The organism is Rhodococcus sp. AD45-ID (assembly GCF_003023755.1).
Taxonomy (GTDB): domain Bacteria; phylum Actinomycetota; class Actinomycetes; order Mycobacteriales; family Mycobacteriaceae; genus Rhodococcus_F; species Rhodococcus_F globerula.
In genome coordinates this window covers 1383644-1845016 of the sequence record NZ_PYHL01000001.1, presented here as the reverse complement: position 1 = coordinate 1845016, position 461373 = coordinate 1383644, and the positions used below count along the sequence as shown (strand labels likewise).

Sequence of the window (461373 nt, the reverse complement as noted above, 5' to 3'; positions counted from 1 at the left end):
CGAGGGCGCGGATGGCGCCGGGCGGCGTCAGCGGGACTGAGTCGCGCACGGCCCACGGTGTGGTGGCCAGTGCTTGCAGCGGCTCGTCTCGAGTCAGTCCCCACACCTGGCTGCCGAACGGTGCTCCCGGGATGACAAGGGCGCGCTCGGCTTCGGAGCCGGGTGCGGTGTTGTCCTCGAGCCACTGCGCGGCTTCGGTCCAGTACGACGGCACCTCGGGGTACGCGCCGCGCGGTGCGAGTTTTCCGGTCCACGCCAAGGCGGTCGAGAGGGTGAGAGCAACCAGGATTAGGGACGTCAGCGCCACCATCGGTTCGCGCTCGGGATGAGCGAAGGCGCGTCGCCACCGCGGCATCGGAACCGAACCCGGCAAGGGAACTTTGGCCAGGAGATGCGCGAGGCCGAGAACCAACGGCAGACGCACGAGTGGTTCGAGTTTGTGGACGTTGCGCAGCGGTGCGCCCGCGGAGTCCAGGAACAGGCGCACTTGATCGGAGATCGGGGAGCTGAGTTCGCCCACGTATCCCGCAGCCAAACCGGTGATGCCGACAAACAAGATGAGCGTCAGGCGTCCGCGGGCGGGCATCGACCGCATGCAGAGTCCGGCGAGTCCGGCGGCGGCAACCAGTCCGGTGGCGACAACGGCCGCCGGTTGGGTTACGAGGACCGCGCCTGCGATGCGTTCGGGTGAGACGAACGGCGTCCAACTGTCCGTGCCGCGCAGGATCTCCGCGAGTGACGCCCATTGCGTCGTGACGCCGGCCGATTCGATGTAGTCGAGGAACGGTGGGCTGACCTTGCCGAGCAGCAGGAGCGGGACGATCCACCACAGGGTGCCCAGCGCAACAAACAGGGCCCACCACGCGGTGAAGGTCAGCCACGCCCGGTTGGGTTTGTGCGAGAGCCACCAGATGACGGCGACGAGGCAGGCCGCTGCGGTAGCGATGGCATTGATCGAACCCATGAGCGCAACGGCGAGGCCGGACTGGGCGGCCAATTTCCACTGTGCGCGTTTGTGGTAGTCCGGGCTACCGGAAAGGCGCACAGGGTGGAACGCCCAAATCACCGGCAACAGCACCCACGGCGCCAACATCATCGGCAGGGTTTCCGAGGAAATCGAGCCGAGAGTTGTCAGAACGCGCGGAGAGAGCGCAAACGCAACTGCGGCGATGACACGAGAACTGCGGCTACCGACACCCAGCGCCTCGGCGACGCGGACGATGCCCCAGAACCCGGCAATCAGCAGCAGCGCCCACCAGATGCGCTGCGTGATCCACGGCGGGATGTGGGCGAGTTCGCCCAACGCAAAAAACGGCCCGTGCGGGAAAAAGTAACCGTAGGCCTGATTTTGCACCTGGCCAAGCGGGGCCTGACTACTCCACTGATGCGAAGCACGTTCGAGGAAGCCGAACGGATTCTGCGTCAGGTCGTACTTGGTGTCGGCGGTGATCAGCCCTGGCGACTGGAAAAAGGTGAGAAGAAACGCTACAACGGAGGCGCCGAACAGCCACCGCTTCGACAGAGGCTCTGCCGAAGGCACAATGGTGCCTTCGGCGGAAGAACGGGAACTCGCGAGGCCTGCGCTCTCAGCGGCTGCCGTACTCAACCTGGTTCAGGACGGAAGAATCGGCATTTCCGCTGCGGTCGATGTCGGGACGAGTGTTGTCCGCAGCTACAGCCGTGGCACCGAAGATTGCAGCAGCGCCCAGAACGACGCCGACGACAGCGCTGGCCACACCGGGGACAAGGAACTTCGTCATCGTGGATCTCCCAATAGGTCGTGTCGGTCGGCCGGGACTTACCGGTCCGTACGAACTGTTCGCGTCAAGGTATCACTCGCTGCCGAGAATTCGGACGATTGGCCCCGCAGCGGACTGATTAGTTTGTGTCAGAGACACCCAGTGCTGTGAGCAATGTCCGTAATTTGGTGGTTGTCTCGTCCAATTCATCCTGTGGGTCCGAATCTGCGACGATCCCGCCCCCTGCGCTTGCCCAGGCAGTTCGGCCGTCGGCGCTGATTTCGGCGCAGCGGATCGCGACCACCCAGTCGCCGTCGCCGACGTTGTTGCACCACCCCACTGCGCCGCCGTAGAAGCGCCGCGGCTCCTCGGTGTCGCGGATGACGTTCAAAGCCGCGGTAGTGGGTGTTCCGCACAGCGCGGGTGTCGGGTGGAGCGCGATTGCCAACGCGAGGGCAGTGGTGGGGTCACGCAGAATGCCGCGGATCGGGCTGGCCAGGTGCCAGACCTCATGGGTACTGGTCAATTCTGGCGTCGACGGGATCGACAACTCACTGCACAGCGGGCCGAGGACGTCCCGAATCCAGTCGGTGACAAAGGCATGCTCGGCAAGATTCTTCGTCGAACTCAGAAGGCTGTCGCCGGCAACCCGATCCGCCTCGGTTTCAGCTGTCCGACGCGCGGATCCCGCGAGCGGACGGCAGGTCACGACATTTCCGCGTCGGCTCACCAGAACCTCGGGTGTCGCGCCGACAAGGGAGTGGCCGACGAAATCGGTTCCGGCAGCGCTGAGGTCGACGGCAAATGTATTTGCCGCGGGATTGAGCGTAGCCATCCGAGCCGCGAGTGCTGTTGGTGAGATGGGAGATTCGGCGCGAAGTTCGACGGTCCGAGCCGAGACCACCTTGCCGAGGTCGCCGTCACGCAGACGGGTGACCAGTTTTTCTACTCGTCGAAGATGATCTGCCGGTGACGGAATTTCTCGCACTGCATGCGTGTGCGGCAAGTCCACGGAAGTGTCCGAACGCCACGCGCTGCCGGTAACGGTTACTTCGGCCGGTTCGTACAACGCCGTCGCTCCAGACGGGTCGAAGGGGAGAGCGCCGACGATCAGAGTCGCCGAACCTTCCGACAATGCATGCGTCGCCGCGCCCGCGTCGTCGAAACTGCGTCGTACGCCGCGCGTGAGCACGCTGTGATCAGGCCGAGAGAGAACAAAACCGTCCATGGTGACTAGAACACTAGTCGCCTGGGACCGACGCTCACTTGCCAGGAGGGACGATCAACACCGGCCGATGACTGTGACGCAGAACATGATCCGCCACGCTGCTCTGCAACAACGAACGCAAACCGGTTGTGCCGCGAGTGCCGGTGACGATGATGTCGACGTCCAATTCGTCAGCAGTCTCCACGATTGCGGACCAGATGGCGGACCGGCATTCGGCACTACGGCCTTCGACGGTCAAACCGGCGGCCTCGGCCAATGCGACGCCTTCCGCGAGAGTTGCCTTGGCATCGGTGTACGCGATGTCCTCGACATCGTCGTCGGGAATCCACTCGGGCTGCATGACACCGGAGAGCCCGGACATCCGGGCGGCTTGGCGAACCATCGGCTCCCAGGCGGTGACAAGAATCGCGCGATTGGCGGACAGGAAACGTCCTGCGTACTCGACGGCACGTCGGGCGTTCTCGGAACCGTCGTACGCGATGAGCATCAGTCCTTGTGGCATCACGACCTCCTCGTCAGCGGGGAATCGGTTCACGTCCAGGTTACCTTCCTGCCGTGCCGGTGAGGGGAGTGTATGGGTACGGAGTCCGATACCGTCGTAGGAATGCGGATCAAGTTTGTGAAAACGGCAACCACTCTTGCCCTGTGTGGCGGATTGGTGGCGGGATGCTCGGGCGACGGAGGGGACGTGGCAGCGCCGTCGACGTCAGCTGCGGCGAGTGTCACGTCCGACATCACGACAACATCGGAGACGTCCACCGCCCTCCCCGCACCTACCGTCTGCGGCAGCGATCTCCTGGCGTCGTTGTCCACCAGGCAGAAACTTGCCCAGCTCCTCAACGTCGGCGTGACCGGTACCGACGACGCATTGGCCATTGTTGCGAGCGAGCAGATCGGTGGCATCTTCGTCGGCAGCTGGACCGATCAGTCGATGCTGACCAATCGTGAAGTACCGCAAGTGGCTTCGGCGTCGAAGATTCCGTTGATGGTGACAATCGACGAGGAAGGTGGCCGGGTGTCCCGCGTCGAGGACATTCTCGGGCCCGATCCGTCGGCGCGTGAGACTGCCGAGACGATGACAGTGGAACAGACGTACCAGATGGCGCTCGAGCGGGGCCGGGGTCTGAAGGACCTCGGCATCACGGTCAATTACGCACCGGACGTCGATGTCAGCTCGCAGCCTGATAATTCGGTAATCGGTGACCGCTCGTACTCGGATGATCCTGCAACAGTGATCGCCTACGCCGGCGCCTATGCCCAGGGAATGCGCGACGCCGGAATCTTCCCGGTGATCAAACATTTCCCCGGACACGGGAGCGCATCCGGAGACTCGCACACCGGGGCGGTGACGACGCCTCCTCTGGAAGACCTGATGAACTCGGATCTTGTTCCCTTCCGGGAGTTGGTGAATACCGGTGTCGGCGTCATGATCGGTCACCTCGAGGTTCCTGGCCTGACAGAACCGGGTGTCCCGGCAAGTATCAGTCCGGCCGCGGTGTCGCTGCTTCGCGACGGAGTAGGTTACGGCGCAGCGCCGTTCACGGGGCCGATCTTCACCGACGACCTCAGCGGTATGCAGGCGATTACCGACCGCTACGATATTGCCGACGCGGTGCAGGCTGCACTGGTGGCGGGCGTGGACCAGGCTTTGTGGCTCACAACCGATGACGTACCGCGGGTACTCGATCAGCTCGAAGGTGCCGTTGCGTCCGGTGCTTTGCCCCAGGCCCGCGTGGACCAGGCGGTAGTGACGGTCGCACAGGCGAAGGGTGCTCTCACCTGCTGAGTCGAAGTGCGATTCGACGCCGGATCTTACCGTAGAGTAAGATAGATACTTACCCTGTGGTTGGAGGATACATGGCCGGTGGCACGAAGAGACTGCCACGCGCGGTACGCGAGCAGCAGATGCTCGACGCGGCAGTGGACGTGTTCTCCGACAGAGGTTTTCACGAAACCTCGATGGACGCCATTGCGGCCAAAGCAGAGATTTCCAAGCCGATGCTGTACCTGTACTACGGCTCCAAGGAAGAACTGTTTGCCGCGTGCATCCATCGTGAAGGTCTGCGTTTTGTCGAAGCCTTGGCTCCTGCAGGTGCACCTGATCTGTCGCCACGTGAGCAATTGCGTGCCGCTCTCGAAGGTTTCCTCGGATTTGTGGGGGCCAACCGAAAGTCGTGGATGGTGCTCTACCGTCAGGCCGTCGGGCAGCAGGCTTTTGCGGGCACCGTGCAGACAAGTCGCGACCGGTTGATCGAACTGACAGCGCATCTGCTCGAGTCCAGCACCAAGGATCCGGATGCGTCTCACGACTTCGGGATCATCGCAATCGCCTTGGTCGGTGCGGGTGAGGCCGTGGCCGACCGCGTGGCCGGTGGAGAAATCGAAGTGGACGAGGCAGCCGATCTTCTCGAGTCCTTGGCGTGGCGCGGATTGTCGGGCAAGAAGAAGTCGGAATAGTCCCCAGCCACATCGAGCGAACGTACCTTTCAGCGCCTTGGATGCGCCGAAAGGTACGTTCGCTCAAATGGGGCGGGTGAAAACCAGGCTCAGCGCAGCGTCGCTGTGACGTGCGGGTAGCCCTTCTTCGGGTGCAGTAGCGCCAGATCCCAACCGTCGCCGACGCGATCGGCGTACGCGTTCAGGGTTGCCGGCAGCAGAATCGGCTTACCGAATCGCACACTGTACGTGACCGTGTCGGCCACATCGCCTTCGACGGTTCGCAACAGTGCCGCGGCGCTCCACATTCCGTGAGCGATGGTCTTCGGGAACCCGAAAGCCTTGGCGCCCAGGGACGAGACGTGGATGGGGTTGCGGTCCCCGGAAATGGATGCGTACTTGCTGATCGTGGTCTGGTCGACGCGGATGGTGGTCATCGGCATCGGCGGAACCTCGTCGGCCTTCGGTTCCGGTCGGGCTTCGCCGGACAGTGAGGTCTTCTGCTGGTTGAGGAACGACGACGTCTGACGCCACACCAGTTCCCGCCCCACCCGGATTTCGGTGATCACGTCGATCAGCAGACCCTTGCGATGCTCGCGCAGGTTCTCGGCGTGCACCGAGAGATCAAGCGGTTCGCTCACGGAGATGGGGCGCAGTGATTCGATGACGTTCCCGGCGTGCACGGAACCGACTGCGGGGAAGGGGAATTCCTTCGACACCATCAGTTTCATCACCGTCGGGAATGCCAAGGTGAATGGGTAGGTGATCGGCAGTGAATCGCCGAATCTCAGACCCGTGACTCGGCAGTACGCGGCCAGATTGTCGGTGTCGACCTTCAGCCCGGTGAGGGTGATTCTCTGCTGCGGCACCGAGCGCGAGTCCGACTTGTTCCACGGCATCAACCCGAGCACTGCGCGGGAGTAGATGTCGAGGGTTTTGGGTTGCTCGGTGAGTGCGACGGTCTTGGCTGCCATCATGCTCCCAGGAGGCTCTGGCCGCACACGCGAACAACCTGTCCCGTAACGGCATTGGATGCCGGGCTGGCGAAGTAGGCGACCGTCTCGGCGACGTCGACGGTTTCGCCGCCTTGCAGCAGGGAGCTCATGCGGCGGCCGGCTTCGCGGGTCGCGAAGGGGATGGCTGCGGTCATGGCGGTTTCGATGAAGCCGGGTGCTACCGCGTTGATGGTGATGTTCTTCTGTGCCAGGACCGGAGCTTCGGCGTGGACGAGGCCGATGACGCCGGCCTTGGAGGTTCCGTAGTTGGTCTGGCCGCGGTTGCCGGCGATACCGGCGATGGAGGACACGTCGACGACGCGTCCGCCTTCCTTGAGTGCGCCCTTCGCGACAAGGTGCTCGGTGATCTTCTGCGGTGCAAGAAGATTGACGCCGATAACCATGTTCCAGCGGCCTTCGTCCATGTTGGCGAGGGTTTTGTCGCGGGTGATTCCGGCGTTGTGGACGATGATGTCGGCGCCGCCGTGACGCTCCAGCAGATGCGCCGCGAGGACCTCGGCTGCGTCGTCTGCCGTGACGTCGAGTGCGAGGGAGGTTCCGCCGACCTTGTTGGCGGTGGCCGAAAGTGCTTCTCCCGCAGCGGGGATGTCGGCGCAGATCACGTGCGCGCCGTCGCGGGCGAGGACCTCGGCGATGGTGGCGCCGATGCCGCGGGCCGCGCCGGTGACAACGGCTACCTTGCCGTCGAGCGGCTTGTCCCAGTTGGCCGGCGCAACGGAATCTTCATCTCCGACGACGATGACCTGGCCGTCGACAAATGCGGACTTGGCCGAAAGCAGAAAGCGCAGAGTCGATTCGACGCCCGAAAGGCCGGTGGATGCCTTGGGGGAGACGTAGACGAGCTGCGCGGTGGAGCCGCGCTTGATCTCCTTGCCGACGCTGCGGGTGAAGCCTTCGAGAGCTCGCTGCGCGACATGCTCGTCGACGCTCGACGTCTCTTCGGGCGTCGTGCCCAGTACAACAACGCGAGCGCATGATGCGAGATTGCGGATCACGGGCTGGAAGAACTCGAACAGCTGCTCGAGTTCGGTGACCTGTGTGATGCCGGTGGCGTCGAATACCAGCGCGCCGAAGGTGGTGTCGTGGGCCTGCGCGGCGGGGTAATCGGAGAGCAAGACGCGCAGAGGTTCTACGAGTCGGCCTTTACCGCCGATGAGGACCGGTCCGGCCAACGGCGGTTCCCCGGCTTTGTAGCGGCGCAGGTTCTCGGGCCTTGGCAGGCCTGCCTTCGACGCGATGAACGCGCCGGGGCCGGACGAGAGGAACTGTGAATAGAGGTCGGGAGCTCCCTTGCTGGCTGCCACGGTCCTACCTTCTGTCGTGTTTCGGTGTGCCTTGCGCCGTGTATCCGAATCGGATGTGGCGATAGACAAGTAACTTACTACTGAGTAAGAATAGTCTTCAACAGGTAATCGCACCATCCTTGGAGACGCAAGTGACCAGCAAAGCCCGTTCGAACGCACAATCCGCAGCCAAAACGACGCCGGCCGCAAAGCCTGCAGGTCAGCGCCGCCGCGTTGCCATCGTCGGTGGCAATCGCATTCCTTTCGCCCGTTCGGACAAGGCCTACGCGCAGGCGTCCAATCAGGACATGTTCACCGCCACGCTCGACGGACTGGTGAGCCGTTTCAACCTGCAGGGTGAGCAACTCGGCATGGTCGTCGGCGGCGCGGTCCTCAAGCACAGCCGTGATTTCAATCTCATCCGTGAGTCGGTTCTCGGGAGTGCGTTGAGCCCGTACACACCCGCGTACGACCTTCAGCAGGCCTGTGGCACCGGCCTGCAGTCGATCGTCGCAGTCGGCGACGCCATCTCGGCCGGGCGTATCGACTCAGGCATCGGCGGCGGTACCGACACCACGTCCGACGCCCCGATCGGCGTCAACGATCAGGCTCGTGAGTTCCTGCTGTCCCTCAACCGCGCGAAGTCGACGGGCGACCGCATCAAGCTTCTCGGCAACGTACGCGCCGGCATGCTCGGTCTCGAGATCCCGCGTAACGGCGAGCCGCGCACCGGAAAGTCGATGGGCGACCACGCTGCCATCACCGCCAAGGAATTCGGCGTAAAGCGCGAGGACCAGGACGAACTGGCCGCCGCCAGCCACAAGAACATGGCAGCCGCATACGACCGCGGATTCTTCGACGACCTCGTCACCCCGTTCCTTGGCCTGACCCGCGACGACAACCTCCGTCCCGGTTCGACCGTCGAGAAGCTGTCGACGCTCAAGCCCGTATTCGGCACCAAGCTCGGCGACGCCACCATGACGGCAGGCAACTCCACGCCGCTCACCGACGGCGCGTCTGCTGTGCTCCTCTCGACCGACGAGTGGGCAGCCGAGCGCAACCTCCCCGTCCTCGCGCATCTCGTCGACTCGGAGACAGCAGCCGTCGATTACGTCCACGGCAAGGACGGCCTGCTGATGGCGCCGACGTACGCGATCCCGCGACTGTTGGCCCGCAACGGGCTCACCTTGCAGGACTTCGACTACTACGAAATCCACGAGGCATTTGCCTCTGTTGTTCTCGCGACCCTGCAGGCTTTCGAGTCCGACGAGTACTGCAAGGAACGCCTGGGCCTCGACGGCGCATTGGGCTCGATCGATCGCAGCAAACTCAACGTCAACGGTTCGTCTTTGGCCGCCGGACACCCGTTTGCTGCGACTGGCGGACGCATTGTGGCGACTCTCGCAAAAATGCTTGCGGAGAAGGGTTCAGGGCGCGGTCTTATCTCGATTTGTGCAGCGGGCGGACAGGGCGTCACCGCAATCATCGAGCGGTAGTCCCGTGACTGGCAATTGCTGCGCTCACCTGCGGTAACAGCCGGTCTGGGGTGGTGAAGAAGGAGATCCGGTCGCGAGGGGTGACCGGATCTCCTTTTCTTTTTCGGACAAATTTCTGTGGCCTTGTAACGCTGACGGATAGCTACCGATATTCAAGACAGCCCCGTGCTGCTGCCTGACCCCCGACCTGGCAGCAACGCGGGGCTCTTGTATGTCCAGATACCCTGTTGAGTAGTGCTGGGTACGCGCCGCAGCCCCGGTCGATGCAGCGAGGAGTCAAACGAGTGAGTGACGCAGACGGTTCACCCCCGGAGAAAAACAACGGTGTGGACGGCTCCGACACTCCCGAGCGCTCCGCGTCGGATTCGGAAGGATCAGCGCCCGACCAAACAGCGTCGGATCAACCAGCTTCGGATCAAGCACCTCAGGATCAATCGGTTCCAGAGGAGCAAGCCCGGGGCGAGTCGGCTCCGGATGAATCGGCCAACGAGATCACGACCGTCATTCCGGTAGTTCCAGCTAACTCCGAGATTCCGACTGGCCCGGCTGTTCCGCCGACTGTTCCGACCGATACCGGAGTGCCGGCCAATGCGGCGGAGCCGACCCAACAGTTCGAACCGGTTCTTCCGGCAGTCGCGCCCGAGCCTGTGGCAGTTGATCAGTCGCCCGCGTCGAAGAAGTGGGTCAAGCCCGCTCTGATTGTCGGCGGGATTTTTGCGGTCGCAGTTCTTGCATACGGGGTGGACGTGTTCACGTCGTCCGGAAACACGCCTCGGGGAACTCAGGTTGCCGGGATCGACATCGGTAACCGCTCGCCGGCCGACGCGGAGACAGTCCTGCGCGCGGAGTTGGCTCCGAAGCTCGTCGAACCGGTCACGGTGAGGGCGGACGATGTGGAATCCACGATCATTCCCGCGTCGGCTGGTATCGATGTGGACTGGTCGGCGACGTTGGCGGGCGTGAATGAGCAACCGCTCAATCCGATCACCCGGATCACCTCGTTCTTCAGCTCGCGTGAGGTGCCGGTGGTGTCGACGGTAGATCAGGCGGCATTGGACGCGTCGATGACGGTTGTCGCGGCCACCAGTGATCGCGCGCCGGTCGAAGGTGCTGTTGTCATTTCCGGTGGTGAAGCGTCTGGTGTGTCGCCGGTGGTTGGCCGTGCCCTCGATCTGCCCGGTGCAGCAGCAACATTCAGTGACGAGTGGTCCTCGGGCGACGTTGTCGACCTGCCTGTGGAAGACACCCCCGTGACGGTGACGCAGGCCGGTGTCGATCGCGCGTTGCAGGACGTTGCTCAGCCCGCTGTGTCCGGTGAGGTTGTAGTCAACGGCCGCGACGGCAAGGAAGCAACCGTCGGCGTCGACCAGATCGGTGAGATTCTGACGTTTGCTCCCGACGGTTCGGGCGGATTGGCGCCGCAGTACAACACAGAAGCTGCAGTGAAGATCTTGGCACCGCAATTGGTGTCGACGGAGGTTCAGCCCAAGGACGCGTCGATCACGTTGGCCGGCGGCGCACCGACTGTGGTTCCGGGTGTGGTCGGCGACCTGATCAACTGGCCGGAAACCGTGAAGGAACTGCCGGTTCTGCTGACCAGCACGGGTTCTCGGGCAACTCCGGCGGTGTATGCGCCGGTTCCACCGGCACTCACCACCGAGGGAGCCGAGGCGCTCGGCATCAAGGAAGTGATCGGTGAGTTCACCACCGGCGGCTTCGAGTACGCGTCCGGTGTGAACATCGCGTTGGCGGCGTCGGTGCTCGACGGTGCGATAGTCAAACCGGGAGAAACGTTCTCGTTCAACGAGTACACCGGACCTCGGGGCGCTGCCCAGGGGTATGTGGAATCGGGAATCATCAACAACGGTCGACCGGACAAAGCCGTCGGCGGCGGCATCAGCCAGCTGGCGACGACGCTCTACAACGCAACGTACTTCGCGGGGATGGAAGACGTCGCGCACACCGAGCACAGTTATTACATCTTGCGGTACCCGGAGGCCCGTGAGGCCACGATCTTCGACGGGGCGATCGACCTGCAGTTCCGCAACCCGTCGAAGACCGGTGTGATGATCCAGACGATCACGACGTCATCGAATGTGACAGTGAAGATCTGGGGAACGAAGACCGTCGACGTGGAGTCGATCACCGGTCCGCGTACGTCTCCTACATCGCCTAATACCGTGGTCCTCCCCAAGGGCGACGGATGTATCGCGTCCAGTGGCGCGCCCGGCTTCACGGCGAGTGATACCCGCGTGATCACCGATCACGCCACCGGCGCGCAGGTTTCCTCGAATACTCGCACCGTGAAATACGATCCGGTTCCGATCGTGAAGTGCGAGTAGGAAACTACTACTTACCGACCAGCGGGCCGAGTGTCCGCCCGGCCAGGTCGACGATTCCTGGCTCGTTGCCGTTGGTGATGAGGTTGATGACAACTCCGTCGATCCCGTGGTCGAGGATGCGCGTCTGAACCTGCTCGGCGACGTCGTCTGGATTGCCGACGAAGTGACGCTCGGTGGCCTTGGCGACCACGTCGTCCGGCGCCGTGGTGATGTCGAGCCCGCGCTCGGCAAGGAATGTTCGCTGATGCGCGCGAGCCTTGTCGCCGTCCTCGTCGATCATCATGAACGTGAGGAAGCTGGTTTCGAGTGTGGTGCGGTCGCGTCCTTCTTCATCGCATCGGGCCGCAATGGCGTCCATCTTGCGCGGCAGTTCGGACGGGTCACAGATGATGTTGAGGTGGTCGGCGAAGCGCGCGGCGAGGGCAAACGTCTTTTTCTCGCCGCCGCCACCGAGCAGAATCGGCAGGTCGTCGCGGACGCGGGGTTCGTTGATGGCTTCCTTGACGTGGTACCAGGTGCCGTCGAAAGTGGGGCGTTTGCCGCGGAGCATCGGTTCGATGATCTGCAGAGCCTCGTCGAGTTTCTGGAACCGTTCGGTGAAGGTGCCGAACTCGTAGCCGAAGGAATCGTGTTCAAGTTCGAACCAACCCGCTCCGATACCGAGGATGGCGCGACCACCACTCACTACATCGAGTGTGGTGACGGTCTTGGCGAGCATCGGCGGGTTTCGGTACGTATTGCCGGTAACGAGGGCGGACAGCTGAATGGTGTCGGTGGCTGTCGCCAGCCCGGAGAGCGCTGAATACGCCTCGAGCATGGGCGCATCGGGGTCTCCGATGCCGGGCAGTTGGTAGAAGTGATCCATCACGAACGCGGTGTCGAAGCCGGCGGCTTCGGCTTCACGAGCTTGCGCGATGACGGTGGGGAAGAGGTCCTTGACCGGGCCACCGTAGCTGAAATTGGGCATTTGGTATCCGAGGCGAGTACTCACTCGTTCGACGCTACTCGCTGGGCCGCCGACATGAACTGCGAAAATGCTGTGAAAATTTCAGTAGGTTAGCCTTGCCTGGTGCATGCCGAGACGATGACTGCCAGATGGAACGCCGTCTGCGGCGATACCCCCGAGGCGGTTGCTGTGCGTACCCGTGATCGTGAGTTCACGTTTGCGCAGGCGCACGCGCTCTCGACAGCATGGGCACGCGCGTTGGTCGATTGTGAACCGGACACATCGCGTGCGATAGCGCTCGAGCCCGGCGCCGGCGCGGAATCTGTTGTCGCTGCGCTAGCGGTCATCGCTTCCGGACACCCGCTGATCATGCTCGATCCTCTACTGCCCGAGCAACGACGCACACATATCCTCTCGCTGACCGGCGCACTGCGCGTTGACGTGCCGATGCTGACCGAACTCCCGCAGGCTTCGCACGTCACACTGCCCGAGCCGAATGCGCAGGACACAGCGATTATCGTGTTCACGTCCGGTTCGACGGGGCAGCCGAAGGGCGTTCTGCACAGTCACGAGAATTGGATAAACCAGGCCTTCGAAGCGAAGGAAGCACTCGAGATCGGACCGGGTGATCGCGTCGGAATGCTGTTGCCGATGAGTTTCGGTGCCGGACTGGACGTGATCGTGATGTCGCTACTCAACGGCGCCGGCCTGTACTACTGGGATCCACGCACCGAGTCGACAACCGGGCTGGCCGAGTGGTTGTCCGAGTGCGGCGTCAGCACCGCACATTGCACTCCGTCATTCCTGAGATCCTGGCTACCGGAGCTCACCTCCGGAGACACTCCGGCGCTTTCCTCGCTACGCGTTCTGACAACGTGCGGCGAGTCGATTCACAGCTCTGACGTGTCAGCTCTGCGGCCACACTTACGACCGGATGCGTTGTACTGCAGCTGGTCCGGATCTTCCGAGACCGGGCACCTCGCGTTCAATCCGTACCCGAGTGATCGAGAGCTTCCAGGCGGTGTGGTCCCGGTCGGCCGTCCTGCGGCCAACAAGGACGTTCTGATTCTCGATGCGGATCAGAACCCCGTCGAGGTCGGGTGTATTGGCGAAATTTACGTTGTATCAAGGTATTTGGCTAACGGATACTACGGCGAAGACCAGTCTGGGGTGTCGAAATTTGCGGTGCAGGCCGACGGTTCGACGCGCTACCGGATGGGAGATCTCGGACGCTTCGACGAACACGGTGATCTGCATCTGTCCGGTCGCAGCGACGACGCGGTGAAGATCCGTGGCTACCTCGTCGAACCTGCCGAAGTGGAAGCGGCGTTGCGCTCCCTCGAATGGGTGTCCGACGCGGTCGTTGTCGCAGACAAGACTGTGCCACAACCGATTCTGATCGGCTACGTGGCAGTCGGTGGATCGGAGTGGACGCCGTCTGCCGCCGAGGTGCGCAGCGCGCTTGGGCAGCGAATCCCGACGTGGATGGTGCCACGCGATATCGTGATTCTGGCGGCGTTGCCTCGCAACGAACGGGGAAAGGTGGATCGCGCCGGCCTTCCTCCCGTTCCGGTGCGCGGCGAACCGGTCCCGTTGCGCGGCCCCACCGAGACGCTCCTCTCGTTCATCTGGCAACCGATTCTCGGCATCGAAGCGGTTGGACGAGACGAGGATTTCACGGCGCTCGGTGGTGATTCGCTTGCTGCGGCAAAGATGCTCGGGGAAGTGGCTGAACAGTTCTACATTCAGATCTCGTCGGCTGAGTTCTCGCAGGCGCCGACCATCGAGGGTTTGGCAAAACTGGTCGATTCCGCAGGCCGTCGCCGTTCGCCGGTTTCGGATTCCTCGTTGGTGCCGCTGCGAACCGACGGCAGCGAGCCGGCGCTCTTCCTTGTTGCCGGTGGTGGAGCACCCGCTGCGGTCTTTTCTCACCTTGTGCGGGAAATGCGCAGTGGCGTACAGGTATACGGAATCCAATCTCACGGACTCGAGCACCGTGGTCGCGCGGATCGGACGATTGCTGCCGCTGCCGCCCGAGCCCTGCGTTCGATTCGGACGGTTCAACCACACGGTCCGTATCGGCTGGGGGGATACTCATTCGGTGGATTTGTCGCTCTCGAAATTGCGTCGTTACTCGAGCGCGCGGGCGAGCACGTCGAAATAGTTGTGCTGCTGGATGCGGTGCTCGACGGCGACGTGGCAGCGAAGGTGGGAGCACTCGGTAGCGCGCGCCTGCCGATCAGCAAGAGAGCGAAGTCCCGCACTGCGGCCGAACTGCCGCAGCGTGAGACACCGCAGGAGTACGTGCCGCAGAACGTGTTTGCTCGACTGTGGAGCAAGGTGTTGATGAATTCGTTGGTCGCGACTGCAGGCTTGTTCCGACTGCGAGCGTCGGCGCAATGGATCGTCTACTACGAGCTGAGCCGGCGCATGCTGGCGAAATACGAGCCGAGTCGGCACGTGGGCCGCGTTCAGGTGATCACCGCATCCGAACCGGGTGACATCGGGGACAGAGACGTGGCCGCCGAGTCGAAGCTATGGGCAGTCCTCGCGCCGGACGACCTGCACATCGAGAGTGTTCCCGGTGATCATCAGTCAATTCTGCGGCAGCCGTTTGTCATTCGCACGGCGGCAGTGGTGGACGCAGCTGTGTCCGGCCGGCAAGGCGCGAGCAATCTGGGGAACGAGAGGTCATGACAACAGCGGCTGTGGTCAGCAGTTTCAATCCGGCGGAAGGTTTGCTCGATACGTGCAGGGCTGTGCGTGAGCAAGTCGATGTTGTTGTCGTCGTGGACGACGGGTCCACAAAGGACGTGTCCGGTGTTCTCGGGCAGTGCCGCGCAGCGGGCTACGAAGTGATCGAGTTGGGCACCAATCGTGGGATTGCGCACGCCCTCAATCGTGGCATCGAGCGGGCTTTGGCCGGTGGCGCCGACCACGTGTTGACGCTGGATCAGGACACCGTTCTTTCGGACGGATATCTGCGTCGCATGTCCGAGCATCTCGAGTTGGCTCGGTCTCTCGGTCTGGATCGAACGATACTGGCTACCAGCACGATCAACGGCGAGGTGGCTCCGTTCTGGCATGCGGAACGGGGACTGACGCTGGCCTTCGAGCCCATCCAGTCCGGCATGCTGTTGCCCCGGGAAGTGCTCGAGCACGTCGGACTGTTCGAAGAAGAACTGTTCATCGATTGTGTCGAGACCGAGTTCTATTTACGGGCGCGCGCCAAGGGCGTCCATTCCTTGATCACGCCGGGCACCGACATCGAGCACGGCTTCGGGTCGCCGACCACCTGGGTTCCACCACGACCACTGCGCTTGGTGCTCGGTTCGGGACGTGGTGGGTTTACGTTCACGGAGGATGCGCCTTTCCGGCACTACTACATCGCGCGAAACCGCGCGATCATGTACGCGCGGTACTGGCGAACGGAACCGCTGTGGTGCATGGTTTCTGTGGCCAAGGACGTTCTCAGCCGTGGACGGGCAATGCTGTTCGGTACCGAGAGAATGGCCCGTACGTATCTGACTGTGCGCGGATTCTGGGGCGCCGCTCGCGGTGAACGAGGAAAGGTCCCCGGCGCTGTGTTGCGCCGTGCGGCAGTTCTGTCGAGATCTCGCTCGTGAGTGCACCGAAGAAACCCGAGTCGGTGGCCGTGATCATTCCGGTCCACAACGGACGCGCGATGATCGACGTTCAACTCGATGCGTTGGCGGCACAGGATTACTCGGGTTCCTTCGAGGTGATCGTTGCCGACAACGGTTCCACCGACGGGCTTGCCGAGTATCTCACCGGGCATCCGAGAACCGAGGAGTTGGCACTGCGGCGGGTTGACGCCTCGGATCGCCCTGGCGCCGCGCATGCCCGCAATGTCGGCGCGCGTAGCACCTCTGCACAGTTTCTGGCGTTCTGCGACGGCGACGACGGGGTGCATTCGAACTGGCTGTCGGAGTTGGTCAGGGTGGCGGCCGAACATGACGCGGTAACCGGCACTGCCGAGATCGAGTCCATCAACAGCGAATTGGTGCAGTCCTGGCGGCAGATGCCGGATCGTCACGAGGGTTATTCGTTGTACCGATTCCTGCCGGTTGGCCTCAGCGGAAGCTTCGGGATCTGGCGAGAAGCCTTCGAACAGGTCGGCGGCTGGGATGAGACCTTCACCAGAGGTGGCGAAGACAGCGACATGTGTCTGCGGATCCAGTTGGCGGGCATGTCCTTCGGTCATTCCCCCGACGCGCAGATTGCCTATCGGCAGCGCGACACGTTGGCCGGGATCTGGCAGCAATCGGTGATGTGTGGTGAGGGCGATGTTCGGTTGTACGCCGAGTACCGCGGGTACGGGATGCCCAGGCGCAGTCAGCTCGCGCTGGCAGACACCGTTGCCTATCTGATCCTGCGTAACCCGCTACTGCCACAGTTTATCTCGCGGGTACCCACCGGCCGTTGGCTCTTCCATGCCGGGAATCTGTGGGGGCGGATTGTCGGAAGTGTGCGCCACCGCGTGTACTACCTCTGAACTACTTGCGGGACGCTTTGCGGTAACCGATGACGGCAGGACGCAGAAACACCGCGAGGATACCGACGGACCACGCACAGGTCAGGAACATCGGGCGGGCGATCTCGCCGTTCAGCGCGAGGCCACGGATGGCATCGACTGCGCAGCTGAGTGGTTGGTACTCCACGACGGGCTGGAGCCACGTCGGGTAGGCGTCTACCGGAACGAATCCCGAGTTGAAGAACATCAGCAGATTGGTCGTGATCGCGATCCATTCGGTGATGGTCGACTTGTTCGTCAGCAGCGTAATCGCGGTGACCATGATCGAGAACGAGATACCGAAGAGCACCGCGACGCCCAGCATTCCGAGCAGACCGAGTATCCCGGTCTCGATGCGGAAGCCGATGAACGTTCCGACGACGAAGATCAGCACCGTAGTGACGAGGATCCGCACGACCTCGGCGCACAGACGCCCGAGCAGTGCCGACGACCGATGCACCGGCATCGTCCAGAACTTGTGGAGCATTCCGCCTGCCAGCTCGCGGCGCAGGCCGATTCCGCTGACGGAGGCGCCGGCCATGGCTCCCACCAACGCAACCATCGGGACCATTCCGTACGAGCTGCTCACTCCGGTTCGTTCGGAGATCGATTCGCCCAGTACGAGTCGGAACATCAACACCATGAGCGCGGGATACAACAGCGACTGCGCCAAGGTGACCGGATCGCGTGACCACTTGATCAGGATCCGCTTGCACTGTTGTCCGCTCTGGACCGACAACGCGCGCAGTGAGGTCTCGTGATGGGCTTGATCACGCGGGCGAAAACCGAAGGGCGTCGCCGCGGTGTTCGACGGCGGTGCCGGTGGGATGGAAGCTTCCGTCGCTGTGGAATCGGTCATGATCGCCGTGCCCCTGCCCATAGTGCCAACGGAACGAATACGGCAGCCAACCCCGCTGCCCACAGCAACGCGGGCGCCAGAGTCGGCCAGGTGAGTGTTCCGGTTGCCATGTCACGCATGGCAGCAGAGAAGTGCGAGATCGGCTGGTTGCGAGCGAATGGTCGGGCCCATTCGGGAAAACCGGATTCGGGAACAAAGCCGGTGGACAGCATTCCGAGGATCATCTGTGGCAGAACCAACGCCTGCCCTGATGCCTCCGGACTTTTCGAGAGCAATCCGATGGCGTCGGCGCCGAGCGAGAGAACGAGGCTGAACACCAAGGCAAACGCGCAGAAGTACAGGATATTTGCGCTTGGACCGACAAATCGGAAGCCGAGTACGTAGCCGTAGACGATCGAGGCGAACAGCGAGACTGCCGAGCGCACCAGAGCGACGCTCATTCGTGCAGCCAGGGGGGTAAGAGGTCCGACCGGCATGGTCTGCAGTCGCTTACTCATACCTCGAACTGAGTCCATCGCCGAGCGTTGTGCCGCTGAGAGCGCGGTGAACGTCATTGCCTGCAGAACAATGATCGGCATGAGGAACTGTGCGTAGTCGAGACCGCGGTCCTCCATCACGATCCGCAGGGGCAGGTAGAAACCCAGTGCGAACACCAAAGGCGCGACGACAGCCGAGACGAATTCGCCTTCCGCCACCATCGATCGCAGTGATCGCTCGGTCAGGGTGAGCCATTGGGGGAGAAGCGCCGGCCGGATGGGTGTGCGGGCGGCGAATTCGGTTTCGGGAACTCGCAGTTCGGATCGGTCAACCACGGCTGCTGTTTTCGTGATCGGTGAGCGTCATGAACACATCGTCGAGTGACGGCTTTCGCAATCCGATGTCGGCGAGTCGTATACCGGCGTGGCGAGTGCGAGCGATGACTTCGGCCATCAAGTCGACTCCGGACTCGGCAGGAATGGACAGCGTGCCGGCAGCCGTCGACGGATCGAACTCGTAAGACGGGGGAAGTAGATCGCCCAGCAGTTCGATGATGGCGGGTATCGCGCCCGGATCGACCGGCACGATTTCGCAATAGCGATCACCGATCTCGGCTTTGAGGCTGTCCGAGGTGCCTTCGGCGATGACGCGTCCCTTGTCGATCACGATGATGTTGTCGCTGAGAACGTCGGCTTCTTCGAGATATTGGGTGGTGAGGAGAGTGGTGATCCCAAGATCTTTGAGTGAGCCGATGAGCGACCACAGACCTTGTCGGCTGCGCGGATCGAGGCCTGTGGTGGGCTCGTCGAGAAAGACCACCAAGGGTTCTACGACAAGTCCGCAGGCGATGTCGAGTCGTCGGCGCATGCCACCCGAGTAGCCGTCGACCGTGCGCACACCGGCTTCGGTCAGTTCGAATCGCTCGAGTAGATCGTCCGCACGTAGCTTTGCGGTGCGGCGACCGAGCCCCATCATCCTGCCGAAGAACATCAGGTTCTCGCGGCCGGTGAGAGTGGGGTCGATGGCTGCGTATTGGCCGGTCATCATGATCAGCCCCCGCACCTGAGCGGCATCTGCCACGACGTCGAAGCCGGCGACAGTGGCGCGTCCGGAATCCGGGGTGAGCAGTGTGGACAGGACGTCAACGGTTGTGGTCTTGCCTGCGCCGTTGGGGCCCAATATCCCGAGGATGCTGCCTCGTTCGACTTCGAAGGAGATTCCACGGAGTGCTTCGACGTCGCCGAATGACTTGGTGATGCCCTCGACGACGACGGCTTTGGGCTCTTCGGGCATTTGCTCTCCATGCGCTGTCGGTGGATCGAACCGACCTAGCACTTTGTCGATATCGGGTAAGTCCGGTGGCGTGCCGGCTCGCCGTGAACGAGCGTACAGACCAGGTTTCGCGCGGGATCCATCGAGTTGAGAGGATGTCACCTGATCTGTGCCGATCGCCACCGGGTCGATTCGCGAACGAAGCTATAGGTTAGCCTAAGCTTTTCTGCTTGCGTGTACAGCGTGGTTCGTGGATGTGTGAATTGGGGATGACGAGCGATGTCGGTAGTTGTTGGTGGCGCTCGGGATTTCTCGAATCTGCCGGCCGGGGCGTTCGAGCTGTCCGCAGCGCAGAAGAGTATCTGGTTCGCACAACATGCGGCCGGCTCCGTTCCGATCACGATTGCTCAGTACGTCGCGATCGACGGGGATCTCGACGCTGATCTGCTCACCGAGGCAGCCAGACACACCGCCCGTGAACTCGGAACGGCGATGATTCGTTTTGTCGCGGCTGAGCCGGTGCCGTATCAAGTCGTCGACGACACTCAGCGTGACGAACTGATCAGACTCGACTTGCGTTCCGAATTCGATCCGGAGGCCGCCGCTCAGGAGTGGATGCAGGACGAGTACAGCACGCCCATCGACATCGTTCGGGATCGATCGATCGAGGTGGCGCTGATTCGTGTCGCCGATCGCAGGCACTTCCTGTACGCCCGCATCCATCACATCGCGCTCGACGGTTTCGGCGCGAAGACACTTGTCGACAGAGTTGCCGAGCGCTACACAGCGGCGGTGGCCGGTCGTGAACCCAGGCCGAGCAAGGCGGTGCCGTTGCCGGAAATCGTCTCCGATGAACAGAAGTACCGACAGTCGAGCAGATTCCAGCTGGACGCGAAGCACTGGGCACAGCGGCTACGCGACCTACCCGATCCGATCAGTCTGGCCGATCGAACCGGGAAGCTCGACACCCACTCGCTGGTGGTCAGCGGAGCATTGCCCGCGCAGACGGCCACCGCGATCGACAGCGCAGCAGTGCGTCTGACGGCCACGTTTTCATCGATAGCCGTCGCATCCACAGCGCTCTACTTCGCAAAGATGACCGGCAGCTCCGATGTAGTACTGAGCTTGCCGGTCTCGTCGCGAGTGAATGCTCTGTTGCGCAACTCGGGCGGGATGGTCTCCAACGTCGTTCCGATCCGATTGTCGGTCACCGCAACAACAACGGTTGCCGATCTGGTGGCGGATGCGTCGTTGGAGCTGACCGGTGCACTCCGTCATCAGCGGTACCGATTCGAAGATATGAGGCGGGACGCAGCCGATCGCGGGGAGATTCAATCCTCCGGCCGGCGTGGGCTTTTCGGACCGGCCGTCAACATCATGATGTTCGGTAACGAACTCACTTTCGGATCGATGACCGGACGATTGCACATTCTGTCGACCGGGCCGGTCGAGGACCTGTCGATCAACGTTTATCCCAGCGTCGCGGACCAGGAATCGCGCGTGGACCTCGAGGCCAACCCATCGTTGTACAGCCGCGCTGAGCTCGCGAATCACCACAGTCGCTTCCTGCAGTTACTGGATCGATTTGTCAACGCGCCCAGTGATCGGCGCGTCGCCGAGATTTCGCTTGTCGGAGAAGACGATCGGCGTGACCTGGTGCCTGCGTACGGTCGACCCGCCCCGGAACCCACTCTGATGCAGAACGTCCTCACGGGCGCCGTCAGCCGTCATCCGGACAGCCCCGCGATAGTTCACGGGGACGAGGTTCTGACCTACCGCGAAGTCGGCGCCCGCGCGAACAAGCTCACCCGGATGTTGCTGGCCCGCGGTGCCGGACCGGGAAGTTTTGTGCCAGTGGTGCTGCCGAGAGGGCCGCGACTGGTTGTCGCAGAACTGGCAGTGCTCCAGTCCGGAAGCGCATTCGTCCCCATCGATCCGGACCTTCCGGCGGCCAGGATCGAAGCGACGATCGCCGATTGTGGCGCTGCCGTGGTGATCGCGGCCGGTCGGAACTGGCCGTATCACCCGATCACTGTGGATTTCGACGACGAGCTCGCGCGATCCGAATTCGCTTCCACCTCTGCGGCTCCGATCACCGACGCTGAGCGTCCTCGCATTCGGATCAGCGATGTGGCATACCTGATCTACACCTCCGGTTCGACCGGAAAGCCCAAAGGTGTGGCGATCACCCATTCCGGGATCGCGTCGTTCGCGGCCGAGCAACAGCATCGCTACGGTGTGAAACCGCACTCTCGCACATTGCAATTCGCGTCTCCCGGATTCGACGCATCCATCCTCGAGCTGATTCTCGCATTTGGAGCCGGGGCGGCAATGGTGATTGCACCCCCGTATCTGTACGGCGGTGAACAGCTCACCGATTTCCTGCGTGCCGAGCGAATCACGCACGCGTTCTTGACGCCTTCCGCGCTGGCCTCGGTGGAGCCCGAACAACTCCCGGACCTTGCTGTGGTCATTGTCGGTGGTGAAGCGTGTCCGCCGGAACTGGCAGCAAAATGGGCGCGCGGGCGCGCGATGTTCAACGCGTACGGACCGACCGAGTCGACAATCATGGCGACGGTTGCCGGACCGTTGGATCCTGGTGCACCCGTTGATATCGGTTATCCGATCACCGGTACGTCGGTGGTGGTGCTCGACAAGTTCCTGCAGCCGGTTCCTCGGGGCGTCACCGGCGAGCTGTATGTCAGTGGCAGGGGACTCGCCCGTGGTTACCATCGGAGACTATCCCTGACTGCCGCAACTTTTGTGGCAAACCCACTGGCGGCCAACGGTTCCCGGATCTATCGGACCGGAGACCTGGTGCAGTGGACACCCGAGGGTACGTTGCGTTATCTCGGGCGCGCCGACTTCCAGGTGAAAATCCGTGGTTTTCGCATCGAGTTGGGCGAGATCGACGCGGCGCTTACCAGCCACCGCGACGTGGAGTCGGCAATCACGATCACCTACGAAGGTGAGCCGTCCGGTGATTCCGCGTCGCTGGTCTCGTATCTGCTTCCGATCTCCGGTCGGGCGATCGACACTGCCGGTGTCCTCGCACACGTGCAACCGCTCCTGGCGTCGCACATGATTCCCTCGGCGCTCATGGTGATCGATCGGATACCGCTCACCTCCGCCGGCAAGCTCGATCGGACGGCTCTGCCGGCGCCGGTGTGGAACCGGGCCCCGTATGTCGAACCCGCACCTGGTCTCGAAGCATTGGTTGCTGCAACCTATTCCGAGTCAACCGGAGCAGACACCGTCGGAGCGCACGACGAATTTTTTGCGTTGGGTGGAAACTCACTGACAGCTACTCGGGTGGCGAGTGTGCTCGGGCGAGCGCTCGGCACCACAGTGGCTGTGCGATCGATTTTCGAAGCGCCGTCGGTGCGTGCGCTTGCCGACAAGCTCGCCGGTCTCACGCCGGAGGTCGGCCGACCCGCACTACGGCCCATGCCTCGAACCAGCCCGATCGGTGTTTCGCCCGCACAACACCGCATGTGGTTTCTCAATCAATTCGACACCGGTTCGGCTGCATACAACATTCCGGTGGCAGTTCGACTGTCGGGTGAACTCGATCATGTGGCTCTTGCCGGCGCATTCGGCGACGTGGTCGATCGACACGAGGTACTGCGCACGAGCTATCCGGATTCACCGGACGGACCGATTCAGCGCATCGCGCCGATCAGCGACCAGGCGACGGGGCTACCGTTGCGGGAGGTCTCACGGGAAGATCTGGCAGGCGAACTCGAACGCTTCGCGCGTCGAGGGTTTGACGTTTCTTCCGAGATTCCCTTTCGCGCCGCCTTGTTCAAGGTCGGGCCGAGCGAACATGTGCTGATCCTCGTAATCCACCACATCAGTGCCGACGGGTCCTCGACGGCGCCCTTGGCGCGCGATATCGCTCAGGCGTACCTGGCTCGGCTCGAGAACCGAGATCCAGGCTTCGAGCCCTTGCCGGTTCAGTACGCGGATTACACTCTCTGGCATCGAGAATTGATGGGCAGCGAACTCGATCCGCATTCGTTGTCGCGGACACAGACCGAGTACTGGTCACAGCAACTGGGCGGCCTTCCGGTTCGGTTGGATCTGCCAAGCGACCGTGCTCGCCCAGCGCTTGTGTCGACCAGCGGGCAGGCGTTCTCCGGCTCGATCGACGCCGATCTGTTCGCACGGGTCTCGGCGCTGGCAGTACGCTCCGGTGCAACGGCTTTCATGGTCATGCACGCGGCGTTGGCCGTGCTGCTGGCCAGACTCAGTGCCACGTCCGACATCTCGGTGGGCACTCCCGTTGCAGGACGCGGCGATCCGGCTCTCGACGATCTTGTCGGCATGTTCGTCGGCACGGTGGTCTTACGTACCAAGGTGCATGCGCACGAGACGTTCTCGGCACTCCTCGATCAGGTTCGAGACGTAGACCTCGGGGCGTTCGCGAATGCCGACATACCGTTCGAGCGTTTGGTGGAACTACTCAACCCGGAGCGTTCGGCCGCACATCATCCACTTTTCCAAGTTGGATTCTCCTATCAAAATCTCAATTCCGGATCGTTGGTGCTCGACGGTCTCGACGCCGAGATCATCGATCTGCCGCTGGGCATTTCGAAGTTCGACCTGCACTTGACGTTGTCCGAGAAGACCAGCCCGACTGCGCCGACCGAGGTGCACATGCAGTGGGACTATGCCGACGCACTCTTCGACGAAGAAACTGTCGCCCGGTTCGCTCACAAGTTCGTGCACATCCTGGAAGCCGTAGTCGCGCAGTCGGATCGGGTGATCGGCGATATCGATCTGACCACCGATCGATCGACAACCGTGATCGGTGCGCTCAACAACACGCGCCATGCTCTGCCGCCCACGACCCTTGCCGACCTGCTGTCCGCTCAGGCAGGCGCCACCCCCGACGCGATTGCTCTTGTCACGGACACGATGTCGATGTCCTACGGCGAGTTCGCTTGCCAGGTCGGAGATCTGGCCAGGACGCTGATCTCGAAGGGGATCGGAACCGAGGATCGTGTTGCCGTCGCCATCGAGCGTTCGCCGGCCATGATGGTGGCACTCTGCGCGGTACTGCAAGCGGGTGCCGCGTACGTACCCGTCGACCCGAGTGCTCCCACCGAACGGATTGCGCGGATTCTGTCCTCCGCGTCGCCCGTCCTGATGCTGACCGTAGAAGCGGTCCGTACCCAGTGTGAGGCTGCGGCCCGAGTCAGCCCGGTTGACGTGTTTGTGGTGGATCGCCAAGGCGTGCCGGCCGAGTTGTCGGGTCCGATCACGGACCGAGACAGGATTCGCCCCCTGCGACCGGACAACGCGGCGTACGTGATCTACACGTCGGGATCGACGGGAATACCGAAGGGCGTCGCGGTTTCGCATTCGGCGGTAGTGAATCAACTGCTCTGGAAGCAGGATCGGTACCCGCTCGGCGGCACAGACACCGTGCTTCAGAAGACGCCGATCACGTTCGACCTGTCGGTGTGGGAACTGTTCTGGCCGTTGATCAGCGGCGCGCGGTTGGCGCTCGCCCGGCCGGACGGACATCGTGATCCGGAGTATGTCGCCACGGCGATGCGTGACTTCGAGGTCACGACAGCACATTTTGTTCCCTCGCTCCTCGACGCGTTTCTCGAATCCGGTGGCGGAGTGGATCAGCCGTCGCTGCGCCGTGTTCTGTGCATCGGTGAAGCGTTGCGTCCGCACACTGTTGTAGAACTTCGACGCAATCTCGACGTCGAGATTCACAACCTCTACGGACCGACCGAGGCAGCGGTGAGCGTCACTGCGTTCGACTGCGACGACGTGCAGGACGCCACCGTCCCGATCGGCACACCGGTGTGGAATACACAGCTGCTGGTGCTGGATTCGCGTCTGAAGCAGGTCCCGCTCGGCGTTCCCGGCGAGTTGTATCTCGGCGGTGCGCAGTTGGCGTCGTGGTACGAGGGTCGGGCGGATCTGACCGCCGAACGATTTGTGGCGGGGCCGTGGTCCGGAGAAGGACGACGGATGTACCGCACCGGTGACCTGGTTCGCCATCGCAAGAACGGCGTGCTGGAGTACCTGGGCCGTAATGATTCCCAGATCAAACTGCGGGGCCAGCGCATCGAACTGGGGGAGATCGAAGCGGCGCTCGGCCGAGATCGGCGTGTGCGTGCGTGCGCGGTCATCGTCCACGAGTGGCGGTCGGCTCCGGAATCGGCGTCCTTGGTGGCGTACATAGTTCCCGCAGAGGGCGTTACCTTCGACGGATCAGCAGTTCTTGCTGATCTCAAGGGCGTGCTGCCCGGCTACATGGTGCCCACTGTTCTCGAGGTTCTCGACTCGATCCCACTGAATGTGAACGGCAAAATCGATCGGCGGACTTTGCCGGAACCGACTCCGGTGCTTCGTGAATACCGCTCGCCGCAAGGGCACGTCGAACAGCAGGTTGCCGACATCATTGAGGAGATCCTCGGGATCGAGAACGTCGGACGAGCCGACAATTTCTTCGAGATCGGTGGAAACTCCCTGGTCGCAACGAGGGTGACACACAAGCTGACGGGAGTGTTCTCCCGGGAGGTTCCGATCCGGGCGCTTTTCGAGGCTCCGACCGTTGCCGAGTTGGCCCATTGGATCGAGAGTGCGCCCCGCAGCTCGGCCGCATTCGGTGTGCCGCCGCTGCCGCCACCGCCGCGTCCGGACATTGTGCCGCTGTCCGTAGCGCAGGAACGTATGTGGTTTCTCGGCCGGCTCGATCCGCAGTCGCCGGTGTACAACCTCCCGGTTGCCCTCGGTCTCGACGGCGATCTTGATCCCTCGGCCTTGGCGACGGCGATGTCGGACATCGTCGACCGGCACGAGGTACTGCGGACCTTCTACCCGGAGTTCGATGGTGTTGCCCGCCAGCATGTTCTCGAGGCGCCGTCGTGGATTTTGCAGCCGGCAGTCGACGTCGAACCGGAGAACGTGGGCGAGCTGATCGCGAAACTGGCCGGTCGGGGCTTCGATCTGACCAGCGAGGTACCGCTCCGTGGGGTCCTGCTCCGGATCGGCGACCATGCGCACGTTCTCGTGCTTGTGGTGCATCATATTTCGGCGGACGGTCTGTCGATGGGCCCCTTGATCCGTGACCTGATGATTGCGTACTCGGCACGGGCCAACGGCAACGCACCGGCGTGGTCGCCACTTCCGTTGCAGTATGCAGATTTTGCACTATGGCAGCGGAGTCTTGTATCCGATACCGCGGGCGCTGCCGGGCGCTTCGACGGACAACTCGAATACTGGCAGTCGGCGTTGGCCGACCTACCAGCGGTGCTTGATCTGCCAACAGATCGGCCCCGCGGTCAGGTGCGCTCTGCCGAGGGCGACACAGTGCGGTTCCAGGTGAGCGGCGACGTGCACCAACTGTTGCGAGGGTTCGCTCGTTCACGCCGCACAACTCTGTTTGCCGTAGTCCACTCTGTCGTCGCGGTTCTGTTGGCACGGTTGTCCGGTCAGGGCGACGTCGCGGTCGGTACGCCCGTTGCCGGACGAACCCATGAGTCGGTGGACAACCTCGTCGGAATGTTTGTCGGCACAGTGGTTCTGCGTACTGCCGTCGATCCGGACCTCTCGTTCGACGATCTCGTGGCGCAGGTGAGTCGCTCGGACATCGAGGCGATGAGTAACAGCGATGTTCCGTTCGAACAGGTTGTGGCCGCACTCGATCCACCGCGCTCGGGTTCATTTCACCCGCTTTTCCAGGTGATGCTGGCTTTTCAGGATGCGGTTCCCACAGAGATCGAATTGGCCGGAGTGAGAGCGCGTCCGATCCCGATCGATCTACCGGTGTCGCGTTTCGATCTGCATCTGACTGTTGCGACGGATCCGGATCCGGAGCAGGCGCTGGACGTCCTGCTGACCTACGCCGTTGATATCTTCGACCGGGCGACGGCAGTGTCCATTGCGCAGCGATTCGCCGGGTTGCTTGCGGCGTTGGTCGCCGATCCCGCCGCCGGGATCGGCGCGGCGGATATTCTCGGGCGCACCGAGCGGGAGCTGATCCTCGACAATTGGGGCAGTGGGCCGAAAACTGATGTCGGAGTGCCCTGCACGTACTCCGAGTTGCTCGCCGAGCGAGCTGCGCCGAGCAGCGACGCCGTGGCGTTGAAGTCGGCGGATGAGGTACTGACCGAAGACGCATTCCGATCTCGGGTGAACAGATTGGCCAGGCTGCTGATCGATCGCGGAATTGGTCCGGAAAAGATAGTGGCACTGGAGCTTCCGCGCGGAATCGAGCTTGTCGTGTCGGTGCACGCCGTGCTGGCCGCTGGCGGAGCCTATCTACCGGTGGATCCCGGCCTGCCTCGCCCGAGGATCGACGCGATGATGTCAGCTGCCGGTGCGACGCTGACGATAACCGAGGCGGTACTGGCCGAATTCGACACTGCGCATTACTCGTCCGATCCGATCGAGGATCGCGACCGCATACGCCCGCTGCTCGGCGGACATCCGGCATACGTGATCTTCACATCTGGTTCCACCGGTGAGCCGAAGGGCGTGATGGTGTCACATGAGAGTCTGGTCAACCGTCTGACGTGGATGAGAGATGATTACTCCCTCGCCCGAGAAGACGTGTTCCTGCTCAAGACACCGGCGACGTTCGACGTGTCGGTGTGGGAGCTGTTACTGCCTGCGGTGATCGGGGCAACGCTGGTGATCGCCTCGCCGGACGGCCACCGCGATCCGCGATATCTGGGGGAGTTGATCGACCGGTCACAGGTGACGGTGGTTCACTTCGTTCCTTCGATGCTGGATGCATTTGTCGGCTCTCATGTCGAGAGCGCACCCATGTTCCGGAGCCTGCGCATCGTATTCACCAGTGGCGAGGCACTGTCACTGACGAGTGCTGCCGCGCTTCACCGTTTGGCGCAGGTCGAGATGCACAACCTGTACGGCCCCACCGAGGCCGCTGTGGACGTCACCGCAGTCGAGGTGCCTCGCTCGGTGGCTCTGGACGGGCCGGAGATCTCGATAGGCTCCCCGGTAAGCGGCACCGCTGTTTACGTCCTGGATTCGCGATTGAATCCCGTCCCTGTCGGCGTGCGTGGAGAGTTGTATCTGGCGGGCGTTCAGTTGGCGCGGGGCTATGTCAGGCGGAGCGATCTGTCAGCCGGTCGCTTCCTCGCGAACCCGTTCGCCCCGGGCACGCGGATGTACCGAACAGGTGACGTGGTCGCGTGGCGTGCTGACGGGACCCTCGAGTATCTGGGGCGCAGTGGCTTCCAGGTGAAGCTGCGAGGTCAGCGACTGGAACTGGGGGACATCGAGGCAGCCTTCGTCGGACTGCCGGGTGTCGCCGGTGCGGTGGCAACGGTCTACGAAAATCCGGCGACTGGTGCCGAAATCGCTACCTACGTGGTGCTTACGGGTGACATCGTTCCCGACACGGCACAACTACTGGCGGATGTGCGGCAGACTTTGCCTGCGTACATGGTGCCCAGCTCGGTCACAGTGCTGCGCGAACTCCCGCTCGGATCTACCGGCAAGCTCGATCGCCGAGCCCTGCCGACTCCGGAACGGCCGATCGACCGAGTGGTTCTTGCACCGCGAAACGCGGCCGAAGCCGAGATCGCCGAGGTGTTCCGCGCGGTGCTGGGCCACGACGAGGTGAGCGTCGACCGGGACTTCTTCGATCTCGGCGGAAACTCGCTGGTGGCCAATCGCATAATCGGTGAGGTCAACGCGCGGATGGGCGCGGACCTCCGATTGCGCGATATTTTCGACAATCCGACAGTGGCCGGGCTGGCAGATGCACTCGCGCAGTTGCCTCGCCGCGTCGAGGAGTCCGCGCGTCTGGGGGAGCTGGCTCGGCCGGAGCGGCTGCCGCTCTCGCCGGCTCAACAGAGAATGTGGGTTCTGAACCGACTCGATCCCTCGTCGGCGGCCTACAACATCGCTGGGGCAGTAACGGTGAACAACGACCTGAACGTCGCGGCACTTGTTGCGGCGGTAGGTGATCTGGTGATCCGGCACGAGGTTCTGCGCACGGTGTATGTCGAGAGCGGCGACGGCGTCGCACAGGTCGTCCAGGAAGCGGACGCACCAGGTACCGACAGTGCGGCAGTCACTTTCGAGGACCTGAGCGATACCGGTTCCGAACAGCGCACCGCGCGGATTCGTGAGTTGATCTCGGGCAGCTTCGATATCACTGCTCGTGGGCCATTGCGGGTGCACTGCCTCCGTGTCGGTGCAGACCGCCACACACTCGTTCTGGTACTGCATCATATTGCCGGAGACGGCGCATCGATACCGATCCTGTTGCGGGAACTGGTGCAGGCGTACGTTGCTCGAGTTTCGGGCGGCAGCCCGCAGTGGGCTCCGCTGGTGCATCAGTATGCCGATTACGTGTTGTGGAATCGTGCGGCGATCGGTGACCCACGCGATCCGCAGTCTGTTGCGGGGCAGCAGCTTGCATACTGGCGAGAAGAGCTTGCCGACGCTCCGGCCCTGCTCGAACTTCCGTGGGACAGGCCACGAACCGATCAGCCCACTCAGCGCGGAGCGCGGGTCAGTTGCCCTCTGACGCCGGCTGTCCGCGAAGGCTTGGCAGATCTCGCCCGAGCGCAGCAGGTTTCGATGTTCATGGTCGTGCACGCCGGTGTGGTGGCCTTGCTGTCCCAACTGGGCGCGGGGTCGGACATCGTTGTGGGGACACCGGTTTCGGGCCGAAACGACCCGCGTTTGGCCGATACGATCGGCATGTTCGTGGGAACGGTGGCGTTGCGTACGGCAGTTGATCCCGTTGCCTCGTTCGGCGAGCTTCTTGCCGTGGTGCGCGCACAAGATCTCGCGGCGCTGGCAAATGCAGACGTCGCGTTCGAGCACGTCGTGGAGGCCGTCGGAGTGTTGCCGACACGAAGCCACCACCCGGTGTTCCAGAGCACGGTCACGGTCGCCGAATCGGCTGCAGACCTGGTGCAGATTGCGACCGGCGATCTCGGCGGCGTCGAGGTGGAACCAATCGACACCGGTTCGGTGCGCTTCGACCTCGAGTGGAGCGCAACGTCAACGCTGGGTGTCTCGGGTGAACCTTCCGGGCTGGATCTGGAATTGGCCTATGCCACAGACCTGTTCGACGAGTCGACGGCTCAGAGCCTGGTAGATCGGCTCGCACGCGTGTTGAACGTGGTTGCGGCCGACGCAACGATTGCCGTGCGTTCGATCGATCTGCGACTTGCCACGGATCAATTTCCGGAGGCCGTGCCGTTCGACGGAACGCGGCTGACGTTGCCCGAGATCCTGGAGGGTGGGGTTTCGCTCGGCGCGACGGCACTGATCGATCCTGACCGCGGCGACCAGTTGTCCTACGTCGAGTTGGACCGAGCGTCGAATATTCTGGCGCGCACATTGATTCGACGCGGTTTCGGTCCGGAATCCGTTGTCGCGATTTGTGTACCCCGCTCGTTCGACTACGTGATTGCGGTGTGGGCAGTAGCAAAGTCCGGGGCCGCGTTCCTTCCCGTCGATCCGAATTACCCGGCCGATCGCATCGTGCACATGCTCGAGGATTCGGGTACGACGCTAGTTATAGGGTCTGACGTGGAACGGGTTCTGCCGGCGAATCTTTCTGCTCGGATCGAGGTGTTGGACCTCGGTGATCTGCGGAGCCGGAGTGAGCCGGATGGTGCCCCGATCGTGGACAGCGACCGACGCTCCCCGATTCGTTTGTCCAACGTCGCATATCTGATCTACACGTCAGGCTCGACCGGCACGCCGAAAGCAGTAGCGGTCACTCACGGTGGCCTGTCCGCATTTGTGGAGGCGCAGAAGCACTACGGAGTCGATGCCCGTTCGCGCACTATGCAATTCGCGTCGACGAGCTTCGATGCCTCGGTACTCGAGTTGCTCTTGGCGTTCGGTGTGGGTGCGGCGATGGTTGTCGTCCCCGACGACGTGTACGGCGGCACAGAGCTGACGCAGCTCCTTCGCGAACAGCACGTCACTCACGCTTTTGTAACCCCGTCTGCGTTGGAGTCGATGGATGCGCAACACCTACCGGAACTGTCGGTGGTCATCGTCGGCGGTGACCAATGCTCCGAGGCTCTGGTTCGGACGTGGGGCGACGGGCGACGGATGTACAACGCGTACGGACCTACCGAATCCACGGTGATGGCAACACAATGCGGTCCGATGGATCCGTCAGTGCCGGTGTCGATCGGCGCTCCCGTAGTGGGTACAACGGCCGTGGTGCGTGGGGACGGGCTTGTGCCGGTTCCACCGGGTATCGAGGGTGAGCTGTATCTGTCGGGCGCTGCGTTGGCCAGGGGTTATCGCGGAAGACCAGGCTTGACGGCGTCGCGCTTCGTCGCGGACCCGGACGGTACTCCGGGTTCTCGCACCTATCGAACAGGCGACCGGGTACGTCTGACGGGTTCGAACGCCGCTACTCGAGAGCTCCGGTATTGCGGGCGCGGCGACGATCAGGTGAAGATCCGGGGTTACCGGATCGAATTGGGTGAGGTGGAGTCGGCCGTAGCGACTTATCCGAATGTCGCTGCTGCGGTGGCGATCGCCTACCGTGGTCCGCAATCGTCCGAGCCGGTGCTGGTGGCGTATGTGCTCGCTCACCGAGGTGTCGAGATTGAACGTGCAGGATTGCGCGCACACCTCGCGGCACATCTGCCGACGTACATGCGTCCGGCATCGATTACGTTCATCGATTCGCTGCCTGTGACGCCGGCCGGAAAACTGGATCGAAAAGCCCTGCCTGAACCTGTTTTCGAGCAACGTGTGTACGTGGCGCCGCGAACCGATGACGAAGTGGCACTGGCCGGCATCTTCGAAACAGTGACCGGTTCGGCAACTGTGGGTATTCATGACGGATTCTTCGAGATCGGCGGCAATTCCTTGCTTGCCACTCGATTGGTAGCCCGTGCAAACGAGGCATTCGACGCAGGGTTGAGTGTGCGTGATCTTTTCGACGCACCCACAGTGGCGGAGTTGGCACCACGAATCACTCGAGGTGCTTCGACGCGTCCACCGCTGCGCGCGCTTGCACGTCCCGAACGCGTCCCGTTGTCGCTTGCGCAGCAGAGGATGTGGTTCCTCAATCGTTTCGATCCGACGTCGGCTACGGAGAACATTCCGATTGTGCTGCGTGTGACGGGTGACCTTGACGTGGTAGCGCTCGGGTCGGCGATCACAGATGTCGTGACACGGCACGAGGTGCTGCGGACGGTGTACCCGGATTCAGTGGCCGGTCCGTATCAGGACGTGCTGCCGCCGTCATCGCTCGACGCGGAGTTGCAAGCCGAGTGGACTCCGGAAACTTCTCTGCACGAGCGTATTCTGGCGTCGGCGAGAACACCCTTCGACGTCACCGCGAGGGTTCCGATCCATGTCGACCTGCTCCGGGTGGGTGGCCGAGATGCGGATGCGGTTCCTGTCCACGTACTGGTGCTGGTGGTTCACCACATCAGTGCCGACGGCTATTCGATGGCGCAGCTGGCGGCAGACACGATGACTGCGTACGCGGCTCGCATCAGCGGCTTCGCACCTACGTGGGCGCCACTCGAGATCCAGTACGCCGACTTCGCGATCTGGCAGCGAACGGTGCTCGGTGACGAGAAGGAATCGGGTTCGGTTGCTGCGCAACAACTCGGCTACTGGCGCGGGCAACTGAGCGGTGCCCCAGAAGTGCTCGATCTTCCCTGTGATCGTCCTCGGCCTGCACGGCAGTCGTTTGTGGGTGCCAGATATCAGTTCGAGGTGAACGCAGAACTGCACACTTCACTGCGCGATCTTGCCGCTGCTCGAGGCGTTACGGTATTCATGCTCATGCACACCGCTTTGGCGGTGCTCCTCGGGCGACTTGCCGGCACCGATGACGTCACGATCGGAACTCCCGTCGCCGGCCGCGGCGAGCAGGCTCTTGATCCGGTGGTCGGTATGTTCGTCAATACCCTTGCGCTGCGGACGGTTTTGCCGCCGTCAACGAGTTTTTCCGATGCGGTCGACATGGTGCGAGAAGTGGATCTCGGTGCATTTGCCAACGCGGATATCCCCTTCGAACGGCTGGTGGAGGTACTGGAGCCGACAAGGACACAGGCTCATCATCCCCTGTTCCAGGTCGCACTCTCGTTCCAGAACCTTGGCGATATGACCTTTGCCTTGCCGGGACTGGAGGTGTCCGTCGTCGATCCGGATATCGAACTGGCGGAATTCGATCTCCATCTGACCCTGGTTCCCGGCGCAGACGGCGAATCGGGACCCATGGCGGCGCAAATTGTCTACGCCACCGACCTTTTCGATTCCGGTACCATCGCCGACTTTGCCGATCGCTACCTCCGGATCATCGATTCCGCAATCGATTCTGTGGACCTCCCTTGTGGAGATATCCCGCTGCTGTCGAGTGCGGATCATCGCCGCATCGACGGGATTGCCAGTGGTGGAACCGGGTTGGTGCACGGAGCTGTGACACTTGCTTCCGAGTTTCACGCACAGGTCAGGATCAGTCCGGACGCACCCGCGATCACCTCTGGCGATGAGACGCTGAGTTACGCGCAGATGCAGCAGCGGGTGTGCGCGCTGGCGCGGTATCTCGTCGAGCTCGGAGTTGGGCCGGAAACTCAGGTGGCAGTTGCTGTTCGGCGTTCGATCGACCAGGTGATCGCGATGTACGCGGTGGTCGAGGCGGGCGGCTCCTACGTGCCGGTGGAACTCACGCAGCCCACAGAGCGAATTGCGCTCGTGTTGAACACGGCTGCACCCAGCGTGGTGGTGACCGCAGGTGGTGCGGACGGAGTGGGCAGTGGAAGTTGGGTGGAGGTCGACCTTCATACACTCGATCTGAGCGGTCATTCCACAGGTGCGATGACCGATGTCGAGCGCCGCGCGCCGCTGCGTGGTGATCACCCGGCATACGTGATTTTCACGTCCGGATCGACGGGTGTACCCAAGGGCGTCGTGGTACCTCATGCCGCGGTGGTCAATCAGTTGCGCGGGATGCAGCAGGAATACCCGATGGACGCGTCGAGTGCTGTGCTCGTCAAGACGTCGGCAGGCTTCGATCTGTCGATCTGGGAGTACTGGTGGGCGCTGCACGTGGGTGCCAGACTCGTGCTGGCACCGCAGGACTCGCAATTCGAACCCGAGGTGTTGCTGTCGGTCATCGAGAAGGAGTCGATCACCGACGTACATCTTGTTCCTTCGATGTTGCTGATGCTTACCGCAGCGGCCGACACCGGATTCCCCGAATGCGTGCGGAATGTGCTGTGCATCGGTGAGGAATTGCCGGTATCACTTGCAGCGAGGTTCGGCGCTATATCCCCTGCGAGCCTGCATAATCTCTACGGTCCCACCGAGGTAGCGGTCAGCGCCACTCGACATCAGGTGTCCGGCGCCGACACCCGCGCGATACCTATCGGACTGCCCGAACCGGGTGTGTCTGCGTACGTTCTGGATTCTCGTCTGCACCACGTTCCGGACGGAGTAGCGGGCGAGCTCTACTTGTCGGGAATTCAGTTGGCACGTGGATACCTGGGTCGTTCGGCGCTTACTGCCGAGCGCTTCGTGGCGGATCCGTTCGGTGCCCCGGGCGGTCGGCTCTACCGCACAGGCGACCTTGTCAGTCGTCGCCGCGACGGCTCGCTGACTTATCTGGGCCGGATCGACCTGCAGCTCAAGCTCCGTGGATTCCGCATCGAGTTGGGAGAGATCGAGTCCGCCCTGGCCGGCTATCCCGGTGTGGGAGAAGCAGTGGTGAGCGTCTACTCGCCGAACGGTGCCGACGCGCGACTCGTCGCCTACGTGAGCGCACCGAGTTCGGATCTGTTCGATCTCGAGGAGCTGGACAAACACCTTCGGTCCCGGCTGCCGGGATACATGGTGCCTTCCGTCGTCGAGGTGCTCGAGCAGTTGCCGCACAATGCAAACGGCAAAATCGACCGCGGCCGTCTGCCCGAGCCTCGAATCCCGCAGCGGGAGTTTGTTGCGCCCACGAATGCAACGGAACGATTGGTTGCCGCCACGGTTGCCGACGTACTCGAACTCGAGAGCGTCAGCATGAATGACAACTTCTTCCAGGTTGGCGGAAACTCTTTGCTGGCAACACGAGTGGTTGCACGGCTGCGAGAGTCCGGTTCGGCAGAGATCGCGGTCCGGTCTGTCTTCGACGCGCAGACCGTCGCCGAACTGGCGGTTCTCGTCGGCGCCGCGGCGAGCAGTGTCGACCGTGGACCCGATTTGGTGAGGCGTCCGGCGGGCGCGGTAATACCCCTGGCGCCTGCGCAGGAGCGGATCTGGGCGGCAAATCGCGCCCAGCAGGGCAGTGATTGGAATGTGCCGATTGCGTTGCGTCTACGGGGCAAGATCGACCACACGGTGCTGGCTGCTGCCGCTACCGATCTCTTGACCCGCCACGAATCGCTCCGCACGATCTATCCGCCGACGCCGGACGGACCCGTTCAGGTTGTCGTGCCGGTGGCCGACGTCCCCCTGGATCTGCAGCCGAAGCAGGTGTCGGAGGCGGAGTTGGCTGCGGTGCTGCACGGGTTCCTCTGGTCCGACTTCGACGTGACCACCGACCTTCCGTTCCGAATGCAAGTGCTGCAGTTGGGAACCGAGGAGTTTGTTCTCGCCATCGTTGTGCACCACATTTCCGCGGACGGGTATTCAATGGGGCCGCTGACGCGTGATGTTCTGATCGCGTATGCCTCACGTAGCGCCGGCCTCGAACCCTCGTGGCAGGAATTGCCGGTTCAATTCGGTGACTACTCGGTCTGGAAGCACAAGATTCTGGGTTCGGCGCTCGATCCGGACAGTGAACTGAATCGACAGGTTCGTCACTGGCAGAACGTTATCGGCCGGGAACCGCGTCCGATGCTTCGACTCGATCATCCGAGGCCGGCGGTGTGGCAGACGGCAGGCGAGACCGTCGAGTTCGACGTCGATTCGCAGTTGCATGCTGATTTGACGGCGTATGCGCACGACCGGGGCGTCAGTCTGTTCATGATTCTCCAAGCCGCGTTTGCCGTTCAACTGAGCGCCATCGCCGAGAATCCCGACGTTCGGGTAGCGACGGCAAACGCCGGTCGTGGCGATCGGCTTCTCGACGACATGGTGGGTAACTTCGCCGAAGACGCACTCATGCGGATACACGTCGAAAAGGGGATCGCGTTCGATGATGTTGTCGAGCAGGTTCGTTCGTCGTTGCTCGACGGTTTGGCTCATCCCGACATCTCGGGCCCGCGGTTGATCGAGGCGCTGGGCTTGCCGGAGTCGGAGTCGATGAATGTGCTCTTCCCTGCGACGCTGATTCTTCAACGTGCCGAAGCCGGAATCGACATCGACGCCCATGGCCTGTCGGTTCGATCCGAGCCCTTCTCGAATTGTGTGGCGAAGCATGAATTGGAATACGCGATCACCGAACACTTCTCGGATAACGTGCCGAGTGGACTGACTGGAGCCCTGGTCTATCCGGTGGCGTTACTGCGTCGCAGTAGTGCCGAACAGATAGTGCGGGACTACATCCGGATAGTGGAGTCGGTACTCTCGGCCGAAGGTCGTACTGTCGAGGAATTGGGGAGACAACTCACATGAGTAGCCATGTGGGGAGAAATTCGGCAAGGTCGGCAGGCTCAGCAGAATCCATCTCGGTGGTGATTGCAGCCTTCCACGCGTTGCCTCTCCTCGACGAGCAGTTGCACGCACTGGCGGGTCAGGACTTCGACGGCCGTTTCGAAGTGGTGATCAGCGACAACGCGGGTGAGTCCGCGCTGCGTACACATGTAGAGGGGCATCCGCTTCGCGATCAACTGGCACTTCGCTGGGTCGATTCCTCGTCGGTGCCGGGAACGTCGTCCGCGCGTAACGTCGGTACGCGGGCGAGCCGGTATCCGTTTGTGGCGTACTGCGATCAGGACGATCGCGTCCATCCGGGGTGGCTCACCGCTATGGCGTCGGCGTCGGCGTCCTTCGATCTTGTTGGTGGCCCACTGGAGAAACACACCCTGAACGACCCGGTTGTGGCACGTTGGCGTGCGTTACCGGAACCTGACGAACTTCAAGTGCTCGGTCGTTTCCTACCGATCACCTTCGGCTGCAACCTCGGCATCTGGCGCGAGGTATTCGACGATATCGGGGGCTGGGACGAGAGCTATCCGGCAGCCGGAAGCGATGTCGAGTTCTGTTGGCGCGCGCAGATAAAGGGCTACACCTTGGGTAACAGCCCCGAAGCGATTGTCGCCTACCGCTTTCGGACGGGTATGCGCGAGTCGTGGCGTCAGGTGGTGAGTTACGCCGAGGAAGAAGCCAGAGTGGCGCGGCAGTACGACGCTCCTGGCCGCGCCTGGTACTGGCCGCTCGTGCATGCCGGTGTCGTGGTGGCATTGCTGCCGGTGTGGCCTTGGGCATGGTCACGTAGTCGTCGGGGCGAATGGGTATGGACCACCGGTAATCTGGTGGGCCGGATCAAAGGCAGTATCAAGTACCGCATCGTCTATCTCTGACTTTCAGAGGTAGTAGACACGGTTTTCGATGCTGCCACGGATGCGTCCGTAGAGATTGGCGAGGTGGAAGAGCCACATTCCCGTGGTGTTTCTCCGGACCTTCCTCGGAATCAAGGGATTTCGGAAGACAATGTAGGCAATCGTGTCAGCCAGCGCAATGGGCGATCGGCGAGGCATTCCGTGGTCGCGGAAACTCGCGTAGAGCTTGGCATCGGCACGTCCGCCCGCCACGTTCTGTCGCCAGTGTTCGAGGTACGAGTCACGCAGGCGGTAAGCGGTCACGGCGTCGGTGGCCTGTCCGAGAGTGAAGCCCCGCAATTGAAGTCGAACGCAGAACTCGAAGTCTTCACCGGAACCGGTGAATTCCTCGTCCCATCCACCGAGCTCGTCGATGAGGGACCGTGGCGCGGCAAAACTGCAGCCTGCAGTGACAGGGAGAAATCCGGGGATGTTCGGCAATGTGCCGCTTGTCGGAAGTGGGCGCCAGGAGGCGACGGCAGCAGAGTTGATCGACGCCGTTTCGAGTGTGCCGCCCACTGCGTCGTAGCGCGTGCATGCTTCCACCATCGCGCTGAGCCACCCGGAGTGGACGCGGTCGTCGGCGTCGGCGAATGCGATCAGCTCGCCCTTGGACTGTGCCACACCGGCATTGCGGGCGTGCGCCGCACCGGGCTTGTCGCTGCTGTCGATCAGCCGTAGCGCGAGCGCGGCCGCATGGGGATAGTTTTCCAGGTGCCGCCGAAGACCGTCGGTAGAACCGTTGTCGCTGACGATTACTTCGAAGCGGCCTACGTAATCCTGTGCGGCCAGCGCGTCCAGCTGTTCGTCGATCAGTTCGGTGGCGTTGTACGCGGGTATGACAACCGACACCAAGTCCGGGAGTGGGCTGGGCATCTGACCTCCGAATAGTGGGGACCCGAGCAGGTAGAGCCCGAGCGCGCCTCCACTCTATTCGGTTGCCGCGAACTTATGGGCTGTCAGAAAGATGGGCGTTCAGAGAAGCTCGTCCGCCTCGTCGCGTAGGGCGGCGCGCCTCTGGTGGCGTTTTACACCCAGGACGGCAGCCGTGAGTCCGATGAGCGCACCGACTCCACCGCCGGCCCAGGTCGCGATTCCCTCGCCCGGCCGAGCCATCAGTTGTGCGACGACGCCGATCAGTGCGATCACGTAGACGGACCCGGCCACGAGTACTCGGGGCTCGAGACCCCTCATGCTCGCGTAGACATCGACATCGTGAGCCTGTGCGTAGCGCAGCACCACCATCGAACAGACAAACCACCCGATGATCAGTCCGAATGAAATCCACGCGCCGGTTCGTCCGGCAACCCACGGCAGAATCGCGGCGGCGATCAAAGCGATCCAGTACGCCAGTTGGAACCCGACCGCTGAGGCTTCGTTCCACACGTCGCGTTGGCGCTCGTCCTTGTAGAAGTCGTCGTCCAGATCGCCGACGAACCGCAGTGCCTTCATCATCGTGCTCATACTGTCTCCTCGGCATGTTCCGGTAGCGGGAAGAGTGTTTCGACGGTGGTTCCCAGCGCTCCTGCCAGCCGTATTGCCAGGTAGACACTGGGTGCGTAGTCACCGCGTTCGATGGAGACGATGCTCTGCCGACTCACTTGCCCAGCTGAGGCCAGCTGCGCCTGGGTGAGCCCAACGAGGCGTCGGTGCTCACGCACTCGGTTGTCTCCGGCTCTTTCGACCATGGAAAAAGTAAAGAACACTTGTCATTCAATGTCAAGTAGACTTGTCACAGCGCTACACCTCGATCGGCGGATGCAATCTATCCATCGTCCACTGCCGATTGCGCCGGGCGGCAAGCGAACTGGCGGTCAGTGATGCGATCAGAACCCCGCTGAGCACCGCGATGGACACCCAGAGCCTAGAGTCGATTCCGCCTACCGTGAGCTGGCGCAGACCGTTGACGGCGTACGTCATCGGATCGAACGGATGAATGATCTGGAAGGGTTTGGCTGTGGTTTCGACGGGATAGATTCCGCCGGCCGAAACCAGCTGCAACATCAGGAACGCCAGGGTGACAACGCGTCCGACGGACACACCGAATATCGCGTTGAAGGCTTGGATGAGTGCCATGTAGGTGGCGGTGATGAGAATGAGGAATCCGACGGTGCCCGCGACATGCGTGGCATGCAGTCCCACTCCGAAGTGCACCACCACGTACATGACGATCACCTGGCAGACGCCGATCAGCAGTGCCGGCCAGTACGACGCCAACACAACGCGCAGCGCTCCCAGTCCGTTGGCGATCGGGCGGTTCTGTAGTGGCTTGAGCAACATCCACGTGATGATGCCGCCCACGAACAATGCGAGAGGCAGGAAGAACGGAGCGAAACCGGTGCCGAAGGTGGCGGCTCGGTTCTTGTAGGTTTCCTGCAGTTCGACCGGACTGGAGAGCGTTTGCGCTGCCGCGGTGCGCTGCTCGTCAGTCCAACTCGGCACCTGCCCGGAGCCTTCGGTGAGCTTGGTGGCAAGTTCGGACGCGCCGGCCTGCAACTTCGGGGTTCCCTCGGCGAGCTGAGCAGCGCCGTCGGAGAGTTCGATACTGCCGTCGGTGAGCTGTACGAGACCACTGCTCAGTGTTTGGGCGCCGGCATTGACCTGTTGGCCTCCGTCGCGTAGCTGGACGAGTCCGCTGCGCAGTTCGCCGCCGCCGCCGACTGCCGCGCTCAGGCCGGCACGGAAGGTGCTCGACGGATCTCCGAGTTGATACGCGAGTTGCTGTGCGCCGCTTTTGAGCTCGGCCAGTTGTCCCATGGTGGATTCGCCGAACCCTTGGGTGCGCAGGATGTCCTGGGCGGGTGCCAACGCGTTGGCGATCTGCTGCGAAACGGGATCGGGATTCAGGCGCAGTGCTGCCACGGCTTGGCCCACCAACTGTGTTGCCTGAGCTTGCGTGTCGCCCAGAACATCGAGGGTGTCGACAACCTGGGTGACGCCGCCGCTGAGTTCTGTTGCGCCGTTGCCCAGTTGACCGGCACCCACATCGAGTTGTCCCAATCCGTCGGTGAGCGCCAGGATTCCACCGGTTGCGGTGTCGATTCCCGCCGATAGTTGCGCGGTACCGTCGGCAAGGGTGGCGGCGCCGTCGCGGGCGGTCACCATGTTGTCCGCCAAAGTCTTCGAGCCACTGGCAAGTTGGGCTGCGCCGTCGTTTGCGGTTGTCATGCCGGCGGAGAGTTGTTGTGCTCCGTCAGCGGCCTGTTTCAGCCCGGCGCCCGCGTCGGTGAGTCCCAGCAACACGGTCTCGACGGATTGTGCGCCGATCGTGGCGCCCACCTGGTTGAGAATCTGCTGGGCGGCATTTTGGCCGATGATCGTGGCCAGGTAGTTGTTCACGTCGTTGAAGGCGAACTGCAACTGGGCTTTACGTGGGTTGTCGGACGTGGGCGAGGCGACCGCTTCACTGAAATTCTCGGGCAGTGTCAACGAGAAGTAGTACGTGCCGTCCGAAACGCCCTGCGCTGCTTCGGCGGGGGAGACGAGGTGTAGGTCCAGTTCGCCGGAGTCGAGGAGGGCTTGGCTCACCTGGTCACCCGCGTTGAGTTCTTTCCCTTGAACCATGGCGCCGCGATCGATGTTGACCAGCGCGACCGGAACCTTGTTGACCTCGCCGAACGGATTCCAGAACGCCCACAAGTACATTGCGCCGTACAACAGTGGCATGAGGATGATGGTGACGAGTGCGATTCGGGGCATGACTCCCCGGGAGAACCGCTTCAGCTCGGTTCCGAGTGACATTCCTGCAAGCATCGCCGCTACCTCGCGCCTTCTTGATCGGGATAGGTGACATCGTCGCGCAGAGTGAGCACGTCGACCGGTGTTCCTTCGGGCAGCGGATTCACCGTGGAGCAGATGACGGTCTGATATCGGCCCAGGTCGGCGAGTCGCTCCACCAGGTAGGCGCGCTCGTAATCGCGTCGTACCTGCTCGAGGTCGTCGATGACAAGCACCGCGGTCTTCTTGGTGTTTGCGACGGCGATCCGCAGCAAGGTGGCTTCGAGTTCACCGAGATCGCTGACGTATTGACCCAGACGCGGTAGTGGGTGATCGCCGAACACCGGCCCGCAGACGGCGGCGAGTTGCTCGTCACCGGCGCGGCCGATCAATTTGTACCATGGTGCATCCCAACGGATCTGCTCCGTGACGAGGTCGCGAACGGTGACCGACTGTGCCAGTTCGTCGATGTCCTCGAAACCGGCGATGGAGCAGATGTCGAAGATGTCGCGCGGGCGGGTACGTCCGAATACGCTCAGTGACCCGGAACTGGGCTTCAATCGCCCGCTCAGTGCCAGGAGCAGTGAGGTGCGTCCGGATCCGGCCGAGCCTTCGATGACGGTGACGCCGCCGGCTCCGATGTCGAGGTCTACCGGGCCGAATACCGGGCCCCACGGTCCGTCGAGGCGTAGTCCCCGCGCTGTTACTGCTGTCTCGCGCGTGTACTCGGGCTGGGATTCGTACGCCTCGTGCGGAGCGGCCACGGCGATCACCTTTTCGGGTTGGAGTCGGCAGTGCTGGTTCAGCCAACCACAGACAACCCGAACTGGTGCCCCGAGTGGGCGGCCGATCGTGAAGGTTTTTGCTCGCTGCGCGAGTAAAAACCTTCACGATCAGCGAACTGAAACGGGTCCGGCCGCCGAGGGAAAACCCCTCAGCGGCCGGACCCGGTTCAGTCGATCAGAATGCAGCTTCGTCGATCTCCATGATGTCGTTCTCCGTGTTGGCGATGATCTCGCGCGACGCGGTGAGCTCCGGCAGTACGTTCTTGGCGAAGAAGGACGCGATGGCGACCTTGCCCTCGTAGAACGCCTTGTCCTTGTCGGAAGCGCCGTTGTCCAGCGCTGCGATAGCGATCTCCGACTGGCGCAGCAGCTGCCAGCCGATGATCAGGTCGCCGACAGCCATCAGGAAGCGCACCGAGCCGAGTCCGACCTTGTACAGCTCGGAAGGCTGCTCCTGAGCGCCCATGAGGAACCCGGTGAGGGTTGCCGCCATGGTCTGGACGTCTTCGAGGGCGGAAGCGAGCAGTGCGCGTTCCGCCTTGAGGCGACCGTTGCCTGCTTCACTGTCGATGAACGTCTTGATCTGTCCGGCAATGTGAGCGAGGGCGACACCGCGGTCACGAGCGATCTTGCGGAAGAAGAAGTCCTGCGCCTGGATGGCGGTGGTTCCTTCGTACAGCGAGTCGATCTTGGAGTCGCGGATGTACTGCTCGATCGGGTAGTCCTGCAGGAATCCCGAGCCGCCGAGGGTCTGGAGGCTGTCGGTCAGGTACTGGTATGCGCGCTCGGAGCCGACGCCCTTGACGATGGGGAGCATGAGGTCGTTGACGCGGAACGCGGTGTCCTTGTCGGCGCCCGAGACATGCTTGGCGACGATCTCGTCCTGGTGCGCCGCGGTGTAGAGGTACACCGCACGCAGGCCTTCGGCGTATGCCTTCTGCATCGCGAGGCTACGACGCACGTCGGGGTGGTGCGTGATGGTGACGCGCGGTGCGGCCTTGTTGGTCATCTGGGTGAGATCGGCACCCTGGACGCGCTGCTTTGCGTAGTCGAGAGCGTTGAGGTAGCCGGTGGAAAGGGTGGAGATAGCCTTGGTGCCCACCATCATTCGAGCGTGCTCGATGACGTCGAACATCTGCGCGATGCCGTTGTGAACCTCGCCGACCAGCCAGCCCTGGGCGGGGACGCCGTGGCCACCGAAGGTGAGCTCACACGTGGTGGATGCCTTGAGGCCCATCTTGTGCTCGACGTTGGTGACGAAGACGCCGTTGCGCTCGCCGAGTTCGTTGGTCTCGAAGTTGAAGTGCGTCTTCGGGACGAAGAACAGGCTCAGACCCTTGGTGCCGGGGCCGGCGCCTTCGGGGCGAGCGAGGACGAGGTGGAAGATGTTCTCGAACAGATCATCCGAGGTTGCGGACGTGATGAAGCGCTTGACACCTTCGATGTGCCAGGAGCCGTCGTCCTGCTTGATCGCCTTGGTGCGGCCGGCGCCGACGTCGGAGCCTGCGTCGGGCTCGGTGAGGACCATAGTGGCGCCCCAGCCGCGTTCGACAGCAGTGGCTGCCCAGCTCTTCTGCTCTTCGGTGCCGTTGTTGAACAGCACGTCGGCGAAGGAGGGGCCGGCCTGGTACATGAATGCGGCCGGCTGCGCGCCGAGGAGCATTTCGGCGATCGCCCACACGACCGTGCGGGGGACGGGTACGCCGCCGACCTCTTCGCTCAGGCCCATGCGGAACCACTCGGCGTCCCACATGGTGCGGAAGGACTTCTTGAAGGATTCGGGAAGCTTCGCCTCGTGGGTCTCCGGGTCGAAGACAGGCGGGTTACGGTCGGCGTCGGCGAAGGACTCGGCGAGAGGTCCCTCAGCCAGTCGTGCGACCTCGGCCAGCATGCTGCGGACGGTGTCGGCATCGAGATCGCCCCAAGCGCCTTCGCTCAGTGGCTTTTCCAGTCCGAGTACCTCGAAGAGGTTGAACTCGAGGTCCCTGACGTTGCTCTTGTAATGGCCCATGTCTGCTTCTCCCAGTGAGGTGGTGCGGTCCAGCACTCCTAGTACCGCCCGAAGTTTATTACTCGTCGGTAACTTAATACATGTTACTAGTCGTTCTTTCAACTGCCAACATCGAATTTCCGTCCGATGACAAGTGCGTCGATCGCGATTCCCGTTTCGGTGTGTCTGTGCGGATTTCCGGCGATCTCGAAACTGAGCCGGTTTCCGAATTCTTCCATCAAATCCTCTGGCGTGTAGAGGATTTCGGGATCCTGTGGTCCGCCGACGCCGTAATCGACGTTGCTTCGGTCGTGACCCAAAATCATGAGGATTCCGTCAGGTTTCAGAGAATTTATGGCACGGTTCACAACCAACGTGCGCTGTGGTGCCGGCAGATGGAGGTACAGAACGAGCGCAAGATCGTAATTGTGGCCGTACTCGACCGTGGTGACGTCACCGCAGCGGTAGTCCAGTCGATCGACCACGGAGCGTGGGGATCGGGAGGCGATCGTGCGGGCCTTGTCGATCGCGACGGCCGAGTAGTCGATGCCGGTCACTTCCCAGCCTCGTGTTGCCAGCCACAACGCGTTGCGGCCCTCGCCGCAGGCCAGGTCCAATGCCTTGCCGTGGGGGAGGGCCGTCGCGTATTCCACCAGAAGCTCGTTCGGGGGAGCGCCCCAGACGAGTTCCGATCGTTCGTACTTCTTGTCCCAGTCGGCCGCGTCCATAAGTGACGACGGTAGTGGCACTCAGTTCTTGCGCAGTGCCCCCCGCGTCGGGACGGCGATCGACAGGAATCCCAAGGCGGCAGTGACGGCAACGATCGATCCGTAGACCGCCGGCGAGACGGTGGGTACCGGCGCGCCGGAGACGGCTATCGCGATCCCCACCAGCGGAGGTATGGCGATCAGCGTCCCGACCACAATGGCGATACCGACCACCATGACGGATTCGATCCGCATCATGGCGCGAACCTGATTGGTTCTGGCGCCCACGAGTTGCAGTAGGGCAAACTCTCGCGCGCGTTCCGCGGTGGCCGCGACCAAGGTGTTCACAACAGCGACAGCCAGATAACCCAGCAGAACCAGGACCGCGAGGATGCTCACCCAGGACTGCATTCGACGCTCGTCGGCGCCGGCGGCCCCGAACTGGTCCTGGTTCGTTGCCGAGATAGAGGAGAAGGACTGCAGTGACTGCTGCACCTCATTGATGCGTCCAGGTTCGGCGCGCACCAGAACCGTGTCGATCAGCGCGTCGGTGGAGTGTGTCCGCAGCGTATCGACTGGCAGAGTGACGTCGCCGAAACCGAGTCCACGACCGTACCTCGCGACAACCAACGGATGTATCACCGTGCCGTCGCCGAGATGGAGATCGATGCGACCACCGACGCGGGCACCGAGGGCGAAGGCGCCGTCGCTGCTTACGGCAACGGTGTCGTCGGTCAGATCGGCTAAATCTCCCTCGATGACATCGAGGTCGAGAGTGGGCGCGGCGTGAGCGGCGTCGATTCCTTGCGCGGAGATCGGGGTGACCGCTGCGCCGGCCTCGTCCCCACTCGTCACCGGCAGGACCTGACTGCGGACGACGGGGTTGGCGGCGCTCACTCCCGGAATTGCCCTGACGGAGTCGAGGAGCGCGGGTGCGATGCCGGCCGGAGCGCCGACGATCAGATCTGCGGTCACTCCCTTGATCGACTGATCGGTTGCCTCCGCGGCGACGGTTGACTGGCTGAAGAACTGCACGCAGCCAAGGGCGATGGCCAGAGCGAGCGGCACGATGGCGGAGGAGAGCCGACGCGAATGAGATTCGGCATTTGCGGCAGCCAGAACTCGCGGCGCTCGGGTGCTACGGCGCAGTGGCCCGCCGACGGCCCGGATGATGGCGCGCACCAGCAGAGGACCAAGTAAGGCGACGGAGAAGATCAGCAACAGCGCGCTGCTGCCCGCTCCGGCAGCTGCAGCCTCGCCGGGCAGGAACGCCGGGAGCACGGACATACTCAGACCGAGCACGCCGAGCACGGCTCCGGTGACAATCCGGGGCCTACTCAATTCGGCTGGGCCGCGCTCGGATTCGCGCAGCGCCTCGGTAGGTTCGAGTTTTGCCGGGCGGCGGGCAGCCACCGCCGCTGCGCCCCGCGCGGTCAGAACGCAGATGACAAACGCGCCCAAAGCGGGAATCGGGCTGTATACCAAGGCAAAATCGGGAGGGATGACGCCGGCGCTCGCGAACTGTGCGCCCAGAACTTTCGCGAGCAGGAAGCCGGGGATCAGCCCGAGGGCGGCTGCGGCGGTAGCGACGAGGAGCACCTCGCGTCCGATCATCGTGTGAATCTGGCGCGTGGTCGCGCCGATTGCGCGCAGCAGAGCAAATTCTCGACGGCGTGCGTTGATCGAGAGTGACAGCGTGCTGGACACGACAAACATGGCGACCATCAAAGCGAGACCCGCAAACGACGCGCAGAGCGCGATCAACTGGGTCCGCGCAGCACCGGCGTCGAGGAATTCGATGCCGCCACGCGCGGTGCCGGCCGAGATCTCAGCGTCGGTGCCGGACAGGGCCTCGCTGGCGAGAGCGGCCGCGTTCACGCCTTCGGGTGCGATCACACCGACGGCGGTGACCGAGCCGTGATGCGGCCACAACCGTTGCGCCTCCTGGTCTTCGAGGAAGACGAGTGCCGGACGGTCCGGTGATGCTTCCGAATCCGAATCGGCTGTGCCGACAACGGTGTACTCGTCCACTATCCCGCCGTGCGCCAGCGTGATTCGCTCACCGACGGCAGCGCCGGTAGTGGAGACAACTTCATTGCTGTTCTGCGGTGCGCGTCCTTCGGTCAGCGAATATGGTGCCAATTGCGCTGTACGCCAAGGATGTGCGTCGAGTACGACGCCGTCGGCGGTGCTGACGGGGACGGAGATATCGGGAACGACGGTGGCATCGAGTGCATCGAGCTTGTGAACCACATCGCTATCGAGCAGAACCCGCTCGGCAAAGGGCTGATCGGCGTCTTCCTTGACCGCCAATGCCTGCGGCGCACTGACGACGGCATCGGCTCCGGCATACAGGTGCGGCGAGACTCCACCTCGCACTCCCGATTCCAGCAGAATGCCCAACGCGCAGGTGAGGAGGGCGGCGCAGAACACGGATACGAATACGGCGATGAAGCCGGAGCGGTGTGCCTTCAGATGGGCAACGGTATGAGCTTTCACGGTCACCAGTCCCCGAGGTGCGTCATGCGCTCGGCGACCTGCGCCGGGGTGGGCCGGTCGATGTGCCCGACCAGTTTTCCGTCTGCCAGAAACAGCACCCGGTCGGCATACGACGCGGCAACGGGATCGTGGGTGACCATGACAACGGTCTGATCGAACTCGGCAGCGGTGTGGCGCAGAAGTTCCAAAACCTGCTTCGCGCTGCGTGAGTCGAGCGCGCCGGTGGGTTCGTCGGCAAAAAGCGCGTCGGGTCGGGTGATGAGTGCCCTGGCGATGGCAACTCGTTGTTGTTGTCCGCCGGACAGTTCGGCGGGTGCGCGATTGCGCAACGCACCGAGTCCGACGGCCTCCAGAACGAAGGTCAGATAGTTTTTGTCGGCGGTGCGTCCGGCGAGGAGTAGGGGGAGTGTGACGTTCTGTTGCACGGTCAGCGCGCCGAGCAGGTTGTACGCCTGGAAGACAAAACCGACATGATCGCGCCGGAAGATGCTGCGGGCCTTCGGCTTCAGTCGTGACATGTCGGTGCCGCCCAGCCAGGTCGATCCGCTGGTCGGGCTGTCGAGACCGGCAGCGCAGTGCAGGAAGGTGCTCTTGCCCGAACCGGACGGGCCCATGACCGCGGTGAACGTGCTGCGGGGCAGGGTGAGGCTGACATTGTCGAGAGCAGTGACGCCGCCGCCCTTGCCGTAGCCCTTGCCGTAGACCTTGCTGACTCCCTCGAGCCGAACAGCCGCAGTGGTCGCCGTCGGAGCGGGGGGATTGAGGACCGCGTGTCGATTCTTCATGAAATAGACGCTAGGGAGATTCGGCGCGTCCCGACATCCTGCAGAGTCCCGAATCAATGGTGTAGCCAGCTGTAGTGGATCTGCGCGGTGAGTGCGGCATGCTGGGACGGTGAAGCAGAGGTTTCGGGCAGTGCGCTACGTGCTTGTCGAGGGTTGCGCCGGCGTGGTGTCCCTGGCTTTGGTGATAGCCGGCATGGTCCTGCTCTCGCTGTCGGTGCTGATCGTGGGGTGGGCGCTGGTTCCGTCGTACGTGCGCGTGTTGCGATGGTGGGCGGATCTTGCCCGCGCGCGGGCGGCTCGTTACTCGGGTTCTGCTGTTCCCCATCGCTATCCGCCCATGCCGACCAACCCGGGTATCGGGGATCTGCGTCGACTGCTCACCGAACGGTCGACGCGACGCGACGGCGGCTGGTTGGTTCTCCATGCGATGGGAGCACCCGTTGCCGGACTTCTCACCGTCGCGTTGCCACTGGGCGCGCTCAATACCTTTGCGGTTCCGTTCTATTGGCAGGCGATGCCCGCCGACGAGCCGGTGTCCAATCCTTATCCCGTGACGTCGTGGTGGGGCGCGGCCGGCATGCCCGTCATCGGTGCCCTGTATTTGTTGTTGGCGTGGTGGCTGATTCCGGCGATGGCGCGGTGGCTCGCTCTGTTGGCGTCGTCTCTCCTTGCGGATGATGCCCGGGCGGATTTGTCGCGGCGGGTGAGCGAATTGACCGCAAGTCGTGCGGCGGCGTTGGACGCACACTCGGCAGAACTCAAACGTATCGAGCGGGATCTGCATGACGGTGCCCAGAATCGTCTGGTGGCGGTGGTGATGATGCTGGGAATGGCCGAGCGGGCCCTGTCGAACAATCCGGATCAGGCGCTTCCGCAGGTGCATCGGGCACAGGCAGCGGCCACGGAAGCGCTGAGCGAGCTACGGGCGCTTGTTCACGACATCTACCCGCCGATTCTCGACGAACTCGGTCTGGACGGTGCGGTGTCCGCTCTTGCGGGACGTTCAACCGTGCCCTGTGTGCTCGAGATCGAGAACCTACGACGCGCTCCGGCCGCGGTGGAGGCCGCTGCCTACTTCGTGGTGGCCGAGGCGCTGACCAACGTCGCCAAACACAGTGGAGCACACGCCGTCACTGTGCGAGCGGCCACGAAATCCGATCCTGAGACCATGACAATCGATGTTCTCGACAACGGACACGGCGGCGCGAGCGAGCGCCTCGGGGGCGGTCTCGCCGGCATCAGGCGTCGGGTCGAAGCATTCGAGGGAACTGTGGTCCTGGACAGTCCGGCCGGTGGGCCGACAACGATGAGGGTGGAACTGCCGTGCGGATACTGATTGCCGAGGACGATGCTTTGCTGCGTGAGGGACTGGCGCTGCTGTTGCGCGGGGAGGGCTACGAGGTCGTCGCGGTGCCGGACGCGGACCAGTTCCTGTCGGTGTTCGAGGAAACGGCCCCAGACGCCGGTGTCCTGGACGTGCGGATGCCGCCCACGTTCACCAACGAGGGTCTGCGGGCCGCGATAGAGGTTCGCAAGGCACGGCCAGGCTTCCCCGTTCTGGTCCTCTCGGCGTACGTGGAGGACCGCTACGCCGGTGAGCTGCTCGCGGGTGGCGCCGGCGGTGTGGGATACCTCCTGAAGGAACGTGTCGGCAAGGTCGCCGAATTTGTCGACGCTCTCGAGCGGGTGATCGGCGGCGGAACCGTCATGGATCCCGAGGTGGTATCCCAACTGATGAGCCGTCGTCGCGCCGACGATCCCATTCGCGCACTCACCCCGCGGGAATCGGAAGTGCTCGGTTTAATGGCAGAAGGGTTGGGAAATCAGGAAATCGCGCAGAAACTGGTTGTCAGCGACACTGCTGTGAGCAAGCACATAGGAAATATCTTCGCGAAGCTCGGCCTGTCGACTTCCCAAAGCGGACATCGTCGGGTTCTAGCTGTTCTAGCCCATTTGCGGGCTTGACCGAACATCTGGACGGCGGACGCGCCGCAAGCGTAATGTGAGCCAGCCTCATGTTGTTGTCGTAACCTAACGGTGACCTGAGAGGCGTGGGCGTATGTCCGCTACGTAACGTGTGATCTCGGAAACGAGTCAAGCACCTGAAGCAACGAGGAGATCGATCAATGGGTAAGCCGATTGCCAGTGTGGCCGGAGGTCGGCAGTCCGTCCTTCTCGGGCTCGGCGTTCACCGCCCTGAGCGGGTTGTGACCAACGACGAGATCTGCGAGACGATCGATTCCACGGACGAGTGGATTCAGACCCGCACAGGCATCAAGTCGCGCCGCTTTGCCGGCGACGGCGAAGGCGTCGTCGCGATGTCTCTCGGTGCCGCACGTGGCGCCCTGGCTGCCAGTGGCATCGCTCCCGAGCAGATCGGCGCTGTCATCATCGCCACCTCCACCTACGACCTGCAGACGCCGCAGGCCGCATCGGTGATCGCTCACGAACTCGGTATGAACGGTCCGGCCGCATTCGACCTGGCTGCCGGCTGTGCCGGATTCAGCACCGCACTCGGTGTTGCCAACGACCTGATCCGCGGCGGAACTGCCGACTACGCACTTGTCGTCGGCGTCGACCGCATGAGTGACACCACCGAGCCGACCGACCGCAGTGTGCGCTTCATCTTCGGCGACGGCGCCGGCGCCGTCATCGTCGGTGTCAGTGACACCGTGGGAATCGGCCCCGTCGAGTGGGGTTCGGACGGAAGTCAGTCCGACGCCATCAAGCAGGAGCCGAGCTGGCTCGAGTTCATCGAGAAGCCCGAAGGCGCTCGGCCGTGGATCAAGATGGCCGGCACGGCCGTATTCCGTTGGGCTGCTTTCGAAATGGGCAAGGTTGCCACGCGCACGCTCGAGAAGTCGGGTCTGACCATCGATGACATCGACGCGTTTGTGCCGCACCAGGCCAACCAGCGCATCAACGAGGTCATCGCGCGCAGCATGAAGCTGCCCGAGGGATTCCCGGTCTCCAACGACATTGCCGAGACGGGCAACACGTCCGCAGCTTCGGTGCCGCTGGCCATGGAGCAGATGCTCCGCGACGGCCAGGTCAAGCCGGGCGACAAGGCCCTGTTGGTCGGCTTCGGTGCCGGACTGTCCTACGCCGGCCAGGTCGTCATCCTGCCGCCGCTCGGAACTGATCCGAACGCCTGATCTTCCTCACAGACGAGAGCCCGCGAACCGAACAGGTTCGCGGGCTCTCGTTATGTTTGGTTCGGCTCAGCGGGTCGGCGACGACAGTAGTGGGATCAGTAGTTCGTCCGGGGTGAGGGCGCCGTGCTGACCGGGCAGCCCGGCCAGGCCTGATTCCACCGAGCGGCGCACCACAGCAACATCGTCGGTGGCGATGGCGATGACGTCGCCGATTCGCCCGTGAAACGCGGAATGTACTGAGGGGCCGAATAATCCGGCGACAATGCCCTCGGCCCGTGTGCCGATCCACATCCGGTCGCCGAGTTCGGCTCGCCACCGCGCAGCCACGTCGGCTGCCGCACCTTCGCGGGTGTGGATGTGCCGGCAGCGTGGTTCGCCGGCGAGCGCGAGGACGTCTTTGGACAGGACCGGCGAGTTGTCGTAGTCGATCTTGTTCGCGTCGGTGATCTCGACCATTCCGTGGTCGGCGGTCACGATCAGAGTCACGTCCGGACCGAGAGCAGCGGCGAGTTGTTCGACGACACGATCGACCAGTGACAGTTGCTGGAGCCACGGCTCCGATTCAGGTCCGTACACATGCCCGAGGGCGTCGATCTCGCTGATATAGCAATACGTGAACGTGCGCTCCGCGGATTTTGCGACGGCAACCGTGCGAGCCACCAGATCGCCGTACGCCTGAATGCCGGCAAAAGCTGCACCGCGCATGCCCGCGCGAGTAAGTCCGCTGCCGTCGAACTTGGACGGGACAACCGTCGTCACAGTGATGCCTGCGGCCTGCGCCCGGTCGAACGTCGTGGCTTCCGGTTGAAGAACCTCGGGGACGATCGAATCGGCGTACGACTCTTTTTTCCCGGTGGGATGCCATCCGAGCCAGTTGAACACCGCATCGGCTTCCTCGACGTACGACTGGTAGCCGGTAATGCCGTGCGCGCCCGACGGGAGGCCGGTTCCCAGGGACACGATGCTGGTGGCCGTCGTCGTGGGAAATCCGGCGCGGATGGGGGAGCCTACCCAAGAGTTCAAGTACGGGGCATGCTCGGCATTGCGCGCCAGGAGATTGGCTCCCATACCGTCGACCAGCAAGATCACCGTTCTCTTGCTGGGTGGCAGATTCAGTCGATTGGCCTCGCCGGCAACTCCCAGCGAGGCGAGAATTGACGGCGCAAGGGTCGACAGTGTCGGTTGTGAGTACACATCGAGGAGAGGTGCGGGGGCGGGCATCCCATGAGATTAGGCGGTGAACGCCGAAAACTGCATACCTTCTGGGCATGCGTTCAAATTGGGGGCGAAGCCCCCGTGCGCCTTTTTGGTAGTCGGCGCTACCGGAAAGGCGCACAGGGTCGCGGGCCCTCAGCCCACGATGGTCGAAATTCGGAACGCAGCCCCTAGTGGATCTGCGACACCCGCCAGGCGTCCGAACGGGGTGTCCTCAGGGGCCGCGATGACGCTGCCACCGAACTCGACGACCTTCGCGACCGCGGCATCGGTGTCGTCGGCGCCGAAGTACACCTGCCAGAAGGACGGCACCTCCGTCGGCAGGAACGAACTGGCATCCATGACGCCGGCAATCGCGGGGCCGCCCAGCTTGGCCTGTGAATAGCGGAACTCGTCCGTGTCACCCATCGACTCGAACTGCCAGCCGAACACATCCGCGTAGAACGGCAGAGCCGCCGTGTAATTCTTCGACATCGTCTCGTGCCATACCGGAGCGCCGGGAACTCCGACCACACCGAATCCCTCATGCTGATCGGGCTGCCAGATTCCGATCACCGCACCGGCCGGATCGCCGACAATCGCCATGCTCCCCTGATCGCCGACCTGCATGGACGGCATCATGATCGTGCCGCCGGCAGCCTCCGCTTTGGCGGCCGAGGCAGCCGCGTCGGAGGACGAGATATAGGTGGTCCAGATGTTGCCGTACGGATTGCCCTCCTGCTGGGGGCCGAGACCGGCAATGGGCTGCCCGTCCTTGCTGAAGATGGCGTATCCGCCGTACTGCGGATCGTCGTTGCCGTCGACCTGCCAGCCGAACACGTTGGTGTAGAAGTTCTTCGCGACCTCGGTGTCCGAACTGGTGAGGTCGATCCAACAGGGAGTTCCGTCGAGCATGAGTTCCTCCTGTGCGTCGTTGTGGTGGTTGACGCTACCGAAAAGGCTCACGGGGCGGCAGGTCCTTCAAGGAGCCGGGCACGCACCTCCGCATCAGTTGCACAGTCGATCGCCGTCCACGCCAGTCCCAGCGCGCCGTCCAGGACGGCTTTGTCGCCGGTCTCGGAGCGGCAGTACGCAGTGAACTCGGGCTGGTGATTGCCGGCGCCGTTGCATTCGATCCCGATGATGGGATGGATGGTGGGGATGCGGTGCGAGACATTGCCCATGTCCGTCGATCCGGCCGCCGGACCGTTGTAATCGAAGAACGTGCGACCGAGAGCCTCGAGGTTCTCCTGGTAGAGGACGCTCAACTGCTGATCCCACCGTGACTCCGCGTATGCGGGCGACGGTGACGTCATCGCGATGTCGCAACCCGTCGCGATGGCACCGGCGGTGAAGCACTGCTCCACCTTGGGCTGGGCTGCCTCGACGCCGCCCAGCGTTTCGGCTCGGACGGCGTACGTCCCGTGTGAACTACCGGGAATGACATTGGGTGCGACACCGGCGTCGCTGACGTAGCCGTGAACTTGAACGTCCTTCGGAAGATGCTGTCGCAGTAGACCGATGCTCACCTGGGCGACGGTGAACGCGTCGGCCGCGTTGACGGCGCCGACGGCAAACGACGCGTGCGAGGACACTCCGGTGTACTCGACGTCGAGGTGCGAGATGGCAAGCATGTTGGGGGCGCGCAGGTCTCCCGCGCCGGGGTGCACCATCATGGCGCAGTGCAGTGAATCGAAGATGCCCTCCTCGAGCATGACGACCTTTCCGCCGCCACCCTCTTCGGCGGGAGTTCCGAAGACGGCCACGGTGATTCCCAATTCGTCGGCCAACGGTGCGAGGAGCAATCCCGCGGTCACAGCGGCAGAGGCGATGATGTTGTGCCCGCAGGCATGTCCGATGTCCGGGAGCGCGTCGTACTCGGCAAACAGTCCGATCACGAGTTCGCCGTTGCCGTACGTAGCGGCGAGTGCGGTCGGGAGTCCGGCAACACCGCGCTCGACCGCAAAACCGGCACCCTCGAGCATGTCCGCGACGGCGGCCGACGCGTTGTATTCGGCAAACGCGAGTTCGGGATCTTCATGGATCTGGTGACTCAGTGCCAGTGCGGCATCGGAGATGGTGTCGAGGTGCTTGGCCGCGCGATCTTTTGTCGTCATCGTCTGAGACTGCGTTCGCGCTGGGATCTGCGGACCAAAATGCAGTATTTGTGTACTAATTTATTTCTTCATGCAGGATTCGATAGTTTTGGACGAGATCGATCTGCGAATCGTCCACGCGATGCAGGTACAGCCGCGCGCACCGTGGGCGTTGATCGGCAGCGTTGTCGGGGTTGATCCGGTGACCGCTGCGCGTCGGTGGAGATCTCTCACCGACTCGGGCACTGCCTGGATAGCGGCGTACCCGGCTGCCGACGCGGGATCGGTGTTGGCATTCCTCGACATCCGGTGCGAACCTCGATCACGCAAACGGATCGTCGACGAACTCGTGGCGCACGCGCATGTGATGAGCGTGAACGTTCACTCGGGTGGTTGCGCAGTCATGGCGGAAGCGTTGTTTGTCGGCACAGATGCGCTGGCTCGATACGTACTCGACGATCTGCAACTTCAGGACGGGGTGACCGACGTCGTGGTGCATCCTGTCACCAGGGTATTCACCGAGGGAAGCCGTTGGCGGCTGGGCACTCTCGAACCGTCCGGTGTTCGGACGCTGCGTGAATCAGGGGTGGCACCACCGCCGCTCGGCCGCCGACATCCGTTGGACCGGGCAACGGTCGCCGTGATCGACGTTCTCGGACGCAGACCGCGCGTGTCGGTGACCGAACTGGCTCATGAACTCGAGATCAGCACCTCGACGGCTCGTCGACGGCTGGGCCGCGCCCTGTCGCAGCACACTCTGTTGCGTTGTGAATTGGCGAGATTCGCGACGGGGCGGCCGATCCGGGTACTGTTCACGGCTCGGATTCCAGTGCTCGATGCGGAGCGTGCGGCGCGAATCCTACGGGCCCGGACGGAGATTCGTCTTGTTGCCGCCGTTGCCGGATCGAACAACCTCTTCTTTGCCGGGTGGTTTCGCGCACTGCCTGACCTCGCGGCACTCGAAGCGGACTTGGCTGCCCGGGCACCGACGCTCGAAGTGGTGGACCGGCGAGTTGTTCTGGACACGCCAAAACTGATGGGGCACTTGCTCGATCGGGACGGCCGATCCATGGGTGTGGTTCCGGTGAGTGTCAGGTCGTGATCAGGCTCGTGTGCGAGAGCCAGGCCAGGACATGACGGTTGAACTCGTCGGGTAATTCCAGCTGGGGAGTGTGCCCGGTGTCGCCGAGGATGATCGTGGTCCAGTGCGGATGTGCTGCGGCGGCAGATCGTGCCGCCGCTACCGAGACGAGGCGATCGCGCTCGCCGTGCAGCAGGAGGGTGGGAGCACTGATGTCGCGCAATGCTTTTCGATACTTCTGTGGACGGGCCAACACGGTGAGCAGTGATCGTGCGGCTTGTAGGAACTCTGCGTCCTGAGTGGCAAAGCCACGCCGGATCTTCGACAGGGCCGCGCCTGCTGCAACCACCTCGGAGTCGGCGCGGGTGGGGTCCACGAAGCAGAGGTTGGTCATCTGCGTGGCCAACTGCTCGTCCGTCATCGTCCGTCGGCCAAGGCTCATTGCCTGTTCCCCCACATAGGGCAGCGCGTACACGAGGAATTGGGCAGCGATAACGGGGTCGGGGATCCGAATCGGTAGCGGCAGTGCCGGGTCGACCAATACCAGGCCGGCCACCGAATCAGGGCGGGCGGCGGTAGCGAGGGCAGATACCATTCCGCCCATCGAGTTGCCGAACAGAATTACCGGTTTTCCGACAACCGTGTCGATAAACCGGTTCAGGAGTGCGGCATTTGCCTGAATGTGTGTAGTGCGACCGTGAGCCTGGGTGAGGCCGAAGCCAGGCAGATCCACCGCGTAGACACGGGCGTGATTCGCCAGGGTCGGCGCCACCCGGACCCAGTTCAAATGCGAGCCGCCAAGTCCGTGGACCAGGACGATCGGTGTCGAGTCTTCCGGTCCACCGAAGTCTACCCAGTGCATGTCCCCGTCGAGATCGGCGATGTTGCTGATTCCGCCCCACGGGGCACTGAGCGCAGTGTCGACGGCTTCCACGGCGGAACGGGGCAAAGTCATCCCTCCAGAATGCCCTGTATTTGTTGATCGTGTGAGTACCCTGTGCCGTCGATCACGCAGTGTGTTGTAGCGGCGCCGAACGCCACTGGTCTATTGGACTGTGGCAGAAACGGTTTCGCAGTTGTCCGGTTTGCCCGATCTCATTCGGGTGCTTGTCACCGCAGACACACCGTCCGGCATACTGGCAGCCATGTGGTGGATGGTCGGGTTAATCATTCTGACTGTTCTGAGCCTGTCGTCCGCTTTGGTGGCATTTGTATTTCACCGATCAACGGCTGAGGACAGGACATTGCTGGGTGATCGTAGTAAAAGCACAGTCGAACGGCCCTGAATCGGTAATCGATCCAGGGCCGTCCAAAGTTCTGTCACCCCCAGCGGGACTGTCCACCGTCGAGCGGGATTGTGGCACCGGTCAGGTAGCCGGCGTCGGGTCCGACGAGGAACGCGACGGCAGTGCCGATGTCGTTTTCGCAGTCACCGATGCGGCGCATCGGAATGCTGGCAACGAAGGCCGCTGCTTCCTCGGGGCGAGCGTCGGCCCACCGCTGCAAGCCGGGCGACGACGCGTGTGGGGCGACAGCAAGGACACGAATCCCGTCCACACCCCACTCGCAGGCTGCTGCTCGCGTGAGTGCACGCACGGACTCCTTGACGGCCGCGTACCCGCCGTAGCCGCTGGCGTCCCACCGAACGGCCACCGAGCTGACCATGTTGATGATCGCGCCGCCGCCACGGGCCTTCATCGACGGGTAGCACGCCTGCATCGTGCGCAGAGTTGCCACGGGCCCGGACTCGAGTCCGGCAGCCAGCTTCTCGGGCGTCAGATCCAGAATGTTGCCCAAGGGGTTCAGGCTCGCGTTGTTGACGAGGATGTCGACGCCGCCGAACAGTTCGACGGTTCGGTCAACAGCAGCGGTGATTGAGTCTCCGTCGCTGACATCGGCCAGCACCGGCTCGGCGCGGCCACCACGGTCGGCGATTTCCTTGCACGTGTCCACGAGCTTCGATTCGGTGCGACCGACAACTGCAATGGACGCACCTTCCTTGGCCAGGGCAAATGCGACTCCCTGCCCAACACCTTGGCCAGCGCCTGTGATGAGCGCCACTTTTCCGTCCAATTTGCCCACTGTTGTTCTCCTGCTCGTCATTTAGCGGTCCCCGAATGGTTGCCTCCTCCGCGCAGTATTTCTCCTGGCTTCTTACTGGTCGGGATGTGATTTGCATCCCACTCAGTGGAACCGCTTTTAAAATCGGTCGTCTTACAGCTAGTGTGAGCGCCGTTACATACCCGGCGTGGGGCACACGCACACATTCCATGATGAGGAGATTGAAATGCCAACCACAGGTAGCATTGACGCCGATACCGCTAAGTTGCTCGGCGACCTGGCTAAGTACGCTTCGCCCATCGCAGGCCTCATCGGCGGCGTCGGCGCGATCCTCGGCCTCGCCGGACTGATCAACGCCGGCACCGGCTCCTGATCTGTTTCTGATCTGAATCTCCGGCCCGCGAACTGGCAACAGGTCGCGGGCCGGAGGTCTATCTACCGTTCCAATATCTGTGTCTTGCAGACACATTCATTGGAAGCGGGCCTGCGGAACTTCCAGACTTTCGGCAGTGTCCGGCCGGGTGTAATTCTCCTTCGGCGTGAGGTCGAGGACTGCCTCGCTGCCGCGGTAGTGACGGAACCAGAAGAGCGAGCGGTCCGGTGTGATGCGGGTGTCTTCCCCCGTGGTTTTCCAGTACCAGTGAATGTCGGCGTCGAGAACTTCCGACAGGCGAACGATGTTCTTGCAGCCGTACTCTTGCAGCCCTTGGCATGTGAGGCTTCGCAGTTCGCGTGGTTCGCCGCGGCTGGTCCAGCGTGATTCGTAGACCAGTGCGTCGAGTTGGATGCGGTGGCAGTCCTGTTCCGATGCAGCGTGCAGTAGGTCGTCCCAGTTCAATCCCGGTGCGTGCTGGAGGTATTCGTCGGCGTCGATGAAGGCGCTCCAGGCGACAGTAGTGCGAAATCTCGTGATGTAGTCGACGTATGCCTCGACCTGGCCGTGCACTATCCGGCCTTCCGCATTCCGGGGTTGCCATTCGACGACCGTGACCGGGAGGCCCTGCAGTTCGCGGCGAAATGCTGCTTGAACGTCACTGTCGGACAGTGTTTCGGTGTACGCGCCGTAGGAGTTTCCGCGCTTGTCGACGCTTCCTCCGTGCCACCGGTTCAGGCTGAATGCGCTGCTGCGCCGCGACGATCCAACGGAGCCGGTGTTGTCGTACAACACGATGTCCCATCCCTGTTCGATGTGGTGCACGCACCAATCGCGGATGAAGGGCAGGTGTTCGCGGGGGAGGAGGACTGCGACAACGGTGCGGGTCTTGCTGCTGGAACTGTGCTCCGTGCTCATGGCAACACGATAATGCGGCGGATGCATCCCATGAGCACCAAGCATTGAACACCAAGCATTGACATAATCGTGATTCTGTCTCATAGTCGAGGCATGACGTCATCTGTGTCACACTTGCCACGGTTTGTTCCGTCGACCGGGGAATCCTGGCGATCGCCCTGGGCGATGTACGACGCCTTGCGTGAGTACGACCCCGTTCATCATGTGGTCCCCGAGGCGCCCGGTGACGACTATTGGGTTCTCACGCGCCACGAGGATGTCTACAACGCAGCGCGGGATTACCAGACGTACTCGTCCGCCAAGGGTCTGACCACCGTCTACGGCGAGCTGGAACAGATAGGTATGCAGGACAATCCGCCTTTTGTGATGCAGGATCCGCCGGCTCAGTCGGAGTTTCGCCGCATGGTCTCCAAGGGATTCACGCCCCGCCAGGTGTCTGCCGTCGAGCCGATGGTTCGGGAGTTTGTGGTCGAGCGCATCGAGGCACTGAAAGCTCGCGGCGGCGGTGACATCGTCGTCGAACTTTTCAAGCCACTGCCGTCGATGGTTGTTGCGCACTACCTGGGGGTTCCGGAATCCGATCGCGACCAGTTCGACGGGTGGACGGAGGCGATCGTTGCGGCCAATTCTGCCGGGGGTGCGCTCGCCGCAGCAACAACGGCGCAGGCCGCGACCGGTGAGTTGATGATGTACTTCGCGTCGTTGGTCGAGCGACGCAAGGTGGAACCGGGCGACGATACGATCTCACACCTTCTGGCGGCAGGACTCGGCGAGGAGGGGGACATCAGTGGTTTGCTGTCGATCCTGGGATTTGCGTTCACCATGGTGGCAGGCGGAAACGACACCACAACAGGGATGTTGGGCGGTTCGGTGGCGATGCTGACCGAGCGAGTCGACCAGCGTCAGCTTCTGATCGACGATCCGGAACTGATCACCGACGCGGTCGAGGAACTGTTGCGACTCACGTCGCCGGTGCAGGGTCTTGCTCGAACCGTCACCCGCGATGTGAGCTTGGGCGGCAAGACTATTCCGGCCGGGCGCAAGGTGCTGTTGATGTACGGAGCAGCTAATCGTGACCCGTCGAAGTACGGCCCCGATGCCGGTGAACTCGATGTGCTGCGCAAACCGCAGAAGATCTTGACGTTCAGTCACGGAGCACATCACTGTCTGGGTGCGTCGGCTGCTCGTATGCAAGCACGAGTTGCGTTGGAAGAGTTGCTGGCTCGCATTCCCGACTTCCACGTCGACATCGACGCGATGACCTACGCACCGGGAAACTACGTCCGCCGTCCGCTGACGGCTCCGCTGTCGGTGAACGCGTCGTGAGCAGCGACTGGCTGGGGGACGGCCGGGCCATTGCTGCTGCCGAGAAGATTCTCGACAGCGCGGCATTGTTGTTTGTCGAGAAGGGCGTAGGCGCGGTGGGAATGGCTGAGATAGCCTCTGCTGCAGGTTGTTCCCGGGCCACTCTGTACCGCTATTTCGAGAATCGGCAGGCCCTGCACGTTGCGTTTGTTCACCGTGAGGCTCGCACGCTGGGTGCTGCCATTGCCACGACTGTTGCGCCGATCACCGATCCGCGCGAGCGACTCGAAACGGCGATTCTCTCGGCGGTGGCCGCGGTGCGCAGTACCCCGACCCTGGCGGTGTGGTTTTTGCCGGGCGATGCGAGTCTGGCCGGTGAGCTTGCGAATTCGTCGGAGGTCATCAACGGATTGGGCGCCGCGTTCCTCGGCAGCAGTGCCGACGCGGCTCAGGCGAAGTGGACGGTACGAGTCATTCTCTCGCTCCTCATGGTGCCTGGCGTCGACGCGCGTGACGAGCGGGCTCTGGTGAAGGCGTTTGTTGCCAGTGTCCTGATTCCCACCTAGGAGAGCGGATTCAGTTGCGGCACTGAATTTCTCGCGCGACCCTGTTGCCGGTCAGTGCGGCAGCCAGGATCGCGACCGTCACCGCGGCAAACACGACTGCGGCCGCCGTCGCAGAAGCAGCAGTCCCGACGCCGATCGTGATGGCGATGCCAAGCTGAACAGCAAAGCCGGCCAGCGCAATCCATGTTGCCCGCCGCAGCCCTGGGCGGGCGGCTTGATGGGCCTGCTGCCAAGCTTCGGGGCTCGACATGGTTGCTTTGGTGCGTATTCCCATCACGGAGTTCGGCTCGTCGCCGGGAAACTTCGCGATCAGCGATGCAACGGCCACCAGGGTTATGGTGCCGATCGACAATCCGAGTACAGCGCCGACCAGATCCTGAGATTGCGACATGAAATCGAAGCGCTTACTCGAAACGTGACGGGTCGCCGCCGCCGACGCGGACAACCTCCGGTGCACCGGACGAGAAGTCGACGACAGTTGTCGGTTCGGTGCCACAATCGCCCGAGTCGATAACGGCGTCGAGCTGGTTGTCGAGTTCTTCCTTGATCAGCCAACCATCCGTCATGGGTTCTTCTGCACCGGGCAATATCAGGGTGCTCGAGAGCAGCGGTTCGCCGAGTTCGTGCAAAAGGGCACGCACTACCGGATGGTTCGGGATTCGCACGCCGACGGTTTTCTTCTTCGGATGTGCAAGGCGCCGCGGCACTTCCTTGGTTGCGGGCAGGATGAACGTGTATTGCCCTGGCGTGGCAGCTTTTACAGCGCGAAACGCGGCGTTGTTCACATGCACGAAGTGGCCGAGCTGTGAGAAGTCCGCGCACACCAAGGTGAAATGGTGATCGGAGCGCAGCGCCCTGATGTCGCGAATCCGATCAACGCCACCGTGGTTGTCCATCCGGCTGCCCAAGGCGTAGCAGGAATCTGTCGGGTACGCGATGAGGGCATCGTCCCGAAGCATTGCGACGATCTGGCTGATCGCACGCGGCTGCGGGTCGTGCGGGTGGACATCGAAGTATCTGGCCATGTGTCCAGCCTAGTTCAGGGACGCAGTTGTGCCGGGAACTCTGCCGAAATCGGTGCTGCGAGCACTGCCGTCAACTCCTCGGCGTAGGCAAGCTGTTTGCGCAGGTGGTTGCAGCTGTCCTCGGCGCGCGTATGGCAGGCCGAGATGAATTCGGTTGCCGTGGTCCGCGATAGGGGATCAGCGGCGTCGTCGGCCAGGATCGACAAGGATTCGAGCAGCTGTTTCATCTCGTCCAGGGTGAATCCGAGTGGCTTCATCCGCCGAATCACGAGCAGGCGTTCGACGTCGGATTCGGTGTAGAGCCGGAAACCCCCGCCGCTGCGCTCGGATGGCGTCACCAACCCGACATCGTCGTAGTGGCGAATGGTTTTGATCGACAATTCGGTGCGCTCGGCAACCTGGCCGATCCTCATGGGCTTGTTTTCCATGTCAGTGACCTGCTCCCATCCGGCCGGACAAGTGGACGTGACGTTCCGCGGATGCGGCGTCCAGGCCGACGATCTCGACGTTCTTGCCACGAGCTGCATATTTTGTGGTGATCGCGTCCAGCGTAGCGACGGTGGACGCATCCCAGATATGGGCGCCGGAGAGATCGATGATCACGTTCTGCGGGTCGCCGGCGTAGTCGAACTGGTAGATCAGGTCATTGCTCGACGCGAAGAACAGTTCGCCGCGCACCGCGTAGACCCGCGTGTTCTCGTCGGGATGCGCAATGTCGACCACCTCGGTCAGATGAGCGACGCGACGGGCAAATATCACCATGGCTGTGATGACTCCGACGATGACGCCGTACGCGAGGTTTTCCGTCGCTACCGTGACGGCGACGGTCACGAGCATGACGACGGTCTCGCCAAGGGGCATGCGCCGCAGAGTTTTAGGATTGATGCTGTGCCAATCGAGGGTGCCGACGGACACCATGATCATCACTGCGACCAGAACAGCCATGGGGATCAAGGCCACCACATCGCCGAGGCCGACCACCAGGATCAGCAGGAACACTCCGGCCAGAAAGGTGGAAATCCGGGTTCGCGCTCCTGAGACCTTGACGTTGATCATCGTCTGTCCGATCATTGCGCAACCGCCCATGCCGCCGAAGATTCCGGTGACGATGTTGGCAACTCCCTGCCCCCAGCCCTCGCGAGTCTTGTTCGAGTGAGTGTCGGTGATGTCGTCGACAAGCTTTGCAGTCATCAATGATTCGAGAAGTCCGACCAATGCCATGGCCAGAGCAAACGGCGCGATGATCGAGAGCGTGTGCATCGTCAGTGGGACGTCGGGGAACATCAAAGTCGGCAAGCTCGACGGAAGTTCGCCCTCGTCACCGACATTGGGCACGTCGAACGAGAAGACGGCTGTTACCGCGGTCAGCACGACGATGGCCACCAGCGGCGCCGGGACAGCGGTGGTCAGTTTGGGGAGGAATATCAGAATCAGCATGGCGCACACAAGAAGTGGATAGACCAGCCACGGCACACCGATCAGGTGGGGAATCTGGGTGATGAAGATCAGGATCGCGAGTGCGTTGACAAATCCCACCATCACACTGCGCGGAATGAACCGCATCAGTTTTGCCACCCCGAGCAGACTCAGCACGATTTGCAGGACTCCGGCCAGCAGAACAGTGGCAATGAGGAAGTCGATGCCGTAATCCCGCGTCAGGGGCGCTACAACCAGTGCAACTGCGCCCGTGGCTGCCGAGATCATCGCCGGACGGCCACCGACAATCGCGATGGTGACGGCCATGGTGAACGACGCGAACAGACCCACCCGCGGATCCACACCGGCGATGATCGAGAACGAAATCGCCTCGGGGATAAGTGCCAGGGCAACAACGAGGCCGCCGAGCACTTCGGTTTTGAGGCGCCGGGGCGAGCGCAGCGCAGACCGTACGGTGCCGTCGTCGGCGGTGGTGTCGAGTGTGGTTGCAGCCATCAGGGTTCCGTCCTTACGAGATCGTCAGACCCTACCCTCCCGGGAGGGGAGAGTGTGAATCTGCTCGTCAGGGGCCAGGCTGCCGTGCGAGTATCGAACGATGAGCAAGGGAACCGTCTCGATCTGGAACGGCGAGCAAGGTTGGGGCGTGATCGAATCCGCTGATACGCCCGGCGGCTGCTGGGCCTTCTACTCCCATATCTGGGCCGACGCGTTGCCTGAACTGAAGCCCGGCCATTCGCGGATGATCCGTGGCGGATACAGGGAACTGTTTGTCGGTGAAACCGTCGACTTCACCTGGGAGATCACGCAGCAGGACGGCTACTCCTACCGCGCGATCAGCGTCACGCCGCAGCGGGAGCATCCTCAGTGGACGATCGAGGACACACCTGGCTGAGCGTTACTTCCCGCAGGCGGTTACTTCTCGCAGGCCACGCCGTCGCCGTCGCCGTCGAGGTGGGCACCGTAGCCGGGGTCACCGATACGTACGGGAGCTGCGCCCGCAGCTTTGGCCGCCGCGCAGTTCTTGAACGGCGCGGTCACCGCCGCTGCCGGAGCCGAGGTGACAATCGGCTTGGACGTGACAAGTGGCGGGGATGTGGCGGGCTGCACCGGAGCAGTTCCCGTGCAGTCCTGGAGGATTCCGGCGATGGTGTCGTGTTCGGCCTGGGTCACCCACAATCTGTACGCGGCTTTTACCTCGACCTGCGCAGCGACGTACTGGCAGCGGTATCCCCGGTTGGGCGGCAGCCACGACGAGGCGTCGGAATCGGATTTTTGTTGGTTGGCGGGACCGTCGACGGCTCGCAGGTTGCGTGGGTCGTTGGCGAGGTTGGTGCGCGTCTGCGTGTCGAGTTGTTGAGCGCCCTTCTGCCAGGCGTCGGACAGCGCTACGACGTGGTCGATCTGGACTGCTGACGACGTGTCCTGACCACGGGTGAAGGCAATCGTGGTGTTGGTGTACTGATCCTCGAGCGTTCCGGTCTGCACCGTGCACCGGTTGCCGTCCTTGTACGTGAGGGCAGTCAGGTCGCGGGCCAGGATGTCGTTACGGGTGTCGCAGCCGTTGTGGCCGAACTCGACGTCGACATCGTCGGTCCAGGCCGTGCCGAACAACGCGCGGTCGTATCCGGTTTTGGGGGCGCGTCCCTTGATCGGAATTTGCGCCAACAGTGCGGAAGCGGCGGATACAGCAGCATTGTCGCTCGTGAGCGCCGACGAGCTGGTGGTGACACCGGATCCGATACCTGAACCGAGACTGCCGGTTTCGGCGGCTGACGAGCTGGAGCACCCTCCGAGGATCAGTGCGGCAACAAAGCCGATCGAAACAGCAGCTGCGCTGCGCCTGCTGATTGCCGTGCGTGACATGTGTCGAGAGCTCATTTCTGTTTAGAGACGAACTACAAGTATGTCATTCGCGACATTTCGGTCTGAAGCGGACGAAGTGGACCGAAACAGACCGAGCGAACGCACCTTTCGTCGCCTTGGATGCGCCGAGAGGTACGTTCGCTCTGAAACAGGGAGTCGGGCGGAGCGCCGAATCAACACAAAGGCCCGGAAGTCGGTATCGACTTCCGGGCCTGTGGAACGAGTTTGTTCAGATCTCGATCTTGGGAGTCTGCTCGCCCAGCTTGTGGCGAGCCAGTGCCAGGTTCGCGCGCGTGCGTTCGAGGACGAGGTACACGAAGAGTGTGGACATTCCGGGCGTCTCGATCACGCGGATGAGATGGTACTGGGTGGTCAGGGTGATCAGGATGTCTTCGAGTGTGTCGGTAATTCCCAGGTTACTCATCGTGCGGAGCTTTGCGCGCACAACTTCGGAGTTTCCGGCACCGGCGTATTCGAGGCTGAAGGACGGGTTTCCGGCCATGCCGAGAACCATGCCGCTGTCGGCGTCGACGACGGCTGCACCTGTGGCGCCGTCGATACGCATCAGTTCGCCGAGGACCTTGTCGATGTTGCTCATTGCTTCTCCTTTGTAGGGCGTGGGATAGGGCGCAGGGGAGCGCTGCGACTCCAGTTGATGCTTCGGCGGCGAAGTCATCGGTACATTCTTCGGCGGGGCTTGGGGGCGGGTTGGATCCAGCGCGCGAGGGGTTTGTCCTGCTTGCGAGTTTTGCGAAATAGGTCCGTAATGCGCAGATAGAGACACATTTATTGTTTCGGCCTCACCGATACGATCGGCGGTCAGCCACTCGCCGGCGGAACCGGAAAGGGGTGGCGGAACCACTGTCGGTGGGTCGAGCGGGGGCGGCTGAAGTTGCGGATAAACCGGGGACGTCAGTGGCCGTTTGTACGGGATGGGTTGGCCCTCCGAATCGGATACGTTCGAGAACCACACGGCATACCCTGGGTCTTCGCGATCGAGGCTCGCCTCACGATCGTCGTCTTCTTCTCGGGATCCGCGCTTACGAAAGAGTCCCACAAGCCTCTACCCCTTTTGAGACGAATCTCTTCTACGGTACATCCCGCTCGAATCGAGTAGGAGACTGCGGAAACCCGCCCCTAGTTACCTTGCAGCTATGTAAGACTATCACGGTGTCGCGATCGGGGCCGGGGCTCTGCGGCTCGGCTACCCAGTCAGCTCTGGCATTCTGAAGAGATGAAGAAAACGATTGTCGGGTTCATCGGAGCCTGTTCATTGATAGCGCTGGTGGCCTGCGGTTCCGACGGCGGGACGCCGACCGAAGTGGGGACTCTGACGTCCACCGCGCCGGCGACCGATACAGATGGCGTTACCGCGACCGATGGCACCGCGGTAGCGGGGCTTCCGCGCACGTACGAGCAAGCCTGCAACGACGTCCTCAAGTTTCTCGACGGATATCAGCAGGCGATCGACGAATCAGGCGACGACATCGGACTGACCCGTGAGTCGCTGGCGAACGACATGCTGACGTCGGTGCAGGCTTACCCGGAATGGTCGACTCTGTCCGCCGACGAGCAGGCCGAGGTAACGCGCGGATTCGACGCAGCGGTCGCCGGAAGCTGCTGAAGGCAACCTTCACACGACCGTCAGAACAGTGACTCCTGAATTGCGACGCCCGGAGAGTCGAAGTTGCCCACCGTGACGGTACGCCCGACCAGCGCCGAGATATCTGCGACAAAGTGAGGGGATTCCGGGTCGGTATCGGTACGGAACAGTGCCACCGGCCCGGTCAGGCCTTCGAGGTATAGAGAGTGCTCACCCGATTCGAAGGAATGGGGATACATCAGCGCCGGGGTGGCGTCGAAAACGATCTGCGAGCAGGCCGGTGGTGTCCAGACCTCGGGCTGTTCGAAAATCTCGATGCCCTCGATCCCGGATCCGATGTAGGACAACTCTTCTCGGTTCGAGACAATGAACTGTTGCAACTCGTTGCGCAACGCAGCGGTGTCGATTCTGTTTGTCAGTGCCTCGAGTTTGCGGGATGTGCGGATCGCCTGGCTCAGGTGAAACTGCCTCGACACGTCAGCTTCGAGAGTTCGAATGTTGTAACCGTCCGTCGAACCGGCGACGTACAGGGCGGCTGCGGCGCCTTGCTCCGCGACGCGCGGGTACTTACGGAACTGCGACGCCGTCCCCACCTTCATCCGGCCACCGGCGAAGATGTCGATATACAGCCATTGTGGCTGGGTGAGGTAGGTGCGCACATTCGGGTGAATGTGCGCACCGTTCACGTGAGCCTGGTGAACGCTTGTGAATCCTTCGCGACTTCTGCACCGGTCACATTGGCGTCCGCTGGTCACCTTCGCGCCTCGATCGCACGGGAGGTAACCGGGTCCGTCGGCCGTCATGTCGCGCCACCCGAGGCACCGCCGTCCCCGGCGCTCGTCCACAGAAAACCGGAATACCGACGTGTGCGTGAAGAACGTGGTGTCGCCGGTTGTGTCGTCGACGAGGCGGATACGAGGAGCTGCCGGATCCGACCATTCGATACCGCGCACGAGCAAGGTCATGATGGAAGTGCCGGTTCCTTTTTTCGGATGTACGAGGAACCACTGATGTTAGTGCGTCGGATATCAGTGCGTCAGCTGCCGGGCAACCCAGGGTAGTAGGTGCCTGCCGACCAACCGCCGTCGACGGCCAGCTCGGCTCCTGACATGTAACTTGCGTCGTCGCTGGCAGCGAAGGCCGTTACCCGGGCCACCTCGTCGGGGAGCCCGATTCGCCGCAGCGGAACCTGACCGTACGGCTTCTGCAGGTCGTCGCCCGTGCGGCCCATCGGGTTGCCCAGCTGGGTATCGACGCCACCGGGATGTACCGAGCAGACGCGGATGCCCGACGGTCCGAGTTCGAGTGCCTGAGTTTTGGTGAGTCCACGGACCGCCCATTTGCTGGCGGTGTAGGCGCTCAGGCCGTTCACTCCGCGCAAGCCGTCGACGGACGAAATGTTGACGATCACGCCACGCGCGGCTTTCTTCATCACGGGAACAACAGTCTTCGCGCCCAGCATTGCGCCGATGACGTTGACGGAGAACAACTTTTCGACGGCCGCGACGTCGATGTCCTCGACAGCGGCAAAGGCAAGCATGCCCGCATTGTTGATCAGGACGTCCACAGTGCCGAACTGGGAAGTCGTGTCTTCGACGAGGCGCACCCAATCGGATTCGCTGCTGACATCAAGATGGTGGAAGACGCCGCCGATGTCGGCAGCGACCGCGGCGCCCTTCTCGTCGAGCACGTCGCCGATGACAACCGTCGCGCCTTCTTCTGCGAGGAGTCGGGCGGTTGCTTCTCCCATTCCCTGAGAACCGCCGGTGACGATCGCTACCTTGCCTACAAATCTGTTCATGCACCGATTCTGTGGCGGTAGCGCCGGGTCCGTATCGGGCAGTCCCGCTGGCCGGAAACGTCCCGATGACGTGCGACTGACCTCGGGCCTGCTTGTGATCGCCTAGGCTCGTGGCATGGCTATTGTCTGGACAGTTCCGCGTGGTATCAGCCCCACCCTGCTCGTAGCACCGTTGATCAAGGAGTTTCTCGCCGAGGGCGAAGGCACCCTCGACTCGAGGCTGAGCGCGGTCGGCATTGTGTGTGCCTCGCTCGAGAAGCAGGTCGGTCGCACGTTCACGTCGATCAGTTCGGCGTCGGCAGCCATCTTCTCGGGCGCCGCAGCATCGTCGAGTGTGCCCGATGCGCTCAGGCTCGCGGTGATGCGGACGCTGTCCACCGAGGTGCTCGTCCGTAAGCCGGCTCCGCAACCGTTCTCCGAGAAGGTCGGAAAGCGCTTGGGAGAGTATGTGTTCGCGCTGCGTGACCCGCGTAACAACCAGGTGTTCCATGTCGGCCACGGCACCGGAAACCAGGTATTCGCTTCGGTTTTCGAGGCGCTCGGTGAACTCGACAACCTCGAAGGAGCCTCCGGGTCAGCGGATACACCCGGAGTGACCGCTGCAAAAATCTCACGTATTCGCGAGATCTACGACGCCGGTTCGGCAGTCGAGCACTACGTTCTCATTCGCAGCGTATCCGGGGCGGATGCAAGCGGCACGGCAGACGCCGTGGTCAGCGGCATCGTGGAGACACTGCGGATCAGCGAGGCGGGCGACAACCTGACCAACCTGGCGGGTGAGGTCACGGACAAGGATCTGCGGGCAACCCGCGTCGAGGAAATCGCCCTTCGCTATTCGGCAGACCCGGCACCGGAATTGCCGACACCCAGTGTGGTGCTGCACGTTCCGGGCTCCGCTCGCGCCGGTGCCACCGCAGAAGAGATCTACGAACTCGCCCGCCAGGAATGGGCGGCCGGCGCAGCAGTGCGTGCCGAAGCCGGGATTCCCGTACTCGTCTTCGCGGACAGCATCATTCGTGGCGCTTTCCGCGCGCAGTCGTGGGAGGTGTCCACTCGTAACGCCGACGGCAGCATGCTGTGGCGCTTCACCGGCGACGTCGACGAGGAGCTGGCGGCCAAGTACGTCGGCACCGAAATCACACCGCACAACGTCGGACTCAAGAAGTGGCCGGTCAGCGGTTGGGTTACCCGACTGACCACCGCTCGCCCCGGTGCGGCGATGCCGGGTCCGCGTAAGAAGTAAGGTCCGCGTAAGAAGTAAGACGAGGTTGGGCTCCGGAGTTTTCGGAGCCCAACTTCGTCTATTTCAGTAGTCCACTGCCGAGGTAGTCGTTTTCCTCGCATCCGGGCGGAATGAGATAGACGGCCGAACCGATCGGCGTTGTCCACTCGTTGAGTGCGTCGAAGTCACTCAGTCGCTGCTGAACGGGCAGATACTGCGCCGCGATGTCCCGCTGGAACGCCGCGAAGATCAGCCCGGAGTTGGAAGTTTCCTCGCCTTCCGGTGGGTCGTCGTAGTTGTAGGCACGACGGAAGAACTGCTCTCCCTCGTGCATTCGATGCGAGCGTGCGATGTGTGATCCCGGCGGAATGACCGGGATACCGAACCTGTCGGTAGCGGTGAAATCAGCCTCGTCGAACTCGTCGGTGCCGGTCAACGGAGCGCCGTTCGACAACGTGCGACCCATCGTGAGTTCACGCGCCGGTCGATCCAGTTCGTCCCACGTATCCATTTCCATGCGAATTCTCCGAAGCACCAACGACGTTCCCCCGGCTAACCACGGTTGATCGGCGCCGTCGCTCCATACGAGGGAGTCGAAATCCGTGGTTCCCGGCGCCGGGTTGACGGTACCGTCGACCTGGCCCATGAGGTTACGCATAGTTGTTCCCTCGGGCGCGGTTCCCCGTGCGCTGCGAAACCCTTTCTGCGTCCACCGAATTGAGGTCAGTGAGCGGGCGTTCTTGGTCAGTACCCGTACCGCATGCGCGACGGTGACGGGATCGTCGCTGCAGATCTGAAGGAGAAGATCCGTTGCGCCCCAGCGATCTTCGAGTCGGTCGATCGGGTAGCTCGGTAGCGGAGCGCACCACGCTGGTGCCCGATCCTGTAACCCCAGAGCGGTGAACAGTCCGGGCCCGTAGCCGACGGTGATCGTCAGCCTCGACGGATCAACCGCCAGTTCCTTCTCGGTATCGGCCAGAGCGGGCATTCCCGCAGTGAGGCGAGCAGCGTCGGCTGTCCACATCTTCATGATTCCGATGACGGCGGCCCGGTCGACTCCTGGTCGCAGATCGAAGCCGACAAAGGTGGCGTGTGCTTGCGGCGGGGTGCTGACGCCTCCCTGATGAACGCCATGGAACGGAACGACGGCTTTACCCGGAGACGGTTCATCGGCCTGCGCCAGAGTCGCCGCACCCCACGTTGTTCCCGCGACCGCAAGCGCGGCGGCGCCACCTCCGAGGAGACGCCGCCGGCTCAGTCGCAGGTTGCTGTTCTCAGCCACCGTGATTGGGGTCGTAGTTCTCCTGGTTACCGGAGAAGTCGCGGATCTGGGCTGTGAAGGTGGAACTGGAACCGTCGTCGTAGATCAGGGTGACGTCGGTTTCGGCGCCGGGGAGGAGCGGGCCGGCGAGTTCCATGAACATCAGATGATCGCCGCCTGGCGCAAGGCTGGCGGAACTGTTCGCGGGAACCCGGAACCCACCGTCCTTGGGGCGCATTGTCATTGTTCCGGCGTCTCCGGTCACAACTTCGTGCAGTTCGACGCGAGCGGACGCCGGACTGGTGGCCGAGACGACGCGTACGTCTTTGTCGCTGGAATTAACGAGCTCGGCAAAGGCCGCGCTCATGCCGTCCGGGGCGGCCTTGACCCATTGATCCTCGATCGTGATGGATTGTGCCGCTTCGGTTTCCTTGCCGGACTCCGATGAACAACCGGTCAGCGTCAGGGCTGCTGCCAACGCGGCGGCGGTGAACAGTGTGGTGCGAACAGACATGTGTATCTCCGTAGTTCGAGTATCAGGTGGTTGCGCGGCGTCGGAGTGCCGCGACGGAAAGGTCGATCAGGAGGAATGCGATCAGGCTGAGGCCGAGCAGCGGAACGAACCAGCCGATCAGGGCGGTGCAGGCGATCAGTGCAACAACGCTGATCGGAGCGAGTTTTCGGATGCCACCGCGTGTGGGTGCTCGGCCTACAGCCCACTCGGATCCTCGGATGGGTCGTCGACGCCACCACATGATGTAGCCGCGAATGACGATGCTCGCCAACGCAACGGCGAGTGCGGCGAGCGCGATCTGATTGGCGAGACCGAAGAGAAGTCCCATGTGCAGCTGGATTCCCCAGGCCGAGAGTTTTGCCGCGATAGGCCAATCCGCGAACCACAGCTCGTCGGTGACCTTCTGTGTTGCTCCGTCGATTGCAATGGTGTTGTTGCTCATAACCCAGGGCTGACGCGTCTGGGCGACGGTGAAAGCGGTGTGTGCATCAGCTGGGATCGACACCTCGACGGGGCCGGTGATGCCGTGATACCTGGCGATGCCGAGGACCGCGTCGACCCGTCCGACGTTCGTGTCCGTCAGAGTGCCGGTGGCGATCGGGGCCATGTCGTGACCGTCGTGTCCGCCGGACGGCTGCGCGGGAGCGCCGCCAAGTGTCTTGACCACCGAAGGGGTGGTCCAACTCAGTGCGGTTCTCATGTTGCTGACGTTCTCACCGGCGTATGTCGACCACGTGAGCCCGGTTGCCGAGAGAAACACCAGTGCTACTGCGATCCAGATGCCGACAACTCCGTGCCAGTTCAGGGTTCGGTTACGCCCGGCGGACGTTCGATCCAGGGTGAGCAGACGGGCGTTGCGAGAGGTTCGGTACCGGCGGAACCACAGGTAGACACCGCCGAGGGCAACCACCCACATCCACGACGCGGCCAGCTCGCTGTACAGGCGTCCCGGTTCGCCGAGATGAAGGTTGCGGTGGAGCTGGGAAATCCAGGTTCGGACCGGCAGCGAGCCGCTACTGCCGTACACCGCCAACTCGCCGACCGGTTGAGCGAGCACCGGGTCGACAAATACCACGAGTCTCTCGGACTCGCCGAGAGACGGATCGGTGAACAGAACTCGGGTGGTTTCGCCGGCGGCAGGAGACGGGCGGACCGCTGAGACCGTCAAGTCCGGGCGGTACTGCTGAGCGGAGCGGATCTGATCGTTCAGTGATGCGAGCTGTCCGGTGCTGTCGGTTTGTAGGTAGTCGCTGTAGACAAATTTCTCGATGGTGGGTGCCACCGCGTAGAGGCCACCGCTCAACGCCGCGATGAGGATGAACGGTCCGATGAGAATTCCGGCGTAGAAATGCAGGCGCAGGATCAGGGGTCTGGCGCCGCCGGCCTTCTTCTTCGGAGGGGAACTGTCGTTGGAAGCGTGCGGCTGCGCGCGCTCCATTTCGGGTGCGGACATGCGTGTACTCGATCCCGCTGTGCGCCTTTCTTAACCGTCGGCGGTTGGTAAAGGCGCACAGCAATGGGGCGCACGGGATTTCGTGCGCAGAAAGGAAGGGGAAGGGGAAAGGGAAAGTGAGTTACACGAATGCCGGTGGGCCGCGCGTGCCCAGACCGGAGGTGAGAAGTTGCCGGAGAACAACTTTGGCGCGGTAGCGAGTGCGGACGGTGAGGGGTGAGTGCTGCGGCGCCCAGGGCCGCAGCAGGACTGCAACGATTGTTGCCACCGTGGACGCCGCAACGACGTAGCCGCGTTCGGCGCCGCGGATCGCCGCCGCGCAGACTCCGACCGCAGCGATATGAGCCGCGAGCATCGGGAGCGACGGAACAACGCCGTGCTGGTGGTCCGAGGCAATGGTCAGTGTTGTGTGGCCGATTGCCTGCCCGGCGGCAAGCATGAGAGCCAAGGCCGCGGTGGGCGAGCGACGAGTATCGATGGACGCAACGACGGCGCCGACGCTCGCGCAGGCGAGGAGCAACAAGACCACCGCACTTTGCGACGGCGCCATGCCTCCGCCGCCGAGTGCGTGGGCGGCGAGGGATACCGCTCCGGACGTGCCGCCGACAAATCCGCCGCGCAACTGCGCGACATCAGCGAGGCGGGAGGTCATAGGTGCAAAGGATACAGGCACCTACTACCACGGTTAGTAGGTGCGCCGAAGTTGGACATTTGTTCGGTTGAGTGCCCGTTTTCTTTGCCCACACATTGCGGCAGGCGATTTCGGATGCGTTCTGGCGCAATACGTACCGGACAACTGGTATGCCGGTTGATTTGCTGGCGGATCGGGAGTTTCGAGGACCAAAGTCATCGAACTGTGTTGTGTAACAAATCGGCCCGCATTTGCGGTATCACCGACGGGCCGATGTGGCCCCGCAGTGATAGCGTCCCGACATGTGATGTCCGAATTGATTCGACCTTGACCTAGGAAAACGGTGCACAGCGATAACAACGGTTCGAATGGTGGATTCAAACAGAACGGTTCCGGAACAGCCGACACGGATGATCTGCTGAGCGGCTCTGACGATACCTACGCGAATTCGGTTCGAACCGTTACCTTTACGCCGCAGTTCGATCTACCGCAGAGCGACGAGGTTCCGGTCAAACCGCTTCCGAGTCAACGGATGCGGCAAGTGCGACGCGACGAGCCGGCCGATTTCCGAACCTCGACGCCACAAGCGATGACCTCCGTCGACGACCTGGACATCATCAAGCGCGCCAAACGTCCGCCCGAACACGGTTTCGGTGCTCTGCTGTTCAAGCTTTCGGGTGGGCGGATCAACACCGGGCAGTCGGCGGTGGAACTCGAACATCAGGCGCTGGTCCGTCGTGCTAATCGGACGGTGCGCGGTGTGTACAAGATCGCCTTCATCTCGCTCAAGGGTGGGGTTGGGAAGACGACGGCGGCAAAGACCGTCGGCTCCACGTTTGCGTCGATCCGTGGTGATCGGATTGTTGCGATCGACGCCAATCCTGATCTCGGTACCCTCGCCGATCGAGAACATCGCGAGCATCACTTGACGGTTCGTGATCTGTTGGCAGACAGTAATATTCGTACGTACAGTGATGTGCGGTACTACACGTCGCAAGGTGACAGCCGGTTGGAAATCCTTGCCAGCGAGGCGGATCCGGAAACATCGGAGTCGTTCAACGAGCAGGACTACCTCGACACACTGCGCATCCTCGAAGTGCACTACAACATTCTCATCACCGACTGTGGCACCGGCATCATGCATTCGGCGATGTACGGAATCCTCGACGAGGCTGACGCCTTGGTAGTAGTCAGTCCGACGGCTCAGGACGGAGCGCGCAGCGCAGCCGCCACGTTGAGTTGGCTGACCAAACACGGTTACGGCGACCTCGTGAGCCGGTCGGTGGTTGCGATCAACGCAACGCGGCCTGGATCGTCGTCGCTCGATCTGGACCAGCTCGAGGAAGTGTTTTCCCAGCGCGGAGTTCGGGCGGTCTGCACCCTCCCGTACGACGACCATCTCGGGGAGGGCGGGCCCATAGATCTGAAGTTGTTGAACAAACGCACTGCGCGTGCCTATCTCGAGTTGGTCGCCGCTATCGCCGACGGCTTCCCGGATTCGCAGGGGCGCCACGCGTCACGGTGACGGAGTACTTCACGGATGCCTCAATATCGCTCCGTATCCGTCTGCGAGAGTAAGGCGTTCGTCTACCTGAATCAGTTCGGCCCCGGTTCGGATCGCTAGATAGGGGAGTAGTCGATTCGCGGGTGCAAAGTGTGAATTACTGGATACTTCCTTGTCATCGGGATCGGTGAAGAGCAGAGTCTCGACCTTGCCCTGTTCCAGCGCATCGAGCACACGGGCAGTGCCGTCGACCGACAGTTCGGTGTCGCGGCCCTGACCGGCCATGAAGCGCTCGGTTTCGGTGTCCATACGCCTCAACCGCTCGGTATCGATGAGTTCGCGTATCGCCTTGGCTACTTCGGTCGGAGAAGAACCTGCTGCGCGTGATCCGCGTTCGATCTCCACAGTGCGTAGTGACGCCGGAAGATACTGCGCGAATGCTGTGCGCGACTGAACTTCGCCGATGATCAGCACCAATTGCACCTTGTGTTCGCGGGCCAGTTCGGCGGTGCGAGTTGCGGCTTGGGTCAAGTTCTTTCGCACGTTCTCCTGCGCCAGGGATTGAGTGTCGATATAGCGGTCGGGGCCACCCACTCGAGCTTTGTGTACCGGGAACCCGTCTCCGTCCACGGATTCGCCGTAGACATCTCGCCCGCGCGCATCGCGCACACACAGATCCGCGCCGGTGTGATCGACCTTGGCGAGGACAAACGGCTCGGTGTCGTGTCCATGTGCAACGAGCGGAATCAGGTAGGGCAATGAACCAACCGTCACGACGGTCGACGCCGTGGGTTCGAGCATGATGTCGTCGACCAGAACGGCATCGGGCGTGATCACCAGTGCGCGTCCGGCCCGGCCGGAAATTCCGTGATGATTGTCCTTCACACTGTCGAACTGTTCGATCAATGCATCTGGTGCTCCCTGTTTCGACAATTGATTGTGCATCGAACGCCACTCCAACTCGAAGCGCTCACGTGAGTTTTCACGATTGCGGACGTCCTCGAAGTACACCGAGGCAAACGGTCCTTCGCTCGAACCGACCTTCTTCAGTCGCGCAGCATGCATGGCGACTCCTCTCTGTAGTAGTCGTCGAATCTTGTTGCTCGTCTCTTCGCACGCGTACCCGCTCCAGGTTGATTCGACACGAGAGCTGGGTATCCAATGCGATTGGCCGCAGATTCACACGAGAGATTCCAGTGAAGGGAGCAGGTCATGTCGGCCCGGCGCCGTAACGCAGCGATGGATACCGAGAAACGGTGGTCGGATCCGGAGGAGTTCCGCAGGGCGGCGACCTTCACAGGTGTGGTGATCGGGCTCGCGCTTGCGGTCCTGTGTTCGCTGCTGCTGTTCGACCGGTCGTCAGGGCTCGGCACCCTGGCCTTCGCGCCGGCCGCTGTCTTCCTGATCGGTGGGCTGATTGCCTTTGTCCAGACGTATCGGGTGTGGAAACGGGGTGGAGTGTGGCCCATTTGGCAGGGGGCAGGGTGGGGCCTGATGGTGTTGATGCTGATCAGTTCCGGTTTCGGTGCGGGTGCTTATGGCCCGCCGCAATAAACTCCCCATTGGACTCGCACATTTGTTCGATTCTTGCTAGTGTTGCTCCCCGTGGGGATGGTGCAGTGGGAAGCCTGCATCACCCCCACGCCAGAACCCGGTGCCTGGCGCTGACTGCCTTCAGTGTCAGGCACCGCCTTTGGGTTGGCTGGCTTTGGACGGGTGCGGCACTCGTCAGGAACTAGGTTGCGGCAGAGTGCAATCCGTAACCTTGGGGTTGACGCCGAAGTAGTTCAGGGGCCCCGCCACTACGGTCACGGCGATGGTGCCCACGCCGGCGCAGTTGGATGGAGAGTTGCTGTAGTAGCCTCGCTGGCCGGCCGCGATGGCACCGACAACAAGCCAGATCAACACGATCAAAGTCACGATCCGTCGCATGGAACCGCTCGATTCCTCAGCTGTGTGGCGCGGGGACTATCGAAATACCCGGTCAGGAGGGGTATGAAACGCAAGTGAGCGGGGTATTCGAAGGTAGAGTGCCGTCACTTCGCGTGTATGTGGCGGGCTTGTCGTCGAAAGAGACTGCCATGATTATTCTCGGAATTATCCTGCTGCTGATCGGATTTCTCTTGAATATTCCGATCTTGTGGACGATCGGTGTTGTCCTCTTGGTGATCGGGCTGATCTTGTTCGTGCTGGGCTCGACGGGGCGCGCGGTCGGTGGCCGACGGCACTGGTACTGAGCTGATTTGATCTGATTTGCGCGACCTGATCGATCTTAGCTGGGATATTCGCCAGATCGAGGACAGGCCCCACACCCTGTGGGAGTGCAGGACCTGCCTCCGATTGGTCTTGCCAACATCTCCATGAGCGTCAACGAGTCCCAGCACGCCGGAGCATGCGTCGAAAACAATACGGCGCATCGGACGTGTTTGCCAACGATTTACGGAGAAAATATTTCTGAGTTCATACTTTGGGATTTTGGTCCCTAAAGTGAGGATTGCACCTTACGGGCGCAAGGTTTATCCCCCGATCGCAGTGGAGACTCTACGGCCGAAGCCGGATTTCGACCGGTCGGACGGGAGCCGGTTCGATGGATCTACTGCTCAACGGGAAGACCGCGATTGTCACCGGTGCCGGCAAGGGCATCGGTCTCGCGATCACCCAGGCATTGGTCGAAGAAGGAGCCCATGTGATCGCGGGTTCACGAACTCGCACGGCAGAAATCGAGAAACTCGAGACCGGCGACGGTGTCACGTTCCTTGCCGTCGATTTGGCGAGTGCGGACGGTCCGCCGGCATTGGCTGCCGCAGCCGCAGAGCGCGGCAGTATCGACATCCTGATCAACAACGTGGGCGCCGTGACGCCGCGGACAGAGGGATTTCTCAGCGTCACGGACGGCGACTGGGATGCGTCGCTGCGCGTGACGTTCATGTCCGCGGTGAGGATGATCCGGGCTGCCCTGCCGTCGATGACGGTCGGCGGTGGGAGCATCGTGACGGTCAGTTCGGTGAATGCGTTCCTTCCGGACCCAGCGGTGATCGACTACAGCGCGGCAAAAGCCGCTTTGAGTAACCTGTGCAAATCGTTGTCGAAAGAGTTGGCTCCGCAAGGTATTCGGGTGAACACCGTGAGCCCAGGACCTGTGCGGACGGCGTTGTGGCTCGGGTCGGGCGGGGTAGCGTCGACGCTCGCCGGGGTCTCCGGACTCAGCGCCCAAGACATTGTGGACAGTGCAGCCGCAGGCTCGGAGACGGGCAGATTCACGTACCCGGAGGAAGTCGCGGACCTGGTGGTGTTTCTTGCCGGAGGCCGCGCCGCAAACATCACAGGCGCGGATTTTGTCATAGACGGCGGCTTGATCAAGACGCTCTGAGTCGGCGCTACTTCGTGGCCGTCAGATAGCCTGAGCGTTTCGACAAATCGGCAAGTTCCGGTGGAAGTTCCGGGATCGGTTGGCCGTACTCGTTTGCCAGTTCAAGGGTGTCGCGGCACTGAACCGACCAACCGCGGTCGGTCAACCACTGTTTGGGGTCGGCGCGCTGGTCGTCGTAGAACAATGCGGACAAGTCCAAGCCGCCGAATGGGTCTTTCTTGAAGTACTTTGCTCTGATGTCGGCGAATCGTTTGCCGTCCATTCCGGATGGGAAGTAGTTCAAGGCAAGTCGACTTCCGGGCGAGGAGAGTTCGTCGATTCTTTCGAACAGTGCGTCATGTGCGCTGCCGGGAAGATAGGCCAAAAGTCCCTCTGCCGACCATGCCGATGGCTTGGCGCGATCGAATCCTGACGCTTCGAGAGCGGCGGGCCAGTTTTCTCGCAGATCGACAGCCACCGTGTGACGGTCCGCTTTCGGTTCCGCTCTGTGTTCGGTGAGCACCTGATCTTTGAATTCCAGTACCCGCGGCTGATCGACTTCGAAAACCGCAGTGCCGGTGGGCCAGTTCAGTCGATAGGCCCGTGCATCCAATCCTGCTGCCAGGATGACTGATTGGGCGACTCCTGATCTGGCGGCGTCGAGAAAGAATTCGTCGAAGAATTTACTTCTGATGCCCATGCCAATGCCCATGAATCCGGACAGTGGGAGGTCTTCCAGCGATGACGGGTTGTCCAGTAGCGCGGTGAAGTGTGGTTCGCCCGCGGCCGCGACAAACCACGGCGCGTAGGAATCTTCGATCAGGGCGTGGGGGCGACGTGATTCTATGGCGCGAAATGCGGCCACTCCCAGCGCAGTCAGGCCGACACTGCTGACAATGTCCCAGGTATCGCCGTCGCTGCGCACGTTTTTGATCCTACGCTCGTGGTGGTTCCCAATTCGAGTGTCGGTATTTCTGTTGCAGTTCAAGGGGTTCGGTCTGCTTTGAGATTGCCAGGTGATTGGCAGACTCAGTGGAGGCGGCCGTCAGGGTTCGCGCTTTGACTAGGGAGTGTGGTCCGGGCGCAGTAGACGTAGGCCTAGCGCACAACAATCAGCAAGGAAGGCGATGACGAAGTTGCAACGCCCTGATGCACTCGATGGTCTGGAGGTTGCCGCACGACACGGTGGCGCCGCGTCGAAGGCGAGGCTGTATTGCGCTGTCCGGCCGTTGGCGGTGCGACGTGCTCGCGTCGAACTCGAGCCTCACGCAGCAGAATTAGTAGCCGACGCCGTGTGCCGTTCCGTCGTGAATTCGGTGCCGGGCCGGGCAGCGTCAGATGGTTCGCTCGTGCGTCTGGTGCACTCGACAACTCGTCGACTGATCGACCGAACGGACTCGAAATCCAGGATAGGACTGCCCGCCGAGATCGAGGCTCTCCCAGAGCGGCTGCGGGAGGTGTTGATCATGAGGTTGATCGTTGGCCTCGATGTCGACGACACCGCAGTTGTGCTCGGGCGAACACACGCTCAGGTTCTGGTGGAACAACATCGGGCGCTGGCGACGCTGAGCGCCGTTGCCGCGGCCGCAGCGAGTTGAGTTGGATCAGCGAGCGGCGAGCATCCGACGCAGATCCTTACGGCTGGTCTTGCCGACGCCGGTCTCCGGGAAAACCTCGAGCACCTGCACCCGGTCGGGGATCTTCCAACTCGCCAGGCCGCGCTCGCGAACAAAGGCTCGTATCTGGGCTGTTTTCGGCGGACTCGACGGGTCGGCGGCAAGGAGGAAGGCACACGTGCGTTCGCCGAGGTATTCGTCGGGAATGGCAACAACGATCGCGTCGCGCACCGCGGGGTGCGCCAGGAGGTGTTCTTCGAGTTCTTCGGCAGATACCTTCTCGCCGCCGCGGTTGATTCGGTCGACCGCACGCCCGCAGACGGTGATGTTGCCGTTCGCATCAACTCGAACCACGTCGCCGGTGCGGTACCACCCGTCGTCGGTGAAGGAACGGGCATTGGCTGCGGGATTGTCGTAGTAGCCGCGAATTGTGTACGGGCCCTTGGTGAGCAGCTGACCTTCGGTGCCCGCGGGTACGTCGTTGTCGTTGTCGTCGACCACCCGGATCTGGTCGAAGGGGGACATGGGGCGGCCCTGCGTGGTGAGGACTACGTCGAGAGGATCTTCGTCGCGGGTGTAACACACCAGACCCTCGGCCATCCCGAACACCTGCTGCAGTCGTGCGCCCAACGCGGGGCCGATGCGGGCCGCCAACTCGTCGGGGCAGCGAGCGCCGCCGACCAGTACAGCTGTCAGAGTCGAGAGGTCGTGTGAGTGGCCACGTTCGGCTGTTTCGGTCCACAACCGGGCGAGCGGCGGAACGAGTCCCGTCATGGTCACTCCGGCGCGCTCGATCATCGCGAAGGCCGTGGTGGGACTTGGGGACGGGGTCAACGCCACAGTTCCACCGGCGGCGAGAGCTCCCAGGATTCCCGGCGAGCTCATCGGGAAGTTATGGGCTACCGGCAATGTCGCGAGATAGACCGTCGATGTTGTGACACCACAGATTTCATTGCTGCGTAGCACGCTGTAGAGGTAGTCGTCGTGGGTGCGGGGGATCAGTTTGGGGATGCCGGTGCTGCCGCCGGACAGCTGCAGAAACGCCACGGATCCCGGGTCTGCGGCGGCAAATTCGCGCGGTACGGCGCTCACCGCGTCGAAGTTCACGGTGCCGGCCGGGGCGTCCGATCCGGGATCTGGCAGGCACACAACGGTATTCAAGCTCGGGGTCGATGAAGCGACCTCGAGTGCCAGAGCGCCGTGGTCGAACCCGTCGATGTGGTGCGAGGTGATGACGGCGACGGCGCGTGAGGCGGCGGCCAGTGCAGTCAATTCCGAGGAACGATGCGCGGGGAGGCAGAACACGGGTACTGCGCCGATCCGGAAAAGCGCGAAGACCACGGCGACGAACTGGGCCTGGTTGGGCAGTTGGACCATCACCGGATGCTGTGCGGTGATGCCGAGGTCCGCGAGTCCGGCAGCGAGGGCGTCCACGCGGGCGTCGAGCTCGGCGTACGTCCATGTCTGCTCGGCGTCGACGACTGCGACGGAGTGGGCACGGTCGGCCACGCTCTCGCGCAGAACCTGGTCGAAAGTCTTTCCGGCCCAGATTCCTTCACTGCGGTATCGGGCGGCGTCGTCTGCAGGCCACGGGGTGAAGGAGAGCTGAGGTGGTGACACTTCGGAAAGCATGTCTTCCTTCACTGGTGGTGGCCCGGCGGCGTGAACAATTTCGATAAGGATAGCCTAGGCTCATGGATGTGAAGGGTGTGACTGGGCGATCTGTCGTGATTACCGGTGCCGGCGGCGGTATCGGCGCGGCAACGGCGGCACTGTTCGAAGAGGCCGGAGCCACGGTCGCTCGGTGGGACCTTGCAGCTCCGACGGTACCCGTTGGCGGATTCGTGCTCGCGGTCGACGTGACGGATCGTCAGTCCGTCGAGCAGGCGTTTGCCGCGACAACCGATGCAATCGGAACGGTGTCGGCGCTGGTCCACACTGCGGGCGTGTTGCGGGCGGGTTCTGCGCTGACCGAGGACAACAACGACTGGGATGCGTGCATGGCCGTCAATGCGACGGGAACCATGAACGTCGCCCGCGAAGCGGCTCGCCGCTTTGTCGCTGCCGGTGCCGGCGTGATCACGGCAGTGGGGTCGAACGCGGCATCGACACCGCGCACGAACATGGCTGCCTACGGTGCGTCGAAGGCCGCGGCAACCGCCTACATGCGGAGCCTGGGTCTCGAGATCGCTCCGCACGGAATCCGCTGCAACATTATTTCTCCGGGATCGACGGACACTCCCATGCTTCGCGGAATGTGGGACGGTACAGACCAATCCGCCGGGGTGATCGCCGGTGACGCCGACGCCTATCGCCTCGGGATTCCGCTCGGCCGACTCGCGCAACCGGGTGACATCGCCGCCACGGCGTTGTTCCTCAGCTCGGACGCGGCCAGGCACATCACGATGCACGACCTCCGCGTCGACGGCGGCGCCACGCTCGACATGTGAAGTCCTCATACACAACCGATCGAACCGAATAGGAGCGCCCGATGGCCATCCCCCCCATTGCCGGCTATGTTCTGCCCCGCCGTGACGAGGTAACCGCGGACCGCGTCGACTGGCAACTCGACCCGTCGCGCTGCGCGCTCTTGATCCACGACATGCAGCGTTACTTCATCGACGCCTACAACGCCGGTGAGGAGCCCATCTCCACCGCGACCGCAAACATGGTGGCGATTCGTGACGCGTGTGTTCGGGCCGGGATTCCGGTTGTCTACACGATGCAGCCGGGTGATCAGCATCCGTCCAGGCGAGGCATCCTGGCCGATTTCTGGGGCGAAGGTATGACAACCGGCCGCGATACGGAGGTGATCGACGCGCTCACGCCCGGAGAGTCCGACATCGAGGTGACGAAGTGGCGATACTCGGCATTCCAGCGCACGGATTTGCGTCAGCTCCTCGCCCGTGTCGGCCGCGATCAGTTGATCGTGACCGGCGTGTACGCGCACATGGGCTGCATGCTCAGCGCGGCCGAGGCGTTCATGAGTGACGTCGAGCCGTTCATGGTCTCGGATGCCACAGCAGACTTCTCGCGCGACGAGCACCTGATGGGATTGGAATACGTCGCCAAGCGTTGTGGCCGGGTGTTCACCGCGGCCGACGTACTGGGCGCGATCAGCGTGGACGAATCCGTCGCAGAGCTCAGCGGAGTGTAAGACCGTGAACCGCATCATGCTCTCCGGGAAGATTCACCGTGCCACCGTCACTCAGGCGGACCTGCACTACGTCGGATCCGTGACCATCGACCAGGACCTGATGGAAGCTGCCGATCTGCTCGAAGGTGAGCAGGTGCACATCGTCGACATCGACAACGGTGCACGGCTCGAGACCTACGCCATCACCGGCGAACGAGGTTCCGGGGTGATCGGCATCAACGGCGCTGCGGCACATCTGATCTCGCCCGGGCACTTGGTGATCATCATGTCGTACCGCCACGTCGACGACCGTGAGGCGAAGTCGCTGGTACCGCGGGTCGTCCATGTCGATACGAAGAACATGATTGTGGAACTGGGCTCGGACCCGGCGCAGCCGGTGCCCGGAGCCCGGGACCAGCTCGCCTCACGCTGACCCCGGTAGCGGGTCAGGCGTGCTCGCGCCTGCGGTTTTCGAGCGACTCCACAGCTTTGTCGCGCAGCGTCCGAACTCGGGCGAGGGGACCGTCGCCGACCTGCACCCGCCAGTAGCCCGATGCGTCGAGGAGATCCTTCGTCACGCCGAGTTGTTTTGCCGTCGCGCGCAATTCGCGCACGATGGATGCCTCACCCGCGATCCACATCCAGCCGGCGCCCGTGCTCGGACCGAGAGTGCGGGCAGCATCCGCCAACAGGCGGGCGTCCGAGACACCCTCGCGGCGGTGCACCCACGTGACGCCGGGGAGTTCGCGTTGTTCCTCGGCGGGACCGTCGACGAGCACGGCAACGTACAGCGGCACCGAACCGTCGTGTTCCTCGACGTAACGTGCGATCGCCGGTAGCGCAGTCTCGTCACCGGCAAGCAGCCACCAGTCGGCGCCGACGGGCGGAATGGTCGACACCTTCGGGCCGGCCAGGTGCAGGGTGTCGCCGGGCTGTGCGTTGCGCGCCCAGTTGCCGGCAATTCCGTGGCCGTGCAGCACGAAGTCGAGATCCAGTTCGCCGGCCTCGGCGTCGAAGCGGCGCACCGTGTAGGAGCGGGCAACCGGTGCCGGGCGCTTCGGCCAGTGCAGATGACCGTCATGCTGCTCGGGCAGCACCGGAGCTGCGGATCCCTCTTCGGGGAGGAAGATCTTCACGTAGTCGTCGGCACCCTCGGTGCGGAACTCGGCGACGGAGAATTCACCGGACTGGAAGGTTCCCAGTTGCTCGCCTCCGACCGTGATTCGGCGCATGCGCGGTGTGACCTCGACAGTTCGGAGGACCGTCAGCTCTCGCAGGACGATCGGCAGGTCGAGCCGTCGGGACGGGGTGGTAACCGGCATGAGCGAATTCCTCTCGCGAATGGACCTATCTATACCCAGGGTGTCAGACGGCGCCAACTCGCTCTCCAGTAGGGTAGGTAACCCTAACCCCTGGTGCGTTCGAGAGAGCGATCAGGGCTTGCAGGACTGCGAGGAGATCCAGTGGTGTCGAGGAAGCGTCTGGCGTTGACGGCTGCGCAGGCAGGGATGTGGTTCGCGCAACAACTAGACCCGCAGAACCCCACTTTTGTCACCGGTCAATGCATCGAGATCGTCGGCCCGCTCGACCCGTCCGTCCTCGCGCGCGCAGTGGATCGTGTGGTCGCGGAAACCCCGTCGCTCATGGCGAGGTTCGCCGTGGACTCCGGCGAGGTGTATCAGGAACTCGGCGCCTGGGAGTACCCCGGGACGGATGTTGTCGCACGTGAGAGCTTTGAGATCGCACTCACGGAGATGCGTGAACAGCTCCGGATACCCCTCGATCCGAGCGCCGGTCCGGGATGCGCGGTCACTATTTTTACGCTCGGACCGTCGCACCACGCGTTGTTCTTCCGCGTCCACCACACGTTGATCGACGTCTACGGGTACAGCTTGCTCGGCCGCAGGATCGCCGCCGTTCACAATGCCGAGGTTCGGGGCAAGGAACCGCCGGCCAACCGCTTCGACCCACTCGAGGTGATCCTCGACCAGGACGCCGCTCGCGCCGATTCCGACGCTCAGAGCCTCGATCGGGAATTCTGGTCTTCCGAACTGCTCGGAGCCCAGGAATCGGTAAGCCTGTCCCGGATCGGGGGCCCGCCCGCGTCGTCGGTCGCACAGACGCTTCTGTCCCACACCACACTGATCTCCGCAGCATCGGCAGAGCGCATCACTGCCGCCGGACGCGTTGTCGAGGGAAGTTGGGCCGACGTCGTCACGGCTGCAGTGGCGGCGTACCTGGCACGTTCGAATGGCAGCCTCGACGTGACGGTGGGATTCCCGTCGATGAATCGTATGGGCACCGTCGCCGCCAAAGTTCTGACCACCGCCGTCAACGTCCTGCCACTGCGCGTTGCGGTCGACCCGAATTCGAGTCTCATCGACCTCGCTGCGGGTGTCCGCGCTGCGGTCAAGCGCACGACCCCGCATGCCGCGTATCGCTCCGAGGCAATCCATCGGGACCTGCGACTGCCGGCGAGCAGCGCCGGCCCCGTCGGTCCGACGGTCAACATCAAGCCGTTCGGCGACACCCTGCGTTTCGACGGGGCCGGCGCGACAGTCCACTCTCTTGCCCGTGGTCCTGTCCATGACATCGCCTTCATCGTGCGTCGTCTCGACGAGAGCGGCGAGCTCGAAATCCAGATCGACGCCGATGCTGACCGCTACACGGGTGCGGAGCTCGCGCGCCATGCTTCGGCTCTCACCAGATTGCTCGAATCCGTCACCGCCGAGGGGACTGGCGCCGCGATTGCTCAGGTGTCGCTCCTCGAACCGAAAGCCCTGAAGGTCCTCGCCGAATGGGGTGGGAGGGCAACGGCTTTCGATGACTATTGCCCTGACGTCCTGGACCTGTTCGATGCCCAGGTAGACGAGCGCGGTGACGATCTTGCTCTGGTTGCCGGCGCTGAACGGCTGAGCTATGCCGAATTGGCTGCGCGCGTTGACGCTTTGGCAGCCGAACTGTCCTCTCGCGGCGCCGGCCCGGAGTCGCTGGTCGCGCTGGCTCTGCCACGATCTGCGTCGGCCGTGGTTGCGCTCCTCGCGGTGCTGCGCTGCGGCGGTGCGTACATTCCGCTCGACCCGCAGTTCCCCTCGTCGCGACTCGAGTACATGCTTGACGACGCTCGGCCGGCGATCCTGCTGACCACCGCGGGCTTCACCGATCGGATTTCGGTCCCAGAAGGTACTGCCGTCGCAACAATCGCCGGTGGCGAGATCAGTTGGTCGGCAGCAGCATCCAGCGCGGCGAGCGGGGCGCGTGTCGCGCCGGCCAACACCGCCTACGTCATCTACACCTCCGGTTCCACGGGAAACCCCAAGGGAGTGATGCTGGACCGCCGCGCCCTGGCACGGTTTGTCCGCTCGGCCACGGATCTCACGAGTATCGGCGCGCACACGCGGTTGCTCGCCCTGACTACTCTGTCCTTCGACATTGCGGTCCTCGAACTGTTTGTCCCGCTCACCGCGGGCGGATCGGTGATCCTCGCCGACGAGAATCAGGCCAAGGAACCGGCAGCCATTGCGGCACTGGTGAGTTCGGAGTCCGTCACGGCGGTGCAGGCGACTCCCTCGCAGTGGGGGACGGTGCTCGAACACGGCGTAACCGATCTGGCTGGAGTCGACGTCCTGGTGGGCGGTGAAGCCTTGCCCACCCGGACGGCGCAGCAGTTGAGTGAGCTGGCGCGTTCGGTGCAGAACATGTACGGACCCACCGAGGCCACGGTGTGGTGCACCAGTACCCCGGTTTTGCCGAACATCGAATGGACAGGCTCGATCGGCCGACCGTACGTGGGCACTGCCGCAGTGGTCCTGGATCGCTACCTGCAACCGGTCAATGTTGGCGAGATCGGCGAACTGTACGTTGCGGGAACACAACTCGCGCGCGGCTACCGCGGTCGACCTGACCTGACGGCAACCCGATTTGTGGCCGACCCGTTCGGACGCGGCCGGATGTACCGAACCGGCGACCTGGTGCGGTGGACCGAATCCGGTCAGCTCGAATACCTCGGCCGCGGCGACGATCAGGTGAAGGTGCGTGGGCACCGTATCGAACTCGGCGAGATCGAGACTGTGGCAGGGGAGTTCGACACAGTCGGTGCCTGCGTCGCGGTCGCTCGAAGCGACGGCAGTGGCACCGTTCATCTGGTCGGCTACGTCACGGCCGTGGAGGGCGCTCACGTCGATGTTCCGGCACTGCGAGCATTCATAGCCGATCGTCTACCCGCGTACATGGTGCCGTCGGCGATTGTCGTCATGGACGAGTTCCCGCTTACCCCCAACCTCAAGATCGACCGGAAGGCATTGCCGGCGCCGGACTTCGGGGATGCGGACACAGGGCGTTCGGCCGAGACGGCTGCGGAGATCGCACTGTCCGGCATGTTTGCCGACCTGCTGGGGCTCACCGTAGTGGGCGTCGATGCGGACTTCTTCACGCTCGGCGGCATGTCGCTCTCCGCGACGAGACTCGTGGCCCGTCTCAAATCCGCACTCGGAGTGGAACTGTCGCTGCGTGACGTCTTCGATACGCCGACGGTGGCCGGACTGGCGCTACGGGTGGAATCCGCTGCGCCGGCTCGTCCCGCCATTGTGGCGCACGAGCGGACCGACATTGTGCCGCTGTCGTCGGCGCAGCAGTCGTTGTGGTTTGTACATCAGACGCAGGGTCCATCCGCTACCTACAACATTCCGTTTGCGCTGCACCTGAACGGCGCAGTGGACGCGACAGCGCTGAAAAATGCGGTTGCGGCAGTTGTCGCCCGGCATCGGGTACTGCGCACGGTTGTCGTCGACATCGACGGTGTGGGGTTCGGTCGGGTACTCGATGCGGAGCCGGAGTTCACCGACAGTGAGGTCTCCGAGGCGGACGTGCAGTCCGCGCTGCTGACGGCGGCCTGTGTGCCGTTCGATCTCGAACACGACATTCCGGTACGGGCTCACCTGGTGCGGTCCGGCACCGACACCGCAGTCCTGCTGTTGGTCATTCATCACATCGCGGGTGACGAGTGGTCGGCCGGACCGATGCTCACCGATCTTGCAGCGGTCTACAACGGGGAGCAGTTGCCGGCCGAGCAGCCTCGAATTCAATACTCGGACTTCGCTATCTGGCAGGGCGAGTGCGCCGCAGATCCTGACCTGAGCGCGTCCACCGACCGGCAACTCGGCTACTGGCGAGACCTCTTCTCCGGTGCCCCCGAGGAATTGCAGCTGCCGTACGACCGTGCTCGCCCAGCAGTTCCGACGTGGCGCGGCGGCGAGGTCTGGACCCACACCGGCGCAGGCGTGGTGCACGGACTGCGATCGGTGACCGAGAAGTCGGGCTCCACGATGTTCATGCTGGCGCAAGCGGCGGTCGCAGTTCTGCTGTCGAAACTCGGTGCCGGTGAGGACATCACGCTCGGTGCCCCGATTGCAGGCCGGGTGGACGGCAGCCTCGAAGATACCGTCGGATTCTTTGTCACTACGGTGGCGCAGCGGGTCGATCTGACCGGGCGCCCCTCGCTGGCCGAGGTGCTCTCTCGTGTGCGACGCGGCGCTCTGGACGGGTTTGCGCACCAGGACGTCGCGTTCGAGCAGGTAGTCGACGCGGTGGGCGTGACACGATCTCTCGCCCGACATCCCTTGTTCCAGACGATGGTTCAGCATCGCACACCGCACTCCGTACCCAGCTTCACCGGGCTGTCGGTCAGCCCGTCGTACGTTTCCACGGGCACCGCGAAGTTCGACCTGACCTTCGAGTTCGTGGAACTTGCCGACGGACTCGACGTGCGGATCGAGTACGCGGAGGATCTTTTCGATCGGGCGACGGCAGAGACCATTGCGGTTCGCTTGCGCACGGTCCTCGAGCATTTTGCCACGGATACGGGCGCCGGCCTGCAGAGCGTGGACGTGTTGTTGCCGGCCGAACGAAATGCACAGTCGGTCGAAGGTCACACAACCCGTCTGTTGCCCGAACTGCTGGACGACGCTGAACATGAGTTCGCCGATCGCGTGGCCTTGATCTGTGGACCGGACGAGTACACGTACCGGGAGCTGGCTGATCGCTCGAACAGGTTGGCGCGGTTACTGATCCAGCGTGGTATCGGCACCGACGTGGTGGTGGGCATCGCCGTCGGGCGGAGCATCGAGTGTGTAGTTGCGCTCCGCGCCGTGATTGCCGCCGGCGCGGCGTACCTGCCGATCGATCCGTCGTATCCGCGTGCGCGCATCGAGTACATGCTCGCCGACGCCGATCCGGCGCTCGTGATCGTCGACGCCGATACCGTGCAGTGGATTCGGCCGGACTCGGAGGATGCGACCATCGCAGAACTCGAGGCCGCCGCTGCCGGCCTTCGCGGCGACCGGGTCGGCAGAGTCGTGTCGCCCGCCGCCGCGGCGTACGTCGTCTACACCTCCGGCTCCACCGGTCAGCCCAAGGGTGTGATGGGAACTGCAGGCGCACTGGCTAATCGTCTGGTCTGGCAGCGTGATCTCGTGCGCGCCGACGGGTGGGCGGACGTTCGGTTGGCAAAGAGTTCGATGAGCTTCATCGACGGCTCCACCGAACTGCTGGCGGGGCTCCTGGCCGGTGCCCGCTTGGTTCTCGCAGATGACGCGGAGTCTCGTGATGCCGGCGCACTCGCAGATCTCATCGACCGGCACGGCGTGCGTCAGCTCACCGCGGTGCCGAGCCTGGCTGCGGCGCTGGCACAGTTCCGAGAAGAATCGGCACACCGGGTCTCGAGTTGGTTCCTCAGTGGTGAACCGCTCACTCGCGCGGTGATCGACTTGTTCGACGAGAAGAACACGCGGGTGATCAACTCGTACGGATCCTCGGAGGTTGCCGGTGATGTGACCTTCTGGACGGCAACATCTTCCGCCAACCGAGTGCTGATCGGCGCTCCCGTTCCCGGAGTGGGTGCGCGGATACTCGACGCATACTTGCGCCCGGTGCCGGACGGGGTGACGGGTGAACTGTATGTCGAGGGCATCCAGGTTGCCCGCGGTTACCTCGGCCGACCGGAGTTGACCGCAACTCGGTTTGTCGCGGATCCGATGGGCAGCGGTGGACGGTTGTTCCGCACCGGAGATCTGGTGCGTCGCACTCGGTCCGGCGAACTCGACTTCGTTTCTCGCGCCGACGCTCAGATGAGTCTGCATGGATTCCGGATCGAACCCGGCGAGGTGGAGGCGGCGTTGGCTTCCCATCCGTCCGTCGAACGAGCACTGGTTGTGGTGCGCGCGAGCGCGGCTGGGTCGGATCAGCTTGTCGGGTACGCGGTTTGGGCACCAGGCGCCGCCGTACCGGACGATTCCCAGTTGCGGGCGCATCTTCGGGACCTGCTGCCCGACTACATGATTCCCGCGGTATTCGTCGTTCTCGACGGCCTTCCCGTGCTACCCAACGGCAAGGTAGACCGCGACGCGCTCCCCGCGCCGGTACGCAGCGAGGGACGGCGCGAGGCGGCAACCGAACTGGAGCGGATCTACTGCGAGCTCCTTGCCGAACTCCTCGGCATCACCACCGTCGGCCCCGACGAGGACTTCTTTGCTCTGGGCGGCAACTCGTTGCTCGCCACCCGGTTGGCGTCGGCGATCCGCGCCCGCACCGGTCACGACGTGACGATCCGCGAGGTGTTCGACCTCCGTACCCCCGCCGAACTGGCTCGGGCAGCACAGATCGGGAAGGTCAGGCGGCCTGAACTGGTTCGCCGGGATCACGGGGCAATCGTGCCGATGTCTGCCGCGCAGGGACGCCTGTGGTTCCTGTTCCAACTCGAGGGCCCCAGCTCCACCTACAACATCCCGTACACCATGCATCTGCAGGGTTCAGTGGATCTGGATGCGTTGCGCGGTGCGCTGGCGCACGTTCTGAGCCAACACGAAACACTGCGCACGGTATTCACCGCCGAGTCCGGTGACAGCGAGGCTGGGCACATCGGGTACCAGGTGGTTCGTCCGATCAGCGAGTGTGAACTGCCGTTGGGCGTTCTCGACGTGCTTCCAGCCGAACTGGAGTCGACACTCGCGCGGGAGGCCGCCTACACCTTCGACATCGCGCACGAACTTCCCGTGCGCGCTGTTCTGTTGCGCACCGGCACCGACGACGCGCACCTGATGGTGCTGGTGCATCACATCGCGGCCGACGAATGGTCTGCGCGTCCATTGGTGTCCGATCTGACCCGGGCGTACTCACACCTCGTGTCCGGCACAGCGGCGATGCCCGAACCACTGCCGGTGCAGTACCGCGACTTCAGCGCGTGGCAACCCGAAGTCCTCGGCGAGGCAAGCGATCCCGAATCCGTGCTGGCCGGTCAGCTCGAGTATTGGACGGGTGCGCTTGCCGGGCAACCCGAAGAGCTTGCGCTACCCCGTGATCGGGCGCGCCCCGCGGTGTCGACGTACCGGGGATCAGCGGTTGCGTTCGAACTCGAGCCGCAAGTGCGGGCTTCTTTGGCGGCAATTGCCGCTGCCGGTGGGGCAACGATGTTCATGCTCACCCACGCCGCAGTTGCAGTCCTGTTGGCCGAACTCGGTGCCGGGGACGACATCGTTGTCGGTTCACCGGTTGCCGGGCGCTCCGATGCCGCGCTCGAACGGGTGGTGGGCTTTTTTGTCAACACCCTGGTGCTGCGCACCGATTTGTCGGGAGACCCGACCTTCGCGCAGTTCCTGGAGCGAGTTCGCGCCATTGACCTCGATGCCTATGCGCATCAGGATGTTCCGTTCGAGCAGTTGGTCGAGGCGATGGCCCCGGCCCGTTCCCTGTCCCGCCAGCCGCTGTTCCAGATCCTGGTGCAGTACCGCGACGCCGTCGACCGGATCGAGATGGCGGGCCTCGACGCGAGTCCGGTATTCCTCGAAACCGGAACGGCCAAATTCGACTTGACGTTCGACCTCGCGGAAACTGCCGACGGCGGGATCCGTGGTCGCATCGAGTACGCCACTGATCTCTTCGATCGGGGCACGGTTGACGCATTTGCCGGGCGATTGGTTCAGGTGCTGCGGCAGTGTGCGGCAAACCCGGAACTGCGGTTGTCCCAGCTTGATTCGATGACTCGGATAGACCGGGCGGCGATCGAGTCTGCCGAGTCGGGCCGTATTGTGCCGCTTGACAGTTCGCTGACCTTGCCGGGCATGTTCGCTCGCCAGGTCGCGCTCACTCCGGGCGCCGTCGCCATGATCGTCGACGAGAGCGGGGAGTCGCTGACCTACACCGAATTGGATCGGCGAACCGAGCGTCTCGCCGCGACGCTTCGTGGTGTGGTGCCGGTCGGTGGCGTTGTCGCCGTGGCGGTACGACGCAGTGCCGCACTGGTAGTCACGCTGCTGGCCATCCACCGCGTCGGTGCCACCTATCTTCCGCTCGACGACAGCTACCCCGTGGATCGACTCGAGTACATGCTCGCGGACGCACGGCCGTCGTTGCTGGTGGTGGGCCCGGGTATCGAACCGCTGGACTGCCCCGCTCCGATGCTGGAGGTAGACGAGGGCGGTACTGCAACAACACAATCGGACACGGCTACGGCCGTGGACACAGTTGTGCATCCCGACAGTGCCGCGTACCTGCTCTACACGTCCGGATCAACCGGGCGGCCGAAGGGTGTTCTGGTCAGCCATCGTGCCGTGGTCAACCGACTGTTGTGGATGCAAGACGAATACCACCTCGGCAGCGACGACCGTGTGTTGCAGAAGACGCCGGCCGGGTTCGACGTGTCCGTGTGGGAGTTCTTCTGGCCCTTGATCACCGGAGCAACACTGGTGGTGGCTGCGCCGGACGGGCATCGCGATCCGCGCTACCTGCGCGACGTCGTCAAGCGACGTTCTGTCACCACAGCACACTTCGTGCCGTCGATGCTGGCTGCTTTCCTCGATCACGTGGCTGTGGAAACGGATCCTCGCCCGAAGTTGTCTCGGGTGCTGTGCAGCGGCGAAGCGCTCACGCCTGATCATCGGGATCGGTTCCACGCGTTGGTCGATGCGGAATTGCACAACTTGTACGGACCCACCGAGGCAGCGGTGGACGTGACGGCGTCGCACATCGTTCCCGCTGTCGACACGAACTGGGTGACAATCGGGCGTCCACTGTGGAATACCCGTGTACTTGTTCTGGACGCCCGGTTGCGGCGCGTTGCACCGGGAGTTGCGGGGGAGTTGTACCTCGGCGGTGTGCAGTTGGCGCGTGGCTACCATGACCGGGCGTCATTGACGTCGGAGCGATTTGTTGCCGATCCGTTCGGAGAGTTCGGCGAAAGGCTGTACCGCACCGGCGATCTGGTGCGGTGGCGCGAGTACGGCGACGCGGGCCTCGCCCTCGAATACCTCGGCCGTACGGACGGTCAGGTCAAGCTGCGTGGACTTCGTGTCGAACTGGGCGAAATCGAGAACGTGCTCACGTCGCATCCGACGCTGGCTCAATGCGCTGTTGTTGCGCGAGGCGGTCAGATCCACGCGTATGTCGTCCCGGTTCCGGATGCGACGATTGTCCCGGCCGAACTTGCCGCTTTTGCGTCGACGCTGCTGCCGGACTACATGGTTCCGACGGCCATGGTTGTGCTCGACACGCTGCCGCTGACGCCGAACGGGAAGCTGGATCGTCGGGCTCTCCCGGAGCCGGTTGCTCCCGACGAGTCGCAGCGGCGAGCGCCGGAGGGTCCTGAAGAGACCGCGATGTGCGAATTGTTCGCCGAGGCTCTGCGCGTCGACGCAGTGGGTGCCGATGACGATTTCTTCATGCTCGGCGGCGACAGCATCATCTCGATTCAGGTCGTGAACGCTGCCGGTCGGCGCGGAATTACGTTCGGGCCCAAGGAGATATTCCAATGGCGCACGCCCGCGGCGCTGGCCAAGGTCGTGGATTTCGGCGCGCCAGGCGACGCTGAGACCGCCCACAGCGGGCCGGTGGACCCGAGCGACGTGACGGGTTCGTTGGCATTGACACCGTTGGTGCATCGCGCCCGCGAATCCGGAATCTCGCCCGCAGGTCTTGGTATCGCGCTGTCTGTCTCGACTCCCGCAGGAACTACCGTCGGCGACGTCGAGCAAGCCATGTCGGCACTACTGCAAGCGCACGATGCGTTGCGGTTACGACTGACGCGGGTTGCGTCGGTTTTGTGGTCCCTCGAGACGGACGCTGATGTGGATGCAGTCGTGCAGCATGTCGATTGCAGTGACCTCGGCGATGCCGATCTTGCCGTGCGTGCCGCGGCGGAGGCCACGGCGTTGATTGCCGAACTCGACCTGGAAAACGGCCGGACCGTGACGGCGCGCTGGCTCGATGCCGGCGAATCCCGCAGTGGAACCCTGGTTGTTGCCGTGCATGCGTTGGCGGCAGATCCGGCGACGGTGGCGAAGCTGCGAGCGGATCTCGAAACGATATGGCGTGAGGGCGGCGGCGTGATGTCGCTTCGTCGTCCCGCCGCGACCGCGCACGGGTTTGCGGAGCGATTCAACGAGTTGGCGCAGGATCCGGCGTTGATGGGTGAACTGACGCACTGGTCGCAGGTTCTGGCACCGGGAGCCGAGTTGCGCCCGGGAGCGCCCGCGATTCTCACGGGTGGCCCGAGGGGGACATATCGGGCGACGCTGGAGGCGCGACTCGAAGGCGATGTGGAAACGGCTGCGCTGGCCGCCCTCACCTACGGGTTGGCGAGGTGGCGAGCCGCGCCGGCCGAGTTGACCGTCGAACTCGAGCGTGACGCCCGCATTGCCGGTTCGGACGAACCGGATCCGTCGGCGACTGTGGGTCCCTTTGCCGCCGGGGTGCCGGTTCGGCTACCGGCACTGGCCGTCTCGGTCACCCCAGAAGATGCGTTGGCGGCAGCGGCGGCCGCTCTGAGCGTCGTACCAGGCGGTATAGGCACGGGCTACGGCAAGTTGCGGTATCTCAACGCGCAAACCGCGCCCGTCTTTGCGATGTGGGGACGGCCGGAAGTGAGTCTCCGGGTGATCCGAGATGTCGAAAGTCGGGGTGTGGGAAATTTCGGCGACGAGCGCCGCGTCGACCCGCGCGTTCTCGATGTGACGGCTTACGTCACCGGCGACGGGCGACTCGTGGAAATCCGGTTCGACTTCGACGCGACTCTCTTCGGTGAAGACGATGCGCTAGCGGTTGCCGCAGCGTTCGGGCAGGTCGAATTGAGTGCCGTTCCATAGTTTGGATAGGCTAACCAGCAGTTGTCCACGCTGGTGAGCCAACAGTGGATCTTGAAGTCTTGGAGAAAAATACAGTGCAGTCGGAATTCCCGGTGACAGCGGCCCAACGCAGCATCTATTTCGGGCACCAGTTGGACTCGGTGGGTCACCTCTACAACACCGGTATCTACACCGAGACACTTGGTGAGGTCGATATCGATCGAGTGGTCGAGGCCTGTCGCTCTGTGCTGGATCAAGCCGAGACACTGCATGTGAACTTCGACGTGGATGCTCGCGGCGCTCTGGTGCAGATTGCGCGCGAGAGCCGCGACTGGGACTTGCCAGTCATCGACTTCCGCGCCGAGGCCGACCCGCGAGAGGCATCACTGCGGTGGATGCGCGAGCGGATGGAATCGCCGGTGGACCTGGCGACCGACCTGCTGTTCACCTTTGCCGTGCACCTCATCGACGGTGACACGATGCGGCTGTACCAGCAGTACCACCACATCATCAACGACGGCTACGGTATCGCGCTGGTTCTGAACAAGATCATGCGTGCATACGTCGAGGGCACCGCACCGGATTTGAGCGCAGAATGGGCGCTGGCAAGGTTCGTCGAGACCGATGTCGAATACACCTCCGGCACCACGATCGACGACGATCGCGACTACTGGATTGCCGAGTTGGGCGATCTTCCGACGTCGCCACGGTTGATCACCGTCGACCATCCGCCGGCGCCCGGCGTCACGAGTGTGACTCTCACGCTCGACCTCGACCGCCGTCAGCGACTCGAGGAGTACGGCAAGGCACACGGACTGCGCTTGTCCTGGTTGGTGATTGCGCTGCTCGGCGGCTATGTCGCGCGAGCGACCGGCACCACCGACGTAGTGCTGAGCCTGCCAACCACGGCCCGCGGAACGCGTGAATTGCGGGCCGTGCCCGGCATGGTGGCCAGCGTGCTTCCGATGCGCATCGACGTCGGAGAGCAGGCCCGACTCGCGGATATCGCAACGAGCGCCGAGCAGAAGATGTGGAAACTGCTCAAGCACGGTCGTTACCGGGGTGAGGCGATCGGCCGCGAGTTGGCTGCCAGGAACCCGGATTGGCGGCCGCCGGGCATCGGCATCAACATCATGCCCAACTCGACCTCACGTTTCACCATCGGTCGAGAGTCCAACGTGGAGATGCTTGCGTCCGGGCCGGTCGGTGAACTCGAGTTCATCGTGTTGCTGCACAAGTCGGGCCAACCGATCGAGATCGGGCTTCGCAGTCACCCGGACAATGCGCAGCGCTGCAACGAGATTGCCGACAGTCTCGGAGATTTCATCGACTCGTTCCTCGAGGCAGTCGACGAGTCCGTGTGGTCGTACGACGTCGACGGACTGGACGTCGTGGCTGCGGATCGTCCTCACGACGAGGACGGCGCGGGACCACTGACGTTGCTGCCGAGTCTCGCTGCCCGCCGTGACAACGGGCTGCATGTTGCCGGCACCCTGCGTGAGCACCGTATTGCCGCTCCTGTGAATCTGACCCGGGAGCAGTTGGTCGACACGGTCGCAGCGATTGTCACCCATCACCACGGGCTGCGAGCGACTCTTACTGCGCCCGTGCCGGTGTTGTGGATGCTTGCGATAGCCGAACCCGATGCGGTGAAGGCGGATTCACTGATCGGTGATGATGTTGTTCCGGACCCCGCAACCGGTCGAGGGCTGTGTGTTTCCTGCTCGGCCGATGGCGAGCTGATCCTCACTGCCGCAGCAGGTTTGATCGACGATGTATCTTGGCAGGTTGTCACGGAGGACTTTGCCGCCGCGCTCCGGGCGGTGTCCAGGGGGCGCAAGGTTGTCTTGCCGCCCGTGCCCACGTCGCTGAAGGCGCACGCCCGACGGTTTGCCGAGGAAGCGACATCGCCGACGCGTCTGGCCGAGTTGGTCACCTGGACGTCGGTGCTGGCGCCGGGTGCAAATCTTGTGATGGCAACCGACACCGCAGGTGCACCGGCAGCCCGGACGGAGCTGCTGACGCCGGCTGAATATGACACTGCAACAACGCGAGTGCCGAGCCTGGTCAAGGGTGAGCCCGCTGATGTGTGGGCCGCGGCCACCTCGCTCGCAGTGTCCCGTTGGACGCAGCGCATCGCTGGTAGTGACGAACTTACCGTCGACGTGTGGCGCGACGGTCGTCAACCGTGGGGAGCCGGCGACGATGTCGACCTGAGCCGTACCGTCGGACCGCTCGGTTCCACGTCTCCGATTCGGTTGGTGCTGACCGACGATGCGCACAGCGCTCTACGGTCGGCCAAGGAACGAGCAAGGGCGGCAGGAGGTTCCGGTTGGCCGCTGCTGCGCTACGCCAACGTTCAGGCCGGACCTGCATTGGCAGCCTTGCCGAAGCCTCAGGTACTGGTGCGCACGGGCGGTGACCGCATCGGTCGGTACGCCCTCGACATCGCTGTGCATGCCGACCAGTCCGGTGGTGCCACGGTTGAGTTTGCATCCGACTTCGGAATCGACGACGCGGAATTGGCAACCCTGGCGGGCTTGTGGCGAGATGCGCTGCGCGAGTTGGTGGCGCTGGTGGAAGGTGGTGCGACGTTCGGGCTCACCCCGTCCGATCTGCGTCACATAGCACTCACCCAGAGCGAGATCGAACTCGTCGAATCCGTCAGCGACGTGGTGATCGAAGACATCTGGCCGCTCTCGCCGTTGCAGCGGGGGCTGTTCTTCCAGTCGGTGTTCGATTCCGGCCAGGACATCTACACGGCACAGTTCTCACTGGACTTCGGCCATCGCATCGACGTGGCCAGGATGCGCGGCGCTGCAGCCTCGCTTCTGGACGAGAACCCTACGGTCCGAGCTGGATTCACCAACGACGGTCTGGGAGACCCGGTCCAGTTCATCGGAACCGGACTCGAAGTTCCCTTTGTCGAAGCCGACCTGTCGATGCTCTCTCCCGCCGAGCAGAAGACCGGTGCCGAGGAGTTGGCAGCCGCCGACCGCGCACGTCCGTTCGACCTCACCGCACCACCGTTGTGGCGCATGCTGCTCATCCACCTGGGCGACGGCATCGACCGTCTGGTGATCAACCGTGAGTTCATCCTGTGGGACGGCTGGTCGGGCGCACTGTTTGTCGACCAATTGCTGGCCCGTTACGCCGGTGATGCCGTACCAGCCGCCGGCGCTCAGTTCACCGACTATCTGACGTGGCTCGACTCCCGTGACCCAGGCGTTGCAGCGCAGGCGTGGCGACGGAACTTCGAGGGATTCGAGAACCCGACGCTGATCGCAGCCGGCGCCAAGGGCGGCGCCCCGGTGGTGCCTACCCGTATCGAGTCCTACGTGGACGCGGAACTGACTGCGGCACTGCGTGAGCAGGCCAGGCGCAGCGGAGTCACGCTGAACGCGTTGATGAATGCGGTCATGGGACTACTGCTGTCTGCGGAATCGGGCCGCACCGACGTGGTATTCGGTTCGACGGTGGCGGGCAGGCCGACCGAGATTGCCGGACTCGAGAGTGTGCTCGGCATGTTCCTCAACACCGTGCCCGTGCGAGTGACGCTGGTGCCAGGGGAAACCGTGTCGCAGCTGCTTCGGCGGATGCAGGACGAGTACGTCGAGCGGATGGAATGCGAGTACCTCGGGCTCGGCGAAATTCAGCGTGCCACTGGGCACACCGAACTATTCGACACCTTGTTCGTGTTGCAGAACTTCAAGAACGCGACCGAGATGGCGGCGCAGTCGGCCCGCCACGATATCGTTGCCGAGGACAGCCTCGACCATACGCATTACCCGCTGGCCGTGGTGGTCTCGCCCGGTGAGCAACTGCACGTCAAGATCGACTACCGTCACGACATCGTGGATGCCACCCGCGCTCACGCCTTGCACGAGCGGTTCATGACACTGCTGGAAACTGTTGCACACGACGGTGATCGGTTGGTCGCGGCCGTTCCTGCCCTCACCCCGACCGAATTGGGGCGTGCCGCGTTGTCCTGGGACGCGCCGCTACCCGCTGTCGAAGACGTCACGATCGCCGAGATGCTCATCGAGCGGGCCGCAACCATTCCGGACGAGGTTGCACTGGTATTCGGTGACGAGCGGGTCACCTATCAGGAACTGGCCGGCCGAGTCGAAGCACTTGCCCGCCAACTGATCATTCGCGGCGGCGGTCCGGAATCGGTAGTAGCGCTTGGCCTCCCGCGCACCGTCGATATGGTGGTTGCACTGTTTGCGGTGCTCCGCGCCGGTGCCGCCTACCTGCCGCTCGAACTCGACCAGCCGGACGACCGCCTCGCGACGGTGATCGAAGACGCCGAGCCGGTCCTGTTCGTGACCAATGCAGCTGCGGCGGCGCGATTGGGCCTCCCCGCTGATCGGTCGATTCTCCTTGGTGGAAGCAATGATTGGGATACCAGCCCGCTCACTGCGGCGGAGCTCGGTGCGTTTGCGCCGGGTCGCGTCGGGCGTCTCGATCACCCCGCCTACGTCATCTACACTTCCGGTTCGACCGGCAAGCCCAAGGGCGTTCTCACCCCGTACCGCGGCCTGACCAACATGCAGCGCAACCATCAGGAAAAGATCTTCGAGCCGGTTGTGGCCGCCGAGGGTGGGCGTCGACTTCGGGTGGCGCACACCGTCTCCTTCGCCTTCGACATGTCGTGGGAGGAGCTGCTCTGGCTCGTTGAGGGCCACGAGGTGCACATCTGCGACGAGGACATGCGCCGCGATGCGAATGCGCTGGTCGACTACTGCGACCGGCAGCAGATCGACGTCGTCAACGTGACACCAACCTACGCAACGGCATTGCTGGCAGAGGGCCTGCTAGACCGCGAACCGATCGACGGCAACCGCACCGGGCATCGTCCGCCGCTGGTGCTGCTCGGCGGCGAAGCGGTCCCGGACTCGGTCTGGAATCGCTTGCGCGAGAGCGACGGAACGCTCGGGTACAACCTGTACGGGCCGACCGAGTACACGATCAACACCCTCGGTGCCGGCACTGACGACAGCGTCACACCCACCGTCGGAACTCCGATTCGTGCAACCAGGGGCTACATCCTCGACGCGTGGCTTCGTCCCGTCGTCGACGGAGTTGCCGGCGAATTGTACATCGCCGGTGTCGGATTGGCGCGCGGCTATCTTGGCCGCACCGATCTGACCGCCGACCGCTTTGTTGCCGATCCGTTCGGCGGCGACCGCATGTACCGCACCGGAGACTTCGTCCGGTTGCGGCGCGACGGAAACCTCGACTACCTCGGTCGCATCGACGACCAGGTCAAGATTCGTGGTTACCGCGTCGAACTGCACGAGATCGAATCGGCCGTCGAATCACATCCTCTGGCGGCGTCCGCAGCGGTTGTTGCGGTGGAAGACCCGTTGGTCCCCGGTATGAAGCGTCTTGCCGGATACATGGTTGTGACGGATGATTCGGACCCGGACATCGTCGCCACCGTGCTCGCGTACCTGCGAGCAAAGCTGCCCGACTACATGGTGCCAAGCACTCTGCAGATCATCGACGCAATCCCCATGACGGTGAACGGCAAACTCGACGCCAAGGCGCTCCCGATGCCGGAGATTCGCACCGGGGCGTCGTCGCGGCCGCCGAAGAACGCAACAGAGCAGGCGCTGTGCGACGTCTTCGCAGACCTGCTGGAACTCGATTCGGTTGGTGCCGAGGACGACTTCTTCGAACTTGGTGGGCATTCTATGATCGCGATGCGGGTGGTCTCGCGGGTGCGTGCGGAGTTCGACGTGCAGTTGACGATTCGGGATCTGTTCGAGGCCCGCACGCCGGCGCTGATTGCCGAACTGTTGCCGAGCGCGGCAAGTGCACAACCGTCGATCGTCGTGGGCAACCGGCCCGAGTTCGTGCCGCTGTCTGCAGCGCAGGAACGACTCTGGATGCTCGCGCAGCTTCAGGACGACAGCCTCAGTTACCACTACGCGCACGTGGCCCGGTTGGACGGCGCGCTGGACGAGGCCGCGTTGGCAGCGGCTCTGCAGGACGTGGTGGGGCGTCACGAAAGTTTGCGCACCGTCATCGGAATCGTCGACGGAAATCCGTTCCAGCAGATCGTGGATGTCTCGGATGCGACCCGCCTCGAGATTGTCGGCGCCGATGCGGAGACTGCGCAGGGTTTGGTGATCGAGCGGCTGACGGCCAACTTCGATCTCCGCACCGACGTACCACTGCGCGTCACGCTGGTGCGGATCACGCCCACCGAATACATCATCGTGTTGGTGCTCCATCACATCGCGACCGACGAATGGTCGGACGCGCCGTTGCTCGGTGACCTCACCCGCGCCTATCTGTCCCGGATGCAGGGGCAGCCTCCGGAGTGGGAGCCGCTCCCCGTGCAGTACGCGGATTACTCACTGTGGCAACACGATCTACTGTCGGGTGACCTGTCGGATCGCCAGCTCGGATTCTGGCGCGAAAGCCTGGCCGGACTGCCGGACGAGATAGTCCTGCCGACCAACCGACTGCGCCCCGCTCAGCCCACTGGCACTGCAGGCAACGTCCAGATCACCCTGGGCTCTGAAGTCGTGCAGAAACTGCGTGGCATAGCCGACGATCACCGCGGCACGATGTTCATGGTCCTGCACGCGGCCACAGCAGCCGTGCTCTCGCGACTGGGCGGTGGCAACGATATTGCGGTTGGTAGCCCGGTATCCGGTCGCTCCGACAGCGTGCTCGACAACCTGGTCGGGTTCTTTGTCAACACCGTTGTGCTGCGCACCGACCTGTCGGGAGATCCGACGTTCGGCGAGCTGGTGGACCGCACGCGCGACGCCGACCTCAGCGCGATGGACCACCAGGACATCCCGTTCCAGCGGGTGGTCGAGGAGTTGGCACCGCCACGCGTCGAAGGCCGTAATCCGCTGTTCCAGGTGATGGTGAGCTATCTCCAACGCGCCGGAGTCCTTCCGGACTTCCTCGGTGTGCCCACTCGTTGGGAGCAATTGACCAACGTGCGTGCGAAGTTCGATCTCAACGTCACCTTTGTCGACGCGCCGGATACCGGTGAAGTGACCGTCATCGCCGAGTACGCCGAAGACCTTTTCGATCGTGAGCGGGTGGCGATGATCCTGGCCGTCCTGTCACGATTTGTCGATCAGGTTGCGGCCGCGCCGTCCTCGCGGGTCGGGGCTGTCGAATTGGTGGACGCCGGTGAGCGGGCGCACCGACTCGCGGTGGGCGTCGGACCCCGCGCCGCGGTCGAATCCGTGACGATCGGTGACCTTCTCTCGCGGCAGGCGGCGCTGTCGCCGACAGCCACGGCTCTGTCGGCCTTCGGCGAGCAGATCGACTACGCCCAGCTCGAGGCACGCTCGAACCGCTTGGCCCGCCTACTGATCGAAGACGGTGCCGGTCCCGGTGACGTGGTGGCCGTTGCGGTACCGCGTTCGGCAGATCTCATCGTGGCAATCCACGCGGTCGTGAAATCCGGTGCGGCGTACCTGCCGATCGACACGGGATTGCCGCCGTCACGTATCGAGTACATGCTCGGTGACGCTCGGCCGGTGCGTGTGCTCGCAACCAGCGCGGTATCCATTCCAGGCGGTGTTGCCCGGACCGATGTCGACGCACCGGTAGTGCAGGCCCGGTTGCAGGCGCTCAGTGGTGACGCGGTGACCGAGCGTCGTAGCACCCTGACCGCGGCTCACCCGGTGTATCTCATCTACACCTCCGGTTCCACCGGAAACCCCAAGGGCGTGTTGGTGTCCCACCAGTCCGTGGTCAACCGGTTGGCCTGGGTGCAAGCGGAATCACCCGTGGTGCCAACGGACCGCGTCGTTCTCAAGACACCGACCACCTTCGACGTCTCCGTCTGGGAGTTGTTCTGGCCCAGTGTGAACGGTGCAACCACCGTGATCGCAGGACCGGATACCCACCGGGATCCGGTGGCGCTGGTGCAGTTGCTGCGCGAGAACGACGTGACCATCGCGCACTTCGTTCCGGCCATGCTCGAAGAGGCACTCACCGAGCAGATATCCGCCGTGACGTCGTTGCGACGCGTCGTGTGCAGCGGTGAGGCGCTGCAGAATCGGACCGTCGCACGATTTGCTGCTGCGCTACCGGGCGTGCGACTCGACAATCTGTACGGGCCGACAGAGGCCGCCGTCGAGGTCACTCTGGCAGCAGACCTTGCTCGTGATTTGGAAGTCGACCCCGCCGGATCCTCCTCGATCGGTGGCCCGGGATCGAACGTGGAACTCTACGTTCTGGATTCGAGCCTGCAGCCGACTCCTGCCGGTGTGGCCGGCGAGCTGTACATCGGCGGAGTGCAGGTGGCGTACGGCTACCTGGGCCGGTCCGCGCTCACCGCGGATCGTTTTGTGGCCGATCCGTACGGCGATGCTGGTTCACGGCTGTACCGGACCGGTGACTTGGTTCGTTGGACCGAGAACGGAACCATCGAATTCCTCGGCCGCTTGGACGATCAGGTCAAGATCCGCGGTTTGCGCATCGAACTCGGTGAGGTCGAGACGATCCTCGAGGGACATCCCGACGTGACTCGGGCGGTCGCCGCGGTGCATCGAAACCCCGAGGCCGAAGCCGTACTGGTCGGCTACGTCATGACGGCGGTCGGCGTCGTGGTTGACGCGACGACGTTGCGTAACGCTCTGAGCGGTACGGTCCCCGATTACCTGATCCCGGCAATCGTGATCACGGTCGACGAATTTCCGGTCAGCTTCAACGGAAAGCTGGATCGAAAGGCACTGCCGCGCCCCAGTTTCGAGAGCGCTGTCTCCTCGCGGGAGCCGCGCACGGACTTCGAACGCCAGGTGTGCGCGGTGTTCGCGTCGGCGCTCGGCCTGGAAACGGTGGGAATCGACGACGATTTCTTCTCGCTCGGCGGCCACTCGTTGACGGCCATTCGCCTGGTCAATGCGTTGCGCAGTGAACTGGGTGTCGAGCTTGCCGTGCGCAGTGTCTTCGAAGCACCGACGGTCGCGCAGTTGGCCGTGCTGGCTGCTGACGCCGCAAGCGGCATTCGATCGACACTGGGACGGCGGGAGCGTCCGGAACGTGTGCCGGTCTCGTTTGCCCAGCGGCGGATGTGGATCCTCGACCAGCTGGGCGTCGACGGCGGCGCGTACAACGTGCCGATCTCGTGGCGGGTGCCGGCATCGGTGGATGTTGCCGCGCTGGCGGCGGCAGTCCAGGACGTCGTTCTTCGACACGAAGCGCTCCGCACGGTGTTCCACTCTGAGCACGGCGAGCCGTACCAGGTGGTTGTGCCGGAGAATGCCGTTGACGTGCAGGTGCACCGGCACGCGGTGTCGGCCGACGACGTCACCGAAGAAGTTGCGCACGCCTCGCGGTACACCTTCGGCCTCGAACATGAGATTCCCGTGCGAGTTTCGGTGTTCGAGTTCGACAACGCGGGGGAGACACACACCGTCGTTCTCTTGCTGATCCATCACATCGCGACGGACGAATGGTCGACCCGCGCGTTGCTGGGTGACCTGATGTCGGCCTACGCGTTGCGCCAGCTCGGCCAGAGCCCGGACTGGGCGCCGTTACCGATTCAGTACGCCGACTACACACTGTGGCAGCGGGAGATTCTCGGAGATCGCGAAGATCCGGAGAGTCTTGCCGCAGCACAGGAGATCTACTGGCGCAAGAACCTTGCGGGCTTGCCGGAAGAATTGTCACTGCCCTTCGACCGGACGCGGCCTGCCCGGACGAGCTACACCGGCGGCGCTGTGTACCTGGCCTGGGAACCTGAAGTGGTTGTGGGACTGCGAGCGTTGGCCCGTGAGCAGAACGTGAGCATGTTCATGCTGGCGCAGGCAGCAGTGGCCGTACTTCTGCACAAGTCCGGTGCGGGCGTGGATATTCCGCTGGGAACCCCGGTTTCCGGACGCGGGGATGCACAACTCGAGGACCTGGTCGGGTTCTTCCTCAACACGGTGGTGCTGCGCACCGACCTGTCGGGCAACCCGACGCTCGCAGAACTGTTGAATCGAATCCGCGACAGCGATCTCGGTGCTTTCGAGCATCAGGACTTGCCGTTCGAGCAGGTAGTCGACTCGGTGCTGGGCGGCGGCGAACGGTCTCGATCGATGCATCCGCTGTTCCAGACCATGATCGTCTACCTGACGGAGCCCAACCCGGCCGAAAGCCTGGGCGCGGCAATGACGCCGGAGCCGATCGAGGTAGCGACCGCCAAGTTCGACCTGTCGTTCGACTTTGTCGAGTACGCGGGTACCGACACCGTGGTCGGCATGATCGAGTACAGCTCGGAACTCTTCGACCGCAGCACAGTCCAGCGGTTGGCTGACGGGCTGGCGCAGGTGCTGAAGGAGTTCACGGCGCTGTCCGCCGAGCGCAGGTTGTCCGAGATCGTAGCTGTTCCGGCTGCCGATCAGGAACTGATCGAGGCTGCGTGGGGTGTCAATCCGATTGTGGTGCCGACTCTTACGGCGGCGGATCTGTTCGACACGGCGGTGGCTCGCTACACCGACGAGACCGCATTGCTGGCCGCCGACGTGTCCTGGACCTTCGGAGAACTCGGTGCGCGGGTCAACCGGTTGGCGCGCGTGCTGATCGGACATGGCGTCGGCCCCGAGACGGTGGTGGCGCTGATGCTGCCGCGCTCGGCGGAGAGCGTCGTAGCGATCCTTGCGGTACTCACTGCCGGTGGCGCCTATGTCGCGTGTGATCCCGACGCTCCGGCAGGGCGGTTGGACGCGATCTTCGAAACCGTCTCGCCGGCAGTGACTCTGACGGTGGGAGCCTTTGTCGACCGGATTCCTGCCTCGCTGGTGCTGGCGATGGACAGCCTGGAGTTCGACGAGCTGCCCTCAACGCCGGTCACCAACGCGGATCGACTCGCACCACTGCACGCGGATCATCCGGCATACATCGTGTTCACCTCCGGATCGACCGGTGTACCGAAAGCCGTTGTCGCGCCGCATCGTGGCCTGGTGACGCTGTTCCACAGTCATCGCGCGGACCTGTATGTCCCGACGCAGGAACGGGCGCAGCGAGATCGACTGCGAGTAGGACACGCGTGGTCGTTTGCGTTCGACGCGTCGTGGCAGCCTCAGCTGTGGCTGCTCGACGGCCACGCCCTGTGCGTTGTCGACGAGACGACACAGCGGGATCCGCGTCGCATGGTCGAACAAGCGCGAGAGCAGGAATGGGACTTCGTCGAAGTGACGCCGTCGCACCTGGCTCAGCTGATCGACAACGGTCTGCTTGACGGGACCCGCGTGCCCGCATCACTGGGCTTCGGCGGGGAGGCCGTCTCGCAGCCGCTGTGGAATCTGTTGCGCGAGAAAGACGGAGTTGAGGCGTACAACCTGTACGGACCGAGTGAGAGTACCGTCGACGCGCTGGTTGCGCGGGTGTCGGACAGCACATCGCCCGTCGCGGGTCGGCCCGTCGGCAATACGCGCGCTCATATTCTCGACGAGTGGTTGCGCCCCGTTCCGGTCGGAGTCGAAGGCGAGTTGTACCTGGCGGGCGACGGTGTGGTGCGCGGGTACCTCGGCGCACGCGCACGAACCGCGGAAAGGTTTGTGGCAGACCCATTTGCCGCCGACGGAACCCGGATGTACCGCACGGGCGACCGAGCCAAGTGGACGGCGTCGGGGCACATCCAGTATCGCGGTCGCACCGACGACCAGGTGAAGGTTCGTGGCTACCGCATCGAACCCGCGGAGATCGAGGCCGCGCTGCTCGCTACCGAAGGAATCGGTGCCGCACTGGTATTGGTCCGCGATGATATCGGTGCCCGGGCACTCGTGGCATACGTCGTGGCGGACGGGATCGAACCCGACAACGCGGGCTTGCGGCGGTCCTTGAGCGCGGTGTTGCCGGACTACATGATCCCGTCTGCATTTGTGGTTCTCGACGAGATACCGACGTTGCCGAACGGCAAGATCGATCGAGCGGCCCTGCCCCGTCCGGAGATCGCGCCCATCGGGGAGTATCGCGAACCGGTGACGGAGATCGAGAAGATCCTGTGCCGGGTGGTGGCGGACCATGTCGGGCTCGATCAGGTGGGACTCGGCGACGACATTTTTGCGCTCGGCTGTGACAGCATCGGCGTGATGGCTGTGATGAGCAGGCTGCGTGAGGCGGGCTGCGAGGTGGAGGCCGCCCAGGTCTTTGCCGCCGGTTCGTTGGGCGAACTGGCAGAAGTACTAGCCCCAACTACGAAGGAAGCGGTATGAATTCTCGATGGAATCGCAGGATCGGTGCAGCGCTGGCCGCGGCAACCGTTCTGCTCGGTGTTACGGCGTGCGGGTCCGATTCAGGTACCACCGACGCCGACAAGCCCACCTCGGCGAGCGCCGACGCCGGCCAGTACCCGGTGACGGTGTCCGGCAAGTTCGGTGAGGCGACCATCGAGTCCGCCCCGACCCGCGCGATGCCGCTTTCCCCTCAGGACGCAGACATTCTGCTCTCGCTCGGCGTCACGCCGATCGCGATTCCGGTGGATGCACAGAACCGTGCCGCGACCGGCGGCTCCGGAGTGTGGCCGTGGCAGGTAGAGGCATTCGGCGGAAAGACACCCGAAACCCTCGACATGGAAACGGGTGCCGGATCGATCACCGAGCGGCTGGCTGTGCTCGAGCCCGACATCATTGTCTCCACCGGTTTCTGGGGACTCGACCAGGCTGCGTACGACCAGCTGAGCAAGCAGTTCCCGGTGGTCCACTTCGACACCAAGGCCAACGGCGAGCCGTGGCAGGACTCGACTCGTAAAGTTGCTGCCGCACTCGGTATCCCGGCCAAGGCTGAAGAGGTGATCGCGGCTGCCGAAGCGGATCTGGCCAAGGCACGCGCAGATAACCCGACGATCGCGGGCAAGACGTACAACGCGATCATCGGCGACACCGGCGGCCAGTTGTCGGTGCTGGCCTCCGACGAACGCGGTATCGGCCAGTTCCTCACCTCGCTCGGATTGGTCCTGAGCCCGTATGCCACGACGCTGCCCGTCGACGCGGATGGTCGCGGCATCCTGTCCTACGAGAATGTCGGAGACATGAACGCGGACGTGCTGTTTGTCGTCTCACCCACCGGAGATCTGGGCTACCTCACCAAGTTCGAGGGCTGGAACGCGTTGCCTGCCGTGCAGGACGGCGCCGTGGTGTCGCTGGCCCGCAACACCGGCCTGCCGAACGCCGTCGGATTTCCGTCGGCGCTCTCGCTCGGCTGGGCTACCGACCAGGTCATGCCGCTCATCTCCGACGCGGTCGCGAAGGGCGCAGCGGGCTAGCGATGAGCGAACGCGGAGTGCTACTCGACCTACGGCCGTTGCGCGAAAGCGCGCCGTTCCGGAGAGTGTTCATTGCCCGTACCATCTCGATCTTCGGTATCGGGATGCTGATGGTCGGTGTGCCGATCCAGATGTACGCGCTCACGGAATCGTCCTTCATGGTCGGTCTCGTGGCAGCCGTCGAAGGCGGTGCGTCCATCGGCGGCATGGTGGTCGGCGGAATACTTGCCGACAAATACGACCGGAAGACCCTGATTCTGTTTGCGCGCACAGTATCCGGATTGACGTTTGTCGGGTTGGCTCTCAACGCGATGCTCGAGAATCCGTCGACGGTGGCAATCTTTGTGCTTGCCGTTGTCAACGGGCTTATCGGTTCGATCAGTATCGCAGCGCTCTTTGCCGTCATCCCCAGTCTGATCCCCAAGGACCAATTGGTGGGTGTCGGCGCGCTCAACGTGCTCAGTGCGCGGGCGGGCGCCGTGATTTCCCCCGCACTCGGCGGATTGTTGATCGCGGCAACGTCGGTGGCCTGGAACTACTGGGTTGCGGCCGCCGGAACCGTGATCACGATCGTGCTGCTCTCGGGCTTGCCGTCCATGATGCCACCGGGGCACGAGCACGACCACGAGTCCGGGCACGGCGAACCGCCGGTGTCCGTGACGGGCTTCATCTTCGGGCACCGCGTGGTAGGCGGCGTCATGGCAGTTGGTGTGATCGCGATGCTCGGCAGCGGTGTCCTCGTTCTGGTTCCCGGGTTCGTCGACGAACGATTCACGGGTGACTCGCGCGCGGTGGGCATGTTGTACGCGGCCGGCGCCATCGGTGCGGTGCTGGCCACCATCACCAGCGGTTGGCTTGGCCGCCTTGCACATCCGGGCCGAGTGCTGATGGCGGCACTGGTAGCGGCCTTTGCCGTGCAAGCCCTGGTCGGATTGGCCACAGGACTGGTAGTGGCTGTTCTCCTGCTGGTCGTGGTGGGTGCCGTCACCTCCGTTCAGGAAGTGCTCCGGTATTCGATCATCCAGACCCACACGCCGACAGCACTGCTGGGGCGGGTCAACGGATTGTGGGCGGCACAGGAAGTTGCCGGACTCTCGGTCGGTGCATTGATTGCCGGCGCATTCGGAGCAGCCTTCCTGCCGTCGACGGCTGTTGTCGTTTACAGCCTGACCCTCGGCGGTGTCGCATTACTGTCGACGGTGGTGCTCGGGTCACTACGGCGAGTAACCGGCGGGACCCCAGATCTGCAAACACCAGACCTTGAAACAGAACTCGAAAAGGAACACCGATGACCACTGCATTCACCCGCGAGCGCATCATCTCCGATCTTGCCGAGGTCCTCGATCTCCCCGTTGACGAGCTGACCGAAGACGTGAGCCTGATCGATCTTGGCCTGGATTCGGTGCGGCTGATGTCGTTGGTCGAGCGCTGGCGATTCGAGGGAGCGGCAATCGATTTCGTGGATCTGGCATCGGACCCGCAGGTGGGTGCCTGGCTCGAGGTAATGGGTGCCGAGTAACAGCGATGCCGACCACGAGTTCTGTGACCGGCGGCCGCCGGATAGTTCGGCGGGCGGTATATCTCGCCGGAGCGGCCGCCGTCGGTGTGGCAGCGCTGGGCGTGATTGTTTTCTATGTCGGGCCTGAGTCCAACACATTGATCATCGCGTCGTCGTTTGTTCCGTTGATGCTCGGTGTCGGTCTGTTGGGTCTGTTCCTACTGGCAGCAACACGATCCTGGCGGACTCTCGCCGTTGGGGTTGCAGTTGTGTTGGCGGGGGCGTTCACCCAGGCGCCGCTGTTTGTCTCGAACACGCCGGACACGGTTGCCGGAGAGGGAATCCGGGTGATGCAGGCGAATATCCGCCTGGGAGAGGCCGATCCGGATGCGTTGGTGGATCAGGTTCGCTCGCACTCGATCGACGTACTCACCATTCAGGAACTGACGGACTCAGCGGTGCAGCAGCTGGACACGCATGGTCTGGCTGCATTGCTTCCGTACCGGTTCGTCGAGCCGAAGGACGGCGGCGGTGGTACCGGAATCTACAGTCGCTTCCCGCTCACGGAGCAGGAGTCGTTGGGCCGTTTCGCGATGTCCAATCTCGTCGCAACAGCGGATATCGGTGACGGCCGCAGCGTGACGGTGGCCTCGGTGCACCCGATGCCGCCTTATCCGTCCCCTGCCTGGATGTGGGCGTCGGAGATGGGCAAGTTGAACGGATTGCTGCACGAGCAGGCGGCCGACGGCAAGCCGATGATTGTTGGCGGCGACTTCAATTCGACATACTCGCACAGCCGTTTTCGTGCGATCCTGACGGACGGTTTTACCGATGCCGCGGAACAGACGGGCGCGGGGTTTGTGATGACTTTCCCCGCCGACACGTGGTATCCGGCGTTGATCGGGATCGACCACATCGTGACGAACAGGGCGACAGTGACGCACTTCGAGCGGATCGAGATCGAGGGTTCGGATCACCATGGTCTGGTGGCGACGGTGACACCCCATTTTGACGGAACCTAGGTTATCCTAACTTTCTGTTGGTGTTTTCTATCGAGAGACCTGAGTGATCGGTGAACCGTAACCCTGCCGGTGTGAGTGTGGTTGTGCCGGTGTATCGGTGCTTGCCGTACGTGGAGAATTGCCTGCGTTCGGTGCTCGAGCAGACTCGCCCGATTACGCAGATCGTTCTGGTGGACGATCGCGGTGGGGACGAGTCCATGGCACGCGCGGAGTCCTATCTACGTTCGCGCGGAGTCGATTTCACCTCCGTGGTTCACGAGCGCAATGAGGGGTTGGGGCGCGCTCGCAATTCCGGTCTGGGTGCTGTGACCGAAGATCTCGTCTGGTTTCTCGACAGCGACGACGAGGCGGCACCTGATTTTGTCGAACGACTCGAGTCGGCGCTGATTACTGCCTCGGCCGACTTCGCCTGCACCAGAACAACTCGCGTCGACGAATCCGGTCGAGCCATCCAGATCGACGAGGCGCCGTTCGGCGCGATGGTGGTGTCTGGCAAGGAGTTTGCGCGACGCCTGATTCTCGGGGACGCAAAAGCCTACGCATGCACCAAACTCTTCCGCCGGGAGCTACTGGGGGAGCGCCCATGGGACGAGGGGCAGGGGTACGAGGACATGGCGCCCGTGTTGCGAATGTCGTTGGCTGCCGAGCGAGTTGCCCTGGTTGAGGAGCCGTTGTATCGGTATCTCTACCGTGAGGGCTCGATCAGTACCTCACTCACCTCGCGAACGCTTGACCTGTTCAAAGTCCAACGCGACATTGACAGCGAGCTGGGCGCTCATTCTCTGAGCACACAGTGGGGCAACGAAATACGTGCCTTCCGCTACCGCGAGGTGCTGACGTCCGTCGCCCACGTGGCAATGCGCGCCCGCCACGCGTCGCCGACGCGGCCCGCACTCTACGACGAGGCGATAACCCGTGTGCGTCGGTCGATTTCGACGGACGACGTGATTCCGTTGGTACGCACCGGTCACCGCCGCGAGGCTGTGTTCGCGGTGATGGTGAAGTACACCCCAGGCCTGTACTCCGCGATTCTGAGGCACCGATGAGGGCACCGATGAGCGCACCGCTGGTCACCGTCCTGATCCCCGCCTACAACGCCGGGCCCTACCTGCGCGAGGCGCTGGATTCGGTTCTTACACAGGATTTCCGTGACTTCGAACTACTCGTGATCGACGACGGGTCCACCGACAACACTGGCGCGGTGCTCGCGTCGGTGTCCGATCCGCGACTGCGGGTGGTGCGCCAAGACAACACCGGACTGGTCGGTGCTCTGAACCGAGGTCTCGCGGAAGCACGGGGGCAGTTCCTCGCGCGGATGGACGCCGACGACAGGATGGGTGTCGGCCGGTTGTCCGCCCAATTGGCAGTGTTGACGGCTGATCCGTCGATAGTGTCGTGCGGTACCGATTACGAACTGTTCGGGGCAATGTCGGGCAGGGTTCGGATGCCGCGTTCGGATGCGTCCTGCCGCCAGAGGTTGTTGCTCGGCAGTTGTCACTGCGGCGCATCGGTCATGATCCGCAAGCCCATCCTGGACCGCAGTGGTCTCGAGTTCCGGACGGAGTTCGCTCACGCGGAGGACTACCGGATGTTCGCGGAACTCTCGGAGTTCGGTCGTCTCGCCAACGTGGCGATGATCGGATACGAGTACCGGATCTACCCCCACCAGGTCAGTGCCGTGCACGGGTCGCAGCAGCGGATTGCGCACCAGCGGATCGCTCGCGAGTACGCGGAGTCGATTGGCGTCCGGCCGCTTTCGGACGAGGCGCTGACTGCGCTGCTGTGGCCGCAGGTACCGGCGGGGCCGTTGCCCGTGGCGGCGGTGCGGGCGTTGGCGGACATCGCGCGCCCGGCTGCCTCTGTGGTGATACGACGCCCGGGCGTCGAGACCATCCGGTTCACCGGACGAAAAATAGTCGAGACGCTCGCGAAAGTGCGAGCAGCGCACTAGGTTCTTGCAGAATCCAGCACGTCAGGTTCCGGAATATCGAGGTCCTGAATGTTGAGGTGACGGGGGTCGGATTTCGCGACCACCGGGGTGGCCGAGAAGTCGACGACCGCACGGCGCAGTGGCACCGCGATCACCGCTATGGCGACCAACTGAGCGCTCAGCGTTGCCAGTCCGGCCCCGATCAGGCCCAGCCGGGGAATCAAGACCAGTGCCAGCGACACTGTGGTGACGACGATGACGCACTGGACCGCCAACATGAGCCGGAGTCGTCGCAAGATCTGGGAGAGAAGGAAATAGACCACGACAACAGCTCCGGCTATCGAATCGAGCGCCATCACGAGGACGAGTGTTGTTGCCGCGTGGAAGTAGTCGGGACTGATCACGTACAAAACCAGTGGTCCACCGATCGCCAGCCCCGCAGCAGATACCGCGGTCACCACCGCGAGCATTCGCAACAACCGCCTCAGCAGGGCTTTACGGTCGGCATCGGGCGACGAGGCTTCGACGATGAACGACGAACCGACTCCGCTACGGAGTAATCCCACTGCCGAGCACATGGTCCAGGCCACGTTGAAATAGGCGTTCTGTTCGGCGCCCAACTGCGACACCACGATCAGTGGCAGCACAAGGGGTGTCACCGTGAGCACAAGCGTCATCGTGAAGAAGACGCCCTGGAATGCCCACAGTTCTCGCACCGGTGGCAGGTCTGGCGCGATTGCCTTCCGGCCACGCACACCGGTACGCAGAATGTGAACCAGCGCAACCGCGGTGACGCCAAACGCCAGCACACCCCAAGACCCGGTGAGGGCCAGAGTAGATCCCGTGCCCGCCAGCGCAACGATCGGAACGATCTTGAGTACCGACAGTGCAATGTTCTTGGCCGCAACACTCTTCGCCAGCCGCAGACCCGTCAGGATCGGGTCGGTCAGAGCGTAGATCGCCAGTGTCATCACCAACATCGGGAAGGCGACGCGCTCGGTCGTGTTGGTGAAGAGGCGTTCGTTGGTCGGATTGACCAGCAGGAAACCGCAACCGAGAAGAACGGCCACGGTGGCTGTCAGTGCCAGCCCGCCCAGGACCAGACGCGTCGAGGCGCGTCCGGCGACGGGAAGGAAACGTTGGTATGCACCGCCGAGCGACAGGCAGGACACCGATGCGAGCATGGTTGCCGTGCTGATGACCGCCGACGCGCGACCGACTTCTGCCGTGCTGAAGAAGCGTTCTGCCACTGCCCAATACACGAGGCCGAGTGCACCTGTTGCCACGGACGAGAGCATCAGCGCCGCGGCATTGGACTCGAGTCCAGCGCTCAGGCGACGGGTCGGCAAGCGGCTCATGGGAGAGAATCCGAGTTCACGGCAAAAGCGTCGATCAGCGCCGTCGAGGTCGTGTCGACCTTGCGGGCGAACAGTGCCCGTGACGCACGCAGTGTCGGTTCGTCGTCGATTCCGAGTACCCGCGGGCTCAGCGCAGTTCGATCAGACCAGTCGATGTGATGAAGCGCATGTACCGGGTCGGCGATGAACATGTCGACGTCGGCGCACTGCTCCACGTCCTGAACGATCCGACGCGCGTGCGGCGCGGCTTTGAGGATCGAATGGAAAACTATCTCGTCGGAACACAGTGTGTGCCGATGGAAGTCGAGCCATCGCGGATGTTCCGCGATGAATCCGGTGACCTGATCCACTGCGCCGGCGGTCAGTGCCCACCACGTTGATCCCTGAAACAGTTCGATAGTCGGATCCACCTTCCGCGGAATGCGCCCGGACAGTCGCGCGCGAAGCGGGGACCTGTCGTCCGGAAAGTGTCGACGGTCCACCAGATGGGCGCGCTGCGCACCGGGGCCGGTCAGTCGCCAGTCAACTCGGATGAACTCGGTGGAACTCTGCCAGGCCGCCAGCACTTCCTCGATCGGCGCGATCATCAGATCGGAACCCGATAGCAAGGCGTACCGCTGATACTCGTTGCGGGAGGATCGCGCGTGCTCGATCAATCGAAGAATCACGTGCACGACGCTCAGCCCGCCCCAGTTCACGGAGCGACGGTCGCGCAGATAGGTCACCCCGTCACTTTCCGGCACCACGGCCTCGAACGATGCGAGATCGGCTTTGGCGTCGATGTGGACATAGACGTCGATAGACGGGTGGCGCAGTGAATCAACGAGTGCGGCAAAGACTTCTGGCTGGTGATGCGCGATGACCAGAACTGCGGCCCGGAAGCTCACTTCAGCGCCTCGCGCACGAGTGCGGCAGTGTGCGCGACATACGGCGGCCGGAGCATGCCGACATGATCGCCGAACACACGCTCCACCGAAACAACGTGGGGTGCAACTCGAGTCCACCACGCGGGGTCATCCGGGTTGTCTTCTGCCATGACAACCGATACTGCGCCGTCCCACGGCTGCAAACGGTGCATGAGCGCGACGCGTCGACCCAGATCGTGGAATAGATCCCACTGCGTCTGCGCCGGGTACTGCCACAGTCCCGCCGTGAGTAACATGGCGCGAGTCTTCCACAGCGTGCGACGATCGGTGGGAGCAGGTTCGGACAAAGGGATCGACTGTTCACCCGAATCCGGCTCACTGCGAGACAGATCGAGAATTCCCGAACCCAGTGGTCCACTCAGGATCGTGTCGAGGCAGATCACCGCGTTGACGGTTTCGCCCTCGGCTTCGAGTAGACGCGCGACATCCATTGCGATCACACCACCGAGTGAGTGACCGACAAAGGTGTACGGGCCGTGCGGTTGTACCTGGCGGATCTCGCGCAGGTAGCGCTTCGCTGCTGAGCGCACCGTCCAATCGGGGAATCCGCGGCCTTCGAGTCCGTGGGCCTGGAGGCCGTGCACCGTCCATTGAGGTCCGAGTTCCCTCGCCAGTGGCAGCAACGCCAGCGCGGTGGAACCTGCTCCGGCAAAGGCGAATAACGGGTCCCCGGTGCCGCCGGTCTGCAACGGCACCAGCACACGGGTGCGCAGCGTCGTACCTGTAGCGGCCTGCTCGAGATGTGCGGAAAACTGGTGCAGGGTAGGGAAGTTGGCCAAGGTTGCCGACGACAGTTCGGCGCCGAACTTCTGGCCGGCACGGGTGAGCATCTGCTGAGTCTGCAGGGAATCGCCCCCGAGAGAGACGAAGTCGTCGTCCCGGCCGATCTGCTCGATCCCGAGGATCTCGGACCACAGTGCTGCCAGTTCGGACTCGACACCCACGGCGGGGGGAATTACGGCGGGCCTGGGGGAGGGCGCTGGAAGAGCGCCGCGGTCCACCTTGCCGCGTTCGTTGCGCGGTAGCGCCGGAAGCAGCATCAGATTGGCAGGAATCATCCAGTCAGGCAGAGTCTTTCGAAGATCTCGTCGCAAGTCTGCCGCAGACGGCGCGCGTGTAGCGGGATCTACGGCAACGTATCCGACCAGCACGGCGCCTGAGTCTGTTTGCCGAGCCAGCACAACGGCATCTTCGACAGCAGGTAGGCGTCGCAGTGCCGACTCCACTTCCGACGGCTCAACCAGGTAACCGCGCACCTTGACAGCGTCGTCGCTCCGGCCGACCAAGTGCAGCAGTCCGTGCTGGTCGAATCGGCCCAGATCGCCCATCCGGAACGATCGTGTGCCGTCTGCTGCCCGGCCGAACTTCGTGATCTCTGCCGTAGCGGTGCCGTCTCGCTCGACAAAATAACCTTCGGAAAGATAGGCCGATTCGACGACGATTTCGCCGACCTCACCCGGCGCCACATCGGCGCCGTCGGGGCCGAGCAACCGCACCACTTTGTTGGCGGCCACAACGCCGACGGGAAGTACCCGGTCGGGAACGTCGCGGCCAGGGGGGAATTCGTTGAACGCGAGATTGCCGGTCTCGGAGGAACCCGACAGATTGCAGTACGAAGCAGTCGAACTGAGCAAGGTGCGGAGCCTGGTCACGTCGTCGCCGTGCACTGCCTCACCGCACGTGGTGACCAAGCGGAGACCGGTCAGTGTGGCGGTGCCGGCGCACACCTTCATGACTGCGCGCAGTAGTGAGGGGGTGGCGTGCAGCGTGGTCAGCACGTGGCTCGAAATCCACTGCGGGACTTCCTCGATACCTACTTCGCGGGGATCGAGAAAATGCAGTTCGCCACCGTTGAGTAGTGCGCTGAACACGACGTCGAGTCCGCCGCCGAAGCTGATCGGCAACGCCATTCCCAGCCGATCGCCCGAACCGATGCCGAGCGTGGCGTGAAAATCCGCCGCCTGGTTGAGCCACAGTCGGTGGCCCTGGCGGACTGCCTTCGGTGTACCGGTGGAACCGGATGTGAAAAGTAGTACTGCGCAGTCGCTCTCGCTGACAGCGGGCAGTGGCTGTTCGGGATGTCGGGGCAATGCAGCCAACTCGGCCGGGGAAATGCGAGCAGCACCCGAGCGCGTGAGAATGTTGTGGCGCCGATCCTCGGGCAGTTGCGAGTCGAGCAACACCAGCGGATGTCCCGAGAGAAGCACGGAGACAAGCGCGACGACGCAGTCGAGGCTGCAGGTGGTGTCGAGCGCAACGGGGCGTCGATCGCTACCGAGATGACCCACCAAGGCCCGGGCGTGGGCATCTGCAAGCGAGTGGAGCTCCCGATAGCTCAGACTGCTACCGCGGCAGACCACCGCGATGTTGTCAGGCACTGCGGTTGCAACGGATTCGAACCGTTCCCGCACCGAGGACCACGGCACCGGGAACGGTTCGTGTCCACTAGGAGCGAGGAAAGACTCGAATGTCGAAATATCAGACACCGGCAGTTGCTCCGAACGCAGCTGTCACGCCGAGCCTGGGGAAAAGCAGTTCGGCAGTGATTTCGGCCTCGCGGATGAGTGGCCACCCGGACAGGATCCAGATGTCGATGCCCACCCTTTCGCTCATCTCGAGCATGCGCGCGGCCACGTTGTCGGCACTGCCCACGAGGTAATTGCCGGTGCCCTTACCGGCGACGTCGAATGGTGGTTCGGCGCCGGACCACGTGGTCAGTCCGGCAGCCATGTTCGGGGCAAACTCGAGTTCCGATCGGGTGGGCAGGCGGCCGGCTCGCAGAGCGTCGATCCGGGCCTGCACCTGTGCGTCGTCGGAGGTGAGTTCCGCCAACGGCGGGAACCCGAAGCTGGTCAGATTGCGGTCTGCGGTGCTGAGCACCGATTCCGGTGAGGTCTGGGACAGCTGCCATTCGAACCGCTCCCAGGCCTCCTTTTCCGTTTCCCGGACGATGACGCTGGCCAATACTCCGAACTTCAGTTCGCGGCCCTTGTCGGATGCTGCTGCCCTGACCTTCGTGAACAGCGTCGACATCGCTTCAGCCGGGCTCATGAACATGAGGTAGGCGTCGAGAACCTCTGCCGCGTGCGAGATTCCGGCAGGGGAGGCCCCGGTACCCCAGACCGGAACCCCGTCAGGCTGACGGGGTCCGGCGATGGCCGGCTTGTATCGCGGACCGAGCTCGAAGTGCTCACCCGAGAACGCCTGCGCCTCATCGAGATAGAGCCGCTTGAACAGCGGCCAGTACTCCTCGGACACGCCGTAGCGTTCGTCCTTGGAGTGAAATCGTCCGTACCGCGCCAACACCGGATCGGCTCCGTTGACCTGGTTGTAGATCAACCGGCCGCCGGAGTACTGATCGAAGACCTGTGCCTCCTCGGCAAGCAGCGCCGGCGGTTTGACTCCGGGATACTCGGGTACGACAAAGCGCAGCCGTTCGGTATCTGCGACAAGCGAAATCGGCTCGCGGGCCGTTATCAACGCGCCGTAGTAGCCGAGTCGGTCGAGAGTGCGCGCCTGCTCACGCAGAGCGGAAAACGACGGCTCGAACCGGTGCCGCGGATCCCACGGCACCTCTCCGTCGTTAGCTCCGATGTACCAGAGGATCTCGGGAACGGACATCTTTCCTAGCGCTCGTCGCAGAATTCGGTGATCGGCAGGCCGACGTGGCGCGCCTCGGTGGGAACGTAGCCGAGCAGCTTGTCGCCCGGTTCCAGTTCGGTGACGTTGTTGACGCTGCCACCGGGTCCGAGCAGGCGCACGTGCCAATCGTCCTGCGCAATGACGTTGACGTTCTTGCCGTTCGGGGCAACTGCGGTGATCGAGATCAGCGGGCGCTTCTCGATCTTGACGCGGCCGATGCGTACTTCGCGAACACTGCCGTCGGAACGGACCGCGAGGATCGGCTGGCCCGCCTGAAGTTCGCTCACGTAGCGCGTGCGGTTGTCCGGAGCGAGGACGTAGGAGTGCACCGCGCCGGCGTTCCAGCGGAAGGGACGCGTCGGCATGTACGGCAGCGGGTGGGTCTCGCTGCAGGAGAGGAACATTCCGGTGGAGAACGAACCGATCAGGCAGCCTTCGTCCTTCTCGAGCAACGAGCAGGTGTCGATGCAGGCACGATCGCCCATGCCGATGTGCTCGACCTTCGTGACGACAAGCTCGGAGAGCTCCATCGACTCGATCTGGTGATCGACGATGCGCGCGATGCGGACGACGTCGTCGGCGCTACGAGGTGCGAGCAGGAGTCCGTCGGAGCCGTGCTCGAGGACCAGCTTCACGATTTCGGCGTCTTCGACGTCGGTAACCGTGGTGACCGTGCGTCCGCCGGAGTTCTCGGCTGCGGCGATGACGATCTCGAGGGGGATCTTGGTCGGGTCGGTGAACGTGAGAAGCGTCCACGGCACCTCACGGACAACCTCGCACGCCAGCTGCAGGGTCGGTGCGTCGGAAACGACAACGTGGACGCCGCGGTCAGGGGTGTGGCCGATGTTGGGGGACAACGCGTCCGCGCGGTCGGCGACCACGACGAGGTCAACTCCGTCGTACGGGAAGTCCTCTGCCAGTGGAGCGTCGACGCTCAGGATGCGGCGCACGGTGGGGGGAAGGCCGTCGAAGGTCTCGATCTTGTCCGAGAGGATGCCGTCGATGCGATGGTGCAATGCGGCTTGCACAATTGCCGGCAGCAAGCTCTGCTCGACCGAACGGACGTCGAGCCAGGCGAAGTGGCCTTCGCGGCTGATCGGTGTCCGTCGACTGTCCGTGCCGGCCCCCGTCGCCGGGAGGATCTGGTCGGTGACGATAGTGCTGTCCATAGTTGGACACGTTCCCTTCGTTGGTTGAACAAGCGCGCGTGCGTGCGAGGTGGTGAAAACTGAAGATCAGGCAATCTCGAGTTCGGACCGGGATGCCGATTCCTGTGGGGAGTGCATCATCCGGGCCAGTGCAGAGGCCACCGCGTACGGATTGCGTGCCTCGAATACATTACGGCCGAAGCTCAACCCGGCAACACCTGAGCTCAGTATTTCGGCGCCGAGCGCGAGTGCGTGCGCGTCGACGTCTTCGAGGGGCGGGCCGCCCGCGACGCAGATGGGCAGCGGGCAGGACTCGGCAACCTCACGCATGGATTCGGGGGTGCCGCTGTAGTCGAGCTTGACCAGGTCTGCACCGAGATCGGTAGCGATAGCCGCCAGGTGCTTCAGTTCCGCCGCGTCCGACGGGAGATCACCACGTAGGGGACCGCGCGCATACATCATGGCCAGCAAGGGAACTCCGAGTGTTTCGCATTCGTGGGAGACCTTGCCGAAATCCTGGAGTTGCTCGCGTTCGGTGGACGATCCGATATTGACGTGCACGCTGACCGCGTCGGCACCGATGCGTAGCGCGTCCTCGACGCCGCCGACAAGAACCTTCGAGTCGAGGTCCATGCTTCGGGTCGTTCCCGCTGAGAGATGGACTATCAATCCCATGCGCGCGAAGTGGGCAGGGTCGACGTGTTTGGCGCGGCCGCGATGGAGAACTACGGCATTGGTTCCGGCCTGCGCAAGAGTGTGGACCAACGAGTTCGCGTGGTCGGCCATGCCGAGTGGACCGACGGTGACCGAATGATCCAGCGGGACGACGAGAGTGCGCCCGGTAGCGTAGTCGCTGATCCGGGAGAGTCGGATGGACTTACCGCCCGAGGACTGCGACTTCGCATAGTTGGGTGATGTGAACACCGAGGTTCTCCAATCGGGCATCGAACGTGCGGCTGACGTTCTCGAGTGCCTCCGCAATATTAGGGTAGGCTACACAAATGGATTCCATCGGGGTAGAGGCAGTACTGCGATCTACACCACAAACACCGTCGGTAGCACCGCAAATGCGTCATATACGCCGCGACGCCGACGTGATGTCGAGTGCGGAAATGCACTCGTATCTCCGCAGGGTCGCATTGCCCGACGATAGCCTGACGAGTCCCGTCGACGCGTCCTTGTTGCGACGCATCGCCGACGCTCAGTTGTCCCGAATCCCGTTCGAGAATCTCGACATTCACCGCAAACGCCCGGTCGAGGTCTCGGTAGCTGCGATCGAGGAGAAGCTGCTCCGGCGTGAGCGAGGTGGAATCTGCTACGAACTCAACGGCCTGCTCGCCCGCGCTCTCCGCACCGTCGGATTCGACGCACAGTTGGTCGGCGCAGCCGTCGTCACTCCGAACGGGCCGGGGCTTCCACTAGGCCACGTCGCAATCGTTGTCGGCTTCGCAGGCGAGACGTGGTTAGTCGACGTCGGGTTCGGTGGCGACGCGATAGTGCACCAGGTCGACGCCGGCGCAGTCGCCGGATGGGACGTGCGCTTTCCTTCCGGCGCGTCGTACCTGACGGACGCGACCACGAGGCCACTCGCAGATTTCGCGGCAATGGCGTGGTGGCACAGCACCTCCCCGCTGGCCCGCTTCACCGGCGGAATCGTGTGCTCCCTGACCGAGGGCAGTGTGCGAAAGACACTCTCCTGCAGGCCTGACGAGCAGTACCAGCTAGCCGTTACGGACGGGGCGCTACGCAGCGCCCGCGACCTGGACGGCGACGAAGCACTTGCCGTACTGGCCGCGGAGTTCGGCATCCGGTTGCCCGAACTTCCGCGACCGGCTCGATTCTGAAATACCTGATCCGGTAACTGCTGTTATGCCGGATACTGCTGTTATGCCGGATACTGCCAGGGACTGGGGAATGGCAGGCCCAGGTAGACCTCGCCCAGTGCGGACTGCTCGTGCTCCGACTCCACCCACCTGGTCAGGCGAGCGCGTCGCAGCTGCCAATCCAATGGATCTGCGGACAGCGAGTGCAGTGTTTCGGTAAGCATTGCGGAGAAGTGCTGTGCCTTCCAGATACGTGGAAGGCAGGTGCTCGAGTATGCGTCGAGGTGCTCACTGCCGCCGGTCAGGTAAAACGCACCGAGTGCATAGGACAGCGTGACTGCGTCGGACACTGCAAGATTGAGACCCTTTGCGCCGGTGGGGGGAACAATGTGGGCGGCGTCGCCGAGTAGGAAAAGCCTTCCGTGTTGCATGGTTTCGCACACGTACGAGCGCAACGGGGCCAGTGATTTGTCGAAGATCTCGCCGCGCTCGAGTACCGGGAAATCGTCACTGGCGCTGCGGAGTGTCAGCTCGTCCCAGATGCGTTCGTCAGACCAGTCGCCCAGGTCGGTGTCCGCGGGAACCTGCAGGTACTGGCGGGTGATGTTCGGCCCGCGCATGCTGTGCACCGAGATGCCGTTCTCATGCGCGCAGTACATGCCCTCGGGGGTGGTGGGGGTGGTGTGCGCCAGGATGCCCAGCCACGCAACGGGATAGGTCCTCTCGAACTCTCGGACCGAGTCTGCGGGAAGGTGTGCGCGGCTCACCCCGTGGAATCCGTCGCAGCCGGCGACGAAGTCCGCGGTGATCTCGAGCAGTCCCTCTGGTGTCTGGACCTGCAGGCGGGCGCCGTCGGTGGTGGTGTCGATCGAACGTACCGAGGCCTCGAAGAGTAGAGGCTCGCCGCCCCCGACCCGGTCCGCAACGAGGTCGGCAACCAGCTTCTGCTGCGGATAGACGGTGGCGTGGCCGCCGACGAGCCTGGTGAAGTCGAGATGATGTGTGGTTCGGTCGAACCGAACATAGAACCCGTTGTGCACCATGCCTTCGCGAGTGATTCCGTCACCCACACCGATTTCGTGCATGAGATCGACGGTGGGTTGCTCGAGGATTCCTGCTCGGGTTCGTGTCTCGATGTATGTGCGGTCGTGACGTTCGAGGACGATGGAGGAAATACCCTGTCGGTGAAGCAGAGCGGCGAGAGTCAGTCCGGCGGGTCCGGCACCGATGATCGCAACCTGAGTGTGCACGTGTAAGTTCCTTTGTTTGTCTTCGAGCGTATTCGTTGTTGCAATACCGGATCACCCGCACCTCGGCCACTGGATGTTATGTGACTGTCGACACACAAGCCCTCTAGGGCTTTGCTAAGGCTTGCCTATCTTCTACTCTAAGGCATGCAGTTCGACGAACTGCATGACCTCCCGAATCCAGTTCTTGGAGAGGGACATTGTCTGGGTGTGAGCCAGTGGCCAACACATTCTCCAGGCATCGGACTGTCAATATGAGTGGAGACGATCGTCGTGAGTACTTCGATACCGACAGGTGGCCCGGCTGCTGACATCACCGGAGCGACACCGTCCGAACCGGCATCCGGTAAGGGCGGGAACCGTCCGACCGTCTCCGTCATCGTCCCGGCCATGAACGAGGCAAAAAATTTGCCCTTCGTTGCGTCGCGGATGCCTACGGATATCGATCAGATCGTCTTCGTCGACGGACATTCCACTGACGACACCGTAGCTGTGGCCCGTGAATTGTGGCCGGATGCAACATTTGTCGTGCAGACCCGTTCCGGTAAGGGCAACGCCCTGGCCTGTGGATTCGAGGCATCGACCGGCGACATCATCGTCACCATCGACGCCGACGGTTCGACCGACCCCGCTGAGATTCCCTTCTTCGTCGAGGCACTGGTCGGCGGGGCCGACCTCGCCAAGGGAAGCCGATTTGTCGGCCGCGGTGGAAGTTCCGACATCACCGGATTGCGCAACGTCGGTAACAAGGGCCTCAACGGCTTGGTCAACCTCATCTTCCGAACAAAGTTCTCCGATCTCTGCTACGGCTACAACGCCTTCTGGCGCAAGCACATCCCGCTGCTCGAACTGGCGCCGGTCGAGTACCAGCGCGCGCAGTGGGGCGACGGTTTCGAGATCGAAACCGTCATCAACGTCCGTCTTGCGACGAGCGGCCTCAACATCGTCGAGGTCGGCAGCTTCGAGGGTCCCCGGATCCACGGACGCAGCAACCTCAACGCCTACAGCGACGGCATGCGAGTGCTGCGCACCATCGGTCAGGAATGGCAGCACTGGCGCGAGACCAAGACCATCCAGAAGAAGACCGCACAGGCTGACGTCCGCGAACTGACGCTGTGACCGCCCCCTCCGGCGACACCGTCGTATCGCCGGAGGCGGCAGTCGCAGGTGACCCCAGCACTGAGGGGCCCAGTACTGGGGGTTCCAGCACGAACGGCCACAGCCTCGAGCGAAACAGTCTGGCGCTCACTGTCTCAGCGCTCTTGACCGGTGTTGTGGGTCTTGTCTACTGGGCGATTCTCGGACGCCTTTACCCGGCGCGTGAGGTAGGTGCTGCCGCGGCGGTGATCACCACGGCAACCATGCTCTCGGCTTTCGGCAACTTCGGTATCGGTGGACTCTTCGAACGTTTTCTTCCGCTTGCCGGGCAGCGCTCCAAGTCGCTTGTCGGGGCGGGGTTTGCCGTCGGTGCGGTGGGCGGTCTTCTCCTGGGCGGCGGATTCCTGCTGCTTGGCCCGACGTCGGAGATGTTCCTCCATCCGTTCGAGTACTGGCTTTTCCCAGTGGTTGTAGTTGTGTTCTCCACGTTTGCCCTGCTCGACCACACCGCGGTGGCGTTCCGCGAAGCCGGTTGGGCCGCAGGGAAGAACGTCGCGCACGCGATTGTGAAGCTGGTGCTTGCCGCAGCATTGGCGTTTACCGCTTCACACCTCGCCATCATCTGGACGTGGACGGTCCCGGCGCTGATCGCCGCACTTGTCCTCGGTGTGATGGTTGCCCGGCGGCTGCGCACTCCCGACTATCAGAGCGCGCCGTCGCAGTTGCCTCCTCGCCGGGAGATCGGCAATTACCTGGCTGGTTCCTACGGCATCTACGTGGTCAGTGCGCTTGCGCCACTGCTGCTCCCGCTGATCGTCGTATCGCGAATGGGTGCCGACGCCAACGCGTACTTTGCAATCTCCTGGTCCCTGGTCACCGCCGTACTGGTCTTGATGACCATGCTGCTGGGGCCGTACGTTGCCGCGTCGGCAAGTAGTGATCCGACGCGCCTGTACGGTCTGACCCTTCGATTCTTTGCGATACTCGGTGCTGTCGCGTTGAGTGGTGTGCTGCTGTTTGCAGTGATCGCGCCCGTGATGTTGGACATCGTCGGTAAGCCGTACGCGGAGCAGGGAACTCCGCTGCTCCGCCTGGCTGCGATTGCGCTGGTTCCCGCGACAATAGTGGCCGCGTACACCGCGGTTGCCCGTGTGCGTCGCCGCTTACGCCTGGCGGTGGCAGTGCAGATCTGCAATGCGGCACTGATTCTCGGACTCAGTCTGGCATTGATCGACGAGCACGGACTTGTCGCGTTGGGCTGGGCGTACATCGTGGCTGAGTCTGTGTCTGCCGTGATCCTTGTTGTGCCACTTACCCGTGCTGTTCTTGTTATGCGGAGTGAATCTCAGTCTGTGAACTGAATGGCATCCGGTGACGGATCGTAGTAACCGGATTTCTGCATCTTCTCCAACTCGTCGAAGTCTGCCGCATACACAGTGACCCAGTCCACCTGTACGGCAACGTTGTCCGGGCGCTGCTCCGAGAAGTCGGAGCACGGTGTCATGCCCCAGTCCTCACGACGTTCACACGCTCCGGCCTCGGCTTGCAGGCCGAGCCACATGGGGACGTCCGGAACCATTGTCTCCGAATGTGCTTCGGCCCAGACTTTGCCGTCGAGCAGGTAGCGGACGATGCCAGGTCCCCACTCGACCCCGACGGTGTGCCACTCGGAGAAATCTCCCCCCGTGGATACACCCTTTTTGTCGTTGGTGCCTTTGTCGTCGACCCAGTGCAGGAAGGCGGACATCTCGTCGCGCGTGCCGCTGACGCTTTCCGCGAAATCGATCTCCGGTGGCCATTTCTCGTTCTGTGGCCAGAGCAGCATGTGGTACGAGATGTCGTCGCTGTTGTCGGCGCGCATGCGGATCTCCCAGCGCCCGTACTGCTGGGTGACCGGATAATTCGACACCCCGCCGGTGATCCATCCCGAATCGGTTCGTTGCGAATTCAGGTTGAGCAGACCGTCGTCGACCTGAACCATCGACGCATCCCACGTGCTGTTCGGATTGCCGCCTGGCTGGCCGCTGTAGGTACCCCAGTCGGAACCGAGATCACAATCGTCGAAATCATCGCTGAATATCTGCTTCCAACCTTGCAGGTCACCGCGAGGAAGTGACACGCCACCAGGTGAGGATTCCGGCGCGCACGGGTTTTCGGCCGGCGAATCGGTCGCGATCGTGCACGAAGTACAGGACGCGATGAGGGCGAGCGTCGCGATAGTTCCGGCAGCGCGCCGCCGTCGACGGCTCATACAGCCATTGCGATCAGTCGCACGAAAGTCAGAGTCGCAGCGGTGATCACACAGACGGCAAGCGCAAGGCTGATCAGTTGGGCGGCGTGTCCGCGGCCGATGCTGCCGGTGGCAGGAACCTCGCGTTCACGCAGGATCACACCGGCGACCAGGAGAACGCCGGCGGCCAGGAAGAAGAAGATCGCAACACTCATGGGGACTCGAATTCGATAGCGGGTGCGTCGACACGGCGCAGGATCGTGATGCTCGGCTTTTCGATCATCGGGACGTAGAGGCCGCTGTCGATGATAGCGGCCAGTTCGGCGTCGAGATACTCCTGCGTCATGCCCTGCTGCAGCAACGCCATTCCGATGCCCTGGCTCGTGACGTACACGTACATGGGGTTACGTGTCAGAGCGCAACCGCTGAGGTCGTTGGCGCAGTCGTAGCTGTCCACGAACATCATTCGCGGCCCGAGCGGGTCCAGCGTCCGTCGCACACCGTTCGTGTGAGACGCGTGGCTCCACGTCATGATCGTCGTAGACGGCGGAACCGCCGCGATGAACTGGTCCGATACCGTGACCTGATCGGTTGTCGACGCTTCGAATGCGGTGTTCAGTCCGCGGTTTGTGGTCAAGAGCAATCCCAGCGAGACCAATGCCAAGGTTGCAGCGGCCGCCCGAACCCCGTAGGACGGTCGTGTCTTGCGCGGCCGCGTGTGATTTGCCGACGAGACCGGGTTGAGTGCTTTACGGATCTGGTTGCCGGCATGCGCGAGGGCGACGGCGGCAAAGGGAGCCAGGACCGGGGAGGCGAGAACGAAGCAACGGATGATCATCTCGCCGCCGTAGCTTTGCAGCAGGACAAGCGAGAACGGCGCTGCGGCAACGGCTCCTGCCACGAGCCAGGTTCGTCGGTGGCGTGAGAGCACCCAACCTGCAAAGGCCACCACCGCGAGTATCCCGGACGCACCCATACGCAGGTACTGCATCTGCTGGTACGTCGGATCTCCGGTGATGCGCTCGCCCACGCCGCGGCCCACGGAATTGCCGACCTGCCCGATCTCGCTGAAGATCGACTGGAGGTGGCCGATCCAGAAGTCGGTGGCGCCGTAGCTGAACCATGCCGCGAACACCAGACCCGCTGCCAGCCACATGGTCCGGTAGCGCGTTGCTCCGAACAGTGAGAATGATGCGAGGACCACGATGACCAGGATCGGGGTGATCTGGTGACTGACGGTGGTGGCGACGATGAGGAGCAGCAATACCGCGCCCACCGCGAGTGTGCGGAGTGAATCGAAACCGGGAACGAACCCGGGGGTGCGCCGAGGCGCCGAGACGATGAATCGGCCGATCCCGGAACCGATTACCGGAAGTGGTGAGCGTCGAAGCTGCCACAACAGCGTCGCGAGGATGGTGGTGTAGAAGATCGTCGCAACAGCCTGCGGAGCGAAGTAATCCTGCTGGTACCAGTTGAAGAGTTGGTAGATCACCACTGCCAGCCAGGCGAGCCGAACGCGGCCGGTGATGGCAATCGCGATGGCGTACAGCGGAAACGCCAGTAGCGCGCCCATGTACAGCGGCGCCCACAGAAGCAGTACGGTCGCATCGGGAACATCGGCGACAGTGATCAGATGTGCCCCGGCGGAGAAGAATCCGGCCCAACTGAATCGCGCGTCGATCGAGTTGGGGAGAGTGCCGCTCTGAGCCAGAATGTTGATGAAACCACGATGTACAAACGCGACCGGTACGGTGGTCTCGCCGGTGGCTACCGGCACGAGCATCGTGGTGTAGAGAATCAGCATGACGGTGTTTGCCGCCATCAACACGTGGTCGATCAGGCGTCGATGCAGGGTGTACACGATTGTGCCGCAGAGCGTTAGCAGTCCGAGCACGTAGATCGGCCCGATTTCGGTGATGATGCCGAAGTGGCCGGCAGCCGCGATGTCCAACCTTGCAGCGGCGACCAGGAACAGAATGAGGGCGATCAGCAGTGCACCGAAACCGATTGCCCGGCTCCGGTCGACATAGCGCAGGCGCTGGCGTTCGCCGTTCGGCAGTCGGAAGTCAGACGGCACAGTGCGCGAGGCGCCGGCGCAGAGTGCGAGTGCGAGGAGCACCAAGATGAACTGAGTGCGCAGCGGACTCCACCACGAGGCCACCATCGTCAGTTGACTGGCCAGGATGGTGACGGCCAACGACACCGACACGATCAGGGCAGCCGAGAGCGCGCGGCCTGGAATGCGCAGCGCAACAACGACGGGCAGTCCGGGAACCAGGGTCATACCGGCAAGCGCGATCAGCAGGCGGATCGGCGCGGGCACGAAGTCGGCGATGTCGGTTGCCACGGCGAGGTTGAGCACGAACATGGCAACCGCAACTGCCACGCCGATTCTCAGGCAGATACGGGGATTCCACCCGTAGTGGGGGATCGATGCCACGGACTTACCCGGCCGGAGATCGATGATGTCTGTGTCGGTGTCTATTTCGGTGCTCACCGCCCGGCACCGACCCGGCGCGCGTTCAGGTGGCTACGAACGAACAGGACCGGTCCTGCAAGGTAACCCAGGGCTTCGAGGATTCGCAGGTGCAGCGGCCAGTCGGACGGGAAGTCGATGTTCTTCGTGGACGTCGGCGAGATCAGCATGTGGATTCCCCGTGGGATACGCGTGAGGATCGGCCGCGGTGATCCGGACAAGACGAACTTGGTCAACGACGCGGCCATACCGGTGCCGTAGCCGTAACTTTGCACCCGAAGTTCCGGCATGTTGTCACGGTGGTAGTGCCGCACAACGGCGTTCGGATTGTAGGCAACAGCCCAACCGTCGAGGAGTGCTGCGCGGAAAGCGTCGAGGTCCTCACCGCCGTGGGTGGGGGTGCCGGTGCCGAGGCGCTCGTCGAATCCGCCGATCGAGTGCAGGGCAGTCGATCGGAACGCCATGTTGTTGCCCGATCCGCACTCGCCCGCTGTGTAGGGGAAGAACGGACCGTGGGGACCGTACTCGCCGAGGGTGTCGTCTGTGCCGAGCGCAGTCTCTTCGAGAAGGTTCATCGCCCAGAGCGTTGCTACCTCGCCCTTGTCGAAGACCTTTGCTTCCTCGAACCAGGCTTGCTCCCTGGTGTTGGATTCTGTACCGAGCACTCGGCCGGTCACGACTCCGACTGAACTGGTGTTGTCGGCGTGGAAGCTGGTGACAATGCCCGAGATCCACCCGGGATCGGGGACTGCGTCGTCGTCGGTGAAGGCGACGATGCGGCCCCTGGCGCTCTGATGTCCTTTGTTTCGGGCCGCCGAGACACCGGGGATGGGCTGTTCCAGGATCGACAGGCGGGGGTCGTCGATGTCGGCCAGAATCCGCGCGGCCTCACTTCGGTGGGGACGGTTGTCGACTACCAGCAGTTCGATATTGCGATGATCCTGCGCCAGCACGGTACGGACGGTGTTGAGCAACGAATCGCGACCGACAGTGGGAATCACAACGGTGATCAACTCGTCGGCGGCGACGGGTGCTTCGGCCGGTTTTTCCACTGGCGCTTGTACTTCCGAACTGGTGGTGCGACGGCCTTGGCGAATGGCCGCGGCCGCAGTGGCTGATGCGGTGACAAACAATCCGAGGATCATGACGAGAATCCGGGACACCGCGCTGATGCCGTTGCCCGTTACCGCGCCGCGGAGATAGCGCAGCACCCCGGTGGTCAGAGTGCGAATGACAAAACTTCGTTCGGCTGCGAGCCCGGCCTTACCGCCCACCATGTCGGACAGCACAGCCTTGGAGTGGCCCTCGTGGCGGCAGCGACTGATGAAGTAGCGCAGGGTACTACGGGTGCGGGGAACAAAGTGGTCGACGGCAAACTCCTCGATCCGCATAACCTTGGATCCCGGGAATTGCTGTCGTAGTTCAATTCCCATGAGGGTTTCCTCGCAGCCGGCCGGCACTGTTCCGACGCGGCCCAGACGGTCGGAGAAACCGCCGATCTTCTGCAATTCGGCACGGCGGACAGCCATGGCGGCGCCGATCGGGTTGCGGATCTCGGCGCCGTCGGCGGCAAGCCCGCGGTAGTCGCAGCCCACGACCCAGCCGAACTCGTCCGGGAACCACGACGGTGGTGCTCCCGCTTCCCATTTGGCGTGTACTGCACCGCCGACGGCGATAACGGAAGCGTCAGAGAAGGCGCTGCGAACGCTGTCCAGGGCCCCGGGTCGGAGCACCGCGTCGTCGTCGACGAACGCGACCAACTCAGTCCGCGCTGCCGCGACACCGGTGTTGCGGGCGCCGGACAGGCCGCGGGTCGCCGCGTTCGGAATCACGGTGATGCCACTCGGGAAGGCGGAAATCAGATCTGCGTGGAGTGCGTCGTTGTGGTCCACGATCACAATCAGTTCGTCCGAGTCCGGGCGAAGCTGCGCCTGGGCGCTGCGGATGCCGGTGGACAGCTGATCCAGACGGTCGTGGGTGTAGCAGCAGATCAATACGGTGATCCCGGGGACCAGGTGGGTCTGCGCTGTCAAGACGTACTCCGACGGGGTCTAGGCGGGGTGCAACACCACCCCTGGAAGGGCAGCCTTACCTATGTTATCGGACGTCCATGGGCTCGGGGCACATCGGGTCAGTTAACAGAAGACAAATAGGCAATCGGATCGGTGGCAGCGCACTCCAGGGCCGACGTCACCACCGCCTGCGCAAACACGTTTCCGTGGAACGACGCCGTCGTCGCGAGCGCACCTTCCACGATTGCCCACGTGAGCGTTATGCCCTCTGGGCCGACAGGGTCGTTGTGCGCCGAGTAGAACGGTGACGCGTCGGTGAGCCACGGAACCTGACCTTGTCGCGGCACCGGGCCGATGCTCGAAAACAGCAGCTGGGCCTGGGGATCTCGAGGGCGACTGATCGGATATGCGCCGGAATTGTTGATTCGCAAGCCGATTCGGGTCCGCATCATGTTCAGGGCGAGGTTCGCAACGGGCCGGCCCGTTGCCACCGCCTCGGACGTGGCCTCGTGGATGCGGCCGGGCGTCGGGTTCGCCCCCAGATCGAATTCGAGTCCGGAGACGAAGTTTCCCAACGGAACTCGACCTGCCGCAAGGTAGCGTCTGGCATCGAGGGTCACAGTTGCAACGGGATTGATGGTGAGCCCGGCGTCGGCCAGCGCGCGGTGCAGCACCGAAGCGGTCAGGGCGTACATCGACACCGACGGAAGATTCCGGTCCCGCCACATGCGCAACGACCGAACGGTGTCGGGATCAGTGGTGACCACGGCAGCAGTGCGGGCGGGCGTCCACGGTTCCACCGGCCCGGACTGTGTGGGACGCGGCGTCCGATCGAGTGACCGACGCAGCGCCCAGCCGCGCCGTGGATCCGAACCGTAGGTGCGTAGCGCGGCAGTGGTGATCCCCGAGCGCGAGGCACGCGACGGTTGCCACACCTGAGGATCGGCGGGGTCGATCATGCCGAGGATGACCTCGTTCATCATGAGCGTCAGAGCGACCTCACCGAGACCGTGGTTGTGGTCGGTGCGGAGATAGTTCCCGGCCACTGTGACGGTTGTGGGGTGATCCTCTCGTGAGACGTTCGACGCCGTATCGAGCAGGTCCATCGGGGAGGTCGGCGGATCGAGCCGAACTACTTCGGGGGCACACGATTCGGGATCGAATGTCCACCGATTGCCGTGCGCTGACGGTCTGAGTCCGAGGCGTGTGTGTGGCCCTGCTTCGGCCATCGTGCGAAGTCGAGCGGCAATGGTGGCGTCGTCAGGGAGATGTACGGGGCCGATGACGGACGTGATCCGCGTACGGCTGTGCATCACGTCCAGATGGCTGACGCGAAGAGATGCTTTGGGGGATGGCGGCATTTTTCAGACGAGCGTCGACGGTGCTGTATCGGACGACGCTGTATCAAGTTTCCGGAAGAAGTCGACGGTGCGGGCGATCCCCTCCGACAGTGACGTCAACGGGGTCCATCCCAATTCCGTGCGTGCCAGTGCGGCGTCGAGCGCGGACCGGCGAACATCCCCGAGTCGCGCGGGCATCCACGTGGGTTCTGCCGCGACGCCGGTGGCGTGCGCAAGCAATGCGTGTAGTTCGCGGTCGGACGTCTCGACTCCGGTTCCGATATTGAAGCGTTGTCCTGAGCCCGCGGTGCCCGATGCTGCGATCAGCGCCGTCACCACGTCCTCGACGAAGACGTAGTCCCGCGTATTTCCACCGTCGCCGAACAGGAAAGTGTTTCCGCCGGAAAGCATTTCGCGCGCGAAGATTGCGACGACGCCAGCCTCGCCGTGTGGATCCTGGCGGGGTCCGTACACGTTGGCCGGGGCGATGTGTGAGCAATCCAGACCGTGGAGTTGCCGGAAGCAGTTGAGGTAGTTCTCGGCGCTGATCTTGCTGCATGCGTAGGGCGAGAGCGGGTTGACCGGAGCGTGCTCGGAGACGGGCAGGTGTTCCGGTGATCCGTAGATGGAACCGCCGGACGACATGAACACGATCTTGCGAGCTTGTGCCGCGATCGCCGCAGATCCGATTTTCACAGTGCCGAGGATATTGGCGTCGGCGTCGTTGATCGGGTCGGCGACGCTGTTCCGAACGTCGATTTGCGCTGCGAGATGGAAAACCACTTCGGGAGCGAACGTCTCGAACAGGGGACCGATCTTGTCGTCCCGAATGTCGAGAACTTCGAGGTCGACATCTGCGGTCGCGAGTGCCGCGTCGAGGTTGTCTACCCGACCGCGGCTCAAGTCGTCTATGACGAGGACTTGGTGACCGTCCTTGCGCAGGCGATCCACAAGCGTCGAGCCGATGAATCCGGCTCCTCCGGTAACCGCGGTTCGCACAGGTTTGCCTTCCCTTACTTTCGATGACTTTTGGGAGTCTAGGCAATCGGGTCCGAAAACGGGAATCTACGCCCATTGGGCTGGTCGAGGCACAGCTTTGTGCCTCGACCAGCTGTCAGGAAATTGTTACGCGCCGTCCCACGCGTGCACTGTCACCCAGTCGACGAGGAAATTGCCGCCGCCAAGAGCCGGGTAGAGGCTGGACTCGAGCTGGAGCTGCCAACGCATCGCGGTATCGGGGATTCCCCGCGTGGACTCGAGCAAGACCTTGTCGTCGAGCATGAATCGAACAACCGACGGGGTCCACTCGATCGTGACAACACGCCAATCCGCGTAGGTAGAGGTGTCGACATCGGAGAGTGCCTGGGAGTTCGCGTCCGCGCCGTCCTCGGCGTAGTGATGGAAACCGTAGATGGGTCCCGTCAGCGGGCCCTCCGGGAAGTTGATCTCGCCTTCTTCCGGCCATCCTTCGGAGTCCGGCCACAGCAGCATCGCCAACCGGTAACCGGTGATCGCCGGATGACTGACCTTGATGCGCGCCGAGTAGCGCCCGTACACCTGGGCCTGGCTGCTGCCGTTGATGACGGGGGACATGTTGGCTCCGGCACGGCGGCCGTCGACGTCGTGGAGGTAGTAGTCGAGTACGCCGTCGTGTGCGCTCACTACTTCGTCTGCGCGGTAAGGGTTCTTGTTGTACGTGTCGAGGTAGCACTCGGGGTACGTCCGCCAGCGTGTGTTCTCGGTTCCGGTGTAGACGATCTTGCCGGGGTTGTTGCACTCGTCGTTTGCGAAGCTACCGATCGGAGCATCGGTCGTGAAGTCGTCGACAAAGATTTCACGCCAACCGGGCAACGCTGCGCGCGGCGCTGCTTGCGTCCCGCTGACGCCACCACCGGACGAGCCGGCCGATCCGGTGAGTTGCGCTTGAGCGGTCGAGGGCAAGAAGATCCCGAGCACAGTCGCGGCGACGAGCGCCGCTGCGGCAGTGCTGCGGCGGCGAGACCGCTGGGTGGGCAAACGCATCTGACTTCTCCAAAGGGTTGAATGAGCGGCACGACGCACGGGTCGAACGACCAGTTTGCCGATCGCAGACCGTGGGTACTTTACTTACTCTTGGTCAGGAATGGGCACCTACCTCGAGCGCCTGCATGTTCTGGGAAATACCGAGACAGCCCCGGCTGCACTCAGAAGACTCTCAGAAACGTTGCGTAGGTTGGGTTTCGGCTCGTTGACGCCTCTGGGATGTTGACGTGACGGATGCTGCGGATATCTCGCAGCGAAAGAATACGAAAGCCGCCGCTACCTCATGGGTAGCGGCGGCTTTCGCACTGTGCCGGTGTCGGTTCAGTGAGCCGCTGCGGGTTCCGCGGGTACGTAGTCGGGAACGTCGCGGGCCGGGTTACGGAACTTCGGCAGGAATGCTGCCAGGAAAAGCGCGATGAGGGCCGATCCCGCGGCCAGGGCCATGATGACGCGGAACGCGTTCTCGGTCGGCAGCGTGGTGTCGCCGAGAGTCATTGTCATCTGAGCCAGGACGACGCCGGCGATTGCGCTGGCAAACGATGTGCCGAGTGCGCGCATCAGGGTGTTCAAGCTGTTGGCCGCTCCGGTTTCCGAGGCGGGAACCGCACCCATGATGAGGGCTGGCATCGCGCCGTAAGCCATGCCCGTTCCTGCGCCGATGATGAGGGCGATCATGACGAGTTGCCAGATGGAGTGCAGCGCGAAGATGCCGATGAGATATCCGATCGCAACGACGACTGCACCGATCATGAGTGTGATCTTGGGGCCGTGGGTGTTGGTGATCTTGGAGGAGACCGGCGCGATGAGCATCATGATGATGCCGGATGGGGCCATGACCAGACCGGCGATGAGCATCGACCCGCCGAGTCCGAAGCCGGTGGCTTCCGGCAGTTGGACAACCTGGGGGAACACCATGCTGGAGGCGAACATCGCGAATCCGAAGACGACGGAAGCGAGATTGGTCAGTAGTACTTGGCGACGCGCTGACACGCGAAGGTTGACCAGTGGCTTCGGGTTGCGCAGTTCCCACCAGGCGAAGATGGCGAATGCGATGACGGCGGCAGCGAGCATCGAGACTGTGAGTCCGCTCGCCCATCCCCAGGAATTGCCCTTGGAAATCGCCAGAAGCAGGGTGATGAGTGCGACCGAGAGTGTGAGGGCTCCGACAAAGTCGAATTTGCCGCCGGTGCGGACCGTCGATTCAGGCACGATGACCAGGATCAGACCCGTCACGATGGCGCCGAGGACTGCCGATGCCCAGAACAGAACGTGCCAGTTGGCGTATTCGGCGATCATAGCTGCGATCGGAAGTCCCAGTGCGCCACCGACTCCCATGGCTGCGCTCATCATCGCGACGGCGCCGGCCAGTTTCTTGGGCGGAAGCACGTCACGCATGATGCTGATACCTAGAGGGATGACACCGGCGGCGAGTCCCTGGAGGACGCGCCCAAAGACGAGCGGGACAACGCTCGAACTCATGGCACCCACAATCGATCCGACCACCAGAAGTGCCAAGCTGATCAGGAGTAGGCGGCGTTTGCCGAACATGTCGCCCAACCGGCCCATCGTCGGGACGGCAACGGCTGAAGCGAGGAGGGTGGCGGTCACTACCCAGGCTGTGTCCGAGGCGGACGCGTTCAGGTATTCCGGAAGGTGCGGAATGATCGGGATGACCAGCGTTTGCATCAGCGAGACCACGATGCCGGCAAACGCCAGAACTGCTACTACGGCAGTAGTTGACGGCGGTGCGGCTTTACTGGAATCGGAAGTGGATATCGACATTGGGAAGCTCCATCGGAGAAAAGTAAAGAAGTCTTGAATTAAGTCAACTGATTGAATAAAGTTAAAGCAGCTGACTGACTTCGCGCAAGCGCTGCGAGGTCGATGGTGATCAACGTCTCGGTGCGCACATAGTGCCGAGCACCTGACTTTGGCGGTAGATGTGGCAGCACGAACTGAAGATGCGATCAGCGATTCGGGTACCCCAGCGGGCTCTCTTCGTTCCGTTGCAACCCGTGAGCGGATACTCGAAGTCGCGGAGCGGTTGTTTGCCGAGCACGGGATCTTTGCCGTCTCGAATCGTCAGGTGAGCGAGGCCGCTGGGCAGGGCAACAACGCCGCCGTCGGATATCACTTCGGCACAAAGATCGATCTACTCCGTGCAATCGTGAACAAACATGCCGCGCCGATCGAGCAGAAGCGCAAGGAGTTGCTGGCCGACGTCAAAGGTTCGACAGATCTCCGTGACTGGATCACGTGTCTGGTTCGAGCGTCCACTGATCATTACAACGAATTGACCGGACCCGCGTGGTATGCGCGGTTCAGTGTTCAGCTGATGGCCGATCCCACGCTGCGGGCCGTTGTCTACGAAGATGTTTCGTCATCGGAGCTCTTGCAAAAGATGCTCGGCGCGCTCGCCGCTTGTCTGCCCGACATGCCGGACGACGTTCGGCGCGCCCGCGGTGAAATGGCGCGGTATGTGATGCTGCACATGTGTGCCGAACGTGAAAGGCTCCTTGCCGGCGACGAATCGGTAGAGGTCTCGAACTGGGATGACTTCACGACAGATATCGTCGACGCGCTCGTCGGGCTCTGGAGTGCGCCGGTGACGCGCTGAAAGTTGTTGTCCCGGATCCGGTTGATCAATGCCCCTGGCTGAGAATCGCTTTCGCCAGAGGTGGCCGTTGTGATCGTTCGTGTCTACGCGTGAAATGTGCCCGAAATATCCCTTGAATCGAATGTTTGTTCGAGTATACTTGTGTCAAGGGTGGGGAGGCCTTGATGACGACGGTTTGTGATTCAACTTTGGTGGGGGATGTTGTTGCCGGTTCGGCTGTGGGTGTGCGCGGCAGGTTGTGGCGGTTACGCCCAGCCGAGGTTCGGGACGTTGCAGTCTGTGTATCTGCGGAAATTCTTCGGTTGGAAGCGATTCGGGTTGCCGCAGTGGATGAGTTGGCGCTCAATCCGGACGAGCAGGTGCTCTGCTACCGCGGTGTGGGGCGCTGGTTGGCGGCGAACACGATGCTGCAGAACGCGGCGGGTAACAAGATCGCCGCTCTCGGTGCCGCGCTGCGAGGGTTTCCGGACATTAATGCTCAATTCGAGGCGGGTGACCTCTCGTTCGATCATGCGGCGATAATCGTGGCATTCTGCGAATCGCCACCAAAAGGTATGCCTGAGAACGCGTTACCGTCCTGCATGGCAACCCTTCTCGCTGCCGCGTCGGGTGTCGAGGCGACCACCATCAAACTGCGGTATGCGATTGCGGTTCTCGAGCGGATATTCGAATCCGACGACACCCCACCCGGTGAGGACGACGACCTCAATGTCTTGCGGATTTCGCCGACGTTGAACGGTCGGGTCGCGATCAAGGGCGATTTCGACGCGTTGACCGGCGAAATGTTGTTGTCGGCGCTCTCGGGTCTGTCGATGCCGAAACCGGCTGCCGACGGAACCCCGGATCAGCGATCGACAGCCAAACGAACCGCCGACGCCTTCACCGAACTGATCCGTCGGTACCTCGACAATGCCATGACCGGTGTTGACGGTGGTCAGCGTCCGCATGTGAATGTGCATATCACCGCGAAAGACCTTGCCGAGCATCGGGAATGCGCCACCACGCGCAGCGATACCGCATCAGGTAGCGATGCCAATTTCGGCGATGCCGAGTTCTACGGCAGTGCATTCGATGACGACGAGCCTGATTTCGAAGATCTTGACGTCGGATACATGCCCTGGATGGGACCACTCAGCGTTAGCCTCACCCGGATGCTCGCCTGCGATTGCATGCTCTCGACCGTGTCGATGGACGGCAATGGCGCACCGTTGGATGCGACTCCACATAAGCGTCTCGTCACAGCAGAACAACGAACGGCGCTGATCGCCCGGGACAAAGGTTGCGCCTTCCCGAACTGCGATGCGGTACCCGCCTGGTGCGACGCCCACCACATAAATCCGTGGTCAACCGGAGGCTTGACGGTGATGGACAACCTCGCCCTCCTCTGCCGGAATCATCACCGATTGATCCACAGCACCAGTGGGTTCCGCGGCATCTGGGAAATCAAAATGGGCGATGATCACAAACCATGGTTCATCCCACCAGTTGCGATCGACCCGAAACAACGACCCCGCCGCTCCACCACCCGCCAAGGCCCGGTCCACCGAGACTGAATCCGGCTGCGCCGGAACTAAATACCGCGCCTAAGCTTCGCATCACCAGTCAAGACGATGCGAAGCCCCCACGCATGTGCCAAGAATCCACTCACGAGTTTAGGGCTGTATGAGCATGGCTACCCCTAAAGCTCAGGGTGCCCTACGCGTAGGAGGAGTTTGTGACCGCCGACGGATCCCAACCGCCTCGCCAACCGAGTTCAGCCGATTTTGATGCGCTGTATCGCGGCGACTTCGATGCCTTTGCGCGCAATACGGAGTTGCCTGACGCTGCACAGCGCAACGAACTCGACTTCGACCGAGTGCCATGGGATATCGGCGAAGCTCAACCGGTGGTTCGGAAACTCGAAGCTGACGGCCAGTTAGCGAGCGAAGTCCTTGATATTGGTTGTGGTCTAGGTGAAAACGCTCTGTTTCTTGCCGACCGTGGGTACCAGGTGTGTGCACTCGACGCCTCACCTACGGCGATTGGGATCGCACGCGAACGCGCCGGTCTGCGGGGACTCGAGAAGGCAGTGGATTTTGCTGTTGCCGACGCCATGACACTTGATGGGTACGAGAATCGGTTCACCACTGTTCTCGACAGCGCGCTGTACCACTGCTTCCCGGAAGATCAGCGCCAACCGTATGTCGAGGCAGTACTACGAGCCTGCCGACCCCAAGCCCGGCTTCACCTGGTGTGCTTCTCGGACGAGGTTCCAGAGGAATTTCCTGGTCCTTATCGAATCAGTGAGGACAATCTGCGTCGAACGCTGACCGACGCCGGTTGGATCGTCCGGCACCTCGAACGTGCCACTTACACCACGGCGTTCACCCGCGGAGAGTTTGCGCGCCAAGCTAACTCGCCCTTGGCTGCTATCGTCGAAGGGCTGGGCTTCGATTCCCGCGACAGGCTTCTGGCTCCGGCGTGGCTGGCGACAGCAGAACATCCCTGAAAACTTATTCGTCGGCAAGAAATGGTCCGAGGGGGCCGAGATCGATGTTGAGGTCTTCGGGCGTCAGATCAAAATGCTCGCGGAACTCTCCCATCTTCTCCTCGAGCAACATCAGTGTGGTACCGATGCGTTCGACCTGCGCGTCGGACAGGCCGCCGACATCTTCCGGTGACACTGCTTGTGTTGCAAGCAAATCCGACCGCACCGCGTCGTAGGGGCGGTCGGGGTGTGGTGTGAATTTGCGGCGCCGGTAGATCACGGCAAGGAAGGCCGTACCGGACGGTTGTCTGAGTGGCGTTGACGCATTGCCTCGCGTTTGACCCACACCCATCTACAGAAGAAATCGCCGTAAAGCACTCAAATCGCAACGTGGAAACTGCTATTGACGTCGATGAATCTGCCGTCTAAATTAATCGAATCAAATTCGATTAATGCATGGAGGTGCGGTAGGTGGAGGCCGAACTACTTTTTGTCGGAGGCACGATACGCACGGGGGATTCGGTCCAGACGGTCAGCGACGCGCTCGCTGTGGTCGGCGGTCGCGTGGTTGGACTGGGGGAGCAGGCTCGTGCATTGAAGTCGACGCGAACCGAAGTCATCGATTTGGAGGGTGGGGCACTACTGCCCTCGTTCGGCGACGGCCATGTTCACCCGTTGATGGGTGGCCTGGAAATGCGTGGTGCCAAGATTCGCGACTGCAACAGCATCGATGAGGTCTTGCAGGAGGTGCGTCGCTGGGCGGATGAGAACCCCAACGCCGAGTGCATCTTCGGTGAGGGCGTGTCGCCTACCCTCGCTCCGGGCGGTCGGTTCGATGCTCGCTGGCTCGACAGCGTGGTCGAGGACAGGCCCGTCGTCCTGCGCACGATGGACTATCACACCGCGTGGGTCAACAGCGCTGCACTGCGAAGCGCCGGTTTGACGCGCGATACGCCGGATCCGGTCGGCGGAGAGATCGTGCGAACGTCGGACGGTGAGTTGCTCGGGACCCTACGTGAATGGGGAGCGATCAACCCGGTACTGGCATTATTGCCCGCCGTAACCCTCGATGCGGGAGTTGATTCGCTTGCGGCAGCATCGAAAATGCTTGCCGCAGCAGGTATCACCTGGGTGCAGGACGCGTGGACCGAACCAGGCGATGTCGAGATCTGGCTGGCCACCGCTGAAAGTGGCCGCCTGTCCACCCGGGTAAATCTTGCATTCCGAGCGACGCCTGAGAGTTGGCAGGGCGACCTGCCGGCGTTTGTCGAAGCCCGGCAGAAGGTCGCAGAACGGGGTGGCGACGCAGTCAAGGCAGGAACGGTGAAGTTCTTTGCCGACGGTGTCATCGAGGCCGGAACGGCAGCGCTCCTCGCGCCGTACACGGATTGCCCGCATTCCCACGGAATCAGCAATTGGACAACCGATGAACTCGGTCGAGCTGCCGCTGAAGTGGACCGGTTAGGTTTTCAGATTCATATCCATGCCATCGGCGATGCAGGTGTACGCATGGCCCTCGATGCAATCGAATACGTCGATCGATGCAACGGCCCGCGTGATCGACGCGCCACTATCGCGCATCTCCAATTGGTTGATGGCAACGACCTGGACCGATTCACGTCATTGGGAGTGATCGCCAACTTTCAGCCGCTATGGGCCCAGCTCGACCCGCTGATGACGGAGCTGACCATTCCGCGGATCGGCGCCGACCGTGGTGACCGCCAATATCGCATCGGAACCCTCGCTGAGCGCGGCGCGCGGGTGGCATTCGGCAGCGATTGGCCCATCACCGCCTTCGAACCGATCAAGGGAATTGCCACTGCGATTCACCGCCAGACGCCGGCTGGTATCCCGAGTGAAGGATGGCTACCTCGCGAACGCGTCGGCCTCGATTGGGCCCTGGCAACATACTCGGCGGGCGTCGCCTATCAGGGATTCGAAGAGGACATGTGGGGTTGCCTTCGGCCGGGAATGCGAGCCGACATGATCCAGCTTCCCGTCGATCCCGGCCAACTTGGCTCCGCCAAGGAGCTCAGCGACTTGGTTGTCTCCCGAACGTGGTTGGGAGGTAGGCAAGTTCACTGAGCGCTGCTTGTCATGGCGCATGCCTGGATCTTCCACAGCTGCTCACGAGTAGGACGCTGGGCGCGCCGATGTCTCGTGCACTTCCTCGAGGAGACGTCGAAAGCCTGACAGCAGAGCCATCCAACCGAGTTCGAAGGCTTGCTCGGCTCTGGCTGGACCCCGCGGCGCCGCAGCAAGCGCCAGAGTCAGAGCGTCGTCGGGTGTTGTCGAGTCCGGTTCGATCATGACTTCCGGTGCCGCTGCATCCAGTGCGGCGCCGAGGAGAAAGTTCTCGGCAGCGGTGATGACCGCCAAGATGTGGTCGTCCGGGAATCCGGCTTTCCTGAGGCCTTCTGCGGGAGCGTAGTAGACCGATAGCGACGTGGGATCACGCACCGTCTCCGTAGCGAGGAGGCGGATCGAGGTGGGGTGTCTACTGAACGCGGATCGATACGATCGAGCCCATGCAGTAAACGCGTCGTCCCAGGTTAGGCGCTCGAATGCCGACCCGTCGATTTCCCGTACGACGCGGTTTCGAACGAGTTCCACCACGGCCGCGCGACCCTTTGCATGGTGATAGATGGATGACACCTGCACATTCAGGTGTTTTGCAAGATCAGGCATTTTGAAGTCGCCGTCACGATCGACGAGCGCGAGCGCTGCCTCCGCAATTCGTTCGCGGTCCAGACGTGCGATGCGCGGTCTTCCCATCGTCCCCCCACCTCTCAAATCGAAGTTCATTCGATTATGCCCTTGTGGCGCCGGTCACAACGATCTACCATAATCGAAACTGATTCGATTAATTCTGGTTGCACCCATATCTGCCTGTTTCGGATAGTCGCCCCCTCGCCCTGACTGGAGAAGTTGCTCATGAAGAAAACTGCACCCGAACCCGCTCTGAAGCTGGAAGGAGGCGTCCTCGGCACCGCCGGCATCGTCTTCTTTGTCGTGGCGGCGGCGGCGCCATTACTGGTGATGGCAGGGGTTGCGCCTCTGGCCTTGAACATTGCCGGCATCGGGGCCCCCGGCGGATACATTTTGGCCGGGCTCGCACTAGGAGTGTTTGCAATCGGCTTCACTGCGATGAGCAAGTACATCCACAATGCAGGCGCCTTCTACGCCTATATCTCCGTCGGGCTCGGCCCTCGGTGGGGCCTGGCCGCAGCGGTGCTTGCGCTGGTGTCGTACAACGCGCTCGAGATCGGAATCTTCGGGGCCCTAGGCTATTTCGCGCAGTCAACCATGGCGGACTTGGTTGGGCTGGATCTGCCGTGGGGAGTGTGGTCCTTAATCGGGGTTGCCTTGGTCTGGTTCCTCGGATCTCGATCGGTACATCTCGGCGCTCGGTTCCTGATCCTGTTGCTGACCGCGGAGACGGGGATTCTGGTGCTGCTCGCAGCCGCCGTTCTTTTTCAAGGCGGCGCCGTGGGAATTGATCTCGACTCCTTTGCGCCGTCTAACGTGTTCAGTCCCGGTCTCGGTGGGGTGCTGACCCTGGCCTTTGCTGCGTTCATCGGATTCGAAGCGACTGCCCTGTACCGGGAAGAAGCAAAAGATCCCGCTCGGACGGTTCCGCGGGCGACCTACATCGCGGTGGCATTCCTGGGTCTCTTCTACGCATTCATGGTGTGGATCATCATCCAGGCGTATGGACCGGATCAGGCTCTCGAGCTAGCAGCTAACGATCCCGCCGGTATGTACTTCAACGCCATCGAGCACTACGTCGGAGGTTGGGCGAGCACCCTCATGGAGCTGTTGATCATCACGAGCATTCTCGCCAGCCTGCTCGCGTTCCACAACGCAATCACCCGCTACGTCTTTGCGCTTTCGCGCGAACGTGTATTGCCCCAGTTCCTGGGCAAACTACACCCGGTCTACAAGTCCCCCTATGTGGCCAGTGCGGTACAGAGTCTCCTGGCGATGGTGGTAATCGTCGTGTTCGTAGTCGTCGGTGCCGACCCTTACCTCGAGCTCCTGCTGTGGGTGAACTCGCCCGGTATCGTCGGCATCGTCGTGCTTCAGGTCATGGCGGCCGCGGCAGTTATCGCATTCTTCTGGAACGATCGTCGCGGGCATTCGGTCTGGAGGGTGCTCGTAGCTCCCGTATCCGCTCTTCTGATGTTGACTTATGCAACGTATTTGATTGTGGACCAGATGGAATTGATTACTGCCGCTGGAACCGCAGTGAACGTGGTGCTCGTCGCCGTCACGCCTGTGAGCCTGGCTGTCGGTTGGCTTCTCGGTATCCGGCTTTCACGACGCGACCCGGCGCAACTCTCGAGGTTGGGTACCACTGACGTCGACGCCGAACCGTCGACGGAGTCTGACGGCGTGAGCAATTCTTCCACCTCGCCTGGTCAAGTAACGTAGAGCCGTCCGAGCAATTGTCTCCGAGCAATTGTCTCCGAGTAATTGTCAAGGGCGGCAAAGTCTCTGCCGAGTTCCCCAGGAAGCAGTGTTTGGCCGCCGCGAGCAGATGGAGCGTACGAACCATGATCCTCCCGAAGGTCCGGGATCCGCGCTTCGTGACGATCCGTCGTGGTGGGACCCTCACAGATTCCGATCACCACCTCCTCGCTCTCTGGGCGGCATCGTGCGCCGAGCACGTCCTTCACCTTTTCGAGTCGGTTCAGCCGCAGGATCCGCGGCCGCGTGAAGCGATCGAGGGCGCGCGAGCCTGGGTGCGGGGTGAGGTCACGATGATGCAAGCTCGCGCTGCGGGCGGTCATGCAATGGGCGCGGCTCGGGACCTGCGTGGGCCGGCGCGGCATGCTGCGTACGCTGCCGGACAGGCCGGAGCCGTCGCACATGTCGCCGCGCACGAACTTGGTGCTGCCGCCTACGCGATCAAGGCCGCACGTGCTGTTGCGACGGAAGACGAGGAGGCTGCGGGCCGACTCGAGTGCCAGTGGCAGCGCGACCAGCTCCCGGTATCGATTCGTGAGTTGGTACTTGATGACCAGCGGCTACGGAATGACATCTGCTGGTCGGTGTTCGGCTGATGAGGTACCGGCCTTGCGTTCCGCGCTTCCTCGTGTCACCCTCGATAACTATGACTACACGAAAGGCCGACACCGCCACCATCGCGTGAGCGCCGCGCCGATGTACTCGGTGTCGCGACACCGAGCATCATTCACCAGCAACGTCGATGCTGTGCGGAACGAGTGGCTGGAACACGGTCTCTGCGCACGCCCCTCCGACCGCGACACTGCAGAATGGGCTGTCGCGCAACTGTATCGGCGATCAGGATTTCCGGAACCGGAGTTCCTCTGGGTTCCTTCGCCCCCAGCTGGATCAGATCTGATTGTGGCCGAAGGCTTGTCGATGTCGTTGGACAGCAACCGACTTCGCTGCGCTTCCGCCCGCATTGCGAGCATGTTTTCGGACTTACGCAGCCGTATGGATGCGCACATCGAGCGTCGAAGATCAGACTGGCCGAACGAACGCTGGGGGATCGACACTGCACGTACTCAGTCTCCCGAGGATGCGGTTCGGCTGGGAATCAGCCCCGATCGGATCATGAGAGCAGCTGTCTGGGACTCGTTGCACACCACGCTATTCGACGGGGTTGCGGCTGCGATACGCACGATGACGACTCCCGTCCCGGGAAGCGTGACGTGGTACGGACAGCAGGAAGCTCATCGAATTGCTTACTACGACGCATACCGTCGATGCGGTCTTACTTCTTTCCATTCCGACGATGACGAACTACTTGACATTCACACCGCTCTGGCTGGTGCAACCGGATGGTGGTGGGCGTTCGACACCATATGCGTCATGTCGGAAAGGCCCACCGTTCTGCATACCGAACCAACACCGGGCCGAGTGCACAACGAACGTCGGTTGCATCATTCGGATTCTTCAGCAATTGAATTCGGCGACGGACACCGCGTCTACGTTCAGCATGGGACGATTGTTCCCAGCTGGGTAGTTCTCGATCCGACGGCCGAACGCATTGCGGACGAACGGAATATCGAAGTCCGCCGCTGTGCGATCGAGCGCATCGGATGGGACACCTACATCGATACGGCTGGACTCGCACTGGTCGACCGAGTCGATGATCCCGGCAATGCCGGGCACACGCTACAACTCTATGCATCGCCCGACGGCTGGGGACGTGGTGGTCGAATTCTGCTTGCAGTCAACGGCTCTCCTGAACGCGACGGACGGCGTCGTCGTTACGGGCTCTACGTCCCCGGATGGTTCTCGTCAGCCCTGGACGCTGCAGGCTGGACCTACGGCATAGCCGGCGCCGACTACGCCCGACTCGTTCGTCGAACCTGACCCAGCCGCGAATACAAATTTCTGAACCGTAATTCCCGAACATCAAACTATGAACTCCCAGGTGGCTCATATGAATTCGACCATGACTTTGTCCGCGCTCACTGCCCTCACGGGCCTCGATGTCTTCGACTATCTCGACCGAGAAGTATCCATACCCGTCGTCGACGGCTTGCAGGCACAAGGTGATCTCATCGTGGTCCCGTATTCGCTTGTCTCCGATATCGTCACGCCCGCAGCGTGGACGAGGTCGGTGAACGTACCACTCTCCGGAGTGGAGTTGCTACGCAGTGCGGCGGGCGGGAATCCGCACAGCCTGGTCGCCGACGAAGGTGTGTGCACGTGGTCGTCGCCGGTGAGAGATTCCCGGGGTCTTGCTTTAGGCATCCTTGATACCCACGGGACTGCTTATCTCATCCACCCAGAGCATGGCGCCACTGGAATCGCGCCAGGCCGCTATGTCATCGGACGGCAGCGAGAGCGGGGCGCCGGACGGGCGATCAATGGGATGCAACTCGTCGCAGATTGACGCCCTGGACCACGTCCGAGCAAGCTGAGGTCAGTGATATTCGAGGATGCCCGTGAACACTCGATGGTGGAGAAGGGAATTGCGGCCATGAAACTGACGACCATCACTAATGTCTCCCTCGACGGCGTTATGCAGGGGCTCGGCGGGGCGGATGAAGACCGCAGAGGCGGATTCGAGCGTGGCGGATGGGCGCTGCCACTGTTCGGCAAAGACATCGAGGGTACGACGTTCGTCAAGGACGTCTACCAACGTGCCGACGCCTTCCTGTTCGGCCGGCGGACCTACGAGATCTTCGCCGGGTACTGGGGAGTGATGGAAGATTCGGGTAACCCCATCGCAACGGCATTGAACACGCGGCCCAAGTACGTGGCATCGACCACGCTCACCGAACCGGGTTGGGCGAATACGACCGTACTCTCCGGCAACCTTGCGACGGCTATCCGCGAGCTGAAAGCCAAGCCTGGGGGTGAGTTGCAGGTACACGGCAGCGGCAACCTCGTTCGCCGGCTGTTCGACAACCGGCTCGTCGACGAGATCACCCTGCTCATCTATCCCATGATCATCGGACAGGGCACACGGCTATTCCCCGAGTCGGGACCGGATATCGCACTGGACCTGGTCGACTCGCGAGTCACGTCAAAGGGCGTGACAATTCAGGTTTACCGGCCCACCGGGCGACCGGAGTATGCCACCGCTATCGCCGACTGAAGCACGCTCCATTGGTGTTGAAGCGTCAGTTGCCGTTGTGAGACATGCGGGCGCGGAGAACATCAACGCCGTCGCCTTCAAGATCGTCGAGCACCGATGCCCTCCCGACCATTGCGAGGGCCAGCGCCTCCGCTCGCCCGTGGACTTCTGGTCCGGTGCCGTGTTCCCAGGGGAGATCGGAAGCAGTGAACCGGAGGCCCTTGGTGAATCGACGCGGCTGTGCAAAGGGATCGGGTCGATCGAGTACAAGTCGTAGGCGCTCCGGATCGATCGTTCGAGGTAACCCGAGCGGTCGCCGGATGTCTTGCTGGTGCACAACATGGTCGGAAAGGGTGAGGCGTGGGGCATATCTTGCGAACCAACTCGTGGTCGCGGAAGCTGCGAGACGATCGACGAGGATGTCTGTCGGCACGTCATTCTGTGCGGTGACGTAGCTTTCGTTGACACGGTTAGCGGATAGATTGTGCAGCGCTGCAAGGAAATAGCGAGGCATCGTCACAGAATCCATCGACACGTGTATCGCAACATCGCGCACCGACCAGTGTCCGCAGAGCGACGGCGTTGACCATTGGTCAGGGCTCAACGTCTCGAGTAGCGTGACCAACTCCCGTCGTTCAGCGAGGATGTGAGCCTTTACGTTCATCTCCGCACGGTAGCGTGACCTCGCGCATTGCGGCGCCGAACACTGGTGATGGCGAACGCTGCGGTGTTGCTGCCGCGTTGACTGCACTTCTTCTGTGACGACGTCAGGCTTCGCTGCGAGTACGAAGATAGGAGAGTACCTGATCGAGACTCCGCACTTCTCCGCACTTGGCCGCGATGTCTCGCAGGTTCGAATCGTGCGCTTCTTGATGGCGATCGCCGACAGCGTTGGAGACGACAACGGGCACGAAGCCGTGTTGCAGTGAATCGATAGTGGTGGCGCGAATGCATCCGCTGGTGGAGAACCCGGTGATCAGCACGGTGTCGATCTTGGTGGCTGTCAGGGCCGCGGCCAGTGAAGTGCCGTGGAAGGCGCTCGGGTAATGCTTGGTGATCACCATCTCGCCAGGTTGGGGTTCGAGTCCGTCGATGAAGTCCGAGAAGGGGTTACCCGCGACGAAGTGGCGCAATGCCGGAACCTTGGAGAAGAACAAGCCGCCGAGAACGCCCGCGTCGTCGTCGTAGAGCACCTGGGTCAGATAGACCGGTATTCCTGCAGCCGAGGCGGCAGCCCGGAGTGTCCGGATACGCGTAACCACTTCTTCGGCACCGACATACAGCGGTGATGACGGTTCGGAGTATGCCTTGGCAGGATCGACGATCACCAGCGCCGGGCGGGACCCGAGGGGGAGGGAGCCGCCGAATCCGGAGAAGGTGTAATCCCCGGAGAGATCGGCGCCGGCGATCGTGGTGATCTGGTCGGTCACGACTGAAAGTCTTCGTCAATCTGTACAAACGTCTTCGACGAGAGAACAGGTTTGATGTGGTCGGTCAGCACCGCGACGTGTGCGGCGTGCGTTCGGTATGCCTCCCATGAGGCCTTCGAATCGAAAGTCATCGTGAACATCAGGTCGGCATTGCCCTCGGTCAGACCGGCATCGATGGATACCTCTGCCTTCTGCAACCCGGGGATCTGGCCGGGTAACGCGCGCAGTGCCTCGGCGATGCCGTCGCGGTTGTTGGTAGTGGCCTCGTCGTTGAAGGTGAGAAGTCCGACGTGACGGAACATCGTGGTTGATCCTTTCAAGTGCCGGGCGGAGAGTGTCAGAAACGTTCGAGGAGTGAGCCGTGGCCCGCGATCTTGTCGTTGATGCCATTGGCGCGCAGCGCATGCCACACAGTGGCGAGATTGATGGCGATGACGGGCTTGCCGAGTTCCTTTTCGAGTTCGGCAGCAACCGTGATGGCTTCGAGGTTGGTACCCGCCTGGATGAGCGCGTCGACATCGGGTCCGTCGACAGCCAGGAACGCGGCCCGGATGTCCTCGGGTGTTTCGTCGGCGATGGACGTCGCAGATGCAGACTTCAGCCCGTGGATACCGGCAACGTCGAATCCGAGTTCGGTGAAGTATGCAACAACCTGCTCGTCGCCGACCGGCTGATAAGGGGTGACGATGCCGATCTTCTTGGCGCCGAATGCTTTCAGGGCCTCAGCAGCAGCCGTAGCGCCGGTGGTCACGTCGAGGCCGGTGAGTTCGCGGACGTTCTGTTCGAACGCAGCGTTGCCGGCGACGCCACCCCAGAAGGTTTCTGCGGACATTCCCATGACGATGTAGTCCGGGTTGGCAGTCATGACGATCTCGAGTGCCGACGGCAACGCAGCGTTGAGATCCTCACGGAACAGACCGAAGGCGTCCGCGGAATCGAGAGCCGCAGCCTTGATCATGATCCGGCCGGTGTGCCAGGAGCTGTCTTGCGGGCGGATGTGGTGGAACTCCCGCTCGACCGACGTGTTGGTGGAGGGGACGATCAGCGCAAAACGCCTGCCTTTGCTGATGGATGAGACGCTGCCAGCGGTGGCGGTCATGCGAGACTCCTCGAGGGTGTGGGGTTGATGTGGGTCACTGCGGACGTAGCGAATCCGGCGCTCTGTGCAAGTTGCGCATCCTGCCCGGTCAGTGCAGTGAACCGATCCCAATCCCGTTGCGAGAGGCCAGAGGATCGGGTGGCGCGGATCTGTGTGTACATGGCCGTGATCGACTCGGCGGACGCAAGGATCGGTGCTACGGGGTAGATCATCAGTGCAACACCGAGTTCGCGAAGAATCCGCGGATGGGGCAGTGCGGAGTGGTCGCCGGCTTCGCTGACGTTGATCACCAGTGGAGTGCCGGGGATCGCGTCATGGATGGCGCGTAGCAACTCCTCGCTGTAGGCGCCTTCGACGAACACCAGGTCGGCGCCGGCCGCGGCATAGGCGCGCACTCGGGTGAGTGCCGCGTCGATACCGTCGACCGAGAGTGCATCGGTGCGGGCGATGATCAGCGCAGATCTTCTGCGACTGGAGGCGATCTCGATCTTGGCGACCATTTCCTCGATCGGCACCACCTGGCGACCGGTCAGATGTCCACAACGTTTGGGCGCGACCTGATCCTCGAATTGGATGGCCGCGGCACCGGCACGTTCGAGACGGGTGACGGCCTCACCGACCTGAAGTACTCCGCCGTAACCGGTGTCACCGTCCACGATCAGAGCGATGTCACTGACCGCGGTCATGCGGCGCACCTGTTCGGCCATCTCGGCAAGTCCGAGGTATCCCAGGTCGGGTTGGCCTAGTGCCGCCGCGGACACCGCTGCACCAGAGACGTAACCGGCCGTGAAACCGGATGCGTCGAGTGCCTTGACCGAGACACCGTCGTACGCGCCGGGGGCTAAAACTGTTTCGTAGCAGAGCATTTCGGAGAGTCGTCGTCCGGCAGGCCTGGTTGCGGCGGGGACGGCACGCAGTTCGCGGGCGAGGCGGCCCATGGTGATGCGCAGTGACGTGAACATGGCGGCCGTACGCAGGTGATCGCGTTTGTCGAGCAGATCGCGGTCCATCGCGGAGAGCATGTCCGCGCGGGCCTCGCGTTCGGCATCGTCATCTTCGCTCATCGAGTCGTAGTTCTTCTGCGCTTGTGCCTGAACGTGATTGAGTGCGGCGTCGCGACGCAGTTCACTGTAGAGAGATGCGGCATGAGTGGAATCTGTGCCGGTCAGCGCGGCATCGATGACCTCTGCTGCGGCCCAGGCGTCGTGGATGCCACTGTTCATCCCCATCCCACCGAGCGGGTTGTTGACGTGTGCTGCATCGCCGGCGAGCAGGATGTGTCCCGAGGCGAATGTGGCAGCTGCGCGCATGTTGACCTTGTAGATCGAAGCGTGCGGTACGTCGTATCGGCTGGGCTGCGGCGCAATTCGCTGTAAACGAGCTTCCATCGCGTCGGGGGACAGGGCGGACTCGTCACTTTCGTCGTCCTGGACCGGAAACAGCGCTCGCCAGTGATTCGGTGTCCGCAGCAGCACACCCCACTCTTCCGGGTCGGAAATATACGAGACATATGCCAGGTCCGGGAAGTCGTCCCGGAATTCGTGAGTCGTCGAGATAACCAGGAAACGCTCGTCGTAGGTCCGACCCTCGAATGAAATTCCCAGGCTCTTACGGATATTCGACTGGGCACCATCGGCAGCGACTACCCAGCGCGCCCGTATCGGGTGGTCGCGGTCGGTGCCGGGTAGGAATATGCGCACATGCTCGAATCCCTGCTCGACGCGACCGACCGGGCTGGAGAATTGAAGCGTGACATTCGGCATCGTTTCCAGATGACGGCGGATGATGTGGGTGAGATTGTTCTGCTCGCTCTGGAGTCGGAACGGGTACTTCGTTTCTCCGGCAAGCAGACTCATGTCCATCTCGGAGAGTACGGCGCCAGCGCGTTCGCGGTACTGGAATACCGGTGCTTCGAGGCCGACGGCGCGAAGTTCGTCGACCACGCCGAGTTCCTCGAGCAGTTCGAGCGAAGACGGGTGAAACGTGGAGGCACGGGATTCCTCGGCTAGATCGTCGCCGGCCTCGAGGACGAGGACCTGGTACCCGAGCTTTCCGAGTTTGAGCGCGGCGACCATGCCGACCGGGCCCATACCGACCACGACGACGGTGTTCATGTCGGCGTCGGCGGCGGTAAGTGTGGAATCAGACATCAACCGACGTCCTTTCAACGAGAAGGGGGCCGTAGAGGTTCGGCTGGCGTGTGCCGACGGGATCGAGGTAGTGCCCCATCATCTTGCTGTGCGATTCGCGAAGGTCGAGTCGCTGTATCAGCTGCTCTTCGAAGCCGTACCGGGTCCACTGCGCCGAGGGGTATCTCATGAGTGCAATGGGCTGACCGGGGATGAAGAGATCGGAGCGCACGATTTGGCTACCGACCTTGGCCGGGCTGTCGAGTCGATTGACGGAGACAAGGTGTACGCGGTTTTCCTCAGTGCGCTCGGTGGCCGCCATGTCGGGGGCTTCCTGCCGATCCCAACTGGTGGGGTGCAGGACCAGTTCGGCGCCTCGAAGCGTCAGCAGTCGCATGACTTCGGGGACCCATACTTCGTTACCGATCATCAGAGCGATGGAACCGAGTGCGGTGTGTGCGACCGGGAGCTCGTCTCCGGCAGTGGCCCACAGGCTTTCTGCGGTATCGAGGTGAGTCTTGCGATACTCGAGTGCGATCTCGCCGTCCGCGTCGATCAGGTATGCGGTGGAGTAGAAGGCGTCACCGTCCCGCGCGACGAGATGTACGGCTACCCAGAAGGAATGCTCGGTGGCTGCGGCGCGAATCCGGCTGAGTACCTCGGTGGAGGTGGCTGCCGCAGCAGCGGGGTCGGTATCGACTTCACCGGGCTTGAAGCAGAACAGTTCAGGCAGTACGCCCAACTGTGCGCCTTGCTTGGCTGCGTGGGCAATCTGCCCGATGGCCCTCTGAATCGTCCATTCCCGGTTGTGGAACCAGGAGACCTGCAAGGTGGCGACATCGACAGGCTTGGCAGGCATGTCGGGTGAGAGCGCACCGAGCATGTCGGCGACGGGCAACTCGTCGTGGGGGACCATCAAGTCGCCGTAGAGATCGGGGCGGCGCCACCCGAAGACGTCGGTGAAGCCGGGCACGTTCTTGTCGTCGGCAGCGTCGACGTCGATGTCGGCCCAGATGAGGCCCTCGGATTCCTCGCCGGCGCAGGCCAAGATCTCTCCACGAGGGGAGACGACCTGGGATCCACCCATCCACGGCCAACCGTCGGCTGGGCCGCCGACGGTATTGGAGGAGATATGCCAGACATGGTTTTCCAGGGTGCGGAGTGGTACATGGACCCGTACCTCGTCCGGCCCACGGGAATTGAGCGAATTGCAGAAGATCTGGGCGCCGAGGAGACCGAGAACCCGGGGAACGTCGGGGACGATGCCGTCCGCACACATCAGCAGGCCGATGCGGCCGATGGGGGTGTCGATCACCTTCAGGGGTTTGGTGCCGGGAACGAAGAGGGTGTATTCGTAATCCCAGAAAACAGTCTTGTGATGTACATGTTCGATGTCGCCGTACGGCCCGATCAGAACCGAGGCGATACGGACGTTCGGCTTGATCTCGTCGCTCAGGTCGACGCCCACCACTGCGTACATACCGAGTTCGGCGCAGGCGGCCGAAATGGTGGTGACGAACTCGCCGTCCAACCTCTCGGACTTCTCCCAGCATTCTTCGCGGTCGGTGTAATCACGAACGCGGTTGCTGTTCTCGGGAAAGACTACAAGTTTTGCGCCCGCATCGTGCGCGGCGCGTAAGTAGTTCACGACAATCTGCGCATTCGCGGCCACGTCGGTTCCGGAGAAGAACTGTGCGGACGCCACTCGGAGTGTGGGTCCAGCGGAAGAGATGTCCTGAGGTGCTGAATCAAGAATTTCCATCATGTGGTTTCATTCCTTCCATATTATGGATATGAGATTAATGGCAAGTCGCGGTGCGTGCAAGCGGGCCGGTGACGAATTCGTCGTATTGTGGGTACGCTTCTTCATATTCTGGGAGAAGCTGGTTTTGTACTGTGAGAAAGAGTAGGCCTCGAATTGCCCATTCCGAGTAGTCATAACAAGGTCAGTGGTGCCGGCAGTAGCCGAAAGCTGTTGTCTGCCTTGCTCTGTTTCACGGAGGAACGGCCGACGTGGACGGTGGCCGATCTCGCCACCGAACTCGACCTCTCGGTCACCTCGACGTACCGGTACGTGGCACTGCTTCGCGAGGTCGGCCTGCTCGACAGTGCCGCCCAGAACTCGTACCGGGTAACGGATCTCGTGCTGAGTCTCGCTAGAGCATGTGAGGCGGCGCAGGCTCCGCTCGCCGAGATCGGGCTGCCGATCATGACCCGCGTCCGAGACGAGATCGATGAGACGGTTCTCATCGCTCGCCGGGGCGGAGACGCGGCGTACTGCGTCGACCGGGTGGAATCCCGCCGCCCGGTGCGACTTCAGTTCGACAAGGGGCAAGCGATGTCGCTGCACGCCGGTTCGCTGTCGCGCATCCTGCTGGCATCGATGTCGCGTTCCGAACGTGCCGCCCATCTGGCCGCGATTCTGCCGACCCTGCCCTCTGCGCGGATCACGATGCTCACCGACGAGGCGTTGGATCGGACGCAGGCAGAGGGATGGACAGAAAGCTTCGAAGAGGTTGACGAGGGTATCTGGGGTTGCGCTGCCGCGATTACGTCTCACGGCGCCGTTGTGGCATCCATCGGTACGGCCGCGCCGATCTTCCGGTCGGATCAGACGCGTCGGGACCGGATGATCGAGTTGATCCGAGACGCGGCGGCGGAAATCTCGGAGTTGCTGGACCAGTACTGATATCGGATGATCAACAGGCTCACGGGCGGAGGACATTGACGACCATGGGTTGGCTGTGCTCGTGGACTCCGAGCCCGCCGTAGTCGATTCCGATTCCCGATGCCTTGGCAAAAGGCATCGGGACTGCGGGTTCGAAAGCGCCGTGCTGGTTCACCCACGCGGTACCGACATCGAGTTGCACGGCCAACGACTCTGCGCGCTCGATGTCGGCGCTCCAGACGGAGCCTCCAAGGCCGTACGGGCCGCTGTTCGCTTCGATCACTGCCTCTGCGGGATCGTCGAACGCGATGATCGGGAGCAGAGGGCCGAACTGTTCTTCCTGAACAAGTGGATGACTGCGTGAGAGCCCGGTGACTGCCGCAGGGGCGAGGAAAAGTCCGCGGTCGGGGATCGGGCCGACGCTCTCATGCAGCGTTGCGCCGGATTCGACTGCCGCATTGCGCAGTCCCAGAACACGTTCGAATTGTGGACGATTCTGGATCGGGCCCATGTCGGTTGCCGGTTCGAAAGCGTCCCCCAGGACGACATCACGTAGGCGCGCAGCATATCGATCGACGAGTTCGTCGTGAATCGAGCGCTCCACGTATACCCGCTTCACTCCGGCGCAAAAAGCGCCACAGTTCAAAAGTCCGATCTGCGATGAGAACTCGACAAACGTGTCGAGGTTTGCGTCGGCCAGCACGATGGCGGCGTCGTTTCCGCCAAGTTCGAGGGTCAGCCGTTTGAGTTGCCGGGCGGCAGAGGCGGCGATGAGCTTGCCGGTTGCGGTCGAGCCGGTAAACGAGATCTTGGCGACGCGAGGATCGTTGACCAACGCCGCCCCTGCGACGCCGTCGCCGTTGACGACGTTGAGGACACCGGCTGGAAAGATCGACCGAGCCAGTTGGCCGAACCGGAGAGCGGCAAGCGGTGTGAACGGAGAAGCCTTCAATACCAGCGTATTTCCCGACAGGAGTGCGTTGGCGACTTTGACCACCGCTAGTAGTACCGGGGAATTCCAGGGGGCGATGGCACCGACCACGCCCAGCGGACGTCCGATTCGGCGGACCGATGACCGGTCGTGCGGAATCTGCTCCACGTCGGGACCGGTCGCAGCGATTGTCCGGACGAAGCGTCCCGCGCTCAATACTTCGCTCCGGCAGCGGCGAAGGGTGCGCCCGGTCTCGGCGGTCAGAATCAGTGACAACGTGGTTACGTCCGCTTCCAGTGCTGCGGCAAACTTTTCGAGTGCTTCGCGGCGCTGCTCCCATGAAGTACGGGACCAGGCCGGGAATGACGAATGCGCTGCCAGGACAGCAGCAGCGATGGTTGCCGCGTCGCCGAACGGTGCAGTCGCGATCGTTTCCTCCGTGGCCGGGTACGGCACGTCCATGGTTGACACGGGCGGACAGTCCTCGCCGCCTACCGTCTGTTGAAGACCGAGCCCGGCCAACCACTGCGCTGGATCGACGGGTACATCCTGGTACATCGGTTCAGTCATGTTTTCTCCGTCGATGGAAAGCGCGCAGGTGTCGGCCTGGCGCGAGGAATGCGTGGTCGGAAGGGGAACTCAGGTGAGTTCGGGGTTGTGCGGCTTGGCAGCGGCGCTGGGGTTGAAACCGTCGCGCAGAGCGTCACCGATCATGTTGAACGCCAGAACGATCAGGAGCAGTGCCAAGCCGGGGAACGCCACCGACCACCACGACAGACGCAAGGCCGTCTGGCCGTCGGCGAGCATTGAACCGAGGGAGAAGTCCGGTGCCTGGACGCCGAGGCCGAGCAAGCTCAGTCCACTCTCGGCCAGTACGGTGACGCCGACGCTGGTCGACCACAGGACAACGATCGGCCCCACGACACTGGGTGCGATGTGGCGCAGCATGATGCGAGGTGTGGAAGCGCCGAGGGTGCGTGCAGCGGTGACGAAGTCGAGACGGCGAACCTGGGAGACGGAGTTGACGATTGTTCTCGCGTATAGGGTCCAGGCCCAGACTGCCAGAACGGCAACAAGATTGACGATGCCAGGACCGAGCACTGCGGTCAGTGCGATACCGACGGCGATGAACGGGATCGCGAATTGGATATCGGCGATGCGGAGCAGGAAGCTCCCGAGGAATCGCTCGTAGTAACCGGCCAGAATACCGAGGATCAGACCGAGGGCAGCGCTGATCGTGGCCGTGATGATGCCGACCGCCAGGCTCAGTCGCAGCCCGTACAGCACGCGACTGTAGACGTCGCGGCCCAGCGAGTCGGTTCCGAACAGGTATCCGCCGTCGCCGCCGAGCCAGAAGGGTTTGGTGTTGGCATCGGAGAGAGTCTGAAGTGCGGGATCCTGGGATGCGAGCACAGGCGCGAAGACTGCTGCGATAACCAGGATTCCGAGAATCACGAACCCGATCTTGCCGGTCGGATTCGACCAAGCCTTACCGAAGACCTCGCGAGTGCGCCCGGGGGAGCGCTGTTCAGCCTTGGCAGCCGGCTTTGTACCGGTGGCTTGATCGGTGGTCGGTGCTTTCTTGGTGGGGCCTGTCGACGTCATGCGGACACCTTCGTTCGGAGTCGGGGGTCGAGAATGCGCACAACCGCGTCCATCGCGATGTTGACGATCGTGATCAGAACCGCCATGACGAACACGCAGGCCTGGACCGTCGGGAAGTCACGGGACGAAACGCTGCGAACCAGCAACTGGCCGAGTCCGGCGTAATTGAGGAGCGGCTCGAGAATCAGCAGTGAACCCATCATCAGCGAGAACAGAATGCCGAGAAACGCTACGAGCGGCGGAATGGCGAGTGGGACTGCATGCTTGACCAGTACGGTGCGCGACGAGAGGCCTTTCGACTTGGCCATGGTGACTGGTCCCTGGCCCAGTGCGTCGATCAACTGACCGCGGGTCAGACGTGTCATCGTCGAAAAGCCTTGCACGGTGAGAACTGCGATCGGAATGACCAGGCTGATCGCACCTTTGGATCCCGTAGCGGGAAGCCAGCCGAGGGTGATGGCAAAGATCAGGACCAGCAGCAGAGCCAGGATGAAGTAGGGGATACCGTCGAGGATGAAGGCGGCGGCCATGATTCCGCGGCCGCGCTTGTTAGCCTGGTTCAGAGCCGCGTAGGTGCCGATGCAGGCCGCCAGCAGAGCGGCAAGAAGAATGCTGGGGACAACGATGGAAAGGCTCGGGACGAGACGATCCATCGCCAACGTCCCGGAATCGACCTTCGATACGAAAGAGATGCCGAAGTCGAAGGTAAAGGCGCCCTTGATCGAATCGAAGTACTGCACGATCAGTGGGGCGTCGAGGCCTAGGCGTTCGCGAGTGGCGTCGATGACGTCTTGCGTGGCTTCGGGTGGCGACATGAGCACCGCCGGGTCACCGGACATCCGGGAAATCACAAACAGGAATGTCGTCACACCGACGATGACGGTGGCAAGAAGAACCAATTTGCGCCAGAGGTAATCGAGTACTTTCATGACGTCGCCGGCACTACGTAGTGCTTCGATGCTGCGGAAAAGATCCGTAGAATCATCTCTTCGCGTTCGGTTTTGAGCTTCTCGCGCAGTTCCGGATCGGTGATCGGGGCATCCAACTCGTCAACCCCGAGTGCGTCGTGCTTGCGGAGCGCATTCTCGAGCAGGATCTGTCGGTCGCGAAGTACCCACACCTCGGAAGCAAGTTCGAGGAGCATGCGCATCAGCGCGTCGTTGTCGGTATCACCGTTGAGGTACCGGGGGTCGTCCAGTGCGAATCCTGGCATGGGTTCGTCCTAACTACGGGTGGAGGTGAGGAGTGCGTCAGAGCGCGTTTCGAGGGTCAGCGGCAAAGGCGACCGCGGCGCGGTTGTGCGGTGCGCGCTCGAGTTCAGGGTGAGTTCGCCGGGGAAGTGGCAGGCGACCTGACGGCTCTCTCCTCCGGTGGTGCTGGGGACTGTGGTCAGTGCCGGCTCGTTCACCGCGCAGGTGTCGCGGGCGATAGCGCATCGTGTGTGGAACGGGCAGCCTGACGGTGGATTACTGGGCGACGGGAGGTCGCCGCTGGGCAGGATACGGTTCTCGGGGCTGAGCTGCATCGACGCCAGCGAAGCGGCGTACGGGTGCAGCGGCTCGTCGAAAACCTCATCCGACGTTCCGGTTTCGACGATCCGGCCCAGGTACATCACGGCGATTCGGTGGCTCAGGTGTCTGACCAGCGACAGGTCGTGACTGATGAACAGGTACGACAGTCCACGTTCGGCCTGAATGTCCTGAAGGAGATTCACCACCTGCGCCTGAACCGACACGTCGAGTGACGCAGTGGGCTCGTCGGCGACGATGAGGGTGGGATCGAGCATGAGAGCGCGGGCGATGCCCACACGCTGACGCTGACCACCGGAGAGTTCATGGGGATAGCGGCCACCCATCTCGCTGCCCAGTCCCACACGATCGAGCATGTCCGCTGCGGCGCGGCGCCTGGCGTCCTTGTTCCCGATTCCATGCACGGTCAGTGGCTCGGTCAGTACATCCTCGAGCTTGAGGAACGGGTTGAGTGAGGTGGACGGGTTCTGGAACACCATCGCCGAACGCCGACGTAGGATCTGGGACAGCTTGCGGCCCTTGACCTTACTGACGTCCTGGCCCTCGAAAAGAATCTGTCCGGAGGTAGGGGTGTACAGGCGCAGCGCGGTGCGGCCGACGGTGGTCTTGCCACTGCCGGACTCGCCGACCAAGCCCACAGTCTCACCCTTGCGGACTGTCAGTGAGACACCGTTGACGGCCTTGACGGTTTGGCGCCCCGGACCGGGGAAGTGCTGATGGACATCCTGGAGTTCGAGGATGGTTTCGGATTTGGAGGTCATCGCTGTGCACTCGCTTCCAGTATCGGATCGGTGTCGAACGGATCGGCGACGGTATGGGCGTCTTGCACGCGCAGGCAGGCCGTCATCCGGTCGCCAGCGGGATCGAGGGCCGTCAACTGGGGTCGGTGTGTTCGGCATTCGTCGGCAGCGAAGTCACAACGAGGTGCAAACGAGCAACCGGCGGGCAGTTTGTCGAGTGCCGGCGGGCGGCCTTCGATGGTGCGTAGGCGGGCTCCCGAGTTGTGCTCGGGTGCCGTCTGCAGTAACGCCCAGGTGTACGGGTGTTGCGGGTTGCTCATGACCTCGGCGACCGGACCCTGTTCGACCACCGCGCCGGCATACATCACGACCAATCGATCCGCGATACCGGCGATCACATCCAGATCGTGCGTGGCGATGATGATGGTCAAGCCCATTTCGCGGTTCAGCTCACGAAGCAGTTCGAGAATTTGGGCCTGAGTGGTGACATCGAGGGCAGTGGTCGGCTCGTCACAGAGCAACAGAGAAGGCTTGGCCACCAAGGCCATTGCGATGACCACTCGTTGCAGCTGGCCACCGGACATCTGGTGTGGATAGCTCTTCAGACGCGACTCGGCGTCGGGAATTCCGACGCGCGCGAGAGTTTCCGCAGCGAGGACACGGGCGTCGGCTTTGGACAGCTTCGGGTCTCCCGAGCGCGCCGATTCGATCAGCTGTGACCCGATACTGTGCATGGGGTGCAGTGAACTCCACGGGTCCTGCAGGATGACACGTGCTTTGCGCGAACGGAATTCGCGTAGTTCAGCTTTGGTCATCTGCGCGACGTCTTTTTCGCCGGCGATGATCGATCCGCCGATCCGGGCGCCCCAAGGCAGTAAGCGCATGGCACCGAGCATTGCGGTGGACTTCCCTGAACCGGATTCGCCTGCCAGAGCCACTACCTGTCCGGCCGGTACCTCGAAGCTGACGCCGTGCAGAATCTGCAGCTCGTCGTTGGCGCGGGGCAGGTGGACTGTGACATCGCGAAACGAGAGCGCGAGGGGCTCGGCCGACGAGGTCGGGGTGCTGGTTGGCGTGGTCACGTCAGGGATCCTCATTTGGGCTTGCGGGCGGTCGTCACCCAGGGATACGACTGGGGGCCGTGGGCTGCTTGGTTGATGTCGACGAATCCGGCGTCGGCGGCTGCCTTGACCAGGTCGATGGTTGCGGCGGTACGCCACCAGGGTTCGTTTCCGTGGGCGGCATCCCAGTCGTCGAGCCAGGCTTGGTACGGCGAGCGTTGCGAGTACGGGGCGACGTCGGAGAAGTGAACGTGTCCACCGGGTTTCAAAAGTCGAAGTGCTTCGACGAATAACTGGCGAATCGTGTGCGGCGGGACCTCGTGCAGAAGGATGAACGACGTCACGAGATCTGCTTCACCGGCGGGAAGTCCAGTGTCCTCGGCAGCAGCATGAACGCCGGTGATAGTGACTCCGGCGTCTTCGGCGCGGCGCAATGCGTATTGGACCTGAGTGCGGGAGAGATCGACGGCAGTGATCTTTGCGCCGGGGTAGGTCTCGGCGAGTTTGAGCGTGTACTGTCCTGTGCCACAACCGAGATCGACAATATTCGTGTACGAGTCCGCAGGGGCAGCGGCGGCGATGACGCCGCGCTGGGCGAAGAGGTCGCCGGGAAAGATCTTCTCGAGCAGGTAGTGGTAGATCATCTCGTGATGAATGAAGCCCATGTGGGGGTGACCGTCCCAACCGCCGGCCGTGCCGTGGAACTCGTAATCCCAATAGCGGGGAACGTCGTCACCGATGTGGTCGATCACTGTTGCGATCGGCGTGGCTAGCGGTTCGAGCTCGCCGCGCCTGCGTTCGAATGCGGCAGCTGCGCGCGGCGTTGCCACTCCGCGGCTCCATGACAGCGCCGCGCCGATAAGGCGTTGCACCTGAACGCTTTCGAGCTCATTGTCGACGCGGTTGCGCAGTTCTGAGATGTCCTCGTAGGGAGTTTCGAGAATGCCCGTTGCATCGAGTCGCTCCCGGACCTGAGTGCGCAGTGGGGCTAGACCGACTCGGAGTGCTTGCAAGAATTCCAGCTCGGAGCGCCCGCGCTGGTCGATCAGTTCGCCCTTGGGCAGTGGCGTGGTTGTGGTCACCGGAACTCCTTCTCCGAACATCTCGAGCTGGTCAATCGTGGGAGTGCGGGGCCACCCCTCATGTGTGGCCCCGCACCGGTCGGAATCACGCGGTGGTGGTTGCCTGATCGAACTGGAGCATGATGCCGGTGGAGAAGTCGATGCCCTTCGTTCCCGCAGTCACGCCGCCGACGGACGGACGAGCGTACGTGTAGAGGATGTAGGACTGTTCCTTGATGTACTCGCTGCACTCGATGAGCTTCTTCTCGCGTGCGTCGCGATCGAGTTCGCGGCGGCTCGCCGCGTACAGTTCGGTCCACTTAGGATCGGACACCATCGGACGGTTGCCGGAAGAGACGAACGAGAATGGTCGATCGGCGTCGAACACGCCGGTGTATGACGCGCCGCGGAAGAACAGATCCGCGTCGGTGCCCTCTCGGAACTGGCTGATCCAGACGGCAGCTTCGTTGGATTGGATAGTCGGCTTGAATCCGACTGCGGCGAGCTGCCCACCGATGGCTTCCAGCAGAGGCTTGTACAGGTTCAAACCCGAAATCGTGATCGCGGCACCTGTGGCACCGGCCTCGGCGAGGAGCTTGCGTGCCTTGTCCTGATCGGTCGTGGGAGTAGTGATCGTATCGGTGTAGCCGAAGACGGACTTGATCGGGAGCTGACCGTCTTCCTTCGTGCCGGCGCCGTAGGTGAGTGCATCGATCAGACCCTGGGAATCGATGGCTGCGTTTGCGGCCTGGCGAACTCGTATGTCGTTGAACGGGGCCTTTGCGGTGTTGAACTGCATCATGTTCTGGCTACCGCTGAATGCGGCCGAGACCTCGAAGTCGCTGTTTCCGGCGAGTGTCTGCAGAGCGCTGCCCGGCAATTCGTGGGCGACACTGAGCTGGCCTGACTCGAAAGCTGCTGCCATTGCACTGGAATCGGAGAAGTAGCGCAGTTCGACCGTGGGGGTGGCCGCCGGGGTGCCCCAGAAATCGGTGAAGGCCTCGAACGTCACCGACGTATCGATGTCGAATCCGGAAGCGATCTTGTACGGGCCACTGCCGATCGGGTTCATGGCAAAGCCGTCAGCTCCGCCCGCTGCAACAAATGCAGCCTTGGGGACGATGAAGACCTGCGCGACGATGTTCATCAAGAGCGGCTCGGGTGTCTTCGTGACAACGCGCACGGTGCTGGGATCGATCGCAGTCACACTCACGATGTTGGTAAGAATCGATGCAGTGACGAACTTCTTCTCGATGCTCTCGGTGAACGAGAACGCTACATCCTCGGCGGTCAGAGTAGTTCCGTCGTGAAACTTGACGCCGTCCCGGATCGTGAAGTCGGTGGTGACATCGTCGATGCTGGTCCAACTGGTGGCGATTCGAGCAACGGGTTCAGTCGCGTCGGCAAGCATGCGAACCAACGAATCGAACGCGTTGTACTGGTACGTCTGGTAGGACGAGTTCAGACCGGTCAGAGGGTTGATCGACGTCGTGGTGCCGATGATCAGGCTGCTGGCAACGGTGCCAGTGGATGCGGCGTCGGCGGAACACGCGGTCAGTGCGCTGCCGGCAAGGAGGAAGCCCGCGCCCATGGCGCCGAACTGCAGGAAGCGTCGGCGGTCGACGGAGACGCCGGAGAGAGGGTTGCGGGGGGCCACGAGAACTCCTTGAGTGAATGATCTGTGCGAGTGAGGTTTTCGAGAGTGATGTAGGGCAGCGTTCGTGCCGCTGGGTCAGTGTGCGAGGGCCCGGGCGACACGCTCGTCGGACGGCGAAATCGCTCCGAAGATGCGCTCGGCCAGTGCACGACGCTCGTCGAGAAGTGTTGCTGAGAGTGCCGCGTCGGGCTGGTACTCATCGACCGCGCTGCCTGTCAGCACACCGTTGTCTTCGAGGATCTTTTCCAGAATCATGTTGCGGTCCTTGAGAATCCACAGCTCGGAGGTCAGCTCGGTGACCATCCGGGCGAGATCGTCCAATCTCGCTGATTCCAAGTACTGCGGACGTTCGGGGGTGGCTACTGCGGACATGTCGTACTCCTGTATCGGCGCTCGTGTCGGCGGGTGAAGCTGTGTCGTCGGGTGAGGCTGGATCAGAAAGGCTTGGTAGCCCGGGTCACCCACGGGTACACCCCACCGCCAACGCCGTAGGCTTCAATGTCGGTGAAGCCTGCTTCGGCAAGGGCTGCAGACCAATCCGTCGCCATTACTTCCCGCCAATACGGTTCGCCGCGATTCTCGGTTTCCCAGTCGAGTACAACCGCGCGGAATGCCGATTGTTTGTCATACGGTGCGATTTCGCTGATGAGCAGGTTCCCGCCGGGCTCGAGTACGCGGAAGGCCTCGGCGATAATCGATTTGTTCGCGGCGACCGGTACCTCGTGCATCAGGGTGTAGAACGCGACCAGGTCTGCTGATTCGGATTCGAGGGGGGTCTGCTCTGCGGACGCGTGTATCCATTCGATATCCATCTGCTGCTGCGAAGCAAGAGCGAAGGCGTGTCGTAGGGCCGACTGGGACAGTTCGATACCGGTGATACGGGCGTTCGGGAAGGCTCTGCGCAGTGCGAACGTGAATCTACCGGTGCCGGCGCCGAAGTCGACGATGTGCTTGTAGGTATCGCGGGGTGCTTCGCCGGCAACCAGCGCACGCTGATCGAGCGGGTTCGACCCGGTGCGCACTGCGCCCACGCCGCCGGGGGCTAGAACATAGTTGAAGACGAGTTCCGAGATGGCCGGACCCATCAGGTCGTGGCCGTCCCAACCTCCCGGGGTGAGATGGAATCCATGTTCCCAGTATGTGGGGGCTTCGATTTCCAAGTTGAGGGTCAGTGAACCACTGGGTTCCTTGACGTCGAGCCAGGCTTCAACTGCGGGGCGAACCTTCTCGATTGCGGGCAATGCGCGAATGTAGATCTCTTCGGCGACCCAGCGAGTGAGAAGGCGATCGAATTTCCACGATGCGGACGTATCCAACGTGGAGTTTACGGATTCGCGACGAGCGTCCAGGTCAAGCGGAGGGTTCGGCACTGCGGCGATGTATTCGGCCTCGGCGGCCGATTGGAGGGTCTTTCCGGAAAACTCCTGCACAGCGCCGAGAAACTGTAGTCCCGCACGTCCTCGTTGCTTTAGTTCGACCTTCATGACTGTCCATTTCGCTATGTGGTGAGATGATTGCCACAGTGTGGATATCCAGACTGTAGGCGGTAGCTGAACCCTGCGTCAAGGCCGTATTTGTGCTGCCTGGCAGGGAATCTCGGCAGATTCGGGAGTGATGTTTCCGTTGTGTAAAAACATGAGGGCGTAATGCGGGTTATGGCCGGTCATCGAGATTCCAGAGGGCTCGTATTGCCGAAAAATCTGGAAATTTGAATCGCCTAATACGGAATTTGTCGACGATCCGGTGTCGAGAGACTCTTGCGCGCCTGAAACGCGGCGTTCTGTTACTTTGCGGTAAATCTCGAGATCTGCGTACGCGACGCGGGCGTTGTCAGACCACGTTGCGCGCGTGTAGCGCAGCAATACCGGCCTCGTCGAAACCCAAGTCGTGAAGGATGTCGGCGGTGTCGGCACCATGAGCGCGTCCGGTGTGCCGGATGTTGCCGGGTGTCTCACTCATTCGCCACATGACGTTCTGCATGCGCATCGGTCCCAGATCAGCATCGTCCACGGTGGTGGTCATACCGATGGACTCAACTTGGGGGTCGGTGAGCAGATCGCTGGGTTTGTACACGGGCGCCACCGCGGCTCCGGCTGCCTCGAATGCTGCGATGACCTCGTCCCGGGTGCGGGCTCGAATCCAGTCGCCTACGTAGCGGTCGAGGAGATCCGCGTGTTTGGCGCGTTCACGGCCGGTGGCGAACCATGGCTCCGCGATGACCTCGGGATGTCCGACGAGTTCGAGCACACGTTCGGCGATCGAGTTGGCGCTGGTAGAAATCGCCAGCCAGTGATCATCTGACGTGAGATACAGGTTACGAGGGGAATTGTTGCTTGATCGGTTGCCGGAACGCTTCTGGTCGATACCGAGTTGATCTGCGTAAATGATGCCCGGGCCGACCGCGGTCATGATGGGGCTCAGGAGGTCCAGATCGATGACCTGTCCTTTGCCCGCGTTACGGGTCCGATTGAAGAGCGCCATGGACACCGCAGAAGATCCGGCTACTCCGGCGATCGAATCCGCCAATCCGAAAGCGGGCAGGGTAGGAGGACCGTCGGCCGATCCGGTGAGGTGCGCGAATCCACTCATCGATTCCACCAATGTGCCAAAGGCAGGACGCTTAGAGTAAGGCCCGCTCTGACCGAAGCCGGTGACACGCAACATGATCAGACCTGGATTGAGTTTTGACAGCACGTCGTATCCGAGGCCCCATTTTTCGAACGTGCCGGGACGAAAGTTCTCGATCACAACATCCGCGTCGACAACGAGTTTCTTGAAAATCTCGGCACCCTCCTCGGAGCCAAGGTGCAGCGTGAGCGTCTTCTTGTTGCGCGACAGCATCTTCCACCACAGCGGCTGGCCGTCTTTCTCCAAACCGTGGCCGCGCATACCGTCTGGCCGAGTCGGATGCTCGATCTTGACGACGTCTGCACCAAAATCTCCGAGGATTTGGGCGACCAAGGGTCCGGCAAGAATCGTCGAGGCATCGAGAACTCTGATGCCTTTCAGTGGGCCGGTGGGTTCAGATGAAGTGGTCACGGTTCCTCGAGATCTGTGGGGCGCAGTTACAGGCAGAAAGCTGGGTGAAGCACCGGCAGGGCAGGGCTTGAAGCACGACCGCCCCGCCGGGCAACTGGGGGCAGGGATCAGTACGGGCGGTGCAGGTAGCGGCCGACCGGATCTCCCGAGACGGCACCGTCTGCGAATACGTGGTTGCCGCGAACAAATGTGTCGGTGACCTTGGCACTCAATTCGAAGCCCTCGAACGGGGTGTATTCCTGTGCTGATTCGGAATCCTCTGCACGCACCGTATAGGTGTGTTCGGGATCGACGAGGGCGATATCGGCGTCGAAGCCGACTTCGATGCGTCCCTTGCCTGGCAGTCCGTACCGTTCGGCCGGGTTGGATGCAGTCAGTTCCGCGATGCGGCGCAGGCTCAGGCCGCGCTTGCGTCCTTCGGTGAGGAGGCCGGGAAGCAGGTACTCGGCGCCACCGAAGCCGGACTTGGCAGCAAAGATGTCACCCCGGTCCTCGGCGAACTTCTTCTCGTCCTTGCAGCACGCGTGATCGGAGACGACCCAGTCGATATCGCCGGCAACAAGGTGCTCCCACAGTGCTTCGACGTCTTCGCGGGGACGCAGTGGCGGGTTGACCTTGCCACCGAGGCCGTATGCCGTGTCGATGTCGGCGAGCAGGTGTCCGATGGTGACCTCACGGCGGAAGTTGATGTGCGGGAATGCCTTTGCCATGCGCATTGCGGCTGTCAGCGCCTTGCGTGAGGTCAGGTGCAGAAGGTTGATGTTTGGGAGCTGCGTCTCGTCGGCCAGGAAGGAGGCGATAGTGACGGCCAGGCCTTCGGAGTGCGGCGGGCGGGATGCACTGTACGCGGCCAGCCCGGTCAGGGTGCCTTCTTCTTCGACGATCTTGGTGTAGGCGCTCATGATCTCGGCGGTCTCGCAATGAAGTGAGAGCGAAATGTGATCAGCTTTGTCGCCGAGTTGCTCCCGTGCAGCCTGAATACCGCGCATCACGAATTCGAAGTGAGCGATGTCGTAGCGCTCTTCTTTCGGGATCATGAGGAATTCACTTTGGTCGCTCGAACGACCGTGTAGGCCGTGGCTGCCGTAGAACATGAAGATCTTGAACGACGTGACGCCGTGATCGGTTATCAGCGAAGGAATTTCGCCGATCTGTTCTTTGGACATCGGAGCCAAGTGGTACGCGTAGTCGACGTACGGCTTGCCCTCGGTCTCCGCGAGAACCTCGGGGAACACGTCGGCATATGCGCCGCCCTTGTTCATGTAGTACTGCCCGGTGCGCATGTACGACAGTGACGTTGTGACGCCGCCCTGAGCGCACGCGCGGGACTCGATCGAGGCGTCCTCACCGAGCGGGTTGTAGATGCCCCAATGCTGGTGACCGTCAACAACACCTGGGAACGCGACCTTGCCGGCTGCGTCGATGACCTTCTCGGCTCCTTCAACCGCGATGTCTGCTTCGAGGCGGGTGATTTTGCCATCGACGATGGCGATGTCGAGCAGTTCGCCGTTCTCGGGGGCGTCGGCGCCCGGGCGCACGACCAGAGCGTTCTTGATCAGGAGCGAGATGCTCGTCATGAGGATCCTTTCGTCGTCGGCCGGTTTCGGCCGCCGGAGCAGTTCAGGTGATTGAGGTTTAGTGGAGTTAGCGGTTTTGTGCCGCAATGTTATTGGCGGCTAGGTAGGCCAGGCCCAACGCGGGCAGCAAGCCGTTGCCCGCCAGGTATCCGGAGGCGCCGTGTCCGGAAATGCCCATTGCCGCGCCACCTGAGGCGTAGAGACCGGTGATGGGGGAGCCGTTGGGGCGTAGTACGCGGGCGTGCTCGTCGACGACCAGTCCGCCCTGGGTGTGGAACAGTGCGGGGACAATCTTGACTGCCGCATACGGCGCGACAAGTGGATTGGCGAAGTAGGTTCGGCCGTGCGAATCAATGGACTCACCGCGCGAGATGGCCTCGATATCAGAAAGTTCCAGTGTGACGGCTTCGACAGGGAGTCCGGTGACCTGCGCCAGATCGTCGGCGGTGTCTGCCCAGACGATTGCTCCGGAGTCGACTGTCTGCTGAAAGTCGGTGAAGGCCAAACACTTGTCGAAGATGGCCTGGTCGATGACGATCCAACCTTCGGAACCGGGTTGCGCAGCCAATGTGGCGGCGTATTCGGAGTATCCGGTGGTTTCGTCGCCGAAGCGTCGACCGTCCTGTCCGAGAACGATACCGCCGTGCATGATCGTGGCCCATCCGACCAGGGTGGTCGCCTTCTTCGACAGTGCCGCGTGTCCTTGGTATGCATCGAGGAATGCAGAGTCCGCGCCGAGTTCAGCTCCGATCCGCAGCGCGTCACCGAGCGAGGTTTCACTGCCGTGGTATCGGGCGTCGGCGATCTCGGGAATCAGTTCACGAACAAGTTCGGGGCTTCCGCCATAGCCGTTTGTCGCCAGAACTACTGCACGAGTAGTGATTTCCTCGGTGCTTCCGTCGGGCATCTGTATGACCACTGCGCGCACAGCTTGATCGTCGTCGAGCAGGACTTCAGTCAACCTGGCAGGAGCGAGGAGGTCGATCTTGTCGTTCGTCGAGACCGCCTGTGCAAGATGATCCAGGAGGATCGAGCCGTGACGGCCTTCGACGGTGTGGCAGCGAAATGCCGAGTGGCCGGGGTAAGAGAAGTCGGTGACCAGGGTCAGCGGAATGGCCAGGTGGTCGGCCATCCATTCCACCAACGGGGCGCTGACTTCGGCCATGGCTTTGGTCAAGCGTGCATCTGCGGAGCCTTTTGTCTTCCGCATGATGTCGGCAACGAACTGCTCTGGGGAATCGTCTATGCCCTCGGTTGCCTGCCAGCGTGATCCGGCCCCGGGGATCATCGCTGTGGACATCGATGTGTTGTTACCGCGACGGAAATGTTCGCTGGCTTCTACGACAAGAACGTCGAGTCCGAGTTGGGCGGCCCGGAGTGCTGCGGCCAGTCCACCGCCGGCGCCCGCTACGACGAGATCGGGCCCTTCGGAATTCGATGCTGGTGCGTTCATGGCGGGACCATGCCTCCTTTTACCGTGCTGCATGCGGCGCAGCGTAGACGTGCCGTGAAAGCGTTGAACCTTCGCCTCAATCAGATGTTCCGCTGGGAGAAACGATACCGCGGAATCGATGTTCAGACTCTTTCACAGTACTTCACTGCAGGTCAACGTTGATCTTACAAAACGAATGTTACGTGCGGGTTAGCGATGCGATCGAGCGGATCGACATCCGAGCGTGTCAGTGTTCCGCTGATGGAAACGGTGCTATACATTGAAGTGCACAATCGGTCGAGCACAGTTGAAAGGCGGCAGCCCAGTGGTTACCCAGGGCACTACCTCGGCGGATCGAGCCGCCGACATTCTCTTGCTCTTCGTCGATGGCGAAGAAACCCTTGGCGTTTCCAAGATCGCTCGCGATTTGGATTTGTCGAAGGCGGTGGTGCATCGTGTGCTCACCAGTTTTGTCGACCGGGGCCTACTTGTCGCCGGTGGCGCTGACCGTGGCTATTCGCTGGGGCCGGCCGCCGCCGCCCTAGGAGCTCGTGCACTTCGCACCTCGCCGCTACGCGAAGTGGCGCGTCCGGTGCTCGAGGACATTGCGCGACTCACCGATGAAACGGCGACACTGTCAGCGCTGGTCGGGGGTGGACGCGTATACCTCGACCAGATCGAAAGTCAGCGTGATATCAAGATGTCGGTGGAACTGGGGCGCCGCTTCCCGCTTCACAGTGGTAGCTCAGGACGTTGTATCCTCGCCTTCTTGCCGCCCGAACAGATCGAAGAAGTTCTTGCACAGGAACTTTCGGCACTGACCTCGCAGACGATTACCGACCCGGCCGTTCTCGGTGACGTATTGACACAGATACAACGCTTCGGATACTCGCAGTCGACCGGCGAGCGACAGGAAGATGCCGCGTCGATGGCAGCCCCGGTTTTCGACCTGGACGGACGAGTTGTCGGCGCGCTCTCGGTCTGCGGCCCGGCGCTGAGAATGACCGAGGAATTCCGCCAGTCCCACCGGGACATGATCATCGCGGCATCCGACCGCGTTTCCCGCGCACTCGGATGGCGAGGTGGTCTCCCTGACCCGATCGCGAGAAAGTAACTATGAGAGCACCCGCACGTTCCTGGCTGTATGTCCCCGGGCATAAGGCGGGATTGATACCGAAGGCGCTCGGCAGCGGTGCCGACGCCGTGATCATCGACCTCGAGGATGCAGTCCCGGCCGAGTCGAAGGACCAGGCCAGAGTCAATGCAGTCACGATCGCGAAAGACCGTGGGAATGCTGTTGATGCGCCGGAGATTTGGGTCCGGATCAACCAAGCGGGAAGTCCGTGGCATGATGACGACGTCGCCGCTCTAGCTGGTTCTGCAATTGCCGGGCTGCGTGTGCCCAAAGCGGAATCGGTAGAGTCGGTGCGCGCAATCGCGGAAGCGTCTCGGCTCCCGATTCAATTGATTCTCGAGACAGCACTCGGACTGCTCGAAGCGCCGGTGCTTGCCCGTGCTCATCCTTCCGTCGTGGGAATCAGTCTCGGCGAAGCCGATCTGTCGGCGGATCTTCGCGTCGGCCCCGGCGGCTTGGACTGGGCGAGGGGTTGGCTCGTAACTGCCGCGCGCGCAGCGGGATTACCCTCACCTGCCCAAAGCGTGTGGACGCACGTGCGAGATCTGGATGGACTTCGCGCATCGAGTATTCGCTCACGGGAGTGTGGTTTTCACGGCCGCACCGTTATTCATCCCACTCAGATCCCGATCGTCAACGATGTTTTCACCCCTACCGACGCCGAGGTTGCCGCCGCGCAGGCCATCGTCGATGCAGCACAGCAGGCCGCCGAGGACGGTTCGTCCGCCTTGCTTGACACAAATGGTCGATTTATCGATCCTGCCGTCGTTGAACAAGCGCGCGTCGTTCTCTCGCTCGCCCGGCCCGATCACGTCTCATCCTGACCTTGTCACCGGCCGAGTCGACATTCAGACTCGGCGAATCACATTTCCTCCCAGAATCTCTCAGGAGTTGTCATGACAGCACCCACCACCACAGATCCGTTGCTCAGGGTGGTTTCCACCGGCGTGCGTTCCATCGAGTTGGGACACCCCTATTTCACCGGGATGCCGTGCTCTCCGAATCATCCGGGCTTCCGGATGACGCTGATTCGTCGTCACGGCGACATGGTTCGCCCAGATGGGGGTTCCGCTGCTAATGAAATCATTGTGACCGGCGGCCACGTCGGTACCCATGTCGATGCGCTTTCGCATGTCAGCGACTGCGGAAAGCTCAACGGAGACGTCGACGCGTTCGAGGCTCAGGCCGGTGGACGTTTCAAAGACAAAGGCGCCGAGCAGATTCCGTTCATGATGACGCGCGGCCTGCTTCTCGATGTAGCAAAGTTGCATGGCGTCGATACTCTGCCTGCCGGATATGCGATCACGGCGGAGGACCTCGAGGGCGCTGCTGAGGCAGCCGGTGTGGTTCCGCAGAAGGGCGACGTGGTGCTGGTGCGCAGCGGTTGGGCACGGCACTTCGGAGACCAGGACGTCTATCTCGGGCAGACCGACGGTGTGCCGGGACCCAATGTCGAAGCCGCGCAGTGGTTGGCAAGCTTCGGCATCGTAGCCACCGGTTCCGATACCACTGCATATGAGCATATTCCGGCCGGCTCGGGGCACAGCGTTCTTCCCGTGCACCGAATCCTTCTGGTGGTAAATGGTATTCATATCATCGAGCACCTCAACATGGAAGATGCGTCCGAACACGGTCTGACGGAGTTCACCTTCGTGATGGCGCCGCTGCGTATTGTCGGCGGTACCGGCTCCCCGGTCCGTCCCGTCGCGGTCCTGAGCGCATGAGCATCGCGATCGACACGGAGTTGACCGTTGTCCAGCAGCTGGCGGCCTTGGCGTTCGGCGTGTCCGAGTCCGGATTGTCGAAAGACCTGCGTGAAGATGTAGCCCGGCGCGTGCTGGATTTGCTCGGCAACAGCGTCGCCGCTCGTGACGAAACACCGGCCAAGGCCGTGACAGCCGTCGTCAAGAACTGGGGCGGCCACGAGTTCGCGACCGGCATCGGTACCGGCGCCAAATTCCCAGCCGCAGCAGCAGCTTTGGTCAACGGCACGTTGGCACACTCGATGGACTCGGACGACACACATCTCCCCTCCGTCCTGCATCCTTCGGCCTCGGTCATTCCCGCAGCGCTCGCCGTCGCGGAAGCGATCGGCGCCTCTGCCGAAGCGATGCTCGACGCCTCCGGTGTCGGTATCGAGGTGGCTGTTCGTCTCGGAATGGGCGGATATGACGAGGAATTGGGCAACTCCGAGTTCTTCGAGCGTGGCCTGCACGCCACCTCGATCTGTGGCGCCGTTGGTGCGGCAGTTGCAGCCGCCATGGTTTACCGTCTTACTGCCGATCAGATCGCCCATGCGGCGGGCATCGCCGCCAGCATGGGCGCCGGCCTCATCGAAGCCAACAGGACTGGTGGCACTGTCAAGCGCGCACACTGTGGGTGGGCGGCGCACTCGGGTGTGAGCGCTGCAGAATTGGCCAAGAATGGACTGACGGGGCCGCCAACGGTGATCGAAGGTCGCTTCGGATTCCTTTACGCCTACTGCGGCGAGCGATCGAATGTCGCTGCGGTAATCGATCGTCTTGGTGAGCATTGGGAATTGCCCGGTGTTTTCTTCAAGCCGTACCCGTGCAACCACTTCACGCACGCAGGTATTGATGCCGCTCTCGAAATTCGCGCACAGGGAGTGTTGCCTGAGCAGATAGAGTCGATCGAACTCGGTGTCTCCGGTCCCATCCTGCGCACGATCGCGCAGCCGGTCGAGGAGAAGGCCCGTCCCAGGTCGGGTTACCACGCCGCCTTCAGCGGGCCGTACACCGTCGCGGCAGCACTGTCGGGCGGTAGCGGTCTGGGAGTCGGCCACCACGATTTCACTGATGAAGCGGCACAAGACGAGCAGCGACTGGCGCTTGCAGCCAAGGTCACCTGCGTCGAGGACGAGCGCTGCAACAAAATCTACCCTTACCAGTTTCCGGCTGTGCTGCGCGTGGTCACCACGGATGGAAGCCGTCACGAAGTCCGAGTGGACTTCAATCGTGGTGGTCCCGGAAACCCACTCTCCGCAGAGGAACTCGTCACCAAATTCAAGCTCAACGCCGATTCCAAGCTCGGCGCGGAGCAGGCCTCGATCATCGCGGAGCAGGCCATCGCGCTTGCGCATGGTGGCAGCCTGACCGAGTTGATGAACCAACTGCGCGGGTAATCCCACCACCGTTCGACTATTGCCCACAACATATTTCGAAGGGAAGGTCTGAGCCGATGGCAACAGGACTCAAACAACGTGGCCGCGCCAATTTCAACTTCCTTGCCGACCTCGCCGCGTGGAGCGGGAAGGAACTGCAAGCCAAAGCGGCGCACGACCTCGACGTCCTCCTCGACGGCGTCGAACTCCCTGGCGGTGAACAGCAACGGATACGCGCCGCCGCCGCACTGCTCGAGCAGTCGCAGAACTACACCTGGGACCGCTTCTACACCCGGTTCTCCGGCGAACGACAGTTCCTCGCCGCTCGAGAAGCGTACGACGACGGCTGTGACATCGTCGAAGCCGAATACGCCGCGAACGCGGACAAGGGTGGAACGATCGTGTTCGATCCCAGGCTCGTGCCACCAAAGTACTGGAGCGAGACCGAGTTCCACCTCGCGCCCGGCGGCTGGGAAGGCCACGAGCGCATGGGCTTCATGATCCACGACTACGTGTACGACCTGCTCTTCGCCACCGGTGGTATCGGTGCGGTCAAGCCGGGCGAGTCGTTCGCCGATCAGCGGTTCACCGCAGCTCAGCAGGGCCGCGCTGAGCACTACGATCGCATCCTGGAAATGGGAATCGGCACCGGACGCTACGCCTGCGCCATCCAAAATGCCTACCCGGACGCAAAGATCTCCGGTGTCGACCTCGGCCGCACCGAACTCGAGCACGCGAAGTTGATCGCTGCCCGCAACGGCTTCGAATGGGACCTGCGGCAAGCAGCGTGCGAGGCCACCCCGTACGAGGACAACACCTTCGACCTGACCACGGCGTTCATCCTGCTGCACGAGGTACCGGTACCCGCCGCGAAGGACATCCTCGCAGAATCGTTCCGAGTCACCAAGGCAGGCGGGGAAATTCTCATCGCCGATGTCGCCCCCTACCGCTACCAGGATTCGTTGTTCCGGTGCGTGGTCCTGGATTGGGAAACCGAAAACCGAGACGAGCCGTTCTGGCGCGGTGCACTCCTGCAGGATCGGGCTCAGTTGCTGCGCGACGCCGGTTTCGTCGACGTCGAAGAGTTCGGCGTCGGCCCCGGCAACTACCCATGGGTCACCCGCGGGGTCAAACCGGCCTGAGCATTCCTCTTCCGAGAACCACTCCTAAAGAAGGACTTTCCCATGGCCAGCCCGTCCTACCTTCACAACACCACCAATGACGAACTCGCCCGTATGGTCACCGCCCTCACCGAAGAACTATGGATCCTGCGCGATCGGGTCATGACTCTCGAACAAGTCCTCGACGACACGAAAGTGATCACCGTCGAGGACATCGACCTACACGAACCTGCTACCGCACTCGACACCCGCCTACGCCGTGAACGCCAACGCCTGATTCACAAAGTCCTCGGCGCACCCTTGGCCATAGCCCGATGACCGATGGCGTGCACCGGAATTTCGATACAGCTCGGAGCATGACGATTGTATTGTCACGAGCGCAAGCGGCGCGGTCGGCTTTGACACTCCTGCTGCGAATGCGCTAGCGATGATCATAGGGGCGGGACATGCGTGTGGGCTTCGCATCGTCTGGCTGGTGATGCGAAGCTCTCACACGGTATGCAGTTCCGGCAGAGCCGGATTTAGTCTCGATGCACTGGGCCTTGGCGGGTGGTGGAGCGGCGGCGTCGTTGTTTTGGGTCAATCGCAGCTGGTGGGATGAACCACGGTTTGTGATCGTCGCCCATTTTGATTTCCCAGATGCCGCGGAACCCGCTGGTGCTGTGGATCAATCGGTGGTGGCTACGGCAGAGGAGGGTGAGGTTGTCCATCACCGTCAGGCCACCGACCGACCACGGTTTTATGTGGTGGGCGTCGCACCAAGCCGGTACGGCGTCGCAGTTGGGGAAGGCGCAGCCTTTGTCCCGGGCGATCAGCGCAGTCCGTTGCTCGGGTGTGACTAACCGTTTGTGCGGGGTCGCATCGAGCGGTGCGCCGTTGCCGTCCATCAGGACGGTGGAGAGCATGCAATCGCAGGCGAGCATCCGGGTCAGGCTCACACTGAGCGGCCCCATCCACGGCATGTACCCCACATCAAGATCCTCGACATCAGGCTCGTCATCATCGAACGCACTGCCATAGAACTCGCCATCATCCGATGCGGTATTGCTGCGCATGGTCGCGCATTCCCGATGCTCGGCAAGATCTTTCGCAGTGATGTGCACGTTCACATGCGGACGCTGACCACCATCAACACCGGTCATGGCATTGTCGAGATACCGGCGGATCAGTTCCGTGAAGGCATCCGCGGTGCGTTTGGCTGCCGATCGCTGATCCGGGGTTCCGTCCGCTGCTGGTTTCGGCATCGACAAACCCGAGAGAGCCGACAACAGCATTTCGCCGGTCAACGCGTCGAAATCACCCTTGATCGCGACCCGTCCGTTAAGCGTCGGCGAAATCCGCAAGACGTTGAGGTCGTCGTCCTCACCGGGTGGGGTGTCGTCGGATTCGAAAATCCGCTCGAGAACCGCAATCGCGTAGCGGAGTTTGATGGTGGTCGCTTCCACACCGGATGCCGCGGCGAGAAGAGTCTTCATACAGGACGGTAACGCCCTGTCCGGCATACCTTTTGGTGGAGATTCACAGAACGCGACGATTATTGCCGCATGATCGAGCGAGAGATCACCGGCCTCGAACTGCGCAGCAATATCCGGGAACGCCCGCAACGCGGCACCGAGGGCAGCGATCTTGTTACCGGCCGCGTTCTGCAGCATCGTGTTCGCCGCCAACCACCGCCCCACACCGCGGTAGCAGAGCACCTGCTCGTCCGGATTGAGCGCCAACTCATCCACTGCGGCAACCCGAATCGCCTCCAGTCGAAGAATTTCCGCAGAAACGGAAACAGCAACGTCGCGAACCTCGGCCGGTCGCAATCGCCACAACCTGCCACGCACACCCGTCGCGGAACCGGCTACAACATCCTCCACCGAAACAAAATCGTTCACCGTAGTCATCAAGGCCTCCCCGCCCTTGACCCAATTATACTCGAACGTCTATTCGAATCAATAGGCATATCGGGCACATTCGATTTGCATCGAGTGCGGCTCGGGGAACTCGAGTAAGTCTGCAGGGGAATAGGTTTGAGATTCGGTCAGATCAGGATGTCGGTTGCTCGGTGGTTTTGGTTTACGCCTTCGAAAAAGGCCACGGTGCCAGTCGAGTTATTGATTCGAAGCGGAGCGATAGCTTGGTAGGCGTCCGATGTATACCAGTGTTGGGCCGCAGCGGACGTGGGGAATCGGAGGATGATGAGATCGCCTGACCACTGTCCCTCGCGGACGTCAGGCAAGCCTCCGTGGATGATGAAGCGGCCCTCGAACGGTGTGAGGGTGCTGTCGATGCGTTGGAGGTATTCGGTGATGTCGTCTCCCATGGCGACGTTGTTGAGGATGCCAACTACGTAGCTTTCAGTCATGTCTGGTTCCTGCCTCTCGGAGGAGCGCGTGTATAACTAATCGTTTGTCTCTCAGTAACGTTCAGCTGGGTTCGCTCTGGAATCGAGTGTTGCAGGAGCAACGGCGCCGCGTCGATTACCTCAGGGGTAATGTGCTGTCCTACGTATGAGTGTGTCGCCGTGTTCGTCAGTGATGCGTCAGGTCCTGCAATCCGGCGACACGAAGCAGATCAAGCTTGGCTGCGTCGGCGGATCCGGGCGCGACTGTGTAGACGACGATCCGCAGGTCGCCGCTACCGGGCGCGCTGAGAACATCGCAGTCAACGGTGATGTCGCCAACAGTGCGGGTATGCACTGTCTTTCGGCTGGACCGGTGCAGGGCTACGTGTGCTTGCTCCCAATGCGCTGCAAACTCGTCGGATTCGGAAAGGAGGCGGTCGACGAGGTCCCTGAGCGGTGCGTCGTCGGGATAGCGCCCCACTGCGGATCTCAAGTCCGCGACCAGATCCGCTCTGAATTCGTCTTCTCCGACGGCGGTATGAGTGACACGTGTGTTCTCCTCGGTGAAAACCCGCCAGACAAGATTGTGCTGAAACCCGGCCAACAGTGAGGGATCGCCGAGCAGTGCTGCCCAGAGCGGATTCCACAACAGGAGGTCATGCGCGGCGCTGAAGACGCCGACCGGCACGTCGCCGAGACGGTCCACGATCCGCTGGACGCTCGGACCCACGTGGCGCGGCAATGAGGCAGGCGTCGGAGTAGCGACTCCGGCGACTCGATACAGGTGGTCGCGCTCTTCGTCGGTCAGGCGCAATGCCCGCGCGAGCGCGCCGAGCAGTTGCGCCGAGGGATTGGTTGCCCGGCCTTGCTCGAGGCGCACGATGTAGTCGACGCTGACTCCGGCGAGCATCGCGAGCTCTTCCCGGCGAAGCCCTCGGGCACGCCGACCTGTACCTGGTGGCAGACCGACGTGCTCAGGCTGCACACGGTCACGCCAGGCGCGCAGCACACTTGCGAACTCGTCCATGCCCTCATCCTGCTCGCTGTGGGCGCGCAGTGGGTAGTACTGCTGGTCCCACCGTCGATCGGTGCCTGGTGCGCGCACCGAAGTTGAGCGAGCGTTGTGGACATGACTACGACACTTATTTCAGGAGCCAACCGCAGCCTCGGACTGGAGACCGCGCGACGGCTCATCGACGCCGGCCACACCGTCTATGCCGGGATGCGGGACCTGGCTTCAGCTGCCGAGGTGCAGAACCTCGGCGCTCACCCCGTCCAACTCGACGTCACGGATCAGCGCAGCATCGATGCGGCGCTCGCGCAGCTGCCCGAGCTCGACGTTCTGGTAAACAACGCTGGCGTCCTCGGCAGGTCTTTCAGCGTCGACGACCTCGACGTCGACGCCATGCAGGAAGTATTCGACACGAATGTCCTTGGTGTCGTGCGTCTTACGCAGGCCGCGCTTCCGTTGTTGCGACGCTCGTCGAATCCGGTGATCGTCAATGTCGCATCCGGAGTCGGCTTCGCCCGCTCGCTGGCCACCCCCGGTACCGATGAGCACTTTGTGCGGGCCGTGCCGTACGCGAGCTCGAAGGCGGCTGTGATCGCTTTGACTCTCCAATACGCGAAGAACCTGCCGGAATTTCGGATCAATGCCAGCGATCCGGGCTACACCAGTACCGACTTCAACGGCCACCGTGGACACCAGACCATCACCGAAGGCACTGATGCGACGGTGATGTTGGCCCAACTAGGCACCGGTGGACCCACCGGAAAGTTCTTCAACCGCAACGGCGATATCGACTACTGAACTATGCCGTTGAGCGCCCTACGGTCAGCTCGGGAACACGGCACTCCAGTCGTTCTCGATGCTCGCTATGGTCCAACCCCGGGCATCCGCGAGATCGAATGCCTGCTCGGCGCCCTCCCGATATGCGAACTCGCGACGTGAATCATCGTGCTGTACAAGTATTTGCAACGATGGGAGGTCCGCTCGCTCCGAGAACTGCAACATCGGGATATCGCCGTTGCTGTTCCCCGCGGCGAGGAGCGGCCGTCTCCCGATACGGCTCCAGATTCGGACCGGCTTCTCGGGGCCGTCGACCAATACGTCCAATGCGGGTTTATGGACGAGCGTGCCGCCGCGGCCGTCGGCCTTCCATACCAGCGACGCGCTGCTACCGATGACTCGCTGACGGGGCACCCCGTACACGTCCAGGCTGATCGGCCGCATGAAGTCACGCCCACCACCGGAGACGATGTAGTTGTGGAACTCGTTCGTCTCGAGGTACCGGAGCAACTCGATCATCGGCACGTAGCCACACGTCAGATAGGTACGTCCTAGGGTGGGATGGTCTGTCGTGCGCAAGAATTGGTCAGCCAGCTTCTCGAATTCTTCCACGGTGATGTCGGTGTACGCCATCAGCACCCCTTTGGCGAACACCTTCACCCCACTGTTGTCGCCGTGGTAGTGACCGGTGATGACACTGCTGAACCAGCCGTAGTCGCGGGTGACGGCGGCGAGCCACGGTTGGCGGGTGCCCAGAGCGGGATCCACCTCAGTCATGACCACGAGGCGGCGCAGGATGAAGTCGAGCTGAATGGGCATCGGTTTCTCACACCACAGCGTTCCGTCGTTGTCGAACACCGCGATTCGCTCTTCGGCGGGGACGGCCCCCGGACCTCCGGGATCCGTCACCCGCCCGACGAACTCCAGGATTGCTTGCTTACTCGGACCCTCGTGCCAGCTGGGGAGCGGATCACCGATCTGTCCGCCGGTGTCCAGATCGGATCGAACGTGTTCGGGCATAACCTGATTCCTCCTCGATGTTGCCACCACACGATGGTCCTGCTATTCGCGGGAAAGCATGGCCGCGGCTTCGCGTTCGAGGTCGACGTAGGGTTCTCCACTGACGTCTACGACGATCCGGTTCAGGGAGCCGCCGGTGAACGCCCACGGTGCGGTGCCCGGGTAGTCGTCGGTGACGGGTTCCCCGATGGCGCGGCCGGCACTGAGACCTTCGCCTGCGATGCTGAACTTGCCTGGCTGAGTTCGGATTCGGCCCTCGCCGACCTTCCGGTCACCGTAGAACAGGCCGAGGGTGCCGTGGGCCGTGCCGGGCGGATCCTCACCGTCTTTGTCGAAGGTGGCGGCCAGGATCAGGTTCTCGCCGGTCGGCAGATCCTCGCCGGCGACAATCCGCTGCTGTTCGCTGCCGAGGAAGTTGTAGACGTAGTGCAGGCGGTTGTCCTTGACATAGAGGGAGTGGCCGCCGAAGCGGCTGCCGTGCGAGAAGAGCACCCCGGATGCCCCTGGGTTCGGGAGATCGACCAACGCGCCGATCGAGTAGGAGCGATTGCGAATGTTGACGGCAACGGACTCGGGGACCTCGGCGCCACCCGCCCGGTAGATGTAGCGGTTACGCGGAGCCGCAAGCTGCGGGCGAGGGGTGGTGAGGATCTCGACAGCCGAGCGGTCGTCGAGCGGAAATGCCTGGTTGGCGCCGGCTTCGTGGAACCACAGGCCCACCAGCTCGGCGAGCCTCCCGGGCTCCTCGGCGGCGAGGTCGTGCAGCTCGGATCTGTCGATCTGGGTGTGGTAGAGCTCCCAAGTGTCCTCGGGGAACCGGCCCCAGCCACTGATCGCCGGGTGGGTGGTGACGGCCTTCCAGCCGTCGTGCCAGATGCCTCGGGTGCCGAGCATCGAGTAGAATTGAGTGTGTTTGGCTGTCGGGATGGTGGCAGCGTCGAAGCTGTAGCGCATGCTCACGCCCTGCAACGGATGCTGGGTGTAACCCTTCACGGCGTCGGGCAGTTCGAGTCCGAGGCAGTCCAACACGGTCGGAACCAGATCGATGGCGTGGTGGTACTGATCACGGGTTTCCCCTCGGGCGGCAATCCCGGCCGGCCACGAGATGATGCACGGGTCGCAGGTTCCGCCGTTGAACGAGTATCGCTTCCACATCTTGAACGGGGCATTGAAGCCCATCGCCCACCCGTTCGGGTAGTGGTTGTAGGTCTTGGTACTCCCGAGTTCGTCCAGCATGGAGAGGTTTTCAGCAAGATCGTCCGGCACGCCATTAGCGATTTTGTTCTCGTTTACCGAGCCGTTCGGACCCCCCTCGCCACTGGCGCCGTTGTCGGAGACCAGCATGATGATGGTGTTGTCGAGTTGCTCGACCTGTTCGAGGTAGTCCAGTAGTCGGCCGATCTGGTTGTCGCAGTGGGACAAGAAACCCGCATATACCTCTGCCATCCGGGCGAACAGTCGCTTCTCGTCGGCGGAGAGGGTATCCCAGGGGCGTGTGAAATCCAGTGGTGGGAATGGCTGTCCGTCTGGGCCGGTGCGCGAGTCGGGAGTGCCGATCGGATTGAGGGGCGGTAGCTCGGTGTCGGCGGGGACAAGGCCCATTTCCTTCTGCCGGGCCAGGATCTGCTCGCGCATCGCCTCGTAGCCGTCGTCGAACCGGCCCCGATAGCGGTCGGCCCACTCACGCGGTACTTGGTGCGGGGCGTGCGCGCACCCCGGGGCGTAGTAGAGGAAAACCGGCCGTTCGGGAGCGATTGCCTTGACGTCGTCGAAGTACTGAATAGCTTTGTCGGTGATGTCGACGCTGAAGTGGTAGCCCTCCTCCGGTGTGGCCGGTTGCTGGACGGGGTGGTTGTCGTGGATCAGGTCGGGATACCACTGGTTGGTCTCGGCGCCGAGGAAGCCGTAGAAGCGGTCGAAGCCGCGGCCGATCGGCCAATTATGTTTGGTGGAAGCGAGATTCATCTCGTCCTCGGCGCACAGGTGCCACTTGCCTACCATTGCAGTGCTGAAACCCTGCTCGACGAGGACCTCGGCGAGGGTGGCGCACTGCGGTGGAATGTGCCCGTTTGCGCTCGGAAATCCGATGGCCGCTTCACTGATGCAGGCCATCCCGTTGGTTGTGTGATTACGGCCCGTCAGTAGGCAGGACCGAGTCGGCGAGCACAGGGCTGTGGTGTGCCACTGCCCGTAGCGCAGTCCGCGTGCTGCGATCTTGTCGATCTTCGGCGTCTCAATCGGGCCTCCGTAACAGCCGAGCGCGCCGAATCCGACGTCGTCGAGGACGATGTACAGCACGTTCGGTGAGCCTGGCGGTGCTTTAGGCTGCTCGTACGGGCCCCAGTCCGGGACGGAGTCTCGTATGTCGAGGTTGACCACGCCCCTGAATGCCTTGGCCATTGTCTGCTCCTCATGTCGGGTTCCCCCACCTATCCACTACACCACCATCACCCCGACGTGAACAGGGCTTGTAATCTCCCGTTACTTGAACAGCCTGCCCGCCGTGAGTCGCGTGGAGCGAGACGGATCTTCGTCAGCCGCGATTCATGCTGGGCTGCATGAGAATTGGTCAAGCCACTAGGGATGCTGGTTTCGCTTTCTCGGCTGACGATGAAACCTGCGCCGCGCAGGCTTCCCAGGCGCGCGTGAAGTTCGCGATTGGACCATGCTTCTGTGGACTGGCCGAAGTGTTCGATATCCGGGCGCATGCAATAACCCTGATTCGGGCCGGGGCCAGAGCCACGAACTCGAGGTGGGTCATCTTCCGTTTCTATTCGTCTGTGCGCCAGTAGGTTTGCGATGCACCCGCAACGCCAGGCTTGCGTAAGAGTCGACGGAAGCCCTCCCGGGCAGCAGTTCCGAACACCGTTCGCGGGAATGGGGGTTCGGGGTGCGCAGTCCTGATCTGGGACGCCAGCGGGCGTGCCGTCCAGTTCGCGGGCCACGGTGCGGCTGTGAATTCTGTAGGTTCGTCGAGATTCTGGACCGTGCTGCCTCGGGTACCAAAGGATGTGCGAACTGAGGAGTAATTACCGGCAACGTCGACGTGGAGCGAGCCGTCGACGACAGACAGCACCCATGTGTCGATTTCCTCGAGCAGTGTGGCGGACCCGCTGTCACACCCGTCGCAGGCACAGTCGGGAATCGATGCCAAGCACACCGCCGGATCGCCTGCGCTGATCGAGATGTTGAACGGATGGTTGGAGTCCACCGGAGTGTGCGTAGTCAAAATCAGTGGGACGGCGCCGTCGGCGGTAGGTTCGAGAACGGTGTCGGCTCCGCCGGAATCGAAAGGGCGAAGCGCCCACTGCACAGGTGATGCTTCTCGCGCCCAGCCCCGGTCGAGGAGAACCGTTGTCCACGCCTGCACTCTCGCGACCACGATCAGGTACTTCTCCGGGTTGGTGGAACGCTCGTAGTCTGCCTCGGCCCGATCGGGACCATCCTTGTACGGGTTCGGCCACTCAGGAGTGTGTGCGCCGGTGAGGGCGAATTGCTCGTCGACATCGTCGAGTAGTTCGCAGATCTCTCGCGAGAGCACCGAAGTGTTCTCGCCCCAGCCGGTTTCGTGCATGCTGCGGACGCCGTCGTTGCATCGCTCCCACCATGACCTTGCCGGATCTGTAGCCATCGCATGGACATTACCCGTCGACAGGCTTTTCACGCGCCCGCTCAGCGCGGTGCCAGTCATTGTGGCGACGCTATCTTTGACAGCCGAGAATTTTGATCAGTTGCCGGCTCGGGCAAGCAGGTCGCGCGCGGGAGAACTTCCGTCGAGTAGCCGGGTCGTGCGCTGCTTGATCTTCCACTCGCCCTCCGTCTTGACGAGATCGAACCGGTTCGCCGCGACACGCCACACGCGGAAGGAATCCTCGCCTTCGTTGCGCCGTAGCAATTGGGAATGGCCCGTCGCAGTAGCCTTGTCTCCGTCGACGACGATGTTGAGCGGGGCGAGAATATGGCCGCAACCGGTGTTGATGTAGTCCTGGTGGGGTGTGGTGCGGACCATCTCGGCGATCTCGGCGCGACCGTTCAGGGTACGAATATCGATGTCGTACACCGCATCCTCAGTCCACATCGCACCGACCTTGTCCGCCTCTCCGGCGTCGACGGCGGGACCGTATGCCGTCACGAGTTTCTGGATCGCAATCTCGTCTTCGAGTATTTGCACTCGTTCGAGGAGTGAGTGGACCAGCGCGGTGATATCGGTCATCGGGTCTCCTTGGTGTGGTTAGTGTTGCGGCCGACCTCGGGTAGTACATGCACGCGTGTCAGCGAATTCGATGTTGCGGTCCGGACAGTAGCAAGGCAGCGCTCGACTGTGGGGTCGATGTCGGAGACCGGGACGGGGTCGGAGTCGATGGCCTATCTCGACGAGTATTTGTCTTTCTACGTCCCGGTGAATGGACAAGGTATTACCGAGCCGCCGAGTTCGGTGTACGTCGGAGCTATCCACTTGGTAGGGAACATCATTGAGAACATCAGTGGTCCTGCCTGCGGATAGAGCTGGGCGCCTGATCAATGTGATCGATCAGGCGCCCAGATTGTTGCGGCACAACCCGCCGTTCTTACGCGGAGCTAGTCCCCACCGAGGACTGCGAGCCTGCGGCAATTCCGTGTCGGAGGCGAGTGATCTCGTTGCGTGCTTCGACAACTTCGGGACTGTCGAGACCCTTGCTGACAGCGAGGTCCCCACACAGATCCAATGCAGCGCGAACGATATGACGTCGTTGGCGTCGCTCGGCACGGGTCTGTGCAGCTCTGACGTAAGCGCGCTGTTGTCGCCACCCACCGGCAGCAGTAACTTCGTCGTCGGTCAACACTCCGGATTCGATTTCCGGAGCGAGAACATCACGGACGAAATGGGACTCGCGTGGGTGCGCCCAGACAAATGCGATCCACAATGCCGTCAAGGCGAAGATGATGTCGCCGACCATGACGACCAACACGATGGATGAGTTGCCGCCGGCGAGTGCCAGCATCGAGTCCCATACGCCGTGAATCAGAATCGGGGCCACGATCAACGCCAACCCGCGTCTGATTCTGCGAGGTTGTGCCGGGGTGCCGATCAGATAAATGACTCCGGCACAGAACAGTGCGGTGAAGAGAGGATGCGAAACGATGTCGGAGTATGCGCGAAGCGCAATGGAACCGATCAGCCCGTCGGTCTGGTGCGCGCCGAAACCTTGCGTCGCACCGACAACCGAGTACAAGAAGTCCTCGCTGGTTTGAAATCCCAGGCCGATGAACGCGCCGAGTAGCAGTCCGTCGGTTGCGGTGCGGACCAGTCGCGGCGCAAGAGCGAGGAGGACAACAATGCCGATGCCTTTCGCGGTTTCCTCCACGAACGGCGCCGAGAGTCCGGCATGCCAATCCTCCGCCCAAACCTGTCCGAACAGCTTCGAGTAGAGCGAACCGAGTGCGGAGTTACCGGAGATCGCGATGGTGAACGTCGCCGCGGAGGCTCCCCAGACGAAGCCGGTGAGTACCAATCCCACGGGTTGGCGTTCGTACCGGTCGATGTGCCGGAACCACCATGTCCACACCGCAGCACTGATGACGGAGACGACGCCGGCGACAAGGAGTGCTTGCCCGAAGTATCCCGAATAGGGCGCGAACATCTGCCAGGCTTTGACCACGCCGACGCCGCACATCCACAGGTATATCCAGAACACGACGTTGCGCGGCTGGATAAACCGGAACTTCTCGCCCCACGCCGTCGCCTCTAGTGCTTGGGAGCGTGTCTCGAGCAGGTCGGCGCTCACTTGGTATCTCCCTCAGTGGTGCCGAATGACGCGATCATATCGGCGATTTCTTGACTGTGACTTGCAATCTGGTCGGGCGGACCGACCACTTGCACCCGAATTCCCTTGTCACCGACGACAAAAGTCGCCATCGAACCCGCGGCGCGGGGCGTATCGAAGCGAATCTGGACGCCGGTCAAGCCACCATCGGTGGTGACTGGCTGCGGTGGGCTGGAGATGGCGAGTACAGAGCTTCCGTTTGTCGCAAGACTTACGGCGTCGACCTGTGAGAGAAGTTCGTCGGCGGTGCCGGTGAAGTCGTCAGCGTCGACGACGAAACTCACGCTGCCACCGGTCAATTCCACCCTCGGCACGGAACCGGACGCACTGCGTTGGTCGATGAGGAAGCCGCTATTGATATTCCAGCCCGCGGGCACAGTGAACGACACCGACTCGGTCACAGCCAGGCGGTCGCCGGCAACTGTCGGATCTTCCGACGACACAGCGGAATCGATGGCCGGAACGATCACAACCCACAGCAGCCACACGGCCAGAATTGCGACTGCGTGCGGAAACACGCGTGTGTCGAACCCGAGGAAGCGGTGATCGACTGGTGGCCGTCGTCGATGCGTTCTGTGTTCGTGTTTCGACGGGATACTCCCGATAATGCTCAAAATTCCTCGTTCCCATTGTGCCGAATGTGTATTGACTATCCCAGAAATGGGACGAATGGCGGGAACGGAGTGCGTGCCGTCACCTACCGCCCACCGAGAACGGCGGCACAGCGGGCAGTCCGGGTTATGCGATCGCGCATCTTGCGTGAGTCGACGTGCTCCTTGACGACGTGGTCCTTGACACAGCGTCAGTTACGGCGTTTGACTGAGATGCGCGCTCGTGTTGAATCGCCCGACAGTGTTCTGGGAGGTCGCCGCATGTATGGCATAGGTTTGACGAGTTCGGGACATCGATGCGGAGTGCGAGCCCGCCGCAAGGGCGTCTCGGTGCTGGCACTGGTCGGAGCCTGCCTCGTTTCTCTGGCAGTTCCCCAGACTGCCAGCAGCGAACCGGCCGCAGGAACCGTCGACACCGGGTTCGCGATCCCGTTTTCCGGGGCCCCTGGCTACGAGCACCTGGCACCGCCGCAGATGACCAGCCCGGATCAGCTCAACCAGCCACTCGGTCAGCAAGCGGCGGACGAGATTGCCGCCCAGATCGGGCTCGACAGCGAGGATGCGTTGTCGGAGCAGCAGTATCGCGACCTCGTCACGGGCGGTGGGGTCGGCGGCAGTCGCGAGGCCGCCGAGATTATCGACGAATGCGCCCGGATCCTCACCAATACAAACGGGCGTCCCCTCTATTCCACAAACGACGGCAACGTCACGTCGTCGGTTCTGGCCAGCTACGGGCTGTACGTGAATTACATTGGGCTGCTGGAGAGTCCGGCCAACGCGGACGCGCCGACGAGGCAGGTGAACTCCTTGATCGCTCCAGGCGGATTTGTGGGCACATGGATGAGGAACAACGGCGCAACACAAACCCTGGTTGCGCTCTATCAGTCGGCGTACACAGTGCAAGCGGTCTATGGCTTTGCATCGCAACAGATGTCGGGCACAGCGCAACTGGTGACCAACACCAAGGGAGGTGCGAGTTCAGAGGTCGGTATGTCGATGGCGCCGCCGCTTTGGATAGTGAACTTTGCGCTGCTCTACATATTGAAGCCCTCCCTGGCGGCTGCGATGCCTGCCCAGTGGGCTCCCATTCCTTCGGCGGTTGCCGACGCGATAACGTCGAGCCCTACCGGCCAGGTTCCTTTCAGCGACTATGCGTCCTATTTCGAGTGAACGCCAACTTTTTCCGACGTTCCGAGTCGCCCTCAGGATTCGACAGTTACCTTGACGACGTTGTCGTCGCCGTTGAATCGGACCGCCGGCCAGTATCCGTCCATGAAGTGTGAACCGCACGTATCTGCCAGATCAAGGACGACTTCGTTGTCGGGAAATACCTCCACTGCGTCGAGTGCCAGGTCTCGTAGTGCGTCGTCGAGTTCTTCCGTGGAAGTAGGGTCCTCGCTGAACTCGTAGACGACCGCTTCGGCGGCCTGGCGATGGAGGCGTTGGAGTTGATCGAAGACATGGTGCAAGCGGGGGAGCATGCCGCGTACGGCGTCGGAGTCGACGGAGTGGGCGATGAATCCAACGTCCCGCCCGTCGATGTTGCGGGTCAGACTGAAGTAGTCGTCGTCCAATCGCACGCCGTCGGACAAGATGTGATGCCCGCGGACAAAAGTGCCGAGCGTTTCGTCAACGATTGCGGAGCCGGAGTGTGTCGTCACGAGATCAGCTTAAAGTGCCCGTGTCGCAGTGAGGCCGATCGATTCGGTACCCGAGCCTTCCGGTATTGGCGCGGGTGGAATCGACGCCGCCGGCACCTTAATTCGAACTTGGTGGACTCGGGGTTTTCCCGGATGAAACGCAGGTGGTGAACCTCTACGCTACCGCCATGGACTTGATCGTCTGGATTATCGCGACGCCGATTCTTGCCGCAGCACTCGCGGTCGCCATGCGACGAACGCTGGGGGCGAAAGTCGGGTGGCCGCGAACACTGGTGGTCTCGGTGATAGCGCTCTCGGTGGGTGTTTCGCTGGCGAGCTACGTCGCAACGCTCGACGGAATTGCGAGCCCGGACGGTCAACTACTGGTGAGCGAGGGAATTGCGCTCACCTTCTTCGGAGTCGCCGCGCTCTGGGTTTTCGCGGCGTGCCTGGCCGCGTTGGTCTTCCTTGAAGTTGTCATTCCTACGGGGTCCGTACCCGGTGTGCCAGAAGCACTGCGGCGCAGCCGAAAATCGTGGCGCCGAACAAAGCGGTACGCCCAGATCGTGGGTATCTTCATGCGAGCGGGAGGTGGGTCGGCTCTCCGCGCCGGACCGTCCGCACCTCAGTTCGGGGACGCGCTGGTGGAGATCGTCAACCGATGCGGAGTCACTTTCGTCAAGTTGGGACAGATCCTCGGCACACGAGACGACCTCGTGCCACCCGAGCTCGCTCGCGCTCTCTCGACGCTCCAAAGTTCGGCTCGGCCGGCCGATCCTGACCGCATTGCAGGGCTGCTGGCATCGGAACTCGGCGACGTCCCCGAAGCGGTGTTCGCGTCGTTCGAAGTGGAACCATTCGCCGCTGCCTCTGTCGCACAGGTACATTCCGCGCGCTCCACTGAAGGCGTCGACGTCGTGGTGAAGGTTCAACGCCCCGATGCGAGCGCACAAGTGAGCGTGGATTGCGATATCTTCCTTCGCGTTTCATCCCTCGCGGAGACCCGTTTTCCCTGGGCACGCGATATCGGCGTTCACCGACTCGCCGGCGGGCTCGTCACGTCGCTGCTCGAAGAGCTCGACTACCGTACCGAGGCAGCGAATACCGGCGCGATTGCCTCCACCATGGCGAACCGCCCGGAAATCGTCGTTCCGCACGTCTACCTCGACCTCAGTAGCGGACGGGTGCTCGTGATGGAACGTCTTCACGGCACACCGCTTTCCGACGGTGAGGCCGCGCTCACCGGCCTCGATCGCGACACCCGCAGCAGCATTGCCAACGAACTTCTTGCGTCACTACTCGACGGGATCTTTGTCCACGGGGTGTTCCACGCGGACCTGCACCCCGGAAACATCATGATCCTCGATGACGGCCGGGTCGGGCTCCTCGACTTCGGCGCAGTGGGTGTTCTGGACGGCGAGACACGGATCTTGTTCGCCGTGCTCCTCAACGCCGCCCTCGCAGGTGATCCGGTGGCAACTGTCGACGCGATGTTGATGGCATTCGACGTACCGGCCGATGTGGAACGCGGAGCGCTGCGACACCAGGTGGGCCGCGAGATCACCCTGCTCAGTGTTCAACCCAATGTTTCCATGGCATCGTTCGCGCGAATGTTCACCGTGCTTCGAGATCATCGAATAGGAGTGCCGGGAGACGTTGCCGCCGCATTCCGTTCACTCGCGTCATTGGAGCGCGCCCTCCGGCTCCTGGATCCGCAGATCGACCTCGTCGCTGCTGTTCGAGCCGAAGTACCCCGACTGTTGACCCAGGTCGCCAGCCCGACTGCAGCCGCGCAGGCAATCCTGTCGACGACGGCGGTCACAACCGCGGTGGTCAGGCGTCTTCCTGGTCAGCTCGACCAGATCGCAACCTCCCTCGCGTCGGGAAGTTTCACTCTCCGCACCCGTTCTGTCGCACACCCCGACGACAGGCGATGGCTCCGACGGTCGGCGAACGACGCCCTGGGAATGGCGGCTGGAGTTACCGCGCTGATTGTCGCGGCGATCCTGCTGTTCGTACCTGGCGGACCACAACTCACACCTCAGCTGTCGGGCTACGCACTCGTGAGTGCGGTACTGGGCTTCGTAGGCGTCGTTCTGTGCATGCGGACCGTGTTCCGTTTGTTCACCCTCGACGGCAGGCGGTGAAACCTCACCTCCCGGGTTAACGTTGCCCAATTTCCCCGCAGGGCGAATGTGTTGCGGCGGAGTCAGTCCGGTGCCTTGTCATCGGGATCGGTCCGTGTCGTGCGTTTCCGTTCGGCGGCATTGCCCGGCACCGCCGCCGCCTCGCGCTCGGCGGCGATACGTTCTTCGAGACCGTCCACCAATTCGGACAGTTCACGGTCACGTTTGGTGGGCGTGATTACCTCGCCGGATGAATGTTCGTCAGCGGGATTATGCGACTGTGACTCGTTGTCGGGATTGGTCGTCGTCTCGTCATCGAACTGTGCGCTCAACGTCATCGCCTCCTTGATCTCTGCCCGCGACTCTACGACTCCTACGACGCGTGAGCATCGGTGCTGGTCGGTGCTAGCGCGAAGGGATCGGGTAATGCCGCCGACCGAACTCTTCGACACATCCGAGCGGTTGTTCCGCTGCAGAATGGGTACGTTCGCGCACGAGACGTATACACCTTCGAGGCAGTCTCACTGATCGGAATGGAAAAGTTGTATCAAGAGTCACATTGTTACCGTTTTCGAGCGATATCGACCCAAGAGGAGCATGAATGCGGACAACGGTGAGACCAACTAGGCCGCTGGCAGGCTACGCCGAACGTCGATACGAACGGTCCCGACCGGTTTGGCTCATACTGACCGTGCTGATCACGGTCGAGGTGATCAGCGCATTCGAGACTTCGATGATGTATGCGGCGCTGCCGACTTTCGCCGAGATCTTCGACGCCGACGCTTCGGCTGTGGGATGGTCCGTCACCGCGTTCCTGCTGGTCGCGGCATCCTCTGCTGCAGTATGCGGCAGGCTCGGAGATATGTACGGGCGCGAACGCGTGCTGATGGTCGTACTGGCATTCGCCACAGTCGGCTCGATTGTGAGCATGGCGGTCGGAACGCTCGAGGGCATCATTATCGGGCGTGCCATCCAAGGCGTCGCGGGGGCGATTCTGCCGCTGTGCATCGGTTTGGCCCGCGAGCATCTGCCCGTGGAGAAGGTTGCGATGGCTGTTGCGCTGATCGCCGGATCTGCCATTGCCGCCGGTGCGGCGTCGCTGGTCGTTGCGGGTGTGATCATCGACCTCGGCGATTGGCGGTACATCTTTGTCGTCACTGCCGCCTACGCCGTCGTCTGCATCATCCTGGTTGAAGTTGTATTACCGTGGCGCCGTCGGACTTACCATCGACAGCCTGTTGATTTCGCTGGAGCCGTGGCGCTAGCCGTCGCAGTGGCGTCAATCTTGTTGGGGCTCACGCAAGGAAAGTCGTGGGGCTGGGACGATCTTCGGGTACTCAGCCTCTTGCTCGTCGGCGCCGTCATCTTTGCCTGGTGGGTGAGGTGGGAGTTGAACTGCGCGTCCCCAATTGTCAACTTGCGCTTGCTTGCTGAACGCAACATCGCTTTGACCATGCTCAGCACGATCGCTCTCGGGCTCGGTCCCATCGGTGTGGTCACCATGCTCATTCCGATCATCATGCAATCTCCGAAAACCTCACCGTTCGGGCTCGGGCTTTCACCTACCACCGCCGGTCTCCTGTCGTTCATCGGCGCGATGGTCGGCATGTTGTTCACACCGCTCGCCGGAAAATTGGCAGCGTCGGTCGGCGCCCGCACCGCGTTGCTGATCGGAACCGCGTTGTTCCTCGGGGCATGTTCCGGTTTTCTCGTGTTCCACGGTTCAGTAGTCGGAATGACAATGCTGATCGTGGTCGTCTCGATCGCAACGGCCTTTGCGTACACGGCGTTGTCGAATCTCCTCGTGGAATTCGTTCCCGAACACAGCACCAGCGAGACCGTCGGTAGTCAGTCGGTTGTGCGAACTGCAGCGATGGCCGTCGGAACGTCGATTACGACAGTTCTGCTCGCATCTCTCGTGGTTCCCGGAACGTCGACACCGACAGTTGCCGCGCTCGGTGCTGTCTGCGCGATGCTCGTGGCTATGTGTGTCGTCACGATCATTCTTGCTCTCGGGATCAGGTACGAAAAGCGCTGACATGCAGGTCATGATTCGGCTGTGACGGCCGCAACGCACTAACAATCCGCGCAAAAAATCCCGCTGACTGGGCATCCGGACCATCTTGCGCTGCGCCTGCCCTAGCGTTCTACCTCGATAAACCACGTGAAGGGATTTGTTCAATGGCTAAGAATCAGGCACCCCCCGCGACACGGGCCGACGACATCACAGTCGACCTGCTGGTAATCGGGTCCGGTACCGGCATGGCTGCCGCCCTCACCGCAAACGAGCTCGGCTTGTCCACGCTGATCGTGGAGAAGACGCAGTACGTGGGCGGTTCGACGGCGCGGTCCGGTGGGGCGTTCTGGATGCCTGCCAACCCGGTACTTGCAGCTGCCAATGCGGGCGACACCGTTGAGCGCGCGAAGACGTATGTGCGTGCGGTGGTCGGTGATACGGCACCAGCCGAACGTGGCGAGGCATTTGTCGACCATGGTGGCGCCACGATCGACATGCTCTCCCGCACGACGCCCATGAAGTTCTTCTGGGCCAAGGAATACTCCGACTACCACCCCGAACTGCCGGGCGGTAGCGCTGCAGGCCGCACCTGCGAGTGCCAGCCGTTCGACGCTTCGGTGCTGGGAGAGGAACGCGGCCGCCTGCGCCCCGGTTTGATGGAAGCCGGGCTGCCGATGCCGGTGACCGGTGCGGACTACAAGTGGATGAACCTGATGGCGAAGAAGCCCACCAAGGCTTTCCCGCGCATCATCCGCCGCTTGTCGCAGGGCGTTTTCGGTAAGTACGTCCTCAAGCGTGAATACATTGCGGGCGGTCAGGCGCTGGCCGCCGGCCTGTTTGCCGGTGTGGTTCAGGCAGGCATTCCAGTGTGGACGGAAACGTCGTTGGTTCGGCTGATCACCGAAGGTGACCGCGTAACCGGTGCAGTAGTCGTGCAAGACGGACGTGAGGTGACTGTGACGGCCCGGCGCGGTGTCGTGCTGGCCGCCGGCGGCTTCGATCACAACATGGAGTGGCGCCACAAGTACCAGTCGGAGAGCCTCGGTGAGCACGAGAGCCTCGGCGCCGAGGGCAACACCGGCGAGGCTATCGAGGTCGCGCAGGAACTGGGCGCAGACATCGGCTTGATGGACCAGTCGTGGTGGTTCCCGGCGGTCGCGAGCATCAAGGGACGCCCACCGATGGTGATGCTCGCCGAGCGTGCGCTGCCTGGCTCGTTCATCGTCGACCACACCGGTCGACGCTTCGTCAACGAGGCCACCGACTACATGACGTTCGGTCAGTGTGTGCTCGACCGGGAGAAGGCGGGCGACCCCGCAGAATCCATGTGGATCGTCTTCGACCAGGAGTACCGCAACAGCTACGTGTTCGCCGGCGGCATCTTCCCGCGCCAGCCCCTTCCGCCGTCGTTCTTCGAGGAGGGTATCGCGCATCAGGCGAGCAGCCCGACCGAACTCGCCCGTAAGGCCGGTCTGCCCGAAGATGCGTTCGCTGAGGCGTTCCAGAAGTTCAACGATGCCGCAGCAGCCGGTAGTGACGGCGAATTCGGCCGCGGCGGAAGCGCATACGACCGGTACTACGGCGACCCGACAGTGTCCCCGAACCCGAACCTGAGGCCGCTCGACAAGAACGCTCTCTACGCGGTGAAGATGACATTGAGTGACCTCGGCACGTGCGGCGGCGTGCGCGCCGACGACCACGCTCGAGTCCTCCGCGAGGACGGCAGCTCCATCGACGGGCTGTACGCGATCGGCAACACCGCTGCGAATGCGTTCGGCCACTCCTACCCGGGCGCGGGCGCGACGATCGGCCAGGGACTGGTTTACGGCTACATCGCAGCGCATCACGCAGCGAAGCGGTAGTTCAGCCAAGCAATAGCACCACCGAACGGGAGATCAGCGCACGTTTCCGACGCCGGAACGTGCCCTGGTCTCCCGTTCGGCATGCAAGGCTCCGAGCACCGTCATCTTCTCGATGATTTGATTCGATTGTTGCTTGGCAGACGCCCGATTGGGTACGTATGTGGTGGTCCAGTGCACTCACCGATCTCGGCGGCACCGACAATGCTCGAATTCGCCAGGCAATCCGGTGACGACCGAATCGGAAAGCGTCTGTACCCCTGCCATACATACATACGGATCGGAAGGGCAACCTTTGCCCTCCGCTCCGGTCGAGGAGATGAATCACATGTCATCATCTACCCACGCACCGATGCACACTCACCCTGACATCATTGCACTGCGCGAGCGCTACGATCAGGCCGCCGAACAACCAACCGCCCAAGTTGTCGAAGGGCTGATGTTGTTGTCCGGACTGTACGCAGCGGCGTCCGCGTGGATCATCGGTTTCACCGCTCAAACCAACCTCAGTGTCACTAACTTGATCTGTGGTGCTGCGATCGGGTTGCTTGCGGTGGCTTTCGGATCCGCTTACGGCCGCACCCACCGCATGACATTCGTTGCACCGTTACTCGGGATTTGGCTGATCGTCTCGCCTTGGATCGTTGCGGGTGTCGATACCAGCACTTCCATGATCTGGTCCAATGTGGTTGTGGGAGCGCTTGTCTGCGTTCTAGGTCTCGCCACAGCTGCACTGGGAATGGGGCGCGGTCTTGCGCGACGCGAACCGAAACCGCAGTGACTACCGACACGGGTATTTCGCCAGGGCGAAAGTCACGAAGTGCGGTGTCGTCGATTGGTTGAACGACGAACACGGGTTCGGGTCGATTTCGCACACCCACCACAGGCTCGGAATGTCCGTATCACTGACGTTGCCGGCTCGGGTAATGGTCGTCACCCGAGCCGGGAGCGCAGGATCGAAGGGAGTACGGGTGTAGGTCGTCCAGGTGTCGGAAGTGATCTCTCTGGGCGTTGAGGCAAGCGACACGTCGAAATGCCAAGGGGCCGTTGCTGTTGATCGGGCAAGCACGTCTACCGATGTGGTGGCCGGATGTGATGTTCAGGCAGGCGTCGCGAGTGCCCATCTGACCTTCTCGCCGGCCCTGGCGTCGGGCATCGAGCTGTTTAGTCGGGCATAAGCTGTCCATAGCGATGAACGACCGTACGTTGCACACCTAAGTCCGGATATTTTTGGTATACAGCCTGATTGGTGGGCAGTTTGGTCTCGCGGTCGCTGGTTATGTGCCGTCGACATCGACGGACGTGGGAGTAGGCATGAATCCAGACCCTTTCTCAATTTTCCGCGCCCCTCTGAACCCGACAACTTCATGCGGTGGTTGCCTGTTGCCGAGATGATTCGGTGATGATCGCCGGGATCGCACAGGATGAACACAATTTGTGGAAATCGTGTGGGCAAGCCTACGGAAGGTGTATCAGCTGCCTCGCAAGAGTGAAGAGTCGGCGACCGAGCCTGATGACGGGGATCCCCAGAGGAATCAGAATCACCGTCACGCACAGTACGGCACCGACAAGCCACACCACGGTCGCAAGGATTCCGAGCACTGTGCCGAGCACAGCCATGACGATCCCTAGCAGCGCGTCGAACAAACCACGGAGCACACGCATGATGACCTCCTGTCTCCAGTCTCCGCTTTTCCGGACCTGGACGCACTGTCGCCGCAGGTTCTTTTGTCAGCCAACTGGATTGGACGCGATCTCGCCGCGAAGTCAACCCAATCGCGTATGTAAGCGCGCACCTTCGAGTGGTCGGGCCGTCGTCATTCGCTCGTGTCGCGAGCTTCTCACCTATGGCCCACCGTTCTCGGTTCATTGCTTCGATCTACGGTGTTGACGCGCAACGGAATGCCGCGTTGACTGGGCATTACTCTCTGGCCGGGAGGCCAACATGATCATCGTCTTCATGTACGTTCCGGCGGAGGCGCCTGGCGAAACCCGTTCGACCGACGATCATCGAGAAGAAGGAACCGCCATGAGCATCGTGAAGAGAATCAGGCACAAGGCAGAAACCGCCGAGGGGGTCATCAAGAAGACCGTCGGCAAGAGCTTGGGAAACGAAAAGATGGAGGCCGAGGGAAGGTCTGAACAGGCCAAAGGCCAGGCAAAACAGACCGGCGACAAGCTCAAACAGGCGGGACGAAAGTTCAGGGACGCCTTCAAACATTGACCCACCCCTCTTTCGAAGTTTGCTACCGGGGTACATCAGTGGTGCGAAGGTGAGGCGAATGGTGCGAATACCTGTGAGTGGGCGAAAAGCATGAGTGGACAGCAGAATACGAGCAGCCGAATCGCTACCAGTGCAACACGAGACGCACCTCCTCGTTCAGCGGTGCGGTCTCGCGACAAACGCGACATGTGCAACGGAGAGATACACATCCGTTGCGGCGCGGACTGAGCGCAAAAACGAAAGTCACTCTCATCGTCCTGCTTGTCCTTGCGCTCCTCCTCAGGCCAGTGCTGCTCGTCGTTCTCTTGCTGGCACTCATTGTTACGGGGTTGGTCGCGGCGGTTCGCGCCGATGGAAAAGGGTGATGTTCGAGATCCATGGGCGGTAGTGATCGCCGGTGGCCAACACCCCTGCTGTAAAGCGATACCGGACATCAATCCTGTCGTGGGTGCAAGGCCTCGTTCATGTTCTCCACCCCGCGCGCATGCGTCGACAGATCCGCCCGTGCGGTACGCACCGTAGTACCGCGACTTCGCGATCCTGGCCCCGTGAAGTCCTCATCCGACCTCGATACGTCGCGGTCGAGACCCTCCTGAGACGCTTCGAACTCCTCCCGGTCCAACTGGGCGCGGAGCAAGGAGTCGGATTTCGGGGTATTTCGCATAGGAGCATTGTTCCAGACGCCACTGGAAAATTTCTGTAGCGACGAGGGTAGACATTTGGTTCAAGTCGTTGTAAGTTTTCTCTTGTAAGGAAGAAAGAACCAAGAAGTGCGGGAGAAATGAACTACCCGCAAGCGGTACCGCAGGGCAGGGTCGCGTCGAGGCCGTTGGTTGTGTTGTCAGTGTGTACGACCTCGGCAGCCCCTTGAGAGCGGCTACCGGACAGCATGTTTGGGTCCGGGAGCTCGAAAGAGTGCAGTTGTGTAATGGAAGTTCAACCCCGACCCCCGGCGGCCTCTACGGCGCCGGGGGTCCCGTCCGTTAACAGAAAGAGGCCACTCATTCCGGCTGACCTCCCTGACAGTGCGCTGTCCGACAAGTTCGACGACGAGGACTATCCGGCCTACAGCATGGGCCAGGCCGCAGATATCCTCGGTGTCAGGCAAGCTTTCCTACGCAGTCTCGACGCCGCTAAGCTCCTCGCTCCGCAACGGTCCGAGGGAGGGCATCGCCGTTACTCTCGCTACCAACTCCGGATCGCTGCGCGCGCTCACGAGCTTGTCGCCAATGGCACGGCTCTGGACTCGGCGTGCCGCATCATCATCCTCGAAGATCAACTTGCCGAAGCGCGTCGTATCAATGCCGAACTCCAGCAAGCCCGCCACACCGAGAACGACGCCGGCACCGCGCCCGAATAACACCGCGCCGGACTGCCGCCGGTCAGCTCGCGGCGATGTCCCAGATCTGGCCGTGCCGTCGTTGCCTGTCGCTCACGTGGATGTGTTCACGCCCACTCTGCTACAGCTTTTGTGTCGAGGTCGGGAGCGTTGCGCTGCCGTCGATTCGTCCTTCGTCCCCGTCCTCTGACGTTCATCCACGCATTCCGTCACGTTGGTGCAGGGTTTCAGGAATTGTGGGATGGGTAACAGTGGGGAAGGTGGGTTGAATAATAGGAGTGACATGGATCCAGTTGTTTGGACGGAATCCGACGAACGCGAGTCCTGGTGGCGTGAAGTTCTGGGAATCGACAGATGCGGGCAGGAGTAAGCGATCGCGGGCATGGTCCAGCGTTCGCCGCGTAGCAGACGACATTTAGGGGGAGACCGCTCGTGAACCGTCGCGTCGGCATCCCAGTCGAAAGAGATAAGTGCAGTTGACGGCATTATTCGAGAAAAACCCGATTGTCCGCTCTGGTTCTCACGCAGCAGTGTGACGCGCATCGACGCAGCTGAAAACGGGTACCGAAACAGGTAATTCAACCGGTACGGGTAGGTACCCCCTTGCCTCGCTGAATCAGCAACGAAACCAAACAGCGGGTTTTAATCGGCGTCTTCGCTTGACTTCCGAACTCGGGGCACTCGCCGAGCCTTCCGAGGGTGCAGTCTTTGGAGCAGAACGCGTTGCTCGCCGCGAGTAGCATCTATGTCGCGGCGTCGCTGCCCGGTGTCATCCGAATTGAATTGGCACGCATCAGATTTGGATTCTGTTATGAACGAGCCCAGCTGATGGAGCTTTCGTTATCGGATTGGTATCACGGTGAGCTGGAGCAGTGGTAAAGGCCTCCCGGCATTGCGTATTCCGATCGCACGGATTTGCCTAGAAATCGTGCTCAGTTCGAGGTCGTGAGCGATCGTTGAGTCGCGATATCGACCGGTCGGGTCGAAATCACCAAGTCAGGTATGCGCCTGGGTAATTCAGCCGTCGCACGCAGCTTCTGGAAGCGGCATCGTATGGAGTGCTTCCGTCCGCAACGCAAGGATCTGCATGTTTCACCCCCTGAATCCCGACAACCTGGGTAGACACCCGCCCGCCGTTGAGCAGTCTTCGAAGAGCTATCGGTTTGGTGAGGTGGCTTCGAAGCCCCCGACGCAGGATCGGGTCCAACGCCGTTTCGCTCTGGATCCAAGTTCGGTCAGGGCTGTCGCCAGCAGATAGCGAGTGTCTCGGACCCACCGTCCTCCCGCGCGGTTTCACGGCGCAACAGTTGGACGTTCGCTTGATATCCACGTGGCCGTGGTCATGAGAGTCCTAAGTGCACTCTCGCCACGGTGCGTCTCCAAAGTCTTCCCAACGGGGTTGGTGCTGAAAGCCACGCGGCTCAGCACGCACTGAGTGCCGCCTGCATGCACCTGCTCCGACCACATCAGTCAAGGAAAATATGAGTAAGCACAACAAACGCAAGACCTCCACCACAATTCGTTTCATCGCCGTAACTGCAGGAGTGGGCTCTCTCGTGGGCGCCGGGGCAGTAGTGAATTCCGGTATGGCCGGTGCACAAAGCTGGTCGGCGAGCTGTAACTGGGAGTGGCCGGTAAATGGCTCACTCTCGCAGGGCTACCACGGCGGGCACGACGGCGTCGACTTTGCCGTTAACGTCGGCACGGTGCTCCATGCGCCTACGTCGGGCACGATCTCTGTTGCCGGACCGAACGATCCGGGTGGATACGGCACGTACATCCAGTTGGAAGCAGATTCGGGCGAGCAGATCCAGATGGGTCACCTCTCCGAAACGTGGGTCGGTGTCGGACAGCGCGTTGCGGTCGGCGACCAGATCGGCGCAACGGGCAACACCGGTAGCTCCACCGGTCCACACTTGCATCTCCGCATTCACAGTGGCGGGGCCGTCGATCCCATGTCCTTCCTGAGTTCGGTCGGCGCGTGTGACACCGGTCTGAGCAGTGCGCCTGCACCTGCACCCGAACCTGAACTTGCGCCTGCACCCGCACCAGAACCGGAACCGGAACTCGCGGCCGCGCCTGCACCGGAACTCGCGGCCGCGCCTGCACCGGAACTCGCGCCTGCACCGGAACCCGTGCCCGCCGCGGATCCGGCTCCGGTTGTCGAGTCTGAGGTATCCGAACCAGCACCGGTAGAAAGCATTCCGGAGGTAGAGGCTCCCGTATCGGGCGAATCGGTGGTTGTTGCAGCCGGCGATACTTTGTTCGAGATCGGTGCAGAGCGAGGCCTCACCTGGCAGGCGGTCTGGGACATGAACCCCCAGATCGTTGATCCTGACCAGATCTTCGTTGGTGACGTAATCAACCTGTAAGTTCATCGCGTCCATCTGGTTCAGCAGCGAGGCGAATTCAGAGTTCCAGTCGATGCGCGTGAGTGCTGCAGCCGGGCCGTACATTACGGCCCGGCTGCTGTCGTGCTCGGCGGCGAAACGTAGTTCAGATATTGCTGAAATCGGAGATCACTTGATCAAATGCACCCGTGCGCCCGGGTGTCACGACTTTTTCGAAAATCGTCAGTACGCACTCGTCGAGAGCATCCACTACCGCGAGCGATTTTCGGGTGACGGTGTTTCTGCGGGACCAGCGTCCACGTTCCATGCGCGCCAAAGGGATTCCGTCACGCAGCGCCGTTGCCTTTCGGCCTGATGTGTGTGCGAAGAGATACGTCCGGTCTGCGATCGCGACTTCACATCGTTTGTTTCTCCGGCGCATCGCCTTTGGCTTCTGATCGAGGAATGTGCCGATCGTGCCGTCGGGCAAGCGGAGTACAGCAGGATGGCCTTTGCGGGGCGTCAGCGTGTCGCGATCGATCCCGTCGACAGGGGTCGGAAACAACTCGCCACGCAGGATCCCCGCGGGGTCGAATATCGTTATTGTCGAGTCTTCTTCGGCAACTTTGACGAACCACCCGGTTTCTGTGGGCCTGTAATTCCAATTCATGCGGGGGATTATTCCTTCTCCCTTCAGGCCTGCCCCGGGTTGGTGACGTTGCCGAAACCGTACGTCGTTTGACGGGCGTTGTGGCAGCGTGTGACTGTGCCTACTTATCACGACTATTTATGGCTTCAGCCGTACCTGGACAAGCGATTCGCCTTCGGATACTGCGCTGCTGTCATCCCCGGTCGCTCTCCGGCAGAGGTATTGAGTCTTCTTGGTGCCGCGAGTTCGCACTCGGACTCGGACGTGCACTTGGAGGCAGTTGGCGTTGCCGAGGTCGGCGAGGTGGAGCTAGACCTCGCGGATCAGGCCGTCGCAAGCGGACTCGGCAGTCTGCATGTGATCGCGGTTGCAGCGATAGACGGCGATGACACGTTGTTGATCCAGCTCAACGGCGGGTCCTTCGCTGTCACCGAAGCGCTGATGCGGCCGCTGCTACCCGATCGCGAGGTGGTAGCGCACTCTCTCAGCGTCAATGCCGACAGTCAGTTCATCTGGTGGTCGAACTGCGAACGTGTGGCCGCGTTCGAACTGTTTGGATCCGGCCCGGTGATCGGGGACGAGCGAGTCGTGGATCTGATCTGGGAAGTCGGTGGAATCGGAATCGACGACGATGCGCTCAACGAACCGGGCGAGCATGCCATGGAAGGCGCTTTTGCTTTGGCCGAGCGGATCACCGGTGTGGCTGTAACCGCCGAATTGTTTGAGGCAGGACCATTTACGGTCGCAGTTGTACCCGGCGAGGGGCGGACCCTCCAGGTGGATCGTCCCGCTGCCCCGATACAGAACCCACCCTCGCAGTGGCGCGAGGTAGCGCGACGCTACAAGGCTGCGGAGCGGATTCCGCTGCACGGAATGATGTTCAAGGAGCGGCCTCCTGGCGGTCGCCCCAGCGCGGAACTCGAATTCTGGTTCAAACCTCGCACCTGTATCCGTCTGGCTGACGACGAAGGAGTGCTCTTTCTGCAGAACCGGCAGAAGCAAACATGGTTCCGCACCGACGGTGTGCTCGAAGTACGAAGCGGTGGTTACGGTCTCGATATTCACATCACGCAACTTCTCCAGATACACAGGACTTGGCCGGACGCTCGATTCGCCGACCTTCTTCCGCCGGATACGGCCGGCCGGGCAGTAGAGGTCAATGGGCGGCGCGCGTGGGAGTTCGAGATGCCGCCGGACTGGGCCGGTCTTGATTCCACTGTTGCGTTCGACGAGGAAACCGGAATTCCGTTGCGGTGGAAAAATAAAACGTGCACCCATGAGATATCGGAGCTGGAAACCGGGATCGACATGGGCGACGGCTTTTTCACCGGTCCGTGACAGCATATGTTGGGGAGCATGGAGGGCGAGGGACGTATACCGTGTCTGGCGAGCAATCAACAACTGAACCGGTGCCGACCTGGTTTCGGTCGGCACCGGTGCGGAATCGGAAAACCGATCCGATTGTCGCCCTGTGTTATTGGGATATCAGCTTGTCGCGGACTCGCGCCCTTGGATGGCCGAGACCACCAGGTTGCTCTTGGGTAGACTCGTCCCGGAATGTACGGCGTCGGCCCACTCGGTTGTCGTCGTGACCGCTGCGAAGTTCGATTGCAAAAGAACCATGAGTGTCTCGTGCAGTGACTGGGCCGACACCTGCCCCGCCTCGTTTGCCAGATGGATCGATCCGCTGGCGTCGGAAAGAATCTCTGCGGAGAACCCGAGAGCCTCAGCCTCCACGGCGGTGCCGAGGTCGCAGTTGTTGGTCATGTAACCGACGATCGTGATGGTGTCGATGTCTTTCGCGCGCAGCCATTCCGCTACATCGGTGCCGGCGAATACGCTCGCGTACTGCTTGTGCACTCGCTTGGTCGCCGGGTCGATCTGCCCCTCGAGTTCCGGGTGAAGTGACCATCCGGGTGTCCCTTCGACAAAGACCGGGGCGCCTTCGGGCATCTGGTGCTGAACGACGACGACGGGAACGTCGTTGGCACCGGCAACCTTGACCGCGCTGAGGATGTTGGCCAGCGATTCTTCACGCGGCGGGTACTGGATCTGCAGAGGCCCGTCGAAGTACTCCTGCTGGACGTCGACGACAATAAGGGCACGGCGGGGTGTAGGCACGGTTCATCACTCCTGAAGGCGGGTCGATTTCAGTTCCGGATCGGTTATCCGTGGTGTTCGTCTTCCATTCTTCGGTAGGTTCGTATGCACCGTGAGTGGCACGGGTGCATACTTTCGATGATTTTGCGCCAACGTTGGGAGATCCATGCGAATCGCGGTGTACGCGTTTGACGATGTCACGATGTTTCACCTTGCTGCACCGCTGATGGTGTTCGGTGAGGTGGGTCGTCTCGGACTTGCACCTGGCTGGGAAACTCGGCTTTGGTCCGACCGAGCGGGCGCGGTTCGCACTGCCGAAGGCTACTCGATCGGAGAGGTAGCGGGACCGCGGACGCTCGACTGGGCTGACATCGTGATCATTCCCTCATGGCCGCTACCACTTTCGCCGATCAGCAAGCTCTTGCGAGCCGAACTTTCCCGAGCGCACTCCCGCGGCAAGCCGATCGTAGGGCTGTGCCTCGGCGCTTTTGCTCTCGCTGACGCCGGACTCCTCGACGGTCGCTCGGCTGTCACGCACTGGGACATGATGCCCACGCTTGCCGAACGCCACCCCAGCATCCGCTTGGACGAATCGGTGCTTTACATCGATCATGGCGACGTGATGACGTCCGCTGGGACGGTGTCCTCGGTCGATGCATGCCTGCATCTTGTGCGGAAACACCTCGGATCCGCAGCGGCCACCCGCGTGGCGCGAAACCTTGTTGTTGCACCGCATCGAGAGGGTGGCCAGGCTCAGTACATCGAGCGACCACTTGCGGAATCCGCTGGCGACACAGCTGTTGCAGACGTGCTGGAATGGGCGCTCGGTCGGCTTGGTGAGCCGCTATCCGTCGACCGCCTCGCGGGTCAGGCGCGGATGAGTCGGCGAAACTTCATCCGTCAGTTTCGTCTTGCCACAGGGACTACGCCGGCACGGTGGGTTCAAGAACAACGACTGGGTGAGGCTCGAGTTCTCCTGGAGACGACAGACTGGAGTATCGATGCCATTGCAGGCGCGTGTGGGTTCGGGAGCGCTGTCACCTTCCGGCAGAACTTCGTATCCGCGTTCGCAACCACTCCTTCCTCGTACCGGAAGCAGTTCGCCGACCACTCTGGCAATGGTCGTGTCGACGCAGTCTCAACGTCGGCTAGGCGAAATGAGTAACTGTCGCGGTCAATTACGACAGCCGTCACGGACAGGCTGGAACTGCGCCGGTAAAACAGTTTCAGTTCCTGGTAGGCGCTGTCGGCACATCGCTCGGATGTGAACTAGACCACTCTGCGTTTACGTTCAGGCACGGTGGGGCGGTTACGGTTTGGTCCGCCGACGAGATGTTCACACCTGAGGTCGGCGGACCATCTGAGTTGCGCACTGGCCTACGTTCCCTGCAGTCCGCTCGCTCGAATGTCTGAACGCTTTCGGCCTATATGCGGGACCAAGGTCTTCAACTCGGGTTGGTTGTGGCACACTTCCAGCTATGTGGTGGATTGTCGGAATTGTCGCAGTTTGGATCGTCCTGGGAGCATTAGTGGGGCTCTGGATAGGTCGGTCGATCAGCCACACCGATCGCGAGGAATCGGCCGCCGAACTGCGCCGTACAGCGAATCACGACAAGCAACCGAATCGTTGCGGGGACTAGAGGGGGCAGGTGAGTGCGAACGACGGCGGTCGTCAGGTAAGTGGCTTACCGCCGGTAACTCCGATGACTTCACCTGTGGTGTAGCTGGATTCGCCGGACGCGAGGAACACGTAGGCCGGTGCGAGTTCGGCCGGCTGGCCGGCTCGCCCGAGCGGTACGTCGTCCCCGAATGTCTCGAACTTCTCCTTGGGCATCGTCGCCGGAATCAACGGGGTCCAGATCGGCCCTGGAGCAACGGCATTGACTCTGATCCCTTTCTTGGCGACGTCGCCGGCTAGTCCTTTCGTGAAGTCGATGATGCCGGCTTTGGTGGTGGCGTAGTCAAGGAGCTCAGGCGAGGGAGCGGCGCCTTGGATGGATGATGTATTGACGATCGTTGATCCTGGCTTCATCACGGCAATCGCATTTTTGCAAAGCCAGAAGAGTGCGTAGAGGTTCGTTTTCATCACGCGATCGAATTGTTCGGTGGTGATGTCGGCGATCCCGCCGAGCTGCACCATCTGAAAGGCCGCATTGTTCACCAGGATATCGAGGCCGCCGAGTTCGCGGACGGCAGTCTCCACAAGTGCAGCGCAGTGCTCTTCGGATCGGAGATCGCCTGGGACTCCCACCGCTTTCCGGCCCGCCCGCTCGACCCAGTGGGCTGTTTCCCGCGCATCTGCTTCTTCCTCGTCGAGATAACTCAGCACCACATCTGCACCTTCACGAGCGAAGGCGATCGCTACTGCTCGCCCGATTCCGGAATCTGATCCCGTAATGATCGCGCGGCGCCCCTCGAGACGTCCGGTACCGCGGTAGGTGTGTTCGCCGTGGTCGGGGGTAGTGACCACCTCAGCCGTGAGGCCGGGGTGCGTTATCTCCGGTTGCCGGTCGCGTATCGGCGCGGGATATTGAGTGGTGGGATCCTGCATTGCGTACTGGTCAGGCATGTTGAACCTCCGCGTGCTTTCCGGTTAATCAGGCTCTGGATCGAGAGCCCTGCCTTTCGTCGATGTCGTCGGATGGTCGTTCGCCCGTCATGCATTGACGGCGAGGTCGTGTTCGGTGTCGGTGAGATCGCGGACGGTGCCGTTGGCCGCAGAATCTGTGAGCGTAGTGAGAAATGAGTGGGCCCACCTGTGGACGTCGTGGGACATGACTTGACGGTGCAGGGCGGACATGCGGCGTCGTCCTGATTCTGCATCTTGGTGGAGCGCCGTCATGATCATATTCTTCACACCGTCGAGATCATGAGGGTTTACCAAGTAGGATTGTCGCAATTCCATTGCAGCGCCGGTGAACTCACTCAAAACGAGTGCACCGCCAAGGTCGCCGCGGCAGGCTACGTACTCCTTGGCAACCAAGTTCATTCCGTCGCGTTTCGGCGTGACAAGCATGACGTCGGCAGCCACGAACAGTGCGATCAGCTCGTCTCGTGAGACCGGTTGATACAGATAGTGCACGATCGGGTGACCGATCTGAGCATGGTCACCGTTGATATGCCCCACGTGTTCCTCGATGACACCGCGGAGATCGATGTAGTGCTGCACGCGTTCGCGACTGGGGGTGGCCAGTTGCACCATGACCGTGTGCTCGGCATCGAGACGTCCTTCGTCGAGTAGTTCTTTGATCGCTTCGAGTCGAAGGTCGATGCCTTTGGTGTAGTCCAGCCGGTCCACGCCGAGAAGGATTTTGTCGGGGTTTCCGAGTTCCCGCCGGAGCTCGATGGCGCGAGCAACAATCGTGTCTTCCTTGGCTGCGGCTTCGAGTTCGTGTGAATCCACGGAGATGGGGAAGGCGCCTATATTGACGATTCGATCGTCTGTGTGGACCTGTCCCAGAACGCTCCCTACTTCCGTTCGGGTGGTCTCCAATTCGAGAAGTCGGTGTGCGAGAAAAAGGAAGTTGTTGGCGCCGCCGGGTAGATGAAAACCGATGAGGTCGGCACCGAGCATGCCTTCGATAATTTCTCGGCGCCACGGCAGCTGCATGAACAGTTCGACTGGTGGAAAGGGGATGTGCAGGAAGAACCCGATCTCGAGATCGGGGCGCAATTCGCGCAGTATCTTCGGTACGAGTTGCAGCTGATAATCCTGTATCCAGACCGTCGCTCCGGGAGCGGCGCATCGTGCAGCTTCCTCGGCAAATCTGCGGTTGACTGCAGAGTACGAACCCCACCAGTTTCGATCGTAGGTAGGCGGTACCAACACGTCGTGATACAGAGGCCAAAGGGTGTCATTCGAGAAACCTTCGTAGTATTCCGCAACCTCCTGCGACGACAACGAGACTGGGTACAGCGCCAAGCCGTCTTCCGTGAAGTGCTCGACGTGTTCGTCCGGCACTCCGGGCCAGCCCACCCACGCACCACTTTTTGCTCGCAAAATCGGTTCCAAAGCCGTCACCAAACCGCCAGGACTTCGTCTCCATGATGTGGTGCCGTCGGGACGGCGTTCCAAATCGACAGGTAGGCGGTTGGCGACCACGACGAAGTCCGCGTGGCCCTCGCCATTTTGGCGAATGTTGTTCATGAGGAAGTTCTTTCCGTTGCGGAAGCGGATACGAAAGCTCCAGCTTCCGATAGGGAGCTGAAGACATCGATCCTGGTATCGAATTCCATCAGTTCGAGTAACCGTATGGTCCTGTGATCGGTTGCGAGCGCCCAGGTGATGCCGAGTCTGTTCACGCGCGCTGCCAGAGCGCTCAGGATGGACAGTTCAGCAGTGCTGCGAAAGTGGCAGTTGGTGCAGTCGATGACAAAGGGGCGTCCTTCATCGCTGATGTCTTGCAGGTGAGCGCCTAACGAAGCCAGGGACGTTGCGTCGATTTCGCCGCGAACGCAGAGGGCGGTGACCCCGTTGATCTCGGACAAACTGGCAAACAACACGTCAGAGGGGTATGCCGGGTCATGTGAATTTCCAAGCGCACCGGCAAGGCTTGTCAGCTCTGGGCGATGCGTAGCATCAGCTCGATCGTCCGAGGCTCGGCTTGCGGTGTCGCGCCCGCCATCGTGTCCGGATGAATTGTCTGTGGTTGTCATGCTGCCCCCGAGGTGAGAGTGTGTCACCGCATTCGTGTGCATTTCACCCCTGCGGTGGCATCGACGATTCAGTTCTGTTCACTCTTCTCTTGCCATTCTTCGACGGGAACGCCGAGATGGTCGGCTAGACGGTTCATCGTTGCGGCAATCTGCTCCTCCGTGACCCTTGGGAATTGCGCCGCTTGGCGGAACTCCGCGTCCTTGACGCCGGACCAGTCGTATACCTGGGTGAGGCCGGTACTGCCTTCCGATACGACGTCCAGCCGCCACGACCAACGCGTGCCGCGAGGCTCCATGCCTTGGCGGTTCGGAATCCAGCCGATCTCTTCGTTGACTCGGTATACGAATACGGTGTTCTCCATGACGTACTCACCGAGTGCCGGCTGATACATCTGCATCGTGAACGTGTCGCCGACACCGTTCAGCGGCTTCGGATCGATTGCTCCTCTGAGCATGTCGGAGCCATCGATCGTTGCCTGTACCTCGGGGTTCGCCAGCGCGGCGAATATAGACGAGGTGGGTGCGCCGATGACGCGCCGGACGATGAGTTCGTCGGGCATGTGGGACTCGCTTTCATTGATAGACAAAGGTTTTCGTGCTCTATCGCCATCCGAGGCGTACGGCTCCTTCGTGAAGTGGGTGCCGATTTTTTCGCGGTTGTGTCCTCCAGCTTCCCGCCACCCGCACGCGTCGTCTTTCTGTCTGTCTGTCAACTACCAAAATCTATACCAGCAAGCATAGATAATTGGCAATACTGCGATCGTAAATAACCATCTGAACTGGCCTCGAAACGCCGAACTGAGCGGAAAATGTCCACTGGAACGCCCAGTGATGGCTCGACTGCCCAACTTCTTCGCACAAAATCTGTATTGTGGCGGTTAGATTTACTGTGCGCGACGAACCGAGCGGTCGACGAGGAGAGCCTGGCGAGTACGTAGTCGGATCGAATTCTTTCGTTGATCGCTGTGGTGAATTACGAATCTATATCGGGAGGCTTGAAACATGTTGGTACGCAGAATCGCTCGTCCGTTGCTCTCTACGTTTTTCATCGCAGGAGGAATCGATGCGCTGCGTGATCCTGCCCAGCGAGCAGTTCAAGCGGCGCCATTGATCGACAAATGTGTCGGGACGTTGCCCGAAGCGGTCAAGCAGAAGATCCCTGCTGATCCGGAAACGCTCGTCAAGATCAACTCTGCAATCCAGATCGGGGGTGGTGTGTTGCTGGCCAGCGGCAAAGCGCCCCGCCTTGCGTCGATAGCCCTCGCTGGCAGCCTGGTGCCCACCACGCTCGTCGGTCACGATTTTTGGAACGAGACCGATCCCTCGGTGCGCGCGATGCAGCGTACGCAGTTTCTCAAGAATGTCAGCTTGCTCGGTGGGTTGATAATCGCATCCGTCGACACCGAAGGAAAACCATCTCTGGGGTGGCGCGGACGTCGCGCCGCAAAAAAGGCGCGGGCATCGGTTGTCGCTGCACTTCCGCTGGTCGCGGCACAGGGCCATAACGCTGGTTCTCGTGTCGAACATGCAATGGCTGTGGCATCGGAGCGTGGCTCCGAACTCGGCGACACTGCCAAAGCGCACGGTACGGATTGGATCGAACTGGCCAAGGAACGGGGTTCGGGGATTGCGGAGATCGCAAGCAAACGAGCAGCGGAACTTGGCGAAGCTACAAAGGAGCGCGGGCCGGATCTCTTGGAGGTCGCGCAGAAGCGTGGCTCCGAACTGGCAGAGATGGCGCGCGAGCGAGGCTCCGAACTCGCCGATTCGGCTTTGGAGCGTGGCACCGAACTCGCCGAGACCGCGCGCGAGCGTCGGGCTGAACTGGCAGACTTGACGCGCAAACACAGTGCCGAGATCGCAGAACTTGCACGCGCGAAGAGCAACGACTGGGCCGAGGTTGTATCCGAACAAACCGAGGTGCAGGGAAAGCGCGCACGTAAACGTGCGGAGGCAGCACTCGAAAAGGTTCGCGCCAAGAAGGACGAATTGGCACACTGAATATGTTGAAGAATAGGTCAGGCCACCTTCGGCCGGCCTGACCTATTCAGGGTGCATGTGGCGGTCAGTGTGCGAATGCCTTCCTCGCAGGTCGGTCGGCGGCGCTGTTCCTGAGTTGCTGGACGACTTCGTTGATCGCGGTTACCAGTTTGTATGCGAGGTCTTGACTGAAGCCTTCGCGTAACACGATGCGCAGGACGGCGACATCTTCGGCATCTGCGGGCATCGTGTACGCGGGAACTTGGAAGCCGCGTGCTCGCAGTTCGTGGGAGATGTCGAAGACGGTGAAGCCCGGGTCGTCGACGACTTCGAAGGACAAGACCGGGATGGCGGTGCCGTCGGTGATGATGTGCATGTTGTCTATTTTCGAGATCGCCGCGGACAGCATCAGTGCGGTATCGCGTAGAGATTCCATGATCTGGGTGTAACCAGCTACTCCGAGGCGGATGAAGTTGTAGTACTGCCCGACGACCTGATTACCTGATCGGGAGAAGTTCAGGGTGAAGGTCGGCATGTCTCCGCCAAGGTAGTTGACGCGGAATACCAGATCTTCGGGTAGATATTCCTTTGAGCGCCAGACCACGAACCCGATGCCCGGATAGGTCATGCCGTACTTGTGGCCGCTGACGTTGATCGATACAACACGTGGAATCTTGAAGTCCCACTTCAGTTCCGGGTGCAGGAACGGGACCACGAAGCCGCCACTTGCCGCGTCGACATGCAGCGGTACGTCTGGGCCGCCGTTGGCCGCGATGTCGTCGAGTGCTGCGGCGATCTCGGCAACGGGTTCGAGTTCGCCGGTAAACGTGGTGCCGAGAATCGCGACCACACCGATGGTGTTCTCGTCGACAGCGTCGCGGACCTGTTCGGGGGTGATCACGTAGCGGCCCTTGGCCATTGGCAGGTATTTCGGTTCGACGTCGAAGTAGCGGCAGAACTTTTCCCATACAACCTGGACGTTGCTACCGAGGATGAGATTCGGTTTCGTAGCGTCTTTGCCTTCCTGCTCGCGGCGTTGCCGCCAGCGCCACTTGAGGGCGAGTCCACCGAGCATGACGGCTTCGGAGGATCCGACTGTGGAGACCCCGGTCGCGGAGGCAGGGTCGGATGTCAGTCCTTCTGCGTGAAAGAGGTCGGCAACCATGTTGACGCAACGAGTTTCGATTTCCGCTGTTGCTGGATATTCGTCCTTGTCGATCATGTTCTTGTCGAACGTTTCGGCCATCAGACGATCAGCCTGAGGGTCCATCCACGTGGTGACAAAAGTGGCGAGATTCAGTCGTGAACTACCGTCGAGCATCAACTCGTCGTGGATGAACCGGTATGCCGCTTCGGGATCGGATTCGGCTTTGGGTAGTCGTAGCGCGGGAATCGGATCCGTGCCGAGCCTGCCGGTGTACGCAGGTGCGAGGGTTTCGGTGGGAGCTGCAAAAATATCTGACATCTTTCTCCTCCAATAGTCGAACGAGCGATTGCGGATCAGTCGGACAGTCCAGAATCGAGTCGGAAGTTGTAGCGCCGCAGCGCTCTACACTTCGATCGACGGGTACAGACGTTCCATCGTGTAGCGGCGGTTGCGGCGTACCGAGAGTGCGCTGATCGTCATCGATACGAGCAGAATGCCGGAAAGGACGGCGATTGCTGTCCAGAGTCGCGAATCGACGTGTTCGGCGGTGATGAGTTGCCGGAGTCCGTTGACGGTATACGTCATCGGGTCGAACGGATGGATGTATTGAAATGGCGTAGCTGTCGTCGGTACCGGATAGATTCCGCCGGCGGAGACCAACTGCAGCATCAGGAAGGCCAAGGTCACCACTCGGCCGACTGCAACTCCGAAGAGAGCATTGAACATCTGAATCATCGCCAGATAGGTCGCCGAGACCAGCATCAGGAACAGGATCGTTCCGGGAACGTGTTTGACGTCCAGGCCCACTCCGATGTGTACCACTGCGTACATGGTGATCACTTGGAGGATACCGATGAGCAGTGCCGGCCAGTACGAGGCCAGAACTGTTCGATACAGGCCAAGATTGCTGATGGTTGCGCGGGATTGTAACGGGGTCAACAACATCCAGGTGATAATGCAGCCGACGAACAGGGCCAACGACAGGAAGAAGGGTGCGAATCCCGTACCGAACGTTGGCGCCTCGTTCGTGTAGTCCTGCTTGAGTGCGACTGGAGTGGACAGGGTGTCCGCGGTAGCTGTGCGTTGATCGTCAGTCCAACTCGGTACCTGCCCGGCGCCCTTTGCGAGTGCGTCGGCCAGTTCATCCGAGCCCGATTGCAGTTCCACCATTCCCGAAGCGAGCTGATCGGCTCCGCTCGCGAGCGCGAAACTGCCATCGGTCAATTGGATCAGTCCGGAGTTCAAAGTCGTGGCTCCGGAACTGAGCTGGTCGGCGCCGTTGCGTAGTTGCCGCACGTCTGAAGCCAGTCCACCGTTTTGCAGGAGTGCGAGTCCGGATTGCAGGGGACTGGTTGGATCCGTCAACTGGTATTCGAGTGCGCGTGCGTCTTCGCTGAGCCGACTGATTTCCGCTTGTAGTGCGGCAGTGTCACTTTGGGGTTGTGCTGCGGTGAGTGGGGTGAGTGCTGCAACGGCCTGTTGGGCGAGAGGGTCGGTGCTGGGCCCGAGAAGGTCGACAACTCGCTGCAGCACGGGGGAGATGGTCACTTGTGGCGGCTGGGGGAGGCGATCGCCGAGAGCAGTGAGGGACTGCCTCAGCTGTGCCGCTTGGGCTCCGAGGTCGGGCACGTTGCTGGAGTCGAGGGCGTTGAGCAATGGATCCGCGACACCGTCGATCGCCGTGGCGAGTTGCCCGGCGCCTGCTGCGAGCTGCGCAGACCCATCGCGTGCGGTAACCATGTTCGTGGAGAGCTCGTCGGCACCGGAGCTGAGTTGATCCGCTCCGGCCTTGGCTGTGTCGATACCGGTCGCGAGGGTCTTTGCTCCGTCGGCAGCCTGGCCCAGGCCCGAACCGGCGGTCTGCAGACCTGTCAGGACCTGGCCGACGCCTTGGGCGCCGATGGTCGAGTTGACCTGGTTGATGACCTGTTCGGAGGCGTCTTGACCGATGATGGTGGCCAGATAATTATTGGCGTCGTTGAAGGTGAAGGTGAGATCGGCCTTCTCGGGGTTGTCGCCGTTGGGTGATTCGACAGCGTCGCTGAAGTTCTCGGGCAATGTGATCGTGAAATAGTACTTGCCGCTGGAGAGCCCGGCTTGGGCTTCTTGATCCGAGACCTCCGCCAAATCAAGTTGTCCGGAGGCGATGAGCGATTTGACGACTTGATCGCCGGCGTCGACTTGTTGTCCTGTCGATGTTCGTCCCGAGTCGTTGTTGACAATCGCTGCGGGGATTTTGTTCACCTCGCCGAAGGGGTTCCAGAAGGCCCACAAGTACATCGCGCCGTACAGCAGCGGCAACAAGATGATGGTGACGATCGCGATTCGTGGCAGGGTGCCGCGGGAATAGCGTTTGACATCACTGCCCAGAGATATACCTGCGAGCATCAGTCACCTTCCTTCGGTCATAACGCCGATATCGCCGGCTCCGAGCAATCCGTGCATGTTCACCACGGCGTGGACGCCGGTATCAGGCGGGAGGGCGTTGACATCTGCAGTGATCACCGACTGGTGCTCGCCGAGTGCAACAAGCCGTTGCAGCAAGGCGGCTCTCTCGAGGTCGTCGGCGATTTTGTCGATGCGCCCGACAACGAGCAATGGCGGGCGTTTGGTGTTCGCGACGGCGATCCGCAACAACAATTGTTGGATTTCGGGAAGGTCGTCGACGAAGGCATTGAGCGGGGGTAATTCGATGTCACCGAACGTCTCTGCGCACATGTTCGAGACTTCCACCTCGCTCGCGCGGGGAACGAATTTGTACCACGGCGAATCCCATCGGAGTTGTTCGGTCACCATGTCACGTACGGTCACCGACGGTCGGACGTCGTCGAGTTCGTTCAGACATGCGATCGCCGAGATGGCCAAGATTCTTGTCGGATTGTCGTAGCCGAGTACGGCTAATGTCCCCGCGGACAATCGCATTCGTCCGCACAGTGTCATCAGCAAGGCGGTTCGCGCGGCGCCGGCCTGCGCAGCCAGCACCGTCACACCGCCTGCGTCGATATCCATATCGAGTGGACCGAACACGTGGCCCCACGGTCCGTGTAACTCGATGCCCCGAGCGGAGACCAATGTCCCCGCCGCTGCTTCGGCGGGTAATTGCCAACTCTCTGAACTGGTTTCAACCAATTTGAGGCCTCCCGACCTTGGTGCGGCACGGCGGCGCGGAGCTACGCGAGAGGTCCCCGGTGGGTTCTTCTCGTGGAGGATCACGCATCGACGAGAGATGTCACAAAGTGTCTTTCACTACCTGGCCGTTCTTGACGATGACCCTTAGGCTCTTGCCTGGATCTGCGAGCAGGTTGAGGTCCTCGAGTGGATTTCCGTCGACGAGTAGGACATCCGCCCACGCGCCCTCGGTGATCACTCCGAGTGGTGCCTGCCTGTAGGGATCCCGCTCGCCGGCGAGCCGGAAGAGTTCGGCATTTCCGGAGGTGAGCATCCGAAGGGCGTCGACATTGCTGTAATGGTCGCCGAGTCGGGCGGCCATCTCGCTCTGCCGGGGCGCGATCTGCGGTTCGAGCAAAAGATCTGTGCCCCAGGCTGTTTTGACGCCGTGTTTGCGGGCCCAACTGTAGACGTCATCGGTACCGGTGCAGATCTCGCGGTCCTTTTCTGCACGGCTAGGGTCGGGGTAGTGATGGTCGCCCAAGGCGAAGGGCTGCATCGAAAGCCAAATGTCCTTCTCGGCCATCAGAGCGATCGTCGCCTCGTCGGCGAGATGGCCGTGTTCGATGGACTTCACGCCGGCATCGATCGCGCGGCGAATGCCGGTGACGTTGTAGACATGGGTAGCGACGTAGGTTCCGTAGTCGGTGGCGGCATTCACCGCTGCACGAAGTTCGGGATCGGTGAACTGGACTGTGTAGAGAGGGTCGTACATCGACGCTGCGCCGCCGCCGACCATCATCTTGATTTGTGAGGCACCCTTTTTGAGTTGTTCGCGAACTGCGGCCAATACCCGCTCCGGACCGTCTGCGACGCGCATGAAGCCGATTTCTTCGGCCCGACTTTGCTTTCCGCCCAAAGCGGTGGGGCATTCGTAGACGAATCCGAAGTCGCCGTGCCCGCTGGTCTGCGAAATAGCGGCCTGGGAGGGATAGATTCGAGGCCCCTCGAACAGTCCCCGGTCGATCACCGATTTGATGCTGCTGGTGTCGCCGGCCATGTCCCGGACCGTGGTGAACCCGCGGTGGAGCATGTTCTTTGCCTCGGCGAGGCCATTGAGCGCGATATGCGCTTCGCTGCCCATCACCATATCCATGTATGAATTGGCGTTGCCGACCAGATGCACGTGAGCGTCGCTCATACCCGGCATCAAGACTCGATTTCCACCGTCGATGACGGTGGTCTCTCGGCTCGGGTCGTCTCCGATCGGGGATTGCGAGACTCCCGCAATCGTCTCTCCGTCAATCAGCACGTCACCCGAAACTACTGTCGCAGCGACGCCGTCGAAGATACGAACATTGCGGAACAGTAAACGATGTCCAGCTTTTGAAGGGGCTGTCATAACTCGCACGCTAACAGTGAAATTCGGACATTGAGGGCAAATAACGAAAAATCACCCTATTGATTCGGTAACGATCAGACCTGGCGAACCGATCCGGAGATGCCGTCGTAGACGGGGGGTATGCGCAAAATCTCGGATCCTCGAGATAATATGTCGGAGTTGAACTACACTGCGGCGCATGCTGATTCACCCGACATTACGGATGCAGTCCTGGGGCTTCGTGATCGGATCGACTCTCTTCGCGCTCGGTTCGGCACCCTTCCTTTCGTCGCTCTTCGGTGCCGCCCTCGCGAACGTTTTCTTTTTCGCCGGGTCCTGGTTTTTCACCGGCGCCGCGTTTATCCAGTTGATACTCAGTGGATCGGCCACTACTTCCGACTCCGGTAAGCCTGCAATCCGTGCCGTGTGGTTATCGGCAGCAGTGCAGCTTCTCGGCACGATACTGTTCAACATCAGTACCGGTTCAGCTCTGCACGACCTCAACGTGCAAGGAGAAATGCACCTCGTCTGGAATCCCAACGCGGAGGGCTCTATCGCATTCCTCGTTTCGAGCGGTCTTGCTGTGCTTATCCTGTGGCGCGCGAAGACGTACTGGGCGCCGCGATCGACGGAATGGCAAAGCGTCTGGCTCAACACATTCGGATCCATTGCTTTCGGCGTATCTGCCGTCGGATCGTTCATACTCCGTGACGGAAATACACTTGATCCCAATATGGCCAATATCGGCACCTTCGTCGGTGCGTTGTTCTTCCTGTTCGCCTCCGCGGTATTCCTGGGAAAAAGCACCCGGCCAGTGTCGGCAATGGCAGAAGCGGTCTGAGTGCACCAGTTTCATCATCGTGAGGAAACAGCGGTGCGTACGTGAGGAATCGTGAAACACGATCGAGCAATGTTTATCGCGCGATATGATCGCGCGAATACCGGCGGTTATGTGCGCTGCCCATATCTTGCAAGCGCATATAACCACCGATAATTCGGGTACCGATCAGGACGGAAGGGCGAGGAACTTCAAAGGTGCGGTCTCATCGAAGCGGCCGGTGACATTTCCGGCCAGCCCACCTTCGAGAGCGGTGTCCCCGATCAGGTCGAGCTTGCCGGCGGGAGAGCCCTCCTCGAAGTTCAATTCACTCAATTCGACCCAGACGACATTGGGTCGAGTTGTCGACTCGAAGACGTATCGCTTGTTGGTGAGGTCGGAGACGGTCTGCCAAATCGTCTGCGACGCGTTCGGCTTGTCGGGATCAGGGATGCGGAACGGTTGCGCGGTGTTACGGATGACGCTGAACATGCCGGCGATTGCCTCGAGTTGGGTCTTGGGTTCGGGAAGGCGTCCGACGTAATACGCTGCGCGCGCGAACCTATCGGAGGCCACTGTGGTTCCGGGAAGTGGCCTGTCTCCACCGAACCCTTGGACCTGCTTCAATAGTTCGATCTGCTTGTCGTAGGTGGGGGAGTTAGTCATCACGCGGTAGTCACGGCTGTGCCACACGTTGGGCTTTCCGTCGATGTACTCGATGACTACGGAGTCGCCGTTCCCATCGTCCAACGCGAGGTGCACCGCGGGTACTTCACCGGTGCTCGGGTCTCCCAGTGGGACGACTTGGACACTGGTGTCCTCGATCCAGGCCACTGCTTCGTCGACGGTTGCGAAGTTGTCGAGGAAGTACTGCATCCAGACCGCCATGCTCAAGGCGGGTTTGCTTTTGTCGTGCTCGCCGTACGTTGATTCGGAGAGCCAGAGGATATGCCCGGCGAGGCCGACTTCGTTCATCCCGTCGACGGTCATCATGTCGTACGCGCCTGCCACGACGCTGCCGTATCGGGCTACCCAGGACAGTTGGCCGCCGACGCCGTCGTCTCGTTTGATCCCCCGAGGCATAACCCACAGGTTCGTGGCGGTATCCCGGTGGTAGTCCATGTTTCGACCGACGAGAACCGCTCCGCCGGGTTCATTCCAGATGACGCGAGTGCACATACTTTCACCTTTCCTGGATCAGATGTGGGACGAATCAACTGCTCAGGCAATGGTTATTGGAATGCCCTCCGATTATGGCGCACGAGGTCCGCAACTCGGCAGGCGAGCGCACGATTCATCTGCGTTATCGGTGGATAGTCCGTAGTCGCTGTGAACAATCGAGTCCAATGACCAGCAGCGCGAATTACCCCGCCGGTCTTCATGAGGTATCTGCTTTTCACCTCCGTGTACAGGCGCCTCGCTGCCGTTTTCGACGTATGTCGCGGATCAACGCGTTCCAAGAATTGCCGTCTGACAAAGGGTCTGAAAGAAGATGTGTGCAGGCAACTCTCCTTTGTTTTGTATCACGAGTCACGTGTTTGCATGGGCATACGGCACATTGGCTAGGGGTGAAATCGTGGGTGAATTTCGCGATTTAGTGCGTGATGTACACGCATGATGTGTCAGGCGAACGGCACCTGCCGCATGTAGCAAGTGGTCGATCGGCCGGCCGGACAAAGGCAGTGACAAGGAGGGTGGTTAGTCTAAGAATTCGCCCTAATCGACCATCGCGCTGCGTCTCACGTGTTAGATTTCGATTGTTCCAATCTTTGTCGTAGCGCCCGCCGAGTCCGGCTCGGATTTCTCGGGCAAGTTTTTGTGACTGTGCCGACCAGCCGTCCTCGTAGACACGGATGTCTGGATCAATTCCTCAATGGTCGGCGAACCGTAACCGCGGGCAGTCTCACGCACGCGAAGTTTCCCGCTCGGAAAGCACGCATCCTCGCAGACCGATTACTCACCGACTGCGGCGACGAAAGGTAGCTCCCATGAGTTCAGGCGCCCAGATCGACTCCGCCCCATCGTTACTCACCCACGTAACATCCTCGCTGCGGTGTTGGTGGTTCTGACCCTGATCTTCATCTTCCAGAACCGGAGCGAAACCACGATCAAACTGTTCTGGGTATCCGTGCAGTCACCGCTCTGGCTCACCCTCGTCGTGATCCTCCTACTCGGCTGGATCGCCGGCCTTCTCACCCGCCGTAAAAAGCCAACCAACTGAATTCGCAAACGAATAGCTGTCGGTGGCCGGGATCGGCTGTCGCGGAAAGGTCTTCATAGTTCAGGTGCGTAGCAGAAGAATATCGGCAAACACTGGTTCTCTCGAAATCTACAGAAGGTGAAACGATGTGTACCAGAGTAATTTGGCCTGATGCCGCGGGGTCTGTTCTCGTCGGCCGCAACATGGACTATCACCGCGACACCGGGACAAATCTGTGGTTGCTTCCCCAGGGGGTTGAACGCAACGATGGCGTCGGCGGTTCCCTCAGTTGGACAGCCGAATACGGCAGCGTCGTGGCTGGCGCATTCGACATGATGTCGGTGGACGGCATGAACGAGGCTGGACTGGCGGGCCATATCTTGTGGCTCGCGGAATCGGATTACGGTAGTCGTGACACATCGAAGCCAAGTCTGAGCATGGCGATCTGGCTGCAGTACTTCCTGGACAACTTTGCCACTGTTGCGGATGCCGCCGCCTGGATCGTCGATTCCGACGTCCAGGTTGTACCGCTGGGCGATCCGGCGACTGGCGAGGTGCCCGCCGTTCACCTTGCGTTGGACGACGCGACCGGCGATTCGGCGATCATCGAGTACCTCGACGGCAAGGCGACCGTCTGGCACGACCGTGACTACCGTGTGATGACCAATTCCCCGTCCTTCGACAAGCAAATCGAACTTCTCAAAGAGGTCGACGGGTTCGGTGGCACCAAGCCGCTACCGGGGACCACGCTTGCGTCCGACCGGTTCGCTCGCGCAGCATATTACGTGGGCCGGCTGCCTGAGCCGAAGAGCGAGGTCGAGGCGGTGGCGGGAATGTTCAGCGTCATCCGCAATGCTGCGCAACCCTTCAGGATCCCTGATCCCGACAAACCCTATGCCTCGCAGACGATTTGGCAGACCGTCTCCGATTTGACCAACAAGCGGTACGTCTTCGACTCGACTACGCGACCCAATGTCTTGTGGGTGGACTTCGACAAGCTGGACTTCAGTGTGGGCGCGCAGGCAGGCAAGCTCGACCTGATGGGCGACACGTCCCTCGAAGGCGGACTCGCCGGTAACGTCTCTCGCCGCTTCGAGGAAACGCCGCCTATGCAATTTCTGACTCTGCCGGCCTGATCGACAGCAGCCGGCTCTCCCTGCGTGGGTGGTCAGCTCACCGTCGGTTATGCCATCGCCGCGACATCATCGATCCCTGAGGGGTGTACATATGGATACTGCGGATCAGCTGCCTTCCGTTCCTGTGGCAACCGAGCGTGCGGTCGACGCTCAACTCAGGGCGAGTTGGTTGCCGCTCGTGCTCGTGTGCTGCACCGGTTTGGTCTCGGTATTCAACGCTACGGTGTTGCCAATGGCGATCAGTGGGATCGTCGACGGGCTGGACACCACGATCTCAAACGTGCAGTTGGCCATCGTCGCGTACGGCGTGTTCGTCGCAGCCTTCACGATCACCGGCGGCAAGATCAGCGGGGTGCTGGGTGCTAGAAACACTCAGCTGCTCGGCTTGAGTGTCTACGCCGCGGGAATGCTGTCTTGCGTTCTGGCACAGAATGTCTCGGTTCTTATCGCAGGTGAGGCGATCGCCGGACTCGGTGGTGCTCTTCTTGTGCCCAACGCGCTGGCGATTCTCGGTCAGACATATTCCGGCACGCAGCGCACCGTTGCGGTGTCGGTGCTGGCGGGTACAACCGGAATCGGTGCTGCGCTCGCTTTGCTGGTCGGTGGATTCCTCGTGCAGGCCTGGGGTTGGCGAGCACCCTTCGTGCTGCTGCTCGTCGTAATTGCAGGAACGAGCGTCGTCGCGTCCCGTCTACGGCTACCCCGGACTACGTTCCGAGGGACCATCGACAAGACGAGTATCGCGCTTTCGGCCGTGGGCGTGCTGATGTTGGTCGCCGCCATCAATCAGATCGGATCGTGGGGGCTTGTCCTCGCCGCCGAGGGTGCTCCCTTGAGTGTGCTCGGCCTCTCTCCCGTGCTCGCGTTGGTAGTGATCGGCGGCCTGGTGCTCCACACGTTTGTCGCGCGCCAACACGAGTTGCTCGACGCTGACAGGACACCCCTGCTCGCCCCTCAGGTGTTCGGCTCTGGGCTCAACCGTGCGTGCCTGAGTGGGCTGGTCGCGGTGAACCTGTTGATGGCCGGAGTGAGCTACCTGCTGCCGCTCTATACGCAGATGGTGCTTGGCAAGAGTCCGCTGGGGACGGCACTGATGCTGATACCGATCTCCCTTGCCGCACTCGCCTCCGCTGCTGCCACACCAGTTCTGATGCGAATGATAGCGTGCCGTTGGCTGTTGACAGCAGCCCACGTGCTGGCTGCCGCGTCGGTGATACTGCTGGCAATGACCATCTCCAACCAATGGTCAGGTGCGTGGACTTTGATCAGTGAGGTCGCCTTGGGCCTCGGTATCGGAGTGGGACTGAGTGCGGGCAGTGCATTGCTCATGGAGACCAGCCCACCGTCTCTCTCCGGAGAGATCGGCAGCGCTCGGGGAATGGCGAACTTTCTCGGCCTGTGCACGGGTACCGCCGTCGCGGGGGCCGTGCTGATGTCCGTGCTTGCGCAGTCCGCCTCGGTCCGTGTCGCCGACGGATCGGATCTACTGTCGGACAGCAGAATTGAAGTGACCACCAGTTCGGTTAGCTTCGTCGAGAACGACGACCTCCGAAGCCGCCTCGCGGGAATGGAGTTGACCTCGGCGCAGCTCGACCGGGCGGTGGAGATCAATGTCGAATCCAGGTTGGTTGCGCTGCGTGCGAGCCTCTGCGTGCTCGGGTTGGCGGCGTTACTCCCGATCGTGACGTTCAGGCACCTGCCATCCCGGCGGGAAGGGTGACGATCGCGACTCTGCGGTCGAGAGATTTCGAGAGCAAGCGTTGTCGAAGCGATGCCCGCGACGAACCAGAAGAACAGCTCCGCAACGAAATTGGTCGAAGACCAGTGAATACAATCGTCAGGCCGCGCCGAGTCGAGCTATTCACTGAGACAGCGCACTTCAGCGAGGTTCGCTTCGACAACCATGAGACCGTCGACCGCAGCTCCGACGTTTGTCAGGGATGAGTACGACGGTCTCCTGGCGGCGTGAGTGCGACTCTCGGACCAATTTCAAATTGTTTGTGGGAGCTGCTCAGTCGCTGCTGTGAGCTGTCTTGGGAGGATCTTCTGTCTTGACCTGAGAAAACAGCTCGCTTGGGGAGGGTATTCTCGGTTTTCGAGGTATGCACAGGCAGGCAACGAGGGCGGCAGCCAGGACACCGGCGCTCGACAGGAACGCTACGGGGGCGCCGGCCGCATCCAGGAGAGCACCTGTTGTGTACGGTCCCAGAATCGCGCCAACGTCGAACGCGATCCAAAAGGCGGCCAACGCTAGACCGCTGTCGCCACCATCCACCTCTCCGAGGAGCGATGGTGCCGTGGTGGAAGTCAGTCCGTGAGCCAGCCCGAGTCCGACGAAGGCAGCAACGATCAGCTGTATTTCCTCGAGCTCACCAAATAGAGCGGTCACGACCAGCGTTACAACGAGAGCTGTGACAGTGACCGTTCGAAAACTCAGCCGTCCGGTTACAGCGCCCAAGCTGCTTGCGGCAATTTGGGCGACGGCCGCGACTGTCAACAACATGCCTATTACCCCAATACCGAACCCGAGGTCATCAAGCCGGACCGGCATGACCACGGTGCGCACGCCGTACAACACCCATCCCGTCGCAAACTGAAGCAGCACTACCGCTACGAACGTGCGGCTGCGAAATAGTTGTCGGAGGAGATTCCAGGTCGAGACGGGCACAACATCTTCGGCACTAATGCCGTCACTCGTGCGGAGTCCTCGCACGCTGCGCAGCGCGACCAAAGCAACCAGCGACCCCACGCCGAGAAGCACGCCGTAGATGATCAGCGGCAGGCGCGGGTCGATCGTTGCCATCAACCCGCCAATCGCCGGTCCTGAGATCATTCCCAACGATGTGGCTGTGAAATAAACGCTCATCGAGCGGGCGCGTTGCGCCGAAGTCGTGACGATGAGCAACAATCCGGTACCTGCGACGGTGAAACCGGCGCTGCCTATGCCGCTTATCGACCGAAATGCAACAAAGAGTTCAAAGGTCGGCGATAAGCCGGCGACGACACTGCATACAGCTTGAATGGCGAGTCCGAGTACGAGGACGTTCCGCAGACGGAATTTTTTCAACAAGCCCGTCAGGGAGACGTTTGCGATCAGTCGGCCCGCCGCGAGTCCACTGACGGCAAGACTTACGCTCGCTGCTCCGACGGAGTAAAGGTCAGCCAGTGCCGGCAGTGCCGGCCCTAGCATTCCGTAGCCGAGACCGGACGCGACAGCGATAAACGAGAGGACCCACACGGTTGACGGCACACGAGCGTTCTCGGTGACTTCTGTCGCAGGATCACTTACGGTGCGCGTCATCGGTAGAGCGCTTTCGGCTGGGCTACTGCTCGACTGCCGATGACCACGCGATTATTTTCTCCCGCAACGGAAATCGTCGACCTGACGCCGAAATGTATCTCCCTGCCGAACGGACGCGAACGTGACAATATCTTCATTGGTACTCCTGGCAACATGGCTGGTAAGGCAGGGAAATATGAGATGGCCGACGCGGGTGTGGTCAACCGTGGTGAGCGCAACAAACAGATAGCGTTGCCGGACTGAGTGACAGCGAGCTTCGCTATCTAGTGGAAAGTTTGGTCAGTATCCGCGGTTCTGGTCTCAGTTCCCAAGTCGGAGAGAGCGTGCTGACAGCTGCTGCTCCGATACTTCGCCCTGATCCCGTGCAGATCGCTTCGCTGCTCGCGGGAGATCCCATGATGTTGTTGTCCGCCTGATTGTTTCGGAAATGATGTGTGTCTTACGGTCACACGATGGTGGCGGTGCCCTGGTCGATGACGGGTGTACCTGCTGCATCTGTTGTCTGGAATCGCACGACCGTGCCGTCGATCCACATCGAGACAGTGAGGCTCTCGCCGGGGAGAATGGGTTTCGTGAAACGACCCTCCATCGCGCGGAATCGCTTCGGCTCCGAGTTGGCAGCAGCATGTAACAGCGCACGGCCGGTGAACCCGTACGCGCACATACCGTGCAGGATTGGTCGTGGAAATCCGCCGCGGGACGCGAACGAAGGGTCCGTGTGCAGAGGATTTCGGTCACCAGTCAGTCGGTATAAAAGTGCCTGGTCCGTGCGAGTGCGGTAGGTGACCTGATGATCGGGTTTGCCAGCGGGTTTCTCCCATTCCGAGGCCGGTCCCCGGCTGCCACCCCACCCTCCGGATCCACGGAAGAACATAGCGGATCGAACGACGCTCAGCAGACGTCCCGTATCGTCGCGGGCTTCGGATTCGACCTCGACGAGTGTTCCGGAACCCTTGTCGTAGACGCCCGCGATGGCACTGGACGTGGTTACCTCACCCTCGACGGGGAGTGCGTCGTCGATGATGAATCCCTGCTCGGCGTGGAGCATTTTCGACAGGTCCACACCGTCTGGCAACGGAATGAGGCCACCGGAGAGGGCGACATTCGCGAATGTCGGCAACACCTTCTGCGGCTTTGCCTCGCTGTTTTCGGTGGTGAACTCTAGTTCTTCCAACGGGTGGCCCTGCCCGGCACCCACTGCAAGTGCATACAGCAACGCATCCTTGGACGACCAACTGCGTGTGATCGTCTCACTTCGCCGACCCACCCACGACTCGTCGAACATCTAGTACCTCGTCTTATCTCGAGAGGTCAGCGGTATCGGTCCGCGACCTGGCGTGCTGCCTGGGGTGTCCTGCGGCGCCGACAGTAGGGCGCAGCACTCCACAGGTTCAGGGAAGACCCGTTTGCCTAATCGGATCCTGTTCTCTTTATACCTGAGCATATCGAGTGAATATTTTCAACAGGAGCTTCATTTCTTCGCCTGATCGAAAGATTGCGATTCGATCGCACTGGCCGGTGAAGTAGTGAGGGGGACTTGACAATACGTGGAGCGAGGTCCACGCTAGCTAAGCGTAACACGTTCCGATTGTTGGACGATGATCCAGGTTTAGCGGACAGGACTCACTCGATGTGAGCCACGTTCGAGGCCTTTCGTGTGCCGAGACGGTTGGTTTGTGTAGTCAGAAAGGAGCACCCCGTCCGGCCTAGTTCCACAAACAACACCCGACGCGAAGAGGGGCTACGCATTCGGTTCTGGGCCGTGGGTACCGAGTGCTTGTTCTGCCCGCGCAATCTGTCCTCGCTGCGGGTCCGATGACGCGCAGTGGAGCAGTGAAACAGGGAATGCGAAGGAGGACTGCGGATGGTGTCGAATATCGTGCTGTTGCAGACCTGTTCAGCCGCGCCATCTGCTGCGTCGTCATGTGTAGGCGTCCTAGGCTCGAACGCGTCCTCGTAGTGGCAGGGGAACTCGCGCCAGTCGGCTGCTACGAAGGTGTTCACATTCGAGAAGTGGCAAAGCCGGCTCAGCGGCGCCTGTGTCGAGGACCGGCTCCGCGTCGCTGCCCGACGGTTGATCGAGCCGGTCGGTACTCACAACGAAATTGGAACGTCACCAAGAAAATCGTCCAGCGTCGCTTTGGTGTGACTTTTGTCGAGGTTGACGAGGGAACGGCGGCATGCAGGAAAGAGCGCTCGGTGTCTGTCCCTGTGGGCCAACCCGATGGTCAACGGCGAAAGCTTTTTTCCTGAAGGACAATTGGATCCGAATAGCATAGAGCCGGCGGTGGTCACCCGTACTTCGGCGCGCACACCTGATGCTGAGTTGTCTGTGACATCGAGGGTTGCAACAACGACGCGTTCAGATCGTTCATTGGATGCCGCTACGCTCAATTGCCCCTGCACCCCGGTCAAACGAACCTGGGGATCGGCGATGACGATATCCAGAAGTCCGTCGTGTGCCCGGAGATGGATCCGGCCACGGTACTGGGCAATCCGAGTCCCGTCGGGCTCATGATGATCGGTGACGAGAGGCCAGTTCGTTGCCCTGTTCGACGATGGCAGAATCATATGAAATCTCGCCAAGTGCTCGAACGTATTGCAGCAATGACTCTTTCACTGACCATCTCAGTGACGTGGAGGTACCGATCTCTGGCATTTCCATAGTGATCTCGTTTCTCTACCTACGCGCATCAGGAAGTCGCGATCGGATTGAACGCAACCAAGGATCGGACCCGTCGCTGTCGACCATCGTCGGCCAGGTCCGTCGATTATAGACGCTCGATGTATATGTACGTCAACAACTTTCGCCTAAACAGGCTAGTCGGTCGTTCAATGGCTCAGCCTGCCGGTGCACCGCGAGAACAGAAGTTGAGCGCTTGATTCCCGGTTGGTCGACAGGTGATACTCGTGATTACTTGTCGGCAGAATTACTGTGGCAGTTGAGGCCCGCGAGAACGAGGTCGACGACTGATTCGATGTATTTCTCGACCCCGGATTCGAACTCTTTGAGTTTCGACATCGGGGTCATCAAATAATGGTGCTCGATTGTTCCTGTGACAGCATCGAGTACCAGGGCTGGCGACGTACCCTCTATGATTTCACCGCGTTCGATTGCGCGAAAGATAATTCCACGACCGTTAGCAATAGTTTCACTGCGCAAATCGGCTATTTCGCCCTCGAATAGTTCGGGATAAATCTTTGCATCAATCATGGCTCGCATTCGCACTAAGCCATAATCGCCTAGTAGCCAATCTGCCGTCGCTCGGCCAAGAGTAAGAAGGTCGCCACGAAACGTTCCGGTATCGAAGTCGACCTGGGGACCTTGGTGGGATCGCAACGCGGCTGACATTATCTGTTCTTTCGTTTGCCATCGCCGGTAGAGGGCCGCTTTTCCAACCTTGGCGTGTCGCGCAATGAGATCGAGATTCAGTCTTGCCCACCCCAGATCTCCGTACAATTCCAGCGTAGTGGACAGAAGACGTGCTTCTATGTCTGGATCGATCGGGCGCCCGCGGCCGGATGGTTGCTGGATGGCGCGTGACATTGGCCCATCATGCCACGCGCCATCCGGCACTTTCTTCAGGGCATCTCGTCAGTTCTGGTCAAGCCCGATGCAGTAGCGACGTACGGCCCGCGCACTTGCTCAAAACTGGTGTTCGAAAGATCTCGTACGCAGTCTCACGATGATTCTCGGACCGGATGATCGATCACTTGCTCCGGCGACTCGGGTTGGTAGGCCTTTCCACCCAGCTTGTTAAGGAATGGGACGAGCGCAAAAATTAGAACGCAAACACCGATGCAGACGGCCCAAATTGTTATGAATGCGCTCTCGCTAGGTATTTTCGACCCACTCATCAGCATGCCGGACATGATCGCGGCGAACGCAGCGCCAGCGATTGCCCCAGCCATCGTTCGAGACGTGTTGTACAGAGCGCCCGCGATCGCGGAGTCTTCCGGACGTGCACGAGAAATGACAAGGGCGGGAAGAAGCGCGACGAATATTCCAGTTCCGAGGCCACCAATGATGCCCATTGAGATGAAAGCGGGCAGATTGTGTCGGAATGCGATTAACCCGCAAAACCAAACTGCAATCAGCAGGGAAGATAACTGTAGTGCCGTTCGAGTTCCGACTCGTCGCGAGAAACTGTCGGCGAACGACGACGAAATCATGAGGGCAAGGGGGGCCGGACTGATAGCAAGCGCGATGCCCATCGAGTCGAGGCCGAATCCGTATCCGACGATGTCGGGCTTGGCCGAGTAATACAGTGCAGCAACAGCAGCGGAACCGTAGAACTGCACACCGAATATACTTGTCAATCCCAACAAGAATCCGACTCCTCCCTTCGTCAGCAGAGATAAATCGACCAACGGGGTGCTGATTTTCTTCTCAGTCGCAACAAAGGCGACAAGCAACACTGCGCCGCCGCCAATTGTCATCAGGGTTGTTGTAGACGTCCATCCCAGCTTGTTTCCATTGCTTATTCCGACGAGGAAGACCGCGAGGCCGACGCCAAGGAGGGCAGCACCGATCCAGTCAATGGACCCTGTTGTACGACTGGAAGTTTCGGGCACGAAATATGCAATGAGAACTAGGCTTGCTAGTGCAAGTACGGCAGGCAGAAGGAGGACGAGAGTCAGATTGGCGTTGGTTCCGAGTATCCCGGCCAATAGGGTGCCTATCGCTCCTCCGGCACCAAGACACCCAACTAATATTCCGATTGCGCGACCTGCACCAGCGCCGGCTCGTTCCCGGAGAATTGCCAACTCGAGAGGGAGAAGCGCGCCCAGCGTTCCTTGGATGATTCTGCCCAACAAGAAGATCCCGAACGAGGGTGCTAATGCTGTCATGACCGTTCCGACAGTCACGGTGCCAAGCACAATCAGCACCATTCGCCGATGACCGTATTTGTCGCCTAGTTTGGCCAGCAGAGGTACACAGACGACAGTTGATAATAGATAGGAAGCCTGCACCCAGTTGAGTTGTGCTGGGTTGGCAGTGAACTTCTGCCCAATTTGTCCTAGAAGCGGTATGTACCACGTCTGAATGAGTCCGCTGGTGAGTTCGGATGCAGCGAGGAATCCGATGACTGCGAATGCTCCGCGGTGCACGGTGGAAGCCGAAAGCCCCGATTGCGTTTTCTGATCGGTCACTGGCACGCCTCGTTGGAAAATTCATCGTGAGTTGAGTTGTCAGGCATGGGTTCTCGTGTCCTTCTCGTCAAGGTTTACGGGTCGACCGAATAAGAGACGACTATCGTCCGCTGAACTGTATGGAGTGACGAATAACTGTGTCAAGGGTCACATTTCTTTGCTGGAGGATTGCCGCCGTCGGACGAAACCGGTTGCGGCCCAACGTCCACGTCCTACATTGTCAAGTTGCCTGCCGCTTCGAAGGCGGGGCTGCGGACCGTTGATCTCGAATCCGAACCGGTGGAGTTCTGCGCAGCTGACTGCAATCGCATTTCCAATCGGGTCTTCGGCAGCCACCGCCAGTTTCTGCCGATGTAAGCGATACGATCGGGGCTGTGAAGAGGTCGGAGATCAGCGCTCTGCGCCGCCGATGGTCAGTAGAGGACGTCGAGAATCTACGGGCGCAGCTGCTTGATCAGTCGCGAATCACCAAGCCGCCTCACACGCTCACCTCCCCGTGGCCCGCGACCGAGAATGAGCTGCTGGATTTGTGTGGTCTGACGGTGGGTCGCTATGGATTGGACATCAGATTCGTCACGCTGGAACGTATCGATCTGAGTTTCGTGCGCGGTGCGCTCACGGCGTTCGAAGCCGAATTATTCGACTGCCGCTTCGATTTCGCCGCATTGACCGGCCAACCACGCTTGAACCGCAGATTCGAACGATGCAGTTTCCGCGGCGCCACCCTCTCTCGTCTGGCGCTCGGGCCGAAGGTTGTCGATTGCGATTTCACTGGAGCGAAAGCCCACAAGCTACGTTCCGTGCCCAATACCGTGTTCGATCGGTGCACGTTCGACGACTCGGACCTCGCAGGTGCGCAGTTCTCCGACACCTCGTTCGTCGATTGCACCTTCGGTGCCGTGCGGTTCTCCGCGTCGACGAGCTTCGTGCGGTGCTCGTTCACCCGTACCATCATCGATTTCGGCATGGCACAGGTCTCGCGAACGACGAGCGACGGCACAGCTGTGCCTGACCAATGGAAAGGTGAAGACGAGGCAAGCGTCGCACTGGAGCGGTATGCCGCCCGCTACGCCCGAGCCATTGTCGCGGAGGATGAGGATGAGGATGAGGATGGGCCGGCCGTCAAGTCCGAAACTCGAGTGAAGAGCTAGCTGACGTTGACCTCGGCTGCTTCGTCCGCCTGCCCGTCCGGCGGCGACGGTCAGGCGCGTGGTGAACGCGGAGACACTCGAGGCTCTGCACTCCGCTATCTGCTCTCGAATGTCGTTGTACGTCGACGCGTCAGGGGCTACCAGTCGTACAGCGTCGTTGATGCCCTCGATTCGCTGCGCCTCAACTGTTTCGAGTTCACCTCGGTCGATTCGGCCAAGAAATCGGAAGTCGACGAACAATTGGATCTTTTACAGAGGCCGGCACCGCCGAAAATCGCAAACGGATTGTTCGTCGTGAAGGACGACGTGTCGCTGTTCGACAGCTTCGAGCCTCTGGATCGGCATCTCGATGTGGGCGTAGCCTTCGTCCAGGTGGAGTTCGACTCGTTGATCGATCCACGGGTTCCCAATGGGGATTCAGTTTCTGACCACGGCGATCTGTGTTCGGTGGTGCGTCGGATTGTCGATCTCGTCAACCGTCGCGACAGCGAGGTCGGTATAGGTGAATGTCGGATCGGATGAATGCAAGAGTTCCGGGCCGGCGCTGACTAGTAGTGGGCCGGTTTCGGCGTGCTCTGCGATGACCACAGGAGGGGGAGTGATTACCACCCAGTCGAGTTCGCTCGGGCTCTGCTGGAGGAGTTCGAGTTCGAGGGCATGACCGACGGTGAACGGCTTCGCTTCGTCGGGGAAGTCAAGGGTATCCACCAGTCGTATTCCCGGGGTCGGTTCGAGGGTTGTTCCGATCCCGATCACGAGTAGACGCCTGGTCTGCAGTCCTCCGATCAATGCATGCGTGGATGCGGAAAAGAACTGGTCCGGTGGTACATCCATGCTAGCGCCGGCATTGATCACCGCATCGGACCCTGCCGTGAGTCGGCGTACGTCAGCGACATCGGTGACGTCGCCCGTGACGCCGTCGATGTCGGGGTGCGCATGTGGGTGGCGCATCACGGCTAGTACGTCGTGGCCCCGGGCGCGGGCCTGTGCCAAGATTCGACGACCCGCGCGGCCGCCAGCTCCGAACAACACAATCCGGCTCATGCTTTCCTCCGTTCACTGCGTCACCGAGATGGCGACGGGGACGCGTTCACGGTAGAACGCGCCCCCTCGGTTACCGCAACGTAAGCGACTCGACATCCGTAGTGTGGATTCCATGACTGGACCTCTGGATTCAGAACTATTCGCCTCGTGCGGGACGGTTCGTCCTCCGGTGCAGGTAGGCGGTAAATGGGATGCTCAGATCATCTTCTGCCTCCTCGGTGGGGCCCGGCGGTTCTCCGAGATACAAGTCCCGATGCGGCACGTTGCGCCGAAAGTCCTCACCGAAACTCTGCGAACTATGGAGCGTGACGGGTTCGTCAGTCGGACAGTGCATTCGGAATCTCCGCGCCACGTTACCTACGCTTTGACCACTCTCGGATACACACTCACGCAACCACTGCAGGCTGCTTGTGAGTGGTCTCAAAAACACCTTCCGGCGGTGATCGAGTCGCGGCGGCAGCACGAAGCTGGGCTCGCTTGACGGGTCGCGTGGCGGGGTTTCGTGTCAGCGAATCACTAGGTCATGGTCGGTGGCGCTGAGAGTGATCGCTGCAATGTGGTTGCCGCGCATCCAGTCTCGGACGAACGCGTCCAGTGCAGGGTTCGATTCCCGGGTCGCGTACGCGTCCGCCGGGATTTCGATTGCCCCGACGAGGTGGCGTGGGTTGGCATCGAGGCCGGGCCCGCGGGGTGTCATTCGGAGTCCGTCGGCGGTGTGCAGGATGACCGGAATGCAGGTGCCGTCCGGTGCGGTGACTGTCGCGGTCCGGGTGGTGGCGACGGGGTCGAAGTGGTCCACGTCCAACCGGTAGCCAGAAGGCTGTGCGTGCTGGCCGATCGCGTCGAGCATGCGCGGGTCCACCACGGTGTACGGAAAACCGATGTCGATCAGTGTCTGACCGTCGATGGCGCCGTTGCGCGCGGGCAGCGTTGTGGACAGGTCCCGAGGGGCCGCGGGGGCCAGGGTATCTGTCGAGCGGTCTGTCGGCGTGTTCTCGATCGGCGAGCCGAGGAGGTCCGCGCCCGTTGGTGTGAACTCCCACAGGCCGCCTACGAGATCCTTGTGCCAGAAGCCGGATTCGGTGCCGTTACGGCCCTCTACGCGCAACTCGCGCCGATTCGGGCCGGGGCCGAGGGAGTGCACACTGATCGCGGATGTGATCTCGCCGGGAATCTTGGGTTGGTGCACCCAGTCCGGAGCCGGCAGTTGGATTGCGGCGGTGCTGCGGTCGAGTGTTTCGACGACGAGGTTGGGCGCGGACGGTTTATCCGACTGGTCGTCCCAGCTGTAGCGGAAGAAGATCGAGTCCGATCCCGACGAGTCGAAATCGAATGTGCGGGTGTACATGTCGCCGTACTTGTTCATCACGAAGGTGGTGGATCCGGCCGCCGACAACGAGTCGGCCTGGAACCGCCCGCCGAGCGGCCCGCCGATCTCGTAGCTGTCGTCGTTGGGGAGCCACGGGTCCGCGTACGTGATGCGGCTGCCGTCCCCGGTCAGCGCGGGGAGCATTGTCATCTTGCCAAATCCGACGAAGTGGATTCGTCCGGCGATGTCGGTGAAGGTTTGGTTGTCCCACGGCGACGACACGCTCAGCGCCCATCCGTTCGGCCGGTCTCCTGGTAGTTGGCGGCCGGGGGCGCTCCACAGGGGTGCGCCCCACGCGGAGGTCCAGTTCCAAGCGAGCGGGTGCTGGGACGCGTTGTCCATCGTGTAGATCCAGCCGTTGTCGTCGACCGCGACGAGTTCGTCGTCGTCCAGCGATATCCCGACCAGTCGGCCGCGCAGGCACTCGGGCATCGGTACGAATCGCCAGGGTTCGGTGGTAGACGCGTCGGCTTCCCGTGGCCGAGTGAGCAGGTCGTGGCCGACAAGCGCGAAGTCCCAGAATCGGTTGAATTGCGTTGTCGGCGTGCGAACCTCGATAGATTCCGGGGCGGTCGAGCCGGTGAACGTCGGCAATTCGGCCAGCCCGATGCGCCCTCCGCCCGATGGAGCGCCCGGCGGCAGCTGGGCGGTCCCGAACGGTACGCAGCTCGCTGGTCCGGCCTCGGCGGGTGCGGCCGCGGCGAGGGGAGTGGGCCACAGCAAGCCTGCGGCGAAGAGGACGCCGACACACAGAAGTCGCATTGGGCGCGGGTGCAACACTCTACGGCTGGTGTCGATCATTGTCCGATTCTCGCATGCATCGACATGTCCACCGCGTTGCTAGTGAGGACGGTCCATCCGTGTCGAATGCGGCGCAGCGTGCTGATTGTGGCCTTGGACGTAGGTAGCGGATGCGTCGCTGCTCCACAGTGACCAGGAGCCCGTCCAGTCAGGCGGTCGGGTGCTCGGAAGGCGTCATCGCGGTCAGTAGCGCGAGGAAGTTCCGGAATGCGGCAGGCATGTCCACCTCGTCCGGCGCCAAGAGCCACTGGATCTGTATGCCGTCGATGACAGCTATGAGTAGTGGTGCAGCTTGCTCGGGTGTGAGCCCGCCGGCCAATCGGTCCCCGAGCTCCGCGCGCAGCAATTCGGCCATGCCCCCTCGCACGGACGCATAGCGCTCGGTGAAGAACTCACGCGCTGGGTGCTGCCCGGTCGCGCTTTCGGCGGCGAGTGCGGTGAAGGTCTGGACGACTCCGGGCCGGTCGGCATTGAATTCCACGATTTGTTCGAGGTGCGACAGGCGCACATCCGTCGAGTTCGCGAGAAGGGCTGCGGCGTCCCATCGGTCGCGAGCGTCGAGCACTCCGATCAGGAGGTGCTCCTTGCTGGGAAAGTGGTGCAGCAGTCCGGGTTGCGTCAGGCCGACGCGCTCGGCGACGGCAGCGAGAGTGGTGCCGCGGTATCCGCGCTCCGCGATCTCGGCCATTGTCGCGTCGAGAATGGCCTCGCGCCGGGCCTCGGCCTTGACCGCCCGGCCACCCCGTTGTCGCTCAGTCATGCAGTGAGCCTATCGACGGAAGCGTTTCTCATCGCGCCTGGGTGAGGATGACGGCCATCAGTCCCGCGTCCTGGCTCTGGGGCGGCGCCAGAGCATTGCCAAGGTGACGGCCCCCGCGATGACGCGAACGGTGTTCAAGGACTTCAATTTCGAGTCTCGATGCGCAGGGTGAGAGGGCAGTCGGCCGACGAGGCACCGACGTGGAGATCATACGAACCGGGTCGGTAGCACCAACTACGGCTCTGCTCGTCCCAGACCTCGAACGCACGACGCGGCAGAGTGATTGTTGCCGTTGCGGTTTCGCCGGCCTCTGCCACCACGCTCGCGAAGCCGGCAAGCGCACGGGCGGGTCTGGACGGGTCGATGTCGGCGGCAGCGAGATACACCTGCACAACCTCGCGTCCCTGCCTAGATCCAGTGTTGTGGATGCGAACCGTGACGGTGTCGCCTTGCCATTCGACGCTCTCGTATTCCCACGTGGTGTAGCCGAGACCGTGTCCGAACGCGAACGCGGGTGCGACATCTGTTCGGTCCCAGGCGCGGTAGCCGATGAACAGGCCCTCGGTGTACGTGAGCTTGCCATCGACGGGTGTAACATCCGTGACCGGGCAATCTGCAAGTGTTGCGGGCCAGGTGGTCGGTAGCCGGCCACCCGGCTCAGTCAGTCCGACCAGAACATCGGCCAGTGCGGCGCCGGCTTCCTGGCCGGGGAACCAGCTCAACAATACCGCCGAGACATCGTTCCGCCAGGGCATCTCCACCGGCGAACCCGAGTTCACGACAACGACAGTTCGCGGGTTAGCGGCAGCTACGCGGGAGACCAATTCGTCTTGACGCCCCGGCAATTTCAGTGTGCTGCGGTCGAAGCCCTCGGACTCGACCTGGTCAGTTGTCGCGACGACAACGACGGCGACGTCCGCCGCCTTCGCGGCATCGACCGCCTCGGCCATCAGCTCTTCCGGGTCTCGTTGCGGCTCCTGGTGTCCCAGACTGAAACTGAGGATGTCGATCGGCGAACCCTCCATTTTCATCGGAGTGTGCTTCAGGACCACTTCGACAGGTTCTCCGGCAGTCAGTTCGACGGAGCCGCGGTCCTTCGGGGCACCGAAGAACAGCTCGAACGGATCGAAGCTTTCCAGGAGTTGGTCACCGTCGAACAGAGTTTCACCGCCGACTGTCAGGGTGAACATGCCGAGTCCCTTGGTGCCGAAGCGATGTGAACCACTCTCACTGGGTGTGAAAGTGCCGAGAAGCTCGATTGTGTGCAGCGCTTGGAAGTCGAGGCCTTCCGGGAGGATTCCCATCCATGTGATCATTCCGTTGGGCAGGTCGAGTTCTCGAAGCAGCGTTCCCGCAGCGTCGTAGCACCGGGCGCGTAGATCGAATCCTCTTTCGGCGGTACCCATCTGGTCGGTCAACGTTGTGCCGATGCTGTAGCTGAGCGAGCCCTCGGGCAGTGCTGCCGTCAGTCCGTCGAGTGGGGACACGACGGACTCGGGAAAGACCATTGCGGAGCCGCCACCGAGGACGCGGGCGTCGCGGGCGGCCAGTCCGATCAGTGCGACGGTGGTAGTGCTCGGGTCGATCGGCAGGATCGTCTCACCGCCGATGGGAGCATTGCGGGTCAGTACGAAGGAACGGCTGGCGATCTCGTGGGCCAGAGCGCGGCCGTCGACCGGCGCGGGGAGTTCGGTCACCGCAGGATTGGCGTCCTCGAGGAGGCCCGCGCGCGCCGCGAGCAGTAGGACTCGGCGCACTGCGTCGTCGACTACCGACTCGTCGACCTCGTCATTCCTGACTGCCTCGGCCAGTAGCTCTCCGTAGACGGAGCGGGGGCCGGGCATCGCGATGTCGAGGCCACCCAGAATCGCGCCAAGGGTCGAGCGCGTTCCCATCCAATCCGAGACTACGCAGCCGTCAAATCCCCACTCGCCCCGCAATACTCCGTTCAGAAGTTCGTTGTGCTCGCTCATGGTGGTGCCGTTGACGCTGTTGTACGCGGACATGATTGCCCAGGGTCGGGAGTTCTTCACGATGTCCTCGAAGGGCGCAAGGTAGATCTCGCGCAGCGCATTCGGGGACACAATGTTGTCGACGGACATGCGGTCCGTCTCGGCGTCATTGGCTACAAAATGCTTGACGGTGGCGCCGACGCCACCGGACTGCACCCCGCGGACGTAGCCGGAACCGATTGCGCCGGTGAGCAAAGGGTCCTCGGAGTAGGCCTCGAAGTGTCGGCCGCCAACCGGGGTGCGGTGCATGTTCACGGTCGGAGCGAGCAACAGGTGCACGCCCTTGCGCCTGGCTTCCTGCGCGAGCAGAACTCCCGCACGCGCGATCAGGTCAGGATCCCAGGTCGCGGCCATTGCGGTGGGCGACGGCAGCAGAATTGACGGATCGTCCGGTCCCCAGAAGACGCCTCGCACACCTACCGGTCCGTCGGACATCACCAGCGACCCGAGCCCGATTTGCGGGAGGGCAGGAAGGGTCCACATGTCCTGGCCCTGGAGGAGTCGTGCTTTCGCATCCAGGTCGAGCTTGGCGAGTGCTGATTCGACGGCCTCGTAAGTTGCTTCGTCCCGCAATGTGCACTCCTTCGACATGGTGTGGGTTGGTTGCCCGTCCGATGGAAACTCATCGTGCCATCAAACTTAATAAATGATAGGTGTTGTTACTAAAACGTTATATATTGGCTTGGCCATGCCGAAGGTGCTTCTCCGGCAAGCGAACTCGAAGTCGTAACGATTAGATTACAAAGCCTTAGTTGGATTAGGTCTCGTCGTTAGGGTGCATCACATGAAAAGTCTGATGAGCAAAAGTGTCGTGCTCCTCGCCGCTGCAACTCTGGTTCTGCTGGGATCAGGCGCCACAGCGCAGGCGGGTGGAACCAGAGAGCCTGTCGCAAACGGCAGAACCGTCGATGGCACGTACTCCGAGCGAGGTCCGTGGGAGGTGACCAGTCAGCAAGGTTTCGGTTGCTGCGACTCCTCTGGTAACAAGTTCGACGTCTGGTATCCCACTGACCTGGGTGCGAACGGAGATCGGCACCCGATCATCACTTGGGGCAACGGGACGTGGGCACACCCCTTCCAATACGACTATCTGCTCTCGCACCTGGCATCGTGGGGGTTCGTGGTGATCGCGGCCGACAACACCAATACGGGCACGGGTCAGGAAATGCTGGAGGCAGTGGATTTCCTCCGACATGAGGACAGCGATCCGTCGAGCATTTTCTATCAGAGTTTGGATACCGGCAATGTCGGTGCGATGGGGCACTCTCAGGGGGCGGTCGGTGCCCTCAACGCGGCGATCAGCTCCGGCGGCGAACTGAAAACCGCTGTCCCCATAGAGCTTCCGGGCCAGTACATGTGTGGCCTGCCCAAGGCTGATGCGGCGATGAACGTCTGCACGGATCCGCGGGCGCTGACCACAGGTTCTGTGCTGTACGTGAACGGCTCCAACAGCCCCATTTCGCAGTCGATCCAGCCGTTGCCGTGGGACTTGATCGGAGCGCAGTCCGCGGAGGGCTATTTCGGTGCCACCCCGGACTCTGTGCCGAAGGTGCGCGCGACTCTGAACGGTCCTAACCACAACGACATTCAAGGTCAACCCGGTTGCCCGGCAAACGATCCGGGCTGCGTCGACGGAGTGCAGGGGTTCCTTGGTGTTCTCACTGCGTGGAACATGGACAATTTGCGCGGAGACGCGCATGCGCACAGTGCCTTCATCTCCGGGGCCGGTGAGCTGTTCAGTCTGCCGGCGTGGAGTAACCAAGCTAGCAACATCATCAGCTGACAGGACCTTCTCGGGCACCCCCGAGTTGGCCTACCCAGCTGGACGAATTCGCCGTTAACCTGCAGGATCGAGAGTCAGGGAGTGGCAGCTGCGGTGATATGGCTCAACACGCATAGCCAGCGGCCATTCCGTCGAACGAAGACATCGGTAGTCCACTCGTCGGCGTCGAATTGTCGGCCGCGGTAGTGCGCCGTGTTCGTCAACCGCGCTGTCAGAACCGCGGTGTCACCGTAGGTGCGGACTCTGGCGTCGTTGACCCGGTCGAACGTCGAGTGGGTGAGCTCGCCAGACTGGATGATAGACAGGAATTGTTCTTTGGACGTGATGCCCGAATCGGACACGATCACCCAGTCGTCCGCCATGAATCTGCCGATTCGTTCGGCATCGTTCGAGACGATCGCCGTGGACCACTGCTCGTGGATCGCGAGTATGTCTGCCTGCACGTCATCACCCGTGCCTGTTGTGACGTCCTTGCCCATCATCGCTCCTCGGCGCCTCTAATTGATCGTGGCCGTCACGGCGTTGCGCGCCGCAGTGTCGCCCAGGCGCCGGCGATGCACGCGATGGTCAGGACGAGAGGGAGCAGCGCCATCGGCACCACCCGTGGGACATCGACAAACCACGAACCGATCGCCGGCCACCAGCGGGCCCACGTGATTACGATCGCGGACAGGCCGAGCGCGCCGAAGAGTCCGGTGAGGGAGGCAAGCAGACCGGTGATCCGCCACCGCTGGTAGATCGCACCCGTCAGCATCGCGATCGAACTGGTCAGCAGCAGCGTTGCGAACAGCGCCAACAGCTGCACGGCCGTGCTGTCGGTGAAATAGCGTGCGATGCCGAACATACGCATGTGCACACCCCAGCCGTTGGTAGCGGACTCCACCACTGACAGCAGCTGCAGCGCGATTGCGAAGACCGCGGACTGTGCCAGCGCCATCACCGTTGTGGCGGTGAAGAACTCGCGGCGAGTCACGCTCAGTCCGAGTGCGAACGGGAATGTCTGGGCCATCGACTGGAGGTAGAAAGCGAGCACGAAACCGTAGACGGAGAACACGCTGCCGGTGAAGCCCTCGTCCTGCTCGTTCCTGACGATCGCGTAGATGGTGAAGCTGATCAGGAACGAGACCAGCAGAATGCCGACCGGCCAGGCGATCAGCAGCGGCCATGCGACCGTGTGCAATTGGAGGACCGAACCGATCCGGGACCGGGTAGGCGCCTTCGGGATCGTCCGTGGCGCGGTCGTTGTGATGCTCATACCGTGGTCTCCCTGCGCTGTGTGGTGGTCGCGATGACAAGTTCCTGCAAAGATGCCGGCTCCAGTTCGACCCCCGCCTCCCGTAAACGGTTCCGCTCGGTATCTGTCACGCCGGCCTGAACCGTGATGCGGGCGTGGGTGCCGAGCGTCTCGCGGTGCAGAACCGTGCCGGACGCGGCAAATGCATCTACAGCTGCGAGGGGACCGGTTGCCACTACTGCGCGGCTGCGCAGTGTGTCCGCGTCCTCGTCGAGCACGATTCGGCCGTGGTCGACGACGATCACGTGCTCGAGCAGATTAGCTACCTCGTCGATCAGGTGAGTCGAAAGCACTACGGTACGTGGATGTTCGGCGTAGTCGGCAAGAAGTCGGTCGTAAAACAGTTGGCGTGCAACGGCATCGAGACCGAGGTACGGCTCGTCGAAGAGCGTCAGCGGCGCTCGTGATGCGAGCCCGATTATTACCCCCAGTGCCGACCGCATACCGCGCGAAAGCTTCTTTACCTTGCGGCCCAGAGGAAGTTGGAAGTCGTCGAGCAGTGCCTCGGCGAACGTGTGGTCCCACTTCGGCAACAGATGGCTCGCGGCGGTGAGTACGTGCTTGACCCGGAGGTCTTCGGGGTACGTCTGACTTTCCTTGACGAAGCACACGTTCGCCAGCACGTCAGAATTTTCGAACGGGGCGGCGCCGAATACCACGACCTCGCCGCTGGTGTGCAGGTCCTGCCCGGTCAGGATCTGCATGATCGTCGTCTTGCCCGCGCCGTTACGGCCAAGCAGGCCATAGATCTTGTTGTGCTCGATCTCGAAGGAGATGTCGGAGAGCGCGTCGACATCCCCGTATCTTCTGTTCACTGCGCGCATCGAGGCGGCGAGTTCGAAGTCGGTGAAACGCCTGATGTCGGACTCGGTCGTTGTCATGCTCGCGTTCATCGGGCCACCTTCCTGTCGTCCAGCATGGATTTGAGTTCGTCGAGGGGGATCTGGAGTCGTTCGGCCTCCGCTACGAGCGGCTCGATGTACTGACGTGAGAATGCTTCTCGGCGTCTGAACCTGAGTGCGTCGCGCGCACCGAGAGTGACGAACATTCCGATTCCTCGTTTCTTGTAGAGGATCCCCTCGGATACGAGCTGATTGAGGCCCTTGGCTGCCGTCGCAGGGTTGATCCGGTGGAACGCCGCAAGTTCATTGGTCGAGGGCACCTGCCCGTCTTCGGGCAGTGAGCCGTCGATGATCGAGCCTTCGATCTGCTCGGCGATCTGCTGGAACAGTGGTCGCCCGTCGTCGATCACGATGATCCACGCCCGGGGCTCACTGGTTCATTACTCATGTAATGAACCATAGAACTTAGTGAGGGGTGTTGGCAACCCCCGGTGACGTCGTGCCCGTTCCAGGTGTGGCCTGAGAATTCTTGCAACATCGGTTCGTTCAGCGACGTGAATGGCGCGAGCCGGAACTCACCTCGAATGCCGAGTCAGGAACGACGCGCCTGCCCGTACCGCATCCCAGTCGGTGTTCACTTGGTGCGCCATCGCTTGCGAGAGCCAGGTCCGACGCTCGGCCTGCTCCCGGATCAGACCGGGGATGTCGAGGTCGAACCCCGAGAGAACGTCGGTCGCGGCGATCGTGTCCACCCTCACTTGCATGGCTTCGAGGAGGAGGTAGTCGAAATCCGTTATTGCGGAGACAAATTCGTTGGTGCTGCCCGATGCCCGGCCCGATAGCGGCGCGGTGAACGCGACATCGCCGTCGGGGTCGACAGGGAACCGCCAGTCCACGTTGACGGTGTCTACCGGTTCGAGTGTGCGCCACCACTGTAGTTCGGGCCCGAAACGCAGATAACCCGTGTCGACGCTCCGATCACTGTATGCATCGATGGCCGCGTCGATCTGCGTATTGTCCAGGAGCTCTGCGTCGTCGATGTCATCGAAATCGATTGACCACCCGGCAGTCACGAAATCCACCAGGTCATTCGGTACTGGTTCGAGGATGTAGGGCAACGCTTGCAGCATGTCTTCCCGGAGGCGGACCACGTAATATTCCGCGCACGGGGGACGGTTCGCCCGTCCGTGGGGGAGCGCCTGGCCGTTGTCTGCTCGCTATTGCGCAACAAATCGACTCCACCCACATCGAGGCAATACCAACCCTCGGTGAGCCCGAACCAGTGCAGGTTCCGGTTCTCTCCCCACGGTTCGACCTCGTCCACCGGTACCAGCTCGAACTGGAAACGCACCATGCCTCGATGTAACTCTATCGCCGCATATTCCGTCCACAGGCTTTCGCGCGAGAGCATCTGAGAAGGTGGGTATCTCGGTCGTCGACGTGCAAAAGTCGATGGAAACAAGAAGCGGGGCAATGTACTTCGCGCGCGATCCCTTTCCGAAGGCCAACGTCGTAGTGCGGAACGACCCGTAGTAGTCGCTGCAACCGACGTGACGAACCCAATCGCCCTGAGTTGCGTGCCACGGACTCGGGGTGAGGTGCGCGGAGACTGTGATGAAAAGGCGGCCTCCGAGTGAGCGGCCGAATTCAGTTCGGCAGTTCGGGCATGGCGCGAGAAAATCCATGCTGGACATAAACAAGTCCCACGACTTAGAGTTCAGTCCAACGACTGAAAGGTGAGTACAGGGATGGAAAATCTAGGTAAGGAAGCTGTATACGCGGTGATGACGACTCGGCCCGCCGAGATCGGTTCGGCGTTCGATGAGGCAAACCAAGACTTCGTGTTCGGCGAGATCTGGTCCCGCCCTGGATTGAGCCGGCGCAACAGACGTTGGGTCACACTGACCTGCGTTGGGGCTGCTGTTGCGCCTCGTGCCATAGACGAGCAGGTCTATGGCGCGCTGAACAGCGGTGACATGACCGTCGACGAGATGCTCGAGTTTGTCTTGCATTTCGCTGTGTATAACGGTTGGCCCAAAGCTTCGCATCTCGAAGGCGTCGTTCGCCGCCAGTGGGCCCGTATAGAGAAGGACCGAGGTCTCGAGCGTTCCCCAATTGAACCTGCGAGCAATGACACTCTCGGGCTTAATGATTGGGACGATCGGATCGAACGTGGTGTAAAAGAATTCATGGACGTCAATCTGATCGACGCTCCATCGCCCGATACTCCCTATATTCACGCCGGGATCTTGAACTTCGTCTTTGGACACGTCTGGCAGCGCCCGGGTTTGACGAGGCGGGATCGACGGTTCATCACTGTTGCATCCGTGGCGGTGAACGATGCAGTGACGCCGCTGCAATCACATGTCGGCTCGGCCTTGGAATCGGGCGATATCACCAAGTCGGAGATGGATGAAATAGTTCTCCAGCTATCCGCATACTCGGGATTTGCCAAAGGTGAAGCCCTACAGACGACTGCCGACGAAGCATGGGATCGACTGAGCCTGGCCCGGACTGCCGTTGGCGGCGTCCGACATGAGAGCGCCTAGTACGTCGCCAGAAATTACATTCGAAAAGTTGATGTCTAAAGGAGAACTTCGAACATGTCAGGATTAGAAGGCCGCGTCGCTTTTATCACCGGAGCCGGGCGGGGACAGGGCCGAGCGCATGCGATACGGCTCGCCCGTGAAGGCGTCGACATCATTGGCGTTGATATCTGCGAGAACGTGGACTCGATGACCTATCCGAATGCCAGCGAAGCTGACCTCGAAGAGACAGTGCGGTTGGTGGAGAAGGAATCTCGGCGCATGGTCGGCCTGAAAGCTGACGTGCGGAACTATCGACAACTCACTGCCGCCTTCGAGGAGGGGTACGAGCAGTTCGGTCGCGTCGACATCGTTATTGCCAATGCAGGCATCATCCGGATGGGGGCAGAATCGGAGGATTTTCTGGCGGACTGGAACGATGTCATCGACACCAATCTGACCGGGGTTTATCACACGGTGCGAGCGGCGCTGCCTGCCATGCGCGAGGCTGCGCGCGGCGGGTCGATCGTCATCACCAGTTCGACTGCCGGTCTCAAAGCTTCCTCGTCGTTGTCAGCCAGCGGCAATGCGTACGCGTCTGCCAAACGTGGCGTTGTGGCTCTGATGCAGGGTTTGGCAGCACATCTCGCCCCGGAATGGATTCGGGTCAACACCATCCATCCCACCGGAGTAGCCAGCGGGATGACCCAGAATGCCGCGATGGACGCCCTCATGGCGCATGCCGCTGCCGGCGGCTCGAACTCGATCTCCGGGATGCAAAACGCTTTACCGCTGCAAATGCTCGAGTGTGGAGACGTCGCCAATGCTGTCGCATATCTCGTTTCCGATGAAGCCAAATTCATCACCGGCATCCAATGGCCACTCGACGCCGGATTCATGATTCGCTGACAGTCATTCGAGACAAGGAAGTTCTATGACTGCAACATATGGTGCTGCAACCGTTTTCGATGAACTTCCCAGCGGACTTCTCATCGGCAGTGACTGGGTTTCGGGCTCCTCGGGTGGATCGTACGAGCACGTGTATCCGGCAAGCGGCCGACGGAACGCAACGATCGAGATCGCCGGCGAAGTCGAAATCGACCGTGCAGTGAAGTCTGCGTGGGAGGCTCATCGTGAGTGGATCGCGTACACGCCTGAGCGTCGTCGCGATCTTTTGTTCGACCTCGCCGACGCGGTGAAAGCTGACGTCGATCGTCTCGCGCGGCTCAACGTGCATGACTTCGGTGTTCCGATAATGATGAGTGCCGGGCACATCGGATTGGCTGAAAAGTTCATCCGGTACTACGCCGGATACGTCGACAAGGCCCACGGATCGAGTACCCCCGTGTCCAACAAGTTCGACGTCAACCTGATCGAACGCGAGCCCTACGGAGTAGTCGGCATCATCGCACCCTGGAATGGGCCGATGGTGGTCGTCGGACTCAACGTTGCTCCTGCCCTCGCCGCCGGAAACGCAGTCGTACTCAAACCTTCCGAACTCTCCCCATTCACATCACTGCGATTCGGCGAACTCTGTCTCGAGGTAGGTCTACCACCCGGACTGGTCAATGTGCTGCCATCCGGACCCGAAGGCGGTGCCGCGCTCGTCCGCCATCGCGGGATCAGCAAGATCCACTTCACAGGCGGAGGCGACACCGCAAAAAAGATCATCGCCGAAGCTGCTGCCAATCTCACCCCGGTGGCCACCGAACTGGGTGGCAAATCCGCCAACATCGTCTTCGCTGACGCCGATCTGGATGCGGCGGCAAAACTGTCGGCGTTTCAAGGTCCACTTGGACAGGCCGGTCAGAGCTGTGCGTGTGGTAGTCGAATCCTTGTGCAGGACTCCGTCTACGACGCGTTCATCGAGAAATTTCTCGCTGTGGTGCAGTCGGTGAAAATCGGAGAACCTTTCGATCCAAGCGTCGTAGTCGGGCCAGTGGTAAGTCAGGTGGCGGCGGATCGCATCCTCGAGACCATTGATCGGGCATCAACCGAGGAGATGGGTGAACTCATCGCCGGTGGCAAACGACTCGGTGGAGACCTGGCAGACGGCTTCTTCATAGAACCCACCGTCTTCACCGACGTCGACAATCACTCACCGTTGGCCCGGATCGAAACATTCGGCCCAGTCGTCTCGATAATGCGATTCACCGACGAAGCACAGGCCGTGGGCATCGCGAACGACACCGTTTTCGGACTCAACGCCTACATTCAAACCAACGACCTCACACGCGCACATCGAGTTGCGCGTCAGCTCGAAGCAGGCTCGGTCTGGGTCAATCGCAACAGCGATATCTCACCCCAAAGTCCTTACGGCGGTTATAAACAGAGTGGTACAGGTAGAGCAGGGGGACTCGAGGGCCTCCACGAGTTTCAGCAAGTGAAGAACATTCGTATCGGAATGTCGTGATCGAGAATCGCCGTAGTTTCCCTTCGAGTACCTCTCCACATGCTCGGTGGTTTCGTCCTTCTGTGCCGCGCTTGTCGGGTGTGGGGACGCCACGTGCCGCATCCCGCCTTCAGGCGAGGCGTCGAAGCCTAAGTCTTTGGACTTAGGCTTCGATGATGGTTACATTAGGTGTGCCAAAATACGCCCCTGCAGCCGTAAACCTGTCGGCCAAACAGCAGCTGATTCTCACTGCTGAGCGACTCTATGCTCTGCATGGCTTCGATGGTGTGCCGCTGAGGCACATCGGAACTGCGGCAGGTATGGCCAACAAGTCCGCGGTGCAATACCACTTCGGAGGCAAAGAGGGCTTGATACAAGCCATCCTGGCGTACCGGGTCGAAGAACTGACACGGAGGCGAGCAATTCTCGGCGCGCGCTCTTCTGCAACGGACCTGAGAAGTGTCCTCGAAGCGCATCAGTTGCCTTTGATGGAACTCGCTGAGGACGAAGACTGCTACTACTTGCCGTTTCTCGAGCAACTCATTCGGGTGGTGCATCCTCTTGACGACCTACCTGAGGGGTCTCGAGACTCTGAACGTGTCTACTACGAGCGAGTTGGCGCTCTCCTTGGACACATTCCACAAGCGTTGCGCGAGATCAGAATTCACCAAGCCTCCGGAATGTGCTTGCACACAAGTGCCGACCGCCACCGTCAACGTTTGCTCGGCGCCCCCGTTGCGTCATATGCCGTATATGTCAGTCAACTCCTCGACACGCTCGTAGCCATGCTTACGACTCCACCCTCGACGGAAACGCTTGCAGCACTTGGATAACTCCACGATCGCGACCCGTCTCGCGTTCAGCGAGTCACAGAAGCGGGCGGCCGATCGGTCCCAGCTGTCTCGTTGTGCTGCGAGGCCTGATAGCCAGTGGTCAGCAAGAAGACGGTGCGATCAATTGTCGGCATGATGTCGCTGATCGCGATCTGGTTTTCGCGGCACCGACCTACGAGTCCGTAGACGACGGCCGAAAGTATCGACTGCAGTTCTGTGACGAATTCAGGGTCTACGTCGGACATGACTGATCTGCCGATGCGTATGACGGGGTCGAAGCTGTCCATGCCGAGATCACGGTCGCCGACGACGGTCCGTACTTGAAAGTACGCAAAGAGCATCGTCGGGTGCTTTTCCCAAGGTTCGAATATCGACCCCATCACCCGCATTATGGCCGGGTGCAGGGGCTCATTCGGGCCGCGCGTGTGATTGACGAGCCCGGAGTGATTCTCCATCATCCACCGTTCGATGGCAGCAGCGATCAATTCTTCTCGAGTGGCATACCGTTTGTAGATAGTCGACAGCGACGTGCGGGCACGACGCGCGACTTCGCGGAGTTGCACCGCGTCGTACCCTTCGTCCTCGAGGAAGTCGATGACGGTGTCGAGAAGTGGGTCTCGTGTGAGCTCCGGACCGCCCGCAAGATCTACATTCTCCATTTTGTGAATTCCCTTGCCTTGTCTGGATAACCAGGTTATCGTAGCGCTTAGTAACTCAGTTACTTACCTCACATCCTACGGTGGCCGCACGGAAAATGTCCGCGCCGTCGGCAATCGGCGAGACCACCGCTGTTCGAGTTCGAATTCACAATGCGGAGCACCCAATGACTGGTTCCCCAAAGCGCGTACATATCGATCGCGGCATGTGCGAGGCGCACGCGCTGTGTGTCGAGATCGCGCCCGAGATCTTCGACCTCGTCGACGATGACGTCGCAAGCTGCAACGAGAATCCTCCGGAAGCGTTGTGGCCCAAAGCGCTGGCCGCGGTCAGTGCTTGCCCGCGCCAGGCCATCAGCATCGTGGACGAATTGCCTGCTACTTCACCCGAAAGGTCAGTGATCCGATGACCGATCTAGCATCAGTCGACTATTTCTCCGACGGAGAGATCGCACAAGATCCCTTCGAATACTTCGACTACCTTCGAGGACGGAATCCGGTTTTTCGTGAGCCGCACTACGGCGTGGTGGCAGTCACCGGACATCAAGAGGTGATCGAGGGATTCAAGAACACCGACGCGCTGTCGGCCGTAAATGCGATCGGCGGGCCGTTTCCTCCGCTGCCGTTCGAACCCGAGGGTGACGACATCACCGCCCAGATCGAAGCGCACCGTCACCATTTCCCGATCTTCGAGCACATAGTTGTGATGGATCCACCTGAGCACACGCGAGCTCGATCGCTACTGGGACGGCTCCTTACCCCAAAGCGCCTGCAGGAGAACGAACAGTATCTGTGGGACTTGGCTGATTGTCAGCTCGACGAATTCATCGATAACGGGGACTGCGAGTTTCTGGGTGAGTACGCTAAACCTTTTGCTACGCTGGCAATTACGGACTTACTTGGTGTTCCGTCAGAAGATCGGGCGGAGTTTCGCCGGATGCTGGGCGCCGGGAAGCCACCCGGTAACCATGTTGGAGCGCTCAACCATGATCCTGTCGGCATCAACCCGCTGGAATACCTGGAGGAGCGCTTCAGCGGTTACGTGACCGAAAGGCGTCGCGAACCCCGCAACGACATTCTCAGCGGTCTGGCGTCGGCCAAGTATCCGGACGGATCAACACCTGAAATCCTGGAAATCGTCCGGCCTGCAACGTTCCTGTTCGCCGCCGGCCAGGAGACTGTGACGAAGCTACTCAGTTCGGCGTTACGAGTACTTGCCGAACGCCCTGAACTCCAGCAAACTCTGCGTGAGGATCGCAGTCTGATCCGCCCATTCATGGAGGAATCACTTCGTTTCGACAGTCCGACGAAGGTGGACTTCCGCCTCGCCCGCAAGTCCACCAGAATCGGCGATCTCGACATCCCCGCCGGAACTGTCGTCATGCTGGGTCTCGCCGCCGCCAACCGTGATCCGCGAAAGTTCGATAATCCGAATGAGTTTCGGCTCGATCGGAAGAACTCGCACGACCACATCGCGTTCGGTCGTGGGCTGCACACCTGCGCCGGTGCACCGCTCGCTCGAGTGGAGGCCTACGTCACCTTGAACCGTCTGCTCGACCGGATGAGCGACATCGCCATCAGCGAACGCGCACATGGCCCGGCCGGCAACCGTCGATACGTATACGAGCCCACCTTCCTGCTGCGCGGGCTCATGGAACTCAACATCGAGTTCAACCCGATCCGAAAGCCGTAATTCGTCGTACAACAGCATCGGGCGATTGCTCGATGTCCCAACCGAGAGAGGCAATTTCATGGCAGGCAGAGTAGAGGGCAAGGTCGCGTTCGTTACCGGCGCGGCACGTGGTCAGGGACGCAGTCATGCGGTGCGACTGGCACAAGAAGGTGCGGACATCATTGCCATCGACATCTGCGGACCGATCAGACCGAACGCCCAGATAGCCCCGTCTGAGCCGGCCGATATGGCCGAAACCGCAGACCTGATCAAAGGACTCAACCGTCGCATCGTGACGGCGGAGGTCGACGTCCGCGATTTCGACGCCCTCAAAGCTGCGGTGGACAGCGGCGTCGAGCAATTGGGCCGGCTCGACATCATCGTCGCCAACGCCGGAATCGGAACCGGTGGCCCTACCCTCGACCAGACCAGTGAACTGGACTGGCAAGAGATGATGGACATCAATCTCTCCGGTGTGTGGAAGTCGGTGAAGGCCGGTATTCCGCACTTGATCGAGGGCGGTCGCGGCGGGTCGATCATTCTGACCAGTTCGATGGGAGGTCTGAAGGGATACGCCCACATGGGTCCGTACATCGCCGCGAAACACGGTGTGGTCGGGCTGATGCGTACGTTCGCAGTCGAACTGGGAGAGCACTTCATCCGGGTCAACTCCATTCATCCCACAAACGTGAATACACCGATGTTCATGAATGAGGGAACGATGAAGATGTTCCGTCCCGACCTCGAGAGCCCCGGACCGGAGGATCTGAAGGCCGCCGCGCAGTTCATGCATGTACTGCCGATCGGCTGGGTGGAGCCCGAGGACGTCAGCAATGCTGTGCTGTTCCTGTCCTCTGACGAATCCCGTTACGTCACAGGGCTTCCTCTCACCATCGATGCCGGTAGCAACCTCAAGTAGCAGTGACATTCCGCTTTACGTTTCGGTACCGGGTTGTGCACTCCACTCCGTGCGGGCCCGGTACCGACAGCGATGACAGAAAGCCACCTGGCACGTCGCGATTAACCGCGGCGTGTGCCGCCAAAGAGCGTCCACACCCACGGGCAACACTGTCGACCCGTATCACCTGAATTCGTCGCAGCATCAATGCTGCTCGGTCGGCCGGAATATATTGCCGCTTCCTGCGCTTCCTTGCCTTCCCGAGGAAGCCGGCTTCATCACCGGATCAATCCTCCCTCTCAGCAGCGGAACTCTCACTTACGCACGTGCCATGTCAAGGAATGCACGGTGATCTGTCGATTCCGTCAGTTGACCGCCTTGACCAAATGTAGGAGACCTGTGAAACCACAACGAACACTCGCTGCCTTCCTCGCCGTGGTGGCGGTAGCGGCAGCCGTCACCGGATGCAGTGGCCGAAGTTCGAGCGAGAGTCCGGCTGAGGGCGCCGACGATGGCGGAACGAGCGCTGCGGCCGCCTCCAGCGACTTCGGCGACCTTCGAGGCGTGTGTCAGCCTGGCGATGTCAAGGGCGCACCGGCCCAAGGCGTGACCGCGGAGGAAATTTCTGTCGGAGTCTTCTCCGACATGGGTTTCAACAAGAACACGGAATTTGCCGACGCGGCAGAGGTTTTCACGTCGTGGTGTAACGATGCCGGCGGCATCAACGGTCGCCGGATTGTGGCCAACATCCGCGATTCGAAGTTGATGGAAGTTCGTCAGAGAATGATCGAAGCCTGTCGTGACGACTTTGCTCTCGTCGGCGGCGGCGCAGCGTTGGATGCTCTCGGTGTCAAGGACCGGCTGACATGTATGTTGCCGAGTTTCCCCGCGCAGGCTGTCCAGTCACGGTCTGCCGGCGCAGACCTGGAGGTGAGTGCGTCACCGACCATGGTTCCCGGATACGACAATTACAACGGTTTTCGGACCTGGATCGCTGACGAGGCCTACCCGGACTCGAAAGCCGCCGTCGGGATCATCAACGGTGATTCGGCGGTTACCAAGGCAATTGGTGCCTTGACCGCAGAAACACTCGCAGCGACCGGTGCAACGCTCATCTACGACGAGCTCTATCCAGCTATGGGTGTCTCGGACTGGACTCCATACGCTCAGGCGATCAAGAGCAAGGGCGTCAAGGGTCTGATCTTCATGGGCGACTTCAATCAGTTGGCCAAGCTCGAAGAGGTCCTCACCAGCATGAACTACAAGCTCGACTGGATCGATGCCAACAACAATGCGTATAACGCCTCGTTCATCGAACTGTTGGGGAAGTCCGCGGACTTCCAGAACAATCTCGTATCTCTCAGCGGGGTAGCGCCATTGGAGAGTGACGAGCCAGCGGTGGCGGAGCTCAAGGCTATGTACCAGAAGTACGCCCCGGACGCGCAGATCACACTTCCGTCGATGCTCGCCATGTCGTCGTGGTTGCTGTTCGCGAAGTCGGCCGCCAGTTGCGGTGCCGATCTCACCCGCTCGTGCCTTTACAACGCAGCTGTCGCCGAAACTGCCTGGACCGGGGGAGGTTTGCATGTCGCTAACGATTTGGCGAATCCTATCCCGCCGCAGCCGTGCTTCAACGTCGAGCGAGCGACATCTGACGGATGGGAGGCAGCTGATTTCAATCCCGACAACGGTCTCTACCGTTGCGATATCCCCGCTCGTAAATTGACGGCTGACTTCGGGACGCCGATGACCCTGGCCGAAGTCGGTAAAAGCATCGGCGATTTCGAATAATGGAACAGTTCATCTCCTTTGGGATCGTCGGGCTGAGCACTGCGGCGATCTACGCGATCATCGGCAGCGGATTGGTGGTTACCTACACGACCACCGGCGTGTTCAACTTCGCACACGGCGCGACGGGCATGATGGCGGCTTTCTCCTATTGGCAACTCAGCGTCGGTTGGGGTTGGCCGGTGTGGCTGTCGGTAGCGACCGTACTTCTGGTTCTGGCACCAGCTTTCGGGCTCCTAGTCGAACTGTTGGTGCGGCCGGTCCAAGCCCTTGGTGAGGCCGAGAAGCTGGTGATGACGATCGCCTTGCTGAGCGGTCTGATTGCGCTCGCGAGATGGATCTGGAGTCCGAACAAGGCACGCACGCTTCCCAAGTTCTTTGCCGAGCAAGACTCTTTTCAGATCGGTGCTGCGACGGTCAGTTGGCACCAGGCAATCACCATGCTGGTAGCGGTCGTCGTCGCGGCGGGGTTGCGAATCCTGATGCTGCGCACTCGAACCGGAACCGAAATGCGAGCGACTGTCGATGACCGTGCCTTGGTGGGTCTCACCGGGGCAGACCCGGTTCGCGCCAACCGGGTTGCCTGGATTCTGGGGACGGTATTGGCGGCAATCGGCGGCATTCTCATCGCTCCGATGGTCGCCCTCGATGCGACCCAACTGTCACTCGTGATTGTCAGTGCTTATGCCGCAGCGATATTCGGACGGTTGAAGAGCTTGCCGATGACTTTTGTCGGCGCGATCGTCGTTGGGTGCATGGAAAGCTACCTCACCGGTTACCTACCGCAGAGTCCCTACCTTCCCGGGCTGCGACTCGCTGCGCCGGCAATTCTGTTGCTGCTCGCGCTGTTGCTGTTTCCGCACGGGCGACTTCGGAGACGCGACCGTCACCTCAGTCAAGTTCCGCTACCGACAGTTCGCGGCACAATCGCCTTCGCAGGAGTTATCGTCGCGTTCGGACTCATTCTGGCCACCGTACTGGGGGAGGGTGATCTGATCACCTATGGACAGATATTCGCATTCGGCGTCATCGCGTTGTCCTTCGTTCCGTTAGTCGGTTACGCCGGTCAGATCTCGCTCGCACAGCTCACGATGGCGGGGGTCGGGGCGATCGTCTGTGCACGCTTGGGCGGAAATGGGCAATGGTGGGCACTTTTGGCGGTGATGGTCATCGCGGGCATTGTCGGTGCGGTGATCGCAGTGCCCGCGCTGCGACTCTCAGGGGTGTACCTGGCGCTCGGGACGGCGGCAATCGCGGCCATCTTCGACCGATGGATCTTCACGTTGCCGTCTTTCGAGGTGTTCGGCACGGAGATCACACTGTTTGATCAGGGTTCAGTGGAATTGGTAGGCCCGCGACTGTTCGGATTCGCGATCGACACCCCGGCAGAACTGACGGTGTTCTCAGCAGTGTGTCTGGCGCTCGTCACACTGGGCGTGGCAATGCTCCGGCGAGGGCGCCTCGCCCGACGATTGATTGCACTGCGCGACAGCGAGGCAGCGTTTGCGACATTGGGAGGCAGCTTGCTGCTGACGAAAATGCTGGTCTTTGCGCTGTCCGCCGGAATTGCCGGTCTCGGTGGGGCGCTGTACGGAATGCAACTGATGTCGATCTCGGCGGAGCAGTTCAGTTTTGTTGCCGGACTGGGTATTTTCCTGATCGCCGTAGTCGGTGGACTCGGTGTGGTCGGAAACGGACTCTTCACCGGAACGATGATTGCCGGTCCTCTCAATGCAATTGTGGCGTTGTGGCCGGCGGCCGCCAACCTCGTGCAGACGCTGCCCGCTGCTGCCGGCTTGGCATACAGTTCCGGCGCTGTCGACGACGGACTCGTACCCAGTCTGCGTCGGCGTTGGGAGCCCGCACTTCGGGACCCCGTCGTGATGGCTGCCTTGCTCGGTTGGATTGGGGCGCTGTGGATTCTGCGACTCGTCGATGTCGTGAACGGGTACGTGCTGATCATCGGGGCGGTGGCCGGAATTCTCGCAGCCCGAAGTTGGGGTGTATCGAGGCAACGGGAGGCTCCGGCGCAGCGGGAGATTCCGGTGGAGTGGTGGGGCCTGGAGCGCCCCTGGACTACGGAAGACGAGGAGGTGCTCGATCGTGCCATCGCAGCTCGAAGTTAAGGACATCACGGTCACATTCGGCGGCCACCATGCACTCACCGACGTTTCACTGACCGCCGAACAAGGCAACATCACCGGCCTCATCGGACCCAACGGTGCCGGAAAGAGCACCCTGTTCGACGTCATATCCGGACTCCGTAAGCCAGCCACGGGAAGTGTGTTCCTGGGTGGCTGCGACGTGACCCGAGCCGGACCGTCTCGGCGCGCCAAACACGGCCTGGCACGGACGTTCCAACGCCTCGAGCTCTTCGGTCGCCTCAGCGTCAGAGACAACCTCCTCGTTGCCGCCGAAATTGGGCCGCAACGACGCAACGCGACAGCCGTTGTCGACGACATCATCGATCGACTGGGATTGGCTGCGGTGGCCGCCGTCACCGCCGACTCGCTGTCGACCGGCATGGGACGACTCGTCGAGGTGGCGAGGGCAATGGCAGTGCACCCGTCCGTCATTCTTCTCGACGAACCGGCTGCCGGGCAGGACCCCGAAGAGACACAACGGTTCTCGGTGCTGCTGCGATCACTGGCGGATCAGGGAACAGCGGTTTTGTTGGTCGAACACGACATGGAATTGGTGATGAGCGTGTGCGATCAGGTGTATGTGCTCGATCTCGGGAAGATCATCTCGGTCGGCCCACCCGAGATGATCCGGCGCGATGACGCGGTTCTGGCAGCGTATCTGGGGGAATCATGAGTCCCGTTCTCGAACTACGCGGCGTCCGCGCGGGTTACGACGATATCGCTGTCCTGCACGGCATCGATCTTGCAGTCGAACCAGGGCAAGTAGTGGCTTTGCTCGGTCCGAACGGTGCAGGCAAGACCACCACGCTGCGCATCATCTCCGGTGTCCATACGATCACCTCAGGACAGCTCCTGTTCTGTGACAGAGACATGACCGGAGTATCACCGCGGGAATTGGCGCACGCGGGTGTATGTCTCATCCCCGAGGGGCGCGGCGTATTCCCCAATCTGTCCGTCCGGGACAATCTGTCGATGATGACCTTCACCGGTCGCTCTCGTGACGAGATCGAAGAGGTCGCATTCACTCGTTTTCCCATCCTCGCGGAACGAGCTTCACAAATTGCCGGAACGCTGTCCGGTGGCGAGCAGCAGATGCTCGCTCTCTCTCGCGGCTTGGCCACCGAACCAGCTGTGCTTCTGCTCGACGAATTGTCCATGGGACTAGCGCCTTTGATCGTCGGCCAACTCTACGAGGAGGTCGCCGAGATAGCGAGGCAAGGTGTCGCCGTGATACTCGTCGAACAGTTCGCGAACGCCGTACTCGAATTCGCTGACCATGCTGCAGTTCTCGTTCGAGGTCGGATCGAAAAGCAGGGCCACCCGGACGACGGACTGCGCACCGAACTTGCCACCCTCTACCTAGGGAGTTCTACATGACCACGACTGAAACACGCGCAGAGCGCTTTTCCCGCGAGCTTGCCGATTTGAAGATTCCCGACCCGTCCGCGGGCCGGTCCAGTCTCTGGCTGCGACTCGGAATCGCGCTGATGGTGCTGGGTCCGGCGTTGGGAGTGGGGGCTTATCTTCTGTCACACAACACATCTGATCCGCTTGTTCAACGCGACGCCATCATTGTCGCTGTGATCGGAATAGTCGTAGGAATCAACGGAGCTGCTATCTTCCTGCGCTATTCACTGACCAATTTCCTGAGATTCTGGATGGCTCGCCAATCTTACGACTTGGCACTTGCAACGAGACTTCCCTCCCTCGACGGAGAACAGTCGTGACCTTCTGACACGCCAGGAGTTCGAAACATGTGGTGGCGGAACCGTTCCGTCCACCGGAAAGGATTCACCATGCGTAAATCTGTAATCGGTCGAGCCCTGATCGTCGGCGCCTTCATCGTCACTACATTCGCGACGGGCTGTAGCAGCTCCGATGACAGTTCGAGCGAGACCACCTCATCAACCAAGGCGACAAGTTCTTCGGCGCCGGCAGCAGCGACAACCAGCGCTGTGGCGTCCGCTGCGGCGACCAAAGAAATCACGGACGCGTACATCACCTTCTTCAACGGAACTACCGCCCCTGCCGCGCGTGCCGCCCTGCTCGAGAACGGCGATGTATTTCTCCCAACGCTCGAAGCGATGGCCGCTGATCCGCAGTCGATGGCAACTACTGCCACCGTAGAAGGCGTCACCGCAGCCGGCGCCGACAACGCCTCTGTCAAATGGACACTCGTGATGGGCGGTACTCCCGTACTTCCCGACCAGTCCGGTGAGGCAGTACAGGAAGCTGGTACCTGGAAGGTCTCCGCAACGACGTACTGCACCTTGATGGCTATCCAGGGGAGTGGGGCCACCGTTCCCGGCTGCTAGTGCCAACAGCCCGAATCTTCACCCAGGCGCGCTATTCGATCACCCAATCGGCCAGCGATATCGACTCAAGTTTCGAACTACCCGAAAGCAGTCAGAATGACACTCCAATCGATCATGGACGAGGTACGCAATCTCCCGGGCACCGGTGAAGTCATTGCGGTCATCGACCCGGCGACCGAAGAACAGATCACCGAGTTCACCGATGGCGGGGCAAAGGCGGTCGAGGAAGCCGTTTCTCGTGCGCGCGAATCCTTCGAGGCCGGTGTGTGGCACGGTCTCCCCGGCAATGAAAGGGCTAAAATCCTTTGGCGCGCTGCCGATTTGATCGACGAACACGCAACTGAGATCGCCCAGCTCGATTCGATCAACACCGGGATGCCATTCGTTCAGGCGCATTCCATCGTCGGGACCAGTGCCGAATTCTTCCGGTACTACGGCGGCTGGTGCACGAAGGTCAATGGCATCGCCCATGACGTGCACATGACCGGCGGGATCACTGGTGCTCATTCGAATATGCACGGATACACGCTCAAGGAACCCGTGGGTGTCGTCGGGCTGATCTTCCCGTGGAACGGCCCGATCTTCAACGCGTGCGCCAAACTTGCTCCAGCCCTTGCCGCAGGGTGCAGCGTCATCGTCAAGCCTGCCGAAGAAACACCGCTGTCGGCACTGCTACTGGTTAAGTTATTGGCTCAGGCCGGCGTGCCCGATGGTGTCGTCAACCTCGTCAACGGCTACGGCCACACTGCAGGCGCGGCACTGAGCGAGCATCCCGATGTAGACAAAATCGCTTTCACGGGATCCACCGAAGTCGGCAAGAAGATCGTGCAAGTAGCCAGTGGCAACCTCAAGAAGGTCATGCTCGAGCTCGGCGGCAAGTCACCCGTACTGATCTATGACGACGCCGATCTGAACACGGCCATCCTGAGTGCCGCGATGGGTATCTTCGTGCACTCCGGTCAGGGCTGCATCAGCGGCTCACGCATCTTCGTTCAGCGCGGTGTCTACGATCAGGTCGTGGAGGGCATTGCGGCGATTGCCAATTCGCTGAAGCTGGGCGGGCCTAAGGATGAGGGCGTCCACATCGGTCCGCTCATCAGTCAAAAGCAGCTCACTCGAGTCATGGGCTTCGTCGAAGAGGGAAAGCGCGACGGTGTCGAGGTAGTGGCAGGCGGATCCCGGATCGACCGGCCGGGTTATTTCGTGCATCCCACCGTCCTCACCGATGTCAGGCCCGACATGCGGCTCTATCAGCAGGAAATTTTCGGACCCGTCGTTCCGATCATGCCGTTCGACGACGATGACCAAGTGGTTGCCATGGCAAACGACACCACATACGGGCTCGCTGCCACGGCGTGGACCTCGGACGTCGGACGTGCTCACCGCCTCGCGAAGCGACTGGACGCCGGAACTGTCACCCTGAACTGCCAGATGGTCTTCGACCACGCTATGCCGTTCGGCGGATACAAGCAGTCCGGATGGGGCTACGAGCACGGCAGAGAGGGCATCGAGGGATATATGAAGACGAAGTCGGTTTACACCCAGATCTAGATCAATTTGCGTGCGATGGAAAAGCGCTCTCGCACATGACGATTCCCTAAGCGGGGCATGCATGGCTCCCCGCTTAGGGATTTCGCTCAGCTCAAGTCCGCGATGATTCGCTCTGCGAGGGGCTTGGACGACGCGGGATTTTGTCCGGTGTACAACTTTCGGTCCACTACAACGTAAGGGGACCACGCCTCGTCGTTCGAGAACTTGCCGCCCTGCTCGCGTAGCTTCGTTTCGAGCAGCCACGGAGCCTTGTCCGCCAAACCTGCCTGGGTCTCCTCCTCGTTGGTGAAGGAGGTGAGGTTGTAGCCGTCGAACAGCCAGCTTCCATCGGATCTGCGTGCGGGAAGCAACGCTGCCGGTGCGTGACAGACTGCTGAGACAACCTTGCCTGCGTCCAAGAATTTCACCAGAAGCTCGCCGAAGGCTGTGGACACTGCGAGATCCTCCATCGGCCCGTGCCCGCCCGGAACAAAGACCACGTCGAAGGTGTCGGCGTCGATATCTTCGAGAATGTGGGGCGAGTTCAGCGCCGGCTGCAGATCGGCAATGTACTTGCGCATACGGTCGGCGCCCTCCTGACCTCCATTGACCTCGGGGGCAAGGCTTCCTTCATCCACAACCGGGACCTTGCCGCCGGGTGTTGCAATCACGATGTCGTACCCGGCATCGACGAACGCCTTATGAGATTCGACCAGCTCCTCGGCCCAGTATCCGGTGGGGTGGGCGGTCCCGTCGTTGAGCGTCCAGTGATCTGCAGAGGTGACGGCAAACAGCAACTTGGTCATTGCACAACCTTTCGTTGGAGACAGGACCCGAAGACAGGCCCAATCGGCAAAACAGCGTCAGTCAATGCAACACACTGGTCCGGAGAGAATTCCGCATCGGCCGTCTTCGGTGAGATGTGTCATGTCTACTCCGCAGTTGCGGAGCAGCTTTGTGCGCAGAGAATCCTTAATGTGTTTCTGCTGCAATATGTTTGATCGGCGAGCGATTCCACGATGTCCGAATGTTACAGTCGGGTCTCAATTTCAACCGGCGGAAAGCGCGTATACCTGCGCAAACCTCGATGTAAACCCTGCTAGGCATCGAAACTTCGGTTCACAGCGGCCGGCATTCGTGATTGCATGGGTCGTGATCCAAGGAACGCAATAGAGGTACACAGCAATAGAGGTACACCGGTGCCTCGACAAATGCGCAAGTGCAAGGAAACGAAGAGAGCGAACGCGATCGAAATGACCACGCCGCAAAAAAGTATCGACCCCGACCTCGAAGTCGATTGGGTATGGGAAGACGGGCAACTACGAGGCGTGGCGGCCGACGGCGCCGTGAGGCTGACTGCGAATCTCCAACGTGCCCAATGGTCATGGGGTTCGTACACACTCTTTGCCGAGCAATTGGGAGACCAAGTGTGGCTCACATTCGACAAGGTTGTCGATGAAATCGGACGCCTCGGTATCGCGGACACGACTGCTGTCGAGGTATTCGCCCCGTGGATGGGGCAAGCCGCGACACCACTTCGGGCACTCAATTCTCCGTTGACGAAGGAAAAGCTGTCAGCCCTGCCGGCTGAAGCTGAAGTTCCGGATTTTGCCTACGCCGTTGTTGCAGAAGCTGTTCGGATTTTCGAGAATCCCCAAAACCCAAATCTCACTGCAAGGTTCTGAGCGGAAACTCGTGGGTAGTGGCGGCCCACTGCGTCTGACTCAAAGCGGTGCTCGATCGTCTTATGGCGCTCACGGGTGTGAGACCTGTTGCTGTATAACGCTTGCTGAACTCAGTCGCGGAAGTAGACGCGAAATGCATTGCGCACAAGACGGATTCTCCGCGAAGGGGTGAAGCGCCGGAACCTGGTCGTCGTGTTGATTCGTGCGCGTAGACCGACTCGTACGCGTGGTACCTATTCAAAGGATGAAAAGTACTCGCGAAGTGCGTCGTGCGACTCGGCCAGTACCGTCTCGTCGCCGGACGGGTTGGTCCGGAAGGCGTACTGAGCAAGTCGCTCGATAATTTCGACGGCAATGGCGCACTGTAGGTGTGACAAGCGGTTGAAGCGTGGCGCGTGAATTTCGAACTGCTCGAAGACGAGAACAGCTATCTCGTCGCACCAGATCTGGTCGAGACTACGGATGCTCGCATTCAGATGTTGCCCGACCCACAGTTCGCGAATCAGTGGAATTGTGTACTGCTGTCTGTAGTGACCGACCAGGATGTCGACAATCTTGGTCCACGTCGTTCGCGAACGATTGTTGAACTGACGGGTGATCAGCCCGTACGAGTCGATCATGCATCTCCGTGCGAGTTCGTCCAGAACCCGCTCAGGAGAGTCGAAGAACGGTAGCGGATTTCGGTGTCGCTCTGTTGTCTTCCGTTTTGCGACGGCGACGCCGACGAGTGCTGCGATGGGGAAGATCCCGAGCAATGTGTACTGCCTCTTCGAATCTCTACCGCGGCGCCTGTACGTGACTGGGAACCGAGTCGCGTCACGCTAATCGGCGATGCGATCCACGCGATGAGTCCGGTACTGGCGATGGGAGCAAACACCGCGATGCGTGACGCGTCCGAGTTGACCCGGACGCTCTGTGAAGCCAGGAGCCCTCACGCGTCGCTGGTTGAAGCGGTCGCTGATTATCAAGCCGAAATGGCAGCATATGCGTTTCCGCTTGTGGCCAACTCCCGGGAAACGGGCCGAACCCGCGTCGGGCAAGCATGATTTGCCTTCGCTGCCGACTTGACTCAGGTTCGCTGTACGAGAATCTGCGGGCTACGGCGTCAACCATATCGAGGAAGGGCTGGAAAGAACTGCGGCCGTATACAAATACCTCCGGATAGGATCTCTAGTCGCGTTGTCGGTTTACCCAGATACCACGCAGGAGCATGAGCACGCTTAGGCAAGCGCCCCATCCAAGCGCGGACAGCACCACGCCTACGCCTGCTTGGCCGGTGGCATCAGTACTGGCTGCAACGCTGAATGCAGTCGTGAATCCTGCTGTCGTACCTACAGCGGCGGCGAAACCACCTGCCGTGGTCCAACGCGAGAAATGTGCAGCGACGAAACATGCCAGAATCACGGTTATTCCGCAGGCGACCACCTGCCAAGTGGGGAACTGGGTCGGTGCCGGCAGGCCGGGCCTACGGAACTCGCCCCGATAGTCGACGGACCAGCTCAGCCAGCCCACACAGGACAGAAGTCCCAGCAAGAACGCGACCAGGCCGGTAGTCCACAGCCCCAGCGGACCCCCGCCGGCTGGCTGCGTAGCTGCGGATCGGTTCGACGATTGCTCGGGTCTAGTTCGCTCTGATCGCCAGATTGACGAGATGATGCCTGCACTGATCATCGTGGGCACTCCGACGAAGATGAGCACCATCCAAAGAAACTGCGGTAGAGCAAATTCGGAATCGACGGTCATTATAGGAGTATGCACCTGGCATGGTTATTGTCGTGGGAACGTGACCCCGATGCGTACGTGAAGTTCTCTTGATGCGTTAGTCGATCTGCATGACAATCGTGCGAGCGCGTCCTGCGACATTCAGCGGGTTCATGCCGACGACGCTACCCAGTGCCCGCCCCGGCCTGTTACTGCCTGGATATCTCTGTGTTGGGCGGAGTCTGCAGAACTCTAGGCTTTAGTTTGTGGCCGCGCACGAAGGGGCCCGTTGTGTGCAACGGTAGCGATCAGTGCGGGAACCACAATGGCTGATACCGCGAGGACTGCACAGAGAAGCGATCCAAGTAGGGGCCGATCGAACCAAAGTTCTTGTGCCAGTATCAATGCACCTAGTATCGAAACACCGGCACCGACGCCTCGAAGAGCGGATACACGCATAGGCGGCCTGATCGGGTATTGCCCCGTGACAATCGGCAGTCGACGCCCGGCATTGATCGTCGACAACCGCACTGCGTACAGCCAGTTCAAACCTGTTGCAACGATCAGTAAGATCACACCAAGCACTATCATCTCTGGACCATACCGAATGGCTCGCTGGGGCAGCCGACTTCACCTGATCTGCGATTGTTCCGACTCTGGGCTGTCCGCCCGTCTTGGTCTATGGAGGCGGGCAATAACATGGTTCGATGCGACATGGCCGGAATGCCAGCGTGTCCACGCTAAAGCGTCGTCCATGACGGAGACCGGTACAACTGACCGATGGGAATATTTCACTCGCAGCGACTCCGCCCGGTACTGCTGGCGCTCATCGCTGTTGTGGTAGTCGTCTTCGGACTTCTATGGTGGACAAAGGCGATCACCTTCACGAAGACCGCGTTCGTAGAGTTCAGTGTTCCTCCTCCGTCTGCGCATGTAGTCGATACGTATCAATCCAGATACATTGCCTACGAGAGCTTCGACTCTTCGGAACTGGTTGGGATGATGAGTAATCGGCTCGCGGCCGCACACGGTGGCACAGTATCCGACTACTCGAGAGCATTGACCGTGACTCGGGCACCTGATCGCTCTGGAATGACCTTGACAGCTCGCGGGCGAACACCCGATGCCGCAGAATTGCTGTTGATTGACGCTACCGACACACTCAATGGGATTCTCCGCCAACTCGCTGTTCGAGTGCCCACACTCACGGTCGATCCCGACAACTGAATTGAGCAGCGAGACGGTTTTCGAGATCGGGCGGTGTACTCGCGTAGGCACTTCAGGCCTCACTGGAGGTGGCGGAGGAAGAACCGGCCAGCATCGTCCCCCGCGAACTGCGGGACGCCAGTATGCCCACCCATGTTGGCCTGCAGCGTTTTCTCTTGGGATTCGAAGGCGTCGAACAAGTCCAGTGCCAACTGTCGGTCGTTTCCTTCGTCGTCCCACTGCAACAGAACGTGCAGCGGAATCGTGACCTGACGGGCCTCGTCGAACATGACGCGGGGCACGAAACTCCCGGCGAAGAGACCGGCGGCCACGATTCGCGGTTCGACCACCGCCAGCCGGATACCGATAGCGATCACCCCACCCGAGTACCCGACCGGGCCACTGATCTCGGGTAGTGCAAGCAGGGCGTCCAGGGTGGTCTGCCACTCCGGGACCGCCTTCTCGACCAGCGGGAGGACCAGTCGGTCGATGATCTTCTCGTCAACCGGCTCGCCGGCCGTCAGCGCCCGATGTAGATCGGCGCGGGCCTGCTCGGCTTCGGTTGATCGGGGCCGGGCACCGCTCCCGGGGAGCTCGATGGTGGCCGCGGCGAAGCCGTTCGCCACGCAGTGCTGGGCTCGTCCCGCCAGCCGGGGGTACATTTTGCGGAGTCCGCCGGGGTGTCCGAGCAGGATCAGTGGCGCCGGCGAAGAGGTGGGCGTCCACAGGGTGCCGGGGATCTCGCCGAGGGTGAAATCGCGTTCGAGGCTGCCGTTTTCGAGGCGCCGTTCGGTAGTGAAGTGCATGGTCGTGCCTTTCGGGAGTGCTCGTTGAACGGCGCTCCCGGACGACCTATCGCCCGACCGTGACCCTGAGAAGGAGCACCCACGTCGATACGTTCACGGGTACCACCTCCTCGTTCTCTCGCACGGCTTCGAGGAGAGAATAGCAGTGGCCGTCGTCTTCGCCAACAGATTTATCGGTGTTCACCGAGGCCGAGATTTCCACTCGGGGCGACGAGCAGCATCAGACCGAAGGCGAGCGGGTATCCGAACGTCCAGTGCAGCTCTGGCATGGTGTCGAAGTTCATGCAGTAGATGGCGCAGATCAAGGTGGGTGTGAATAGTATTGCGGCCCAAGCATCCAGGATTTCAGGTGGTACCCGTTGCCACTCGGACCCGACCAACCGATCAGAGAGGACGAGGTCAAGCTTTTCGCCGTGCACATTCCACATCTACCCATCGATGCCGAACTCGACTTGCACTCACAGGTATTCACCACGGTCGCAGCCGAGGAGTTCGATTGACACGCAAAGCGATTCGAGGCAGAAACCTCGGTTTGCACTCTGTCCTTGGGACGGTGCTCGTTCGGTCGAGTGGAATAGACGACATCCAGCCGCCGGCGTCCCCTTGTGCCCAAGCCGGAACCGCCTAAATCGTTTGCAAAAGGTTCTTAATACATTTACCTTTGGGACGTGCATTTGTACTTTCTCTAAGACGGCTGAGTAAGGCCTTCCGCGCTCGTCGAGTCATCCGAGCTTGCGGCGGCCGCTCGTTATCGACCCCTGCGTGGGGTCGCCGTCTTCGGCGTACCTGTTTGCCATTGGCAGCCGGTGGGCCTTCTCTAAGGATCCGAATGCTCACTTCTACGAACCCTCAATCCATGCGCCAACGCGCCCAGCTGATCGCTTCCGACGTATCGGTGATGCGCGGTGCGAACCCGGTCTTGAACCACGTCGACCTCAATGTCACTCCTACATCGCGTATCGCCATTGTGGGAGAGAACGGGCGAGGGAAATCCACCCTCCTCCACGTGCTCGACGGAACCCTCACTCCTGACTCCGGCACGGTGCAACGCATCGGAAGACTTGGTGTCGCGGAGCAGGAGATGCCGGCACACGACGATCGAACAGTCGGTCAAGCCGTCGCGGAGGCGATAGCCGAATCGATCGCGGCGCTGGCGTCACTCGACGCCGCCATACTCGCGATATCCGATGGAACCGCCGACGGCGCGCAGCGATACTCGGCCGCATTGGAATATGCCGAAGTGCTGAACGCTTGGGATGCCGAGCGACGGGTGCACATAGCCCTCGAAGCGCTCGACGCAGAAACCGATCCTGACCGGTTGCTTGACACTCTCTCCGTTGGGCAGCGATACCGCGTACGTTTGGCCTGCCTTCTGGGTGCCGATGACGATTTTCTGCTACTCGACGAGCCCACAAACCACCTCGACCGAAGTGGTCTCGAATTCCTGACTGTACGGCTCCGAGAGCGCCAGGGAGGCGTCGTTGTCGTCACCCACGATCGCGCACTGCTCTCCGATGTTGCGGAGACCATCGTGGACCTCGACCCCTCACCCGATGACCGGATCCGCCTGTACGGCAACGGCTACGCCGGCTACCGCGAGGGCCGCCTCGCCGAACGCACACTCTGGGAACAGAAGTACGACCACCAACAAGCCGAACATGCCCGACTGAAAGACAGTCTCAGCTCAGCGCAGAACCGTCTCCAATCTGGATGGCGACCGGAGAAGGGAACGAACAAGCACGGTCGCGCGACGCGCGCGGGCGGGCTCGTGCAGAGCGTTCATCGCCGCCAGGAGCAGCTCGAAGCGCACGCGGTGACGGTGCCGGAACCACCCCAGCAATTTCGGTTACCTGAACTAGCAACAACAGCCGGTCAGGTGTTGGTGAGTGCGGATCGGGTCTGCGTAGCGGCGCGCTTGGGCTGCCAGGTTTCCTTTACGCTCTCTCGCCGCGATCGCCTCGTCGTAGCCGGCCCCAACGGTGCCGGGAAGTCGACGCTGTTGAGCGTGATAGCCGGTGAACTGCAACCGAGTACGGGTTCCGTCCGGAGGTCGCAGGGCACCCGTCTCGGGTACCTCCGTCAGGAAACCGATCTGCCCCTGCACAGGCGGGCGGGTGAGGTATATGCCGCTCACCTCGACGCGCTCATTGCAGCGGGGACACTCGAGCCGTCCGATGCAATCGGGCTCTCGCACCTCGGCCTCCTGCGCGCGCGTGAGTCGAGCAAGCGGATCGGTGAACTGTCGATGGGACAACAACGTCGTCTCGACCTCGCGATGGTACTAGCCGGCAAGCCGCATGTGCTCCTACTCGACGAGCCGACGAACCACCTCTCAGTCGCCCTCGTCGACGAACTCACCGAGGCATTGGCCGCGACCTACGCCGCGGTCGTTCTCTCCACCCACGATCGCCAACTTCTTCGCGACGTCGACGACTGGCCCCCACTGCAATTGACTGAAACGGCCCTGAGCGGGGAATCGGTATGAGCAAACAATTCCGATACCAGCGATCTTCATCGTTGCGGCGCTGATCTCACCGCGTCGCAATGGGAAAGCTGATGTGTACGAATGCCTCTCGATGTTCAGGGATTGCTTCCCGTATTGAGATCCCGAACGTCCTGAACGTTCGCGGTGCCACCGCCCAACAACCGACCCCGCCCGCCACCCGCAAAAACCGAATGCGCATCGAAGCGCCGAGACCGATCAATACCGACCCGATCGAGTCGAATGAGGCATTCTCGCACGTGTCTACTTGGCCTCAGGCGATCCTCCATTGTTGCCGTTCGGCGATTAAGGAAAGCACGTCAAGCGTGGCTATAGTCTTGTCGAGTGACGTCAATCGGGCCGCGAAGCCATCGGCGCCGATCCCTTGACTGACACCGATGTTTGTCAGATCTAGCTTCGGGTAGTGCCTTGAGTGTATGAATCGCAACATATGTCTCCGTATCGAAACTGGAGGATTCACATGCCGGAGGACAGGAGCAGTCCCTGCGTAGGCGTCGAAGGCGTCAAGGGCAAGGCGAAGGAAGCTTCTGGTGTGGTCAGCGGTAACGACAGCTTGTCTCGGGAAGGACGAGCCTAGCGGGAGAAGGCCGAGAGCCAGCGGAAGTCGCCGAGAATGAAGCAGCAGCCGAGAAAGCTCGCGCGGAAGCGGCCGCGGACCAAGCACGACAACGGTCCGAGCAATAGTCGAGGCCCACTCGTCACCCTCGGTTCGGGGCGTACCTGAGCCGAAGTGCTCGGTTGCTCGATCCATCCTGTAATCAAGAGGAGTTGTTCAATGCCGTCACCTGAATCCGTCCCAGGCGCACCATCCTCGCAAACGCCGGACCTGCGCGAGCCTGTCAAGCCCCGCCAACCGCTGCCTCCCAAGGACGACCAGAGACAGCCTGAGGTGCGCACTGTTGCGGGCGCAGAAGAGAAGGTGAAGGGTAACGGCCGCGGGCAGCGGGGTGAATATCTCACTACTGCAACGGGGACGCGACTGTACGAGACCGACCACTCACTCACTGCAGGTGAGCGGGGGCCGACCCTCCTTCAAGACCACCACCTTCGCGAGAAGATCACTCACTTCGATCACGAGAGAATTCCTGAGAGGGTTGTGCATGCACGTGGTGCCGCTGCACACGGAACGTTCCTGGCTAATGGGGCAGCCGAAAGTATTTGCAAAGCAGCCATGTTCGCATCGGGCGCAAGGACCCCGGTATTCGTGAGATTCTCGACGGTGCTGGGTTCTCGAGGTTCTGCGGACACCGTGCGAGACACACGCGGCTTTGCCACTAAGTTCTACACCGACGAAGGTGTTTTCGACTTGGTAGGCAACAACATTCCGGTTTTCTTCATTCAAGACGGAATCAAGTTTCCCGACATCATTCATGCTGCGAAACCTCACCCGGATCGTGAGATCCCGCAAGCACAGAGCGCGCACGATACGTTCTGGGATTTCGTTTCCCTTCACACCGAGGCGACCGCTCACACGTTGTGGAATATGTCCGATCGAGGCATCCCCCGCTCGTATCGCATGATGGAGGGCTTCGGCATCCACACGTTCCGACTCGTGAACCCCGACGGTGAAACGAATTTGATCAAGTTCCATTGGAAACCGGCGGCAGGCGTTCACTCGCTGGTGTGGGAGGAAGCTCAGATAGCAGGTGGGGTAGACCCGGACTTCCATCGCCGCGACCTCGCGGATGCCATCGAAGCCGGCGCGTATCCGTCCTGGGATCTCGGGGTTCAGGTGTTTCCGGATACCGAAGACGAAATGTTCGAAGGCATCGATCTGCTGGACCCCACGAAGATCGTTCCGGAGGAGATTGCGCCGGTTCAGATCATCGGAACGATGACACTCGACGCCAACCCCACCAATTTCTTCGCCGAGACCGAACAAGTTGCATTCCATCCGGGCCATTTGGTGCCAGGTATCGACATCACCAATGATTCTCTGCTGCAGGCACGTTTATTCTCGTATCTCGATACTCAGATCACGCGTCTCGGCGGTCCCAACTTCGATCAGATCCCGATCAACCGTCCTCATGTACCCGTCAACGACATGCTTCGCGACGGCTTCCACCAGGACGGGGTCCACACCGGGGTAGCGCCGTACCATCCCAATTCGCTCGATGGGGGTTGCCCGTTCCTGGCCTCGGCAGAGAGCGCCGCCTACATCGAAGTGCCCGAAGAAGTTTCAGGCCGTAAGGTGCGTCAGGCACCGGCGACGTTCGACGATCACTTCTCGCAGGCGCGTCTGTTCTACCGCAGTCTGTCTCCGATCGAGCAGGAGCACGTCGCAGGGGCATATACCTTCGAATTGGGGAAGTGCTTCGAGGAGAACATCAAGATTCGGAATCTGGAGATTTTGGCGAACATCGACCCAGTGCTCGCCAAGACGGTGGCGAGGGGGATCGGGCTCGAGGTCCCCGAACCTACAGAGCCACTGGAGGATTCGGAGCCGAGCCCAGCGCTCTCGCAAGTGGGCGCGGAATGGCCCGTCGACGGCAGGATTATCGCGCTGGCCGTCGACGAGAACTCCGATCTGGATACCGTCGCCTCTGTGCGCGAGAAGATCGTCGACGCCGGTATGGTGCCGCTTGTCCTCGGACCGCACGGAGGGACGATCGGAGAGGGGAAGAACGCGGTGACCGTGCAGAGGACGTATCTCACAGCGCGTTCGATCGAGTTCGACGCAATCCTGTTGAGCGGTGACGCGTTCAGGATCGACGAAGACAAGCTGGATCCCCGTGTTGACACGCTTCTCAACGAAATGTACAGACATTGCAAGGCGATTGGCGTTTGGGGTGAGAACACGGGTGTGCTCGCTGCTGCCGGTATCGACGAGGCTGCACCAGGCGTCGGAGTTGATGCGGATGCAGAAGCGGCTCTGGCCGCAGTCGCCCAGCTCTTGAAGACGCACCGGGTATGGGAGCGCTTCGAGGTACCACCGACCGCCTGACACGGGACGGTCCGTCGAAGCGGGATGATACTGGTCAGCCTATCCAGGAAAGCAGTCGAACCCATATATACGTTGTGACGCATGGTTTAGCTGCTTCCTGGGTTTACCGGGGCGCCGGGCGGGGGACCTCTCGTTGTGAAGCCACCGAGACGTACGGCGAGCGCAGCCCCCTGTCCGGATCGACAATCCGCCCGGTGCAGGGGTCGACAGCATCATCGTGAAGATCCTGTCGCAATGTCGAGGTGCATGCCGGCACCTTCCGGAAACGCCGCAGGTATTTCGCGACTAGATTGATATCATATTGTAGTGCAGTAACTTTCGCGTCTCATGCTGGTGTACGCTCCTGAGGCCGGAAACGCCCCACCGGGTGAGTCTGTGAGGCGGGCGAATGCCGCACACAGTGACCACCTACTGCGCGACCTATCTCGACGCGCGTCCGCCGCGGGCGCGTTCCGGATCGCGCGTACGGAAGCTGTGAGCACTCGCGGCGGAGATGGGAGAACCCGAAACCTTTCGTCTGGACCAAGACTTCCGAGGCGATCCTCGCTGCGTTCGCAAAATGTAGCGAACGAATTTCACGCGTAGCAAACTTGGGGCGCTTCATACGGAGGGTCCGCGCATTGTTGCGCGCTCCGGACAAATGACGGAATCGCGCTGCTGATCAACGTAATTGAGTGACCTGGTGTCGCGGACGGTTCACCCCGGGGCCATCAGCGAGACCTACGGTGTTGACGCGCTGCAGAATGCGGCGTTGACTAGGCATTACGCCATGGCCGGGAGGCCGTCATGCTCATCGTCTTCGGACTGGTCGTCCTGGTTTTCGCGGCGACCGCTGCAGTCGCGCGCCCGTTGAGCAACTGCAGTCATGCACATCCGATAGCGGGCAACTTCGGAGTCTGCAGTTACGACGTCGATCACCATGGGCGATCCAGGGGAAGACGACTGGGCAAAACCGTTCGGCCGCCGATCGCCGTAGAGAAAGAAACGCCATGAGCATCGTGAAGAAGATCCGACACAAGGCCGAAACTGCCGGGGGCGCTACCAAGAAGACTGTCGGCAAAAGCCTGGGAAATGAAAGGATGGAGGCCGAGGGAAGCGCAGACCAGGCCAAGGGCCAGGCCAAACAAGCCGGCGACAAGCTCAAGGAGGCGGGCCAGAAGGTCAAACACATCTTCAAGCACTGACTTGGTCCCGCACCGTCATTAGTTGGGGTAATAAGCAATCAATCCTGGTGCACGTCAGGATCGCGCTGCGAGGTGCCTGTGCACGCGAGAGTAGGCGAGAAGTATGAGTGCACAACAGAATACGAGAGGACGGGCTGCACCGGCCACGACGCGACGTACGGGCGCGACACCCACTACAGGCACGGCACGCAGCAGTAGAGCCGGTGGTAGTGCCACGCGAGGTGTGTCCGCCACGTCGCGTTCGGCGCGGACGTCGAAGGCTTCACCAAGGTTGGGGTGGGGATCTTCGCAAGCCCTGGCGGCGCGGCAGGCGACTGCGGATTCGACCACCGTCGCATCTCGTCGCGGCTTACCACGGCGCGAAGAGCCGACACGACGATCAAAGCGCGCGGAGCCGACACGACGATCAAAGCCGCGGCAATCACAGCAAGGTGCCACGGTTGCGCCCGAAGGCGTCTCCACCGGCACTGCTCGCGGTCCGGTGTGGCGATCGGTCGAGGCCGCCCTCGAGTGGTTGAAAACCCACACTCACCTTGCTGATTCGGTGCAGGATCGGGTAGGGGCGGTGAGGAGCAAGCTCCAGGAGAGGATGAAGACCTTTGTCGAAGGGGCCACACCCCACGGGCCGGGCGTATCAGCGGGGCTGGCAGGCGTCCGGGCAGTTCTGACGGGGAAGAATCCTGTATTGCCCGCGGTCAAAGGCATGGTGTCAGGACTGAGTGGAAAAACGAAAGTCATGCTCGTCCTCCTGTTTGCCCTTGCGCTCCTGCTCGGGCCGGTGCTGCTCGTCGTCCTCGTGCTGGCGCTCATTGTCGCGGGGGTGATCGCAGCGGTGCGAGCCGCCGCCAAATAGGCCACAACCGTCGAAAGCTGTTGAACAACAACGCGCACGTCAGTCCCATCGACACGGTCGCGGAGGTGATCACGCACGACCCACATACTCGGCGATGGCCGCCTGGTGCAAAGCGGGAACCAACACTCGGCCGAATCAAGTGTTCTGCTGATGATTGAGTGCCCTACGGGCAGGGTAGTCGAAATGCGCACCCTTACCGCACACGGTTGTGCGGCCCACCTCCGAGAACCGTCCTGCGACACATTGCCGACGTTTGGCAAGAGGTGCGCTATGACTACTCGGCGAAGGGGTTCGACAATGAAAGCAAAAGGTCAAGTGGCGTTGGCAGTCGGCGCGGGCTACATGCTGGGCCGCACCCGCAGAATGAAGATGGCGTTGATGTTCGCGGCCGCGGGCGCGACTGGCCGCTTCCCCGGCGGACCGCGTGACTTGCTGGAACGCGGCACCAAGATGCTGGCAAAATCGCCGGAGGCCGCCAAGATCGGCGACGTGGTCAAGGAAGAATTGGTCAGCGCAGCGAAGGCCGCAGCAGTCACCGCTGCCAGTCAACGCATCGATTCTCTGAGTAACCGGTTGTTGGCGGGCGGTCACTCCGTATCGGGCACTGTCGATGACGTCTCAGACGCCGTCGGTGACGTCGCAGGGGTCCGGAGGCTCGGCCGCAAGAAAAGCGCTCACTCGCAGGACGACAAGCGCGACGATGAGGAACGCGACGAGGAGGAAGACGACGCACCTGAGGAAGAGGAGTCGACTCCACGCAAGCGGCCGGCGCCGCGCCGCCGCACCTCGAGTACCGGCAGCACCCGATCCAGTAGTTCGGCGCGGAAGACCAAGTCCGACAAGGGTGAGGGAGAAGAGGCTACCGAAAGCAGCCACAGAACACGAGCTAAAGCCGCAACGGACTCTGCGCCAGTCCGACGCTCACGGAGATGATGACGATGACGAACGCCGCGAAGAAACTACAAGAAGCTATACCGGGTGACGGACACAGTTCGTCGAGCGTGTTACAGGACTCGTTCCAAAAGCTACTCGGTGCGGTGGCTGAACGTGCCTTGTCGTCGGTCTCGGAAACTGTGTCGAACACCTCGGAAAGGCTCAACGACTACGCCGAGGGTGGCGGCGGCGGGTTGCTCGCCGCTGTTACCGGTTCCGAGAAATCGGATGACGGTGAGTCACCCCTCAAGTCAGCCGTGAGCGGTGGCTGGGAGGGCGCCAAGCAGATGGTCAAGGACAGGGCTTCCGACGTCAAGGACGCGGTCACCGGCGGCGGTGACGGTGGAGGCAAGGGCGGGGGTAAGGGCAAGAAGCTCAAGTTGACCAACATCATCGAATCGATAGATGTCGGGGTCCCTGTTCAACTGGCTTACAACCAATGGACTCAGTTCACCGACTTTCCGTCGTTCATGAAGAAGGTTGAACGAGTGGAGCAGGAATCGGACGAGAAACTCGAGTGGAAGGCCCAGGTCTTCCTGTCGCACCGAACGTGGGAATCGACGATCCTCGAACAGGTTCCCGATGAACGGATCGTGTGGCGTTCGAAGGGTGCCAAAGGTTACGTCGACGGGGCGGTGACGTTCCACGAGGTAACGCCAGATCTGACCCGCATCCTCGTGATCCTCGAATATCAACCGAAGGGTTTCTTCGAGAAGACGGGAAACCTGTGGCGTGCGCCTGGACGGCGAGCACGGTTGGAACTCAAGCACTTTCAACGTCACGTGATGACGCAGGCCATTCTCCATCCCGATGACATCGAGGGCTGGCGCGGAGAAATCCGGGACGGCCAGGTCGTCGAGGCCGAGGAGGACGAAACACAACTGGATGAGGGTGAGGAGCCCGACGAAACAGATGAGGGTGAGGAGCCCGACGAAACAGACGAGTACGAGGAGCCCGAGGAAACAGACGAGGACGAGGAACCTGAGGAAGAGCCCGAGGACGAGGAACCTGAGGAAACAGACGAGGACGAGGAACCTGAGGAAGAGCCCGAGGAGGAGCCACCGCCTCCGCCGGTACGCCGAGGACGCCCCCGCAAAACTGCGCCCGCGAGTGAGGACAAGGCGCCGGCACGTAGAGGCCGCCCACGCAAGACCGCGGCAGCAAAGTCCGCGGGTTCGAAGCAGGGAGCACGACGATGACGTCGATACAACCCGCGGGAGGCGGTGGCGGCGCAGTCGGCGGCGGGCCTAGTTCGAGTAGCCTCGCCGATGTCATCGACACCATCCTCGACAAGGGCCTGGTCATCGACGCCTACGTGCGTGTCTCCCTGGTCGGTATCGAACTGCTGACCATTGATGCACGCGTAGTCGTCGCCAGTGTCGATACCTATCTGCGGTTCGCGGAGGCGGTGAACCGGCTCGAGATCGGCGATGAACCCAAGGGACTGACGGATTTGGTTGGGGATGTCACCGAGAGCGGTGCCAAATCGAAAACCAAGGGCGCGCTCGAAGCAGCTGGCGAGAAGCTCGGCGGAATCCTCGGCGGTGGCGAGGAAGAGCCTGAGCGCGAACGAGTTTCACGCAAGTCGAGCCGAGGTGACTGATGATGTCCACGTCGAATACGTCTACGTCGAACCAAGCTGCCGACACGCGCCAGGAGCCTCGAACCAGCGGGATCTACGTGTACGGCATCGTGCCTGCGGATGTGGAGGCCGGAGAGGACGCAGTCGGCGTGTGTGACGAAGCGGTCAGCATAGTCACACACGGCGACATTGCCGCGCTCGTCAGCGAAATCTCGGTAGACAGACGGCTGGGTAAGCCCGAGGACCTACAAGCCCACGCGAATTTGTTGAACGGAACTGCTCGCGTGGCACCCGTTCTTCCCCTGAGGTTCGGGGCGGTCCTCACCGACACGGACGCGGTGAAGGACGAATTACTCACAGCACACGCCGACGAGTTCGCCGCAGCATTGGCAGAACTCGAAGGACTCGCGCAGTACATCGTGAAGGGGCGCTACGTCGAAAAGGCGATCCTGAGGGAAGTTATCGAAGAGAACGAACAGGCAAGCAGGCTACGGGACACTATCCGTGATCAGCCCGAAGAGGTCACTCGTGATGCGAGGATGGCCCTCGGTGAGATCGTGAGCAACGCCATCGTGGCCAAGCGAGAGGAAGACACTCGCGCGGTGGTCGATGCGCTTACAGCGCTGACCGACTTCCTCAATGTGCGGGAACCCACGCACGAGGAGGAAGCCGCGCAAGTGGCGGTGCTCGTCGAGGTCGCACGACAAGACGAACTCGAGAACATTGTCGGTGAGTTGGCGCAGCAATGGGACGGCCGGGTCGAGATGCGGTTGCTCGGCCCGCTCGCGGCCTACGACTTTGTGGTGACACAGAAACCGGAGGGCTGACCGATGGGTTTGCTCTCCTTCATCGTCACGTTGCCACTCGCCCCGGTGCGCGGGGTGATCTCGCTGGCCGAGTTGATTCAACAACAGGTCGAGGACGAACTGCACAATCCCGCCAGTGCACGCCGCGCTCTCGAGGAGTTGGAGGAAGCGCGGGCTGCGGGCGAGATCACGGCGGAAGAGGAACAACAAGCGCAGCAGGTCATCCTCGACGACATGGCTGCAACTCGACAGACGATCACTCAGGAGGAGGAGTGATGCGCAATGGTGGAAGAGGAGCCACCGCCCCTGCCTGCACATGACGTCGCCGAACTCGCATTGCGCGACATCACGCAGTTGACTGGAAAGAAGCCGTTGGGTGCGACGTCGGTGATGCCGACCGACGAAGGCTGGACTGTGGAAGTGGAGGTGGTCGAGGATCGGCGCGTCCCGTCGTCGACGGACATGCTCGCACTATATGAGGTGGTGTTGGATATGGACGGAGAGTTGCTGTCCTATCGCAGAACCCGCCGCTATGCCCGCGGTGCGGGTGACGGTATGGGCGGACGGTCATGACCGTCGCCGGCGGCGGTTCGAGCAACCTGCCACAGGTCTCAGGTGGCGGCATGGGCGGTGGGCGCCAGTCGACCAACCTTGGGGACATTCTCGAACGGGTGCTCGACAAAGGTCTGGTGATCGCCGGGGACATTCAGGTAAACCTGCTCGACATCGAATTACTGACGATCAAGGTGCGACTCGTGATCGCTTCGCTGGAAACGGCGAAGGAGGTGGGTATCGATTGGTGGGAGCACGATCCCTGGCTTACCGGAAAGAACAACAGCGTCGAACTGGAGAACACACGCTTGCGGGAACGGATCGCCGAACTCGAGGCCGACAGGTCAGTGAAGTCCGCACTTACCTCGGACGAGCCGATCGAGGTGGAGACGCGGCGCTGGGACGAAGACGATGACAGGAAATGAAGGCGTGTGGCTCTACGCCATCACGTCCGAGAGTCTCGACGGCGTGTCCCTGAGCGGGGTCCTCGGCGTGGCGGGTGAGGCTGTGCGGGTGGTGCATTCGACCGACCTGGCGGCGGTAGTGGGCTCGGTTGATCTCGACGAATTCGGCGAGGTTCCACTGCGACGGCACCTCGAAGATCTCGACTGGCTGGCAGCAACCGCGCGAGCCCATGAGCGCGTCGTGTCTGCCGTGCTGCGCTGCGGTCCCACGATTCCGCTGCGCTTGGCCACCCTGTACCTCGACGACGACCGAATTCGCAGTTTGCTCGAGGTCGGGCGTGAAAAGTTCTGCGCCGCATTACGTTCCGTTGCCGGGCGAAGTGAATGGGGAGTCAAGGGTTATGGCGATGCACGTGCGCTGGCGCAGACATCACCCGAGAAACAAGCCGAGCCCAGTCCGAGCGGAAAGGGAACGGCTTATCTGCTTCGACGCCGGGCCGAGTTGACTGCGCAACAGAACGTGGAACGCCGCGCAGCGGCCGAGGCAGACGACTTACATGCTGCGCTACTCCAACGCGCCGTCGACGGTCTCCGGCGGCCTGTCACCGATCCTGTCCTGTCCGGAAAACGCGCCTGGATGATCTTCAACGGCACCTACCTTGTGGACGACGATCGGGTCGACGACTTCACAACCTTCGTTGCGACGCTCGACGCCGAACGTGAGGGCATCACAGTGGAACTGACCGGACCGTGGCCCCCGTACTCATTTTCCGGGATCGACATGGTGACTCGATGAGCGAGATGGTCCCGGCCGACGATACTCGTCGCATCGCTCTCGTAGACCTGCTCGACCGGGTGCTCGGCGGGGGAGTTGTCGTCACCGGCGAGATCACTCTCTCGCTGGCAGACGTCGACATGGTGCGGATCTCGCTTCGAACCCTGATCGCGTCGGTTAGCGCGCTCGTTCCTGATCCAACAGAACCGGACATCACCGATGACTGAACCGGGGGCCTTCGACTCGGATGCGAACCCAGACCTCGGCCGCCGCGTTCTACCGCAGCGGATCGACGCAGACCCCGAATCAGTCGAACGTGGTTTGGTCACCCTGGTTCTCACGCTCGTCGAACTCCTGCGTCAACTCATGGAGCGCCAGGCGCTGCGCCGTGTCGAGCACGGAGATCTCAGCGACGAACAGATCGAGCGCATCGGCACGACTTTGATGCTGCTCGAGGATCGAATGGCCGAATTGAGGGAGCATTTCGGTCTCACACCCGAAGACCTCAACATCGACCTCGGACCGCTGGGACCGCTGCTGTCCAACGAATAGCCAGTCCAACGACACCTGAGGTCAGGAGTCATCGGACAGGAATTCCGATGCACGGGCCGCGCATCGAACCACTGTCGATCAGTTGGTATCTGTCCGTCCTTCCGGGGAGGTCAGTGTGGAGGTCAGACCGGAGAAGAGGATATCGAGGCCCCGTTCGAGTTCGGCGGCGCCGTCGTAGGACGCAAGAACCGGTGCGAGGGCACGCACCAACGGGAATTCCCCGATCGGTAGCCGATTCAGCCCCAGGCGAAGTAAGTTGTCGGTTTCGTCGGGTCGTTCGACGAGTTCCTGCAGCTCTTGGAGGATATGTCCGAAAAGGAAACCGAACAACGCCCGGTAGACGCGTAACGCGTCGGTAGCGCTGAAACCCGCTCGGCTGAGCAAACTCAGGATGTCTTCGAATGGACGCAGGGTTCCTGGCGGTCGCATTCCCAGAGGTGTTGCAAGGGGCCGGGTGACCAGCAAGGGGACCACGTGAGGATGCGCGAGCGCCAAGCGACGAAAGTGCCGGGCGATCGAGCGAAGCTGGGTCATCCAGTCGTTGTCGTCGGTGTCGACGACAAGCTGTTCGAGGACCTTCTCGGCGACCCCGTCGAGGAGTGCTGCTTTGTTGGGTGCATGTCGGTACAGAGTCATCGGATCCCGTCCGAGTGCCTTTCCGAGGCGTCGCATCGAAAGTCCGTCGATGCCGTCACGATCGAGAATTTCGAGTGCCGACACCAGGATTCGCTCTTTGGTGAGTGCGCTACCGTCTGAGCCGTCGTCGACGGAACGGCTGCTGCCACGTGCAGGGGACTTCGCCATCGCCGTCTCCTTTCGACTACCTAACACTGTAGGCCGGAAGCGTAGATATACAGCGTTGACAGCTGGGGAAACGCGGCGTTCACTGGACATTGAACGTAGTGGCCAGGAGGGCCCCGGTGAGCCTTGAAAGACCACCTGTGGTCTCTTTCGACCGTCGAATTCCTTTTGGCCGTCGAACATCTGGGGCTACGGCTAGGCGCAGCATCACACAATGATCGGACGGCACGTCATCGAATCATCGACAACGCGCTGTGTCGGCACCGACAAAGCGCCCTAGAGGAAGAAGATTCCCGCCGTGCATGTCGTGCAGAGCACCGTACCTTCCTTCAACTCCGAAATCAGGTAATCATCATGATTATTCTCGGTATCATCCTCGCCATTGTCGGCGTGGTGATCAGCGTCCCCGTCCTGTTGTATGTCGGGATCGCACTCGTCGTCATCGGAGCGGTGCTGGAGATTATGGGCTCGATGGGCCACGCAGTGGCCGGTCGGCGCCACTACTACTGACAGCCTCCCCGTATGCGGCTGTGTCACGACAGCAACACCCGCGGGAACCACTGCAGGAACACACTGATGGCCATTTCCGACATCAAGGAATACGCGCACCTCGCCGCAGCAGACGTCGAGTCGCTCAGCGACGAACTGAACGACATCCGCCGAGCAGTCGCCGAATCGCTCGGCGGAGCGGACGCCTCATACATCCGCCGCACCATCGCGTTTCAGCGAGTACTCGATGTCATTGCGCGGCTGTTGATCCACGGCACCAGAACCACGCCCGCGTGGGTAGTCGGGGCAACGGCTCTCGGGGTGGCCAAGAGCGTCGAGAACATGGAGATCGGGCACAACGTCTCCCACGGTCAATGGGACTGGATGAACGACCCTGAAATTCACTCCGGCACATGGGAGTGGGACATGGTTGGGCTCTCCTCGCAGTGGCGCTATTCCCACAACTATCGCCACCACGTGTTCAGCAACGTCGTGGGGATGGACGATGACCTCGGCTACGGCGTGCTTCGCATCACTCGAGACCAGCCGTGGCGTCCGGGGAATCTCTTTCAGCCGCTGCGGAATCTGTTGCTAGCGGCGACGTTCGAATGGGGTATAGCCCTGCACAGCCTGTATTCCGAACAGGACCACGCCGACACCGACTCCGAAAAATCTGCCGATACACGAGCCTTGGTCGGCAAGATCGCCCGGCAAATGGGCAAGGACTATTTGTTCTTCCCCGCCCTCAGCGGACGTCGGTGGCGACGGACTTTGACGGCGAATCTGGCCGCGAATCTGCTACGGAACGTATGGGCATATGTGGTGATTTTCTGCGGGCATTTCCCCGACGGCGCCGAGAAGTTCACCGTCGCCGAACTCGAGAACGAGACTCGCGGGGAATGGTACCTGCGACAGATGCTCGGCTCAGCTAACTTCCGTGCCGGGACGGTGATGGCGTTCCTGAGCGGCAACCTCTGCTACCAGATCGAACATCACCTATTTCCAGACCTGCCCAGCAACCGCTACGCGGAAATCTCCACCCAGGTCCGTGCGCTGTGCGAAAAATATGATCTGCCCTACACCACGGGTTCCCTTGCACGGCAGTATCTTCTAACCCTACGCACCATTCACAAACTGTCTCTGCCCGACCGATTTCTCCGTGCGACAGCCGACGACGCCCCTGAGACTGCTTCCGAACTGAAATTCCGCACCATCTTGTCCAAGTCCGAGACGTCGGCCCCACGACTGCGGACCGGGCTTCGAACGGCGCTACGATCGATGCCCAGCAGCCGCCATAGGCAGAGAAACGCACCATTCGAACGGCGCGATTACCACGCCTGATCAACCCACTCCGGGCGCTCAACGAATTCTTCGTGGGAGTTGTACGACAACTCGACGATCAATCATGTACCTCGCATTTTCGCGCGCGACATCGGTTACAGTCGACGGTTCGTTGGGCACCGACTCAGGGAAAGTCCTGATCCAAAGCGATTGATCAATCAGGACTATGACTGACGCTTTTTCTTTTCATCAGTTGAGTTCGGAGCAGACTCCGCGGCTTGCTCGCGCGTAGCCATACCACCGCCCTCGCCCTTGTCTTTGGGGCCGGGATGTCCAGCCTTCGGGGTTTTGTCGCTGCGATCCGTCTTCGCCATTTAAACTCCTCGGTCGGAATATTCGTCGTTCCTGTAGTCGCCAGGACCCGCTACACCAATCTAGCCTCCTCGCGGGAGCGCGGCGGTAGCAGAAAACCTCGTCCTATGGTTACGCGTTGGAGCTCGTTGTGTCATTTTTCGTGGCGCGGTGTGAGAGGGCGTAGAGAACTATCCCGACCGCCAGTAGCGCTGCGGCGCGTAGCCAAGTCGCCGCGCTCTGCTGCGTGAGCAACGCGACGCAGGTGAGAAGAGCAAGGATCGGGAAGATGGTCGGCGCTCGGAAGTGGCTGTGCTTCACCACATCACGACGCAAAACGAGTACGGCGATATTTGTGCTGATAAAGACGACCAGCAATAGCAACACCACCGTCTCAGCCAATGCAGACAGCGACCCGGTCAGACACAAACCCATGGCGACAACAGTGGTGGCGACAATTGCCAACCACGGGGTGCGTCGCTGCGGAAGTACTTTCGCAAACGATGAGGGAAGCAACCCTTCGGATGCCATTCCATAAGTGAGCCGACTAGCCATGATCATCGTCAGCAGCGCACCGTTGGCGACGGCGACGAGCGCTATCAGGCTGAACAGTCGAGGTGGAAAACCGACGTCGGCCGCCGACACTACTGCCAGCAGCGGACCGGACGACTCGGCGAGTTCATCGGCGGGCAGAACTACCGAAGCCGAGAATCCCACGAGCACGTAGGCGACGCCTGCCGTCACCAAAGCTCCGAACAGGGCACGGGGGTAGACCTTGCTCACGTTCTTCACCTCTTCGGCAACGTTCGCGGACGTCTCGAAGCCGACAAACGAGTAGTACGCAAGCAGCGCAGCAGCCAGCACCCCTAATGCCGGGGAACGGCTGTCGTCGAACTCGACGAGGCGAGTCAAGTTTCCGTCACCGCGCCCCAGCACGACGCACGCGAGGACGACGACCAGCACCAGACCGGTGACCTCGACGACTGTCATGACAACATTTGCGCGCATCGACTCCTTGATGCCTCGCGCGTTGAGAAGGCCCACGAGTAACAGGAACACGAGTGCAGCCGGAACAGTGGGCACGTCGACGAAGGCTTTGAGATAGTCGCCGGAGAATGCCAGTGCAAGTCCCGCTGCGCTCGTCACTCCCGCCGCCAACATCGAGAAGCCGACGAGAAACGAGACGAGCGGTTTACGGAACGCTCGTTGCGCGAACACCGCGGCACCGCCCGCGCGCGGATACTTCGTCACCAATTCGGCATACGACGTCGCTGTCAGCAACGCCATCGCCAGGGCTACCAGGAGCGGCACCCAGACCGCGCCCCCGACCTCACCGGCGATGACACCGACCAGTGCATAGATTCCGGCGCCCAGAACGTCGCCGAGTATAAAGATGAAAAGAAGTGGCCCAGTTATGGCCCGGGCGAGAATGTTTCGCTGTCCGTTCTTGTCGGACTGTTCAGTCTCGTCCAGGTTCACCGACTGTGAGGCGCGTCGTTTCTGCAAGGGTCATCCTGTCTTCACTGTGGCTGTGCCGCTACTCAGAACTGTGGCTGTGCCGCTACTCAGATTCAGTCACCTCACCGGCGTTGCTCAGAGGCGACTCCAGACTCGATGCGATGCGAGCAGCGTCACTACCTGTTCGAGCGCCGACGGTCCGTCCTCCCCGGTCACGACGCCGTCCGAATCAGCGATGCCAGCGTTGCTGAGGAGTGTTATCCCGTCGTTCCACCCCCCGATGGCCTTGCCGTGCCGGAACATTTCCGACAGGAGGATATTCACTCGTGGGTCTGCAGGTGCCCCGGCGAGCAGGAGAGCGTCGAATTCGATCGATCGTGCGGTATCGAAGGTGCGCGAGACGGGAACAGTGACCGAGTCCGAGACCAATTCACCGCCGTGGGGGCCGATCACCAATGGCACCATTGCGTCGGCTGCTATAGCTGACACCGCTGCGGTGACCGCGGCGAGATCGGAGTTCTCATCGGCCACGATGCCGATCACCCGGCCGGCAACCGGCCACTGCGCGCCGATCTGGGACAGGGCAGAGCTAGGTGTCGGTGCGTCGTCGAACGGGACGGACGGCTGCGGGGCCGGGAGGCCGAGCCCGGCGGCGACTCTCGCGCACAGGTCGGGATCGATGTTGGCGATCACACCGAGGGCTCGTTCCTTGATCGTTTGTTCGTAGCACTTTCCTAGTTCGAAGGTGTACGCCTGTGCGACATGGTCTTGTTCGATGACAGTGAGACTGCTGTAAAACAGACGCGCCTGCGAGTAATGGTCGTCAAAAGTGGCTGGGGCGCCGCGAAGTTTCGTACCGGCCTCGAGCGCTACCGGTACTTCGACGAACGCCCCGGACTCTGCGCCGGCCATGAAGGGACAACCCCCGTCCAGTGAATTCGGCTTGTAGGGGGCGACACCGGAATGTACTGCGCTTTGGTGCATTCCGTCTCGGAACGTGTCGTTGACCGGTGCGTGTGGGCGGTTGATCGGGATCTGACCGAAGTTGGGTCCACCCAGCCGGCTGATCTGGGTGTCCAGGTAGGAGAACAGGCGGGCCTGTAGTAGCGGGTCGTCGGTGACGTCGATACCGGGCACGAGGTGCCCTGGGTGGAAGGCGATCTGTTCGGTTTCGGCGAAGAAATTGGTCGGGTTCGCGTTGAGCGTCATCACCCCGATCGGTTGCACCGGGGCCAGTTCTTCGGGAACGAATTTGGTGGGATCGAGGAGGTCGATGCCCTCGAACATCTGCTCGGGGGTGTCGGGGAAGATTTGGATGCCCAGTTCCCATTCCGGGTACGCACCGGCTTCGATGGCGTCGGCGAGATCGCGGCGGTGGAAGTCGGGATCGAATCCGTTGATCAGTTGTGCTTCTTCCCATACCACCGAGTGCACGCCCAGGCGGGGCTTCCAGTGGAACTTCACGAGCGAGGTTTCTCCGTCGTCGTTGAGAAGCCGGAAGGTGTGAACGCCGAATCCTTCCATCATTCGATACGACCGGGGGATACCGCGGTCGGACATGTTCCAGAGGGTGTGCGCGGTGGCTTCGGTGTGGAGGGAGACGAAATCCCAGAATGTGTCGTGTGCGCTCTGGGCTTGCGGGATCTCGCGGTCGGGATGTGGTTTCGCGGCATGGATGATGTCGGGGAATTTGATTCCGTCTTGGATGAAGAAGACCGGGATGTTGTTGCCGACCAGGTCGAATGTTCCGTCGGCTGTGTAGAACTTGGTGGCGAAGCCGCGAGTGTCTCGGACCGCGTCTGCCGAGCCGCGTGAGCCGAGCACTGTGGAGAAACGGACGAATACGGGGGTTTCGACTCCTCTGCGGAGGAAGCCTGCTTTAGTCACTTTTTCAGCGGCACCGAAGGCGCGGAACACTCCGTGGGCGCCGGCGCCGCGGGCGTGAACGACGCGCTCGGGGATCCGCTCGTGATCGAAGTGGGTGATCTTTTCCCGTAAGTGGTGGTCCTGGAGCAGAGTTGGGCCGCGTTCTCCGGCTTTGAGAGAGTGGTCTGTGTCGTAAAGGCGGGCGCCCTGTGCGGTGGTCAGATATTCACCCTGCTGTCCACGCGCGTAGTCAGGGCCGTCGACGACTTCGGCTGTCGCCGTGCGAAGTTGAGGGGAGCGTTGATCGTCTTTCGGTGGCAACGGAGCGCTGGGCTCGGCCGGTTCTTCCAGAGGCGGTGTCACTGGGCCTGGTACCCCGGGGATCTGGGGGTTCTTTGTGGGCTCCTTCTTGGGCACTGTGCCTCCTCGATTTCTTTTCCGAAAGTTGACTTCGAGTCAGAAGGTGGTGGGAAGTGTGGGCTGAACTTCGATGTGGCGCAAAGGTGTTATGTCATTGGACGGGTAAGTGGTGCCGATCGGGCCAGGCCTATCGCCAATCCGCCATGTGATGCGCGTGCAGTCGTCCATCCTCGGGGGATTCGGTTCGTACATGTGAGTCCGAATCGAAGGCCACTGGCAGGGGACTGTAGTTTGTCGGCGACGGTATTTCCGTGCTGGTGGGCCCCATCTCTGCCTGTGCTCGGCGGGCCAGGGTGCGGTCACCGAGAATGGTCCCCGCTGTACCGTCGATCGATTCGAGCATCTGTTGGTACGTGAGCCGACATGGCGCATCGGTGTCGAATGCGCGTACGACCAGGCGCCCCAGAAGTGTCAGCGGAAACCGAATTACCGTGTATTGCAAGCGCAATACGTCCCATGGCAGGGAAACCCACTTGCCCATTGGTTATCCTCACTCGCCGGCGTAGAACTGGATAAAGAGATTCAGGTGTGGCTGCCCCGGGAGCTCAACGAGGTCTTCCTGAGCTTCGTTGAGTGAGTTCGGCGGCGCGCAGTCGAGCTGCCAGCGCGTGTCGTGCCGCTCTCAGCGGGTGTAATGCCGATCATCGTCATTGTCCAGCTCCCGAGGTGTTGGGGTGCCAGGAGAATTTTCCCGACGTCAGGCTCTGCGCCTGGCAGCACCTGATCTGATTTTTGTCCATCGGTATGTGCATCTCTTGCTACCTCAAATCTATACCATCTGATATAGATAATCGGCAACAGTGAGAATGGGTTGCTGTGCAATAAGGACATCGCAGTTAGCTGTCCCTCCCGTAGGGGTAGCTAGCGGAGTGAAGGGAGCAACGATGCAGGATTCGAGTGAGAACCTTCAGTCGCCGGACAGCGGTGCCTTCGAGCGGATCGTGGGGGCACTAAATTATCCGATGTTCGTCGTGACCACTCAGGTGGGAGACCAGCGGGCGGGGTGTCTCGTCGGTTTCGCCTCGCAGATCAGTATTTCGCCTCCGCGTTTCCTCATCGGTCTGTCGAACAAGAACCACACCTACCGACTCGCTGCCGCCGCCGAGCATCTGGCCGTACACCTCATCCCCCGCAGAAACGACGCGATAGCCAAGCTGTTCGGGGAGTCGACGGGCGACGATATCGACAAGTTCACACGCTGCGAGTGGAGCCATGGGCCTTTCGGGCTTCCAATACTCGAAGAAGCCGAGGCCTGGTTCGCTGGGCGCATCCTCGAACAGGTGGACACGGGTGACCATGTTGCTTTCCTGCTCGAACCCGAAACCGGTTACGCACCTGAAGAACTCGACGAGTACATCACGTTCGCGGACGTTCGAGCGCTCGAACCCGGACACGACGCATGACAGTGCATCGGTGGCGATCGTTATTTCCCATAGACGCCCAAGGCCGCACCCTTCACGACTTCTACGCAGACGCCCCCGAAGGGGTTCGAGTGAACATGGTTTCGAGCCTCGACGGGGCCGCTGCATTCGACGGTCGAGTACGCCCAATCTCCAACACTGCTGATCATCAGTTGCTGAGGTCCCTGCGCGCCTACTGCGATGTGCTCCTAGTCGGCGCCGGAACGATACGCGCGGAACGGTACGGACCTGTAACACTCGATGCGGAACTCCGCCGATACCGCCGCGACGCGTGCGGGCAAGTGTCGTTGCCGCCCGTTGCGGTTGTCACGCACAGCGGTGACCTTCCTTGGAAATCGGCGCTATTCACCGCAGAAGGGCCGCGCCCAATCGTCGTCACCAGTGCACAGGCGGCCGCCACATACGGTCCCGATGTGCGGTCCCGTGTCGAGATCATGGTGGCCGGGGACGACTATGTTGATCCGGTCGCGATGATCGCCGGCCTACGAGATCGCGGATTGATGCGAGTGCTCTGCGAAGGAGGCCCAGCCCTTCTGTCTACCCTTGTCGCCCACGATCTCGTTGACGACATGTGCTTTACTCTCTCCCCGACACTGGCGGGACCCCAACCGGTCTCCGGGCCGATCGCTGCCCCGCCACTCGAGGTTCCCCAGGCGTTGCAGCTCCGGCACGTCTTGCTCGAAGCCGAATACTTGTACATGCGCTACCAGCGCCCTCGCTCTGTGTGTTGATCACTTTGAGGTTCCTCGGGCGGCCTTTTGGCGCGCGTACGCCGGGTGACGGTGGCTGCGACGTCGTGTCCGAGAGTCTGCGGCAACGTGTAGGGCAGGATCTGTTTGAACTCACCGTCGGCGACATCGCGAAGTTCGAGTGGACCATGATTTGACGGTCACGCAGGTTTCAGGGAACGAAGAAGGTGCCGAAGCCAGGTGTTCCGATCGCCTGGGGGTCGACGTATGCGACGACCTGACCCGAGCCCGGACGAATGGTGACGGGTTGAGCATCCAGCGTCGGAAACGATGCGGATCCGTATGCTCCGGTGCCGAGACTCAGCCAGTGGACGACTGCGGCGTGCGGGTTTCCGTCCCCGGGTGCGCGGCGCACGTGCAACACGGCGGCGCCCGGTTCTTCGCCGACGATCGCGGCAAGGCGGGGCGTGGGTAGATCGACGAGCGGGATGAAGGGGTCGACCTGGAACGGAACTGTGCTCGGCGCCGCTGCCGCGGTCCCCGACATCAGGAAGCCGGAGATCGCGAGGGTCGCAAGGGCAGTGGCGCCGGTACGCCCGATTGCGTTGAGTGCCGTCATACTGATCGACCCTAGTCATTTGACCGGCGATTCGGTGTCGGTTCGCGTTTCAGGCCTTCACCGAGACGGGTCTGCAGATGCCGTACCAACGTGGCGACCTCGTGTGGGAGGAGTCCTCTTTCCGAAGTCGGTATCGAGAGTCTCTTGGCCGATCTGAAGAACAACCGGATGGCGATGCACCGCGGCTTTTTTCGTGAGTTGGGAATCCGCCGCTACACACTCCCGATCGGATTAACGAGCGCCAAGGACGATCAACGGCCACAGCCCCCGACCGATAGCTACCCTGCATCGGCAGCGAAATCCACGGATTCCGCCTTCGTCTCTGCCGAGGTTAAGAGAACCCGCAGCACTCGTCGAAGATCCGTCGAAACCGGCCTCACGACGCTTGGCCAAGCAGAATTCGTAAATGGGAAGGATCTGCGGATCGAAGCGGCACCGAGGCTCCGCTCCGGCCGTGGCGCGTTATCGATAGCATCCCGCCGATATCGTATCCGGGATTGCATTGCCTGATCTCGGCCGCGCATCGTCATCGATGTCCAGGGCACCGGCGTCAGCCAGAATGTGGGATCGGGATCCCATCCACCCAGAAGCGTCGCACATTTGTTGCCGGACAGAGAGATTGCTATTCCGGCGTGGTGAGGTATCCGTGAAGGCTCAGGTGTGCTGCGTCGTAGTCCTCGGCGACCGCAGCCCAATCGGGGATCAACCAGTTGCAGTGCGTTCCGGTGGTGTCGAACCAGACGGAACGCCTCGACTCGGGCACGGGAGACCCTCGAGACAGGATTCTTCGCGCGGGAGATCACCCGGTCACCCTGCCTGACGGCACCGTTGTTTCCACCGACGACTACCCTGCCGGTGTTCCGTCCGGAAGGCACTGTCACCGCCGGCAACGCGTGCCCCCTTTAATGACGGCGCCGCCGCTCTGGTCATCATGTCCGATAGCGAGTGTAAACGGGAGTTCCATCTCGCGTTTGTGATGCGATGTATCGCAGGGCCAGCCGGCCGCGCCGACCCGTCGGAAACGGACCCTCCTGCGGCTCCTACTCCTGTCCCGAGTCCTTTGCTAGGCAGATGAGTTCAATCGTCGTCTCGGGTAATTCGTTGTGGCAGCGCGCGAATCGGAACGCCATTGTGCCTTCGTTGTGCCCGAGCGTCTCTATCCAGGTCGCGCCAGGAATCTTGGGATCATCATGCGCCAGAACTAATTCGATCCGCCCGGTTTCGTCAGGTTCGGTATCGAAACTGGTGGCGAAGACGCGGTTGCCGAAGCGCCATTCGAGGGACTCCATCCAGTAGTTCATCGGGACGAAGCTCCAGTAGGCTCCCGTAGGTGGTGTGAACGAGATACGTAGCGCATACCCCTCCGGCACCGCCCAGTAGCCGTTCATGTATTTGTGTCCGGCCGGGGTAAAGATGTCGCCCGAATCGTGCATGGGGCTGAGGGCGTTGAACTTCTCGGTCTTAGTTGTTCCCACCCACTGTGCCCAAGTTCGGGTGTTGAACCACGCGAACTGCGCGGCGCGCTCGAGTCCGGTGGCCAAGGCATCAGCGGTGATGGGAGGTGGATTTACGGGCCCGCCGATTCTTCGAATGGACAATGGCCGCGGCCTGTCGACGCGAGGATCACGGAGATATCGCCTAACCGAAAGGACACTGGCGTCTGTATCGAGTTTTACCCCGTTGCGTCCTTCATGCCCGGCGGCAACTGTGAGCGTGAAGCTGCCGTCCGTCGTGGTGTCGATCTCGGCTTCTGTGATCGCATCGATGAGACGTCGCGGTGTTTTGTTGGCGCCACTCAAATCGCCTGAGTAGACGGTGAGTTCGATGAGTTCCGTCTCGGCCATGCTTCCCGTGACGATGTACTGGTACTTCGACGACACGGGGCTCGAGTCGTATAGCTGAGCAGGGCTGTCTCCCGCGAACTTTCGCACTCCTGCTCGGGTTTTCTGCTGGAAGTCCGGGTAGGCGGGGTCGGTGTACTCGATGAATTGCTCGATCCCGATCGTCAGGTATCGCAGAAACAGTCGGTTGCCCTCGGCGGCGTCGATCGCATTGTCGGGCATCGGCAGTTGTGCGAATTTTTCGGGGAAGTCCCTGATCATGTCGGCGAGGTAGGTGAATGCTTCTGTCGGAACGCTAGCCTGCCCAGGCAGCGTCATGACGCAGTCCGGTATGGTGCGCGCGGCGAGGCGCAATTACCGAACATCGAAGCCGGCATTGTGCTGTTGGCCTCCAACCGGATCACTCCTTCCATGCTTCGTCGAAGAACATGATTCCGTCGATGCTCTGCTGGAGGCCGTGCACGTTCTTGTTCCACACGTCCAGCGTGGGGACATTGCCCCAAATCTGCCAGGGGACAGTGTCTGTGGCGCGTTGCTGGATCTCGGCGAGGACGGTTTTCTTGTCCTCGTCGGTGGTAGCGACTCCGAGTTCATCGAGTAGGACATCCATTTGGGGATCCGAGTAACCGGTGGCGTTGTTGCGGCCACCTGTCTTGAGATTGGTATACAGGCGTTCAAAAGGATCGGCCTCGGACAGGCTGAGCGCGCCGGTTCCCATGTCGTAGTCGTGATCCACCAAGACGCGCTTAGTGACGTCGCTTGCGCTGGTGACGTATTCGATTTGTACATCGAATCCGACTGCGTTGAGCATTGCCTGCACAGCAAGGGCTGTTGCCTGTGAGGACGGCTCCTGGATGGAGAGGAAGGTGACCTTGCCGTCGTAGCCGTCTGCCTTGGCCTGATCGAGCAGTTCCTTGGCCTTGGCCGGATCCACACCGATTGGGGCGACGTCGTTGTGCCAGCGGGAGGTGTCCTGGAAGATCACCTGTCCGGGAAGGCCGTTGCCGTTGTTGACACGGGTGTTGAGGGTTTCGGGGTCGATGGCCAGTGCCATTGCCTGGCGCACACGAAGGTCCGAGCCGGGGCGACCTTCTGCCATGTTGACGTTTGCGATGTAGCCGAGCGACGGGATGTCGATGAATCCCGGGTAGCCGGACTCGATCAGATCGAGGATCGGGGTGAGTGTGCGCATGTATGCCGCGTCGATGCCACCGGTCTTGAGGGCCTCGGCGGTGGGCTGAGCTCCGACGATGCTGATGAGCTTGAGCTTGTCGATATTCGGTGCGCCGCCGTGGTAGTCAGGCCGCGCTGCGAGCAGCAGTTCCTCGTTGGGAGTGAACTTTTCGAGGGTGAATGCGCCGGCGCCGATCGGGGTGAACTGATCACCCTGTTGCGCGGTCGGGGCGACGATCATTCCGGGGCCGGTGGAGAGCATCGACTGAATGCCGGTCCACGGGTCAACGAGGTTGAAGATGACCGTCGACGCGTCCGGAGCGTCCATGGAGGCGACCTTGGCTGCCCAGAGGCTGGACTGCGGTCCCTTGTTGTTGACGTAGCGGTTGATGCTGTCGACAACTGCCTTGGAATCGAGAGTCGTTCCGTCGCTGAACTTGACGCCGTCACGAAGCTTCAGCGTCCACGTCTTGCTGTCGCTGCTGGGCTCGAGGGACTGCGCCAACTGCGGAACGAATGTCTTCTCGATAGGGTCGTAGCGCATCAGCGAGTCGTAAATCGCTCCGAGTTCACTGCCACCGACGGCTCCGGCAACCTGAGACTTCGCCGGATCAAGTGTCGTCACCGAGGAGAAGCCGCTGAACGTCAAGGTTCCACCCTTGTTGGGCGTGCCGGGCTCTGTTTGTTCGTTGACCATGCCGATCTCGAGCGCGGAACCTGAATCTGCGGATTCCCCTGCACCGCCGTTTGATTCGCTGTTTGCGCACGAAGCGAGCAACATGCTTGCGGTGATCGCCAGGGTAGCCGCCGTCAATCTGCGTGGACGACGAAGGGAGCTACGAGTCATTGGGACGCCTCCAAATGGAAGGATGAGTGAAATCTTCAGCGAAGATTCCCTATTGTGTGATGTGCACCATGGTGGCAGTTGAGTTGTCCCGCTGACCGGAACCTGGCGGACAGCCGGGTTCTGTTGCGAGCACGCAAATTTCGGGCTGCACTCGTGTATCGCCTGTGAGACAAGTTCTGTTGCCCGCTGCAGTTGTTGATCGTGAGATCTATGTGACGGTCAAGGAATGTGTTTGTGGAAGTGATCGGCCAATCATACGCAGTTCCCAAGGCGGGGAACGACAATAGCTCAACGGTCCACTTCGACCGACACATCGATGTCGGACGTGCCGCTCATAGTGAGGAACGTTCCATCGAAATCGATATCGCTCGATCTTGGGTTATTTTCCTTAGCCTGCAAGTGCGTTAGTCGGTGTATCGACGCAAGAAGTTGCTGGCTCTGAAGGTCTGCTGGTGTTCACGCTGCTGCGCGGTGATGAAGGAAGTACCTGCCGGTAGACGCTCTCTGAGTTGATCCAATTTGACAACTTCGGAGCGCCGGATGGCCAACTCGACGGGGGCGTTGACTGGCAGGGATTGCCAGCGGACTGCAACCATTCCCGAGTTGTGCCCTTCGGGGTCGAGCCAATTGTAGGCGCCGGGATCCTCACGGGAAATGACAAACGAGTACGTACCATTCGGATTAGGCTCTGCCTGAACGGTATTCAAGCTACTTGTTCGATCGATGTACTCGTACGCCACTCCCCACGGATCGGAGAGTTGAATTCCGAGGGACGCAGCACCCAGTGGATCGACGGTGACAACCAACGCTTCTCCATCGTTCACGTCGAACCATCCCCCCGTCGAGAGTCCGCGACCTGCGGGACGCTGACGCGCCGGGCGCACGTAATTTGTTGCCTCGCTATAGAAATATTTGTTGAAGTAGTCGAGCCAGAACGGCGCCATCTGCGTCAGCAACTCTACCGAACGTGTAGTGAGCTGTTCCAAGCTTCGCGGTTCGCGAGCCGCAGGACCTGAAGTCCGAACCAGATCGAGGCGGACAACATTCTCCGTTGACCAGTCGTCGAGGAGGTCCCGGATAATCAAGAACGAATCTTGCTTTGCAGGGATCCGGATGTGGTTGGTCCGCCCGTTGGCGGGCTGGGCGTCCAGAGTGATGACAAAAGACCCGTCCGCTTCGACCGCGATGTCGTCGCTGTGCAACCCTGCGAGTTGTATGCCGCCCTCGGCGGTGAGGGAGGTGGTCCCAGGGATGGCGTCGCGCAGCTCGAAGTGTTGCTCAGTAGGTCTCGGGTAGTTGATCTTCCCGCGGATCTCATATGTCGAGGACCCTGATACCGCTGTGTGCCGGTAAACGTTGTCCGGGTTCTCGATTCCGAAACCGGACCTGGGGGAACTCAGTCCTTGAAACTCGTGTGGAGCGGTTACGCCCCACACGAGCATCGGAATTTCCGGGTCCGAGCAGATGGCATATTGGGTCGCTGCGGTGGCCAGTGAATGGGCAGCTCTGCCGATCGTCGCTTTTCCAGCCGGTGTCGAGCCCTGCGGGTCGGCCGCGTAGAGCATTTCGACGCTTCTCATCGCTGTGCGGTAGGTGTCTGTTTCCAAAATCCTTCGGGTCAGTTCTTCGCCGTCGCGTTGTACTGGTGTAGCGAGGGCGCCTACATAGTTGACGTCAATTGATGTTTCCATTCGTTCCATCTGGAATTCACCTCTTTCCGGCTGTTGTCTGGCAGCACATTTGGCTTAAATCTGTTGCAGCTCAAGGACGTCGACCTGTTCCCGACAGGCTCGTGACCGGTGGTTTACAAGTTCGGACGATATCTCGGGGCAAGGTGTACCGTGCATCTCGGCACGGTCCGACCTCGCGCCCGCAATTGAGACATTGTGCGGTGTCCGCCTGAAAGGGTGAATCGTTGTCAGGCGAAGGTTCCTTCAAACAAGGGTTCCGACGCTCCGTCAGGGCGGTAGAAGGGCCGCCCTCCTTCGACCGTGCAGCGGCGCATCAGCCGGTACTGAGGGTAGTGATCCGAAAGCGCGCGGTGATTCGTGCAGCGCTCATCCCAAATCGCGACGTCGCCCGCTCGCCAACGCCACCGAACCGCATAATTCGGATTATTGACGAGATTGCCCAGGTAACCGAGAAGTGCATCGCTCTCAGGCCTGTGCATGCCCACAAGGTGATCGATGAAGGAGCTCAGGAACAAGGCTTGACGCCCAGTCTCTTCGTGGGTACGGACGAACGGAAGAACCGCGCCCTGAAGATTCTGCCGGATCACCTGCTCGGATTCAGCTCCGTACATGGCCACATTTGCCTGAATAAAGTGGTCGGAGGGCTTATGCAATGCGCGCAAGTCCTGGCACACTCGCTTCATTTCGTCAGACAGACTGTCGTAGACGGCGTACAGACTGGCCCAGAGGGTATCGCCTCCCACTGCGGGGATATCGAGCGCGTAGAGGATGGCCAGGTTAGGTGGCTCCGGCCAGTAGGTGAGATCCGTATGGAATCCGTCTGCAAGCGGCCGCTTTTTCGCGTTGTTTTCGACGGAATGTAAGACTGTTTCGTCGCCGTGGAGTTTCGCTACCGGGTTGGCCATCGGAGTGCCCCACCGATTTGCGAGGTCGACGTGATCCGCTTCCGACAAGTTTTGATCGCGGAGAAAGATCACGTGATGCTTCAGTAAGGTCTGGTGCAGTTCGTCGAACTCGTCTTCGTTGAGGGCGTTGAGGCTGACCCCTTCTACGAGTGCTCCAATGTTGGCACTTAGTGGTGTGATGCGCATGCGCCGGGTCTCGTGTACATCGGGGGCTTGAGAATCGACGGCAAGATTAGATGAACCCATTTCTTTACCTCTCTTGGGGATCGGCCGAATTTAGGTGCTGAGTTACAGCGTCCGCGTCTGGTGATACATGCGGTTGATCAGAAATTGGATCACTTTGGCGCGCAGTCCTTTTCGTGGCGATGCGCATCGGTACATAGGTCATTGCCGGCGCTCGCTCTGTGGCAAGCCAGGCAGTGACCAAGTCTGTAGTGTCGGCGCCCTTCAGGCACGTTGTGTGGGGTTGTCCTGAAGTTGTGGAGGCCTCGACTACGTGAAAATCATAAGTCAACTACCAAATGTTAGTCAACTACCACTTTTTTATTCACTCTCAAACCGCGCCACTGGTCCGCGAAATTGGCTGATGCTGTCTGTGACGCCGCGTGTGTGGCAGGTCCGGGGCAGTCCACCGTACGCTGAGGTCACTATGGGTTTACGAGAACGCAAGAAGCTTGCAACGCGGCATCGCATTGTTGATGTCGCCTTAGAGCGGTTCGCTGAAAATGGTTACGACGTAACCACGGTCGAGGAAATCGCCAACGACGCCGAGGTGTCGGTAACCACCTTCTTTCGCTACTTTCGGTCGAAGGAGGAAGTCCTTTTCATCGACGCCGAATGGACGGTCCCTGACTTCTGTGCCGCGCTCGAGGCGCGCCCGACGCACGAGCCGGACCTCGAGGCGATCCACCAGGTGTTACGCATGTTTCGTGTGCGCGAGGTGCACGGGGATGAGCGTCAGCGCCGCCTGCGTCAGCACCGCGTGGTTGCTGACACTCCCGTGTTGCGTGGGCGCGCCCACTTGGTCGCTCAACGATGGCAGCGCGAGGTCGCAGCTGTCCTGGCGAAACGACCAGGTACCTTCCCTGACAACCGGAACGTTCGACTCACTGCCGCAATTGCTTTCACCATCGTGAGCTTTGCCGACGACGAGTGGTGCGCGCACGAGGGAGCTGTCAACTGGCTCACCATCCTCGACGAAGCCTTCGACTCCCACGCGGCACTCACTCCGAGCGGCCTCGACCCTTGATCGTGCACATACTTCGACTCGCGCGGCGGCATACACCATCATCAGCCGCTGTGGCGTGCGGCGATCATCGCACATTGCCGCTGGCGTGGCCGCCGCGTCGCAATGCGCATCGCCCGCGAAACGGGCCGTTGACCTTTGCACACCGTCACCGATCCGTGGTTTTCACAGTTGGGCCAGTGCGCCAACGTTATTGCGCGTTCTGCGCGTCGTTTGGCGAGATGGTTTCGCGGGCAGAGTGATTCGATCGAGCACGTGGCTATGTCGGCTACAGCAGCATAGGAATCGGTGCCCACACCTTCGAGGGTGACTCCTGAATTCAGTGGTGCGTCTGAAATACTGGCAGCGAAGCGGCGGGGTGGGTGCCACCGCCGTTGCGACACTGACTACGAGGGGGCTGCGAGAGTATGTCGGGGATTGACAGGAATTCGCATTTGATGCGGCGCAAAGAAACTACGTTCTCACGGCGCAGTCGATTCGTGACTCTTACCGTCGGCGTCACCGCGGTGATCTCCGTCGGAGTCGCACCTATTGCCGCCGCGGAGCCGGTACCGAGTGGAGATCTTCGTTGGGAGTCCTGCCCGGCCGAATACGAGCTTGATCCGGCATCCGATCAGTGTGCTTCGGTCACCGTTCCCCGCAACTACGCAGAACCTGACGCCGGCACGATCGACGTGCTCGTAACCCGTCACCGCGCCGAAGATCCGGGCTCGCGCAAAGGCGTGCTGTTCACCAATCCCGGAGGACCTGGTGGAGACGCGATCGGCTCGAACAGAATGTTCGTCGACGTCCTGCCCGACGCGATTCGCGCACAGTGGGACGTGATCGGAGTTCAACCGCGCGGACTCCCGTACGCCGGCGCGCTTTCGTGCGCAGTGGGCCCTGAGTTGGCGACGGTGGCAGGCTTCGGTTTCGGTGGGGCTGCGGCACGAAATGCATGCGAGGCAGGTGCGCCGGGCGCCACTGCGCACCTGACTACCGAGAACACGGCGAGGGACTGGGAGCAGGTCCGCGTTGCGCTCGGCGAGGATGTCATCGACATTTACGGTCTGTCCTACGGCACAATTCTCGGATCTACGTACGCGACGCTTTTCCCGCAGCACACCGGTCGCATGGTTCTCGATTCCGCGGTCGACCAAAATTGGTTGTGGAACGACGTGTTGTGGCAGCAGAACGACGGCTACAAAGCTCGCTTCTACGACCTCATGGATTGGATCGCCGCCAACAACGACACCTACGGACTTGGCGAGACGCCGTTGAAGGTCTACCAGCGATGGTCAGACCGGATTGTCGCGGAGGCCGGTGGTAACCCGACGCTTGCGCCGCCGCCTGCGCAAATCGGTGACGTACCGCCCGGTCTCGAAGCACTCGCGAATGCCTACCGCAGTGGGGTCGATCTGACTGGGCCGGCGCGCGTTCAGTTCGAGGCATTCATTCGGGGACTCGCCGATCCGTCGCACACGCAAATGTCGTCGAGTATCTACGTGATGACGCGGCAGGTGCTTCCCGCTCGGAACAGTTGGCCGCTCATGGCCCGGGTAGTCCGCGACGGTGTCGACGCGATTCCCAGTGGTGCCGGGATGAACGACATATCGGAGCTGGAGCTGGAGCGAATTGCTCAGTCCCAGATGATGCAATCACTGATGTTGTGTAACGAGAACAGTGTCGCGGATCGGCCGGACCGTATCCCGGGTTGGCTCTTCTCGACCTTCATCACCGGAGATCTCTTCGAGCTCATCGGGTATGGCTACAGTGCCGGGACCTTCTGCGCCGGTGCGCCGCCCGTAACCGCGTTGCCCGAGCTGAGCAACCGGGGGCTGGCGACGGCGCCGCTCGTTCTGCAGGGGCTGCGCGACCCGCAGACGCCGTATCAGGGTGGGGTGCAGCTAGCCCGCGACATGGGGGCGAACCTGGTCACCGTGGAAGGCGGCGATCACGGCGCCGGCATCCAGGGCGGTAACGCGGTGATCGATCAGGCCGTCACCGAATACCTCGAGACGGGGCGTACCTCCGTCACGCATGCGCCCGAGGCCCCGATCACTGCACCCCTGTAGGTAGGTAGCCGGAAGAAGTGGCGCCTCCGACCGGCACCGAACATGTCCTCAGGTCAGGCCCTCGCTGGAAGGCGAGGGCCTGACCTGTCCAACGAGAAAATGACATGTCGACTGTTCCGGGTTCGGTGAACCTTGGGCCGCAACGCAACATCGCGGACATCGGTGTCCGGAACGGACACGGGGGCATGTCGCCCCCGGAGACTGCCGTCGACTTGTTTGTTGCGTTCAGGACTCAGCTGTTGTTGCTGTTGCTACTGGTGCTGTTCGATGGCATTCGGGTGCGGAGCCAGTCGACGAGGTCTGTTGCGCTGCGGGTTTGCATCCAAATTCGGCCTGGCCCGGTGAATTCGGTGACGATGCCCTCGCCGCCGAGGATCATCGATTTCCAGCCGCCGGCTTTGCGGATGCGGTACTGAACGGATTCGTCGAATGCGACGACATGGCCGGAGTCGAGTGTCATGGTTTCCCCCGTGGTGAGGGTAATCGGGCGGATGGCGCCGTAGCTGGAGAGCAGGATCTCGCCTGTTCCGCTGCATCGCAGCAGGACAAGTCCGGCTCCGCTGAAGAATCCCTTGCTGCCGCCCCATTTGGAGTCGACGTCGACGGTTGGGTCTGATGCAAGCCAGCAGCCGGATTGGACGAGCAGCGGTGTCTCGTCGTCGATGGTGGTTTCGACTATGTCGCCTGGTAGTGCGCCGGCGACGCCTACGACACCTCCTTGGTCGCTGCCGAAATCGTTGACGAAGAAGCTCGACCCACCCAGGGATCGGCGGAGTCCCTTCATGAAGCCGCCTCGGGTCGAGGTGGTGATCGAGATGTCGCCCCGCATCATCGCCATTGCTCCTGCTTCGACACGGACGGATCCGCCGGCGGGGACGCTGATTTCGGCCAGCGCGAATGCGGGCCCGCAACTGATTTCTGTCTTCATGGGTTCCTTTCGATGACAATCTTTTTCGTGGTCGATGATGAGTATCATGTTTGGCTGAAATCACTGTCCGGTACTGGTCCTCGAAACGAATTATTGCTTGTGGTGACGATTTGGTTCGGATCCTCGGGGGTTCGCTATCTGATCGTTGTAGTGCCTTGGATGGATGCCGGTGATGCGCTCGGCGCGTGAGGCGCCGTAAATGGGGTGCCGGATGGTCGGGCCCGCGGAATGCGCGAGTTCGGTGGGGAGGGGATTGGCGCACGCCAAGTCCAGGGCGATATTCAGGTCTGGAAGCAGAGGCCTCTGCGGGCGCTAGTTCCAGAACTATTCCCACATCCTTTGTCTAACAAGGACTTCGGATTCAATGTCACCCATCGATCTGAGAACGCACTGAGCACCTGAGCTCGTGAGGGCGCTGGGTAGGTCATCATTGTGCCCTCGACCGGACGGAGCTGACCAGACTCGACTGAGGCTGTGACAGTTGCTGCGTCAAGCCTGGGTTGGGGTGCTCTACCGCCGGAGGATACCTAGCATTTCCAGGCTTCGGCCACCTCTTGTGATCGACGCCAGATCGGTACCGAGTTCGGTCGTGTTCCGAAAACCCGGAACCGCGCCACATGTTGTGCGCAGTCCGTTGCGCCCCGTCCGACTGGGGCGACATCAGGGCCCACCACTGCGTTTTTGCAGCGGCCTAGTCCGTGGATCGCGTATTCGTGCACGGTTGGATAAGAGCTGTTGTTTTCCAACACGTTTGGGTGTGTGTTGCTCGCGGTGTTATAAACGAAAGACCTTTCGACGCACGGTAGATGCAAGTTTTGAAAGTGCGCACGTGTGTGTTGCGCCGCATCTGCCGTCGTCGCGGTTCGAGCAACGAGTAGGAGAATTCACACTGATGGTTGTCACTGTTGATCGTTACGCCACACGGATCTCGACCGTCCCGACCGAGTTGGACCGTGTCGACCCGATTGTGTGGAGCGAGCAGATGCGAGTGAAGCATCGCGATGTCGAGGATAACGGGTTCACGGTTCGTCGTGGTGTCCTTGATACGAGCTCAGTGCAACGGTGCCTGAGTGAAGTCCAACGTTTAGGCACCGCACCCGAACTTGCCGGCGACGAGCGGATCGTGCGGGAAAAAACTTCCTCGGCGGTCAGGTCGATCTTCGATGTCGTGAATTTGAGTCCGGTGGTGCGCGCGGCAGTAGACGAGTCTGGGGCAGCAGCCCTCGCACGCGAGATCCTCGGTTCGGAGGTCTACGTTCATCAGAGCAGGTTGAATTACAAGCCCGGTTTCCGCGGCGGAGCGTTCTACTGGCATGCCGATTTCGAGACGTGGCACGCAGAGGACGGGATGCCGGCTCCCCGGGCGGTGAGTGCGTCAATTGCGTTGACCGATAATCATTTTTTCAATGGGCCTTTGATGGTGATGCCCGGATCGCATCGAACTTTCCTGCAGTGCGCGGGGGCGACACCGGACCGCTACTTCGAGGAGTCCTTGGTCGAGGAAGTGCCTCGGGTCGGTGTTCCTTCCGAGCAGATGATCACCACGCTCTACGCCCGCCACGGAATAGAGGTGTTGACGGGGGATGCGGGTTCGATGACTGTGTTCGACAGCAACCTTCTACATGCATCGTCAGGAAACATCTCCCCGGTGCCGAGAGCGAACATCTTCGTGGTTTTCAACAGCGTCGAGAATTCGCTCGGGAAGCCGTTCTCGGGAACGGCGCCGCGGCCGGAGTTCCTAGCATTTCGGCCGTGACGGTTACAGCGGACGAATGTGCTTTCGCTGTCGAATTATTTGGGGAAGACAAAGGCCTCCCATGCTCGGCAGGTCTTGGAGATGATGGAATATCGGGCTCCACCCCCGCGACGTCGTGACACCCTCTGAGGTAGTCGTTTCTAACGGAGGAACCGCGTGCGGCCGTGCGATATTTCGCATTCCCGGGTTTTCCGCCCGATCGTCAACGGCATTTGATCAGGGACACCTTCGCTTCGTCTCTCACGCGTTCGGTGCTCGCCGATGCCGACGATATCGACGAGTCCGACGACGAATTGCTCGTTCGATATCCGAATTCTTCAACGGGGACCCGGACGAGGAGTCGGCGGACTCAGCGCGTGTGGATCTAGAGTGGTGGCCCGTGGCGGCCCGGAATCGGAAGGCTTACAGTCGACACAAAGTCTTTCCGGTAGTACGGCCGTTGAGCATTCCGACGAGTGCGGTGGGGGCTTGTTCGAGTCCCTCGAATACCGTCTCCTGGTACGTCATCATACCCGCGGTGAGGTACCCGCCGACTTCTGAACGAAAGTCCGCGTAAAGCCCGTCATACGCTCCTGCGCGAAAACCTCTCATTTGCAAGCTCTTTGCGGTGATTTGAAAGAGGTTGGTAGGCCCGGGGGCGGGGGAGTCCGTGTCGTAGGTCGAGACGGCTCCACACATCGCGACGCGCCCGCCGGGCCGGAGATGATTCAGGGCCGCCCCCAGGTGATCTCCGCCGACGTTGTCGAAGTAGGCGTCGATACCGTCGGGGACAGCTTCGGCCAGTTGCTTTTTCAGGTCGCCGGCCCGATAGTCGATCGCGTGCGAGGCGCCGAGCGCATTCCTGAGGTACTCGACTTTCTCCGGGCCTCCTGCAGAAGCGACAACCGTGTTGCCCCGCAATGTCGCCAATTGCACCGCAATACTCCCGACGGCGCCAGCTGCTGCCGAAACCCACAGCACGTCTTTGGGTTTGAGCTCGAGAATCTCGAAAAGACCTACGTAGGCGGTCAGCCCCGCACTGCCCAACGGACCGAGGTACCATTCCGGGGCAAACTCGCCTGGGTCGATCCTCGTCAACCCGCCGGCACCACCGAGAGTTTCACCGCCCGCGGCGACCACCGCATAGGCGCGGTAACCGAACATGTGCGAGACCAGCTCACCAGCAGCGAATTCCGGACTCCGAGATTCGACGACGGTACCGAGCGCCAGACCGACCAAAGGATCTCCCGGAGCCAGCGGCGGTAAGTATCCCGAAGGCGTTGCCGCATTGAGCCGCAGTCGAATCGACGGGTCTATCGACAGCCACGTGTTTCGGATCAAAACCTCGCCTGGTGCCAACGGGGGCACTTCGGCATCGACGATCGCGAGATTATCCGGCACCAGACGACCAGCCGGACGCGAGGCGAGGCACACAACTCGATTGTGAATGGTGATGACTGAGGCCTTTCGAACAGATGGGAACTACCGCGCACCGCACATAAAACCAGTGCGACGCGATCATGCCGAAACTAGCACGAATTCAACCCTAACTGAATTAAGTTTAGGTTATTGTTCGGTGATCGAGAGGGAACATCATGGATAGCGATCGGACAGTGAGCATCTTTGCGCCACTACGTATCAGGCGACTACGCATGATGCTGGGATTTCAGCTGTGTGCAAGTGTCGGAGTATGGATTCTGGTACTCGCGGTGCAGTGGACGTTCACCGAAACCGGCGAGTCTGCGACGACGGTATCGATGGTGCAGTTCGCCGCCAGCTTGCCGTTCTTCCTGTTGGCGTTGCCGATCGGCGCGATGGCCGAGTTCGTCAGCCATCGACTACTCCTCGTCGGTACCGCAGTGGTGTTGACTGCGTCGACGATCTTGCTCGCGGTACTGCAGCAGTTGGGCTTGGCGAAAACTCCAATTTTGATGCTCGCGGTCTTCGTCGCCGGCGCAGGTCTGGCGTCCGTCGCTATCGTCTGGCAGGCGTTGCTGCCCAACATAGTCAGCCGCGAGATGATGGCGGTGGTTCCTGCGATCGACGGCGCCGTCTTCAATGGCGCTCGCGCGGTCGGGCCGGTTATCGGCGGTGCCGTTCTCGCCGGCTGGGGATCGACTTCGGCTTTCGCCTTGACTGCCGCTCTGTTCGCCGTCTGCGTCTTCGTCGCGGCGCGGACGGTACCCGCATCGACCGGGCGGGTCGAATCGCACAATTCGATTGGCCAGGCGGTGGCAGGAAGCGTGCGCTTCATTCGCCATTCCCGCTGGACCAGGCGATTGCTGCTGCGACTGACCATGTTCGGGATCCCGGCGAGTTGTCTGTGGGGGCTTCTGCCGCTGGTCGCGCATGATCGGTTGCAGGTGAGTACGTTCGGGTTCGGAATCCTCTCCGGCGCAATCGGAATCGGCGCCGTGCTCGGTGCGATCCTGCTGATGCCGCTGCGCGCGCGGATGAGTTGGAATCACTTCGTGGCACTAGGCTCGGGTGCATATGCGCTCGTTCTGGTCGGTTTGGTCGTGATCCCGTGGGTCAGCGCGATGTTTGCCGTTCTTGTAGTGGTTGGCGCCGCGTGGGTTGGGGTTCAGAGCACCTGGATGATCGCCGCTCATGCCGTGGTTCCCCGATGGATCAAGGCGCGTGTTATCGCCTTCGTCATGTTGATGTTTCAGGGGAGCCAGGCGATCGGCGCCCTGTTGTGGGGCGTCCTTGCCGACTCGCTCGGCCTCGTTCCCGCCGTGCTACTGGCCGCGCTGTTGATGTTCGTCTCGGTGTTCGAGACACTTCGCCGCGGGATCATGCCGAGTGAGGCGATTGCCCCCGAACTGACCGGGGCACCGGATCCCTTGGCCCCTAATGCCGAATACTCCGGTCTGCGCGTGATCGTCGAGACCACCTATCACGTGCTCCCGGGCCGTACGGAAGAATTTCTCGACAACGTGCACGAACTCAAACTCTCCCGGCGGCGTCTTGGTGCACTGCGCTGGAGCGTGTCGCGATCGGCAAACGAGCCCGACATCTATGTTGAACACTGCACGTTCCGTGATTGGTCTGAGTACCTCGCTCAGGAGACCGAGCGACTGACCGTTCCCGAGAACCGGGTGCGGACGAAATTGGCCGAATATCTTGTCTTAGCGCCGCAAACCCGAGTACTTGTCGAGCCGAAGCTATTTTGACAAAGCACGATGCCCGGTTTTGCACGTCTTCGGAAGACGTGCAAAACCGGGCATTTCTACGGAACTGACCCCGATCAGACGGTGAATCTACCACCGTTGCTCAGTAGTACGGCCCCGACGACGTTGGCGGCACCCGGCGACGCCAGGTACAGGATGTTATCTGCCAATTCCTCGGCGGTTGCGTAACCGCGGAATCCGTCCTGTGTCATCGCAGCGCGAAGGTTGGCCGGAGTGCGACTGGCCATTCCCGTGTCGACCGGTCCCGGAGCGATCGTGTTAACCCGGATGCCAAAGGGCGCAACCTCTTTAGCTACAGCCTGGCTTACCGCATGAACTCCGGCCTTCGAAGCTGAGTAGTGTGGGTAGCCGACAAGCGTGTCGAACGCCGAGGACGAGCCGACCGTCACGATGGCGCCGCTGCGGGCTGGTTTCATCGCCCGGACTGCTTCGCGGAGTATGAAGAACGTACCGTCGAGGTTGATCGACATGACGCGTCGCCAATCTTCGTCCTCGAGGTGAGTGAGAACGTCAACCGGTTCATTACGCTCAGCTGCCTCGTAGATGCGCTGTTTACTCTTCGGGTCGTCGACGCCGGCGGCATGGACGACGACGTCAACCCGCCCCTGCTCGGCGATCACTCTCGTGAAAGCCTGGGTCACCTGCGCCGAATTGCCGACATCCAAACCGATGGCCTGGCCACCGACCACAGACGCTGCCACCTCGGTTACCGCAGCTTCGTTGACGTCGCACAGATACACCGCCACGGCGCCCCGGTCAGCGAGCAGACGCGCTGTGGCAGCGCCGATTCCGGAACCTGCGCCGGTTACCACTGCGACCTGGCCCTCGAACTGCCGATCAGACATCGAATACACCTTTCAGTCCCGTCGATCCGCTTGGCGGCCGCGGGTATTACGAGTAGAACACGTGCACATGGAACGGTTGTCAAGCAGTTCAGTTGAACAGGGCTTCGAGCTCGTCGCGGTAACGCGCGGCGCCGTCACCCGTGGTCACCTCAGTGTTCTGATCGGGAACCTCTTGAGCATTCGCGATCGAACCTTCGATGTCGGGCAACACCGAGCTGTAACCGACCGACGTGGCCTCCTGGCCGGGCCGGGTGACCATGAAGTCGGCCAATACCTGCGCGGCATTCGGATGCGGCGACGAGCCGAGAGTCAGACCGTACCAACGCGCTCCCCAGATATGTTCTCCGGCAGACCATTCAACCGGTGCCCCGGACTCCTTGGATGCCAACATCGGATCGGCCATCAAGCCGGCGGCGATCTCACCGGAAGCGAGTGCCTGAGCGAGCGGCTGATTGCTCGGATAGATGCGCGGGTTCTGGTCGGCTAGCTTCTCCAGATACTCCCTGCCGCCGTAGTACTTCTCGATGTGGGAGTAGAAGTCCAGGTATGTCGGTGACGTTGACGGACTGACGATTCCGACCTTGCCCTTAAGCTCAGGAGCGAGAAGATCTGCCGGGGAAGAGACACCGCCGGGCAGCAGGTCGGTGTTCCAGCCGAATCCCAGGATCACTGCCCCTTCGAGGAAGTACTTGTCCGAGACGATGCTTGTATCCCGGCGATAGTCCGGGTTGTCGAAACTCGGCCCGATCGGCTTGGTCGCCTTGTCTGTATCCTTGACAGTATTCATCCACGACACGTCGGTGATCACCGCGAGGTCTCCGATTCCCTTGCCGGACTTGCTTTCGGCATCGATCTTGGAAAGCAGATCCGAATCGACTCCGCGGACGACCTCGAGATCGATTGCGGGGTAGGCCTTTTCGAAGGCAGTTTCCAGGGCCGCGAGTCGGGGCGCCGCCTGGGTCGAGTAAATCGTGACCTTTCCCTCGTTGTTGGCCGCAGCAACGACGTCGTCCCACGAACCTGAAACCGGCTCTGACGGGGCAGCGGGAGCGTTGCTACACGCCGTCAATGCGAGCGCCACCGCGGCGAGTGCCACGGTTGTTCTGAAAACCTGAGGGATCATGCGAGCTGCTCCGTTTCTGGTACTTGCCGACACAAATCAAACCTAATTCAGTTCATATTAGAGTGACTCAGCCCACAACGCAAGCGTCATGTCGGCAGTGACACCGATTGACTCACTCCTCGCTACGCTTCTACTGTAATCAAATTGAGGTCAGTTCAATTAGAACGGAAGGCGCTCACCGGCGCCGGACAATTGGAGTCAAGTTGAGTAGCAATGAATACGATCTGCTGGTAATCGGTGCGGGAATGGCCGGATTGACCGCTGGGGCAAAAGCTTCCGCAGCAGGCAGGCGAGTGTGCTTGATCGAGATCAGCGCCGACGTCGGAGGTTCGGCGCGATTCGCTGGATACGCCTGGAGTGCACCGAATCACGACGTCATGGCCGAACAGAACCCGAGGGGCGACGAAGCTCTCAAGCGCCACCTCGTCGACAGCTTTGATGTCGGTGTCGAGTGGATCCGCTCGATTGGCATTGACGTCGACCCGGCGCAGCCCATTCTGAGCTTCGGCCGCGGGCACAGATTCGACACCAACCACTACGTCGACACCTGCAAGCGAATCGTCCTCGACGCCGGCGGATCGGTCGTGTTCGATACCGCGACCGAAGCGCTCCTGTTCGAGGACGGTGCCGTCCGCGGCGCCGTGGTACGTACGGGTACCGAGCCCGCGCGCGAGATTCGGGCCGGCCAGATCCTCCTGGCAACCGGCGGATTCCAAGGCAACAAGGAATTGCTCGCTCAGCACGTCCACCCGGACGCAGGCCGGATGGCCTTGCGCTCGAACCCACACAGTTGCGGCGAAGGTTACCGCCTCGCGATCGAGGTCGGCGCGTCGACCGGCGTCGAGAATGCCGGCTTCTACGGGCATTTGATTCCGAGCGGTGTGGAACTTGCCGATCCCGCAGACTTCGTCGACATGTCGCTGTACTACAGCGAGCATGCTCTTCTCTTCAGTCTTGACAACGAACGATTCGTCGACGAAACGCTCGGCGATCACCTCACCACGATGGCTCTTCTCGAACAGCCGCAGGGCCGAGGCCTGCTGATTGCCGACGCGCGCGTGCACCGTGACTGGATGGTCGCGTCGTATGTCGAAGGTGCTGTGGCCGTTGACAAATTCGAACTTGCCAGCAAGCGTGGCGGCAGGGTCGGCCTGGCTGAGGACCTCGAGGAACTCGAGTATTTGCCGGAGGAATGGGGATACGACGGAGCGGCGATCGCTGCGGCGATCACGAAGTTCAACGAGGCGGCCTCCCAGGGTGCAGAACTGGTTCCGGGCCGTAAACTCGATCGCGCTCCCTTACTCGAGGGGCCCTACTACGTGATCGAAACGGTTCCCGCGGTCACCTTCCCGTTTCATGGGATTCGGATCGACACGCAAGCCCGAGTTCTGGACGCTGCCGGACTGCCCATCCCTGGACTGTTTGCGGCTGGCTCCGACACCGGCGGATTGTGGAACCGGGCGTACGCCGGTGGCCTCGCCTCAGCCCTGGTATTCGGTCTGTCTGCCGCCACCGCCGTCGTCTGAACCGTTCAGCTTGACGGTGTCGGGCAATTACCAGCTTTGTTCGAAACATTTTCCTGCTCTGACATGTTCGTGATTGACATCACAAGCGCCGGGCACTACGTTCGAACTGACATCAGTTCAGTTTGTAGGCGGGGCGGCTCCCGATTCGGCAGCCGTCCCGCCCGGGACCAAGACGCGATGACATACCGCGCGCAGGGTCAGCTTCAGAACTGTCGACGCGAGAACATCTCTCACTGGAGTGCCAACGACATGTCGATCCGTCGACGCCCGACGGCATGCCCGAAAGGAAGCCATGAAGTCATTCGTCCGCACCCTGGTGGCGCTGAGCGCCGCCGCAGCCATGGTCGGCATCTCGGGATGTAGCGGTAGCGAACCCGCGTCCGCTGCCGTCGACGGCAGTTGGGAAGATGTGGTCGCTGCGGCAAACGAAGAGGGCAAGGTGATGCTCTACTCGAGCCAGAAGCCGGCCAACCTCGACGCGCTCAAGGCCGCATTCCACGCGGAGTATCCGCAAATCGAACTGGAATACGTCCGCGGCACCGATCCGGACATCAATCCCCGGGTCGAGACCGAACACAAGATCGGCAAGGGCACCGCCGACGTCCACATGCTCACCGACTCGGCATGGATTCAGAATGCCGCCAAGTCCGGTACCTATTCCGCCGAACTGGTCGGGCCAGCACTCGACGCCCCCGAATTCGATCCAGCGGCAAGCGTGCTCGACAACCGGTTCTTCCTCACCAGCGCGGCGGTCTTCTCGCTCGGCTGGAATACCGATGCGGTACCGAACGGCTTGACGACACCGCAGGACATCCTCAATCCGGCGTACCGGGGCAAGATCGGCATCGTCAACCCGGTGGGCATCGCCTCGTACGTCGACATGTACCGGCACTTCGCGAACACGTACGGCGAGGATTACTGGAACAAGCTTGCCGAGCTGCAGCCCCGCATCTACCCAAGCGCGCTCGGTGTGGCCCAGGCCCTGACGTCCGGCGAGATCGTCGTCAGCCCCTCGGTGCAGCCGTTGGTGACCGAAGTGAACTCCGGTGCGCCCGTCGACTGGGCGCTGCCGCAGCAGCCGTGGGGAACTCCGTGGTACGCCCACGTATTGAATACCGCGCCGCATCCGAATGCCGCCCAGGTGCTGGCCAACTTCCTGGTAACCGTCGGAGGTCAGACCGCCCTCAACGACGGATACGCTGCCGCACTGCCGAATATCCCCGGGGCTGTCGCCCGGGCACAGGACATCGCGCTGCCCAATCCCGAAAATTTGACGCCGGACAAGGTCGAGCAGTACTCCCAGCAGTGGCAGAAGCTCTTCCAGTAACACCGAAACATGGCTCCGCGGAACATAAGTGCCAATCAAAAAGTGGAAGGGCTGAACTTGAATTACCTCACAGATTCGATGCGGGGAACGAACGTTCTCGTCACGGGAGCATCCGGAGGCATTGGCGGAGCCTGCGCCGAACTGTTCGTCGCGCACGGCGCGACCGTGTACCTCACCGATGTCAACGACGACGCCGGTCGCGCATTCACTGCGACGTTGGGCGCAAACGCGTACTACCGTCATCTCGACGTGACGAGCGAAACTGACTGGGCCGAAGCAACAGCCGCGATGGCGGCGGCCGGCCACGACATCACGGTACTGGTCAACAGCGCCGGAGCTGCGATGAAGGCGACTCTGGCAGATACGACGCTCGACCAGTTTCGCCGGATGATCGACCTGAATCTCGTCGGTACTTTCCTCGGGCTGAAGGCCGCGGCCGCATCGATGGCGGATGGCGGGTCCGTCATCAATCTCGCGTCATTGCGTGGCGTGCTGGCAACGGCCGAGTTGGGTGCATACGGCGCAGCGAAATTCGGTGTCCGTGCCCTGACCAAGGTGGCAGCACTCGAGCTTGCCGACCGCGGTATCCGAGTCAACTCCGTCTGCCCCGGCAGCATCGAAACCGAAATCACGTCGGTATCGGACTTCGCAAACGACGACGTCGAGGCGTACGTACGGAGTATCCCGATGCAACGCCGTGGCGCGCCGGAAGAGGTTGCCAAGGTCATTCGCTTCCTCGCGGCCGACGACAGCAGCTACGTAACCGGAACGGATCTCCTCGTGGACGGCGGCCAGGCAGCCGGCGTCCGCACCCCCAAAATTTCGAACGAGAAAGTATAGAGATGGCATCACAATTCGCAGTTACAGGTCTCACGAAGACCTACGGATCGAACGTGGTGGTCGATCAACTCGATCTCGAAATCGAGCAGGGCGAGTTCCTTGTCCTGCTCGGTCCGAGTGGTTGCGGCAAGACCACGACGCTGCGGTGCCTGGCAGGATTGGAAACCCCTCAGGGCGGCTCGATCTCGTTCGGCGGAAGGCAGGTATTCGACGCCTCCACCAAAACCGATGTCCCCGCACACAAGCGGAACATCGGCATGGTGTTCCAGTCGTATGCGCTCTGGCCGCACATGACGGTCCGGGACAACATCCGATACCCGCTCAAGGTCCGCAAGCTCAGACAGGCCATCGCCGACGGTGCGGTGGAGAAGGCTGCCGAGATGGTCGATTGCGGCGCGCTGCTCGATCGGTACCCGTCGCAGCTCAGTGGTGGGCAGCAACAGCGAGTTGCTGTGGCCCGTGGCCTCGTTGCGCAACCGGATCTGGTCTTGTTCGACGAACCCCTGAGCAACTTGGACGCACGCCTTCGAGACCAGGTACGCTCCCAGATCCATCAGCTGCATCAAAGCCTCGGTTTCACCGCCGTTTTCGTCACGCACGATCAGGCCGAGGCTTTCGCTCTTGCCGATCGGATCGCAATCATGAAGTCCGGCAAGATCGAACAGTACGACGCGCCGGAACACGTGTTCGAGAATCCGGTGTCCGAGTACGTCGCCGCATTCATCGGCATGGGTAATCGGCTGGAACTGCGTCGCGGCCATGATGGTTGGATCACCAGCGCCAACGACGTCATCGATCTCAGCAACGCCGTCGTACGCGATCGGGCCGATGAAGGCAACGCCGCAGTGGCACGGTTCCGCCCGGACGACGTGCAGATGCACTCATCGATGGACGAGGTGCCGGCCGGAAACGTTGCACTGCACGCCGAACTGGTGACGTACGAGTACGCCGGACGACACTTCGACGTTTTGGTCAAGACCGGTAGCGAGGAACTGTCGTTGCGCGCCGGTGCCGCTAAGCACAGCGCCACGCTGCGCAGCAGTGCGCCCGGAATGCCGATGGTGATCAGTTTCTCGCCCTCGAGCCTGAGGGTGTACACGCATCCAGACGGAGCCGAAGCGGTGATTCCCGAGTTGGTCGCGCAGGGTGCAGGAGATCGATCCTGATGGCCACCGCAACCGCAACCGCAACCGCCACGGCCGGCGGATCCGTCAAGTCGTTCTCGATTTCACGGCAGTGGCAGGCGCGCATCGGCTACGCGATTCTGATCGCGGTTCTTGCGTATCTCGTAGTGCTGCCGATGATTCGGCTTCAGGTGCTTGCGTTCGAGGACGGTGCCGCGGGTTACCGTACTCAGTACGGACGGTACGACGTTGCCGAGGCCATCTGGACGACGATCGCCCTGGCATTCGGTTCGCTCGTGATTGCGATGGTCCTGGGTACCGTACTCGCCTTCGCGGCCAGTCGACTCCCGGAGAAGCTGGGTTGGCTTCGCATCGTCCCCATTCTCCCGATCGTCATGCCTGCTGTCGCGAACATCGTCGGCTGGGCCTTCCTGCTGTCGCCCGGTCCCGGTTACTTCAACGTGATTTTGCGAAAGCTTCCGTGGTGGAGTGGATCCGACACCGGACCCATCGACGTGTACACCGTTCCGTGGATCGTAATTCTCACAGGATTCGGCCTCACGTCGTTCGTCTACCTGTTCGTCAGCTCCGGCATGCAGAACATCAGTTCGGAACATCTCGAAGCCGCTCAGGTGAGCGGATCGTCGACGGTCGGAATCTTCTTCAAGATTGTTCTGCCGTTGCTGCGGCCTTCGCTGATCTACGGCGGCGGAATTGCGCTGCTGCTCGGTTTGGGGCAGTTCACGGGTCCGCTGCTGCTCGGACAGAATTCGGGGGTCAAGGTCCTGACCACGGAAATGTACCGCCGGGTGTCCGAGTCTCCTTCGGATTTCGCAGCCGCAGCAGCGGCCGGTTCACCACTGGTGATCTTCGGTTTGGTGCTCGTCCTGGTTCAGAAGGTCCTGTTGGGCAACCAAACTCGGTTTGTCACGCACGGAGGGAAGGCTTTTGCCTCGTCCACCGGGCGGGCCACCTGGGCGACGGCCACCGTGGTGATCTTCTCGATGTTCGCACTGGTCATTCCGCTGATTGGGCTGATCATCGTCTCGCTGACGCCGTACTGGTCCGGATCGCTGTCGTGGGGTCTACTGACCCTGGATAACTTCCGGGAACTGTGGTCGACCAATGCGATCACCGAATCTGTTGTTACCAGCGTACTTACCTCACTGGGTGCGGTGATCATCTGTATTCCGATCGGGTACGCGCTGGCCAACCTCCTGGTCCGCGGGCGCCGCTTCAAGATCCTGGCCTTGCTGGCCGATCTGATGACCGCCCTGCCCCTCGGCATCCCCGCGGTGATCTTCGGCGTCGGCTTCCTGCTGACGTACACTGAACCGCCGCTCATCCTGTACGGCACCCGCACGGTCATCATCCTGGTCTACATCGTTCTGATGTTGCCGTTCGCCACACGGATGCAGATGACAGCTATGCTCGCGCTCGGAAACACATACAACGAGGCTTCGGCCACCAGCGGTGCATCCCCCTTCGTTACGACGCTGCGAATCATGTTGCCGCTCATGCGTCCGACGATTCTCAGTGCCGTCGCGTTGATGTTCATTCTCCTGACGCACGAGTTCGCCGCCTCGCTGCTGGTGCGCGCTTCCACCACTCAGGTTATGGGAACGCTGCTGTTCGACATGTGGCAGAACGGTTCGTATCCGATGGTGGCCGCCATGGCGCTGCTGATGACCGCAGTGACCACGATCGGCGTCGCCATCGCCATGCTTGTCGGCGGTCGTAACGTCCTGAGCAAGCTGTGACAGAAAGAGAAGCTGAAACGATGTCGGTAGGCAATACGCGTTTGCACGAGAAGGTAGTACTGGTAACCGGAGCCACAGGCGGTATCGGCGTCGATATCGTCGGCCGACTCGTGGCCGAAGGTGCTGCGGTGATCGTCACCGACATCAGTGGTGACGCGTGCGCCGAACTGGTCGCGAAGCAGGATCAGCCCGATGGACATCAGGCGCTCGCTCTCGACATCGCTCGAGAAGAGCAATGGCAGAGCGTCATCGAGGCCGTCGCCGAGCGGTATTCGCGACTCGACGCCGTGGTGAACAACGGTGCAATCGGTAGTCTGGCTTCCGTTGTCGACGAAGACCTCGATCGGTACAACAAAGTCATCGAGGTCAGTCAGACGGGAACCTGGCTCGGCATGAAGTATGCCGGGGCCTACATCGAAAGCACCGGTGGCGGTTCGGTCGTCAACATCTGCTCGATCCTCGGCACGGTCGGCGGACTGGGTAACAGCTTCGCCTACGCGGCCGCCAAGGGTGCGGTCCGCACGATGACAAAGAACGCCGCATTGCATTGGGCTACAAAAGGTGTGCGCGTGAATTCGGTGCATCCTGGATTTATCGAGACCCAGCAACTGCTGCAGCGCTACGAGGGTAGTGAGCGGCATCAGGCAATGATTGCGAATACGCCGATGGGCCGACTCGGCACGGGCTCAGAAGTTGCTGCCGCCGTTGCTTTCCTGGCGGGCGACGACTCGACGTTCATCACCGGCACCGAGCTTTATGTCGACGGCGGTTGGACCTGCGCCTGAGACCTGCGACAAACGGGGTGGATCTCTTCAGTTCGAACTGAAGAGATCCACCCCGTTCTTGTTCTGCACGGACAACTGCCCACGGTCGACGAGCACGTCGAGGTGGGCAAGCGTCTCGCACGTGGCTACCATCTGGTTGAACGTATCGAGAGAATCGAAGCCGCGTTCGCGCCGGGTCCAGGTCAGCACCTGCGCCACTTGCAGACCTGAGGCCTCGCGCAGTTCGACTACCGCAGAAGCGGTCTGATCTAGCCGATAATCGTGGTGCGCCAACAACTCCCGGCACCGCGCGTGCAGACTGGCACCTGTGTCGCCGTGCGCCGGCATCATGATGCGGTCCCGGTCGTCGAGCATCATCTCCAGCGAGCGGAGGTATGCTCCGAGTGGCAGTTCCCAGTCGCCGAGCTCGAATCCGATCGACGGCGTGATCGTCGGCAGTACGTGGTCTCCGGTGAAAGAAATGCCGCGGTCGAGGTCATGAAAAACCATGTGCCCCTTGGTGTGTCCGGGAGTGTGTACCGCGGAGAAACGATGGCCCGGAATATCGAGGGCGCCGGGGGAGAGCCAGTGATCGGGAGCCTCCCAGTCCGAGGGCTCGAACGGTTCGTCGACCGAGTCCCGATAGACCTGCTCGGCGATTGTCACCGCGCCGGATCGGTGCAGCTGAAGGATTGAGCTCTCCGGAACATTGTTGCCCAGCTTGGCGATTGCGGCAATCCCGGGAGATTCTGCTGCGCCGAGGTGGATTCGCGAACCATGCCGTCGACGCAGCTCAACGGCAAACGTGTAGTGGTCACGGTGGACATGCGTGACATAGATGTCGTGAATCTCCGCCGGGCTACGACCGATCAGCGCCAGGGCGTCGGACAGCTCGGCGTGCGTGCTGTTCCGATGCCAACCGCCGTCGACCAGCGCCAGTCCGCGCGTGGTCTCGAGCGCGTAGACGTTGATTGCACGCAGGCCGTCCTGCGGCATCTGCAATGGGATCCGGAAAACACCGTCGGCGACGCGATAGCAACCGGGCCGATCCCAAGAATCGGTCATTCTCCGCTGTCGACGAGTGGCACCATGGTCTTTTCGTCGCCGTACCACATCATCCGGCGGCCACCCATGGTGCCGACGTGATCAACGGCGGCCTGCCATTGTGGACTCGCCAGCGCGGCTTCGAGTGCCTCCCGCGATTCGAAACTCAAGACGGACAAGCCATCCCACCCCTCCGACTTGCTGCCGAAGGCTTCGAGCAATTCGGTGTGCTGCCATCGCAGCAGACCGGGAAGGGGATAGGTGACGTCCGCGTGTTCGCCGCGCCACCATGTGATGAACTGCTCATGGGTCCAGTCGGCGGGCCGGGATGCGACGAGAACGAGATTGTACATGTCAACTCCTAATTGAATTCACTTTGGTTTCGATGGGCAGGCCGAACGGCTACTCACCGCGCTCGGAGCGACCTACGCGCGCACCATCCGCAGAGCCGCATCGGTGACTCGCTCGGCGATCTCGGTCAGGCTGAGTTTGCCGTCCGGCCGGTACCAACGCCAAACACTGATCACGAGGGCCAAGACGAGTCGGCCCATCAAGCGAGGATCGGAATCGGCGAAGACGCCTTCCTTGATTCCGCTCGCGATCAGATCCGTCCACTGCTGCTCAATTTCTTGGACGAGTTCGCGTGACTTGAGACGCTCGGCTTCTTCGTTCGCGGACTGGCGCTCAGTGGCCAGGAGATCCATATGATTTTGCAGGATCCGACGCTGCAGCGCGTCGCGCGGCGAGGCTGCGAGCGAGGCCATCACGGCGGTACGCAACGCTTCCTCCGGCGGAGATACACCCTCGGTAGCGTCGACGAACCGCTCGAGCGAGTCGGCAAGCTCCAGCCGCATGATAGTGAGCAAGCAGTGTGCCTTGGACTCGAAATAGTGATAGAGCGCAGTCTGGCCGATACCGACCTCGTCCGCTATCGACGCCCATTTGGTGTGCTCGTATCCAACCTTGCCGAATTGATCGACGGCGACAGAAAGGATGAGCGTCCGCTTCGACCGCGGGCCTTCGCGGCGCGCCTGGGCATCTGTAGTCATGAAGGTCCTCTATGGTACGAAAACTGTTAGTTCGTCAAACCTTACCCGGCTTGAGGTGAATTCGGATCAGTTTGCGTGGCCAAACCGGACGCGATCCGCACCGCATCGAGCCGCGACAACTTTCCTACACGATTTTGTGGAAGGTCATCGACGGAGAAGAGGTACTCAGGCCACTTGAACTTCGGGAAGCCTTTTTCGCCGAGTTGAGTAGTCGCCTCCGCCAGCGTCAGCGGCGCACCACCCGTGACGACGAGGGCCGCCGCCCGTTCGCCCAGAAGGTCGTCCGGCACCGGCACCACGCAAACCTGAACCACTGCGGGCAACGACGCGATCGCAGATTCCATTTCGTTGATGTCGATATTGCGGCCGCCGCGGATGATGATTTGTTTCTGGCGTCCCATGACGCAGATCGATCCGTCTTCACCGACTTCGACCAGATCGCCCGTCGGCAGGAAGCCGTCCGCGGTGAGCTCGGGCAGTACCGGAGCACCGCCGCGCGCATAACCGACGAACAGTGACGGTCCCTTCACCTGGGCGTCACCGATCTCGCCTGCGGTGAGCAGCGCCCCGGCGGTGTCGACCGCTCGAACGACGGTGCCGGGGAACGGACGTCCGTCCCGCCCCAGTCGGACGGCCGGCGGATCGTCCAGACGTGGGGTCGTGTGGCCCAGGCATTCGGACATGCCGAATACTCGAAGAAAGGTGGTACCCAGGACGGTTTCGGCGTTCCCGAGTGTGCGCTCGTTCATCGGACCGCCACCAACCGTCAGGGCGCGCATCGCCGAGAGCTTACCGTCAGCCCTTTCGGTAACCGAGAGCTGCAGGGCCATGGTCGGTACCAGCATCGTCCAGGCGACCCGGTGCTTCGCCATTGCCTCCAGTGCTACCGCAGGCGACCACTTGGCGATCGAAACCATCTGTCCGCCAAGGTAAGCAGGCAGATACATCCCGAAACAGAAAGCTGCGACGGACGACAGCGGCACAAAAGCGCCGACCGCCTCACCCTGTTGCAATCCGACAGTATCGATGGTGCTCCGGCACGCGTAGCGGATTGCCTCCTCGGACTGGACGACACACTTCGGGCGACCGGTCGAACCGGAGGTCATCGCGATCGCGGTGCCGCCGCGCCAGCGCTCAACCGAGGCGAAATCCCCCTGCCGAGACCGGAGCACTCGCGTTCCGAAAGCGGCTACCGAACCGGCAAACTGGTCGTCCTTGATGCCCCAGCGGGTCAGTGCGTCGGCATCGGCCACCACGAGATCCGGGTCGATGTCGTCGATCGCCATCTCGAACTCGGATTCGGTGGCGTGTGGACTGAAGACCGCCACTACGCCGCCGCGAAGTCCGATCGCGAGGGCGGTAGCCACCGTCTGCCACGTATTGTCGGCCTGAATGAGCGCAGTCGGTGCCCCGCCGTCGAGCGAAGCGATGGTATCGGCCAGCAAGCGAGCCGCCTCCACGATCGAACCGATTGTGTGAGAACCTAACTCGTCGATCACCGCAATCTCGGCCGGATTGCCTTCCGCCCGGGCGAGCATCTCCTGTGCCAGCAACTTCACTGCGGCGTCCCTCTTCCGTCTTCGAGTTCGATTGTGTGTTGGATGTTTACAGCGATGAAGGGGCTGTGGGAACCAGTACGGCGCGGCCGGACAGATCGCCTGAACGCAGGCGATCGTATGCCTCCAGTGCGCTGTCGAACGTGAACGTGGTCACCTCGGCATGCAGCTTTCCTGCACTGGCGAGTTCGACCACCTGACGCAGGTCCTCGATGGTGCCCCAGAACGGCGCCCGAACTTGCCAGCCGTTGACCAAACCAAGGCTTTTGCCGACGGTCAGTTGCCCGCCCGCACTTCCCACGACGACAACTCGGCCGCCGGGAGCGAGAAGCGCCGGAGCGGGTTCGACCGTCGCCTGAGCCCCGACAAAGTCGAAGACCACGTCGGCACCGCCGAGGCTCGCCACAGCCTCTGTCGCTTCCGCGAGCGTCGCAAAACACGCGTGTGCTCCCGATTCGAGCGCGAGAGCGTGTGTCTGGGTTCTTGTCTCGACGGCGATGATGTCTGTGACGCCGAAAGAGCGCAGGATCTGCACCGCCAGATGGCCGAGACCGCCGATTCCTATCACCAAAGCCACAGTGTCCGAGTCGATGACGTCGCTGTTGGTCCGGATCGCATGATATGCGGTCAGGCCGGCGTCGGCGAGCGGAGCGGCCTGCTGGGGGCTCAGCGAACCGACGCGAACGAGAACAGCTTCCGAGGGCACCAGCAGGTATTCTGCCAGCCCGCCCGGATGGCCCAACCCGTTTCCGATCGGGCTGAGTCGGCCGTCCCCACGCGGGACTTTCTCCAAGCAGTAGTTCTCGCGCTCGCGCCGGCAATTGCGGCACCGGCCACATGGCCAAACACCATGAATGACAACATTTTCACCGATCCACGCGTGATCGGCCAGCGGTCCCGCACCGACGACGGTACCGGCAACCTCATGGCCGAGTGTGAGCGGCAACGGGTAATCGAAACGTCCGGCGGGCGAATCCATGACGTGCAGATCCGAGCGGCACAGACCAGCGGCGCCGACTTTGATCAACAGTTGCCCCTCAGCGGGCTCGGGTACGGGGATCTCACGCACCTGCGGAGGCTGACCCCACGCCGTCAGCTGGACTGCCAACATCAGCGCGCCGTCCAACCACCGTCGACAACCAGCGCCTGGCCGGTCATGTACGAGGAGGCATCCGAGGCCAGGAACAGCACTGCGCCGTTTATCTCACCTTCGACCCCGCCGCGGCCGAGCATGGTGTTCTTACGCACCCACCCCGCCGATTTGTCATTGCTGAACAGTCCGTCGGTCATCTCCGTATCGAACCACCCAGGCACGACGGAGTTCACGCGGATCCCCCTGCGTCCCCACTGACCGGCCAATTCCCGGGTCAAGCCGAGTGCTCCGGCCTTGGAGGCCGCATAGCTCGCGCCACCGATCGGGGCCGTGGACACCAGCCCGATCACCGAGGAGATGTTGATGTACGACGCGCGTTCGTTCTCCGGAAGTCGGGTCGAGGCGTAGGTCGCCAGGTGAAATCCGGATACCAGATTGAGCTCGAGTACCGAATTGAATCCCGCGATGGTTTCGTCCTCGGCGTTCGGCGGTCCCGGCATGCCGGCATTGTTGACGAGTACGTCCAGCCGTCCGGACTGTTCGTAACACCTGTCGATCAGGGCGCGCCGATCAGCGTCGTCGGTGATGTCGCAACGAACCGGAACAATTCCCGGTACCTCGGCTGCCAAGTCCTGTAGGCGGTCGAGCCGGCGGGCCGCGGCGTACACCGTGGCCCCGGCACTGGCCAGTGTGCGCGCAAATCCCATTCCGAGACCAGACGACGCACCCGTCACGATCGCTACCCGTCCGGCCAGTCCGAACATCTCGGTCAGCATCTGTCCACCTTCGAATCCGTTGTCTGTCATGGCTTTACTGCGATATCAGGACATCGCAGCGTCAATACACGGCGGTTCGGCCGCCGTCGACCGGGATGAGCGCGCCGGTCGTGTAGCCGGCCGCATCCGAGGCCAGGTGCGTCACCAGACCGGCGATCTCCTCAGGCCGGCCCAGTCGCCCGGCAGGCAGACGGTCCACGATCTTTCCGATGAACTCGTCGTCCCAGTTCTCGGCCATGTCGGTAGCGAAACCGCCTGGCATCACACAGTTCACCCGCACCGTCGGTGCATACTCCTGAGCAAACGCCCGGGTGAGCGCATTGAGGCCGTTCTTGGCCGCGGCGTACATCGCTTCCGGTGGGCTCGGGCGCTCCGCACCGATACTGGAGATGTTGATGATCGAGCCGCCGCCGGCCGCCCGCATCCGGTCTCCCGCGACTGCCATCAGCCGGAAGGGTCCCTTGACGTTGACCTCGATAGTTTTGTCCCACAGCCCTTCCGAGGCGGAGAGCAAGTTGTCGGCCAGCGGTGCGATGCCGGCATTGTTGACCACGATGTCGAGGCTGCCGAATTCGGCAATGATCTGGTCGACCGCGGGCTCGATACTGTCCCAGTGCCCGACGTGCAGGGCGAACGGGTGAGCGGTTCCCGGGCCGGTGTCACCGAGCGACGCCACCGCTTCGCGGCAGGACTCGAGCTTTCGGCTGGACACGATCACGGTCGCGCCCGCGTCCCGGAGTCCGCGCGCGATGGCCAGTCCCAAACCGCGGCTCGCGCCGGTCACGAGCGCGACCTTACCGGTCAATTCTGGTGTACTCATTTGTGCTTCTTCACCTCGAGGCGGGCAATGGTGCGCAGATGAACCTCGCTGGGTCCGTCTGCAATCTGCAGGGCGCGGGTAATCGCATACAGCCGAGCCAGGATCGTGTCGTTGCTGACTCCGGCGGCGCCGTAGGTCTGCACCGCGCGGTCGACAACCTTGTGCGCAACTTCCATTGCTGCCACCTTGATGGCGGCCACTTCCGAGCGCGCAGACGCGTTGCCCTGGGTATCCATCAACCAAGCCGACTTGAGTACGAGCAACCTGATTTGGTCGATCTCGATGCGGCTGCGGGCAATCCATTCACGCACTACGCCGCGGTCGGCAAGGGGGCCTCCGAACGCTTCCCTTTCGAGCGCGCGCTTACACATCATGTCCAGTGCCCGTTCTGCCATACCGACTGCGCGCATCGCGTAGTGCATCCGGCCGGGGCCCAGGCGTCCCTGTGCGATGGCGAATCCGTCGCCCTCGGCGCCGAGCATGTTTGCAGCCGGTACCCGAACATCGGTGAATTGAACTTCGCCGTGGCCGAGTCGGTCTTGGAAGCCGAACATCGGCAGGTCCCGAATGACCTCAACGCCGGGCGCGTCGGCCGGTACCAGGATCATGCTCTGCTGTCGGTAGGTCGGGCCTTCGGGATCCGACTTGCCCATGAAGATCATGAGCTTGCAGTCAGGATCGAGGATGCCGGAGGTGTACCACTTACGGCCGTTGAGCACGTATTCGTCACCGTCACGTTGGATAGTCGATCGAATGTTTGTCGCATCCGAACTTGCCACGGCCGGTTCGGTCATCGCAAAAGCCGAACGAATACTGCAGTCCAGCAACGGCTTCAACCACTGCGCCTTCTGTTCGTCGGTGCCGAACATGGCGAGGATCTCCATGTTTCCGGTATCGGGAGCCGAGCAGTTGATCGTCTCGTTACCGATGATGGAGCGGCCGACGATCTCAGCCAGCGGAGCGTATTCGAGATTGGTGAGCCCGGCACCGAGTCCGTCGTGCGTCATGAACAGATTCCACAGACCCAATTCGCGTGCCTTCGCCTGCAGATCGCGCATGATCTGGGGCTGTTCGTGCGGGTTGTCGTTGGCAGCGACCTGGGCGTCGTACACCGATTCCGCCGGATAGACGTAATCGGCCATGAAAGATTCGAGCTTGCCGAGCAGTTCCTCGGTCCGCGGGGAATAGGCGAAATCCACGGTAGGTCTCCTTAGGTGATTATCAGCGACGCAAAAGACCAGCGGCCTAGAAGATCTAGGGACGCAGGAGAGCGGTACCGGTCTCGATCAACCGGTTGATGGTGTCGGGCAGCTTCTCCTGGTCCGGATCATGATGGCGACCCTCGCGGTGCCGACGCAGGTTGTGGCCCATGATCGCCGCCATCTTCAACCGGCCGAGTGCGTCGAACCAGTTGAGTTCGGGGAGTGCGGGACCCGCTCCGGTGTACAGCGCGACCAACTCTTCGGCGCTCGGCAGTCCGGTGACTTCCCGACCGACACCGGGGAAGTTCGAACCGTCGGCGAATACCAGAAACCAGCCCAATTCGACTCGTGGATCTCCGGCAGACCAGATTTCCCAGTCGATGAGTGCAACTGGCTCCAGTCCGTCGGAGATGATGTTGCCGAGACGGTAATCACCGTGCACCAGTGTGGGTTCGATAGGTTCGGGAATGTCGGAGCGCAACAGTTCCAACAGACGATCGGCGCCGACAACCAATTCCGGTGGCACTGCGCCCAGCGTCTTGGCCCAGCGCTCGAGCTCGTCTGCCGGTGTCAGGGGATCTGCGAGCCCTGCAATGGTGGCCAGGTCCACCTCATGCAGTCGCGGTAGGACTGCAGCGGCACGACGCATTCGATTGGCAGCGAGCACCGGATCGACGGCCGGGTCGTCGAGCACGGGCTCGAGTGACTCGCCTGCAACAAATTCCATGGCAAACCACGCGGGCTCGATCTCGTCGACGACAACTACGCGCGGCACCGGAACTTCGGTGCCGGCCAGCGCCTGCAGAATATGCGCCTGTCGCAGCATGTCGTGCCTGCCGATGGATCGCTGGCCTTCCGGCACCGCCTTGATCACCACGTCACCGGTCGAGGTGGTGGCGCGGTACGTCAGTCCGGAGTGTCCACCGAGTAGCGGCTGGAAGTCGGTTAACGTCGCGCCGCAGTCCGCCAGTAGTTTGGCGGCGACCCGTTCTTGCAGAGACGAACTGGTCACGGTCGCGGCTCCCTTGGTAGACCGAGCACGCGCTCGGAGATGATGTTGTGCTGAATCTCGTCGGTACCGCCCGCAATTCGGTATCCGGGGGCGCCGAGTGCGTGTTCGGACCACGCGAACGTTCCCCATCGACCGGAATCGGCGGTAAGTTCACGGCCGAGCAGCAAACGGGCAACTTCAGACGTTCTGGCCATGGTGTCGGTAGCCAACAACTTTCCGAGTGAGGCTTCAGGACCCGGCTCGTTGCCGGCAAGCATGGCCCCGGCCACCCGCATATTGCTCACGCGCTGTAGATAGCTCCTGGCGACCAGGTCGGCCACCTTGTCCTTCTCGATCTCGGTCAGCTCGCGTTCGAGGTTCTGTGCGAGTGCAATTGCCTGATCTGCGTTGGCCAGACCGAGATTTCCGCCGTCCAGACGTTCGGCCGCCAGCACGGTAAGAGCAACCTGCCAACCCTTGCCGACCGGACCGAGTCGATACGTGTCTTCGAGTTCGACGCCGTCGAGGTACACCTCGTTGAACGAGCTGCCGCCGGTCATCTGCCGGATCGGGCGTATGGTCACGCCAGGTGCGTTCATCGGGACGAGGAACATGGTGAGCCCGGCATGTTTCGCGACGGTGGCGTCGGTACGGCACACCGCAACTCCGTAGTCCGCCACCAGCGCGCCGGAGGTCCATACCTTGTGCCCGTCGAGAGTCCACGTGCCGGCTTCGCTGCGCACCGCCTTGGTGCGGACGGCAGCCAGGTCCGATCCGGCCTCGGTCTCGGAGAACAGTTGGCAGGCAATGATGTCCGTGCGAAGCATCGCGCGCACGTAGCGTTCCTTCTGCTCGTCGGTGCCCCACTGCTCGATGGTCGGCGCGATCAATTGCTGTGTAACCGAGAACATCTCGGTCCGCCGCGGCACGTCGAACGATTCCTCAGCCCGGCGGAAAGCTAACACGTATGACAGCGGCAGGCTGCGACCGCCGCGTTCGGGCGGCCAACTCAGTGCTCCCCAGCCGGCATCGAACTTCGCCTGTTCGTAGCGCGAGATTTCGTCGGTGTGCTCGCGCTCTTGCTCGGCGGTCCAATTCTCGAATACCGCCACCGAATCCGAACCAACGCCCCACACCGATTCGGTGCGAGGTGCGGCGACGCCACGCAACCAGGCGATGGCTTCCTCGGTGAACGCGTCGAGACCTGGAATCGTTTGTGGTGTCACTGATCTGCCCTCAGTCGTCTTCGCAAACTCATACGGACAATACGGTGCAGGCACTGATGCCCGGTGCGCCGTATACGTGGGTGAACCCGATCCGGGGAGTACCGGGAACCTGACGGGCACCCGCCTCACCACGAAGTTGGGTGACTATCTCGTGCACCTGCCGCAGGCCCGACGCACCGATCGGCTCACCGTTGGCGATGCATCCACCGTCGGTGTTGATCGGAATGCGGCCGCCAATCTCTGTCTCGCCGGCCGCAATCATCGATTCCTGTTCGCCGGGTTCACAGAAGCCGCACTCGGCCATGTGCATAATTTCGGCACCGCTCTCGGTGTCCTGCAGCTGAGCCACGTCGACTTCGCCGGGGGAGATGCCTGCCTGCTCGAAGGCTGCCCGCGCGGCGTCCGCACTGACACTGGTCGGTTCACCGTTACCTTGCACGGCCGGGCTGAAAACCTCGAAGGAGCCGAACCTTCGGGTGCGATGGGTGATTGCCCGAAGTGTGACCGCTCGCGCGGCGAGCGCTTTGGTTGCGCTCTCGCTGGCAACCACGATCGCGGCGGCGCCTTCTCCGGGTGAGCAGAACATGTAACGGGTGAGCGGGTCGTTGACCATGTCGGCTGTCGCGATGGTCTCGGCAGACATCGCCTCCCGGCGCCAGGCGTTCGGATTGAGAACGCCGTTTCGGTAAGCCTTCTCGGCCACGCGGGCCAGGGTGTCGGCCGAGATGTTGTGCTGGCGCATATAGCGCGAGATCTTGGCTCCGAAGAATTGTGTGGTGACCATCAGACCGGCCTCGCCGTATCCGTCCGGCAGGCCCCATTCTTCCGGTCGGGGATCGAATGCCCCGCGTGGGTGCTTGTCGAAGCCGACCGCCAGTGCGATCTCGGCTGCACCCGAGCGAACTGCATTGACCGCCGAGAAGAGTGCGCTACCGCCGGTTGCGCAACCGTTCTTGACGTTGGTGAAAGGTATTCCGGTGAAACCGAGTTCGGCCACCAAGGTGTCGGCCAGCCCGGATCCGTCACTGCCGCCGAAGGCGACCTGGACGTCGGGCCATGAAAGTCCGGCATCATCGAGCGCAGCACCGATCGCGGTGACGGCCATGGCACGCCCACTCACTCCCGGTTGCCGGCCGAACTTCGAGAGCCCGGCTCCGACGATCGAAATAGGCTGCGTCACTTGGTTGCTCCTTGCTTCGCGTCACGATCGACGGCGAACCGGGGCACCGGTGAGGTGGCGACCAACGTCACCGGTGCCTGATCCAGTCCGTCGAAGTCTTCACAGTCGATGATTGCCTCGACCTTGATTCCTTCAGGGAGTTCGATGTAACCGACCGCGAAAGGAGTGAACCCTCCGGCGGGCGGTACATACGGCGGCGATTTCGGAGGAAAACGTTGAATCGTATACGCCCACAGCACACCTCGGGTACTCAAATCGAGAGGTGCTGCCGTTGGCGTTGCGCACTTGCTGCACATGACGCCGGCCGGAAAGGCCACCGTGGCGCACACCGTGCACCGGCTGCCTTCGAGCACGATTGCTGTCTTCTCTGCCATGCCTATCCCTTCAGGTCTCGGGGTGAATCAGATCAGCGGCCGACCCACACCGGATCACGCTTCTCGAGGAATGCGGTGACGCCTTCCTTGCCGTCTTCCGACTGCAGTGCGTTGCCGACGGCCAAGTGCTCCATGACCATGAGCGACTGGATGTCGGCGTCGAGGCCCTTGTCGATGCACATCTTGGTGAGCTTCATCATGAACGGGCTCTTGTCGGTCAGAGTCGCGGCGAAGTCTGCCACGGTCTGATCGAGCTGATCGGCCGGTGCCGAAGCATTGATCAGGTCGAATGCAGCGGCCTCGGTGCCCGAGAGCAGCTTGCCGGTGAGCATGAGCTCCTTGGTCTTGCGAACCCCGATCATGCGAGGAAGGCGGTAGATCGGGCCGGCGCCACCGAAGAGTGCGCGACGGATGTGGAAGTCGCCGATCTTGGCGTCATCCGATGCGATCGCGAAGTCGCACGAGATCATCAGTTCGAAACCACCTGCGGTGACGTAGCCTTCGAGGACTGCGATCGAGGGTGTGTTCATCGAGTAGAGACGGTCGCAGACCTTGGCCGAAAGCACGGCGACGTCCATCGCTGTGGTGCTGCCGATGAAGTCGGAGAGCAGCTCGTCCAGGTCGAAACCTGAGCAGAACGTGTTGTTGACGCCACGTAGCACCAGAACCTTGAGGTTCGGATCGTTGTCGACCTCGACAATGATCTCGTCGAGGCGGTGCAGCAGTTCAACGGTGACCGCGTTCTTCTTGTGCGGGCGGTTGAGCCAAACCCGTGCGATGTCTCCGTCTTTCTCCAACAGGATGTGGTCGGTCTCGATCATCATGAGCCTTTCGTGTGGATGTAAATTGAACTGGATTCACTTCAGTATGCAGATCGGGTGACGTTGCGTCAATACCCGGCGTCGGTGGCATTTTCCGAACAGTCAAATACCGATCAGTTCTGCGATGCGTGCGCGATGCGTGCGCGAATCGCCCTGTACTGCTTCGTTTCCCAATGCGCGGCGGAAATAGGAGTGTGCCGGGTGTTCCCACGTGAAGCCGACGCCGCCATGCAATTGCACGGCCTCGGCCGCGGCGTCGATGGCCGCGTCGGTGCAGACGGCGCCGGCCACCGCGATCGCCAATCGGGCAGTGTCCGGGGCCTCGTCGTATACGGCTGCGGCATATCTGCTTGCCGATCGAGCGCGCTCGAGCAGCACGAGTACGTCGGCCAGTCGGTGCTTGACGGCTTGAAACGAGCCGATCGGGCGCCCGAATTGGTGTCGGGTTTTCACGTATTCGACGGTCATCTCGAGCAGGGCGTCGACGATTCCGGTGTTCTCGAAAGCGATTGCGAGCGTCCGTAAATCATGAACCCGAGTACAGACCCGGGCATAATCGTCGGCACCGACCACGGGAACTGCCGGCACTTCCGCTACGGTCAGGTCGGCCTGTCTGCGGGTGGGGTCGACGACTTCGCGCTCGCGCCAGTGCACCTGACCGGCTGTCTTAATTGCGAATATCTGCCGTCCGGCGGCGGTGTCGGCGGAGACGATGGCGATGTCGGCAGCAGCACCACCTACGACGGCCGAGACCTCACCGCTGAGCAGCCAGGAGGATTCACTTTCGACACCGCTGAGTCGATCGGTCGCGGCAGTCAGTGGACTGACGCTTGCCACCGAGGATCCCTCGAGGACGTTGACCAGTAGTTCGTCAACGGGATACGTGGCCGCCAATAGTGCCTGGGCGCCCAGGACCGCCGAGGAAAACACGGGCTCACAGGCCAGACTCCGACCGCACTCTTCGAGAATGATGCCGAGTTCGACCATGCCGTAACCCAGCCCGCCGCGATCTTCTGGCGCAGCGAGCGAAGTGACCGACATATTCTCGATCAATTGCCGCCAGAGGTCCGGCGAGTATCCCTCGGCCGTGTGCGAAGCCGACCGAGCCTGCTCTACGCCGCCGTGTTTTCCGAGCAGCGCTCGAATCGCATCACGAAGCTCCAACTGTTCGGGGCCAGGATTGAGAGCAGCGGGCTCGGAGAGTGGCCAGGGGGGCTCTACCTGGGAAGTAGACGATTTCATATCACTCCACTTGACTTGAGTTCAGTTTGGTTATGGATCGAGACTAGCGCGTCAAGGCCTCGACAAGAAGGGGTGAACCGAACTAAGTTCATCTCATGAGCTCAGTGATCGAAACCTATTACGCGACCGTGGACAGCGGTCGACTCGAAGATGCTGTGGCCTTGTTGGCCGAGAACGTGGAGTTCGCCATGGTCTTGCCCACCGGGGCGAACTACGGGAGTGGTCGTGCGTCAATGCTCGACTACCTGTCGGGTCGCCCTCCGGTGGATCGCAAACACAAGGTGCTGCGCGTTGCAGCCGAAGGAGATCTGCATTTCCTGCATGGGTCGGTGACTGAAAACGGGACCAAGACCACGGGCTATTTCGTCGGTGTCATGCACGTCGATTCCGCCGGTCTCGTCGATCGCTATCAGGTGACCTTCGACGCTGAGTTCAGTTTGATTCCCCCCGATTCGTCCGCCGAAGGAGTTCGCTGATGAGCGAGACCAACCAGACGCCAGTGCTCATCCAGTGGTTCGAGTACATGGATTCCGACGATCCGGACCGCGTGCTGACGATGATCAGCAAAGACTTCGTGATGTCCGTTCAGTTCTCGAAGGGTTATGGTCAGTCTGCCGAGTTCGTCGGCGATCGCGACGGTCTCGTCGCCTACCTGGCGCAACGCGAGAAGAGTGTTCTGATCCACCACATCGACGCCGGGGCATTCGTCGACGGTGTCGAGTTGTCACTCGGGCGCACCACTCGAGGCGGCGATTTCGAGGCTTCGTTCAACGCCACTGCGCAGCTCGACAGCGAGGGCAAGGTGCGGCGCCTACTGATCGCCCGCACCCCCGAACTGTCCTTCTCCTGATTCCAGCTCCATCCAGGCCGACCTCGGGTACAGCGCAGCCTTGCCGCGCTACCCGGGGACGCCGTAATTCTCCCGCGCTCTCGCACTCCTCCGCGATCTCTATCGCAGGCGCGCGCCGCCAATGCGGCCGGCGACCCTCACTCTTGTCCGGCCGAAACAACTGAGCCGTCATGACCAAAAGGAATCCCTGTGAGTGAACAAGCATTTATCTACGAGGCCATTCGCACGCCGAGAGGCAAGCTGCGAAAAGGCTCATTGAACAGTGTCAAGCCCGTCGACCTTGTAGTCGGGCTGATCCAGGAACTCGGAACCCGTTTTACCGCAATGGATCCCGCAGAAATCGACGACGTAGTACTGGGCGTCGTCTCCCCGGTGGGCGAGCAGGGTGCAGTCATCGCGCGCACCGCGGCCCTGCTCGCGGGATTGCCGGATTCGGTGCCAGGCACGCAGGTCAATCGCTTCTGTGCGTCAGGTCTCGAGGCCACAAACCTGGCGGCGCAGAAAGTTGCATCCGGCTGGGACGACCTGGTGATCGCCGGCGGCGTCGAGTCGATGTCGCGTGTCCCGATGGGTAGCGACGGCGGCGCCATCTTCACCGACCCGGCGACCGCATACGACCTGTACATCGCCCCGCAGGGGATCGGCGCCGACCTCATCGCCACGGTCGAAGGATTCACCCGCGAGGACATCGACGGTTACGCCGCACAGTCACAGGGGCGCGCGGAAAATGCTTGGAATGCAGGCTATTTCTCCAAATCCGTGGTTGCGGTGCGGGACTTCAACGGGGTCGTCCTGCTCGATCACGACGAGCATCGCCGTCCGGGAAGCACCGTCGAGAGTCTGGGCAAGCTCACACCGGCGTTCGAAAAACTTGCGGCTACAACCGGTTTCGACGAGGTTGCGCTGCAGAAGTACGTCAACATAGAAAAGATCAACCACATCCACACCGGCGGTAACTCTTCGGGCATCGTCGACGGTGCCGCACTGGTACTCGTCGGCAGCGAAGCCGCGGGTAAGCGCGGCGGCCTGACGCCGCGCGGCCGCGTCGTGGCCACCGCCCAAACCGGTAGTGAACCGACGATCATGCTGACCGGACCTACTTCCGCCACCGAACTCGCTCTGAAGCGGGCCGGACTGACCGTGGACGACATCGACGTCTTCGAACTCAACGAGGCCTTTGCCTCCGTGGTCATGAAGTGGATGAAGGATCTGAAGATCCCGCACGAGAAGACCAACGTCAACGGCGGGGCCATCGCGATGGGCCACCCACTCGGCGCTACCGGAGCCATGCTGGTCGGCACCGTGCTCGACGAACTCGAACGTACCGGCGGACGCTACGGCCTGATCACGCTGTGCATCGGCGGTGGCATGGGTATCGCCACCGTCATCGAACGCGTCTGAGTCTGCACCCCGGTCCGCTCCTCCCTCTGTTGAAGAGAAAGAACATACAGAATCAATGACTGACAACATGATCGGCTGGGCGCTCGATACCGATGGCGTCCTCGTGCTCACGATGGACGACCCGAATCAGGGCGCCAACACGATGAACGCCCTGTACACGTCGTCAATGGCCGCGACAGTCGACCGACTCGAAGCCGAGAAGGACAGTTTCGTCGGCGTCGTGCTCACCTCGGCAAAGCGAACATTCTTTGCCGGTGGTGACCTCAGGGACATGCAGGCTTGGGGACCGCAGGCGAAGAACCCGGTTTCTGCCACCGAGGTCACCACCCACCTCAACGAACTCAAGAAGGTGCTGCGGCGACTCGAGGTGCTGGGCAAGCCCGTAGTGTCCGCCATCAACGGCGTCGCGCTCGGTGGCGGGCTGGAAATCGTGCTGCACACCCACCACCGCATCGCGGCCGACGTCAAGGGCAACCAACTCGGCTTACCCGAGGTCACCCTGGGTCTGTTGCCCGGCGGCGGCGGAATCTCCCGTGTCGTACGGCTGCTCGGCATCCAGGGGGCGCTGGCAAACGTGCTGCTGCAGGGCCCGCGTTTGAGCCCGACACGCGCGCTGGAGTTGGGCCTGATCGACCAGGTCGTTGGTTCGGTGGCGGAATTGCTACCGGCGGCCAAGGCTTGGATTCACGACCACGCCGATGCCATACAGCCTTGGGACACCAAAGGATTCAAGATTCCCGGCGGCGGACCGGCTGACGTGAAGATGGCCCAGGTCCTACCGGTTATCCCGAGTCTCCTGCGTAAGCAACTCAAGGGTGCACCGATGCCGGCACCACGCGCGATCATGGCTGCCGCGATCGAAGGCGCGTACGTCGACATCGACACTGCCGACGAGATCGAGACCCGCTACTTCGTCTCGCTCGTGACCGGCCAAGTGGCCCAGAACATGATCAACGCCTTCTTCTTCGACCTGCAGGCGATCAACGGTGGAGCGTCAAGGCCAGACGGCTACGACAAGTTCACCGCTAAGAAGGTGGGTGTCATCGGAGCCGGAATGATGGGTGCCGCAATCGCATACGTCTCCGCCCAGGCCGGAATCGACGTGGTACTCAAGGACGTTTCGCTCGACGCAGCGGCGAAAGGCAAGCAGTACGCGGTAGCGCTGGAGGCCAAAGCGCTCGCCCGTGGCAAGACCACGGCGGAGAAGTCCGAACAACTCCTCGCCCGAATCACACCGACCACCTACGCCGCCGATTTCGCGGGCGTCGACCTGGTAATCGAAGCCGCATTTGAATCGGTCGAAGTCAAACACCAGGTGTTCCAGGAGATCGAGAACATCGTCGAACCCGAAGCGGTGCTCGGCTCCAACACCTCCACCCTGCCGATCACCATCCTGGCCGAAGGTGTCGCGCGCTCGGAAGACTTCATCGGAATCCACTTTTTCTCCCCGGTGGACAAGATGCCCCTGGTCGAGATCATCAAAGGCGCCAAGACGTCGGATGCTGTGTTGGCCAGGGTCATCGACTACACCCAGCAGATCCGTAAGACCCCCATCGTGGTCAATGACAGTCGTGGCTTCTTCACCTCGCGCGTCATCGGCAAGTTCCTCGACGAGGCGATGGCCGCCGTCGGCGAGGGCGTAAACCCCACGTTCATCGAGCAAGCAGGCGCACAGGCCGGATACCCGGCACCGCCACTGCAGCTCATGGACGAACTGACACTCACACTGCCGCAGAAGATCCGCAAGGAAACCGAGCGGGCATTGCTCGCCGCAGGCGAGACCGTTCCATTCCACGGTTCCAACGCCGTCATGGATCGGATGGTCGGTGAACTCGAGCGCACCGGACGATCCGGCGGCGGCGGTTTCTACTCGTACGACGAGAGCGGCAAGCGCGTCGGCATCTGGCCAGGTCTGCGTGAAGCGTTCAAGTCAGGGTTTACGGAAATTCCGTTCGAGGACATGAAGGAACGAATGCTGTTCGCTGAAGCGCTCGAGACCGTGCGCTGCTTCGACGAGGGCGTGCTGGAATCGGTCGCGGACGCTAACATCGGCTCGATCTACGGTATCGGCTTTCCAGCCTGGACCGGCGGCGTGATCCAGTACATCAACCAGTACGACGGCGGGCTGCCAGGTTTCGTCGACCGCGCCCGAGATCTGGCGTCGAAGTACGGCAGTCATTTCGAACCACCGCAGTCGTTGGTCGAGAAGGCCGAGGTGGGTGAAAAGTACTGAAGTAGTAAAGCACTGAGGTGGCCCGCCTCGATCCGAGGCGGGCCAGATCGCACCACTAACGTTGAAAGCTCCGCTCCCATTCTTCTTGGAACTTGCCGGTCAGCTCGGGAGTGAGCGCAGCGGTGTCCGGTAGAGGGATATCCTGCGCACGTCCGACCGAACCCGAGATGTCCGGCAGAGCACTACCGTATCCGTACGAGAGTGCCTTCTGCCCTGCTTCTGTGACCATGAAGTTGGCCAGTACCTGCGCGGCATTCGGATGCGGCGCGGACGCAAGTACCAAGGAATACCACGGCGTTCCCCAAGCCGGCTCCGGCAGTACCCAGTCCACCGGGGCACCTGTCGCCATCTCCCGCACCAGCGGTTGCACCATCGGGGTTGCGGCAATCTCACCCGAGCTCAATGCTTGGGCGATACCCAGCGAACTCGGGTAGATTCGAGGATTCAGGGCCGCGAGCCGTTCGTTGAAATCGCCGTTGCCCCAATTTTTTTCGAAGAACTGGTACTCGTCGACCACGGCCGCGAATCCGCCGGGGTTCACAACCCCGATCTTCCCCTTCAGTGCGGGATCAAGCAGGTCGTCCGGTGATCGAAGCCCCTGGGGCAGAGCGTCGGTGTTCCAGCCGAGCGCGAATATAGCCGCGCTGGTCAGGAAGAACTGGTCGTCGATCACACTTCGAGCGCGATCGTATATCGGATTGTCGAAGGCTGGGCCGACAATCGCCGTCGAGAAGTCGCCGGTTGCGGCGGCATTTTTGATCCAGGACGGATCCGAGGACATGTGAACGTCGCCTACGCCCTTGCCGGTTCGATTCTCGGTTTCGATTCGAGGGTTCATCTCGACATCGGTGCCGCGCGTAACTTCCAAGGTGATCTGCGGATACTGCTGCGCAAATGCAACCCGCAGTGCCTCGAGGTTTGCCGGATGCTGGGTGGAGTAAAGCCGCACGGAACCTTCGGCTGTGGCCGCGGCGACGACGTCGTCCCAACTGCCGGAGGCCAGCGTTGCCATGGTCTCGTTACTGCTGCACGCGGCCGCCACCATCAGCGTGGCGGCCGCAGTCACCGCTATGACCGACCGGGGAAAGATCTTCATGTACGTGCCCTTCTGGCGCTCGTATGTCATAGGTATTTTCCGGAGATCTCGTTGTCGAACCGCGAAAGATATTCGAGAACAAGCAAATTCAGCATTCATTCGAGATGACCTGAACTCGGTTTAGCTGACGACGGCAGTATGCCATAATGTGGCTCACGTCACAATAGTTGGGTGCGCGCAGGTTTTCGATGCCGCCATTCTTGGCTAAACTGAATTCAATACAGTTAGAGTAGGATCGCCATGTCAGTAGTTGCGAGCTGGGAGAGCACTCATGGGTAACGAATTCCCCCACCTATTTTCACCGTTCGCAGTCGGTGGCATGACCATCAAGAATCGATTGGTGGCCTTGCCTGCCGGTACGAGTATGGCCGAAAACGGTGTCCCCACACATGGGGACACCGAACATTTCCAGCGACTCGCGGCCGGTGGAGTAGGTCTGATCATCGGCGGTGCCACCGTGGTGCACCCGACCACGACGCTGCGCTCACGAAAGCTCGTCGAGGCGTACATCGACGAATTCGTTCCGGCCACAGCCGCGAAAGTCGAAGTGATACACCGTCACGGCGCGAAGTTCATCGGTCAGTTGTGTCACCTCGGCCGCGAATTCATCGGCGGCGAATCGGATGCACCGCCGTCTGCCCCGTCCCCGATAAAGACACCGCGCGATGCCTACCCCCCTCACGAACTCACGATTACCGAGATCGAAGACATTATCGAAGGCTGGCGCATCTCGACCGCAAATCTTGTCAAGGCAGGCGCAGACGGCGCGGAAATCCATGCCGCGCACGGTTATCTGCCTGCTCAGTTCATGTCCCCCTTGACCAACCAGCGAACCGACAGCTTCGGTGGATCGTTCGAGAATCGAATGCGTTTCCCCCGCTTGGTGATCGAGGCAATGCGCTCCGTCATGCCGACCGGATTCGCCCTCGGCGTGCGACTGAGCGGTGAAGAGGAAATCCCCGGCGGAATGCGGATCGATGACTGCGTGCGCATCGCCGAGAAAATGACCGAACTGGGGGTCGATTACTTCTCCATCACGCACGGCACCCGCGGCAAATACGTCAAGGACTCCACCAGTGAAGATGGAGTCGCAATTCCGTCTGCATCGAAAGTGCGGGCCGCCACCGGTATTCCCACCCTCGTCGGCCAGCGCATCCGCGACGCCGCCGCCGCCAATCACGCGATCAAGTCCGGTCACGTCGACATGGTGGGTATGGCTCGGGCGCTGATCGCCGATCCCGACCTGCCGATCAAGTCGCAGACCGGCCGCCTCGACGAGATCCGTGGCTGTCTTGGCATCAATCAGGATTGCCGCGCCTTCGACCCGCATCTACACTGCGCGGTCAATGCCGAAGTCGGACGCGGCCGGCATCCGGGTATCGGTGCCGTCTCCCCGCGCGTCAAGGAAGTTTTTGTCATCGGCGGCGGGCCGGCCGGACTCGAGGCCGCACGCGTCGCTGCCGGCCGCGGGCATCGTGTCACATTGTTCGAGCAGGACACCGTTCTCGGTGGCGCCGTCCGTGTTGCCGCAGCCGCCCCACATCGCGCCACCCTGATCGACATCGTCGATTACCTTGCGCGAGAACTCAAGCGGCTCAGGGTCGACATCAACCTCGCTGCCGGAATCGACGTCGACGACCTCGCAGACATCCACTCATCGGCCGACCACGTCATCGTGGCCACCGGATCACGGCCGGCGGAGTTGCCGATCGGTTTGCGCGGGCGGCCCGTCGCGACGATTGACGATGTTCTCCTTGGCCGGGTGCCCGAGGTCGAGAGTCGTCGCGCGGTCGTTTACGACGAGGGCGACGGGTTCTGGCCGGCGTACAGCGCGGCCGAAGCGCTTGCCCAGCAGGGCTGGAGCGTTACGATTGCCACTGCATTGACCGCTCTGGCCTCCAGAGTTCCGGCTGAAAGCGTGGGTCCGTTGCTGAGTCGACTCGGCGACGCGGGGGTCGAATTCAAAGTCAGTCACTCGTTGGTGATTCCCGATAGTTCCTCGGCCCCGCTGTTCCTGCGCCCTGTCTTCGGAAGCGGTGACGTCACGTTTGACGATGTGCTGACCGTCTGGCATCAGCCGCGAGTTCCGGTGTCATCCCTGGGCTTGGAACCCAGCAGAGCAGTCAGCATTATCGGTGACTGCGTAACTCCCCGTCGATTGAGTCATGCCATCGCGGAGGGGTACCGCGCCGGTGCGGAATTGTAGGGGTACTTCCACGGAGGTCCATGACATCATCGCTCCGCCCTTACTGCGAGGCGAGCGTGATCGCGGGGCCGATTCGTCGGTGAGGCGGTATTACCGCTAGTGCCAACAGGATTCGCACACACTGCAGTCAGTTTTGGGTAACGCCTCAACCCCGGCCGGCGCTGACGTGCGCAAGTAGAACGCAACAACCAGTCATTTTCGATCAATTGAGAAGTGAAGAGTGCATACGACGTGGAAATCAAGGGAACCGCAGCACTGGTCACCGGAGCAGCTTCCGGACTGGGTGCAGCTACGGCCAAGCGCCTCGCCGACGCCGGCGCTACCGTCTTCGGCCTGGATCTGCCCGCATCGATCGAACGCGCCGGCGACAATGTCCCCGCCGGTGTCACCCTCATCCCTACCGATGTGACCAGCGGCGAAGAGGTCGAAGCTGCCATCAACCAGATCGTCGAATCCGGCTCTCCGCTGCGTATCGTCGTCAACTGCGCCGGCGTCGGCTGGGCCGGACGCATCCTGTCCAAGAACGGCCCGCATGATCTCGAACTGTTCCGCACGGTCATCACCGTGAATCTGCTCGGCACGTTCAACGTCATGCGCCTGGCGGCCGACGCCATTGCCAAGACCGAGGCCGTCGACGATTCAGGTCAGCGCGGGGTTGTCATCAACACCGCATCTGTTGCCGCATTCGAAGGCCAGATCGGACAGATCGCCTACTCCGCATCCAAGGGCGGCGTGCACGGCATGACGGTTCCGGCTGCCCGCGACCTGGCTCAGTTCGGCATCCGCGTCAACACGATCGCTCCTGGCATCATCGACACCCCGATGCTCGCGGGCGTCACCGACGAGTACCGCAAGGGCCTCGAAGCCGGCGTTCCGTTCCCGTCGCGTCTGGGCCAGCCGTCCGAGTACGCGCAGCTCGCTCAGATGATCGTCGAGCACGATTACCTCAACGGCGAGACCATCCGCATGGACGGCGCTCTCCGCATGACACCGCGCTGACCCTAGGGCAGCTAGGGGTTACTGCCGGGGAAACCTGCAGTGGCCCTCATATTTTCAACATCGAGCCGTACGACGCTAAGACGACAGCGATGTGCTTCTCGGGCTGCCAGCAGTGTCGCGTGCATGGGTGCGCACAACACTGCTGGCGTAGTTTTTTGTTGCTGTGAGCTGTGGTGACAACACGACCCTCCCTTCGGGCGGGAGGTGGGAGTGTCTCGGCTTAGCACCTGCACCACTGATCACGATCAACAGGTGCATCAGTTGGGACAGTGACTCGAGGTCCGTTCGCAGAGACGCAACCGAAAAACCTCTCACATCATTCCCGGCCCATTGCCATCTTCAAAGAAGCTCCCCAACAGGAAGTTCCGCAATTATTCGAGATAGGAAACCAGCACGTCCCGCTGGCGTCTGACGCCGTGGGTGCCGAATCAGGTCGCCTACTCCGGAGCTGATTGATCCGTAGGCGTACATTTCGCGCGCTGGTCGCAGTCCTCGTTCGGTGGCTCGGCTGTCCCCGCAGATTGCGTCGACCAGGATCTCGCGAACCTCTTTCTCGTCTTGGGCGTGGGCGATCGCATCGGTGTAAGTGTGTCGGCGCTGGTGCGTACGTTTGTACGTACATTCAGGTGGGAGGGTAATGGTGCAGGGCATGGAACTTCAGGAGCGAGCTGCAGCCCGCACGACGGAACTGCCGGGCGCGGAGCTGACGTATCCGTTCGGTGAGGACTGGAAGGTGTGGAAGGTATACGGGAAGGTGTTCATGTTGCAGACCGAGGTGACCGGGGAGCCGATCGTGATCGTCAAGGCAGCACCCGCGGACGGGGAAACACTCCGGCAGTCGCACACGGATATCACCGCGGGCTATCACATGAACAAGCAGCACTGGATCACCGTTCACCCGGGAGGTTCTGTCGATGCCGGGCTTGTCGACGATTTGGTCGTAGAGTCGTATCTGTTGGTTGTCGAGAAGTTACCCAAGCGGGAGCGGCCGGTCGACCCCGACACGTTCGGACGACACGGGTGAGTCTGACTGGGCCCCGGTTGCAGCGGCTCGCCTGCACTGCCGCCCAGGGGCTTCCGGGGGTGACGGAGGGATACCCGTTCACCGAGCATCTGCTGGTTTTCAAAGTCGCCGGACGCGTGTTCCTTGTCGTCACGCAGGATCCGGGCGAGCCGATCATCACTGTGAAGGTCGATCCTGCTCATGGGGCGGCCCTGATCGGTGAGCACGACACTATCGAGCGAGGACGCTATTTCGACAAACGTCATTGGGTGTCCGTTGGGTCTGGAGAATCGGTGACCGCCTCGCTGGCCGAGAGACTCGTCCACAACTCCTACGAATTGGTGACCGAGCAGCTTCCAGCCTCCCAGCGAACGTTATTGCGCCAGAGCATCGAAGACCTGAAGCAAACCGGAATCAGATCGGCGGGCGCGGCCGACAGCCAGAGAAAAGAGGACAGCGATGACGAAAGATCCTGACGCGGCGTCGCTGTTCGAGGTCGATGACACCTCACGCCCGCTCGCAGATCGGCTCCGTCCCACGCAACTCGAGGATGTCGTCGGACAGGGGCATGTGCTTGGCCCGGACGCCCCGATCGGGCGAATGATCGAACAGGGAAAACTGTCTTCCACGATTTTGTGGGGGCCGCCCGGATGTGGGAAGACCACAATCGCAAGGCTTCTCGCCGAACGCACAGATCTGATGTTCGAGCCGTTGTCGGCGACGTTCTCCGGGGTTGCGGACCTTCGTAAGGTGTTCACAGCGGCCAGCAAGCGGCGAGAGATCGGGCAGGGCACCCTGCTGTTCGTCGACGAGATTCACCGTTTCAATCGCGCTCAGCAGGATTCGTTTCTTCCGTACGTCGAAGACGGGACGATTGTGTTGGTCGGAGCGACGACCGAAAATCCCAGCTTCGAGCTCAACGGCGCTTTGCTCTCTCGGTGCCAGGTTTTCGTCCTCAAGCGGCTCGACGAGTCGGCGTTGCGCACCCTCGTAGATCGCGCCGAGCAGCTCACCGGCCGCACGCTCCCGGTGGATACGGGGGCTGCGGAGGCCTTGATCGCTATGGCCGACGGTGATGGTCGTTACCTGCTGAACCTCGTCGAACAACTCCTCACCCTGCCACCGGAGAGCGCGCCGCTGGACACCGCCGGCCTGGCACAGGTGGTGCACAAACGAGCGCCACTGTACGACAAGTCGCAAGAAGGGCACTACAACCTCATCTCCGCCCTCCACAAAGCCATGCGCGGATCAGACCCTGATGCTGCGTTGTATTGGCTGGCGCGCATGCTCGACGGCGGTGAGGACCCGCTCTACATCGCGCGGCGACTCGTGCGGTTCGCCAATGAAGACATCGCGATCGCAGATCCGCACGCAGTGCACCAGACGCTTGCGGCATGGGATGTCTATGAGAGGCTCGGCTCTCCCGAAGGGGAACTCGCCATCGCGCAAGCCGTCGTATACCTTGCGACCGCGCCGAAGTCGATCGCGGTATACCGGGGCCTTAACCGGGCGATGCGAGCGGCGAAGGGGTCCGGATCCCTCCCGCCGCCCGCGCATATCCTCAACGCCCCTACAGGTCTGATGAAGTCCCTCGGATACGGAGCGGGTTACGAGTACGACCCCGAGACCGCAACAGGATTCTCGGGCCAAAACTATTTCCCTGACGGTATGGCGCGTCAACGGTTCTACGAACCCACCGACAACGGTTACGAACACATCATCGCCGACCGGCTCCGCCAGTGGGAACAACTCCGCGAAAACCCGGATCGGAAGGACCGTACTACATAGCGCGACAACAAGGTTCGTGGACCGATCTATCGAAGGAGATGTCGAAAGTATCGCCATGGCGAACATCGTTTAACCGCTCTGCGTCCCGGCCAACCCGATTGTTTGAAGCTTTTCTCCCGTCTGCGTTGTCTCGAACCGATCAGCATGTGGGCACATGTCACGTTCCGTCGAAATTTTCGACGATCACCGGGATACGTATCAATCGCTGTGCACGACAACAGCTATGACCCCGTCTCGCTGAGCTACAGCTCTGGCCAGGAACGGTTCAGCGTCAAACATGTCGGAATTTGTGACGCGATTGCGTTCGAGCGCAGCAAGGGTGAGTTTCAAGTTCTTCCAGGGATGTCAGATTAAGAGCTCGACAGTCAGCTGACGCAGTCATTCTGGTCGGTTGGGCATATGCTCCGTGGCACTTGTGATGCCGAGGTAGGGGAAGAATTCATGGCTAAGAGGTTTGTGTTCGCCGGTGTTCTGTCTTATGCGCTGCTTACCGTTGGCTGCAGTGGAGAATCAACGCCGACTGCGGCCGAAGATCCGGTGGGCACACTGCAGTCTGCTGCTGAAGAGTGGGCTACCAGTTTCTACTCGGGCGATGCGTCGGCCGCTTACGCTCTCTTCATACGAGAATGTCAAGAGAAGTTCTCAGAGGAGGAGTTCAAAGCCTTTTCCGACGTCGCTCAGGCGACGCCCCGGACAGTGACCGATGTGACCGCCGAAGTGGACAGCGGTAAGGGAACTGTCGGCATCTCGTTCACTGAGGAAACCGACTTCGATACGAACATGCCCTGGGTTTTGGTGGACGGGGACTGGAAAACCTCGGACTGCGCTATGCGGGAATAGCTGTAGTACCGATAGAGCGTCGAGTTGTTGTCAATCACGCGAGTGCCGACTCGGCACGCCGTGTAGTTGCCGTCGTACCGTCATTTGAGGGACGCGGATTACCCGCTACGCCACCCGAATCGAAATCTGGGATTGCGTTGCCTGATATCGGACGCACACAAAGGATTGGGCTCCGGCCGACCGCAGTGTCGAATTCGTTTTGCCGGCGTCGGAACCACGTCCGGTTCTACTTGGGCATGTTCGACCGCCTACCGGTCATCTGCTCCCAAGCACACCGTCAACCACTCTAATCATGTTCTCTCCAAAAGCCTTCTGTGAAAAGCCTTCGGCCCATGCGCGGATTACCTTCGAATCGAAATCACTTGGATCGAATGCTTCCATTGCTTCGGCGAGACCGCTGACCACCTTTGTGTCGTCGCCAGGGGACACGAGGACACCGGATTTTCCAGGGATAACCGTGTCGAGCGCACCGCCTTCGCCCAAAGCGATCACGGGGGTGCCGGTTGCCATCGCCTCGACCGGGACGATGCCGAAGTCCTCGACACCGGGCATCAGCAGGGCTCGGGCCCGCCGGTAAAGATCCAGTAGTTGATCGTGGGGGACTCGCCCGACAAAGACGGTGTCGTCGGCTGCCAACTCCTTGCAGACGTCCATCCATCGGCCATCGCCCACAACGACGAGTTTCTTGCCCGCCTGCCGTGCGGCTCTAATTGCAAGGTCTGGCCGTTTGTAAGGCACCAAGCGGCCGGCAAGAAGGAAGAAGTCTTCCCGGTCGATCGAGAAATCGGGGGTGAATCCATGGGTGTCCACGGGTGGGTGCACCACCACTGCTTCTCTGCCCCACCAGCGTTGAATCCTGTCGGCAACCTCGGTCGAGTTCGCGACTACCTGGTCGAGCCGACTCACAGCTTTCAACTCGCCCCGACGCGCCACTTGCGCCAGTGCTGCGAGCACGGCTGCGCCAGCTGCGCCACCCGACTCCTGCGCGCGAAAGGCGGGATCCCAGGCCCAGCGCGCCGGGCTGTGTACGTATGCGATCACCGGCGCATCGGTGGAGAAGGCCGCTTGTGTGGCGAAGGCGTGATGGCTCACCACCACCGCATCGACCTCTCCCAGCTTCATGCCGCGAAAAGCGCTGGGCAGCAGCGGCATCAGCGGTGCGTAAGAAGACCTTCCCAGTATCCGGTAGGCACCGTCGACCCATGTCGTGACAGGAGGGGACGAAAGTCCTGCAGGTATGCCTGCAGGCCGGGCAAGAGGCACGTGGACGGCGGCGTGCGGCCAGGTCAAGGACAGTTGCTCAACCACATGTTCGGAACCCGCGATCTCAGTGAATCGCTCGTGCACTATCGCTAATTTGGGTTCGTTCATGTTTGCTTCGAGACTCCCGCAACGTGTGACAGTTATTTGGTGTGTGCCCTTTTATCTGACGATCCGGCTGATCGAGCTTTGTTGATACCCAGCCGAAGTCGCCATTTGCTGCCGTGAATGCACCTGAAACTACCGGTGATCCGACAAGATCAGTTCCTTCGTGCCGAAGGTACCATTTCATATGCGAAGTCGGACATTTGACAGGGCATCATTATCTCCATCAAATTGACGGACCTGCAACAATTCACTTATGGATACTCCCCGTGCCGGTCAGGCGAGCCGAGATGGCGAGTCGGTTGATCTGTTGTTCGATGCCCGACATATTCGTCAGAGTGGTATCGGCACCTACATCAGGACCCAAATTCCTGTGCTCGAGCAGGTGCTGAAAGAACGTGGATTCCGGCTGGCCATCCTCGCCGACCGAAATGCGGCACCTGACACCAGCGAAGAAACTCGTGTGATTCTTGCGGATCCCGCCGAGGCCCGAATGTATTCAATGGGTGAACAACGTGTGTGGCGTCGCGCATTGTCGGCAACCCGTCCGCAGGCACTGTGGGTTCCGCACTACCCCTTTCCTTTTGCACTAACGTCTCCTCGTAATCGGGACGTTCGATACTTCTCCACGGTGCATGACACCCTCCATATCGAAGACAAAAAGCTGAGCGACCAGAATCGCGCAAAGAACGCGTACGCGTGGACGATGCTGAAACTCAGCGCACGACGGGCCGCAACGATTTTCACCCCGTCCCAGGCCACCGCCCGTTCAATGGCTGCAATCGCACCCTCATCCGAGGTGCTGGTGACGCCGATCCCTGTAGACGACGTGTGGTTCTCTGAAGCTGACTCGGCGTCGTCGCCAGTTCAACGCCCCTACATTTTGTATGTCGGCAATATCAAGCGGCACAAGAACTTGCCGGTACTTCTGGACGCATTTGCGACGATCTCGGATTCCATCCCACACACACTGGTGATAGCTGGTGGCGATGAGTCACTCAGGACACTCGACGACCGAATCAACCAGCTTGTGGCAACCTTGGGTGAACGTGTGCAGTTAACGGGCAGACTTCCGTTCGACAGTCTGCGTGCTCTGGTGGCTCAGGCGGACTTATTGGTGATGCCTTCACTTTTCGAAGGTGCCGGTCTTCCGCCGCTGGAGGCAATGGCGTCCGGTACCGCGGTTCTGGCGTCCGACATCGCGGTGTTGAGGGAAACGTGCGGCGACGGAGCAGAGTATTTTGATCCGCACGATTCCGAAGCCTTGGCCGAACTCGTGAAGAAGTACTGTGACAACGAAGACGCCAGGGCGTCGTTGACTCATCGCGGAGAGTTGCATGTCAAGCGGCGCCAGTCCGAGATCGTGTCAACAGCTACTGCCGAGAAGATATGTTCCTTCCTGAGTGAGGTGCCCATTGGCTAACTGGTCGTCGGCGCTGTCGCGCCGCAAATTTCTCGGAATGTTCCCGGCAGCGCTGGCACTCCCTGCCGCTCTGCCTGAATCCTTCAACGCCGTTCGCCGCGTCGAGGGCGGCGGTGACGTCATTGATGTTCGCGATTTCGGTGCGGTTGGTGATGGGACACAGGATGACTCGATTGCCATTCGCAATGCCGTCGCCGAACTGAAATCTGGAGACGTCTTACTTTTTCCGTCCGGCCAGTACCGCTTTACTCAGCGTCATCCAGCAGGCGGCGCTGCTATCTCGATAGTGGGGATCTCTGACGTTTCGATCGACTTCGACACCGGTGCCGAACTTCTGATGGACAACCTGGACGACAACGGAGCCGGCACGAGCCACGGCATCGTGCTGCGTGGTCCGCTGGAGCGAGTGTCTCTTCACAACGTAGCAGTGCGGTGGGCAAGCCAGCCGGCGCTGCGGTCGATGGGCGACGGAATCCGAGTTGTGGGATATGCATCGGACACGTCGGCAGTGCCCGATGGATGGACCGGACCCGGCAGGCCGGTTAGTTGGGTGACGTTGAGCGACTGCAGAGTCGAGTCGAGCCCGCAGGCAGGTGTGATCATGATGGGCGTTTCCGACATCACTGTTGACGGACTTCACGTCGAGAACACCATGGCCGACGGACTCCATTTCAACGCGTGCCGACGTGGAACCGTCGAAAGGTATTCAGCAACAAACACTGGTGACGACGGTTTGGCACTGGTGACTTACTACTCTCCAGAAGCCCAGTTCGACAGCGCTTCCGAGACCTTTTCCTTCCCGGCGTTGACCGAGTGGTCGAACACCGACTTCGATGTCACCGACGTCCAAGTGTCGGGCGGTGCGGCAAACGGAGTGCGTTTGGCGGGGGTCAATCGATCAACGGTAGCTGCAGTAGTGGTCGACGGAGTATCGAACGGAGCAGGTGTCATGGTCGACTCGGCATCGCCGGACTCGGGCGCCGGGTGGCACTATGTGGCATCGCGCGGTGTGCAGCTGGATGGGCTCACCGTTGAGGACTCTCACACAGGGCTGCACGTACTGGCAAGACCGAACGGGTCGACTGGCGACGCTTTCAGCCGGTTCGACCTAGAGGTAGCGGGCGTTGCCGTTAACAACTGTCTTTACTGGTCGGTTCTCGTGGAATCTATTGCAACCCCGCCTGTTACCGGGATTTCGCTGATCGATTGCACGGTGATCGACACCGAAATAGGTCCAGGTACCGGAGCTGTCGGGCTGCAGAGGACCCAAGATGTTTCACTGGGAACCGTCTCCATCACGACGGCGAAGTCTGCGGTCGCGTTCTCCGCCGACAACTCGGCACAGTTCACGATCGATCAGCTCAACGTGACTGTGACGGGTCCGCCGCTCGGTTCCGAAGCCGGCGGACCATTCGCCGTGTTCCAGGGCTCATCCGGGACAGTGGTTGCTGCGGATTTGGTTTGGGAGCAAGCACCCTCGTCGTGGCTACCTGTTTTGATCTTCAGTGACAGTTGTGTCGGTGGCACGCCTACGAACCCGGAAGTGAGCGTTGGTACCGTGACAACCACCCCGCCGAAGGGAGAGCCGGTCTTCGTCGCCTGCCGATGACGAATTCGATGCCGATCGGTTTTCTGTCAGACGTTTGTTTTGACCGGGCGGGACTCGCGTGTGAGCAGCTTTGCCGCTGACAATCGGGCGCCGCGTTTGCGTGCGCTGCGTGCCAGTGGCCTCGGGGAGTCATTGAGTACAACGCCCCAGACTCGTAATTCGGCCAATGACAAACGTTCGATGACAGCACCCAGTTCGGCGTACCTCGTATGGTCAGATCGCGCCACCAGCAGGACACCGTCGGCCCAGCGTCCCAGCACAAGGGCGTCGGATCGGTCAGCCATCGGTGCGGTATCGACGATGACGTAGTTTGCGCGAGCAGCAAGATCTGCGAGTCCGTTGCGCATCCGAGTGCTCCCGAGTAGTTCGGACTTGCCGGGCGCGGTGCGTCCCGCCGGGATGAACGAGAGCTTCGGATGCCAACTCGCAGAGATGTATCGGTCGATGTCGTCACCATTGAGTAGGTAATCGATCAGACCGGCTGGTGATGCGTTCTTTCCATGATCAGAACCATGGCGTCCGGAGCGCACATTCGCTTCGTCTCTTCCTGCGGCATCAACGAATACGACCTCATTGCCGCTCTCAGCGAGAGCGATTGCGAGGTTCAGCGCGACCGCTGTCTTGCCGTCGCCGGTGACTGCACTCGAAACGATGATGGTTCGGCATTCGCCCCGACCGGGTTCGTGGTCGGCGATCACGGTGCGGAGACGGCGGAATGCCTCTGCGGCAGGGCTCTCTCTCGAGAAGTCGACAACACCGGTTTCCAGCGCTTTGTCCGCAGGAATGGCGGCCAGCACTGGCCCGGACAGAAACTTGCCGAGTGCGGCGACATCCTGAACTTTCCGGCTCATTTGACTGCGCAGATATGCGTAGAGCAACCCCACCAAAAGCCCGGCGATCACACCGAGTGCGGTATTGCGCACATACTGCGGTCCGCCCTCAGCGTCGTCGGGCACCGCCGGGCTGATCACCGACAATCGCACTGGGTCCGGAACCACGGTTTCCGACTGATCCGGTGCCGGTTGTGCAGGTGTGCTCCCGTCCAAAACAGCAACGGCACCGGGAAGTGCTTGCGCTAGAGCATTAGCGAGCTCCGCCGAGGTATCGGCGTCCTTCGCGCGCACGGTCACCGTCAGGATCGCGCTTCCGACATTGGCACTGGCCGTGGTCATTTCGCGCACGTCAGAGTTCGACATCTCCAATCCGGTGTTTGCCAGAGCGGTTTCGATGAGGAAGTCGGAGCTCAGCAACTTCGTGTACGCCTCAGTACGCTGACGACTTGTACCGTCGGTGTCGCCGAAGTGAGGCGTCTGGTAGATCACCGCGGAAGATTCGTAGCTCGGCGACTGCACACTGGTCAAGATCGCTCCCAGGAAGCCCCCGAACAGTGCGCACACAAGCAGGATGATCCATCGATTGCGAACTGCGCCAACCGCTGAGCGGAGCCATTCGTTGCCAGCATTGCCCGGCCGGTATGTAGTCCCTGCAAACTTGTCAGTCACTTGACTTCACATTTCCTCTCGAAACCATGTCTTCCAGTTTGGTGGGAGACTGCCCTCGTGCCGCCACGAACACGCAGACGAGCGTCAGGAGGACCAGGAAAACGGTAATTCCTTGCGTAAGCAGCTGAATCCGCCATACCTCGGCAAAACAGTATGCGATAACTCCTGCCGATCCGGCGATCACTGGACCGTATGTCAGGAACCGACCGAAAACGTAACCGGCCAGCGGGAACAGCAGGAGCGTGTACAGCCACCCCCACGCTCCGAAATCCGTATAGATGTCAGCGAATTCAGAGTTAGTTGTGAAATTCGGTGCAAACGAGACCGAAAAATCGTAGGAGTCTGCGCCGAGCGACTCCTTTGCTCTGACCTCATGTGCCGGAACCAGAAAGCTGGGCAGCGCCGCCGACACGGAGGCGACGACACTCCCTGGCTTGTCGAAAGTGCCGCGCATGATCGCATCCGACACTCCCATGGACACCTGAGCCGGCACAGCGAGATAGGCGCCGGACTGATAGAGATTCATCGCGATCGGGTTCGAGACTCCCGCATCGCGGTAGTAGTTGCCGTTCCGGACATAGTTGAGCGCCGTGAGCATCAGGAACATGATCGCTACAGCGGTGATGATGTGCCAAGGCCGCAGAGATTTACGGTCCGCGCCCACGGATTTGCGGGGCACCGCTGTCTGTAAGACGACGTACACCACGACCGCCATCAGTAGCGAGAGGCGGGACGCGACCATCGAGTTTGCCACCAGGAGAAGAACGGCCCACAGTACGAATCCAGGATGGAGCACCTTTTTTCGCCAGAGGTAAACGCTGATGGGTGCCGCCAGGATGGTCGCGTATCGAAGCGTCGCGATTCCGGCCGAGTCGGGTAGTGCCTCCGTGAAGGCGTTCCCGGTCTGGGTGGTCAAGGCGTCGACAATGGATGTCGCTGCAGTAATCCGGTAGTACGCATACGCCACGCCGATCGTGGACACTGCGAGGATGAGGAAAAAGTAGCGCCGTTCGAAGTTCGTGCTGGTTGTTCGCTCGACGAACTCCTGTGTCGGCGTTGTGCCCAGTCCCAATCTCCAACCGATCGTTGCGAGCACCACAACCATGCCGTACCAAACCGCAAGCAACGTCACGCCGGCAATGGTGAAAGGGGCGGGTTGGAGGAATCCGCGCAAATTCAGCAGTGAGCCGGTCGGACACTTACCGGCCGAACACCAACCGATCAGGGACGCCCATGCAGTGAACGATCCCAGGACGGGTAACAGGATTAGGACGGCCGGTGCGAGCCACCATGTCGCTGTACTGCTTTGGGGCGAGTTATCGGCAGCCGCTTTCGGCGAGAAATCAAAATGCATGTTTGTCTTGGTGCATCATTGCGGAATCATTCTGCGGCAGCGCAGGAATGAAACTTCGATCAGGGGGAAAGGATCTCGAACCATACATCGCTGAGCTCCCTCCATCTTTAAAGTGGCTCGATCTCAGCGAGCACGGCAGCCAATCCGTGGCATACACTACTACAGGTGGAGTGTGCATTACGGGACAGAAGCGCGGATGCGCACTGGCCACTCGGAATTAACTTGATCAAATTGAGTGCCAACGTGATTAACGTTAGGTTGCCGCGTTACGGAGCAGTTATCGCCATCAATTTCGAAGAATCGATGATGTGGACCGCGTCTTCCGAGGCCAGAGAGTGACGCGCATTCGATCAGTGCTAGACGTGAAGCGCGTTGAGCCACTGGTGCAAATCGTCGCGGGCCTGGCACTCAACGCCTTCCCGGCAATTTTCATCGCAGTATTCGCACGCATTGCACCCATCGAACAACAAGGCCGCCTTGCCGTTTCGCTGGCGATCGGAACTTACGTGGCGCAGCTGCTGTCAGCATTCGTCGTCGAGTCGCGCCTTGCCACCCCGGAAGCGGATCACAAAGTATCGATGCCCTGGTGGATAGCATTGATGAGCTTGGCATCCGGGACCCTCCTCATTGTGAGTCCGGCGGTTCCGCCAACGGCCATCACACTGATCGGAGTCCTGGGACTGTCGTCGGGCTTGCTGATGGCCCGGACGATCGGCGTGGTGCGGGGTAGATGGAAGCTGGAATCGGTTGCCGCTTCGATCCTTATGGCCGGTTGCCTGAGCGCATTGGTCCTTGCCGTGTACGACAACTCCAACTGTGTCAGGGTTCTTGCAGCGGGAGCTCTCGTGGCCATCCTCATCAGATGTTGGCCTCTGCCTGCTCGCCGAGATCTGGGCTTTCCTCCTGACCTGACCAAGGCTGCGTGGGTCACCGGCGAAACTGCGACAGTCGGTATGGTCCAGCCGGCATTGGCATCTTTCATCCTGGCCGTCCTCGGACCGTCAGCTGCTGTTGGATTCCGGGTTGTATCAACCATTTCGGGGATCCTCGAACCGATTCTTGCCTACGGCCGAGTACGTCAACTCGCCCACGGACACAAAGGCGAGGTAGCCAACGTTGCGATGATCATTGTGGTCGGAACAGTGGCGATCTTCGCTAGTGCCTATCTGGGTGTGTGGAGCCTGATTTTCGGCCCCGCTTGGAACAGTTCACTGTATGTCGCTCTGGCAGTTGCCTGTGCGTGGAAGTTGTGCATGTTGGTGACAACCATCCCCTTTGCGGCTCTGCGCCGGGCGGGGCGCACAAAAATGGTGTTCTGGCTCAGGGCGGTGAACACTGCTCTTTACGTGGTACTCGGACTGACTTTCTTGTTCAGTTTCCATTCCAGCACTGCAGTATTTCTTTCGTTTGTCATCACCGAGGTGCTCATGTTCGTGCCCTATCACGTGGCTGCTGCGAGGTTAGCGCCGGAATACAACTCGGTCTTCCTCAGCGGGAAGCGAGCGAACGGACTCGCGTCCGAGAAGGCATGAAGACTGCCTCGCCCGTCATTCGGCCTTTTTGAAAACTGCCAGCACGGTCAGCATCAAAATCTTGATGTCGAGCCACAGAGACCAGTTCTCGATGTAGTAGTTGTCCCATTCGGCGCGGTCGGCGATGGAGGTCTGTCCGCGTAAGCCGTTGACCTGAGCCCAACCCGTGACGCCCGCCTTGACCCGGTGTCGCTCGCCGTAGCGGCGGATCTGCGCCTCGAAAAGGGTTACGAACTCTGGACGTTCGGGACGCGGTCCGACCAGACTCATGTCACCCCGGAGAACATTGAGCAGCTGGGGGAGTTCGTCCATCGACGTCGACCGCATAAGTTTTCCGATCCGGGTCCGTCGATCGGTTCCCTCGACGCCGCCCGGTGCGCTACCGGTTTTCGGAACAAACGTCACGTGGTCGGGATCGGGTAGCCGCATCGAACGAAACTTGAGGCAGCCGAAGATCTGGCCGTTGCGCCCCACCCGCTCTTGAGCAAAGAATATCGGTCCCGGCGAACTCCAGCGCACCAAGAGCATGAGAGTGAGGAAGAGGGGGGACAGCACGAGAAGGATGCAGCCGGCGACGATTCTGTCGCTGATGTGTTTGACCCGGAACTGCCAGCCTCGGGGATTGGTGTGAGGCACTGACAACAAGGGCATGCCGCCGATGTGGTCGATGAGGCTCTTCGAGCCGATCACCTCATACATGCGTGGCACCACCCATACCCGAAGTCCGTGGCGGTGGGCGATGCGGACTGCTCCGGTCAGCAGCTCACCGTGAACTCTCGTGAATGCGATGACCAGGCGTTCGGCCTGGGTTTCGGCAATGACGGACTCTAGGCGATCGACAGCGCCCAGGTACGGCACCTGGTCGGCCTCCGTCCCCTGGTCACTGCGTATGGGGGACTCGTCCGACAGCACTCCGACTGGGTTCATGCCGTGTTCAGGAGCCGCGATCATCCGAGCGATCACGTGCTGGGTGAGCTGTCCGGATCCGATGACCAACGTGGGGGACACGAGATGGGAGTTCTGTTGCAGGCGTCGTTGGACCACCACGCGAACCAGACGGCCGAATGGAATCAGGATGCTCGCGCACACCCACAGTTTGGTCACGGCAGCACCGGGGCGATCGGTGATCCCGAACAGGACCAGCGCGCACAGCAGCAGCATTGCTGCGATCGAGCCAGAGGACAGGATCCCGTAGAACTCGTCGAGGAATCGGCGGTTGAGCGAGCGGCGATACAACGACCGCGCGCCCATGACGATTACGACCAGGGGAACAAAGAGTGCGAAGCACCACATGGGTGGATGAACCAAAACTGATGTGAGCGCCCACCACCATGCGAGTGCCACCGCGATCGTCGCCGACAACACATCGATGGAAACACTGACGATGGTGCTCAGCGGATCGGTCCGAATGAGCTGCCCGAATTTTTTACGAGAATTCGAAGAAGTAGGTGGGGCGCCTCCGGGGGCGGTCGAAGTCTCGACCTCCAACAATTGCGGCAATTCCCACTCCATCCACGACAATCCCGAATTAATCAGACAATTCGTACATTCACCATTAATCGCATTCTATAGGGGGCCTAACGATATTTGCCGTAGCAACTCGCGCTTGGTTTGAATGCGACTCGGCGTCACAGTCAGCAATCGAAAGATACTCGGCAGCGGTATTTTTATTTGTCGAAGATTACATTTTGGACGACGTCGGCAAGGTCGGTCATGATCTGGACCTCACCACTCGACCAATGATGCGGTTGGCTGTCCCACGCGCACAGCGTCCCTACGGGATGACCTGCGTCGTCGATGATCGGGATGCCGATGTAAGCGCCCACTACGCCGCTTTGGGCGGCCGAATGATCCCTGAGTACCGGGTGGTCGGCGATGTCGTCGATTATGAGTGGGGAACCGCTCACGACTGTGTAGACGCAGAGCGAGTCGGGGAGGGGATGGGTACGTTGTTCCCCGGTGTCGCCTGAGCGGGAGGCGATCGCGGCGTTGACTTGCTCGACGTCGGTGATCATGTTCAGTGCAGCGTTCGGGATCCCGACCGCGTCGATGGTCAGTCCGACGATCTGATCGACTTCGGGATGTGGTCCGGGCGCGAGTAGTCCGGTGTCGTAGACAGCGCGCAACCGAGCACTGTCGTTGAGCGCCGACCACACGTGCGATTGCTCGCCGCTGACAGCGGCACGCAGCCCTTCGAAGACGGCGACAAGCGCGGGATCCGTATACACCTCGTTGATCGCAGCGAACGGGTCGCGAATGGGGCGTTCGGCAGAATCCGCGATCGTCTGCTCGCGTTGACCCGCGCCGTCGTCGCTTGCATTATCGGAACTTGTTGCGTCTGTCGGACTCGGTGGTGTCATATCTCTTTCCTGGTGAATCGGTAGCAACATGTATTACCGCGATTGGTCCGCTCGGCGCCGCATCTCCCATATCCATACCTCATGCTGCTGTATTTATGAATATTGGTGATGCGGACTGAAGCAGACGGACTGTCTCTCGGTACCAGAATGGGAATTTTGACATTGCATTCTAGGGTCGAAAGTCCTGCCTTACGGCTAACCGTAATGTTTCGCTGACGTGGAGGGAAGATATAGCCTGATTGCGATTCGAAAGCTCTCGATTTCTCACCTGTGTCAGAGCAAATCGAGTCCGACCGACTGCGCGGCATTCTGAGCTCGAAAAATCGTGGTGTGCAGGCGAATCTGATGCCGGCTAGTGCGTGGCGGCGACGGTTCGCAGAGGAACGATTGGTCCCGATTCATAGATGGAGCCGATGACGGGAATCGAACCCGCGTATTCAGCTTGGGAAGCTGATGTTCTACCATTGAACTACATCGGCGTCGCAGCCGGTCGGAGGGTTTTTCGCCCCCGATCAACGTGCTTTCCGAAGGTTATCAGACGCCATTTCCGATGTGTGGGAGCCCCGCCCGGCTACTAGTGCTCACGCTCGATTTCTCGCGACACAAGAACCCGAGCTGTTCGTCACAGCATTGTGTGATCTGCCTGGTGATTGGTCTGCGCTGAAGTGGTGAACCGGTAGCCTCTACGTGTGCTGCTCTCCGATCGTGACATCCGTGCCGAAATTGCCGTTGGACGCCTGGGAATCGACCCGTTCGACGATTCGATGGTTCAACCGTCGAGCGTCGACGTGCGCCTGGACGGTTTGTTTCGGGTTTTCAACAACACGCGATACACGCACATCGACCCGGCGCAGCGCCAGGACGAGCTGACGAGCCTGGTGGAGCCCGCGGAGGGTGAGCCTTTTGTGCTGCACCCCGGTGAGTTTGTCCTCGGTTCGACGCTCGAAGTGTGCTCGCTGCCCAACGACCTTGCCGGCCGCTTGGAAGGTAAGTCGAGCTTGGGTCGTCTGGGTCTGCTGACGCACTCGACTGCTGGTTTCATCGATCCGGGATTCAGTGGCCACATCACGTTGGAACTGTCGAACGTTGCGAATCTCCCGATCACGCTGTGGCCGGGAATGAAGATCGGTCAGCTCTGTCTGCTCAAGCTGTCGAGCGCTGCAGAGTTCCCGTACGGAAGTTCCGAGGCCGGTTCCAAGTACCAGGGCCAGCGCGGTCCGACGCCGTCGAAGGCGTACCTGAACTTCAACCGCGGCTGACGGAAGTCCGCACGTATGACCGCGTTGTTCTACGGCATGGTCTTCATGAACCTGCTGTTTGTGACCAGCACGGTGTGTTTGGTCAAGCCTTCGCGGATCAGCGCGATCGCCACCGCGTTTGCCGCGCTGATGTGGCTGCTCCTCAACGGCCCGCTCGAAGGGCAAGTGTTGTGGTCGCTGACTCCGGAGAACGGCCTCACCGTGTCGGATCTGTTCTCATTCGTGGCGTTCGGTATTGCCGCACGAGGATGGTTTTTGGCGGGCAATCGCAGGCGCGGGAATCGTTTCGGACGGCGATAGCAGGCAGATAGACGTCAGCTATGGGGAATCTCCCCCAAACCGGGCATAATTGCAGGTTATGTGGTGGATTGTTGTCGGCGGACTGATCCTCTGGGTGGCCTGCGCCGTACCTATCGCCATTATCTGGGGTAAAGCCATCGCCCGACGCGACCGCGCTGATTTCGAAATCCGCGATCAGGACTGGTCTGCCGAGCTGGCCAGGTCGATCGAAACGGAAACCGATCCCGAGACCGAGAAGTGATCGGCCATGGAATTGCCGTCCGACACTCCGGCCGATGTGGTCGAGGCTGCGGCAGCAGGTCCTCGTGTTCCGAAATTTGATTCCACACTAGGCATTCCGGTAGTTCCGGCCGCCGGGCCGGTCGGCCACCGTTTGGTGGTGATCGGAGATTCTCTCTCACAAGGATTTCAGAGTGGGGCTGTCTTCAATACCGACCTGTCGTATCCGTCGATCATCGCGTGGCAACTCGGCTGGTTCGATAGCTTCCGATTCCCGCGTTACGGCGGCCCGGGTGGGCTACCGCTGAACATCGAATTGTTGCTGCGCACACTGGAAGAGCGCTTTGGAACTTCGACGGACGTGTGGGAGATTCCGCTGGCATTGTTCGCGGCACGTGGATTCATGGATCAGGTCGAGGACTATTGGGAGCGTGGCCCGGGTAGCGTCGCGCCGACGTTCTCGGCGATCAATCACAACTTGTCGGTGTATGGGTGGGATGTGCGCGACGCTCTGACGAAAACCGCTGCGAGTTGTGAAGCGGCACTGCATCAACCACACGACGATCTGCTCAGCCAGATTGTCGAGAACAACGGCGAGCGGACGGCATTGCGAGTGCTGCCGCGTGGGTCCGATGCAGAGAAGAAGATGACGGTGTTCGACGCGGCGGCCGAACTGGGCAAGGAGTGCATCGAAACCTTGGTCGTGTTTCTCGGAGCGAACAATGCGCTGCGGACCGTGACCGACCTGCGAGTGCAGTGGAGTGGCAACAAGTTTCGGGACCCGGATGGCAAACGGGATTACACAGTGTGGCAGCCCGATCACTTTGCCCAGGAGTACGCCGAGGTGCTTGCCGCTATCCGAAAGATCAATGCGCAGCACGTCATCCTGTGCACAGTGCCGCACGTGACGATCGCCCCGATCGCGCGGGGGTTGGGTGGCAAAGTCGAGACAGGGTCACGGTACTTTCCGTACTACGCCCGGCCGTGGGTGCGTGACGCAGACTTCGATCCACGACGCGATCAGCACATCACGGGAGCGCAGGCGTGGGCGGTTGATACTGCGATCGACCTGTACAACACGGGGATCGAGCGGGCTGTGGCGAGCGCACGCCGGGTGGGCAAGGACTGGCACCTCTTCGACGTCGCGGGGCTACTCGAGCGCGTCGCATCGAGGCGGTATGTCGACGACGTCAACGCAAGACCGTCGTGGTGGACGCCGTACCCACTGCCCAAGGCATTGACTGATCTTGCACCCGTGCCGGATTCACGATTCCTGGCCGCGGACGGTATGGGCGGCCGAGCGTCGGGTGGATTGTTCTCTCTGGACGGCGTTCATCCGACCACGGTGGCCTATGGGGTTCTGGCCCAAGAGCTCATGAACATCATGGCCGGCGCGGGTGTGCAGTTCGATTCCCCGACGGTCGATTTTGATCGCCTCGTCAGACGGGACACGCTGGTGCGGACTCCGCCGCAGAATCTGGATCAGACGCTCGGACTCATCGGGTGGGCAGACGAACACCTCGGTTTCGTGAAACGAATCTTCGGGCTGTGATGATCAGCTAGCTCGGCACAACGATGGAGAGACCATCCTGCCGGCATAGTCGCGGAGCAAAGCTTCCAGTCCGGTGTCCTCGGTGGACAATCTGCCCGTCGGGCCGATAGCGGCAAGCGAGCCCACAACACCGTTCTGGCCGTCGCTGATCGGCACGGCGAGCGCTGAGCGGCCGATGCGAATCTCGTCGACCTCCCGTGCCGGCTCACCGCGTCTGATGCGGGAGAGTTCGAGTTCGAGGTGGTCGGCGTCGGTGATGGTGTGCGCGGTGATCCTCTTGAGCGGCGAGGCTGCCAGTTCGGGCCGCGAAGATAACAACAGTTTTCCGATTGCGGAGGCATGCAGCGCGCTCACGAGAGTGCGCTCACCGCTGAGTTCGTGATCGGGGTCGCGGTCGATCAGCCGGACCTTTCCCTTGTCGTACGACGCGAGATATACGCCGTAGCGCACTTGTTCGCGTAGTTCTTCGAGCAGTACGGAGTTGTCCACGGGGGTGGGTTCGGCAGCAGCTCCGGCCAATTCGCGGGTGCGTCGACCGAGTGCAAATCCGGAGAGATCCGCGATCCGGACCAGGTAGCCGTCGGCGACAAGGATGTTGAGCAACCGGTAGGCGGTCGCAGGAGGAATGCCGGCCAGCGCCGCAATGTCCTTGGCGGTGGCGCCGGAACCGAGTTGCGCTGCGGATTCGAGCAATGCCAATGCGCGCTGGACTGCTCTCGGTTCATGTCCACCGAGATCTCGCGGTCGACCGACCATCAGCGCGGACCGACAGCGGATTCGCCTACCAGCACGATATTGCCGGCGGCGTCGGTGCCGAAAACTCCCGCGCCGGGAAGTACGTCCTCGGTTTCGGGCTGGTCGAAGGCGCCGATGTGCAGGAGGCTTTGAGGGCTGCGACGACGGAGATAGAACTGCCACAGTGTGCCCGAACTGAGTATCACCAGCACTGCGATCGGTGCGATGTACGTGTGATCAACGATGTTCGCGTACACCAGGTATCCGAGGACAACTGCGCCCGCACCACTGCCACAGGATGCTGCGGCAAGCACGCGGGGTGTGTCTTCGCCGATGCGCGTGAGGAATACGACGGAACTGATCGCGACCAGCGCGTAGGCGACAATGACGGCTGCCCGCACCGTGAGGCGCAGATCTTCGAAGAACACACCTCGTCCGATCACGGCGAAGGTGCCACCGCCGAACAGTACGGCGGCAACAACAACGCTCAACGCGACACTCGGGGTGCGGAAGGCGCTGTGTACGTGCGCAAAAGCGCGGGGGAGTAGGCGCTCCACACCAAATGAGTAGAGCAGGCGCGACGCGGCGTTCGACGACGCCATCGACGACGCCAGCCACGAGCAGCCCATTCCGATGTTGAGTGCGATCACCACGGCTGGGCTGACGCCGGTCGAGGTTCCGTGCAGATAGGCGTTGACGAGGGTGTCGCTGCGTCCGGTCCAGGCGGCCCAGCCGGCAAAGATGAAGAGGCCACCGCAGATCATCGGAGTGAAAAGGACTGTGCGCGTCACGGTTACCAGTGGGCGGCGGGCTTCGGGGCCGAAGAAGGCGGCGCTCTCGAATCCGGCGAGCGCAAAGAGTGCGGCGAGTGCGGTGATCAGTAGTCCGTGGCCGGACGTGGACGGAATGATCTGTGCGTGCTGATCTCCGCCGATCAGCATGAGCGCGACTATGAAGAGCAGGGAACAGCTTTCGGCCACGAGGATTGCGAGTGCTGCAAATCTGACGCTCCGGAGCAGGCACGCAAGGATGAGTGCGGCGAGCACGGTGTACAGGGCGATCAGCTGAAATGTGCCGTGTACGCGTACGCCGGCAAAACCGAGCAGCGTAATGACCGCCAGCCCACCGTGATACAGGGTCATCACTGCGCTGCCGACGTATTTGACGAGTATGGCTATACCGGTGGTGATGGCGGCCCGGGTACCGAGTCCGCGAAAGGCAAAACTGTGAAGTCCGCCCGATGCTGCCATCCGTCTGGTGAATTGGGAGATGCAGAACGCGATCAAGGTGACCAGCACGGTCGCGATGATGATCGTGATCATCCCGCTCAGAAGGTGACCGTGTGTCAGCATGGTGACCGGCAGCACAACCATCGAGACAGCCGGTGCTGTGGTTGCCACCGACTGCGCCAGTACTTCGGCGCCCGAGAGTTGTCGACGCCCGAGTGCGCGCAGCGGTGAGCGCGCGGGTGGTTGCTTCTCGCGCGTGGTGAACGATCGCGCGATGGCCTCGGTGAGTGCGGACATGCGCGGGACGCTAGTGCACTTCTGTAACGGAGAAGTTTCCTACGTGAGTCCCCTGATCGCACCCGGCTGAGAGAGCACCTGTCGGTGCGGCGGTTGATTCTCACTCGATTCCCACGGACTGTTTCCTGCACGACAAGTTCTCGACCCATCGCCGAGCCATTGTTGTTTCCACACCAACAACCCGGGTCGCCGGGCGCACACTTGGGAGCTTGAATGTCGTACACACGTAGATCTTTCATGCGCAGTCTGGGACTCACCGGCGGCGCGGGCCTGGCACTGGGAGCCATGGGGTCCATCGGTTTGGCGCCGGCAGCATCGGCGTCGCCGCGACGTTTTCAGGCACCGGCAGCGGGTGACCTGATCGGACAGGTCAAGGGCAGTCATTCTGTTGTCATTCTGGGCGGTGGCCCGGCCGGTCTGTGCTCGGCGTACGAGCTGCAGAAGGCCGGATACAAGGTCACCGTCCTCGAAGCCCGCACTCGTCCGGGTGGACGAGTGTGGTCGATTCGTAACGGGACGGAGGAGACGGATCTCAACGGCGAGACCCAGACCTGCACGTTCTCCGAGGGTCACTTCTACAACCTGGGTGCCACCCGAATCCCGCAGAATCACAACACCATCGACTACTGCCGCGAGTTGGGCGTCGAGCTGCAGATGTTCGGCAACCAGAATGCCAACACGTTTGTGAACTACACCGGCAGCAAGCCCCTTGCCAATCAGTCGATCACGTACCGCGCAGCCAAGGCCGACACCTACGGTTACATGTCCGAGCTGCTGCAGAAGGCCACCAACCAAGGCGCTCTCGACGAGGTTCTCACGAAGGAAGACAAGGAAGCGCTGTCGTCGTTCCTCAAGGACTTCGGCGATCTGGGCAGTGACGGACGCTACGTGGGGTCGTCGCGCCGCGGGCACTCCGTCGAACCGGGTGCCGGTTTGAATTTCGGCACCGAGATCGAGCCCTTCGGGATGAGCGATGTCATCCAGGGCGGCATCGGACGCGCATTCTCCTTCGAGTTCGGCTACGACCAGGCCATGACCATGATGACCCCCGTCGGCGGGATGGACCGGATCTACTACAAGTTCCAGGACAAGATCGGCATGGAGAACATCGAGTTCGGTGCCGAGGTCAGCGGAATGAAGAACGTTCCCGAAGGAGTCACCGTCGACTACGTCGTGGACGGCAAGGCCAAGTCGATCACCGCCGACTACGCCATCTGCACCATTCCGCCGCACCTGATCAAGCGCCTGAACAACAACCTGCCCTCCGACATCCTCCTCGCTCTGGAGGGAGCAAAGCCGTCGTCGTCCGGCAAGCTCGGCATCGAGTACTCGCGTCGTTGGTGGGAGACCGAAGACCGGATCTACGGCGGCGCATCCAACACAGACCGCGATATCTCGCAGATCATGTTCCCCTACGACCATTACAACTCCGACCGCGGAATTGTTGTCGCGTACTACAGTTCGGGTAAGCGTCAGCAGGCTTTCGAATCCTTGACGCACAAGCAGCGCCTCGCCAAGGCCATCGCCGAAGGCTCGGAGATCCACGGCGAGAAGTACACCCGCGATATCTCGTCCTCCTTCTCGGGCAGCTGGCGTCGTACCAAGTACTCGGAGTCGGCCTGGGCATCATGGGCCGGAGCGGGAGATTCGCACGGCGGCATGGCAACTCCCGAATACACGAAACTGCTCGAGCCCGTCGACCGCATCTACTTTGCCGGTGATCACCTCTCCAACGCAATTGCCTGGCAGCACGGCGCTTTCACGTCGGCGCAGGACGTTGTCACCCACCTGCACCAGCGCGTCGCGCAGGGCGCCTAGCACCAACTACCCATCACCACTTCCGAGGAGTCACCATGAAATCTCGTACCACCAAAGTTGTTGCCGCAGCGTTTGCCGCGTCCGTGCTGCTCGGCACCGCGACCGCGTGCTCGTCCGAAACGGCAGAGGCGGAAACCGCCACCAGTTCCTTCATCTCGAGGTCGGTTCTCGAAGCCGGACAGGCCAATCCGATGATCGCACAGGGTGTGGCCATCGGCGCTGATACAGCGGTTTACAAGACCAGTGGCATCGGACCGTCGGCCGGAAACAAAGCCGCACCAGAAGGATCTCCCGAGTCGTACATCGACTCGCAGTTCTCCGGCGGCGTGCTGCCTGCCGGGGTGACAGTCACCGAGGCTCAGGGCATCAACGTGCTCAAGAAGATTCGTGACAATCTCGAAGCTCAGGGACTGACACTCGAGGACGTAGTCACGATGCGCGTCTTCCTCGACAACGCTCCGGGCTCGGACAAGGCCGATTACACCGGCTGGAACCGCGCTTACCGTCAGTTCTTTGCCAACACGAACCTCGACTCCGGTGAGACGGAGTTGGTTCCGATGGGAACTGCGGCACCCATCGCGCCGATCGAACGAAACAGCGCTCGCCCCACTCGCTTCGCGCTTGAAGTTGCCGGACTGCCGGTTGCCGGCTGGCTGGTCGAGGTAGAGGTCGACGCGGTGTACCCCGAGGGTAAGGAACCCGCCTGATGGGCGCGCTCAGCCCGACCCACTGGGCCATCGTCGCGGTAGTGCTGCTGGTGTTGTTCGGTTCCAAGAAGCTGCCGGACGCGGCCCGCGGGCTGGGGCGGTCGATGAGGATTCTCAAGTCCGAGGTCGGTGAACTGCAGGCCGATACCGATCTTGCACTCGATTCCGAGTTGGCGCCGAGCAAGAAGTACTGATCCTGTGCGAGGCTGACGAGGTGTCCCACACTTTCCTCGCAGTGTTGTTTGCCATCGGTGCAGCGGTCTGCATCGCGATCGGCACAGTAGTTCGCCAGCGCACCGCAGCAGTGGTCCCGGATGATTCCATCGGTGCACTCGGACCGATCACGACGCTCGTGCACAGCCCGATCTGGTGGCTGGGCACGATCGTCGGGATGGTGGGTTACGCACTTCAGGCTGCCGCGCTCGGCTTGGGATCGCTGCTTCTGGTGCAGCCGCTTCTGGTGTTGTCCCTGCTGTTTGCGCTCCCACTCGGCGCAAGATTCAGTGGGCGCACGATCAGCGCGCGGGAGTGGTTGTGGGCGGCGGCGCTCACCACGTCGGTGGCGGTGCTGATCATCGTCGGTGATCCGCGGCCGGGGCAACCGCGAGCGGAAACGCACCATTGGGTCATGATCACGCTGATCGGGCTGCCGTTCGTCGCGCTGTGTCTTTTCGGAGCACATCGACGCACGGGATCGGCGAGGGCATTGCTCCTCGGAATTGCAGGCGGCTCACTGTTCGGAGTTGCTGCAGTGCTCACCAAAGGTGTTGTGCACCTTGTGACGCTCGGACCTTCAGCCGTTCTTACGTCCTTCGAGTTCTATGCACTTGTTGCGGTTGCAGCGGTCGCGACTTCGGTGCAGCAGTCAGCTTTTCAAGCGGGGGATCTACAAGCGTCGCTGCCGGCGACAACGATCATGGAGCCGGTAATCGCGTCGTTGCTCGGGTTTGTGGTTCTCGGCGAATACCTCGATGCGGATCGTAAGGTGGCCGCGGTTCTTGCACTTGCCGTCGTTGCGATGATCGCGGCCACCGTTGCCTTGGCCCGCAATGCGGCTGACAGCGCGGTTTCGGTGCCGCAGAAGGTTCGTTGAAAGCTCCGGCGTCAGACGAGGCCCTCTGCCCTGGCCACAGACTGCGGAGGCCGTGAGTCCTTGACCAGTACGTCGATCACGACATCTTCGTCCTGATACGTCGCCAGCTGCGCGAGGCCGGGAGTCTGCCGCACCAGCGAGTGAACGCCGTCGCCGGCCTGCGGATACTCGGGCACGATGTGACGCCAATGGGCGCACACCAGCGTGCCACCGGGTTCGAGGTGTTCGACGGTTCGCTCCATCGCCTCGGTGAGTCTCTCGACGCTGAGGTAGTAGCCGATCTCGCTGAGCACGATGAGGTCGAAGGTGGCGTCCGGCCAAGTGTCGTCGCCCAGGGCCCATTCCCTGAACTCGACGTTGTGCCCCGCGAGTCGTCGACGGGCAGTTTCGAGCGCTGACGGCACGATGTCGGTGGCGATCACCGCGTCGCAACGATCCGCCAACATTTTGGTGAGGACCCCGATGGAACATCCGGGTTCGAAGGCGGAGCGGTATCGGGGCTTGGGCAGCATTGCGGTGGTGAGTGCGTATTTTCTTTTTTCGTACCAGCGTGTTTCGAAGTCCCACGGATCCGACTGAGCTGCGTACATCTTGTCGAAGTAGTCGGGTGGAAGTTGCGGATCACTCATACGAATACGGTCTCATAGGTGCGCAGCAGCCGGGTCAGGGCGTGTGGCGGGAGTATCGGTTGGTCGGCGGGATGATCGGAGAGCGGCAAAATCTGGGTGGTGAACTGTTGCACCGCAGAGGTTTTTGCTTGACGCACATCGGCAGGCAGGGTGATGGTGTGCAGGCGATCCCACGGAACGCTCGGGTGTTCCGGAGTTGCCCAATGCCACGTCCAGACGGGGTACTCGATCAGGCGAGCACCGGTGTCGGCGCACGCCTGCGCTGCCGCAGTTCCCGTTGCCTCGTGGTCGGGATGGCCGTCGCCGCGCCAGGTCGAGGCGCACCAGGTTCCATCCGGTGCTTCGGCGAGAATCTCGTGGAGTCGCTCGGCTAGCTCGTTGCTGTGCGTGCGGATGTCTCCGTCAGGCAACATCAACCGGACCGGGACGGGGGTACCGAGTTCCTCTGCCGCTCGGACAGACTCGACCCGTCGACGCTGTTCGAGCTCAGGTCTCGTGAGGGTGGGAGAACCGGGGTGTGAAGCGCCGCCGTCGGTGACGGAGATGATCTGAACGTCGATGCCCGAACGCGTCGCCATCAGCGCTGTTCCGCCGAGGCCCAGAATCTCGTCATCCGGATGAGGGGCCACGATGACCAGACGCGTACATGACGAGAGATCGAGCTCTGGGAACGGTCGCTGCCACTGCTGCCACACGGATTCCGGTGTGCCGCCGTCGTCGACGGGCTTCTGCGCGAACAGTTTCGAGTTCACCACGTCGATGATCCTTGTGCTGTCAGGCGGCCGAGCTGAGCGAGATCCTTCTCGGCATGACTTTGCCGAAGGTAGACGGTGAGATCGGCAACGCGGGCAGCATGGTCGCCGTCCAGGCATAGGGGTGCTGCTCCCAGAGCTCGCCCGACTCGATCGAGGGTTTCGGTAGCTGCCCGTTCCACGATCGATCGGGCTGCCAGTGCTCGCTGTTGTGCCCTTCCGTTCTTGTCGAGAGGATCGTCGTCGATGTCGGCTGCGGCGGCGTCGAGGGTGTAGCGAGCGGCGGTCAACGCGGCATCAACAGCCCCGAAATGGGCCAGGATGTAAGGGTCTTCGGAATGCGCTGCCTTGTTCCTCAGTGAATCAGCGACACCGCAGGCGGCGCCGTACCAGCAGGCCGCCACACCGATAGCCCCGTGCCAGAAACCCGGCCGGGTCAGATAATCTCCGATGTTCCCGACGGGAATTGCCGGGACGCCGTCGAAGTCCACTGCACTGGAATCACTTTCGGCCATGCCGACCGCTTTCCACGAACCGGGGACCGGATGCACGCCGGGCAACCCGAGTTCGACGGCAAACAGCGACGGTGTGCCGTCGATCAGTGCGGTGACCAGAGCGTGCGTGCAGATATTTGCCCCCGAGCACCACAACTTACGTCCGGTGAGCGTCCAGATGCCCACGTGCTCCGAGGCATTCACCACGGGCTGCGGTGGTTCAGCTGCCCACACGCCCCACAGTTGTCCAGGTTCGGGTTCCGGCCCGTCCAGTTCCGCCAGTATCGCAACCGCGTCGGTGTGCGCCTCCGCCATTCGGCCGAGCACGACATTGTCGCGAGAGAGTTCGGCGAGGGCATTCCATCGTGCTGCCGTTGCGCCGCTGCCCGGCAGTGGCAGGTAGAGGTCGGTTTCTTTCAGACGCGTTTGTAGTCGTGTCATCGCGCCACATCCACTGTCTCGGTGCCGAGTTCTCGTAAATGCCCGGCAAAACCGCCTGGTGTCCGTCCATCCGTGCGAGCTGAGGTTGTGACTGCAATGTCCTGCGCCCACGCGATCCTGGCACCGTCCTCGCTGAGACGGCGAACCAGATCGACGTCCTCACCTTCCTCGAGATGGGAGAATCCTCCTACGCTCCAATACTTGTCGGCTCGGATGCCGAGATTTGCGCCGTGGATGTGCCCGTGGCGACCTATCGGATGCGCGTGATACCGCTGTTCGTAAAGCTGCTGGACGGACGACGGTTGATCATCCCAGTCGGCGATGCGCACTGTTCCGGCAACAACGTCCGCGCTCTGCGCGTACTCGAGTTGCCGCGCAAGCCATGTCGGGCCGACAACCGAATCCGCGTCGGTGGTGGCAAACCACGTCGACGCGAACGCAGTGCGACTGTCGGTGCCGAACGTCGAGAATCCGGTGGCACGAGATTTTCCGACATTGTGGTGCTGTGCTCGAATGACGTCGATGCCGCTCGGGATCACTTCACTCGATCGGTCGGAGCAGCTGTCCAGGACCGTGACAATCCGAACGGGAACATCGATCCGACGCGTGGCCTCGAGCAGTGCGTCGATGCAGTGCGGGAGGTCGATCGCTTCGTTGTGGGCGGGGACTACTACAAGAACCTGGTCGATGGTCATAGCGACGATCCTTTCCTCACCCATGCGTCACGCCGTGTTTCTTCCGGCGCGGACTTTCAAGGAAACCATATGGCCGCAATTATCCGCGCCCTTCCCGCGATCCGCCCGCGAGGCGAAAGATGTTTGTGTGAAACATGTCTCGATCGAGTTTGGAGCAGTGAGGAAGTGGGTAAGCCATCTCGCCTGGCGCGTCCTTCGGTGGTGTGAACATGTGCCTCGTCGGGTAGCCGACTTCAGCGACGAATTGAAGACTTCACGCTGACCATCCCACTGAGGAGTCGATCATGATCGTGCGGTTACCAGGCGTGTATCCACCGCAGCACGACACATCCCTGCTGAGCGACGCGCTGCTGTTCGAGCCGTTGACGGCCAGAAGCAGGGTGCTTGATCTGTGCTGCGGAACCGGCGCTCTGTCCGTTGCCGCGAGGCGCGCCGGTGCGGGGCACGTCGTAGCGGTTGATATCTCCCGGCGCGCGCAGGTCAACACATGGCTCAATGCTGTGGTCAATCGAAAACGCGTCGACGCACGCCGCGGTGACCTGACGGATGCGGTGGGCAGCGAGTTGTTCGATCTGATTATCTCGAATCCGCCGTATGTCCCTGCACTGGACGACGCGCTGCCGACGGCGGGCATCGCGCGTGCCTGGGACGCGGGAAAAGACGGACGTAGCGTGCTGGACCGAATCGCGGCGAACGCGCCAGATCACGTGGCTCCGGGCGGGACGCTGCTGTTGCTCCAGTCTGCGCTCTGTGGAGTCGACAAAACCGCGGCGATACTGGAGGAATTCGGGATGCTTGTCGAAGTGTCGGCGCGTGCGTCGGTTCCGTTCGGCCCGGTGATGACTGGGCGCCGGATGATGCTGGAATCGCGCGGGTTGATTACGGCCGATCAGGATACCGAGCAACTGGTGATCATTCGCGCAACGAAATGACGACCGGGATTACACATGAGAAAAGGCTGGATGCCTGCAGCTTGTGCGGGCTTCCAGCCTTTTCAGTCTGAAGTCAGACGGGGATCGAACTCAGATGGCGCGAACGTTCTGAGCCTGGGGGCCCTTCTGGCCCTGTCCGATCTCGAACTCGACCTTCTGGCCCTCGTCGAGGGACTTGTAGCCGCTGCCCTGGATCTCCGAGTAGTGAACGAACACATCCGGTCCGCCACCTTCCTGCTCGATGAATCCGAAGCCCTTTTCACCGTTGAACCACTTGACACTGCCCTGAGCCATAACCAAATTCTCCTGGATCCATCGAGCCGAGCCCTCCCATCGAGAGTTCGGTCTCACCCTTGATCCTGCCATGCTCTTCTTTTTCTGTCTTCGATAACTTCCACAAAACCTTGACGAGTATCGACAATCAGGACATCGACTCACGAGTGCGATTCACCTAATAGTGGCTCTGACCTGCTGTGGAGTTGTGTCTGAGGGGTTTGCGCGTCATAGGCGATGTTGCGGATTTTTTTACGCTCGGCGTGTTATCGAAGGCGGGATGTCGGGTGGAGAACCCATCCGATACGTGTTACTCGGGGCGCTGAAGAAGGTTCTTTTGCAGGGTTACCGTCACGGTAGCGGCGTTAGTTGCATCACGCCGGGGAGCGTCGTCGGTCCCTATGTAGGCAATTGCGCCTTGGCGCACAACGTCGAGTTCGGCGTGGTCGGTGAGCGACTCGAGTACAAACCAGCTGAACGAGCTTTTGCCGGCGGGCTGTTCTGCGGTCGAGATTGCCGACACTGCGATACGGAGCGCGTTCTCCGGGGCTGTGAAAGTGCAGGTGATGTCTGTACCTGGTGCTGCCAGCGCGATCAGCATGCTGGCTGCTTCGTCGATGGCCAATTCGAGGTCGGCTACGCCGTCGACGTCGAACCCGTGGTTGTAGGCGATGTTGCAGGTCATTCCACGTAGGGTGCTGAGTTGGTCGGCTGCGGCGCGCACTCGAATACAGGCGAGTGTGGGGATTGTCGATCCCGCGTGCAGATCAGTCGGCAAGGTTGTCACTGGCTATGCTCCTGGGTCGTGTCGTAGGGTCTGAAATCGGGTAAGCGAGGTTATAGTTACTTCGCTCCACAGACAGAGGCATACCCAGGTGTAATTCGTTATAAACCAATGGTTCGGCAAAGTGACGCAAGTCGTACCCTTGGTTTGTTTTGTCCAAATTCACCCTGTGGCTTTGGCGCGCTCGACAATCTCCTCGGCAATGACATGCAGCTTCTGCTGCTTTCGTTGCGACTCCTTGACGAGGACGTCGAACGCCGCTTCGGAACCGAACCCGTGTATTGCCATCAGGATTCCTTTGGCCTGTTCGATGGTTGCCCGGGACTTCATCGCTGTGTTGAGACCCGCGATTTCGTGTTTCGCGAACTCGATTTCCCTCGACACGCGCAATAAACCCTCGATCGAGGTTGTGTACACACGCAGGATCAACGCGTCCACTTCGCTGAATCCGTGGGCGCCACGGCTGTAGATGTTGAGTGCTCCAGCGTGCCGGTCGTAGATCCAGATGGGGGCGGACAGGAAACTCTGTACTCCCGCTCCGCGCAGATTTGCTGTGAAGGTGGGCCATCGCACTTCGGAATCCGCGACAGTAGCGCGCACGACTGATCGCGTCCGCGCGGCCTCGAGACACGGGCCTTCCCCGGATATGTACTGTTCGAAGTCGACATCCAGGACTGCTTTGTCGGTGCTCGCTGCGGTCCGGGGGACCCCGGATTCGGAGAGAAGAGTCACCCCGGCCATGTCGGCTCCGGAAATTGTCTCCACAGTGCGTACGCATATGCGTTCCAAGAGAGCATCGGTTGCGCTGCCTGGACCTACGCGTGCGGCGACATCGGACAATGCGGTGACGAGCGCGTCGAGTTTCTCGATGAGCTCGCCGGGATCGATGTCCTCGCCCAGTGCTCTGTCGAGGACGTTGTCTTCAGAGCGCTCCTTCATGCCTACCCCGCTCAACTGGTTACTCAGGCCGGCCCGTCATCAATGGACGCGTGTATCTGACGGACTACATCAGTATATTGTCCGAATTTGCGGCGGATCGGGTTTCCAATTCACGAAATGCAACCGAAGCGTCACAATCGTTTTGGTTCATAACGACGCCCACCGCACGTTCGACGTCGACTCGCGCCCCGATTGCGTCGCGCAGAGCGCCGGCCGCTCTGCCACGCTTGTCATCGCGAGCCGCAGCTTCGAGAGCACTTGAGTGAACCCACCGGTGATTGTCCGGCAAAAGTGGTACTGCAGGCGATTTGGGAGGTGGCAGGTGGCGTGGTTCATCGCCGACTCCGACTCTTGGACGGGGGAGGCGAAAGCGATTGAAAAATCCGCTTGGGGGACTGCGGGCCACGGATTGAATCGGCGTCGAGATCGTCTGCGAATCCGTCGAGGAGGGGTTTGAACCGCACCACAACCTGGTGCACCGCAACCCTGTAGTGCTGAGCGCATTGACGGGGTCGGTGGTCGTGATCGACGACTTCGAGATTGTCGGCCCCAGATGGCATGCGTTTGCGCAAGCCGCGGCGCGCTCCGGACTCGGCGCCTGCCGCGTATTTCCGCTGAGGCTTACCGAGCGGCCTCTCGGTGCACTTTGCTGTGTTCACGACCGATCCGTGGAATTCTCGCCCCCGGGATAACGCGTTTGGCCAGTCGCTGGCTGATCTGGCCTCAATTGCACTGTCGATGTCCGATGTTGACGTACGGTCTGGAGCGGCAACCATTGCGGCACAACATATTCTGGCGTCCTACATCGCAATCGAACAGGCCGCTGGAGTGGTTGCCGAACTCGATCAGGTCGACTTCGACTCTGCCATGCAGGCTTTGGCTGCCCGCGCACAAGACCGGGGGATGACAGTTGCTCAGTATTCCGAGCATGTAGTCGAGGATCTCGAATTTCGTTGATCGCAGAATTGGTGATCGATTTCATTGCGGCGTAGGAAATTTCAGCGAGGCGTGCGGGACTTTGGTCCGTGAGTCTGGTGGACGTAGTGCGCGAGTGTGGTTGCTGTTTTCCCTTGTGTTGGCCTTTGTGCGAGTCTGAGCGCGCCGATCCTTCACGCGGGAGGATTCTTGCTATGTGGGGAGGTGTGCGATGGAACTGATCACCGGAGTGATCAAATCCTACGACTGGGGTTCGCGCCGCACCCTCGCAGAATTGGCCGGACGGCCATCTCCGTCGCCCACACCAGAAGCAGAACTGTGGTTCGGTGCGCACGAATCAGCACCCTCGGCAGTGGGGGAACCATCCGGTTCGATCACTCTGATCGACAGGATCCGCGAAGATCCTCAGACGCAATTGGGCGCGCAGTGCGCCGAGGCCTACGACGGAACGTTGCCGTTTCTGCTGAAAATCCTGGCAGCAGAAAAGCCGTTGTCTCTGCAAGCTCATCCCACCAGTGCACAAGCCGAGGCGGGATTTGCTCGCGAAAATGCTGCCGGCATTGATCTCGCGGCCAGTTATCGCAACTATCGCGACAGCCGGCACAAGCCGGAACTTGTTGTTGCACTAAAAAGATTCGAAGCTCTGGCAGGCTTTCGCGACATTAGTTCGACGGTGACGCTGCTGACCGCGTTGGACCTTTCGGGTGTGGCCGACGACATCGCATCGCTGGCGGCCAATCCGTGCCCAGCGGAATTGAAGGCGGTGGCGCTTCGTTGGATGCGTAGCTCACGCGAACATCACGATCGGTTGGCGCTCGAGGTGATCGAGAGGGCAACCGCGCTGCTGGACTCGGGAGGACGGGCCGTCGACCGGTTCGAGGCAGAGTTGTCGACCGCACTCGACCTGGCTCGCCGCTATCCCGGAGATCCAGGGGTGCTCATGTCGCTCTTGCTCAATCGGGTGTCCTTGGCGCCGGGGGAAGGCCTCTTTCTGCCGGCAGGGAACCTTCACGCGTATCTCAGTGGAAGCGCTGTCGAGATCATGGCCAATTCAGACAACGTTCTCCGTGGTGGACTGACAACCAAGCACATCGATGTGGACGAATTGTCGAGCATCCTCGACTTCACTCCGATCCCGGTGGATGTTCTCGATCCGGAGCCGAGCGACCGTGGAAGCGAATACATCTACCCGGCTCCCGTCCCAGAGTTCGTTCTTCGGCGATGGGAACTGGACGGGAACCTCGAAGTAGCTCTCGGCGGAGATGGTCCTGCGGTGGTGCTGTGTACAGCGGGGCGGGTGAAGATCCGGGCGGGCGATCACCAGATGGAAATCTCAGGTGGAGAGGCCGTATGGCTGCAGGCGGGGGATTCGGTCACGATGACAGCTACAGATGGTGGGCCTGCGCAAGTATTCGCCGGGGCGACACCCGGTTAGAGGAGTCTCACCAGCCATTACTTGCGTTGTCGGCCGTGCGGCTCAGGATCTTGACTGTGGAGTCTTCGCGTCGGGAAAGCTCCGCCAACAGTTCTTGCGTACTGAGCTCCGACGTCGGTAGTCCGTCGGGTGAGGCCTCTTCGACTGTCAGGTACTCCGCAGCGATCAGGATCTCCCGGATGGGGGCATTGAAGACGCGACTGGCCAAGCGCATCGTCTCCTGAGTGGGCGGGCGCTTCGATCCGAGCCACCGTTTCAACTCGGACGGTCGGATCTGTAGCGCACGCGCAGCATCGGAGATGTCTTGGTCAGGGCGAAGTTCTAGTTGACGCTCGACCCATCGAGAGAAACCGCTCATAACGGACATATTGCCTGAGTGTGGGTCCGTACACCAGAGAGCGTGGCGATTTCTTGGTGTGATGTAGTCCGTTCTGCGACAGGTGGGCAACTTTTCCGTGCAAGACGCGCATTCGGCTAGTTACAAAATGCTAGCTTGGAGACCTCGTCTTCATTCCTATCCGCGGCTCGAAGGGCGCTGCATCGGGGGATGCTGCAGCCGCCGGGTTGCCCTGTCGTTTCCGTTATTGACGATCGTGGGTTGAATCAGCGCGAATTTGTGAAGCAATGCGCGGTACAAAGTGAGTAATTCTGGGGCGGATGGTCGTAGTGTTTCGAGCCTTTTGCACCACCCCGTGAGTCGGTCGAAGTGAGACGATTCCTGAGTGACGAAAAGCTCTCGATCTGGACGAAAACTCTTGCGCATCGATCCCCGCATGGATCCCACAGGCCGGCTGGAAACTCTGCTTGTTATTGGACTGTGTCTGCTTGCCGTAGCGGCGGTCGCATGCGGACTTATATACGACCAAAGTCGTTGGGGCTAAGTATCTTCTGGAGAATCACGAGGGTGAAACCCGTGCGATTCTCCGCTACTGCACTTCTGAATCGTGTGGTGGACGTTTCTGTCAGGCCTGCTGTCTCCCGTGTCAATTCCTGCGCGCGAAGAGTCGCTACGCCCGCGCGTTCCTGGATGGTGCTGGTTTCGCGCTTCTTTGGAGCAACGATGCACACCTGATACTCGTCGGGTTTGCCTGGCTTTCCCACGCGGTCATTGCCACACCCAATACAAAAAATGTAGCGATGGGCGTCACACAATGAGAAATTCTGGGTGGAAGCGCTCCGTCCTCTATTCGGCGGACCAAGGTCCATTGTGAATTTTACGAACAGACAAACCGACCGGTTGACAGCTATATTTCCGTCAATCCCTCCAACATTCCGAGGGCCATTTATGAGGGGTCGATTTAGTGGTTACTGCACTAGTGGCGAGGAAGAAGCGCGGTCAGCGACATAGGGGTGGCCAGGGGGCAAAGGCACACCAACGTCTCGACATCCAAGGCCTACGCATGGTCGCTGTCATGCTTGTGGTGCTGTCGCATCTCTTCGATTGGCCGCGCGGCGGGTTTATCGGCGTCGATGTCTTCTTTGTGATCTCGGGGTTCTTAATCACCGGATCGTTGATGCATACCGTAGAGAAAACGGGGAGCATTTCGTTCTCGAGCTTCTACCGTCGACGTGTCCGGCGAATTCTGCCCGCCGCAACCCTCGTCTTGGTCGTGACAGTCGCGGCCGCGTATTTCGTCTACGGGCGATCGGGTTTCAGATCGACTGCCCTGGACAGTGTCGCGGCATTCTTTTTCGTCTCGAACTGGCGCTTCGGAATCGAAGGCACCGACTATTTCACCGCATCGGGTCCTGTGTCTCCGCTGCAGCACTACTGGTCGCTGAGCGTCGAGGAACAGTTTTACTTCGTGTGGCCCGCAGTCATCTTCGTGATTGCAGTCGTGGCAACACGAATGGCCTGGACAGGTCGGGCCCGGATCGCGCTCGCGGGTGGTGCCATGGGCGCCGTCGTCCTGGCATCGTTCACCTATTCAGTTCTAGACACGGCGACCAATCCGACATGGGCGTACTTCTCCACTCTGACCAGGGTGTGGGAGCTGGGTGTTGGGGCGTTGTTGGCCATCACGATCGCGTATTTCGAAGGGATCCCTGATCGACTCCGTCCATTTATTGCGTGGGCGGGATTGATTATGATCGGAGTCGGAGCTTTCGCGATCACCGAAACTGGTGGCGGGTTCCCCGCTCCCTGGGCGGCAGTTCCCGTGCTGGGCGCGGCATTGATAATATGCGCTGGTGTTGGAGGCTCGCAGAAATATCTGCAGGTGCTGACAAATCGAGTGAGCACCTATATCGGTGACATCTCGTACTCGCTTTACTTGTGGCATTGGCCGGTGATTATCCTGCTTGCTGCCCTGATGGATAGCGGAACTTACTACTACATTGCAGCACTTTTCCTGATGTTCGGATTCTCGATCGCCTCCTATCACTTTTTTGAGAACCCGATTCGGGCCTCGAAGTGGTTGGAGACGGGAGCGGAGCGGAATGATCGTTCATTCCTAGATATGTCTCGCTGGCGTTTGCCCACCGTGAAATTGAGCGAGACCAATCAGAGCATTGGAATTGGTACGCTCGCATTGGTCGCTGCAGGACTCATGGCGGTCGCCCTCGTGCCGCCAGTCGTGAGCGCTGCCTACGTATCCGCCGTCCCATCAACGTCGGATAGTTCTGCGACGGCAGTTGAGTTGACTGGTCGGGCGAAAGACATAAGCGACGCACTCAGGGTATCCCAATGGCCTGCCGACTTGAGCCCTTCATTGGATGATATTGCGAACGCAAAGCCGCCGGAAGACTCGGATGACTGCGGGCACACCGAGGCTGGGAATCCGACCTACTGCACCTATGGGTCCGGCAATAAGCTTGCAGTTGTCGTAGGCGATTCGATTTCCATCACGTGGCTGTCGGGGATACGTGAAGCGCTCGTTCCTCTGGGATACAAGATTGTCGGTCTGACTCGTGCAGCGTGCCCGGCGGTCGAGGTCAAAGTGACGAATGATGGCGTACCCAACGCCGACTGCAATACGCACCACGACTGGGTCCCACAACGAATCGCAGAACTCAAGCCCGACGTCGTTATCGCGTCAGGCAACGAGGGACTGATGAAGTATCTCGAGTCAGGCGCCGAGGGCGAGCAAGCAACGCAAGAATGGCAGGCTGGCGCAGTCGCTGCATATCGGTCGTATGCAGCGACCGGCGCAAAGGTTGTCGTCCTGTCCCCGGCACCCGCCGGCAAGAACCCGCAAACGTGCGTAAAGCGCACTGGCGGCCCGGCCACCTGCGTGAGCACCGTCCAACCACTCTGGCGGTCGGCAGCAGAAGCGGAGATGGCCGCTGCTGCGCAGACGGGTGCCAAGTACGTTGACACACAGTCGTGGTTTTGCACCACGGAAGGCATCTGCCCGATGTTCGTCGGATCCACAACCATGCGGCGGGATACCGTCCACATCACCCCCCAGTACTCGAAGGGGCTGGCACCTGAGCTAGCTGATGCCATTCTCTTGAACTAGGTGATCTGAGCAGTTCCTGGGATACGCCCGATCTTCAATCTTCGTGAGTGATTGATTGACCGTTCTCGGATCGTAAGCTGAGGTGGCCTTGGAGGTGGGGTGATTCGTCGACACTCGGGATTGGTGCTGCGCCTCCTCACCCCCAGCCCTCGGAGGGGAGTAGTTCAGTGAGGCGAGTGGCAGTTTTCTTTGCATCTACCAGGAATATGTCACAAGCGCGCCGGACTGTGATTCACGGAATCCAAGTTGGCGAGCATAGCGGCGAGTCTGTTCGTTTCGATAGAGATACACAGCGGCGTCACGCACACGGATCCCGAAGAGTGGAGTGCGCTGCGATGCGAAAGCCGATCTACGGTTGTGTCGGGCCGCGAGCACGGGTCGTTGTTTCGGGCCGTGCTCCGGATAGTTCGAGTTACATCAGAACTCACCACTTCAGTAGGTTGTAAATGGGCTATCTGTCCCTTGTTCGGTAGGGCTAAAGTCCATTGCGGATTCTTCGACAAGGCGGATTGTCCATTCAGCGGCTATATTTCGTTAGTCCCTCGAACCGTAATTGAGGGCCGGTCATTGAGGGGTAAATTTTCGTGGTTTCTTCACTGCTGCAAAAGTCCTGGCGCGGAAGTAGGCACGATAAGGAGTCGACACCGAAGCCGAACTTTCGGCCGGACATTGAGGGCATGCGTGCGATTGCGGTCCTCTTCGTACTTGTCTGGCACGCTGGTGTCCCGTGGTTACCGGGCGGTTTCATTGGCGTCGATGTCTTCTTCGTAATATCTGGCTTTCTCATGACCGGAATTCTGCACCGGGAACTTATGAATACCGGCACCGTATCGATCGCCAAGTTCTATGCTCGGCGAGCGCGACGTTTGATACCGGCAAGTGCCCTTACTCTTGTGGTGACGGGTATCGCAACGTGGCTTATCCTTCCACCGACGCGTTGGTGGAGTACTGGCCAAGAGATCGCGGCAGCCGGCGCGTACGTCGTCAACTGGTTGCTTGCATCAGGATCGACAAATTACCTCGCCCAAGATGCGGCTCCGAGTGCTGTCCAGCATTTCTGGTCTCTCTCGGTGGAGGAGCAGTATTACCTTGTGTGGCCAGTGGTCATTGTCGGCCTCGGCCTTGTGGTCCGACGGTTCAGGGAAGTTTCCGCAACCAAGCTCGTGCTCGGTTTGCTAGTCGTGGCATTCGTCGTCTCGTTCGGCTGGTCTGTTCTGCGAACACCAGTTGCCCCGGGCCCTTCGTACTTCGTCACGACTACACGCATATGGGAGCTTGCGCTTGGCGGCATCGTTGCGATGACGATGGCGACGTGGGGTCGACTTCCTCGCATGCTTGCTGTCGTCGCGGCATGGTCCGGTGTCGCTGTGGTGTTGGCGACGGCGATGCTGCTTCCGCCTTCTGTTCCGTTTCCCGGCTGGATCGCGCTGATTCCAACATTGGCGGTGGCAGTCATTATTGCGGCCGGTCCCGCCGCGCAGGACGCAGGGCCGGTTCGGGTTTGTCGCAATGTCGTTGTACAGAAAATCGGCGCGATGTCCTACTCGCTATACCTATGGCACTGGCCTGTGCTTGTAATCGGTGGGTACCTCGTAACCGGCGGAATCAGTGATCTGTCAGTGACTATGGGCGTCCTACTTGTCCTTCTCTCTGTGATTCCAGCGGCATTGTCGTATTACTTCGTTGAGGTGCCCATTCATACGCGTCGAAGCCTTTCCACGAAAAGTTCCCTTCAGATCGGAGCTTTAGGCATCGTCGTGGCGCTTGTCGCTGGCGGTGCCGTGGCGGGCGCTGGACTACTCGCTGAGAGGTCCGCCCCACGCCCGGTATATACGAGCGCGAGCAGCCCAGTCGACTTCGGTGCCCAACGAATCGGACAACCGGGTTTCGACAGTCTGACTGCTGGCCAAGCAATTTCACCGAGCCCTCTTGTTGCGGCGGACGACAATCCGCCGGTGTATGCCAGGGGATGCCAGCAGGGCTTCGCGTCATCCGAGCCTGTCGCGTGCGAGTTCGGCAACCTCGATTCGGAGACAACCGTCGCCTTGATAGGCGACTCGCATGCTTCACACTGGGTAGATGCGATGGAGTACGTTGCTCAGCAACGAGGTTGGCGCCTGATCACCTTCACGAAGTCATCGTGCGCGCTCATCGATGCCACTGTGATCAACCGAGGCGCACCTGCACCGATATGCTCGGAGTGGAACGCACATGTTATGTCGGAGATTGAACAGATCAAACCGGCAGCGGTCTTCACTTCGAATATCGACTATCAGGTTTCGGGTGCGGTCGACAATCATGCGGCGATGGTAGCGGGGATGGCTTCGGCGTGGACCAAGGTAACTAGCATTGGAATTCCCGTGTTCGTACTCCGGGACACGCCTGCGTCCGGAGTCGACCCTGCTGACTGCCTCGCTGGCCATCTGGATTCCCCGAATCTCTGTGCGACAGACCGTGCGAGCGCTTTCGGAACACGAGGGCTAGCGCAACTCGAGGCGGCAGAAATCGCGCCTGTGAAGGTCGTTGACGTCACTGCAGCGATCTGCCCGCGCGATCCGTGCTCTCCGGTTATCGGTGATGTGATGGTCTATCGTGACCGCACACACATGACCGCCACCTATTCCCGATCGCTCGGACCTACTCTCGACGCGGCGCTTCCGAATGTGTAGCTAATTCCTGCGCGTCCTTGTCGAGCTTGCCTGGTGCCGCCAATGCGGCGGCTCCGTTGGTGAGGTTGCGTGTTGGTGTCGCTCGGCAGTTGTGGTCAATCTGGTTGCGTAGATGACCATGTCGACGAGAGCGCTTCTCCAATCCGATCAAACTATTTCGAGCGTGCCGTTCGCGATGAGTTGAGCAGGTACAGCCGTTGTGATTGCCTTTGCGTTAAACCTATCTCCCCAAGTCGTCCGAAATTTGCCTCGCTGCAGGGTAACTGGATGCCCGAGTGATTTCGGCTTCTGGACTTCGAGTTGACCAAGGCAATGTTCCGGTTATCGGAAAATATAGCAATGTGATGTATCCCAGGTCGTTGTCGATGTCTCGTTGATCTTGGCTCAACGGTACGAGAGCCGTTGCCAGCCGTTGCCGGCCGTTGCGGTGTGCTCGTATCTACTGTAGATCCCGAAAGTTCAAGGTTTCTCTGGTTAGCGGTGTGATAACAATTGCTCAATTCTTCTGCGGCGCTGGTGAACTCGCCGTGAATATACATACCGTCCAGATGGTGTGACGTTCAGCGCATTCTCTCGGGACCTAACTCCTATCTTTGGCGCAGACGCGAAATCTCATTGCTCGGGATAATTAGCCACCGTACTAATTGGCGGTTATGGTCTGTTTGTTGAAATCAACCCGATCGCGTGATCGTTGGGTGGGACGGTCATAACTCTTCTGCCCTTGAAGCATCGTTCGTGTTCGTGAGCTCGATCCCGAGGAGAGTTTGTTGATGGTCCCCAGTTTGGCCGGGCTGCGTCGCAAAGTGATGACCACGCTGGCGGTTGCTTTCTGCATAGTCTTTGCGTGCAACACAATTGCCGGGGCGCAGGTGGTCGACAAGGCTGCTGAAACTAATGTCGCCGAAGCCAACGTCGGCGCGATCTCTCTGAAGGAACTTGGCCGGGGAACTGATGTGGTGTTCTCGGCGAATGACGAGCCGCTGACCGTTTCACTACCGGTACCTGACGGACTCACTGCAACTGCTCTGATCGGGACAGTTACGGCACCTATCGATTTCAGCCGAGGGTGGATCGAAGTAAGTGCTGACGGCCGCCCCATCTCACGGGTGGAATTCGATGCTGCTCAAGTCGGTCAGGGATTGCCGATTTCGATACCGCTTGCCGGTCTGGCTGTCATAGATCGGAGCATCGCCGTTTCGATGATCGGGCACCTCGTCCCCGTAGATGATCGTTGCTACGACAGAAGCAACTACCAACCACTCGCGCTGCGAAACACGTCGATCGTCTACGACGGCACCGAAGCGCAGCCGTCGACGGTCTCGAACTTCTTTCCGCCGATTCTGCGTAAGGCCACGATCTATCTCGCGAACAGTAGGTCACAGGCACAACAGACCGCCGCGCTGCTTCTGAGTGCGTCGATAGTGAATCGCTATGGCAGTCAACCAGACGCAGTGGTTCTCGCCGAGTTGCCCGCCGGGCAGTCGCTCCCAGACTCCGTCCCAGGTCTGTTCGAGCGGAACATTCTGGTTGGTGCCGAGGGTGAGGGTGGAATCGACCTCGCCGCCGGACCCAGTGGATACCCTGTCCTGCGTTTGACCGGTGACGACAGATCGCTTGTCCCGCAGGTTAATCTGCTCGCGGCAAACTTCAATGGTTTCTGGGCCGCAAGCCAAGCACTGACGGCATCGGCGAAGGCAGTCGCGGAAATCTCTCGCGACGTTGTTCCTGTCGGCGACTTACGGCTCGGATCTTTGACGTCGTCAGGGCTCGAGCACGTCCAGGTTGAGGTGCCGTTCACTCAGTCCCAATTGGGCCGAGCAATGAAGAACGTGACCGTGCGCATGATCGGTACCTATGTTCCGATGCCGAGTACGCGAAGCGCTCAGTTGTCTTTCAGCGTGGGGGATCAGCGTCTCGACAGTCGGGCAGTGGATAACAGTGGTCGCTTCGACATCGAATTCACGATCCCCGACGAGTTGGTGACGCGGGAGATGAACGTGACGGCTGCGCTGGATGTTTCCGGCGATTTTCAATGTGGGAGCAGCAACGGATCGACGCTGACGATTGATCCGGAAAGCACGATCAGCTCAAACGTCGCTGAACCGGCAAATCCCGGGGGCTTCCAGTCATTGCCGCAGTCGATGCTGCCGATCGTAGAAGTGGGGACCACGCGCGGAGATTTTGCCGATACTGTTCGGGCTCAACGTGTTCTGGTTCAGATGCAGCGGCTGAGCTACTTGCCGTTGCAGCCGCGAGTTCAGTCGTTTGTCGATGCGGCTTCCAGTCCGTTGCCGGCGGTGCTGGTCGCTGCAGACGGAAAGCTCCCGGATGGCGTGGATCTCGACCTGCCGATGGAAACCGCCGATCAAGGCTTGCTGCGGTTGCGCGGTCTTCAGTTCAATGCGCCATACGGCAGCATGCAGGTTGCGGTGGTTCCCAACCACGAAATCGTTGTTGTTACCTCTAACGGTGACGCGGTAGATGTCGACAACATGCTGAACTGGCTGGAAGGTGATCCGGCACGGTTTGGAAGGCTCGCTGGTGATGTCCTTGTTGCTCCTCGCGATGTCGATCCATTCGACATCAGCGTCAATCTTGCACCGGTAAGTGGGGCGAAAACCAGCGACGACGATAGCGGCATCAGCTCTACCACAATCGGTTTGATCGCAGCAGGCACCGCAGCACTAGTAGTTATTTCTGTGGGTGGCGTGCTGTTCTTCAGGCGCCGTTCACAATGATTGTCGCCGCACCGGCGGAGTCACGAACGTTGGACTCTGCCGGCCCCATTGAGGAAGAACGTCAACGACTGCCTTGGGGGGTCTATACCGCGGTGGCCGTGGTGTACATCGCCCTTGGTGTGTGGCTGAACGCGGAGATCAAATTCATCTTCACTGATGCAATGAGTCGGGTTGCTGCAGTATCTGCAATGTTGTGGAGCCGCGATCCGCACTTTGCAGCAATCGGATTCGTCTTCACTCCATTGACCGCAGTTGCACAGATTCCGATGGGTCTGTTGGGGCACTGGTTTCCGGAGTTGTTGCGCTGGAACATCACTGCATCTGTGACGTCGGCGCTTTTCATGGCCGGAGCGGTCATACAGATTCGAGGTATCGCACGTGATCGTGGGTGCGCTCGATGGGTGACGATCATGGTCACTGTGTTGTTTGCTCTCAATCCCATGATTCTCATGTACGCGGCCAACGGCATGAGTGAGGCGCTGTATCTCTTCTTCGTTATCTGGGCTGTTCGCCGCCTCATCCGATGGATGCGCAACGACGATGCGCACGAGTTGATCGCAGCCGGTTTGGCGCTCGCACTGGCCTATCTGACTCGGTACGACGCCCTTGCACCCATGTTCGTTGCGGTGGTGCTCGTGTTCGTGGTCAGTTGGATTAGATTTCCGAAGGCTGACGCTGACGACAAGTTTCATCGGTCGTGGGCAGCGGCGATTGACGCGACCGTTGTGTTGCTTCCGGGGCTTATCGCATTTCTTGCCTGGTCTGCCTCGAGCTGGTTGATCACAGGGCAAGCGTTTCAACAGTTTTCGTCGGTGTACGGCAACAGTGCGATTATCGAGCAGGCCGGTGGTGCTGCCGATACACCGTTGAGTCGGCTGGCTTTCTCGCTCACGGAGATAGCGGTACTCGGTCCGGCGTTCCCGGTGCTAGCGGCCGCGGCAATTGTCTTGGCGTGGCGGCGGCGCGATCCCGAAGTAATCGTCCCGATCGTGCTGTTCGGCTCAGTGCTCGGTGCACAGACCCTGCTCTACATGATGGGCTCGACGTTTCCGTTTCTGCGCTTCTATCTTGCTGTCGTCCCGCTGTGTTTTGTGTTGGCAGTGTTGATCTCACCACGCGAGCGGCCCGTTGTGTCGCGTAGGCCTGGGCATGCCGCCAGTCCCGAGTTGGTCCGTGATCAGCCGAAATACTCCGGTCCGTCGATCATGCTCGTTGTTTCGCTGGTGCTACTGCTCGGGTCAACTGCGGTCACCTTTGTCGCAATGGGAAGCCCGCGACTGGCGTCCTTGGAACACTCGCTTGCGAGTGTGGTCATTCCAGGCCGCCAGGATGCCGCCGAACAGGCGATTCTGCGGACCTTCGGAGCAGAACGCAGGATAGCCGACTATCTCGATGACCTCGATCTGCCTGATGGATCGGTGCTGACCGATACGGTCTTGGCCTTCGGTGTCATCACTGCGTCTGATAATCCGAAACAGTTTGTGATTACCTCCGACACCGATTTCGTGAAGATATTGAACAACCCGTCGGAGTCCGGAGTTGAGTACATATTGACCGTTCCCAACGAGGAGCGCGGAGTGGCTGACGCCATTAATCGACGGTATCCGACCATGTACGAAACAGGCTCCGGTGGAATTGGTGCGTTGGTCATCGAAGTGGAGAACGACGGGGGAACGGTACCGCCAAACTGGCGGCTGTATCGGCTGACGGGCAATAAGCAAGAGGGAGGCTAAAACTCCGGATTTATGGGACACTTTGGACGCGGGGGGATGCTGCGTTCGAGCGATGGGTAAACATGTCTCCGAGAGTGAAAAAAATGAAACCTCCAACGTCTGTCTGGCGTCGAGTGGCCGCAGTTCTTGTCAGTGCCGCTACTGTTCTCACCGTGAGTGGCGTGGCCGCACGCACGGTGGATGCGGCCCCGCAACAGGGAGCCCGCGTCACCGCCACCGTCGATGGATTGAAACTCGACGGACAAGATTGGTTTCCAACAGGTTTCAATGCCTATCAGCTCGCCACCGATTGGGGGGTGAACTGGGGTTGCGGTGCGATGGTCGATCTCGACGACTATTTTGGATCGTTGCCGGCAAAGTCTCTGACGCGTTTCAATCTGTTTCAGGCCTTGGCGATCAACAAATTCACGGGTGAGCTGGATTTTGGACCTATGGACGCGGTATTCGCTGCAGCCGAGGACCACAACCAGATGATTCTGCCCGTCCTCTCGCCGCAGGACGGAGCCTGCGAGAACGAAACTTTCAAGGAACGTAGCTGGTACGTCGATGGTTGGAAAGACTTCGACGCCAATGCTGCGAAGTCGCTGATCAGCTTTCAAGACTGGATGCATATAGCAGTCGCCAGGTGGAAAGACTCTCCGTCGCTGGCGGCTTGGGAATTGGTGGGAGAACCTGAACCGAGCCTATGCACCGACACGGCGTGCAATTGGTGGACCAGGACGTGCCCGTCCGACACAGCGCAGATTCTGCGCTCGTTCTACGACGCGGCTGGTGCAGAAGTGCGGGCGCTCGATCCCAAGACCTTGATTACGGCTGGGCTTCTCGGCGGCGGCCAATGTGGCACCGGCGGTGACGATTACCAGTACGTCAGCGAGTCGCCCTACGTCGACGTTGTTCAGTACCACGATTACGGCGCTGATGGTGTTGCTCTTCCCGGTGACCAGTGGAATGGACTGGCGCGTCGCATTACCCAGGCCACTGCGGCCGGAAAACCGCTGTTGGTGGCCGAAATCGGTGAATTGGCCGGTAGCTGTGAGCCTCTCGCAACTCGGGCGACACACATCGGCGACAAGATTGCGGGTCAGAAGACAGCAGGCACCGCCGGGGCGTTGCTGTGGGCCTTTGTGCCGGATCCTCGTCCGACGGAATGCACCATGGATATCGGTTACGACGACCCGCTATATGGAGTTGTCGCGGCTGAAGCCGAATGGGGCTGAGAAGCTCTGAATTCTAATAGTGCCCCTGGGACTAAGGTCCCAGGGGCACTAGTTCTTTCGGCGGCTTTTTGGGGAATTGTGTAGCTTCCTTCATGAAGCGGAGCCGGTGTAATGTATTGCAAAACTGACGTTTCGCAGTAGTTTGCAACGTGCAGCTCAGAATCCGATAGGCACTCATCGAAGAGATCCGCGCGGCATCAGTGGCGTGTAGATGAAACATCAGCGGCGTGTAGATGAATGAGTCTGCATCAGGAAAGGTAAATGATGACTACAGTGCGATCATCCTCGATCAAGACTGCGGTGGTGCCGGCAGCTGGGCTTGGCACTCGTTTCTTGCCGGCCACCAAAACGGTTCCCAAAGAGCTTCTGCCGGTGGTAGATACACCGGGGATTGAATTGGTCGCCAGTGAGGCTGCTGCCGCGGGAGTGGAACGTTTGGTTATCGTCACGGCGCCCGGAAAAGCGGGTGTCATGGCGCATTTCCTGGAAGATGTTGTGCTCGAAAACAGATTGCAGGATGCGGGAAAACATCATCTCCTGGAGCGGGTCCGAAAGGCGCCGGGGTTGATCTCGGTGGAACCTGTTGTTCAGGAGTCTCCTCTCGGTTTGGGGCACGCCGTCGGCCTGGCGGAATCGGTTCTCGGCGCCGACGAGGACGCCATCGCGGTTCTGCTTCCGGACGATCTAGTGCATCCCGGTGGGGTGCTCGAGGCCATGTCGAGGGTCAGGGAGGAGCGCGGAGGATCTGTTCTCTGCGCATTCGACGTGCCGCGACATGAAGTCAGTGCATACGGAATTTTTGACGTGGAGCCAGATTCCGACAACCCTGACGTTCTCAAGGTCGTTGGCATGGTGGAGAAGCCGGATACGCACAGTGCGCCCTCAACTTTAGCTGCTGTTGGCCGGTATCTATTGGATCGCAAGATCTTTGACGCCCTGCGCTCCATCAAACCGGGGAAGGGCGGTGAGTTGCAGTTGACCGACGCGATTGCCTTGATGATCAGTGAGGGTCATCCCGTCCACGTTGTGGTGCACCGGGGATCGCGTCATGATCTCGGAAACCCGGGTGGATTCCTACGAGCCTCACTTGACCATGCACTGGGACGTAAAGAGTACGGACCGGAATTGCGAATATGGCTGGAGGAGCGTCTTCGCCAACCGGACCCGCAACTTACCTACTGAGATAAACAACTCCGCCCGGGACATCGTCCCGGGCGGAGTTGTTTGTGTGCGTGCGGTCGGAAGAATCAGTTGCTCAGACCATGAAACGTTTTCTCCCAGTAGGACGGGTTCATAATCAATTGGTAGGTGCCCTTGATCGCTGCGATGCTCATCAGCACCCAATACAGTGGCGCGGTCAGGCACGCAATCAACAGGGCGGCATTCCGCGTCTCGCGGCACGCAACAAGATTCATGTACATCACGGCGGCGTTTCCAAAGACGAGCGACGCGAGGGCCGGGAAGTACACGTAGCTGGGGAAAATCTGCTGGATTATCGCGGGTTGGCCGAGTATCCAGCCCAGGCTCAGAAGCCAGAAGATCGTGTTCAGTGCGGCAACCACCGGCGTTCCCGCCATCAGGATGGTAAATCGCAAGAACCCGACGGTCCCAATCCCGCGCCACAGCTTCACCGGCTGGCGCATGTGAACCAGCCAAGTCTGCAAGTAACCCTTGTACCAACGGGATCGCTGACGGATCCAGTTGATGGTGTCGCTGTTCGCCTCTTCAAGCGTTGTCGAGTTGAGGACGGCGGTGCGGTAGCCGCTTTCAGCGATCCGCACACCGAGATCGGCGTCCTCTGTGACGTTGAATGGATCCCAGGCGCCAATGTCGTCAAGCACGCTGCGTCGCAAATGATTTGATGTCCCACCCAGGGGAATGGGGGAGTTGCTTCGCATGAGGCCGGGCAAGATGAAGTTGAACCACAGGGCGTAGTCAGCGGTGAACCATGCCGTCAGCAGATTTTGTGTGCCGTTGTGAAAGGCGAGTTTCGCCTGGACACATGCGGTATTTGCCGGCACCTGAGCGAAAGTTGCTACTACTCGGCGCAATTGAAGTGGATCTGGCGAGTCCTCAGCGTCGTAGATCGTGATGATCTCACCCGTAGAAAAGTGAAGTCCGTAGTTACAGGCCTTCGGTTTGGTGCGTGGATCCGCCGCTGGGACTTTCAAGATGCTGACTACTTTGTCGACGCCGGCCAATTCAGCGGCTTCGATGGTGATCATGTCGTCTTCCTCGAGAAGGAGGAGAACTTGGAGTTTTTCCTTCGGGTAGTCGATGGCACGCATAGCTGCGATCAGATCACCGACAACCTCTGGTTCGTTGTAGGCGGGCACCAGGATCGTATATAGCGGCAGTTCGTCATCGGTAAGAGCAAGTGCCACCTCATCACTGATGGTCATGATGGCCGACGCATCCAGGCCTCGCATGAAGAGAATGAGCCGATCAACCATCGTCCAGACATATCCGAGGGTGCACAGCAGAGTGAGCGTGATCAGAGTGGGAGTGAGGAAAAAGATCAGGCACAAGATTGCGACCGCGAGGAGCGCGAACAGGACGTTGCGCTGCCAGGGGTAGAACGCCACCGAGGCAGAGGAAATCGGTTTGCGCTCACGCAGACCGTTCACTGCATCATGGAGGGCAGCAGCTTTGAATGCGTCGGAGGCTTTGTCTCCGTGCACCAGGAGATCGAGATTCACCATTGTTGAGCCTCCACGATGTGTCGTCCCAAGGCCTCGAGCATCCCGAGGTCTTTGTACTGCGATTCGTTGTCCTCGGTTGAGCTTTTCCCTCGCAAGAGCAGAGCGAGACTATTGCCTCCATTCGAGGCCATCGACGGACTCGGCTCCGGGAAATAGGCGTCCGGTTCGTGATTGTCGACGGTGATGAGACTGACGCGTTGTGCGGCACCGTCGCCACGAGTCCAGATGAAGTTGAGATTGCTCCAGGTGAGAAGGAGAGCATCGTCGACGATGGTGTACATCTCGGCCACGACACCGCGCGTCAGTTCGACCTGCACAGTGGGGCTGACACGCGCGTTCTGCAACTCGTACGTGGCGCTGCTCGGGTAAACAGAGAGAGTAGCCGCGCGACGGACCTGCAGAACATCCATTTGTACAGTGCGCTGGCGCATGAGAGCGTCCCACGCTGGATTTGGCGTATCGGCGCGGATTGTTTGTCGCGTCAGCGTGGATGTAGGCCCGAAGTACCGCTGCGGCCAATCGAACTCTTCAGTGGAGATTTGGCTCCACCCCGCCGGTACCACCAATCGAGGATCCGCAGTGGCCGGTGGGCCTTGGGAAATCGGAATATCGTCGGCATTGGGGAGCGGTGTGAGGGCGATCAGTATTGCAACGCCGAACACGAAGAGGATGGTCCAGTCGCTGGTTTTGGTTGACGGCTTGCGGAGCGGACGATCGAAAGGTTTTAGCGACTTGCCGCGGCGTTGATACAGATAGAAGATAGCGCCGACCAGCAGCGCAGTTCCGACTGCAGGAAATAGTTGAACCAGAAATAGCGGAACCGTCGGAAACTGGTTCGACAAGTAGTACACCAAGGCAGTGCCGAGGGCGATGGAGATCAAGAAGGCAACCAAACCTCGTCGCCAGTTTCGACTGACGGCAATGGTGGTGGCCGTGGATGCGACAACAACCATGATGACGCTGTAGTCGAACCGAGTACCGCCCAGTTCGATTGCCAGGGTTCGGTAGAAAAGCGGGCTCAAAACCATGGGCGTCAGCCAGATCAACCAGTACCGATTGACGGGGCGAAGTCCGAACATGAGAACTGCTGCGCCCCAGACAAAGACCCAAGCCGCCAGCGCATCGATGTGCATCAGCTCGTAGTTGTCCCCGAATCGCGGCATCAGCAGAGCCTGCATACCCAGTGCGACGAGTAGGCCGATGCCGCCAACGATCTTGTCCGTTTCCCGGTCATGGATCGGGAGTTCGGGGCCCCTCCTGAGGTCTGTGCCCACGGCCGCAACAACACACAGCAGGGGCAGTACAAATACGAACCCAATCGCGGTGCCATCGACTGTGCTGCGCCACAGGTTGTTCCACGTTGGCCAGAACGCAAATATTGTGGCTGCTGCGATCATCAACCAACGGACCGTGAGCCGCGGAACAATTCCCGACTCAGCGCGGATAGTGCTGATCTTCAAGGTGTGAGTCCCATTCGAGCGTGACTGGTCAACGAACCGGATTGCGGACCTCGTTGGGGAGTCTTCGGGTGTATGTCCGAATTTTGACCATACGCGATTTTGCACGACGCACGTTCTGGCGATGTGGGCGTTTGCCCGGCTGATCGCTATCCCATCAAGTTTGTCGGCGCTGTAGTCCGCGCCTCCAAGTTAGGGGGCCTGAGGTCAATCTCGGTGTCCCTTACACATTTAAAGACATGCGTCATTAGGGACGTAAGTCCTAAATCGTGGTTACTTTCGGTCAGCATTGTTTGCATAGTGAGGTCTAGTCTCGAATGCGCGTTGCCCGGAGATTTCAGAGTCGATGGATCTCGAGGTGTCTCAAACTCCCAGTGTCAGATAAAGGTGATTTGTCTGGTATTTCGTCTTGATTTGGACGCTGACAACAGTGCGGCGCACGTGCTTGAAGTTCTTACCATTTCACATCGTGAGATTCAGTTACTAGTGTGATCGAAATAATATAGGCGTTAAATGGACAATCGTCCAGTATAAATCTCTGCCGTTGTATGGTTTGGGCTTTGCGGCATCGGCCTATTCGCTTCCGGGTAGCCATAGATATCGCCCGCGAATGAGCAGAAATCGAAACGGGACAAAGGTCGCAAACTTCTCAGGTGATTTGGTCTGTATCCGGTTCGCGCGGACGAGATTACAGTTGATCTGACGGAAAAGGTCTTGATCTGCACTTATCTCCGCTGTTTGTGCAGCTGGCAACTGATCGGCGCACTGTTGCCGGACTGACAAAGAGGGCGGGATCTGGTATTTGCTCAAGATTTGCTGTCAAGTGGAAAGTTGCCTCGATCCAGTGATCGACTGACTCGTGAACCGAAAGCTTTGGTTGACGATCTGCCGTTTTAGGCGAACTCGGTGATCTACGTCTGTCACCACTGCCGACCTGCGCTGTTAGTAGAATTTGATCCATCTGCAGGGTGGTGGTGAAATAGATCCAGCATGGTACGTAACGGACAGCCGCAGATCGCGATCAATCAGTGTGAAACGGATGTGCGGGGCACTTGCTCGAGTCGGGTCTGGTGGTCAGGCAATTTCGGATTGTTTCGAGCACTTTTCAGAAGAGTAGTTGATTCGGAAATTTCCTGACCAGGAAGGAGAGCTGACAAGTGACAGCGCTCAACGAAAGCGAAGGGTCTCGCACGAGCTCTCGTGTTGTGGTGCCGGAAGTCCAACCGACGGCGCCTGACGCTCATTCGGAGGTGTCTTCGCGACATCGATGGCAAGCGGCTTACGTTCGACGGTTGGCTGTCAGCGACGCGGCAATTATTGTCGCAGCGGTATTTCTTGCTCAGTGGTTTCGTTTCGGCGTGAACTCAGGTGGGGTCAGTACCAGCGGCGTTGGAAACTACAGCTACACCGCCGTCTCGCTCGTATTGATTGTCGCGTGGATTGCAACGCTCAGTATCTTCCGAACTAGGTCGATCCGAGTGATCGGGAGCGGACCGGAAGAGTATCGGCGAATCTTTGTCAGCACGGTGCGACTCTTCGGCTTGATCGCGATAGGCAGCCTGCTCCTTCAGATCGACATCGCCCGCCTCTATCTGGCATTTGCTTTCCCCGTCGGCATGATCGCTTTGATGGCTAACCGCTGGTTCTGGCGCCGAGTCATTGCCCGTCGCCGTGCACGCGGTGAATTTAGAACCTCGGTCCTCGTTGTGGGAAATCGTCGTGCCGTTATTAATCTGGCAGAGAACTTCGAACGCGGATCAGCTGACGGATTCAGAGTGGTGGGTGTTTGCACGCCGGGACACAACAGCGACATGCACGATGTGATCACGGTCGCAGGGCGACGCATCCCGGTCTTGGGTGATGAACACGACGTCACCCGTGCACTTGACGTGGTCGGTGCAGATACCGTCGCCGTTACCGCGACCGAGCACCTGGGGTTAGACGGAATGCGCAAGCTTGCATGGGATCTCGAGTCCAAGCGTGTAGATCTTGTCGTCTCACCGGGCATTCTGGATGTCTCGGGTCCCAGGCTTTCGATGCGGCCCGTTGCAGGCCTTCCGTTGATCCATGTGGAACGCCCGCGCTATCACAGCGCGCAGAAGTTCGCGAAGACATCGTTCGACATCATCTTTGCCACAATGATTTTGATCATGATCAGCCCTGTGTTGCTCGCTACGGCAGTGGCGGTGAAGCTGACCAGCCCAGGTCCCGTCCTGTACAGGTCGGAGCGAATGGGCTTGGACGGCAAGCCGTTTCCGATGTTGAAGTTCCGTTCAATGGTTCAGAATGCAGACAAGCAAGTTGACGCTCTGATGAAGAACAATGAGGGTGCCGGCGTTCTGTTTAAGATGCGAGACGACCCTCGGGTCACGTCGGTCGGGCGCTTCATGCGGAAATTCTCGATCGACGAGTTGCCACAGTTCCTGAACGTGCTGCGTCGTGAGATGAGTGTTGTTGGACCGCGACCTCCGCTGCGGCGCGAGGTGGAGGCCTATGACGGTACGGTGAGCCGACGGCTACTGGTCAAGCCCGGAATTACAGGACTGTGGCAGGTAAGTGGGCGCTCCGATCTCTCGTGGGAAGACACTGTGCGACTTGATCTTTCCTACGTCGACAACTGGTCAATGATGGGCGATATTTTGATCGTAGCCAAAACGCTGAAGGCGGTAGCGGCCAGTGATGGGGCGTACTGATTGATGTCCAACGCGAGTGGAATCTAAGTCCGAATCTGTCAGCGCAGCAGAATCCATTTTAGTAAATCGATCGCTCACAACTTGTCGGCTCAACGTAAAGGAAATTCGAGAGCATGCGAATCACAGTCTTCGGTACCGGTTATCTGGGGGCCACGCACGCAGCATGTATGGCCGAGTTGGGGCATGAGGTGCTCGGCGTCGACGTTGACGAGTCGAAGTTGCAAAAGCTTGAGGCCGGAGAAGTTCCATTCTGGGAACCGGGACTCGAGGAGATATTGAAGCGCAACGTCGCTGCTGGTCGGCTTCGTTTTACTTCGTCCTACGAAGAAGCCGCCGAGTTTGCCGATGTGCACTTTCTTGGTGTCGGAACACCTCAGAAAAAGGGTGAGTTCGCCGCTGACATGAAGTACGTGGATGCGGTGGTAGAAACCTTGGCACCGTTACTGACAAAGCCCGCAGTTATCTTCGGCAAGTCGACAGTGCCAGTAGGTACTGCGGAGCGACTCGGGGCGATGGCTCGGAAGTTGGCTCCTGCGGGTGATGAAGTTGAAGTTGCTTGGAACCCGGAATTCCTACGCGAGGGGTACGCGGTCAAGGACACACTCCATCCGGATCGACTGGTGCTCGGAGTGGATCGTGCGAGGGGGGGACGAGCCGAGGAATTGGCACGTGAAGTTTATGCGCAGTTGCTTGGGGAGCGAATCCCGTTTCTCGTGACAGATTTGGCGACCGCAGAGTTGGTAAAGGCTTCTGCCAACGCGTTTTTGGCCACAAAGATTTCATTCATCAACGCGATCGCTGAGGTGTGTGAGGCCGCGGGCGCCGATGTGACTGTGCTAGCCGACGCCATCGGTCACGATGACCGTATTGGCCGAAAATTCTTGAACGCAGGCATAGGCTTCGGCGGCGGATGCTTGCCGAAGGACATCCGTGCGTTTATGGCTCGCGCCGGCGAGTTGGGTGCCGACCAGGCCCTTACTTTCCTTCGGGAGGTGGACAACATCAACATGCGCCGACGGACGCGAATGGTTGAACTTGCAAGAGAAGCATGTGGGTCTCTACTTGGTGCCCGGGTCGCAGTACTCGGCGCGGCATTCAAACCTGATTCAGACGACGTGCGGGATTCACCTGCATTGAACGTCGCAGGGCAGATTCAGCTTCAGGGCGCAGCGGTGAATGTGTATGACCCGAAGGCGATGGACAACTCGCGCTCACTGTTTCCCACACTCACCTACAGCACATCGGCGTTGGAGGCCTGTGAGGGGGCAGACGTTGTGCTCGTGCTTACCGAGTGGAAGGAATTCAAGGAACTCAAGCCGTCGTCGCTGAATTCTGTTGTGCGCCAGAAGAAACTGATTGACGGACGGAACTGCTTGAAGCCTGAGCAGTGGCGTACGGCCGGCTGGATATATCGCGGTTTGGGACGGCCGTAGGCAGACAGAAATATCGGTGTGGATCGTTGGGTGTCAGTCGAACGGACGAAACTTGAGTAGTCGACAAGACCGAGAACAAAGTTTGGAACAGATGTGAACAATTTAGGTTCGACGCTTGAGCGCAAATCCATTGATGTTCTGCATGTTTCGGAAGCATATGGTGGCGGTGTTCAGTCAGCAATCTCGCGGTACATTGAAAACTCACCCGACTTCAGCCACCGTGTACTGGTTCGTGCACGATCTGCACACGACATAGGTGAACACTCGACGGCGACGATGGAAGGTTACAGCGGTTCGCTGCCATCGTTTCTGCTCTACGTCCGTTCGTATATACAGAAAACGCGGCCGCGAGTCGTCCATTTCCACTCTAGCCTTGCTGGGTTGGTGCGGGCGATCATGTTCCCATCTGATACCAAAATCGTGTACACACCACATGCCTATGCGTTTCTGCGACGCGATTACGGGCCCCTATTGCGGACGGCCTATTTAGCGGCTGAGGTTGTTTTGACGCAACGTGCACAGACTGTAGCGGCTATTAGTCCATTCGAAGTCTCGTCAGCTGTTCGCGTGGCGGGTCCGCGCGCAGAAGTTGTATATATTCCTAACGTTGTTCCTAACAAGACGCGCCCATCAATAACGATGCCGATGCAGGCTGAGCCGCCGAAAGTAGTTATGGTAGGCAGGATTTCGCAGCAAAAGGATCCAAGTTTTCTGGTGCAAACTATTCGTGCATCAAAGGCTAATATCCAATGGATTTGGGTCGGAGACGGTGATTCCGATATGCGAGCGATGTTGATTGACGCTGGGGTGTCGGTAACCGGCTGGCTGCCGAATGATCAGGTCCATCGCCACCTAGCCTCGGCAGATCTATATCTGCATACGGCACAGTGGGAAGGTGCGCCGATTACCCCGTTGGAGGCCGCGTCGCTTGGAACACCAGTCCTGGTGAGAGGTATTGATTGCCTGGAAGGGCTAGGATTCGCGACGACGGAGAATGATCCGGTGTCGACTGCCAATGCAGTCGATCGCTTCTTCGCTGATCCGGAATTTCAAGATGCCGCACGCGCTGCTACCGAAGACTCACTTGCGGTGCATTCGCCCGAGGTCCAACGACAGGCGTTGGAATACCTATACGGAGGCGTGCGATGAGAGTTTCGATGCCCGGGCGTATTCTCGATCGTCATGTCGGAGGCAACACAACCTACGCGAGGACGGTTGCCGAGGGGTTGAGGGCACGTGATGTCGAAGTCGTTTCGATGCCTTTTTCTAATAACGCCATACGTACAATAATCGACGAGACTCGAGTCGGTCTGCAGAGAAACAGTGCTCATGTTCTTCACTATGTGGCGGATACCGGACCGTTGGTGCCCACTAACACTCCGTCGGTAGTTACTGTGCACGGAGTCGCAAGTAGGTGGATCAGCGGCGTGAGGGGCCCAGCTCAGGAGAAAATATGGCGTACGCGCGTTCGCCGAGCCATTGCTTCGACCGATGCATTGATGACAGTGTCACAATCGAGTGCAAAGGATATCGCCGAAATATTTGATGTTTCACTCGACAGTATTCAAGTTATTCCCCACGGAATCGAGTGGGGTCTATTTGAGTCACCCGTGGCACTGTCTAATGAAGTTTCCGAGCGTATCCCTGATGATTTCATGCTCTACGTTGGAAACATCGAGCCGAGAAAAAATATCCCCGCCCTTGTCAACGCAGTGGCGGCGAAGGATGTACGAGCGCATGGCTTGCCATTGGTGATTGCAGGTAAACCTGCATGGAACTTCAGCGAGGCGATGGCAACAATCGAAAGCAGTCCCGATGTCATCTATCTTGGATTCGTATCTGATGACGATCGGGCGGCGCTAATGCAGCGATGTGCTCTTTTTGTTTTTCCGAGTCGATATGAAGGATTCGGATTTCCCGTGCTTGAGGCGATGGCTGCAGGAGCGCCGGTACTCACTTCAAACTGTGGTGCGCTCGCAGAGGTTGCCGGTCCGTCGAAGATTCTGGATTCGGTTGATGCTGATGCAATCTCGCAAGGGATCACTGAGACCTTGGCGGATGCAGATTGGCTCTCATCGGCGACGAGGGATGGCAAGGCTTGGTCGTCATCATTTTCATGGTCTGCAAGCGTCGACGCACATCTTGCGCTTTATAGGAAGGTGTTGGGAAATTGAAGGTGCTTGTTCTTCACGCGTACAGTGCCGAGAATGCCGGCGACGGCTTGTTGGTGCGTGAAACACTTTCTCTCATCCGCGATGCATTTGGTTCCGACACGCAAATAACAGTTGCGGCATCGCATCCTGAAACTTTCGTTGGTCTAGAAGTCAACATTGTCGATTCGAGTCCAGGATTATTCGGTTATAATCGAAATTACCTCAGGATTCTCCGATCGATGGATGAATTCGATGTTGTGGTCGGAGTTGGCGGAGGATATATCCGAGCGGGCTATGCGGCGGAGGCAATCAAGATGCTGCTTGTCCACGGCCCACAGTTGTTGGCGGCGTCACGAACAAAGACCCCCTCTATCTATCTTCCACAAAGTATTGGGCCTGCAGTTCCGCTCCTTAGACGGCTACTGAACTCGCGTCTCGCAAATGTAGAGGTCGTTCATGTCCGAGACGATCGAAGCTTGGCAGAATTCACCCGAGCAGGTGTGACAAGAACGAGTGATCTAGCGATCCTCTCGTCCTCGCCGCGACTAGGAAAATCGTTGGACGTCGACTCGACGCCGGTAGTTTCAATACGTGCCGTTCGTGGGAAGGTAAGTCCTCTGGTTATTGACCTTGCTCGGCAAGTCAAGGCCTTCGACGGATATGTCCAGAGCGAGACAGCAGGAAACAACGATGTGGCAGCTATGCATTCGATCGGACCTCGACGAATCTTGCCCCGTCAGGAGCTGATGGCACCACCTACCGGCGCGAAATCTCGTGTAGTCGTTGCAGTGCGGCTGCATGCTGCACTGATGGCATTACAGGCAGGGCATTTCGTGATCCATCTGGCGTACGAGAGGAAAGGATTCGGGGCGTTTGAAGATTTGGGCCTGGACAATTTTGTTCACAATGTGAACAAATTTGAACCATTCAGAGTGGTTCGTCAAATTGATTTACTGTTGACGGATGAGACCGAGCGTGCCCGTTACGTTGAATCCCTGAATCTGGTATTAGAGAAATCTGATTCGCATCGCGCTCTGCTAATAGAGGATCTGCGCCGATTGCCAGGTTTTCACTCATGAGACGCGACGTGACTCTGCCGGGAGACGTGTTCGACATTTCTCCCCGGCAGAACCTGAAACCGTCAGCAACCGTTATGTCCTGGATATGGGTTGTGGTTCTATCGTGCGTGCCGGTATATCGACTTGAAATTTCGTCTCTAAGTAGTCGAATTCCCGACTTGATATTGATACTTCTTATTTCCTGTGTCGTATTTGGGCACTTCAGAACATCGTCTGTCGATATGAAGTGGCGATTTGCCATCGTTTGTCTACCGCTGGCGGCACTATTCTCCGGAATTAATTCGAGTCTATCTGCATCGCTTCTGATTTCGGTGAAGTTTGTGGTCCTTCTTTGGTTCTCGCCAATGGTGTTTTCGTATTACCGTTTCAAGGTCCCTGCATTTGTATCAAGAGTAGTAGTGGGATTCGTCGGTGTTCAAACAGTATCCGCTTTGGCGGGAATACTACAGCTCACCGGGATGTCTGTCCTCGGTGCGGTTGCAAATAGTGGGCGGGCCAACGGTCTGTCCGGGCACCCCAACGTTTTGGGGCTTATGTGTGTTGTTGCGGTCCTAATCTGTCTCGGGTCCAAGCGCGTGGGCAGAAAATATCGCCTCGTTCGATATGTTGTAGTGGTGATAAATGCGGCAGCCTTGGTTGGTACCGGCAGCATCAGTTCAATGATTGCGATGGGTGTGTCCCTCGCGGTACTCGTTATATCGCTCCGCGCGGCAACCAAGTTCGTCTTCACCTTGTTGATTCTGGGCGTAGTTGCATTAGTCCTCGCTGCCCTCGCCGGCGTCGATTCGAGTACGTTGCTGTCGCCAGTGGAATCTCGCGTACAAGAAGTTACTGGTGAGGCAGACGGAGTTGCGTCTTTCGATATTCGGCAGAGAACATATGACTTCGCGATTGAATCTATATCGAACGACCCATTTTCGGGTGTCGGGTTAGATGGAGCCAATCAAGGGACATTCAATGGGGTAACTGTCGTGCACAATTATCTGTTGCGCGCGTGGTATCAGGGTGGCATCTTTATGATCATAAGCTTCTCTCTCATTACCCTAGTGTTTGCGCGAGCCGTGATACGTTCGATAATCACGGCTCGCAACGCCGTGGCGGCAAGCGTGATTACTGCAGTGATAACCTTTGGTCTTACCTCCGCTTTCTATGAACAGCAGCAATATTGGTTCCTTTTGATGATCGCGCTGGTTACTTTCGATCGTACTGGCGATATTCGACAGGATTTGGAAGGAAAGGCCAACGATGTACGAATCGCCCGAACTGATTGAATCTAATAAGCAATTGGATTTAACGGTAATAATTCCCGCCTATCGTGCAGAAAGTACGATTGCGAAGTCGATTAGTTCAGCTGCGAATGCACGCCCAGTCGAGGTGATCGTTGTAGATGACGGGTCGGACGATAATACCGCGGCAGTTGCGGAAGCTGCCGGGGCACGATGCATTCGGCAGGAAAACCAAGGAGCTTATATGGCTCGGCGCCTTGGCGCCTCTTGCGCGGCAACTACGTATCTGCTATTCCTTGATGCGGACGATGAGATTATCCCATCCGCGGTTCGCCGGTCGGTTGAATTGATGGAGAAGGAAGAAGACCTGGTCGTTGCAGCTGGAACCGTAATCGGAACTGGTAGCGGTACCGCTGACAAACACTTCCCGATTCGGTACTCTCCGGTAACTGCCGAGTCATTGCTGATCAACGGTTTCGGCCCTTGGCCGCCATGTGCAGCTGTAGTTAGACGTTCGGCATATGAAACTGCTGAGCGCATGTCGCCGTCGGTAATAGACACAAAATACGCTGACGACTACCAGCTTTTGATCAGGTTGTCTCTAACCGGGAGGATATCCGTTCGAGATGAAGCAACTTGTCGATACGAGCTCGCGGGTGGTAAATCATCGAAGAATGCTGAATTGGCGATAGAAGCCAAGGAGAAGATTCGTTCGTATTATTCGAATCATCTGGGGATATCGATCGGCAAGATGACGGACCGTGACCTATCCAGGGCTGCTGATGTCCGGGTGGCGCGCTCATTGTGGGCTTCTGGCGACAAGTTTTCCGCGGCCGGGAAAATATTGAAATGGATCTTAAAGGACCCGCGCGCCGCGGTCATAAAACTGTCGTCGTCGCCATGGCAGAGGAACTGACATGCTGACTAGCTTGAAAATAAAGAAGAGACAACCTCGCGTCTTTGTCACTACGATTGGACAAGAGGATAATCTCGGTGATTCAGTTCTTCGTCGTGGACTGCTCGACGCCTTGGACAGGAATCGAGTGGAGGTTCATGTGCTCGTGGGATCTAACTCCACCGGTTACATCTCAGCGCTGGGTCTGCATTCGAACGATGTCGTCTATCAGTCGCGGCGCAGTTGGCGTCGGAGCCTGATAGTTTCCGCATTACGAGGCAGATGCTCCTTGCTCTTCAATGCAGGGGAGGTGCGTGTTGACCGCGCCCATAGCCACCTAGGAAGATTTCAAGCAATCTCAGTTGCGATGGTTCGGCTTAGGGGTGGCGCCGCGATTCACACTGGATTGGGTGTTCGCGATATAAGCGTGCCGCGCGATATTGCCGCACGTTCCGTTCTCCGCATGTGCACTCTCGTTACGTGGCGCGATGGTCCCAGCAGAGATTGGTCGGGTTTCGGGCACGTTCTTCCGGACTGGGCATTTGCCATTGCTTCACAGCGAGAGTCGGCCGGCGGTAGTGTCGCGCCCCCGCCGCGTACGCTCTTGGCAATTTCGATGCGAGGAGATCGTGACTTTCCCTCACGAGATTGGTTCGACGCGGTCAGGGCAATCTTGGACGAGAACAATTTGACACCTGTTCTTGTCACTCAGGTCGTCCGCGACGGCGCTCGATCCCAGGAAATTGCACGGGAACTCGGCTCTGGTACAACGGTTTTCGGTTGGACGGGAGATACGAGTCATGCTGCACACGAGAGTCAAGTGCGAGATATCTACCTGCGTTCGTCTGCTGTCGTCAGCGATCGACTTCATGCTCTCGTACTGGGTGCAACGGAGGGCGCCGTTCCGCTTCCTTTGACCGTGGGTAGTTCTGAGAAGCTGCAACGGACCCTTGCAGTCGTGGGGCTGGACGAATTTTGTATCGAACAGGACGAGATTCAGAAGCATTCCGTCAACGAAGCCGCGCGCAACGCGCTAGCTCGTGGGACGCAATTTCAGGTGACGAAAGCACGAGAGCAGTTGACAGATCTCAGTGAGATCGTGATGGCACATATAGTTCGCGGTGCGGGACGATGACACTGGCGCAGAGTGCTGCGCGGGGCAGCGCAATTACGCTCTTATCACAGGCGATCAAGCTTGTTATAATGCTCGGTTCGACCATTATTCTGGCAAGACTTCTATCGCCGACGGACTACGGCTTGGTCGCAATGGTTGTCGCGCTAATCGGGGTCGCTGAGGTTTTTCGAGATTTTGGTCTCTCTATGGCTGCATTGCAGTCTCGTACGCTTACGCACCAACAGCAATCCAACCTTTTCTGGATTAATACACTGGTTGGCGCGATACTGACAATATTAGTATTTTCTCTTGCTGCTCCAATCTCATCCTTTTATTCGGAGCCTGCTCTCCTCGAAATAGTCAGGGCATTGTCCATAACTTTCTTGCTGGGCGGTCTGTCGACGCAGTTCAAGGTGAGTATCAATCGTGATTTGAGATTCTTTGCGCTAGCCGCGGTCGATCTATTGCCATTTGTATTTGCGTTCGTCGTTGCGTTAAGTCTGGCGCTTACAGTAGGTAATTTCTGGGCGTTGGTTTCGCAGCAAATAACTCTTGCACTCCTCGGGTTGGTAGCGAGTGTCGTGTTCTCGAAGTGGCGGCCGGGTCTGCCACGCCGGGCCGATATGGGGAATTTGCTGACATTTGGAATTAGCTACGCGGCGACCCAATTGATCTCATACGGAACCAGGAACGTGGACAGCATTGCGCTCGGACGCTCGGCAGGGGCCTCGAGTTTGGGAATGTATGATCGCGCATACAGTTTGGTGAGTCTACCTCTCACCCAAATAAATACACCTCTGTCTCGTGTGGCCATACCCATTTTGTCTCGGCTTGCAGATCAACCTGCGCGGTTCTTCCAGTATCTACGCCGCGCACAACTCGTAGCTTTGTACTTAACGGCGAGCGTATTTCTTCTGCTGGCGGCGATAGGTGACCAGCTCGTACTCCTGCTATTGGGACCGGACTGGGAAGTGGCTGGTCAAATTCTCAGGATTCTGGCAATTAGTGGTGTATTTCGCTCTATTGTGCAAATCGTGTACTGGATCTACATGTCTCTCGGTCTCGCGAAGCAGCAGCTTCGTTACTATTTGGTTGCGCAACCGCTTCTCATAGTCGTTATTCTATGCGGGCTTCCGTGGGGTGCTATGGGTGTCGCAGTCGCGGTCTCCATCGGCTATGCGCTGAACTGGCTTGGAGCACTGCTCTGGGTGGGGCACGTAGCTAAGATCCGAGTTCGTCCCCTGCTGACAGACGCTGCGCGCGCAGTCCTCGGGTTCGGTCTGCCGGCCGGTCTACTGGCCTGGGGCGCCTCGGCGGCACTGGCTTCCACGTCGCCCACCCTAAGACTGTTAGTGGGATGCACTTCCGCAGCGATCGGGTATTTCATTGCGTGGGCAGTATCGAAACGAGTGCGTGAGGATATGTCAGTTCTAGTTAGTTTTGCGAGAAAGGCAGTTGGGCGTGAGTAAGTCGATGACAGTTAGTTGCGTAATTCCAACACACCGGAGACCTGAATTTCTTCGATTGGCCATAGGATCGGTCGCTGGTCAAACATTGAAACCGGATGAAATTGTCGTGGTAAGTGATGTATCTGACCCCGAAGCTAGATTGGCATGTGTAGAAGCCCAGAGGGGGATTGATATTCCAATCCATTACCACGAATATTCAGATGAAGGAGGTGGAGCATCCCAGTCCAGAAACTACGGCGCCCGAAGGGCTGAGGGTAAGATTCTTGGTTTTCTAGATGATGATGATATTTGGCGACCTGATTATCTGCGGTGCGCTGTGGAGCGATTGCATGCGAGTCATAGTCAGCTAGTAGTTACCTGGTTGGCAGAATTTCTCGACGATGTGGTTTATGATGGAGCGTCAATTGCCGAGGATCTACCCCCATCGGCTTCAGCGGCGATGAACCCCGGGGCCACTGGGAGCAATGTCATTTTGCCGGCTCATGTGTTTTGGGAGATCGGCGGATATGATGTTGATCTCTTGGTCAAGAACGATACAGATTTTCTATATCGATTCCTGCAAGCTGGCTACAAGTATGCGGTAGTTTCGGAACGTCTCGTTTTGCAGCGCAGACACAGAAGTGGTCAGCTAACCCAAAAGTCGACGAAGCGGGCAATTGGAACAGAAATGTATTTGATGAAGCATAGATCGTCGTTGTCGCGGGAAGATATTCGGACATTACGGCGATCTGTCCATCACATCAAGTCGCATAGTGAGCCGCAGTTCGTAGCACGCCTTTATCATACCGTTAGGCTCGGTTTTTATTACACGCCAATAGAAATGGTGCAAGTGGCTCGGAATCGCGGGTTAATTGCGCGCTTGCGCGGATAATGGTCTTCCCTCTATGGTGTCGTCTGAGCTGGGCCTAGGAACAGATTCTTAATCCTTTGTGATTGCGTATCCAAAACGGTAAACTTGTCGCAAGTGTCCCGTCTGCCGGTCAGCGTAGATAGCTTCCGTAAGCCTTACTTCGTGTCTTGAATCCAGTGTGACCGGAAGGTTTCGATGATACGAATCCTAACGGGCAATGCGCACAGTCAACCGATGCACCGCTCGGTACATCAAAGCTGGCACAAGGTCCGTTCGAGGATGCTGATCGGGATCCTCAGGTTTAGACGCGACAACGCCCCAATCGTGCATCGTCAGTCGATGATCGATGCACAGTCGGAGCGCTGCCGTCAGTCGCCTTCCTGTTTGAATCTGGCGATGATGCGGGGTGAGGCTTCTTTCAGTGTTGCCGATCGTAAGAGCTGTTAGCAGGCTGGTACGTCGATCGTAACGGTTGGGTCGTCCACCAGCGGTTGAACAGGTACTCGCGCTTCACCTGCCGCAGTTGGTTCGGTGACGTTGAAGACAACATCCACTGTTTGGCCCTTCGGAACCTCGGCCAACGTCATGAAAACTGGGTGGCCAAGTTCCTTTCCGCTGGCGGAGAAGGAGATCTTCCCGTCCACCGCAACACTATCCAGCTTTGCTCCCTGGGTTGAGAGCAGTGACACAGCGGCCATATTGGTGCCCTGTGGAAGATTCCTGGGATTCGCGACTATGCCGTCCACATAGTCCGGAAGATCGCCTGCCGGAGTATTATTGGTGAGGCTGACGGTCACGGTCGACTTTCGTGTATCACCTTCACAACTGTCAGCCGAGTAGCGGATGGAGCGTGTCAGATAATAGTCGAGCTTGTTGCCAGCCTGATTGTTGATCACTACGCCCGCAAATGGCGCTGCATCCGCCGGCACTGTGTGTGCCAAAGGTGTTGTGGCAAGTAGTTCCTGTTCCTCGGGGTGTGAACTCCACACTGCGATACGGCCTTCGGAGACACCGCGACCCAAGGCGTCGAGAAGTGCACTGGCAGAACTGATATTGCCGGTCATCTTCTCCACGACAAGACCAGCGATATTCTGCAGATACTGCTTTCGTGCGTTGTTGTTGTCCGCGAAGCGGGTGTAAGCCGTCGACTCGGTGAGTTCCACAACGTTGTCGGCTGTAACCTTTTCGCCGTCTGGCATTGTGACCGGACCCACAACTTTGAGTATGTAGCTCAACGCAATTGGGTCGATCGAGATCGCTCCGTCCACCACCTCGCCGTTTGACTCCTGCTTCCACAGTGACTGCCAGATCTGCGCAGCGTAGGGGAAGTGTGAACTGAGGTTGCTGTTGCGGAAATCTGTGGTGGGACGGCTCATTCCGTAGAGGTTGGCAAAGTCAGGACCTAGGTCTATTGGACTGTTGTCCACTCCCAATTCGGAGTTGCGGCCCAAGGTGTCGACTCGTGCGGTTCCTTCCTCGACCCGGACGATTCCGTAGCCGCCCAGCAGTCCGCCTGTACCGCGTGCCTCGGCGTTTGTCTGGAATCCGATGAAGTAATTGCGTGGTCCGTCGGCTCCGAGCATCGTCGGTGCGAGCCGTGCCGCGAGCGCCGTGTTCTCCAGAAGGTTAGTCAGCTCAGTAGTTTGATCCACTAACGAGGTGCGCGCATCGTTAACTGCGCCTATGAAGTTGGCTTCCGGGACGGCCGCCGCTCGGGTCGACAACTCGGCCGCGGAGGCTGCTGTCTGTTCGAGAACGGGTGTGGCTTGCCGCAATGGTTCGAGCGCAATCTGGCCCCCTGACTGAATCAATTCACCAGGAGCAAGCGCGGTTCCAGCATCGACCGCAGGCAAGAGGACGTCGTTGGTCAATCCATGGACCACATCTGTCATTTGTTTGGTGGTCTCGAACGGGCTGCCGACGACTGGGATTGCTGACGCGATGCTCCAGGGGAGGGATTGCGTCTCCGAATATGCCAAACTCGCATATTTGTCGGCATCGGCTGCAGACTGCTCGGCGGCCTCCGTGTCGCCAGCGAGGAGTGCCGTCTTGGTGGACTGCGCGTGATCGCGTGCCGCTTCGAGATTGCTCTTTGTTGTGATGGCGGAGTAGCCCATCCATGCGCCAAAAGCGACGACAACCAGCACAAATGCACTGGAACCGGCAACGATGTTGCGTCGACGGTTGGACGTCTTGACGCGACTGCGGCGTCGAATCCGAGTAGTAGATGTGGATGTTGAATCTATTGCTTCGGATTCGTCATCGGACCTTGGTCCCGATGTGGTGCTGGACATTGCGAATTACTCCTGACTTTCGGGGTCGTCAGAGGTTACCGCGGTGTGCCAGAATTGACCCTGAAGTGGTGGGAGGGGGCGTCGCACCGTAAACTTCAGCCTGGCCGTTCTTGTTGTGCGCGTAATTAGATGGACCTGATCAGCCGGCGTTTCCAATACATAATTCGGGGCTGATGAAGGTGGAGGTATCGGGTTTGAACTCTTTCCCGCTGTCTCGTGCCCAACAGGCGCTGTGGCTGGCGCAGCAAGTCAATCCTTCAACCCCTTTTGTTGTTGCCCAGTACGTGGAACTTCGGGGACTTATCGACGTGTCCGCTTTGATCGAAGCAACGGACCGTGGGTGCCGCGAGATCGAATCTGCGCTGGTACGGCTGGTCGAGACGGATGCGGCACCACACCAGGTTGTTGACCTTTCAATTCCCGATTCGCTTGGCTATGTTGACCTACGCGGCAGTAAGAATCCGTTCGAAGCAGCACATCAGTGGATGACGCTGAGATATTCACGCCCGATTGATATGTCGGTCGATCGTCTAATTGCCGCCACTTTGTTGCACGTCTCAGAAAATCATTACCTCTGGTATTCGCACGCCCACCACTTGGTACTCGACGGACATGGCGCAATGACGCTTATGAATCGAGTTGCGGAGCATTACACACATTTGGTGGAAAACACTGAGGTGCCGCCCTTACGTGCGCTCGGATTGCATGAGCTGTACCAGTTGGATACGTCGTATCGTTCGTCTTCCCGATTCGAAACAGACCGGCAATATTGGGCTCAGCTGGTTGACGGTATGCCAGAACCCGTGCGGTTGACCGAGCGCCGCGCAGCGCCGTCGATGCCGCAGCGCATGCTCACCCGCACCATGGACGCAGATCTCGCCGCGCGGATCACCACAGTTGCGAAACTGTGGGAAACCAGCGAGGTTCCGATTATCGCCGGTGCCTACGCCGTGTACCTGGCCCGCATGGCCGGAGTTACCGAAGTTACTCTGAGCCTTCCCATTTCAGGACGGACGACGGCCGCGATGCGACGCTCCGGCGGAATGCTCGCCAACATCGTGCCGATGCGCGTGTCGGTTGATCCGGAATTGACAGCGGCCCAACTCGTGAGTCAGCTGTCCACGCAGTTGACCGGCGCCCTGCGCCATCAGCGATTCCGTTACGAAGACATGGCCGGCCCCGACAGCCGCGGTGGAACCCGTGATTCGGCTGGGCCCGCCGTGAACATCATGATGTTCCACAACACTATTCGCCTCGGTGATGTTGTCGGAGAATTTCACGTACTCACGTCCGGCCCTATCGACGATTTGTTCTTCAGCATCTACCCAGCGGTTGCGGGCGCTGATATTCGGCTGGGATTCGAGGCGAACCCCGGTGTTTACAGCGAGCAAGACCTCGAGCTTCACCACCAGCAGTTTGTGCAGGTTCTGACCGAACTTGTCGATGCGCCGGCGGATCTTCCAGTGGGCAGGCTTGGTGTACTGACTGCCGACGATTACGCGATGCTGGTGCCCAGCAGGGGATTACCGGCAATCGCGCCGCAGACACTCGACGCAGTTCTGTCCGAGGGATCCGGCGGCGCCGGAACACCGGCAGTCCGCGCGGACGGCGCTACGATCACCTATGGCGAGCTCCGCTCCCGATCAGCCTTCTTGTGTAACAAGCTGATTGATCGCAGGGTTGGCGCCGGCGATGTGGTGGCGATCATGGCAGCGCGTTCGGCGGGGTCGGTCATCGCCTTCCGCGCGGTCATCCGATCAGGCGCCGCCTTCATGTTCGTCGATCCGGACTACCCGGCCGAACGTATCGAATTCATGTTGGCAGACGCGGGCGTGAGCGTCGTCGTTGCGCCGCGATCGTGGTCGGCGCCTACGGGAATCACGCACGTGGACATCAACACCGACCACTACGACGATGCCGATCAACACGAAACACCTGTACTGCGCGCTGCGGCGATCGATGACGTCGCCTACATCGTTTACACATCAGGCTCCACCGGGCAGCCGAAAGGTGTTGCGGTGACACACCGCGCTGCGACTTCGCTGCTGCGCGCCCACTCCAGGAATCTTGTTGTCGACGCGTCGGCCCGGGTCGCTCACTTTGTTTCACCCGCTTTCGACGTTGCGGTACTGGAACTCCTTCTTGCACACGGAACCGGCGCAACCGCGGTAGTGGTGCCGCCCGGCTTGATCGGCGGTGCTGATCTGGCCGACTACCTACGCGCAGAACGCGTGACGCACTTCCTGTCCACGCCGGCGGTGGCGTCGTCGATGGATCCGAGTGGCTTGCCGGACCTGCGCATGCTCAACGTCGGCGGCGAGTCGCCATCGCCGGATCTGATCGAGCGGTGGTCGCCGTACGTCGGCGTCGTCAACTCGTACGGTCCCACCGAAGCGAGTGTGACCGCGTTCATGAGCGAACCGCTGGACCCGGCGCAGCGGCCGCCGATCGGCCGGCCCATCGACGGCGTCTCCGCCGTTGTGCTGGATGCACGTCTGCAGCCGAGCGCAATTGGAGCAACCGGCGAACTGTATGTGATGGGCCCCGGACTGGCACGCGGATACGTGCGCCGCGCGGGCCTTACCGCAGAGAAGTTTGTTGCGGCGCCGTACGGAGACCCGTCGAGTCGCATGTATCGAACCGGCGACCTCGTCCGATGGTCGGCAGAGCGCCAGCTCGAATTTGTCGGGCGCGCAGACCATCAGGTCAAGATCCGTGGTGTCCGGGTTGAACTCGGTGAGGTGGAAGCGGCACTGACGTCCGTCTCAGGTGTGGCGTCGGCGCTGGCTGTCGCTCGCGACGGCGAAATCGCTGCGTACGTTGTACTCACGGCCGATGAGGGGCCTGAGTCGACAGACATACCGATTGTCACCGAGACGTCGTTTGTCACTGAGCATCTGGCGAATGTTCTACCCGCTGCGATGATGCCGTCCTCGGTCACCGTGGTCTCTACCTGGCCGACCACCACAAACGGCAAGATCGACCGAGACGCGCTACCCACGCCGCATCGCGAGGCGGATGTCGCGCTGCAACCGGTGGATCACCACGAAGCTCTTGTTGCCGCGGTGATGGCAGACGTGCTCGGGGTTGCATCGCTGAGTGTCGATGCCGATTTCTTTGCCTCCGGCGGGAACTCGCTTGCCGCGGTGTATGTCGCGAACAGGCTGTCCGAGGCCCTTCGCATTCGCGTAGGTGTCCGCGACGTGTTCGAGGCCTCGACACCGACGGGACTCGCACAGCACCTTCGCCGATCGGTCGCAGGTTCGGCGTTGCCGGAACCTGTTGTGGTCCCCGCCGATGTTGTGGTGGAACCGTCACTGGCGCAACAACGTATCTGGCTGCTCTCGCGTCTCGCCCCGGAATCTTCCGCCTACAACGTCTCTTTCGAGGTGACACTCGGCGGAGTGCTCGACATCGACGCGCTCGAGCAGGCGTTTGCCGACGTCCAACATCGGCATCGCGTCTTGCGGACGACGTATCCGATCGGAACTGCAGGCACAGCAGTGCAGGTCCTGTCGGAATCCACGACAGGCCTGCTGCAGGTTGGCGCAGACGAGTACGCTGCCGCGGCCGCAGATGCAGCCAGGCGCGGATTCGACGTCGCTGCCGAACTGCCACTGCGCTTGGTGCTGGCGTCGTTCGGCGAACACGACCACCGCTTGACCGTCGTTGCTCATCACATTGCTGTAGACGGACTCTCGTTCGGTGCGGTGGTAGGTGACCTGGTCCGGGCATACGACGATCGCGTTAGCGGCGCACAGCCGAACTGGCCGGCGCAGGTGCTGGATTATCGCGACTATTCGGTGTGGCAGCGAGCAGCGCTCGGTGACCCCGATCAGCCGGGAAGTCTTGCTCATGACCAACTTGCGTTCTGGGAGAACACGCTTGGGTCGCTGCCGACAGGATTGGATCTGCCCACCGACAGGCGGCGGGCGATGGGCACGGAGCCGCCCGCGGCCACTATCGCGTTCGGCATTCCGGCAGATCTTCACGTACAGCTGGCGGCGATTGCCCGCCAGCACAATGCCACCACGTTCATGGCGCTGCACGCAGTGCTCGCAGTTCTGCTCCACAAGATCACCGGCGCAGAGGATTTTGCGATCGGGACTCCCACGTCCGGACGCGCACACCCGGCGTTCGATTCGACGGTTGGCATGTTTGCCGGCACGGTGGCACTGCGCACGGCGACCAAGCCGGGGGACACCTTTGCCGCGTTCCTCGAACAGGTTCGCGATGTCGATCTCGCCGCAATGTCACACGCGGATGTGCCGTTCGATTGGGTGGTCGATCGGGTTGCACCCAACCGCGGACTGAACCGGAATCCGTTGTTCCGTGTGGTGCTAGCGCTCGACGCGTTTGGCACCGAGGCCGATATGGCACTCGGCTCGGCGACGGCACACGGTGTGGGACGCACCCCCGATCACGCTCGGTTCGACATCGAAATGGCCGTCCGTGAAGAACGCCTTCCTGACGGCTCGCCCGGAGGAATCGCCGGGTCACTCACCTACGCTGCCGATATCTTCGACGCGGAGACCGTGTCCGGATGGATGGACCGCCTGCTGCGAGTCTGCGAAGCCGTCACGGCCAGGCCGGATATCACGGTTCGTGCTGTCGACGTTCTGAGTGCCGGCGAACATGATGCGCTGACGCCGGTTGTATCGGAGCCTGCCCACTCGGCACACTCATTAGCCGAACTGTTTCTGGCACAGGTGGTTACACACGGTGATGACGTTGCAGTAGGCGTCGGCGAAGATCGTCTCACCTACTCCGAGCTCGAACATCGGTCTGCAGTGCTTGCCGGCGCATTGATCGAGCGCGGCGTTCGGGTGGGAGACCGGGTGGCCGTTGCGCTGCCGCGCTCGCCGGAGTTCGTGGTTGCGGTGCTGGCCGTAGTTCGGTCCGGCGGTGTGTACGTTCCCCTCGACCTCGACTATCCCGACGCACGCCTCGAGTACCTACTCGGCGACGCCGCACCAACCCACGTGCTCTGCGCCGAATCTGCGGTACCCCGCCTGACGAACTTCGGCCGCGAACTGATCGACGTTGCGGCAGTGTGGGATCCCGACCTGGCCCGACGCCGCGCGGTGGTACCTGCGCAGGACGCGTACCTGATCTACACCTCCGGCTCCACCGGCACCCCCAAAGGTGTTGTGGTGTCACATGCCAACGTCATCGCGTTGCTGGCGGCAACCGAAAAGATTCTCGATGTAGGCGCAGGCGACGTGTGGACGATGTTCCACTCCGGCGCATTCGACTTCTCGGTCTGGGAGATGTGGGGAGCGTTGACAACCGGTGGGCGGTTGGTTCCCGTCGACGCCTATGTCGCCCGGTCCACTCCGCAGTTTGCGCAGTTGCTGGTAGACGAAGGAGTCACTGTTCTCAATCAGACTCCGTCGGCGTTCCAGGCGCTTTCCGCGATCACGCAGTCCACCGAACTGCCCGTGCGGCTGTTGATCTTCGGCGGGGAAGCACTGGATGTGGGCTCGGTTCGCGGCTGGCTCGACAGCCATCGCGAGATTCGCGCCGTGAACATGTTCGGCATCACCGAAACCACGGTGCACGTCACAGCATTCGATCTTTCGGGCGCCAGTGACGACGATTCGGTCATCGGCACGGCGCTTCCCGGACTCCGTACGTATGTATTGGACAGCTCGTTGCGGCCGGTGCCGGAAGGTACCGTCGGCGAACTGTATGTTGCCGGCCCGCAGGTTTCAGCCGGGTACTTCGGTAAACCCGCACTGAGTGCCACCAGGTTTGTTCCCGAACCCGCAGTTGCCGGATCGGTGATGTACCGCAGCGGCGACAGGGTTCGGATGTACCGGGGCGCGCTGCGGTACATCGGTCGTGCCGACAGTCAGGTAGAGCTGCGCGGCTATCGCATCGAGCCGGGCGAGATCGAAGCGGCGCTGTTGCGTCGACCCGAGATCAGCGCGGCCGCAGTAGTTCTGCGTGAGCTGCCCACCGGACCGGCGCTGGTCGCCTACATCGCGCCGGACAACGGGGATGCGGACGCCGTTGTATCGGATCTGCGGAATCAGCTGCCTGCTCATCTGGTGCCCACGCTGATTGTGCCGCTGCCCGCACTGCCGATCACCGCGCACGGCAAACTCGACCGAGCAGGATTGCCTGAGCCTGCCTCGCGCCCCACCCACGGGCGGCCACCGCGCGACCCGATGGAAGAAACCGTTGCAGCAGTATTCGCCGAACTCCTGCACCTCGAAACCGTGGACGTCGCACGGAGTTTCTTCGACCAGGGCGGAAACTCTCTTATCGCGACTCGTCTGTCCACCAGGCTGAGCGCGGTCTTCGACACCGATATCGATGTGCGTGAAGTATTCGAGCGCCCCACCGTCAGCGAACTGGCCGCAGGTATCAGCGCCCGGATCGGCAGTGGCCGTCGACGCATCGCTCTCGAACCTGCCGGCAGTGATGCAGAACTGATCCTCTCGCCGGCTCAGCACCGCATGTGGATTCTCAACCAGTTCGACACCACCGCAGCCGGATACAACATTCCCGTGATTCTGCGACTCGACGGAAACGTCGACGCCAAGACGCTGCGCAAAGCCGCGGTTGACGTCGTAGAGCGGCACGCGACGCTCCGGACGATCTACCCGGTGGGAGTCGACGGTGTGCGTCAGGTGGTGCTCGAGTCCGAACTGGTCACTCCCGCACTCGAACCCGTGACAGTCGGCTCTGAATCGGTCATGGACCGGGTTGTCGAGTTGGTGGGATCAAGCTTCGACGTCACGGTCGATCCACCGGTTCGCGGCGAACTGTTCCGCCTCGACGAGGGCTCTCACGTTCTGGCACTGGTGATCCACCACATTGCTGCGGACGCGTGGTCGATGGACGCGTTGATTCGAGACACCGTCACCGCATACACCGCCCATGCGAGGGGCGTCGCGCCGTCCTGGCAGCCGTTGCCGATTCGGTACACCGATTACAGCGTGTGGCAGCGCGATTCGGGAGTTCCCGATCATGTCGCCGAATACTGGCTGGAGAACCTGGCCGGTTTGCCAGATCAGGTGACGTTGCCGCTGGATCATCCACGGCCGCTGACGCCGTCGGGCCGGGGCCGATCCCATCAGGTCGAGCTCGGTGATTCCTTGCGCGGGCTGCTCGACACCCTGGCACGATCACACAACGCCACCACGTTCATGGTGATGCATGCCGCGCTGGCCGCACTCGTCTCGCGGTACAGCGCCAGCGCCGATGTGCCGATCGGAACAGTGGTGGCCGGCCGCTCCGATCCCAAGCTGGACGATCTGGTGGGAATGTTCGCGGGCACTTTGGTTCTGCGAACCGCGATCGATCAAACCGCGTCCTTCGCGGAGCTGTTGAGCCACGTTCACCAGCAGGACCTGGCCGCATACACCCACGCGGACATGCCTTTCGAGACATTGGTCGAACAACTGAATCCGGCCAGGTCGCCGTCGCACCATCCGCTGTTCCAGATCGCGCTGTCCTTCCAGGCGCCGCGGCCGACCAGCTGGGAACTGCCGGGCCTGACTCTCACCCCGATGGTCGCTGAGTTCGAACACGCCAACTTCGACCTGCAGCTCAATGTGACGGACGCTGCCGACGATCACCCGATGCGCCTGGAATTTGCCTACAACGCAGATCTATTCGACGCAGCCACGGTCACCCGGTTCGCGGAACGGTACGTGCGCTTGCTCGAGCGGGTAGCCGCTGATCCGTCGGTGATTCTCGGACGGATCGATCTTCTGGACTCGGGCGAGCGAGCAGCGTTGGTTCCGGCCAGCGGGGTCGACACCAGCGCGACAACCACATTGGCGTCGATGCTCACCCGTGGAGTGCGCACCGCACCGGACGCGCTGGCAATAACCGGCAACGGCGATAGCCTGACCTATCGCGAACTCGATCGCCGCTCCGACGTTGCCGCGGCAGACTTGCGCGCCGACGGTGCGGGTCCCGAACGGGTGATCCCGTGGACGGCGGATCGCACCGTCGATTCCATCGTCCGTTTGTGGGCCATCGCCAAGACCGGTGCGGCGCCCGCCTTGATCGACCCCGCTCAACCGGCGTCGCGCACCCTTGATGCGCTCAGCGCGGTGCTTTCCCCAGATCTTGGTGCCGCAGCGACGGAGAAGATCCCCAGCGGCGGCGCCGCTTACGTCGTGTTCACCTCGGGTACCTCGGGCGTGCCCAAAGCCGTGGTGGTCACGCACGAGGGACTGGGAGCGCTCGATGCCGATCTGGCAGCGCGCTACCGCGCGAGCACCGGTTCGCGCGTACTTCACCGCGGCGCACCGGGATTCGACATGACGCTCCTGGAGGTGTTGATCGCCGGCTCGAGCGGCGCAACACTGGTGCTCGCGTCGGATGCCGAGTTTGCCGGTCCCGCGCTCACCGACCTGCTTCGACGCGAACAGATCACGCACCTGTGCATCACACCGACGGTGATGGCAACGGTCGAGGACAACGATCTGCCGCACCTCGAGATGGTGATGCTCGGTGGTGAGCGCCTGACCGCCGACATTGTCGAACGGTGGTCACCGGGACGACGCGTCGTGAACGGCTACGGTCCGGCCGAGGCAACCATGTACACCGTTGCGACAGAACCGCTTATCGCAAATGGCCGCGACATCCCGATCGGGTATCCCGTAGCCGGCGTCGACGCCTTTGTTCTCGACAACTTCCTCGAGCCGGTTCCACCGGGCGTCGCGGGTGAGCTCTACCTTGCGGGTGCTGCGCTTGCCCGTGGATATGCCGGTCACCCCGAATGGACGGCCGAACGCTTTGTTGCCACCGCAGGCGGCGCCAGGATGTACCGCACCGGCGATCTGGTGATGTGGAAGAACACCGGTAGTGGCCACCGGCTGCACTACCTAGGCCGCAACGACGCGCAGTTGAAAGTCAACGGTGTGCGGATCGAGCCTGCCGAGATCGAAGCGGCCATCGCAGCGATCACGGAAGTCGACTTCTGCGCAACGGTTCTCCGCACGAGCACCGCAGACACTCCGATGCTGGTGACGTATGTGCGCCCGAAACGTGGTGTGCAGCTTGACGGTGACGACCTGCGCCGCAGGCTTGCCGATGCGCTCCCGTCGTACATGGTCCCGGGTGCCGTTGTGGTTTTCCACGGCGATCCGCCCGTGGTGAACGGCAAGCTCGACGTACGCGCATTGCCGACACCCCGCGTTTCCGCCTTGCCCTTCGAACCCCCGCGCACCGCCACCGAGCGTGCTGTGGCCGACGTATTCGCCAGCGTGCTCGGAACCGACCACATCGGCCGTGGCACACACTTCTTCGATCAGGGCGGAAACTCGCTACTCGCTACCCGGGTGACGTCGCAGGTGGGAAACACCCTGGCACGGAACATCTCACTGAGAATGCTGTTTGCACACCCGACCGTCGCGGAACTTGCTGCGGCGTTGGAACAAGAGCCGGATTCCGATCGCGGTGTCGCAGACATTGTTGCCGGTCCGCGTCCGGTAGAAATTCCGCTCTCACGCAATCAGCAACGTATGTGGGTGCTCAATACCCTCGACGCCACCAGCAGCGCGTACAACCTGCCGGTTGCCGTTGACCTACGCGGTGAGCTCGACGGTGCAGCTTTGCAACTCGCCCTCGGTGACGTGCTGAACCGGCACGAGATCCTGCGAACCGTCTACCCGCAGCGGCCACCGGTACAGCAGATTCTGGCCGATGCGGAACTAACACTCGAATCCCGATCTGCCACCGAAGACTCACTGGATGCCGATCTGCATGCCTTTGCATCGCAAGGGTTTGACGTGAGCAATCAGCTCCCCATTCGCGCCGCACTGTTCATACTCGCGCCCGAGCATCATGTGCTCGCGGTGAATGTGCACCACATTGCCGCAGACGGTGGCTCTCTGGTGCCGATCGTTCGCGACGTGCTTGCTGCCTATTCGTCCCGGCGCGCAGGTTCGGCTCCGCAGTGGCAGCCGCTGCCGGTTCAGTACGCGGATTATTCAGTGTGGGAACAGGCTTCGGAAACCGAATCGGTATCTCACTGGCAGACGGAACTCGCGGACGTCACCTCGGTGGCGCCGCTGACGCCGGATCGCGGCCTCGTGTCGACGACGTGGACAGCAGATCGTGTGGAGTTCTCCCTCGACGCCCACACCACGTCGGCGATCGCTGACTTGGCCGGCCGGGCCCAGGCAACACCCTTCATGGTCTTTCACGCCGCACTGGCAGCAGTTCTCTCGAGGTTGAGTGGCAGCTCGGACGTGGTGATCGCAACCGCGGTGGACGGACGCCGCTCACCTGCCTTGGACGGCCTGATCGGAATGTTTGTCGATACTGTCCCGCTGCGGGCACAGATCCTCCGCGACACGACGATGCTGCAGCTCGTGGAACAGGTTCGTGAGCGCGATCTTGCGGCCTTCGAGCACAGCGATGTGCCCGTGGAAGCTCTGACCTCGATGCTCGGTGGCCGGATGCCGCAGGTTGCGTTGGCACTGCAGAACTTCACCATTCCCGACGTCGACATCGCCGGCCTGGCCGTCAGTGCTACCGAAATCGAGACCGGCGCAGCCAAGTTCGAGATGCAGGTATCGCTGACCGAGCGGCCGGACGGCCACACGGACGGGCTGGTTGTGTACGCGCGAGAGTTCTTCGACGCCGCGACTGCGCAATCGGTGGCCGACCTGTTTGTCGACGTTGTGCAGCGCGCGCTTGCCAACCCCTTCTTGGCGGCGTCGGAAGCATCAACGATCTCAGCACCCGGCTGGGTGGCAACACCCGTTGATTCGTCCCGGACTCTGAGTGAGATCTTCACCCGTACCGCAGCGGCGTTTCCCGACAACGTTGCACTGCGCGACGGCACAGAGATGCTCACGTATCGAGAACTCGACCACGCGTCGAACGAACTGGCACGTGAGCTGGTGGCCGCCGGTGCCGGACCGGGCGCGGTGATCGAGATCAGCGCGGTGCGATCGATCGACTACGTCATCCGTCTGTGGGCGATAACCAAGACCGGTGCTGCTTTTGCGCCGATCGACCCTGATTTCCCCGACGCCCGTCTGCGTCGGTTGCGGTCGGTGTTGCAACCCGTCAGCCCCGTTCCCGGCACGCAGAATCCGGACGCCGTGGCGTATGTCATCCATACCTCCGGGTCGACCGGTAACCCCAAAGCAGTTGCGGTAACCCACCGCGGGCTCGGCCCGCTCACGGACGAAGCTGTGGCGCGATACCGCGTCACACCGGATTCGGTTGTCCTGCAGGGCTACAACCCGAGCTTCGATGCCGCTCTGCTCGAGATGTTGCTTGCCTTCGGCAGCGGAGCAGCATTGGTTGTGGCGCCACCTGACGTTTACGGTGGCCGAGACCTCGAAAAGTTCGTGGCAGAACACCGCATCACGCACCTACTGTCCACCCCGGGTGTGCTCGACACGATGGACCCGGCCGCACTGCCGCTGCTCGACGTGGTTGCCGTGGGCGGCGACGTGCTCTCGCCCGCGACCGCACACGCCTGGAGTACCGGCGCGCGGATGCTCAACGCCTACGGCCCCACGGAAGCCAGCGTCGTGGCGACTCTTGCGGATATCGACTCGGACACCGGAATTGGTGAACCCATCACCGGTACCGGAGCCGAAGTGCTCGACGGCGCTCTGCGCCCCGTCCCGTTTGGCGGGGTGGGGGAGTTGTACGTCAATGGTCCCGGTCTCGCGATGGGTTATCTCGGCGATCCCGCCGCAACGGCTACATCCTTTGTGGCGGCAGCGGGCGGGCGGCGACGCTACCGCACCGGGGACCTGGTACACCGAACAGCGAGCGGCGCATTGGGATTCGTCGGTCGGTCGGACCGCCAGGTCAAGGTGCGCGGTGTGCGAATCGAGCTGGCCGAGATCGAGACTGCGGCGCGGTTGGTCCCCGGAGTGAGTGCTGTGTCCGCGCTCCTGATTGGCGATGTGATCACCGCATTTGTCGTTGGCGAGGAAACCAGCGAAGACGCGCTCCGACATGAATTGGCGGCGCAGCTACCCGGGTACCTCGTGCCGGGACGCATCGTCATGCTCGATGCGTTGCCGCTCACCCGCAACGGCAAGGTGGATGTGAGCGCACTGCACGCGCACCTCGGCGAATCCACACCTCACGCATGGCCGCTCACTGCCACAGAAGAATTGGTGACGGCAGTGATGTCGCACCACGCGGGCAGCACTGTGAGTGTGAGCCACAACTTCTTCGAATCCGGTGGGGATTCACTGTCCGCCACGGTGGTCGCGGGTCGACTGGCTTCGGTGTTCGGGCGCGACGTATCCGTTGGTGCGGTTTTCGAGAATCCGTCGCCGCGTGCGTTGGCTCGCTGGATCGATGCGGCCGAAGACGTTGTGGTCCGGCCACCGCTCACCAGTCGCGCCGCCGAAAGCCGGGTGCCGTTGGCTCCCGCGCAGCAGCGTATGTGGTTGAGCTCGCAGCTCGGTCCGGCGTCGTCGGCATACAACTTGGTATTCGCGGTCACCATCGGACCGGACATCGAGGTAGACGCTCTGGCGGAAGCCATATCGGATGTGGTTGCCCGGCACAGTATTTTGCGCACCCGCTTTCCCGCTGATTCCGCTGGGCCACACCAAGTAGTCGCAGATGTCGCGGCAATCGATCTTGATCCCGTGCTTGTCGGCGATCTGTACGATGGCGCAGCGCTCTTTGCGTCCGCGCCATTCCAGTTGGAACACCAACCGCCGATGCGCGTGCAGTTGACCGTTGACGGCGCCGGCGCCCGGGCCTTGGTTGTTGTGGTGCATCACATTGCGCTCGACGGCGGTTCGACGGGCATCGTGCTCACGGATTTTGCCGCCGCACTGTCTGCGAGAGGTGCGGGGCATCAACCGGATTGGCGCCCGCTGCCCGTCGACTACCAGGACTACAGCATCTGGATGCGCGGCGTGCTCGGTGACAAGAACGATCCGACCTCACTTGCTCACCGCCAACTGGACTACTGGGCAACAGTTCTCCGCGGCGTCGACGGCGTTTTGCCGCTGCCGACAGACCGCCCGCGCCCCGCTGCTCCGACACAACAAGGTTCCGTCGTGTCCGCCGCGGTGGACGGTGACCTGTACGCGGGGCTGACAGCTCTGGCCCACTCGCAGGGAGTGACTGTCTTCATGCTCCTGCACAGCGTGATCGCGGTGCTGCTCGCGCGTGAAAGCGCAACCGACGACGTGGTTGTCGGCACAGCGGTCAGCCTACGAAACGATCCGTACCTGCAGTCGATGGTCGGAATGATGGTGGGTACCGTCGCGCTGCGGACGAATATCCTTCCAAGCGATCGATTCTCGGACATCCTCGACCAGGTACGACGCGTCGATCTCGGGGCCATGGACAACGCCGACGTGTCCTTCGACGACGTGGTCGCCCGAATCGCGCCGCCGCGCACGGCAAACGAACACCCGCTCTTCACCGTGATGCTTGCGTATCAACGTGCACAGGAACTTCCGAGTGTGCCCGGGATCGAACCGCTCCGGCTGACCGGGGAAGCCCCCGTTTCCGCCGATTACGATCTGACCTGGGATCTGACCGATACCGGCGTCGGTGTGCGCCTGCGATTGCTGTATGCCACCGACCTGTTCGAGCAGTCGACAGCAGAACTGTTTGCCGCGAGGTTCATGCGGATTCTGGGCGAAGTGGTGGCGCATCCGCAGAGTGTTGTGGGGGATATCGATGTACTCGGTGACCGAGCGAACCAGCCGCAGCGCAGTCGCGGTGATATCGCGCCGCTCACCCTGGCCGCACTCATCGGCAATGTGCTCGCTGAAGCTCCCGAGGCCATCGCGCTCGAGGCTGACGGCCGGGTATGGACTTACCAAGAGCTGTTCGACCAATCAACATACTGGGCTCAGGAACTGGTGGATCGGGGAATCGGGCCCGACGACGTTGTTGCCGTTGCAACTGGTCGCGGACATCTGTGGGTAGTTGCACTCTGGGCCGTGACGCGGGCCGGCGCCGCTTGGGTTTCCGTGGACCCGGATCAGCCGCGTGAGCGACTCGAAGCGATGCTTGCCGACAGTGGAGTGACCCTTGGACTGTGCGTGGCAGGCACGCGCTCGCTGTCCTCGTCGCTGACATGGATTCCGATGTCCGATCGCACTGCAACAACGTCGCTGACGGGCGCACGCGCAGCTCACCTGGACAACCTCGCTTACGTCATCTACACCTCGGGATCGACCGGTACACCCAAAGGCGTTGCGGTATCTCATCGCGGCTTGGCAAATGTGTGTGCCACCCACCTCGAGATGTTCGAGACGGGTACCGCCATGCGCGTCCTGCAACTGGCGTCACCAACCTTCGACGCCTCGGTTATCGAATTCATGATTGCGCCGGCCGCGCTCGGAACACTGGTACTGGCACCGGAATACGTCTTCGCGGGAGCCGAACTGACGGAATTCATCGTCTCGCACGCGATCACCCACCTCATCGCAACACCCACCGTTCTCTCGACACTCGACCCGAACGAGATCCCGTCGCTGACAGTGGAATCGGCGGGAGAGATGTTGAGCGTGGACCTGGCGGCGCAGTGGTCCGCTCGGCATCGGATCTTCAACGGATACGGCCCCAGTGAGACCACCATCGCGGCGGCAACGTCGGCGCAGATATCCGGCGGAGACACAGCAATCGGCGACCCCGTACATGGAGCGTCGACGCTTGTCCTCGACGCCAGGCTGCATCCCGTTCCCGACGGCGTCACCGGCGAGCTCTACATCGCCGGCCACAACCTTGCCCGCGGATACATCCACGCGCCCGAGCGGACAGCCCTGCGGTTTGTTGCCGACCCGAACCGTCCCGGTGCCCGGATGTACCGCACCGGAGACCTCGTTCGACGACGGCGAAACGACGGTGCCCTCGAATTCGTGAGCCGCAACGACGACCAGGTGAAGATTCGCGGCATCCGCGTCGAACCCGCCGAGGTCGACGCCGGATTGCGTCGGCATCCCGCTGTGACTTCTGCGGTAACCGTTGTGGCGGACGGGGAACTCGCGTCGTACGTCACGCTCCATGATGCGTCGGCGGATTCGATCAGTCTGCGAAAGTTTGCGTCGGCAAACCTTCCGAGTCACCTCGTTCCCGCAACTGTCACGGTGATCGACGCGGTTCCGGTGCTACCGTCCGGCAAGGTCGACAAGGTGGCATTGCCGGCGCCGGATCGTGGCAGCGTCGGTGTGATCGAGCCACCCGAAACGGAACTGGAAGAGTGCATCGCACAAGCGTTTGCGCACAACACATCCGCGAACACGGTTGGTCGGTACGACAATTTCTTCGAACTCGGCGGAACCTCCATGGGCGCGGTAGACGTAGCGTCGACGCTACGTACGCGGCTCGATCGTGATGTTCAGGTTCAATGGATCTTCACCGATCCGACCGTTGCCGAACTTGCCGAACGTATCGAGGCCGGCGGAAAGACCGATCCGATGGACACCATCGTCCTGCTCGGGGGAGATCCACTCGATCAGCGTCCGCCGCTCTTCTGCGTTCACCCCGTGAGCGGATTGGCGTGGTGCTACGCCGGTGTGGCGCAGCACCTGGGTGGCCGTCGGGTCTACGGAGTGCAGGCAACGGGTGCGGGCGAGCTGCCCGGGACCCTCAATGCGCTCGCCGAACGGTATGTGGATGCGGTGCGGATCGTTCAACCAGATGGCGCGTATCACCTGCTCGGCTGGTCGCTCGGTGGAACCGTTGCGCAGGAGATGGCGGTGGCGCTCGAGGATTCCGGCGCGAGCGTCGGATCGGTTGTCATGCTCGATACGTTGCCGCCGGAGAGGATACCGGCCATTCAATCAGCTCCCACTGCTGGCGAGCTATTTGCCGAACTAGGTCTGACCGAGCTGGAGGCTCCGCGCGTCGATCTGACCTTTGCGCAGGCGGCCGACGAGATCCGCACCAGAGCTCACCTGGAATTTGTGACCGCTGAACTCCTTGAAGCTGCTTCCGAGAGAGTGGAGAAACTTGCCAGAATGGCGAGCGACCACGAGCCGAGGCTCTTTCTCGGGGTTGTGGATTTTGTTGTTGCGCAGAGAGATGTCCATCGTCATCGCGACTTGGTCGAGCGATGGTCGGATCGGGTCGCGATCATTCGCGAACACTCGGTCGATGCCACGCACGCCGAGATGATGGCGCCATCAGTTCTCTCTCAGATCTTTGACCTGGTGCGGTACGGAGAGGATTCTGATGTGACGTAGCAAGCAGTGTCTAAGGATTTGCTGTTCAATTGAATGTCAGGTATGCGGCAAATGTCGCGGGTTCTGACGTGACGCTTGTGATCATCGCTCCAACGCGCAGCTCAGTGCGTGAGCCGAAAGGGATTGAAGATGGAAGTACAGGACTACCTGAAGGTATTGCAGGCGCGCTGGAAGATCATCGCTGTTGTCACCGTTGTCGCGATTCTCGGCGCGTTGGGCGCCTCGCTGATCTCGACCCCGATCTACCAGGCCTCTACCAGGCTGTTCGTGTCCACCACGCTGGGAAGCTCCGTCAACGAGGCATACCAGGGAAACCTGCTGTCACAGCAGCGGGTTACGTCGTACACCAAGCTCCTGACCGGACAAACCCTCGCACAGCGCACTATCGATCGGCTCGGTAGCGATGCAGTCAACGGAATGACGCCGGCCCAACTCGCGGCAAGCGTTGTGGCGACGTCCGCACCCGACACGGTTCTGATCGACGTGGGCGTGAAAGATCCGTCGCCCGAACGTGCACGCGATATCGCCAACGCGCTGTCGGATGAGTTTGTCTTGATGGCAAAGGAATTGGAAACCCCGGAGACGGGTGGAACCCCGGCAGCCCGCGTGGTCGTCGAGCAGGAAGCGGGAACGCCCACCACGCCCGTATCGCCGAACACCAAGCGCAACATCGCACTCGGCGCAGCAGTTGGTCTGCTTCTGGGTATCGCGCTTGCCGTCTTGCGTGACCGTCTCGACAACACAGTCAAGGATCGTCGTGCTGTCGAAGACGTAGCAGGCTCCGCGTTGGTCGGAACCATTCCCTTCGACAAGGAAATGCAGACCAAGCACACCATCGAATTCAACGAAGGCAACTCTGCCAGCGCAGAGGCCTACCGCGAGCTGCGTACCAACCTTCAGTTCCTCGAAGTGGACAACCCGCCACGCGTCATCGTTGTCACGAGTTCGCTTTCCGCAGAAGGTAAGACGACGACGGCCGTCAACATCGCTCTGGTGCTCGCAGAGGCCGGAAAATCGGTCTGCCTCGTGGAAGGCGACCTGCGCAAGCCGCGAGTCTCGAAGTATCTCGGCATGATCGGCACCGTCGGCCTCAGCTCGGTCCTGGCCGGTCAAGCGCAACTCGACGACGTACTGCAGCCGACAACGCACGGCGATCTGGTTGTCCTTGCCTCAGGACCTATTCCGCCGAACCCGAGCGAATTGCTCGGCACCGATCACTCTCGGCAGGTTCTTGCCGAACTTCGTGATCGCTTCGAGTACGTCATCATCGACGCGCCGCCGCTGCTTCCGGTCACGGATGCTGCAGTTCTGACCGCAATGTCAGACGGCGCCTTGGTAATTGCGCGCCACGCCAGCACCAAGCGAGACCAGCTTGCCCGGGCCGTCGGCAATCTTCAGAGCGTCGGCGCACGCATCTTGGGCACCGTCATCACGATGACGCCCGCGAATAAGCGGGGCGGTGGATACGAGTACAAGTACTACTACGAAACCGACAAGACGGTGCCTGCACTCGCTGAGGCTGCACCGTTACCGGGAGCCTCCGCAGGTTCTGCGACTCCTGCCAAGGCCACCGCACCGAAGAAGGCGCCGGCACCCGCGACGGACTCGGCAGAAACGAAAGCTGCTCCCGTCAAGGCGCCGGTACAGGCTCCCGAGGAAGCTCCGCACTCCTCGATGCCGTTCGATGATGCGCCCACTCAGGAGTTCCAACTCCGGACGAGCGAAAACGGACATCGCTATCTCGATTGATTTTGTCACCGCGGATTCAGCCTGAGTACGTAAACGGGACTTTGGTCCGGAAATGATCACTTTTTTTCCGACCAAATGCCCGGAATGCGCTAAAAAAGGTTAGTATCACGGCGGTGGCAATCCGCCATTCACCTTAATGATCCGGAGGATCTCATGCTCGGTTCCCTGTATTCTTTCAGCGCAGAAATCGGTGTCCCGTCTGTTGATGCCATTCTGGCATTCATCGGCAAGGGCATCGGGTCGATCTTGAACGTGAGTGCGTAGTAGCTAACAAACAGCCCCTGTCCAACTGAGCTGGACAGGGGCTGTTTTCTGCGTTGAGGGCAATGATTGCCGAAGGGGATCGGCAAGCGAAGTCCTATTGAGCGGGAATCGCGATACGTCGTAGCAAAGGCCCCAGAAGAGTGGCGATCTCCAAACCCACAGCGTGGAAAGTTTCCTCATCCGCGCCAATAGGATCGGCAACGTCTTCACTTTCCTGAACGTGATAGCGCGGGCGAGCGTCGGCAAGTTCGGCAACTGTTGTTGCCACCGATTCTTCTGCTAAGCGCGCCGCCTCACGCAATGTGAAAGTTCGCTTGAACTGCGATGGCGCTAACGCCAGAATCTTGTCGCGATGACGCTCCGTCATAGCCAGAATCAAATCGGCTTCAGACGCAATTGCCGTAGTAAGCCGGCGAGCGCGAAAATTGGAGGGATCGCCTCCCAGCCCTTCCAGTACCAGCGCCGCTGTCGGTTCCACCGCATGGCCGACAAGGGCGCGCGTACCGGCACTCGACGCCGTGAGATCCGTGATCCCCGCTTCCTCCGCAAATGCTCGAGCAAGGCGTTCCCCTGTTGGCGATCGGCAGATATTTCCGGTGCAGACAAAGAGGATGTGCATGAGGTCAATCATAAAGGGGCAGCGCCACAATGCGGCACCATGATGTCGCGAAATGTTTGCACATCGACTACGCGGTGTTCCCGCCGCGTCCGTCGTTGGGATATATGAACTACTCATGAGACTGACCGTGTTCGGGACCGGGTACCTGGGGCTGACCCATGCCGTGTGTATGGCGGAACTGGGACATGAGGTTCTGGGCGTTGACATCGACGCCGCGAAGGTCGAGATGCTGTGCGCCGGTCATGTTCCGTTCTTCGAACCTGAACTGGCACAGCTGTTGACGCGGAATCTCGAGTCCGGGCGGCTGGGCTTCACGACGTCGTACGCGGAAGCCTCGGAGTTCGCGGATCTCCATTTTCTTTGCGTGGGCACTCCGCAGAAGCGCGGCGAGAAGGCTGCGGACATTTCCCACGTCGATGCCGTGATCGACACGCTGGCACCGCTATTGGAGCGTCCGGCCGTCATTGTCGGGAAGTCGACAGTTCCCGTGGGGACAGCCGCACGGCTAGGCGCGCGGGTTCGGGCCGCTGCCCCGGCCGGGGACGGCGTCGAGGTGGCGTGGAATCCCGAATTCCTGCGCGAAGGAAAAGCCGTCGCAGATACGTTGCGTCCGGACCGGCTGGTTGTCGGCGTCGATCGGGATCGCCCCGGCACCGCCGAATCTGCTCTGCGGGACGTCTATGCTTCGATGCTCGACGCGCGCATCCCGTTTCTGGTTACCGACCTTGCGACGTCGGAACTCGTGAAAGGTTCGGCAAACGCCTTTCTGGCCACAAAAATTTCGTTCATCAACGCGATCGCGGAAATCTGCGAGGCAACCGGAGCCGACGTCACCGTGTTAGCTGACGCCCTCGGTCACGACGCGCGGATCGGGCGGAGCTTCCTGAATGCCGGTCTGGGATTCGGCGGCGGTTGCCTGCCGAAGGATATTCGGTCGTTCGCGGCGCGGGCCGGGGAGCTGGGCGTTGATCAAGCCTTGTCGTTCCTCCGCGAGGTGGACAGCATCAACATGCGACGCCGAACCAAGGTCCTCGAACTGGTGACGCAAGTCTGCGGCGGCAGTTTGCTGGGAATGAACGTGGCTGTCCTAGGTGCGGCCTTTAAGCCAGAATCGGACGATGTGCGCGATTCGCCCGCACTGAATGTCGCGGGCATGATGCAACTGCACGGCGCGAACGTGACGGTGTACGACCCCAAGGCGATTGAGAATTCGCGCACCATTTTTCCCACGCTCAACTATGCAACGTCGACGTCAGAGGCGTGCAAGCGCGCAGATGTCGTACTGGTTGCCACCGAATGGTCTGAGTTTGCCGAACTCCAACCGTCACAGCTGGATTCGGTTGTGCACGGGCGGATGATCGTCGACGGACGCAACTGCCTCGACCCGTCACTCTGGCGATCGGCCGGCTGGATTTATCGCGGGGTAGGGCGGTGAGAGCTAAGGGTGAATAACTGATAAGTTGCCAGCCGTACGGTCGGTTCGACTCTGCACATCTCCACGATGCAATCGAATGGGTAGACTTCCCGCCGGAAGGTGACGGGTCTGCTCATGGATCTGTTTGCAGTCGACGAAGGTGGCTCATGAACTTGGTGCTCGGTGTAACAGTGGGGGCGAGCGCTGTGCGCTTGGCACGCCCAGGAGCGCCGGAGCGTGGTGGGCCGGTATTTCGATCCAGAGCGATCGTGCGCGGACACGAGAACCCCGAAGACGTCGCAGCGGATTCCATTCGCGTCGCGCTCGCGGAATTCACCGGCCACGACAACTCCGTCGCCGTCGTCTACCGCGATCAGAGTCAGGCAGGCGCCCTCAGCCAGGCACTTGATCGTGGCCGGATCGACAACTACCGGCTGATACCCGAATCTGCGGCAATTCTGCGGATGCTCGAGGAACCGGGAACGCTGGGCGCACAGAACACCCTGGTGGTCATCGACCTCGGCGCCACCGGTGCAACCGTCGACGTCCTCGATCGCACCACCGGTGCAACCGTCGTCACCGCCAGATCCAGTCAAGTCAGCGGCGATCAGTTCGACGCACTCGTCTACCTCGACCAAACCGAACGACGTCGCATCGCGACGCCTACCGATCCCGAAGGCATCGCAGAACTCCAAGCGCGGAGCCGACTGGCCAAGGAACAACTCTCGACCCGCAGCGCAGTCTGCCTCCCCGGACCAGGCGGATTACTACTACTCTCCCGAGAAGTCTTCGACTCCTTGGTCGCGCCCAGCGTCGAGGCTCTGGCCCGAGAGGTCCGTGAGGTGATTGCCACCTCCGGTCGGCGCCCGGACTCCGTTGTACTGATCGGCGGCGGCGCCCGAGTCCCCATCATTCGCACCGTGCTGGAACGGTGGATCGAAATCCCCGTCATAGCGCCGGAACAGCCAGACCTCCTCGCCACGCAGGGAGCCGCACTGCTCGCGGGCGGCGCGCCTCGCAGAGAGCCCGCCGCTGCGCCCGCCGTGACTGTTGCGGCCCCGGCAGTGGCGCCGATCTTTGCGCCGTACCCGATCAACACTCCTGCTGTGGCGCCGGCGCCCGTCCAGGCATTCGCCCACGGTGGCCTTGCAACGATGACCGGGCCAGGGCCTGCGCCGGCGAGTGCCGATCTCCATGCGCCCGCGCATGCGCAGGTGGCGCCTGCACCCGAGTCAGTACCGACCCAGGCTCAACCAGCCGCCGACTACGACAGCGACGAATCAGACGTCAAAGAACCCGTCATGGTCGATGCCCAGGCGTACTCGGCTGTTCACGACGACGTCAGTGGGGGACAACCCACCTGGCTCGCCGCTACTTCACACGACGAGACAACCACCCCGGAGTCAGGCAGGCAGTTCCGATTCGCCGGACTGGGAGCCGGTGTTGTTGCCGCGATCGTCATCGTCGGTCTGGGAATGGGCTACGGCGGGAAGGTGTTCGGCGATTCGGGCGAAGCCGGCCCGGTAGCAACAGAGGTCACCACAACACAAACGCCGTCGACGACGGTTCCGACCACCACCACAACACCGCCGCCTACCACCACAACAGAGCCGCCTCCGGTGACGGAGGAAGCTCCCGTGTACGAGGCACCCTACGAGGCGCCGTACGTCCCGCCGGCACCTGCGCCGGCGCCGCCGCCCGCGCTGTACATTCCCGGGCTGCCCCCGATCCTGCTTCCCGTTCTGCCGCCCATCCCCGGTTTGTGAGCTAGCGCTTGGAGTGACGCCCACCGTTCGATGCGGTGGCCGTCGAACTTCCCGGCGGACGGGCAAGGAGCACTGCGATTGCCGTCGTGAGCGGAACGGACAGCGCAAGCGCGATGCCGCCGACAGCAGATCGCACAATTTCGATGGCTACGGCGTCGCCGACCAGAACGTCGCCCAGCGGACGGCCACTGACACTGAACAACAGCAGCAACGGCAAAGCGCCGCCCGCATAGGCCAAGACCAAGGTGTAGACGGTACTGGCGATGTGATCGCGACCCACGCGCATCGAGCCGGCAAACACCTGGCGTCGGGTCGCGCCCTTGTCCAACTGCGCCAACTCGAATGCCGACGACGCCTGGGTGATCGTGACGTCGTTGAGCACACCCAGCGAGCCGATGATGAAGCCTGCGAGCAGGAGTCCGGTGATGTCGACGTGCTGAATGTAGGTCTGCACGTTGGTGTTCTGCTCTTCGGAGAGCCCGGTGAGTTGGGTCAGTTCGATCGACAGGTAAGACAGCACCGCAGCAAGAACCATGGCGGCGAGGGTTCCGAGAAGCGCAGAACTGGTTCGGAGCGAGACTCCGTGCGCGAGGTACAAGACGGCATACAAAATGACGGCGCCCGACACCAGAGCAACGGGTATCGCGGGTTTTCCGTCCAACAATGCGGGGAGGAGAAAGCCGACCACCACGCCGAACGCCACCACAAGCCCGAGAAGTGCCCGCAATCCGCGCCACCGGGCGACAGCGATGATCACCACGGCAAAAGCCACGACGATCAGCGTCAGCGACAATCCGCGTGAATAGTCCTCAAAGGAATACTGCGTCGCCCCGGTCGGATCGGTCTGGCGCAGCAGACGGATATGCTCGCCGACTCGCAAATCAGGTTGGCCGGGACCCGGAATGATCTCCAGCAATGTCTGGGTACCGGCGTTCGGACCCGATTCGATGTCGACGATGCTTCGCTGACACTGATAACTCGTATTCGCCGGGGGTGCCGGTTCGCCGACGAATGGTCTTCCCGCCGAGACACTTCCGCAGGCGCCGATCTCCTGGAGGGTGACCGTGCCGGCCTCCGTGACCACTGACCCGCCGTCGGAGTTCTGAAACGGCAACGGGATGTCGAGGTTGGCCTTGTCCGGCCACAGAGCGATGACGCCGACGAGTACGGCTAGACCGACGACGGTGAGGATGCCGACGACAACGCGGGCAGCAGTGGCTCCGATGTGGAGTGGGCCGTCATGACCATGGCCGTGACCGTGGCTCATCGGAAACTGAGTGTCGGACTGGGGATTTGCACCGGTGCCATGTTAGCGGCAGTTGCTGTGAACAGGTGAGTCGCCGGACTTGGCGGCTGGAGAGGAAGAGTTCGAGCTGGGTGGCGGGGAACAGGGGGGGTTGTCCCCGCCACCAACCTGGTATCCACAGGGGGGGGAGGGATACCAGGTGCTCGCGGCACCGAAGTGCTGAAACCAATGTACCCAATTTCAAACCAATCTGGTGCATTGTCTTGCTACTAATTTACAACGGTTATCGGACCAATTGCGCTGTTTCTACCGTAGCGGCAGGTCGCGACTAGTCAAACACTCAACCAAACCGATTGGTTTCGGAAATTTGTGACCAAGGTCGCACGAATGCCCCGCACATTTATCCGTGCGGGGCATCCATAGAAAAACAAACTGGTCAAACGTCCATGGCCGTGGCCAGTGGGTTTCCAGCTTCCTACTGTTTGTAACTCGTAAGGAAGTTGCCGAACCGCTCGATTGCCACAGCAAGGTCACGGGCCCATGGAAGGGTAACGATTCGCAAATGGTCATGATCGGGCCAATTGAAGCCCGTTCCCTGAACCATAAGGATCTTCTCCTGCAGAAGAAGATCCTGAACCAACTTCTCGTCGTTGTGGATCTCGTGAACATTCGGATCCAAGCGAGGGAACGCGTACAGCGCTCCACGCGGCTTGACACACGAGACACCCGGAATCATGTTCAGGCGTTCCCATGCGACATCGCGCTGCTCGAGCAGACGTCCGCCGGGGAGGATGAGGTCCTCGATGCTCTGATGGCCACCGAGCGCCACCTGGATAGCGTGCTGACCCGGAACATTCGGGCACAAGCGCGTCGACGCCAAGAGGTCGAGACCCTCGAGGAAGCCGCCGGCGTGCTCCTTCGGGCCGGTGATCGCCACCCAACCCGAACGGTAGCCCGCAACGCGATACGCCTTCGAGAGACCGTTGAACGTCAGGCACAGAAGATCGGGAGCCAACGACGCAAGCGAGATGTGCTTGGCGTCGTCGTACAAGATCTTGTCGTAAATCTCGTCAGCGAGCAGAAGAAGCTGATGCTTGCGCGCCAGATCGACCAACTGCTGGAGAATCTCCATCGAGTACACCGCACCCGTAGGGTTGTTCGGGTTGATGACCAGCAAGGCCTTGGTCTTGTCGGTGATCTTGGATTCGATATCTGCGATATCGGGATTCCAGTCGTTGCCTTCGTCGCACAGATAGTGCACCGGAGTTCCACCGGACAAGCTGGTCATTGCCGTCCACAACGGGTAGTCCGGCGCTGGGATCAGCACCTCGTCCCCGTTGTTGAGCAGGGCCTGCATTGTCATGGTGATCAGCTCGGACACGCCGTTGCCGAGGTAGATGTCATCGACGTCCACCTCGGGGAAGCCGGGAACCAGCTCGTACCGAGTCACGATCGCGCGCCTGGCCGACAAAATGCCCTTGGACTCCGAGTACCCCTGAGCGTAGGGAAGAGCGGCGATCATGTCGCGCATGATCACGTCCGGTGCGTCGAAACCGAACGGTGCGGGGTTTCCGATGTTGAGCTTGAGGATCCGGTGCCCTTCCGCCTCCAACCGGGCGGCATGCGCGTGCACCGGTCCACGGATTTCGTACAGGACGTTCTGGAGCTTCGACGACTGCTCCAGCTCGCGCTGCGGCTGACGATGGCGGACGGGTTCTGGTGTGCTCACGAGTTACATGATTCCACCTGTGCGCAAGTGGATTCTTCCGGGCACGATAGAAGGTGCCGTCTGTTCAGTTGGCTTACACGTCGGTTGGCTTATTCTGGGGCGCATGACGCCGACCGACGTGATCGCAGCCCCGTACGGATCGTGGGCATCGCCCATCGACGCAGCAGATCTGGCCAACGGAGGTCACCCGGTAGAAGGTGGCCGCTACGTCGGTGACGAGGTGTGGTGGGCGGAGCTGCGGCCAACCGAAGGCGGGCGCGTCGCGATTCGACGGTTGGGACTCGACGATCAGCCCGTCGACGTACTGCCCGCGCCGTGGAACGCACGCACCCGAGTTCACGAGTACGGCGGCCGCGCGTGGACGGTCACGGACGCCGGGCGGTTGGTTTTCAGTGAGTTCTCCGATCAGCGGGTGTACATCCTCGAAGGTCTCAGGCCGCGAGCATTGACACCCCCGACATCGTCATCGGTGCGATACGCGGATTTGTCGATCGTCGGAGCCGACGTGTGGGCCGTGCGCGAGTCCCACGCGCCAGGCGGCACGATCACGCGCGACATCTGCGCCATTCCGCTCGACGGATCCGGCGAGATTCGCGCCATCGTCGGCGGTTCGGACTTCCTTGCATACCCGCGGCCCTCCCCGGACGGAAGCAAGATCGCCTGGATCGCGTGGAATCACCCGCAGATGCCCTGGGACGGAACCGAGCTGCGGGTCGCGGATCTTGTCGACGGAGTGGCGGGTCCGCATCGAGTTCTTCTCGGCGGCACGGAAGAGTCAGTGCTGCAACCGGAATGGATATCCGGCGACGAACTGTACGTGGTCAGCGATCGCAGCGGGTGGTGGAATATCTATCGCGTGGGTACAGACGTGGCCGCGCTCTGCCCGGTTGATGCCGACTTCGGTGACGCGCTGTGGCAGTTCGGCGCCCGCTGGTACGAGGTGCTCGGCAACGGAAAACTGTTGACTGTGCGTACTTTCGGTACGGATACCCTCGCGGTGCTGGATCCGGAAACCGGCGACTTGCGCGACATCGACGTCTCCGGCGTCACCAGCATCGGCCTCATGCAGGTGCGCGATGATCAGCTGCTGATCAAAAGCGGCGGCGCAAAACTGGCTACCGGACTGCGTGAACTGGACCTCGGAACCGGAGCGCTGCGTGATGTTCGGCTGTCCGTCGACGCGCTTCCCGAATCTGCTTATCTCCCCGAAGCTCGAACCGTTGTTGCACACGGGCACGGCCGCGAAGTCCACGCATTTGCCTACCCGCCCCGCAATCCCCGCTACCGCGGCCAAGACGGTGAACTCCCGCCGTACGTCGCCTTTGTGCACGGCGGACCCACCGCGCACATCGCGCCAGCTCTGAACCTCGTGTACGCGTACTTCACCAGTCGGGGAATCGGCGTCGTGGACGTCAACTACGGCGGATCCACCGGATATGGCCGCGAGTACCGCAATCGTCTGCGTGGCCAGTGGGGCGTCGTAGATGTCCAGGATGTGATCACCGCCGTCACGGGGCTCGCCGAACAGGGGCTTGCCGATCCTGCCCGTCTGGCCATCGAAGGCGGATCTGCGGGCGGCTGGACCGTGCTGGCGGCGTTGACAACCTCCGACGTGTTTGCGTGCGGCGCTTCCTATTACGGTGTGGCCGAACTGGACGGTTTCGCCAAGGAAACCCATGACTTCGAATCGCGGTACATCGACGGACTGATCGGGCCGCTGCCGGAATCCGCAGCGCTGTACGCGGAGCGCGCACCGCTCAACAACGTCGACGGTTTGAACTGCCCGGTATTGCTGCTGCAAGGTCTCGACGATCCGATCGTTCCGCCGTCACAAGCCGAACGCTTTCGAGATGCACTGGTATCGAAGGGCATTCCGCACGCCTACCTGGCCTACGAAGGCGAATCCCACGGCTTCCGTAAGCAGTCCACGATCATCAGTTCCCGCAACGCGGAACTGTCCTTCTACGGCCAGGTGCTCGGGTTCACGCCGCCAGGTGTTCCGCAGCTGAAGCTGTGGACTCACGAGGTGTAGCGGCTACCTAGGAGGATCGTGACCGCCCAGTTCTTCTCGGGGACAAGATGAGTCACCGACGTACAGCCGTTGGTTGCGGCTCCTGCAGTGCCGGGGAAGAGGGTGAGTGCCACTGTAAGTGTCACTGCCACTGCAAGAGTCCGCGTGGCTGCAGACTAACCGGTCTGAACTCTTGGCGGATGGCCAAGCGGACAATTCGGGTACTTGGTCCTCGGGGATCAGCGGTTGTGGGCAAGCTGACATGGTTTGTGTGCAGTGAACATGGTGTGCGGCACGCTGGTAGGGGTGCTCACTGGGCAGAAACTGTGCTCTCTTGCAGGGTTGGCTGGGTGGCCGGCTAGGGGGTGCGGCCGCGGTTGAATGCCGCACGGATACGATCCGAGACCACCTGCGGCGTCGACAAGTCCGCCCACGTCCACCGAACCACCTGCCAACCCGCATCCCGCAGACGGTCTTCGCGGAGCTTCTCCGCCCAGAGCACATCCTCAGGGGTGCGGCCGACGGGAACGAAGCGGCCGTACTTGACCCGGCCGTCGAACTCCCCGACAGTGCGATGCTCGCGCCACAGGAAATCGACACGAGCATCACCGATCTGAACTTGCGGTTCGGGTATCGGCAAGTGCTCGGAGACAAAGAGCGCCAAACTCCGTGACTCGCCGACGCTTTCGATCCGGCCGTCCATCGCGTCGATCGCATGAAAGGCATGGCGGTGCGACGGATGGCGCGGCACCCCAGCCAGATTTGAGGTGATGTCGGCCAGAGCGAGCGGTGTTCGGTGCAGCGCAGAGTTCCCCGCGACCAGGGCCGGCTCGAACGGTAGTGAACGGGCGAGGTCGACTACCGTGCGCGCAAGCGTTGTCACCCGCAGACCGTCGACGGTCGTGACTTCGTCCGCGGTGAGCAACGCAGAGTGCACCTGCCTGTGAGTGGACGTGCTGCCGCCACCTCGACGGTTTCGAGTCAGGTGAACCAGGCGGAGCGGAGTATTCCATAAATCCAGGCCGTGCAGCACTGCCGCGGAGGTATGACTGACAACTGCGTCGGCATTGGCTGCCCTGGCTATCGCGTGGACCTGCAGACGATGGCGCCCATGTGCGTCGAGTTCGGAGAACGGCTGCGTCGACACGTAGGCGCCGCGATGTAGGCGGGTCCAGTCGCCGTGTGAACAGCTGCGACGGATCTCGGAGTCGGTGCCGCCGGTGGCGAGATGCTCGGGTCTGCGGACGATGTGCGGTTGTTCCCCCATGCCGAACAATCCTGGTGCATCGGAGCCCGTCTGGGCCGACGGGTTTCTGTGCTGTGGATAGGTTGCGCAGTGTGCATAGTTTGAGTGCAGTGAGCAGTGTTTGTGTGCAGTGAGCAAGGGTTCCGGCGAGCTGGAAGGGGTGCTCGCTACCCAGAAACCCTGCTCGCTTACGAGCCAGGCAAACACGAACGCCCCCGCCGCAATGGCGAGGGCGTTCGATGACGTGATTACTACTTGCGGCCGGGAGCCTTTGCGCCTGCCTTGAATCCGAGCCCGCCCGGCTTTGCGGCCGGGGGAGCCTTGGGGGCCTGCGCAGCGGGAGCCTCAGCAGCTGGTGCCTCGGTGGCTGGTGCTTCGGTAGCCGGAGCTTCAGGTGCAGCCGCTTCTACTACCGGTTCGGCAGCGGGAGCCGGAGCTGCAGCAGCGGGTGCTGCCTTGCGTGCACCGGGAGCCTTTGCACCCGACTTGAATCCGAGCCCACCAGCCTTGGCAACCGGCGGAGCCTTAGGAGCGGGAGCCTCGGCGGCCGGTGCTTCAGTGGCGGGTGCCTCGGCAACAGGAGCCGCCGGGGTTTCCGCAACGGGAGCCGGAGCTGCGGCAGCGGGAGCCGGAGCTGCGGCAGCGGGAGCTGCCTTCTTTGCACCGGGAGCCTTTGCGCCCGACTTGAATCCGAGCCCGCCGGCCTTGGCAACCGGCGCAGCCTTGGGGGCCTCGGCAGCAGGTGCGGCGGGGGCCTCAGCAGCAGGTGCGGCGGGGGCCTCAGCAGCCTTTGCGCCCGGAGCCTTTGCCCCACCCTTCATCTGCAAGCCTTTGCCGGGAGCCTTGGCGCCGGACGCCAGGCCCAGACCCTTCGGCTTGGCGGGTGCGGCCGGAGCAGCGGCTTCGGGTGCAGCAGTTTCAGGAGCGGGTGCGGCTGCAGCCTTTGCGCCCGGTGCCTTGGCAGCGCCCTTCATCTGCAGTCCCTTGCCACCGGGAGCCTTGGCTCCGCCGGCCAGGCCGAGGCCCTTGGGCTTTGCGGCGGGTGCAGCTTCGGGTGCTGCGGACTCGGGAGCTTCGGCAGCTGCCGGAGCAGCTTTCTTGGCGCCGGGAGCCTTTGCCCCGCCTGCCATTCCGAGTCCCTTGCCGGGTGCCTTTGCACCGGGTGCTTTCGCGCCGGGTGCCTTGGCGAGGCCCTTCATTGCGAGGCCCTTGCCGGCGGCAGCGGGTGCTGCCGGGGTAGCGGCCGGAGCTGAGGGCTCGGCCGCGGGTGCGGCTTCTTCGACAACGGGTGCCGCGGCAACCGGTGCCTTCTCACGCGGGATCACCTTGATGTTCTCGGTGAGCTGGCTGGGTTCGAGGCGGGTGACGGAGTTCAGCATCAGCTGTGCGACGTCGACAACCTCGACGCCTTCTCCCTTGCCCTGTTCCTGGCGTGCGGTGACGCCGTCGTTGAGCATGACGCGGCAGAACGGGCAGCCCGTTGCGATCTTCTTGGGGTTGGTGGACAGCGCTTCGTCGACGCGGTCGACGTTGATGCGCTTACCGATGTTCTCTTCCATCCACATGCGAGCGCCACCGGCACCACAGCACATGGAACGTTCGCCGTGACGCGGCATTTCGACGAGCTTGGCGCCGGATGCTTCCATGAGTTCACGGGGTGCGTCGTAGACCTTGTTGTGGCGGCCGAGGAAGCACGGGTCGTGGTAGGTGATGTCTTCGCTCACCGACGCGACGGGGATCAGCTTCTTCTGGCGCACCAGACGGTTGAGCAGCTGGGTGTGGTGCACGACCTCGTAGTCGCCGCCCACCTCCGGGTACTCGTTACCGAGGGCGTTGAAGCAGTGCGCACACGTGACGACGATCTTGCGCTTCTTCTGCTCGACATCCTCGAAGACGGAGTTGAGCATTTCGATGTTCTGCAGCGCGAGCTGCTGGAAGAGGAACTCGTTGCCGGCGCGGCGAGCGGAGTCGCCGGTGCAGGTTTCGTCGGCGCCGAGGACCATGAACTTCACACCCGCGGTCGCGAGAAGTTCCGCGACAGCCTTCGTGGTCTTCTTGGCGCGGTCTTCGTAGGCGCCGGCGCAGCCGACCCAGAACAGGTACTCGTAGTCCTCGAATGTGTCGGCGTCCTTGCCGTACACGGGGATCTCGAAGTCCATCTCGTTGATCCAGTTGAGGCGGTCCTTGGAGTTCTGGCCCCAGGGATTGCCCTTGTTCTCGAGGTTCTTGAACAGGCCGGCGAGCTCGGACGGGAACTCCGATTCGATCAGGACCTGGTAGCGGCGCATGTCGATGATGTGGTCGACGTGTTCGATGTCGACCGGGCACTGTTCGACGCAGGCGCCGCAGTTGGTGCAGCTCCACAGGGTTTCGAGATCGATGACCGGTGCGAGTTCACCCTCGACCGTCTCGCCGACGAGTTTGCGCTCGGCTTCCTGGCGGGCGGCCTCGGGGATTGCGGCGAGGGCGGCTTCGTTGACGTTGCCGTCGGCGTCGACCAATCCGATTTCGTCGCCGCCCATGTCCTTGCGGCCACCGGCCAGCAGGTACGGGGCCTTGGCGTAGCCGTGGTCACGCAGCGACATGATGAGGAGCTTGGGAGAGAGCGGCTTTCCGGTGTTCCAGGCGGGGCACTGGGACTGGCAGCGGCCGCACTCGGTGCACGTGGTGAAGTCGAGCCAGCCCTTCCAGGAGAAGTCTTCGATCTGGCCGGCGCCGAGGGTGTCGGTGTCGGGATCGACGTTGTCCATCGTCAGGGCTTTACCCGCGCTCATCATGGGCTTTGCCGCGCCGAGAGCAACGGTTCCGTCGTCTTCACGCTTGAAGTAGATGTTGAAGAACGCGGAGAAGCGGTGCCAGGCAACACCCCAGGTGATGTTGCGGCCGACGATGTACAGCCAGATCATGCCGGACATCAGCTTGATGAACGCAAAGATGGCCACCATCGTGGCGCTGGCCGGGAGCAGCTTGGCCAGGTTCATCGTGAAGAAGTCGGTCCACGGATTGGAATGACCGTAAGTCGCGATCTTGCCGGCCTTCACGAAGATCATGCCGAGGCCCTCGATGAGGACAACGGTTTCGACGAAGTAGGCAGCCTTGAAATCCGAGCCGCCGAAGCGGGACAGGCGGATCGGCAGGCGCGGGTGGTTGAGCTGGCGGATGACGATCAGCGTGGTGATGCCGATGACGGTGCCAAGACCCAGAATCTCGTCGACCAGGTGGTAGATGGCCCAGTTGCCGAAGATCGGCCAGTGGAACTCGGGGTTGAACGTCTGGCCGTAAGCCTCGAACCAGACGATGGCGCCGAGCAGGAAGCCGACCATGACAAGCCAGTGAGCCCAGCCGACGGTACGGAACTTCGCCATGCGCGTGTGCGCGATGAACTCGATGACCATCTGCTTGAAGCGGGGGAAGAACGGACGCCAGCGGTCTGGTGCTGATTGGCCGATTTGGACGACCTTCACCATCTTGAGCGCGCCACCGATGAAGGAATACCAACACACGAGGCTCAGCAGCACACCGATGGTGCCCAACGTGATCGTCAGGGCATTCATGTCGCGGCCTTTCATTTCAGGGCGACGCGTCGGCCACCTGGTAAGAGCCCACTGATACTAACCTGCCATATGTTACCCACCAGTAGCTTGATGTGTCGACCATGTATACCGGCGAGTAACCATGCTTGGCCTGGCGAGATCAATTATTCCGCAACGACGGGCTGGGCCGCTGCGCAAACTTATCTACCGTCACGTTAGGTGGTGTGCATCTCGCCCCTGTTAATCAGGCAGCCCTAACCTGCCATCTGCGCTGTTTTGGCGGTACCGACCGACCCGTCCGGAGCGAACGTACCTTTCGGCGCATCCAGGGCGATGAAAGGTACGTTCGCACCGGTGGGGCGGGGGGAAAGGGCGCATTTGCGACAAAAAACTGTGGCCCACCTCGACAGGAGGTGAGCCACAGTAGGTGCGGTGCGATCAGTAGTCGCGGACTTTCAAGCCGGGGTTTTCGGCGAGGATGTCCTTGATGGGCGTTCCGTACTGAATCGGCTGAGGGCTACCGATCAGCGTTGCGGCCCGAGCGACCTCGCAGAAGGAAGATGTTGCGACCGTCGACGCGCTGGTGATGCCCAGTGCCCGGGTGCCGGTCATGATCGGGCCGCCGCTGTCGCCCTGAAGGACGCAGATGTCGGTGGTGAAGAGGTTGGACATCGGCTGCTCCGAGACCACTGCATTGCGATTGACGCTGGTGACAACGCCGCAGCTGTAGCCGGTGGTCGATCCGGCCTTGCAGACTGGTGCGCCGACAACGGGATCGGCAACCCCGTCGATGTTGACGGATCGGTTGAAGGGAACCCGGACGCTGTTGTTGTCGAACCGGTATTTCGCCTGGTCGTCGATGTTGATGATCGAGTAGTCCCGCGGCCCGAACACGCTCTTGGCGAAGTATCCCACTCGCGGTCCCGGCTGGTTGTTGACGAGCGGGAAGGCTTCAGAGGCGTACTGCGTGCCTGCGGCGATGCGGTTGGGGTCGCAGTGTCCTGCGCTGATGTTGACGGTGCGACCGGAGGCATCGGTTCCGTTGAAACCGAAGGAACATTTGAACCCGTTGAAGCCGGAGATTCCGCCGTACGCGTCGCCGCCGAGTGCGGCGTCGCCGGTCAGGGAACCGGTGGCGGGGAGGAGGTCGACAACGATCGGCGGTACGGAGATCGGGACGGCGGCGTGGCGGACGGTTGTGTTCAGGAAGTCCGGCAGGGTCAGTCCGGCTGCGGGGTCTGCGGTCAACTCGACGCCGTTTCCGACAACGTCGATGGCGATTCCGCGAACGAGATCCGCGACGGCAGGTGGCTGCGACTCGAGCCAGGTGTTGAGTGCGGACACCTCGTTCTGCAAAGCCGATTCACTTTGTGCCACGTCATTGACCTGGAAACCGGCCTTTTCGGCGGCCGCGCGAGCTGCGTCGGTGCTCTGCCCGGAGGCCAGTGCAACAACGGCCTTTCCGAGGTCGTCCAGCCAGACTCCGGCAAAACTGTCGGGGAACTGCACCCGAGCGATGTCGGCGAACTCGGCAAGTTTCTGCGCGAGTTCGGAACGCGTCAGGTACTGATCAGGCGTCAACGCCAGATCGTGCTGGAGTGCCTCGGCGAGTTCGACGGGCAGATGTGCGGCCTGGTCGGACACACCGGGCGTCGATGGTTCGGCGCTCGCAACAGCGGCAATCGGTCCGAGGAGCAGCAGCATCGTCGAGCCGAACACTGCGGCGCGACGTGCGGTGGAGCTTCGCATGTGGGCCTTTCCGCTTCATTGACCGCGTGCGGCCCCCCTGGGTGCACGCGGATACGGCCCGCCTTTCGGCGAGCCGTATCGCAGTCGCACACGACTATAACGGGTTCTTCCCCACGAATCCCACCCGTTACAACGAGTGAGTTTCAGTGATCAGCCGATTGTGCGAACCCGGATTCCGGATCCGACGCCACCGCCGGAGGCTGCGTCTGCGGCCTGTGTGATGTTGTCGACGGGGATTCCGATGTTCGTGGTCCCACCCGACATGGCGAGGACAAGATTCGCTTCGGTGCAGTTGGGTGCGCCGGTGCTGTTGGAACCGCTCGTGATTCCCAAAGCCAGAGTTCCGGTGACGATGGCTCCGCCGCTATCGCCCGCAAGCGTGCATGCTGTTCCGGCAAAGCCGCGAACGGTGCGCGATTCGCCGCCGGGCCGGACAAGCTGGATTTCGACCTGATCGGCTGCGACCACGCCACACGTGAACGAGCTGGCCTGACCGGACTTGCACATCGGTGCTCCGATGACGGGGCGTGCGGTGCCCGTGATCTCGAGTGTCGTGCCACCGGCGCCGCGCACCGATGCGCGGTCGAGTCCGGCGTCGACGCCCGCTTGGTTGAGCTTGATGACGGAGTAGTCGAGTTCTTCGCCGGCCTTGCCTACCGCGGACTGGGCGAAGTTGCCGACCTGGAGGCTGTCGTCGATGTTCTGCGGGTTGGGCAGATAGACGGGTGCAGCGGTTCCCTCGGCCTTATTGCAGTGTCCCGCACTGATATTGAGCGCATTGTCGTGACTGTCGACTGCATTGAATCCGAACGAGCAGACGGAGATGTCCTCGGTCGGTGTCTCGCGGATCGGACCCGGTGACGTGACATAGATGTCGCCGCCGAGTGCGCGAGCGTCGATCGCGCCGCCGCCATCCGGGCTGAGCCGAATTTTGGTGTTCTCGAGCATCGTGGGCAGGTTGAGTGCCTTGCCGACGGGGCTGTTGGCAACGTCGACGACAACCTGGTTGTTCAGTACGTCGATGGAGGTGGAGCTGACTGCCGTCGCGATATCGCCGGGCAGTTTCGCGATCCATCCGTTGACGTCGGCAAGGCTCTGTTCCAGACTGCCTGCGGAGACCGGTGCCACATGCGTGACGAATCCGTCGGCTGCCGCGACGCGTGCTGCATCGGCGCTGGTAACTGCCACAACCGGTTGACCGTCGAGGTTCATCCACGAGCCCGCGTAATCGCCGGGGCGCGAGGACCGGAAGCTTTCCGCGTACGCACCCAACTCCTGGGCCTTGGCGGCGCGATCGAGATATTCCTGTGGGGAAATCTTCAGATCTCGGCTGATCGCCTCGACCAGTTCGGCGGGTAGCTGATCCGCGGAGAGCTGTTCGACTGATGATTCGGATGTGGGTTCTGCCGGCTGCGCCAAAGCTGTAGCTGAGAACGATGTTGCGAGCAGAAGTGCCGAGGCGCCGACCAGAACGGTCCGGATCGCCGACGAGTTACGCATGAAATCCCTTCGAGTCTTTCGGCCGTAACGCCGGAAGGTACCGCCCCACCATAGGGGAAGGCTCCGATGTGAGATCGGGCGCCTAGGTCGAGGGAAGTCGATATGTGCAGCTAGGGAGTTGTTTCTGGTGCCTGTTCGGGATCGACGGGCTGCGGGTCGACGGGCTGCGGGTCGACCGGTTCGGGATCGACAGGCTGCGGATCGACCGGTTCCGGATCAGTTGTGCCAGGGTCGACGGGATCGGTCTGTTCGCCGCCAACGTCGTAGTCGTCCACGGCGGGGATCTCGGATGCGAGCGGTTCGACGCTCTCGTCTTCGGTCGGAACGTCGTCGAACTCGTCGACCAGAAGGGCGTCCTGGGTGGGAGCCTGATATCGCGGGGTCGGCGTGCGGTTCTGTGGGACGACGGCCACGGGCGCGGCAGTGGGGAATTGGATCGGAACCTCGCGAAGGGGCGCGGGATCGGTGGGCGGCGCTATTTCGGCATACGCCGGGACGGCGGCGTCACGAATTTCCGGCACCTGCGTTGTGGGGGCGTTACCGATCAACACCGCGAGCGCGCATGCCGCGGCAGTCAAGAGACCGGCGACGGCGGCTGCGAGGTAGACGGGCCGCCGACTCGGTGCGGCATCTGTGCTGAGGATGTCTTCCGTCTCCGGCGCCTGCTCGATGTCGGGGACGGAAGCACTCGCCGCGCGGGGAACAGCCAGAATCGCGGCTCCCCGTGCCGAGCGTTCACCCGTGGTGATGTCGGAATCGAGGTTGTAGGCGCCGAGGGTCGCGGAGTAGGGCGCAAGTTCGATGTAGTCGAGATCCATGCTGTCGAGCGCGGTTCGCAGCGTGTCCACAGATCGAGCCGAGAAGTTGGGAGGGATGGCGGGGACAATGCGCAGCGGCTGATCGGTGAGGCTGTGCACTTCCGCAACGAGGCAGTACAGCGCGGTTGCGACCAGTTCTTCACCGCGCGTCCGCTGGGTGGGAGCCGCTTCGTTGTCGGTAGTGACTCGGTCGAGGAACCGTCGTACGCCCGGTGAATGTGTGTGGGCAGTACCCAGTGCGATAGTGCCGTCCGGCGCGTGGTGCAGCACGGATTCGTGGTCGATGATCACCGGTTCGGCGGCGGGCACGGCGAGCACCGCAGTGCAACGTGTGTTGCCGACATCAAGTCCGACTCCCCAGGTCACCGCGTCCCCCTAATATGGCTATCGCATCGCATCGCACAAAAAACATGCACTGGCTGTGGAAACTACCACTCGAAAGCTCGTTTGTGCCAGAAGGGTGAATATTCAGTTAATTCCGGTTCTGGGTCGTGAGGCTGCGCAGGACTACCAGGAGTTCTGAACGGGACTGCGCTCCGACTTTCCGCTTGATGCGCGCGACATGATGTTCGACGGTTTTCGCGGAGATGTAGAGGCGCTCACCGATTTCGCGGTAGGTGAGCCCGAGTACGACAAGTTCGGAGATCTGGTGTTCGCGCTCGGTCAAGGGCGAGTCGGGGAGTGCGTTGGCATCTTCTCTCGAGGAACCAGGCTCAGGTGTGTTGACCCGAAAGGAGCGCGCGAGCTGAAGCAACGTTGTTGCGGACTTGGTGTCGGGTGCCCGAAGCGCGGCCTCTCCCGCAAGGCGCGCGGCGTCCCACGAGTGACCGATTCGATTCAGAGTTCGTGCAGCGGTCTCGATTTCGTCGCCGCTCACCGTTCCTTGAAGGACAAGCAGCCATTGGCGGCCGGCTTCGGCGAGACCCGCGGAATACGAGTGGATCTTGGCTGATTCCGCGAGCGCACGCGCGTGCGGCAGCAGATCAGCCGGGGATTGTCCCAAAATCGCGGCCTGGACGCCGTACCAGTGAAACAGCGACGACCACAGCGGCGGATCGCCGAGCAGCCGTAGCAGATCCTGAGCCTCGTCGATGAGATGGTCGACGTGTTCCGTATCGCCGAGACGAACTGCGGCCAGCCACAATTCGCAGATCGGCAACAGATCGAGCAGATTGACGCTGCATTCGAAGAGGGTTCCCGACGCCCGAGACCACGTGCGACGCACGTCCTCGAGGTCCCCGAATCTCCGGGCGACACCCACTTCCAACGCTAGGAGAAACAATGTGTCGCGCTGGCCGAGGGAATCCGTGAGCGCTGATTCGGGGATGTCGGCGACGGGGTTTTCACTGCCGGCGAGCAGTGCTGCCCACGCGGCGAGAATCTGATGACGGGCCCACAGATGGCTGGATGTGTCGTGCGCTGGGGTTGCTTTCGCCAGAACGTCTCTAGCCCGATCATGTGCTCCGGTGTGCATGAGTGCAGTGGCGACGATGGCAGCAGGGGAGTCGGCCTGAAAGCGCGAAGCCCCAGGAGATCGAGGCAGTGTCAGCGCCCGGGACATCGTGTTGAGCGCAAGCGGAGGCGGTCCCGTCAGCGACTGCATGAGTCCGCGGGCGAGCAGGCCGGTACCGGTACTGCCTGGCGATGGTGCGCCGCTGGTTCCGGCGAGCATCGCCGTGGCGTCGTCGATGCGGCCGGACGCGACGAGGAGGATCGCTCCGAATGCCGATTCCGCGTCTGCTCGCGCGGGGCCGAGCCACGCGTAGAGTTCTGCGCCGGAGGCGATCTGACCGCACACTGCGGATACCGCTGCTGAGATTCGCACTGCAACAGCTAGATCGGCGTCTTGTGCGCTCTGATCGCCGAGTATCGAATCTGTCAGGCTGACAGCGGTATCGAGGTCGCCGCGCGAGGCCGCGCACTCCGCGTGGTGCAGCATGGTTTCGGCAGAAGGGGATTCGATCACCGCAGCGCGCTGGTACAGATCGGCGGCCGTAGCGGAGGTGGCGCGCTTGGCGTGCTCGTAGAAGTGGTGTGCGATCCCCGGGTGACGTACTCCTGCATCAAAAAGTCGCACAGCGGTGTCGATATCGAGAACGCCCGCTTCGATGCGCCGGTCCAGTATTCGATCCAATGTCGCGCGCTCGGAGCCGACTCCGAGAGGATGCGCCAGTGATTCGACGATCGCGGGGGATTGCGCAGCAAACAGTCCCGTTCCCAGCGCGCGATCGAATGCGTCGCTCGGACCGCCGAGTTCCAGTTCGTCGGGCGCGAGATTGTGCACGATACTCGAGATGTGCAGAATCTCGCGTTGCCAGGCATCGAGCGCACCCACGGTGCGGGCGAAGTACCCCCGAAGTGCATCGTCGACGGTCTGACGCCCCCGAACCGGCGACCGAAGGGCCGCGTCGAGGGCACCGAAATGTCCACCCGACAAGAACTCGAGATCGCTGGCTTCGTCCGGCGCGAGTGAATGCCCGTACCCGTTCGCGAGTGCCTGAATATCCGAGCAGCGCAAGCGGTCCAGGTGGAGTACCGAACCTGACGCGGAGAAGTCGGCCGCAGTGTCGGCCAGACGCGGATCGACCATGTCCGTCGCCACGACGGCTGAGATGTCGGTGCGTCGCAGCGTTTCGAGGACCTTCGCAAGCTCGGCCGCGTCGAGGTCCAGCGCGTTGTCGATCAAGAGAACGGTATCGGGCCCACGGTCGTCTCCGGTGAAATCGGCTGTCACGACGACGGCTTCGCGGCCGATCAAGCGTCGGTGCACCGCTGCGACAAGCTGTGGCCGAGCACTTGCACCGGAACCGGTGACAAACAACCTCAGCGGTTCGGCCTCCAGGTCGATAGTGCTCAGAAGGTCACGGATATAAGGAGATTCACTGTTCACGACGCAGCCTCGGCTATCCGACGGGGAAGCGTGGGATGGCCGTTGGCAGTGTCAGTTGGTCCGGGAATTGCGGCGCGACAACAACGGGAAGCTCCGGAACCTCGAACGCGGGGACCTGTGGAATCTGAAATGGCGAACCGGAGTCGACGTTCTGCTGGGCGGTCGTGGGATCGGAGTTCGGCTGCGCGGCAGCAGGTGAGTCTGTGGCTACTGGTGCGGCGGGCGCACCCGTTCCGGCAGCCCCCGTCGTCGCGACGCCCACAGATCGGGTGCCGGGGGCGGGCGACCCGGTGACGGCGACAGCTGCGCCTGTCGACGGCGCGGCGTCGGCCACCGGTTCGGAGCCCGATGGCGCGCTCGGGTTGGACACTGTTGCGGAAGTAGGGGATTCGATACTCGGGTCGGCGGAACTCGAAGCGGGTTTGATCTTGTCCACGGCGGTACCGATTCCGAGCCCACCAGCCGCGAGGATCGCACACGCGCCGACAACAGCTGCGACGATGCCAACTCGGGACGAGCGCCGTGCCGCGGATGTGGCCTCGGGGTCCGAAGTAACAACAATCGGTGTCGAGAATGCCGGAACGGGAATCGGTTTCGGCTGCGAATGTTCGACGGCAGCAGCGGTATTTCCTATTGCGGTTGCGCGAGTTGCAGCTCCGGCCGCCGCGCAGGATCGTGGATCCGGTGCGGCGATCATCGGTACTCGGAGTTCGGACGACAACAGTTCCGCGACCAGTGGGATGGACGAGCTACCGCCCGCGAGAACAACATGACTGACGTCGTTCGACTCGACACCGGCTGATCGCATCGCCTCGTGTACCAAGGCAACCGATCGTGTGATCGCGGGACGGAGTAAGTCTTCGAGTTCGGACCGGACAAGGCGTAGGTTGTGGGAGCCGCCGGGAAGATCAACGTGGACAACCGTTTCGGTATCGAACGACAGAGCTTCCTTGGCCTCGCGAGCGTGGACACGAAGCGCTGTCAAGGCTTCGAGAGTCTCCGGCACGGACGTGTCGATGTGTGTATCGCGGTCGAATTCGGTGAGTAGATGCATGGTGACAAGCTGATCGAACTCGTCGCCGCCGATGTCGTCGGAGTGCAGGGGCTTGCCGACGATCGTGGTATTCCCACCAGTGGTGGTCACGGCAGTGACGTCGAGCGATCGGGCACCCAGATCGAAGACAACGGTGAGCCCTTCCGAATCGGGATGACCGGAAGTGCGCAACCAGTCCACCACGGCGATCGGCTCCGCGACCAGCGTCGTATCTACCGGGGTGGCGTCGTGAATCATCCTGGCGGACAGGGCGTTTTCCAATGCCGAAACCGCATGGCGGCTCCACCAGGCGGGATGGGCGATGACAACGTGGCTCGGCTGGTCGTGATCAGCAAGAGCGTCGCGCATCAGCGTCGTAATCGCTACCGCGGTGAGGTCCTCGCCCCGATGTGGGGTCCCGTCGGCGGAGAACAGCGGAACCGGGTCACCCACGCGTTCCACGAAATCGGTGAAGACGCTGCTCGGGTCCAGTTGAACGACACTGTCGCTCCGCACGGTACGTCGGGAGCTTGCGGGGGCGTCGTCGAGTTTGTCGACGACGGCCACCAGAGTTGTCGAGCCGATACCGATGCCGAGCCCTGCCTCCATGAAAGTGAACTCCTCGGTAGTGGATGGTCGAACGCCCGTCGCAGTTGTCTGCAATGTCGGGATGAAGGACGGGTTTGTTACTCCCCGGAGGCTCCTCGATGCGAAGTAGGGGAGCGATCCCCTATCGGGGGCAAATCCCCTAACGCCGATACCGGGGGATTCTCTCTGCGATCTGGAGCAGGAGTGGGGGCGTTCCCCGTTGGGGTCGGCGCTCGATCGACTTAGCGTTGACGGCAGTCGATTCGCATGCAGCGAAGCACCATCCGCTCGAACCGCGATACTCACCAAGATTTCAGGAGAACCCATCATGGCTACCAATGCCGTACTCGAATTCATTCTCGGTCTGTTGCGTGACGACGAGGCCGCCGCTCAGTACTGCGCAAATCCCGTCGCAGCACTCAATGCAGCCGGCCTGTGCGAGGTGAGTCCTGCCGACATCGTCGCCGTTGCACCTCTTGTTGCCGAGTCCGGACTTTTTGCCGGAGCGGGCGCTGACCTGTCCGCGATCGTCAACGCCGGAACCCAGGCGGCCGGAGCACTCGGCGGCACCCTGGGCGGCGGACTGGGCGGCGGACTGGGCGCGGGCCTCGGTTTGGGAGGCAGCGTCGGTCTCGGCGCGGGAGCCGGATTGGGTCTCGGCGGCGCGCTCGGTGGTGAGTTCGGTGGTGGCATCGACGTCGCCGGTGATTTTGCCGCGGCACTGAGCGCTGCCCTCGCAATCGGTGGTGACATCAGTGCGCAGCTCGGAGCCGCTTTTGGTGGCGTCATCGAAGCTGGTCTGGGGCTGGGCTCGGCTGTTGATCTGGAGGGCGTTCTCGATATCGGAGCTCAGCTCAGTGCGGCTCTGAGTGGGGCGCTCGGCGTGGGTGGCTCTCTCACCGCTGAGTTGGGTGCGGCGCTGGATGCTGCGATTGCAGCGGCCGGTGGACTGGACCTGGCGGCCGGGCTTTCCGGAGCGTTGGCGCCGGTGTTCGCTGTCGGTGGGGATATCGGTGCGGGCCTCGGTCTGGCGCTCGGTGGGGTGCTCGACGGCGCCGCTAGCCTCGACGGACTCCTCGCTCTCGGCGGTGGGTTGGGTGCCGGCCTGTCAGGCGCACTCGAATCGGCGTTGGCACTCGGTGGTGGCATCGACGTCGCCGGTGATCTTGCCGGTGCTCTGGGCGCGGCGCTCGGATTCGGTGGGGACATTAGCTCGCAGCTCGGAGCTGCTTTTGGCGGAGTCCTCGAAGCTGGTCTCGGTCTCGGTTCCGTGGTTGATCTGGGGGGAGCTCTCGACGTCGGAGCTCAGCTCAGTGCGGCTCTGAGTGGGGCACTCGGCGTGGGTGGCTCTCTCACCGCCGAGTTGGGTGCGGCCCTGGACGCTGCGATCGCTGCGGCCGGTGGGCTGGACCTGGCGGCCGGGCTTTCCGGAGCATTGGCGCCGGTGTTCGCGGTCGGTGGAGATATCGGTGCGGACCTCGGCCTGGCACTCGGCGGAGTGCTCGACGGCGCCGGGAGTCTTGACGGGCTCCTCGCTCTCGGCGGTGGGTTGGGCGCAGAGTTGTCGGGCGCACTGGAATCGGCGTTGGCACTTGGCGGTGGAATCGATCTCGGCGGCGATCTGAGCGCTGCCTTGTCCACTGCACTCGCGGCCGGCGGATCGATCGGCACCGATCTCGGAGCGTCTCTCGGCGGCACGCTGGGGGCCTTGACGGACGTCAGCGCATTGACCGGGCTGGCCGGCGATCTGGATCTCGGCACCGTGCTCAGTGGGGCGCTGACAAGCGCACTGGGAGTGGGCGGCAGTCTCGACACCGGGGTGGAAGCTGCATTGGCAGGCGCTCTGGATTCAGCTCTGGCTCTCGGCGGCGGACTCGACCTCGACGCCGTGCTTGGCGGGAGCGCGGATCTCGGAACCGAGCTTTCCACGGTGTTGTCCGGCGCTCTGGGCGGCGGAGGATCGGTCGGAGCAGACCTCGGCGGCGCACTCGGCGGCGTGTTGAACGGATCCACAGGCTCGGCAATCGGCGGCGACGCCGTCGCAGGGCTTGGTGCGTCATTGGATGCAGCATTGAACGCCGGCGGATTCGATACCGGTTCGATCGGCGCAACCCTGCCCAGCCTCGACCTGGGGGCCGTGAACCTCGGTTCCGTCAGCGCGGATCTGCCGGAACTCGATCTCGGCGGCTTCTCCGCTGAAGGGCTGGACATCGGCGGGGTCAGCGCCGGGCTGAACTCGACGGTTGGCGGTGTGCTTGACGCAGGTGCCGGTCTCGATGCAGCAGCCGGCCTCGACGCGGTCACTGATGCGGCGACGCAGATCGGTGGCTCGCTCGAGGGCGCACTTGGCGGTTCAGGTGCACTCGGTGGATCGTTCGATGGTGGTCTTGGCGGTTCATTCGATGGCGGTCTTGGTAGCTCGACCAACCCCTGGTCGTCGATCGACGCCAGTGACGCATTCGGAACCGGATCAAGCGGCTCCCTGGCTGCTGATTCCTCGGAGTCGTTGTTCGCGCCGGACTCGGTTGCCGACGTTGTCGAGCAGGTCGATCCGCTGGCAGTACTCGACAACCTGCACCCCTGAGTCAGCGGGTACGGAAACGGACTGATGTAACAATTCCGGCCCTGCGTGCGCTAAGCGTGCAGGGCCGGAATTGCCGAATCGGAAGAACTGCGAGTCGACGGAACACATGGAAACTGCAGCGGATCAGGTCAGCAGTCGTAAGGCACGCGTCGCGTCGGCGGCCGCGTCGTTGCTCGATCGAACGGCGGTACTTGCGAGAGATATCGATCGATCCGATCTGGTCGCACGCGCCGAGAGCGCGCTGGTGCGCGTCACCGATCCCCGGATTCGCATCGTTGTCGTAGGCCCGCTCAATCAGGGCAAGAGCCAGTTCGTGAATTCGCTGCTCGGTTGCGACGTGTGTTCCGTCGGAGACGACGAGACAACGGCCGTTGCGACGGTAGTTCAGTACGGGGAAACCGCTGGCGCAGAGCTGGTTCTGGCCGAACCTGGTAGTGAACCTCGGAGAGTTCCGCTCCCGCTCGACGAGTTGCTCGGCATAACGCCCGCAACACCACGGGCCGACGGACGGGAAGTCCTCCGCATCGACGTTTCCGTTCCGAGCCCGCTGTTGGCCGACGGGCTGGTCTTCATCGACACACCGGGCGTCGGAGGGCACGGAAATCCGCATGCTGCTGGAACTTTGGGATTGATTACGTCGGCAGATGCGGTGCTGGTGCTCTCGGATTCGAGTGCGGAGTTCACCGAGCCTGAAGTCGCGTTCATCCGGCAGGTCCTGAATCTGTGCCCCGTTGTTGCCGGTCTTGTCAGCAAGACGGATCTGTACCCTCACTGGCGTCGGATTGTCGACGCAAATCATGGTCACCTGCAACGCGCCGGCCTCGAGCTTCCGCTGATTCCGATATCTTCCGTCCTGCGATCGCATGCGCTGCGCTTGGACGACCGGGAACTCGATGCGGAATCCGGATTTCCCGACCTCTATCAGTTCTTGCGGGACAAGGTTGTTGCGCGCGGCGAGGCAAATACGCGGCGAGCGGTGGTGATGGACGTGCAGTCCATTGCCGCCCACTTGTCGCTGGAAATGGGCAGTGAGCTTGCGGCGCTGCGTGATCCGTCGACGGCGCAAGCAGCAGTGGCCGGGTTGCATCGGGCCAGGGAGGTCGCAGAAGAACTGCACAAGAAAACATCCCGCTGGCAGCAGAGCCTTGGCGACGGAATTGCCGATCTCGCGGCAGATATCGATCACGACCTGCGTGATCGCCTGCGCCGCGTCACCCGAGCTGCCGAGGAAACCGTCGACGAGTGTGACCCGGGCAAGGACTGGGATGCCGTCGGGACCTGGCTCGAGCAAGAGATCGCCACAGCCATCGGCGACAACTTCGTCTGGGCGCACGATCGTGCGCAGTGGTTGGCTGAGGTAGTGGCCGAACACTTCGCCGAAACCGGTGACGTGGCACTGCCGCAGATCGACCTTGCCGACACCGACGCTTTCCTCGAACCTGTTGCGGCGCTGTCGGATCTCGAATCCGGCCGTATCGGCATTACGCAGAAAGTTCTGGTGGGCATGCGCGGTTCCTACGGTGGCGTCCTGATGTTCGGGCTGATCACCACGATGATGGGTATGGCGTTGGTGAATCCGATCTCGATCGGTGCCGGAGTTCTGCTTGGCACCAAGGCTTATCGTGAAGACAAGCAGACACAGGTGCTGAAGCGCCGGGCCGATGCAAAGTCGGCGATCAGGCGCTACGCGGACGACGTGAGTTTCCAGGTGGGCAAGGAATCGAAAGACCGGCTCCGCCTGGTGCAGCGGCTCCTGCGTGATCATTTCACGGACATCGCCGAGCAGGCTTTGCGCTCGATCAACGAATCGTTGCGAGCGACGCAGGAGGCGGCCAAACTGGAATCGAGCGAGCGGGCAGGACGCATCGCGCAACTCGAGGAGAATCTGCGTGTGGCAGAGGAATTGACCACGCGTGCCGGATCGTTGGTCGGCGAGCGAGTGCAAGCGGGCAGGTCTCGGAAGGCTGAGGTCGGAGCATGAACGTCACCGCCACGGAGTCGGCGCGCACGTTGATCGAGCAGGCGCGAGGATTTTACGTCGACAGCCCGGAACTCTGTGCTCAATTGGACGAGTGCGCGGCGCGGTTGGACGAGCCGCTGCGGGTAGCTCTGGCAGGTTCGCTCAAGGCCGGTAAATCGACACTTCTCAATTCTCTTGTCGGGCAAGATATTGCACCGACAGATGCAACCGAATGCACACGAGTTGTCACCTGGTATCGAAACGGCACGACGCCGAAGGTAAGCGCTACGGATTCCAGCGGCACCGAGTTCCATATACCGGTGGCACGCAACAGCGGCCGGCTGACGTTCGATCTGGGTGTGCGCACATCCGAGATCGTCGATCGAATCGACGTGGAGTGGCCGTCGTCGGCGCTGGCACGCATGACGATCATCGATACACCAGGCACGTCGTCACTGTCCACCGACGTGTCGGCCCGGACATGGAAAGCCCTTGTTCCCGACGACGGGGTGCCGGGCGCTGATGCCGTCGTGTATTTGCTGCGGGCGCTGAATGCGACTGACCTGCAGTTCTTGACGAGGGTTGCCGAACACGTCGGTGGTGAATCAGGTCCGCTCGGTGTGATCGGGGTGCTCTCGCGCGCGGACGAAGTGGGCGCGGGCCGAATGGACGCGATGGCGTCGGCCGACGATGTGGCGGGACGGTTTGCCGAGGAACTCGGCCGCTCGGGCCTGTGCCAGTCGGTGGTGCCGGTCGCCGGACTGTTGGCACTGGCTGCCCGAACTTTGCGGCAGAGCGAGTTTGCCGCGTTCGCGGCGCTTGCCGAGGTGCCTGCAGCCGATCTGAGCTCGGCGATGCTGTCGGCGGATCGTTTTGTCCGCGAAGACAGTTCGCTGCCGGTCGATGCGGCGATGCGGGCTCAGTTGGTGGAACGGTTCGGGCTGTTCGGGATTCGGCTGGCGGTGACGTCGGTCAAGTTGGGCGTCGGCGATTCTCCCACGCTGGCAGCGGAATTGCTCCGCCGCAGTGGATTGGACGAGTTGCGCCGCGTGATCGATGTTCAGTTCGGCCAGCGCGCCGACCAACTCAAATCCCATACAGCGCTGGTAACGCTGAGCCGACTGCTCGAACGCAATCCGCGCGAGAACACTGCACCGATCGCAGCGTCGGCGGCGCGACTCCTCGCCGACGTGCACGGTTTTCGCGAACTTCGACTGCTCGGGCGGCTCGGATCGGTTCACACCGATCTCTTGCCGGACGATCTAGCAGCGCTGCAGCGATTGATCGGCGGCCACGGAATCAGAACGCACGAGCGCTTGGGGGCGACAGAAGGGGAGAGCCTCGATGCTCAGCGCGCCCAGGCCGCGGACGCAGCGCAGCGGTGGCGCACATTGTCGTCGCACCCACTGTTCGATCAGTTCACAGCGAGAGCGTGTCAGGTCGCAGCGCGCAGCGCGGAAGGTGTACTCGCGGAAATCGTGGCCGAATAGGGATGTCATTAGTCCTGCGCGAGCGAGCCGACGGATCTATGTTGAGTTCGGAATGATCCGGACAAAACGCCTGGTTCGGATTCGGCCTCGTTGGGAGCAGCCCTATGTCGAACGACATCACGTCGAAGTCTCCGGATCGTGCCACGTACGTACTCGGCACACTCATTCTGGTTGCGGCGGTGGCAAACCTCAATCTGTCGGTGGCCAATGTTGCCCTGCCTGACATCGGCAAGGCGTTCGACGCGAGTCAGACGCAACTCAATCTGATAGCCGTCGGGTATTCACTGGGATTGGCAGGCACAGTCCTGTATCTCGGTGCGGTCGGTGACCGGTACGGCCGCAAGATGCTCCTGGTGACGGGTATGGCGTTGTCGATTCCGGCGTCACTCGTCGCGGGGTTTGCAGGCGGCTTCGAAGTATTGTTCGCGGCCCGCATCGTCGGTGGTATCTCGGCGGGCTTGGCGTTCCCGACAACGCTGGCGATCATCACGGCACTGTGGGCGGGGCCGGCGAGGACCAAGGCGATCGCGATGTGGTCTGCGATCGGTGGCGCGATTTCGGCTCTCGGTCCGATCGTTTCCGGGGCCTTGCTCGAGAAATTCGATTGGGGCTCGGTCTTTTTCGTGACCCTCCCGTTGGCTCTCCTGGCCTTGGTGTGCGCGGTGATTCTGGTTCCCGCCCATGTCAACGAGACCACCGATCCGGTTGATCATCTCGGCGGAATCGTGTCCGTCGTTTTCATCGGGGCGCTGGTGTTGTCCATCAACTTCGCACCGGTCAAGGGCTCCGGAACAATGGCGTTGGTCCTGGGCGCGATCGCACTGGTCGCAGGTATCGGGTTCTTCCTGCAACAACGACGCGCAGTCAATCCACTGTTCGACCTTCACGTAGCCGCTCGTCCCACCTTCTGGGTAGCGGCCGTTGGCGGCTTGGTGGTGTTCGGTTCGCTCATGGGCGCAATGTTCATCGGCCAGCAGTTCCTGCAGAACGTACTGAGTTACTCGACGCTGGCGGCGGGTGCGGCCATCATTCCGGCCGCTCTGGCGATGGTGATCGTTGCGCCGCAGTCGGCGACGATGATCGAAAGGTACGGCGCCCGCGTCACTCTGCTCTCCGGTTACCTGTTTGTGGTTCTCGGATTGTTTGTCGCGCTGTTCATGTGGAACGAAAGCACACAGTACTGGCAGGTCGCGCTCGCCTACGCGCTTGTCGGTATCGGCGTCGGCCTGGCCGGCACACCGGCATCGCGTTCCCTCACCGGGTCAGTTCCCGTACACCGCGCAGGTATGGCGTCGGGTACCTCGGATCTGCAACGCGACCTGGGCGGCGCCATCATGCAGTCCATTCTCGGTGGAATACTCACGGCCGGGTACGCAAAATCGTTGGGGAATGCGATCTCGTCATCGCCGGAAGCATCCCAGGTAACCCCCGAAACTCAGGCCGCACTCACCAAATCGTTCTCCAGCGCCGAAGTTCTGGCAGAGCGCTACCCGCAATACGCGGATCAGATCATGACCGCCGCCAAAAGCGCCTTCCTGGACGGCGATACCAAGGCCTACATTGCGGCAATCATCATCGTGTGCGTCGGCGGTCTTGTCGTGACGTTCTTCTATCCGCACCGCGAGCGCGAGCGTGTACTGCTGGCGCAGTACGCGGCGGAATCCGATCTCGCAGAGGAGAAGAGTTGAGCGCGCTCTGGTACTGATGGAAGGATGCCACAGCTACTGCACATCGATTCGTCAGCCGACCTTCACACATCGACGTCCCGTGAACTCACCGCGTTGTTCGCTCAGACGTGGGCCGAGATCAGCCCTGACCATGAGGTAGTCGGGTTGGATCTGCACCGGGATCCGCTGCCACACCTCTCGGACGCGGCCCTGCACTACGCACAGCGGCTGCGAGTGGCTGGAGAGCAGCCGGATGCCGACGCAGAAGCGCTGCAGGGTCGGGTCATCGAGCAACTCGCTGCTGCGGATGTTGTCGTGATCGGTGCACCGATGTACAACTGGTCGATCCCGTCCACGTTGAAGGCGTGGATCGACTACGTGCATGTCCTGGGAACGACTGTGCCTTTCGATACGCCGCCTGCTGGAACTTCTGCTCAGCCCATGGCGGGTAAGCCGGTGGTGATCGTGTCCAGTCGCGGAAACACCTATGCGCCGGGTTCCGGGAACGAAGGCGATGACCATACCGTGCCGCCGCTCGTTCAGGTGTTGGGTGTTTCGATGGGTATGAACGTCAGTGTTGTCACCGCGGAACTGACTTTGGCGCAGCGTATTCCGCCCATGGCACCGCTGATCGAGCAGGGGAAGATCAGCCTGAGCGCTGCCCGTGATTCGTTGATCGATCTTGCCCGCACGCTGGGGGCGTGATCAGGACCGGGCGAGCGCCGAGATCATCGACGCCACATCTGCCGGATCCGCGTCGTAACCCGGGAAATAGCAACATACTTCGGTGGCATGATTTCCGAATCGTCGCCGGATTTCGGTAGCGCATTCTTCCGGTGTGCCGACGACGGCAAGAGTTGTCAGCATGGGATCGGTTATCAGTGACGCCATTTCGGCGTACCCGCCTCGTTTGGACAGCGCGTTGAGCTGGGGCTGTACGTCGCCCCAACCTTCGATGTCGAGCACGGGCCGGTAGGCAGGGGTCGAGCCGTAGAACGAGAGCAGGCTGCGGACTCCGCGGGCCGCTGCATCCAGTTGCTCGCCGCCACGTCCGACGCCCACGATCACCTGCGGGATGATCGTGAATTCCTCTCGGGTTCGGCCGGATTCGTGGAGGCCGGCGTCGACGGCCGGCAGGGTCCGCTCGAGGAAATGGCGCTCGGAGTGGAACGGCATGACCAGCAGGCCGTCGGCCACTGCGGCCGCGGTTCGCGTCATGATCGGCCCGAGTGCGCCCATCAGAATCTGCGGGCGACCGAATGGGTTGGGGCCGGGGTTGAAGGTGGGCGGCATCAGGGTGTGGGTGAAGAACTCGCCGCGGAAGTTCAAGGGAGTTCCGTGTTCCCACGCGTCGAAAATGGCGGTGATCGCGCTGACGGTTTCTCGCATGCGCGCCGCCGGCCGCGACCACGTTGCGCTGTAGCGCTTCTCGATGTGCGGTTTGATCTGCGAACCGAGGCCCAAGCGGAACCGTCCCCGGCTGAGAAGTTGGAGATCGTTCGCGGAATGCGCCAGGTGCATCGGGCTGCGGGGGAGCGCGATGGCGACATTGGTCATGAGGTCCAACTCCACCGACGACGCGGCTTCCACGAGCGGGAAGAAGACATCGTGTGGGCCTTCGAACGTGAAAAGCCCACCGGCGCCGGTCTGGGCAAGTTCGCGACTGCGGGCGGCCCCGTCGCCGGGTGCGGAGTCGAGCTGAATGTGAACTTTCATCGGCGCACGCCGGTGATCGCCGCCACCGCTACAACCGTGCAGTACAGGAGTGGTCCCCAGTCGAGTACGGCGCTCACCTGGTCGGCACCCGAGACCAATGACCGGAATCCCAGACCTGCGGCAATCCCGAGTACGCCCACCACCGCGCCCACGATCCGCGCGGAAGACTTCCGGGCAGACAACAGTTGCACTGTCAGAAGCGTGAACAGAAGTAGAAGGACAGCAGCGGCGCCACTGCAGATCAGGACGACGGTGACCGCGTCGGAGATGTCGGTTGCCGAGTAATCGGGATTGTCCCGCGCGATCGACGCCTCTAGTGCGCTACGGATCTCGGTCAGGTTCACGATCATGATCGCGGCGATTGCCAGGAGTACAACGACGGACCCCGCCCAGGCTGCCATCGAGACTTTTGGTGTTCGATGAGGCGAGTGCTGGTGCAGCGGACGGATCGTGACTGCGGGCCTTGCGGGACTGGGGCGCGTATCGGCGCTGGGAGAATTGTCGGGATCCGTCACGGGCCGATCGTAACCAGTCCGGGTGATCCGGAGCACATTTCGGAAATTTCTCGGAGGCTGGGAACAAATTTACCGGTGTTGTAGTTGACCATTTCGACAAGCTTGAGCGCCCCCGGCTCAACTTCGAGTTGACTCTCAGCCTCGGTTGAGGGCAAACTTGAGCGGAGGACGCTCACCAAGCGAAAAACGCGCGGTCATGGCCGAGATCAAGCACTCGGACAGAGCACCGCAGAACGAAAGGTAGGAACACTATGGCTCGTGCAGTCGGTATCGACCTCGGTACGACCAACTCGGTAGTAGCAGTGCTGGAGGGCGGCGAGCCCGTAGTGGTCGCCAACTCCGAAGGCTCGCGTACCACGCCGTCCGTCGTCGCATTCGCAAAGAACGGCGAGGTCCTCGTCGGCCAGCCTGCGAAGAACCAGGCGGTCACCAACGTCGATCGCACCCTCCGCTCCGTCAAGCGCCACATCGGCACCGACTGGAATGTCGAGATTGACGGCAAGAAGTACACGCCGCAGGAAATCAGCGCTCGCACGCTCATGAAGCTCAAGCGTGACGCAGAGGCTTACCTCGGCGAAGAAATCACGGATGCCGTGATTACCGTCCCCGCATACTTCGAGGACGCACAGCGTCAGGCCACCAAGGAAGCCGGCCAGATCGCCGGCCTCAACGTTCTCCGTATCGTCAACGAGCCCACCGCGGCTGCACTGGCATACGGCCTGGACAAGGGTGACACCGAGCAGACCATTCTGGTCTTCGACCTCGGTGGCGGCACCTTCGACGTCTCCCTGCTGGAAATCGGCGACGGCGTCGTCGAGGTTCGCGCAACCTCCGGTGACAACCACCTCGGTGGCGACGACTGGGACGAGCGCATCGTCTCCTGGCTCGTCGACAAGTTCAAGGCTCAGAACGGCATCGATCTGACCAAGGACAAGATGGCCCTGCAGCGTCTGCGTGAGGCTGCGGAGAAGGCGAAGATCGAGCTCTCCAGCTCGCAGAGCACCTCCATCAACCTCCCGTACATCACGGTCGACGCGGACAAGAACCCCTTGTTCCTCGACGAGCAGCTCACGCGTAGCGAGTTCCAGAAGATCACCTCTGATCTCCTCGACCGCACCCGCGCGCCGTTCCAGGCCGTGATCAAGGACAGTGGCATCTCCGTCAAGGACATCGACCACGTTGTTCTCGTCGGTGGCTCCACCCGTATGCCGGCTGTCTCCGACCTGGTTCGCGAGATGACCGGTGGCCGTGAGCCCAACAAGGGCGTCAACCCGGACGAGGTTGTGGCCGTCGGTGCTGCTCTGCAGGCCGGTGTCCTCAAGGGTGAGGTCAAGGACGTTCTGCTCCTCGACGTCACACCGCTCTCGCTCGGTATCGAGACCAAGGGTGGCGTGATGACCAAGCTCATCGAGCGCAACACCACCATCCCGACCAAGCGCAGTGAAACCTTCACCACGGCTGACGACAACCAGCCTTCGGTGCAGATCCAGGTGTTCCAGGGTGAGCGCGAGATCGCTTCGCACAACAAGCTTCTCGGCTCCTTCGAGCTCACGGATCTGCCGCCCGCACCGCGTGGCGTCCCGCAGATCGAGGTCACCTTCGACATCGATGCCAACGGCATCGTGCACGTGACCGCGAAGGACAAGGGCACCGGCAAGGAAAACACGATCAAGATCCAGGACGGCTCCGGTCTGTCCAAGGAAGAGATCGAGCGCATGGTCAAGGACGCCGAGGCTCACGCCGAGGAAGACAAGGCCCGCCGCGAAGAGGCAGAGGTCCGCAACCAGGCCGAGTCGCTGGTCCATCAGACGGAGAAGTTCGTCAAGGAACAGCGTGACGGCGAGAACGCGGGCAAGGTCTCCGAGGAGATCCTGACCAAGGTCGAGGCAGCGATCAAGGACGTCAACGACGCCCTCGCAGGCACCGACATCTCGGCAGTGAAGACCGCCGTGGAGAAGCTGGGCACCGAGTCGCAGGCTCTTGGCCAGGCAATCTACGAGGCCTCCGCAGCCAGCGAAGCCGGAAACACCGACGGCGCAGGCAATGACGACGACGTCGTCGACGCCGAGGTTGTCGACGAGCCTTCCGACTCGGACAAGAAGTGACCTCGGACAACTCCGAGAACAACCCGGTCGACCCCGAGACCGGTGCACAGGGAGAGGCGGCCGGCGAAGGCCGGCCGCCGCTCGACTCGGAAGACACAGGGGTAGTGCAGGAAGCCGAGGCCATCGTGGAAGAAGCGACGCTGGCTGACCAGTTGGCAGAACGCACTGCAGACCTGCAGAGCTTGCAGGCACAGTTCATGAACTACAAGCGCCGCGTCGACCGCGACAAGCAGGTCGACATCGCCAACGCGAAGGCTTCCGTGGTGGGAGTGCTCGTCCCGATCCTCGACGATCTGGATCGCGCACGCGCACACGGAGACCTCGAAGAGGGTCCGCTGCGAGCCCTCGCGGACAAGCTCAACACCACCCTCACGGGTCTCGGTTTGAGCGAGTTCGGCGCCGTGGGAGACGCTTTCGATCCCGAACTGCACGAAGCTGTGCAGCACGAAGGTGAAGGAGCCGACCCGGTCCTGAGTGTGGTCATGCGTAAGGGCTACAAGTTCGGTGACCGCGTCCTGCGACACGCGATGGTAGGCGTTGCCGATCGAGTGGGCGAGCAGCCGACCGACGGCAGCGCAGGCGCAGAAGAAGAATCAAAGTAACAGCGAGAGGAGGAGACGCCCAGTGAGTCAACGGGAGTGGATCGAGAAGGACTTCTACAAGGAGCTGGGCGTCTCGTCCTCAGCTTCGGCCGACGAGATCAAGAAGGCGTATCGCAAGCTGGCTCGGGATCTGCATCCCGATGCCAACCCTGACGATCCCAAGGCCGAAGAGCGCTTCAAGGCTGTCAGTGAAGCGAACACGATCCTGTCGGATCCGGAGAAGCGCAAGGAATACGACGAAGCCCGAAGGCTCTTTGCCAGTGGCGGATTCGGCCCCCGGGCGCAAGGCGGCGGTGGCGGATTCAACCCCGGCGCCGGCGGCTTCGACATCAACGACCTGTTCGGCGGCGGTGCCGGCGGTCAGGATTCAGGTCTCGGCGACATCTTCGGTGGATTGTTCAACCGCGGCGGCGCCGGTCAGCGAACCTCGTCCGCTAATCGTCCGCGTCGGGGCAAGGATCTCGAAACCGAAACCACGCTCGGGTTCCGCGAAGCGGCGCTCGGTGTCACGGTTCCGCTGAGGATCACGAGCCCGGCATCGTGCACCACGTGCCACGGCAGCGGCGCAAAGCCGGGCACCAGCCCGCGAGTGTGCCCGCACTGCAACGGAACCGGTGTCATCAACCGTAACCAGGGTGCTTTCGGATTCAGCGAGCCGTGTGACGATTGCCGGGGAACCGGTTCCATCATCGACTCGCCCTGTGAGGACTGCCACGGCAGCGGCGTCACCAACCGCACCCGCACCATCACGGTGCGCGTGCCGTCCGGCGTCAGTGACGGTCAGAAGATCAGGCTCAAGGGCAAGGGTGAAGCGGGACTCCGCGGCGCTCCCGCCGGCGACCTGTTCGTCAACATCCGGGTGCGTCCCGACTCCGTGTTCGGACGCAACGGCGACGACCTCACGGTCACCGTGCCGGTGAGCTACGGCGAACTGGTTCTCGGTACCACACTGTCGGTACCGACGCTGGAAGGCCGTGTCGGCGTCAAGGTTCCACCAGGAACTGTGGACGGGCGTGTTCTGCGGGTTCGCGGACGCGGCATCCCGAAGCGGCCTGAAGGAGCCGGCGATCTGCTGGTCACTGTCAAAGTGTCTGTCCCGCAGAAGCTGGACGACGCGGCGATCGAAGCGCTCGAGACCTATCTCGAAGCAGAGAAGGCGAGCGGATTTGATCCACGGGCCGGGTGGGCCGGTGTGTGATGACCGAGCAGCCGAAGAATCAGAGAGACGTATCGCTTGACCCCGATGCTCAGATCTTCGTAATTTCCGTGGCCGCCGAACTGGCGGGCATGCATGCGCAGACCTTGCGCAACTACGACCGTCTCGGATTGGTGACCCCGCATCGCACCACCGGTGGCGGGCGCCGTTACTCCCCGCGAGATGTTGCGCTTCTTCGTGAGGTGCAACGTCTCTCTCAGGACGAAGGCGTCAACCTCGCCGGGATCAAGCGGATCATCGAGCTGACAAATCAGGTCGAGGCTCTGCAGCATCGAGTTCGGGAAATGGCTGAAGAGATCGCCAAGGTCCATGCCGGCTACCGCCGGGAACTGGTGCCGATACCGCGCAACAATGCGTTGGTGGTGTGGAAACCGCGTAATCAGCGGTAGCGCGTAGCAGCACGAACTGACGGCCCGGTGGCCTTTCGAATCACAGGATTCGCAAAGGTCACCGGGCCGTTTTGCTGTGTTCTTTCAAAGGTTTTCGTGTACTTCCACCCAGCGGGAATTGCCCTGTCGAGGCGGCCTGAATGTGCATAGCGTTCGCCTGGATGGCCCGTTTGACGTTAGCCAGATCACATCCTATGCTTCGAACCCAAGCAACCGCTTGCTGGATTATCAAGCGGGTGCTTGGTCGACTGATGCCTAAAACGGGGTGTGTCCATCGGTCGGGCTAATTCCACGTCAGGTATTCGCCTGACGTTCGATACAAATGGGTTCTAGGAGTGCGGACATGAAACGTCGGCCTATTCTTGTGGCGGCAGTTGCTGCGACGGCGGCTCTGACTCTCGCGGGTTGCAGTGGCTCCACTGATTCGGAAGGCGGAGCAGACTCGCCTTACCGGGTTCTGCTGACCGGCGGCATCAGCGCCCAGGGCGTTCTCGCGGCGAACTCGCAGACGTCGCTGCTCGCGACCAAAGCCGGCGTTCAGGTCCAGAACGCGGCCGGCGGTATCGATGGTCGTCAGATCGAGTTGACGACGGTGGACGATGCAGGCGACGCCACCATCGCGGTGACCAAGCTGCGCGAAGCGATCAACTCGGGCAACAAGCCGGACCTCTACCTGAACTCCGGTCCGTCATCCATCGCTGCTGCAGTTCTGCCGATCCTCAAGCAGAACAACATCCTGTCGATGAGCATGGCGCCCTCGCCCGATTCGACGGACCCCGCGAAGTTCCCGCTCAACTTCGACCTCGCCCCTGGCGCGACGGATACCGCTCGCGGAATCTCCGAGTACGCAAAGACCAAGGGCTACACCAGTGTCGGAGTTCTGCACGGCAGCACCGCGTACGGTGAGCTCTTCGGCGAGGAGATGACAACCGAACTCGGCAATGTCGGGCTGAAGGCGGCCGGCAACGAAGAGTACGACGCCGCTGCCCTGGACATGACGGCGCAGTTGCAGTCGCTCAAGAACTCCGGGGCCACGGCCATTGCGTTGGACGCGTACGGCGCCCCGCTCGGATACGTACTCCAGAGCCTCGAGCGTCTGGGCTGGGACGTACCACTGATCGGCAACACGTCGGTCTCCGCGACCAACCTCATCGCCAATGATCCGCCTGCCGGCGTCCTGGGCACTCCGCAGGTGAAGAACCTGGTGACGCAGGTGTTCACCAGCACGGTGTTCGATCCGAACAACGAACTGGTCAACACGATGGTGGACACGATGGCATCGCTGGGTTCCATCCCGTCCACGCTGATCCTCGCGGACAACTACGACGCATTCCCGTTGGTGGCGGCCGCAGCGGAGAAGGCCGGCAGCTCGACCGACCCGAAGAAGCTTGCCGAAGCACTGGAAACCTCTGAGGTCCAGGAGAATGCCAAGACGGCGTTCCTCTCTCGCTACAACTTCAGTGCCGACAGCCACGGTCCGAACCCGAATACCAGTGAGCTGCAGTTCATCAGCCCCACGAAGATCCTCAACGGCCAGTTCGGAAACCCGGCCGCCTCATGACAATTCTGTGGTCCGGGTTGGCGCTCGGCGCGGTCTACGTGCTCGTCGCCATCGGATACAACATCGTTTTTGTTTCCTCCAACACGTTCAACTTCGCTCAGGCTCAGCTGATGATGGTGGGCACCTTTGTCGCCTACACCGGGTTGGTCACTCTGAAACTCCCCGTTCTGGTCGTGGCGGTCATGGCCACCGTGACGGTCATGCTGTTGGCAGCGGTGGAGGAGATCATCGCGATCAGACCGGTCGCCGATCATCAGAATCAATTGGTGACAACACTCGGCGTTGCCACCCTGCTCAACGGTGCGACGCAGTTGATCTGGGGCAGTGAGCCTCTCACGGTTCCGTTCTTCGGCTCCAACGATCCCATCACCTTGCTCGGCGGCCGAACCTACCCGGTGGAGATCGCCCTGCTGGTTGCGGCGATCGCACTGGTCATCGGGTTGAGCTACGTCTCGAAGAAGACGATGACGGGTCTGGCGCTGATCGGAATCTCCGAAGACCGTGAAGCGGCGATGCTGCGCGGAGTCAACGTACGACGGCTGGCACTGGGAGCGTTTGCCTTCTCCGGTGCCTTGGCCGGAGTCCTCGGACTCCTGGTCGGTCCCAAGACGTTTGCGGTCGCGACGTTGGGTGCCGCGCTGGCACTGAAGGGGTTCGTGGCGTTGGCGATCGGCGGATTCGGTTCTCTGCCAGGTGCATTGATCGGCGGGCTGACCGTCGGTCTGGTGGAATCGTTCACCGCGCTGTGGGCGGGCAGCCAGTACAGCAATATCGCCGTCTTCACGGTGCTGATCGTCATTCTGATGGTCAAACCAGCCGGATTGTTCGGCAACGTCCGAGAACGGGTGGTGTGAAATGGTAAGCGCGTGGCGGACTTTCCGTTCCCTTCCGAGTTGGATCCTCCCGCTGGTCCTGGCCGTGGTGATCTTGCTGCTGCCCGTGATGGGGCTCGACCTGTCGACGTCGCGGCAGATTCAGTTGGCGTGCATCCTGGCGCTTGTCGTCAGTGGCTTGAACCTGAGCCTCGGCTTTGCCGGTGAACTGGCACTCGGGCAGGCCGCGATGTACGCGGCCGGCGCCTACACCGCGGGTCTGATGTCGCAAGCCGGTCACACCGACATCCTGGTCCAGCTCGCCGCGTCCGGTGCGGTGGCTCTGGGCGTCGGCATTCTGACCGGTGTTCCCGGTCTGCGCCTGGGCAATTGGTCACTCGCCATGACGTCGTTCTTCCTGGTACTGCTCGTGCCCGACGTACTGGCGATCTTCGGCGGCAAGACCGGTGGCCGAAACGGCCTCACCGGCATGGAGCCGCCGACGCTCTTCGGTTCCGAACTCGACACCCAGCAGTACTACATGGTGGTCGTCGTCGTGACCGTTCTCTGGTTCGCGGTGATGCGCAACCTCGTGGTCTCACGCCACGGCATCGCGTTCCGCACCCTCAAGCAGTCGCCGGTGTTGGCGTCCTCGCAGGGTGTGTCGGTGTTCCGGATGAAACTGCTCGGCTATGCGATCGGCGCGTTCCCGGCCGGTCTGGCGGGTGCGTTGTTCGCCAACACCGACCTGTTCATCTCCCCGGAAGCGTTCGGGTTCACCTTTGCCACAGCAGTTCTGGCGGCATCGATCCTGGGCGGCGCGGCAAGCGTGTACGGCGCTGTAGTCGGTGCTGCGATCATGCAGCTCGGGCCCAATCAGTCGACGGCGTTCCAGGAGTACTCGCTGATCTTCTACGGCGGCTTCCTGATCATCGGTGGTGTTCTGCTCTCGGGTGGATTGACGAAGGTCGGCCGCTCGCTGGTCTCGAAACTCGATCGCAAGGCGGGGCTGGGCGCCGTACTTCCGAAGGAGGATGGCAGCGCCGCAGTCGAACTGGCGCCGATCAACGGCGCTCGGTTGGTGGTCGACGGGGTATCGAAGGCGTTCGGTGGCAACCAGGCACTCAACGCCGCGACCCTGAGCGCGGAGGCCGGTAAGGTCACCGCGTTGATCGGGCCCAACGGTTCGGGTAAGACGACCATGCTCAACATGATCTGCGGGTTCTACACCGCAGATGCCGGCGTGATCACGATCGGCGACACGGTGGTCTCCCAATCCTCACCGCACACGGTGGCGCGTGTCGGTGTCGCTCGGACCTTCCAGACTCCGACGATTCCCGAGAACATCACGGTCCTGGAAGCTGTTGCCTCCGGACGCTATTCGGTGCACCGCGCGTCCATGGCGTCGGCTGTGCTGCGGTTGCCGAGCTTCCGTAAGGTCGCGAAAGCCGACATCGTCGAAGCCGAGCGGGTGCTCGAGTTGGTCGGGATGTCGCACCTGCGCAACGAGATCGCGACGTCGCTGCCACTGGGGATGCGTCGTATGCTCGAAGTTGCCCGCGCCGTCATCGCCGAACCGCGAGTCGTTCTCTTCGACGAGGTGGCATCGGGACTCGACGAGGACGAACTCGAACGTCTGGCAGATCTGATCCGGGTACTGCGCGATGCCGGGGCCACAGTGGTGTTGGTGGAGCACAACTTCCGGCTCGTACTCTCACTCGCGGACGAGATCGTGGTGTTGGCGCAGGGGCAGGTGATCGCCACCGGTGACGCGGCGGCCATCGAACACCACCCACGCGTGCTCAGTGAGTACCTCGGGGTGAAATCCGGTGACGAACAAGCGCTTCTCGAAGAAATCGGTGCCGTCGACCATCAGAGCAGTGAGGTGAAGTGATGGAACCGATTCTCAAGGTCCGCAACCTGCAGACCGGGTACGGCGATCTACGCGTCGTCTGGGATGTCTCCTTCGACGTCTATCCCGGCCAGGTCACGGCTCTGCTCGGCCGCAACGGCGCCGGCAAGACCAGCACGTTGCGTGCTCTGTCGGGGCTGAACAAGGTGGCGTCTGGGACTGTCGAGATGGACGGCGCCGACATCACCGGAGTTCCCGCGCACAAACGGGTGCGCCAGGGGATGGCGTACGTGCAGGAGGGCAAGCGGGTCTTCCACAAGCAGACCGTGGAGCAGAACCTTCTTCTCGGCGGGTACACCCGCAAAGTGAAACGCGGCGAACTCATGGAATCCGTGGAATCCATGTACGAGATGTTCCCGATCCTGGGGGAGAAGCGTGCGCTTCCCGCCGGTTCCATGTCGGGCGGCCAGCAGCAGATGCTCGCGATCGGCGCGGCGCTGATGGCGCAGCCGAGGTTGCTCCTGCTCGACGAACCTTCGGGCGGTCTCGCTCCCGTGATCGTCGGTGAGGTGATGGACCGCGTCCAGCAACTCAAGGAAACCGGGTTGGCGGTCCTGCTGGTGGAGCAGGCAGTCGAGGCGGCGATGAGCGTCGCCGATCACGTGACGGTCCTCGACATCGGCAAGGTGGTTCTCGACGCCGACGCCAAGGACATCGACGACCTGGCAGTGCTCAAGGACGCGTACTTCGGACGCGTCTGAACAGCAGCGAAAAGGACTTCAGCCCGGCCACCACGGCCGGGCTGAAGTTGTCTCCCGCTCCGTGGCACGGCCCGTAGCCAGCCGTCGAGCATGCGCCTACCGTCGTCGAACAACTCCTGTGAGAGGCAAACTCGATGACTGCTCCTGATGTGCTCGCTCCGGCAAAGCTCGGTCCGGTGACCCTGCGAAACCGCATCATCAAGTCCGCAACGTTTGAAGGCAAAACTCCCGATGCACTGGTCACTGACGACCTGATCGAATTTCATCGGCGCCCGGCAGCAGGCGGCGTTGGAATGTCTACCGTCGCGTACTGCGCAGTTGCGCCCGAGGGACGCACCGAATACGGCCAACTATGGATGCGGCCCGATGCCCTGCCCGGACTGCGACGGCTCACCGACGCGATTCACAGCGAAGGTGCGGCCGCGTCCGCTCAGCTCGGACACGCCGGCCCGGTCGCGAATCAGAAGTCGACCGGACTGCCCGCACTTGCACCGTCGAGCTCATTTAATCCGTTGAGCATGAGAATGATTCGCACCGCAACCACCGCGGACATCACCCGCATTGCTGCCGCACACGGCAGCGCCGCACAACTTGCTGTCGAGGCAGGATTCGACGCAGTCGAAATCCACTTCGGCCACAATTACTTCGCGAGCTCGTTCCTGAGCCCGAAACTGAACCGTCGCAAAGATTCCTACGGTGGATCGCTCGAGAACAGGGCCCGGGTTGTTCTCGAGACCGCACGCAGCGTTCGTGACGCTGTCGGCGACAAGATTGCGATCTTGGCCAAGCTCAACATGGATGACGGTGTGCCAGGCGGATTCTGGGTGGACGAAGCGATTCAGGTGGCGCAGTGGCTGGAGGCGTCCGGCAGTGTCGACGCGTTGGAATTGACGATGGGCAGTTCGCTGCTCAATCCGATGTACCTGTTCAAGGGCGACGCGCCGATCCGTGAGTTCGCTGCCGCGATGCCGCAACCGGTTCGACTGGGTGTGCATCTCGTGGGTAAGAGCATGTTGCATGCGTATCCCTACAAGCCGCTGTTCATGCTGGAAGAGGCTCGGCAGATCCGTGCTGCGGTGAAGTTGCCGTTGGTGCTGCTCGGCGGTGTCACAGACAAAGCCGGCATGGACACTGCAATGGCGGAAGGATTCGAGTTCGTCGCGATGGCTCGTGCCTTGCTCCGCGAACCCGACCTGGTGAATCGGATTGCGGCAGAATCCGATACCCGATCGCTGTGCATCCACTGCAACAAGTGCATGCCGACTATCTTCAGCGGTGCGCGCTGCGTGCTGGTCGAGCGCGCCTGAATGCTCCAGAACGGTTGCGGCCCGACATCTTCGTGATGTCGGGCCGCAGCCGTCCGAAGGGTGAATTTACTCGGCTTGCTTGATCCAGTCCGTGGCATACATCGTCATGGGACCGAAGAACTCGTGAACGACGTCGTTGACCGCTTCGAGTCCGCTTTCGCTGTTTGTCATGATCACAACACTGCGACCTGTCTCGGGGTAAGCGATGAAGAAGGCTTTGAACGCGCCGTTGTCGCCCCAGTGCCAAATCGCCTTTCCGAGTTCATTTTCCTGCAGTCCGATGCCGAGGCCCCACTTGATGTGGTCGATCGCGTCTTTGTTGCTGCCACCGTGGTCAGCGCTGCCGGCAGCGGTGAACATCATGTCCCGAGTTGCAGGTTCGAGTCCTTCGCCCGCGAGAAGTGCTCCGCGCAGGAACTTCGAGTAGTCGCCGGCCGTCGTCTTCAGGGTGTACGCGACGTTTGCCCGGGGAAAGTTGCGCAGGGCCTTTGCCGTGCCGTCGGCGGTATGACCGACCGCGGTGACGGCCTCGAAGGCCGGGTTGGTCAGTAAGTCGCTGCTTGTCATTCCGAAACGCTGGAAGACGCGCTGCGAGGCAAGTTCCGCAAACGGTGTGCCGGTGAGCGACTCGACGGTCTTCTGCAGGTAATAGAAGCCTTCACCCGAGTATGACCACTGGGTCCCGGGTTCGAAAGTAGTACTGACCGGCGTGGTCTCGAACTCTGCACTCGATGGGCCGGTCGCCCAGTTGGGCAGGCCTGTGGTGTGCGTCAGCGCCATTCTGGCGGTGATCTTGTGGGCCGCAGGATCGGCCGCGATGCGTGAGTATTCAAAATACTCGGACAGTGGCCGATCGAGATCGATGACACCCTCGTCCACCAGTTGGAGGACAACGTACGACGCCACCACTTTGGTCAGCGAGGCGGCCTCGAAGACGGTATCCGACGTGACGGCGTTGCCGGTCTCGACGCTCGAGACACCGTAGTTGAACTCCTGTCGTCCCTTGCCGTCCGTGTACACGACCTGTGCTCCGGGAATGCCATGCGCGGCAAATGCTGCGTTGATTCGCTGCGCTAGCGCGGGATCCGTGCTTCCGCTCAGGGAACCGGTATCGAGAAAGGCAGATCCGGTGGTAGGGAAATTGATCGGCTGAGCCCCGGCGCCGACTGCGGTCGAGATAACGATTGCTATGGAAAATGTTGCGGAAAGTGCAGGTATTAAAACCTTGCGTTGAGCGGACTTCACAAAGACCTTCTTCGAATACAGGGCTGATGGGACTCCCGAATGTTAGGAGACCCGTTTGCCCGTTTCCCCAGGTGTAACTGCGGGGTCATTAACTCTCAACGCGATTGAAACGAGTCAGGCGTGATCATGACTGCCCATCCACCGGGAGAAGCCGTTCCGGAACCGATGGAGCAACTCGTACCGTTTTCAGCATGACCGATCCTGATATCTCCACCGCACCACTCGACGTCGTAGTCATCGGCGCCGGCGTCGCAGGCCTGTACGCCATGTACCGACTCCGCAAGCAGGGACTGCGTGTCCACGGCTTCGAAGCCGGCTCCGGAGTTGGTGGAACGTGGTACTTCAACCGCTACCCGGGGGCTCGCTGCGACGTCGAGAGCTTTGATTACTCATTCTCATTCTCCGAAGAGCTGCAACAGGATTGGGACTGGAGTGAGAAGTACGCTGCGCAGCCCGAGATTCTCGAATACCTGGACCACGTGGCGGATCGGTTCGACCTGCGGAGCGGTTTCACCTTCGACACGCGGGTGAAGAGCGCGCACTTCGAAGAGGAATCGGCGCTCTGGCGAGTGCAGACCACCACCGGGCATGACGTCACGTCCCGCTTTGTGGTGTGCGCCACTGGCAGTCTCTCGACGGCGAACATGCCGAACATCGACGGGCGAGATTCCTTCGCGGGGGATGTTTTTCACACCGGGTTCTGGCCGCACGAAGGCGTCGACTTCACTGGAAAGCGAGTGGGTGTCATCGGCACCGGATCGTCGGGAATCCAGTCGGTGCCTCTGATCGCCGAGCAAGCCGATCATCTGTATGTGTTCCAGCGATCGGCGAATTACAGTGTCCCGGCAGGAAACACACCTCTTGACGACGCACGCCGCGCCGAGATCAAGGCAAGCTATGCCGAGCGTCGTGCGCTCAGCAAGCGCAGCGGCGGCGGCTCACCGTTCATCTCGGACTCGCGAAGCGCGCTGGAGGTTCCCGAAGACGAGCGGACCGCAGCGTACGAGGAACGTTGGCGCCTCGGGGGAGTGCTGTTCGGCAAGACATTTGCCGATCAGACCAGCAACCTCGAAGCCAATGACACGGCACGAGAGTTCGCCGAGACCAAGATCCGTTCCGTTGTGGAAGACCAGTCGATCGCGGATCTCCTGATCCCGAACGACCATCCGATCGGAACCAAGCGCATTGTGACGGACACGAACTACTACCAGACGTACAACCGGGACAACGTCACCTTGGTCAACCTGAAGAAGGCTCCGATCGAAGCGATCGACGCGACCGGGATCAAGACCACCGAATCTCACTACGACCTGGATGCGCTGGTGTTTGCCACCGGATTCGACGCGATGACCGGTGCACTCGACCGAATCGACATCCGTGGACGCGGCGGGGAAACCCTGCGTGAGAACTGGCATGCCGGGCCGAGAACGTATCTGGGACTCGGGGTCAACGGATTCCCGAACCTCTTTGTCGTGACCGGACCAGGCAGCCCGAGCGTTCTGTCGAACATGATCCTCGCGGCAGAACAGCACGTCGACTGGATTGCGGACGCAATTGCCCATCTCGACGCGAATAATCTGACCACCATCGAACCCAGCGTCGAAGCAGTCGACGGATGGCTCGAGGAGTGCTCACGACGAGCGTCGGCCACACTGTTTCCTTCGGCCAACTCCTGGTACATGGGTGCAAACATTCCCGGCAAGACGCGGATCTTCATGCCCTTCATCGGCGGGTTCGGCGTCTACAGCGACATCTGCGCGGACGTCGCAGCGCAGGGATATCGAGGCTTCGAACTGAACAGCGCGGTCCACGCATGAGGCGGCTCGCGGGCGCGCGCGTATTGGTGACCGGGGCGGCCGGCGGCATGGGGCGTGCGCATTGCATTCGGCTCGCCGAGGAGGGTGCGTCGGTGATCGCGTTGGATATGGCGGCGTCCGGACTGGATGAAACCGCCTCGGCCGTGCGTGATCTCGGCGGCGCGGCGGTCACGGGCATTGCTGACATCCGCAACTACGAGGAACTCGCAGCAGTGGTGGCGGACTGCGTCGCCGAAATCGGCGGGCTGGACGTCGTTGTTGCCAACGCAGGCGTCTACGACACGCCCGGACCTACGTGGACCATCGACCCGTCCGTGTGGAACCGTTCGCTCGACGTCAATCTGACCGGAACCTGGCACACCGTGAAAGCGTGTGTTCCGCACTTCGGCAACGGCGGATCTGTTGTTCTGGTCAGTTCGACGGCAGGAATCAAAGGCATTGCCGGAGCGGGTCATTACAGTTCCGCCAAGCACGCCGTCGTCGGACTGGCTCGAACCCTGGCCAACGAGTTGGGAGCGCAGAGTATTCGCGTCAACTCAGTGCATCCGGGTTCGGTGCGAACACCGATGATCATCAACGAACGGGTATTTGCGAACCTGTGCCCAGGCATCGAGAATCCTACGGAATCCGACGCCGCGGCCGTCCTGAGTGCTCGAAACTTGTTGCCAGTGCCTTGGGTTGATCCGGTGGACGTGAGCAACGCCGTGCTGTTTCTTGCGTCCGAGGAGTCCCGCTACATGACCGGCTGTCAGTTGGTGGTCGACGCCGGCCTGACCCAGAAGGTGTGAATTGATGAGACTCGAGGGAAAGATCGCACTGGTCACCGGTGCGGCACGGGGAATCGGACGGGCTCAGGCCGTGCGTTTTGCCGAAGAGGGCGCAGACATCGTCGCGATTGACGTGTGTGCCTCGGTGGACACGACGCTCACGCCGCCGTCGACCGAAGCCGATCTTGCGGATACCGTCGCGCAGGTAAGGGCTCTGGGACGGCGCATCGAATCAGCGGTGGTGGACGTTCGGGATCTCGAGGCGCTGCGAAGTGCTGTCGATTCGGCGGTCGGATCACTCGGTGGACTCGACATCGTCTGCGCAACAGCGGGTATCACGTCCTCGGACAGTGCCTTGTCGATGTCGGAAGACATGTGGCAGACGATGCTGGACGTGAACCTGACCGGCGTGTGGCACACCACTGTCGTCGCTGCGCCGCATCTGATCGCGCGTGGTGGGGGATCGATGACGCTCACCAGTTCCATCGCCGGGCTCAGAGGGCTCGTCGGTGTTGCGCACTACACGGCAGCCAAGCACGGCGTCGTGGGCTTGATGCGGTCACTGGCAAAGGAATTGGCGCCGCACAACGTGCGGGTCAATACCGTGCACCCCACCAACGTGGATACACCGATGATTCAGAACCCCGCGGTGAGCAGTAAGTTTCGCCCCGATCTGGAAAATCCGACGCGCGAAGAGTTCGCCGAAGCGGCGATGACGATGAACATGCTCGCGATACCGTGGATCGAGCCGGTAGACGTGGCAAACGCGGCACTGTTCCTCTCCTCCGACGAGGCCCGCTACATCACGTCCGTCGCATTGCCCGTGGACGCGGGTAGCTCGTCCCGTTGAGATCCGTCACGGTGTGTAGCGTCGGTTCCACCTAACCGAAAGGCGCACACCGTGACGGAACGACGCTATCTCGAAGTGACAGTCGGCCCGAACATCATCCTGGTGCTCGACCACCGCACCGTCGAGGTGTTCGACCGGACCGCGGCGAGCACCAGTGAGGTATGCCGCTGGCACGTCGAACACATTGGGGTGAAAGCAAAGCCGACGAAGTCAGGCCTGAAACTGACGATCGGCAATCGGCTTGCCGACGACTCCATTGCCGTCGCCGGAGCGCGTGCTTCTCTGACGGTTCCACCGGACGACGAGGCGGCCGTGATCGCGTTCTTCGACGCGGTCAAAGCCGCCCGCTCCTAGCTCAGGCGTCGGCGCTGACCCGGGTGGCCGCATGGGCACCGGCAACACGACCGAACGCGAGGGCGTCGGCGATGTGGAATCCGCCGTCTTTGGCTGCGCTGTACGTGGAACTGACGGTGCCTGCCGCGTAGAGTCCGGAAATCGGATTACCGGCGGTGTCGAGTACACGCGAGTGGCCGTCGCGGCGAGGGCCACCGTTGCTCCACCCCAGGAGCGGCGGCCCGGATACGGCGTAGAACGGTGCAGTGACAACGGGAGCCAACGTCGCGGGGTCCCGACCGAATGACTCGTCGACACCGGCAGTGCATGCCTCGTTGTAGCGTCGCACACTCGTTTCCGCGACGGCGGGGTCCAGGCCCAGCTTGTCGGCGAGTTCGGCGAGTGTGTCCGCCTTGACGATCCACCCCTTGTCGATCTCGGTTTGGTTGTCTGCGCTCCACTCGTAGCCCTCGTCGAGAACTAGACGCCCGACAGCCAGTACGTCGCGGCCGGGGCTCAGTGGCCCGGCCAACCTCATGGTTTCGTCGAACACGATGTTCATCGACCGGACCGGAAAGTGTTGGTAGGAACCTTCTTTGAACACATGGCCGTGGCGCATTTCGGCCGACTCGCAGGTGAATCGGCGTCCCTCCTGGCTGAGGAACACGTAGTTGTGTGCGTTCCACAATGCGAGGTAGTGCCCGGACGGATCGTCTGTGTCGCCGGAGATTCCGGTAATGGTCATCATGTTGTTCATGTGCCACAGGTCGGCACCAACTGCCTGGGCCATGCGATGGCCGTCGCCGGTTGCCGACGGTGATCCCCAGATTTTCGGGTTCTCGAGGCGGAGGTAGTCGCGGACCATGGCCGGGTTGGCCTCGAAGCCGCCGGTCGCCAGGATGACACCCCGACGAGCGTACATCTGCGAAGTTGTTCCACCCGAGACGGTTTCGACTCCGATCACTGCTCCGGACTCGTCCGTCAGCAGTGCGGTCGCCTCGGTGTCGAATAGTGTTGTGATGCCGCGTTCCGCGAGGGCCGAGACGAGGAAGCGGTAGAGCAGTTCGTTGCCCATGGCCCCACCGATGGTGTCCATCCCTGCGTAGCAAGAACTTCCGTCGAGCTCGGCGTACTCCGCCGTGGAATGGAACTCACCGGACATCGACACCGGTGCATCCAGCTCGCGCAGCCAGTCCGAAAGCCCGTGTGTGTTCTCGGCCCACGCGTCGATCACGTCGTCGACGACGGTGAACGAGCCGTTCAAGGCGCGCAGGAACGTTCGGGCCGCAGCGGGATCCTGGTTGACGAACCATCCACCGCCGGACAATCGGGTGTTACCGCCGGCGTTGTCAGGTCCGCACTTCTCCAGGATCACCACTGATGCGCCGTCAGCGTGTGCTTGCAAAGCTGCAGCCGATCCTGCAGCTCCCGAACCGATGACAATTACGTCGACATTGTTATCCATGTCACAAAGCTATGGCGCCGCAATTGCGTCGTACATGTAGCTTCCCAGTGAGCGAGAGAAGTCCTGTTCAGTACAGGGAACCGGGAACGGGATAGCTGCGCTCGCTCATTTCGACGGCTCCGGCGTCGGCAAGGTCGTTGATGGTCTGACGCAACGACGAGCACGAACGCTGTGCATACGGATTATCCGACGGGCGCGCAAGTTCCGGGCAGACCTGCTCGGAATCC

General features: G+C 61.4%; 373 protein-coding genes, 1 tRNA gene and 4 pseudogenes (2 of these 378 only partly in view). 187 read left to right on the top strand and 191 right to left on the bottom strand.

The genetic code is table 11. The features are described from left to right. The 4 genes from C7T36_RS30715 to C7T36_RS08190 all read right to left on the bottom strand — a co-directional run. Positions 1 to 1540, bottom strand: the beginning of a protein-coding gene (locus tag C7T36_RS30715; RefSeq protein WP_045064619.1) for an alpha-(1->3)-arabinofuranosyltransferase. 2759 nt of this gene lie to the left of the window's left edge; only the first 1540 of its 4299 coding nucleotides appear in the window; the start codon lies at positions 1538 to 1540; the stop codon falls past the left edge of the window. A gap of 46 nt (positions 1541 to 1586) precedes the next feature. After that, on the bottom strand, positions 1587 to 1760 hold the full coding sequence (locus C7T36_RS08200; protein ID WP_072782243.1) for a DUF2613 domain-containing protein: 174 nt from the start codon (positions 1758 to 1760) through the stop codon (positions 1587 to 1589). Positions 1761 to 1878: 118 nt separating this feature from the next. Next, on the bottom strand, positions 1879 to 2967 hold the full coding sequence (locus C7T36_RS08195) for an isochorismate synthase MenF (protein ID WP_045064616.1): 1089 nt from the start codon (positions 2965 to 2967) through the stop codon (positions 1879 to 1881). 34 nt (positions 2968 to 3001) lie between these two features. Continuing rightward, on the bottom strand, positions 3002 to 3469 hold the full coding sequence (locus tag C7T36_RS08190) for a universal stress protein (protein WP_033231847.1): 468 nt from the start codon (positions 3467 to 3469) through the stop codon (positions 3002 to 3004). A gap of 102 nt (positions 3470 to 3571) precedes the next feature. Between C7T36_RS08190 and C7T36_RS08185 the strand changes: the two genes are divergently transcribed. Beyond that, on the top strand, positions 3572 to 4753 hold the full coding sequence (locus tag C7T36_RS08185; RefSeq protein WP_045066676.1) for a glycoside hydrolase family 3 N-terminal domain-containing protein: 1182 nt from the start codon (positions 3572 to 3574) through the stop codon (positions 4751 to 4753). A gap of 71 nt (positions 4754 to 4824) precedes the next feature. Then, on the top strand, positions 4825 to 5424 hold the full coding sequence (locus tag C7T36_RS08180) for a TetR/AcrR family transcriptional regulator (protein ID WP_033231699.1): 600 nt from the start codon (positions 4825 to 4827) through the stop codon (positions 5422 to 5424). An 89-nt stretch (positions 5425 to 5513) separates the two neighbouring features. On the opposite strand, the gene C7T36_RS08175 is transcribed toward C7T36_RS08180, so the two are convergent. Continuing rightward, positions 5514 to 6377 (bottom strand): MaoC/PaaZ C-terminal domain-containing protein, encoded by an 864-nt coding sequence (locus C7T36_RS08175; protein WP_045064614.1) that lies wholly within the window; start codon positions 6375 to 6377, stop codon positions 5514 to 5516. Further along, positions 6377 to 7723, bottom strand: a complete 1347-nt coding sequence (locus tag C7T36_RS08170; RefSeq protein ID WP_033231697.1) for a 3-oxoacyl-ACP reductase — start codon at positions 7721 to 7723, stop codon at positions 6377 to 6379. Before C7T36_RS08170 ends, C7T36_RS08175 begins: the two co-directional genes overlap by 1 nt. A gap of 131 nt (positions 7724 to 7854) precedes the next feature. On the opposite strand from C7T36_RS08170, the gene C7T36_RS08165 reads away from it, so the two are divergent. Next, on the top strand, positions 7855 to 9198 hold the full coding sequence (locus C7T36_RS08165) for an acetyl-CoA C-acetyltransferase (RefSeq protein ID WP_033231696.1): 1344 nt from the start codon (positions 7855 to 7857) through the stop codon (positions 9196 to 9198). A gap of 284 nt (positions 9199 to 9482) precedes the next feature. After that, a complete protein-coding gene (locus C7T36_RS08160; RefSeq protein WP_375128457.1) occupies positions 9483 to 11540 on the top strand; it encodes a VanW family protein in 2058 nt (685 codons plus the stop codon). 7 nt (positions 11541 to 11547) lie between these two features. On the opposite strand, the gene C7T36_RS08155 is transcribed toward C7T36_RS08160, so the two are convergent. Next, positions 11548 to 12531: an LLM class F420-dependent oxidoreductase gene (locus C7T36_RS08155; RefSeq protein ID WP_033231695.1), complete on the bottom strand. Its 984-nt coding sequence runs from the start codon at positions 12529 to 12531 to the stop codon at positions 11548 to 11550. A gap of 78 nt (positions 12532 to 12609) precedes the next feature. On the opposite strand from C7T36_RS08155, the gene C7T36_RS08150 reads away from it, so the two are divergent. The 3 genes from C7T36_RS08150 to C7T36_RS30485 are packed head-to-tail and all read left to right on the top strand — an operon-like array spanning position 12610 to position 17002. Further along, complete coding sequence (locus C7T36_RS08150; RefSeq protein ID WP_052683357.1) at positions 12610 to 15183, top strand: AMP-binding protein; 2574 nt, start codon at positions 12610 to 12612, stop codon at positions 15181 to 15183. Then, entirely contained in the window at positions 15180 to 16112 is a 933-nt protein-coding gene (locus tag C7T36_RS30490; RefSeq protein ID WP_045064603.1) for a glycosyltransferase, read from the top strand. Before C7T36_RS08150 ends, C7T36_RS30490 begins: the two co-directional genes overlap by 4 nt. Continuing rightward, the gene (locus C7T36_RS30485) at positions 16109 to 17002 is read left to right on the top strand and encodes a glycosyltransferase family 2 protein (RefSeq protein WP_239654621.1); all 894 of its coding nucleotides are present in this window, start codon (positions 16109 to 16111) and stop codon (positions 17000 to 17002) included. The genes C7T36_RS30490 and C7T36_RS30485 overlap by 4 nt, the downstream gene beginning before the upstream one ends. 1 nt (position 17003) lies before the next feature. Here the strand turns inward: C7T36_RS30485 and C7T36_RS08140 are convergent, their stop codons facing one another. From C7T36_RS08140 to C7T36_RS08130, 3 genes are read right to left on the bottom strand one after another with little or no spacing between them, the layout of a single operon-like run. Further along, positions 17004 to 17879: an ABC transporter permease gene (locus tag C7T36_RS08140; protein ID WP_045066674.1), complete on the bottom strand. Its 876-nt coding sequence runs from the start codon at positions 17877 to 17879 to the stop codon at positions 17004 to 17006. After that, a complete protein-coding gene (locus tag C7T36_RS08135) occupies positions 17876 to 18691 on the bottom strand; it encodes an ABC transporter permease (protein ID WP_045064601.1) in 816 nt (271 codons plus the stop codon). Before C7T36_RS08135 ends, C7T36_RS08140 begins: the two co-directional genes overlap by 4 nt. Next, positions 18684 to 19649 carry a daunorubicin resistance protein DrrA family ABC transporter ATP-binding protein gene (locus C7T36_RS08130; RefSeq protein ID WP_045064598.1) on the bottom strand — a complete coding sequence of 322 codons (966 nt, stop codon included), beginning with the start codon at positions 19647 to 19649 and terminating at the stop codon, positions 18684 to 18686. Before C7T36_RS08130 ends, C7T36_RS08135 begins: the two co-directional genes overlap by 8 nt. A 258-nt stretch (positions 19650 to 19907) precedes the next feature. Between C7T36_RS08130 and C7T36_RS08125 the strand changes: the two genes are divergently transcribed. Together C7T36_RS08125 and C7T36_RS08120 are read left to right on the top strand one after the other, a co-directional pair. Then, positions 19908 to 37175, top strand: a complete 17268-nt coding sequence (locus tag C7T36_RS08125; protein WP_045064595.1) for a non-ribosomal peptide synthetase — start codon at positions 19908 to 19910, stop codon at positions 37173 to 37175. Next, positions 37172 to 38083 carry a glycosyltransferase family 2 protein gene (locus tag C7T36_RS08120; RefSeq protein WP_045064592.1) on the top strand — a complete coding sequence of 304 codons (912 nt, stop codon included), beginning with the start codon at positions 37172 to 37174 and terminating at the stop codon, positions 38081 to 38083. Before C7T36_RS08125 ends, C7T36_RS08120 begins: the two co-directional genes overlap by 4 nt. Positions 38084 to 38086: 3 nt before the next feature. Here C7T36_RS08120 and C7T36_RS08115 read toward each other — a convergent pair whose 3' ends face one another. The 9 genes from C7T36_RS08115 to C7T36_RS08075 form a co-directional block, all read right to left on the bottom strand. Continuing rightward, positions 38087 to 38977 carry a glycosyltransferase family 2 protein gene (locus C7T36_RS08115; protein WP_033231689.1) on the bottom strand — a complete coding sequence of 297 codons (891 nt, stop codon included), beginning with the start codon at positions 38975 to 38977 and terminating at the stop codon, positions 38087 to 38089. 99 nt (positions 38978 to 39076) lie between these two features. Next, positions 39077 to 39565 carry a hypothetical protein gene (locus tag C7T36_RS08110; protein WP_033231688.1) on the bottom strand — a complete coding sequence of 163 codons (489 nt, stop codon included), beginning with the start codon at positions 39563 to 39565 and terminating at the stop codon, positions 39077 to 39079. Further along, complete coding sequence (locus C7T36_RS08105; RefSeq protein ID WP_045064590.1) at positions 39562 to 39789, bottom strand: helix-turn-helix transcriptional regulator; 228 nt, start codon at positions 39787 to 39789, stop codon at positions 39562 to 39564. The genes C7T36_RS08110 and C7T36_RS08105 overlap by 4 nt, the downstream gene beginning before the upstream one ends. A 52-nt stretch (positions 39790 to 39841) precedes the next feature. After that, positions 39842 to 41854, bottom strand: coding sequence for a YhgE/Pip domain-containing protein (locus tag C7T36_RS08100; protein ID WP_045064588.1), 2013 nt, complete (start codon positions 41852 to 41854; stop codon positions 39842 to 39844). A 5-nt stretch (positions 41855 to 41859) separates the two neighbouring features. Then, complete coding sequence (locus C7T36_RS08095; protein WP_084702435.1) at positions 41860 to 42591, bottom strand: ATP-binding cassette domain-containing protein; 732 nt, start codon at positions 42589 to 42591, stop codon at positions 41860 to 41862. A gap of 187 nt (positions 42592 to 42778) precedes the next feature. Continuing rightward, the gene (locus C7T36_RS08090; protein ID WP_045066672.1) at positions 42779 to 44614 is read right to left on the bottom strand and encodes an acyl-CoA dehydrogenase; all 1836 of its coding nucleotides are present in this window, start codon (positions 44612 to 44614) and stop codon (positions 42779 to 42781) included. Positions 44615 to 44712: 98 nt separating this feature from the next. Then, positions 44713 to 45321, bottom strand: coding sequence for a bifunctional 2-polyprenyl-6-hydroxyphenol methylase/3-demethylubiquinol 3-O-methyltransferase UbiG (locus C7T36_RS08085; protein ID WP_033231683.1), 609 nt, complete (start codon positions 45319 to 45321; stop codon positions 44713 to 44715). A 21-nt stretch (positions 45322 to 45342) separates the two neighbouring features. Further along, the gene (locus C7T36_RS08080; protein ID WP_239654620.1) at positions 45343 to 47799 is read right to left on the bottom strand and encodes an FtsX-like permease family protein; all 2457 of its coding nucleotides are present in this window, start codon (positions 47797 to 47799) and stop codon (positions 45343 to 45345) included. A gap of 2 nt (positions 47800 to 47801) precedes the next feature. Beyond that, positions 47802 to 48584, bottom strand: a complete 783-nt coding sequence (locus C7T36_RS08075; protein ID WP_045064584.1) for an ABC transporter ATP-binding protein — start codon at positions 48582 to 48584, stop codon at positions 47802 to 47804. A gap of 109 nt (positions 48585 to 48693) precedes the next feature. Between C7T36_RS08075 and C7T36_RS08070 the strand changes: the two genes are divergently transcribed. From C7T36_RS08070 to C7T36_RS08060, 3 genes are all read left to right on the top strand, one after another. After that, a complete protein-coding gene (locus C7T36_RS08070) occupies positions 48694 to 49920 on the top strand; it encodes a sensor histidine kinase (RefSeq protein WP_084702433.1) in 1227 nt (408 codons plus the stop codon). Then, entirely contained in the window at positions 49908 to 50549 is a 642-nt protein-coding gene (locus C7T36_RS08065) for a response regulator transcription factor (protein WP_033231679.1), read from the top strand. The genes C7T36_RS08070 and C7T36_RS08065 overlap by 13 nt, the downstream gene beginning before the upstream one ends. Positions 50550 to 50710: 161 nt before the next feature. Then, positions 50711 to 51739 (top strand): beta-ketoacyl-ACP synthase III, encoded by a 1029-nt coding sequence (locus tag C7T36_RS08060; protein WP_033231678.1) that lies wholly within the window; start codon positions 50711 to 50713, stop codon positions 51737 to 51739. A gap of 66 nt (positions 51740 to 51805) precedes the next feature. On the opposite strand, the gene C7T36_RS08055 is transcribed toward C7T36_RS08060, so the two are convergent. The 3 genes from C7T36_RS08055 to C7T36_RS08045 all read right to left on the bottom strand — a co-directional run bounded on the left by C7T36_RS08055 (position 51806) and on the right by C7T36_RS08045 (position 55050). Continuing rightward, positions 51806 to 52960 (bottom strand): alkaline phosphatase family protein, encoded by a 1155-nt coding sequence (locus tag C7T36_RS08055; RefSeq protein WP_033231677.1) that lies wholly within the window; start codon positions 52958 to 52960, stop codon positions 51806 to 51808. 129 nt (positions 52961 to 53089) lie between these two features. Beyond that, positions 53090 to 53848, bottom strand: coding sequence for a VOC family protein (locus C7T36_RS08050; RefSeq protein WP_033231841.1), 759 nt, complete (start codon positions 53846 to 53848; stop codon positions 53090 to 53092). A gap of 47 nt (positions 53849 to 53895) precedes the next feature. Continuing rightward, complete coding sequence (locus tag C7T36_RS08045; RefSeq protein WP_033231676.1) at positions 53896 to 55050, bottom strand: M20 family metallopeptidase; 1155 nt, start codon at positions 55048 to 55050, stop codon at positions 53896 to 53898. A gap of 70 nt (positions 55051 to 55120) precedes the next feature. Between C7T36_RS08045 and C7T36_RS08040 the strand changes: the two genes are divergently transcribed. Beyond that, the gene (locus C7T36_RS08040) at positions 55121 to 56131 is read left to right on the top strand and encodes an Lrp/AsnC family transcriptional regulator (RefSeq protein WP_045064579.1); all 1011 of its coding nucleotides are present in this window, start codon (positions 55121 to 55123) and stop codon (positions 56129 to 56131) included. Here C7T36_RS08040 and C7T36_RS08035 read toward each other — a convergent pair. Further along, entirely contained in the window at positions 56121 to 57065 is a 945-nt protein-coding gene (locus C7T36_RS08035; RefSeq protein ID WP_045064577.1) for an alpha/beta fold hydrolase, read from the bottom strand. The genes C7T36_RS08040 and C7T36_RS08035 overlap by 11 nt on opposite strands. A gap of 365 nt (positions 57066 to 57430) precedes the next feature. After that, a complete protein-coding gene (locus tag C7T36_RS08025; RefSeq protein WP_045064572.1) occupies positions 57431 to 58192 on the bottom strand; it encodes an SDR family NAD(P)-dependent oxidoreductase in 762 nt (253 codons plus the stop codon). Between the two features lie 205 nt (positions 58193 to 58397). On the opposite strand from C7T36_RS08025, the gene C7T36_RS30080 reads away from it, so the two are divergent. Continuing rightward, entirely contained in the window at positions 58398 to 58544 is a 147-nt protein-coding gene (locus tag C7T36_RS30080; RefSeq protein ID WP_155276676.1) for a hypothetical protein, read from the top strand. 96 nt (positions 58545 to 58640) lie between these two features. Here C7T36_RS30080 and C7T36_RS08020 read toward each other — a convergent pair whose 3' ends face one another. Next, positions 58641 to 59462: a glycosyltransferase family 92 protein gene (locus tag C7T36_RS08020; RefSeq protein ID WP_033231838.1), complete on the bottom strand. Its 822-nt coding sequence runs from the start codon at positions 59460 to 59462 to the stop codon at positions 58641 to 58643. Between the two features lie 93 nt (positions 59463 to 59555). Here C7T36_RS08020 and C7T36_RS08015 point away from each other — a divergent pair, with 93 nt between their 5' ends. After that, positions 59556 to 60788, top strand: a complete 1233-nt coding sequence (locus tag C7T36_RS08015; protein WP_033231673.1) for a cytochrome P450 — start codon at positions 59556 to 59558, stop codon at positions 60786 to 60788. Continuing rightward, complete coding sequence (locus C7T36_RS08010; RefSeq protein WP_033231672.1) at positions 60785 to 61333, top strand: TetR/AcrR family transcriptional regulator; 549 nt, start codon at positions 60785 to 60787, stop codon at positions 61331 to 61333. Before C7T36_RS08015 ends, C7T36_RS08010 begins: the two co-directional genes overlap by 4 nt. Before the next feature lie 10 nt (positions 61334 to 61343). Here C7T36_RS08010 and C7T36_RS08005 read toward each other — a convergent pair whose 3' ends face one another. From C7T36_RS08005 to C7T36_RS07990, 4 genes are read right to left on the bottom strand one after another with little or no spacing between them, the layout of a single operon-like run. Next, complete coding sequence (locus C7T36_RS08005; RefSeq protein ID WP_033231671.1) at positions 61344 to 61724, bottom strand: SdpI family protein; 381 nt, start codon at positions 61722 to 61724, stop codon at positions 61344 to 61346. A gap of 13 nt (positions 61725 to 61737) precedes the next feature. Continuing rightward, on the bottom strand, positions 61738 to 62358 hold the full coding sequence (locus C7T36_RS08000; RefSeq protein WP_033231670.1) for an L-threonylcarbamoyladenylate synthase: 621 nt from the start codon (positions 62356 to 62358) through the stop codon (positions 61738 to 61740). 14 nt (positions 62359 to 62372) lie between these two features. Further along, positions 62373 to 62771: a MerR family transcriptional regulator gene (locus C7T36_RS07995; RefSeq protein ID WP_033231837.1), complete on the bottom strand. Its 399-nt coding sequence runs from the start codon at positions 62769 to 62771 to the stop codon at positions 62373 to 62375. A gap of 16 nt (positions 62772 to 62787) precedes the next feature. Beyond that, on the bottom strand, positions 62788 to 64290 hold the full coding sequence (locus C7T36_RS07990; RefSeq protein ID WP_045064569.1) for a SulP family inorganic anion transporter: 1503 nt from the start codon (positions 64288 to 64290) through the stop codon (positions 62788 to 62790). Positions 64291 to 64390: 100 nt separating this feature from the next. Here C7T36_RS07990 and C7T36_RS07985 point away from each other — a divergent pair, with 100 nt between their 5' ends. Then, a complete protein-coding gene (locus C7T36_RS07985; protein ID WP_045064566.1) occupies positions 64391 to 64687 on the top strand; it encodes a hypothetical protein in 297 nt (98 codons plus the stop codon). 20 nt (positions 64688 to 64707) lie between these two features. Here the strand turns inward: C7T36_RS07985 and C7T36_RS07980 are convergent, their stop codons facing one another. Together C7T36_RS07980 and C7T36_RS30480 are read right to left on the bottom strand one after the other, a co-directional pair. Further along, a complete protein-coding gene (locus C7T36_RS07980) occupies positions 64708 to 65658 on the bottom strand; it encodes a DUF1524 domain-containing protein (RefSeq protein ID WP_045064564.1) in 951 nt (316 codons plus the stop codon). A gap of 229 nt (positions 65659 to 65887) precedes the next feature. Further along, entirely contained in the window at positions 65888 to 66256 is a 369-nt protein-coding gene (locus tag C7T36_RS30480) for a hypothetical protein (RefSeq protein ID WP_204368951.1), read from the bottom strand. A gap of 636 nt (positions 66257 to 66892) precedes the next feature. On the opposite strand from C7T36_RS30480, the gene C7T36_RS07970 reads away from it, so the two are divergent. Beyond that, a complete protein-coding gene (locus C7T36_RS07970) occupies positions 66893 to 67282 on the top strand; it encodes a hypothetical protein (protein WP_045064562.1) in 390 nt (129 codons plus the stop codon). A 20-nt stretch (positions 67283 to 67302) separates the two neighbouring features. Here C7T36_RS07970 and C7T36_RS07965 read toward each other — a convergent pair whose 3' ends face one another. After that, a complete protein-coding gene (locus C7T36_RS07965) occupies positions 67303 to 68226 on the bottom strand; it encodes a DUF2797 domain-containing protein (protein WP_045064561.1) in 924 nt (307 codons plus the stop codon). A 71-nt stretch (positions 68227 to 68297) separates the two neighbouring features. Next, the gene (locus C7T36_RS07960; RefSeq protein ID WP_045064558.1) at positions 68298 to 69062 is read right to left on the bottom strand and encodes an SDR family NAD(P)-dependent oxidoreductase; all 765 of its coding nucleotides are present in this window, start codon (positions 69060 to 69062) and stop codon (positions 68298 to 68300) included. A 115-nt stretch (positions 69063 to 69177) separates the two neighbouring features. On the opposite strand from C7T36_RS07960, the gene C7T36_RS07955 reads away from it, so the two are divergent. Further along, a complete protein-coding gene (locus C7T36_RS07955) occupies positions 69178 to 70305 on the top strand; it encodes a GIY-YIG nuclease family protein (protein WP_045064556.1) in 1128 nt (375 codons plus the stop codon). Positions 70306 to 70363: 58 nt separating this feature from the next. Here the strand turns inward: C7T36_RS07955 and C7T36_RS07950 are convergent, their stop codons facing one another. The 4 genes from C7T36_RS07950 to C7T36_RS07935 form a co-directional block, all read right to left on the bottom strand. Beyond that, entirely contained in the window at positions 70364 to 71566 is a 1203-nt protein-coding gene (locus C7T36_RS07950; RefSeq protein ID WP_045064553.1) for a Dyp-type peroxidase, read from the bottom strand. Beyond that, positions 71559 to 72059: a copper chaperone PCu(A)C gene (locus C7T36_RS07945; protein ID WP_045064550.1), complete on the bottom strand. Its 501-nt coding sequence runs from the start codon at positions 72057 to 72059 to the stop codon at positions 71559 to 71561. The genes C7T36_RS07950 and C7T36_RS07945 overlap by 8 nt, the downstream gene beginning before the upstream one ends. Before the next feature lie 22 nt (positions 72060 to 72081). After that, positions 72082 to 73512 (bottom strand): PepSY domain-containing protein, encoded by a 1431-nt coding sequence (locus C7T36_RS07940; RefSeq protein ID WP_045064548.1) that lies wholly within the window; start codon positions 73510 to 73512, stop codon positions 72082 to 72084. A 121-nt stretch (positions 73513 to 73633) separates the two neighbouring features. Next, positions 73634 to 74164: a hypothetical protein gene (locus C7T36_RS07935; RefSeq protein ID WP_033231659.1), complete on the bottom strand. Its 531-nt coding sequence runs from the start codon at positions 74162 to 74164 to the stop codon at positions 73634 to 73636. A gap of 322 nt (positions 74165 to 74486) precedes the next feature. On the opposite strand from C7T36_RS07935, the gene C7T36_RS07930 reads away from it, so the two are divergent. Continuing rightward, positions 74487 to 75668 carry a MinD/ParA family protein gene (locus C7T36_RS07930; protein ID WP_033231658.1) on the top strand — a complete coding sequence of 394 codons (1182 nt, stop codon included), beginning with the start codon at positions 74487 to 74489 and terminating at the stop codon, positions 75666 to 75668. A gap of 9 nt (positions 75669 to 75677) precedes the next feature. Here the strand turns inward: C7T36_RS07930 and C7T36_RS07925 are convergent, their stop codons facing one another. Next, positions 75678 to 76712 carry a hypothetical protein gene (locus C7T36_RS07925; RefSeq protein ID WP_033231657.1) on the bottom strand — a complete coding sequence of 345 codons (1035 nt, stop codon included), beginning with the start codon at positions 76710 to 76712 and terminating at the stop codon, positions 75678 to 75680. Positions 76713 to 76859: 147 nt separating this feature from the next. Between C7T36_RS07925 and C7T36_RS07920 the strand changes: the two genes are divergently transcribed. Then, a complete protein-coding gene (locus C7T36_RS07920) occupies positions 76860 to 77201 on the top strand; it encodes a hypothetical protein (RefSeq protein ID WP_052683353.1) in 342 nt (113 codons plus the stop codon). A 174-nt stretch (positions 77202 to 77375) separates the two neighbouring features. Here the strand turns inward: C7T36_RS07920 and C7T36_RS07915 are convergent, their stop codons facing one another. Beyond that, positions 77376 to 77579: a hypothetical protein gene (locus C7T36_RS07915; RefSeq protein WP_033231655.1), complete on the bottom strand. Its 204-nt coding sequence runs from the start codon at positions 77577 to 77579 to the stop codon at positions 77376 to 77378. A 149-nt stretch (positions 77580 to 77728) separates the two neighbouring features. Between C7T36_RS07915 and C7T36_RS30075 the strand changes: the two genes are divergently transcribed. Together C7T36_RS30075 and C7T36_RS07905 are read left to right on the top strand one after the other, a co-directional pair. Then, a complete protein-coding gene (locus tag C7T36_RS30075; protein WP_092803415.1) occupies positions 77729 to 77884 on the top strand; it encodes a DUF6131 family protein in 156 nt (51 codons plus the stop codon). Between the two features lie 350 nt (positions 77885 to 78234). Further along, entirely contained in the window at positions 78235 to 79017 is a 783-nt protein-coding gene (locus C7T36_RS07905; protein WP_045064542.1) for an SDR family oxidoreductase, read from the top strand. 7 nt (positions 79018 to 79024) lie between these two features. Here the strand turns inward: C7T36_RS07905 and C7T36_RS07900 are convergent, their stop codons facing one another. Then, positions 79025 to 79921 carry a class I SAM-dependent methyltransferase gene (locus C7T36_RS07900; RefSeq protein ID WP_033231652.1) on the bottom strand — a complete coding sequence of 299 codons (897 nt, stop codon included), beginning with the start codon at positions 79919 to 79921 and terminating at the stop codon, positions 79025 to 79027. Between the two features lie 202 nt (positions 79922 to 80123). Here C7T36_RS07900 and C7T36_RS07895 point away from each other — a divergent pair, with 202 nt between their 5' ends. Then, entirely contained in the window at positions 80124 to 80594 is a 471-nt protein-coding gene (locus C7T36_RS07895) for a sigma factor-like helix-turn-helix DNA-binding protein (RefSeq protein WP_045064539.1), read from the top strand. Positions 80595 to 80600: 6 nt separating this feature from the next. On the opposite strand, the gene C7T36_RS07890 is transcribed toward C7T36_RS07895, so the two are convergent. After that, positions 80601 to 82244, bottom strand: coding sequence for a (2,3-dihydroxybenzoyl)adenylate synthase (locus C7T36_RS07890; RefSeq protein WP_045066671.1), 1644 nt, complete (start codon positions 82242 to 82244; stop codon positions 80601 to 80603). A 62-nt stretch (positions 82245 to 82306) separates the two neighbouring features. Here C7T36_RS07890 and C7T36_RS07885 point away from each other — a divergent pair, with 62 nt between their 5' ends. The 3 genes from C7T36_RS07885 to panD are packed head-to-tail and all read left to right on the top strand — an operon-like array spanning position 82307 to position 84181. Then, entirely contained in the window at positions 82307 to 83062 is a 756-nt protein-coding gene (locus C7T36_RS07885; RefSeq protein ID WP_045064537.1) for an SDR family oxidoreductase, read from the top strand. A 41-nt stretch (positions 83063 to 83103) separates the two neighbouring features. Continuing rightward, positions 83104 to 83769 carry an isochorismatase family protein gene (locus C7T36_RS07880; protein WP_033231650.1) on the top strand — a complete coding sequence of 222 codons (666 nt, stop codon included), beginning with the start codon at positions 83104 to 83106 and terminating at the stop codon, positions 83767 to 83769. Positions 83770 to 83773: 4 nt separating this feature from the next. Next, entirely contained in the window at positions 83774 to 84181 is a 408-nt protein-coding gene (gene panD, locus C7T36_RS07875; protein WP_033231649.1) for an aspartate 1-decarboxylase, read from the top strand. Positions 84182 to 84194: 13 nt separating this feature from the next. On the opposite strand, the gene C7T36_RS07870 is transcribed toward panD, so the two are convergent. Continuing rightward, positions 84195 to 85070: a siderophore-interacting protein gene (locus C7T36_RS07870; RefSeq protein ID WP_045064534.1), complete on the bottom strand. Its 876-nt coding sequence runs from the start codon at positions 85068 to 85070 to the stop codon at positions 84195 to 84197. Between the two features lie 144 nt (positions 85071 to 85214). Here C7T36_RS07870 and C7T36_RS07865 point away from each other — a divergent pair, with 144 nt between their 5' ends. From C7T36_RS07865 to C7T36_RS07830, 8 genes are all read left to right on the top strand, one after another. Continuing rightward, on the top strand, positions 85215 to 95879 hold the full coding sequence (locus C7T36_RS07865; protein ID WP_146153435.1) for a non-ribosomal peptide synthetase: 10665 nt from the start codon (positions 85215 to 85217) through the stop codon (positions 95877 to 95879). 44 nt (positions 95880 to 95923) lie between these two features. After that, entirely contained in the window at positions 95924 to 108043 is a 12120-nt protein-coding gene (locus C7T36_RS07860; protein ID WP_308811196.1) for a non-ribosomal peptide synthetase, read from the top strand. After that, positions 108040 to 109092: an ABC transporter substrate-binding protein gene (locus C7T36_RS07855; protein WP_045064530.1), complete on the top strand. Its 1053-nt coding sequence runs from the start codon at positions 108040 to 108042 to the stop codon at positions 109090 to 109092. The genes C7T36_RS07860 and C7T36_RS07855 overlap by 4 nt, the downstream gene beginning before the upstream one ends. A 2-nt stretch (positions 109093 to 109094) precedes the next feature. After that, a complete protein-coding gene (gene entS / locus C7T36_RS07850; RefSeq protein ID WP_045064527.1) occupies positions 109095 to 110384 on the top strand; it encodes an enterobactin transporter EntS in 1290 nt (429 codons plus the stop codon). Next, positions 110381 to 110611: a phosphopantetheine-binding protein gene (locus C7T36_RS07845; RefSeq protein WP_033231646.1), complete on the top strand. Its 231-nt coding sequence runs from the start codon at positions 110381 to 110383 to the stop codon at positions 110609 to 110611. Before entS ends, C7T36_RS07845 begins: the two co-directional genes overlap by 4 nt. A 5-nt stretch (positions 110612 to 110616) precedes the next feature. Further along, the gene (locus C7T36_RS07840; protein WP_052683348.1) at positions 110617 to 111612 is read left to right on the top strand and encodes an endonuclease/exonuclease/phosphatase family protein; all 996 of its coding nucleotides are present in this window, start codon (positions 110617 to 110619) and stop codon (positions 111610 to 111612) included. A 71-nt stretch (positions 111613 to 111683) separates the two neighbouring features. After that, entirely contained in the window at positions 111684 to 112658 is a 975-nt protein-coding gene (locus tag C7T36_RS07835) for a glycosyltransferase family 2 protein (RefSeq protein WP_106939744.1), read from the top strand. A gap of 8 nt (positions 112659 to 112666) precedes the next feature. Beyond that, positions 112667 to 113563, top strand: coding sequence for a glycosyltransferase family A protein (locus tag C7T36_RS07830; RefSeq protein ID WP_045064522.1), 897 nt, complete (start codon positions 112667 to 112669; stop codon positions 113561 to 113563). Here C7T36_RS07830 and C7T36_RS07825 read toward each other — a convergent pair. The 6 genes from C7T36_RS07825 to C7T36_RS07800 form a co-directional block, all read right to left on the bottom strand. After that, positions 113560 to 114900 carry a lipopolysaccharide biosynthesis protein gene (locus C7T36_RS07825; protein WP_045064520.1) on the bottom strand — a complete coding sequence of 447 codons (1341 nt, stop codon included), beginning with the start codon at positions 114898 to 114900 and terminating at the stop codon, positions 113560 to 113562. The two genes, C7T36_RS07830 and C7T36_RS07825, sit on opposite strands and share 4 nt — an antisense overlap. Continuing rightward, a complete protein-coding gene (locus C7T36_RS07820) occupies positions 114897 to 115787 on the bottom strand; it encodes a beta-1,6-N-acetylglucosaminyltransferase (protein WP_045064517.1) in 891 nt (296 codons plus the stop codon). The genes C7T36_RS07825 and C7T36_RS07820 overlap by 4 nt, the downstream gene beginning before the upstream one ends. Continuing rightward, entirely contained in the window at positions 115784 to 118312 is a 2529-nt protein-coding gene (locus C7T36_RS07815) for a non-ribosomal peptide synthetase (protein ID WP_084702431.1), read from the bottom strand. The genes C7T36_RS07820 and C7T36_RS07815 overlap by 4 nt, the downstream gene beginning before the upstream one ends. After that, complete coding sequence (locus C7T36_RS07810; RefSeq protein ID WP_045064515.1) at positions 118305 to 119447, bottom strand: LLM class flavin-dependent oxidoreductase; 1143 nt, start codon at positions 119445 to 119447, stop codon at positions 118305 to 118307. Before C7T36_RS07810 ends, C7T36_RS07815 begins: the two co-directional genes overlap by 8 nt. Positions 119448 to 119452: 5 nt before the next feature. Beyond that, entirely contained in the window at positions 119453 to 120637 is a 1185-nt protein-coding gene (locus C7T36_RS07805; RefSeq protein ID WP_033231641.1) for a 3-dehydroquinate synthase II family protein, read from the bottom strand. A gap of 66 nt (positions 120638 to 120703) precedes the next feature. Then, a complete protein-coding gene (locus tag C7T36_RS07800) occupies positions 120704 to 121540 on the bottom strand; it encodes a 2-amino-3,7-dideoxy-D-threo-hept-6-ulosonate synthase (RefSeq protein ID WP_033231827.1) in 837 nt (278 codons plus the stop codon). 77 nt (positions 121541 to 121617) lie between these two features. On the opposite strand from C7T36_RS07800, the gene C7T36_RS07795 reads away from it, so the two are divergent. Next, positions 121618 to 122460 carry an arylamine N-acetyltransferase gene (locus tag C7T36_RS07795; protein WP_052683346.1) on the top strand — a complete coding sequence of 281 codons (843 nt, stop codon included), beginning with the start codon at positions 121618 to 121620 and terminating at the stop codon, positions 122458 to 122460. Positions 122461 to 122501: 41 nt separating this feature from the next. On the opposite strand, the gene C7T36_RS07790 is transcribed toward C7T36_RS07795, so the two are convergent. Further along, positions 122502 to 123689, bottom strand: a complete 1188-nt coding sequence (locus C7T36_RS07790; RefSeq protein ID WP_033231640.1) for a 4-hydroxybenzoate 3-monooxygenase — start codon at positions 123687 to 123689, stop codon at positions 122502 to 122504. A gap of 309 nt (positions 123690 to 123998) precedes the next feature. On the opposite strand from C7T36_RS07790, the gene C7T36_RS07785 reads away from it, so the two are divergent. Together C7T36_RS07785 and C7T36_RS07780 are read left to right on the top strand one after the other, a co-directional pair. After that, the gene (locus C7T36_RS07785) at positions 123999 to 124805 is read left to right on the top strand and encodes a glycosyltransferase family 2 protein (protein ID WP_230590013.1); all 807 of its coding nucleotides are present in this window, start codon (positions 123999 to 124001) and stop codon (positions 124803 to 124805) included. Beyond that, positions 124802 to 126145, top strand: a complete 1344-nt coding sequence (locus C7T36_RS07780) for a lipopolysaccharide biosynthesis protein (RefSeq protein WP_106939702.1) — start codon at positions 124802 to 124804, stop codon at positions 126143 to 126145. The genes C7T36_RS07785 and C7T36_RS07780 overlap by 4 nt, the downstream gene beginning before the upstream one ends. Here the strand turns inward: C7T36_RS07780 and C7T36_RS07775 are convergent. From C7T36_RS07775 to C7T36_RS07740, 8 genes are all read right to left on the bottom strand, one after another. After that, on the bottom strand, positions 126130 to 127035 hold the full coding sequence (locus C7T36_RS07775) for a family 16 glycosylhydrolase (protein ID WP_045064513.1): 906 nt from the start codon (positions 127033 to 127035) through the stop codon (positions 126130 to 126132). The genes C7T36_RS07780 and C7T36_RS07775 overlap by 16 nt on opposite strands. After that, entirely contained in the window at positions 127032 to 127229 is a 198-nt protein-coding gene (locus C7T36_RS07770; RefSeq protein ID WP_033231638.1) for a hypothetical protein, read from the bottom strand. Before C7T36_RS07770 ends, C7T36_RS07775 begins: the two co-directional genes overlap by 4 nt. Beyond that, on the bottom strand, positions 127226 to 129511 hold the full coding sequence (locus C7T36_RS07765; protein WP_239654618.1) for a hypothetical protein: 2286 nt from the start codon (positions 129509 to 129511) through the stop codon (positions 127226 to 127228). The genes C7T36_RS07770 and C7T36_RS07765 overlap by 4 nt, the downstream gene beginning before the upstream one ends. Continuing rightward, positions 129508 to 131523 carry a glycosyltransferase family 2 protein gene (locus C7T36_RS07760; RefSeq protein ID WP_045064511.1) on the bottom strand — a complete coding sequence of 672 codons (2016 nt, stop codon included), beginning with the start codon at positions 131521 to 131523 and terminating at the stop codon, positions 129508 to 129510. The genes C7T36_RS07765 and C7T36_RS07760 overlap by 4 nt, the downstream gene beginning before the upstream one ends. A gap of 98 nt (positions 131524 to 131621) precedes the next feature. Next, positions 131622 to 132863, bottom strand: a complete 1242-nt coding sequence (locus C7T36_RS07755; protein WP_033231636.1) for a hypothetical protein — start codon at positions 132861 to 132863, stop codon at positions 131622 to 131624. Between the two features lie 3 nt (positions 132864 to 132866). Next, entirely contained in the window at positions 132867 to 133841 is a 975-nt protein-coding gene (locus tag C7T36_RS07750; protein ID WP_045064509.1) for an NAD-dependent epimerase/dehydratase family protein, read from the bottom strand. A gap of 126 nt (positions 133842 to 133967) precedes the next feature. Further along, positions 133968 to 134864 carry a glycoside hydrolase family 16 protein gene (locus C7T36_RS07745; RefSeq protein ID WP_084702429.1) on the bottom strand — a complete coding sequence of 299 codons (897 nt, stop codon included), beginning with the start codon at positions 134862 to 134864 and terminating at the stop codon, positions 133968 to 133970. Between the two features lie 321 nt (positions 134865 to 135185). Next, positions 135186 to 136646: an MFS transporter gene (locus tag C7T36_RS07740; protein ID WP_045064507.1), complete on the bottom strand. Its 1461-nt coding sequence runs from the start codon at positions 136644 to 136646 to the stop codon at positions 135186 to 135188. A 160-nt stretch (positions 136647 to 136806) separates the two neighbouring features. Here C7T36_RS07740 and C7T36_RS07735 point away from each other — a divergent pair, with 160 nt between their 5' ends. From C7T36_RS07735 to C7T36_RS07725, 3 genes are all read left to right on the top strand, one after another. Further along, positions 136807 to 137481, top strand: a complete 675-nt coding sequence (locus C7T36_RS07735; protein WP_095887978.1) for a TetR/AcrR family transcriptional regulator — start codon at positions 136807 to 136809, stop codon at positions 137479 to 137481. A 164-nt stretch (positions 137482 to 137645) separates the two neighbouring features. Continuing rightward, on the top strand, positions 137646 to 139034 hold the full coding sequence (locus C7T36_RS07730) for an HNH endonuclease signature motif containing protein (protein ID WP_045064503.1): 1389 nt from the start codon (positions 137646 to 137648) through the stop codon (positions 139032 to 139034). Between the two features lie 161 nt (positions 139035 to 139195). Continuing rightward, on the top strand, positions 139196 to 139969 hold the full coding sequence (locus C7T36_RS07725; RefSeq protein ID WP_106939701.1) for a class I SAM-dependent methyltransferase: 774 nt from the start codon (positions 139196 to 139198) through the stop codon (positions 139967 to 139969). 4 nt (positions 139970 to 139973) lie between these two features. Here C7T36_RS07725 and C7T36_RS07720 read toward each other — a convergent pair whose 3' ends face one another. Continuing rightward, positions 139974 to 140300, bottom strand: a complete 327-nt coding sequence (locus C7T36_RS07720) for a gas vesicle protein K (RefSeq protein ID WP_084702425.1) — start codon at positions 140298 to 140300, stop codon at positions 139974 to 139976. Between the two features lie 119 nt (positions 140301 to 140419). Between C7T36_RS07720 and C7T36_RS07715 the strand changes: the two genes are divergently transcribed. After that, the gene (locus C7T36_RS07715) at positions 140420 to 142033 is read left to right on the top strand and encodes an amidohydrolase (protein WP_045064500.1); all 1614 of its coding nucleotides are present in this window, start codon (positions 140420 to 140422) and stop codon (positions 142031 to 142033) included. Positions 142034 to 142075: 42 nt separating this feature from the next. Here the strand turns inward: C7T36_RS07715 and C7T36_RS07710 are convergent, their stop codons facing one another. Beyond that, positions 142076 to 142723: a TetR/AcrR family transcriptional regulator gene (locus C7T36_RS07710; protein WP_045064498.1), complete on the bottom strand. Its 648-nt coding sequence runs from the start codon at positions 142721 to 142723 to the stop codon at positions 142076 to 142078. Positions 142724 to 142882: 159 nt separating this feature from the next. Here C7T36_RS07710 and C7T36_RS07705 point away from each other — a divergent pair, with 159 nt between their 5' ends. From C7T36_RS07705 to C7T36_RS07685, 5 genes are all read left to right on the top strand, one after another. Then, positions 142883 to 144382 (top strand): APC family permease, encoded by a 1500-nt coding sequence (locus C7T36_RS07705; protein WP_045064494.1) that lies wholly within the window; start codon positions 142883 to 142885, stop codon positions 144380 to 144382. A gap of 122 nt (positions 144383 to 144504) precedes the next feature. Further along, positions 144505 to 145014 carry a putative immunity protein gene (locus C7T36_RS07700; protein WP_033231629.1) on the top strand — a complete coding sequence of 170 codons (510 nt, stop codon included), beginning with the start codon at positions 144505 to 144507 and terminating at the stop codon, positions 145012 to 145014. 85 nt (positions 145015 to 145099) lie between these two features. Next, entirely contained in the window at positions 145100 to 146296 is a 1197-nt protein-coding gene (locus C7T36_RS07695) for a DUF6745 domain-containing protein (protein WP_045064491.1), read from the top strand. A 70-nt stretch (positions 146297 to 146366) separates the two neighbouring features. Next, on the top strand, positions 146367 to 146822 hold the full coding sequence (locus C7T36_RS07690) for a hypothetical protein (protein WP_045064489.1): 456 nt from the start codon (positions 146367 to 146369) through the stop codon (positions 146820 to 146822). A 33-nt stretch (positions 146823 to 146855) separates the two neighbouring features. Further along, complete coding sequence (locus C7T36_RS07685; RefSeq protein WP_239654617.1) at positions 146856 to 147530, top strand: dihydrofolate reductase family protein; 675 nt, start codon at positions 146856 to 146858, stop codon at positions 147528 to 147530. A 25-nt stretch (positions 147531 to 147555) separates the two neighbouring features. Here C7T36_RS07685 and C7T36_RS07680 read toward each other — a convergent pair whose 3' ends face one another. The 6 genes from C7T36_RS07680 to C7T36_RS07655 all read right to left on the bottom strand — a co-directional run bounded on the left by C7T36_RS07680 (position 147556) and on the right by C7T36_RS07655 (position 153932). Next, a complete protein-coding gene (locus C7T36_RS07680; protein ID WP_045064486.1) occupies positions 147556 to 148173 on the bottom strand; it encodes a maleylpyruvate isomerase family mycothiol-dependent enzyme in 618 nt (205 codons plus the stop codon). A 103-nt stretch (positions 148174 to 148276) separates the two neighbouring features. After that, positions 148277 to 148939, bottom strand: a complete 663-nt coding sequence (locus C7T36_RS07675; RefSeq protein WP_239654616.1) for an isochorismatase family protein — start codon at positions 148937 to 148939, stop codon at positions 148277 to 148279. Continuing rightward, positions 148936 to 149241 carry a Dabb family protein gene (locus tag C7T36_RS07670; protein ID WP_045064484.1) on the bottom strand — a complete coding sequence of 102 codons (306 nt, stop codon included), beginning with the start codon at positions 149239 to 149241 and terminating at the stop codon, positions 148936 to 148938. The genes C7T36_RS07675 and C7T36_RS07670 overlap by 4 nt, the downstream gene beginning before the upstream one ends. A 35-nt stretch (positions 149242 to 149276) precedes the next feature. Then, on the bottom strand, positions 149277 to 150038 hold the full coding sequence (locus C7T36_RS07665; protein ID WP_045064481.1) for an aspartate/glutamate racemase family protein: 762 nt from the start codon (positions 150036 to 150038) through the stop codon (positions 149277 to 149279). Then, positions 150035 to 152188 carry an FAD-dependent monooxygenase gene (locus tag C7T36_RS07660; protein WP_052683344.1) on the bottom strand — a complete coding sequence of 718 codons (2154 nt, stop codon included), beginning with the start codon at positions 152186 to 152188 and terminating at the stop codon, positions 150035 to 150037. Before C7T36_RS07660 ends, C7T36_RS07665 begins: the two co-directional genes overlap by 4 nt. Next, positions 152181 to 153932: a carbon-nitrogen hydrolase family protein gene (locus tag C7T36_RS07655; RefSeq protein ID WP_084702423.1), complete on the bottom strand. Its 1752-nt coding sequence runs from the start codon at positions 153930 to 153932 to the stop codon at positions 152181 to 152183. Before C7T36_RS07655 ends, C7T36_RS07660 begins: the two co-directional genes overlap by 8 nt. Before the next feature lie 153 nt (positions 153933 to 154085). Here C7T36_RS07655 and C7T36_RS07650 point away from each other — a divergent pair, with 153 nt between their 5' ends. Beyond that, positions 154086 to 154856 carry an IclR family transcriptional regulator gene (locus tag C7T36_RS07650; protein ID WP_084702421.1) on the top strand — a complete coding sequence of 257 codons (771 nt, stop codon included), beginning with the start codon at positions 154086 to 154088 and terminating at the stop codon, positions 154854 to 154856. Between the two features lie 19 nt (positions 154857 to 154875). On the opposite strand, the gene C7T36_RS07645 is transcribed toward C7T36_RS07650, so the two are convergent. The 13 genes from C7T36_RS07645 to C7T36_RS07585 form a co-directional block, all read right to left on the bottom strand. After that, the gene (locus C7T36_RS07645) at positions 154876 to 156336 is read right to left on the bottom strand and encodes an aldehyde dehydrogenase family protein (RefSeq protein ID WP_084702419.1); all 1461 of its coding nucleotides are present in this window, start codon (positions 156334 to 156336) and stop codon (positions 154876 to 154878) included. A 69-nt stretch (positions 156337 to 156405) separates the two neighbouring features. After that, positions 156406 to 157371 carry an ABC transporter permease gene (locus tag C7T36_RS07640; protein ID WP_052683342.1) on the bottom strand — a complete coding sequence of 322 codons (966 nt, stop codon included), beginning with the start codon at positions 157369 to 157371 and terminating at the stop codon, positions 156406 to 156408. Next, positions 157368 to 158300, bottom strand: coding sequence for an ABC transporter permease (locus tag C7T36_RS07635; protein ID WP_045064474.1), 933 nt, complete (start codon positions 158298 to 158300; stop codon positions 157368 to 157370). The genes C7T36_RS07640 and C7T36_RS07635 overlap by 4 nt, the downstream gene beginning before the upstream one ends. Then, positions 158297 to 158584: a hypothetical protein gene (locus C7T36_RS07630; RefSeq protein WP_045064472.1), complete on the bottom strand. Its 288-nt coding sequence runs from the start codon at positions 158582 to 158584 to the stop codon at positions 158297 to 158299. The genes C7T36_RS07635 and C7T36_RS07630 overlap by 4 nt, the downstream gene beginning before the upstream one ends. 9 nt (positions 158585 to 158593) lie before the next feature. Further along, positions 158594 to 159661, bottom strand: coding sequence for an ABC transporter ATP-binding protein (locus C7T36_RS07625; RefSeq protein WP_084702418.1), 1068 nt, complete (start codon positions 159659 to 159661; stop codon positions 158594 to 158596). Beyond that, complete coding sequence (locus tag C7T36_RS07620) at positions 159658 to 160722, bottom strand: ABC transporter ATP-binding protein (protein ID WP_052683339.1); 1065 nt, start codon at positions 160720 to 160722, stop codon at positions 159658 to 159660. The genes C7T36_RS07625 and C7T36_RS07620 overlap by 4 nt, the downstream gene beginning before the upstream one ends. An 11-nt stretch (positions 160723 to 160733) precedes the next feature. Then, complete coding sequence (locus C7T36_RS07615; RefSeq protein ID WP_162487723.1) at positions 160734 to 161783, bottom strand: class I SAM-dependent methyltransferase; 1050 nt, start codon at positions 161781 to 161783, stop codon at positions 160734 to 160736. An 85-nt stretch (positions 161784 to 161868) separates the two neighbouring features. Further along, entirely contained in the window at positions 161869 to 163419 is a 1551-nt protein-coding gene (locus tag C7T36_RS07610) for an ABC transporter substrate-binding protein (RefSeq protein WP_045064469.1), read from the bottom strand. Between the two features lie 75 nt (positions 163420 to 163494). Further along, entirely contained in the window at positions 163495 to 163791 is a 297-nt protein-coding gene (locus tag C7T36_RS07605) for a hypothetical protein (protein ID WP_045064468.1), read from the bottom strand. Positions 163792 to 163853: 62 nt separating this feature from the next. Beyond that, positions 163854 to 164903 carry a class I SAM-dependent methyltransferase gene (locus C7T36_RS07600; protein ID WP_052683334.1) on the bottom strand — a complete coding sequence of 350 codons (1050 nt, stop codon included), beginning with the start codon at positions 164901 to 164903 and terminating at the stop codon, positions 163854 to 163856. Between the two features lie 346 nt (positions 164904 to 165249). Next, positions 165250 to 166458 (bottom strand): CaiB/BaiF CoA-transferase family protein, encoded by a 1209-nt coding sequence (locus tag C7T36_RS07595; protein WP_045064467.1) that lies wholly within the window; start codon positions 166456 to 166458, stop codon positions 165250 to 165252. A 107-nt stretch (positions 166459 to 166565) separates the two neighbouring features. Continuing rightward, the gene (locus C7T36_RS07590) at positions 166566 to 168035 is read right to left on the bottom strand and encodes a dihydroorotase family protein (RefSeq protein WP_045064466.1); all 1470 of its coding nucleotides are present in this window, start codon (positions 168033 to 168035) and stop codon (positions 166566 to 166568) included. Between the two features lie 67 nt (positions 168036 to 168102). After that, the gene (locus C7T36_RS07585; RefSeq protein WP_045064465.1) at positions 168103 to 169488 is read right to left on the bottom strand and encodes an FAD-binding protein; all 1386 of its coding nucleotides are present in this window, start codon (positions 169486 to 169488) and stop codon (positions 168103 to 168105) included. Positions 169489 to 169792: 304 nt separating this feature from the next. Between C7T36_RS07585 and C7T36_RS07580 the strand changes: the two genes are divergently transcribed. The 6 genes from C7T36_RS07580 to C7T36_RS07555 all read left to right on the top strand — a co-directional run bounded on the left by C7T36_RS07580 (position 169793) and on the right by C7T36_RS07555 (position 175162). After that, positions 169793 to 170581 (top strand): IclR family transcriptional regulator, encoded by a 789-nt coding sequence (locus C7T36_RS07580; protein WP_045064464.1) that lies wholly within the window; start codon positions 169793 to 169795, stop codon positions 170579 to 170581. 2 nt (positions 170582 to 170583) lie between these two features. After that, positions 170584 to 171426: a CoA ester lyase gene (locus C7T36_RS07575; RefSeq protein ID WP_045064462.1), complete on the top strand. Its 843-nt coding sequence runs from the start codon at positions 170584 to 170586 to the stop codon at positions 171424 to 171426. Positions 171427 to 171498: 72 nt separating this feature from the next. Beyond that, a complete protein-coding gene (locus tag C7T36_RS07570; RefSeq protein WP_045064460.1) occupies positions 171499 to 172326 on the top strand; it encodes a cyclase family protein in 828 nt (275 codons plus the stop codon). Continuing rightward, the gene (locus tag C7T36_RS07565) at positions 172323 to 173744 is read left to right on the top strand and encodes an MmgE/PrpD family protein (RefSeq protein WP_045064458.1); all 1422 of its coding nucleotides are present in this window, start codon (positions 172323 to 172325) and stop codon (positions 173742 to 173744) included. Before C7T36_RS07570 ends, C7T36_RS07565 begins: the two co-directional genes overlap by 4 nt. Before the next feature lie 56 nt (positions 173745 to 173800). Beyond that, entirely contained in the window at positions 173801 to 174865 is a 1065-nt protein-coding gene (locus tag C7T36_RS07560) for a class I SAM-dependent methyltransferase (RefSeq protein ID WP_045064456.1), read from the top strand. 42 nt (positions 174866 to 174907) lie between these two features. After that, complete coding sequence (locus C7T36_RS07555) at positions 174908 to 175162, top strand: hypothetical protein (protein WP_045064453.1); 255 nt, start codon at positions 174908 to 174910, stop codon at positions 175160 to 175162. A 203-nt stretch (positions 175163 to 175365) separates the two neighbouring features. On the opposite strand, the gene C7T36_RS07550 is transcribed toward C7T36_RS07555, so the two are convergent. From C7T36_RS07550 to C7T36_RS07540, 3 genes are all read right to left on the bottom strand, one after another. After that, entirely contained in the window at positions 175366 to 176736 is a 1371-nt protein-coding gene (locus tag C7T36_RS07550; protein ID WP_045064452.1) for an HNH endonuclease signature motif containing protein, read from the bottom strand. 137 nt (positions 176737 to 176873) lie between these two features. Then, positions 176874 to 177197 carry a DUF1330 domain-containing protein gene (locus tag C7T36_RS07545; protein WP_033231625.1) on the bottom strand — a complete coding sequence of 108 codons (324 nt, stop codon included), beginning with the start codon at positions 177195 to 177197 and terminating at the stop codon, positions 176874 to 176876. Positions 177198 to 177363: 166 nt separating this feature from the next. Continuing rightward, on the bottom strand, positions 177364 to 178203 hold the full coding sequence (locus C7T36_RS07540) for a helix-turn-helix domain-containing protein (RefSeq protein WP_045064449.1): 840 nt from the start codon (positions 178201 to 178203) through the stop codon (positions 177364 to 177366). Between the two features lie 102 nt (positions 178204 to 178305). Here C7T36_RS07540 and C7T36_RS07535 point away from each other — a divergent pair, with 102 nt between their 5' ends. Then, positions 178306 to 178986 carry an SDR family NAD(P)-dependent oxidoreductase gene (locus tag C7T36_RS07535; RefSeq protein ID WP_045066654.1) on the top strand — a complete coding sequence of 227 codons (681 nt, stop codon included), beginning with the start codon at positions 178306 to 178308 and terminating at the stop codon, positions 178984 to 178986. 24 nt (positions 178987 to 179010) lie between these two features. Here the strand turns inward: C7T36_RS07535 and C7T36_RS07530 are convergent, their stop codons facing one another. The 6 genes from C7T36_RS07530 to C7T36_RS07505 all read right to left on the bottom strand — a co-directional run bounded on the left by C7T36_RS07530 (position 179011) and on the right by C7T36_RS07505 (position 186307). Then, entirely contained in the window at positions 179011 to 179985 is a 975-nt protein-coding gene (locus C7T36_RS07530) for an HAD family phosphatase (protein ID WP_045064448.1), read from the bottom strand. 42 nt (positions 179986 to 180027) lie between these two features. After that, positions 180028 to 182385: an arylsulfatase gene (locus C7T36_RS07525; RefSeq protein ID WP_045064446.1), complete on the bottom strand. Its 2358-nt coding sequence runs from the start codon at positions 182383 to 182385 to the stop codon at positions 180028 to 180030. A 370-nt stretch (positions 182386 to 182755) separates the two neighbouring features. Continuing rightward, entirely contained in the window at positions 182756 to 183676 is a 921-nt protein-coding gene (locus tag C7T36_RS07520) for a DUF6226 family protein (protein ID WP_239654615.1), read from the bottom strand. Between the two features lie 36 nt (positions 183677 to 183712). Further along, positions 183713 to 184198, bottom strand: a complete 486-nt coding sequence (locus C7T36_RS07515; protein WP_033231622.1) for a nuclear transport factor 2 family protein — start codon at positions 184196 to 184198, stop codon at positions 183713 to 183715. A gap of 355 nt (positions 184199 to 184553) precedes the next feature. Further along, positions 184554 to 185750 (bottom strand): PrsW family intramembrane metalloprotease, encoded by a 1197-nt coding sequence (locus C7T36_RS07510; RefSeq protein WP_045064445.1) that lies wholly within the window; start codon positions 185748 to 185750, stop codon positions 184554 to 184556. Then, positions 185747 to 186307: a hypothetical protein gene (locus tag C7T36_RS07505; protein WP_239654614.1), complete on the bottom strand. Its 561-nt coding sequence runs from the start codon at positions 186305 to 186307 to the stop codon at positions 185747 to 185749. Before C7T36_RS07505 ends, C7T36_RS07510 begins: the two co-directional genes overlap by 4 nt. A gap of 354 nt (positions 186308 to 186661) precedes the next feature. Here C7T36_RS07505 and C7T36_RS07500 point away from each other — a divergent pair, with 354 nt between their 5' ends. Continuing rightward, positions 186662 to 187570 carry a hypothetical protein gene (locus C7T36_RS07500; protein ID WP_045066652.1) on the top strand — a complete coding sequence of 303 codons (909 nt, stop codon included), beginning with the start codon at positions 186662 to 186664 and terminating at the stop codon, positions 187568 to 187570. 32 nt (positions 187571 to 187602) lie between these two features. Here C7T36_RS07500 and C7T36_RS07495 read toward each other — a convergent pair whose 3' ends face one another. After that, a complete protein-coding gene (locus C7T36_RS07495) occupies positions 187603 to 188061 on the bottom strand; it encodes a hypothetical protein (protein ID WP_052683332.1) in 459 nt (152 codons plus the stop codon). 167 nt (positions 188062 to 188228) lie between these two features. On the opposite strand from C7T36_RS07495, the gene C7T36_RS07490 reads away from it, so the two are divergent. Further along, entirely contained in the window at positions 188229 to 190187 is a 1959-nt protein-coding gene (locus tag C7T36_RS07490) for an AarF/ABC1/UbiB kinase family protein (protein ID WP_239654613.1), read from the top strand. Positions 190188 to 190249: 62 nt separating this feature from the next. On the opposite strand, the gene C7T36_RS07485 is transcribed toward C7T36_RS07490, so the two are convergent. Further along, a complete protein-coding gene (locus C7T36_RS07485; protein ID WP_106939700.1) occupies positions 190250 to 190504 on the bottom strand; it encodes a hypothetical protein in 255 nt (84 codons plus the stop codon). Positions 190505 to 190767: 263 nt separating this feature from the next. Between C7T36_RS07485 and C7T36_RS07480 the strand changes: the two genes are divergently transcribed. From C7T36_RS07480 to C7T36_RS07470, 3 genes are all read left to right on the top strand, one after another. Beyond that, positions 190768 to 192204, top strand: coding sequence for an MFS transporter (locus C7T36_RS07480; protein ID WP_106939699.1), 1437 nt, complete (start codon positions 190768 to 190770; stop codon positions 192202 to 192204). Positions 192205 to 192347: 143 nt separating this feature from the next. Beyond that, positions 192348 to 194045 (top strand): 3-ketosteroid-delta-1-dehydrogenase, encoded by a 1698-nt coding sequence (locus C7T36_RS07475; RefSeq protein WP_033231617.1) that lies wholly within the window; start codon positions 192348 to 192350, stop codon positions 194043 to 194045. A gap of 325 nt (positions 194046 to 194370) precedes the next feature. After that, positions 194371 to 194823 (top strand): SPW repeat protein, encoded by a 453-nt coding sequence (locus C7T36_RS07470; protein ID WP_181317470.1) that lies wholly within the window; start codon positions 194371 to 194373, stop codon positions 194821 to 194823. 677 nt (positions 194824 to 195500) lie between these two features. Here the strand turns inward: C7T36_RS07470 and C7T36_RS07460 are convergent. Then, on the bottom strand, positions 195501 to 195707 hold the full coding sequence (locus C7T36_RS07460) for a hypothetical protein (protein WP_045064436.1): 207 nt from the start codon (positions 195705 to 195707) through the stop codon (positions 195501 to 195503). Positions 195708 to 196071: 364 nt separating this feature from the next. Here C7T36_RS07460 and C7T36_RS07455 point away from each other — a divergent pair, with 364 nt between their 5' ends. The 3 genes from C7T36_RS07455 (at position 196072) to C7T36_RS07435 (ending at position 199977) form a co-directional block, all read left to right on the top strand. Then, positions 196072 to 196266: a CsbD family protein gene (locus tag C7T36_RS07455; RefSeq protein WP_033231811.1), complete on the top strand. Its 195-nt coding sequence runs from the start codon at positions 196072 to 196074 to the stop codon at positions 196264 to 196266. Between the two features lie 928 nt (positions 196267 to 197194). Further along, positions 197195 to 197626, top strand: coding sequence for a MerR family transcriptional regulator (locus C7T36_RS07445; protein WP_372472308.1), 432 nt, complete (start codon positions 197195 to 197197; stop codon positions 197624 to 197626). A gap of 1460 nt (positions 197627 to 199086) precedes the next feature. Next, positions 199087 to 199977, top strand: coding sequence for a M23 family metallopeptidase (locus tag C7T36_RS07435; protein ID WP_202026118.1), 891 nt, complete (start codon positions 199087 to 199089; stop codon positions 199975 to 199977). 124 nt (positions 199978 to 200101) lie between these two features. Here C7T36_RS07435 and C7T36_RS07430 read toward each other — a convergent pair whose 3' ends face one another. Then, a complete protein-coding gene (locus C7T36_RS07430; protein WP_045064432.1) occupies positions 200102 to 200605 on the bottom strand; it encodes a hypothetical protein in 504 nt (167 codons plus the stop codon). Positions 200606 to 200701: 96 nt separating this feature from the next. Here C7T36_RS07430 and C7T36_RS07425 point away from each other — a divergent pair, with 96 nt between their 5' ends. Further along, positions 200702 to 201922, top strand: coding sequence for a DUF6461 domain-containing protein (locus tag C7T36_RS07425; protein ID WP_146153434.1), 1221 nt, complete (start codon positions 200702 to 200704; stop codon positions 201920 to 201922). Positions 201923 to 202069: 147 nt separating this feature from the next. On the opposite strand, the gene C7T36_RS07420 is transcribed toward C7T36_RS07425, so the two are convergent. Continuing rightward, positions 202070 to 202705, bottom strand: a complete 636-nt coding sequence (locus C7T36_RS07420) for a cysteine hydrolase family protein (protein ID WP_045064427.1) — start codon at positions 202703 to 202705, stop codon at positions 202070 to 202072. 145 nt (positions 202706 to 202850) lie between these two features. On the opposite strand from C7T36_RS07420, the gene C7T36_RS07415 reads away from it, so the two are divergent. Continuing rightward, positions 202851 to 203849, top strand: a complete 999-nt coding sequence (locus C7T36_RS07415; protein WP_045064426.1) for a GlxA family transcriptional regulator — start codon at positions 202851 to 202853, stop codon at positions 203847 to 203849. A gap of 507 nt (positions 203850 to 204356) precedes the next feature. On the opposite strand, the gene C7T36_RS07410 is transcribed toward C7T36_RS07415, so the two are convergent. The 4 genes from C7T36_RS07410 to C7T36_RS07395 form a co-directional block, all read right to left on the bottom strand. After that, entirely contained in the window at positions 204357 to 205253 is an 897-nt protein-coding gene (locus C7T36_RS07410; protein WP_045064425.1) for a glucose 1-dehydrogenase, read from the bottom strand. An 87-nt stretch (positions 205254 to 205340) separates the two neighbouring features. After that, the gene (locus C7T36_RS07405) at positions 205341 to 206831 is read right to left on the bottom strand and encodes a trehalose-6-phosphate synthase (protein WP_045064424.1); all 1491 of its coding nucleotides are present in this window, start codon (positions 206829 to 206831) and stop codon (positions 205341 to 205343) included. Next, entirely contained in the window at positions 206828 to 207187 is a 360-nt protein-coding gene (locus tag C7T36_RS30070; protein WP_033231605.1) for an STAS domain-containing protein, read from the bottom strand. The genes C7T36_RS07405 and C7T36_RS30070 overlap by 4 nt, the downstream gene beginning before the upstream one ends. Positions 207188 to 207408: 221 nt before the next feature. Continuing rightward, positions 207409 to 207900: a hypothetical protein gene (locus tag C7T36_RS07395; protein ID WP_045064420.1), complete on the bottom strand. Its 492-nt coding sequence runs from the start codon at positions 207898 to 207900 to the stop codon at positions 207409 to 207411. 442 nt (positions 207901 to 208342) lie between these two features. Between C7T36_RS07395 and C7T36_RS07390 the strand changes: the two genes are divergently transcribed. After that, entirely contained in the window at positions 208343 to 209341 is a 999-nt protein-coding gene (locus C7T36_RS07390; protein ID WP_045064418.1) for a DoxX family protein, read from the top strand. Between the two features lie 64 nt (positions 209342 to 209405). Here the strand turns inward: C7T36_RS07390 and C7T36_RS07385 are convergent, their stop codons facing one another. The 4 genes from C7T36_RS07385 to C7T36_RS07370 all read right to left on the bottom strand — a co-directional run bounded on the left by C7T36_RS07385 (position 209406) and on the right by C7T36_RS07370 (position 214977). Beyond that, positions 209406 to 210785 (bottom strand): glutamate decarboxylase, encoded by a 1380-nt coding sequence (locus tag C7T36_RS07385; protein WP_033231603.1) that lies wholly within the window; start codon positions 210783 to 210785, stop codon positions 209406 to 209408. Between the two features lie 84 nt (positions 210786 to 210869). Next, positions 210870 to 212855: a YhgE/Pip domain-containing protein gene (locus C7T36_RS07380; protein ID WP_045064417.1), complete on the bottom strand. Its 1986-nt coding sequence runs from the start codon at positions 212853 to 212855 to the stop codon at positions 210870 to 210872. Positions 212856 to 212858: 3 nt separating this feature from the next. Next, positions 212859 to 213596: a hypothetical protein gene (locus tag C7T36_RS07375; protein WP_239654612.1), complete on the bottom strand. Its 738-nt coding sequence runs from the start codon at positions 213594 to 213596 to the stop codon at positions 212859 to 212861. A 100-nt stretch (positions 213597 to 213696) separates the two neighbouring features. Further along, on the bottom strand, positions 213697 to 214977 hold the full coding sequence (locus C7T36_RS07370) for an amidohydrolase family protein (RefSeq protein ID WP_045064413.1): 1281 nt from the start codon (positions 214975 to 214977) through the stop codon (positions 213697 to 213699). A 178-nt stretch (positions 214978 to 215155) separates the two neighbouring features. Here C7T36_RS07370 and C7T36_RS07365 point away from each other — a divergent pair, with 178 nt between their 5' ends. Continuing rightward, entirely contained in the window at positions 215156 to 215797 is a 642-nt protein-coding gene (locus C7T36_RS07365) for a hypothetical protein (protein ID WP_033231599.1), read from the top strand. A 165-nt stretch (positions 215798 to 215962) separates the two neighbouring features. On the opposite strand, the gene C7T36_RS07360 is transcribed toward C7T36_RS07365, so the two are convergent. Beyond that, positions 215963 to 216952 carry a linear amide C-N hydrolase gene (locus tag C7T36_RS07360; RefSeq protein ID WP_045064411.1) on the bottom strand — a complete coding sequence of 330 codons (990 nt, stop codon included), beginning with the start codon at positions 216950 to 216952 and terminating at the stop codon, positions 215963 to 215965. An 874-nt stretch (positions 216953 to 217826) separates the two neighbouring features. Between C7T36_RS07360 and C7T36_RS07355 the strand changes: the two genes are divergently transcribed. The 3 genes from C7T36_RS07355 to C7T36_RS07345 all read left to right on the top strand — a co-directional run bounded on the left by C7T36_RS07355 (position 217827) and on the right by C7T36_RS07345 (position 220829). Beyond that, positions 217827 to 217994, top strand: a complete 168-nt coding sequence (locus tag C7T36_RS07355; RefSeq protein ID WP_230589995.1) for a DUF1049 domain-containing protein — start codon at positions 217827 to 217829, stop codon at positions 217992 to 217994. Positions 217995 to 218119: 125 nt separating this feature from the next. After that, entirely contained in the window at positions 218120 to 219109 is a 990-nt protein-coding gene (locus tag C7T36_RS07350) for a linear amide C-N hydrolase (protein ID WP_033231596.1), read from the top strand. A gap of 91 nt (positions 219110 to 219200) precedes the next feature. Next, positions 219201 to 220829 (top strand): MFS transporter, encoded by a 1629-nt coding sequence (locus tag C7T36_RS07345; RefSeq protein ID WP_045064409.1) that lies wholly within the window; start codon positions 219201 to 219203, stop codon positions 220827 to 220829. A gap of 291 nt (positions 220830 to 221120) precedes the next feature. Here C7T36_RS07345 and C7T36_RS07340 read toward each other — a convergent pair whose 3' ends face one another. Further along, complete coding sequence (locus tag C7T36_RS07340) at positions 221121 to 222410, bottom strand: MFS transporter (RefSeq protein WP_045064407.1); 1290 nt, start codon at positions 222408 to 222410, stop codon at positions 221121 to 221123. Between the two features lie 39 nt (positions 222411 to 222449). On the opposite strand from C7T36_RS07340, the gene C7T36_RS07335 reads away from it, so the two are divergent. Continuing rightward, the gene (locus C7T36_RS07335; protein WP_045064406.1) at positions 222450 to 222653 is read left to right on the top strand and encodes a hypothetical protein; all 204 of its coding nucleotides are present in this window, start codon (positions 222450 to 222452) and stop codon (positions 222651 to 222653) included. A 202-nt stretch (positions 222654 to 222855) separates the two neighbouring features. On the opposite strand, the gene C7T36_RS07330 is transcribed toward C7T36_RS07335, so the two are convergent. From C7T36_RS07330 to C7T36_RS07315, 5 genes are all read right to left on the bottom strand, one after another. After that, positions 222856 to 223695: a MaoC/PaaZ C-terminal domain-containing protein gene (locus tag C7T36_RS07330; RefSeq protein WP_045064404.1), complete on the bottom strand. Its 840-nt coding sequence runs from the start codon at positions 223693 to 223695 to the stop codon at positions 222856 to 222858. Between the two features lie 651 nt (positions 223696 to 224346). Then, the gene (locus C7T36_RS30065) at positions 224347 to 224508 is read right to left on the bottom strand and encodes a hypothetical protein (protein WP_155276675.1); all 162 of its coding nucleotides are present in this window, start codon (positions 224506 to 224508) and stop codon (positions 224347 to 224349) included. Continuing rightward, positions 224505 to 224981 (bottom strand): HtaA domain-containing protein, encoded by a 477-nt coding sequence (locus tag C7T36_RS07325; protein ID WP_045064402.1) that lies wholly within the window; start codon positions 224979 to 224981, stop codon positions 224505 to 224507. The genes C7T36_RS30065 and C7T36_RS07325 overlap by 4 nt, the downstream gene beginning before the upstream one ends. Positions 224982 to 225324: 343 nt before the next feature. Beyond that, complete coding sequence (locus C7T36_RS07320) at positions 225325 to 225957, bottom strand: TetR/AcrR family transcriptional regulator (RefSeq protein WP_052683330.1); 633 nt, start codon at positions 225955 to 225957, stop codon at positions 225325 to 225327. Between the two features lie 134 nt (positions 225958 to 226091). Then, positions 226092 to 227564 carry an MFS transporter gene (locus C7T36_RS07315; RefSeq protein WP_045064401.1) on the bottom strand — a complete coding sequence of 491 codons (1473 nt, stop codon included), beginning with the start codon at positions 227562 to 227564 and terminating at the stop codon, positions 226092 to 226094. A gap of 374 nt (positions 227565 to 227938) precedes the next feature. Here C7T36_RS07315 and C7T36_RS07305 point away from each other — a divergent pair, with 374 nt between their 5' ends. Continuing rightward, a complete protein-coding gene (locus tag C7T36_RS07305) occupies positions 227939 to 228715 on the top strand; it encodes a pentapeptide repeat-containing protein (RefSeq protein ID WP_045064397.1) in 777 nt (258 codons plus the stop codon). Positions 228716 to 229132: 417 nt separating this feature from the next. On the opposite strand, the gene C7T36_RS07300 is transcribed toward C7T36_RS07305, so the two are convergent. Beyond that, positions 229133 to 229759 carry an NAD(P)-dependent oxidoreductase gene (locus tag C7T36_RS07300; RefSeq protein ID WP_045064396.1) on the bottom strand — a complete coding sequence of 209 codons (627 nt, stop codon included), beginning with the start codon at positions 229757 to 229759 and terminating at the stop codon, positions 229133 to 229135. Between the two features lie 112 nt (positions 229760 to 229871). Here C7T36_RS07300 and C7T36_RS30765 point away from each other — a divergent pair, with 112 nt between their 5' ends. Next, positions 229872 to 230240 (top strand): helix-turn-helix domain-containing protein, encoded by a 369-nt coding sequence (locus tag C7T36_RS30765; protein WP_045066646.1) that lies wholly within the window; start codon positions 229872 to 229874, stop codon positions 230238 to 230240. Between the two features lie 24 nt (positions 230241 to 230264). Here the strand turns inward: C7T36_RS30765 and C7T36_RS07290 are convergent, their stop codons facing one another. From C7T36_RS07290 to C7T36_RS07280, 3 genes are all read right to left on the bottom strand, one after another. Then, complete coding sequence (locus C7T36_RS07290; RefSeq protein ID WP_239654611.1) at positions 230265 to 231929, bottom strand: hypothetical protein; 1665 nt, start codon at positions 231927 to 231929, stop codon at positions 230265 to 230267. A 148-nt stretch (positions 231930 to 232077) separates the two neighbouring features. Beyond that, entirely contained in the window at positions 232078 to 232689 is a 612-nt protein-coding gene (locus C7T36_RS07285; RefSeq protein ID WP_045064394.1) for a TetR/AcrR family transcriptional regulator, read from the bottom strand. 143 nt (positions 232690 to 232832) lie between these two features. Beyond that, positions 232833 to 235274, bottom strand: a complete 2442-nt coding sequence (locus tag C7T36_RS07280) for a beta-glucosidase (RefSeq protein ID WP_239654610.1) — start codon at positions 235272 to 235274, stop codon at positions 232833 to 232835. Positions 235275 to 235485: 211 nt separating this feature from the next. On the opposite strand from C7T36_RS07280, the gene C7T36_RS07275 reads away from it, so the two are divergent. Then, complete coding sequence (locus tag C7T36_RS07275; protein ID WP_095886943.1) at positions 235486 to 236484, top strand: hypothetical protein; 999 nt, start codon at positions 235486 to 235488, stop codon at positions 236482 to 236484. A 74-nt stretch (positions 236485 to 236558) separates the two neighbouring features. Here the strand turns inward: C7T36_RS07275 and C7T36_RS07270 are convergent, their stop codons facing one another. The 6 genes and pseudogenes from C7T36_RS07270 to C7T36_RS30760 all read right to left on the bottom strand — a co-directional run bounded on the left by C7T36_RS07270 (position 236559) and on the right by C7T36_RS30760 (position 239974). After that, positions 236559 to 236966 (bottom strand): nuclear transport factor 2 family protein, encoded by a 408-nt coding sequence (locus C7T36_RS07270; RefSeq protein ID WP_258190589.1) that lies wholly within the window; start codon positions 236964 to 236966, stop codon positions 236559 to 236561. Between the two features lie 32 nt (positions 236967 to 236998). Beyond that, a complete protein-coding gene (locus C7T36_RS07265) occupies positions 236999 to 237739 on the bottom strand; it encodes a hypothetical protein (RefSeq protein ID WP_045064391.1) in 741 nt (246 codons plus the stop codon). Then, positions 237736 to 238671, bottom strand: a complete 936-nt coding sequence (locus C7T36_RS07260) for an ABC transporter ATP-binding protein (RefSeq protein ID WP_045064389.1) — start codon at positions 238669 to 238671, stop codon at positions 237736 to 237738. The genes C7T36_RS07265 and C7T36_RS07260 overlap by 4 nt, the downstream gene beginning before the upstream one ends. Beyond that, entirely contained in the window at positions 238668 to 239030 is a 363-nt protein-coding gene (locus C7T36_RS07255) for a GntR family transcriptional regulator (protein WP_033231586.1), read from the bottom strand. The genes C7T36_RS07260 and C7T36_RS07255 overlap by 4 nt, the downstream gene beginning before the upstream one ends. A gap of 165 nt (positions 239031 to 239195) precedes the next feature. Beyond that, positions 239196 to 239795 (bottom strand): annotated as a pseudogene (locus C7T36_RS07250) (DUF5984 family protein); the annotation flags it as partial. Beyond that, complete coding sequence (locus tag C7T36_RS30760) at positions 239690 to 239974, bottom strand: DUF5984 family protein (protein WP_219908477.1); 285 nt, start codon at positions 239972 to 239974, stop codon at positions 239690 to 239692. The gene C7T36_RS30760 and the pseudogene C7T36_RS07250, both read right to left, overlap by 106 nt. Before the next feature lie 394 nt (positions 239975 to 240368). On the opposite strand from C7T36_RS30760, the gene C7T36_RS07245 reads away from it, so the two are divergent. From C7T36_RS07245 to C7T36_RS07230, 4 genes are all read left to right on the top strand, one after another. Beyond that, a complete protein-coding gene (locus C7T36_RS07245; RefSeq protein ID WP_045064388.1) occupies positions 240369 to 241169 on the top strand; it encodes a carboxymuconolactone decarboxylase family protein in 801 nt (266 codons plus the stop codon). A gap of 54 nt (positions 241170 to 241223) precedes the next feature. Continuing rightward, positions 241224 to 242054: a mycofactocin-coupled SDR family oxidoreductase gene (locus tag C7T36_RS07240; protein WP_033231584.1), complete on the top strand. Its 831-nt coding sequence runs from the start codon at positions 241224 to 241226 to the stop codon at positions 242052 to 242054. Positions 242055 to 242079: 25 nt separating this feature from the next. Continuing rightward, complete coding sequence (locus C7T36_RS07235; RefSeq protein WP_033231583.1) at positions 242080 to 243558, top strand: aldehyde dehydrogenase; 1479 nt, start codon at positions 242080 to 242082, stop codon at positions 243556 to 243558. Positions 243559 to 243710: 152 nt separating this feature from the next. Continuing rightward, positions 243711 to 244370 (top strand): TetR/AcrR family transcriptional regulator, encoded by a 660-nt coding sequence (locus tag C7T36_RS07230; RefSeq protein ID WP_255285210.1) that lies wholly within the window; start codon positions 243711 to 243713, stop codon positions 244368 to 244370. A gap of 26 nt (positions 244371 to 244396) precedes the next feature. Here C7T36_RS07230 and C7T36_RS07225 read toward each other — a convergent pair whose 3' ends face one another. Next, positions 244397 to 245029 (bottom strand): TetR family transcriptional regulator, encoded by a 633-nt coding sequence (locus C7T36_RS07225; protein ID WP_045064387.1) that lies wholly within the window; start codon positions 245027 to 245029, stop codon positions 244397 to 244399. Positions 245030 to 245193: 164 nt separating this feature from the next. Here C7T36_RS07225 and C7T36_RS07220 point away from each other — a divergent pair, with 164 nt between their 5' ends. From C7T36_RS07220 to C7T36_RS07175, 10 genes are all read left to right on the top strand, one after another. After that, positions 245194 to 245436 (top strand): ferredoxin, encoded by a 243-nt coding sequence (locus tag C7T36_RS07220; protein WP_033231796.1) that lies wholly within the window; start codon positions 245194 to 245196, stop codon positions 245434 to 245436. Further along, a complete protein-coding gene (locus C7T36_RS07215; RefSeq protein WP_045064386.1) occupies positions 245433 to 246719 on the top strand; it encodes a cytochrome P450 in 1287 nt (428 codons plus the stop codon). Before C7T36_RS07220 ends, C7T36_RS07215 begins: the two co-directional genes overlap by 4 nt. Positions 246720 to 246777: 58 nt before the next feature. After that, positions 246778 to 247617, top strand: coding sequence for a mycofactocin-coupled SDR family oxidoreductase (locus C7T36_RS07210; RefSeq protein ID WP_033231581.1), 840 nt, complete (start codon positions 246778 to 246780; stop codon positions 247615 to 247617). A gap of 378 nt (positions 247618 to 247995) precedes the next feature. Beyond that, positions 247996 to 249387 carry an ABC transporter substrate-binding protein gene (locus tag C7T36_RS07205; RefSeq protein ID WP_033231580.1) on the top strand — a complete coding sequence of 464 codons (1392 nt, stop codon included), beginning with the start codon at positions 247996 to 247998 and terminating at the stop codon, positions 249385 to 249387. Further along, positions 249387 to 251510, top strand: coding sequence for an ABC transporter permease (locus C7T36_RS07200; RefSeq protein WP_045064384.1), 2124 nt, complete (start codon positions 249387 to 249389; stop codon positions 251508 to 251510). Before C7T36_RS07205 ends, C7T36_RS07200 begins: the two co-directional genes overlap by 1 nt. Next, on the top strand, positions 251488 to 252201 hold the full coding sequence (locus tag C7T36_RS07195) for an ABC transporter ATP-binding protein (RefSeq protein WP_033231578.1): 714 nt from the start codon (positions 251488 to 251490) through the stop codon (positions 252199 to 252201). The genes C7T36_RS07200 and C7T36_RS07195 overlap by 23 nt, the downstream gene beginning before the upstream one ends. Next, the gene (locus tag C7T36_RS07190) at positions 252198 to 252905 is read left to right on the top strand and encodes an ABC transporter ATP-binding protein (RefSeq protein WP_045064382.1); all 708 of its coding nucleotides are present in this window, start codon (positions 252198 to 252200) and stop codon (positions 252903 to 252905) included. The genes C7T36_RS07195 and C7T36_RS07190 overlap by 4 nt, the downstream gene beginning before the upstream one ends. After that, on the top strand, positions 252902 to 253255 hold the full coding sequence (locus tag C7T36_RS07185) for a hypothetical protein (protein ID WP_033231576.1): 354 nt from the start codon (positions 252902 to 252904) through the stop codon (positions 253253 to 253255). Before C7T36_RS07190 ends, C7T36_RS07185 begins: the two co-directional genes overlap by 4 nt. A gap of 69 nt (positions 253256 to 253324) precedes the next feature. Beyond that, positions 253325 to 253843 (top strand): hypothetical protein, encoded by a 519-nt coding sequence (locus C7T36_RS07180; RefSeq protein WP_033231575.1) that lies wholly within the window; start codon positions 253325 to 253327, stop codon positions 253841 to 253843. 96 nt (positions 253844 to 253939) lie between these two features. After that, positions 253940 to 255394, top strand: coding sequence for an aldehyde dehydrogenase (locus C7T36_RS07175; protein ID WP_045064380.1), 1455 nt, complete (start codon positions 253940 to 253942; stop codon positions 255392 to 255394). Positions 255395 to 255480: 86 nt separating this feature from the next. Here C7T36_RS07175 and C7T36_RS07170 read toward each other — a convergent pair whose 3' ends face one another. Next, complete coding sequence (locus C7T36_RS07170) at positions 255481 to 256179, bottom strand: type 1 glutamine amidotransferase domain-containing protein (RefSeq protein WP_045064378.1); 699 nt, start codon at positions 256177 to 256179, stop codon at positions 255481 to 255483. Between the two features lie 447 nt (positions 256180 to 256626). On the opposite strand from C7T36_RS07170, the gene C7T36_RS07165 reads away from it, so the two are divergent. Beyond that, positions 256627 to 257058, top strand: coding sequence for a hypothetical protein (locus C7T36_RS07165; RefSeq protein WP_141484977.1), 432 nt, complete (start codon positions 256627 to 256629; stop codon positions 257056 to 257058). A 233-nt stretch (positions 257059 to 257291) separates the two neighbouring features. Here C7T36_RS07165 and C7T36_RS07160 read toward each other — a convergent pair whose 3' ends face one another. Further along, positions 257292 to 257678, bottom strand: coding sequence for a hypothetical protein (locus C7T36_RS07160; RefSeq protein ID WP_072782253.1), 387 nt, complete (start codon positions 257676 to 257678; stop codon positions 257292 to 257294). A 63-nt stretch (positions 257679 to 257741) separates the two neighbouring features. Here C7T36_RS07160 and C7T36_RS07155 point away from each other — a divergent pair, with 63 nt between their 5' ends. Beyond that, positions 257742 to 258104, top strand: coding sequence for an NAD(P)/FAD-dependent oxidoreductase (locus C7T36_RS07155; RefSeq protein ID WP_072782255.1), 363 nt, complete (start codon positions 257742 to 257744; stop codon positions 258102 to 258104). Between the two features lie 124 nt (positions 258105 to 258228). On the opposite strand, the gene C7T36_RS07150 is transcribed toward C7T36_RS07155, so the two are convergent. Then, on the bottom strand, positions 258229 to 258801 hold the full coding sequence (locus C7T36_RS07150) for a hypothetical protein (protein ID WP_033231571.1): 573 nt from the start codon (positions 258799 to 258801) through the stop codon (positions 258229 to 258231). A 738-nt stretch (positions 258802 to 259539) separates the two neighbouring features. Between C7T36_RS07150 and C7T36_RS07140 the strand changes: the two genes are divergently transcribed. Next, positions 259540 to 259986, top strand: coding sequence for a hypothetical protein (locus C7T36_RS07140; RefSeq protein WP_045064373.1), 447 nt, complete (start codon positions 259540 to 259542; stop codon positions 259984 to 259986). Positions 259987 to 260045: 59 nt separating this feature from the next. On the opposite strand, the gene C7T36_RS07135 is transcribed toward C7T36_RS07140, so the two are convergent. Beyond that, positions 260046 to 260771 (bottom strand): hypothetical protein, encoded by a 726-nt coding sequence (locus C7T36_RS07135; RefSeq protein ID WP_045064371.1) that lies wholly within the window; start codon positions 260769 to 260771, stop codon positions 260046 to 260048. A 170-nt stretch (positions 260772 to 260941) separates the two neighbouring features. Further along, positions 260942 to 261112, bottom strand: a pseudogene (locus C7T36_RS30475) (CorA family divalent cation transporter); the annotation flags it as partial. Positions 261113 to 261130: 18 nt separating this feature from the next. Between C7T36_RS30475 and C7T36_RS30060 the strand changes: the two are divergent. The 4 genes and pseudogenes from C7T36_RS30060 to C7T36_RS07115 all read left to right on the top strand — a co-directional run bounded on the left by C7T36_RS30060 (position 261131) and on the right by C7T36_RS07115 (position 266218). Then, on the top strand, positions 261131 to 261271 hold the full coding sequence (locus C7T36_RS30060; RefSeq protein WP_162487717.1) for a hypothetical protein: 141 nt from the start codon (positions 261131 to 261133) through the stop codon (positions 261269 to 261271). Positions 261272 to 261600: 329 nt separating this feature from the next. Next, entirely contained in the window at positions 261601 to 263256 is a 1656-nt protein-coding gene (locus C7T36_RS07125; protein WP_045064369.1) for an ABC-F family ATP-binding cassette domain-containing protein, read from the top strand. A gap of 478 nt (positions 263257 to 263734) precedes the next feature. Then, positions 263735 to 263958, top strand: a pseudogene (locus C7T36_RS30470) (CsbD family protein). Positions 263959 to 264049: 91 nt separating this feature from the next. Further along, a complete protein-coding gene (locus tag C7T36_RS07115; protein WP_033231565.1) occupies positions 264050 to 266218 on the top strand; it encodes a catalase in 2169 nt (722 codons plus the stop codon). 762 nt (positions 266219 to 266980) lie between these two features. Here the strand turns inward: C7T36_RS07115 and C7T36_RS30055 are convergent. Next, a complete protein-coding gene (locus C7T36_RS30055) occupies positions 266981 to 267139 on the bottom strand; it encodes a hypothetical protein (protein WP_155276674.1) in 159 nt (52 codons plus the stop codon). Positions 267140 to 267207: 68 nt separating this feature from the next. On the opposite strand from C7T36_RS30055, the gene C7T36_RS07110 reads away from it, so the two are divergent. After that, positions 267208 to 267402 (top strand): CsbD family protein, encoded by a 195-nt coding sequence (locus tag C7T36_RS07110; protein WP_033231564.1) that lies wholly within the window; start codon positions 267208 to 267210, stop codon positions 267400 to 267402. 173 nt (positions 267403 to 267575) lie between these two features. Here the strand turns inward: C7T36_RS07110 and C7T36_RS30050 are convergent, their stop codons facing one another. Next, entirely contained in the window at positions 267576 to 267827 is a 252-nt protein-coding gene (locus tag C7T36_RS30050) for a hypothetical protein (protein WP_033231563.1), read from the bottom strand. A gap of 164 nt (positions 267828 to 267991) precedes the next feature. Here C7T36_RS30050 and C7T36_RS07100 point away from each other — a divergent pair, with 164 nt between their 5' ends. From C7T36_RS07100 to C7T36_RS07050, 11 genes are all read left to right on the top strand, one after another. Then, a complete protein-coding gene (locus C7T36_RS07100) occupies positions 267992 to 268255 on the top strand; it encodes a hypothetical protein (protein WP_230589987.1) in 264 nt (87 codons plus the stop codon). 297 nt (positions 268256 to 268552) lie between these two features. Continuing rightward, positions 268553 to 269188, top strand: coding sequence for a hypothetical protein (locus C7T36_RS07095; RefSeq protein ID WP_045064368.1), 636 nt, complete (start codon positions 268553 to 268555; stop codon positions 269186 to 269188). Continuing rightward, positions 269185 to 270387 carry an SRPBCC family protein gene (locus tag C7T36_RS07090; protein ID WP_375128398.1) on the top strand — a complete coding sequence of 401 codons (1203 nt, stop codon included), beginning with the start codon at positions 269185 to 269187 and terminating at the stop codon, positions 270385 to 270387. Before C7T36_RS07095 ends, C7T36_RS07090 begins: the two co-directional genes overlap by 4 nt. Then, complete coding sequence (gvpJ, locus tag C7T36_RS07085) at positions 270384 to 270791, top strand: gas vesicle protein GvpJ (RefSeq protein WP_045064366.1); 408 nt, start codon at positions 270384 to 270386, stop codon at positions 270789 to 270791. Before C7T36_RS07090 ends, gvpJ (C7T36_RS07085) begins: the two co-directional genes overlap by 4 nt. A 2-nt stretch (positions 270792 to 270793) precedes the next feature. Further along, positions 270794 to 271597, top strand: coding sequence for a GvpL/GvpF family gas vesicle protein (locus tag C7T36_RS07080; protein WP_045064364.1), 804 nt, complete (start codon positions 270794 to 270796; stop codon positions 271595 to 271597). Positions 271598 to 271600: 3 nt separating this feature from the next. Then, positions 271601 to 271852, top strand: coding sequence for a gas vesicle protein GvpG (locus tag C7T36_RS07075; protein WP_033231558.1), 252 nt, complete (start codon positions 271601 to 271603; stop codon positions 271850 to 271852). Between the two features lie 6 nt (positions 271853 to 271858). After that, positions 271859 to 272149: a gas vesicle protein gene (locus C7T36_RS07070; RefSeq protein ID WP_045064361.1), complete on the top strand. Its 291-nt coding sequence runs from the start codon at positions 271859 to 271861 to the stop codon at positions 272147 to 272149. Continuing rightward, the gene (gene gvpJ, locus C7T36_RS07065; RefSeq protein WP_033231556.1) at positions 272146 to 272553 is read left to right on the top strand and encodes a gas vesicle protein; all 408 of its coding nucleotides are present in this window, start codon (positions 272146 to 272148) and stop codon (positions 272551 to 272553) included. Before C7T36_RS07070 ends, gvpJ (C7T36_RS07065) begins: the two co-directional genes overlap by 4 nt. Beyond that, positions 272540 to 273328 (top strand): GvpL/GvpF family gas vesicle protein, encoded by a 789-nt coding sequence (locus C7T36_RS07060; RefSeq protein WP_045064359.1) that lies wholly within the window; start codon positions 272540 to 272542, stop codon positions 273326 to 273328. Before gvpJ (C7T36_RS07065) ends, C7T36_RS07060 begins: the two co-directional genes overlap by 14 nt. Next, entirely contained in the window at positions 273325 to 273534 is a 210-nt protein-coding gene (gvpJ, locus tag C7T36_RS07055; RefSeq protein WP_033231554.1) for a gas vesicle protein GvpJ, read from the top strand. Before C7T36_RS07060 ends, gvpJ (C7T36_RS07055) begins: the two co-directional genes overlap by 4 nt. Next, positions 273527 to 273859 carry a gas vesicle protein K gene (locus C7T36_RS07050; RefSeq protein WP_045064356.1) on the top strand — a complete coding sequence of 111 codons (333 nt, stop codon included), beginning with the start codon at positions 273527 to 273529 and terminating at the stop codon, positions 273857 to 273859. Before gvpJ (C7T36_RS07055) ends, C7T36_RS07050 begins: the two co-directional genes overlap by 8 nt. 78 nt (positions 273860 to 273937) lie before the next feature. Here C7T36_RS07050 and C7T36_RS07045 read toward each other — a convergent pair whose 3' ends face one another. Then, on the bottom strand, positions 273938 to 274663 hold the full coding sequence (locus tag C7T36_RS07045) for a TetR/AcrR family transcriptional regulator C-terminal domain-containing protein (protein WP_033231553.1): 726 nt from the start codon (positions 274661 to 274663) through the stop codon (positions 273938 to 273940). A 351-nt stretch (positions 274664 to 275014) separates the two neighbouring features. Here C7T36_RS07045 and C7T36_RS30045 point away from each other — a divergent pair, with 351 nt between their 5' ends. After that, a complete protein-coding gene (locus C7T36_RS30045) occupies positions 275015 to 275170 on the top strand; it encodes a DUF6131 family protein (RefSeq protein ID WP_092802765.1) in 156 nt (51 codons plus the stop codon). Positions 275171 to 275236: 66 nt separating this feature from the next. Continuing rightward, a complete protein-coding gene (locus C7T36_RS07040; RefSeq protein ID WP_045064348.1) occupies positions 275237 to 276490 on the top strand; it encodes an acyl-CoA desaturase in 1254 nt (417 codons plus the stop codon). Between the two features lie 164 nt (positions 276491 to 276654). Here C7T36_RS07040 and C7T36_RS30040 read toward each other — a convergent pair whose 3' ends face one another. The 4 genes from C7T36_RS30040 to C7T36_RS07025 all read right to left on the bottom strand — a co-directional run bounded on the left by C7T36_RS30040 (position 276655) and on the right by C7T36_RS07025 (position 281006). After that, positions 276655 to 276804 (bottom strand): hypothetical protein, encoded by a 150-nt coding sequence (locus C7T36_RS30040; protein ID WP_165826239.1) that lies wholly within the window; start codon positions 276802 to 276804, stop codon positions 276655 to 276657. A gap of 109 nt (positions 276805 to 276913) precedes the next feature. Further along, on the bottom strand, positions 276914 to 278260 hold the full coding sequence (locus tag C7T36_RS07035; RefSeq protein WP_045064346.1) for an amino acid permease: 1347 nt from the start codon (positions 278258 to 278260) through the stop codon (positions 276914 to 276916). Positions 278261 to 278374: 114 nt separating this feature from the next. Then, the gene (locus tag C7T36_RS07030) at positions 278375 to 280522 is read right to left on the bottom strand and encodes a catalase (protein WP_045064343.1); all 2148 of its coding nucleotides are present in this window, start codon (positions 280520 to 280522) and stop codon (positions 278375 to 278377) included. A 130-nt stretch (positions 280523 to 280652) separates the two neighbouring features. Next, a complete protein-coding gene (locus tag C7T36_RS07025; protein ID WP_052683322.1) occupies positions 280653 to 281006 on the bottom strand; it encodes a hypothetical protein in 354 nt (117 codons plus the stop codon). Between the two features lie 403 nt (positions 281007 to 281409). Between C7T36_RS07025 and C7T36_RS07020 the strand changes: the two genes are divergently transcribed. Further along, positions 281410 to 281928, top strand: coding sequence for a flavin reductase family protein (locus C7T36_RS07020; protein WP_045064341.1), 519 nt, complete (start codon positions 281410 to 281412; stop codon positions 281926 to 281928). Further along, positions 281925 to 282677 carry a pyrimidine reductase family protein gene (locus tag C7T36_RS07015; protein WP_052683319.1) on the top strand — a complete coding sequence of 251 codons (753 nt, stop codon included), beginning with the start codon at positions 281925 to 281927 and terminating at the stop codon, positions 282675 to 282677. Before C7T36_RS07020 ends, C7T36_RS07015 begins: the two co-directional genes overlap by 4 nt. 169 nt (positions 282678 to 282846) lie before the next feature. On the opposite strand, the gene C7T36_RS07010 is transcribed toward C7T36_RS07015, so the two are convergent. Both C7T36_RS07010 and C7T36_RS30035 read right to left on the bottom strand, forming a co-directional pair. Beyond that, complete coding sequence (locus C7T36_RS07010) at positions 282847 to 283254, bottom strand: hypothetical protein (RefSeq protein WP_045064338.1); 408 nt, start codon at positions 283252 to 283254, stop codon at positions 282847 to 282849. Positions 283255 to 283876: 622 nt separating this feature from the next. Beyond that, the gene (locus tag C7T36_RS30035; protein ID WP_162487716.1) at positions 283877 to 284017 is read right to left on the bottom strand and encodes a hypothetical protein; all 141 of its coding nucleotides are present in this window, start codon (positions 284015 to 284017) and stop codon (positions 283877 to 283879) included. On the opposite strand from C7T36_RS30035, the pseudogene C7T36_RS07005 reads away from it, so the two are divergent. Beyond that, positions 283978 to 284206 (top strand): annotated as a pseudogene (locus tag C7T36_RS07005) (acetyl-CoA C-acyltransferase); the annotation flags it as partial. The gene C7T36_RS30035 and the pseudogene C7T36_RS07005 overlap by 40 nt on opposite strands. Positions 284207 to 284294: 88 nt before the next feature. Here the strand turns inward: C7T36_RS07005 and C7T36_RS07000 are convergent. The 4 genes from C7T36_RS07000 to C7T36_RS06985 all read right to left on the bottom strand — a co-directional run bounded on the left by C7T36_RS07000 (position 284295) and on the right by C7T36_RS06985 (position 289957). Next, complete coding sequence (locus C7T36_RS07000; RefSeq protein WP_045064335.1) at positions 284295 to 285413, bottom strand: DUF1214 domain-containing protein; 1119 nt, start codon at positions 285411 to 285413, stop codon at positions 284295 to 284297. Between the two features lie 82 nt (positions 285414 to 285495). Next, entirely contained in the window at positions 285496 to 287115 is a 1620-nt protein-coding gene (locus tag C7T36_RS06995) for an ABC transporter substrate-binding protein (RefSeq protein WP_045064333.1), read from the bottom strand. A 404-nt stretch (positions 287116 to 287519) separates the two neighbouring features. Continuing rightward, positions 287520 to 288695: a DUF1214 domain-containing protein gene (locus C7T36_RS06990; RefSeq protein WP_219908476.1), complete on the bottom strand. Its 1176-nt coding sequence runs from the start codon at positions 288693 to 288695 to the stop codon at positions 287520 to 287522. A gap of 338 nt (positions 288696 to 289033) precedes the next feature. Then, on the bottom strand, positions 289034 to 289957 hold the full coding sequence (locus tag C7T36_RS06985; protein ID WP_084702411.1) for a TauD/TfdA family dioxygenase: 924 nt from the start codon (positions 289955 to 289957) through the stop codon (positions 289034 to 289036). A gap of 403 nt (positions 289958 to 290360) precedes the next feature. On the opposite strand from C7T36_RS06985, the gene C7T36_RS06980 reads away from it, so the two are divergent. Together C7T36_RS06980 and C7T36_RS06975 are read left to right on the top strand one after the other, a co-directional pair. Beyond that, positions 290361 to 290960, top strand: coding sequence for a TetR family transcriptional regulator (locus C7T36_RS06980; RefSeq protein WP_162487722.1), 600 nt, complete (start codon positions 290361 to 290363; stop codon positions 290958 to 290960). Between the two features lie 434 nt (positions 290961 to 291394). Then, positions 291395 to 293011 (top strand): alpha/beta fold hydrolase, encoded by a 1617-nt coding sequence (locus tag C7T36_RS06975; protein WP_375128392.1) that lies wholly within the window; start codon positions 291395 to 291397, stop codon positions 293009 to 293011. A gap of 232 nt (positions 293012 to 293243) precedes the next feature. Here the strand turns inward: C7T36_RS06975 and C7T36_RS06970 are convergent, their stop codons facing one another. Continuing rightward, on the bottom strand, positions 293244 to 293939 hold the full coding sequence (locus C7T36_RS06970; protein WP_045064328.1) for a TIGR00266 family protein: 696 nt from the start codon (positions 293937 to 293939) through the stop codon (positions 293244 to 293246). A gap of 27 nt (positions 293940 to 293966) precedes the next feature. Between C7T36_RS06970 and C7T36_RS30030 the strand changes: the two genes are divergently transcribed. Both C7T36_RS30030 and C7T36_RS06965 read left to right on the top strand, forming a co-directional pair. Then, complete coding sequence (locus C7T36_RS30030) at positions 293967 to 294128, top strand: hypothetical protein (RefSeq protein ID WP_181317469.1); 162 nt, start codon at positions 293967 to 293969, stop codon at positions 294126 to 294128. 703 nt (positions 294129 to 294831) lie between these two features. Next, positions 294832 to 295695 carry a phytanoyl-CoA dioxygenase family protein gene (locus tag C7T36_RS06965; protein WP_045066636.1) on the top strand — a complete coding sequence of 288 codons (864 nt, stop codon included), beginning with the start codon at positions 294832 to 294834 and terminating at the stop codon, positions 295693 to 295695. A 402-nt stretch (positions 295696 to 296097) separates the two neighbouring features. On the opposite strand, the gene C7T36_RS06955 is transcribed toward C7T36_RS06965, so the two are convergent. Next, positions 296098 to 297123, bottom strand: coding sequence for an NADP-dependent oxidoreductase (locus tag C7T36_RS06955; protein WP_045064324.1), 1026 nt, complete (start codon positions 297121 to 297123; stop codon positions 296098 to 296100). A 146-nt stretch (positions 297124 to 297269) separates the two neighbouring features. On the opposite strand from C7T36_RS06955, the gene C7T36_RS06950 reads away from it, so the two are divergent. After that, entirely contained in the window at positions 297270 to 298850 is a 1581-nt protein-coding gene (locus C7T36_RS06950) for an MFS transporter (RefSeq protein ID WP_084702409.1), read from the top strand. 74 nt (positions 298851 to 298924) lie between these two features. Here the strand turns inward: C7T36_RS06950 and C7T36_RS06945 are convergent, their stop codons facing one another. Together C7T36_RS06945 and C7T36_RS06940 are read right to left on the bottom strand one after the other, a co-directional pair. Then, the gene (locus C7T36_RS06945; RefSeq protein WP_045064320.1) at positions 298925 to 299713 is read right to left on the bottom strand and encodes an SDR family NAD(P)-dependent oxidoreductase; all 789 of its coding nucleotides are present in this window, start codon (positions 299711 to 299713) and stop codon (positions 298925 to 298927) included. A gap of 88 nt (positions 299714 to 299801) precedes the next feature. Beyond that, entirely contained in the window at positions 299802 to 300836 is a 1035-nt protein-coding gene (locus C7T36_RS06940; protein WP_045064318.1) for an ABC transporter substrate-binding protein, read from the bottom strand. A gap of 203 nt (positions 300837 to 301039) precedes the next feature. Between C7T36_RS06940 and C7T36_RS06935 the strand changes: the two genes are divergently transcribed. The 6 genes from C7T36_RS06935 to C7T36_RS06910 all read left to right on the top strand — a co-directional run bounded on the left by C7T36_RS06935 (position 301040) and on the right by C7T36_RS06910 (position 308198). Next, positions 301040 to 302362, top strand: coding sequence for an FAD-binding protein (locus C7T36_RS06935; protein WP_172936472.1), 1323 nt, complete (start codon positions 301040 to 301042; stop codon positions 302360 to 302362). Positions 302363 to 302654: 292 nt separating this feature from the next. After that, a complete protein-coding gene (locus tag C7T36_RS06930; RefSeq protein ID WP_045064315.1) occupies positions 302655 to 303689 on the top strand; it encodes an ABC transporter substrate-binding protein in 1035 nt (344 codons plus the stop codon). A gap of 78 nt (positions 303690 to 303767) precedes the next feature. After that, a complete protein-coding gene (locus C7T36_RS06925; protein ID WP_045066634.1) occupies positions 303768 to 304529 on the top strand; it encodes an SDR family NAD(P)-dependent oxidoreductase in 762 nt (253 codons plus the stop codon). 2 nt (positions 304530 to 304531) lie between these two features. Further along, the gene (locus tag C7T36_RS06920) at positions 304532 to 305695 is read left to right on the top strand and encodes an ABC transporter ATP-binding protein (RefSeq protein WP_045064313.1); all 1164 of its coding nucleotides are present in this window, start codon (positions 304532 to 304534) and stop codon (positions 305693 to 305695) included. After that, a complete protein-coding gene (locus C7T36_RS06915) occupies positions 305695 to 307413 on the top strand; it encodes an iron ABC transporter permease (RefSeq protein ID WP_045064311.1) in 1719 nt (572 codons plus the stop codon). The genes C7T36_RS06920 and C7T36_RS06915 overlap by 1 nt, the downstream gene beginning before the upstream one ends. Positions 307414 to 307433: 20 nt before the next feature. Further along, positions 307434 to 308198: an SDR family NAD(P)-dependent oxidoreductase gene (locus tag C7T36_RS06910; RefSeq protein WP_045064309.1), complete on the top strand. Its 765-nt coding sequence runs from the start codon at positions 307434 to 307436 to the stop codon at positions 308196 to 308198. A gap of 27 nt (positions 308199 to 308225) precedes the next feature. On the opposite strand, the gene C7T36_RS06905 is transcribed toward C7T36_RS06910, so the two are convergent. From C7T36_RS06905 to C7T36_RS06840, 14 genes are all read right to left on the bottom strand, one after another. Then, the gene (locus tag C7T36_RS06905; protein ID WP_045064308.1) at positions 308226 to 309242 is read right to left on the bottom strand and encodes an MBL fold metallo-hydrolase; all 1017 of its coding nucleotides are present in this window, start codon (positions 309240 to 309242) and stop codon (positions 308226 to 308228) included. Then, the gene (locus tag C7T36_RS06900) at positions 309239 to 309574 is read right to left on the bottom strand and encodes an EthD family reductase (protein WP_045064307.1); all 336 of its coding nucleotides are present in this window, start codon (positions 309572 to 309574) and stop codon (positions 309239 to 309241) included. The genes C7T36_RS06905 and C7T36_RS06900 overlap by 4 nt, the downstream gene beginning before the upstream one ends. 72 nt (positions 309575 to 309646) lie before the next feature. Next, positions 309647 to 310270 carry a TetR/AcrR family transcriptional regulator gene (locus C7T36_RS06895; protein ID WP_045064306.1) on the bottom strand — a complete coding sequence of 208 codons (624 nt, stop codon included), beginning with the start codon at positions 310268 to 310270 and terminating at the stop codon, positions 309647 to 309649. Positions 310271 to 310311: 41 nt separating this feature from the next. Then, on the bottom strand, positions 310312 to 311808 hold the full coding sequence (locus C7T36_RS06890) for a class I adenylate-forming enzyme family protein (protein ID WP_045066633.1): 1497 nt from the start codon (positions 311806 to 311808) through the stop codon (positions 310312 to 310314). A gap of 67 nt (positions 311809 to 311875) precedes the next feature. Further along, positions 311876 to 312937: an NAD(P)-dependent alcohol dehydrogenase gene (locus C7T36_RS06885; RefSeq protein ID WP_045066632.1), complete on the bottom strand. Its 1062-nt coding sequence runs from the start codon at positions 312935 to 312937 to the stop codon at positions 311876 to 311878. Further along, the gene (locus tag C7T36_RS06880) at positions 312937 to 313725 is read right to left on the bottom strand and encodes an SDR family NAD(P)-dependent oxidoreductase (RefSeq protein ID WP_082845685.1); all 789 of its coding nucleotides are present in this window, start codon (positions 313723 to 313725) and stop codon (positions 312937 to 312939) included. Before C7T36_RS06880 ends, C7T36_RS06885 begins: the two co-directional genes overlap by 1 nt. A gap of 31 nt (positions 313726 to 313756) precedes the next feature. Further along, on the bottom strand, positions 313757 to 314515 hold the full coding sequence (locus C7T36_RS06875; RefSeq protein ID WP_045064304.1) for an SDR family NAD(P)-dependent oxidoreductase: 759 nt from the start codon (positions 314513 to 314515) through the stop codon (positions 313757 to 313759). After that, positions 314512 to 315714 (bottom strand): acyl-CoA dehydrogenase family protein, encoded by a 1203-nt coding sequence (locus C7T36_RS06870; protein ID WP_021333772.1) that lies wholly within the window; start codon positions 315712 to 315714, stop codon positions 314512 to 314514. Before C7T36_RS06870 ends, C7T36_RS06875 begins: the two co-directional genes overlap by 4 nt. 55 nt (positions 315715 to 315769) lie before the next feature. Next, positions 315770 to 316729 carry a phosphotransferase family protein gene (locus C7T36_RS06865; protein ID WP_045064298.1) on the bottom strand — a complete coding sequence of 320 codons (960 nt, stop codon included), beginning with the start codon at positions 316727 to 316729 and terminating at the stop codon, positions 315770 to 315772. Next, positions 316726 to 317919: an acyl-CoA dehydrogenase family protein gene (locus C7T36_RS06860; RefSeq protein ID WP_031331688.1), complete on the bottom strand. Its 1194-nt coding sequence runs from the start codon at positions 317917 to 317919 to the stop codon at positions 316726 to 316728. Before C7T36_RS06860 ends, C7T36_RS06865 begins: the two co-directional genes overlap by 4 nt. Before the next feature lie 43 nt (positions 317920 to 317962). Continuing rightward, a complete protein-coding gene (locus C7T36_RS06855; protein ID WP_045064296.1) occupies positions 317963 to 319114 on the bottom strand; it encodes a thiolase family protein in 1152 nt (383 codons plus the stop codon). Then, the gene (locus C7T36_RS06850; protein ID WP_045064295.1) at positions 319111 to 319488 is read right to left on the bottom strand and encodes a Zn-ribbon domain-containing OB-fold protein; all 378 of its coding nucleotides are present in this window, start codon (positions 319486 to 319488) and stop codon (positions 319111 to 319113) included. Before C7T36_RS06850 ends, C7T36_RS06855 begins: the two co-directional genes overlap by 4 nt. Before the next feature lie 32 nt (positions 319489 to 319520). Then, positions 319521 to 320309, bottom strand: a complete 789-nt coding sequence (locus C7T36_RS06845) for an enoyl-CoA hydratase/isomerase family protein (RefSeq protein WP_031331690.1) — start codon at positions 320307 to 320309, stop codon at positions 319521 to 319523. 102 nt (positions 320310 to 320411) lie between these two features. Then, positions 320412 to 321551 carry an acyl-CoA dehydrogenase family protein gene (locus tag C7T36_RS06840; protein ID WP_045064293.1) on the bottom strand — a complete coding sequence of 380 codons (1140 nt, stop codon included), beginning with the start codon at positions 321549 to 321551 and terminating at the stop codon, positions 320412 to 320414. A gap of 95 nt (positions 321552 to 321646) precedes the next feature. Between C7T36_RS06840 and C7T36_RS06835 the strand changes: the two genes are divergently transcribed. The 4 genes from C7T36_RS06835 to C7T36_RS06820 all read left to right on the top strand — a co-directional run bounded on the left by C7T36_RS06835 (position 321647) and on the right by C7T36_RS06820 (position 326035). Then, a complete protein-coding gene (locus C7T36_RS06835; protein WP_045064290.1) occupies positions 321647 to 322027 on the top strand; it encodes a nuclear transport factor 2 family protein in 381 nt (126 codons plus the stop codon). After that, positions 322027 to 322401 carry a hypothetical protein gene (locus C7T36_RS06830; protein WP_045064288.1) on the top strand — a complete coding sequence of 125 codons (375 nt, stop codon included), beginning with the start codon at positions 322027 to 322029 and terminating at the stop codon, positions 322399 to 322401. The genes C7T36_RS06835 and C7T36_RS06830 overlap by 1 nt, the downstream gene beginning before the upstream one ends. Positions 322402 to 322590: 189 nt before the next feature. Next, a complete protein-coding gene (locus C7T36_RS06825; protein WP_045064286.1) occupies positions 322591 to 323802 on the top strand; it encodes an acetyl-CoA C-acetyltransferase in 1212 nt (403 codons plus the stop codon). 55 nt (positions 323803 to 323857) lie between these two features. After that, positions 323858 to 326035: a 3-hydroxyacyl-CoA dehydrogenase NAD-binding domain-containing protein gene (locus tag C7T36_RS06820; RefSeq protein ID WP_045064283.1), complete on the top strand. Its 2178-nt coding sequence runs from the start codon at positions 323858 to 323860 to the stop codon at positions 326033 to 326035. A 55-nt stretch (positions 326036 to 326090) separates the two neighbouring features. On the opposite strand, the gene C7T36_RS06815 is transcribed toward C7T36_RS06820, so the two are convergent. Then, positions 326091 to 327131, bottom strand: coding sequence for an ABC transporter substrate-binding protein (locus C7T36_RS06815; RefSeq protein ID WP_045066630.1), 1041 nt, complete (start codon positions 327129 to 327131; stop codon positions 326091 to 326093). Between the two features lie 271 nt (positions 327132 to 327402). Between C7T36_RS06815 and C7T36_RS06810 the strand changes: the two genes are divergently transcribed. The 6 genes from C7T36_RS06810 (at position 327403) to C7T36_RS06785 (ending at position 333967) form a co-directional block, all read left to right on the top strand. Beyond that, complete coding sequence (locus tag C7T36_RS06810; RefSeq protein WP_045064280.1) at positions 327403 to 329337, top strand: FAD-dependent oxidoreductase; 1935 nt, start codon at positions 327403 to 327405, stop codon at positions 329335 to 329337. A gap of 231 nt (positions 329338 to 329568) precedes the next feature. Further along, a complete protein-coding gene (locus C7T36_RS06805) occupies positions 329569 to 330336 on the top strand; it encodes an SDR family NAD(P)-dependent oxidoreductase (RefSeq protein WP_045066629.1) in 768 nt (255 codons plus the stop codon). 649 nt (positions 330337 to 330985) lie between these two features. Further along, positions 330986 to 331360 carry an MmcQ/YjbR family DNA-binding protein gene (locus tag C7T36_RS06800; RefSeq protein ID WP_239654606.1) on the top strand — a complete coding sequence of 125 codons (375 nt, stop codon included), beginning with the start codon at positions 330986 to 330988 and terminating at the stop codon, positions 331358 to 331360. A gap of 59 nt (positions 331361 to 331419) precedes the next feature. Then, positions 331420 to 331815, top strand: a complete 396-nt coding sequence (locus C7T36_RS06795; RefSeq protein WP_204368950.1) for an MmcQ/YjbR family DNA-binding protein — start codon at positions 331420 to 331422, stop codon at positions 331813 to 331815. Beyond that, positions 331799 to 333127: a replication-associated recombination protein A gene (locus C7T36_RS06790; RefSeq protein ID WP_045064272.1), complete on the top strand. Its 1329-nt coding sequence runs from the start codon at positions 331799 to 331801 to the stop codon at positions 333125 to 333127. The genes C7T36_RS06795 and C7T36_RS06790 overlap by 17 nt, the downstream gene beginning before the upstream one ends. 441 nt (positions 333128 to 333568) lie before the next feature. After that, the gene (locus tag C7T36_RS06785; RefSeq protein ID WP_146153432.1) at positions 333569 to 333967 is read left to right on the top strand and encodes a hypothetical protein; all 399 of its coding nucleotides are present in this window, start codon (positions 333569 to 333571) and stop codon (positions 333965 to 333967) included. Positions 333968 to 334222: 255 nt separating this feature from the next. Here the strand turns inward: C7T36_RS06785 and C7T36_RS06780 are convergent, their stop codons facing one another. Beyond that, a complete protein-coding gene (locus C7T36_RS06780; protein ID WP_045064267.1) occupies positions 334223 to 335338 on the bottom strand; it encodes a glycosyltransferase in 1116 nt (371 codons plus the stop codon). Positions 335339 to 335588: 250 nt separating this feature from the next. On the opposite strand from C7T36_RS06780, the gene C7T36_RS06775 reads away from it, so the two are divergent. Together C7T36_RS06775 and C7T36_RS06770 are read left to right on the top strand one after the other, a co-directional pair. Then, positions 335589 to 336755 carry a glycosyltransferase family 1 protein gene (locus C7T36_RS06775; protein WP_045064266.1) on the top strand — a complete coding sequence of 389 codons (1167 nt, stop codon included), beginning with the start codon at positions 335589 to 335591 and terminating at the stop codon, positions 336753 to 336755. Then, positions 336748 to 338364 (top strand): glycosyl hydrolase family 28-related protein, encoded by a 1617-nt coding sequence (locus C7T36_RS06770; RefSeq protein WP_052683314.1) that lies wholly within the window; start codon positions 336748 to 336750, stop codon positions 338362 to 338364. The genes C7T36_RS06775 and C7T36_RS06770 overlap by 8 nt, the downstream gene beginning before the upstream one ends. A gap of 26 nt (positions 338365 to 338390) precedes the next feature. Here C7T36_RS06770 and C7T36_RS06765 read toward each other — a convergent pair whose 3' ends face one another. Beyond that, positions 338391 to 339866, bottom strand: a complete 1476-nt coding sequence (locus C7T36_RS06765; RefSeq protein WP_045064265.1) for a polysaccharide biosynthesis tyrosine autokinase — start codon at positions 339864 to 339866, stop codon at positions 338391 to 338393. Beyond that, positions 339859 to 340998 carry a hypothetical protein gene (locus tag C7T36_RS06760; protein ID WP_146153431.1) on the bottom strand — a complete coding sequence of 380 codons (1140 nt, stop codon included), beginning with the start codon at positions 340996 to 340998 and terminating at the stop codon, positions 339859 to 339861. Before C7T36_RS06760 ends, C7T36_RS06765 begins: the two co-directional genes overlap by 8 nt. Positions 340999 to 341582: 584 nt before the next feature. On the opposite strand from C7T36_RS06760, the gene C7T36_RS06755 reads away from it, so the two are divergent. Next, positions 341583 to 342752, top strand: coding sequence for a hypothetical protein (locus C7T36_RS06755; RefSeq protein ID WP_239654605.1), 1170 nt, complete (start codon positions 341583 to 341585; stop codon positions 342750 to 342752). 15 nt (positions 342753 to 342767) lie between these two features. On the opposite strand, the gene C7T36_RS06750 is transcribed toward C7T36_RS06755, so the two are convergent. The 3 genes from C7T36_RS06750 to C7T36_RS06740 all read right to left on the bottom strand — a co-directional run bounded on the left by C7T36_RS06750 (position 342768) and on the right by C7T36_RS06740 (position 345591). After that, positions 342768 to 344264: a sugar transferase gene (locus C7T36_RS06750; RefSeq protein ID WP_239654604.1), complete on the bottom strand. Its 1497-nt coding sequence runs from the start codon at positions 344262 to 344264 to the stop codon at positions 342768 to 342770. 155 nt (positions 344265 to 344419) lie between these two features. Continuing rightward, positions 344420 to 345112 (bottom strand): GAF domain-containing protein, encoded by a 693-nt coding sequence (locus C7T36_RS06745; protein ID WP_072782266.1) that lies wholly within the window; start codon positions 345110 to 345112, stop codon positions 344420 to 344422. A gap of 405 nt (positions 345113 to 345517) precedes the next feature. Continuing rightward, positions 345518 to 345591: transfer RNA gene (locus tag C7T36_RS06740), tRNA-Gly, on the bottom strand. Positions 345592 to 345801: 210 nt separating this feature from the next. Here C7T36_RS06740 and dcd point away from each other — a divergent pair. Genes dcd through C7T36_RS06720 form a run of 4 tightly spaced genes read left to right on the top strand, consistent with a single transcriptional unit; the run spans position 345802 to position 348442 of the window. Then, positions 345802 to 346371, top strand: coding sequence for a dCTP deaminase (gene dcd / locus C7T36_RS06735; RefSeq protein ID WP_033235759.1), 570 nt, complete (start codon positions 345802 to 345804; stop codon positions 346369 to 346371). A 15-nt stretch (positions 346372 to 346386) separates the two neighbouring features. After that, positions 346387 to 346671 carry a hypothetical protein gene (locus C7T36_RS06730; protein WP_045064259.1) on the top strand — a complete coding sequence of 95 codons (285 nt, stop codon included), beginning with the start codon at positions 346387 to 346389 and terminating at the stop codon, positions 346669 to 346671. Between the two features lie 58 nt (positions 346672 to 346729). Beyond that, entirely contained in the window at positions 346730 to 346912 is a 183-nt protein-coding gene (locus C7T36_RS06725; RefSeq protein WP_033235757.1) for a hypothetical protein, read from the top strand. 6 nt (positions 346913 to 346918) lie between these two features. Next, complete coding sequence (locus C7T36_RS06720; RefSeq protein WP_045064256.1) at positions 346919 to 348442, top strand: hypothetical protein; 1524 nt, start codon at positions 346919 to 346921, stop codon at positions 348440 to 348442. A 3-nt stretch (positions 348443 to 348445) separates the two neighbouring features. On the opposite strand, the gene C7T36_RS06715 is transcribed toward C7T36_RS06720, so the two are convergent. Together C7T36_RS06715 and C7T36_RS06710 are read right to left on the bottom strand one after the other, a co-directional pair. After that, positions 348446 to 349198 (bottom strand): IclR family transcriptional regulator, encoded by a 753-nt coding sequence (locus C7T36_RS06715; RefSeq protein ID WP_045064254.1) that lies wholly within the window; start codon positions 349196 to 349198, stop codon positions 348446 to 348448. Then, positions 349198 to 350703 (bottom strand): APC family permease, encoded by a 1506-nt coding sequence (locus C7T36_RS06710; protein WP_045064252.1) that lies wholly within the window; start codon positions 350701 to 350703, stop codon positions 349198 to 349200. The genes C7T36_RS06715 and C7T36_RS06710 overlap by 1 nt, the downstream gene beginning before the upstream one ends. Positions 350704 to 350940: 237 nt before the next feature. On the opposite strand from C7T36_RS06710, the gene C7T36_RS06705 reads away from it, so the two are divergent. From C7T36_RS06705 to C7T36_RS06690, 4 genes are read left to right on the top strand one after another with little or no spacing between them, the layout of a single operon-like run. Next, positions 350941 to 352521, top strand: a complete 1581-nt coding sequence (locus C7T36_RS06705; protein WP_045064249.1) for an FAD-dependent oxidoreductase — start codon at positions 350941 to 350943, stop codon at positions 352519 to 352521. Between the two features lie 35 nt (positions 352522 to 352556). Then, the gene (locus C7T36_RS06700; RefSeq protein ID WP_045064246.1) at positions 352557 to 353228 is read left to right on the top strand and encodes a Rid family hydrolase; all 672 of its coding nucleotides are present in this window, start codon (positions 352557 to 352559) and stop codon (positions 353226 to 353228) included. After that, on the top strand, positions 353228 to 353422 hold the full coding sequence (gene tatA / locus C7T36_RS06695) for a Sec-independent protein translocase subunit TatA (protein WP_033235751.1): 195 nt from the start codon (positions 353228 to 353230) through the stop codon (positions 353420 to 353422). The genes C7T36_RS06700 and tatA overlap by 1 nt, the downstream gene beginning before the upstream one ends. Before the next feature lie 20 nt (positions 353423 to 353442). After that, positions 353443 to 354321 carry a DMT family transporter gene (locus C7T36_RS06690; RefSeq protein WP_045064240.1) on the top strand — a complete coding sequence of 293 codons (879 nt, stop codon included), beginning with the start codon at positions 353443 to 353445 and terminating at the stop codon, positions 354319 to 354321. Positions 354322 to 354332: 11 nt separating this feature from the next. Here the strand turns inward: C7T36_RS06690 and C7T36_RS06685 are convergent, their stop codons facing one another. The 4 genes from C7T36_RS06685 to C7T36_RS06670 are packed head-to-tail and all read right to left on the bottom strand — an operon-like array spanning position 354333 to position 357332. After that, positions 354333 to 354950 carry a bifunctional 2-polyprenyl-6-hydroxyphenol methylase/3-demethylubiquinol 3-O-methyltransferase UbiG gene (locus C7T36_RS06685; protein ID WP_045064238.1) on the bottom strand — a complete coding sequence of 206 codons (618 nt, stop codon included), beginning with the start codon at positions 354948 to 354950 and terminating at the stop codon, positions 354333 to 354335. Then, entirely contained in the window at positions 354947 to 355705 is a 759-nt protein-coding gene (locus C7T36_RS06680) for a PIG-L deacetylase family protein (RefSeq protein ID WP_045064236.1), read from the bottom strand. The genes C7T36_RS06685 and C7T36_RS06680 overlap by 4 nt, the downstream gene beginning before the upstream one ends. Next, the gene (locus tag C7T36_RS06675) at positions 355699 to 356637 is read right to left on the bottom strand and encodes an acyl-CoA dehydrogenase (RefSeq protein ID WP_045064234.1); all 939 of its coding nucleotides are present in this window, start codon (positions 356635 to 356637) and stop codon (positions 355699 to 355701) included. Before C7T36_RS06675 ends, C7T36_RS06680 begins: the two co-directional genes overlap by 7 nt. Continuing rightward, complete coding sequence (locus tag C7T36_RS06670; protein WP_045064232.1) at positions 356634 to 357332, bottom strand: glycosyltransferase family 2 protein; 699 nt, start codon at positions 357330 to 357332, stop codon at positions 356634 to 356636. The genes C7T36_RS06675 and C7T36_RS06670 overlap by 4 nt, the downstream gene beginning before the upstream one ends. Before the next feature lie 284 nt (positions 357333 to 357616). Between C7T36_RS06670 and C7T36_RS06665 the strand changes: the two genes are divergently transcribed. After that, positions 357617 to 358264, top strand: coding sequence for a HemK2/MTQ2 family protein methyltransferase (locus C7T36_RS06665; protein ID WP_045064230.1), 648 nt, complete (start codon positions 357617 to 357619; stop codon positions 358262 to 358264). 90 nt (positions 358265 to 358354) lie between these two features. Here C7T36_RS06665 and C7T36_RS06660 read toward each other — a convergent pair whose 3' ends face one another. From C7T36_RS06660 to C7T36_RS30755, 4 genes are all read right to left on the bottom strand, one after another. Further along, the gene (locus C7T36_RS06660; RefSeq protein WP_003943666.1) at positions 358355 to 358558 is read right to left on the bottom strand and encodes a cold-shock protein; all 204 of its coding nucleotides are present in this window, start codon (positions 358556 to 358558) and stop codon (positions 358355 to 358357) included. Positions 358559 to 358847: 289 nt separating this feature from the next. Beyond that, positions 358848 to 359324, bottom strand: coding sequence for an ATP-binding protein (locus C7T36_RS06655; RefSeq protein ID WP_051730638.1), 477 nt, complete (start codon positions 359322 to 359324; stop codon positions 358848 to 358850). A 159-nt stretch (positions 359325 to 359483) separates the two neighbouring features. Beyond that, a complete protein-coding gene (locus C7T36_RS06650) occupies positions 359484 to 360260 on the bottom strand; it encodes a GAF and ANTAR domain-containing protein (RefSeq protein ID WP_045064229.1) in 777 nt (258 codons plus the stop codon). Between the two features lie 64 nt (positions 360261 to 360324). Then, a complete protein-coding gene (locus tag C7T36_RS30755; protein ID WP_375128372.1) occupies positions 360325 to 360666 on the bottom strand; it encodes an ANTAR domain-containing protein in 342 nt (113 codons plus the stop codon). 67 nt (positions 360667 to 360733) lie between these two features. On the opposite strand from C7T36_RS30755, the gene C7T36_RS30750 reads away from it, so the two are divergent. From C7T36_RS30750 to manA, 3 genes are all read left to right on the top strand, one after another. After that, entirely contained in the window at positions 360734 to 360952 is a 219-nt protein-coding gene (locus C7T36_RS30750) for a GAF domain-containing protein (protein ID WP_373557453.1), read from the top strand. Positions 360953 to 360998: 46 nt separating this feature from the next. Beyond that, positions 360999 to 361217, top strand: a complete 219-nt coding sequence (locus C7T36_RS06635; protein ID WP_146153430.1) for an ANTAR domain-containing protein — start codon at positions 360999 to 361001, stop codon at positions 361215 to 361217. 190 nt (positions 361218 to 361407) lie between these two features. Beyond that, positions 361408 to 362631, top strand: a complete 1224-nt coding sequence (gene manA / locus C7T36_RS06630) for a mannose-6-phosphate isomerase, class I (RefSeq protein WP_045064220.1) — start codon at positions 361408 to 361410, stop codon at positions 362629 to 362631. Positions 362632 to 362638: 7 nt separating this feature from the next. Here the strand turns inward: manA and C7T36_RS06625 are convergent, their stop codons facing one another. After that, positions 362639 to 362989 (bottom strand): helix-turn-helix transcriptional regulator, encoded by a 351-nt coding sequence (locus C7T36_RS06625; protein WP_239654603.1) that lies wholly within the window; start codon positions 362987 to 362989, stop codon positions 362639 to 362641. Positions 362990 to 363932: 943 nt separating this feature from the next. On the opposite strand from C7T36_RS06625, the gene C7T36_RS06615 reads away from it, so the two are divergent. The 6 genes from C7T36_RS06615 (at position 363933) to C7T36_RS06590 (ending at position 375631) form a co-directional block, all read left to right on the top strand. Then, positions 363933 to 366092 carry an acyltransferase family protein gene (locus tag C7T36_RS06615; RefSeq protein ID WP_052683312.1) on the top strand — a complete coding sequence of 720 codons (2160 nt, stop codon included), beginning with the start codon at positions 363933 to 363935 and terminating at the stop codon, positions 366090 to 366092. Between the two features lie 677 nt (positions 366093 to 366769). After that, entirely contained in the window at positions 366770 to 368761 is a 1992-nt protein-coding gene (locus C7T36_RS06610; protein WP_045064210.1) for an acyltransferase family protein, read from the top strand. 770 nt (positions 368762 to 369531) lie between these two features. Continuing rightward, positions 369532 to 371499: a hypothetical protein gene (locus C7T36_RS06605; protein ID WP_045064208.1), complete on the top strand. Its 1968-nt coding sequence runs from the start codon at positions 369532 to 369534 to the stop codon at positions 371497 to 371499. Then, on the top strand, positions 371496 to 373232 hold the full coding sequence (locus C7T36_RS06600) for a phospholipid carrier-dependent glycosyltransferase (protein ID WP_106939695.1): 1737 nt from the start codon (positions 371496 to 371498) through the stop codon (positions 373230 to 373232). Before C7T36_RS06605 ends, C7T36_RS06600 begins: the two co-directional genes overlap by 4 nt. Positions 373233 to 373315: 83 nt before the next feature. Further along, positions 373316 to 374449, top strand: coding sequence for a cellulase family glycosylhydrolase (locus C7T36_RS06595; protein WP_045064207.1), 1134 nt, complete (start codon positions 373316 to 373318; stop codon positions 374447 to 374449). 264 nt (positions 374450 to 374713) lie between these two features. Then, positions 374714 to 375631: a UTP--glucose-1-phosphate uridylyltransferase gene (locus C7T36_RS06590; RefSeq protein WP_045066622.1), complete on the top strand. Its 918-nt coding sequence runs from the start codon at positions 374714 to 374716 to the stop codon at positions 375629 to 375631. Positions 375632 to 375696: 65 nt separating this feature from the next. Here the strand turns inward: C7T36_RS06590 and C7T36_RS06585 are convergent, their stop codons facing one another. Both C7T36_RS06585 and C7T36_RS06580 read right to left on the bottom strand, forming a co-directional pair. Further along, positions 375697 to 377151, bottom strand: coding sequence for a glycosyltransferase (locus C7T36_RS06585; RefSeq protein ID WP_045064205.1), 1455 nt, complete (start codon positions 377149 to 377151; stop codon positions 375697 to 375699). Beyond that, complete coding sequence (locus tag C7T36_RS06580; protein ID WP_045064202.1) at positions 377145 to 378611, bottom strand: hypothetical protein; 1467 nt, start codon at positions 378609 to 378611, stop codon at positions 377145 to 377147. Before C7T36_RS06580 ends, C7T36_RS06585 begins: the two co-directional genes overlap by 7 nt. Before the next feature lie 1202 nt (positions 378612 to 379813). On the opposite strand from C7T36_RS06580, the gene C7T36_RS06575 reads away from it, so the two are divergent. The 10 genes from C7T36_RS06575 to C7T36_RS06530 all read left to right on the top strand — a co-directional run bounded on the left by C7T36_RS06575 (position 379814) and on the right by C7T36_RS06530 (position 391541). Next, positions 379814 to 381301 (top strand): sugar transferase, encoded by a 1488-nt coding sequence (locus C7T36_RS06575; protein WP_045064200.1) that lies wholly within the window; start codon positions 379814 to 379816, stop codon positions 381299 to 381301. Positions 381302 to 381414: 113 nt separating this feature from the next. Beyond that, positions 381415 to 382734, top strand: coding sequence for a UDP-glucose/GDP-mannose dehydrogenase family protein (locus C7T36_RS06570; RefSeq protein WP_045064198.1), 1320 nt, complete (start codon positions 381415 to 381417; stop codon positions 382732 to 382734). 93 nt (positions 382735 to 382827) lie between these two features. Beyond that, positions 382828 to 383883, top strand: a complete 1056-nt coding sequence (locus tag C7T36_RS06565; RefSeq protein ID WP_239654602.1) for a glycosyltransferase family 4 protein — start codon at positions 382828 to 382830, stop codon at positions 383881 to 383883. Next, complete coding sequence (locus C7T36_RS06560; protein WP_045064197.1) at positions 383880 to 384908, top strand: glycosyltransferase family 1 protein; 1029 nt, start codon at positions 383880 to 383882, stop codon at positions 384906 to 384908. Before C7T36_RS06565 ends, C7T36_RS06560 begins: the two co-directional genes overlap by 4 nt. A gap of 2 nt (positions 384909 to 384910) precedes the next feature. Further along, the gene (locus C7T36_RS06555; RefSeq protein ID WP_239654680.1) at positions 384911 to 385966 is read left to right on the top strand and encodes a polysaccharide pyruvyl transferase family protein; all 1056 of its coding nucleotides are present in this window, start codon (positions 384911 to 384913) and stop codon (positions 385964 to 385966) included. Then, the gene (locus tag C7T36_RS06550) at positions 385963 to 387237 is read left to right on the top strand and encodes an O-antigen ligase (RefSeq protein WP_084702405.1); all 1275 of its coding nucleotides are present in this window, start codon (positions 385963 to 385965) and stop codon (positions 387235 to 387237) included. Before C7T36_RS06555 ends, C7T36_RS06550 begins: the two co-directional genes overlap by 4 nt. Next, positions 387212 to 388108, top strand: coding sequence for a glycosyltransferase family 2 protein (locus tag C7T36_RS06545; RefSeq protein ID WP_045064194.1), 897 nt, complete (start codon positions 387212 to 387214; stop codon positions 388106 to 388108). The genes C7T36_RS06550 and C7T36_RS06545 overlap by 26 nt, the downstream gene beginning before the upstream one ends. Position 388109: 1 nt before the next feature. Then, positions 388110 to 389222, top strand: coding sequence for a polysaccharide pyruvyl transferase family protein (locus C7T36_RS06540; protein ID WP_106939693.1), 1113 nt, complete (start codon positions 388110 to 388112; stop codon positions 389220 to 389222). Continuing rightward, positions 389219 to 390670, top strand: coding sequence for a lipopolysaccharide biosynthesis protein (locus tag C7T36_RS06535; RefSeq protein ID WP_045064185.1), 1452 nt, complete (start codon positions 389219 to 389221; stop codon positions 390668 to 390670). Before C7T36_RS06540 ends, C7T36_RS06535 begins: the two co-directional genes overlap by 4 nt. Further along, positions 390663 to 391541: a glycosyltransferase family 2 protein gene (locus C7T36_RS06530; RefSeq protein ID WP_146153429.1), complete on the top strand. Its 879-nt coding sequence runs from the start codon at positions 390663 to 390665 to the stop codon at positions 391539 to 391541. The genes C7T36_RS06535 and C7T36_RS06530 overlap by 8 nt, the downstream gene beginning before the upstream one ends. A 422-nt stretch (positions 391542 to 391963) precedes the next feature. On the opposite strand, the gene C7T36_RS06525 is transcribed toward C7T36_RS06530, so the two are convergent. Further along, positions 391964 to 393814 carry a DUF4012 domain-containing protein gene (locus tag C7T36_RS06525; protein WP_045064180.1) on the bottom strand — a complete coding sequence of 617 codons (1851 nt, stop codon included), beginning with the start codon at positions 393812 to 393814 and terminating at the stop codon, positions 391964 to 391966. 173 nt (positions 393815 to 393987) lie between these two features. Here C7T36_RS06525 and C7T36_RS06520 point away from each other — a divergent pair, with 173 nt between their 5' ends. Both C7T36_RS06520 and C7T36_RS06515 read left to right on the top strand, forming a co-directional pair. Next, a complete protein-coding gene (locus tag C7T36_RS06520) occupies positions 393988 to 409977 on the top strand; it encodes a non-ribosomal peptide synthetase (protein ID WP_239654601.1) in 15990 nt (5329 codons plus the stop codon). A gap of 129 nt (positions 409978 to 410106) precedes the next feature. Continuing rightward, positions 410107 to 411726, top strand: a complete 1620-nt coding sequence (locus C7T36_RS06515; RefSeq protein ID WP_084702403.1) for a polysaccharide biosynthesis tyrosine autokinase — start codon at positions 410107 to 410109, stop codon at positions 411724 to 411726. 358 nt (positions 411727 to 412084) lie between these two features. Here C7T36_RS06515 and C7T36_RS06510 read toward each other — a convergent pair whose 3' ends face one another. Continuing rightward, a complete protein-coding gene (locus C7T36_RS06510) occupies positions 412085 to 412609 on the bottom strand; it encodes a protein-tyrosine-phosphatase (RefSeq protein WP_045066617.1) in 525 nt (174 codons plus the stop codon). A 115-nt stretch (positions 412610 to 412724) separates the two neighbouring features. Between C7T36_RS06510 and C7T36_RS06505 the strand changes: the two genes are divergently transcribed. Both C7T36_RS06505 and C7T36_RS06500 read left to right on the top strand, forming a co-directional pair. Continuing rightward, positions 412725 to 414044 (top strand): UDP-glucose/GDP-mannose dehydrogenase family protein, encoded by a 1320-nt coding sequence (locus C7T36_RS06505; protein ID WP_045064177.1) that lies wholly within the window; start codon positions 412725 to 412727, stop codon positions 414042 to 414044. Between the two features lie 146 nt (positions 414045 to 414190). Beyond that, on the top strand, positions 414191 to 415789 hold the full coding sequence (locus C7T36_RS06500) for an Hsp70 family protein (protein WP_045064175.1): 1599 nt from the start codon (positions 414191 to 414193) through the stop codon (positions 415787 to 415789). A gap of 1 nt (position 415790) precedes the next feature. On the opposite strand, the gene C7T36_RS06495 is transcribed toward C7T36_RS06500, so the two are convergent. Then, entirely contained in the window at positions 415791 to 417056 is a 1266-nt protein-coding gene (locus tag C7T36_RS06495) for a YibE/F family protein (protein WP_033235722.1), read from the bottom strand. A gap of 454 nt (positions 417057 to 417510) precedes the next feature. Next, on the bottom strand, positions 417511 to 418764 hold the full coding sequence (locus C7T36_RS06490; RefSeq protein ID WP_033235721.1) for a pyridoxal phosphate-dependent aminotransferase: 1254 nt from the start codon (positions 418762 to 418764) through the stop codon (positions 417511 to 417513). Positions 418765 to 418867: 103 nt separating this feature from the next. Here C7T36_RS06490 and C7T36_RS06485 point away from each other — a divergent pair, with 103 nt between their 5' ends. Beyond that, positions 418868 to 420796: a prolyl oligopeptidase family serine peptidase gene (locus C7T36_RS06485; RefSeq protein WP_045066616.1), complete on the top strand. Its 1929-nt coding sequence runs from the start codon at positions 418868 to 418870 to the stop codon at positions 420794 to 420796. Here C7T36_RS06485 and C7T36_RS30025 read toward each other — a convergent pair. From C7T36_RS30025 to C7T36_RS06450, 8 genes are all read right to left on the bottom strand, one after another. Next, positions 420784 to 420927 carry a hypothetical protein gene (locus C7T36_RS30025; RefSeq protein WP_162487720.1) on the bottom strand — a complete coding sequence of 48 codons (144 nt, stop codon included), beginning with the start codon at positions 420925 to 420927 and terminating at the stop codon, positions 420784 to 420786. The two genes, C7T36_RS06485 and C7T36_RS30025, sit on opposite strands and share 13 nt — an antisense overlap. A 206-nt stretch (positions 420928 to 421133) precedes the next feature. Next, positions 421134 to 422042, bottom strand: coding sequence for a hypothetical protein (locus C7T36_RS06480; protein WP_045064173.1), 909 nt, complete (start codon positions 422040 to 422042; stop codon positions 421134 to 421136). 230 nt (positions 422043 to 422272) lie between these two features. Then, positions 422273 to 425575, bottom strand: a complete 3303-nt coding sequence (locus C7T36_RS06475) for a (Fe-S)-binding protein (protein WP_045064170.1) — start codon at positions 425573 to 425575, stop codon at positions 422273 to 422275. A 417-nt stretch (positions 425576 to 425992) separates the two neighbouring features. Next, positions 425993 to 427303, bottom strand: a complete 1311-nt coding sequence (locus C7T36_RS06470; RefSeq protein ID WP_045064169.1) for a S1 family peptidase — start codon at positions 427301 to 427303, stop codon at positions 425993 to 425995. Between the two features lie 150 nt (positions 427304 to 427453). Next, positions 427454 to 428803 (bottom strand): protease, encoded by a 1350-nt coding sequence (locus tag C7T36_RS06465; protein WP_045064168.1) that lies wholly within the window; start codon positions 428801 to 428803, stop codon positions 427454 to 427456. 110 nt (positions 428804 to 428913) lie between these two features. After that, the gene (locus tag C7T36_RS30020; RefSeq protein WP_052683310.1) at positions 428914 to 429987 is read right to left on the bottom strand and encodes a hypothetical protein; all 1074 of its coding nucleotides are present in this window, start codon (positions 429985 to 429987) and stop codon (positions 428914 to 428916) included. Between the two features lie 106 nt (positions 429988 to 430093). Next, complete coding sequence (locus tag C7T36_RS06455) at positions 430094 to 432511, bottom strand: helix-turn-helix transcriptional regulator (RefSeq protein ID WP_045064166.1); 2418 nt, start codon at positions 432509 to 432511, stop codon at positions 430094 to 430096. A 13-nt stretch (positions 432512 to 432524) separates the two neighbouring features. Continuing rightward, complete coding sequence (locus C7T36_RS06450) at positions 432525 to 434153, bottom strand: Hsp70 family protein (protein WP_052683309.1); 1629 nt, start codon at positions 434151 to 434153, stop codon at positions 432525 to 432527. 307 nt (positions 434154 to 434460) lie between these two features. On the opposite strand from C7T36_RS06450, the gene C7T36_RS06445 reads away from it, so the two are divergent. The 5 genes from C7T36_RS06445 (at position 434461) to C7T36_RS06425 (ending at position 442538) form a co-directional block, all read left to right on the top strand. Further along, on the top strand, positions 434461 to 436716 hold the full coding sequence (locus tag C7T36_RS06445; protein WP_045064164.1) for an IniB N-terminal domain-containing protein: 2256 nt from the start codon (positions 434461 to 434463) through the stop codon (positions 436714 to 436716). A gap of 106 nt (positions 436717 to 436822) precedes the next feature. After that, on the top strand, positions 436823 to 438697 hold the full coding sequence (locus C7T36_RS06440) for a dynamin family protein (protein WP_045064163.1): 1875 nt from the start codon (positions 436823 to 436825) through the stop codon (positions 438695 to 438697). After that, complete coding sequence (locus C7T36_RS06435; RefSeq protein ID WP_045064162.1) at positions 438694 to 440166, top strand: dynamin family protein; 1473 nt, start codon at positions 438694 to 438696, stop codon at positions 440164 to 440166. Before C7T36_RS06440 ends, C7T36_RS06435 begins: the two co-directional genes overlap by 4 nt. A 104-nt stretch (positions 440167 to 440270) precedes the next feature. Further along, on the top strand, positions 440271 to 441854 hold the full coding sequence (locus C7T36_RS06430) for an MFS transporter (protein WP_045064161.1): 1584 nt from the start codon (positions 440271 to 440273) through the stop codon (positions 441852 to 441854). Positions 441855 to 441878: 24 nt separating this feature from the next. Next, the gene (locus tag C7T36_RS06425) at positions 441879 to 442538 is read left to right on the top strand and encodes an FMN-dependent NADH-azoreductase (RefSeq protein WP_045064158.1); all 660 of its coding nucleotides are present in this window, start codon (positions 441879 to 441881) and stop codon (positions 442536 to 442538) included. Here C7T36_RS06425 and C7T36_RS06420 read toward each other — a convergent pair whose 3' ends face one another. Continuing rightward, the gene (locus C7T36_RS06420) at positions 442539 to 443549 is read right to left on the bottom strand and encodes a TIGR03617 family F420-dependent LLM class oxidoreductase (protein ID WP_045064156.1); all 1011 of its coding nucleotides are present in this window, start codon (positions 443547 to 443549) and stop codon (positions 442539 to 442541) included. Next, positions 443546 to 444064: a hypothetical protein gene (locus tag C7T36_RS06415; protein WP_239654600.1), complete on the bottom strand. Its 519-nt coding sequence runs from the start codon at positions 444062 to 444064 to the stop codon at positions 443546 to 443548. The genes C7T36_RS06420 and C7T36_RS06415 overlap by 4 nt, the downstream gene beginning before the upstream one ends. A gap of 251 nt (positions 444065 to 444315) precedes the next feature. Here C7T36_RS06415 and dnaK point away from each other — a divergent pair, with 251 nt between their 5' ends. The 9 genes from dnaK (at position 444316) to C7T36_RS06370 (ending at position 454669) form a co-directional block, all read left to right on the top strand. Next, complete coding sequence (gene dnaK / locus C7T36_RS06410) at positions 444316 to 446169, top strand: molecular chaperone DnaK (protein WP_033235710.1); 1854 nt, start codon at positions 444316 to 444318, stop codon at positions 446167 to 446169. Then, positions 446166 to 446771 carry a nucleotide exchange factor GrpE gene (gene grpE / locus C7T36_RS06405; protein WP_045064147.1) on the top strand — a complete coding sequence of 202 codons (606 nt, stop codon included), beginning with the start codon at positions 446166 to 446168 and terminating at the stop codon, positions 446769 to 446771. Before dnaK ends, grpE begins: the two co-directional genes overlap by 4 nt. A 22-nt stretch (positions 446772 to 446793) precedes the next feature. Next, positions 446794 to 447969, top strand: a complete 1176-nt coding sequence (dnaJ, locus tag C7T36_RS06400; RefSeq protein WP_033235708.1) for a molecular chaperone DnaJ — start codon at positions 446794 to 446796, stop codon at positions 447967 to 447969. Next, entirely contained in the window at positions 447969 to 448376 is a 408-nt protein-coding gene (locus C7T36_RS06395; RefSeq protein WP_033235707.1) for a heat shock protein transcriptional repressor HspR, read from the top strand. The genes dnaJ and C7T36_RS06395 overlap by 1 nt, the downstream gene beginning before the upstream one ends. A gap of 343 nt (positions 448377 to 448719) precedes the next feature. Beyond that, positions 448720 to 449937 (top strand): ABC transporter substrate-binding protein, encoded by a 1218-nt coding sequence (locus C7T36_RS06390; RefSeq protein WP_045064144.1) that lies wholly within the window; start codon positions 448720 to 448722, stop codon positions 449935 to 449937. After that, positions 449934 to 450791: a branched-chain amino acid ABC transporter permease gene (locus tag C7T36_RS06385; RefSeq protein WP_033235705.1), complete on the top strand. Its 858-nt coding sequence runs from the start codon at positions 449934 to 449936 to the stop codon at positions 450789 to 450791. Before C7T36_RS06390 ends, C7T36_RS06385 begins: the two co-directional genes overlap by 4 nt. A gap of 1 nt (position 450792) precedes the next feature. Beyond that, a complete protein-coding gene (locus C7T36_RS06380; RefSeq protein WP_045064142.1) occupies positions 450793 to 452643 on the top strand; it encodes an ATP-binding cassette domain-containing protein in 1851 nt (616 codons plus the stop codon). Beyond that, positions 452643 to 453362, top strand: a complete 720-nt coding sequence (locus tag C7T36_RS06375; RefSeq protein WP_033235703.1) for an ABC transporter ATP-binding protein — start codon at positions 452643 to 452645, stop codon at positions 453360 to 453362. Before C7T36_RS06380 ends, C7T36_RS06375 begins: the two co-directional genes overlap by 1 nt. Positions 453363 to 453496: 134 nt before the next feature. Next, entirely contained in the window at positions 453497 to 454669 is a 1173-nt protein-coding gene (locus C7T36_RS06370; protein ID WP_033235702.1) for an NADH:flavin oxidoreductase, read from the top strand. A 66-nt stretch (positions 454670 to 454735) separates the two neighbouring features. Here the strand turns inward: C7T36_RS06370 and C7T36_RS06365 are convergent, their stop codons facing one another. After that, positions 454736 to 455914 carry a serine hydrolase gene (locus C7T36_RS06365; protein WP_045064139.1) on the bottom strand — a complete coding sequence of 393 codons (1179 nt, stop codon included), beginning with the start codon at positions 455912 to 455914 and terminating at the stop codon, positions 454736 to 454738. 191 nt (positions 455915 to 456105) lie between these two features. Here C7T36_RS06365 and C7T36_RS06360 point away from each other — a divergent pair, with 191 nt between their 5' ends. From C7T36_RS06360 to C7T36_RS06345, 4 genes are read left to right on the top strand one after another with little or no spacing between them, the layout of a single operon-like run. Beyond that, the gene (locus C7T36_RS06360; RefSeq protein WP_045064137.1) at positions 456106 to 457731 is read left to right on the top strand and encodes an NAD(P)/FAD-dependent oxidoreductase; all 1626 of its coding nucleotides are present in this window, start codon (positions 456106 to 456108) and stop codon (positions 457729 to 457731) included. Continuing rightward, the gene (locus C7T36_RS06355; RefSeq protein ID WP_045064132.1) at positions 457728 to 458519 is read left to right on the top strand and encodes a mycofactocin-coupled SDR family oxidoreductase; all 792 of its coding nucleotides are present in this window, start codon (positions 457728 to 457730) and stop codon (positions 458517 to 458519) included. The genes C7T36_RS06360 and C7T36_RS06355 overlap by 4 nt, the downstream gene beginning before the upstream one ends. Positions 458520 to 458523: 4 nt before the next feature. Further along, on the top strand, positions 458524 to 459348 hold the full coding sequence (locus tag C7T36_RS06350) for a mycofactocin-coupled SDR family oxidoreductase (RefSeq protein ID WP_181317468.1): 825 nt from the start codon (positions 458524 to 458526) through the stop codon (positions 459346 to 459348). A 51-nt stretch (positions 459349 to 459399) separates the two neighbouring features. Next, on the top strand, positions 459400 to 459702 hold the full coding sequence (locus C7T36_RS06345; protein WP_045064128.1) for a hypothetical protein: 303 nt from the start codon (positions 459400 to 459402) through the stop codon (positions 459700 to 459702). A gap of 1 nt (position 459703) precedes the next feature. Here the strand turns inward: C7T36_RS06345 and C7T36_RS06340 are convergent, their stop codons facing one another. Continuing rightward, the gene (locus C7T36_RS06340) at positions 459704 to 461146 is read right to left on the bottom strand and encodes an FAD-dependent oxidoreductase (RefSeq protein ID WP_045064127.1); all 1443 of its coding nucleotides are present in this window, start codon (positions 461144 to 461146) and stop codon (positions 459704 to 459706) included. A gap of 67 nt (positions 461147 to 461213) precedes the next feature. Next, positions 461214 to 461373, bottom strand: the 3' portion of a protein-coding gene (locus C7T36_RS06335) for a hypothetical protein (RefSeq protein ID WP_033235695.1). 86 nt of this gene lie beyond the right edge of the window; the window shows 160 of its 246 coding nt (coding positions 87-246); its start codon lies beyond the right edge, outside the window — the gene reads right to left on this strand; its stop codon occupies positions 461214 to 461216.

Bases quoted from the DNA above. Each gene is read 5' to 3' on its own strand.
- C7T36_RS07660 (WP_052683344.1), bottom strand. From the start codon at position 152,188: ATGTCTGATTCCACACTTACCGCCGCCGACGCCGACATGAACACCGTC.
- C7T36_RS07745 (WP_084702429.1), bottom strand. From the start codon at position 134,864: ATGCGTTTGCCCACCCAGCGGTCTCGCCGCCGCAGCACTGCCGCAGCG.
- C7T36_RS07040 (WP_045064348.1), top strand. From the start codon at position 275,237: ATGGCCATTTCCGACATCAAGGAATACGCGCACCTCGCCGCAGCAGAC.
- C7T36_RS07855 (WP_045064530.1), top strand. From the start codon at position 108,040: ATGAATTCTCGATGGAATCGCAGGATCGGTGCAGCGCTGGCCGCGGCA.
- C7T36_RS06990 (WP_219908476.1), bottom strand. From the start codon at position 288,695: ATGAGAAGCGTCGAAATGCTCTACGCGGCCGACCCGCAGGGCTCGACA.
- C7T36_RS06915 (WP_045064311.1), top strand. From the start codon at position 305,695: ATGGCCACCGCAACCGCAACCGCAACCGCCACGGCCGGCGGATCCGTC.
- C7T36_RS06995 (WP_045064333.1), bottom strand. From the start codon at position 287,115: ATGACTCGTAGCTCCCTTCGTCGTCCACGCAGATTGACGGCGGCTACC.
- C7T36_RS07245 (WP_045064388.1), top strand. From the start codon at position 240,369: ATGGAAAATCTAGGTAAGGAAGCTGTATACGCGGTGATGACGACTCGG.
- C7T36_RS06675 (WP_045064234.1), bottom strand. From the start codon at position 356,637: ATGACACGACTACAAACGCGTCTGAAAGAAACCGACCTCTACCTGCCA.
- C7T36_RS07230 (WP_255285210.1), top strand. From the start codon at position 243,711: ATGATGGTTACATTAGGTGTGCCAAAATACGCCCCTGCAGCCGTAAAC.
- C7T36_RS06890 (WP_045066633.1), bottom strand. From the start codon at position 311,808: ATGCTCGCCCGGGCGGAAGGCAATCCGGCCGAGATTGCGGTGATCGAC.
- C7T36_RS07215 (WP_045064386.1), top strand. From the start codon at position 245,433: ATGACCGATCTAGCATCAGTCGACTATTTCTCCGACGGAGAGATCGCA.
- C7T36_RS08055 (WP_033231677.1), bottom strand. From the start codon at position 52,960: ATGCCCGCCCCCGCACCTCTCCTCGATGTGTACTCACAACCGACACTG.
- C7T36_RS30045 (WP_092802765.1), top strand. From the start codon at position 275,015: ATGATTATTCTCGGTATCATCCTCGCCATTGTCGGCGTGGTGATCAGC.
- C7T36_RS07520 (WP_239654615.1), bottom strand. From the start codon at position 183,676: ATGACTGGCACCGCGCTGAGCGGGCGCGTGAAAAGCCTGTCGACGGGT.
- C7T36_RS07060 (WP_045064359.1), top strand. From the start codon at position 272,540: ATGACAGGAAATGAAGGCGTGTGGCTCTACGCCATCACGTCCGAGAGT.
- C7T36_RS07690 (WP_045064489.1), top strand. From the start codon at position 146,367: ATGAATTCGACCATGACTTTGTCCGCGCTCACTGCCCTCACGGGCCTC.
- C7T36_RS07885 (WP_045064537.1), top strand. From the start codon at position 82,307: ATGGATGTGAAGGGTGTGACTGGGCGATCTGTCGTGATTACCGGTGCC.
- gvpJ (WP_033231556.1), top strand. From the start codon at position 272,146: ATGACCGTCGCCGGCGGCGGTTCGAGCAACCTGCCACAGGTCTCAGGT.
- C7T36_RS07565 (WP_045064458.1), top strand. From the start codon at position 172,323: ATGAGCATCGCGATCGACACGGAGTTGACCGTTGTCCAGCAGCTGGCG.
- C7T36_RS07260 (WP_045064389.1), bottom strand. From the start codon at position 238,671: ATGAACGCGAGCATGACAACGACCGAGTCCGACATCAGGCGTTTCACC.
- C7T36_RS06800 (WP_239654606.1), top strand. From the start codon at position 330,986: ATGGAACTTCAGGAGCGAGCTGCAGCCCGCACGACGGAACTGCCGGGC.
- manA (WP_045064220.1), top strand. From the start codon at position 361,408: ATGGAACTGATCACCGGAGTGATCAAATCCTACGACTGGGGTTCGCGC.
- C7T36_RS08185 (WP_045066676.1), top strand. From the start codon at position 3,572: ATGCGGATCAAGTTTGTGAAAACGGCAACCACTCTTGCCCTGTGTGGC.
- C7T36_RS08000 (WP_033231670.1), bottom strand. From the start codon at position 62,358: ATGGCCAGATACTTCGATGTCCACCCGCACGACCCGCAGCCGCGTGCG.
- C7T36_RS08020 (WP_033231838.1), bottom strand. From the start codon at position 59,462: ATGAGCACGGAGCACAGTTCCAGCAGCAAGACCCGCACCGTTGTCGCA.
- C7T36_RS07980 (WP_045064564.1), bottom strand. From the start codon at position 65,658: ATGTCACGCACGGCAATCAGCAGGCGCAGCGCAGCTGCTGTTTCGATC.
- C7T36_RS06715 (WP_045064254.1), bottom strand. From the start codon at position 349,198: ATGGTCGGTCGACCGCGAGATCTCGGTGGACATGAACCGAGAGCAGTC.
- C7T36_RS06665 (WP_045064230.1), top strand. From the start codon at position 357,617: ATGATCGTGCGGTTACCAGGCGTGTATCCACCGCAGCACGACACATCC.
- C7T36_RS06625 (WP_239654603.1), bottom strand. From the start codon at position 362,989: ATGAGCGGTTTCTCTCGATGGGTCGAGCGTCAACTAGAACTTCGCCCT.
- C7T36_RS06820 (WP_045064283.1), top strand. From the start codon at position 323,858: ATGACTGACAACATGATCGGCTGGGCGCTCGATACCGATGGCGTCCTC.
- C7T36_RS07670 (WP_045064484.1), bottom strand. From the start codon at position 149,241: ATGTTCCGTCACGTCGGACTTCTCACCTTCAACGACGAGGCCACTACC.
- C7T36_RS07845 (WP_033231646.1), top strand. From the start codon at position 110,381: ATGACCACTGCATTCACCCGCGAGCGCATCATCTCCGATCTTGCCGAG.
- C7T36_RS06885 (WP_045066632.1), bottom strand. From the start codon at position 312,937: ATGTTGGCAGTCCAGCTGACGGCGTGGGGTCAGCCTCCGCAGGTGCGT.
- C7T36_RS06340 (WP_045064127.1), bottom strand. From the start codon at position 461,146: ATGGATAACAATGTCGACGTAATTGTCATCGGTTCGGGAGCTGCAGGA.
- C7T36_RS08045 (WP_033231676.1), bottom strand. From the start codon at position 55,050: ATGACGACAAAAGATCGCGCGGCCAAGCACCTCGACACCATCTCCGAT.
- C7T36_RS06880 (WP_082845685.1), bottom strand. From the start codon at position 313,725: ATGACAGACAACGGATTCGAAGGTGGACAGATGCTGACCGAGATGTTC.
- gvpJ (WP_045064366.1), top strand. From the start codon at position 270,384: ATGACGTCGATACAACCCGCGGGAGGCGGTGGCGGCGCAGTCGGCGGC.
- C7T36_RS06550 (WP_084702405.1), top strand. From the start codon at position 385,963: ATGAGACGCGACGTGACTCTGCCGGGAGACGTGTTCGACATTTCTCCC.
- C7T36_RS07775 (WP_045064513.1), bottom strand. From the start codon at position 127,035: ATGAGCCGTCGACGGCGGCGCGCTGCCGGAACTATCGCGACGCTCGCC.
- C7T36_RS07515 (WP_033231622.1), bottom strand. From the start codon at position 184,198: ATGACCGATATCACCGCGCTGGTCCACTCACTCCTCGAACGAGTGCAA.
- C7T36_RS08040 (WP_045064579.1), top strand. From the start codon at position 55,121: ATGCAGGATTCGATAGTTTTGGACGAGATCGATCTGCGAATCGTCCAC.
- C7T36_RS07965 (WP_045064561.1), bottom strand. From the start codon at position 68,226: ATGACCTTGCTCGTGCGCGGTATCGAATGGTCGGATCCGGCAGCTCCT.
- C7T36_RS06370 (WP_033235702.1), top strand. From the start codon at position 453,497: ATGACTGCTCCTGATGTGCTCGCTCCGGCAAAGCTCGGTCCGGTGACC.
- C7T36_RS06495 (WP_033235722.1), bottom strand. From the start codon at position 417,056: ATGAGCCACGGTCACGGCCATGGTCATGACGGCCCACTCCACATCGGA.
- C7T36_RS06525 (WP_045064180.1), bottom strand. From the start codon at position 393,814: ATGTCCAGCACCACATCGGGACCAAGGTCCGATGACGAATCCGAAGCA.
- C7T36_RS07430 (WP_045064432.1), bottom strand. From the start codon at position 200,605: ATGAATTGGAATTACAGGCCCACAGAAACCGGGTGGTTCGTCAAAGTT.
- C7T36_RS06965 (WP_045066636.1), top strand. From the start codon at position 294,832: ATGGTTGTCACTGTTGATCGTTACGCCACACGGATCTCGACCGTCCCG.
- C7T36_RS07825 (WP_045064520.1), bottom strand. From the start codon at position 114,900: ATGAGCCGCTTGCCGACCCGTCGCCTGAGCGCTGGACTCGAGTCCAAT.
- C7T36_RS07720 (WP_084702425.1), bottom strand. From the start codon at position 140,300: ATGGGTGTGGGTCAAACGCGAGGCAATGCGTCAACGCCACTCAGACAA.
- C7T36_RS06395 (WP_033235707.1), top strand. From the start codon at position 447,969: ATGACCGAGCAGCCGAAGAATCAGAGAGACGTATCGCTTGACCCCGAT.
- C7T36_RS07705 (WP_045064494.1), top strand. From the start codon at position 142,883: ATGAAGAAAACTGCACCCGAACCCGCTCTGAAGCTGGAAGGAGGCGTC.
- C7T36_RS06505 (WP_045064177.1), top strand. From the start codon at position 412,725: ATGAGACTGACCGTGTTCGGGACCGGGTACCTGGGGCTGACCCATGCC.
- C7T36_RS07490 (WP_239654613.1), top strand. From the start codon at position 188,229: ATGGACTTGATCGTCTGGATTATCGCGACGCCGATTCTTGCCGCAGCA.
- C7T36_RS06810 (WP_045064280.1), top strand. From the start codon at position 327,403: ATGGGTAACGAATTCCCCCACCTATTTTCACCGTTCGCAGTCGGTGGC.
- C7T36_RS07880 (WP_033231650.1), top strand. From the start codon at position 83,104: ATGGCCATCCCCCCCATTGCCGGCTATGTTCTGCCCCGCCGTGACGAG.
- C7T36_RS06585 (WP_045064205.1), bottom strand. From the start codon at position 377,151: ATGGTGAATCTCGATCTCCTGGTGCACGGAGACAAAGCCTCCGACGCA.
- C7T36_RS07285 (WP_045064394.1), bottom strand. From the start codon at position 232,689: ATGACTGAGCGACAACGGGGTGGCCGGGCGGTCAAGGCCGAGGCCCGG.
- C7T36_RS08175 (WP_045064614.1), bottom strand. From the start codon at position 6,377: ATGGCAGCCAAGACCGTCGCACTCACCGAGCAACCCAAAACCCTCGAC.
- C7T36_RS08005 (WP_033231671.1), bottom strand. From the start codon at position 61,724: ATGTCGCAATCTCAGGATCTGGTCGGCGCTGTACTCGGATTGTCGATC.
- C7T36_RS06360 (WP_045064137.1), top strand. From the start codon at position 456,106: ATGACCGATCCTGATATCTCCACCGCACCACTCGACGTCGTAGTCATC.
- C7T36_RS07025 (WP_052683322.1), bottom strand. From the start codon at position 281,006: ATGGGCAAGTGGGTTTCCCTGCCATGGGACGTATTGCGCTTGCAATAC.
- C7T36_RS06685 (WP_045064238.1), bottom strand. From the start codon at position 354,950: ATGAGTGATCCGCAACTTCCACCCGACTACTTCGACAAGATGTACGCA.
- C7T36_RS06970 (WP_045064328.1), bottom strand. From the start codon at position 293,939: ATGAAGACAGAAATCAGTTGCGGGCCCGCATTCGCGCTGGCCGAAATC.
- C7T36_RS07945 (WP_045064550.1), bottom strand. From the start codon at position 72,059: ATGTCTGTTCGCACCACACTGTTCACCGCCGCCGCGTTGGCAGCAGCC.
- C7T36_RS08200 (WP_072782243.1), bottom strand. From the start codon at position 1,760: ATGACGAAGTTCCTTGTCCCCGGTGTGGCCAGCGCTGTCGTCGGCGTC.
- C7T36_RS07525 (WP_045064446.1), bottom strand. From the start codon at position 182,385: ATGGCCAAGGCATTCAGGGGCGTGGTCAACCTCGACATACGAGACTCC.
- C7T36_RS07890 (WP_045066671.1), bottom strand. From the start codon at position 82,244: ATGCTTTCCGAAGTGTCACCACCTCAGCTCTCCTTCACCCCGTGGCCT.
- C7T36_RS07500 (WP_045066652.1), top strand. From the start codon at position 186,662: ATGTATGGCATAGGTTTGACGAGTTCGGGACATCGATGCGGAGTGCGA.
- C7T36_RS06985 (WP_084702411.1), bottom strand. From the start codon at position 289,957: ATGGGTTCATCTAATCTTGCCGTCGATTCTCAAGCCCCCGATGTACAC.
- C7T36_RS07460 (WP_045064436.1), bottom strand. From the start codon at position 195,707: ATGCGTGTGCTCCGTGGTTTGTTCGACGCGCTGCTAGGGATCGTCATG.
- C7T36_RS08075 (WP_045064584.1), bottom strand. From the start codon at position 48,584: ATGAAGAATCGACACGCGGTCCTCAATCCCCCCGCTCCGACGGCGACC.
- C7T36_RS06590 (WP_045066622.1), top strand. From the start codon at position 374,714: ATGACTACAGTGCGATCATCCTCGATCAAGACTGCGGTGGTGCCGGCA.
- C7T36_RS06435 (WP_045064162.1), top strand. From the start codon at position 438,694: ATGAACGTCACCGCCACGGAGTCGGCGCGCACGTTGATCGAGCAGGCG.
- C7T36_RS07160 (WP_072782253.1), bottom strand. From the start codon at position 257,678: ATGATCGACTCGTACGGGCTGATCACCCGTCAGTTCAACAATCGTTCG.
- C7T36_RS07360 (WP_045064411.1), bottom strand. From the start codon at position 216,952: ATGTGCACTCGCGTCATCTGGAATGAACCCGGCGGAGCGGTTCTCGTC.
- C7T36_RS07140 (WP_045064373.1), top strand. From the start codon at position 259,540: ATGGGAATATTTCACTCGCAGCGACTCCGCCCGGTACTGCTGGCGCTC.
- C7T36_RS30040 (WP_165826239.1), bottom strand. From the start codon at position 276,804: ATGGCGAAGACGGATCGCAGCGACAAAACCCCGAAGGCTGGACATCCC.
- C7T36_RS06920 (WP_045064313.1), top strand. From the start codon at position 304,532: ATGGCATCACAATTCGCAGTTACAGGTCTCACGAAGACCTACGGATCG.
- C7T36_RS07115 (WP_033231565.1), top strand. From the start codon at position 264,050: ATGCCGTCACCTGAATCCGTCCCAGGCGCACCATCCTCGCAAACGCCG.
- C7T36_RS08060 (WP_033231678.1), top strand. From the start codon at position 50,711: ATGGGTAAGCCGATTGCCAGTGTGGCCGGAGGTCGGCAGTCCGTCCTT.
- C7T36_RS06385 (WP_033235705.1), top strand. From the start codon at position 449,934: ATGACAATTCTGTGGTCCGGGTTGGCGCTCGGCGCGGTCTACGTGCTC.
- C7T36_RS07070 (WP_045064361.1), top strand. From the start codon at position 271,859: ATGGTGGAAGAGGAGCCACCGCCCCTGCCTGCACATGACGTCGCCGAA.
- C7T36_RS06670 (WP_045064232.1), bottom strand. From the start codon at position 357,332: ATGACCATCGACCAGGTTCTTGTAGTAGTCCCCGCCCACAACGAAGCG.
- C7T36_RS06945 (WP_045064320.1), bottom strand. From the start codon at position 299,713: ATGTCTGATCGGCAGTTCGAGGGCCAGGTCGCAGTGGTAACCGGCGCA.
- C7T36_RS07045 (WP_033231553.1), bottom strand. From the start codon at position 274,663: ATGGCGAAGTCCCCTGCACGTGGCAGCAGCCGTTCCGTCGACGACGGC.
- C7T36_RS07405 (WP_045064424.1), bottom strand. From the start codon at position 206,831: ATGAACAACATTCGCCAAAATGGCGAGGGCCACGCGGACTTCGTCGTG.
- C7T36_RS07210 (WP_033231581.1), top strand. From the start codon at position 246,778: ATGGCAGGCAGAGTAGAGGGCAAGGTCGCGTTCGTTACCGGCGCGGCA.
- C7T36_RS07640 (WP_052683342.1), bottom strand. From the start codon at position 157,371: ATGACGTCGACAGGCCCCACCAAGAAAGCACCGACCACCGATCAAGCC.
- C7T36_RS07290 (WP_239654611.1), bottom strand. From the start codon at position 231,929: ATGATCGACACCAGCCGTAGAGTGTTGCACCCGCGCCCAATGCGACTT.
- C7T36_RS07075 (WP_033231558.1), top strand. From the start codon at position 271,601: ATGGGTTTGCTCTCCTTCATCGTCACGTTGCCACTCGCCCCGGTGCGC.
- C7T36_RS07015 (WP_052683319.1), top strand. From the start codon at position 281,925: ATGACAGTGCATCGGTGGCGATCGTTATTTCCCATAGACGCCCAAGGC.
- C7T36_RS07225 (WP_045064387.1), bottom strand. From the start codon at position 245,029: ATGGAGAATGTAGATCTTGCGGGCGGTCCGGAGCTCACACGAGACCCA.
- C7T36_RS07810 (WP_045064515.1), bottom strand. From the start codon at position 119,447: ATGTCCGTTCCCGAGATCCTCTGGTACATCGGAGCTAACGACGGAGAG.
- C7T36_RS07920 (WP_052683353.1), top strand. From the start codon at position 76,860: ATGTCGGCCCGGCGCCGTAACGCAGCGATGGATACCGAGAAACGGTGG.
- C7T36_RS06895 (WP_045064306.1), bottom strand. From the start codon at position 310,270: ATGACTACAGATGCCCAGGCGCGCCGCGAAGGCCCGCGGTCGAAGCGG.
- C7T36_RS06470 (WP_045064169.1), bottom strand. From the start codon at position 427,303: ATGCGAAGCTCCACCGCACGTCGCGCCGCAGTGTTCGGCTCGACGATG.
- C7T36_RS08120 (WP_045064592.1), top strand. From the start codon at position 37,172: ATGAGTAGCCATGTGGGGAGAAATTCGGCAAGGTCGGCAGGCTCAGCA.
- C7T36_RS08195 (WP_045064616.1), bottom strand. From the start codon at position 2,967: ATGGACGGTTTTGTTCTCTCTCGGCCTGATCACAGCGTGCTCACGCGC.
- C7T36_RS06950 (WP_084702409.1), top strand. From the start codon at position 297,270: ATGGATAGCGATCGGACAGTGAGCATCTTTGCGCCACTACGTATCAGG.
- C7T36_RS07805 (WP_033231641.1), bottom strand. From the start codon at position 120,637: ATGGACAGCACTATCGTCACCGACCAGATCCTCCCGGCGACGGGGGCC.
- C7T36_RS08100 (WP_045064588.1), bottom strand. From the start codon at position 41,854: ATGCTTGCAGGAATGTCACTCGGAACCGAGCTGAAGCGGTTCTCCCGG.
- C7T36_RS06485 (WP_045066616.1), top strand. From the start codon at position 418,868: ATGACGCCGACCGACGTGATCGCAGCCCCGTACGGATCGTGGGCATCG.
- C7T36_RS07630 (WP_045064472.1), bottom strand. From the start codon at position 158,584: ATGCCAGGATTCGCACTGGACGACCCCCGGTACCTCAACGGTGATACC.
- C7T36_RS06440 (WP_045064163.1), top strand. From the start codon at position 436,823: ATGGAAACTGCAGCGGATCAGGTCAGCAGTCGTAAGGCACGCGTCGCG.
- C7T36_RS06480 (WP_045064173.1), bottom strand. From the start codon at position 422,042: ATGGGGGAACAACCGCACATCGTCCGCAGACCCGAGCATCTCGCCACC.
- C7T36_RS06375 (WP_033235703.1), top strand. From the start codon at position 452,643: ATGGAACCGATTCTCAAGGTCCGCAACCTGCAGACCGGGTACGGCGAT.
- C7T36_RS07240 (WP_033231584.1), top strand. From the start codon at position 241,224: ATGTCAGGATTAGAAGGCCGCGTCGCTTTTATCACCGGAGCCGGGCGG.
- C7T36_RS06350 (WP_181317468.1), top strand. From the start codon at position 458,524: ATGAGACTCGAGGGAAAGATCGCACTGGTCACCGGTGCGGCACGGGGA.
- C7T36_RS07235 (WP_033231583.1), top strand. From the start codon at position 242,080: ATGACTGCAACATATGGTGCTGCAACCGTTTTCGATGAACTTCCCAGC.
- C7T36_RS07905 (WP_045064542.1), top strand. From the start codon at position 78,235: ATGGATCTACTGCTCAACGGGAAGACCGCGATTGTCACCGGTGCCGGC.
- C7T36_RS07345 (WP_045064409.1), top strand. From the start codon at position 219,201: ATGGATACTGCGGATCAGCTGCCTTCCGTTCCTGTGGCAACCGAGCGT.
- C7T36_RS07600 (WP_052683334.1), bottom strand. From the start codon at position 164,903: ATGAAGGTCGAACTAAAGCAACGAGGACGTGCGGGACTACAGTTTCTC.
- C7T36_RS06605 (WP_045064208.1), top strand. From the start codon at position 369,532: ATGGTCCCCAGTTTGGCCGGGCTGCGTCGCAAAGTGATGACCACGCTG.
- C7T36_RS07020 (WP_045064341.1), top strand. From the start codon at position 281,410: ATGCAGGATTCGAGTGAGAACCTTCAGTCGCCGGACAGCGGTGCCTTC.
- C7T36_RS30480 (WP_204368951.1), bottom strand. From the start codon at position 66,256: ATGAGCAACATCGACAAGGTCCTCGGCGAACTGATGCGTATCGACGGC.
- C7T36_RS06815 (WP_045066630.1), bottom strand. From the start codon at position 327,131: ATGAAGATCTTTCCCCGGTCGGTCATAGCGGTGACTGCGGCCGCCACG.
- C7T36_RS06980 (WP_162487722.1), top strand. From the start codon at position 290,361: ATGGGTTTACGAGAACGCAAGAAGCTTGCAACGCGGCATCGCATTGTT.
- C7T36_RS08180 (WP_033231699.1), top strand. From the start codon at position 4,825: ATGGCCGGTGGCACGAAGAGACTGCCACGCGCGGTACGCGAGCAGCAG.
- C7T36_RS07110 (WP_033231564.1), top strand. From the start codon at position 267,208: ATGAGCATCGTGAAGAAGATCCGACACAAGGCCGAAACTGCCGGGGGC.
- C7T36_RS06730 (WP_045064259.1), top strand. From the start codon at position 346,387: ATGACCGCGTTGTTCTACGGCATGGTCTTCATGAACCTGCTGTTTGTG.
- C7T36_RS06535 (WP_045064185.1), top strand. From the start codon at position 389,219: ATGACACTGGCGCAGAGTGCTGCGCGGGGCAGCGCAATTACGCTCTTA.
- C7T36_RS07535 (WP_045066654.1), top strand. From the start codon at position 178,306: ATGACTACGACACTTATTTCAGGAGCCAACCGCAGCCTCGGACTGGAG.
- C7T36_RS07395 (WP_045064420.1), bottom strand. From the start codon at position 207,900: ATGCCCGACGAACTCATCGTCCGGCGCGTCATCGGCGCACCCACCTCG.
- C7T36_RS30080 (WP_155276676.1), top strand. From the start codon at position 58,398: ATGCCAACCACAGGTAGCATTGACGCCGATACCGCTAAGTTGCTCGGC.
- C7T36_RS06725 (WP_033235757.1), top strand. From the start codon at position 346,730: ATGTGGTGGATTGTTGTCGGCGGACTGATCCTCTGGGTGGCCTGCGCC.
- C7T36_RS06545 (WP_045064194.1), top strand. From the start codon at position 387,212: ATGTACGAATCGCCCGAACTGATTGAATCTAATAAGCAATTGGATTTA.
- C7T36_RS07175 (WP_045064380.1), top strand. From the start codon at position 253,940: ATGACACTCCAATCGATCATGGACGAGGTACGCAATCTCCCGGGCACC.
- C7T36_RS06835 (WP_045064290.1), top strand. From the start codon at position 321,647: ATGAGCTCAGTGATCGAAACCTATTACGCGACCGTGGACAGCGGTCGA.
- C7T36_RS07680 (WP_045064486.1), bottom strand. From the start codon at position 148,173: ATGAACGTAAAGGCTCACATCCTCGCTGAACGACGGGAGTTGGTCACG.
- C7T36_RS07180 (WP_033231575.1), top strand. From the start codon at position 253,325: ATGCGTAAATCTGTAATCGGTCGAGCCCTGATCGTCGGCGCCTTCATC.
- C7T36_RS07470 (WP_181317470.1), top strand. From the start codon at position 194,371: ATGTCATCATCTACCCACGCACCGATGCACACTCACCCTGACATCATT.
- C7T36_RS07415 (WP_045064426.1), top strand. From the start codon at position 202,851: ATGCGAATCGCGGTGTACGCGTTTGACGATGTCACGATGTTTCACCTT.
- C7T36_RS06355 (WP_045064132.1), top strand. From the start codon at position 457,728: ATGAGGCGGCTCGCGGGCGCGCGCGTATTGGTGACCGGGGCGGCCGGC.
- entS (WP_045064527.1), top strand. From the start codon at position 109,095: ATGAGCGAACGCGGAGTGCTACTCGACCTACGGCCGTTGCGCGAAAGC.
- C7T36_RS07335 (WP_045064406.1), top strand. From the start codon at position 222,450: ATGACCACGCGATTATTTTCTCCCGCAACGGAAATCGTCGACCTGACG.
- C7T36_RS06850 (WP_045064295.1), bottom strand. From the start codon at position 319,488: ATGGCAGAGAAGACAGCAATCGTGCTCGAAGGCAGCCGGTGCACGGTG.
- C7T36_RS07455 (WP_033231811.1), top strand. From the start codon at position 196,072: ATGAGCATCGTGAAGAGAATCAGGCACAAGGCAGAAACCGCCGAGGGG.
- C7T36_RS08130 (WP_045064598.1), bottom strand. From the start codon at position 19,649: ATGCCCGAAGAGCCCAAAGCCGTCGTCGTCGAGGGCATCACCAAGTCA.
- C7T36_RS06785 (WP_146153432.1), top strand. From the start codon at position 333,569: ATGGCTAAGAGGTTTGTGTTCGCCGGTGTTCTGTCTTATGCGCTGCTT.
- C7T36_RS07320 (WP_052683330.1), bottom strand. From the start codon at position 225,957: ATGTCACGCGCCATCCAGCAACCATCCGGCCGCGGGCGCCCGATCGAT.
- C7T36_RS30075 (WP_092803415.1), top strand. From the start codon at position 77,729: ATGATTATTCTCGGAATTATCCTGCTGCTGATCGGATTTCTCTTGAAT.
- C7T36_RS06635 (WP_146153430.1), top strand. From the start codon at position 360,999: ATGTCCGATGTTGACGTACGGTCTGGAGCGGCAACCATTGCGGCACAA.
- C7T36_RS07385 (WP_033231603.1), bottom strand. From the start codon at position 210,785: ATGTCAGATATTTTTGCAGCTCCCACCGAAACCCTCGCACCTGCGTAC.
- C7T36_RS30760 (WP_219908477.1), bottom strand. From the start codon at position 239,974: ATGGTGCGTTTCCAGTTCGAGCTGGTACCGGTGGACGAGGTCGAACCG.
- C7T36_RS07165 (WP_141484977.1), top strand. From the start codon at position 256,627: ATGACCACGCCGCAAAAAAGTATCGACCCCGACCTCGAAGTCGATTGG.
- C7T36_RS07585 (WP_045064465.1), bottom strand. From the start codon at position 169,488: ATGAACGCACCAGCATCGAATTCCGAAGGGCCCGATCTCGTCGTAGCG.
- C7T36_RS07275 (WP_095886943.1), top strand. From the start codon at position 235,486: ATGAAAAGTCTGATGAGCAAAAGTGTCGTGCTCCTCGCCGCTGCAACT.
- C7T36_RS07985 (WP_045064566.1), top strand. From the start codon at position 64,391: ATGAGCAAGGGAACCGTCTCGATCTGGAACGGCGAGCAAGGTTGGGGC.
- C7T36_RS07135 (WP_045064371.1), bottom strand. From the start codon at position 260,771: ATGCACTTCACTACCGAACGGCGCCTCGAAAACGGCAGCCTCGAACGC.
- C7T36_RS07325 (WP_045064402.1), bottom strand. From the start codon at position 224,981: ATGATTCTGCCATCGTCGAACAGGGCAACGAACTGGCCTCTCGTCACC.
- C7T36_RS06875 (WP_045064304.1), bottom strand. From the start codon at position 314,515: ATGAGTACACCAGAATTGACCGGTAAGGTCGCGCTCGTGACCGGCGCG.
- C7T36_RS07265 (WP_045064391.1), bottom strand. From the start codon at position 237,739: ATGAGCATCACAACGACCGCGCCACGGACGATCCCGAAGGCGCCTACC.
- C7T36_RS06570 (WP_045064198.1), top strand. From the start codon at position 381,415: ATGCGAATCACAGTCTTCGGTACCGGTTATCTGGGGGCCACGCACGCA.
- C7T36_RS07570 (WP_045064460.1), top strand. From the start codon at position 171,499: ATGACAGCACCCACCACCACAGATCCGTTGCTCAGGGTGGTTTCCACC.
- C7T36_RS06900 (WP_045064307.1), bottom strand. From the start codon at position 309,574: ATGTACAATCTCGTTCTCGTCGCATCCCGGCCCGCCGACTGGACCCAT.
- C7T36_RS06465 (WP_045064168.1), bottom strand. From the start codon at position 428,803: ATGCGTAACTCGTCGGCGATCCGGACCGTTCTGGTCGGCGCCTCGGCA.
- C7T36_RS08105 (WP_045064590.1), bottom strand. From the start codon at position 39,789: ATGGTCGAAAGAGCCGGAGACAACCGAGTGCGTGAGCACCGACGCCTC.
- C7T36_RS06390 (WP_045064144.1), top strand. From the start codon at position 448,720: ATGAAACGTCGGCCTATTCTTGTGGCGGCAGTTGCTGCGACGGCGGCT.
- C7T36_RS07530 (WP_045064448.1), bottom strand. From the start codon at position 179,985: ATGCCCGAACACGTTCGATCCGATCTGGACACCGGCGGACAGATCGGT.
- C7T36_RS06595 (WP_045064207.1), top strand. From the start codon at position 373,316: ATGAAACCTCCAACGTCTGTCTGGCGTCGAGTGGCCGCAGTTCTTGTC.
- C7T36_RS08015 (WP_033231673.1), top strand. From the start codon at position 59,556: ATGACGTCATCTGTGTCACACTTGCCACGGTTTGTTCCGTCGACCGGG.
- C7T36_RS07125 (WP_045064369.1), top strand. From the start codon at position 261,601: ATGCTCACTTCTACGAACCCTCAATCCATGCGCCAACGCGCCCAGCTG.
- dnaK (WP_033235710.1), top strand. From the start codon at position 444,316: ATGGCTCGTGCAGTCGGTATCGACCTCGGTACGACCAACTCGGTAGTA.
- C7T36_RS07870 (WP_045064534.1), bottom strand. From the start codon at position 85,070: ATGCCGGTTACCACCCCGTCCCGACGGCTCGACCTGCCGATCGTCCTG.
- C7T36_RS07995 (WP_033231837.1), bottom strand. From the start codon at position 62,771: ATGAGGATCGGCCAGGTTGCCGAGCGCACCGAATTGTCGATCAAAACC.
- C7T36_RS07840 (WP_052683348.1), top strand. From the start codon at position 110,617: ATGCCGACCACGAGTTCTGTGACCGGCGGCCGCCGGATAGTTCGGCGG.
- C7T36_RS06845 (WP_031331690.1), bottom strand. From the start codon at position 320,309: ATGATCGAGACCGACCACATCCTGTTGGAGAAAGACGGAGACATCGCA.
- C7T36_RS06750 (WP_239654604.1), bottom strand. From the start codon at position 344,264: ATGGAGTGGGAATTGCCGCAATTGTTGGAGGTCGAGACTTCGACCGCC.
- C7T36_RS07410 (WP_045064425.1), bottom strand. From the start codon at position 205,253: ATGCCTGACCAGTACGCAATGCAGGATCCCACCACTCAATATCCCGCG.
- C7T36_RS08140 (WP_045066674.1), bottom strand. From the start codon at position 17,879: ATGACCGATTCCACAGCGACGGAAGCTTCCATCCCACCGGCACCGCCG.
- C7T36_RS07340 (WP_045064407.1), bottom strand. From the start codon at position 222,410: ATGACGCGCACCGTAAGTGATCCTGCGACAGAAGTCACCGAGAACGCT.
- C7T36_RS06430 (WP_045064161.1), top strand. From the start codon at position 440,271: ATGTCGAACGACATCACGTCGAAGTCTCCGGATCGTGCCACGTACGTA.
- C7T36_RS06520 (WP_239654601.1), top strand. From the start codon at position 393,988: ATGAAGGTGGAGGTATCGGGTTTGAACTCTTTCCCGCTGTCTCGTGCC.
- C7T36_RS06975 (WP_375128392.1), top strand. From the start codon at position 291,395: ATGCGGCGCAAAGAAACTACGTTCTCACGGCGCAGTCGATTCGTGACT.
- C7T36_RS07940 (WP_045064548.1), bottom strand. From the start codon at position 73,512: ATGTCCGCACCCGAAATGGAGCGCGCGCAGCCGCACGCTTCCAACGAC.
- C7T36_RS07445 (WP_372472308.1), top strand. From the start codon at position 197,195: ATGGAAGTTCAACCCCGACCCCCGGCGGCCTCTACGGCGCCGGGGGTC.
- C7T36_RS07895 (WP_045064539.1), top strand. From the start codon at position 80,124: ATGACGAAGTTGCAACGCCCTGATGCACTCGATGGTCTGGAGGTTGCC.
- C7T36_RS07270 (WP_258190589.1), bottom strand. From the start codon at position 236,966: ATGATGGGCAAGGACGTCACAACAGGCACGGGTGATGACGTGCAGGCA.
- C7T36_RS08085 (WP_033231683.1), bottom strand. From the start codon at position 45,321: ATGGACGCGGCCGACTGGGACAAGAAGTACGAACGATCGGAACTCGTC.
- C7T36_RS07740 (WP_045064507.1), bottom strand. From the start codon at position 136,646: ATGTCGATATCCACTTCCGATTCCAGTAAAGCCGCACCGCCGTCAACT.
- C7T36_RS07575 (WP_045064462.1), top strand. From the start codon at position 170,584: ATGAGAGCACCCGCACGTTCCTGGCTGTATGTCCCCGGGCATAAGGCG.
- gvpJ (WP_033231554.1), top strand. From the start codon at position 273,325: ATGAGCGAGATGGTCCCGGCCGACGATACTCGTCGCATCGCTCTCGTA.
- C7T36_RS07550 (WP_045064452.1), bottom strand. From the start codon at position 176,736: ATGACTACGGTGAACGATTTTGTTTCGGTGGAGGATGTTGTAGCCGGT.
- C7T36_RS07665 (WP_045064481.1), bottom strand. From the start codon at position 150,038: ATGACCGCCACCGCTGGCAGCGTCTCATCCATCAGCAAAGGCAGGCGT.
- C7T36_RS07935 (WP_033231659.1), bottom strand. From the start codon at position 74,164: ATGACCTCCCGCCTCGCTGATGTCGCGCAGTTGCGCGGCGGATTTGTC.
- C7T36_RS30055 (WP_155276674.1), bottom strand. From the start codon at position 267,139: ATGGTGATCGACGTCGTAACTGCAGACTCCGAAGTTGCCCGCTATCGG.
- C7T36_RS07990 (WP_045064569.1), bottom strand. From the start codon at position 64,290: ATGGCTGCAACCACACTCGACACCACCGCCGACGACGGCACCGTACGG.
- C7T36_RS06775 (WP_045064266.1), top strand. From the start codon at position 335,589: ATGGATACTCCCCGTGCCGGTCAGGCGAGCCGAGATGGCGAGTCGGTT.
- C7T36_RS06745 (WP_072782266.1), bottom strand. From the start codon at position 345,112: ATGACACCACCGAGTCCGACAGACGCAACAAGTTCCGATAATGCAAGC.
- C7T36_RS06425 (WP_045064158.1), top strand. From the start codon at position 441,879: ATGCCACAGCTACTGCACATCGATTCGTCAGCCGACCTTCACACATCG.
- C7T36_RS06450 (WP_052683309.1), bottom strand. From the start codon at position 434,153: ATGGAGGCAGGGCTCGGCATCGGTATCGGCTCGACAACTCTGGTGGCC.
- C7T36_RS07220 (WP_033231796.1), top strand. From the start codon at position 245,194: ATGACTGGTTCCCCAAAGCGCGTACATATCGATCGCGGCATGTGCGAG.
- C7T36_RS07560 (WP_045064456.1), top strand. From the start codon at position 173,801: ATGGCAACAGGACTCAAACAACGTGGCCGCGCCAATTTCAACTTCCTT.
- C7T36_RS08035 (WP_045064577.1), bottom strand. From the start codon at position 57,065: ATGACTTTGCCCCGTTCCGCCGTGGAAGCCGTCGACACTGCGCTCAGT.
- C7T36_RS07350 (WP_033231596.1), top strand. From the start codon at position 218,120: ATGTGTACCAGAGTAATTTGGCCTGATGCCGCGGGGTCTGTTCTCGTC.
- C7T36_RS08090 (WP_045066672.1), bottom strand. From the start codon at position 44,614: ATGGGCCATTACAAGAGCAACGTCAGGGACCTCGAGTTCAACCTCTTC.
- C7T36_RS06380 (WP_045064142.1), top strand. From the start codon at position 450,793: ATGGTAAGCGCGTGGCGGACTTTCCGTTCCCTTCCGAGTTGGATCCTC.
- C7T36_RS07380 (WP_045064417.1), bottom strand. From the start codon at position 212,855: ATGCTCGCAGGTATATCTCTGGGCAGTGATGTCAAACGCTATTCCCGC.
- C7T36_RS07925 (WP_033231657.1), bottom strand. From the start codon at position 76,712: ATGCATGCTGCGCGACTGAAGAAGGTCGGTTCGAGCGAAGGACCGTTT.
- C7T36_RS07795 (WP_052683346.1), top strand. From the start codon at position 121,618: ATGGATTCCATCGGGGTAGAGGCAGTACTGCGATCTACACCACAAACA.
- C7T36_RS08050 (WP_033231841.1), bottom strand. From the start codon at position 53,848: ATGCTCGACGGAACTCCCTGTTGGATCGACCTCACCAGTTCGGACACC.
- C7T36_RS07095 (WP_045064368.1), top strand. From the start codon at position 268,553: ATGAAAGCAAAAGGTCAAGTGGCGTTGGCAGTCGGCGCGGGCTACATG.
- C7T36_RS06905 (WP_045064308.1), bottom strand. From the start codon at position 309,242: ATGACCGATTCTTGGGATCGGCCCGGTTGCTATCGCGTCGCCGACGGT.
- C7T36_RS06610 (WP_045064210.1), top strand. From the start codon at position 366,770: ATGCGTGCGATTGCGGTCCTCTTCGTACTTGTCTGGCACGCTGGTGTC.
- C7T36_RS07955 (WP_045064556.1), top strand. From the start codon at position 69,178: ATGGCTATTGTCTGGACAGTTCCGCGTGGTATCAGCCCCACCCTGCTC.
- C7T36_RS07170 (WP_045064378.1), bottom strand. From the start codon at position 256,179: ATGACCAAGTTGCTGTTTGCCGTCACCTCTGCAGATCACTGGACGCTC.
- C7T36_RS08190 (WP_033231847.1), bottom strand. From the start codon at position 3,469: ATGCCACAAGGACTGATGCTCATCGCGTACGACGGTTCCGAGAACGCC.
- C7T36_RS07915 (WP_033231655.1), bottom strand. From the start codon at position 77,579: ATGCGACGGATCGTGACTTTGATCGTGTTGATCTGGCTTGTTGTCGGT.
- C7T36_RS08115 (WP_033231689.1), bottom strand. From the start codon at position 38,977: ATGCCCAGCCCACTCCCGGACTTGGTGTCGGTTGTCATACCCGCGTAC.
- C7T36_RS07010 (WP_045064338.1), bottom strand. From the start codon at position 283,254: ATGACGGCACTCAACGCAATCGGGCGTACCGGCGCCACTGCCCTTGCG.
- C7T36_RS06560 (WP_045064197.1), top strand. From the start codon at position 383,880: ATGAGAGTTTCGATGCCCGGGCGTATTCTCGATCGTCATGTCGGAGGC.
- C7T36_RS07365 (WP_033231599.1), top strand. From the start codon at position 215,156: ATGCTGATTCACCCGACATTACGGATGCAGTCCTGGGGCTTCGTGATC.
- C7T36_RS07970 (WP_045064562.1), top strand. From the start codon at position 66,893: ATGAAGAAAACGATTGTCGGGTTCATCGGAGCCTGTTCATTGATAGCG.
- C7T36_RS07545 (WP_033231625.1), bottom strand. From the start codon at position 177,197: ATGACTGAAAGCTACGTAGTTGGCATCCTCAACAACGTCGCCATGGGA.
- C7T36_RS06600 (WP_106939695.1), top strand. From the start codon at position 371,496: ATGATTGTCGCCGCACCGGCGGAGTCACGAACGTTGGACTCTGCCGGC.
- C7T36_RS07960 (WP_045064558.1), bottom strand. From the start codon at position 69,062: ATGAACAGATTTGTAGGCAAGGTAGCGATCGTCACCGGCGGTTCTCAG.
- C7T36_RS06500 (WP_045064175.1), top strand. From the start codon at position 414,191: ATGAACTTGGTGCTCGGTGTAACAGTGGGGGCGAGCGCTGTGCGCTTG.
- C7T36_RS30490 (WP_045064603.1), top strand. From the start codon at position 15,180: ATGACAACAGCGGCTGTGGTCAGCAGTTTCAATCCGGCGGAAGGTTTG.
- C7T36_RS07625 (WP_084702418.1), bottom strand. From the start codon at position 159,661: ATGACCTCCAAATCCGAAACCATCCTCGAACTCCAGGATGTCCATCAG.
- C7T36_RS06830 (WP_045064288.1), top strand. From the start codon at position 322,027: ATGAGCGAGACCAACCAGACGCCAGTGCTCATCCAGTGGTTCGAGTAC.
- C7T36_RS07540 (WP_045064449.1), bottom strand. From the start codon at position 178,203: ATGGACGAGTTCGCAAGTGTGCTGCGCGCCTGGCGTGACCGTGTGCAG.
- C7T36_RS07300 (WP_045064396.1), bottom strand. From the start codon at position 229,759: ATGAGCCGGATTGTGTTGTTCGGAGCTGGCGGCCGCGCGGGTCGTCGA.
- C7T36_RS07730 (WP_045064503.1), top strand. From the start codon at position 137,646: ATGACGACGGTTTGTGATTCAACTTTGGTGGGGGATGTTGTTGCCGGT.
- C7T36_RS06510 (WP_045066617.1), bottom strand. From the start codon at position 412,609: ATGCACATCCTCTTTGTCTGCACCGGAAATATCTGCCGATCGCCAACA.
- C7T36_RS07655 (WP_084702423.1), bottom strand. From the start codon at position 153,932: ATGATGGAAATTCTTGATTCAGCACCTCAGGACATCTCTTCCGCTGGA.
- C7T36_RS07590 (WP_045064466.1), bottom strand. From the start codon at position 168,035: ATGACGAGCATCTCGCTCCTGATCAAGAACGCTCTGGTCGTGCGCCCG.
- C7T36_RS07080 (WP_045064364.1), top strand. From the start codon at position 270,794: ATGTCCACGTCGAATACGTCTACGTCGAACCAAGCTGCCGACACGCGC.
- C7T36_RS07645 (WP_084702419.1), bottom strand. From the start codon at position 156,336: ATGACTGAACCGATGTACCAGGATGTACCCGTCGATCCAGCGCAGTGG.
- C7T36_RS07700 (WP_033231629.1), top strand. From the start codon at position 144,505: ATGATCCTCCCGAAGGTCCGGGATCCGCGCTTCGTGACGATCCGTCGT.
- C7T36_RS07770 (WP_033231638.1), bottom strand. From the start codon at position 127,229: ATGAGTGTTGCGATCTTCTTCTTCCTGGCCGCCGGCGTTCTCCTGGTC.
- C7T36_RS07485 (WP_106939700.1), bottom strand. From the start codon at position 190,504: ATGACGTTGAGCGCACAGTTCGATGACGAGACGACGACCAATCCCGAC.
- C7T36_RS07330 (WP_045064404.1), bottom strand. From the start codon at position 223,695: ATGTTCGACGAGTCGTGGGTGGGTCGGCGAAGTGAGACGATCACACGC.
- C7T36_RS06710 (WP_045064252.1), bottom strand. From the start codon at position 350,703: ATGTCCGCACTCACCGAGGCCATCGCGCGATCGTTCACCACGCGCGAG.
- C7T36_RS07475 (WP_033231617.1), top strand. From the start codon at position 192,348: ATGGCTAAGAATCAGGCACCCCCCGCGACACGGGCCGACGACATCACA.
- C7T36_RS06700 (WP_045064246.1), top strand. From the start codon at position 352,557: ATGAAATCTCGTACCACCAAAGTTGTTGCCGCAGCGTTTGCCGCGTCC.
- C7T36_RS06720 (WP_045064256.1), top strand. From the start codon at position 346,919: ATGGAATTGCCGTCCGACACTCCGGCCGATGTGGTCGAGGCTGCGGCA.
- C7T36_RS06910 (WP_045064309.1), top strand. From the start codon at position 307,434: ATGTCGGTAGGCAATACGCGTTTGCACGAGAAGGTAGTACTGGTAACC.
- C7T36_RS08125 (WP_045064595.1), top strand. From the start codon at position 19,908: ATGTCGGTAGTTGTTGGTGGCGCTCGGGATTTCTCGAATCTGCCGGCC.
- C7T36_RS06940 (WP_045064318.1), bottom strand. From the start codon at position 300,836: ATGATCCCTCAGGTTTTCAGAACAACCGTGGCACTCGCCGCGGTGGCG.
- C7T36_RS06445 (WP_045064164.1), top strand. From the start codon at position 434,461: ATGGCTACCAATGCCGTACTCGAATTCATTCTCGGTCTGTTGCGTGAC.
- C7T36_RS07100 (WP_230589987.1), top strand. From the start codon at position 267,992: ATGAAGACCTTTGTCGAAGGGGCCACACCCCACGGGCCGGGCGTATCA.
- C7T36_RS30765 (WP_045066646.1), top strand. From the start codon at position 229,872: ATGACTGGACCTCTGGATTCAGAACTATTCGCCTCGTGCGGGACGGTT.
- C7T36_RS07190 (WP_045064382.1), top strand. From the start codon at position 252,198: ATGAGTCCCGTTCTCGAACTACGCGGCGTCCGCGCGGGTTACGACGAT.
- C7T36_RS07150 (WP_033231571.1), bottom strand. From the start codon at position 258,801: ATGACCGTCGATTCCGAATTTGCTCTACCGCAGTTTCTTTGGATGGTG.
- C7T36_RS07710 (WP_045064498.1), bottom strand. From the start codon at position 142,723: ATGGGAAGACCGCGCATCGCACGTCTGGACCGCGAACGAATTGCGGAG.
- C7T36_RS07200 (WP_045064384.1), top strand. From the start codon at position 249,387: ATGGAACAGTTCATCTCCTTTGGGATCGTCGGGCTGAGCACTGCGGCG.
- C7T36_RS07605 (WP_045064468.1), bottom strand. From the start codon at position 163,791: ATGTCCGCAGTAGCCACCCCCGAACGTCCGCAGTACTTGGAATCAGCG.
- C7T36_RS07480 (WP_106939699.1), top strand. From the start codon at position 190,768: ATGCGGACAACGGTGAGACCAACTAGGCCGCTGGCAGGCTACGCCGAA.
- C7T36_RS08110 (WP_033231688.1), bottom strand. From the start codon at position 39,565: ATGAGCACGATGATGAAGGCACTGCGGTTCGTCGGCGATCTGGACGAC.
- C7T36_RS07090 (WP_375128398.1), top strand. From the start codon at position 269,185: ATGATGACGATGACGAACGCCGCGAAGAAACTACAAGAAGCTATACCG.
- C7T36_RS06515 (WP_084702403.1), top strand. From the start codon at position 410,107: ATGGAAGTACAGGACTACCTGAAGGTATTGCAGGCGCGCTGGAAGATC.
- C7T36_RS06790 (WP_045064272.1), top strand. From the start codon at position 331,799: ATGACGAAAGATCCTGACGCGGCGTCGCTGTTCGAGGTCGATGACACC.
- C7T36_RS07000 (WP_045064335.1), bottom strand. From the start codon at position 285,413: ATGACGCTGCCTGGGCAGGCTAGCGTTCCGACAGAAGCATTCACCTAC.
- C7T36_RS06420 (WP_045064156.1), bottom strand. From the start codon at position 443,549: ATGAAAGTTCACATTCAGCTCGACTCCGCACCCGGCGACGGGGCCGCC.
- C7T36_RS07755 (WP_033231636.1), bottom strand. From the start codon at position 132,863: ATGCCGCCATCCCCCAAAGCATCTCTTCGCGTCAGCCATCTGGACGTG.
- C7T36_RS07435 (WP_202026118.1), top strand. From the start codon at position 199,087: ATGAGTAAGCACAACAAACGCAAGACCTCCACCACAATTCGTTTCATC.
- C7T36_RS06660 (WP_003943666.1), bottom strand. From the start codon at position 358,558: ATGGCTCAGGGCAGTGTCAAGTGGTTCAACGGTGAAAAGGGCTTCGGA.
- C7T36_RS07830 (WP_045064522.1), top strand. From the start codon at position 112,667: ATGAGCGCACCGCTGGTCACCGTCCTGATCCCCGCCTACAACGCCGGG.
- C7T36_RS06650 (WP_045064229.1), bottom strand. From the start codon at position 360,260: ATGAAGGAGCGCTCTGAAGACAACGTCCTCGACAGAGCACTGGGCGAG.
- C7T36_RS07555 (WP_045064453.1), top strand. From the start codon at position 174,908: ATGGCCAGCCCGTCCTACCTTCACAACACCACCAATGACGAACTCGCC.
- C7T36_RS07370 (WP_045064413.1), bottom strand. From the start codon at position 214,977: ATGACAGCCCCTTCAAAAGCTGGACATCGTTTACTGTTCCGCAATGTT.
- C7T36_RS07635 (WP_045064474.1), bottom strand. From the start codon at position 158,300: ATGAAAGTACTCGATTACCTCTGGCGCAAATTGGTTCTTCTTGCCACC.
- C7T36_RS06780 (WP_045064267.1), bottom strand. From the start codon at position 335,338: ATGAACGAACCCAAATTAGCGATAGTGCACGAGCGATTCACTGAGATC.
- C7T36_RS06705 (WP_045064249.1), top strand. From the start codon at position 350,941: ATGCGCAGTCTGGGACTCACCGGCGGCGCGGGCCTGGCACTGGGAGCC.
- C7T36_RS07390 (WP_045064418.1), top strand. From the start codon at position 208,343: ATGTTGGTACGCAGAATCGCTCGTCCGTTGCTCTCTACGTTTTTCATC.
- C7T36_RS07185 (WP_033231576.1), top strand. From the start codon at position 252,902: ATGACCACGACTGAAACACGCGCAGAGCGCTTTTCCCGCGAGCTTGCC.
- C7T36_RS06930 (WP_045064315.1), top strand. From the start codon at position 302,655: ATGAAGTCATTCGTCCGCACCCTGGTGGCGCTGAGCGCCGCCGCAGCC.
- C7T36_RS06925 (WP_045066634.1), top strand. From the start codon at position 303,768: ATGCGGGGAACGAACGTTCTCGTCACGGGAGCATCCGGAGGCATTGGC.
- tatA (WP_033235751.1), top strand. From the start codon at position 353,228: ATGGGCGCGCTCAGCCCGACCCACTGGGCCATCGTCGCGGTAGTGCTG.
- C7T36_RS06540 (WP_106939693.1), top strand. From the start codon at position 388,110: ATGCTGACTAGCTTGAAAATAAAGAAGAGACAACCTCGCGTCTTTGTC.
- C7T36_RS06475 (WP_045064170.1), bottom strand. From the start codon at position 425,575: ATGAATGCCCTGACGATCACGTTGGGCACCATCGGTGTGCTGCTGAGC.
- C7T36_RS07050 (WP_045064356.1), top strand. From the start codon at position 273,527: ATGACTGAACCGGGGGCCTTCGACTCGGATGCGAACCCAGACCTCGGC.
- C7T36_RS06840 (WP_045064293.1), bottom strand. From the start codon at position 321,551: ATGAAATCGTCTACTTCCCAGGTAGAGCCCCCCTGGCCACTCTCCGAG.